The organism is Stenotrophomonas sp. ESTM1D_MKCIP4_1 (genome assembly GCF_003086895.1).
GTDB lineage: Bacteria > Pseudomonadota > Gammaproteobacteria > Xanthomonadales > Xanthomonadaceae > Stenotrophomonas.
This window is the reverse complement of record NZ_CP026004.1, coordinates 2,759,239-3,216,721: the sequence shown is the minus strand read 5'-3', so window position 1 is coordinate 3,216,721 and position 457,483 is coordinate 2,759,239. Positions and strand designations below refer to the sequence as shown.

Sequence of the window (457,483 nt, the reverse complement as noted above, 5' to 3'; positions counted from 1 at the left end):
AATCGGGTTGGGCGGTCATCGGCTCACATCGCGCGTAAACAGGGGCGGTTGCCGGATAATGCGCCGACAACCAGGCATGAGAAGGATGCACCAGTAATGGGGGCAGGGGGAGAGCAGGACAAGGTGGAGGCCCAGCAGGCCGCGGCGACCGCGCCGACCGCGCCGACCGCGCCGGTCCGGCGGCGCTGGCGCTGGAAGCGGCTGCTGTGGCTGCCGGTGCTGTTCGTGGGCTTCAGCTGCCTGCAGGTGCTGGTGCTGCGCTTCGTCGACCCGCCGCTGTCCACGGTGATGCTGTGGCGCTATGGCGAGGCACTGGGCGAGGGCGACTGGTCCTACCGGCTGCATTACCAGTGGCGCGACCTGGACCAGATGGCGCCGAGCCTGCCGATCTCGCTGGTGGCGGCCGAGGACCAGCGCTTCCCCGAGCATAACGGTTTCGATCTGCAGGCCATCGAGAAGGCGCGTGACCACAACGCCCGGGGTGGGCGCCTGCGCGGGGCCAGCACGATCAGCCAGCAGGTGGCCAAGAATCTGTTCCTGTGGCAGGGCCGCAGCTGGATCCGCAAGGGGCTGGAGGTCTGGTACACGGTGTTGATCGAGGCGTTCTGGCCGAAGGAACGCATCCTGGAGATGTACGCCAACATCGCCGAGTTCGGTGATGGCGTGTATGGCGCGCAAGCGGCTGCGCGGACGTTCTGGGGCAAGGATGCGGCGCGCCTGGCGCCGGGCGAAAGTGCCCGGTTGGCGGCGGTGCTGCCGGCGCCGCGGCGCTACAACGCGGCCAAGCCGGGGCCGTACGTGCAGCGGCGGGCGGCGTGGATCCAGCGCCAGGCCCGGCAGCTGGGCGGGGCGGGGTATCTGGAGGAGTAACGGTTGATGGTTTCGCGGCGCCTTGTTTTTCCTTGCTTGGAGCCGGAGCAAGGCGACAGGCAGGACACGCCGTAAACCCCCCTCCGGGGTCCGGCCCAGCCGCTGGCGGCTGTGCGTTCGGGCGCTTGCGAAGCAGTGCTTCGCAAGCAAAGCGCCCTCACCCATGGGGGCTCGTTGGCGCCATCCATGGCGCCAACGGTCCTGCCTGGGCCGCCCTTCCCCCGCCTGACAGTTTCCTGCGCGCGCGGAACGAGAGCGGGAATTCAAAATCAAAAGAAGAAGCAGGATCAAAGGCTGTGCCAACCAAGGTTGGCAGCTACCAAAAGCAGAGGGCAGCGCGTGCATGCACCGCGCTCGCGGGAACGTGTCCAGAGGCGGAGGGCATGGCCGTGCAGGACCGTAGGCGCCACGGACGGCGCCTACGAGCTACATGGACGTATTCACCGCGTGTCCTGTACGGCCATGCCCTCCGCCTCCCCACGCATCAGGAAGGCGCTGCTTCTGCCCTTGCTCCTGGCGGGCCGGCGGGCTGCAAGCCCGCCAGCGACGTACAATCCCGGCATGAGCCGCCAACGCCTGACCTTCGTCATCGCCGCCCATAACGAGGAGTTGGCGCTGCCCCAGCTGCACCCGCGCCTGTGCGCGGTGCTCGACGCGCTGGAGGATATCGACGGACACATCCTGTATGTCGATGACGGCAGCACCGATGCCACCTGGGACGTGATCGAGCGGCTGGCCCATCCCGACCCGCGTGTCTCGGCACTGCGGCTGTCGCGCAACTTCGGCAAGGAAGCGGCGCTGACCGCCGGGCTGGACCAGGTCCGCGAGGGCGCTGCGATGATCCTCGATGCCGATGGCCAGGATCCGCCCGAGCTGGTGCCGACCTTCGTGGCCCACTGGAAGCAGGGCTATGACAACGTCTATGGCACGCGCCGGGTGCGCGACGGCGAGAGCTGGAGCAAGCGGACCACCGCTGCGATCTTCTACCGTGTGATCGGCCGCCTGTCACGTACGCCGATCCCCGCCGACACCGGCGACTTCCGCCTGCTCTCGCCGCGCGCCCTCAGTGCGCTGCGCGAGATGCGCGAGCGGCACCGTTTCATGAAGGGCCTCTTCAGCTGGGTCGGTTTCCGGCGCGTGGCCGTGCCCTACCACCGCCATGCGCGCCTGGCCGGCAACAGCAAGTTCAGCCTGTGGAATCTGTGGAACTTCGCACTGGAAGGCATCACCGGGTTTTCCACCGTGCCGCTGCGGGCAGCCACCTACCTGGGTCTGGCGACTGCGGCAGCGGCCTTCGTGTTCGGCGGGTGGGTGATCGTCAAGGCGGCCCTGTACGGCGACCGCGTGGCGGGCTGGCCGACGATGATGGCGGTGATCCTTTTCCTGGGGGGCGTGCAGCTGATCGCCCTGGGGCTGATCGGTGAATACCTGGGCCGGCTGTACGAGGAGTCCAAGCAGCGGCCGTTGTACCTGGTTGACGCGTGGTTGGCGCCTTCCGTGGCAGACTCGGGCCTGCAACCCACCCTGGGAGGGCAGGCAGATGACGTCGGTACGGCAACTGTTGGACGGCAAGTCCCCTGAAGTGCATGCGGTCGCGCCGGGCGCGGCGGTGATCGATGCGATCCGGTTGATGGCCGAGAAAGGCATCGGTGCGGTGCTGGTGATGGAGGGGCCGCGACTGGTCGGCATCCTGTCCGAGCGCGATTACGCGCGCAAGATCGTGCTGCACGATCGTTCCTCGCGCGACACGGCTGTGTCCGAGATCATGACGGCGAAAGTGGTGACGGTGTCGCCAGGCGAGCAGGTGGAGCACTGCCTGCAGCTGGTGACCGATTACCGCATCCGTCACCTGCCGGTGGTGGAATCGGGTTCGGTGCTGGGGGTGATCTCCATTGGCGACCTGGTCAAAGCGGTGATCGATTCGCAGCGGCGGGAGTTGGATCAGCTGCAGCAGTACATCGTCGCGGGGTAGGTCTTTTTCCGCTGGCGGTCCTGTAGATCCACGCCATGCGTGGATGCTTTTCCATGTGGAAATCATCCACGCATGGCGTGGATCTACTGCGCGGAAATCATCCACGCATGGCGTGGATCTACTGCGCGGAAATCATCCACGCATGGCGTGGATCTACTGCGCGGAGACCATCCACGCATGGCGTGGATCTACTTCGCGTACTGCCCGCCGCAGTTGGCATCCTTGCCCGGCCCCAGTTCGATCGTGGCCAGCAGCGCTGCCGGTGGGGCGATGCTGCCCAGGGCCAGGGCGACTGCACCCCGCAGGCCCAGGGCCTTGAAGTCCGGCCGGAACGAAGGATCCTTGAACGTGCCGCCGATGCGCAGCGGTGAGCGCAGCACCAGGATGCTCTTGTCTTTCGGGCGCGGCTTCAGCAGCAGGTCCATCTGCTCATCGCGCAGACTCACGCTGCCTTCGCCGATGATGATCGTATCGGTGGTGTCCACCGCCATGGTGCGGCTGGTCATCAGGCCGTCGCGCACGCCGAAATCAGCGAACGCGCAGCGCAGCGGAATCTGCCGGTCACCGGTGAACAGGAATTTCAGCGACTCGGTTATGTCCAGGCCGGCCAGCTCCATCACCAGGTTGCCGACATGGCCACGGCCCATCGCCACGCCCACATCGCCGCTGCTGCTGCCGAGCATGGCGGCAATGGAATTGCCGCGCCCGGCCAGGTCGATCTGGCCGCTGATGCCACCCTTGGCCTGTTCGGCCAGCTTTGCATCGGGGAACAGCTGGCCCAGCTCCACGCCACGCACGCTGGCCTTCAGTGCCGTGGCGATCTGCGGCCGGCGTGCGTCCATGCGGATGGTGCTGCGGATGTCACCGCCGGCCACGCCGAAGTTCAGGGGATCGAGCCGCAACACGCCATCGTCCAGCAGCAGGTGCGCGTCCATGTCGTCCAGCGGCAGCGAGGGCGCATTGATGCGGTGGGCCTTCCAGCGCACGTCGGCATCCATGGCGCGCAGCTTGCCCAGGTTGTAGGGCGTGTCCGGCAGTACCCGCAGGCTGGCGGCGACCTCTGCGGCCTGTGCCTTCTGTTCGGCGTTGGCGGTCTCACCGCCACCGGTCTTCGGCGGTGCGCCGACGAAGCCGGCGAGATCGTCGAAATCAAGCCGGCGCGATTCCAGCGTAGCGGTCAGGCGCGGGCGGTCCCGGCCCACTTCAAACTGCAGGCTGCCGCCCAGATCACTGTCACCCACCTTGCCGGTGAACCCTTCGTAGCGCCAGGTGTTGTGGTCGCGCTTCAGGCGGCCATCGAGGGCATAGGGCGGCGAGGGGGGGATGGCGATGCCCAGCAGCGGATAGAGGTCGGCCAGATCCTGGCCGCTGAGCGCGAACTGCAGGTCGAACACCTGCAGCGCAAACGGGTTGGTCAGCGTGCCGGTGGCCACGGCATGGGTGCCGCCCGCACGGCCATCGAGGTGGATACGGAACGGGTGTTCGCTGTCGCTCAGCTGCAGCGGCGATTCGGTGCCGCCACTGAGCGTGAATGGATTTCCCTGCCAGCGCCCCTGGCCTTTCACCAGCAGCGGCGGGGCAGCGTCGGCTTGTTTCGGTTCGCCGCTGCGCACGCCCACGCGGATGTCGGTGCGGCCCAGCGCATCCAGGAACTGCAGACGGCCATCATCGATGCGCAGGCCCTTCAGTTGCAGCGTGCTCTTGCCATCGCTGGCGGGCAGGAAATCCCAGTTGCCGGCGTCGCCCTTGCGCGGCGCGGTTTCCAGCAGGACATCAGGACGGGTCAGGCGGACTTCCGGAAGCTGGATGCTGCCGCGGAGCAGCGGCCAGACCCGCACGTCGATCTCCACGCGGTCGGCACTGGCCATGTTGGCCTGCTTGGACCACGTGGCATTGGCGAAGGTGATGGCATCGGCGCGGATCGTACTGGTGCGGCCGAGGTCGACGTCGAGGTGGCCGATGTGCAGGGCACGGCCGGTGCGCGCCTGCACCGCGCGTTCCACCGGACCCTTGAACCAGTTCCAGTCCCACAACGCGATGAGGATCAGCAGTGCGGCCAGCAGGAACACCAGCACGGCCAGCCAGCGCTGGCCACGTGGTCCGGGGCGGCGGAAACGCCAGCGCGAAGCGCGCGGCGCAGCAGGGGCGGGGGCAGCATTCACATGGCCATGGTTGCCCCATCCCGGTGGACGGGGCGCGAAGCGCTCATGTGCATGGCGTGCACAGGGGCGCCGGATGACAGGCTTACAGCACCTGCTTGGTCACCGCGACGAAGTGGCAGACGCTGCCGCCAATGACGAACAGGTGCCAGATGGCGTGCGAATAGGGAATGGATTCGCGGTGGTAGAAGTAGGTGCCCAGCGTGTAGGACAGGCCGCCGCCGAACAGCCAGGCCAGCGTCGCGCCGTCGATGGAGGCCCACATCGGCTTGATCGCCACGATCACCAGCCAGCCCATCGCAATGTAGATGCCGGTGGACAGGGCCTTGAAGCGGCCCGTGTAGAACAGCTTGAACACCACCCCGCCCAGCGCCAGCGCCCAGATGGCCGTGAACAGGCCCCAGCCCCACGGCCCACGCAGGCCGATGAGCGTGAATGGCGTGTAAGTGCCGGCAATCAGGATGTAGATCGCGCAGTGGTCAAAGACCTTCAGGCGGCCCTTTGCCAACGGGTGCTGGATGGCGTGATACAGCGTGGAGGCGGTGTACAGCAGCAGCAGGGCGATGCCGAACACGATGGCGCTGGCCAGCTGCCAGCCGTCGCCGTAGATGGCGGCCAGGGTGATCAGTACGGCGCTTGCGGCCAGCGCGGACACGGCGCCGAGCCCGTGGGTGAGGGCGCTGGCGATTTCTTCACGGATGGAAGCGGCAGTCGTGGAGGACATGGCAATGACGGAGTTCGCGGGGAGGGGGACCCGCAGCCCCCCTATCATCGCCGCGATGGCGGGCGCTTGCACCCCCGCCGCCGTATGGTGGATGAATCCGCGCCCATCACCGTCCGCGGTAGATCCACGCCATGCGTGGATGAACGGAAGGTGGCGAAGGGGTCAGAGCCCTTTCCGGGTGGAAAGGGATCCGACCCCTGGCTTTCACGTGTACGGGGTCAGACCCCTTTCCGCCAGGAAAGGGCTCTGACCCCGCAGGTTCAGCCCACCGACACGGTGTGGGCTGCTTCGCGGGTGGCCGAGAAGCGCACGTCCGGCGCGCGTTCCTGGGCCAGCTGCAGGTTCACCCGGGTCGGGGCCAGGTAGACCAGATGGCCGGCCGCATCCAGGGCCAGGTTCAGCGCGTTCTTCTCGCGGAACTCTTCCAGCTTCTTCTCATTGCTGCAGTGGACCCAGCGGGCGGTGGTGACGCTGACCGGCTCGAAGGTCGCCTCCACGCCGTACTCGTCCTTCAGGCGGTAGGCAGCCACGTCGAACTGCAGCACACCCACCGCGCCCAGGATCAGGTCGTTGCTGGTGAGCGGGCGGAAGAACTGGGTCGCGCCTTCCTCCGACAGCTGGGCCAGGCCCTTCTGCAGCTGCTTGAGCTTGAGCGGATCGCGCAGGCGTGCACGACGGAACAGTTCCGGGGCGAAGTTCGGAATACCGGTGAACGTGACCGCTTCGCCTTCGGTGAACGTATCGCCGATGGAGATGGTGCCGTGGTTGTGGATGCCGATCACATCGCCCGGCCACGCTTCAGCGGCGATTTCGCGGTCGCTGGCCATGAAGGTCAGCGCGTTGGCCAGCTTCATGTCCTTGCCGGTACGCACATGGAAGGTCTTCATGCCGGCGCTGAAGCGGCCCGAACAGATGCGCATGAACGCCACGCGGTCGCGGTGCTGCGGATCCATGTTGGCCTGGATCTTGAACACGAAACCGCTCAGCTTGTTCTCCTCCGGCGCGATCTCGCGGCCGGTGGTGGTGCGCGCCTGCGGCGGCGGGGCATGCTCGACGAAGAAGTCCAGCAGCGGCTGCACGCCGAAGTTGTTCACGCCCGAGCCGAAGAACACCGGGGTCTGCTTGCCGGCGCGGTAGGCGTCGAGGTCGAACGGGTGGCTGGCGCCCTGCACCAGTTCCAGTTCGTCGCGCAGCTCGGCCAGCATCTGTGCACCAATCTTCTCGGCCAGGCCGGGCGCATCGATGGACGGGAAGATGGTCGAATCCTGGCGGGTGAAGTTGCGGCCCGGTTCGTACAGATGCACTTCGCCGGTCAGCAGGTGGACCACGCCCTTCAGGCGCTGGCCCATGCCGATCGGCCAGGTCACCGGGGCGCACTGGATGCCCAGCACGGTCTCCACTTCATCCAGCAGCTCGATCGGGTCCTTGCCCTCGCGGTCGAGCTTGTTGATGAAGGTCATGATCGGGGTGTCGCGCAGGCGGCACACTTCCATCAGCTTGATGGTGCGCTCTTCCACGCCCTTGGCCACGTCGATCACCATCAGCGCCGAGTCCACCGCGGTCAGCACGCGGTAGGTGTCCTCGCCGAAGTCGGCGTGGCCGGGGGTGTCGAGCAGGTTGACGATCTTGCCTTCGTACGGGAACTGCATCACCGAGGAGGTGACGGAGATGCCGCGCTCCTTTTCCAGCGCCATCCAGTCGGACGTGGCGTGGCGGGCAGCCTTGCGGCCCTTGACCGAACCGGCCATCTGGATCGCGCCTCCGAACAGCAGCAGCTTTTCGGTCAGCGTGGTCTTGCCGGCGTCAGGGTGGGAAATGATGGCGAAGGTGCGGCGACGCGACGCTTCGGTGGCGACTTCGGACATGGCAGTGGCGCCCGCCCGGGGCGCTTTTCAAAGAGATAAGCGCCCGATTATACCGGCCGGGGCTGGTCAGCGCCCGGTGCCACCTTCGGCGTCGCCCTGGCGGGCGAACTGCAGTTGCCCCTGCGCGGTGAAAATGCGCACCGGCACCGAGCGCAGGCCCATGCCTCGGTTGACCTGGACCACGAAGTGCAGGTGCGGGGCGGTGCTGTAGCCGCTGTTGCCCGACAGCCCGATCGGCTGCCCGGCCTGCACCGCCTGGCCGGGCCGCACGCGCATGCCGCCGGCCTGCAGGTGCCCGTACAGCGCCATGCTGCCGTCGCTGTGCAGGATGCGGATGAAATTGGCGCGGCCGGCATCGCGCGCGCGGTCCTGGCCATTGGCCTTGAAGCCATCCTGCACCTGCATCACCGTGCCCTCGCGCGCGGCCATCACCAGGGTGGCCTGGGGCAGGGCGAAATCCACCGCGTCGCGGTTCTCCTCGTCCTGGTGGCTGAAGCGACCGTTGGGTGCCTGGTCCACCCGCAGCTGCGGTGCCTCGAAGGGCAGCCGGTAGGCCACGTCCTCGGCGCGTGCGGCGGGGTTGCCTGGCACCGACTGCAGGCGCACCTCCAGGCTGCGGCCATCGGCCGGGGCCGGCAGGTGGCCCACCACCAGGCTGCCACCGCCCTGTACCAGGGAACGCAGCGGCAGCCCGTCGATGGCACTCCCCGGGGCCGGCCGCAGCTCGATCTGCACGGGGCCGGCCAGCGGATTGTCGATGCGCGCCTGCCATTGCCCGCCCATCGCCTGCAGCTGCAGCCGCGTGGTTGGTGCGGCCTGCGGGGCATCGTCGCCGGCCGCGGCCGCGGCCGCATCTGCCTTCGGTACCAGGCCCCAGCCCTGGCGCCAGTCGCTGGCGTGTGCGGTTACGCTGGCCAGCAAAGGCAGCAGCAGGCAGGACAGGGGCAGGCGGGGCATCGATGGATCCAGCGGGAAAGGGCGCAGGGGACTGTACCGGATCCTGAACATGCGAACCGGCAGCCGTTCCCGGAATGGTGGTTCATTTATTCCATCGCTTTATCCGCATGAAGGGATTGACATGCCCGGAAAGGGCTGGCATCGTGGCTCCACCATCGAGACCGGCAGAGGGACAGGCCCTTTGAAGCCGGGGCAGCCCGCAGACGCGAAAGCTTCTGCGTAGGTGCCAAATCCTGCGGGGACCGTGGCGTCCACCGAAAGATGGTTCGATCCATGCACCGCACGTGCATCTCGAACGCGAGCCCCGCGAAGGCTCGATGGCCGATTCCCCCAACGGATCCCGCCATGAGCTTCGCCCCCAGCACCGCCGCCCGCCCCGAATCCTTTGTCCCCGTCAGCGTGCCGGTCGATGACCGCGTGCACGCCGAACGCGGCGAGTTCGCCGCCGTGCTGTCGATGCGCCACGCCGGGGCCAACCCGGTACGCCTGCGCTATGAGTGGGTGGGGCCGGCCGACGCGCCGGTGGTGGTGCTGGCTGGTGGGATTTCCGCGCACCGCCACGTCGCGTCCAATGCACAGTTCAGCGAGAAGGGCTGGGCCGAGGACCTGGTCGGCAGTGGCCGCGCGCTGGATCCGCAGCAGCTGCGCGTGCTGGCCTTTGATTTCATCGGTGCCGATGGCGCGCTGGACGTGCCGATCGACACCGCCGACCAGGCCGATGCGCTGGCGTTGTTGCTGGATCATCTCGGCATCCGCACCCTGAAGGCCTTCGTCGGCTATTCCTATGGCGCGCTGGTCGGCCAGCAGTTCGCCATCCGCCACCGCAACCGCGTGCGCCAGCTGGTCCTGGCCAGCGGCGCGCACCGCCCGCACCCGTACGCCGCCGCCTGGCGCGCGCTGCAGCGCCGTGCGGTGGCCCTGGGCCAGCTGCAGTGTGGCGAGGACCATGGCCTGGCGCTGGCCCGCCAGTTCGCCATGCTCAGCTACCGCACCCCTGAAGAATTCGGTGAACGCTTCGACGCGGCGCCGGAAGTGGTCAACGGCCGCGTCCGCGTGGCCGCCGAAGACTACCTGGATGCGGCCGGTGCGCAGTACGTCGCGCGTACGCCGGTGACCGCCTACCTGCGCCTGTCCGAATCGATCGACCTGCACCGCGTCGACCCTGCCGCGATCCTGCCGCCCACCGTGGTGGTGGCGGTGGAGGGCGACCGCCTGGTGCCGCTGGCCGATCTGGTCGGCCTGGTCGAAGGGCTGGGCCCGCGCGGCAGCCTGCGCGTGCTGCGCTCGCCCTATGGGCACGACGCCTTCCTCAAAGAAACCGATCGCATCGACGCGATCCTCGCTACCGCCTTCCGCACTTCTGGAGAGTCCGCATGAGCCTGCACGCCAACGAGCCGTCCTGTAGCCGCACCACTGCCGCTGTCCGCGCCGGCATTGATCGTGACACCGCCCACGGTGCGGTCACGCCGCCCATCGTGCTGTCGTCGAACTTCAGCTTCGAGGGGTTTGGCAACAAGCGGCAGTACGACTACACGCGCAGCGGCAACCCGACCCGCGACCTGCTGGGTGAAGCGCTGGCCGAACTGGAAGGCGGTGCTGGCGGCGTGATCACCGCCACCGGCATGGGTGCGATCAACCTGGTGCTGAATGCACTGCTGCAGCCGGGCGACACGCTGGTCGTGCCCCACGATGCCTACGGCGGCAGCTGGCGCCTGTTCAACGCGCTGGCGAAGAAGGGCCACTTTGAACTGGTTACCGCCGACCTGACCGACCCGCGCGCGCTCGCCCAGGCGCTGGCCACCCAGCCGAAGCTGGTGCTGATCGAGACGCCATCCAACCCGCTGCTGCGCATCACCGATCTGCGCTTCGTCATCGATGCCGCGCACAAGGCCGGCGCGCAGGTGGTGGTCGACAACACCTTCCTGTCACCGGCGCTGCAGCAGCCGCTGGCGTTCGGTGCCGACGTGGTGCTGCACTCGACCACCAAGTACATCAACGGCCACAGCGACGTGGTGGGCGGTGCGGTGATTGCGCGCGACCCGGCGGTGCACGAGCAGCTGGTGTGGTGGGGTAACGCGCTGGGCCTGACCGGTTCGCCGTTCGATGCGTTCCTGACCCTGCGCGGCCTGCGCACCCTGGATGCCCGCCTGCGCGTGCACCAGGAAAACACGGCGTCGATCGTGGCCCTGCTGGATGCGCACCCGGCCGTGGCGCGCGTCTATTACCCGGGGCTGGCCGATCACCCCGGCCATGCCATCGCCGCGCGCCAGCAGAGCGGCTTCGGCGCCATGCTGTCCTTCGAGCTGGCCGACTGCGAAGGCGAGGATCCGCATGCAGCGGTGCGTGCCTTCGTCGATGGCCTGCGTTGTTTCACCCTGGCCGAATCGCTGGGGGGCGTGGAAAGCCTGGTCGCACACCCGGCCACCATGACCCACGCGGCCATGACCACCGAAGCACGTGCTGCGGCCGGCATCAGCGAAGGCCTGCTGCGGTTGTCGGTGGGCATCGAGGCGGAGCGTGACCTGCTGGCCGATCTGGGTGCCGCGCTGCAGCGCGCCGAAGCGGTGATCGACGCCGCAGCGCGCCGCAAACAGGTGGTGGATGCATGAGCGTCCTTGCTGCTGAGATTCCTGCGCTTGCGGGCGGTCGTCTGGCACTGCTGGGAACCGGTACGGTCGGCTCGGCGTTCGTGCAGCGTTACCAGGCGTTGCAGGCGCGCGGCCTGGAACTGCCCAGCGTGCAATGGCTGGCCAATTCGCGCACCGCGCTGGCGATCGACCGCGATCTGGCGTTGCCGCTGGAGCTGGCGCGGCGTGCACCGCGCGATGGCCAGAGCGCGCCGCCGTGGGCGGGTACCCAGGGCCTGGACCGCGGTGATGTGGTGGTGGATGCCACCGCCAGTGAAGAGGTGGCCGCGCGCCACGTACAGTGGCTGGCCCGTGGCGTGCATGTGGTGACGGCCAACAAGCTCGGGCGTGGCTCGCAGCTGGCCCGCGCCCAGGCCATCGCCGCGAGCTGTGCCGAGAGCGGTGCGCGCTACGGCGACAGTGCCACCGTGGGTGCCGGCCTGCCGCTGCTGAGCAGCCTGCGCGCGCTGGTGGCAGGCGGTGACCACATCCATGCCATTGAAGGGGTACTGTCCGGTTCACTGGCCTGGCTGTTCCATCGCTATGACGGCCGCGCGCCGTTCTCGGTGGCGGTGCGCGAAGCGCTGGACGCCGGCTACACCGAACCTGACCCGCGTGTGGACCTGTCTGGCGAAGATGTGCGGCGCAAGCTGCTGATCCTGGCGCGCAGCAGCGGGTTGGCGCTGGACGCCGCGCAGGTACAGGTGGATTCGCTGGTGCCGGCGGCGCTGGCAGCGTTGCCCTTGGACGAGGCCTTGGCCGCGCTGGCGCAACTGGATGCACCGCTGCAGGCGCGCTGGCAACAGGCGCATGCACAGGGGCGGGTGCTCCGCTTCGTCGGTCGTGTGGATGCCGACGGTGCCCAGGTGGGGCTGCGCGAACTGCCGGTCGATCACCCGCTGGCACAGGGGGCGGGCACCGACAACCGCGTTGCGATCCACAGCGATCGCTATCGGCAGCAGCCGCTGCTGATCCAGGGCCCGGGGGCGGGTGCGGAAGTGACCGCGGCGGCGCTGCTGGATGACGTGTTGCGGATTGCCGGTTGACGGCCTGCCGCATGCCCGGTGGATCAGCAACCTGGTAGAGCCGAGCCGAAGCTCGGCTGCTCGCCCATAGGTAGAGCCGAGCCCATGCTCGGCTGCGCTTGACGTAGCCGGTCCTGCGCGATCAGCCGAGCATGGGCTCGGCTCTACAGAATCAACGCGTCTTCAGCACCTTCAGCAAGGCCGCGTTGAACTGCTTGGGGTCCTGCACCTGCGGCGAGTGGCCCAGTCCGGCGAACTCCACCAGTACCGCGCCAGGGATGGCCGCTGCGGCGGCCTTGCCCAGCACCGGGTAGTTGCCCAGCGTGGCCTTCAGCTCCGGTGAGGCGCGATCGCGACCAATCGCCGTGCGGTCCTTCTGCCCGATGAACAATGCGGTCGGTACCTGCAGGTGCTTCAGTTCGTAGACCACGGGCTGGTTGAACACCATGTCCGAGGTCAGCGCCTGGCTCCAGGCCACGGCCTGCTTGCCGTCACCGTCGTACATGCCGGACTGCATGCGTGCCCAGCGCTCGTACTCGGGCTTCCATTGCCCGTCGTAATACACATCCAGCTGGTAGCGGCGGATGCTTTCATAGCTCGTTTTCAGTTCGCCGGCATACCATTCATCGACGCTGCGCCATGGCACGCCCAGCGCCTTCCAGTCTTCCAGGCCGATGGGATTGACCAGCGACAGGCTGCGCAGGTCCTGCGGGTACATCAGCGCATAGCGGGTGGCGAGCATGCCCCCCATCGAGTGGCCAACCAGGTGCACCGGCAGGTCGCCCAGCTGCAGTTGCTGCAGCAGTGCATGGGTGTTGGCTGCCAGTTGGCCGAACGAATACTGGTAGCGCTCGGGTTTGCTGGCCTTGCAGAAGCCAACCTGGTCCGGCGCGATCACCCGGTAGCCGGCGGCCACCAGCGGCGCGATGCTCTGCTGCCAGGTGGCGGCGCAGAAGTTCTTGCCATGCAGCAGTACCACCACGCCGACCGCCTTCCGCTTCGGGGTGACGTCCAGGTAGGTCATTTCCAGCGGCTGGCCCTGCGATTGCAGGGCGAAGGTCTTCACCGGGTAGCCGTAATCGAAGCCTTCCAGGCGCGCACCGTAGGTTGGTGGCGGCGCAGCCAGGGCGGACAGGGGCAGGCAGGCGAGCAGGGCGGCGGCGATGACGCGCATGGGATAGTCCGAAGCGGGGGAACCCCGAGCCTAACCGCAAGACGGTGATGGTGTCGCCAGCCGGGGGGGTAGAGTCGACCGTTGGTCGACTGCTCTTCCGACAGCGCTGCGCTCCAGTCGACCAACGGTCGACTCTACCCACCTGCGTCCGCGCAACCCCACCGTACCGGCAGCGCCAGCCCTCAGCACTCGATGACGTTCACCGCCAGGCCACCACGGCTGGTTTCCTTGTACTTGTCCTGCATGTCGCGGCCGGTATCGCGCATGGTCTTGATGACCTTGTCCAGCGATACCTTGTGCTTGCCGTCGCCACGCATGGCCATGCGCGAGGCATTGATCGCCTTCACCGCACCCATCGCGTTGCGCTCGATGCACGGAATCTGCACCAGCCCGCCAATCGGGTCACAGGTCAGGCCGAGGTTGTGTTCCATGCCGATTTCCGCAGCATTCTCGATCTGGCTGGGGTTGCCGCCCAGCGCGGCCACCAGGCCACCGGCCGCCATCGAGCAGGCCACGCCCACTTCGCCCTGGCAGCCCACTTCGGCGCCGGAAATCGAGGCGTTTTCCTTGTACAGGATGCCGATGGCCGCCGAGGTCAGCAGGAAATCGAACACCCGCTGTTCGTTCGCCCCCGGGCAGAAGCGATCAAAGTAATGCAGCACCGCCGGCAGCACGCCCGCCGCGCCGTTGGTCGGTGCGGTGACCACGCGGCCACCGGCAGCGTTTTCCTCGTTGACCGCCAGGGCATACAGGTTGACCCAGTCCAGCGTGGTCAGCGGGTCGCGCATCGCGGCCTCCGGTTTGGAGGACAGTTCGCGGTACAGCGCCGGTGCGCGGCGGCCCACCTTCAGGCCACCGGGCAGCACGCCTTCCTCGCGGATGCCGCGCGCCACGCACGACTGCATCGCGCTCCAGATCTCGCGCAGCTGGGCGCGGATCTCATCTTCGCTGCGCCAGCACTTTTCGTTCTCGAACATCAACTGGGCAATGCTCAGGCCGCTGCGCGCAGTCTGCGCCAGCAGCTCGTCGCCGCTCTTGAACGGGTAGGGCAGGGGCGTTTCATCGGGCACGATGCGGTCGTCGGCCGCGTCATCCTGGTTGACCACGAAGCCGCCACCCACGGAGTAGTAATCGCGGGTGGCGATCACTTCGTCTTCGGCGTTGTAGGCAGTGAAGCGCATGCCGTTGGTGTGGTACGGCAGTTTCTGGCGCTTGTTCATGCCCAGGTCGCGCTTCTCGTCGAAGGCGATCTCGTGCTGGCCCATCAGCTGGATGCGCTTGCTGCTGCGGATGCGTTCCAGGGTGGCCGGGATGATGTCCGGATCGATCAGGTTCGGGCGCTGGCCTTCCAGGCCCAGCAGGATGGCCTTGTCGGTGCCGTGGCCGCGGCCGGTGAGGGCCAGCGAGCCGTAGACATCGGCGCGGATGCGCGCGACCTCGTGCAGGCGGCCGGGGTCGAGCAGCCAGCGGTGGATGAAACGCTCGGCGGCCTTCATCGGCCCGACGGTGTGCGAGGAACTCGGGCCAATGCCGATCTTGAAAACGTCGAACGTGCTGACAGCCATGGTTGCCGTACTGCGGGTACCGGAAGAGACCGCTATTCTAGCGGTTCGTGCCGCACCGCATGGCTGCGGCGCAGCATTTCCGCCGAGGGGGACGAACCGGTGTTGACCCTGTTCCAGCGTGACGATTGCCACCTCTGTGACATGGCCCTGGCCGAGCTGGCCAAAGCCCGGGCGCCGGAGTTCGAGTCGGTGTTCCTGGATGACCAGCCGGCGCTGGAGGCGCGTTACGGCGCGCGCGTGCCGGTGCTGCGCGATGAGGCCGGCAACCGGGAGCTGGACTGGCCGTTCGATGCGGCCCGTGTGCAGGCCTGGCTGGCCATCGATCGGTAGTGCCGGCCGCTGGCCGGCAACCCCACGATGCCCGGTGATGCCGGTGTTGCCGGCCAGCGGCCGGCACTAACTGATGCGTTGGGATGCGTTGGGATGCCGGCCAGCGGCCGGCACTACCTGGTGCGGTTCATTTCGCGTCGAACTTCACGATCGTGCTGATCGAGGTCTCGTCCGGGATGGTCTTGGTGTCGGCCCAGTCGCCGCCGCCCACGCCGAAGTCCAGGCGCTTGACCGTGGCCTTGCCGGTCAGCACCGGCTGCGCGCCCGGCTTCCAGGTGAAGGTGAGGGTGACCGGCTTGCTCACGCCGCGCAGTTCCAGCGTGCCGTCGGCGGCGTACTGGTCGTTGCCGACCGCGCGGAAGCCCTTGGCGGTGTAGTGGGCGGTGGCGAACTTGCCGACGTTGAAGAAATCCGCGCCCTGCAGGGTCGAATCGCGGTCGCTGTTGCCGCTCTTGGCGCCGGCCAGCGGGATCACCACGTCCAGCGAACCGGCGGCGGGGTTGGCCGGGTCGAAGCTGAGCTTGGTGGCGAAGCCCGGGAAGGTGCCGGTGAACACTTCGCCGTCGTACTTGGTGGCGAACACCAGGATCGAGCCGGCGCCGGGGGCCTGCGCGTAATCGGCGGCGAGAACCGGGGCGGTGGCCAGCATGCCGGCCAGGGCGGCGGCCACGGCGGCCGGGGTAGTCAGTTTCAGGGTCATCGGTCAGTCCTTCTGGGGGGAGGCGAGCCAGCCGCGCGGCAACATCCGCGACAGGGTGGCATCACGCTGGAACAGGTGGTGGTAGAAGGCGGCGCCGGCATGGGCCAGCACCACCGCGATCAACAGCCAGAAACCGTATTCGTGGATGGCATGGGACACCGCGACGGTCTGCGGGTCGGGGCCGCTCAGCTTGGGCACATCGACCAGGCCGAACCAGCGGAACGGACGCAGGCCGCTGGCCGAGTCGTACAGCCAGCCGGACAGCGGAATGGCGAACATCAGCACGTACAGCAGCACGTGGGTGGCGCTGGCGATGCGCTCCTGCCAGCTGGGAGTGCCCGGCACCGGCTTCGGCGCACCGGCATACAGGCGCCAGCCGAGGCGGAACAGCACCAGGGCCAGCACGGTGATGCCGATCGATTTGTGCGCGGTGTAGACCCAGAAGTACTTCGGTGTCTTGGGCAGTTCACCCATGGTCAGGCCGACGATGCCCAGGGCGAGGATCAGCAGGGCGATCAGCCAGTGCAGGGTCTGGCTGACACTGCCCCAGGCGGCGGGCGTGTTCTTGGCGGTCATCGGGGGTCCTTGGGGGCCGTCGTGCGGTCGGAGTGGGAATCAGGGTCGGGAGTTCCCGGCGCGCTGCGGTCGAATGCGGCCTCGGCCTCGATCCTCACCTGTACGGCATCGCCGATGACGCCCGGCCAGGCGGTGATGCCGAAGGCACGCCGGCTCAGCGTCGTGGTGGCCGAGAAGCCGACGGTGCGGCGGAAGGGGGGCAGCGGGTAGCGCTTGACGGCGTTGAGGGTGACATCGAGTACCACCGGCTGGCTCACCCCGCGCAGGGTCAGGGTGCCGGCAACCTGTGCATGCTTTTCGTTGATCGGCTCGACATGGGTGGAGACGAAGCGTGCGGTAGGGAAGCGTTCGCCATCGAGCAGGCTGCGGGCGAGGGTGGCCTGGTTCCACTTGGCGTCACCCAGATCCAATCGCGACACGGGAATTTCGACGTCCAGTGTCGCATCCCGCCAATTGTCGGGATCGAACCGCAGTTGCCCCGCGCTGCCGGAGATCGTGCCCATCGCCTGCGAATAGCCTGCATGGTCGATGGCGAACAGTACGCGGGTATGCACCGGGTCGATGCGCCACGCATCATTGCCGGCCCACACCGGGGCGGCGGCAAGCAGCAGGGGCAGCAGGGCCAGGCAGGAACGCATCGGCAGGGGCTCGGCGGAAAGGTGGTTCGATCATACGCACAGGCCCTGTCCTGCGCTGTGTGCACGGCTGCAACAGTTCGTGGTGGCGATGCCTCTGGAAACAGCCTGTTGCAGCGATGAACGCGGCCCTGTGTGACAATCGGCGCAGGACAGGGGGTTCAGGATGACGAGCGGCTGGCGCCGGTACTGGCGGGGCATCGCAGGGGCAGGTCTGTTGCTGGTGGCGCTGGCCACCTCCGCAGCAACCTTGGACATGGCCGGTGAAACACCTCGCCTGCGCCGTTTCGGTGCGGCCGAAGGCTTGCCGTCGCGCATGGTGCTGGCCCTGGCCGAAGACCGCACCGGCCACATCTGGGCCGCCACCGACGGTGGCCTGGCGCGTTATGACGGCGGTACCCTGCGGGTCTGGCAGCATGATCCGGAACAGCCCGGCTCGCTGCCGGGCAACGAGATCGAGACGCTGCTGGTCGATCCACTCGATCGCGTCTGGGTTGGCATCAACGGCAAGGGCGTGGCCCGGCTGGATGCCGACCGCGAGCGCTTCACGTCCTTCGATGCACTGAACAACGACTGCCAGGGCCAGGTCTGGACGCTGGCCTATGCCGAGGACGCGCTGTGGGTCGGCAGCAGCACCCATGGCGTCTGCCGTTACGGCGAGGATGGCAGTCTGCGCTTCTTCCGGCAGGCGCCGGGTGGCCTGCCCAGCGACACCATCTACAGCAGCCTGGTCGATGCGCAGGGGCGCCTGTGGCTGGGCACGGAAGCGGGCCTGGCGCGCTGGAACGGGACCGCGTTCGAGACGGTGGCCGCGCGCGAGCTGGGCGCGGTGAGCGTACTGCGGTTGAGCCGGGACGCCGAGGGCGCGATCTGGATCGGCACCCAGAACGATGGCCTGTACCGGATCGACGCGCAGGACCGGGTCAGTCGGCCTGCCTGGGCCGACAGTGCGCAGCTGCGCTCGGCCATGGTGCTGGCCGACCGCCAGGGCGGCTACTGGGCCGGTACCTCCGATGGCCTGCTGCGCGGCGATGCCCGCCAGCTGCGGCGGCTGGAAGGTGACCGCGGCAGCGGCTTCCTCACCAGCCACAGCGGCGTGCTCGATCTGCTGCAGGACCATGAAGGTGGCATGTGGGTGGCCCTTCTGACCCAGGGCCTGGCCTACCTTCCACCGGACTGGCGACGGTTCTCCACCTGGTACCAGCTCGATGGGCGCCCGCTGGACAGCCAGTACCTGTTGAGCGCGGCCAGCGACGGACGCAACTACTTCGTGGGCTCGGCGCATGGCGTCTACCAGATCAACGCGCAGGGCACGCTGAGCCTGCTGGCCAGCGACCGCGAACTGGGCAGCGGTGCAGTGTGGTCGGTGCTGCCGCGCCCGGATGGCCGGTTGTGGCTGGGCCGGGCAGGACGGCTCAGCGTCTACGATCCGGCCCGGCGCACGCTGCGCGACTGGCCCATTGCCGGTGGCGCCGACCTGCGCCAGCGTATCGACCTGATGCGGCAGGCACCGGATGGCACGGTGTGGATATCGGTGATGAACCTGGGGCTGCAGCATCGCGCCAGCGATGGCCGCGTGCTGCGTACCTTCGAGCTCGCGGCGCTGCGCGGCGAGGGCGATGCACCCGTGGAGCAGATCCGCTTCGATGCACGCGGCCAGGCCTGGCTGGTGGGCGCCATGGGGATCTGGCGCGAGCAGGCCGAACGCTTCGTGGCGGTGCCCGGCGTGTCGCAGGGGCAGATCTACGACCTGGTCTGGATCGATCCGCAGCAAGTGTGGCTGGCGCGGCAGGGCGCGTTCGAGCGTTACCAGTGGGATGGCCTGGGCCTGCGCCTGATCCAGCGCGTCGATGCCAGCCATGGCATGCCGCCGGTCAGCATGGGAGGGCTGGCGCTGGCCAGCGACGGACGGTTGTGGGCAACCACGCCGCGCGGCCTGCTGCGCTGGGATCCGCAGACACGGCGCGTGCAGCAGTTCAGTGAACGCGACGGCCTTCCCGATGCCGAATTCACCGGGCGGCCGCCGGCCATCGGCGCCGATGGCCGGGTACTGGCGGTCACCCAGACCGGCCTGGTGGGGTTCGATCCCGATGCGCCGGATGTTGAACTGCCGCCCTCGCAGCTGGTGATCGCGCAGGTACGCGTGCGCCGCGACGACGCGCGTGGCTGGCAGCCGCTGCCAGCCAGCGGCACCCTGCTGCTGGGCCCGGATGACCGCGACCTGCAGATCGACGCGCGCCTGCTGTCCTACGCCAACCCGCAGGGCAACCGCTACCGGTTCCGCATCGACGGCTACGACCAGAACTGGGTGGAGCAGGGCGGCGATGGCCAGCGCACGTTGTCGCGGTTGCCGCCGGGGCTGTATTCGATTGAAGTGCAGGCCGCCACCGCCAGCGGGCCCTGGACGGCCTCGCAGCGCCTGCAGGTGAAAGTGCTGCCGCCGTGGTGGCGCAGCGGCATGGCCATCTTCGGTTACCTGATGCTGGGTTCGCTGTTGCTGCTGGTGCTGGTGTGGTCGATCCGCCGGCGCCTGCGGCGGCGCCAGCAGTGGCAGCTGACCGTGCACAAGCAGCAGCTGGCCGAACAGGCCTCGCAGGCCAAGAGCCGCTTTCTGGCCACGCTGGGCCACGAGGTGCGAACACCGATGACCGGCGTGCTGGGAATGAGCGAACTGCTGCTGGCCACCGAACTGGACCCGGTGCAGCGCAGCTATGCCGGGTCGATCCAGCAGGCTGGCAGTCACCTGCTGCGGCTGGTGAACGATGCGCTGGACCTGGCCCGCATCGAAGCCGGCCGGTTGGAACTGGATATCCGTCCGTTCGATCTGAACGGCCTGCTGGACCAGGTGCAGGCGCTGATGCAGCCGATGGCGCAGCAGCGGCATCTCGCATTCCGGCGCGAGGATGCGCTGCCGGGGCCGATCTGCGTCAGCGGCGATGAGATGCGGGTGCGGCAGATCCTGCTCAACCTGCTGGGCAACGCGGTCAAGTTCACCGATCGTGGCCATGTCGGGCTGGGTGCGCGACTGGAAGAGGACGGCAGCGCGGTCACCTTCGAGGTCAGCGACAGCGGTCCGGGCATCAACGCCGAACAGCAGCGTCGGCTGTTCCACCGGTTTGAGCAGGCCGACGGGCCGCGCACTGCCTCGCGCTATGGCGGCAGCGGGCTGGGCCTGGCGATCTGCCAGGAACTGGCGGTGGCGATGGGCGGTCGCATCGATGTCGACAGCCAGCTGGGCAAGGGGGCGCGTTTCCGCGTGCATGTCCCGCTGCCGTGGAGCCGCCAGGCAGCGTCCACACAGAGCGAGGTGGTCGCCACGCCGGTGCTGCCGGCCCTGCGCATCCTGCTGGTGGAGGACGACGTCACCGTGGCCGAGGTCATCGCCGGCCTGCTGCGCGCGCGCGGGCACCAGGTGGTGCACGTGCTGCACGGGCTGGGCGCGCTTTCGGAAATCGCCACCGAGGGCTTCGATGTGGGCCTGCTCGACCTGGATCTGCCGGCACTGGACGGCACCGCCATCGCCCGCCAGCTGCGCGCCATGGGCTACGAACTGCCGCTGGTGGCGGTGACTGCCCGATCCGATGCCTATGCGGAAACACAGGTGCTTGCCGCCGGGTTCGATGGCTTCCTGCGCAAGCCGGTGACCGGCGACCTGCTGGTGTCGGCGATTCTCCAGGCCCGGGCGAAACGCCAGGCAGACGGCTGATCGAGGCGGTTTCTGGCGTGAATGCCCTGATTTTCGGTTTACCATGCCGACGCCGCACAACGCGGGGTCCACTAACAGGCAGCGTGAGGAGGCAATCGGTGGCGTATCTGCGGGCGGCGACGCTGCTGCTGATCCTCCTGTGCGTCCTGGCACCTGTGGCCGCGCAGCCTGTGCCGCCGACCCCACGGCAGGTGACCGTGTTCGACGGTCTGCCGTCCAACACCGTCAACCGCATGGCCGAGGACCGCTACGGCTATCTGTGGATTGCCACCAATGACGGCCTGGCCCGCTACGACGGGCGCAACTACCGGGTCTGGCGTTCCGAGGACGGCCTGCGCGACAACCGTATCTGGACCGTGCTGGTCGACGCCCAGAACGAGCTGTGGATCGGCACCGAGAATGCCGGCGTGGTGCGCATGTCGGCCGACCGTCGGCAACTGCGCTTCTACGACCGCAGCAGCCAACCGTTGATGGCCAGCAACACCGTGTGGAGCCTGGCCGCTACGCCGGACGGTTCGATCTGGTTCGGCACCTACGGCGGCGGCCTGTACCGGCTGGATGGCACGGACCGCCTGCAGCGCTTCCTGCCCGAAGCGGACAACCCGCGCAGCGTGCCGGCCGCGTCGATCCCGTTCCTGGCGACGTTGCCCGATGGCACCCTCTGGGTGGGTACCAAACATGGCGTCGCGCGCTGGACCGGCAGCGATTTCGAGCGCATCGGCGCCGATGCGCTGCCCAGCCAGCTGGTCAATGGCCTGAGCGCCGAGCCGGACGGCAGCCTGTGGATCAGCACCGTGGCCGGAGCGACCGTGCGCCGGCCGGATGGTCACTTCGAGGCGCCCCCCTGGAAGCTGCCTGCCGGTGACCAGGTGCTGGGCATGATGCTGCGCGACGAACAGGGCGGGCACTGGCTGGACACCCGCAGTGGCCTGGGCCGCGCGGTGAATGGCCAGTACCAGACCGTGCCGCTCTACAGCGCGGTGGCCCGTGGCCAGGTGCGGCCGAACTGGGCCGGTGCCTATGAAGACCGCGAAGGCGGTATCTGGCTGGCCAGCACCAATGCCGGCCTGTGGCACCTGCTGCCGCGCTGGTGGCAGTTCTCGGTGTTTTCACGGCTGGAAGACGATCCATCGTCGCTGCGCAATGCCTACGTGCTGGGGACCAGCCCATCGGCCAACGGCGGCGTCTGGACGGTCGGCGGCCACGGTGCGCTGGATCGTTTCGACCCGCGCAGCGGCGACATCGAACAGCACCGCACCTTCCTCAACGGCATGCATTGGCTGACCTCGGTGCGCGAGGATCGACGCGGCTACGTCTGGGTCGGTTCCACCGACGCGCTGCTGCGCTACGACCCGCGCACGGGCGCGCTGCGGCGCTGGGATGGTGACAGCGGTGCCGATGCCACGATGGAAGGCAACATCGATGCGATGATGACCTGCGATGGCGACAGCCTGTGGCTGATGCTGCCTTCGGGCCTGCAGCAGCGGGATCTGGACGGCCATCTGCGCCGGCAGCTGGAAAACGGCCGTGACGGCCTGCAGGCCGGCCAGCTCAACATGGATGTCGAATGTGGGCCACAGGACCGGATCTGGCTGGCCAGCAGCCGTGGCCTGCTGCAGTGGCAGCCCGACGCACACCGCTTCCAGCCGGTGCCCGGAGCGCCGGCCACGCCCGTGTACGCGATTGATGTGGGGGCCGACGGCCAGGTGTGGCTGTCCGAGGACGGACGCCTCTCGCGCTACCTCTGGCGCAACGGGCGCCTGGAGCGGCAGGCGGTGATCGGCAGCGAGCAGGGCTACCCCGCCATTGCCGCGACCGGCCTGGTGGTGGATGCACAGGGCGTGGCCTGGGCCAGCGGTGCACGCGGCCTGGTACGGGTGAGTGCCGACGGCCAGGGCGTACGCCTGTATGGCGTGCACGACGGTCTTCCCAGCCAGGAGTTCCGCGAACACACGCTGATCGCCACCCAGACCGGGCGGCTGGTGGCCGGCACGCCAGCCGGTGTGGTTGCGTTCGATCCCGCGCTGGTACGCCCTTCAACCCGGCGCGCGCCCCTGGTGATCGAACGGGTGGAGGTGCGCCGCAACGAACAGGTCCTGGACCTGACCCACGACACGCCGCTGCAGATTGCCGATGGTGACCGCGACCTGCGCATCGTCGCGCGCCTGCTGTCCTTCGCCGATTCCGCGTCCAACAGCTACCGCTACCGCCTGGCCGGCTACGATCCGGACTGGGTGGAAGTGGGGCCGGCGGGCGAACGCCTGTTCTCGCGCCTGCCACCGGGTGCGTACCGGCTGGAAGTGCAGGCGCGTTCGGCCGACCACATCTGGTCCCGGGTGGAAGTCCTTGAGTTCCATGTGCAGCCACCGTGGTGGCGCAGCCTGTCAGGGTTGCTGGTGCTGGCCTCCATCGCCCTGCTGCTGACCAGCTGGTTCGCCTGGCTGTACCGCCGCCGCCTGCAGCGCAAGCATGCCTACCAGTTGGCACTGCACAAGCAGGAGCTGGCCGAACAGGCCTCGGCCGCCAAGACGCGGTTCCTGGCCAACCTGGGCCACGAGATACGTACGCCGATGACCGGCGTGATGGGCATGAGCGAGTTGCTGCTGGCTTCACCGCTGGACCCGCAGCAGCGCGGCTACACCCAATCCATCCGCAATGCGGGCGAGCACCTGCTGCACCTGGTGAACGATGCACTGGATCTGGCGCGGATCGAATCGGGGCGGCTGGAACTGCAGTCGCGTCCCTTCGCGCTGAACGGCCTGCTGCAGGATCTTGCAGGTCTGATGGGCCCCCTGGCGGCGCAGAAGGGCCTGCGCTTCGTGCTGGACAACCAGTTGCCAGCGGGCCTGCAGGCCATCGGTGATGCGATGCGGGTCAGGCAGATCCTGTTGAACCTGCTGTCCAACGCGGTGAAGTTCACCAGCCGCGGCACCATCACCCTGCACGCCCGCTGCGAAGAGGGCGCGCGCGGCCTGCACTTTGAAGTGCACGATACCGGGCCGGGCATCAGCCAGGAGCAGCAGCAGCGTTTGTTCCGTCGCTTTGAACAGGCTGACGGCGCACGCACGGCCGCACAGTACGGCGGCAGCGGCCTGGGCCTGGCGATCTGTCGCGAACTGGCGCAGGCGATGCAGGGCCGCATCCGGGTGGAGAGCCAGCTGGGCAGCGGTACCCGATTCGAGGTGAGCCTGCCGTTGCCGCTGCAGCAGGATGGTGCAGGCGATGCCGATGATGTGGCGCTGGCGGAGGATGCCGTCGCGAACATGCCCGCGCTGCGCGTCCTGCTGGTGGAAGACGATGCCACGGTGGCCGACGTGGTGTCGGGTCTGTTGACCGCGCGTGGGCATCAGGTGGTACATGCCGGCCACGCGCTGGCCGCGCTGCGCGAAATCAGCGCGGGCGATTTCGACGTCGGCCTGCTGGACCTGGACCTGCCGGGCCTGAGCGGTTTCGAGCTGGCCCAGCACCTGCGCAACCAGGGCTACATGCTGCCGCTGCTGGCAGTGACCGCGCGTACCGATGCGGATCTGCAGGAGCAGGTGGAAGCGGCGGGGATCAACGGATTCCTGCGCAAGCCGGTAACCGGCGAACTGCTGGTGGAAGCGATCGCACGCGTGCTGGGCCGGTAGTGCCGGCCGCTGGCCGGATTCCGCTCTGGCAGGTGTCGACCTTGGTCGACACGGTGGATCCACGCACGGCGTGGATCCACCAGGAAAAACCTACTCCGCCACCGACTCGACCTGCCGCGGTTCCGGCCTCGTATCCGGCAGCTGCCAGAAGATCATCGTCGAGGTCAGCGTGATCGCGCCCACGCAGATGAAGGTCGCATGCAGCGCCGCCGTCGCGCCGTGGCCCTCCAGGTGCGTGCCGAACGCCGCCAGCAGGCTGCCGGCCGCTGCCGCACCGAAACCGGCCGCAAGCATCATCACCATCGACAGCAGGCTGTTGCCAGAACTGGCATATTCGCGATCCAGATCGCGCAGGGTCACGGTGTTCATCACGGTGAACTGCAGCGAATTGACCGCGCCGAAGAACGCCAGCTGCAGCAGCCGCCAGGCCAGGTGCTGGCCCGGTGTCATCAGGATGAAGCTGGCCATCGCCAGGCCCACCAGCACCGTGTTGACCATCAGCACGCGCCGGTAGCCGTACTGCTCCACCAGCTTCACCGCCAGCTTCTTGGACACCATGCCCGCTGCTGCCACCGGCACCATCATCAGGCCGGCGTGCATCGGGCCAAGGCCCAGACCCACCTGCAGCAGCAGGGGAATCAGCATCGGCATGGCGCTGCTGCCGATGCGCGAGAACAGGTTGCCGAGGATGCCGATGCGGTAGCTGGGCACGCGGAACAGCGCCAGCGAGAACAGCGGTGCGGTGGAGTTGGCCGCGTGCAGCCAGTAGCCGACCAGCGCGGCCAGGCCGCCCACGGTCATCAGCATGATCAGCGCATGCGGCGTGCCCAGGCCGGAAATGCCGTCCAGCGCCAGTGACAGCACCACCATCGCGAAGGCCAGCATGATGTAGCCGCGCAGGTCAAAGCGGGTGCGATGGCTGGCGTAGTGGTCGGGCATGATCTTCATCGCCGCGATGAAACCGATCACGCCGATCGGCAGGTTGATCAGGAAGACCCAGTGCCAGGAGGCGATTTCCACCAGCCAGCCACCCAGCGTCGGCCCGATCAGCGGGCCGATCAGTGCCGGAATGGCGATGAAGCTCATGGCGCGCAGGAAATCCTCGCGCGGCACCGAGCGCATCACCGCAAGGCGACCCACAGGCAACAGCATTGCGCCACCGATGCCCTGCAGCACGCGGGCGCCCACCAGCTGGTGCAGGTGCTGGGCCAGTGCACAGGCCAGCGAGCCGAGGGTGAACAGGATGATCGCCACCAGGAACGTGCGGCGGGTGCCGTAGCGGTCGGCGATCCAGCCGGACGCCGGAATGAACGTGGCCACGGCCAAGGCGTAGCTGAACACCACCGACTGCATCTGCAGCGGGCTTTCGCCCAGGCTCTTGGCCATCGCCGGCAGCGCCGTGTTGACGATGGTCGAGTCGAGCATCTGCATGAAGATCGCCAGCGAAACCAGCCACAGCAGGGGGCGGAAACGGGCGTACTCGGCAGGCGATGCGGGGGTGTCGGGGGTGTCGGGGGTGTCGGGGGAGGGTGTACCTGTGGACGACGGTTCGGACATGGCGTGGGGGCCAGTGCAGCGTGGGGCCGCCATGATCGCGCAATGCAGGTCACGGCGCGATAAACGTCGCGCCGTGACGTATCTGCCAATTGACTCAGCGCTGGCTGTGCGCGTGCACTGCGTCGACCAGCACCTGCACGTGCGCCGGATCCATGTCCGGCGACATGCCATGGCCCAGGTTGAAGACATGCCCCTCGCGCGAACCGCCGTTGCCGGCGGCGTAGGTATCGAGCACGCGTGCAGCGGCGGCGGCGATGGCATCGGGCGATGCGTACAGGGTGGTCGGGTCGAGGTTGCCTTGCAGGGCAACGCGGCCACCGGTGCGGCGCAGGGCTTCATCCAGGTCCAGCGTCCAGTCCAGGCCCAGCGCATCGGCCCCGGTCTGCGACAGGGCTTCCAGGTGCAGGCCGGTGCCCTTGCCGAACAGGATCAGCGGTGTGCGCTCACTGCCTTCACCGCGTTCCAGGCCTTCGGCAATGCGCTGCAGGTAGCGCAGCGAGAATTCGCGGTACATGGCCGGCGACAGCACGCCGCCCCAGGTATCGAACACCTGCAGCGCCTGCGCACCGGCCGCGCGCTGTGCGCCAAGGTAGGCGATGACCGCGTCGGTGGTCACTTCCAGCAGGCGGTGCAGGGCCTGCGGGTGATTCAGCGCCATCGCCTTGATGCGCGCGAAATCCTTGCTGCCGCCGCCTTCCACCATGTAGCAGGCCAGCGTCCACGGGCTGCCGGAGAAGCCGATCAGGGGGACCTGGCCGTCCAGTTCGCGGCGGATCAGGCGCACCGCATCCATCACATAGCCCAGGTCCTGTTCCATGTCCGGCACCGCCAGCCTGGCAATGGCCGCTTCATCACGCACCGGGTGGCGGAACTTCGGGCCTTCGCCTTCGACGAAGTACAGCTCCAGGCCCATTGCATCGGGAATGGTGAGGATGTCCGAGAACAGGATGGCCGCGTCCAGCGGGAAACGGCGGAGCGGCTGCAGGGTGACCTCGCAGGCGATCTCGGGGTTCTTGGCCATGGCCAGGAAGCTGCCGGCCTTGGCCCGGGTTGCGCGGTATTCCGGCAGGTAGCGTCCGGCCTGGCGCATCAGCCAGACAGGGGTGCAGTCCACCGGTTCGCGGCGCAGGGCGCGCAGCAGGCGATCGTTGCGGAGAGGGCTGGTCACGATGGGCATTCCTTGGGCGAAAGTTGGCTGCGGCGTCAGTCGCCGTGCGAAAGAATCTGGAAGCCGCGATGCAGTTCGGCATCACGGGCCTTCTCGAAGGCATGGCGGGCTTCGTCGGCCTGCAGGAACAGCTCGCGCCGCAGCTGCGAGCGCGCACCGACCCGGCCGCTTTCGCGCAGCAGTTCCCAGCCGCCAAACAGGTCCGGCTGCAGGCTCAGGCGCAGGAAACGCGGCGCCTGCGCACCGGCATCGGGATGTTGCAGGTAGACGTGCATGGGCCGATTGTAGCGGGGCAGGGGTGACCCCTGCCGCAACGCGGGATTGCCGGCCAGCGGCCGGCAACGTCGCGGTAGTGCCGGCCGCTGGCCGGCAACGTCAGGTACGGGGTTGCCGGCCGACGGCCGGCACTACCGGGCGGAGAGCACCTTCAGCACCGCCTCTTCATCCACGTCCGGTACCACTTCGGCCAGGCCCATGCCCCGCCACAGCACCAGGCGCAGGCGGCCGGCCACGTTCTTCTTGTCCAGCCGCATGCGCCCCAGCAGCGCCTGCGGGTCCAGCCCGGCGGGGATCGCCACCGGCAGCTGCAGCCGTTCCAGCAGTGCCTGCAGGCGCACGCGGTCGGCATCGTCGGCCAGGCCCAGGTCGGTGGAAAGCCGTGCCGCCAGCACCATGCCCACGGCCACGGCCTCGCCATGGTTCAGGGCATCGCGGCCGGGGGCCGAATAGCCCTGTTCGGTCTCGATGGCGTGGCCGAAGGTGTGGCCCAGGTTGAGCAGCGCACGCTCGCCCTTCTCGAACGGGTCGCGTTCAACGATGGCTGCCTTGTGCCGGCAGCTGCGCGCGATGGCTTCGGCCAGCACCCCATCATCGCCAGCCAGCAGTGCATCGGCATGCTGCTGCAGCCATTCAAAGAACACGGCGTCGCCCAGCGCGCCGTACTTCACCACTTCTGCCAGGCCAGCACGCTGTTCCCGCGGCGGCAGGGTCGCCAGCACGCGGGTATCGGCGATGACCGCACGCGGCGGATGGAACGCGCCGACCAGGTTCTTGCCGGCGGGGATGTCCACGGCGGTCTTGCCGCCAACGGAGGAGTCGACCATCGCCAGCAGGGTGGTCGGCAGCTGCACGCAGTCCACGCCGCGCATCCAGCAGGCCGCGGCGAAGCCGGCAAGATCACCGACTACGCCACCACCGAGGGCAAACACGCAGGCATCGCGGGTGGCGCCCAGCGCGGCCAGCGCTTCGATGGCGCGGCCGAACTCGGCCAGGGTCTTGGACGCTTCGCCGGCCGGCAGCACATGCTCGCCGACGATGAGGTCCGGGCGCGCCTGCAGCAGCGTCTGCCTGACGGCTGCCAGGTAGAGCGGGGCGACTTCGCTGTCACTGAGCAGCAGCACATGCCGGCCGCGCACATGCGAGGCCAGCGCGGCGCCGTCGGTCTGGGCGCCAGCGCCGATGGTGATGGCATAGGGGCGGTCGCCGCCAACGGCGACCTGCAGCAGGGAGGAGGTCATGCGGTCAGGTCCTGGCGCTGCCATTGCGTGGCCAGCTTGACGACAAGCTGGGCGGTGGCATCGGCAGCGGTAAACGGGTCGGTATCGAGGGTGAGGTCGGCCAGCTCGCGGTACAACGGGTCACGCAGCGCGGCAAGATCGTGCAGCACCTGCTCGCGATCCGGGCGCTGCAGCAGCGGCCGGCCCTTGTCGCGCGCCAGGCGTTCCAGCTGCGCGGCCACGCTTACCCGCAGGTACACCACGAAGCCACGCTGGGCGATCAGCGCCCGGTTGCCTGCATCCAGCACGGCGCCGCCGCCCGTGGAAACCAGTCGGCCCTGGCCTTCCAGCACCCGGGAAAGGGCCTCGCGTTCATGGCTGCGGAAGCCGGCTTCGCCGGAGTGCTCGAAGATCGTGGGGATGCTGGCACCGGCCGTGTCGACGATGGCCTGGTCGACATCGACGAAGTCCAGCGTGAAGCGCTCGGCCAGGCGGCGGCCGATGCAGGTTTTGCCGGCGCCCATGGGGCCGATCAGGATCAGGTTCGGAGCAGGATTCATGCCCTCTGATCCTACCACTTCCAGGCCACTGGCCTGGCACGATGGTTGCGAATGGAAGCATCCGCAGCGCGCTGGGGAAGGCCTCAGCGTACCGACTGCACCTGCCGCTGGGCGTCCAGCAGCACCACGTGGTCGGCGCGGGCGGGCAACGCGCGCAGTGCCTGGCGGCTGACCCGTTCGTAGTACTGCACGAAGCGCTCAAGCTGTGGGCGGCTCATGCCGTGCCGGCCTGGCTGGGCAGCCTGCAGATTCTGCTCCTGCTGCCAGCGCCAGCGCGGCACTACTGAAAAATCCGGTGGCTGCAGGAACCACAGGCGGTCGCAGCGCTGCCACAGTGCCGGATAGTCGCGGGACAGCGCCTGGTTGCACCAGCGCCGCCAGCGTCCATCCGGGTCCGCTTCGCGTTCCAGTGCGTTCAGCGGGGCATCCAGCTCGGCCTCGTCCTGCGCGGGCGTGCCGAGGAACCACCCCTCGAACACCAGCAGATCCAGCGGTTGTTCCAGCGCTGACCACTGCGCCTGCGGCAGGCGTTCATCGGCCAGCTTGTCGAAGCGCGGCAGCGCCAGCGGCTGGCGCGCGGCCACGGCATCCAGCACGGCATGGACCAGCGGCAGGTCGTGGGTGCCGGGCGGGCCGCGGGTGATCAGCAGCGGGTGCACCTGGCGGGCCAATCGTTGCCGCTGGGCGCGGGTCAGGTAGACATCGTCGATGGACAGCGCGGCTGCCTTCAGGCCGCGGGCGCGGGCACGGGCGACCACCTGTGCGGCCAGCGTCGATTTGCCGCTGCCCTGCACGCCGCTGATCGCCAATACTGGCACCGTGGCACCACTGGCCAGCGCATCGTCCAGCGCCTGCTCGGCAAGCGCTTCGGGGAATCCTTTCACCTGGGGCATGTACGCAGCAGCAACCATGCCGCCACAATAGCCCAATCCGTGTGAGAAGAATCGAACCATGAGCGACCTTTACGCTGAAGCCCTGTCCACCTTTGCCGCCTTGTTCGATGAAGCCGGGCAGAGCCGCGAGGTCGAGCCCAATGCGATGACCGTGGCCACCGCCGATGCGCAGGGCCGCCCGTCGGCGCGCACCGTGCTGCTGAAGGCATTCGATGCGCGCGGCTTCGTGTTCTACACCCACCTGGACAGCCACAAGGGCCAGGAGCTGCAGGCCAATCCGCAGGCGGCACTGCTGTTCCTGTGGCGCAGCCTGCGCGAGGCCGGCATCCAGGTGCGCATCGAAGGGCGCGTGGAGCAGGTGGCCGATGCCGAGGCCGATGCCTATTTCGCCAGTCGCCCGCGCATGAGCCAGATCGGCGCCTGGGCCTCCCGGCAGTCGAAGACGCTGGCCACGCGCGAGGAGTTCGACGCACGCGTGGCCGAGGTCGAGGCGCGCTTCGAGGGCAAGGATGTGCCGCGCCCGGACGGCTGGAGCGGCCTGCGCGTGGCGCCCGACCGCATCGAGTTCTGGTACGGCGCGCAGTTCCGCCTGCATGAACGCTGGTGCTATGAAGCCGGTGCAGACGGGCGCTGGACCAAGCGGCTGCTGTATCCGTGAGTATGGCCGCGCCGACCATCCGCCAGGCAACGCCGGCAGATGCGGGTGCGTGGGCCCGGTTGCGGCTGGGCCTGTGGCCCGATGCCGATGATCCGCTGCATGTGCTGGCACAGTCCTTGGCGGATGCCGAAGGCGCCGTGTTCCTGGCCTGCCTGCAGGAGGGCGAAGCGGTGGGGTTTGCCGAGGTTCGCCTGCGGCATGACTACGTGAACGGCACCGACTCCTCGCCGGTAGGCTTTCTGGAAGGGTGGTACGTGCAGCCGCAGTGGCAGGGCCATGCGGTTGGCCGCGCCCTGCTGGCAGCGGTGCAAGCGTGGACGCGCGCCGCGGGTTGCAGCGAACTGGCATCGGACAGCCGCGTGGAGGATGTGCAGGCGCACGCCGCGCACCGTGCGTGTGGCTTCGAGGAAACCGAGCGCGTGGTGTATTTCCGCATGGCGCTGGACACCGAACCACACCGGTAGCCGCCAACCTTGGGTGGCGTCTGGTGCAGCGAGCGTGTCAACCAAGGTTGACACCTGCCCAGTCGAGCAGGCTCGACGCTACAACCCCTCCGCGCGCAGCCAACGCCACAGCGTGGTGCGTGATACGCCCAGCGCCTGCGCCATGCCTTCGCGGTCATTGCGGTGTTCATGCAGCAGTGCTTCCAGCTGCGCGCGCGGCGGGCGCCTGCCGTTGCTTTCCAGCGGCAACGCGGTGGCACCTTCATTCACCAGCTCCGGCGCCAGCTGCAGCAGGCGCGCCGCGTCGATGGCCCCTTCACCCGGCTTCCAATGGATGCGCAGGCGATCCACCAGGTTGCGCAGTTCGCGCACATTGCCGGGCCAGTCGGCGGCGGTCAGTACGGCCAGTGCTGCGTCGTCCAGCGGTGCGTCGATGCCGCGCAGCTGGCGGAAGAAGTGCTGTGCCAGCAGCGGAATGTCACCGCGCCGCGCACGCAGCGGGGGCAGGGCGATGCGCAGCGCTGCCAGCCGGTAGTAGAGATCGCGCCGGAAGCTGCCGGTTGCCGCACGCTGCTCCAGCGATTGCAGGGTGGCCGCGACCACGCGAACGTCGACCGGGGTCGGCTCGGTGGCGCCCACGCGCAGCACTTCGCGTTCTTCCAGTACCCGCAGCAGGCGGGTCTGCAGCGGCAGGGGCAACTCGCCGATCTCATCCAGGAACAGGGTGCCGCCATCGGCCGCTTCCACCAGGCCGACACGGCCGCCGCGGCGGGCGCCGGTGAAGGCGCCATCGCTGTAACCGAACAGTTCCGATTCCAGCAGGGATTCACTGATGGCGCCGCAGTTCAGTGCCACGAAGCGACCGCGACGGCCACTGCCGGCGTGCAGCTGGCGCGCGACCAGTTCCTTGCCGGTGCCCGTCTCGCCGGTCACCAGTACGGTGCTGTCATGCGGGGCGTACAGCGCGATGTGGGCGCGCACCTGCGCCATGGCGTCGCTCTCGCCCAGCAGGGCATGCGCATCACTGCGCAGGGTGGCGCGTCGGCGCGGGGGCGGGCGGCTGCCGCTGGACCGCGCGAGCGCCTGGGTCAGCTCCAGCGCGTGCTCGAAGGCCTGGCGCACCGAATCGGCCGAGTACAACAGCACGCCGGGCAGGCCCATCTGTTCGGCATGGTCGATGGCCATGCCGGTGCCGACGATCACTTCGATGCCGTTGGCGCGCAGATCGGCGATGCAGTCGCGGGCATCCTCGCGGGTAACGAAGCGGCGGTGCTCGATGTCCAGGCCGAAACTGTGCTGGAAATTACTGAACACCGGCACATCGCTGGCATGGGTGACCAGGCCGATGCGCGAGGCAATGCGGCGGGCGCGGGCGAGCGCTTCCATCAGGTCGAAGCCGTTGGCCTGGATCGGTACCAGCGGCAGTTCCAGCCGGCCGCGCAGCCAGGCCGCGTTGGAGCCGCCGGCGATGACGACGTCACAGTGCTCGCGGCGCAGGCGCTGGCCGATCACGTCCACGGCTTCCTCGAAACCCAGGTTGATCTGCTCGATGCGTGCGCGGCGGTCGAATTCGGGAATGACATCGCCGAGCAGGCCGGTCAGGCGCGAAACGCTGACCGTCCAGATCACCGGGCGATCGGCATCCAGCGGGGGCAGGGGCGAGCGGGGCAGGTACATGGCGGCGCGGTGCGTGCGGGTGTTTCATGATACGCCTGTTTCAATGTTTCATTTGTTTCATCTGGCAGGTGGTTTCATGGCTTTGAAATCAATGATTTGCACATTGGCATGGTGTTTGCGGGTACCCCAAGGTCTCCAACCTGGATTGCCGAATGACCGCTTCCGCTCCTTCTTCCGCCGGTGCCCGCTTCCGTGAGGCGCTGGCTGCCGAATCGCCCCTGCAGGTGATCGGTGCGATCAACGCCAACCATGCCCTGCTGGCCAAGCGCGCCGGCTTCCGCGCCATCTACCTGTCCGGCGGCGGCGTGGCGGCCGGTTCGCTGGGCCTGCCGGACCTGGGCATCAACACCCTGGAAGACGTGCTGATCGATGTGCGACGCATCACCGATGTGTGCGATCTGCCGCTGATGGTCGACATCGACACCGGCTTCGGCCCGAGTGCGTTCAACATCGCCCGCACGGTGAAGTCGCTGATCAAGGCTGGCGCGGCAGCCTGCCACATCGAGGACCAGGTCGGCGCCAAGCGCTGCGGTCACCGGCCGGGCAAGGAGATCGTCTCGCAGGGGGAAATGGTCGACCGCGTGAAGGCGGCTGCCGATGCCAAGACCGATCCGGACTTCTTCCTGATCGCCCGCACCGACGCCATCCAGGTGGACGGCGTGGACAAGGCCATCGAGCGCGCCATCGCCTGCGTCAAGGCCGGTGCCGACGGCATCTTCGCCGAGGCCGCCTACGATCTGGATACCTACCGTCGCTTCGTCGATGCGGTGAAGGTGCCGGTGCTGGCCAACATCACTGAATTCGGCGCCACCCCGCTGTTCAGCCGCGATGAGCTGGCCTCGGCCGGCGTGGCCATCCAGCTGTTCCCGCTGTCGGCGTTCCGTGCCGCCAACAAGGCCGCCGAGAACGTTTATGCGTCGGTGCGCCGTGACGGTCACCAGCGCAACGTGGTGGAGAGCATGCAGACCCGCGAAGAGCTGTATGACCGCATCGGCTACCACGCCTTTGAACAGCAGCTCGACGCCCTGTTCGCCGCCAAGAAATAAGCAGTACCCTGCACCATCAGTTTTCGGAGGGAAAACATGAACGATACGACCGCAACCCCGACCTTCAAGCCGAAGAAGTCCGTCGCCCTGTCCGGCACCGCCGCCGGCAACACCGCGCTGTGCAGCGTGGGCCGCAGTGGCAACGACCTGCACTACCGCGGCTACGACATCCTGGACCTTGCCAACACCAGCGAGTTCGAGGAAATCGCCTACCTGCTGGTGCACGGCAAGCTGCCGACCCGCGCCGAACTGGTCTCCTACAAGGCCAAGCTGAAGTCGCTGCGCGGCATCCCGGCTGCGGTGAAGGCTGCGCTGGAAGAACTGCCGCCGTCGGCCCACCCGATGGACGTGATGCGTACCGGCGTGTCCGTACTCGGCTGCGTGGCACCGGAAAAGGATGACCACAACCATCCGGGCGCGCGTGACATCGCTGACAAGCTGATGGCCTGCCTCGGCTCGATGCTGCTGTATTGGTACCACTGGAGCCACAACGGCCGCGCCATCGACGTGGAAACCGACGACGATTCCATCGGCGGCCACTTCCTGCACCTGCTGCATGGCGAGAAGCCGCAGGATTCGTGGGTGAAGGCGATGCACACCTCGCTGATCCTGTACGCCGAGCACGAGTTCAACGCCTCGACCTTCGCCTGCCGCGTCATTGCCGGTACCGGCAGCGACATGTACAGCGCGATCTGTGGTGGCATCGGCGCGCTGCGCGGTCCCAAGCACGGCGGCGCCAATGAAGTGGCGTTCGAGGTGCAGAAGCGCTACGACAACCCCGATGAGGCCGAGGAAGACATCAAGGCGCGCGTGGAGCGCAAGGAAGTGGTGATCGGCTTCGGCCACCCGGTCTACACCGTGTCCGATCCGCGCAACAAGGTCATCAAGGACGTCGCCCGCGAGCTGTCCGAAGAACAGTCCAGCATGAAGATGTACGACATCGCCGAGCGCCTGGAAACGGTGATGTGGGACATCAAGAAGATGTTCCCGAACCTGGACTGGTTCAGCGCTGTCAGCTACCACATGATGGGCGTGCCGACGGCGATGTTCACCCCGCTGTTCGTGATCGCCCGTACTGCCGGCTGGAGCGCGCACATCGTCGAGCAGCGCATCGACGGCAAGATCATCCGCCCGAGCGCGAACTACATCGGTCCGGAAGATCGCGAGTTCGTCGCCATCGACAAGCGCGCCTGATCCATCAGCTGCACCCATCCGGTCGGCCACGTGCCGGCCGGATGCCTTCGTTGCCGCGTCGACGGCACCCGGCCCGCCCAAAGTACTCCGCCAGCCCATGAATACCGATTACCGCAAGAACCTCCCCGGCAGCACGCTGGACTACTTCGATGCGCGCGCCGCCGTCGATGCGATCCAGCCCGGCGCCTACGCCACCCTGCCGTACACCTCGCGCGTGCTGGCCGAAAACCTGGTGCGCCGCTGCGACCCGGGCACGCTGACCGATTCGCTGGCGCAGCTGATCGAGCGCCGCCGCGACCTGGATTTCCCCTGGTTCCCGGCGCGCGTGGTCTGCCATGACATCCTCGGGCAGACCGCTCTGGTCGACCTGGCCGGCCTGCGCGATGCCATCGCCGACAAGGGCGGTGACCCGGCCAAGGTGAATCCGGTCGTGCCCGTGCAGCTGATCGTCGACCATTCGCTGGCGGTGGAATGCGGTGGTTTCGACCCGCAGGCATTCGAGAAGAACCGCGCCATCGAGGATCGCCGCAACGAGGACCGTTTCCACTTCATCGACTGGACCAAGCTGGCGTTCCAGAACGTGGACGTGATCCCGCCGGGCAACGGCATCATGCACCAGATCAACCTGGAAAAGATGTCGCCGGTGGTCTACGTGCAGGACGGCGTGGCCTTCCCCGATACCTGCGTGGGCACTGACAGCCATACGCCGCACGTGGACGCGCTGGGCGTGATCGCCATTGGTGTGGGCGGGCTGGAAGCAGAGAACGTGATGCTGGGCCGCGCGTCGTGGATGCGCCTGCCCGACACCGTTGGCGTCGAACTGAGCGGCCGCCCGCAGCCGGGCATCACCGCCACCGACGTGGTGCTGGCCCTGACCGAGTTCCTGCGCAAGGAGCGCGTGGTCGGTGCCTGGCTCGAATTCTTCGGCGAGGGTGCCGCGGCACTGACCATCGGTGACCGCGCCACCATTTCCAACATGTGCCCCGAATACGGCGCCACCGCTGCGATGTTCTACATCGACGCGCAGACCATCGATTACCTGCGCCTGACCGGCCGCGAGGAATCGCAGGTGGCGCTGGTGGAAAACTACGCACGCACCACCGGCCTGTGGGCCGACGATCTGGCGACCGCGCAGTATGAGCGCGTGCTGCGCTTCGATCTGTCCAGCGTGGTGCGCAACATGGCCGGCCCGTCCAATCCGCACAAGCGTGTGGCGACCACGGAACTGGCCGAACGCGGCATCGCCGATGAAGGCAAGCTGGCGGCAGGCAAGGCCGAGCAGGCGCAGGGCCTGATGCCTGACGGCGCGGTGATCATTGCTGCCATCACCAGCTGCACCAATACCTCCAACCCGCGCAACGTGATCGCTGCCGCGCTGCTGGCGCGCAACGCCAATGCACGAGGCCTGCAGCGTAAGCCGTGGGTGAAGTCCTCGCTGGCACCGGGCTCGAAGGCCGTGCAGCTGTACCTGGAAGAATCCGGCCTGCTGCCGGACCTGGAACAACTCGGCTTCGGCATCGTCGCGTTCGCGTGCACCACGTGCAACGGCATGAGCGGTGCGCTGGATCCGGCCATCCAGCAGGAAATCATTGATCGCGATCTGTACGCCACCGCCGTGCTGTCCGGTAACCGCAACTTCGATGGCCGCATCCACCCGTATGCCAAGCAGGCCTTCCTGGCCTCGCCGCCGCTGGTGATCGCCTATGCCATCGCCGGCACCGTGCGCTTCGACATCGAGAAAGACGTGCTGGGTCTGGATGCCGAAGGCAACGAAGTGCACCTGAAGGATATCTGGCCGAGCGACGCCGAGATCGACGCGGTGGTGAAGGCCTCGGTGAAGCCGGAGCAGTTCCGCAAGGTCTACAACCCGATGTTCAACGTGCGTGTGGAACACGGCGCGGCCGTCAGCCCGCTGTACGACTGGCGCCCGCAGAGCACCTACATCCGCCGACCGCCGTACTGGGAGGGCGCACTGGCCGGTGAACGTACGCTGGCGGGGATGCGCGCGCTGGCGGTGCTGCCGGACAACATCACCACCGACCACCTCTCGCCTTCGAACGCGATCATGGCCTCGAGCGCGGCCGGCGAGTATCTGGCGAAGATGGGCCTGCCGGAGGAGGACTTCAATTCCTACGCCACCCACCGCGGCGACCACCTGACCGCACAGCGCGCCACGTTTGCCAACCCGAAGCTGTTCAACGAGATGGTGCGCAACGACGACGGCAGCGTGAGGCAGGGGTCGCTGGCGCGCGTGGAGCCGGAAGGCAAGGTCATGCGCATGTGGGAAGCGATCGAGACCTACATGGACCGCAAGCAGCCGCTGATCATCATTGCCGGCGCCGATTACGGCCAGGGCAGCTCGCGTGACTGGGCCGCCAAGGGCGTGCGCCTGGCTGGCGTGGAAGCGATCGTGGCCGAAGGTTTCGAGCGGATTCACCGCACCAACCTGATCGGCATGGGCGTGCTGCCGCTGGAGTTCAAGCCGGGCACCACCCGACTGACTCTGGGTATCGATGGCACCGAGACTTTCGATGTGGTCGGCGAGCGCACCCCGCGCGCCGAGCTGACCCTGGTCATCCACCGCCGTGACGGCCAGGACGTGGTCGTGCCGGTGACCTGCCGCCTGGACAGCGATGAGGAAGTGGCGATCTACGAAGCCGGTGGTGTGCTGCAGCGCTTCGCCCAGGACTTCCTGGAAGGCGCGAAGGTGGCATAAGGCAACCGACGGCCCGGCAACGGGCCGTCTTTCATTGCAAGGAACCGTTCATGACCTTTCTCCCGCAACTCCGTATTCCCGCCACCTACATGCGCGGCGGCACCAGCAAGGGCGTGTTCTTCCGCCTGCAGGACCTTCCTGACGCCGCGCAGGTGCCGGGCGCGGCGCGTGATGCGCTGCTGATGCGTGTGATCGGTTCGCCCGATCCATATGGCAAGCACACCGACGGCATGGGCGGGGCGACGTCCAGCACCAGCAAGTGCGTGATCATTTCCACCGCCTCGGTGCCCGACCATGACGTGGACTATCTGTATGGCCAGGTGTCGATCGACACCGCCTTCGTCGACTGGAGCGGCAACTGCGGCAACCTCAGTACCGCCGTCGGCCCGTTTGCGATTGCCAATGGCCTGGTCGATCCGGCCCGTGTGCCGCGCGACGGCCTGTGCACGGTGCGCATCTGGCAGGCCAACATCGGCAAGACCATCATCGCCCACGTGCCGATGTGCAATGGCGAAGTGCAGGAAACCGGTGATTTCGAGCTGGATGGCGTGACCTTCCCGGCGGCCGAGATCCAGCTGGAGTTCATCGATCCGTCCGATGACGGCGATGCCGGCGCGATGTTCCCTACCGGCAACCTGGTGGACACCTTGGACGTGCCCGGCGTAGGCAGCTTCGAGGTGACGATGATCACTGCGGGGATCCCGACCATCTTCCTGAGCGCCGCCGACCTGGGCTACACCGGCACCGAACTGCAGCCAGCCATCAACGAAGACAAGGCCGCGCTGCAGAAGTTCGAGACCATCCGCGCCTACGGCGCATTGCGCATGGGCCTGATCTCCACGCTGGAAGACGCGGCGACCCGCCAGCACACGCCGAAGGTGGCGTTCGTGGCCCCGGCACAGGATTACGTCTCGTCCAGCGGCAAAGCCATTCCTGCTTCGGCCATCGACCTGCACGCGCGCGCGCTGTCGATGGGCAAGCTGCACCACGCCATGATGGGCACTGCGGCTGTCGCTATCGGCACTGCCGCGGCCATTCCGGGCACCCTGGTCAATCGTGCGGCCGGTGGCGGTGAGCGCGAGGCGGTCACTTTCGGCCATCCGTCCGGCACGTTGCGCGTGGGTGCGCAGGCCGGGCAGGTCGATGGCCAGTGGACGGTGACCAAGGCGATCATGAGCCGCAGCGCCCGTGTGCTGATGGAAGGCAAGGTGCGGGTGCCGGCCGGGACCTTCTAACGGAGGGCCTTCGCGGTAGTGCCGGCCGCTGTCCGGCAACCCGATGCGTCCTTTCATGCCGGTTGCCGGCCAGCGGCCGGCACTACCCGCACCCGGGCCGATTGCCGGATCTGCGTCAACACCTTGACGCGGCGCGCCTATAATGGCCGCCTCGATCAAGGAGTGACGACATGAGCGGTCCGGCACGGCGGAAGCGGTGGGGGTGGGCGGCGGCGGTACTGGCAGGAGGCCTGTTGCTGGGCCTGGCTGGCTGCCGCAACGACAGCGGGCAGCTGCCCAAAGCCAGCGGCGAAGCCATCGCCACCAAGGCCGAGCAGGTGAAGGAGTTCACCCTGCTGCGCGCCTACCCGGACCAGAAGAGTGAAGGCCTGTCGCTGGCGCTGGAGTTCTCGCGCCCGCTGGTCGGCACCCAGGATTTCGACAAGCTCGTACGCTTCGAGGAAAAGGTCGGCAACGAAGACAGCAGCTGGACCCTGTCCGATGACGGCCTGACCCTGCGTTACCCCTTCGTCGAAGCCGGCAAGGAATTCAGCCTGGTGGTCTCCGAAGACCTGCTGGCCGCCGACGGCAGCCGCCTGGGCAAGGAACTGAAGCAGAAGGTGTTCAGCGGCGAGCTGAAGCCGGTGGCCGGTTTCGCTTCGCAGGGCAGCGTGCTGCCGGCCAAGGACAGCCGCGGCCTGCCGGTGGTCTCGGTGAACGTGCCCGAGGTCGACGTCGAGTTCCTGCGCGTGCGCGAGAAGGACCTGCCGACATTCTTCAGCCAGTACCAGCGCGGCGGCCGCCGTGGCAGCTGGGAACTGAGCAGCGACTACGAGCGCAGCCCGATCAACAAGCTGGCCGAACCGGTCTACGTCAACCGCTTCATTCTGGGTGGCAAGCAGAACGAGCGGGTCCTGACCTACCTGCCGACCCAGGACATCAAGGAGCTGCAGGAACCCGGCCTGTACTTCGCCCTGCTCAAGCGCACCGGCGATTACGAGGGTGAATTCGACACCGCGTTCTTCTCGGTCAGCGACATCGGGCTGCACACCCGCGCATACAAGGACAAGCTGTTCGTCCATACCGCCGGGCTGAAGGACGGCGCGGCGCTGAAGAATGTCGACCTGCGCGTGCTCGATGCCAAGGGCGAGGTGGTGCTCAAGGGCAGCACCGACAGCAATGGCAACGCGCTGCTGAACTACACCCTGGACGCCACCCATGTGCTGGTGGCCAGCAGCGGCAAGGACACCAGCTTCCTGCCGTTCAACCAGCCGGCGTTGGACCTGAGCGAATTCGCCGTGGCCGGCCGTGACAATGCCTGGTTCGACGTGTACGCCTGGTCCGGTCGTGACCTGTACCGTCCGGGCGAGACGGTGCGCCTGTCCGCGCTGCTGCGCGACAACGATGGCAAGCCCGTGGGCGGGCCCGGCAAGAGCGTGCAGCCGGTGTTCCTGCGCCTGAAGCAGCCCGACGGCAAGACGTTCCGCGAAACCCGCCTGCAGCCGGGCGAGCAGGGCTACATCAATTTCGAGCAGACCATCCCCGCCGAGGCGCCGACCGGGCGCTGGCAGGTCGAGTTCCGCACCGACCCGGCCAGCAAGGAAGCGATCCAGGGCATGACCCTGCGCATCGAGGAGTTCCTGCCCGAGCGCATGAAGCTGGACCTGGACAGCGCGCAGAAGACGCTGAAGCCTGGCGAAGACCTGCGCCTGCAGGCCAATGGCGCCTACCTGTATGGCGCACCGGCCGATGGCAACCGCTTCACCGCGCGCCTGGCCGTGGCCGCCGAGCAGCAGCCGGTGGACGGCCTGCCGGGTTACTTCTTCGGTGACCCGACCCTGCAGCTGCCGCGCGAAGCCAAGGACGTGGTCGATACCACGCTGCCGGCCAATGGCCAGTTGCGCGAGGACGTGGCGCTGCCGGAAGAAGCCGCCAAGGCCAAGGCGCCGATCGCCGTGGTGCTGTCGGGCAGCCTGTACGAGACCGGTGGCCGCACGGTCACCCGCACGCTCAAGCGTGTCATGTGGCCGGCCGCTGCGCTGGTCGGCGTGCGCCCGCTGTTCAACCCGGACGATGGTGCCGATGCCAACGGCAATGCGCGTTTCGAGCTGATGCGCGTGGACGCCGCCGGCAAGCCGCAGCCGGCCAAGGGCCTGAAGGTGACCCTGGTGCGCGAACTGCGCGACTACCACTGGACCTTCAACGACAACCGCTGGGATTACGATTTCACCCGCCGCTTCGAGAACAAGGACACCCGGACCGTCGACGCCGGCAGCAGCGCGGTCGCATTTGATTTCCCGGTGGAGTGGGGCGAGTACCGGGTGGATGTGTTCGACCCGTCCACCGGCCTGACCAGCCGCTATCCGTTCCGTGCAGGCTGGAGCTGGGGCGATGACAACCGCGGCCTGGATGCACGCCCGGACAAGGTCAAGCTGGGCCTGGACAAGACCGGCTACAAGGCCGGCGATACCCTGCAGGTGACGGTGACCCCGCCGCATGCCGGCAAGGGCATCCTGATGGTCGAGACCGACCGCATGCTGTACGTCCAGGAGATCGACGCCAAGCCGGGTGCCACCTACAAGATCCCGGTCACCGCCGACTGGGAACGCCACGACGTCTACATCACCGCCCTGGTGTTCCGTGGCGGCAGTGCGCCCAGCAAGATCACCCCGGCCCGTGCCGTGGGCGTGGTGCACGTGCCGATGGACCGCAAGGGCCGTACCGTGGCCGTCGGCCTGGTCGCACCGAAGCAGATGCGTCCGGAGCAGGACCTGCCGGTGACGGTGAGCGCACCGCAGCTGGCCGGCAGGACCGCGCACGTCACCGTCTCGGCGGTGGATGTGGGCATCCTCAACATCACCCGCTTCCCGGTGCCCGATGCCGGCGCGCATTTCTTCGCCCAGCGTCGTCTTGGCATCGATGCGTACGACATCTACAGCCGGGTGATCGAGAGTTTCGACGGCAGCAGCGGCAAGCTGAAGTTCGGCGGCGACATGGCGCTGCAGGCGTTGCCGCAGGCCAAGCGCCCGACCGCGCGCGTGCAGACCGTGGATCTGTTCTCCGGCCCGGTGCAGCTGGATGCCAAGGGCAATGCGCGCGTCCGCCTGAAGGTGCCGGATTTCAATGGCACCCTGCGCGTGTCGGCGCTGGTCTACAGCGATGACCAGTACGGCAAGCGCGATGTGGAAACCATCGTGCGCGCGCCGATCCTGGCCGAGGCCAGCATGCCGCGCGTGCTCGCGCCGGGCGACCGCAGCACCGTCACCCTGGACGTGCAGAACTTCACCGGCAAGCCCGGCCAGTTCAACGTGCAGGTGGACACCGAGGGTCCGCTGGGCCTGGGCGAGGGCAGCCGCAGCGTGCAGCTGAACGCCGATGCCAAGACCACGCTGAGCTTCCCGTTGTCAGCCCGCGAGGGCAACAGCGTGGCCAAGGTGCGGGTGCGGGTGGATGGCAACGGCTTCAAGGCCGATCGCCGTTACGAGCTGCCGGTGCGTGCGGCGTGGCCGCAGGTGATCCGTTCGCAGGTACGCACGCTCGATCCGCTGGCGGCGGTGAGCCTGGACAGCGGCCTGGCCGATGGCCTGATGGCCGAGTCGGTCAACGCGCGGCTGCTGGTCAGCCCGCTGCCGCCGATCCCGTTCGCCAGTGCACTGCAGGGGGCGCTGAACTACCCCTACGGCTGTGCCGAACAGACCACCAGCAAGGGCTACGCCGCGCTGATCCTGGACCAGGCCACCTCGTCGATGCTCGGCGCCGACGGCCTGGATGCCAAGACCCGCCGCGAGCGGATGGAAGGTGCGTTCGGCCGCCTGGCCTCGATGCAGGTGGCCAATGGCAACTTCTCCATGTGGGGGGACGATGGTTACGTGAACCCGTGGCTGACCCCGTACATCACCGAGTTCCTGCTCGACGCCAAGGACGCCGGCTTCGCCGTGCCGGACAACGTGCTGCAGAAGGCGCTCAACCGCCTCAGTGAGGACCTGTTGTCCGGTGGCAATCAGTTCTACGGCCAGGATGAGCGCGAGAAGCTGAAGTTCGCCAACCAGGCGTATTCAGGCTACGTGCTGGCCCGCGTCAACCGTGCGCCGCTGGGCACGCTGCGCACGCTGTACGACAACGAGCGCAGCAAGGCGGTCGGTGGCCTGTCGCTGGTCCACCTGGGCGTCGCGCTGTCGCTGCAGGGCGACGCCAAGCGCGGCCAGGCTGCACTGGCGGCGGCCTTCGCCAAGTCCAGCAGCGAACGGCCGTCGTATTTCGGTGACTACGGCAGTGCCATCCGTGACGACGCGCTGATGATTGCGCTGACCCACGAAAACAAACTGGCCAAGCCGGCCTGGGATGCGCGCGCGGTCGATCTGGGCCGTGGCCTGGATGCCCGTCGCAACGCGGGATGGATGTGGCTGAGCACGCAGGAACAGGTGGCCATCGCCCGCCTTGGCAAGGCCCTGGCCGCCAACCAGAAGGCATTGGTGGCTGGTGAACTGGTGATCGGCGGCAACAGTGAGGCAATCGGCGAACGCAAGCTGTTCGGTCGCAACTTCAGCGGCAGCGAGCTGGCCAGCGGCGTGCGCTTCACCCCGCAGGGCCAGCCGCCGATGTTCGCCAGCATCGACGTGGCCGGCATCCCGCGTACGGCGCCCGCGCCGGACAACAGCGTGCTGGGCGTCGAGCGCAGCTACTTCGGTACTGACGGCAAGCCGTGGACGCCGCGCCCGCTGAAGGAAGGCGAAGCCCTGATCGTGCGCATCACCATCAGCGCCGATACGCAGATGCCCGATGCACTGCTGACCGACCTGCTGCCGGCCGGCCTGGAGATCGAGAACTTCAACCTGGGCGACGCCAAGCAGTGGGCCGATGTGGTGGTCGATGGCATCACCGTCAGCGACCGCAGTTCTGCGTCCGACACCAAGCACGAGGAGTTCCGCGATGACCGTTACGTGGCCGCGCTGAAGCTGTCGCGCGGTGGCAAGGCCAACGTGTTCTACCTGGTGCGTGCGGTGACGCCGGGTACGTACTCGGTGCCGCCGCCGCTGGTGGAAGACATGTACCGCCCGCAGCTGCGTGGCGTGGGCCGCAGCAACCCGACCACCATCACGGTGGTCCAGCCGTGACCGCGCGGACGGGCCGCGACGGCGCGGCCCGTACCTCCGGCACGCTGCAATGAAGATCAACTGGACCACCCGGCAGGCGGCCCTGCGCCGCCGGCTGCAGCCGCTGTGGCCCTGGCTGCGCTGGGGCACGGCGGCGCTGCTGGTGCTGCTGCTGGTGCTGGATTTCGCCTTCCCGCCGCCGCTGCCGAAGCAGCGCGATACCAGCACGCTGGTGGTGGCTGCGGATGGCAGCCCGCTGCGGGCCTTCGCCGATGCCGAGGGCGTATGGCGCTACCCGGCCTCGGCCGACAGCGTTTCACCGCTGTACCTGCAGGCACTTCTGACCTACGAGGACCGCTGGTTCTGGCAGCATCCCGGCATCAATCCGCTGGCGATCCTGCGCGCCAGCAGCCAGTTGCTCCGGGGTGGCCATATCGTCTCCGGCGGCTCGACCCTCACCATGCAGGTCGCGCGCATCCTCGATCCGCATTCGCGCACGCCGTGGGGCAAGCTCAAGCAGATGCTGCGCGCGGTACAGCTGGAAGTGCACCTGTCCAAGGCGCAGATCCTGGCGCTGTATCTGGAGCGTGCGCCCTACGGCGGCACCGTCGAGGGCGTGGAGGCGGCCAGCTGGGCCTACCTCGGCAAGCCGGCCACGCAGTTGTCGCACGCCGAGGCCGCGCTGCTGGCAGTACTGCCACAGGCGCCCAGCCGGCTGCGCCCGGACCGGCACCCGGAAGCGGCGCAGAAGGCGCGCGACAAGGTGCTGGCGCGCATGGCCGAACAGGGCGTGTGGACCCCGGAGGAAGTGGACGACGCACGGATCGAGAACGTGGTCGCGCGCTCGCTGCGCCCGCCGATGCATGCGGCGCTGCTGGCACAGCGGCTGCATTCGGCGCAGCCGGGCCAGGCGCGCATCCAGAGCAGCATCGACCTGGACCTGCAGCGCACGCTGGAAGAGCGCGTGGCCAGTTACTTCTCCACGCTGCCCGAGCGCACCTCGGCGGCCCTGCTGGTGGTCGACAACCAGACCCTGCAGGCGCGTGCCTACGTAGGCACGCTGTCCTTCGGCGACCGCCAGCGCCTGGGCCACGTGGACATGGTGCAGGCGTGGCGTTCGCCGGGTTCCACCCTCAAGCCCTTCCTGTATGCGATGGCGCTGGATGATGGCCTGATCCATTCGGAAAGCCTGCTGGTGGATGCGCCGCAGAGCTTCGGCGGCTACCGGCCGGGCAATTTCGATGAGGCGTTCAACGGGCCGGTGGGAGCAGCCAGCGCGCTGCGCCTGTCGTTGAACGTGCCGGCGGTGGACCTGCTGCAGCGGGTGGGCCCGGCGCGCTTTGCCGCGCGTCTCTCGCACGCGGGCATCCAGCTGCGCTTTCCACCCGGCAGCACGCCCAACCTGTCGCTCATCCTCGGCGGCACGGGCGCGCGGCTTGAGGATCTGGTCGGCGCCTTCGCCGCGCTCAACCGCAATGGCATTGCCGGCCGGGTGCGCTACACCCAGGACGAACCGATGATCGAGCGCCGTCTGGCCTCGCCCGGGGCCAGCTGGATCGTGCGTGAGATGCTCGAATCCAACCCGCGCCCGGGCTATGGCGTGGGCACGTTCGATGTCGGCGGGCGCCCGCGCGTGGCGTGGAAGACCGGCACCAGCTATGGCTATCGTGATGCCTGGGCGATCGGCAGCACCCGCCACTACACCGTGGGGGTGTGGGTGGGGCGGCCCGATGGTACGCCGCTGCCGGGCCAGTACGGCGCGGTCACCGCGCTGCCGCTGATGTTCGAGGTGGTCGACAGCCTGCCGCGGCAGCGTGGCGATGCCGCGGCTGCACCGATGCCGGCCAGCGTCAGCCGCGCCGATGTGTGCTGGCCCACCGGCGAACTGGCCGAGGCGTTGCCCGCGTCGCTGTGCCAGCGGCGCATGCCGGCCTGGCTGCTGGACGGCGGTGTGCCGCCAACCTTCCCCGAACGTGAGGCCCGCCGCTGGCAGCCGGGCCGGCAGCGCTACATTGCCGATGCGCGTACAGGGCAGCGGCTGTCCGCCGACTGCCGTGCGCCACACGCGGAAGTGGAGCGCGAGATCGCGCGCTGGCCGGCATTGCTGTCACCGTGGTTGCCCAAGGCCACGCGCGATGCATCGCAGTTGCCGCCACTGGCCGCCGATTGCCGGGACGATGGCCGCGAAGCGAGCGTGGCCTTGCACATCGATGGCTTGAACGATGGCGCGGCGTTGGCCCGGGCCCCCAACGCACAGCATGGCGTGCGCCTGCAGCTGCGCGCGCTGGGCAGCGAGCAGGCGGTGGACTGGCTGCTGGATGGGCGCTGGATCGCCCGCACGCAGGGGGCGCAGTTGATGCAGCGCGAGTTTGCCGAGCCCGGTGCGCATACGCTGACCGCACTGGCTACCGATGGTGCGTGGACGCAGGTGCGGTTCACCGTTTTGCGCTGACGCCGGCGCTGCCGGTGTAGACGCTCCTGGTAGACGCCCACCTTGGTGGGCGGTTTTCTCAATGCCAACCAAGGTTGGCATCTACCAGAGCAATGCCAACCCCTGGTAGACGCCCACCTTGGTGGGCGGTTTTCTCAATGCCAACCAAGGTTGGCATCTACCAGAGCAATGCCAACCCCTGGTAGACGCCCACCTTGGTGGGCGGTTTTTTCAGTGCCAACCAAGGTTGGCATCTACCAGAGCAATGCCAACCCCTGGTAGACGCCCACCTTGGTAGGCGGTTTTTTCAGTGCCAACCAAGGTTGGCATCTACCAGCGCGATGCCAACCAATGTTGGCATCTGCCGGATCATTTCCCGATCCACCCGTCCAGCAGGTCGGCGAACTCATCGGCGTGTTCCTCCTCCTGCGCCAGGATCTCCTCCAGGATGCGCTTGGTGGTGGTGTCGCGGTCGCCGATGAAGGTGATCATCTCGCGGTAGCTGTCGATGGCGATGCGTTCGGCCACCAGGTTCTCACGCACCATGTCGCGCAGGTCGCTGCCTTCCTTGTACTCGGCATGGGAGCGCTTGGTCAGCGTGTCCGGATTGAAATCCGGTTCGCCGCCGAGCTGCACGATGCGCTCGGCCAGCTTGCCCGCATGCGCCTGTTCCTGCTGCGCGTGCTCGAGGAATTCGGCCTTGACCGCATCGGCCAGCATGCCCTTGGCCATGAAGTAGTGCCGGTAGTAGCGCAGCACGCACACATACTCGGTGGCGAGGGCATCGTTGAGCAGCTTGATGACGGCCTTGCGGTCAGCGCTGTAGCTGTCGGTGATCGCACCGTCCTCGATGTTGCGCCGCGCGCGCTCGCGCAGGGTATCGCGGTCGCTGATGCCGGGCACCTGCGTACCGGGCGTGGTGGTGGACTTGCTGGCTTTGGCTGGCTTGTTGGACATGGCTGGCCGGTTCCTCTTGCAGTGGGGTGTCAGGTGGGGAGGTGCTCCAGCACGTAGTCGGCCGAGGACACCTCGAACTGGCCGGGCTCCTCGATCCAGGCGGCGCGTACCACGCCGTCATCGACATACAGGGCGAAGCGGCGTGAGCGGATGCCCATGCCTGAGGCGCTGGCATCCAGTTCCAGGCCCAGCGCGTGGGTCAGTTCGGCATTGCCGTCGGAGAGCATCTGCAGGCCATCGGGCACGCGCTGGTCGGCGGCCCACGCCTTCATCACGAACGGATCGTTGACGGCCATGCAGTACACATCGATGCCGCGCTGGCGGAATGCCGCGAACTTTTCCACGAAGCCGGGCAGATGGCGCGCCGAACAGGTGGGGGTGAAGGCACCGGGGACGGCGAACAGAACCACCTTGCGTGCATCGAACAGCGCGTGGGTGTCCACGGTTTCGATGCCCTCGCGGATGCGCTTGAGGGTGACTTCCGGAATACGGTCGCCGACTTGGATCGTCATGGGAACTCCTTGCTGTGGGCAGGCTAGTGGGCCTGATGGGAGGGAGGCGTCAAGACATTGGAAACCCGGCGTGCACACCCCATCCTGAGGCCATGCCGGCAGCGTCGCCAGCTCCAGCCTGGGGCAGGGGAGCGGTGGGCGCATTGCGCTGGATCATCCGGCATCACCGGCCCGGCATGGGCAGCGGCGTAGCATGCCGGCGCGTAGAATGAACCTGGGGCGGCGCCACCGGCGCGGCCGAAGCAGATCGAGGTAGCTGGATGGAATTCAAGGATTACTACGCCACCCTGGGGGTGGAACCGAGTGCGGGCGAGGCGGAGATCAAGACCGCTTACCGCAGGCTGGCGCGCAAGTACCACCCGGACGTGAGCAAGGAGGCGGGCGCCGAGGACAAGTTCAAGGCGGTCAACGAGGCCTACGAGGCACTGCGCGACCCGGAAAAGCGCGCCGCCTATGACCAGCTGCGCGCCCAAGGCTATCGCCCGGGCGAGGAATTCAACGTGCCGCCGAACTACGGTGGCGCCGGCGGTTTCAATTTCGAGGAAGTGTTCGGCGGCGGCGGCGCGGGCGGTGGCTTCAGCGATTTCTTCGAGAGCCTGTTCGCGCGCCAGCGTGGCGGCCAGGGCGCCGGCCCGGGCCCGGGCTTCAGCAGCCAGGGCCATGCACCCAACCGCGATACCCGCGCCAAGCTGTCGGTGCCGCTGGAAGCCGCGTACAGCGGTGACAGCCTGCGCATCACCGTCAATGGCAAGCAGCTGGACGTGCGCGTGCCGAAGGGCATCCGCCCCGGCCAGGTCATCCGTCTGGCGGGGCAGGGCAACCACGGCGGCAATCTGCTGCTGGAAGTGGAGTACGCCGCCCATCCGCAGTTCGAGGTCGATGGTCGCAACATCCTCTACACGCTGCAGGTAACGCCCTGGCAGGCGGCGCTGGGTACCAGCATCAGCGTGCCCACCCTGGGTGGGGGCGTGGAGTTGAAGATCCCGGCCGATTCCGATGCCGGCCGCAAGCTGCGCCTGCGCGGTCGTGGCCTGCCGGGCAACCCGGACGGCGACCAGATCGTGGAACTGGAAATCGTTGCGCCCGCGGCGACGAACGAGGCGCAGAAGAAGGCCTACCGGAACCTGGCAAAGGCGTTCGGCGAGACCATTTGAAGGTAGTGCCGGCCGCTGGCCGGCGGATTTGAACGCGTGCCAACCAAGGTTGGCACCTACCGGGAACGTCTCAGCCCTGGCCGGCGAACACGCGTTCCAGCACCTCGGACAGTTCGTCTTCGGAGAACGGCTTGGTGATGTAGGCCTTGGCGCCCTGGCGCATGCCCCACATGCGGTCGGTGTCCTGGTCCTTGGTGGTCACCAGGATCACCGGAATGTGCCGGGTCGCCTCGTCGCGGGCGAGCGTGCGGGTGGCCTGGAAACCGTTGAGGTTGGGCATCACCACGTCCATCAATACCAGGTCGGGCAGTTCGGCTTTCGCCGTTTCCACCCCGGCCGCGCCATCGGTCGCGGTCAGGATCTGGTGCCCGAGTTTCTCGACGATGCGCTGTATCCCCAACAGCTGCGACGGTGAGTCGTCGACGATCAGAATGCGTGCCATGTTGTTCCCCGTGTCATGCCCGCAGTGTAGTGCGGGCACCTTGCGGGTGGGAGTGGGGGCGCTGCCGTCCGTCGCCTGCCTGCGACGTTCAGTCGATCCGTACCACCGTGCGGCCCAGCGAGCCTCCGGCCAGCATCCGCTCGAACACGCCCGGCAGATCCGCCAGGCCCACTTCGGCGGTGCAGATGCGGTCCAGGTGCTGTGGCTTCCACGGCCCGCCCAGCTGGGCCCACACGGCTTCGCGCAGGTCGCGCGGCGCGCTGGCCGAAGACACTCCCAGCAGCGATACACCGCGCAGGATGTACGGCATCACCGTCATCTCCAGGGTCGGGCTGGCAGCCAGGCCGGCACTGACAACGCTGCCATAGGGCACGGTCTGCGCCAGCAGGCTGGCCAGCATTGGTCCGCCTGCATTGTCCAGGCCACCGCCGAAGCGGGCCGACTGCAGCGGCGCGGTATCGGCCAGTGCTTCGCGCGGCAGCACCTCGGTGGCGCCGATGTCACGCAGGAAGGCGGCCTGCTCTGGTTTGCCGCTGATGGCGTGCACCTCGTAACCGGCGCGGCTGAAGATGTCCACGGCCAGCGCACCGACGCCCCCGGTGGCGCCGGTAACCGCCAGTGGGCCGTGCCCCGGGGTCAGCCGGTTGTCCTGCAGGCGCAGCAGAGCCAGGGCCGCAGTGAAACCGGCGGTGCCCAGCACCATCGCATCGCGCGGGCTCAGCCCGTCCGGCTGGGCGATGACCGCACGCGATTCCAGCCGCACGTACTGGCTGTAGCCGCCGTCCCGGGTTTCGCTGAGGCCGCAGCCGGTGGCCAGCACCGCATCGCCCTCGCGCCAGGCCGGGTCGCTGGAGGCGACCACCGTGCCAGCCACGTCGATCCCGCCCACCAGCGGGAAGCGCCGCAGGATCTTTCCCTTGCCGGTGCCGGCCAGGGCGTCCTTGTAATTGACCGAGGACCAGTGGGCGCGGATCAGCACCTGGCCAGGGCTGAGGTCGTCCACGCCCAGCTGGACCAGGCCGCTGCGGTAGCCGGCATCGTCGTTTTCGATGCGGAAGGCGGTGAACGGGGTGGTGGGGACCATCGGCGCTGCCTGACTTCGAGGAAAACGCCACCTTACCCGCTCAGGGCCCTTTCAAACCTGCCAGTCCGCCCCATCTTGTATGATCGGTGAAGATTCACGGCTGGCGCCGCGGGAAGGGCCCGCGCCGCAGCCCACATTTTGATGGAGCGTGCATGGCCTGGAATACACCCGGCGGCAACAAGGGCGGACAAGGCCCCGAGGACAATCGACGCGGGCCGTTCGGGTCGCGCGGTGGTGGCAATGGTGGTGGCTGGGGCGGTCTGCCCGGGCCGCTGAAGGATCTGTTCGATGGCGGCATCCTGCGTTGGGTGGTGGCAGCGCTGGTTCTGCTGGTGCTGTTCTCCAGCTTCCAGCTGATCGGCGAACAGCAACGCGGCGTAGTGCTGCGCTTCGGCCAGTTCTCGCGGATCCTGACCCCGGGCCCGAACTTCAAGCTGCCGTGGCCGATCGAATCGGTCACCAAGGTCAATGCCACCGAGATCAAGACCTTCTCGATCCAGGTGCCGGTGCTGACCCGCGACGAGAACATCGTCAATGTCTCGCTGAACGTGCAGTACCGCATCGACGACCCGCAGACCTACCTGTTCGGTACCTTCAACGCCGACCAGGTGCTGGAGCAGTCCGCGCAGAGCGCGGTGCGCGAAGAAGTCGGCCGCGCCGACCTCAATTCGGTCCTGAACAACCGTGGCCCGCTGGCCGTGGCGGCTGAAGAGCGCCTGCAGGCGTTGCTGAAGGCCTTCAAGACCGGTCTGACCGTCACCGGCCTGACCCTGCAGGACGCGCGTCCGCCGGAGGAGGTCAAGCCGGCCTTCGACGAGGTCAATGGTGCCCAGCAGGTCAAGGAGCGACTGATCAACGAGGCCCAGGCCTACGCTGCCAAGGTCGTGCCGGAAGCCCGAGGCCAGGCCTCGCGTGCCCGTACCACCGCCGAAGGCTACAAGCAGGCCGTGGTTTCCAAGGCCGAGGGTGACGCGCAGCGCTTCAGCCTGCTGCAGGCCCAGTACAAGGACGCCCCGGAAGTCACCCGCAAGCGCCTGTGGCTGGAAACCGTGCAGCAGGTGCTGAGCGAGAACCGCAAGGTCATCGGCGGCGATGGCCGCCAGCTGATCTACGTCCCGATGACCGGAGACACCCGCCCCAGCGCCTCGGCGCCGGCCCCGGTGGTGAATCCGGAGGTGGTGATGCCGTCGCTGCCGGGTACCGCAACTGAAGTTTCCCGTGATCCCGGCCGGCCGTTGACCCGCCCGACCGGGCGTCCGAGCGGCCGTGAGGAGGGCAGCCGATGAGAAGTTCTATCTGGATTGCCGTCGTCGTGGCGGCCCTGCTGGGCCTGCTGGGGTCGGTCTATGTGGTCCGTGAGGACCAGACCGCCATGGTCCTGAACCTGGGCAAGGTGGTGCGTTCGGATATCAAGCCGGGCCTGCACTTCAAGGTGCCGGTGGTGGAAACCGTGCGCGTGTTCGATCGCCGCTTCCAGGTGCTGGACACGGCACCGGCGCGTTACTTCACCGCCGAGCAGAAGGATGTCAGCGTCGACTTCTTCGCCATCGGTTACATCTCCAACGTGGGCGATTACTTCCGTGCCACCGGCGGTGACCCGCGCGTGGCCAATGCCCGCCTGGCGCCGATCATCACCGATTCCCTGCGCAACCAGATCAACTCGCGCACGCTGCAGCAGCTGGTGTCCGGCGACCGCAGCGAGCTGATCGCCGAACAGCTCAAGGGCATCAACGAAGCGGTGTCCGGGCTGGGCATGCAGATGATCGACCTGCGCATCAAGCAGGTCGACCTGCCCACCGACAGCCAGGTGATCAACGACGTGTACGAGCGCATGCGCGCACAGCGCAAGCAGGAGGCGGCCAAGCTGCGCGCCGAGGGCGAGGAGCAGTCGCTGACCATCCGTGCCCAGGCCGACCGTGACAGCACCGTGCTGATCGCCGAGGCCGAGCGTGATGCCCAGCGCCTGCGCGGTGAAGGCGATGCCGACGCCGCCCGCATCTACGGCAAGGCCGGTTCGGCCGACCCGTCGTTCTACGCGTTCTACCGCAGCCTGGAGGCCTACCGTGGCTCCATGACCGACGGCAACGGCGTGATCGTGCTGGACAAGAACGACCCGTTCCTGCAGTACCTCAAGAACGACCGCTGAGGTCGTTCGGCAAGATCCCACGGGGCCCGGCCAGATGCCGGGCCCCGTGTTTTTTCCGGAGTGCCCCACATGAAAGATCTGTTCGCGGCCGTCTGCCTGGTGGCCGTGCTGGAAGGCCTGCTGCTGTTCGTGGCCCCACTGGCCTGGAAGCGCATGGCCGAGCGCCTGCTGGACCTGCCGAGCCCGGCCCTGCGCAGCTTCGGCGGCCTGGTGCTGCTGGCCGGCCTGAGCCTGCTGTGGTGGGCACGACATTGAACGGTAGTGCCGGCCGCTGGCCGGCAATCCCGAACGGAGCGCCTGCGTTCACACGCGTGGCCCGGCTCTGGTAGATGCCAACCTTGGTTGGCCTTGCCGGCCAGCCGCTGGCCAGCAACAAACGGTAGTGCCGGCCGCTGGCCGGCAATCCCGAACAGGCGCCTGCGTTCACACGCGTGGCCCGTCTCTGGTAGATGCCAACCTTGGTTGGCCTTGCCCGCCAGCGGCCGGCACTACCTCACATGTGTGGCCTGGCCGGCACGACCGGACAGGGCGCCTGACCGGCCGGTAAAGCCGTCCGTCGGAAAGGTGGCACCCGACCCCGGAAACCCGGATAATGCACAAAAGCCGGACGGGCCTCCCCGTTCGGCTTTTTCCGTGTCTGGGCCATCCATCGCCGGCCGCTCCCCGTTTGGAGCCGCCATCGAGGTGCTGGCCAGCCCCGCCACGGTTTACCCGTCCGCGGCCCCGATGGCCGCAACAAATCGAGGAGCCCGTCATGGGTCAGTCTGTCGTAGTGTTGGGTGCCCAGTGGGGCGATGAAGGCAAGGGCAAGATCGTCGATCTGCTCACCGAGGAAATCGGCGCCGTGGTGCGCTTCCAGGGCGGCCACAATGCCGGCCACACCCTGGTCATCAATGGCAAGAAGACCGTCCTGCACCTGATCCCGTCGGGCATCCTGCGTGACGATGCGCTGTGCCTGATCGGCAACGGCGTGGTGATCTCGCCGGCCGCGCTGCAGAAGGAAATCGCCGAGCTGGAAGCCTCCGGCGTCGAAGTGCGTTCGCGCCTGAAGATCTCCCCGGCCGCGCCGCTGATCATGCCGTACCACATTGCCCTGGACCAGGCGCGCGAACGCGCTGCCGGCGGCAAGGCCATCGGCACCACCGGTCGCGGCATCGGCCCGGCCTACGAAGACAAGGTGGCGCGTCGCGGCATCCGCATCGCCGACCTGCACTACCCCAAGCAGCTGGAAGAGCTGCTGCGCACCGCGCTGGATTACCACAACTTCGTGCTGACCAAGTATCTGAACACCGATGCGGTCGATTTCCAGAAGACCTTCGACGAAGCACTGGCCTTCGGCGAATACGTGCAGCCGATGAAGTCCGACGTGGCCGGCATCCTGCACGACCTGCGCAAGCAGGGTAAGCGCGTGCTGTTCGAGGGCGCGCAGGGCGCACTGCTGGATATCGACCACGGCACCTACCCGTACGTCACCAGCTCCAACACCACCGTCGGTGGCGCACTGGCCGGCTCCGGCGTCGGCGCTGATTCGATCGACTACGTGCTGGGCATCGCCAAGGCCTACGCGACCCGCGTCGGCGGCGGCCCGTTCCCGACCGAACTGGACGATGAAATCGGCCAGGGCATCCGCGACCGCGGCGCCGAATACGGTGCCTCGACCGGTCGCCCGCGTCGCTGCGGCTGGATGGACATCGTCGCGCTGAAGCGCGCCGTGGCCATCAACGGCATCAGCGGCCTGTGCATTACCAAGCTGGACGTGCTGGACGGCATGGAAAAGCTGAAGGTCTGCATCGCCTACGAATACAACGGCAAGCGCACCGAGTACGCGCCGCTGGACGCGCAGGGTTGGGAAGAGTGCACCCCGGTGTACCTGGAATTCCCGGGCTGGAGCGAAAACACCCACGGCATCACCAACTGGGACGAGCTGCCGCCGGCCGCACGTGCCTACCTGCGTTCGCTGGAAGAGCTGGCCGGTTGCCCGATCAGCATCGTCTCCACCGGCCCGGACCGCGACCACACCATGGTGCTGCAGGATCCGTTCGCCTGAGATAGCGCTGGGCCATGCCCGGAGTGGTGGTAACGCTGTTCAATTGAAAAAGAGCGCCGCGACTCCCTATGGGGTCGCGGCGTTTTTTTTGGCCGAATCGCCGCCCGTGAACTGCCCCAGTAGTGCCAGCCCCTGGCTGGCAGAACCGAAGCCACAGCATGTCGCTTCCGGCACGCCACTGCGGCCCGCCACATCAAATTCTCCCAAGCCGCACGCCGCTCACACTCCTCGTGCGACCGCCGCATACAACTCCTGGTAAGCGATAAACGTCACGTGCAATTCTGGAGTTCAGGTTGTTTGCGACACCGTGCGTCGCACGTCCCTACGCGCCATCACATTCGCGCCTTTTCCTGTCGCTTCTGCCGTTCCCTACGCATGCAACAATTCGCCCCGCGCGCTCGATGCATCCGAGACATTCGGATTTTTCCCATTGAGTGGAAGCTGCAGGCGTAGACATCATGACGCGCCACCGAAAAAGGGTGGCCGGGAATCCAAACCCGTGACAGATGTTCCATACGCTTGCCAGCCGGCACCGTCCTGAAGCGGTGCCGGCTGGCAATCCGTCGGCCTTTATGGCGGGCGGTGCGTGGGGGTCTTCGGACCCGCCGGTCATGGTAACTATCTGTCCCGGTTTGGATCCCGCACCGTCCGCCACCCGCACTCACGCGGTGGCGCTGTCACGCACAGCCAGGGAAGCCGACGCCATGACCACTCGCAAGAACCCGCCGTTCGATGATGTTGATCCCATCAACGACGACGCCAATCCCACCGCCGATCTCAGCACGTTCCAGGGCTGCCTCACGCGCATCCGTGATGGCGAAGGCTCCGATGGCATGTTGTGGCCGGAGGAGAACCTGTCCGACGGACGACGCCAGTCTCTGGCACGGATCGACCGTGCAGCCGTGGGCATTCTCACTTCGGTGGAGATGCTGCATGCGGCAAACCGCTGTGCCGCCATGGCCACGCCCCGCAGGCATCTGGACGAAGGCGTGGTTGAAGGGCTGTTCTTCGCCTGCCGCGAACTGGCGGAACTGGTCTGCAGGGAAGTCAGGCCGGCCTGAGCCGCGCGAAAGCGCTGTGCCTTGCAGGCGAGGCCTGCGGTAGTGTCTCTCACGCTGCCGGCCAGCGGCCGGCACTACCGATGCTGCCGGTCAGTGGCCGGCATTACCGGCGCGGCGTCGCTGTACGGAGAAGCCCCGCGCATGCGGGGCTTTTTCGTTTTCGGTACTGTGGCGGCACAACCGGCAGGGAAGCGCAGCGATGACGGAGACTTCGGCATGAAAGGCGAGACGGTCGCACGGGTGACCCTGTGGCTGCTGTGGAGCCTGTGGACGCTGGCCTGCCTGGTGCTGCTGCTGGGCGCGGTGGCGAACCATCTGGCCTCTCGCACACAGACTCTGCCCCTCGTTCTGCAGCCCGGCGCAACGGCCGAGATCACGGTCTACCGGTTCATCGATGACCGTCTTCGGTTGCGCCTGCGCCACGCGGATGACGGCACCGATCCGGCCATTAATCCCGAACTGCGCCTGCGCGCGGAAACCCCGACCGACCGCGTCGATTTCCGCGCGGAGGCACGCGTGGGTGCGGCGGATCCTGATATCACCCGTACCCTGGCATCGGTGGCGCCCGACCGGTTTACCGCCTTCTACTTCGGCTACGGCCGTGGGGATGCGTTGCCACGCGGGCGCTCCTGGTTGCGGGTGACGGTGCTGGAGGTGGACCCGGCCCTGGCCGGGCGCGCGGCCACGGTGGAGCTGCTGCCCCCGATGCACGCATTGAAGGTGACCGACCTGGATTACCTGTGGTTGTGGCCGTTCTTCTTCTGGCAGCCGGTGGCGTTGCTGCTGCTGGTTGCCGGTGGAGGATTGGCGGCCGCGAGCATCGCGCTGCGGCGCTGGCAACGTCGCGCTCCCGCCCGATAGTGACAGGCGGGGGTACTTGCCAGATGCCCAATTTGGGTACGTTACTGCCCAACATGGGTATCAACGCCACCAAAGCGCCTTCCACCGGCCCCATCGGGCTGGCCGACGCGGTGTTTACCCAGACCCAGCAACGGGTGCTGGCACTGCTGTTCGGACAGGACCGCTGCGATTAATGCCTTTCTGCAGCGTGTCCTGGAACAACCCAAGGTCTGGGTGATAGGAGGGATGGATGACCTCGCCGCGCCGAATCTGCCCGGCGCGGGTAGACCGCCAGCGCGTGGAGTCTGGCAGCCCTGCATGCGAAATCCTGAACGGTCGACAGGTTGAAGGCACAAGCATCCGTGCCGCATCCTTGCGTAGCGTCAAGCGCTCCGCGCGTGGCAGAACATCAATCAACAGCAATCAAGGAAGGAGCAACATCATGGGTGCATGGGGCAGCGGTACATTCGAGAACGATGACGCCTGCGATCTGGTCTGCGATCTACGCGAAAGCACGGATCTTTCTCTGCTGGAAGACGCGCTGCGCGCTGCTGCCGAGAGCGAGGAAGATCTGGACGCCAGCGATGCCAGCAAGGCCTTGGCTGCAGCAGAAGTGATTCTGGCGCTGCTGGGCCATCCCTCGCCGGCCATTGCCGCGGAGGAAGAACTGCAGGCGTGGATGACGGCCAATCCACAGCGGCCGTCCGCTGCGCTGCTCGCATTGGCCGAGCGCGCCGTACAGCAAGTGACGGCCGAAGACAGTGAGTTGCGTGAGCTGTGGGACGAGGTCGACTCGCTGGACGAATGGATGGCCGAAGTGAACACGCTGCAGGCGGGCCTGCGCGCCGCACGCAGCGCAGCCGGCTGAGGCGTCAGCGGCCAGCCGCCTGCAGCAACGGATACGGGTTGATCGATTCGCCCTTCCACCATTGCTTCTCCGGGCCCAGCACGTGCACCTCGAAATGCAGGTGCGGGGCCTCGGCGCTGGCATTGCCGGTGCTGCCGACGTAGCCGATCACTTCCCCGCGCTTGATGGCCTGCTTTTCGGCCAAGCCATCGGCGTAACGCTGCAGGTGCGCGTAGTAGTAACACCAGCGTCCGCTGGGCTCGAACTGGTAGATCGTCAGGCCACCGCGCTCGCTGTCGAACAGCTTTTCGACTGTGCCATCGGCCACGGCCAGCACCGGCGTGCCGGCGTCGGCCATGATGTCGATCGCATCGTGCACGCGCCCCTCGCTGCGCGCATCGGTGAAGGTGTCGCGCAGCTGCGAGGGCAGGATGCCCTGCACCGGCAACAGCAGCCCCGTCGGCGCATCTCCGGTCTGCGCGGCTGCCGGTGTGGCTTCGATCGGTGGTGCCTTTGCCTGCAGCGTTACCGGCTCTTTCAACGGCGCCGTGGCCATCGCTGGCGGCGCTGCAGGCGGGGCAACGGCCACCCGCTCACCGGCATCGCGGCGCAGCCACCAGCCTGCACCCAGGCCCAGCAGAACACCCAGCACGATCAGCTGCGAAAGACGCATCGCATCACTCCTGCATCACCACGGGTACCGAGGTATCCACCGCATCGGCCACGCGCACCGCATCCCAGTTCGTCATGCGTACGCAGCCATGCGATTCGGTCTTGCCTACGTGGCCAGGTTCGGGAGTGCCATGCAGGCCGTAGTGTGGCTTGGACAGGTCGATCCAGACCCGGCCGACCGGATTGTTCGGGCCCGGCGGCAGGGTGGCCTTCTTCTCGCCCTTGCGCGCATCCCAGAACAGCTTCGGGTTGTAGTGGAACGGCGGGTCGCGGTACACGCCGAGGATCTTCCATTCGCCGATCGGCAGCGGATCGTGCTGGCTGCCGGAAGACACCGGTACCTGCGCGATCACCTTGCCCTGCGCATCCAGCAGCTGCAGGGTGGAATCGGACTTGTCGACCACCACCTTGGCCGCCTTCGGCAAGGGCGCCGGGGCAATGTTGGGGACCTGGATGCGGCTGCCGGCCTTGCCCAGATCCACACCAGGGTTGAGCGCCTTCAGCAGCTCGGGTGAGGCATGGAAGCGCTCGCCCAGTGCTTCTTCCACGCTGCCGTAGCCCAGCGCCTTCAGCTTGGCCTGCGCGGCGGGCCCCTTCGGCACCGGCTGGAATGGACCGGCCACGTCCTCTGCAGTGAGGGTGTAGCTGGCCAGTGGTGCGTTGGCATCGGCCTGCAGCGCGTTCCAGGTGGCATCGTCCAGCTCGCCGGTCACTGTCAGCCCGCGCGCGGCCTGGAAGCCGGACACCGCGCGGCGCTGGTTGCTGCCTACTTCGCCATCGATCTGGCCGGGCGAGAAGTTGGCGCGGTCCAGCAGCACCTGCGCGTGCAGGGGCGAGCGCGCTGCGATGTCCGGACCCGCGCGTTCGGCGATGGGCGCGGGCAGGTTGGCCGGTGCGTTCTGGGCGAACGCAGGAATCGTCAGCAGCGACAGCGCAAGCACGGCAACACGAGGTGAAAGCATGGGGATCTCCTGCAGAACATGCAGCCACCATGCCTGCACCCCGCGAGCAGCCGGCGTGAAAGCGCTCGTGGTTTGCTGAGTGCCAGATGAGCGCTCAACGCATCTCGCCACCTCGGACACGCCAGCTCTGCAGCACGCCAAAGCCGATCTCGGCCACGGTGAACAGCAGCAGGATCGTGCTTGCACCGTGCAGCACCGCATACACCTGCCACAGCGCGAACAGCCAGCGTGCCGCAGCGTCCAGCCGGCCCAGCAGCATGCTGGGGGCAAGCACGCGGGCCAGCGACCACATCACCACCACCGAGCCGAGCAGGTTGGCCAGCAGCATGTGCAGCGGGTCCAGCGCGGGTACCTCGCCGGGCAGCTGCCAGGCCTGGGCCAGCGCCACCATTGCCGCATGCAGCGGAGCGAAGGTCCACGGCAGGGCAAAGGGCAGGGTGACCAGCAGGTCGTAGAACGCACTGGCACGGACGATGCGGAGGTAGCGGGAGGTGAGCATGGACGCCTTCAACGGGGGAAAGAGGGCGTACTGTCAGGGCTGAAGTAAACTTCAAGGTCAAGCGTTTTCTGGAACATCCATGCAGATTGGAGAGCTGGCCAATGCCTGTGGCCTGTCGCGCGAAGCGCTGCGCTTCTACGAGAAACAAGGCCTGATCGGCGCCCGGCGCCTGGCCAACGGTTACCGCGATTACCCGGCCGAAACGGCGATGCTGGTGCATTACATCCGCACCGCCCAGCAGCTCGGCTTCACCCTGGCCGAGATCGGCCAGCGCCTGCCCAGGCTGTGGGAACAGGCCGATGCCGGACCGCTGCTGGCGGCCGCGCTGCAGGAAAAACTTGCCGACATCGACGCCCGCATCGTCGCGCTCAGCGCACTGCGCCAGGATCTGGCCACGCGCCTGGCCAGCGCCTGTCCGCTGCAGCCACACGCGGCCGCTGGCTGAACAGCCAACGTGAACCGCCACCGAAGCGCTGACGCCCGCAGCGTCAAGGTGGCGTGAGGGTGGGCCGATAAGTTCGCACCCCCCCGTTTTTGGATGTATCGATGAACTACTTGAGGAACGTCAGAGTTGCCTGGCGTCTTGGCCTGGGCTTTGCCGTGCTCCTGCTGCTGGTGGCGGCCGTGGTCGCCACCGGCGCCACCGCCATTGAAGTGCAGAAGCGCGAAATGCAGCTGGTGGTCGACGTCAGCGTGGCCAAGGTCCGGCTGCTGTCGGAAATGCTCGATGCCAACAACCAGATGATGGTCGTGCGCCGCGAAATGCTGATCCGCCAGGGGGATGCGCGCGACGCCGACGAGCAGCGCATCGCCGATCTGGTGAAGCGCTATGAAGCGAGCTGGAGCGCCTACCAGGCACTGCCCGGCGACGCCGGCGGCAAGGCCATGGGCGAGGCCATCGCGGCCAGGCGCGCCATCGCACGGCCGCTCAACAAGCAGACCAGCGAACTGATGGCGCAGGGCGATTTCCCCGGCGCCGTGGCGCTGACTTTGGGGCCGGTGCAGGACGCGGCCAACAGCTGGAACAAGGCCCTTGCCGATGGCGTGGCCTTCGAGGAAACGGAAAGCCGCCAGGCCGCCGCCGAGGCGATCCGGCTGGGCGAGCGCAGCCTGCTGCAGCTGCTGGTGCTGGGCGGCGTGGCCCTGCTGGTCGGCATTGGGGCGTCGGTGATGATCGGCCGCAGCCTGACCGGCCCGCTGGCGCGCGCAGTGCAGCTGGCACAGCGGCTGTCCAAGGGCGAGCTGGACCAGTCCTTCCACCTGGGTGGCCGCGATGAACTGACCCAGCTGGGCGAGGCCATGGCCAGCGTGCGGCAGAGCGTGCAGGCCGCCATCGGCGCGCAGCTGCAGATGGCCAAACAGCACGAGGCCGGCGCCATCGGCTACCGCATGGACGCCAGCGCCTTCCCCGGCGATTTCGGCCGCATGGTGCAGGCCACCAACAGCCTGGTGGAATCGCATGTGCAGGTGGAACGGCTGATGGCCGAGGTCATGCAGCGCTACGCGATCGGCGATCTCAGCCGCGACCTGCCGCAGTACCCCGGCGAGAAGGGCGCGTTCACCCGCACCCTGGCTGCGGTGAAGCAGAGCCTGATGGCCATCAGCGCACAGATCGACACCTTGGCCCGTGCCGCTGGCGCGGGCGATTTCAGCGTGCGCGGCGATGCCGAGGCGTTCCAGTTCCAGTACCGCGCGATGGTCGAACACCTCAATGCAATGATGGCCAGCTCGCAGGCCAGCATCGCCGATGTCTCCGACGTGCTGCGTGCGATCTCGCAGGGCAACCTGACCGCGCGAATGGACGGTGACTACGAGGGCGTCTTCGCCCGCATGCGCGACGATGCCAACACCACCACCGCACAGCTGACCGGCATCGTCCGTGGCATCCAGGTGGCGGCCGACAGCATCAACAACGCCGCACAGGAACTGGCCGCCGGCAACAGCGATCTCTCGCGCCGCACCGAACAGCAGGCCGCGAACCTGGAAGAGGCCGCCGCATCGATGGAAGAGCTGACCTCCACCGTGCGCCAGAACGCCGAGCTGGCCCGCCAGGCCGACAGCGAAGCGCATGCGGCCGGTGCTGCCGTGCGCGAAACCGAACAGGCCATGGCGCAGATGGCGGTGGTGATGGGCGAGATCGACCAGTCGTCGGCGCGCATCTCGGAGATCTCTACGGTGATCGACGGCATCGCGTTCCAGACCAACATCCTGGCGCTGAACGCGGCCGTGGAAGCGGCGCGTGCCGGTGAGCAGGGCCGTGGCTTCGCCGTGGTTGCCAGCGAAGTGCGCACCCTGGCGCAGCGCGCCGGCGTCGCCGCCAAGGAGATCAAGGAACTGATCGAGGATGCCGCCACCAAAGTGCAGAGCGGCCTGGCCGTGACCGTGCAGTCCGAAGCGGCGATCGCCCGCCTGGCGAATGCCAGTTCGCGCACCAACCAGCTGATGAGCGACATCGCCGCCGCCAGCAAGTAGCAGGCGGCCGGCATCGAACAGGTCAACCAGGTGGTGGTGCAGATGGACCAGGTGACCCAGCAGAACGCAGCCCTGGTGGAAGAAGCCACCGCCGCCAGCCGCGCGCTGGAAGAGCAGGCCAACGCGCTGACCACCTCGGTGTCGGTGTTCCAGATCTCGCAGGGCGAAGCAGCCCGCGCAGCCGTCGTGCGCGCGGCCTGATCCTCTGCAAGCGCCAGCAGGGAGCTGCCACGCGTCCGCGCGCGTGGCAGCCGCTCAGTCCTGCACGCGGTGGATGCGGCCGTCCTCGATCTTCCAGATCACATCTTCGCCCGTGGTGACGTACAGCGGCGAGCGCGCCCAGAGGCTCCAGAACACGTGCACTTCCGTCGGTGTCGGGTCGAGCATGTGGGTGACGATCATTGCCGCATTGCGCGGTGCACGCTTCAACTGGATGCAGCTGCGGGTGAACGCGCGCTGCGAGGTGATCCGGCCCTGCGCGATGTCGAACCGATAGCTGCCGCCCAGCGGGACCACGGCAGGGTCGGTGGTGGCCGGCAGCAGGTAGACCGTCCATGCATCGGCGGTCGTGCCGTCCGCCGGCAGTACCACGCTGTTGTAGGTCTTCGCGCACGCATCGACGCGGCTCTGCGTCGCCAGCGCCCGGGCAGCCGCAGCACCGGCCTGGTAGGCAGTAGGAACCGCTGGAACCGCCAGCGTCTCGGGCGCGCCAAGCAGCTTGCCCCGCGCATCGGTGGTGGCGCGGTACAGCACCACGGCGCCTTCGCCGATCATGCTGACTTCATAGCGGTCGTCCCGCCGCTCGGTTATCCAGCCCCGTACCCGGCGGTCGCCGCGCATGGCCTTCTTGAGCAGGGCATCGGTCGCGCGCTCGGCGGCCAAGTCATGCTCGAACATTTCCCTGCCCCGAGTTTCCGCCTGTGCGAGGGCCTGCGCGGTCGCCGCATCCTCTGCTGGCGGGCTGGCGCCGGAAACGGCAGGTGCTGCGGTACAGGTCAATGCCAGAAGTGCCAGCATCATCATTCGTCGGGTCATGGTCGGTCTCTTCCGCCGCGTCCTGCGGCAGGCGGAAGTATGCCGCAGACCGGCGGTCTACCGCGCGCCAGCGATTTCGGCGATGCTCGCTGCAGACACGGGGGAGGGAGCATGGACAGCAACGAGACCGAAGGCGCCTACGGCGACGTGCCACGGATGCAGGGAATGGCCGCGCCCGCCCTGCCGCCCGGCGAGGTGCCGACCGACTGGTCGATGCTGCCGTTGACCCGTGGGAATGATGACTCGGCGGTGATGCAGGCGCTGCGCCGCATGCGCCGTGAGCCGGCCCTGCTGTTCACCGTGGCCTACCTGCTGGTCTCGCTGCTGGGTCTGTGGTGCAGCTTCTGGTTCTACCGGGGCTTCAAGCTGTCGATCCTGGATTACCTGCAGCCCAGTGATTTCCTGGTGGCGGGCATCCGTGACCCGGCCTACGTGCTGCTGCTGGCCGCCGGTGTTCTGGTGGTCCTGCTGGTGAGCTGGCCGGAAACCCTGCGCATGCGCAATGCCGCCAAGCTGGAACAGCTGCGCGCACGCAGCTGGGTGTGGCGGGTGGTGCTGAAGCGCTCGTTCCTGACCAGCTGGGAGGGCGTGGGACTGCGACCACTGACCGCGATGACCCTGGCGGTAGCGCTCTTCATGGCCATCGGCGCGGCCAACTATGTGCAGGTGCGTGGTCAGCAGATCCGCGCGACGGGCAGTGGCGAGGTCATCCGGCTGCAGTTGAACGGCGACCCGACGCCATTGCCAGGCACCGCACGCCTGCTGGGGTCCAGCAGTGCTTTCCTGTTCGTCTGGTGGCCGCAGCAGCGTCGGGCCGAGGCCATACCGATAGCCTCGGTGCGGAAGCTGCAGGCGGTGACCGTGCCGGCACGTTCGGTCGCAACGACCGCCACCCCAGCCCGCTGAGGCGGGTGGGATGCATTGTTGGTGGTGGCAGAAGCCGGTGCGGTGGAAATGCCGGACCTGACGCTGCAGGTCCGGTGTGTCTGCCTGTGTGTGTGACGTTCAGTTGGCGGCGCGCGTCCGGGTGGACTTCCTGGCCGCTGTGCTGCGCGCTGCTTTGTTGCGGGCACGGGTCGCCGCTGCCTTCTTGGCGGCGGCGCTGCGGGTTGCTGCGCTGCCCTTTTTGACGGTCGCTTTCTTCGCGGCGGTTTTCGTTGCCTTGGATGCCGCGGCCTTCTTTGTCGCAGCCTTCTTCGCAGGCGCTTTCTTCGTCCCCTTGCGCGCGCTGCCGCTGCGCTTGCCGCCGCCGTCCTGCTTGTTGACGGTGGCCCAGGCGATGCGTTCGGCCGTGCTTTCACTGGCGCCGCGCTCGCGTTCGCTTTCCTCGATGTGCTCGGCCTGGCGCTTCTGCTTGTCGGTGTAGGCGGATTTGTCACCACGGGGCATGTTGCTTCTCCTGTCAGAGACGATCAGGCCAGCAGGCGCAGCTTCGGTTCCCGCGCCCATTGGCGGGTGGCCGCGGCCGCAAGGAAGCCCTTCGCATCTTCCGCTTCCACGATGCCGCCATCGTTGCCCACGCGCGCCGCCTTCAGCAGCGCCTGCCCGCCGGCATCGCTGGCGATGGCCTTCAGGTGTGCCCACGCATGGCTGATGAATTCGACCGCGGCGGCTTCCTTGGCCAGCGCCTTGGCGCCTTCTGCACTGAGCACCACGGCCACCGCATCGAACACGGCCGACGGCGTGCCGGCCAGCTGGCCATCGGCGGCCTGGCGCTTGCCATCGCTGAGCGTGGCACCGCCCACTTTCGGCGCTACCAGTTTCACGTCGGCGCCGGCCTTCTGCGCGGCCTTGCGCAGGCTGGCGATCAAGCCCGCATCGGAGCCTTCATCGAACAGGATGCCGATGCAGCGCCCCTGCAGCGTGTCTTTCGTGCGGCCGATGATGCGCACTTCGGGAACAGCGGGCATGTCCTGTGCCGGCGTTGCCGTCGGCGCGGCGTCAGGCAGGTCGGCCAGGGCCAGGCCGTCGGCCACGCGCCTGGCCAGCGATTCGTCGATGTTGCGCAGATGGCTGACGGTACGTACGCGCACTTTCAGCGTTTCAACCTTCGATAGTTCAAACACCAGCGCCGACGCGAGGTGCGCCTGCTCCGGCTTTTCCAGGCTGCGGAAGAACGCACGCGCCTGGCTGTAGTGGTCGGCGAAGCTCGCCGCACGCGTGCGTCCCTTGCGTCCGTCGTCGGCGGTTGCATGGCTGCGGAAGCCGGCCGGGGTTTCGCGCGGGCTGTCGTCTTCCAGCGAACTCGGGTCGTAGGCCACGCGACCCTTCGGCACCTGCATCTGCATGTGGCCGTCGCGCTGGTGGTTGGCGAACGGGCACTTCGGCGCATTGACCGGAATCTGGTGGAAGTTCGGCCCACCCAGGCGGATCAGCTGCGTGTCCAGGTACGAGAACAGTCGGCCCTGCAGCAGCGGGTCGTTGCTGAAGTCGATGCCCGGCGGCACGTTGGCGGGGCAGAACGCCACCTGCTCGGTCTCGGCGAAGAAATTGTCAGGCCAGCGATCCAGCACCATCCGCCCGATCACCTTCAGCGGCACCAGTGATTCGGCAATGATCTTGGTCGGGTCCAGATGGTCGAACGGGAACTGCTCGGCCTCTTCTTCGGTGAACAGCTGCACCGCCAGTTCCCATTCGGGGAAGTCGCCGCGCTGGATCGCCTCGAACAGGTCGCGGCGATGGAAATCGTTGTCGGCCGCCTGCAGCTTCAGCGCTTCATCCCACACGGTGGACTGGATGCCCAGTTTCGGCCGCCAATGGAATTTGACGAAGGTGGATTCGCCGGCTTCGTTCAACAGGCGGAAGCTGTGCACGCCGAAGCCTTCGATCATGCGCAGCGAACGCGGAATGCCACGGTCGCTCATCGCCCACATGATCATGTGCATCGATTCGGGCATCAGCGAAATGAAATCCCAGAACGTGTCGTGCGCGCTGCCCGCCTGCGGATAGCCGCGGTCGGGTTCCATTTTCACCGCATGCACCAGGTCGGGAAATTTCATTGCGTCCTGGATGAAGAACACCGGGATGTTGTTACCGACCAGATCCCAGTTGCCTTCCGGCGTGTAGAACTTCACCGCGAAACCGCGCACGTCGCGCGGCGTATCGACCGAACCGGCGCCGCCCGCCACGGTGGAAAAGCGGGTGAACACCGGCGTCTTCGTGCCGACCTCGGTCAGCACGCGTGCGCGGGTGTACTTCGCCAGTGAATGGGTCAACTCGAAGTAGCCATGGGCCGCGCTGCCACGCGCATGCACGATGCGCTCGGGAATGCGCTCGTGGTCGAAGTGGGTGATCTTCTCGCGGAGGATGAAATCCTCCAGCAGGGTCGGGCCGCGCGGGCCCTCGCGCAGCGAGTTCTGGTTGTCGGCCACCGGAATGCCCTGCGCGGTGGTCATCGGCGGGTGGGTGCCGCCGGCCTGCAGGTGCAGTTCGTCACCCTCGCCGCGGTGCTGGGTCTGGGATTTCTGGGACGGGGCGGGTGCGCGCTTGCCGGTCGGCTTGCTGGCGGCCATCGAGGGTCTCTCCGGGTACGAGGGGGCAGGCCATGACAGTCGCCCGCCGGCCGTTAACCCACGGTCCGCCGCAGGTGAACGTACGGGCAAAAGCGCCCTCGGGTATGCTTGCTGCATGCGAGTCGAGCCCACCGACATCGAAGCCCTGTTCGACGCCATCCCGGACGTGCTGTTCTTCATGAAGGACCGCCAGGGCCGTTACACCCACGTCAACCAGACCATGCTGCGGCGGCTGGGCCTGCGTGCGCGCAAGGACGTCATCGGCCGCACCGCCGCCGAGATCTATCCGACCGGCCTGAGCGCGGACTACGTTGACCAGGACGCGCGCGTACTGTCCGGCGAGGTGATCGAGAACCTGATGGAGCTGCACCTGTTCGCCAACCGCGAACCGGGCTGGTGCCTGACCTGCAAGCGGCCGCTGCTGGTGGATGGCAGCATCCAGGGCTTGATCGGCATCTCCCGCGACCTGGGCCAGAAGGACAGCCTGGGCAGCCAGTACGAGCAGCTGCGCCTGGCGCTGGCCCACCTCAACGCGCACTACGCCGAGAACGTGCGCATGCAGACCCTGCTGGACATCACCGGTTTCTCGCTGTCCAAGCTGGAACGCAGCTTCCGCAAGGTGTTCCAGATGACGCCGCAGCAGGTGCTGACCCGGCTGCGCATCCAGATGGCCATGCACCTGCTGCATGGCGATGACAGCATTGCCTGCATCGGCCAGGCCTGCGGCTTCAGCGACCAGAGCGCGTTCACCCGCAAGTTCAAGGCTGAAACCGGTTTCTCGCCGCGCGCCTATCGGGCCCGCATCGGGGAGAACGTCGACGCGACCATCGGCGGCACGGCCGGCGAGGCCATGCTGCCCTGAGCGGTCTGCTGCACTGTGCCTATCGCCGCAGGTGGCGGACAATGTAAGGTGACGCCCCTGTAGCCGCCGCCAATCCTGCCGATGCCCGCCAGCCCCGTTACGCCTGCCTCGCCGTCCCGCCTGGGCCATTCGCTCAAGCCGCGCCAGCTGATCATGATGGGCCTGGGCAGCGCGATCGGCGCCGGCCTGTTCCTTGGTTCCGGCGTGGGCGTGCAGGCCGCCGGCCCGGCCGTGCTGGTGTCGTATCTGGTCGCCGGCGCGCTGGTGATCATCGTGATGAACGCCCTGGGCGAAATGGCGGCAGCCAAGCCCACCAGCGGCGCGTTCTCGGTGTACGCAGCCGACGCCATGGGCGCCACGGCCGGTGCCACGGTCGGCTGGCTGTGGTGGGTGCAGCTGGTCATCGTCATCGCCGCCGAGGCCGTGGGTGCGGCGGGCCTGCTGGCCACGGTCTGGCCGGCGATTCCCGTGCCGATGGCCGCGCTGGCCTTCATGCTGTTCTTTACCGCGATCAACCTGCTCGGGGTGAAGAACTTCGGCGAGTTCGAGTTCTGGTTCGCCATCCTCAAGGTGGTGGCTATTCTGGCCTTCATCGCCATCGGCATCGCCCTGCTGATGGGCTGGCTGCCGCAGGTGGCGTCGCCCGGGCTGAGCAACTTCACCCAGCACGGCGGCTTCGCGCCCAACGGTCTGGCCGGAATCGGCGCGGCGCTGCTGGTTGTCGTTTTTGCCTTCGGTGGCACTGAGATCGTGGCCGTGGCCGCGGCCGAAACCGAAGACCCCGAGCGCAGCATCGCCCGTGCCATCCGCACCGTGGCCTGGCGCATCCTGGTGTTCTACATCGGCTCGCTCAGCGTGATCATCGCGGTGGTGCCGTGGACCAGCGAGGCGCTCAAGTCGCCGTTCGCCGCCGTGCTGGACGTGGCCAACATCCCCGGTGCGGCCACCGCCATCACCCTGATTGCCGTGATCGCCCTGCTGTCGGCCCTCAATGCCAACCTCTACGGCGCATCCCGCATGATCTATTCGCTGGCGCAGCGCCGTGAGGCGCCGGCCGTGCTGGGCTGGACCGACCCGCGCCAGGTGCCGGTCATCGCCGTGCTGGCCAGTGTGCTGTTCGGCTTTGCTGCAACCATCATGGAACTGCTGTTCCCCGACAAGGTGCTGCCGGTGCTGCTGAACATCGTCGGTTCCACCTGCCTGCTGGTGTGGACGCTGTCGCTGGTTTCGCAGCTGGTGCTGCGCCGCCGTGCCGAGCGCCTGGGGACCCGCCTGCCGTTCCGCATGGCCGGCTTCCCGTGGCTGACGATCTGTGCGCTGGCCATCCTGGCGCTGATCTTCGGCCTGCTGCTGAGCGAGGCGCATACGCGCCTGCAGTTCCTGTCGATGGTGGCCCTGACCGCCGCCATCGCGGCCGGCAGTGCCATCGCCCGGCGCATGCGCGAAGCGTGACCGGGGGTGCCGGCCGGCGGCCGGCACTACCACGGGGGCTGCACATCCGCCGTGCCATCCTGAGCGCGTGGGCCGTCATCGGCCCGTCGAACAGGAGTACCGCATGCTGCGCAGCCGCCCGTTCCTGATGTTCACCGGCCAGGCCGAGGCCGCCATGGCGCTGTACGCCGAGGCCTTCGCCGATTTCCACCTGCTGGCCCTGCAGCGCCATCCCGAAGGGGCGGGCGCGGGCGTGCCCGGGCAGGTACGCCAGGCCATCTTCCTGCTCGGTGGCACGCACTATCTGTGCTTCGACAGCCTGGACGTGCATGACTTCACCTTCAGCCCGTCGATCTCGCTGTTCGTCGAATGCGCCGGCAGCGAACAGTTCGAGCGTGCGGCACGTGTGCTGGGCGAGGGCGGGCACTGGCTGATGCCGGTGGGTGACTACGATTTCAGCAACCGCTATGGCTGGGTGCAGGACCGTTACGGCGTGTCCTGGCAGTTGAGCCTGGGGCAGATGCCGGACCCGTGAGAAAACGGCATCCACGCATGGCGTGGATCTACTGGAAAATGCCGACGGTAGATCCACGCCATGCGTGGATGCAGCGGACCACCCGCAGTAGAGCCACGCCATGCGTGGATGCAGCGGACCACCCGCAGTAGATCCACCCCATGCGTGGATGCAGCGGATCACCCGCAGTAGATCCACGCCATGCGTGGGTGCAGCGGACCACCCGCAGTAGATCCACGCCATGCGTGGATGCAGCGGCCCACCCGCAGTAGAGCCACGCCATGCGTGGATGCAGCGGACCACCCGCAGTAGATCCACGCCATGCGTGGATGCAGCGGACCACCCGCAGTAGATCCACGCCATGCGTGGATGCAGCGGACCACCCGCAGTAGATCCACGCCATGCGTGGATGCAGACGAAAACGGCCCGCTTGCGCGGGCCGTTCCGTTTACCGATCCATCGAGAATTTATGCCTCGACTTCATCGTCCTTGTAGGCATCGACCGGGATGCAGGCGCACATCACGTTCTTGTCGCCGTACACGTTGTCGACGCGGGCCACCGGCGGCCAGTACTTCTGCAGCTTCAGGCTGGGCAGCGGGAAGGCCGCCAGTTCGCGCGGGTAGGCGTGGGTCCACTCGCTGGCGGTCACGGCGGTCGCGGTGTGCGGCGCGTTCTTCAGCGGGTTGTCCTCGCGGTCCAGTCGGCCGTCTTCGATCGCGCGGATTTCCTCGCGGATCTGGATCATCGCGTCGATGAAGCGGTCCAGTTCGTGCAGCGATTCGCTTTCGGTCGGCTCGACCATCAGCGTACCGGCCACCGGGAAGCTCAGCGTCGGGGCATGGAAGCCGAAGTCGATCAGGCGCTTGGCCACGTCCTCGGCACCGATGCCGCTGGTCTTCTCCAGCGGGCGCACGTCGAGGATGCACTCATGCGCCACCAGGCCGTTGCGGCCGGTATACAGGGTCCTGAAGTGCGGGGCCAGGCGCTTGGCGATGTAGTTGGCGTTGAGCTGGGCCACCTGGGTGGCCTTGCGCAGGCCTTCGCTGCCCATCATGGCGATGTACATCCAGCTGATCGGCAGGATCGAGGCGCTGCCAAAGCTGGCGGCGCTGACCATGCCGACCGGGCCGTTGTCGCCCAGCTTGCCCGGCAGGAACGGTGCCAGGTGTTCCTTCACCGCGCACGGGCCGACGCCCGGGCCGCCGCCGCCGTGCGGAATGCAGAAGGTCTTGTGCAGGTTCAGGTGCGAAACGTCCGAACCCCACTTGCCCGGCTTGGCCACGCCCACCAGGGCGTTCATGTTGGCGCCGTCGGTGTACACCTGGCCGCCATGCTGGTGGATGATCTCGCAGATCTCGACCACCTCTTCCTCGAACACGCCGTGCGTGGACGGGTAGGTGATCATGATCGCGGCCAGGCGGTCGCTGTACTTCTCGGCGTTGACGCGGATGTCTTCGACATCGACGTTGCCGTTGGCGTCGGTCTTGGTCACCACGACCTTCATGCCGCACATCTGCGCCGAGGCCGGGTTGGTGCCGTGCGCCGAATCCGGAATCAGGCAGATATCACGGTGGCCCTCACCGCGCGAGCGGTGGTAGGCGCGGATTGCCAGCAGGCCGGCGTATTCGCCCTGCGCGCCGGAGTTCGGCTGCAGGCTCACCGCGTCGTAGCCGGTGCACTCGACCAGCATCGCTTCCAGCGACTCGATCAGTTCCTTGTAGCCCAGCGCCTGGTCAGCCGGCACCAGCGGATGGATCTGCGAGAACTCCGGCCAGGTCACCGGGATCATCTCGGCGGTGGCGTTGAGCTTCATGGTGCACGAGCCCAGCGGGATCATCGTGCGGTCCATCGCCAGGTCCTTGTCGGCCAGCGAACGCAGGTAGCGCAGCAGTTCGTGCTCGCTGTGGTGGGTGTTGAACACCGGGTGGGTGAGGAACGCGGACTGGCGCAGCAGGCCGGCCGGCAGTTCGTCGGCGGTGCTGGCATCCAGTGCGTCCACATCGGCCTGTGCACCGAACACGGCGGCGAGGGCGACGATGTCGGCGCGGGTGGCGGTCTCGTCCAGGCTGATGCCCACCGAATCGCTGTCGATCGCGCGCAGGTTGTAGCCGGCCGCGCGGGCCTTGGCGTGGACCTCATCGGCGTGCACGCCGGTGATGTGCAGGGTGTCGAAGAAGTCGCCACCGACCTGCACGCCGGCGCTGCGCAGCGATGCGGCCAGGATCGAGGCCAGGCGGTGGGTACGGCGCGCGATGCGGGCCAGGCCTTCCGGACCGTGGTAGACGGCGTACATCGAGGCCATCACCGCCAGCAGCACCTGCGCGGTGCAGATGTTGGAGGTGGCCTTCTCGCGGCGGATGTGCTGCTCGCGGGTCTGCAGGGTCAGGCGGTAGGCCGGCTTGCCTTCGGCGTCGATGGACACGCCGATCAGGCGGCCCGGCATCGAGCGCTTGTAGGCGTCACGGCAGGCCATGAACGCTGCGTGCGGGCCGCCGAAACCGAACGGCACGCCGAAGCGCTGGCTGTTGCCGACCACGATGTCCGCGCCCCATTCGCCGGGGGCGGCCAGCAGGGTCAGGGCCAGCAGGTCGGTGGCCACGGCCACCAGGCCGCCGCGTGCGTGCACGGCATCGACCAGGGCCTTGTAGTCGCCCACCTGGCCGAAGGTGTCCGGGTACTGCAGCAGCAGGCCGAAGGCCTCCGCTTCCAGCGCTTCGGCCGGGGTGCCCACGCGCAGCACGATGCCCATCGGCTCGGCGCGGGTGCGCAGCAGTTCCAGCGTCTGCGGGTGCACGGCGTCGTGCACGAAGAAGGTGTCCGACTTCGACTTGGCCGAACGCTTGGCCAGGGTCATCGCTTCAGCGGCGGCGGTGGCTTCGTCCAGCAGCGAGGCGTTGGCGATTTCCATGCCGGTCAGGTCGGCACACAGGGTCTGGAAGTTGATCAGCGCTTCCATGCGGCCCTGCGAGATCTCCGCCTGGTACGGGGTGTAGGCGGTGTACCAGGCCGGGTTTTCCAGGATGTTGCGCAGGATGACGTTCGGCGTGTGCGTACCGTAGTAGCCCTGGCCGATGAAGCTGCGCAGCACGGTGTTCTTGTCGGCGATCGCGCGGATCTTCGCCAGCGCCTGCACTTCGGTCATCGATTCCGGCAGCGCCAGCGGTGCGGGCGACTTGATCCTGGCCGGCACGATGGCATCGGTCATCGCATCCAGCGACGCATGGCCGACGACGTCGAGCATCTGCGCGATCTCGGCATCGTTGGGGCCGATGTGGCGCTCGACGAACGCCGAATGGTGCTCGAGCTCGCGCAGGGAGGGGGTGTTCTGGGACATGGCGAAGGATCCGTCAGGAAAGGGCACACGCACGGGCACAAAGCCGCCGGCTGGCGGTCTGCGGGGCGCCCCTCTGTCCTTTTGCCTGAGAGTTTAAAAGCGCGGCAAACCGCAGCTTCGTGCCCCTTCGGCGCCGGATCGAACCGGTCTCTCCAGAGTTCTGTTACGGGTGGTATCGGGCCTGAGCGATTACGGGCGTTGCGCCTTCGGCAGCGGTGTTCCGCTTCTCCCACCATGTTGCCTGCCCATTATAGCCGGTTGCCATGGCTGAACGCGGCCCGGAAAGCCGGGCAGGGCACCGGCCCGCCTGAACGGCCGATGGCCCGGGCATGCGTTCGGTGCAGTGGTCGATGGCATCGGCTGCATTGGCGGCCTATCATGGCCGGACTCTCGTATTCATCTGGCGCCGTCCCTGCTGCAGGGGATCGGCGCCCGCCGTGCGTGCCGCGCATGGCCCTGCCGGACGCTTTGCCGATGACCGCCGCTGTTGCCCCTTCCACCCGACGCATGGCCCTGCTGCTGGCAGGCCTGGCGATGTTCGGCCCGTTCTCGATCGACACCATCTTCCCGGCCTTCCCGCAGCTGGCCCAGCGCCTGGCAGTGGATGAAGTGGCCGTGCAGCAGACCATCAGCGTCTACCTGCTGTTCTACGCGCTGATGAGCCTGGCGCACGGGCCGCTGTCCGATGCCTGGGGCCGCAAGCGGGTGATCCTCGCCGGCCTGGTGGTGTTCATCGGTGCCTCCGTCGGCTGCGCACTGTCCACCGACCTGACCACGCTGCTGGTGTTCCGCGCGCTGCAGGGCCTGTCGGCCGGCGTCGGCATGATCGTCGGCCGTGCGGTCATCCGCGATCTCTACCACGGCCACGACGCGCAGCGGCTGATGAGCCAGGTGTCGATGCTGTTCGGCATCGCCCCGGCCATTGCGCCGATCATCGGTGGCTGGATCCTGCTCAGCGGCGCCGGCTGGCCGCTGATTTTCTGGTTCCTGGTGGCGTTCTCGCTGCTGCTGCTGGTCTGCACCGCACGCTTCATGCCCGAAACCCATCCGGTGGAAGCGCGCATGCCGCTGTCGCCGCGTGGGCTGCTGCGCGATTACGTGCGCATCGGCTTCAATCCGCGTTTCCTGCGCCTGGCGCTGGCCGGCAGCATCAATTTCGGCGGCATCTTCCTGTACATCGCCTCGGCGCCCGTGTTCGTGATGCAGCACCTGCACCTCGGTGAGGGCGGTTTCGCCTGGCTGTTCATTCCCACCATCGGTGGCATGACGGCAGGCTCGTTCCTGTCCGGTCGCATGGCCGGGCGCACCGCGCCCACCCGCCAGATCGCCATCGGCTTCACCCTGTGCGCGGTGTCGGTGCTGCTCAACGTGGGCTACGTGGCACTGGCGCCGCAGTTCGCCCTGCCGTGGGCGGTGCTGCCGATCTTCCTGGGCGGCATGGGCATGGCGCTGATCTTCCCGATCCTGGCCCTGGCCGTGCTGGACATGTACCCGCACCAGCGCGGCCTGGCGTCCTCGCTGCAGGCGTTCATCCAGCTGATGATCAGCACCGTGGTGGCCGGCCTGGTCTCCCCGCTGCTGAGCGGCACCCCGCTGCATCTGGCGCTGGGCCAGGCCGGCTTCTTCGCCGCCGGGTTCGTATTCTGGTACTGGGAACACCGCCGCGAGCGCGCCCTGCAGGCCGTGGCCACGGGCCGCTGACCGGCCGCGGGAGCGGTGGCGGGCGCCCCGTGAAGCGGCACCGCGGCCGGGGTGCGCTATCCTTGCGCCCCCCCGTAGCGATGCCGCCCCCATGTCCACCACCTCCAAGACCCGCCGCGACCAGCGCCGCCGCCAGGAAGAGAAGGCTGCCAACAAGGCCGCTGCCCAGGCTTCGCCGGTGGAGCCGCATGCCGAACTGCGCGATGCGCAGCGCACGCTGCTGGCCGGTGTCGTGCGCCGCGATGGCGAGTGGGTGCTGGGCATGGATGGCCGCATCGCCGGGCACAGCGAGAGCGCCGCGCAGGTGCTGGCGCTGATCATGCAGGCCGGTGAACTGCACGAGCGCAACGGCACGCCGGTGCGCCTGATGTACTCCGACGCGCTGCGCGATGCTGCGCAGGCCGAGGCCAGGGAGAAGGGCCAGACCTTCGAGGAATACAAGGCCGAGCTGGCCGCCGCGATGGCGGCGAAGAAGAACAGTTGACGTCATGAGGTAGTGCCGGCCGCTGGCCGGCAACCCATTGCCGGCCAGCGGCCGGAACTACCGAAAGGGGCGGATCCTCGCGGATCCACCCCTTTTCTCATTTCGCTGCCGGTGCCGCGCTGGCCTGCCAGCCGCACATCTGGCCCTGGTTCTGCTGCTTCAGCCATTCGTTGACCGGGCTGAAGTACTCGATCATCGGGCCCGCATCGAGCTTGTCGCTGCCGGTCAGTTCCTTCAGCGTGGCCTGCCACGGCTGGCTGGCACCCTTGCTCAGCATCGCCCAGTACTTCTGGCCGGCTACCTTGTTCCCGTAGAAGGTGCACTCATGCAGCGGCCCCTTGTAGCCGGCGGCATCGCACAGGCCCTTGTAGAACTGGAACTGCAGGATGCGCGCCAGGAAGTAGCGGGTGTACGGGGTGTTGCCCGGCACATGGTATTTCGCGCCCGGATCGAAGAATTCCTCGCCGCGGGTGCTGGCCGGGGCCACGCCCTGGTACTTGGCCTTCAGATCCCACCAGGCCTTGTTGTAGTTGTCCGGGGTGATCGAGCCATCGAACACACCCCAGCGCCAGCGGTCGATCATCAGCCCGAACGGCAGGAACGAGACGCCCGACAGGGCCATGCGCATCTGGTTGTTGATGACCGCCTCGCGGCTTTCGGTCGGCGCATCCACCAGGCCGATCGAACTGAGGTACTTGGGCGTCATCGCCAGCACGATGGTGTCGCCGATCGCTTCGTGGAAGCCATCGTTGGCACCGCTCTGGAACAGCGGCGGCAGCGGGTTGTAGGCCAGGTCGTAATACAGGTGGCCCAGCTCGTGGTAGATGGTGGTGAAGTTCTCTTCGTTCGGCTTGATGCACATCTTGGTGCGCACGTCGCCTTCCATGTTCATGTCCCAGGCACTGGCGTGGCAGACCACGTCGCGGTCATCGGGCTTGATGAACTGGGTGCGTTCCCAGTACGTCTGCGGCAGCGAGGGCATGCCCAGCGACACGTAGAAGTCCTGCGCGCGCTCGGTCATCTGCTTGGCGGTGCGCAGTTCGGCCTCGCGCTGCGCCTTGTATCGGGCGGTCACGCCGGCATCCCTGCCGGCCTTGTCCAGCGCCGCGCTCAGGTTGGACTGGTACTGCTTTTCCAGCGCCGCCGTGATGTCCAGGCTGCCGGCACCGGGGTATGGTTCCAGCTGGTCCCACAGGTTGGACCAGTCCTGCTGCCACATGTTGCCCAGCAGGTGCGCGGCGATCAGGCCGTTGCCCACTTCGGCCTTGTCCTTGCCGTAGGTCGTGTCCAGCTTGCCGCGTGCGTAGCAGTGCAGCTGCTCGTACATCGGCTTGACCTGTTCCCACAGCCGGTCGGTTTCCGGCCCGATCTGCTCCGGCGGCATGTCGTAACCGCTGCGCCACATCTGCCCGGCATCGGTGAAGCCCATGCCCTTGGCGCCTTCATTGACCAGGCTGACGAACTGCTGGTAGTCGCCGCGCATGCTCTTGGTGGTGCTGTGCCAGCCCTGCCAGGCATCGAGCTGCTTGTCGTAGTCGCGGCTGCGTGCCAGCACCTGTTCCAGCTCGCCCAGCTGGCGGCAGGAGTTGGGATCGTTGGCATCGGTGCAGTACTTGCCTGCGCCGTAGCTGCCTTCCATGCGGGTGGCGATCTGGGTCAGCTGGGCCAGCTTGGCCGCATCACGCGGTGCGGGCATCGAGGACATCAGCTTCAGCAGGTGGATGGCGCGCTTGCTGTCCTCGCTCATCGGCTGGCCCTCGAACTTCGCGGCCTGCTCGATCCAGCTGTTGAGCTGGGTCAGCGAACGCTCGTTGGCCTTGGCGGCGATCCGCTCGGAATCGCTGTTGATGTAGGTGGAGGACAGCCACTGGGCCGAGGTCATCTCCGGGTAGGCGGCCTTGAATTCGGCGTTGATGCGGGCGACGAACTGGTCGGCGGTCTCGCCGGCAGGGGCGCTGGCGGTGGCGGCCTCGGTGCCGGGCGAAGGTTCCTTCTTGCAGGCGACCAGGGCCAGCGTGGCGGCTGCGATAGCCGAGGCCAGCAGGAGATGGCGGTGAGTCACGGGCGGTCCTTGGGTGGTGAACGACGGCCGAAGGCTAGTGGGCAGTCGTTGCCACCGCAAGTGGCAAAGGTTCGGCAGGGCTTGCAGCCCTGCACCCGCGCCTTCGACAGGTTCGCTCCGCTGTTGGTAGGTGTCGACCTAGGTCGACACCTACCAGAGCAGAACGCCATTCCGACAGATCGCAGGAGACTGTCGAAGGCGGGGTGGGTCCGGTTGAGGGGGCGTGAGCCGCATGGATGCGGCGACCGAGCCTACAGGGACGTATTTACGGCGTCCCCCTCGACCGGACCCACCCCGCCAACCCACGGATATCCCGCTTCTGACTTTGATGTTGCCGGCCAGCGGCCGGCACTACCGGGGGCTGTGCCGCAGGTGCAGGGCTGCAAGCCCTGCCCAACAAGATCCCTCAGCTCTCGCAGCCGGCGAACAGATCCCGGTCGCGCTCGTACAGCGCGGTCTTCACCTGCATCAGCCCCAGCACCGACGGGAACAGGTTGTCGTGGTCGGTGTACGCCGCCGAACGCCTGCGCACACACTGCAGGTCCAGCCCGCGGCTTTGCGCAAAGCCCGGCGAGAACCACATCGTCATCGGCACGCGCGTCTGCTCGGCCGGGGCGATCGCATACGGTACGCCATGCAGGTACAGACCCTTCTCACCCAGCGATTCGCCATGGTCGGACAGGTAGATCATCGCGGTGTCGTAATCCTGCAGACCCTGCAGCGTGCCGATCGTCCTGCTCAGGAAGTGGTCGGTGTAGAGCACCGCATTGTCGTAGCTGTTGGTGATCTCCTCGCGCGAGCAGCGGCCGATGTCACGCGTATCGCAGGTCGGCTTGAAGCGGGCGAAGGCGGCCGGGTAGCGCTCGAAGTAGGCCGGGCCGTGGTTGCCCAGCTGGTGCAGCACCACCACCCGGTCGCCCGGCCTGGCACGTACCTGCGCCGCCAGATCCTGCAGCAGGATCTCATCCATGCAGCGCCCATCGGCGCACAGCCCCGGCGTGGTCGCGTCGGACAGCGACTGGAAGTCCAGGCCCTCGCATACGCCCTTGCAGCCGGACTGGTTGTCGCGCCACAGCGGCGTGACGCCCGCACGGTTCAGCACATGCAGCAGCGACTGATGTGCACGGATCTTCTTTTCGTTGTAGTCATGCCGTCCCCACGGCGAGAACAGGCAGGGCAGTGAGACCTCGGTGCTGGTGCCGCACGAATGCATGTCCGGGAAATTGATCACCGGTGCCTGCGCCAGTTCCGGGGTGGTGTTGCGCCCGCCGTTGAGGCCCCAGTCCTGGGCACGCACGGTTTCGCCCATCACGATGACCAGCAACCGTGGCTTGCTGGTCGGCGCACGCGGCGTGGCCTTGGCATCGGTGCCGATCGGCAGCTTCGGCGCATGCTGCACCGGATTCTCGCTGCGCAGGGCCCGCGGCATGCCCAGCAGCACGTTGGCCGGGGTGGCCAGGTAGCGCACTTCGCGCTGGTTGCGCATCAGCGCCGACACATCCTGGAACGAGACCAGCGCCCCGCCCAGTGCGGTGGCGGCTGCCACCAGCAGGAAGGCCAGACGCCACAGCAGCGTACGGCCCCAGCTGCGGCGGCGCAGTTCCACCCGCCACAGCAGCACCATCGGCAGCACCGCCAGCAGCAGCACCGGCCAGATCAGCGCGGGCGTCATCAGTTCGCGGCTTTCCTTGGGGTCCGTCGCCAGCACATTGCGCAGCATGTCCGCATCCAGATAGATGTGGAACTGGCTCATGTAGTGCGCCGCGAAGGCGGTCACCAGCAGCAGCACGCTGGTCACCACCTTGGCATTCCAGCGCCACACCACCAGGCCCAGCAGCAGCCCGTGCGCGCCCAGCAGCAGCGACAGAAGTGACACGGCGTAGCGCAGGCTGCCGGGATGGCTGGCCATGGCGCTGTGCCAGAACAGGCCGTTGCCGGCGACGGCGAAGAACAGGCTAGTCAGCGCGATCAGCGCTTCGGTGGACAGCTGCGGGCGCCAGCGGCGAAGGCTGGCCAGCGCCGGCAGGCGGAACGAACGTTGGACCGATGCATTCATGCACGTGCCTCCTGGCGGGTCGGACGTTCCAGCGTGCGCCGGGCCAGCAACCGTTCGGTGATCAGGAACAGGGCCAGCGACAGCAGCCAACATATCAAGGCCGTGGCGACGTCGTGCGAAAGAAAATGGGCACCGCGCAGCTGCTGGCTGATGCCGAACACCAGGCCGCTGCCGAGGCCGATCCACAGCCCCACCCAGCGCCATGCCGGGCGCCAGAGCAGGGCGAAGAAGTACAGGCACAGCCACGCATAGCCGGCGCTGGCATGGCCGGCCGGGAAGCAGGCGCGTGCGGGCATGCCTTCGGGGCGGTTGGCCAGCAGGCCGATGAAAGGCTCATGGCCCCCGTAGCGCAGCAGGTCCCACGGGCAATCCATCGGCACCAGGGCCTTGAGCAGCGAAATCACCCCGGTGCCCAGCGCCATGGCCACCACCACGTACAGCAGCGCCCAGCGCAGGGTGCGGTCACGGCCACGGCGCCAGTGGTGGAAGCACAGCAGGATCGCCACCAGTGCGGCAGCCGTGCTCAGCCACTTGCCGCCTTTGTGCACGACGGCGCGGGTCAGCCACGCGTCCTGCAGTGCCCAGTGGCCCCCTTCCAGCCGGAACAGGTGATCGGCCAGCCACTGGTCGCCGCCGAAGCCCATCAGCAGGATGAACAGTGGAAGGCCGATGGCCACGGGCAGCAGCAGGTGCGTCAGCGCGAAGCGTGACGCGCGCCAGGAAGGGGTGAGGGCAGAGGCCGGAGCAAGGGGACGGGCGGGCATGCGGCAAGGGGCCATGGCAGGAATCCGCGGCCATGCTCGTCACCTGCATGTCGGAGAAGGGTCGTACATCTGTTCGCGCCGGGTTAATGCGGCCCCGGCGCGGGCCAGGGTTCAGTCTTCTTCTTCCGATGCACCCGCACGTTCGGCATGGCAGCTTGCATCCCAGGCACTGCCCGGCAGCAGCTGCCACCGGTTGCGGTTGGCCATGCCGATGTCGATCACCTGCGCCGGATCCACACAGGGGCTCATCGCCTTGTCCAGCACCAGCACCCAGCGTTTTTCCGGGGCCTGCGCCAGCCAGGGGCCGGCATCGTGCCACTGCTCGGCCCAGGGACGCTTGAAGCCGAATTCGCGCACCGGGCGGTCGGCCTGCAGCAGGTTCTGTTCGCGCCAGGCCACCAAGGCCAGTTCGGCATCCGGTCCGATCCGCTGGCCGACCCGGTGCATCAGCGCTGAGGCCGACGCGTAGGGGTCCAGCGTCGGCATCAGCAGCAGCCCGTACAGCATCCACAGCAGGCCGTGGGTGAGCAGCACCAGCGTGGCCGCACGGCGCACGCGCAGCCAGACCGCCAGCGTGGCCACGGCAATGGCGAAGACCAGCAGGCCATTGCCCAGCACCGGCAGCAGCGAATCCGGCATCGCCCGCCGTGCCAGCTGCGCCTGTGCCCAGTGGCTGTCGGTCATCATCATCACCCCGAGCGTGCCGGTGGCCAGCATCAGCAGCAGGCTGTAGCCGAACAGGTAACGGCGCACGCACAGGCGGCGCAGCAGGCCCGGCAGCAGCGGGGCCACGGCCAGCGCCATCGCCGGCAGCATCGGCAGCACGTACACCTCGCGCTTGCCCGGGCTGGCGGTGAAGAACAGCAGCACCAGCAGCGCCCAGCCCAGCAGCAGCCACTGCCGGCGGTCACCACGGCGCAGGCGGCGCCACCACGGCTTGAACAGCAGCGGCAGCAGCAGGCTGCCGGGCAGCCACAGGGTGAGGATCACCTGCAGGTAGTACCAGGCCGGCTGCCGGTGGTGCCAGGCGTTGGCGTAGCGGGTGCCGGTCTGCTTGAACAGCAGTTCGTGCGCGTAGGACTGCAGCGATGCACTGGGCTCGTGCAGCAGGGCCCAGCCCAGTGGCGCCAGCCACACCGCCACGCCCAGCAGGAAGGCCGGCAGCAGCCACAGCAGGGTGGCCGGGTGCGGGCCGGGCATGGCCTGCCCGCGGCGGCGCTGGTACAGCCACCAGCCGAACCACGGCAACACCATCAGCACCGGCAGGAAGCCCACGCCCTTGGTGACCGTGCCCAGGCCGGCAGCGAAGCCGGCCAGCCACAGCGCTGGCAGATTGCGGCGTTCACCCAGGTGGCGCAGCAGGCCCCACAGGGCCACGGTGGTCATCCCCACCAGCACCATGTCGATCTGCGCGCGCTTGGCCATCAGGCCGAACTGCAGCGTGCAGAACAGCGCCGCCATCGCGTACAGCGAATGCCGTGGCGACCACAGCCGGCGGGCAAGGTCGGACACCAGCCACAGGCTCAGCAGGGCGGCCAGCAGGGAAGGCAGCAGGAAGGACCATTGCCAGCTGCCGACCACCTGGTGCGCCACCGCCTGCAGCCACATGAAGACCGGCGGCTTTTCCGCGTAGAGCTCGCTGCCGCGGTGGGGCAGCAGCCACTGCCCGCTTTCGACCATGGTGCGCGCGGCCAGCACGAAGCGGGGTTCATCCGGCGGCTGCGGCTGGCGCATGCCGATGCCCGCCCCCAGCGAGACGATCATCAGCAGCCACAACAGGGGCAGGAACCAGCGGCGGGGCAGGGCTACGGGCACGGCGGGCTCCGGGATGAAAACGGACATTGTGGAAGGGGACAGGTGGGAACGGCGTCGGAGGCGGGCGCGGGACGACCGCATTCCGACATGCTCAGCGCTACCATGGTACGAATTTCCGTGGACCTTCCGCGCATGCGCTTGTTGGTGATCGAGGACAACCGCCAGCTGGTGGCCAACCTGTTCGACTATTTCGAGTCGCGCGGGCACGTGCTGGACGTGGCCCCCGATGGCATCACCGGCCTGCACCTGGCCGCCAGCCACCCCTATGACGCGGTCATTCTGGACTGGATGCTGCCGCGTATGGAGGGGCCGGAAGTGCTGCGCCGCCTGCGTGCGGAGCAGGGCTCGGAAGTGCCGGTGATCATGCTGACCGCCCGCGACGAGCTGCCGGACAAGATTGCCGGGTTCCGTGCCGGCGCCGATGACTACCTGACCAAGCCCTTCGCCCTGCCCGAACTGGAGGTGCGGCTGGAGGCTCTGCTGCTGCGCGCACAAGGGCGCAACCCGCGCAAGCGCCTGCAGGTGGCCGACCTGGTGCTGGACCTGGCCACCCTGGAAGCCCAGCGTGGCGGCCAGGCGCTGCACCTGTACCCGGCCTGCCGCAAGCTGCTGGAGGTGCTGATGCGGGCCAGCCCCGGCGCGGTGACCCGCCAGCAGCTGGAATTCGCCCTGTGGGGCGACGAGCCGCCGGATGGCGACCTGCTGCGTTCACACGTCTACGAACTGCGCCGCAGCGTGGATGGCCCCTTCAACGACAAGCTGATCCATACCCTGCCGCGCGTGGGCTACCGGTTGGCGGCCAGCGGCAGTGCAGGCAGTGGAACCGATGAAGAGACCGCGTAAACCGGGCCCGCTGTACCGGCGCGTGCTGGTGTGGCTGCTGGGGTACCTGGCGCTGATCTCGCTGGCGGTGTTCAGCGTGGGCAACTACGTGCACGAACATGCAGAGCACGCCGCGTGGCGCGCGCTGCTCAATTCCGAACTGGACAGCATCATCGAGCACGCCGAGCACGACCCGCAGTACCACTGGCAGGATTCGGACACCCTCAGCCTGTACCGCTTCGAGGAAGCGAACATGCCTGCGACCCTGCGCGCGCTGCACCCCGGGCTGCATGACGGAGTCATGGTCGGCGAGCGCGAGACGGCGGTGATGGTGCGCGATACCACCGCGCTGGGGCGGGTAGCGCTCGCCCTGGACATCACCGATTTCCACGACCTGGAACAGTTCGCGACGCGCTGGGTGATGCTGGCCGGCATCATCATGGTGTTCGTCACCGTGCTGATGGCGTCCTTCGGCATGGAACGGGTGGTGCGCCCGCTCAGCCTGCTGGCCCAGCACATCGGCGCATTGCGGCCCGGCGAACAGGGACAGCGCATCGACGTCGATCCCCGTGGCAGTTCCGAACTGCACACGATTGCCGACGCGCTCAACGATTATCTGGACCGCAACGAACAGTTCGTCGAGCGTGAGCGGGTGTTCATCAGTACCGCCAGCCACGAGCTGCGCACGCCGATCGCGGTGATCACCGGGGCGGCCGAACTGGCGCTGGAACAGCCGGGGCTGCCCGAGCGTGCGCACCAGCAGATGCAGCGCGTGCTGCGCACGGCGCAGGGTGTGGAGCAGCTGATCGAGCTGCTGCTGGTACTGGCCCGCGACCCTGCACGGCTGGCCGCGCGCGCCGAGCGGATCGCGCTGGAACAGCTGCTGCCGGAAATCGTCGACGATCACCGCCACCTGCTGGGTGACAAAGACCTGAGCATCGGCATCCAGGCGGCGACGGTGGATATCGTGGCACCACTGGCGGTGGTGCAGGCCGCCATCGGCAACCTGCTGCGCAATGCCATCGAGAACAGTGGCCGTGGCCACATCGAGCTGCGGTTGAGCGCGCAGGCCGTGCTGACCCTGCAGGATCCCGGTCATGGCATGGCCCCGGAGGAAATCGCGGCCATCCATGCCCGCATGGCCCGGGGTGAACGCGCCGACCGCGGCGGTATCGGCCTGGACCTGATCGCCCGCCTGTGCGAACACCTCGGCTGGACCCTGCAGCTGCAGCCCGTGCAGCCGCGCGGCACCCTGGCCACCCTCGACTTCGGCGCCTCGCGCCCCGGCTGACCGCCCTGGTGAATGCCAACCTGGGTTGGCATGCTTTCCGTCGACCAAGGTCGACGCCTACCAGAGCAATCACTGGGTTGGCGTGCGTTCGCCCTGGTAGATGCCAACCTTGGTTGGCATGCTTTCCGCCGACCAAGGTCGACGCCTACCAGAGCAATCACTGGGTTGGCATGCGTTCGCCCCGGTAGATGCCAACCTGGGTTGGCGTGCTTTCCGTCGACCAAGGTCGACGCCTACCAGAGCAATCACTGGGTTGGCGTGCGTTCGCCCTGGTAGATGCCAACCTTGGTTGGCATGCTTTCCGTCGACCAAGGTCGACGCCTACCAGAGCAATCACTGGGTTGGCATGCGTTCGCCCCGGTAGATGCCAACCTTGGTTGGCGTGCTTTACGTCGACCAAGGTCGACGCCTGCCAGAGCAATCACCGCCCCTTCGGACGTTCCACGTGCTGGTCGATCAGGATCACATTGCCATCCGGGTCAGCCAGCTGCAGGTAGCCGGTTCCCTGGCCGTCGGGGTCGGTGCGTGCGCTCAGTTCGATGCCCTGTGCATCCAGCGCAGCCTGCAGTTCGCGCACATCCTCGAAGTCGCCCAGTTCCTGCCGGTACTGGTCCCAGCCCGGGTTGAAGGTCAGCAGGTTGCCTTCAAACATGCCCTGGAACAGCCCGATGACGATGCCACCGTTGCGCAGCACCAGCCAGTTGCGCGCCGCATCGCCGCCGGTCACCACGAAGCCCAGTGCTTCGTAGAACGCGCGCGAGGCGGCCAGATCCTTCACTGACAGACTGACCGAGAAGGCACCCAGTTGCATGGCAGGCTCCGATGGCGATGCGCCGTTGAGGATGTTCCGATTCTGCTCAGCAGACTCGAGCGCGGCAAGCGGCGCAGCATGACCCGGCGTGAAGGCGATGTTAATCTCGGGATGCGCCGCATCCTGCGGCGTTTTTTCCGCCCTTTCGATCGACAGAGGATCCCATGCCGACCGAACCCGCTACTGCCCTGATCACCAGCGACATCGTTGGCCTGGGCCTGATTGCCGCCACCCTTGCCCTGATCTTCTGGGCCGCCAGTGGCCCGACACCCCTGCTGAAGAAGGTCTTCGCCTGGGTGCCCGCGCTGCTGCTGTGCTATTTCATTCCGGCCATCTACAACACGGCCGGTGTCATCGACGGCCACAACACCGCGCTGTACAACCCGGTGGCACGCGACGTGCTGCTGCCGGCGGCGCTGGTCCTGCTGACCCTGTCGATCGACCTGAAGGGCATCGCCAAGCTCGGCCCGAAGCTGTTGATCGTGTTCTGCGCCGGTACCGCCGGCATCATGCTCGGCGCCATCGTGTCGTTCCAGGTGATGAAGCTGATCCACCCCGAAACGGTGGCCGGTGACACCTGGGCGGGCATGGCCGCGCTGGCCGGCAGCTGGATCGGTGGCGGCGCCAACATGGTCGCCATGCGCGAAGTGTTCGGCACAGATGCCACCACGTTCGGCCAGTTCGCCGTGGTGGACGTGGCCTGCGCCAGCCTGTGGATGGCCATCCTGCTGTTCCTGGCCAACCGCGCGCAGCAGATCGACACGCGCAATGGTGCCGACACGCGCGCCATCGATGAGATGAAGGCGCGCATCAGTGCCTACGATGCGCAGAACGCGCGCATTCCCAGCATGACCGACCTGATGGTCATTGTCGGCGTGGCGCTGGGCGGGGTCGGTCTGGCCCATGCCATCGCTGCGCCGCTGGCCGGCTGGTTCAAGGCCAATGTCAGCTGGGCCAGCCAGTTCAGCCTGGACAGCCAGTTCGTATGGGTGATCCTGCTGTCCACAGCCATGGGCCTGGGCCTGAGCTTCACCCGCGCACGCCGCCTGGAAGCGGCCGGTGCTTCGCGGCTGGGTACGGTGTTCCTCTATTTCCTGATTGCCTGCATCGGCATGCAGATGAATCTGCTGTCCCTGCTGGACCGGCCATGGCTGTTCCTGCTGGGGGCGATCTGGATGGCGACCCATGTGCTGGTGCTGTGGGCGGTGGCCAAGCTGCTGCGCGCACCATTGTTCTTCTTCGCCATCGGGTCGCAGGGCAACATCGGTGCGGCGGCCTCGGCACCGGTCGTGGCGGCAGCGTTCCACCCCTCGCTGGCGCCGGTGGGCGTGCTGCTGGGCACGGTGGGGTATGCCACCGGTACCGGCTTGGCCTATGTCACCGGGTTGATCCTGAAGTGGATGGCCAACGGCTGAGCCCCGCCTGGGCGAACCGCCACGCGTAGCACGCGCTGTGTGCAGCCGGGCCCGACTCGGCTGCCGCGTGACATTGACGCAATCGGCACTAGCAATCGGCACTAATTACTGCCAGAACTGTGCGGCAGATAACGGATTAGTGGGCGCAGGGCACGTAGCGTGGCCAAATGCGTCGCGTGGGGAAGCAGGGGGCTCGCGGCGCAGCCTCCGCTGGCGGTTGCCAGCCTTCCCGACAGGTGGGTTCATGACGAATCAATGGATGTTTCGTGCGTCGGCGCTGCTGGCGCTGATGCTGGGTGCAGGATCGGCGCTGGCACAGGCGTCGCTGCAGGCGCGGCCGGCCGATGTGCAGGCGATCACCGATGCCAGCGCGCGTGACGTTGCCGCGCTGATCGCGCAACCGGGCTTCACCGATGCCGCACGGTCGGCACTGCGGTCAGCGCCGGAACGCGGCGTGCCGCTGCAGCAGGTGCTGGCGGGCTTCGATCCGCAGGCGCGTACCTTGGCCAGCAGCAGCCTGGCCCGGCAGGAGAGCCAGCTGCGGCTGCGCAAGGGCCTGCCCGGGCAGGGGCCCGCGCTGCTGCAGCTGCGTGCCTATGTTCCCGACGGCATGTCGTTGGATGCCATCGCGCCGCGTTCGCTGTGGGTGGCCAGCCTGCCACGTGGCAATGACCGCGACTGGACCACGCTGACCGCCTATGACGCACAGGGGCGCGCACACGTGCTGGATGCACAGCAGGCGCCGGACTTCCCGGTGCTGATCGTCGATGTCGATACCCGCCGCGCGGTGGCCGAGGGCATGGCCCTGGTCAACGCCGGGCTGCGTGAACGTGGTCTGCAGTCCCCCGAGCGCATCCGCATTGCCGCCGATGGCGCCAGCGCCTCGTTGGACATCACCCGGCTGGATCGTATCCGCCTGGCCGATGACCAGGAGCCGTGGGCACTGGGGGCGGCGGAGGTGTTCGCGGTTGTGTCCGGCCTGCAGATCGACAACGCTGCGCCGGAAATGGTCACCGTCGACATGCCTTATCTGGATTACGAGGACACCGATTACACCCCGCAGCAGGCGCTGGTGATCTGGGGCAACTATCGGTTCAACGCCGCCAACGTGCAGCTGTTCGAGGATGACGGCGACACCAATTACCAAGAGCTTCTGGTGGCATTGACCAGCGGGGTGAAGACCGCGCTGGGTGTGTTCGCGCCCGAGTATGCGGTCATTGCCGATATTGCCGGTGCCGTCCTCAACGCCATGCCGTCGTCCTGGTTCGCCAACGATATCGACTACCTGGACAGCTTCTATCTGCTGCAGCGTGGACAGGCCTACACCGATCGCATGGGCGCCGCCAACAACGCCAAGGTCACCCTTACGCCCATCACCCTGGTGGAGTAGGTCGGCAGGGCTTGCAGCCCTGCACCTGCGGTAGTGCCGGCCGCTGGCCGGCAACAGCAACAGCAACAACCACAGCCACAGCCACAGCGTCATTCCGTGGGATGACGCTGTGGCTGTGCGTGGATGGCGTAAACCCACCCCGCCTTCGACAGGTTCACGCGGCTGGTGGTGGGTGCCGACCGTTGGTCGGCACATCTGTCAGATATCGATAACCAAAATGGGGTCAGACCCGTTTTCCTTCGGAAAACGGATCTGACCCCGCTTGTGTCTCGCCCACACCGCCCCGCCAACCAGTGCAGTTGATCCGGCCTCTGCGGGCGCCGGGCTGCAAGCCCGGCACCCACGTTGCATCAACAGCAACGACCGCCGTTGCGACCGCCGTAGCGCGCTTCCTGCCGCTCGCGGAAGAACGTCTTGTAGTCCATCGGTTCCTGGTCCGGATGCTTTTCAAGCATGTGCCGGACGTAGTTGTCGTAATCAGGAATCCCACAGCACAGCCGTGCGGTCTGTACCAGGCGTCGCCAGATGCGGCGATGCGTCTGGTACTGGCCGACGGGAACCAGTTGCGTGCTCATTACAGATCCACCATTTCGTGCGGCTTCAGCGCCACGTACGGGGTCTCGCGGTCAGTGCGCTGCGGGTTGCGGCGCGCGGCGAGGATGGTCTTGATCGAATACACCAGCACCGCACCCACCACCAGCAGGAACAGCGAAGTCAGGCCGGTGTTGACGTAGGCATTGACCACGATCTGCTGCATCTGTGCCACCGACTTGGCCGGGGCGGTGATGGTGTCGCTGGCGATGGCGGCCTGGAACTTGTGCGCCTGCGCCAGGAAACCCTGCGCCGGGTTGCTGTCGAAAATCTTGATGAAGCCGGCGTAGGTGGTGCAGATCAGCAGCCACACCGCCGGAACCGCGGTCACCCAGGCGTAGCGGTCACGCTTCATCTTGAACAGCACCACCGTGCCCAGCATCAGCGCGATACCGGCCAGCATCTGGTTGGAAATGCCGAACAGCGGCCACAGCGTCTGGATGCCGCCGAACGGATCGACCACGCCGGTGTACAGCAGGTAGCCCCACAGCGCCACGCAGCCGGCGGTACCGATGATGTTGGCCGTCCACGATTCGGTCTTCTTCAGTGCCGGGATGAAGTTGCCCAGCAGGTCCTGCAGCATGAAGCGACCGGCGCGGGTACCGGCATCGACGGCGGTCAGGATGAACAAGGCCTCGAACAGGATCGCGAAGTGGTACCAGAACGCCATCATCGCGTCGCTGCTGCTCGGGATGGCTTCGTGCAGGATCTGCGCGATGCCCACCGCCAGCGTGGGAGCGCCACCGGCGCGGTGCAGGATGGTCGGTTCGCCGATGGCCGCCGCCGTGGCGGTCAGCTGTTCCGGGCTGATGGTGAAGCCCCAGGTGTTGGTGATGAAGTGTGCCGCCGAGGCGGCGTCGGCACCGATCACCGCAGCCGGGCTGTTCATCGCGAAGTAGATGCCCGGATCGATGATCGAGGCCGCCACCAGTGCCATCACTGCCACGAACGATTCCATCAGCATGCCGCCGTAGCCGATGTAGCGCATGTGCGCTTCATTGGCCAGCAGCTTGGGCGTGGTGCCGGAGGAGATGAGGGCGTGGAAGCCGGACACCGCACCGCAGGCGATGGTGATGAACAGGAACGGGAACATCCCGCCCTTCCACACCGGGCCGTCGCCGCTGGCCGCGAACTGGGTCAGCGCGGGCATCTTCAGTTCCGGCATGACCACCAGGATGCCGATGGCCAGCGCGATGATCGTACCGATCTTCAGGAAGGTGGACAGGTAATCGCGCGGGGCCAGCAGCAGCCAGACCGGCAGCACGGACGCTACGAAACCGTAGCCGATCAGCATCCAGGTGATCTGGGTGCCGGTGAAGGTGAAGGCCGGGCCCCAGGTCGGGTCGGCCGCTACCTTGCCGCCGAACCAGATCGCAGCCAGCAGCAGGATCAGGCCGACCACCGAGATCTCGCCGATCTTGCCGGGGCGGATGTAGCGCATGTACACGCCCATCAGGATCGCGATGGGCATCGTTGCGATCACCGTGAACATGCCCCACGGGCTTTCGGCCAGTGCCTTGACCACCACCATCGCCAGCACGGCCAGGATGATGATCATGATGAGGAAGGCGCCGAACAGGGCGATCGTGCCAGGTACCTGGCCCATTTCCTCACGAACGAGGTCACCCAGCGAACGGCCGTTGCGGCGGCTGGACAGGAACAGGACGACGAAGTCCTGCACCGCACCGGCCAGCACCACACCCACCACCAGCCACAGCAGGCCGGGCAGGTAGCCCATCTGTGCGGCGAGCACCGGGCCGACCAGCGGGCCTGCGCCGGCGATGGCGGCGAAGTGGTGGCCGAACAGCACATGCTTGTTGGTCGGGACGTAGTCCAGGCCATCGTTGTTGATCACCGCCGGGGTGGCCCGGGTCGGATCGAGCTGCATCACCTTGTTGGCGATGAACAGGCTGTAGAAACGGTACGCCACCAGGTACAGCGATACCGCCGCGACCACGATCCACAAGGCATTGATGTGTTCACCGCGGCGCAGGGCCACGGTGCCCAGACAGAATGCGCCAAGCAGGGCGAGGGCCGCCCAGCCTATTTTGGAAAACCCTTTCATGAGGTGCTCTCTCCCGGAAAGATGTTCAAAGAGTCCCGCGTGACCTGTGCACGGTCAATGTGTGAGGGACTTTTCTGCGGTAGTACTTTGGTCGAACACAACGCAGGCGCCGCCGCGCGGCGGACATGACGCGCGACGAACACCAGTGGTGGAACAATCGGTTGCGGCGCCGCCCATTGGCGCTGTGGCGCGGGGCGTCCATCTTCACTGGCATCCATCCAACAGGAGTCGCCATGAGCCTTCCCGAACCGGTACGCGTGCAGCGCACCATCCGTGGCATGCCCACCTCCGACGGTGCGGGCGTGCGCCTGACCCGCGTCATCGGTGGCCCGTCGCTGCCTGACCTGGACCCCTTCCTGCTGCTGGATGAGTTCGGTACCGACCGCGCCGAGGACTACATCGCCGGCTTCCCGGAACATCCGCACCGTGGTTTCGAGACCGTTACCTACATGCTCGACGGGCGCATGCGCCACCGTGACAACCACGGCAACGAAGGCCTGCTGACCCCGGGCAGCGTGCAGTGGATGACGGCGGGCCGCGGCCTGGTCCATTCGGAGATGCCGGAGCAGGAAAGCGGCCAGATGCGCGGCTTCCAGCTGTGGGTGAACCTGCCGGCGCGGGACAAGATGACCGACCCGAAGTACCAGGAATTCGCGCCCGAGCGCATTCCGGTGGTGCAGCCGGCGGCGGGCGTGGAGGTGAAGGTGATTGCCGGTACCGTCGATGGCACGGCCGGCCCGATCGCCCAGCCCGCCACCGATCCGTTGTATCTGGACATCCGCCTGGACGCCGACCGCGCCTGGACGTACACGCTGCCGGAAGGGCACAACGCGTTCGCCTACGTCTTCGAGGGCGGGGTGACGGTGGGCGAGCAGGACGCCGCGCGTGACGTGGCGCGCCAGGAACTGGCGGTGCTGGGCGGCGGTGAGCAGCTGCACCTGTCGGCCGGAAGCGAAGGCGCGCGGTTGATCCTGGTGGCAGGCCGCCCGCTGCGCGAGCCGGTCATGCGCCACGGCCCGTTCGTGATGAACACGCGGCAGGAGCTGATGCAGGCCTTCGTCGATTTCCAGGAAGGCCGGTTCTGAGGTAGCGCCGGCCGCGGGCCGGCAACCGCCTGCGATGGCGGCAGACGAGTGTGCCGGCCAGCGGCCGGCACTACCGATCGATCGGGTTGAAGTGCGGGGACACTGCCAGGCAGTCATCCCCGCATTCACTCAGCGACCGTCGGCCACGGCCGACGGGGTCAGGCTCATGCCCTGCGCCAGCTGCTGCAGGCTGCCCAGTTCCTCGGTGCTGCCCGGGTACAGTGCAATCTGCGCATAACGGCCCTTGTCCAGCTTGACCACGCTGATGCGCCGCTCGGCATAGCCGGGTGGCTCCTGGCCACCCAGATCGGGCTGGTACCAGTACATGGATTCACCGCCGAAGCTGCCCTTTTCCTGGCGCAGCGAACGGCTGAGCGGAATGCCCGGGTCACGCTGGCTGAGCATCAGGCTCAGCACTTCACGGCCATCGGCCGTGGCGGCGCGGCACACCACGAAACCAGGCTGTGCCTGTTCCTGCCATTGCAGGCCACTGCTGGCCGGCAGCGATGGGCACTCGACCGGAGCCTGCGCGGCAGCCTGGGCGGCGACCAACAGCAGGCTCGACAACACAACAGGCGCGAACTTCATGCATCCCCCAAGGTGGCGTGTCGTAAGGCGCCACCGGCCCGCCGGTGGCTGCGGCATCCCATCCCCGGATGCCCGACCGTCCGCATGTGTACGGACGGTCAATCCGACCTTAACGGAACGTGAGCGATCGCACAAATTGCGGTTTCAATCGTAACCATCACGCGCCGTGGGTCGGGCCTGCTCGACGGCCATCCACCTCAATACTGCGGCAGCGGAATGAATTCCTTGTCGTCGCCGGGAATGGTGCCGAACCGCCCCGCCTCCCAGTCGTGCTTGGCCTGTTCGATGCGCTCCTTCGAGCTGGACACGAAGTTCCACCACAGGTGGCGCGGTCCATCCAGCGGCTCGCCACCGAACAGCATCGCCTTCACCGGGGTCTTCGCGCGCAGGCGGCCAATGGCGCCGGCCTCGGGGATGACCAGGTGCTGGGCAGGGATATCCACGCCATCCAGCTGCGCCTGGCCTTCGAGGATGTACAACGCGCGTTCGCGATGCCCGTTGTCGATGTCGATCTCCGCATCCGGGTCGAGGTCGATGGCCACGTTGAGCGTGTCGGCGAATACCTTCACCGGCGATTCCTCGCCGTAGGCGCGGCCGGCGATGACGCGCAGCCAGACGCCGTTGCGGCGCTGCTCGGGCAGGGTGGCGGCGGCATGGTGGTAGAACGCCGGTTCGATTTCCTCATGCGACTTCGGCAGCGCGACCCAGGTCTGCATGCCGTGGATGGGGTTGTCATGGTCGCGGTCCGGCGGCGGGGTGCGTTCGGAGTGGGCGATGCCGCGGCCGGCGGTCATCCAGTTCACATCACCGGGGCGGATGATCTGGTCCGACCCCAGCGTGTCGCGGTGACCGATGGCACCGGACCACAGGTAGGTGACCGTGGCCAGGCCGATGTGCGGGTGCGGGCGCACGTCGATGGCGGTGCCGGGGTGCATGATCGCCGGGCCCATCTGGTCGACGAACACGAACGAGCCGATGCTGCGGGCCTGCAGGGTGGGCACCGCGCGGCGCACTTCCAGGCCGCCGATGTCGTGGACGCGCGGGGCGATGATGGTGGTCATGCGGGCGTTCTCGCTGGCAGGAATGATGGGCGCCAGCATGGCATGCGGTGGTGACGGGCACATGCCCCATGCGGGTAACAGCCTGTTCCGTAGCGTCGGGCTTGCTCGACGGGGTTCCCGCCAACGGCGCAGCCCCTCGTGGCTGGGTCGGTTGGTAGAGTCGACTGTTGGTAGAGTCGACTGTTGGTAGAGTCGACTGTTGGTAGAGTCGACTGTTAGTCGACTGGCCCTGCAGTTGGCCGGGCGCGTCCAGCCACGGAAAAGAAAAAAGAAAATCAAGATCAAACGCCGGTCGCTTCGCTCGCATCCACGCATGGCGTGGACGAAGCGTGTCGACCAAGGTCGACACCTACCGCAATCCAACACCGCCCCGCCCAGCAAACAGAAAAGCCAGAGCCGCTTTGGCTCTGGCTTCTGCTTTCAGGGTTGCCGGCCAGCGGCCGGCACTACCGCGGGTGCCGGGCCGCAGGCCCGGCTGATCAACTCACACCACCGGTTCGCGCAGGACGGGGTTGTCCCAACCCGGGCGCGGGGCGAAACGGTCGCCGTGGCGCTGCTGCAGCGCCTTCAGCCGCTCGACGATCGCATCGGCACCCACCGCACGGATGTGCTGGATCGGACCGCCACGGAACGGGGCGAACCCCGTACCGAAGATCACGCCGGCATCCAGCAGGTCCGCATCGGCCACCACGCCCTCGTGCAGGCAGGCCACCGCCTCGTTCAGCAGCGGCAGGATCAGGCGGTCTTCCAGGTCCGCCGGGGCCTGGTAGTCGCGGGCGACGTCCGGCTTCTTCGCCCGGCCGTTCTCCCAGGTGTAGATGCCCTGGCCATCCTTCTTGCCGCGCTTGGCCGGGTCCACCGTCGCCAGCGCCTCGGGCACCTGCAGGCCCAGGAACGGCGCCAGCTCCTTGCCCACGCCGGCGGCCACGTCCAGGCCCACCGTGTCGATCAGTTCGATCGGGCCCATCGGCATGCCGAACTTCACCGCCGCCTTGTCGATCACCGCGCCCGGAATGCCTTCGGCATACGCGGTGGCCGCTTCCAGCATGTACGGGAACAGCACGCGGTTGACCAGGAAGCCCGGGCTGCCGGCCACCGGCACCGGGAACTTGCCCAGGGCCTTGCAGAACGCGGCCAGGCGGCGCTCGGTTTCCGGCGCCATGCCGTCGTGGTGGATGATTTCCACCAGCGGCATCTGCGCCACCGGATTGAAGTAGTGCAGGCCGGCGAACTGGGCCGGACGCTGGATGTGGTCGCGCAGTTCCACCAGCGGAATCGACGAGGTGTTGGTGGTCAGCAGCGCGTCCAGCTTCATCTTCGGTTCCAGCGTCTGGTACAGCGCACGCTTGGCCTCCGGGTTCTCGATGATTGCTTCGATGACCAGGTCGGCCTCGGCCACGCCGTTGCCTTCCAGGTCGGCACGCAGGCGCGCGGCCACCGCCGGGCGCTTGCTCTCGTCGCGCACCTTCTTGGCGAACAGGGCCTGCGCACGCTCCATGGCCGGGTCGATGAAGCGCTGCTCACGGTCCTGCAGCGTCACCTCGAAGCCCTTGTAGGCAGCCCAGGCGGCAATGTCGCCGCCCATCACGCCGGCGCCGACCACGTGCACGTGGCGGATGCCGGAATCGCCGCCGCCCAGGCCCTTCAGGCGTTCGGTCAGGAAGAAGATGCGGATCAGGTTGCGCGCGGTCGGCGTGCTGGCCAGCTTCACCACCGCGCGGCGCTCGGCGTCCAGGCGCGCCTGCACCGGCTTGCCGGCGGTGCGCTGCCAGGTGCTGATCAGCGCGTACGGTGCCGGGTACTGGTCCTTTTTCGCCTTGCGTGCGACCTGCTTGACCATCTGCGGGGCCAGCAGCTTGCGCGCCAGCCAGGTGTTGGTGGCCCAGGCGGTCGCGCGCTGCTTGAACGGGCGAGTGGTGCCGGACAGGGCCAGCGCCACGGCGGTATCCAGCACCACGGCCGGTGCCACCACCTTGTCGACCAGGCCGATGCCGCGGGCGGCCGACGCGGACAGCGTGCGGCCGGTCAGCATCATGTCCATCGCCGCCGGGGCGCCCACCAGCTGCGGCAGGCGCGCGCTGCCGCCCCAGCCGGGGAAGATGCCCAGCTGGGTCTCCGGCAGGCCGATGCGGGTGCTGTTGTCATTGGAGGCCACGCGGTAGCGGCAGGCCAGGGCCAGCTCGGTGCCGCCGCCCAGGCAGTGGCCATGGATGGCCGCCACGGTGGGGCAGGGCAGCTCGGCCAGCTTCTGGTACGTGGACTGGCCACGGCGGATCGCATCGTTGACGGTGCCGCGCCGGTCGAACTCCTGGAACTCCTTCAGGTCCGCCCCGGCGATGAAGCCGGCCTTCTTCAGCGACTGGATGACCACGCCCTTGGGCGGGTCCAGGGCGATGCGCTCGAGCAGGTCGCCCAGTTCCAGCAGCACATCCTGCGACATCGCGTTGACACTGCTGTCCTGACGATCAAGAGACAGCACGACCACGCCGTCATCGCGGATCTCGGGGTGCCAGTGGCTGAAGCGGAGACCATCGAAGCCTGAGAGCATGGACGTTCCATCCGGTTGTGTATGGAGAAGCGGCTATGATCCAGAGGTTGTTTCCCCCGCGTCAAATCCCAATAGCAGGGGGGAGTTGCCCCGGATCCAGAGCCTTGGAAGGGGACGCTAGCGGAACGGTGGTTAAAAGCTGGTACGGCGCCAGGTGATCGGCGACTGAACTTTTCCCGGGATTGGCAGTCTCATTGCCCGACGTCGGTTGGGCTGACAGGAGTGCGGCCCCTCATGGCCGATGTTGAAACACCACAGGAGCTGGATCTGGAACTGGTCCGGCGCGTGCAGCGCGGCGAGAGCGCGGCCTTCGATGTCCTGGTACGCAAGTACCAGCATCGGGTCGTCGGTCTGGTCGGTCGCTACATCGCCGACTGGAGCGAATGTCAGGACGTCGCCCAGGACACTTTCATCCGCGCCTACCGCGCGATCGGGAGTTTCCGTGGCGATGCCCAGTTCTCCACCTGGTTGCATCGGATCGCCGTGAACACTGCCAAAAACTATCTGACTTCACACAATCGACGCCCGCCGACCGATGACATCGACATCGGCGACGCCGAGCAGTTCGATACCGGGACACGCCTGCGCGACACCGACACGCCCGAACGCGAGTTGATGCGCCAGGAGCTGGAACAGACGGTGATGAAGGCCGTCAACGCGCTGCCGGAAGAACTCCGGTCGGCGATCACCCTGCGCGAGGTGGAAGGCCTGAGTTACGAGGAAATCGCGCAGAAGATGGGGTGCCCGATCGGCACCGTGCGGTCCCGGATCTTCCGGGCGCGCGAGGCGATCGACACCGAACTCCGGCCGCTGCTGGACATCGGCAGCGCCACCCGCGAGAAGAGCCGCGTATGACCCACAGTCCGTTGAACGAATCACACACGCATCAATCCCCCGCCGGGCAGCGCCTGGACCAGCGCCACCGCGAGCAGCTGTCGGCCCTGGTCGACGGCGAACTCGGTGCCGATGAGGCGCGCTTCCTGCTGCGCCGCATGGAACACGACCCCGAACTGTCCGGTTGCCAGGAGCGCTGGCAGCTGATGGGTGACGTGATGCGTGGCCAGGCCTCGCTGCTGGCCCCGGCTGGCTTCAGCGCGGCGGTGGCCGCCGCCGTCGCCGCCGAGCCGTCGCCGGCGACGCTGGCCGAACCGCGCCGTGCGGTGCGCCGCAGCGGCTGGCGTGCCTGGGGCGGTGGTGCCGCACTGGCCGCTTCGGTGGCCGCGGTGGCCCTGTTCATGGGCGGCGAAAAGCTGAATGAGGCCAACCCCGGCGAGACCCTGCCGCCGCAGGTGGTGGCCAGCCAGGCCGAACTGGCACCTGCGCCGGAGCCGGCCGGCGTCACCGAAGCCTCGGCCGACGGTGCGGCGATGGCCGTGGCCGCCGCTCCGGCCGTGGCAATGGCGGCCAGCCGCCGCCAGGATGCCCGCCGCGCCAGTGCGACCCGCAGCCACCAGGCCGCGCGGGTGGCCCAGCGAGACGAGGCGCCGCAGCGTGCGGTGGCCGCAGCGCAACCGCTGCTGACCCCCAGCGTACCGGCCGGCAATGCCCGCCATCTGCCCTTTGGTGATGTCGGCAGCCTGCAGGCACGGCCGTGGCCGAAGTCCAGCCTGGCCCCGGCAGCCGGCAGCGCGCTCAATGCCAGCTTCCCGGCCTCGTCCGGTGGCGCCGCGTTCTACCCGTTCGAGCCGCGCCTGCAGGAAGAGCTGCCGGTGCCGCCGCGCCCGCGCGACTGACGCGTGCGGGCCCATGCCCCGCCCTCGGCGGGGCCCTCCTTTCCCTCTCCATCCGATCCGGAGGTTGCCGTCCGATGACTCCCCGACTTCGCACGCAGGCCATGAGCCTGCTGGCTCTGACCCTGCCGCTGGTGGCATGCGCCCAGCCCGCCGCGCCCGTCGCCGCACCGCAGGCCGCCGCCGCTGCCGCGCCACGTGCGCCGGCACAGCCGCTGGTCAGCGGCCTGCCTGATTTCACCGCGCTGGTCGAACAGGTCGGCCCAGGCGTGGTCAACGTCGACACCACCATCGTGCGCAACAACCGCCAGGCCTCGCGCGGCCCGATGGGCGACGATGACATGCCCGAGTTCTTCCGCCGCTTCTTCGGCCCGGACTTCCCGATGCCGGGGCAGGGCCAGGGTGGGCAGGACGGCGGTCCCAGCATCAAGGGCCGTGGCATGGGCTCGGGCTTCATCATCTCGCCCGATGGCTATGTGCTGACCAATTACCACGTGGTGGCTGACGCCAGCGATGTGAAGGTGAAGCTGGGCGACAGCCGCGAGTTCACCGCCAAGGTGGTCGGCAGCGACCAGCAGTACGACGTGGCCCTGCTGAAGATCGACGGCAAGAACCTGCCGACCGTGCGCGTGGGCGATTCCAATTCGCTCAAGCCGGGGCAGTGGGTGGTCGCCATCGGCTCGCCATTCGGCCTGGATCATTCGGTCACCGCAGGCGTGGTCAGCGCCCTCGGCCGTAGCACCGGCGGCCCGGACCAGCGCTATGTGCCGTTCATCCAGACCGACGTGGCGATCAACCAGGGCAACTCCGGTGGCCCGCTGCTGAACACCCGCGGTGAAGTGGTCGGCATCAATTCGCAGATCTACTCCGCGTCCGGCGGCTACATGGGCATCAGCTTCTCGATCCCGATCGACCTGGCGATGAGTGCGGTCGAGCAGATCAAGAAGACCGGCAAGGTCACCCGTGGCCAGCTGGGCGCGGTGGTCGAGCCGATCGATTCGCTGAAGGCACAGGGCCTGGGCCTGCCGGACAGCCGCGGCGCGCTGGTCAACCAGATCGTTCCCGGCAGTGCCGCCGCCAAGGCGGGCGTGCAGCTGGGCGATGTCATCCGCTCGGTCAACGGCAGCACGGTCAACAGCTGGTCCGACCTGCCGCCGCTGATCGGCGCGATGGCCCCGGGCAGCAAGGTCAACCTGGTCGTGTACCGCGACGGCAAGCCGCGTGAGCTCAGTGCCACCCTGACGGCGCTGACCGAGGACGGCCAGGACAGCGGCCGCGGCCCGTCCCCGGCCAACGCCGAAGATACCCCGCAGGCCGGTGCCAATGCCCTGCTGGGCCTGGACGTGGCCGAGCTGACCGCGCCGCAGCGCAAGCAGCTGGGCCTGGAATCGGGCGAGGGCGTGCGCATCACCGGGGTCAAGGGCGAGGGTGCCCGTGACGCCGGCCTGGCCCCGGGCATGGTGGTCCTGCGCGTCGGCAACACCCCGGTCGGCAGTGTGCAGGCGCTCAACCGCGCGCTGTCCGGCTACAAGAAGGGCGATGTGGTCCTGCTGCTGGTCCGTGCCAGCAGTGGCAACAGCGCCTTCGTGGCGGTCAAGGCCGGCCCGTAAGGCTTTCAAGAGCCGCCCCCCGGCGGCTCTGGTGCACCCCCGAAGCCCCGCCCCGGCGGGGCTTCGGCCATTCCGGACCCGGTCCGATCAGGCCGCTTTCGCGGGCAGGGCCCGGGCATGCGATAATCGACCGTTACCCTGACGACGCCGCGCGCCGCCGCCACCTATGTCTTCTGATTCGATGCGGAACATCCGCAACTTCTCCATCATTGCCCACGTCGACCACGGCAAGTCCACGCTGGCCGACCGCATCATCCAGCTTTGCGGTGGCCTGCAGGCCCGCGAGATGGAAGCGCAGGTGCTCGATTCCAATCCGATCGAGCGCGAGCGTGGCATCACCATCAAGGCCCAGTCGGTCTCGCTGCCGTACCTGGCCAAGGATGGGCAGACCTACCACCTGAACTTCATCGACACCCCCGGCCACGTCGACTTCTCCTATGAAGTCAGCCGTTCGCTGGCGGCCTGCGAAGGCGCACTGCTGGTGGTCGATGCCGCCCAGGGCGTGGAAGCGCAGTCGGTGGCCAACTGCTACACCGCCGTCGAGCAGGGCCTGGAAGTGGTGCCGGTCATCAACAAGATCGACCTGCCCACCGCCGACATCGAGCGCGCCAAGGCCGAGATCGAGGCCGTCATCGGCATCGATGCCGCCGACGCCGTGCCGGTCAGCGCCAAGACCGGCCTGAACGTGCAGGACGTGCTGGAAGCCATCGTGCACCGCATCCCGCCGCCGCAGCCGCGTGACACCGACAAGCTGCAGGCGCTGATCATCGACTCCTGGTTCGACAACTATCTGGGCGTGGTCTCGCTGGTGCGCGTCATGCAGGGCCAGATCAAGGCCGGCGACAAGCTGCAGGTCATGTCCACCGGCCGCACCCACCAGGTCGACAACGTCGGCGTGTTCACGCCCAAGCGCAAGGTGCTGCCGGCGCTGCGTGCGGGTGAAGTGGGCTGGGTCACCGCCAGCATCAAGGACGTCCACGGTGCACCGGTCGGCGATACCCTCACCCTGGCCGCCGACCCGGCGCCGAAGCCGCTGCCGGGCTTCCAGGAAATGCAGCCGCGCGTGTTCGCCGGCCTGTTCCCGGTCGACGCCGAGGACTACCCGGACCTGCGCGAAGCGCTGGACAAGCTGCGCCTGAACGACGCCGCGCTGCGCTTCGAGCCGGAAAGCTCCGAGGCGATGGGCTTCGGCTTCCGCTGCGGCTTCCTCGGCATGCTGCACATGGAAATCGTGCAGGAGCGCCTGGAACGCGAGTACAACCTGGACCTGATCAGCACCGCGCCGACGGTGGTGTATGAAGTCCTGAAGACCGACGGCACCATCATCAGCATGGACAACCCGGCCAAGCTGCCGCCGGTCAACCATGTCGAAGAGATCCGCGAGCCGATCATCCGCGCCAACGTGCTCACCCCCGAGGAGTACATCGGCAACATCATCAAGCTGTGCGAAGAGAAGCGCGGCAGCCAGATCGGCATCAACTACCTGGGCAGCCAGGTGCAGATCAGCTACGAGCTGCCGATGGCCGAGGTGGTGCTGGACTTCTTCGACAAGCTGAAGTCAGTCAGCCGTGGCTATGCCTCGCTGGACTACCACTTCGTGCGGTTCGACGCCGGCCCGTTCGTGCGCGTGGACGTGCTGATCAACGGTGACAAGGTCGATGCCCTGTCGCTGATCGTGCACCGCAGCCACGCCGACCGCCGCGGCCGCGAACTGTGCGAGAAGATGAAGGACCTGATCCCGCGCCAGCAGTTCGACGTGGCCATCCAGGCTGCCGTCGGCTCGCAGATCATCGCCCGCACCACGGTCAAGGCCATGCGCAAGAACGTGCTGGCCAAGTGCTATGGTGGCGACGTTTCGCGCAAGAAGAAGCTTCTGGAAAAGCAGAAGGAAGGCAAGAAGCGCATGAAGCAGGTCGGCCGCGTGGAAATTCCGCAGGAAGCCTTCCTGGCCGTGCTGCAGATGGACAACAAGTAAGCCCGCAGCGGCCCTTCGGGGCCGTTCGTCCGGTGACGTTGCAAAGGACCCTGAATGAAACTGTTTGAGATCCTCCTGGTCGTACTGACCCTGGCCTCGGGCCTGATCCTGCTGGCTGACAAGCTGTACCTGGCCAAGCGCCGGGCCCAGCGCGCGGGCCTGCTCGATACCGAGCCGGTGCTGGTGGACTACTCGCGGGCATTCTTCCCGGTGCTGGTGGTGGTGCTGATCGTGCGCAGCTTCATCGCCGAGCCGTACAAGATCCCGTCCAGTTCGATGATGCCGAACCTGCTGATCGGCGATTTCATCCTGGTCAACAAGTTCTCCTACGGCCTGCGCCTGCCGATCACCAACACCAAGTTCGTCCCGCTGGGCGAACCGTCGCGCGGCGATGTGGTGGTGTTCCACTTCCCCGGCCATGGCGACAACGATCCGGCCAAGGGCGAGAACTTCATCAAGCGCGTCATCGGCGTGCCGGGTGACACCGTGGCCTTTGAAGGTGACGGCGTCATCCTCAATGGCGAGCCGCTGAAGTACGACAACAAGGGGATCTACGCCGGCGACAAGGGCCAGGGCGAGGGCGCCAACCTGCTGGTCGAGCACCTGCCGGGGCGCACCCACACCGTGCTGGAGACCGATTATCCTCGCGGTCAGGGCAAGTGGACCGTGCCGGAGGGCAAGTACCTGGTGATGGGCGACAATCGCGACAACAGCGATGACGGCCGTTTCTGGGGCCTGCTGCCGGAAGAGAACCTGCGCGGCCGTGCGTTCCTGATCTGGCTGAACTGCCAGGGCTGGTTCTGCAAGGATGGCTTCCAGCCGTCGCGGATCGGCTCGGGCATCAACTGACTTCACATCCACGCGTATCTGGGGAGAACGCAATGAAGACGATGAACACGCAGCGCGGCATGACCCTGACCTCCTTCCTGGTGGTCCTGATCGTAGTGGGCTTCTTCCTGTACGTCGGCATGAAGCTGTTCCCGATGTACCAGGAGTACTACGCCGTGCGCTCGGCGATGAAGAGCCTGGCCAACGAGCCCAACGTGGGCACCATGGCCCCGGCGCAGATCCAGGATCTGTTCTTCAAGCGGCTGTACATCAACTACTCGGACAACGTGAAGCCGTCCAACGTCAAGTTCAACCGTCGTGACAACGGCTGGACCCTCAACGTCAACTACGAAGTGCGGCGCCCGCTGGTGGGCAACCTCGACGTGGTGGGCAAGTTTGAATCATCCCAGGACCTCGTTCGTAGCGGTGCCCAGTAAATTCATTCAACGTGGTGACCTGATCGGTCACGCTTTCAGCGATCCAGCCCTGCTCAAGCAGGCGCTGACCCATCGCAGTGCCGGTGCGCCGCATAACGAGCGCCTGGAATTCCTCGGCGACAGCATCGTCAACATGATGGTCGCCCAGGCCTTGTACCAGCGCTGGCCCAAGGCCGACGAGGGTGCGATGACCCGCGCCCGCGCCGAGCTGGTGCGCGAGGGCGCGCTGGCCGTGATTGCCCGCACCCTGGAGCTGGGCGACCGCCTGACCCTGGGGCCCGGTGAAATGAAGTCGGGCGGCCACCGTCGCGACTCGATCCTGGCCGACGCCGTCGAAGCGGTGGTGGCCGCGATCTACCTGGACGCCGGTTTCGAGGCCTGCCGGGCGGTCGTGCTGCCCTGGTTCGCCGCCTCGATGGAGGCCCTGCCGGCCACCGGCCGACCCGAGAAAGACCCCAAGACCCGTCTGCAGGAATGGTTGCAGGCCCGACAGAAGGCGTTGCCGCAGTACGAACTGGTGTCAGAATCCGGTGACGACCACGCCAAGCACTTCCGGGTACGCTGCAACGTCGCCGACCCTGCCGCCAGCACCGAGGGCGAAGGCCCCTCGCGCCGGCTTGCCGAACAACAAGCGGCTGCTGCCGTTCTAGAACAACTGGATTCCAAGTGAGCGAACAAACTCCCCATCATTGCGGCAGCGTGGCCGTCATCGGCCGCCCGAACGTGGGCAAGTCGACCCTGACCAATGCCCTGGTCGGCGCCAAGGTCAGCATCGTGTCCAACCGTCCGCAGACCACGCGCCATCGCCTGCTGGGCATCGCCACCTACCCGGAAGGCCAGCTGGTGCTGGTCGACACCCCCGGCCTGCACAAGGTGCAGAAGCGGGCCATGAACCGGGTGATGAACCGCGCCGCGCGCGGCTCGCTGGAAGGCGTTGATGCCGGCCTGCTGGTGATCGAAGCCGGCCGCTGGGACGAAGAAGACAGCCTGGCCTTCAACGTGCTGCGTGACGCCGGCATCCCGGTGGTGCTGGTGGTCAACAAGATCGACCGCCTGAAGGACAAGGGCGCACTGCTGCCGTTCCTGCAGCAGGTGACCGAAGGCCGTGATTTTTCGGCCGTGCACCCGATTTCGGCGCAGAAGCGCAACGGCCTGGATGCGCTGGTGCGCGACGTGCTGGCCCTGCTGCCGGAAGCCCCGCCGATGTTCGGCGAGGACGAGATCACCGACCGCAGCCAGCGCTTCCTGGCCGGCGAGCTGGTGCGTGAACAGCTGATGCGCCAGCTTGGCGAAGAGCTGCCGTACGCGACCACGGTGGAAATCGAACGCTTCACCGAAGATGGCAATCTGCTGCGCATCGGCGCGGTCATCTGGGTTGAGCGCGAAGGCCAGAAGGCCATCGTGATCGGCAAGGGCGGTGCCCGCCTGAAGGAGATCGGTGCCAAGTCCCGCCTGCAGATGGAACGTCTGTTCGGGGCCAAGGTCTTCCTGGAAACCTGGGTGCGCGTGCGTGAAGGCTGGTCCGATGACGAGGCCGCACTGAAGGCCTTCGGTTACGAATAAGCCGCGGCGGTCGCTTCGATGCTGATCGAGGACGACACCGGGTTCGTGCTGCATGCGCGGACCTACCGCGAGACCAGCCTGCTGGTGGAAGTCCTGAGCGCGCAGCACGGCCGTATCGGCCTGCTGGCGCGCGGGGTGTCCACGGCCAAGGGCCAGGTGCTGCGTGCGGCGCTGCAGCCGCTGCAGTGGATACGGTTCAGTGCCCTGCAGCGCGGGGAACTGGCCCAGCTGCGCGGCGCCGAGGCGCTGGATTCGGCCCCACGCCTGGTCGGCCAGGCGATGCTGGCCGGCTTCTATCTGAGTGAACTGACCCTGCGTCTGGCCCCCCGCCAGGACCCGCTGCCGGACCTGTACCTGGCCTATGGCGAGGCGCGCGCGCGGCTGGCGGTGGGCGCAGGCCTGGCGTGGACGCTGCGCCGTTTCGAGCGCGAGCTGCTGGCGGCACTGGGCCTGGGCTTCGAGCTGGACACGGCCAGCGACGGCCAGCCGGTGGACCCGGCCGCACGCTACGAACTGGACCCGCAGGAAGGGCCGCAACGGCTGCTCAGCGAGCGCGGGGGCGAGCGCCGGGCGGCGGCCACCGGCTCGGCGCTGCTGGCGCTGGCCGCCGACGACGAGCCAGATGCGACAGACCTGGCCAGCCTGCGCCTGCCGATGCGGCGGGTGCTGGCCCATCACCTGGGGGCCAGGGGCCTCAAATCCTGGGAACTGCTCGAGCAGCTCACCCCGCGACCAGCCCCGCACCCACGGTAGTGCCGGCCGCTGGCCGGCAACGTCGACAGTTTCCCGCGATCTGTCGGAATGGCACGGGGTCGGATCCCGTTGCGAAGCAACGGGCTCTGACCCCAGATGAATTTCGATATCTGACAGATGTGTCGACCAACGGTCGACACCTACCAACAGCCGCGCACCGCCCCACCCAACACGCAGAAAGCCAGAGCCGCTCTGGCCCTGGCCTTTGACGTTGACGTTGATTGAAGCAGGTGCAGGGCCGCAGGCCCTGCCAAACCACCCCTCAGTGCAGGAGCGCGGCCACCGCGGCCCGGAACCCGGCCTGCGCCGGCGCCGATTCCGGCGCATGGTGCAGCTGCCGCACCGCGCGCGCCAACCGCGCCGCGCCCACAAACCCGCAACTGGCCTGCAGGCGATGCAGCTGGCTGCGCAGGCCCGACGCATCGTGCTGGTCAACGGCCTGCTCCACGGCATCACGCACCCCGGGAAGCTCGGCCAGGAACAGCTCTCGCAGTGCGATCAGATGGTTGCGCTGGCCGTTCAGCGCCGCCAGCGCCGCCGTTTCGTCCCAGTCCTCCACCACCAGCTCGATCGCCGCCGGCGACGCCGCCGCACCCGCCGGCCGGTTGACCAGCGCGCGGCGCACCGCCTTCAACAACTGGTCACGGCCGAGCGGCTTGACCAGCGTGTCACTGAAGCCCGCCTCGCGCAGGCGCGCATGGATGTCCGCATCGCCATCCGCGGTATGCGCCAGGGCAGGCGTGTCCGGATGCGAACGGCGCAGTTCATGCAGCAGCTGCGCGCCATTGCCATCCGGCAGGTTGACGTCGATCAGCCACAGATCATGGGCGCCGGGTTCGGCGCGGGCCAATGCGCTTGCAAGTGAGTCAGCGGTGTCCACATCCGCTGGTAACGTTTCCAACGCCGCCTTGAAAAAACCGCGGCTGATGATGTCATCCTCGACAAGCAGGAAGCGGGGCCGGCTGGCCCGCGGGGTCATCTGCATCAGGGCTGCCTCCATGTCAGCTGTGTCCATCATCAAGCACGCGGGCGGCGGGCGCAAGCGGCCATCGGACCCCCGTGGCCCGGATCTGCGACAATACGCACCCATTTTTGCCCGCAGCCTGTTGCCACGTGGCCCGATCCCGCTCCCGCATCGACCGTACTCCGTTCCAGACCGAGATCCTCGACCTCAGCCATGATGGTCGCGGCGTCGCCCGCCGTGAAGGCGAGGGTGGCAAGGTCACCTTCATCAGTGGTGCCCTGCCGGGCGAAGTGGTGATGGCCGAACAGACCGCCCGCAGCCGTCATTTCGACGAAGCGCGCACCGTTGAGGTGCTGCAGCCTTCGCCGCAGCGGGTGACGCCCAAGTGCCCGCATTTCGGCACCTGCGCCGGCTGCGTGCTGCAGCATCTGGATGAAGACCAGCAGATCGTCGCCAAGCAGCGCGTGCTGATGGACAACCTCGAGCGCATCGGCCACGTCAAGCCGGGCACCGTGCTGCCGCCGCTGGTGGGCGAGAGCTGGGGCTACCGCCGCAAGGGCCGGTTCTCGGTGCGCCGCGTCGAAAAGAAGGACAAGACCCTGGTCGGCTTCCGCGAGCAGGATCCGCGCTTCGTGGCCGACCTCAGCCAGTGCCTGACCGTGATCCCGGAAATCGGCACCAAGGTCGAGGCGCTGTCGACCTTCATCGAATCGCTGGATGGCAAGCGCGACATCCCGCAGATCGAGTTCATCGCGGGCGACCAGGCCGTGGTCCTCACCGTGCGCCACCTGCAGCCGCTCAGCGATGCCGACCGTGAGGCCTGGGCCGCCTTTGGCCAGCAGCATGGTTTCGTGATCTACCTGCAGTCCGGTGGCGTGGACACCGTGCAGCCGCTGGACGGGCAGGGCGTGCCGCTGTCGTTCCGGCTGGCGCCGTGGGATGTCGAGCTGGCGTTCCGCCCGCTGGACTTCATCCAGGTCAACGCCAAGCTCAACGAGAAGATGATCGCCCACGCCCTGGACCTGCTGGAGCCGGGCGAGGATGAGCGCGTGCTGGACCTGTTCTGCGGCCTGGGCAACTTCACCCTGCCGCTGGCCCGCCGCGTGCGCGAAGTGGTAGGCGTGGAAGGTGATGCCGGCCTGGTCGCGCGTGCCCGCGAAAACGCGGAGCGCAACGGCCTGGCCAACGCGCAGTTCTTCAGCGCCGACCTGACCCAGGACCAGCGCAGCACCGCGTGGATGCGCCAGGGCTTCGACAAGCTGCTGCTGGATCCGCCGCGTTCGGGCGCCATCGAAGTGCTGCAGCAGCTGCCGCTGAAGCAGTTCAAACGCATCGTGTATGTCAGTTGCCATCCGGGCTCGCTGGCGCGCGATGCCGGTTATCTGGTCAACGAGCAGGGCTTCACCCTGGTCAGTGCCGGCGCCATGGACATGTTCCCGCACACCGCGCACGTGGAAAGCATCGCGGTGTTCGAGAAGCGCTGATTCAATCGGCCGGCAGCGGGTCCAGGCGCCACTGGCCGCCGTCCCGCTGCAGGCCCAGCGTCATCCGGCCATCGTGGCCACTGTTGAAGGCCAGCAGCAGCGCGCACTGCAGCTGGCCACTGTCCGGGTGCAGGTCACAGCCGTCCACGCCGGTCAGGCGCATGCCATCGAAATCCGCGCGCAGTGCTGCGCGTTCCGACGTATCGGCGCCCGCAGCAATCGCTTCTTCGATGCGGGCCTGCAGTTGCGGGGCCAGTTCTGCCACCGGCGGCTGCGGTGCCTGCAGGCGCGTGGACTGCAGGCGCCAGCCATCACCCTGCGGGACCAGCCGCATCATCCGATGGCGCTGGTCCATGCCACGTTCGTAGCCCACGCTGCAGTCGACTGCGCCGTCCTCGGCCGGTACGCACCAGGGCAATGCGTTCAAGCGCGGTGCGAACATCGCGGCGGCGACCTGGGTGCCTGTGCTTTTCCCCTGCAGTCCGGCCTCCATCTCCAAGGCCAGCGCGGCCTGCACCTGTTGCAGGTCGGGGGCGGGGCCGGGGGCCGCCACGGCCAGGGCGGGTGGGCAGCACAACAGCAGCAACAGACGGCGCATCGACCGGCATCCATGCAGGAGGGGGCGCCATTGTAGGTGGCCCCACCGTGCCGGGCACCGGTCTGGTCACCGCCATCGCGCATAATGGCCGCATGGGCATTGAAATCGAACGCAAATTCCTCGTCACCCACGACGGCTGGCGCGCGGCGGCGCATCGGGTGATTCCGATGGCGCAGGGCTACATCAACGACATGGGCTCGCTCGACCGCGGCACGCAGAATGCCTCGGTGCGGGTCCGCATCGAAGGCGACCATGCGGCGCTGAACCTGAAGTCGCGCACCATCGGCCACACCCGGCAGGAGTTCGACTATCCGATCCCGGTCGAGGACGCGCGTGAACTGCTCGCCCTGTGCGTGGGCGGGCTGATCGACAAGCGCCGGCATCTGGTGGAACACGCGGGCCTGACCTGGGAAGTGGATGAGTTCCTCGGCGACAACGCCGGCCTGGTGGTGGCCGAGGTCGAACTGGACAGCGCCGACCAAGCCATCGAGCTGCCGGACTGGGTCGGCGCTGAAGTCACCGACGACACCCGCTACTACAACGTCGCATTGGCCAGTCACCCCTATTCACAGTGGTGAACCGGAAAAAAGGGGACGGAGGGGATTAAGCCAGTTAATCCCCTCCGTCCCCTTTTTTCGCTGGCAGCGGTCCCCATGTCGTTTGAATGAAGATCGATATCTATTCCGACGTGGTCTGCCCCTGGTGCTGGATCGGCAAGCATCGCTTCCAGCAGGGTGTGCAGTTGCTGGGCGCCGATGCGCCTGAACTCGATATCCACTGGCAGCCGTTCCAGCTGGACCCCGATGCGGGCGACACCCCGGTGCCGCTGCGCCAGGCCTATGCGGCCAAGTTTGGCGGCGCCGAGCGCACCGAACAGATCCTGGGCCAGACCCAGACCACTGCGCGTGCCGAGGGCCTGCCGATGGACTTCAGCCAGGGCCAGGTGCGGGTGACCACGCTGCCGGCGCACCGGGTGCTGTGGCTGGCCGGCGAACACGGCGTGCAGGATGCGGTGGGCGAGGCCCTGTTCCGCGCCCACTTCGAGCAGGGCCAGAACCTGGCCGACACCGCCGTGCTGGTGAAGGCCGGTGTGGCCGGCGGCCTGGACGGCGCCGAAATCACGCAGATGCTGGCGTCCGAGCGTGGTCTGGCCGAGGTCGAAGCCAAGCTGGCCCAGGCCCACGCGCTGGGCATTTCCTCGGTGCCGACCTTCGTCATCGACGATCGCTGGGCCATTTCCGGCGCGCAGCCGCCGGAAGCCTTCGCCAACGCCCTGCGCCAGATCGCTGCCGAGCAGGGCGCGCCGTCGGCGGCCGGCGCCGGTGACGAGGCCTGCGGTCCGGACGGCTGCAAGGTCTGAGCAGGCTTGGGGTCGGAGCCCCTGCGGGGATCCGACCCCGGGGTCAGATCCCCGCGGGGGCTCTGACCCCAGCGTCCCACTGCCACGAACACTGCGCCCACCGGCCGGTTCTGCGACAATGCGGCACTGCGCCATGCGGGCGCCCGTAGTGGAGATCGACCATGCTGCTGATCGGCGTTGCCGGCACTGAACTGACCGCCCAGGAACGCGACTGGCTGCAGCACGATGCCGTGGCCGGGGTGGTGCTGTTCAAGCGCAACTTCGCCTCGCGCCAGCAGGTCACCGATCTCAGCGCGGCCATCCGCGCCGCCGCGCCGCGCCCGCAGCTGATCTGCGTGGACCAGGAAGGCGGCCGTGTGCAGCGCTTCCGTGAGGGCTACAGCGATCTGCCGCCGCTGCAGGACATCGGCGCGCAGTATGCCCGCGACCCGCAGCAGGCCCTGGCCCTGGCCGAACAGCACGCCTGGCTGATGGCCAGCGAAGTGCGCGCCAGCGGCCTGGACCTCAGTTTCGCCCCGGTCGTCGACCTGGGCCGCGGCAACCGCGCCATCGGCAACCGCGCCTTCAGCGAAGATCCGCAGGTCGTGGCGGCATTCACCGCGGCGTACGTGCGTGGCATGCACGCCGTCGGCATGGCCGCCACCCTCAAGCATTTCCCCGGCCACGGCACCGTCCTGGAAGATACCCACGTCGATACCGCCATCGACCCGCGCGGGCTGGATGAGCTGCGCACGCAGGACCTGGTCCCGTTCAGCGCGGGCATCGCCGCCGGCGCCGATGCGGTGATGATGGCGCACGTCATCTACCCGCAGGTGGCAGCCGAACCGGCCGGCTATTCGCCGCGCTGGATCCAGGACATCCTGCGCGGCGAGCTCGGCTTCCGTGGCGTGGTGTTCTCCGATGACATCGGCATGGCCGCCTCGCACAGCGCCGGTGGCGTGCCGGCGCGCGTGCACGCGCACCTCGATGCCGGCTGCGACGTGGTGCTGGTCTGCCACCCCGAACTGGTCGACGAAGCCCTGCAGGCCGTGCAGGGGCGTTCCCTCAATACCGCTGCGCTGCTGGGCCTGCTGGGCCGCGGCGCGCTTGGCTGGGATGGCCTGCTGGCCGATGCCCGCCATGGCGACACCCAATCCCGTTTGCTCCACACCCTTGGAAGAACCGTCTGATGCCGAACCTCACCATTTCCCAGGCCCTGGCCCAGGCCGACCTGCTGGTCGACCGTCCCACCATCGACAAGGCCATCGCCAGCATCGCCGACGCGATCGCACGCGACTACGAGGGCGAGGTCCCGCTGTTCCTGTCCATCATGCACGGTGCGCTGCCGTTCGCCGGCCAGCTGGCGCTGGAACTGGGCGCGCGCGGCCAGGACGTGCAGTTCGATTACCTGCACGCCACCCGCTACCGCGGTGAAACCACCGGCGGCGACCTGGTGTGGAAGCACAAGCCGGCCACCGCGCTGTTCGGCCGCCGCGTGCTGCTGGTCGATGACATCCTCGACGAGGGCTACACCCTGCAGGGCGTGCGCACCTGGTGCCTGGAACAGGGCGCCACCGACGTGCGCATCGCTGCGATGACGGTGAAGAAGCACGACCGTGGCCTGCCGGACGTCAGCGCTGACTACGCCGGCATCGAACTGCCTGACCGTTATGTCTTCGGCTTCGGCATGGACGTCAACGAAACTCTGCGCTGCGTGCCGGCCATATACGCGATGAAGGAATAAGGGCGGGCCGTCCGCGGCCTGTTCCTGTCCTGTCCTGTCCCGCGCCGGCATCTTCGGGGGCCGGCGTTTGTCTCTCCTGGAGTGCATTGCATGCAACAGATTGCCCTGGCCGTGATTGGCGGCACCGGTGTCTACAACCTGGCCAAGCTTGACGACGTGCAGACGCACGAGGTCGATACCCGCTTCGGCCGTCCGTCCGGTCCGGTGCGCGTGGGCACGCTGCTGGGCAACCGCGTGGCCTTCCTGGCGCGCCACGGCGAGGGCCATTCGCTGCCGCCGCACAAGATCAACTACCGCGCCAACCTGGCCGCGCTGCAGCAGATCGGCGCGCAGCGGGTGCTGGCGCTGAACACGGTGGGCGGCATCGGTGACGACTTCGGGCCGCGCGTGCTGGCCTGCCCGGACCAGATCATCGATTACACCTGGGGCCGGATCAGCACTCTCTGCGAAGAAGAGGGCACCGACGTGCTGCACGTGGACTTCGGCCACCCCTACACCCCGCTGCTGCGCAGCAAGATCCTGGCGGCGGCGAAGGTGACCGGCGTGAAGGTGCACGATGGCGGCTGCTATGGCGCCACCCAGGGGCCGCGGCTGGAAACCATCGCCGAAATCGCCCGCATGCGCCGTGACGGCTGCGACCTGGTGGGTATGACCGGCATGCCGGAAGCCGCGCTGGCACGGGAGCTGGGGCTGGATTATGCGTGCCTGGCGATCGTGGCGAACTGGGCCGCCGGCTGCGGCGACGGTGAAGAGATCACCATGGCCGAAGTGCTGGCCAATGTGCAGGCCGCCAGCAATGGACTTCCGGAACTGGTAGGCGAATTGGCGCGGGGGTGATTGTCATCCTCGGGCAAGCTTTGCATACTCAGCCGGTACGCGGGTTCAGCGTACACCACCCATTCATTGCAAAGGTCTCGCATTTCATGCCGAACGGTACCGTCAAGTGGTTCAACGACGCCAAGGGATTTGGCTTCATCTCGCCGGAGGATGGCAGCGCCGACGTGTTCGCGCACTTCTCCGCCATCAACTCCAAGGGCTTCCGCAGCCTGCAGGAAGGCCAGCGTGTCACCTATGACGTGACCCAGGGCCCGAAGGGTGCGCAGGCGTCGAACATCACGCCGGCCGAGTGATCCACTCGACAGTGCGTTGAAAACCCCGCTTCGGCGGGGTTTTTTTTGCCCGGCCCATCGGCGTGCGGGCACTCCGGCGGCCGGTAGATCCACGCCATGCGTGGATGCCGGGTACGGGCGCGGTCTCCATCCGCAATCCGCCTCGGGCACAATGCAGGCATGAAGGAACGACTGCGCATCGCCGTGATCGGCTACGGCACCGCCGGCCAGGCATTGGCCATCCTGCTCACCCGCGATGGGCATGAGGTGGAGATCTTTGAACGGGTGCCGACGCCCGGGCCGGTAGGCGCCGGCTTCCTGCTGCAGCCCAGTGGCCTGCAGGTGTTGTGGCAGATGGGCCTGCTGGACCAGGTGCGCGCGCATGCGGCACCGGTGCACCGGCTGTATGGCGACACGCCGTGCGAACGGGCGGTGATGGACATGGGCTATGCCGGGCTGGACGCGCGCCTGCATGGCCTGGGCATGCAGCGCGGGGCGCTGTTCTCACTTTTGGACCAGGCCCGCGGCGGCGCCGGCCAGCTGCATGCCGGCACCGGTATCGTCGCGGTGGATGCCGAGCAGGGCCGCCTGCGCGACAGCGAGGGGCGCGCACATGGGCCGTTCGATCTGGTGGTGGCGGCCGATGGTGCGGCGTCCACGCTGCGCGGCGGCATCGAGCAGGGCATCGCGCTGGATCGCGTCTATCCGTGGGGAGCGCTGTGGTGCCTGCTGCCCGCAGACGACTGGCCGCACGTGAATGAACTGCGCCAGCGCTATGTGGCTGCGCGCAGGATGATCGGGCTGCTGCCGGTCGGCACCCGTCCGGGCGACAGCACGCCACGATTGAGTTTCTTCTGGAGCCTGCCGCGCGCCGATTTCGACCGCTGGCAGCACGATGGCATGGCGCCATGGCTGGACGAGCTGCATGCCCTGTGGCCGCAGGCCAGTGCGCGCTTCGCTCACCTGCAGGACGCCGGCCAGCTGGCCCGCGCCGTTTACCGCGATGCGGTGATGAAGCGTTGGCACCAGGGCCGCCTGGTGCTGGCCGGCGATGCCGCCCATGCCATGAGCCCGCAGCTGGGGCAGGGCGTCAACATGGCCCTGCTCGATGCGCTGGCCCTGCGCGATGCACTACGCACGCACGGCGCGGGCGACGCCGCACTGCAGGCCTACCAGGCCGCTCGGCGCGCGCACGTGGCGGTCTACCAGCGCTGGAGCCGCTGGCTGACGCCGCTGTTCCAGTCCGAGCGGGATGCGTGGGCCAAGGCGCGCGATGTACTGCTGGGGCCGATGGGGCGCATGCCCGGTGGCCGCGGCCATATGCTGCGCGTGCTCAGCGGCACCCAGCACGGCTGGTTCGGTGCGATGGCGCTGGATCCGGCCTTCATCGACGCGCTGTCGCAGGCCCCGGCACGCTTGGCGCCCCGCCCGGTTGCCCTGCGCGCGTGAGCCACGCCGTCACGGCAATTAACAAACATCTCACTGCGGATGTGCGAGAAGAAGGGAGCACGCCATTGGCGCGTCGCCCGTTTTCCTTTCCGTGATCGAACATCGCGCGTGGCCGGGCGACGGCGCTGTCGCGGCCTGTTGCGGCCTGGATGTGCCGCTGTATTCGAGGAGGATGCCATGTTGTTCGCGGTCGATGAGCTGGAATCGGAAATCTGCAAACTGAGGGGCCTGCTGCAGATGCTGCACGAGGACCAGCCCGACGTCCTGGAAGATGTATTCGAGTTCCATGTGGGCAGCCTGATCAGCCATTCGGCGCCGGCGCACCACGCACGCATCCGTACCTGCGCACGGGAAATGCTGCTGGCCATCCAGGCCTTGCCCCGCCGCAGCAACGACAGCGGCGCTGATTTCCGGGTGATGCCGGAACTGCTCGCGCGACCGGCCTGATCGCGGCGCGGGTCCGCCCGCGCGCTGTTCAACGCACGGGCAGCGCAACCAGTTGGTTTTCCACGCAGGCGATCCATTGTTCGCCGCGCCGCCGCGGTGGCACCACGCCGGCAGTGAAGGCCGAGAAGGCCGGCAGTACGGTCTGCGCCTCGCGCAGCCAGAACGCAGGAAAGCGTCGCCGCAAGGCGGGCAGGGCGACCTGTGGATGGATGTGGCCGGCGATCACGTGCGCGTGCGCGTCCTGCCGCGGCTCGTGACAGAGCAGGAACGGGCCCAACCGCAGGTCATCATGGATCTGCACCTGCAGTGCCGCCTGTGGCAGTTGCCGATCATGGTTGCCGCGGATCACGTGCACCTCCAGTGCGGCGTGCTGCTCGCGCCAGCCCAGCCATTGCCGATGCCACGCGGCGCGATGCGCCGGCCCGTGCAGGATGTCGCCCAGGATCCAAAGTTCGCGGCAGGCCTGCTGATGCACCAGCGCCTGCAGGCGCTGCAGATCGTCTCCGGTGCCGCCGCTGGGCAGGGCGATGCCGGCGCGGCGGAACACGTCGGCCTTGCCCAGGTGCAGGTCGGCGATCAGCAGTGCCTGCCGTGCCGGCCACGACAACGCACGCGCGCCGAGCAGGCTCACCGGTTCGCCGGCAATCAGCATTGGCAGCTCAGTGGCCATGGCGGTGCTCCAGCTGCTGCGCTGCGCGCTGCACGCGGGTACGCCAGTCCTCGTTGCTGAACTGCCCGCGCAGGCGCTCGGCCCACAGTGGAAAGCCCAGCGGAGTCAGTGTCGGCGGCCGCTGCAGTGATACCGACTGCGTGGCGATGCGCTGCAGGGCCTGCTGCAGGCCGGGAAGGTCGAGCGCATCGGTGAGGACTTCCTGCTCGGCCTGGGCCAGCAGCAGGTGGCCGGGGTCATGTTCACGCAGCACGTCGTACAGCAGGCCGGCCGAGGCCTGCAGCTGGCGCAGTGAACGCGGCATGCCGCCGGGCAGGCTCGGCACCAGCAGCCCGGCCACCCGGGCGATGCCGCGGAACTGGCGTCGCGCCAGCTCGCCCAGATTCACCGCCGCGCGCAGATCGTCCAGAAGGTCGGCCGGGTCGAACAACGTCTGCCAGGCTGCCGCGTCCAGCGTGATGGCTTCGGCCGGCGCCAGGACCAGGCCGTGATCGTTCACGGCATAGCCGATGCTGTTGCGCTGCAGGCGCGTGCAGCGCAGCGACAGCAGCGCCGCCAGCGCCTCGTGCACGTGGCGGCCGGCGAAGGGATAGACGAACAGGAACTGTCCTTCGCGCCGCCGCACATCTTCCAGCAGCAGCCGCGATGGGGCAGGACGTTCCGAGAGGGCTTCCTGCAGGCCCAGCAGCGGCGCCAGCCAGCGCGCCTCGGCGCTGTTGTCCGCGCCGGACAGCACCGCTTCCAGTTCGCGGCCCAGCGCCATGGACAGCGGCAGCTGGCCGCCCTGCCAGCGCGGCACCACGCCGTTGCCGCTGCCGCGCGCCAGCCGCACGTAGGCGGTCATGTCGCGCAGCTGCACCAGTTCCAGCAGGCGGCCGGCGAACTGGAAGCGATCGCCGCGGCGCAGGCGGCTGGCGAACTGTTCTTCCACCGCGCCCAGGCCACCGCCGCGCAGAAACTGCACGCGCACGCTGCCATCGCTGCTGATGGTGCCGATGGACAGGCGGTGGCGCAGCGCCTGGCGGCGGTCATGCATGCGGTACTGGCCATCGTCGTCCAGCACGACCTTGTGGTACTCGGGGTACTGCGCCAAAGCGCGGCCACCCTGCACGATGAACGCGAGCACGTCCTGCCACTGCGTGTCCTGCAGCTCGGCGAACGCATGCGTGCGCCGCACCTGCGCGAGCAGTGCATCGGCCTGGAAGCCGCCGGCCAGCGCACGGCTGACCGCGTGCTGGGCCAGCACGTCCAGTGACAGCGTGGGCGGCGTGCGCGGTTCGGTGATGCCTTCGCGCAGGGCGCGCCGCACGGCGGCGTACTCGGCCAGCTCCAGGGCATGGGTGGGCACGCACAGCACGCTGCCGCTTGCCCCGGGCCGATGTCGCGCGCGCCCCGCACGCTGGCGCAGGCGCGCCACGCCCTTCGGGCTGCCCAGCTGCAGCACCTGGTCCACTTCGGGGAAGTCCACGCCGAGGTCGAGGCTGGAGGTGGCCACCACGCAGCGCAGCGTGCCCGCGCGCAGGCCGTCTTCCACCTGCTGGCGCAGGCCCGCGTCGAGCGAGCCGTGGTGCAGGGCCAGCGTCTGCGCATCTTCCGGCCAGACCGCCGCCAGCGCCTGGTGCCACAGCTCGGCCTGCGCCCGCGTGTTGGTGAACAGCAGCGTGCTGCGCGCCGCCATCAGCGCATCCAGCACGCGCGGCAACTGGCCCAGGCCGAGGTGGCCTGCCCACGGGAAGCGCTCGCCGCTGGCGGGCAGCAGGCTGCTGATTGCCACGGGCCGTTGTCGTGCGCCTTCCACCTGCACTGCCTCGGGCCTGCCGGGCAGCAGCACGTCGCGCGCCTGCTGCAGGTTGCCCAGCGTGGCGGACAGCCCCCACAGCTGCAGCGCAGGCGCCGCATCGCGCAGCAGCGCCAGGTTCAACTGCAGCAGCACGCCGCGCTTGTTGCCCATCAGTTCGTGCCATTCGTCCACCACCACGCAGCGCAGCTGGCGCATGCGCTGCAGCGTGTCGGGGTAGCTCAGCAGCAGCGCCAGCGATTCGGGCGTGGTCACCAGCACATCGATACGTCCTTCGCGGGCGAGGCGGCGGTCGCGGCTGCTGGCATCGCCACTGCGCAGGCCCACCTTCCAGCCCAGCCCCAGGCCCTCGATGGGCGCCTGCAGGGCGCGTGCGGTGTCGCTGGCCAGCGCCCGCAGCGGCGTCACCCACAGCACCTGCAGGGGCCGCACTGCGTTTGCCCGCGGCGGCGCGGGCAATGGATCGATCATCGCCTGCAGCAGCGGACCGCCGAACATCGCCAGGGTCTTGCCGCTGCCGGTCGGGGTGTGCAGCAGGCCGGACGCACCGGCCAGATAGTGCCGCCACATTGCACGCTGGAACGGCAGGGGTTTCCAACCGCGGCTGCCGAACCAGGCCTGCAGCCGCTGCAGCGCATCGCTTCGCTTCATCGTGCCAGGGCCTGCAGCGTCGACAGCTCGTCGGCCTCACGGGCCGGCTTGTCCTGGCGCCAGCGCAGGATGCGCGGGAAGCGCACCGCAATACCGGATTTGTGTCGCGCGCTGCGGTTGACTGCCTCGAAGCCGAGCTCGAACACCTGTTCGCCGCGCACGCTGCGCACCGGTCCGAAGCGTTCGCGGGTATTGGCGCGGATCCAGCGGTCCAGCGCGAGGATCTCCTTGTCGTCCAGCCCGGAATACGCCTTGGCCACCGGCACCAGCGTGTCGCCATCCCAGACGCCAAAGGTGTAATCGGTGTACAGCGTGCTGCGCCGGCCATGGCCGGCCTGCGCATACAACAGCACGGCGTCGATCGTGAGCGGGTCGACCTTCCATTTCCACCAGTCGCCGCGGCGGCGCCCCGCCTGGTAGATCGACTCACGGCGCTTGAGCATCAGCCCTTCCACGCCACGCTCGCGCGCCGCTTCGCGCAGCTGCGCGGCGTGCGTCCAGTCGTCGGCATGCACGTCCGGCGACAGTTGGATGCGCACATCGCCCAGCGCACCGATCAGTTCGGCCAACTGCGCGCGCCGCTGCTGCAGGGGCTGTTCGCGCAGGTCCTGGCCATCGCGTTCCAGCAGATCGTAGGCCAGTACGCGCACCGGCGTGTTGCGCAGCGTTGCCGCACCGGGCTTGCGGCGCTGGATGCGCGTCTGCAGTGCAGTGAACGCACGTGGCAGGTCATCGGCTTCATCCCAGGCCAGCAGTTCGCCATCGATCACGCAGCCGTCGGGCAGCGCCGCGGCCGCCTGTTCAATCTCGGGAAAGCGGCCATCCAGGCGCTCTTCGCCACGCGACCACAGCGCCACTTCGCCCTGGCGGCGCAGCAGCTGCAGGCGGATGCCATCCCACTTCCATTCCAGCAGCCAGTCTTCGATCGCGCCCAGGCGCTCGCCCGGCTCGCCTTCCAGTGGCGAAGCGAGGAAGAACGGATAGGGCTGCTGGCGGTCCAGCGGCAGTTCCTGCGGTGACAGCAGCTGCGCCAGCAGGCCGGGCGAGGGCACCCATTCGCCCAGCATGCGCTGGGCGATGCGGGCGATGTCCAGCCCAGACCATTCGGCCAGTGCCTGTTGCACCAGCCGCTGCGATACGCCCACGCGCAGCGCGCCGGTCAGCAGTTTGTTGAACACCAGGCGCTGGCTGGCCGGCAGTTGCCGCCAGCCGCTGACCACGGCAGCGCGGCGCACATCCTCGGGCTGGTTGGCGACGGCCAGCAGGTGCTGCTCGATCCATTCGGCCAGCGGACGGTCGGGCGCGGGCTGCGCCGGATCATCCAGCAGCAGGGTCAGCGTTTCGGCCAGGTCACCCACCTGCGCGTAGCTGTCCTCGACCAGCCACGCGGGCAGTCCGGATTCCTCGCTCACCCATGCGCGCAGTTCGCCACTGGCGGCGATCTTCCGGCGCGCGCCACCGACCTTGCCGCCACTGAGCAGGTACAGCGCCCACGCAGCATCGTGCGCGTCCGCGTGGGCGAAGTAGTCGACCAGGGCCGCACGCTTGTCCAGGGTGGCGGTGCTGCGGTCCAGCCGCTGGTACAGCGCGGCGAAGGCCTTCATTCCTCGCTCCCGAAATCGGTGCGGAAGGCTTCGGCGGCCACGCCACGTTCGCGCAGGAAGGGAATCAGCGCATCGGTGTTGCCATGGGTGGCGATCACCCGCGTCGCGCCGGTCTGTTCGATGGTCTGCAGCAGCGCGGGCCAGTCGGCGTGGTCGGACACGACGAAGCCACGGTCGACATTGCGGCGGCGGCGGTTGCCGCGCAGCTGCATCCAGCCCGAGGCGAAACCGAGCTGGTGGCGGCCGAAGCGGCGCAGCCAGGGCGTGCCGGCGGCCGACGGCGGGGCGATGATGAGCGTGCCCGCTGCGTCCGGCTGACGGCCCTGTTCGGCCACGGTCAGCGTCTCCAGCATTGGGATGCCTGCTTCGCGGTACACCGCCACGCCGTTGGCCACCGCACCGTGCAGCCAGGCGGGGGTGTCATCCACGGCCAGCAGTTCGCCCAGCACCCGCTGTGCCTTGCCCAGCGAATAGCAGAGCAGCACGGCGGCTTCTCCGCGCTGCGCGCATTCCTTCCGCCAGGCCACGATCTCCGCCGCCACGGCTGCCGTGTCGGGCCAGCGGTAGATGGGCAGGGCAAACGTCGCCTCAGTGATGAAGGTATCGCAGGGCACCACCTCGAACGGCGCACAGGTCGGGTCGGGCTGGCGCTTGTAGTCGCCCGATGCCACCCAGACCTGGCGGCCATCGTCGATGCGTACCTGCGACGATCCCAGTACGTGGCCGGCCGGATGCAGCGAGATCTGCACCTGGCCGAGGGTGAACGGCTGGCCTTCGGCGTGCACCTGCAGCGGCACGTCACCCAGCCGCCAGCGCAGGATCGGCGCGCTGCCGGGGCTGCAGTGGTATTCGCCCATGCCAGGACGCGCATGGTCGCCATGGCCATGGGTGATGACCGCGCGCGGCACCGGCCGCCACGGATCGATGTGGAAATCGCCCGCAGGGCAATACAGCCCTTCCGGGCGAAGCACCACCAGATCGTCGTTGACTGCCATGCCTGAACTGTGGCGCGGAGGTCGTGCACAGGGTGAGAACCGGCCTGAACACGGGGTTGCCGGACGATGCTGCACAATCGGCGCGCAGCCCTCTCGCCGGCAAGGATGGAACCGATGAACGGACCGAGTTTCAGCAGCAGCACGCCCTTTGAAACCCATGTGGTGTTGAACCAGCCGCCGCCGTTTGCGGGCCGCCAACTGTGGACCGACGACGTGGCGCTGGCCGAAGCCGTGCAGCGCGAGGGCGGGGCGGCATTCGTGCCGCGGCTGGTGGTGTATGGCGCGCTTGCGGGCAACCAGCTCTATCAACTCGGCTTCGATGCCAACCGTGACCGGCCACGGCTGCGCACGCACGATGCGCAGGGCCATCGCATTGATACGGTGGAATTCCATCCGGCGTACCACCAGCTGATGCACGCCGCCAAGCAGCATGGCGTGTCGGGTCTGTCATGGCATGAGCCGCAACCCGGCGCGCATGTGGCGCGGGCCGCCCTGAGCTATCTGCACCACCAGGCGGAGGCGGGCACCAGCTGTCCGCTGACGATGACCCATGCCGCGGTGGCGGTGCTGCAGGGACACCCGCACCTGGCCGAATGGGCACGCAAGGCCGCCGCCCCCATCTACGACGCGCGCGACGTGCCGGTGGCCGACAAGGCCGGCATCACCCTGGGCATGGGCATGACCGAGAAGCAGGGCGGTTCGGACGTGCGCGCCAACAGCACCCGTGCCGAGCCCATCGACGGTGAGCGCTATCGCCTGGTGGGTCACAAGTGGTTCTTCTCCGCGCCGATGTCCGATGGCTTTCTGGTGCTGGCGCAGGCGCCCGCTGGCTTGACCTGCCTGCTGATGCCGCGGCGGCTGGCCGATGGTGATCGCAATGCCTTCCACCTGATGCGCCTGAAGGACAAGCTGGGTGACTGGTCCAATGCCTCCAGCGAAGTCGAGTTCTGCGGCGCGCAGGCCTGGCGCGTGGGCGAGGAGGGCAGGGGCGTGGCCACCATCATCGGCATGGTGATGATGACGCGGCTGGACTGCATGCTCGGCGCGGCTGCGGAAATGCGCATGGCCCTGGCGCAGGCGCTGCACCATGCACGGCACCGGCGGACCTTCGGCAAGCCGTTGGTGGAGCATGCGCTGATGGGCAATGTACTGGCCGACCTGGCGCTGGAATCGGAAGCGGCCACGGTGTTGGCGATGCGCATCGCGCGCGCGGTCGACCGCGCCGGCAGCGATCCGCAGGAAGCGGCATTGGCGCGGCTGGGCACGGCGTTGGGCAAGTACTGGGTCTGCAAGCGCGCAGCGGCCTTCGTCAATGAGGCGCAGGAATGCCTGGGCGGTGCTGGTTATGTGGAAGAATCGATGCTGCCGCGGCTGTACCGGCAGGCGCCGTTGAATTCGATCTGGGAAGGCAGCGGCAACGTGCAGTGCCTGGATGTGCTGCGGGCGATGGGCCGCGAGCCGGACGCGCTGCGGGCGCTGCGTGCGGAGCTGGAGGCGGTGGCCGATCACGACACGCGTTACGCGGATGCCCTGCAGCGCTGGGCTTCGGCACCGGCCCCGGATGAATCACAGGCGCGGTTGTTCTGCGAGCGCACGGTGCTGTTGTTGCAGGCGGCCTTGCTGTTGCGGGCGCGCAGCCCGATGGCCGGGGTGTTCGTGCGCAGCCGGTTGCAGGGCGAGCATGGCCTGGTGTTCGGGACGCTGCCGGCGGGGGTGGATGTGGGGGCGATGATGGCGCGCGCGCTGCCGCAGTAGGCGGCCAACGGCGGAGCCCCTCGCGGTGGTCCCTGCATCGTGAGCGGGCCGCGCGGGTGGGCTGCGCAGGGGACGCCGTAAATACGTCCTTGTAGGCTCGGGCGCGCCATCCATGGCGCTTACGCCCCTGCGCAACCCACCCGCGCGGCCTCGGACGGTTTTCCGTGCGCGTCCACCGCGGAATCAACAGAAAAAGCAGAAGGCAGAAGCAGAAAAGCCGCGGCCATGCCGCGGCTTTTGTGTAGAGCCAAGCCCATGCTCGGCTACGGGTAGCGCCGAGCGCTGTGGCGCTTCAGTGCTTGGCTTCTTCCTTGGCGGCGTTGGCCTTGGCGTCGTCGGCGACATCGCGGGCCTTGTCGGCGACTTTCTGCGCGGCCGTGGCGGTGGCGTCGCTGGCGTGGGCGGCGGCATCGGTGGCGGCGACCTTGGCCTGCTCTGCGGCGTTCGCGGTGGCGTCGGCGGCATTGTCCAGCGCCTGCTGGGTGTCAGCGGCAGCGTGCTCGGACGCTTCAGCGGTCCTGTCAGCGGCGTCGCGGGTCGCGGCTGCGGCCTTGTCCACCGCTTCGCGCGCGGCGGCGCCAGCGCTGTCTGCGGCCTGGGCGGCGTCCTGCTTTGCCTGTTCGGCCTCGGGGCCCTTGCAGGCAGCCAAGGCAAGCAGCAGGGAGGCGGCCAGCAGGGAGGTGGTCAGCGGACGGGTCTTCATGGCGGTCTCCAAGGCTGCAATGGATGGGGACGCCAGCCTATTCATGCCGTCGTGAAGGCCCGGTGGTGGTGCGGTGGCAGGGCATCGGGCAAAGAAAAAGCCGCTGGCGAACCAGCGGCTTTTCCAGAACAGCGTGAAGAAAGAAGTTATTACTTCTTGGCTTCTTCAGCAGCGTCCTTGGCCTGCTCGGCGGTGGCTTCACCGGCCTTGGCAGCGTCGGCAGCAGCGCCGGCAGCAGCGTCGGTGGCAGCAGCGCCAGCCTGGGCAGCAGCGTCGGTCGAAGCGTCGGCAGCGGTGGCGGCGGTGTCAGCGGCCTGCTGGGCAGCGTCGGCGGTCTGGGCGCCAGCAGCGGCGGCCTGGTCGGCAGCAGCCTGGGCTTCGGTGGCGGCTTCGTTGGCCGAAGCAGCGGCGTCCTGGGCAGCTTCCTGCTTCGAGCAGGCGGCCAGGGCCAGGGCCAGGGACATAGCGACCAGCAGCTTGTTGATGCTCATTGTGTGAATCCTCGTCGTTGAATTAGGCAACGCGCAACTGCGCGCCGACAACATGATGACAAGCCAAGATTGGCTGTCAAGCGATCCCGCATTCATTTTTGCGAAATCAGCGTTAATTCCTTTCAGATCAATTCGATGGCGATGGCCGTTGCTTCGCCGCCACCGATGCAGAGCGTGGCAATGCCGCGCTTGCCGCCGTGCGTGCGCAATGCGTTGACCAGGGTCACCACCAGACGCGCGCCGGAGGCACCGATGGGATGGCCCAGTGCGCAGGCACCGCCATTCACGTTGACACGTTCGTGCGGAATGCCCAGTTCACGCATCGGCGCCATGGCGACCACCGCGAAGGCCTCGTTGATCTCGAACAGGTCCACCTGGTCCAGGGTCCAGCCGGTTTTTTCCAGCAGTGCGTGGATCGCACCGATCGGTGCAGTGGTGAACCACTCCGGCTCCTGCGAATGGGTGGCATGGCCGACAATGCGGGCCAGCGGGGTGATGCCGCGCGCCGCTGCATCGTCTTCGCCCAGCAAAACCACTGCGGCAGCGCCGTCGGAAATGCTGGACGAACTGGCGGCGGTGACACTGCCGTCCTTCTTGAAGGCCGGGCGCAGGGTCGGGATCTTGGCGATGTCCGAGCGGCCGGGCTGCTCGTCGCTGGCGAACTCGACCTCACCCTTGCGGGTGGCCACCTTCACCGCAACGATCTCATCGGCGAACGCGCCGTTGGCCTGCGCGGCCTGCGCACGCCGCACCGATTCGATGGCGTAGGCGTCCTGTTCCTCGCGGGTGAACTGGTACTTGTCCACCGCGCATTCGGCGAACTCACCCATGGCCTTGCCGTCGTAGGCATTGACCAGGCCATCGTGGGCCATGTGGTCCACCGCCTGGAAGTTGCCGAAACGGTTGCCGGTGCGCGAATTGGGCAGCATGTGCGGGGCGTTGGACATCGATTCCATGCCGCCCGCCACCACCACCTTGGCCGAACCGGCCTTGATCAGGTCATGGCCGAGCATGATGGTCTTCATGCCCGAGCCGCACACCTTGTTCAGCGTGGTGGCACCGACCGACAGCGGGATGCCGGCCGTGATGGCGGCCTGGCGGGCCGGCGCCTGGCCCAGGTTGGCCGGCAGCACGCAGCCCATCAGGACCTCGGAAACGTCGCTGGCCGGAACACCGGACTGCTCAAGGGCGGCGGCGATGGCGGCCGCGCCGAGGGTCGGGGTGGGCACGCCGTTGAACTGGCCGAGGAAGGAGCCGATGGCGGTGCGCTTGGCGGCGGCGATGACGATGTTGGACATGGCAATCTCGTTGATGCGTAAGCAATGTTCGGAAAGGAGACGGCGGCTGTTGGAAGCAACGCTGTTTCCCGGCAGACTGCGTGGGGGTCGGCCCAAGTATAGAGGGTCGGCGACGGCTGCCGCTGGGCAGCCCTTGATGCCTGCAGGGACGATGGCAGGCCAACGTTCATGGGAAGGAATCGATGGAACGCAAGACGATGGGAAGGTCGATCCTGGGATCGGCACTGGCAATCGCGTTGACGGCATGTGGCGGCGGGGGCGGCGGCAACAACGTGCGCGTCGATCCTCCTCCCACGACGCCTCCCACCACGCCTCCGCCCACGACGCCTCCTCCGACCACCCCGACCCAGCCGGTCGAGCCGGCCATCAACGCGCACCTGGCCATCACCCAGGCCGATGCGGCACGCAGTGCCGGGCTGGACGGCAGCGGCGTGCGCATCGGCATCGTCGATTCGGGCGTGCAGCGCAACCATCCCACCCTGAGCGGGCGGGTCGTGGCCAGCTACAGCTACGTCGATCCGCGCAGCAACAACCTCAACAACGACGACGTGGTCGGCCATGGCACCGCCGTTGCCGAACTGGCGGCGGGCAAGGCGTTCGGTTCGTGGCCGGGCGGCATCGCGCCGAATGCGCAGATCGTCTCGGCGCGGATCATTTCCGATACGCGGCCCACCGACGACGGATCGGGCAACGGCAACGAGGTGGATGGCGCACTGGGCCTGGCAGGGGTGCATCAGGACCTGATCAACCAGGGCGTGAAGATCATGAACAACTCGTGGGGCGGGTTGTACTGGACCAATGCCGCAGCCACTGCACCCATCGCGGCCGAGTATCGCCCCTTCATCATCAACAACAACGGCCTGGTGGTGTTCGCCACCGGCAATGAGTCCAGGGCCGATCCCTCGGACATGGCGGCGCTGCCCAGCCAGGCGGGCGTGGGCAACACGCGGCCGGCGGCCGATCTGGAGCGCGGCTGGCTGGCGGTGACTGCCGTCGATTCCACCGACCCCAGCAAGCTGGCCGGCTACGCCAATGCCTGCGGCGTGGCGGCCAGCTACTGCCTGGCCGCGCCGGGCGCGGCGATTTTCGTCAACCCGCAGTACCCGACCGGCGCCACGCTGCTGTGGAACTACGGCACCTCGTTCGCCGCGCCGCTGGTGTCCGGCGCCGCTGCGCTGGTCTGGCAGAAGTACCCGTATTTCAGCAACGATCTGGTCCGCCAGACCCTGCTGGGCACTGCCACCGACCTCGGTGCGCCCGGCGTGGACAGCACCTTCGGCTACGGCCTGTTGAACATCGCCAAGGCCATCAATGGCCCGGCGAAGTTCGACTGGGGCAACGCCACGGTCAACGTCCCGCAGACCGGTCTGGATTCGGTCTGGAGCAACGACATCAGCGGCAGCGGCGGCCTGGTCAAGCAGGGCGTCGGCTCGCTGGGGCTGTCGGGCACCAATACCTACACCGGCGAGACCCGCATCGAGCAGGGCACGCTGGCGCTGCGTGATGGCGCATCGCTCACCTCCAACGTGGTCGTCGTGCCGCAGATCGGCGTTCCGGATGGGGCTGCGCTGCAGTTCATGACCGGCACCAGCCGGATCAAGGGCAACGTGGACAACGGCGCCAGCGTCATCCTGCGCAACGCCAACACCCAGGCCACCATCGACGGCAACTACCTGCATCGTGCCGGCGCGCGGCTGAGCATTTCGCTGGGCTCCAACCCGCTGGAGATCACCGGCACGGCCACCCTGCAGGGCGGTGATGTGCACGTGGCCAGCATCGTCAGCGGCTACGTGGCGGCCGATGGCCGCACCCAGACCGTGCTGCATGCCGGACAGGGCGTCACCGGCACGTTCGATGGGGTCAGCAACAGCCTGCCGCAGGGAACCCTGCTGCAGAGTTCGTTGCGCTACGGCAGTGACAACGTCGTGCTGGTCACCGACCGCATCAACGTCACCCAGGCCGCCAGCCTGGCCCGTGCGTCCGGCGCTGCGCTGGCGTCGGCCCTGCGGGTGGAGGCCGCGTTTGAACGCCTTGATGTCGGCGTGGGTACGTCCTCTTTCGCCAACGGTGCGGCCGCGCTGCAGCGGGTGGAAGGCAACCAGGCCCTGCAGGACAGTCTCGACAGCCTGTCCGGCAAGGCACATGCGCTGGCCGCCGCGGCCACCTTCGACAGCATCGACCTGGGACGGCGCGCATTGTCGGCGCGCTTCGGCCAGGTGCAGGCCGCACCGCGCCTGGGCGGTGCCTGGCAGAACGCGCTGGGTGATGCCGGCCGGGGCAGCTTCTCGGCCAGCGGCACCGACACCCGTGGCTGGATGATGGGGCAGGACGTGGCCACCGGCGGCAACGGCGTGCTCGGCTTCGCCTTCGGTGAACTGCGCAGCTACAGCAACAGCAGCTGGGGCGGCGACCGCGGGCGTGACCGCCAATCGCAGGCGCAGCTGTACGCCGGCTGGAGCAGCGGCGGCGCCTATGTGCTGGGGCAGGTCGGTGCTGGCCAGTTCACCCGCCAGATCGACCGCCAGCTGCTGCTGGGCGCCGGGCAGTACGGTGTGAATGCGCGCTACGGCGGCAGCTTTGCCATGGCCAGCATGGAGACCGGTTACCGCTTCGGTTCGGCCAGCGCCGCGCTGACGCCCTACATGGGCGTCGACCATGCACGCGTGGACAGCGATCGCTTCAGTGAACAGGGCGGGCTTGGCTTCGGCCTGCGCACGCAGGGTGGCATCAGCAGCCGCAGCCAGGCATTGGCCGGCGTGCGCGCTGAACGCCAGTGGCGGGGCTGGTCACTGCGCGGGTATGCCGAATGGCAGCAGTTGCTGTCCAGCCACGGCCTGGACGCGGATGCCAGCTTCGTCGGCGTCGATGCGTGGGCGCCGATGGCCGGCCTGCAGCCGACCCGTTCCGGCGGCCTGTTCGGCGTGTCGGTGGAATCGTGGTTGAGCCGTAACACCCGGTTGGCGTTCGGCTACGACCAGCGCTTCGGCCCGCGCGGCGATCTGCGGCAGGTGGCACTGCGCTACAGCGCCGCCTTCTGATCGGTAGTGCCGGCCGCTGGCCGGCAGAGAAGGTTCATGCGGTTGCCGGCCAGCGGCCGGCACTACCTGATCGCGTGACCCGCGTTCAACCCCCGCGCAGGTTGCCCAGGCGCGGGGTGCTGCGGCCCAGCGGCATCTTCAGCTTGCCGATGGACAGGATGCGCGCCTCGGCGATGCGGTCGGCTGCGCGCTGCGGTGCGATGTTCTCGCGCTGGGACAGCTCGAAGATGCGGCTGAGGTTGTGGTAGATGCTGCGGATCAGGCGCATCGCACGTTCGCGGTTGTAGCCGTCGATCTCCAGCGACACATTCATCACGCCACCGGCGTTGACGGCGTAATCGGGTGCGTAGAGGATGCCGCGCGCATGCAGTTCATCGCCGATCTCCAGGCTGGAGAGCTGGTTGTTGGCGGTGCCACAGATGATCTTGGCCTTGATGCGCGGCAGGGTGTCGGCATTGATCGCGCCTTCCAGCGCGCACGGTGCGAACACGTCAGCGTTGACTTCGTGGATCTCGTCCGGCTTCACCGCCTCGGCCCCGAAATCGCTGACCGCACGATCAACCAGGCTGCTGTCCAGATCGGTCACGTAGAGCTTGGCACCACGGTCGCGCAGCAGCTTGACCAGCTCCATGCCGATGTGACCCAGGCCCTGCACCGCGATGCTGGTCTTGCCCACTTCCTCGTGGCCGAACTTGAAGCGCAGCGACGCCATCAGCGCCTGCAGCGCGCCATAGGCGGTGAACGGTGCCGGGTCGCCCGAGCCACCGTGGACCTGGTGCACGCCGGTCACGAACTGGCTTTCCAGGTAGATGTTTTCCATGTCATTGACGTCGGTGCCGACGTCCTCGGCGGTGATGTAGCGACCGCCCAGCGAATCCACATAGCGGCCGAAGGCGCGGAACAGCACCTCGGTCTTGTCCACCTTCGGGTCGCCGATGATGACCGCCTTGCCGCCACCGACGTTGAGGCCGGCCAATGCATTCTTGTAGGTCATCGTCCGGCTCAGCCGCAGCACGTCGGCCAGCGCTTCATCGGTGCTGGCGTAGGGGCGCATGCGTACGCCGCCCAGAGCCGGGCCCAGGGTGGTGTTGTGGATGGCGATGATCGCCTGCAGGCCAGCGTCGTGGCTGTGGCAGAACACAACCTGTTCGTGGCCGGTGGTGGCGAGGGTTTCGAATAGCATGGTGTCTCCGATGGCGCGATCAGCGGCGAACTGCAGCGAACTGCCAATGAACGGTAGGGTCCCAAAACAAAAAAAGCGACGTCGTCATGGCTGGGGGACGGGTCGCGCGGCGCCATTCTAGTCCATTCCCCCGGCATCTGCCGTGCAGATCCGAGCGGCCGGGGTTAAAGAAGCTGAAAGTCCGGCCGATGCAGCGTCGACGGCAGGTGGCCGATGTGAAGAACGCGCAGGGGCAGTCAGTGGCAGCAGCAGTGCAACGACAGGGCCGACCCGGATGAGGCCGGCCTGGTGGCAAACCCTGGTGGGGTGGGTGTCCCGGTTGACCGGCACCGGTGCGGTGCGTCTCGCCACGGCACCGCGGCAGGCCGTGGCCGCCGCCGCAGCCAGCCTGCAGGGCGAGGCGTTGCCGCCGGCGGAGATTGCCGCCCACCTGCAGCGCGGCCTGCATGCACTGGCGCTTTACCCGCATCTGCTGGGCGAGCCGTCAGGGGCGGCGCCGTCCGCACTGGCCGATGCGGTGGACCGCGCCCTGCAGGACCGTGACTGGGCGACCCGGCAGTTGCCGCGTCGCCCGCAGCTGCTGCCGCAGCTGATCCAGACGGTCAATGACGACGCAGCCTCGGCCCGGGTGATGGCCGCCATCATCGGTCAGGACCCGGTGCTGACCGGCAACCTGTTGCGCATCGCCAACAGCCCGGCCTACCGGGTGCACGAACGACCGGTGGACAGCCTGCAGCGGGCGGTCACCCTGGTCGGTACCGAGGGCGTGCGGCAGATCATCAGTGCCGTGCTGGTGCAGCCGGTCATGCAGGTGCAGTGCGAGGCATTCCCGCAGTTCAGCGCGATCATCTGGGAGCACGCGCTGCTGGCTTCACGCGCCGCGGCCGACCATGCGCGCACGGTCACCTTCGGCGATGCCTTCGCCGCCCAGTGGCTGGGCCTGGTGCAGGGGCTGGGAGCGGCCCTGGTGATGCGGCAGCTGCTGCAGGAAGCGCAGGCGCGCGGCGAGACCGTTGAGCCGGCGCTGGCGCTGGACCTCCTGCAGCGCTGGTCGCTGCCGCTGGCCCAGCGTGTGGCAGCGGCCTGGGACCTGCCCGAGCCGGTGCACCAGGCACTGGCAAGCGATGCCGAAGGCGCGCTGGCCGACAGCCTGCGCCTGGGCAGCGCGGCCGCCGCCGCCAGCCTGCTGTGCCGGCACGGCCATGGCCCCCAGGCGCGCATGCTGGCGCTTCTGGAACAGCTGCCCTCCGCACCACCGCATGCGCTGCGCTGGATCTGGCGACGACTGCACGGGCGCAACGTGGAAACCCTGGACGAAGCGCTGCACGACGCGCACGGCGAGGCCGGGGCCTGAGCGTTACAGCTGCGATTCCACCGGCAGCCAGCTGATCACCCGGGCGGTCAGGCGCGAGCCGAGATGGCTGCCGGGTTCCCGCCCCGCCCAATGCGGCGGAGGTTGCCGTTCGAGCCAGCGCAGCTCGTCCTCGGGCCCAAGCGCCAGCCACCAGCTGTGCAGGGGGTCGGCCAGGCGCAGGTACTCCTCGCGCAGCCGCGCGCCCAGCACCGGGTCGTCGAACAGCACGCCCATTTCCGTGTTGAGGTAAGCCGAACGCGGGTCGAGGTTGAACGAGCCCACGAAGCCGCGACGGTCGTCGATGACGAAGGCCTTGGTGTGCAGGCTGGCGCCGCTGCTGCCGAACAGGCTGGATTCGCCGGGCTCGCCGTGCGCCTTCAGCTCATACAGCTGCACGCCGGCTTTCAGCAGCGGCACCCGGTACTTCATGTAGCCACCGTGTACCGCCGCCACATCGTTGGCCGCCAGCGAATTGGTCACCACGCCCACCTGCGCCCCCCCTGCGGCCATCGCCGATAGTGCGCGCAGGCCCTCTTCGCCGGGCACGAAGTAGGGCGACACCAGCAGCGCGGTATGGCGGGTGGAATGCAGCTCCTTGACCAGCGCGCTGACCAGCCAGCCATCGCGCGCGTCGCCGCGATGCTTCATCGGCGGGTCGGAGAGGATGCGCACGTTGGTGCTCCAGTGCAGCGGATCCGGGGCCGGCTGGCGCAGCGCACGCGATGCCGCCACCCGTTGCAGGTAGGGCTGTGCCCGTGCGTGCAGCGCATCCAGATCGGACTGGCGCAGCAGCGCGCGCAGCTGGGCATCGGTGTAGCTGGCCAGTGCGTTGATCGGAATGGCCGCATCGCTGTTCCAGTAATCGTCGAAGATGCGGTTGGCCTGTTGCACCGCAGGTCCGGCGACCACCAGGTCCAGGTCCTGGAAATTCACATCGTTGCGCGCGCTGAAATATTCCTCGCCGATGTTGCGGCCACCGACGATGGCCACGCGGCCGTCGGCGATCCAGCTCTTGTTGTGCATGCGGTGGTTGACGCTGAAAGCGCGCTGGATCATTTCCAGCGTGCGGGCGATGCCGCTGCGGTTGCGGAACGGGTTGTACAGGCGGATCTCGATGCCGGGATGCGCATCAAGCGCCATCATCAGCGCGTCCTTGTCCTTGGCATTCATGTCATCGAGCAGAATGCGCACGCGCACGCCACGCTCGGCCGCGTCGTACAGCGCCTTGGCCATCAGGTGGCCGACCAGATCGTCGTGCCAGATGTAGTACTGCAGGTCCAGGCTGCGGCCCGCCTGCTCGGTGATCTTCGCGCGTGCCGCGAAGGCATCCAGGCCGTCGCTGAGGAAGGCCACACCCGACTGCCCGGGCCGTGCTTCCTGTTCGGGAACCAGCTGCCGGTCGATCACCGTCTGCGCCGGCTGCAGCGGCAGCACGTGCGAGACCGTTCCGCGCGCCTGCGGTGTCAGGTGGTCGGCCAGCAGCAGGCCGGAAAGTACCAGCAGCACCAGCGCAGCAACGATGATGGCAACGATACGCAGCAGGCTCATGCCACCATGCTAGTAGATCCACGCCACGCGTGGATGGCTTCGGCCGGCAAAGCGGGGTCGGATCCCTTGCCGCAGGCAAGGGCTCTGACCCCGGAATGTTGGATGGGGTCAGAGCCCTTGCCTGCGGCAAGGGATCCGACCCCGGACCTCAGAACCGCTCGTCGCTGCCCAGGTACCGCCACTGCCCCGGCGGCAGCGGCCCCAGTGCCACGCGACCGATGCGCAGGCGGCGCACTGCGGTCACCTGCAGCCCAGCGTTGCCCACTGCCGTCCGCAGACCCTTGGCGGTCAGGCCCTTGCCGGCAAAGCGCAGGCGCTGCTCGCTCTGCCAGCTGACCTTGGCCCCGCCCGATTCCTGCTGCAGCCGCGCCATCAGCCACGGTCCGCGTTCGGGGCCACCTTCGGCCACTTCCACCAGGTACTCCTGTTCGGTGCGGCCCAGGTTGCGCTGCAGGTGGGCGAGGGTGGCCGGGTCCTGGCTGACCACCACCAGGCCACTGTCGGCGGCCGGCAGCGACGCCGCCAGCTGCAGGCCATGGAAGTGACGCTGCAGCGATCGGATGTCACTGGCATCGAGTTCGCTGCGCGTGCTGCTGCTGACCAGCGCGCACAGCGTCTCGGCGGGCACCCCGGCGGGCTTGTTCAGCAGCATGCTGACCCGCTCGGCCTTGCTGTCTTCGGCCTGTTCGGCCACTGCGACCACTGCGCTTTCATCAACCGGTCGCTGCGGTTGTTCGACCACCTCGCCGTCAACCGTGACCCAGCCGCCCTCGATGTAGCGGCGTGCTTCGCCGCGGGGGATCCCGAGCTGGGCGGACAGGCGTTTGTCGAGGCGGATCGGTTCCATGGCAGGCAGGTCGGTCAGGGGCGCGCAGTGTAGCCGCTGCGGCCGGTCAGCGTTGGCTGCGGTTGGCCAGCTCGGTCAGGTACAGGCGGGTATCGAACTCCAGCTGCAGGTAGTCCGGTTCCATGTGCTGGCACAGCTGGTAGAACGCCTTGTTGTGGTCGGCTTCCTTCAGGTGGGCCAGCTCATGCACCACGATCATGCGCAGGAAGGCTGCCGGTGCCTGGCGGAACACCGTGGCGATGCGGATCTCGCGGCTGGCCTTCAGACGCCCGCCATGCACGCGGGAAATGGCGGTATGGGTGCCCAGCGCGTGCTTGATGACTTCCAGCGTGTTGTCGTAGCAGACCTTGTTGAGCGGTACCGATTTGCGCAGATAGCGGTCCTTCAGTTCCTGGGTGTAGTCGTACAGCTGGCGGTCGCTGCGCACCTCGTGCGGGTCGGGGTAGCGCTGCTGCAGCCAGGGGCCGAGCCGGCCCTGGGCCAGCAGTTCGCTGACCTGGGCGACCAGGGGGTCGGGATAGCCGGTGAGGTACTTCAGGACAGCCATGCAGGGGCGGCGGGGCGTCGGTAGAATGGGGCATCCAAGATTACACGCGGTACGCAACGACCATGGCAAAGCCCAACGCGCTGCAGGAACAATTGCTCAAGGCCGGCCTGGCCAAGAAGTCGCAGGCCAGCAACGCCGCGCGCGAGCAGGCCAAGGCCCGCCAGGGCAAGGCCGAATCGACCTCGGCCGAGGTCCAGCGCGAAGCTGAACGTGTCCGCGCCGAAAAGGTCGAACGCGACCGTGCGCTGGCCGCGGAGCGCAATGCCCTGGCCAAGCAGGCTGAACGGAAGGCGCAGGCGAAGCAGATCATCACGGCCCATGCCGTGCCCCACAAAGGCGATGACGAATACCGCTTCAGCGATGGCGCGGCCATCCGCACCCTGCTGATCGATCCCAAACTGCGCAAGGCGCTGTCGGTGGGTGTGCTGGTTATCGTCGCCAACGGCGAGAGCTACGCATTGCTGCCGCGTGCAGCTGCCGAGAAGGTGCGCGAACGTGCGCCGGAAGCGATCATCGTCGACCACGGCCAGCCGGGCTCGAGCGCCGAGATTTCCACCGGCAATGCCGAGGACGACGCCTACTACGCCCAGTTCCAGGTACCCGACGACCTGGTCTGGTAACGCCAAAGGAGGGGACGGAGGGGTTTAAGTCGCAATCGGCTTGATCGGACCCCGTCAGCATTCCCTCAGCTTGCTGAAGCCCCGCCGAGCATGGCTCGGCGCTACAGCAAGGCGCTCCTTTTTGGTGGGTGTATCGTCCCCATATCAGGCGACACACCTGCGGAGGATGGGCATGGCCACCGGTTGGGCGGGAGACGGCGCGGTCCAGGACCAGATCGACGCCACCGTTGATGATGCGATTGCCCGTGCGCGGCGCCAGTTGCGCCAGGGCCCGGGTCTTGAACACTGTGAGGAATGCGACGCGCCCATTCCCCTGGCGCGGCGGCAGGCTGTGCCCGGCGTCCGTCTGTGCGTGGCCTGCCAGCAGGCGCTGGACGACGAAGAGCAGGCGCACGCCGGCTACAACCGGCGCGGTAGCAAGGACAGCCAGTTGAGGTAAGGGAGTCTTTATTGCGGGGCTGCGCCCTGCACCCGCTCAATACAACGGCAACGTCAAAAGCCGAAGCGGCGTTCCGCGGGATGGCGGGGCGGTGTGGGCTTGCAGGACACGCCGTAAACCCGTCCATGGGGGCTCGATGGCGCCATCCATGGCGCCAACGGTCCTGCAAGCCCACACCGCCCCGCCTCTGACAGATTCCGTGTGCTGTTGGTAGGTGTCGACCTTGGTCGACACGATTTTTTCTGTCAGATATCGATATTCAAACTGGGGTCAGAGCCCGTTGCGCAGCAACGGGATCCGACCCCATGCCGTTCCGACAGCCCGCGGGAAACTGTCGAAGGCGGGGTGGGTCCGGTTGAGGGGGCGTGAGCGCCATGGATGGCGCGACCGAGGCTACATGGACGTATTCACGCCGTCCCCCTCAACCGGACCCACCCTGCCAACCGACGGAAATCCAGCTTTTGACGTTGACGTTGCCGGCCAGCGGCCGGCACTACCGCAGGTGCAGGGCGCAGCCCTGCAAAGAAAAACCACCCCTCAGCCGTCGCCCTGGATCCCGCCCGGGGCGTGCGAGGGATCGCGCCAGCGCCGCACCGTGCGCTGGAAGAACAGGTTGTTCGGCAGCTGCAGCACCGTGCCCTCGTGGCCCTCGCCGGTTTCCTGCAGCGTCGTGTAGATCAGGTTCACGTCGATCACCCGGCCTTTCAGGTCCGGCTTCTCGCCGTTCTCCAGCACCTCGATGTAGTCATGCAGGCGGAACGGACGGGTGGTGAAGATCAACAGCGTGCAGAAGATGTTGGACAGCACGCTCCATGCCGCGAAGAACGCCACCGCGCCCACCGCGGCAAAACCGGTGAAGGCCGTCCACAGCACCGACGGCGAAGTGCCCAGCAGGCTGAGGATGTACAGCAGCGCGCTGAAATAGACCACGAAACTGGTGATCCGACGCGCGCCCATCGCCATCTCCGGCGGCAGCGTGTAGTGGTCGGCGAAGCGGCGGATCAGGCGGCGGGCAAGTACCCGCAGCAACCAGGCGATCACCAGCACCAGCGCGATCTGCAGGGCGATACCCAGGTAGTTCAGCCATGGGTGGCTCCAGGCCGGCAGGTGATCTTTCAGCGACAACATCATGGGGCGACAACACGTGGCGGTAACGGCCCTTGATGTTACCCGGCGACTGCCGGGGTTTCGACCGGGCCGGTCCATGCCAGGCACGCCAGCGCCTGATGATGCTGCTGCAGGCAGGCCCCGGTGCGGTCGGCGCTCAGCTGCAGCGACAGATCCAGGGCCTGCAGCACGACGCAGGCGACGATCACCAGCAGGGCGGCGCAGGAGGAACTGGACATGGCAGGGCTCCGGGGGCTGTTTTCAGCAAGGACCCTGCATGGATGCAGCCAGCGCCGAAAAGGTTGCAATGCCGCCGCCGTCAATGGGCCTTAAACCTTTTTCCGGGTGGCCGCATCCAAGCGATATGCTCGACACCACCATGCCCGCGCCGCCCGCTGCCAACGACGCCACCGACGAACCCGCCCTGGTGCGGGCAGCGGCGGCAGGCGACGTCAGCGCTTACGAACAGCTCTACCGGCGCCATTCGCCGCGTGTGTTCGCTGTGTTGTGGCGCCTGTGTGGTGGCCAGCAGGCGCGCGCCGAAGATGCCCTGCAGGAAGCGTTCCTGCAGGCGTGGAAGGCGCTGCCCGGGTTCCGTTTCGAGAGCAGCCTGTCGACCTGGCTGCACCGGCTGGGCGTGAACGCGGCCCTGATGGAACTGCGGGGCCGCGCGGGCGGGCAGGACCACGACAGCCTGGACGACGTCGACGCCGATGTGCAGGCGCTGGCCGTGCATGACCGCTGCGCCGGCACCGAACGCGATCTGGAGCGCGCGTTGGCGACCTTGCCACCACGCGCCCGTGCAGTGCTGGTGCTGCACGATATCGAGGGCTGGAAACACCAGGAAATCGCCGAACAGCTGCAGATGGCTGTCGGCAGTTCCAAGGCACAGCTGCACCGCGCGCGTGGCTTGTTGCGCATGCGCCTGGGAGACATGACATGAGTGACCACGAAACCGACCACACCCCTGACCCCGTGCTGCAGGCGCGCCTGCGGGCACTGCCCGACCAGCGCATGCCACCGGCCGATGGCTGGGCGCGCCTGGCAGCCCGGTTGCCCCCGCGCGAGGCGCCCACCGCAGTGGAGCAGGCGGACAACGTCGTGGCCCTGCCGCGGCGTGCCCGCTCACGCGGGTGGCTGCCGGTCGGTGCCGCGCTGGCTGCCAGCCTGGCGGTCTACACCGTAGGCCCGTGGCGGCAGGCACCGCAGCCGGCGCCGGCGCCATCGATCCTGCAGCTGCAGGCGGCGGCAATGACCGAACAGTACCGGCAGGCCGTGGCATCGCTGCCCGCTACCCGCGCGGCGGAATGGCAGCCGGCCCTGCATGAACTGGATGAAAGTGCGGCGCAGATCCGCGCCGCGCTGGCGCAGGATCCGCGCGCACCGCACCTGCTTGGACAGCTCAAGCGGACCTACACATTGCGGCTGGAATTGACCCGGCAGGCGGCGCAGGCCGCCGCGGCCGGCCTGACAACCTGAGGAGAACCATCCCATGCGAACCTATTTCCCGCTCTGCGCCGCGTTGCTGCTGCTGCCTTCGCTGGCCCTGGCCGATACGCGCGTCGATGAGCGCCACACCCTCGCCAGCGGGGGACGCATCGAACTGAGCAACGTGGCCGGCAAGGTCACGGTACGCGGTTGGGACCGCAATGAGGTGCAGCTGACCGGCAGCCTGGGCGATGGCCTGCAGCTGCGCCAGGAAAAGAGCGCCAACCGCGTGCGCTGGGAAGTGGAATACCCGCGGCGCCACACCACCGGCACGGCCACCCTGGTGTTGAACGTGCCGCGTTCTTCGGAACTGCTGCTCAGCACGGTCAGCGCCGACCAGGACATCAGCGGCATCGATGTGCGCCGGCTGCAGGCTGATACGGTCAGTGGCAGCCTCACTGCGGCGGGGCGCAGTGGTGACAGCAAGCTCAACACGGTCAGCGGCAATGTCATCGCCAAGCTGCAGACGCCGCGCCTGGACGTGAACACGGTCAGTGGACGCATCGAGGCCGGTGGCGGCGTGTCCGGCGACATCGGCGCGCAGACGGTGTCCGGACGGGTCGGGGTGGATGCCGGCCGCGTCCAGCGCCTGGCGGTGGAGACGGTCTCGGGCGGCATTGATCTGTCCGCCGCGGGCCTGGTGCCGGGCGGTCGCATCAACGTCGAATCGGTCAGTGCGTCGGTCAACCTGCGGTTGCCCGCCAACGTTTCGGCCCAGCTGTCGGTGAACAGCTTTGCCGGCGCGATCAACAGTGATGCCGGCACCGTGGAGCGGCCGCGCTATGGGCCGGGCAGCAACCTGGACACGAAGCTGGGCAGCGGCGACGGTGACATCCGCATCCAGTCGCATTCGGGCAGTGTGCGGGTGCGCCTGGACCGCTGAGCGCGGCCCGGCAGGCCGCGGCGGCAGCGCCGCCGCGGTCAGGGTGGGTCAGCTGGCTTTCTTCAGCGACCAGGTGGTGCCAAGCACTTCGATCTTGCCACCGCTCTTGCGGAACGCGGCCAGATCGGACGCAATCGAATCGCTGCTGACCGTGGTGCTGGCGGCCGCGCCCTTGCGTTCGCTGCGGATGCTGTTGGTAGCCTTCGCGGGGGTCTTTGCCTTGCGGGGCATGGTTGCTCCTGTCAGGTGGAAGGGGAGGAAAGCGACCAGGCATCGGCCTGTCGCAGGTAATCCTGCCGCTCGCGGCGGCAGTCATCGCCGCCCATCGAAAACTGGCGGCAGATCGCCGGGCGCTGCGAATAGATCGTGCAGCGCAGGTGATAGGGATCGATCGCCGCGCACCAGCCCTCATCATTGCGCGCCATCACGGCACGGCCGTGCCTGTCGCGCGAGGTATACTGGCGGGGCACGTCGTCGCCGGCCTGCAGCAGCACGGGCAACCGGCAACAGACCGCGTCACAACGGCGGCAGTCGATGGGTGCAGGTGCTTCTTCAGGTTGTGCGGCCACAGGGGCCAGGCGGGTGCCCAAAGCGGGTCTCGATGGCGGCTCGGGTAGTACGCGGACCATGAACGAGCCAGAAGGCATGGCCGCAAGGCCCGCTGGGCGGGCCGGGCCCTACCCGGGTACACACACCGGCGCAGCCGGCGGAAGGTAGAGCCCTATCAAGCCTACCGAGGGTAGCAAAGTCCGCGTAACGTTTTGTTAATCCCGGCTGGCTGCCGCCAGCGCCAGGCCCTGGACCACGCCCAGCGAGGGCTCGCCATGGACCATGCGGGCGCCCGGGAAGGCCTCGGCCGCCGCCTGGCGCAGGTAGCCGGCGCGGGACATGCCGCCGGTCAGGAACACCGCGTCGGGGTCCCCGCCGATGTCGCTGCGGACCTGGGCCAGCAGCTCGCGGATCTGGGCCAGGTAGCCGGAGGCGGCGCTGGCCAGGCCTTCGGTGCTGCTGTCGGCATGCAGATCGCGGGCGATGTAGTCCAGCGTGCTGCGGTGGCTGGGGCTGCTGCTGAGGGCGATCTTGGCGCGTTCGACGTCGCGGTACAGGCGCGCGGTATTGCCGGTGTCCTGCAGTGCCTGCAGGCGCGAGCCGTACGGGTCATCGACGTGGTCGTACTTGTGCTGGCGGAAATCGCGCTGGCGGGTCATGTCCTGCACGGTGGCCGCTTCCACGTAGTGGTGGGCGGGTACGCGGGTGATGCCGCGGCCGAACAGCGGCATGTAGCTGGACAGGCTTAGCGACAGGTCGATATCGGTACCGCCACGGGCAATACCCCAGGCGCGGTGGATGCGCGGGGCGGCATCGCCGCCCACTTCGGCGTGGGCGATGTCGGTGGTGCCGCCGCCGATATCGACGATGACGGCCTGGTGCCGCTCGCGGCTTTCGGCGTGGTAGTGCATGGCCGCCGCCGCCGGTTCTTCGAGGAAGTCGATCTGGTCGAAGCCGGCCTGGGTGGCGGCCTCGCGCAGGATGTCCAGCGCCTGTTCGTTGCCGGCTGCGCCGATGGAGCTGCGGAACTGCACCGGCCGGCCCAGCAGGGCTGCGCGCAGCGGCTGGCCGAGCTGGGCGCTGGCGGTCAGGCGGATGTGTTCGAGGATGTGCGCGGCGATGCCGGTGATGGTCTGGCGTGCGCGCGGGTGCAGGTTGTAGCCGAGCATCGATTTCGGGCTCTGCACCAGGTTGCCTTCGTGTTCCTCGAAGTAGGCTTCCAGCGCGTCGTCGCCGTAGATGGCGTTCTGCAGCAGGTCGCTGGCGCTGCGTTCCTTGCCGGCACGGGCTTCCATCCATTCGCGGCGCAGGGCGCGCAGGGCTTCGCGGCGCAATGCCTGCGGGGTGCGTTCCTGGCCGGCGGCGCGGGCCGCGCGGGCGGCGCTGTCGATCATCTGCTGCAGTTCGTGTTCCTGGCCGGCGTCGAGCTGGAAGTCGTCCGGGTCGGGCACCACGCCGGGGAAGTAGACGCTGGTGCGGAACTGTTCGGCGTCGCCGAAGCGGATCGGCAGCAGCTGTCCATCGCGGACGATGGCGGCGGCGGAGTTGCTGGTACCGAAGTCGATGCCAAGGCGCATGGGAAGGTCCAGGGACGTGCGGGGGCCGCGCACTCTGCTGCAGTTCGGGTCTTCCTGCAAGTTCCTGTCGGCTTCGGTTGGGTTCAGCGCCTCCCTGCTACGGGTTAAGCCGAGGGGGCGGCCGGAGCAGGACACGCCGTAAACCCATCCATGGGGGCTCGTAGGCGCCATCCATGGCGCCTGCGGTCCTGCTCCGCATGGCCCATCGCCTCAAACCGGTATCAACAGAGGCGCCACACGCCGGAAAAAATGGAAGCACGGACCCGCCGGTTACAATGGCGGCCGTTGATTCATTTTGAGGTACTTGCTGATGTCGTCCGTTCCCGCCTGCCCGCAGTGCACCCTGGAAAACACCTACGCCGATGGCGCGCTGTGGATCTGCGCCGACTGCGGCTTCGAGTGGACCGCCGATGAAAGCGCCGGCTCGACCCTGGTCGTGCGGGACAGCAACGGCAACACTCTTCAGGCCGGGGACACGGTCACCGTCATCAAGGACCTGAAGGTCAAAGGGTCGTCCATCCCGCTGAAGCAGGGCACAGTCATCCGCAACATCCGCCTGGTCGAAGACGATGCCGAACACATCGAAGGCAACTCGGACAAGATCAAGGGCTTGGTGCTGAAGACCTGTTTCCTCAAGAAGGCCTGAGCCACCCTCAGCGCCGCGCCTGCTGCGTTCGCAGACGGGCCAGACCGTCCAGCTTGGCCTGGTAGCGCTGCTGGTTGCTGCTGCCACCCAGGGCGCGTGCCCGCATCAGTTCGTGGTCGGCACGCGCCATCTGGCCACTGAGGAAGTACGCACGCGCCAGCCCGAAATGGAACTGGTGCGCGCTGTCGTACAACCGTACCGCACGCCGGTAGTACCGGATTGCCGTGGCCAGGTCGCCGCTGCGCTCCGCCGCGGCACCGGCGATGTACTGCGCGAACGGATCATCGCGCTGCACCACCTCCAGGCGCCTCTCCAGCGCCTGCGCCTGCGCGACCAGGCCCAGGCGGCGGTACAGCACACTGGCGTTGATCAACGCCGAATCCTCGCGCGCATCCAGCTGCAGCGCCTTTTCCAGCGCCGCGCGCGCACCGGCCAGGTCGCCCTCGCGGCTGTCCAGCACGCCGAGGTTGTTCCAGGTGGCCGCGAACTCCGGTGCCTGCACCAGCGCGGCGTTGAAGAAAGCCCGCGCGCCCACGTTGTCGCCGACAGTCATGCGTTCGGCGCCCCGGTTGTTGTAGAAGTGCGCCAGCGCCCGGTCCAGGCTGATCGGCTGCGGGCCGCGCCGGTCGTAGAGGACGTTGCGGTCCAGGTCGACGGTACCGCTGCGTCCGTCCACCTGCACGCCCACGTTGACGTGGCCCACGCTGTAGACCACGCCCTGGTTCTGATCCTGGTACCAGGACACCACGCGGTCCACCTCCTGCACCCGCGCCTGGATGCCGGCCTCGCGCGCCAGCGTGGCGAACAGCAGGGTGAACGCGAGGCAGTTGGCCTGCCGCTTCTGCCAGATTTCCGGCAGCGTGTAGGTAGCATTGGGGTCGTACTGCAGGTCCATCGCCTGCGCGCCGAAGATCATCTCGACCAGCGCCTGCAGGCGCTGCTCGCGCCCGCTGTGGCGCGCGATCACGCGTTCCCGCAGCATCTGCCGCAGCGGCGCGGGAACGGCCAGCACCTGGGACGGGGCAGGGACGCTGGCCACCGCGACCGGCGCGGCCGGGGCCACATACGGCGCAGGCGGCGGGGGATCCTGGGCGAGGGCAGCCGACGCGCCCGTGGCAGCCAGCAGAGAGGCAAGGCAACAAGCGGCGAGACGGCGCATCGCAGTTCCCGGCAGCGGCGGGCAGCCCCGCCTGCCGGCAGTGTAGACCTGCGCAGGCCCGCCGCAACCCACCGCTGGTCGGCATCCCACGTTCATCCACACCGGGTGTGGACCAGCCCGCGACAAAGCTGTGGACAACCCGATGCCAGCCTTGCCCGGCAAGCGATGTGAGTGCCTGGTGAAAAATTGACCAGCTTGCCCGCAGCGGCTGCCGGCGGGATGATCCCTGCATGGACTTCGCCCCGATTCCGCTTGCACCGGCACAGTGGCAGACGCTGCAGGATGCCTACGCCACGCCGCCGCGTGCCTACCACCACTTCGGTCACGTGCGCGCAGTGCTGCAGCATTGCCAGGACGTGGCGGCCGGGCCGGGCTGGCAGCACCCGGCCGAGGTGTACCTGGCGGTGCTGTACCACGACGCCATCTACCAAGCGGGGCGCAAGGACAACGAAGCGCGTTCGGCCGAACTGGCGCGCCGGGCCATTGTGCAGGCACCGGAGCTGGCCGGCGTGGATGCGGCACGGGTGGAACAGCTGATCCTGCTGACCGCGCGCCACGGTGAACTGGGACCGGACGACGTGGATGCCGAGGCCGCGCTGTTCCTGGATTGCGACATGGCCATCCTAGCTGCGCCCGAAGCGGTGTTTACCGCCTACGACCGTGGCGTGGCCGAGGAATACAAGGGCGTGGTGCCGGGCTTCCTCTATCGCGCCGGCCGCCGCCGGTTCCTGCAGGGCCTGCTGCGTGCGCCGCGCATCTTCCTCAGCGATTTCTTCCACCAGCGGCTGGACGCCGCCGCGCGCGCCAACCTGCGGCGTCAGCTGGACGCCTGAGCGCTGCCGTTACACTGGGCGCCTGTCTGCAACGCCGTGCCTGCCTGTGACCGACCTCGTGTCTGTGCCTGATCCCGATCCGCGTCCGCTGCCGCCGGAAGAACCCGGCCCCAACGAGTGCTGTGGCAGTGGCTGCCCGCTGTGCGTGCTCGACCTGTATTCGGACGAGCTGCAGCGCTATCGCAAAGCGCTGTCGGAATGGCTGGCGCGCCACCCGCAGGAGGCGCCATGACGCGCGCGCGGCCGGCGGCGCTGCTGGCCCTGGTGGCGCTGGTGTTGTTCACCGCCACGGCCGTGTGGACCCAGTTCGCGCGTGGCGATCTTGACTGGGTGCAGGCCACCCTGAGCCTGTATCTGCATGGCCCCTGGGGGCTGGCCCTGCGCAGCGCCTACTGCCTGCTGGCGCTGGCCATCGCGGTGCTGGGCATCGCCCTGTACCGGCACTGCACGGGGCCGCGCCGCAGTGCCGCCGCGCCGTTGCTGTTCACTGTGGCTGCGCTCGGCCTGGCGACGGTGTCCATCGGCGACAGCTGGTTGCCGCAGGCCACACCACTGCTGGCGCCGCTGGTGCATGGCCTGGCCGCCAACACGGCGTTCCTGTGCGCCAGCGTCGGCATGCTGCTGCAGTCGTGGTACCTGCGCCGCGAACCGGGCTGGCAACGCAGTGCGGCCCTGCTGTGGGGCTGGGCGTGGCTGGCGTTCGTGCTGCTGTGGCTGCACGTGCTGTGGCGTGCGGGTCCACCGCGCGGCGTGGGCCAGAAGACGGTGATCGTGGTGATCGTCGGCTGGCTGCTGTGGCTGGCCGCAAGCCTGTACCAGCGCAGCCGCCGCATCGACGCCCACTGAAACCCCAATGGCCTGCACGGGTACGTGCCGTGCACGCGGCGCCGGCGTATCGTGTGCGCATTCCACCGGGGATGCGATATGAAGCGTGCAGGGCTGTGCAGGGCAATGGGTGTGGTGCTGGCGCTGGCAGCGTGGCCGGCCATGGCGGCGGGCAATGTGCAGCAGTTCAGCCACGGGCGCTTCGACCAGATTCCAGTGCACATGCCGGCAGGCACACCGCAGCGTGTGGTGATCTGGTTCCATGAGCCGACGGCCGGTGGCGATACCAGCCGCCTGCCGATTGAAGCGCTGCGCGCCGACGGTGCCCTGGTGGCTGCGGTGGATATCGCCCACCTGCGCGGCGTGCTCAAGCGCGAAGGCAACCCGACGTGTTCATTCGGTGCGGGCGACGTCGAGAACTTCTCGCGTTGGCTGCAGGCGTCGCTGCATCTGCCGGGTTACCACCTTCCGCTGGTGGGCGGTGATGGCGAAGGCGCCGAAGTGGCCTATACCCTGGCCGCGCAGGCCGACACCCAGGTGTTTGCCGGGCTGCTGACCACCGGCTTCTGCCCCGACCACAGCCACGAGCGCATGGTCTGCGGCGATGGCGTGAAGCACAACAGGCTGCAGCCGGCCGAACTGAATTTCCCGTGGCTGAGTGCGGCCGGCGGCACGGGCTGCAAGGCCGGCCAGGCCAGCCCGTTCGTGCAGCAGGTGGCGATGGCCCGTGAGTTCAAGCGCACCGCACGCGGTGATGCCTCGCCTGGCCTGGTGGCTGCGGCGCGGGTGGTCGGCGCACAGGCCGGCGTGAGCCTGGCGCCGCCGCCGGACGCGCTGAAGGGCCTGCCGGTGGTGGAAGTGCCGGCCGCCGGCAATGGCGACACCCTGGCGGTGTTCGTGTCGGGCGACGGCGGCTGGGCAGGCCTGGACAAAAATGTGGCCACCTCGCTCAGCGAACATGGTGTGGCCGTGGTCGGCATCGATTCACTGCGGTATTTCTGGAGCGAGCGCACGCCGAAGGGCTTTGCCCTCGACCTGCAGAAGATCGTCGCCCACTACAGGCAGCAGTGGCACCGCGACAAGGTGATGCTGGTGGGTTTCTCGCAGGGCGCCGATGTCCTGCCGGCCACCATCAACCAGCTCGATGCGGGTACCCTCGGCAGCGTCGAGCGCATCGCGTTGTTGTCGGTAGGGCGCAAGGCGGATTTCGAGTTCCACGTCAGCAACTGGCTCGGCGGCGGTGGTGGCGGCCTGCCCATCGCACCGGAAGTGGCGAAACTGCCGGCGGCCATCACCCTGTGCGTGTATGGCGAGAAGGATGAGGACGCGCTGTGCCCGGACCTGCCGGCCAACGATGGCGTGCAGAAGGTGAAGCTGCCGGGCGACCATCACTTCAATGGTGACTATGACCGCCTGGCGGATGTGATCCTCAAGGGCGGTGCGTAGAGCGTGCGAACCAACGGTTCGCACCCACCGGGGGGGGAGGGTTCGCACCCACCGGGGGGGGAGGGTTCGCACCCACCGGGGGGGAGGGTTCGCACCCACCAAGGGGAGCGATCACCCGCGGCGCGGGTCCAGCGAGATCAGCCGCGTGGCATCCAGCAGCGCCGCCGGCAGGTGCATGCCACCCGGTGCAGCCAGATAACGCGGCCGCCACTGCGGATCGAACTTCGATTTGAAGCGGCGCAGCCCGCTGAAGCCATAGAAGCGTTCGCCATGCCGTGCCAGCAGGCCGGCCAGGCGGTTCCAACGCCCGGCCAGGCGGTGCTGGGCCAGCCCGGACAGCGGCGCCATGCCCAGCGAGAAGCGCGCATAGCCCTGCGCGCGGCCCCACAGGAACAGCTCGATGAACAGGAAATCCATCGTGCCTTTCGGCGCTTCGTTGACGTGGCGCATCAGGTCCACTGACAGCTCGGCGCCGGCCGGTGCCTGCCACAGGTTGGCGAACGCCACGATCTGCCCTTCAGCCTCCACCAGCGCCACCGGGAAGCGCGCCAGATAACCGGGATCGAAGCTGCCCAGCGAGAAGCCTTTTTCATCCCCCGCCTTGTCGTCCAGCCAGGCGTTGGAAATGGTGTGCAGGCGCGGCAGCAGATCGGGAATCTCTTCCACCGGCGCCACGCGGAACGACAGGCCGCTGCGCTTGCCGCGGTTCCAGGCCTGGCGCAGGTCTGCCCGCTCGCGTCCCTCCAGGCCGAAGTCGTGCAGCGGCACGATGGCTTCCTCGCCCAGTTTGACCAGGCCCAGGCCCAGATCCAGATACGTCTGCCAGTACGCCTCGCCCACCTGGTAGAACACCGGGCGCAGGCCGAGCCGGTCGGCTTCCTCGCGGAAGCGCCAGATCAGCGCACGGGCCACGTCGGGTGGGCCGACCGGGTCGCCCATCGCAATCAGCGAACCGCCGTAGCGCTGCATCATCACAAAGCCCTGTTGTGCTTCGTCGCGCAGCACGGCCTTGTCGGCGGTCAGCACCAGGCAGGCCTGGGTATCGGTGGCGCTGGCCAGCACCGGTGCCAGAGCCTGCAGCGTGGCATCGTCGGCGGCCGGCAGCGGCGTGCGCGTGCTGTGCAGCAGGCGCGCCAGGCCGAACATCACCAGTGCGATGGCCACCACCAGCAACGCACGCAGTGCGCGCGGTGCATTGCCCGACACCGCGAACTGCCACCACAGCTCGTTCTGGTACTCGACGTGGCTGTAGGTGAAGAACAGCAGCCAGGTGACGGCGACCAGCACCAGCCCCAGGTTGCGCAGCCAAGGCCACGACCAGGCTTCGTCCAGCAGCGCACCCTGGCGGTAGAACTCGCGGCGCGCGGCCCACAGCGCCATGGCCACCAACAGGGCGGAGACGGCAATGAGCGGTTGGCCGCCGCGCAGCCACAGCGGCAGCGGCGTGATGACGCACACCGCCATCGCCAGCATCCACGCCGCATGGCTGCGCCGGGCCAGGCCCTGGCCGATCAGCAGCAGGGCGACGCCGCCAAGGCTGCCGATCAGGTGCGAGGTTTCCAGGATGGGTAGCGATGCATTGAGCAGATGGCGGCGCGGCGTCGGCAGCGTGCCGTCGATGACCAGCGCGGCGCCGATGCTGAACGCCGCCAGCGCGATGATCTGCGGCAACCACGGCCGCAGCGCATGCCAGCCGGCGCGGGTGGCCCCGGCGCTGGCCTGCAGCGGTTGCCGCAGGGCCGGGGCGAGGGCGAGCAGGGTGGCCAGCAGCAGCGGCAGAACGTAGTAGGTGACGCGGTAGATCAACGCGGCGGCGAGCACCGCGGCCGGGGCAACCTGCGGCAGCAGCTTCAGCAGGCTCCACTCGAACACGCCCAGGCCGGCCGGCACGGTCGACACCAGGCCGGCCAGCACCGCCACCAGATACAGGCCGACGAAGCCGGGCAGGCCGGTGGGCGTGGAGTCGGGCAGCAGCACGTAGAAGGCCGCGCTGGCCAGCACCAGTTCGATGACGCTGAGCACGGTGACGCCGAGCATGGTGCGCCGGTCGGGCAGCCACAGGCCATGGCCGAAGATGCGGAACTGGCGCCCGTTGCGGCCTACCAGCAGCACGGTGGCGGCATAGGCCAGCAGGGCGAGGATGCCGACCACGCGCACCGCCGCCGGGTCGAGCGGCAGCGCCAGTGCGGCGGCGGCCGGTTCCATGCACAGGGCCACGCCGATCAGCAGCCAGGCACCGAACACGAAGCCCAGCGTGCTCATCAGCACCACCTGGCCGATCTGCGCCAGATCCAGGCCGGCACTGCGGTAGCCCCGCAGGCGCACCGCGCCACCGGTCAGTGCGGCGAAGCCGACCGTCTGGCCCAGCGTGTGGGCGAGGAACGCGGTGATGCCCACGCGCGCCGGATGCACGCGGATGCCGCTGCGGCGCAGGCCGATGGCATCGAAGCCGATCAGGCAGGCGTAGCTGGCCAGGCCCAGCAGCACGGTCAGCGCGATCTGTGCCGCGGTGAGCTGGCGGAAGGCTTCGCGGATGGCGCGGTAGCCGTGCTCATCGAATTCATTGGCCAGCCCGTGCAGGGCCAGGGCCAGGATCAGCAACGGGATGACGATGGTCAGGACCCGCTTCCATGCCGGGGTATGGGAAGCGGTGGCGGGGTCGTGGGCTGGGGTCATCGGCGCAAGGGTGCGGCAGCAGGGGCGAGGGTGGCGTCAACGTGAACGTGGCGCATCGTGCGCCTGTCGCTGGCGTTTGACCAGCACCGGCAGTGTGCGGCGATTGGCGGCAACGAGCGGCCGCACCATGTACACACTTCGGGGCCCCGGTGGGTGAGAATGCAGGACTGTCCACCTGCAGGAGCCACGCCCATGATGGAGCGTTACGACGTCGGACCGCGCATGTCCGAGATGACCGTGCACAACAAGGTTGCCTATCTGTCCGGCCAGATTCCGGAAGACACCAGCCAGGACATCACCGGGCAGACCCGGCAGGTGCTGGCCGAGATCGACAAGCTGCTGGCGCTGGTGGCCAGCGACCGCCAGCACGTGCTGCGTGCGGAAGTGTTCCTGGCCGACATTGCCGATTTCGACGGCATGAACAAGGCCTGGGATGAGTGGGTGGTCGAGGGTGCAACCCCGGCGCGTGCGACGTTCGAGGCGAAGCTGGCGCACGCGGAGTGGAAGGTCGAGATCGTGATCACGGCGGCCGTGCCGTAATCAGAACGGGGTCGGAGCCATTTCCTGCGGAAAAGGATCTGACCCCCACGCCGTTACTGCGGGCTGATCTGCATGCCCGCATACGCACACAGGCCGATGCAGGCCAGCATCAGGCCTTCCATCACCCGGTCGCCGACATATTCCTCGGCGTCGCCGTTCTGCCGCGTGCGTTCGGCCGCGAGCATGATTTCCTGTACCACGCGCAGGCCGGCCAGGGCGCAGTCGGCATCGGCCATGGCGAAGCGCCGGCCGGGCGGCGGTGCGCCGTCGGGCCACGGCAGGCCGTCGGCGGCGGCACCGGCACCGATTTGGCGCAACAGGGCGATCAAGCGGTTGGGGTCGCGGGCGATGTCGTCTGCCGCATCGTCATTTTCTGCGCCGGCCGTTCTGGCGAAGGGGCGGCGGATGTCCGAACGTTTCATGACAGTGCTCCATTCAATGGAATCGGTAGCCGCCACGGAAAGGTGGCGGGCGGAACGTGGCTCGAAAACCGGGACGCAAACCGAAACCGGTGGACCCGAAGGCCCCCACGCTCCGCCCGCCATGGTTGGCAGACGGAATACCAGCCGGCGCCACGAAACATGACGCCGGCTGGTACGTGCAACAACGGTTTGCGTCGCGGGTTTTCGACACCCGGCTACCTTCTTCCGGTGGCACGACATCTGTAGCCCCGATGCTGCGCACTACCAATGAGGTTTGTTGTATTTCGACCCTGTGCAGGCCAATTTCAGAATTGTTGCATGCTGCCCAGCCCGCCCTGCGCGTGCTGGCGCAGGGCCCGTCAACACGCGGGCGATGTGCGACAGGTGTCGTGTTTGGCAGCGTGGGTGATGGCGCCGAATGGGTCGATTGCGACTTGGTTTTGGCCGAGTGTCCGGCCGAGGGTCAGAGCCCTTTCCTGCGGAAAGGGATCTGACCCCAACACGTCCGCTCTGACCCCGTTAGCGCGGTGCCAGGTCGATGCAGTCCACCGGGCACGGCGGGATGCACAGCTCGCAGCCGGTGCAGAGGTCGGCAATGACCGTGTGCATGTACTTGGCGCCGCCGACGATGGCGTCCACCGGGCAGGCCTGGATGCACTTGGTGCAGCCGATGCAGTCCGCTTCCACGATCACCGCCACCTGCGGCGCTTTGTGCTGGCCGCGCGTGCGGTCGAACGGAAGGGCGGGCACGCCGAGGACCTGGGCCAGTGCGCGTGCACCGGCATCGCCGCCGGGTGGGCAGCGGTCCACGCCGGCTTCGCCACGTGCCATCGCCTGCGCATACGGGCGGCAGCCGTCATAGCCGCATTGCCCGCATTGGGTCTGCGGCAGCAAGCGGTCCAGGCGTTCGGTCAGGGGTGGAATCAGGCTCATGCGTGGCGAAGGCTGCGCGTTGGTTACTTCAGGGGTTTGCCGCGGTACCAGCGCTCGTGGGCGAGGGCCAGCATCGGGCGGTCTTCGTAGCTGTCGCCGTAGGCGTGGATGCGCAGGTAACGCGACAGGTCGAACTGGCGACGGATGTGCTCGACCTTGCGCGGACCACAGTCGCCGCCCGCGTAGCGCCCGGTGAGGCGGCCATCCTGGCTTTCCAGCCGGTTGCAGATCAACTGCAGCCCCAGCTGTTCGCACCAGGGCCGCAGGTACAGATCCAGCGAACCGGACACGATCACCACGGTGTGCTGTTGTTCCTTGTGCCAGCGGATCTGTTCCAGCATTTCCGGGCGCACCACCTCGGGCAGGACCTCACGCGCGAAACCGGCCGCCAGCGTGGCGATGTCATCGCTGTGGCGTTCGCTGAAGGTGAGGCGGGTGACGCGCGCACGGATGCGCGCGGCCGAAATGATGCGCAGGCGGTAGGCCAGCAGCCAGGGGCCCACTTTCCACCACGCACGCGCCAGTTGCTCGGGCGTGGCGACGCGGCGCAGGAAGCGCCCGTAGGTGTCACAGGTGGTAACGGTGTGGTCGAAATCGAACAGCGCCAATTCCATCCTGCTCTCTCCCATGGCGGTGCCTTCCGTGGCGTTGCGTGGAGGGGCGCGCTGCAGAGCGCGCCCGCACGGCATCAGCGGACCGGCATGCCCGGCTGCGCGCCGCTGTCTGCATCCAGCAGGGCCAGCGCGCCACCGTCGAAACCGGCCGACAGGATCATGCCTTCGCTCAGGCCGAAGCGCATCTTGCGCGGGGCCAGGTTGGCGATGAACACCACGCTGCGGCCGACCAGCGTTTCCGGCTCGCCGTAGCTGCCGCGGATGCCGGAGAAGATCTGGCGCTTGCCCAGATCACCGGCATCCAGTTCAAAGCGCAGCAGCTTGTCCGAGCCTTCCACGAATTCGCAAACCAGCACCTTGCCGATGCGCAGGTCGAGCTTGGCGAAATCATCGATGCCGATGTAGGCCGGTGCGTCGGCGCTCTTCGCCTCGTCCTTGGCCGGGGCTGCCGGCTTCACGGCGTCGGTCTTGGCGGCGGGTGCGGCAGCGGCGGCCGGCTGCAGGGTGTCCTTGGAGGCGTCGATCATGGCGTCAATCTTCTTCGGGTCGATACGGGTGAACAGCGGGGTGTACTCGGCGATGCGGTGGGCCAGCAGCGGCTGTGCCAGTGCGGTCCAGTCGGTTACCGGCGCGGCCAGGAAGGCTTCGGCCTGGGCGGCGGTGGCCGGCAGCACCGGCTTCAGTGCGGTGACCAGCACGCGGAACAGGTTCAGACCCTGGCTGCACACCGCCTGCAGCTGCGCATCGGCGCCTTCCTGCTTGGCGATGACCCACGGCTTGACCTCGTCAATGTAGCGGTTGGCTTCGTCGGCCAGGGTCATGGTCAGGCGGATGGCGGCGGCCGGGTCGTTGCGCTCGTAGGCTTCACGGATCGGCGCCAGGCCATCGACGAAACGCTGGTACTGCGCTGCGTCGGGCAGCTGCGCGGCCAGCAGGCCGTCGAAGCGCTTGCTGATGAAGCCGGCGCAGCGGCTGGCCAGGTTGACGAACTTGCCGACCAGATCGGCATTCACGCGTGCCACGAAGTCGCCCAGGTTCAGGTCGAGATCGTCCACGCCGCCGCTGGTCTTGGCCGCGTAGTAGTAACGCAGGGCTTCCGGTTCCAGGCCGGCGTCGAGGAAGGTGCGCGCCATTACGAAGGTGCCGCGCGACTTGCTCATCTTCGCGCCGTCGACCATCAGGTAGCCGTTGACGTGCAGGCGGGTGGGCGCGCGGTGGCCGGTACCGTGCAGCACCGCCGGCCAGAACAGGCCGTGGAAGTTGACGATGTCCTTGCCGATGAAGTGGTGCAGTTCGGTGCTGGTGCCTTCGCGCAGGTGCGATTCAAAGTCTTCGCCCAGCTTGCCGCACAGGGTCTGGAAGCTGGACAGGTAGCCGATGGGCGCATCCAGCCAGACGTAGAAGTACTTGCCCGGCTGGCCGGGAATCTCGAAACCAAAATACGGTGCATCGCGCGAGATGTCCCAGGCGCGCAGGCCGCCTTCGGCGTCCAGCCACTCCATCAGCTTGGCCTTCACGCCGGGCAGGGCGACATCGCCGGCCAGCCAGGTGCGCAGGAAGCCTTCAAAACGGCCGACCTCGAAGAAGAAGTGTTCCGAATCGCGGATTTCCGGCGTGGCACCGGAAATCACCGACTTCGGATCCTTCAGGTCGGTCGGGTTGTAGGTGGCGCCGCAGACTTCGCAGTTGTCGCCGTACTGGTCGGCGCTGCCACAGTTGGGGCAGATGCCCTTGATGTAGCGGTCGGGCAGGAACATGCCCTTGGCCGGGTCGTAGAACTGCGCCACCGAGCGACGGCTGATGTGGCCGGCCGCTTCCAGCTTCAGGTAGAACTGCTCGGTCAGTGCCTTGTTGGCCGCCGAATTGGTCGAGTCGTAGTGGTCGAAGGCCACGCCGAAGGCAGCGAAATCGCGCTCATGGCCGGCCTGGATGTTGGCGATGAAGGTTTCCGGGGTGACCCCGGCCTTTTCCGCGGCCAGCATGATGGGCGTGCCGTGGGTGTCGTCGGCGCAGACGAACCAGGCCTTGCCGCCGCTCATTCGCCGCGCGCGCACCCAGATGTCAGCCTGGATGTAGCCGACCAGATGGCCCAGGTGCAGGGGGCCGTTGGCATAGGGCAGGGCGGTGGTGACGAGCGCGGTACGGGTCATGGTCGCGGGGTGCAGCCGAGGGGAACCGCAGATTATCGCATGCCTGCAACGAGGTGACCCGGCCGGGGCCGGGTCACGGGGATACGGCGCGGGCCGGGGCGGTTACTCGCGCACCCAGGTCTGGGTACGGCAGATGAAGGCGATGCAGCCGGCCACGTCCAGCTTGGTGCCGCCGGTCTGCAGTTCCATCTTCGATTTGTAGGTCTTGCCGTTGGCCGGGTCGAGGATGGTGCCGCCGGACCACTTGTTGCCGCCGTCGGACTTCAGGTTCCAGAGGATGGTCATGCCCTTGACCGGCTTGTTCTTGTTGGCGCCTTCGCAGCCATCGCAGACCGGGTTCGGGCCCTTGTCCGAGTGCAGGATCTCGACCACTTTGCCGGTCAGCGTGCCGTTGGCGGCCTGGCTGATTTCCACGATCGACTTCACCTTGCCGGTCTTGTCGTCGATGGTCTTCCAGCGGCCGGCAGCGCTGTCGGCGGCCTGGGCCGACAGGGCGGCCAGGCACAGCGGCAGTGCCAGCAACAGGGTCTTTAAGGTCTTGCGCATGGTCCCCTCCCAGGGTTCATTCCGGCACGGTGCCGGTACAGGGCGACTGTATACCCATTCGGCGGGGTATGGGGAAGGGGGGCGTGCACCTGCGGTAGTGCCGGCCGCTGGCCGGCAACCTCCAGATCAAGAGCGGCATTCCGTGGCCTCTGACAGGTTCACGCGGCTGTTGGTCGGCACGGGGTCGGAGCCCGTTGCTGCGCAACGGGCTCTGACCCCATTGGGGATTGCGTGCACGGGGTCGGAGCCCTTTCCCGTGGAAAGGGATCCGACCCCGGGTCAGACGAATTCGTACAGCTCCAGCGGCAGGCCGTCGGGGTCGGCGAAGAAGGTGAAGCGGGCGCCGGTGTACTCGTCCACACGGATCGGTTCGCAGGCGACGCCGTCGTCGGCCAGGCGCTGGATGAACGGTTCCAGCGCGGCGACCCGGAAGGCCAGATGGCGCAGGCCCTGGGCCTCCGGGCGGCTGGGCCGCGGCGGCGGCGCGGGGAACGAGAACAGTTCCAGCTGGCCACCGTCGGGCAGTGCCAGATCGAGCTTCCAGGAGTCACGCGCGGCACGGTGGTTCTCGGCCAGCACGCGCAGGCCGAGGATGCGTACGTAGAAATCCCTGGAACGTGCGTAATCGCTGCAGATCACGGCGGCATGGTGGATGCCCAGCAGGCCGCCGGTGGCTACGCCGTTCATGGCGTTGCCGCTGCCGGCGTCGCTGCGGCGGGTTGTTCGAGCCAACGGTCCACCTTGCGTTCGAGCACATCCAGCGGCATCGAGCCGTCCTTCAGCACTTCGGCGTGGAAGCGGCGCAGGTCGAATGCCGCGCCCTGGCGGGCCTTGGCCTTGTCGCGCAGGGCCAGGATGCGGTTCAGGCCCGCCACGTTGGAGAGCGCCTGGCCCGGCTGGGCCATGATCCGTTCCACTTCCGCGCTGGCGTCGTCCTCGCTCATGTCTGCGGTCTTCTGCAGGTAGCTCACCGCCTGCTGCTTGCTCCAGCCCTGCGCATGCACGCCGGTATCGGCAACCACGCGCGCCGCGCGCAGCAGCCGAGAGTACAGGTAGCCGATGCGGTCGTAGGGGTCGCTGTAGACGCCCAGGTCGTCGCCCAGGGTTTCGGCATACAGGCCCCAGCCTTCGACGAAGGCCAGGTCGCCGCCGAGGCGGCGGAAGCGCGGCAGCTTTGCCAGTTCCTGCTGCAGGCCCAGCTGCACATGGTGGCCCGGGATGCCTTCGTGCAGATACTGCACGGGGACGTTCCAGCGCTTGCGGCTGGGCAGGTCGCGGGTGTTGATGTAGAGCACGCCCGCTTGCCCCGGCTGGCCGGGCTGGTAGGCGGCCGCGGCGGCGGTCAGTGCACGGTCCGGTTCGACCGCGTGCACTTCCAGGTGATCCTTGGGCAGGGTATCGAGCACCTGCGGCAGGCGTGCATCCACCTGCTGCTGCACCTGGCGGTAGCGGTTGATCAGTGCGTTGGGGTCGCTGTACTGGAACTGACGGTCCGTGCGCATGTTCTTCAGGACCTTGGACTGCGAACCGCGCAGTTTGTTGTCCTTCATGACCGTGGCGATCTGCGCGCTCAGCTCCTGCACGCGCTGTTCGCCCAGCGCATGCAGCTGGGCGGCCGTCTGGTCGCTGGCGGTGGTCTGTACGATCAGGTTGGCGTACCAGCCCTGTCCGTCGGGCAGCGCGCCCAGGCCGCTGCTGCTGCGGGTGGCCGGCAGGTACTCGGTGGCGATGAAGCCGCGCAGGGCACGGTAGGACGGCATGATGCGCAGTTCGATCATGCGCTTGTACTCGGCGCTGATGCGCGCCTTTTCTTCCGCCGGGATATCGCTCGGCATGGTCCTGATGGGGGACCAGAAGATGCTCTCTTCGGCGGTGGCGGTGATCACCGCATCCAGCTGCGGCAGCACCTTTTCCATCAGGTCGCGCGGTTGCACCACGCCGGCCTTCATGCCCTGGCGCATGTTGTCGATGGCCTGGTTGAACAGATCGGGGATGCCCAGCGAGCGGCGCGACCAGGTGTCGTAATCCTTGACCGTGTTGAACGGCTGGGCGCCGGCGCCGGCGCCGAGGATCGCCATGATGCTGCCGATGTTGTAGTACTGGCTGATGGGCATCATCCAGCTCGGGTAGCGCTCGGCGGCCAGCGAGGCGCGCGCATCGCGCACGAAGATCTCGTAGCTGAGCAGATCCTGGCCCTGCAGGCCCTCACTGCCGACCTTTTCGACCTTGCCGAGCCATTGCGTGGTGAAATCGTGCGACTGCTGGCGCCATGCGGCCGACAGGATGTTGGGCAGCTGGTCGTTGTAGCGGGCGTCGCCCTGGAACGTGGCCTGCAGCGGGTTCAACCGCATGGAGGCTTCCCAGTATTCGTCGTACAGGCGCTCAAGCTGTACCTGCTTGGGCACGGCGCGGGCCGGGGCGATGGGCCGCGGGGCGGCGCGACGCGGGGCCGCACGCGGTTTGGCCTTGGGTTTGGCGGCCTGGCGGCTCTGCGCGGCGGCGGGGCGGCTGGCCTTCTTCTTCGCTGCTTCGGCCGACGGTACGGCACTGAACAGGAACAACGCAGCGATGGCGGCGGCCAGGACGCGGGGGGAATACGGCATCAGGAGCTTCCGTGGAACACAGACCGTGGAGCTTGCACGATCCGCGCGCGTACGGCCAGCGTGAAGGCGCAGTCAGCTTGCTGTCGCTGGGGCTTCAGTCAGCCGCCGCTGCAGCACGCAGTTGTGCGGCGCGCGCTTCGCCCAGATAGCGGGTGATGGCGCGTCGCATCAGGTACAGCAGGGGGATCAGTGCGATGGCAAAGCCCATCTTGTAGACATAGTTGACGCTGCTGACGGCCAGGAACAACGAGGTGGGCCACTTCTGCGGGCCCAGCACGAAGGCGATCCAGATGACCACGAAGCTGTCCACCAGCTGCGATACGGCGGTCGAACCGGTGGCACGCAGCCACACGTGGCGCTCGCCGGTGGCCTGGCGGATACGGTGGAACACCGCGACGTCGATCAGCTGACCCACCAGAAACGCGACCAGCGAGCCGGCGATGGTCCACATGCCCTGGCCGAACACCGCCGCAAATGCGGCCTGGTAATCCGGCACGCCGTGCGCATCCATCGAGGTGACCCACCAGCTGGCCGGGGCCAGCGAGATGGCCGCGAAGGCAAACAGGAACCCATAGGCGATGAGCACCACGGCCAGCCACGAGATGAAGCGCACCCCGCGCTTGCCGAAGAACTCATTGATGGTGTCGGTCATGATGAACACCACCGGCCACAGCAGCGTGCCGGCGGTGAAGCTCAACGAACCGGTCTGGCCGAACAGGTTCCAGTTCAGGGCATCGATGCCCAGCGTGTCTTCCAGCGCGAAGATCTTCACCCCGATCAGTTCGGCCAGCACCGCGTTGCCGCAGAAGAACGTGGCCAGGATGATGAACAGCAGGACCGCACGATCCTGCAGCGGCCGCGCGTACGGCGCGTCGTGCGGCGCGGCGTTCACTCCGGGCGTTCGCCGGCGCGGGTGAAGGGGACGCTGGCCGGGGCCACCGCGCCGCCGGAAATGATGAAGCTCATCGCCTGGTCCACCGTCCAGTCGGTCGGGGTGAGTAGTTCGACCGGCACGATTTCCAGATAACCCGAGGTCGGGTTGGGCGTGGTCGGCACATACACCGCCGCCAGTTCGCGGTCGGTGCCCTGTTCCTTGATGACCCGGGTGACCAGGCCGACCGACTTCATGTCACGGTGCGGGAAGTCGATGAGGACCACGCGCTGGGTGCTGCCCGGCTCGGTCTGCAGCATGTCCAGCAGCTTCTTTGCGCTGTCGTAGATGATGCTGGCCAGCGGAATGCGCTTGATGATGGCACCGACCCAGCGCAGCAGGCGCTGCCCGACCACGCGGCGGCTGGCCATCCCCACCGCCAGAATGACCAGCAGGGTGGCCAGCAGGGCGATGGTGTCCTGGATCCATTCGGCACGGACCCAGCCAAGGTAATGGGGGAAGTTGGTGGCGATTTCTTCGGACAACGGCACGACCAGCGGGCTGGAAATGCCCGACAGCAGCACGAAGACGAACTTCACCACGACCCAGGTCAACCAGATCGGCAACAGCGTGAGCAGGCCGGTGAGGAACAGGCGCTGCAGGGAAGGGCGGGGGACCAGGGCGGGGGCTTCGAGCGACATGTGCGCATTGTAGCGGCCGACGGCGCTGGATTACGCTGGGCGATGGCGCCGGAGTGGCCGACAGGGAAGGGATGCTGTGTTGAGGATTCTGCGTGGTCTGGGGCGGGCCCTGCTGGGGCTGGTGGTACTGCTGGTGCTGCTGTGGACGCTGTCGCGGTTCTGGCCGCTGCCGGCCGCGCAGCGGGAACAGGTGCGCTGGCTGGAGGACGTAAGGCCGCTGCCGGGGAAAAATGGTTTCGCGCTGCTGTGGACGCTGCCTTACGACGGCCTGGACCCTGCCCAGCGCGAGGCTGCGCTGGCCGCGGATGCGCAGCACTGGCAGGCCGGTGCCGCGCCGACCATGGCCGATTCGGCGCTGGCGGCCACGCACGTGGCGCTGAAGGTCGATAGTCACGGCTATTGCCGGTCCACGGGCGAAAGCTGCCTGGCCAAGGCCCGTGCGGATATCCCGCAGTTCCGCGCCGCCCATGCGGGACATGCGGGGCTGCATGAGCGCCTGGACCGCTTGGCCGATGCCGAGCGATTCGACAGCCCGTTCCAGCCCGACGGTGCCACGGGGTTCTTCCCGATGCCTCGCTACCAGGCCCTGCTGGATGGCAGCGGCGAGCATGCGCTGGCCTTCGTGGAAGGGAATGTTCCGGCGGCGCTGGCAGGCAGCTGCCGTTCGGTGCAGTTGGGCCGGCGGTTGATGCGCAATGGCAATACGTTGATCGACAGCATGATCGGCGCCGCGATGGTGCGCACAAATGTGCAGTTGTTGGCGGAGATGCTGGCTGAGCTTCCACCGGACCAGGCGCTGCCAAGCGCCTGCGGAAGTGCATTGCAGCCGATGCAGGCCGACGACCAGCGCCTGTGCAGGGCCATGCAGGGCGAGTTCGCGATGAGCAGGGGTGCCATCGAGACCTCGCTGCAGCAGACCGGCACCGTGCTGATGCTGGACCGGCAGCACACCCTGGGGCGCATGGCACTGAACATGGGCTGGGCCTGCGACCCGGCCAATGACCGCCGGCTGGCCGCTGACACGCCACTGGTAGCCAGTCGCGTCGGCGGTTGGGACATGGGCTGCCTGTCCAACATGATCGGATGCACGCTGAGCGACATCGCGGCGCCGGCCTACCAGGACTACGCCGCACGCAGCCAGGATGTGGCCGCGCTGCTGCGGCTGCTGGGGGCGCAGCGCTGGCTGCGGCAGCAGGCGGATGCACCGGAGCAGGCTTTGCAACGGTTGCCCGCACAGTGGCGATCCTCCACCCGCACCCCGGTGCTGTCGGCTGATCGCAGGCACCTGCAGGTGCCGCGGCGCGCGCGCGATGCGTACGCCAAGGGCGATGATTCGATGCTGTCGGTGCCGCTGTAGGTCAGGCGGTGCCGCGCGCCTGTGGCTTCAAGCGGACATAGACCTGTTTGCGCACGCGGGCAACGACCTCGCCGGAGGCATCGACCACATCGTTGCTGAACCAGCGCAGCACTTTCTCGCCGTTGGCTGCCGCCGCGCGCAGCTCATCCAGCACGACCTCATCGATATGGAAGGCGGTGCGGACTGTGCCGCGCCCGGGCTTGAGGAATTCAATGGCGCCGGCGCGGTCCCACACGTAGTAATCGCGGCCGAGGGTATGCAGCAGGCCGAGCATCCAGAACGGATCGGTCATCGCAAACAGGCTGCCGCCGAAATGGGTGCCGACGTAATTGCGGTTCCAGGGGCGCATGCGCAGTTCCACGTCGATCTGCCGGTAGTCCGGCGTGATGCGGGTGACGTGGATGCCGGTAAACAGGAACGGCGGCCACAGGTTGATGCCAAGGCGGAAGGTGCTGGCTTTCATGCGGAAAGGGGCGCAGGGGCGAGAATCCGAGTCTAACCATTCGCATGCGTATGTTGAACCCCGGCCGGGCGCCCGACGGCGCTTGCATTTGCTCTTTGTAGCATCGAGCTTGCTCGACGGCTCTCCGCGCGGTGTCAGGAAAAACCAGTCGAGCAAGCTCGACTCTACCGACGGCGGATTCCGTGTTTCCCCGGGAGCCACCGGCCACAGGATCCCTCACGCTGGGACATGCCCAGCCCTGCGCTTCTCCGTGGCCGCGTCTCGATCACCGGCCACGTCTATGTCATCACCAGCGTGGTGGCAGGTCGCCGCCCGTTGCTTGCGGCCCCGGGATGCGCCGACGCGTTGATGGAACAGCTCAAGGCCAGCGATGCGCGCGGGGCAAGCCGGTCCTTTGCCTGGGTGATCATGCCGGACCACTTTCATTGGGTCATGCAGTTGCGCGAGTGTTCGCTCGGGCGCTGTGTCCAGGTACTGAAATCGCGGTCGGCGATTGCGATCAACGTGGCGCTGGGCAGTGATACGGTGGTATGGCAGCGCGGCTACTACGATCACTGGATCCGGGACGAGCGCGATGTCCGCCGTCAGGTCATGTACGTGATGGGAAATCCGGTGCGTGCTGGCTTGGCCCAGCGGCTGGGTGAGTATCCTCACGCTTGGTGCCGCTGGCCGCTTTTGTAGCGTCGAGCTTGCTCGACGGGTTTTTCCTGCATCGCGCGAAGAGCAGTCGAGCAAGCTCGACGCTACGAAAGGCAGGGCAACAGCCGTCGAGCGGGCTCGAGGCTACGGGTCACCGCCCATGGCGTAGCCGTCGCGGCCGTTGTCCTTGGCGCGGTACAGCGCGGCGTCGGCGCCTTCGACGAAGTGGTGGGGATGCAGGTTGCCGTCGGGCACGCGGGTGTAGACGCCAATGGTGAGGGTGATGCCCGCGCCGCTGCCATCGCCGGGTGCAGGGAGTGCGCGCACGCAGTCAATCAGGTCTTCAACCACCTGGCGTGCGCCTTCGGCAGCGGTGTCCGGCAACACCAGCGCGAACTCGTCGCCGCCGTAGCGCGCCGCCATGTCGCGCGGGCGGCGTGCGTGTGCGGCGATCATCCGCGCCACGTCGCGCAGCACGCCGTCGCCGACCTGATGGCCGTGGCGGTCGTTGTGGTGCTTGAAGTGGTCCACGTCGATCAGCGCCAGGCTCAACGGCTTGCCGCTGCGCCGCGCGGTATCGCATGCCTCCTGCAGCGAGTGTTCAAAGCGCAGGCGGTTGCCCAGCCCGGTGAGAGCATCGCGGTTGGCCTGACGGTGCCAGGCGGAGATGCGCCAGACCGCCCATACCAGCAGCACCAGCAGCACGCCCAGCAGGGCGCTGGCCGGCGCCCACCACAGGTGGCCCACGCGCAGCAGCAGCCACCCCAGCAACGGGGCCATCGGCAGTGAACACAACGCGACCAGCCAGGGCAGGCGCAGGCCGAGCAGCATGACGCACAGCGCTGCCAGCAGTCCGGACAGCACGTTCTGCACGGGCTGCGGCATGACATGGATCTGTTTGCCCTGCAGCAGCATCGAGGTGATGCTGGCCTGGAACTCGCTGCCACTCATCCAGTACTGGCGCGTGGTCGGGGTCAGCAGGCGTGGTGCGATGCCGCTGGCGGTCATGCCGACCACGATGCGACGGCCGCGCAGCACCGAGGCGTCCACGTAGCCGTCCAGCACATCGGCATAGGACACCTGCGGCAGGTGATCGGGCGGGCCGGTGAAGCGCACGCGCAGGTAATCGTCGCGCCGCCACTGATAAGGGGAGTGGAGCGTAGGGTCGGGGTCGGCCAGGCCGTGCACGCGGTTGGCCGGGAGGCCGGCCAGGGCCAGCCCCAGCGCGGGCCAGTGCGCTTGCCCGATGCCGGCGCGCAGGTAGACGCCGCGGGTTACGCCATCGCCATCGATGTCCACATCACTGTGGCCGATGGCCGCCGCACTGGCAGCGATCAGCGGAATGGGCAGCAGTTCCTCGGCCAGGCGGTCGCCGGCGGCGGGTGCGGCCAGTACCGGCAGCACAACACGCCCATTGCGGCGGATGGCTGCGGCCAGCGCGGCATCCTCGCGCGCATCGTGGCGGTCCGGCTCGGTCAGCATCAGGTCCAGCGCCACGCGTTCGACGCCGGCATCGGTCAACCGGTCCAGCAGGCGCGCATGCACCGAACGCGGCCAGGGCCACTGGCCGATGCGCTGCAGGCTCTCTTCATCGATGGCGACGATCAGCACGCTGGGATCAGGCCGGTAGTCCCAGTCGCCCACCATCAGATCGTAGGCGGCTTCGTCCTGCCGCCACAGCCACTGGCCGTGGCTGACCACCGCCGTGGCGATGCCGGCCAGCAGCGCCAGCAGGATGCGCCGCGACCAGGGCAGCGGTGAGCGTCTCACAGCAGCAACCACAGCAGCAGGGCGCCACCACCGGCGCCGTAGCACATCCGGCAGGGCAGTTTGACCTGCTGGGGCGGCGAGAACGGGCCGGCGTGACCGTCATCGTCGATGTACTGCACGCGCACGTGCAGGGTGCCGCGCCACGGCCGTTTGAAGCTGACCTGCGGCTGCGCCAGCGTTTCATCCACCAGCGGCGCGGAGAAGTCACCGTGGCGGTCCACCTGCACGCGATAGCGCTGGCCTTCGCTGCCGGCCTGCCAGCGCAGGGTCAGCTCGCCATGTGCGGCTTCGGGCGGCTGCAGCGCCGGGTCGACCGGGTCGTCGGTGAGCTGCAGCGGCAGCGGCTGGCCGAACGGGCCCTGGTGGCCGTGTTCATCCCGCGATGCCACGCGCCAGAAGTACTGGCCGGGTGGCAGCGGCGTGGCAAGGCGCAGGTCGGTGCCGGTGCTGGCCTGCTGCTGCAGGGGCGCCAGGAAACGCGGTTCGTCGGCGATCTGCAGCACGCTGCTGCGGGCACCGGGTGCCTGGGTCCAGCGGAAGCGCGGACGGTCGCTGTTGATGGTCTGCTCGTGCAGTGGTGAGACCGTCAGGGGCGGTGGCGGCTGGTCGCTGAGCAGGAAATCGGCGCTGGCATCGAGGCCTTCCACACTCTGCGCATCCACCGCGCGCAGCAGCAGGCGCAGCGCGCCGGGCGGCAGGTCGTCAATGATCAGCGAGGTGTCGCGGGTGGTGGCCGCGAACAGCAGGATCTCCGGCGTGGCCGCCTGCACGACCTCGATCCGGTAATGGTCAGCACCGGCAACCGGCTGCCACGCCAGACGCGCCGGCAGTGGCGCCAGAGCGGTGGCATCGCTGCGCAGCTGCGGTGCGGGCAGCAGCATCGACACCGCATCGGGCGCCGCATCGGCGCTGGCACTGCGGCTGGCCTGGCCAGGGCGGACCAGGCGTTGGCCATGACGGTTGCCGACCTGGACCCGGCCCTCCAGCACTTCGGTGGCGCCGACCTGGCTGCCGTCGCCGGCACTGACCCGGAACACCGTGCCGCGCACACTGCTGGTGGCGGCAGGGGCATCGATGATGTAGCGCGAGGCGGGACCGCGTGCGGGAGTGACCCGGCTGCTGGCGCGGCCCTGCTGCAGGCGCATGCGGGTATCGACCATGCCGGTGCGGCCATAGCGGCTCAGCTGGTCCAGGCGCAGCCGTGAATGCTCGCGCAACTGCAGGCGCGAGGCATCGGCGAATTCGAGGGTGACGCTGGCGTCGGCCACGGTCTGCACGGTATCGCCAATATGCAGCAGTTCGCCGGCCCGTAGTGCACGGGTGGCGCTGCCATCGGCGGCGGCCAGCTGCACGGTACCGCGCACGGCGAGCACCCGGGCCGGGGCCGGTTCGACCCGCAGCCAGCTGACCGGGAAGCGCAGCAGTGCGCCGGGCGGCAGGCGGTAGGGGTTGTCGATGCGGTTGTGCTGCTGCAGCTGCTGCCAGGGCACATCCGCCTTCAGGTACAGGCCACCCAGGTCCCAGAGGGTATCGCCGGGGCGGACCCGGTAGTTCCAGTCCTGCGCGGCAGCCAGGCCGGGCAGCAGGAGCAGGGCGCACAGCAGTGCGGCGAAACGGCGGGCAAAGGAAGACGATGAACGGCCAACGGTCACGGAGTGCTGTCCCGGCTGTGCGGGGGCGCAGCTGCAAGACCCCATGGCCCCGACCTCATCCCCCCCGAATGGATCGCAGCGGCCAAAAAGCCGCTGTCGATCACATTATTGCCCGCGTTCAGTGCAGGGTTTCTGAACGGAGCCTGCCTTTGTTCAGAACAGCAGCGAGGCCATCTTCCGGCGGTAACGGCCCACCAGATCCTCGTCGGTGATGACGTTGAAGGCATCGATGAGCACCTTGCGCGGCAGGCCTTCGGCATAGCTGCGGTCGATGCGCAGCATCTCGAGGAACTGTTCCAGCGCGGCTTCGTCGTGGCCTGCCAGCAGCAGCTGCACACCCCGCAGGTGGCGGGCCTGCAGGTCCTTGCCGTCCGCCGCGATGCGGGCATCCAGCGCCTCGGCCGCCGGCGCATCCTTCAGCGCGGTGGCGAAGGCCAGGCGGGCACGGGCGCGCACCGCGCGGTCGTCGGTAGCCAGGTTGGCGGGCAGGGCGTCGATCAGCGTGCCGGCTTCGTCCACGCCGCCCACCTGCAGCAGGGCCAGGGCGAGGTCGAGCTTCAGTTCGTCCTTGTCCGGTTCGGCGGCGATCTGTGCGCGCAGCACGTCCACCTGCGCCTGCGGGTCCAGCGGTGCTTCATCTTCGGCCACGGTGTCGCCGATGTCGGCCGGCACGATGCCGTGCTGGGCCAGGAACTCACGCAGCTGGCCTTCGGGGATGGCGCCGGGGAAACCGTCCACCAGCTGCCCGCCCTTGACCAGGAACACGGTGGGTACCGAGCGGATCTGGAAGGCGGCGGCAATCTGCTGCTCGGCGTCGACATCCACCTTGGCCAGCTCGAAGGCGCCGTTGTACTCGGCCGCCAGCTTTTCCAGCATCGGGCCCAGCGTCTTGCACGGGCCGCACCAGGTGGCCCAGAAGTCCACCAGCACCGGCGTCTGCACGGACTTCTGCAGGACCTCGGCCTCGAAGGTCGCGGTGGTGGCGTCGAATACGTGTGTCGTCGTCTCGGTCATGGGGGTGTATCGCCTGGCAACTGGAGACCGATTCTATGGTGTCGATCATTGACGGTCTCAACCCTGTCCTCACACCTGGGGCAGGCGCATGCAGGGTGGCTTGGCGGTTGCCGTGCCTGCCGCGACAATGCGGCTGTCTTTCATTACAGGTGGATCCGCGCGATGTCCGTGCTCTGGCTTGATCGTTGGTTGGGGCTGCTGGCGGCCGTGTGCTTCGTGCTGGCCGTGGCCGGCTTCGGCGCGGGGCTGGCGGGCTACGCGCAGACCGTGCACCCGGTGGCCCTGCTGGGGGCCCATGGCGTGCCGCATGCGCTGGCCTTCAACGTGCTGGGCCTGGTGCTGCCGGGCGCGCTGGCGGTGGTGGTGGCCGAACGCCTGCGCCGGCAGCTGCCGGTGGGGGCGGGCTGGGTGCCGCGCGTGGGCAGCCAGATGCTGTTGCTGGCGGGCCTGGCTTTCGCGGCGATGGGCCTGCTGCCGCTGGACCCGGAGGACCTGCATGGCAGCGCCAGCCAGCTGCACGCCAGCGCGTGGATGGTCTGGGTGCTGGGCTTCGTGGTGGGCACGCTGATGCTGGGCGTTGCGCGCCTGCGTGCGGGGCGCGGGCGGGCCGTGGGCGGTCTGGCTCTTGGCTGCGGCGTGCTGGCGGGGCTTGCCGCCTTTGCCCTGCAGGGCGTGCTGCCGGCGCCCATGGCCCAGCGGCTGGCCTTCGCCTGCTGGGCGGTCTGGCTGGCATTGGCCCTGCCGCTGGCACGCCGGGGGTAAGGGCGCGACCGTGGCCGCGCCCGGGGGGCGGTCAGGGCTGCTGGTAGCACTTCAGCTGGAATCCGACGGGACCGAAGGTCTCGTAGATCCAGGCGATTGTCTGGTTGAGCGCATCGTCCTGGCGGTCGGATTCCACCGTATGCCAGCCGGAGCTGCCCGGCTCGCTGGTGATGATGTAGGCGCAGTTGAACGTGGCGGCCTGGGCCGCGGTCGTGGTGCCCAGTACAAGGGCCAGGGACAGCAGGGTTCTGCGCAGCAGTTTCATCTGGATTCTCCTGTTGAAGGCTTCGGGAGACGGCCGGGGGCCGGCGGACCTGGAAGCCGGCGGGCCCGCGCAGGGAGGGTCTCTGTGGTCGATCAGAAGGGGAGTAGGGGAAATCCGCCCCGTCCGTCGGACAATGGGGGAGCTGCCAGCGCCCGTGACCGCCGTCGCACCCCGGCTGGGACGCACTGCCGCCACCGCTGTTGAACCCGTTCCGGACCGGCGCAGGTCCGGCATCGCAGAGCGGGCCGGGAGCGACCGGGGGCGGCCTTTCGGGGGCAGGATTGGAGCCATTTGCCGCACTGCGGTACGCTGTACCGCTTTGCCGCCGCAACCGCGTGTTCCATGACCAGCGCTGAACCCATCGCCTACGACCCGCAGCAGGTTGAATCCGCCGCCCAGAGCTTCTGGGATGCCACCCGTGCCTTCGAGGTCGACGAGACCTCGGACAAGCCGAAGTACTACTGCCTGTCGATGCTTCCGTACCCGTCGGGCGCGCTGCACATGGGCCACGTGCGCAACTACACCATCGGCGACGTCATCAGCCGCTACAAGCGCATGACCGGCCACAACGTGCTGCAGCCGATGGGCTGGGACGCGTTCGGCCTGCCGGCGGAGAACGCCGCGATCAAGAACAAGACCGCGCCGGCGGCGTGGACGTACAAGAACATCGACCACATGCGCAGCCAGCTGCAGTCGCTGGGCTATGCCATCGACTGGTCGCGCGAATTCGCCACCTGCCGCCCGGACTACTACGTCCACGAGCAGCGCATGTTCACCCGCCTGATGCGCAAGGGCCTGGCCTACCGCCGCAACGCGGTGGTGAACTGGGACCCGGTCGACCAGACCGTGCTGGCCAACGAGCAGGTCATCGACGGCCGCGGCTGGCGTTCCGGTGCCCTGGTGGAAAAGCGCGAGATCCCGCAGTGGTTCCTGCGCATCACCGATTACGCCCAGGAACTGCTGGACGGCCTGGATGAGCTGGAAGGCTGGCCGGAATCGGTCAAGACCATGCAGCGCAACTGGATCGGCCGTTCCGAAGGCCTGGAAATCCAGTTCGACGTGCGCGATGTCGATGGCAGCGTGCTGGATCCGCTGCGTGTGTTCACCACCCGCCCGGACACGGTGATGGGCGTGACCTTCGTGTCGATCGCCGCCGAGCACCCGCTGGCGCTGCACGCCGCGAAGAACAACCCGGAACTGGCCGCGATGCTGGCCGACCTGAAGCAGGGCGGCGTGTCCGAGGCCGAACTGGAAACCCAGGAAAAGCGCGGCATGGATACCGGCCTGCGCGCCGTGCATCCGGTCACCGGCGAGCAGGTGCCGGTGTGGGTGGCCAACTTCGTGCTGATGGGCTACGGCACCGGCGCGGTGATGGCCGTTCCCGGCCACGACCAGCGCGACAACGAGGTGGCCAACAAGTACGGCCTGCCGATCGTGCAGGTCATCGCCCTGAAGGATGCGCGCAACGATGATGAGCGCACCTGGGACGCCACCCGCTGGCAGGACTGGTACAGCGACAAGAGCCGCCAGACCGAACTGGTCAACTCGGCCGAGTTCGACGGCCTGGATTTCCAGGGTGCCTTCGAGGCGCTGGCCGAGCGTTTCGAGCGCAAGGCCCAGGGCCAGCGCCGCGTGAACTACCGCCTGCGCGACTGGGGCGTGAGCCGCCAGCGTTACTGGGGCTGCCCGATTCCGGTGATCTACTGCCCCAAGTGCGGCGCGGTGCCGGTGCCGGAAGAGCAGCTGCCGGTGGTGCTGCCGGAGGACGTGGCCTTCTCGGGCACCGGTTCGCCGATCAAGACCGACCCGGAATGGCGCAAGACCACCTGCCCGGACTGCGGCGGCGCGGCCGAACGCGAGACCGACACCTTCGACACCTTCATGGAGTCGAGCTGGTACTACGCCCGTTACACCTCGCCGGGTGCCCGTGATGCCGTCGACAAGCGCGGCAACTACTGGCTGCCGGTGGACCAGTACATCGGTGGCATCGAGCACGCGATCCTGCACCTGATGTACTTCCGCTTCTACCACAAGCTGCTGCGTGACGCGCGGATGGTGGACAGCAACGAACCGGCGCGGAACCTGCTGTGCCAGGGCATGGTGATCGCCGAGACCTACTACCGCCCGAACCCGGACGGCTCGAAGGACTGGATCAACCCGGCCGACGTGGACGTGCAGCGCGACGAGCGCGGCCGCATCACCGGTGCCACCCTGATCGCCGATGGCCAGCCGGTGGTGGTCGGTGGCACCGAGAAGATGTCCAAGTCGAAGAACAACGGCGTGGACCCGCAGGCCATGGTCGGCAAGTACGGCGCCGACACCGTGCGTCTGTTCTCGATGTTCGCGGCCCCGCCGGAACAGTCGCTGGAGTGGAACGAAGCCGGCGTGGACGGCATGGCCCGCTTCCTGCGCCGCCTGTGGGCCCAGGTGCACAAGCATGCCGCCGACGGTGCCGCCCCGGCGCTGGACGTGGCTGCGTTGGATGCCAACCAGAAGGCGCTGCGCCGCAAGACCCACGAGACCATCGGCAAGGTGGGCGACGACTACGGCCGCCGCCACAGCTTCAACACCGCCATTGCCGCGGTGATGGAACTGATGAACGCGCTGGCGAAGTTCGACGACGCCAGCGAGCAGGGCCGCGCGGTACGCCAGGAAGCGCTGCAGGCGGTCGTGCTGCTGCTCAACCCGATCACCCCGCATGCCAGCCACGCGCTGTGGCAGGTGCTGGGTAACGGCCAGACGCTGCTGGAAGACCAGCCGTTCCCGCAGGCCGACAGTGCTGCGCTGGTGCGCGATGCGCTGACCCTGGCCGTGCAGGTCAACGGCAAGCTGCGTGGCACGATCGACGTGGCGGCGGATGCCGCGCGCGAGCAGGTGGAGGCACTGGCGCTGGCCGAGCCGAACACCGCCAAGTTCATGGACGGCCTGACGGTGCGCAAGATCATCATCGTCCCCGGCAAGATCGTGAACATCGTCGCTGCCTGATGTAACCGGCACCGGCCGCCACCCAGGCGGCCGGTGCACATCCGCCCTGCCACGGCCACCGGCTGATGGCCCTGCGTTCACGCGTCCTCGGGCACGCTGTCTGTTGCCGTGATCGCCCGGCTCCGCCAGACTGTTCCCATGACCCGAATCCTGCTTGCCCTCGTCCTTGTCCTCGGCCTCGCCGGCTGTGGATTCCATCTGCGCAACAAGTTGATGCTGCCGACCGACACTGCGCCGGTGAAGGTGGTGTCCACCGCGCCCTACAGCGAGCTGGTCAAGCTGTTGAACCGCAGCCTGCTGGCATCCGGTGCGAAACTCGCGGATGAGGACAGCAAGGATCCGGCAGCCCAGCTGCAGGTGCTGTCCGAGCGCTGGGGTGACCTGCCGATCGCCATCGACGCACAGGGCCGTGCGCAGGAATACAGCCTGCGTTACGCGGTCATCTTCATCTTCCGCCGTGAGGATGGCAGTGAACTGGTGCCGCAGCAGGTGATCGAACTGTCGCGCGATTACGTGTCGCCGCCGACCGACGCCACCGGTACCACCACCGAACGCGAGATCCTGGCCGACGAACTGCGCCGGGAAATGTCGGCGTCGATCATCCGCCGCATCGACAGCGTGGTGCGCGCCGAGCTGGAGCGCGGTGGCAGCCTGTCTGCGCCGAAGCCGGCTGTTTCGACCGATGGCGAACCGGCGGCGACGCCGGCGCCGGTCAAGCCCTGAGCTGCCGCATACGATGGAACTGCGACCGGAACAGCTGGCCGGCCAGGGCGGTGACACCGCGCTGGCGCCGGTCTACCTGATCGCCGGCCCGGAAACCCTGCGCGTGCTGGAAGCCGCCGATGCGGTGCGCGCCCGCGCCCGTGCCAGCGGTGTGGACGAGCGCGAGGTGTTCGACGCCGACGGTCGCGACTTCGACTGGAACCAGCTGGATGCCAGCTTCAACGCGCCCAGTCTGTTCAGTGCGCGACGGCTGGTGGAAGTACGCCTGCCCAGCGGCAAGCCCGGCAAGGACGGCGCCGAGGTCATCAGCCGGTTCTGCGCCAACCCGGCGCCGGACGTGGTGCTGCTGATCACCGCCAACGAATGGAGCAAGGCCCACCAGGGCAAGTGGGCCGAGGCGGTCAATCGCGTCGGCGTACTGTCGGTGGCCTGGGCGATCAAACCGCACGAACTGCCGGACTGGATCGAGCGCCGGCTGCGCAGCAAGGGCCTGCGGGCCGATGGCGCAGCGGTGCAGCGGCTGGCCGAGCGTGTGGAAGGCAATCTGCTGGCCGCGGCGCAGGAAATCGACAAGCTGGCGCTGCTGGCCGACGGCCAGCCGCTGGATGTGGAGCGCATGGAATCGCTGGTGGCCGATGCCGCCCGTTACGACGTGTTCCGTCTGGTCGAAGCAACGTTCTCCGGGCAGCCACAGGCGGTTCTGCGCATGCTGGCCGGTCTGCGCGGTGAAGGCGAAGCGGTGGCTGCGCTGATGCCGATCGTGATCCGCGAACTGCTGGCCGGTGCCGGCCTGGCACGGGTGCAGGCCCGGGGCGGCAATCTGGGCGCCGAAATGAAGGCGCGCGGTATCTGGGAATCACGGCAGGCGCCCTACAAGCGCGCGCTGCAGCGGCACCCGGAAGGCAAGCGCTGGGAGCGTTTCGTGGCCGAGGCCGGTCTGGTCGACCGCATTGCCAAGGGTCGTGCCGACGGCGATGCCTGGCTGGCGCTGGAACGCTTGCTGGTCGCCGTGGCCGAAGCCCGTGCCGTGCGCCTGCTCGCGCGGGCCTGAGTGATGAGCCTGCGGATCTATTACGGGGGCACCTTCGATCCGGTGCACCTGGGCCATCTGGCCATCGCACGCGCCGCGCGCGACGAACTGCAGGTGGCCGTGCGCATGCTGCCGGCCGCCGACCCGCCGCATCGTGCCGCGCCGGGCGCCACCGCCGAACAACGCTGCCACATGCTGTCGCTGGCCATCGGCGATGAGCCCGGGCTGCTGCTGGACCGGCGTGAACTGGACCGGGCCGCACGTGATCCGGGCCGCCCGTCCTACACCGTGGATACCCTGCGCGAGCTGCGCGCCGCGCTGGGCCCCAGCCGTCCACTGGCTTGGCTGGTCGGTGCCGACAGCCTGCTGGCCCTGCCGGCCTGGCATGAATGGCAGGCACTGTTTGGCCTTGCCCACTTCATCGTGGCCGAGCGCCCCGGCAGCGCGCTGCGCGATGCGGTTGCCGGCGAGCTCGGCCAGGCGCTGGAAGGGCGCTGGTGCGACAGCGAGCAGGCCCTGTTCGCCAGCCCGGCCGGGCGCGTGCTGCGCCTGCACCAGCCCCTGCGCGACGAATCGGCCAGCGCCGTCCGCAGTCAGATTGCGGCGGCCGGACCCTGGCGGGCCATGCTGCCGCCGGCCGTGGCCGACTACGTGGCCGAGCACCGCCTGTACCGCGCCACTGCGCCGTGAATGGCGTCGGCGCGCCTTGCCCGTATAATCGCCCCCACGTTTATCGAGTCGATCCACTTTGAGCAACCAGACCCAGCCCCAGACCATCAAGGTCGATCTGCCCAGCCCGCCGCCCTCCGTGCCGGAACTGCTGGCCAGCGTCCGCCAAGCCACCGAAGACCTGAAGGCCAAGGACCTGGTCGAGATCGACGTACGCGGCCGGTCCAGCGTTGCCGACTACATGATCGTCGTTTCGGGCACCTCGACCCGCCACGTCAAGTCCATCGCCGATGAAGTGGTGCGCTTCGCCAAGAACATCGATGTGATGCCGCTGGGCGTGGAAGGCGAGCGTGAAGCCGAGTGGGTGCTGGTGGACCTGGGCGATGTCATCGTCCACGTCATGCTGCCGCGCGTGCGCGAGTTCTATGCGCTCGAGCGTCTGTGGACCGTCGGTGACCAGCCGCCGCCCAGCGACGACGAAGTGGCCTGAGCCACGCGTTGATGCACCCTTCGACGGCGCCGATGGCGCCGTCGACGTTTTGGAGATGCCAGAGATGAAAGCGCGCCTGATCGCCACCGGTGAACGCGCACCCAGCTGGGTTGCGCAGGGCTTTGCCGAGTACCAGAAGCGGCTGTCGCACTGGCTGCCGTTCGAGCTGGTGGAAATCGAGCCGGGCCTTCGTGGCAAGGGCCGCGATGCGCGCCGCGCCACTGAGGACGAAGGCAAGCGGGTGATCGCCGCGCTGCCGAAGAATGCCTACGTGGTGGCATTGGATGTGCCGGGACGCCAGCTCAGTTCCGAACAGCTGGCCCAGCGCCTGGAACACTGGCGCGGGCAGGGCAGGGACCTGGCGTTCCTGATCGGTGGCCCGGAAGGGCACTCGCCCGAGGTGTCGGCGTTGGCCGATGAAAAATGGTCGATCGGCCCGCTGACGCTGCCGCACATGCTGGTGCGGCTGGTGGTGGCCGAGCAGTTGTATCGGGCGGCAGCAATGATTGCCAATCACCCCTACCATCGCGCGTGAAGAGTGGTTATACTAGTCGTCTGCCCGAATAGCTCAGCCGGTTAGAGCACTTGACTGTTAATCAGGGGGTCGTTGGTTCGAGTCCAACTTCGGGCGCCACCTTTGAAAACCTGCATCGCAAGATGCAGGTTTTTTTTGTTTGGCTCTCCGTAGAGTCGAGCTTGCTCGACTGCTTTGGCTCTTGTAGAGCCGAGCCATGCTCGGCTGCTTTGGCTCTTGTAGAGTCGAGCTTGCTCGACTGCTTTGGTTCTTGTAGAGCCGAGCCATGCTCGGCTGCTTTGGCTCTTGTAGAGTCGAGCTTGCTCGACTGCTTTGGTTCTTGTAGAGCCGAGCCATGCTCGGCTGCCGCGGAACGGCCAGTCGAGCAAGCTCGACTCTACAAAAGGCCAATCGAGCAAGCTCGACGCTACAACCCCCATGTTCCGCGCCAGAACGCCACCAGCGTGGCGATCGCTACAGCCACGACCGCGCCGAACAGCACCCACTCCCAGCGCGTGAACACCGGCTGCCCGTGCTGGCGGCGGGTCAGTGCGAACAGTGCCACGCCGGGCACGTACAGCAGCACCGACAGCAGCAGGTTGTCCAGACCGCCCGCATAGACCAGCCACAGTGCATAGAGGCTGGCCAGCAGGGCGATGCCGAAATCACGCCAGCGCACGCCGGGCTCGCCCGCATAGGCATGGCCGCGCCAGGCCAGTTGCACGCCGAACGCGGCCGACAGGAAGTAAGGCACCAGGCTCATCGATGCGGCCAGCAGGACCAGGCTGGTGTAGCTGCCCGAATTGAACAACACCAGCAGAAGGAAAAGCTGGATCAGGCCATTGCTCAGCCACAGCGCGTTGGCCGGTACGCCGCGTGCGTTTTCGCGGCCGAGAAAGGCCGGCATGGTGCCGTCGCCCGCCGCGGCATACAGCACTTCGGCGCACAGCAGCACCCAGGCCAGCAGCGCGCCGAGCACCGAAATGATCGAGCCGATGATGATCACAGTCGCCCCCCATTCGCCGACGATGGCGCGAAGCACGTAGGCCATCGAAGGGTTCGGCAGCGCGGCCAGTCGGGCCTGCGACAGCACGCCCATCGACAGCAGGCTGACCAGCACCAGCAGCAGCCACACGCCGACAAAACCGATGACCGTGGCCCGGCCAACATCGGCGCGGCGGGCAGCACGCCGCGAGTAGATGCTGGCGCCTTCAATGCCGATGAACACCCACACGGTGACCAGCATCATGCCGCGCAGTTGCGTGCCGAGATCGCCCATTGCAGGCGTACCGAAGAAATCAGCACGGAACACGTCCATGCGGAAGGCGCCGGCGGCCAGCACCAGGAACAAAGCGATGGGGACCAGCTTGGCCACGGTCACCAGGCCATTCACGAGCGCGGCAGTCCGCAGCCCGCGCAGTACCAGCAGGTGTACCGTCCACAGCAGCAGTGAAGAAGCGGCCACGGCGGCCGGCGTGTTGCCTACGCCGAACACGGGCATGAAGTGGCCCAGGCCACTGAAGATCAACACAAAGAAACTGGCGTTGCCCAGCACGGAGGCGACCCAGTAGCCCCACGCGGCGGAAAAGCCGATGTAGTTGCCGAAGCCTGCGCGGGCATAGGCGTAGATGCCGGTGTCCAGATCGGGGCGGCGGTTGGCCAGTGCCTGGAATACGAAGGCCAGCATCAGGATGCCCGCACCGCTGAGCGCCCAGCCGATCAGGGCCGCGGCCGGTCCGGCACTGCGTGCGACATTCTGTGGCAGCGAGAAGATGCCGGCACCCACCATCGAGCCGACCACCAGGGCGGTCAGCGCAGCCAGGCCAAGTCGTTGCGAAGCAGCTGCCATGTGCCATTCCCTTGGGCAGGGCCTACATCCTGACCGCTGCGATGTGAGCGCAAAAGCAAAGGCCCGGGCAGGGGCCCGGGCCTTTGCAGGTGACGCGCCTTTGATTACTTGAAGGTGTACTTGGCGCCGACGGTGAAGTAGCGGCCAATCGCACCGCTGAAGTGCAGCGGGTTGTAGTTGACCGCGCCGTAGGTGCTGGGGTCGAGCGGCGCAATGCGGTCGAACACGTTCTGCACCGAAGCGTTCAGCTCGAAGGCGTCGGTGATGTTCCAGCGACCGGACAGATCGAAGGTGGTGAAGGAGGAGATCTTCTCCACCGGCGTACCGTCTTCATAGAACGCCAGGTAGTCGCCACCGCGGCGGTCCTTGTTCTCCATGCTGTCGATGTAGTTCACCACACCGCTGACGCTCCATGCGCCCTGCTTCCAGGTGGTGCCGAAGTTGATCTTGTCCTGCGGCGTACCGATGCAGTTGGTCACGTCGCAGTTGCCGTGGGTGCCGACGTAGTCGACGGTGGTATCACCCTCGGTACGCTCGAACTTCAGGATGTGGCTCCACTGCAGGTCCATTTCCAGCTGGCCCGGACCGAGATCGAAGGTCTGGCGCACGTCGGTATCGATACCGCGGACGCGCGAGGAGTTGGCATTCACGTAGCCGGTGTTGACGGCCAGGATGGTGCCGCTGTTGGCCACGCCGCCGATGTTGTTGGAATCACGCAGCACGTTGCCTGCAGCGATCGCGTCGGCGGTGCTGCCCTGGGCGATTTCGTTGGTGCGCTTGATTTCCCAAGCGTCAACGGTCAGCGAGGTGGTGGAGGTCGGCTGCAGCACGATACCCACCGAGTAGCTCTTGGACTCTTCCGGCTTCAGGTCCGGGTTCGGGCGGGTGATGATCGCCACCGAGCGCGCGGTGCACTCGTTGGCCGGATCGATGGCGCAGCGCACCGGATCGCGGGCGTTGGAGAAGGCGGCCAGGCCACCGTCACCGTTTTCGGCCGGGTTCGGCGCGCGGAAGCCTTCGGCGTAGCTGGCGCGCAGGGCGATCCAGTCGGCCGGGGTCCACTTCACGCCCAGCTTCGGCGTGGCCTTGCCTTCACCGCTTTCGTACTTGTCGTAACGCACGGCGGCCGACAGTTCCAGCGATTCCAGCACCGGTGCGGACAGTTCGGCGTAGCCGGCGTACACGTTCTGGGTGCCGTCATAGGCCGAGTAGCCCAGGCCGATGATGTCACCCACGTCGGTGTAGGTCTGCGGGGTCAGGCTGTTGCTGGTCTTGCGCCACTCGGTACCGAAGGCCAGGCCCAGCGGGCCGCCCTTGAGGTCCATCAGGCTGCGCGAGATGGTGAAGTCGAACATGTCCAGGCTGGACTTGGCGCGGGCGCTGATGGTCGGCGAAATGTAGTCGTACAGCGCCTGCGAGTTGAGGCCGGCATTGTCACCGATACGCCACGTGCCGCCGGCGCAGTTCGGGTTGCCCAGCGCACACAGCACGGAGCTGTAGCGCAGGAAGCCGGTACGCTTGTTGACCAGATCGGTGCCCGAATGCAGGTAGGCAGTGTCGTAGCTCCACTCACCCCAGTTGCCCTTGACGCCGGCCAGGAAGCGGTTGAACTCGTTGGTGTTGTTGGTCACGCGCGGGCCCACGTCCCAGGCGCTGTAGCGCAGGCGCGCGGCGTAGGGGAGCGGGTTGTCCGGGTGGCCGGCGTACAGCGTGGTCGCACCGGGGCCGCTGTTGGCATTGACCGGACCGCCGGGGTAGCCCCAGCCGCCGGAGACGCCGGACGGCGTATTGCTGAAGATGGTTTCCTTCTTCGAGTAGCCGATCTCGGTGTAGACCTCACCGCCTTCACCGAAGGCGAAGCTGGCGCGACCGAACACGTTGACGTACTTCTCTTCCGGGCTCAGGTCACGGAACTGCTGCGCCGGATCCCACAGGCAGCCCTGTGCCTGGGCGGTGGCATCGGTCTGGCCCGGGATGGTGCTCAGCCCGGCACAGCCCGGCAGGGCGACCAGCTGGCCAGCGGTGTTGAACACCGAACCATTCGGGCCGGTGCCGCCCGCGGTGCCGCCGGACAGGTAGGCGCCACCGAGGAACTGCGCATCGGCGGCATCGTAGCCCCAGCGGCGAATATCGCCGGTGCCGATCCACTTGCGGTTCTTGCGGTCGCTGATCTTGATGGCATCGGTCTTGCCGACGTCCAGGCTGAAGAACGCATTCCAGCCATCGCTGGAGAGGTCGCCGGTACCGGCCGTCAGGGTGGCCTTCTTGGCATCGCCATCGCCGTCGCCGGACACGCCGTAGGAACCGCGCAGGATGGCGCCCTGGAAGTCGCTGCGCAGGATGATGTTGACCACGCCGGCGATCGCATCGGAACCGTAGATGGCCGAGGCGCCGTCCTTCAGCACTTCCACGCGCTCGACGGCATCAAGCGGGATGGTGCTCAGATCGGTGAATACCTTCTGGCCGTCATCGGCCAGGCCGTAGGTCGCCATGCGGCGGCCGTTCAACAGCACCAGCGTCGAACCCGCGCCGAGGCCGCGCAGCGAAATGCCCGCGCCGCCACCGGCGAAGCCGTTGCCGAAGGTCTTGGGAATGGAGCCGGCGCCGTCGGCGGTCAGCGTCTGCAGGTATTCGGCGACCGTGGTCTTGCCGGTGCGATCGATTTCCTGGCGGGTCACCACCTGCACCGGGGACGGTGTTTCGGTGTTGGTGCGCGGGATGTTCGAGCCGGTGACCGTGATGCGGTCGAGATTGGTGGCCTGTTCCTGTGCAAAGGCAGAGGAGGAGACCGCGGCGCCGGCCAGCAGCAGAGTGCCGCCAGCGAGGATATGGGTGATGGATGATGCCAGGTGGTTTTGGCGGCGGCTGGCGGGCCGTTGGATCGGGTGTTTCACAGCTTCTCTCCTGACTGGAAAACTCGAGCATTGAGGGCTGTCACCGGGTGTCCGGGACGCCACAATCTAGGTTTCTCGCAGGTGACGAAGCTGTGAAGTTTTACTGAATTCGTAACGATCTTTCGACCGAAGCGAAATGTTTTGTCGCGAACGGCTATTGACGGGGTGCGAAACGGGTGTTGCCGGCCCGGCAGCGCGCCGGGCCGGCACGGGCTTCAGCCCGGCAGGGAGAACTGCACCGGCACCATGCCGATGGCGGGCACCGCCACGCCGTCACGTTCGGCCGGCACGAAGCGCCAGTGACGCAGGACCTGCTGGCGCGCGGCCTGGTCCAGGCTGCGCGAACCACTGCTGCGCTCGATGCTGACGTTCACCGGCTGGCCGCTGGGGTCCACCTCGACCCGCAGCAGCACCGTGCCCTGCTCATGGTTGCGCAGGGCCGCGATCGGGTAGGCCGGCGGCGGGGCGCTGCGGTACTGCAGTTGTATCCCCGCCATGGGCGTGGAGGGGGCCAGGCTGGGCGCCGCCTCGACCGGGGCCGGTTCGGCGGCCGGCAGGACGATGCCCTGGGCTTCTTCGAGTGTGGCCGTCGGGGCAGGCAGCGGCGGGACCACGGTCGGGGTGGCCTGCGGCTTGGGCACGACCCTGGCGACTTCCTGCTTCGGCTCAACCGGCAACGGCTCCGGCGGCTTCGGCGGTTCCTTGGGGATCAGCCTGACCTCGGTGGTGTCGCGGGGCAGGGCGGTGATGGCCTGGTAGGTTGCCGGGATGAGCAGCAACAGGAAGGCCAGCAGGTGCAGGGCAATGGCCGCGCTCCAGGCGGCAACGCGGGCGGGGTCGAACTGCAGCGGTACAACGGGATACGTACGAACCATGGTCCACCTCCATGCCAGTGACGAAGTCCTCAACGCACCAGGGCCGCCATCGGGGTTGCCGCACGCGGCTGGCAGTCCATCATTAGCGCCAGCGCCGGGCCACTGCCTAGAGGCAGGGGTACCGCCATTGGGCTGGCCTTCATACAAAAGAGCGGGGCCAACCTGCGTTGGCCCCGCCTTGTGTGCCGGTAGTGGCCAACCTTGGTTGGCGCTGTGGGCAGACAGTGCCAACCAAGGTTGGCATCTACGTGTGCAGAGGTGGCATCTACCCTCGGCAACCGCCGTCAGCGGCCCAGTTCAAACACCACGTCCAGGTTCACCGACACGGTCGATTCACCCGGTGCGACCGGGGTGGCCTTGTCCATCGCGGCGCCCGCTGCCATGGCCCGCATCATCGGCATCGGGCGGAAGCCGCCGTTGCTGTTCTCGGAGATGCTGACGATGCGGCGCACCTGCAGGCCCAGCGACGTCGCATAGGTCTGGGCACGGGCCTGGGCCTTCTTCAGCGCTGCCAGTCGGGCTTCGTCATAGACCGGCTCGGGCTGGTCGATCTCGAACTGCGGGCCGTTGATCTGGTTGGCGCCCTGGGCGGCCAGGGCATCGAGCACCTTGCCCAGCTTGGCGATGTCGCGAACTTTCAGGCTGACCGTGTTGCTGGCCTGGTAGCCGGTGATCTTCGGTGCCTCGTTGTCGGCGTAGCGGTACTGCGGGTTGAGGCTGACGCCGCTGGTCTGCACGTCACGCTCGGCGATGCCGGCGGCCTTGATCGCCGCCAGGACCTTGTCCATCTGCTGGGCGTTCTGGCGCATGGCGCTGTTGCCGTCGGCCGCCTGGGTCACAACGCCGGCCGACAGGGTCGCCACGTCCGGTACGCGGGTGGCCTCGGCATTGGCCGAAATGTTCAGCAGGGTGCCTTCGGCCGGGGTGGCGATCGACGGCGACGTCGGGGCGGCGTGGGCGGTCATCGAGGCTCCAAGAGCGAGGGACAGGGCAAGCAGCAGCGGGGTGGCGGTGCGGCGCATGGGATCTCCTTGTTGTGGCGGTGAGGGTGGTGTCGTAGCGATGAACGCGCTGTGAGTCCGTTCGGGGTTGAACGCATCCCGGGCGGGGTTGCCGACGATTCAGGCAGCGCCCTCAGGTTATGCTGTGCCGATGCTCTATCTTGCTTCCCGCTCCCCCCGACGCAACCAGCTGCTGGCCCGACTCGGACGCCCTTTCCAGGCCCTCGACCTGGAGGTGCCCGAGGTGCGCGCGGCCGCCGAAAGCGCCGAACACTACGTCTGCCGCGTGGCGGCCGACAAGGCGCGCGCCGGCCTGGCCCGGGTGCTGGCCAGCGACCCGCAGGCGCGGGTGCTGGGCTCGGACACCGAGGTCGTGCTGGAGGGCGAAGTGTTCGGCAAGCCGGCCGATGCGGCCGCTGCGCGGGCCATGCTGGCGCGGCTGGCCGGGCGCACCCACCAGGTGATGACCGCCGTGGTGGTGGTGGATGCGGCGGGGCAGGACAGCGAGCTGGTTGTGTCCGAGGTGACCTTCGCCCCGATCAGTGCGGCGGACATCGCCGCCTACGTGGCCACCGGCGAGCCGCTGGACAAGGCTGGTGCCTATGCCATCCAGGGGGGGGCCGAACGCTGGATCGAACACCTTTCCGGCAGCTACTCCGGTGTCATGGGGTTGCCGCTGCTTCATACCGATCGTCTGCTGGCACGCTGCGGCGTGCCGGCCCCCACTGCCGACGCCGCCAGGGAGGCTGCCGATGTCTGAGGAAATCCTGGTCAATGTGACGCCGCGCGAGACCCGCGTGGCGGTGATCGAAAACGGCATGCTGCAGGAGCTGCACATCGAACGTGGCTGGCGCCGCGGCGTGGTCGGCAACATCTACAAGGGCAAGGTGCAGCGGGTCATGCCTGGCATGCAGGCGGCCTTCGTCGAGGTCGGCCTGGAGCGCGCCGCGTTCCTGCACGCCAACGATGTGGTGCGGCCGGCCCCGGTGGCCAGTGCCGATACCGAGAACACCACCCTGCCGCCGCCGTCCAGCGTGCCCATCGTCGAGCTGCTGCGCGACGGCCAGGACATCGTGGTGCAGGTGGTGAAGGACCCGATCGGTACCAAGGGCGCGCGCCTGACCACGCAGATCAGCATTCCCTCGCGCTACATGGTGCTGCTGCCGCAGTCCAAGGTGGTGGGCGTGTCGGCGCGCATCGAGGATGAAGGCGAGCGTGCGCGGTTGAAGTCGCTGGTGACCGAACTTTCGGCCCAGCATGGCGGCTACGGTTACATCGTGCGCACCAACGCCGAAGGGCAGCCGGCCGAGGCCATCGCCGAGGACGTGGCCTACCTGTCGCGCGTCTGGAACGTGGTCGAGCGCCGCGGCCGCGAAGCACCGTCGTGCAGCAACATCTATGAAGACCTGAGCCTGCCGCTGCGTTCGGTGCGTGACCTGATCCGCAAGGACGTGGACAAGGTGAAGGTCGATTCCAAGGAGACCTTCGCCCAGTTGCAGGCCTTCGTGGCCAAATACATGCCGGTGCTGGCCGAGAAGCTGGAACTGTATTCGGGCGACCGGCCGATCTTCGACATGTTCGGGGTGGAGGACGAGATCGGCCGCGCGCTGGACAAGCAGGTGCCGCTGAAGTCCGGTGGCTATCTGGTCATCGACCAGACCGAGGCGATGACCACCATCGACGTGAACACCGGGTCGTTCCTCGGCCAGCGCAACCTGGAAGAGACGGTGTTCCGCACCAATCTGGAGGCCGCGCAGGCGGTGGCCAGGCAGCTGCGGCTGCGCAACCTGGGCGGCATCATCATCATCGACTTCATCGACATGGATGACGCCGAGCATCGCCGCCAGGTGCTGCGCACGCTGGAGAAAGCGCTGGCCCGCGACCATGCCAAGACCACCGTGTACGACTTCTCGCCGCTGGGCCTGGTCGAGATGACCCGCAAGCGCACGGTGGAGAGCCTGGAACGGCAGTTGTCGGAAACCTGCCCGCAGTGCAGCGGGCGCGGCAGCATCAAGACCACCGAGACGGTGACCTACGAGATCTTCCGCGAGATCACCCGGGCGGTGCGCCAGTTTGATGCCGCGCGCCTGCTGGTGATCGCCTCGACCAAGGTCGTGGCGCGCATCACCGATGAGGAATCGGCGGCGGTGGCCGAGCTGGAGGAGTTCCTCGGCAAGAGCATCCGCTTCCAGGCCGATGAGCAGTACCTGCAGGAGCAGTTCGATGTCGTTCTGCTCTGAGGAACGCAGGCCGGGCACCGGTCGGGGCCGATGAGCGCGCCGCCGCGCCTGCGACTGCGAAGGATCCGCCGTCATTTCATTGCTGCCTGCGCGGTCGGTCTGGTCGTGCTGGCACTGCTGGTGGGCACGCTCAGCCAGCTGCTGCCGCTGGCCGAGCGCCATCCCGAGGCGATCGCCGCGTGGCTGAGCGAACGGGCCGGGCAACCGGTCCGTTTCGAGCAGCTGGACACTTCCTGGACCCGGCGCGGCCCGTTGCTGCAGCTCAAGGGGCTGCGTATCGGTGCCGGGCAGGGGCTGGCCATCGGCGAGGCCGAGGTGCTGGTGTCGATGTACAGCGGCCTGCTGCCGGGCCGTTCGCTGACCGAACTGCGCCTGCGCGGCCTCGCGCTGGACCTGCAGCAGGGCAGTGATGGCCGCTGGTCGGTGCGTGGGCTGCCGCAGTCGAGCAGCGGGGGCGATCCGCTGGACGCGTTGCGCCGGCTTGGCGAACTGCAGGTGATCGGTGGCCGCCTGGGGGTGCATGCGCCCGCTCTGGGCGTGGATGCCACCTTGCCGCGGATCGACCTGCGCCTGCGCGTGGATGGCGACCGCCTGCGGGTGGGCGTTCGCGCCTGGGCACAGACCGATGCGCTGCCGCTGACGGCGGTGCTGGATCTTGACCGGCGCCACGGTGCTGGCCAGGCGTGGCTGGGTGCCGATCCGGTCGATTTCCATGCCTGGTCGCCGCTGCTGGCGGCCGGTGGCCTGCGCCTGCGTGAGGGCAAGGGCGAACTCAACGTATGGCTGACCCTGCGCGATTTCGCGCCGGTAGCCTTCACCACCGATTCGGACCTGCGCGAGGTGCACCTGGAAGGCGCGCCGATGCCGGGCGTGACCACGCCGGGCCTGCAGCTGCAGCGCGTGCAGGCGCGCCTGCGCTGGCAGCGGCAGGGCGATGGCTGGGCGTTGCAGGTGCCGCGCCTGCGCCTGCAGAGCGGGCCGGACGAGCAACAGCTTGATGGCCTGCAGGTGCGGATGGGCAAGCGGCTGCAGATCAGCAGCGGCGCCGTGCAGGCTGGCACCGCGCTGCGCGCGCTGGCGCTGAGCGACCGGTTGGATGCAGGGCTGCGCCATTGGCTTTACTTGTCCAAGCCGCAGCTGGATGTGCGGGCGCTGCAGCTGCAGGGCGAGCGCGATGGCCCGCTGTGGGCGCAGGGCGAGCTGCAGGCGCTGGGCTTTGCCAGCGTGGGCGATGCGCCGGGCGTGCGTGGCCTGGGCGGGCGGTTTGAAGGCGATGCCGATGGCTTCAGCCTGCAGCTGACACCGCAGCAGCAGTTGCAGTTCGATTGGCCCACCGGCTTTGGCGAGCGCCACGACCTGCACCTGGCCGGGCAGATCGTCGGCTGGCGCGACGAGGCCGGTGGCTGGCGCATCGGCACGCCCGCCATGCGCGTTGAAGGCACCAACTACGCGGCCGACGTGCGCGGTGGCGTCTGGTTCCAGGGTGATGGCACGCGCCCGTGGCTGCAGCTGGCGGCCAAGCTGGACGATGTGCCGATGACCGCTGCCAAGCGGTTCTGGATCCATTCCAGGATGAGCAAGGGCGCCACCGACTGGCTGGATGCCGCTCTGGTGGGCGGCCAGGTGCGCGGCGGCATCGGTCTGGTCAGCGGTGATCTCGACGATTGGCCGTTCGACCACAATGATGGCCGCTTCGAGGCCACCGGCCACATCAGCAACGGCGACATCCGCTTCCAGCACGACTGGCCGGTGATGGGCCAGGTCGATGCCGATATCGCCTTCATCGGACCCGGCTTCCATATGCAGGGCCGCGGCGACCTGGCCGGCGTGGCGGTGCAGAAGTTCGAGGCCGGCATCGCCGATTTCGGCCAGGCGCCGCTGTACGTGCGTGCCGACAGCCAGAGCGAGGCGGGCCGGTTGCTGGCGATGCTGCGGCAGAGTGGCCTGCACAAGGAATACGGCGATACCCTCGACAACCTGGTGGCCAGCGGGCCTGCCAACGTCCACTTCGACCTGCTGCAGCCGCTGCACCACGATGAAGGGGGCGGCCATCTGCAGGGCACGGTGGATCTGGCCGGTGTGAAGCTGGTCGACAAGCGTTTCCAGCTGGAATTCGACGCGATGCAGGGCCAGGCCCGCTATGGCAGCGGTGGTTTCGCCGCCGAGTCGTTGGCGGTGCGGCATCTGGGCCAGGACGGCCGCCTGAGCCTGCGTGCCGGCGGCTATGTTCGCGATCCCGCGCTGGCCTTTGAATCGGAACTGGTCGCGCGCCTGGACGCCAAGGTGCTGATCGACCGCGCGCCGGAGATGGCCTGGCTCAAACCTTACCTGGACGGCACCTCGGCCTGGACCATTGCGGTCAACCTGCCCAAGGCGGTCCCCGGCACGCCGGCCCCACCGAGCGAACTGCGCCTGCATTCGGATCTGGTGGGGACGCGCCTGGACCTGCCGGCGCCGCTGGACAAGCCGGCCGAGGAGGCACTGGCCACCTCGGTATCGGCGCAGCTGCCGATGGGTGATGGCCGCATCGACGTGGCATTCGGTCAGCGCCTGGCCCTGGCCGCACGCACCCACAACAACCAGACCGGCGTGCAGGTCACGATGGGCAGTGACCGCGTGGACCGCGATCCGCCGCCGGCAGGGCTGGTCATCAATGGCCGCAGCCCGACCCTGGATGCGCTGGAATGGATCGGCCTGGCCCGTGGCGCGGGCGGTGACGGCGACCCGATGCCGCTGCGTGCGGTGGACGTGCAGGTGGGCCGACTGATGCTGATCGGCGGCATCTTCGAGCAGACCCGGCTGCAGCTGCGGCCCGGCGCGCAGGCGCTGGACGTGCGGCTGGACGGCCCTTCGCTGGCGGGCCACCTGAGCGTACCCAACGCCGATGGCGGGACCATCAGCGGCCAGCTGGACCGGGTGCACTGGCAGTCGCCGCCGGCCGCCCCCGGCGCAGAAACCGCGGCGGGAGCGGCGCGGCCGCAGACCGGTGCCGATGACATGGACCCGGCCAGACTGCCGCCGTTCGCGCTGGACATCGCCGACCTGAAGTTCGGCAAGGTGGTGCTGGGCCAGGCCGTGCTGCGCACGCGCCCGCTGGGCAACGGCCTGAACGTGGATGAGCTGCGCTTCCGCGCGCCCGACCAGGAGATCGACATCACCGGCCGCTGGCTGGGCAAGGGCGCGGGCGCACGGACCGAATTGACCGCGAACGTGCGCAGCGAGGATCTGGGCGGCCTGATGCAGAACCTGGACTACGCCGGACAGCTGCGGGGAGGCTCCGGCCAGGCGCAGCTGCAGGCGGCCTGGGCCGGTGGACCATCGGATTTCCAGCTGGGCAACCTGCAGGGCACGCTCGACATCGATGCGCGCAACGGCCAGCTGCTGGAACTGGACCCCGGCGCCGGCCGCGTGCTCGGTCTGCTCAGCGTGGCCCAGCTGCCGCGTCGCCTGATGTTCGATTTCCGCGACTTCTTCTCCAAGGGCTTCGCGTTCAACCATATCGAAGGCGGGATGCGGTTCGCCGATGGCATGGCGCGCACCGACAAAGTGCTGATCGAAGGCCCGGCGGCCAACATCACCATCCGTGGCCAGACCGATCTGCGCCAGCAGCAGTTTGACCAGACCATCGACGTCAACCCACGCGCGGGCAACCTGCTGACCGTGGTCGGCGCGGTGGCCGGCGGGCCGGTCGGCGCGGCGCTGGGTGCGGCCACCAATGCGGTATTGTCCAAGCCATTGGGCGAGATCGGCGCCCGCACCTACCGGGTCACCGGGCCCTGGAAGGAGCCCAAGGTGGAGGTGATCGAGCGCAGCCGCGACCGTAGCCCGGCCCCACCGCCCGCGCCGGCCCCGGCCGTACCGCCGACCGTCACTGACCTGCCGCGGCCGCGGTGAGCGGCGCAATCCCTGTTCATCCGGTGGCCTTGCCTGGCCGCCTCAAGACCCCCAGATCGAGACCATGACTGATAACGCACTGACCCTCGCCCAGGATCGCCTGCTGCGCCCCGGTGGCCTGGATACCGCTGGCCTGGAGCGCACCTTCGGCCAGCTGCTCGGCCCCGGCGTGGACTTCGGCGACCTGTACTTCCAACACGCCCGCCGCGAAAGCTGGAGCGTGGAAGATGGCATCGTCAAGGACGGGGCCCATTCCATCGAGCAGGGCGTAGGCGTTCGCGCCATCGCCGGTGAAAAGACCGGTTTCGCCTATTCCGATGACATCCATGCCGATGCCCTGCTGACTGCCGCGCAGTCGGCCCGCGCGATTTCGCGTGAGGGCGGCGCGCAGGCCGGTCGTTCGCTGCTGCGCGGCAACGCGCGCGCGCTGTACCCGACGCTGGACCCGATCGACAGCCTGGGCAACGAGGCCAAGGTGGAGGTGCTCAAGCGCCTGGATGGCTACCTGCGTGCCGCCGACCCGCGCGTTAAGCAGGTGATGGTGAGCCTGTCCGGTGGCGTGGACACCGTGCTGGTGGCGCGTACCGACGGTGTGCTGGGCGCCGACGTGCGCCCGCTGGTGCGCCTGAACGTGCAGGTGATCGTCGAGCAGAACGGCCGCCGTGAATCGGGCTATGCCGGCGGCGGTGGCCGTTATGGCTATGCCGAACTGTTCGCCGATGGCCGTCCCGAAGCCTTCGCCCGCGAGGCACTGCGCCAGGCGCTGGTGAACCTGGAAGCCGTACCGGCGCCGGCCGGTGTGATGCCGGTGGTGCTTGGCCCGGGCTGGCCCGGCGTACTGCTGCACGAAGCGGTGGGCCATGGCCTGGAAGGCGACTTCAACCGCAAGGGCACCAGTGTCTACGCCGGCCGCATCGGCGAGCGCGTGGCCGCGCCGGGCGTGACCATCGTCGACGACGGCACGCTGGACGGCCGCCGCGGCTCGCTCAACATCGATGACGAGGGCCACCCGAGCCAGTGCACCACGCTCATCGAGGACGGCATCCTGGTCGGCTACATGCAGGACAGCCTCAATGCGCGCCTGATGGGCATGGCGCCGACCGGCAACGGCCGCCGCGAGTCGTTCGCGCACCTCACCATGCCGCGCATGACCAACACCTACATGCGTGCCGGCCAGCATGACCCGCAGGAAATGATCCGGTCGGTGAAGAAGGGGCTGTACGCCGTCAACTTCGGTGGCGGCCAGGTCGACATCACCAGCGGCAAGTACGTGTTCTCGGCCACCGAGGCGTACCTGATCGAGGATGGCCGGATCACTGCGCCGGTGAAGGGCGCGACCCTGATCGGCAACGGTCCGGAAACCATGCAGAAGGTGCGCATGGTGGGCAACGACCTGGCCCTGGACGAAGGCGTCGGCATCTGCGGCAAGGATGGCCAGAGTGTGCCGGTGGGCGTCGGCCAGCCCTCGCTGCTGATCGAAGGCATCACCGTCGGCGGTACCCAGGCCTGAGCCGGGCGATGGCCAGCGCCACCGCCCGGGCCGGCGCGGACTCAGTCCTCGTCGGCTTCGTCGGTCTCGACGTCGTCGGCCTCATCGGCCGCGGCCTTCAGGCCCAGCGCGGCCGGCAGCATCAGCGTGCGCAGCACCTGGAAGATCTCGCGGTAGGCGCGCGGCGGCTTGTTCTTGGCCTTTTCAGCCTGGGCGTTGCGCACCAGGGTGCGAAGCTGCTGGCGGTCGGCCTGCGGGTAATCGTCAAGCAGGGCGGCCAGCGCCTTGTCACCCTCGGCCAGCAGGCGCTCGCGCCAGTCTTCGGCGCGATGCATCATCGCCACTTCGCGGCGGCCGGTTTCGCTGTTGGCGTCCAGCGCGTCGCGGATCGCGTCCAGCGTGGCGTCCTCTTCGCGGCGCATGTGCTTGGCCAGGAACGCCAGCTGCCGCTTGTGGGCGATGTGGGCGGTGATCCGCTTGCACTCGGCGATGTGCGGCAGCAGGTCTTCCGGCACCGGCAGGCGCGCCAGCTGGGCCGGGGTCAGCGACACCAGTTTCTCGCCCAGGGCCAGGACGTCGAGCGCGTCGCGCCGGTTCTGGCTGCGGCTCTTGTCGTGGAATTCACCGGTTTCTTCGTCGCGTCCGCGCATCGTCCCTACCTGATCTCAAAAAAAGTCGCCCGGCGTGATGCCGGGCCCAACCCGCACAGGATAAAGCATTGAACGTGATCGCCCCTGAAGTGGCCGTCGGCGACGACAGCCCGGCCCGTCTGGAACGCCTGGCCGACCTTTCCCAGCAGCTGCTGGAGCGCGCCCGCGCGCTGGGCGCCAGCCAGGCCGAAGTGAGCTGCAGTGAAGACCGCGGGATGGAAGTGAACGTCCGCCTCGGCGAGGTCGAGACCGTGCAGTCCACCCGCGACCGCGGCATTGCCGTAACCGTCTATTTCGGCAGGCGCAAGGGTAGTGCCAGCACGGCCGACCTGAACGAGGCGAGCCTGGCGGCCACGGTCGAGCAGGCCTGCGCGATCGCCCGCCACACCGAGGACGACCCGGCGGCCGGCCTGGCCGATGCCGCGCTGATGGCCCGCGATTTTCCCGATCTGGACAGTTGGCACCCCTGGGCGCTGCAGGCCGACGAGGCGGTGGACCTGGCGCTGGCCTGCGAAGCAGCCGGCCGCGAGGCGGACACGCGCATCAGCAATTCTGACGGCGCCTCGGTATCGAGCATGCAGAGCGTCTCGGTCTACGCCAATTCGCACGGTTTCATCGGCCGTGAGCGGGGCACCCACCATTCGGTCGGCTGCGCGCTGATTGCCGGCACCGGCGATGGCATGCAGCGTGATGGCTGGTACACCGGCGGCCTGGCCCGCGAGGACCTGGAGGCGGCCGACCATGTGGGCCGCCGCGCGGCCGAGCGCACCGTGGCCCGCCTGCAGCCGCGTTCGCTGCCCACCAGCAGCATGCCGGTGCTGTTCGCCCCGGAAGTGGCGCGCAGCCTGGTCGGCCACCTGCTGTCGGCGGTGTCCGGCGGTGCCCTGTACCGCCAGGCCAGCTTCCTGCTGGACAGCGTGGGCCAGACCCTGTTCCCCGCGTGGATGCAGATCGAGGAACTGCCGCACCTGCGCCGCGGCCTGCGCTCGGCCGCCTTCGACGGCGACGGCGTGGCCACCCGCGCCTCGGCCCTGGTCCGCGACGGCGTGCTGCAGCGCTACGTGCTGGGCAGCTATTCAGCGCGCAAGCTGGGCCTGCAGACCACGGCCAATGCCGGTGGCGTGCACAACCTGCAACTGGCGGCCAACGCCGGTTCGCTGCAGGACATCGCCCGGCAGATGGGCCAGGGCCTGCTGGTGACCGAGCTGATGGGGCAGGGCGTGAACGGGGTGACCGGCGATTACTCGCGCGGCGCGGGAGGCTTCAAGGTCGAGAACGGCGAGATCCAGTACCCGGTGGACGGCATCACCATCGCCGGCAATCTGCGGGAGATGTTCGCCGCCATCGAGGCGGTCGGCAGCGATGTCGACCCGCGCTCGCATATCCGCACCGGTTCCATCCTGGTCGGGCGGATGACGATCGCCGGTAATGATTGATGCCATTGATGGCGTAAGCTATGCGCGCCTGACGCATCCGGCCTGCTGCCGGTTGCTCAAGACCACCCAAAAAAAAGGAGTTTTGTCGTGAGCGATTTCGATAACGTGCCGGCCGCCGCCAACGTGCCGAGCGACCAGCGCACCATGGCGCTGGCAGCGCACCTGCTGGGCATCTTCACCGGCTTCATCGGTGCCCTGATCATCTGGCTGATCAACAAGGATGATGCGGGCAAGGCCTTTGTCACCGACCAGTCGAAGGAAGCGCTGAACTTCCAGATCACCGTGGCCATCGCGGTGGTTGCCTGCGTGATCCTCAGCTTCGTCATCATCGGTGCCATCCTGATGCCGATCGTGTACGTGGCCAACCTGGTCCTGTGCATCATCGCTGCGGTGAAGTCCAACAACGGCGAAACCTACCGTTACCCCTTCACCCTGCGCCTGATCAAGTAAGCGGCAACGATCAACGATGCAGACAGAAACGCCCGGCAGTGCCGGGCGTTTCCATTTGCGGCGCGGGTAGCGCGATCAGTGGTCGCGTTCCACCGCGAGTGTTGCCAGTGCACGCAGCGCGTCGGCCTCTTCACCGTAGCCGGCCAGCACCGACTGCATGCGTGCTGCCAATTCGCGCAGGTGCGCCTTGGCGCCGTCCATGCCCAGCAGTGCTGGGAACGTGCTCTTTTCCTGCGCCTGGTCCTTGCCGGCGGTCTTGCCAAGCTGTTCCGAACTGGCTTCGACATCGAGGATGTCATCGCGGACCTGGAAGGCCAGGCCGAGTGCATCGGCAAAGTCATCCAGCTGGGCCAGCTGTGCTTCCGGCGCCTGGCCGCACAGCGCGCCCATGCGTACCGCTGCGCGGATCAGGGCGCCGGTCTTCAGGGCGTGCATGCGGGTGAGCGCGGCCAGCGACTGCTGCTGGCCAGTGGCATCGATATCCAGTGCCTGGCCGCCGCACATGCCGGATGCACCGGAAGCATGGGCCAGGGTCTGCAGGCAGGCCACGCGCAGGCTGGCCGGCAGTGGCGCATCGGCCAGCAGGCCGAACGCACGGGTCTGCAGGGCATCGCCGGCGAGGATCGCGGTGGCCTCGTCGAAGGCGATGTGGGTGGTGGGCTTGCCGCGGCGCAGGGCGTCGTCGTCCATCGCCGGCAGGTCGTCATGCACCAGCGAATAGGCGTGGATCATCTCCACCGCCATGGCGGCGGCATCGAGCTGGTCCAGCGGTGCGCCGAACAGCTGGCCGCTGGCATACACCAGCAGCGGGCGCATGCGCTTGCCACCGCCCAGCACCGAATAGCGCATCGCCTGGTGCAGGCGTTGCGGTGCGTCGGCCGGCGAGGGAAGGGCGGCGTCGAGCTGGCTTTCGATACGGTCGCGCCAGCGGGCGAACTGCGCTTCAGCCGTCATGGCTGGGCGGGTCGAAGGGTTCTGCGGTGTCGGGCTGGGCCGGATCGCTGAGCAGGCGCACGCGCAGTTCGGCCTGCTCCAGCGCCTGCTGGCACTGGCGGTACAGACCGACGCCGCGTTCGTAAGCACTGAGCGAAGCTTCCAGGCTCAGCTCGCCGGTTTCCATCTGCTCCACCAGCTGTTCCAGCGATTCGAGCGACTGCTCGAACTGGGCAACAGGGGAGGCGTTTTCGGGGGACTTCTTGGCCATGCGACAAGTGTGGACGGCTGCCGCGCGGGGGTCAATTCACCAGCCGCCGGGTCGCCACTGCAGCTGCGCATCGTGGTCCTGCAGCCACGCCTGCAGCGATGCGGAAACGACCACGTCGGCCGCGGCCAGCAGCTGCGCGCCGTCGAACAGCAGCGGCAGCTGCGCACGCCGCCAGGGCGCCAGGTGTTCACGCTGCAGGCAGTCCTTCAGTGCGTGTGAATGGGTGCGGCCGGGCAGCAGGATGCGCTCGCCGCCCTGCCGTGCACGCACCGTCAGCGGCTGGGAGAAGGTCGCGCCGCCAAGCAGGCGCAGCTGCCCACCATCCGGCAGCGGCAACGGGGCCTGGCCATCCCAGGTGGCCTGCCAGTCAGTCGGCAGCGCCGGCAGCACCGCCGGCAGCAGGTAGGCGTGCCCGCGCCACTGCTGGATGGCATGGTCCTGCCAGCGCACCTGTGCCTGGCGATCGCCGGGTGCTGCCAGCAGTTCCTGCTGCAGTTGTCGCAGCACCGTGGCCGGCAAGGGGGCTGCGCCATGCGCGCGCACCCAGGCACGCAGCACGCGCGCACCCCGCGCGGGCGACACCTGGCGCAGCAGTTCCAGCGACAGCACGCGGGGCGCAAGTTCCAGGTGGGCGATCAGTTCGGCATCTTCCTCGTCCAGCAATGCGCGGGTCTGTGCGCAGTGCCCCGCGCTGCCGGACAGTGCGGCGGCCGCCTGCGGCCAGCGTTGGCGCAGCAGCGGCATCACGTGCAGGCGCAGGAAGTTGCGGTCGGCGTGGTCCTCGCCGTTGCTGGGGTCTTCGATCCAGCGCAGGGCGTGTGTCTGTGCGTAGTCGCGCAGCGCGTCGCGTGCGGTGTGCAGCAGCGGCCGCCACAGGCGGTGGTCGTGCAGGCGGCTGTCGACGGCCATCGCGGCCAGGCCATCGATGCCGGAGCTGCGCAGGGCGCGCAGCAGGAAGGTTTCGGCCTGGTCGTCCTGGTGCTGGGCCAGCGCCAGCGTTTCGCCTTCGCGAAGTTCAGCGGCAAACGCCGCACGCCGTGCCTGTCGGGCGGCACCTTCCAGGCCCAGGCCCGAAGCGGTATCGACCTGCACGCGATGCACGGCCAGTTCGATGCCCAGCGCATCGCAGTGCTGCTGGCACTGCCGCACCCAGTCATCGGCGCGGGCCTGCAGGCCGTGGTGCACATGCACGGCGCGGAGCGGTGTGCCGCTGGCCTGCGCGCAGCGCTGCAGCCAGTGCAGCAGCACGGTCGAATCCAGGCCGCCGCTGTAGGCGACGAGCAGCGGCGATTCCAGCGTGACGAGCGTAGGGAAGGTACTCACGGCGGCAAGTATAGGGTTGCCCGGCAGGGCTGCGCCCCTGCACCTGCTCAATGCAACGGCAACGGCCGAAGCAACAGCAACAGCCGAAGCAACAGCAACAGCGGGCGTTCCGTGGGATGGCGGGGTGGGTCCGGTTGAGGGGGGCGCTGCAAGTACGTCCATGTAAGCTCGGTCGCCGCATCCATGCGGCTCACGCCCCCTCAACCGGACCCACCCCGCCTTCGACAGTTCTCCGCGAGCTGTCGGAACGGCACGGGGTCGGATCCCGTTGCTGCGCAACGGGCTCTGACCCCATTTGAATATCGATATCTGACAGATGTGCCGACCAACGGTCGGCACCTACCAACAGCCGCGGGGATCTGTCAGTGCCCCGCCATCCCACGGAATGCCGCTCTTGACGTTGAGGTTGCCGGCCAGCGGCCGGCACTACCGGGGGGGCAGGGCGCAGCCCTGCAAAAAGAACCTATTTGACCCGGCGCCCCGAGCGGTCGATGCGGAACCACTCGCCGCCTTCCATCGGCGTATGCCCATCGCCATCGGGCGTGCCACGCCGGCACCCGTTGCAGACCTCCGCTACGCCGTCCTCGAACGGCCACGCGAAATCAAACAGCGCGGGAATCACCTGCCGGAACTGCAGATCGAAGTAACCAACACGGTCACCCACGCGCCCGCGCAACAGGCCTTCCTGCGGCGATTCCGCACCGTTGTCCCAGGTCAGCACCGGCAGGCTGCGGCCGGTGCGATCCACGTAATGGAAGCCGTCGCCGGCATGCACCACCGCCAGTCCATCCTCGTCGTACGTCAGCGTCTTCAGTGCTTCGGCGCTGATCTTCACCTGCTGCCCGTCCACTTCGCAGCCGGGCAGGGCCCGCAGGCCATCCTCTTCAGTCAGCTGCCTGCACACGGGTGCCTGTGCCAGTACAGCGCTGCTGGCGAGCAGGCTGCACAGCACCAGCGACCGCACGAGGCGGCCGCCGCTGAGGTCCGGCAGACCCGTCACTGCGCCTCGGCCTTGCGCTCGAACTTGGTCGGTGCAGGCAGCTGCACCGGCACGCCCTGCGCGTCGCAGGTGCCGGCCTGGCAAAGGCGCTCGCGCAGGGCCGGGGTGGCCTGCACGATCATGTGGTAGATCGCGTTCTGTTCCAGGGTGCCGCGGATGGCCTTGCTGCCCGGGCCACGTGCCCAGATACCCACGTCTTCACCGCCGTGCGATTCGGACTTCATCGGCACCAGTGCTTCCTGCATGTAGTCCGGGTGCTGGGTGTCCACGGCATGCAGGTCCGGGCGGCCAGTGGCCGGCTCGAAGCTGCTCGGGTTGTGCGGGTAACGCTTGGCACCGGCCGGCTGCTGGTTCGTCGCACCGGTGTAGCCGGGGCCGTTGGCATAGCTCAGCGTGGTGTACGGCTGACCGTTGCCGTCCAGTGCATCGTCCAGCTTGCCGGCGCCGTCTTCGCCGCCCTTGTCCTTCACCTTGCCCAGGATCGGGTTGCCGCGTGCCGGGTAGCCGACGAAGTTGAGCGTGTGCGAATGGTCGGCCGTGACGATGATCAGGGTGTCATCGGCCGAGGTCAGTTCGTTGGCCACGCGCACCGCGTCGGACAGCGCCACCGTTTCGGTCAGCGCACGGTAGGCGTTGCCGCTGTGGTTGGCGTGGTCGATGCGCGCGCCTTCAATCATCAGCACGTAGCCTTCCTGGTGCTGCGAGAGGTTCTTGATGGCCGCAGCGGTCAGCTCGGCCAGGCTCGGCTCGCCGGCCGGATCCTGCGGGCGCTCGTATTCGTAGCGCATGTGGTCGGGCTCGAACAGGCCGAGGATCGCCGGTGCGGTGGCTGCGGCCGCAAGCTGCTTGCTGTTCCAGACGTAGGCACCCTGCGGATGTGCCTGCTGCCATTCCTGCACCAGGCTGCGCCCATCCAGGCGCTGGCCAACCTTGTCGTCGTACTCGGGGTCGCGCTCTTCCACGGTGGTGAACTCGCCGCGACCGCCGCCAAGGGCAACCAGCGGGCCACGGCCATAGCGCGAGGTCGACAGCAGCTGCTGGGCGATGTCCTTGCAGCCGGCAGCCTTGGCCGCGTCGGTCAGGTCGGTGTCGTTCTCCCAGTTGCGCTCGGGCGAGTGCGCGTAGGTGGCCGCCGGGGTGGCATGGGTCAGGCGCGCGGTGGAGACGATGCCGGTGGCCAGGCCGGCGCTGTCGGCCAGCTGCAGCCAGGTCAGCAGTCCCTTGTTCAGGCTGTCGGCGCAATCGCTGCGGTTGCCGGCGCTGACACCGATCGCGCCCATGTGGGTTTTCACGCCGGTGGTGATGGCGGTCATCGTGCCCGCCGAATCCGGCGTCTGCGAATCGGTGTTGTAGGTCTTGCTGAACGCCGTGGCCGGGAAGCGCTCCCAGGACAGCAGGTTCTCTTCGCCCGATCCGCCCTTCTGCTGGCCTTCGTAGATGCGCGAGGCGGCCACCGTGGTCAGGCTCATGCCGTCGCCCAGGAACAGGATGACATTCTTCGCCTTGCCGGACATCGCGCCATTGGCGGCCGCCTGGGCTGCACCGCTGCGGTACCACCACTGCGAGGTCTCGCCGGCCGGATGGGCCACGGGATCAACGGCGACCTTCAGGCCGGCCGGGGCGGAGGCGGGGGAGGTGCTGGCGCAGGCGCCGAGCAGAAGCGTGGTGGCGCAGGCGGCCAACAGGGAGACGGAACGACGCATGGACGCTGGGATCTCACAAACTGTAACGGGGCATTCATTATGCCCAACGCAGCAAGGCACGCCGATGACACACTGATTTGCCGGTGGGGCGGTCGTTCGCAGGGCGCCCATGGGCTATCGTGCATCCATCCTTTCCTCCCCTTGGATTGCCTATGAAGCTGGTCTCTGCCTGGCTGCGGATTCCATTCTGGCAGCGCGTGGTCGGTGGCTTCGTGCTCGGCGCGCTGGCGGGCTGGGCGTTTGGCCCGGCTGCTGAAACGTGGTTCGGCCCGCTCGGCGAACTGTACGTCACCCTCATCAAGATGATCGCCGTGCCGCTGGTGTTCTTTGCGGTCATCAATGCCATCTCTTCGCTGCACGGCCAGAAATCGGTCGCCGCGCTCAGTGGCCGCACGTTCCTGTGGTTCATCATCACGGCCGCGCTGGCGGTGTGCGTGGGCCTGGGAGTGGGCACGGTGCTGCAGCCGGGTGCGGGTGGCCTGCAGCTGTCGATGGCCAACAACTACGTGCCGCGCGAAGTGCCCAGCGTGGTGCAGGTGCTGCTGGATGTGGTGCCGTCCAACGTGTTCTACGCACTGTCGGGCATCGGCACCAAGGTCAATGCCGCTGGCGAGACCGTGCTGGCGGCCGGCCGTGGTTCGATCCTGCCGGTGATCTTCTTCGCCGGCCTGGTGGGCTTTGCCATCGTCAAGCTCGGCGAGAAGGTGACCGAGGCGCGCAGGCTGGTCGGCCAGATGAGCGACATCATGATCCAGGTGACCCGCTTCGTGCTGGAAGTCACCCCGATCGGTACGTTCGGCCTGATCGCCGGCCTGGTCGGCAGCTATGGCTTCGAGAAGCTGCTGCCGCTGGGCCACTTCGTGCTGGCCCTGTACGTCGCCTGCGCGCTGCACATCGTGGTGGTCTACAGCGCGCTGCTGCTGTCGCACGGGCTCAATCCGCTGAAGTTCTTCCGGGGTGCCGCGCCGGGCATGCAGGTGGCCTTCGTCAGTTCGTCCAGCTTCGCCGCGATGCCGGTGGCGCTGCGCTCGATCACCCACAACCTGGGCGTGAACAAGGACTACGGCTCCTTCGCGGTGCCGCTGGGTGCAAGCATCAAGATGGACGGCTGTGGTGCGATCTATCCGGCGTTGTGTGCGGTGTTCATTGCCCAGTACAGCGGCGTGCCGCTGACGCCCGAGCAGTACGTGGTGGTGCTGATCGCTTCGGTGCTGGGCAGCTTCGGCACGGCCGGCGTGCCGGGCACGGCGGTCATCATGGCTACCGTGGTGCTGAGCGCGGCCAACCTGCCGCTGGAAACCATTGGTTACCTGTATGCCATTGACCGCATCCTGGACATGATGCGCACGATGACCAATGTGACCGGACAGATGCTGGTACCGGTACTGGTGGCCAAGGAAACGGGTCTGCTTGACCAGTCTGTGTATGACAACCCGTCCACCAATGTCGGTCTGGATGACCCCGATCCGACGCCGCCGCGTAGCTGAAGCGGCACTGCAACGGGCTGTATCAGCGCCTGTAACACCGCTGATACAGCCCCGTCCGCGCCTTGTGCAGCGTTGTTTCCTGCGCGTTAAGGTGAACGGAATCCGAACGCTTCTGTAACACCGTGCTGGCAATCCACCCGCCCGCAATGGGCGGGATCGCCTGCTGTCAGGCCTTTCCGGAGTTGGCACGGAAACTGCTCTGTCCCTGCGCATACGCAACGGGAGAGCGGCATGGACAGCAGCACCACCCATCTCGGTTCCTCGGTCCGGCAGCTGGCGCTGCTGCTGGCCCTGGCCTGCCCGCTGGCGGCCACCGCCTCCGGCGCGCGCCAGGGCGTGAAGCCGCAGCCGGGCGAGATCGTCCTGCTGCGGGATGTGGCCGCACGTCCGGCCTATCGCATGGCGCCGCCCGGCATGGCGTTGATCGCCGATCCCAAGCCACAACGCGAGATCGCCACCGCACTCGGCAGCGGTGGCGGCAGCACTGGCATGGACGAACTGAGCGATGACGACTATGCCGGGCTCGGGGCGGGCCAGACCGGGCACGTGGCCGCGCCGGGCGGCACCACCGTCGAGCGGGTGACCCACCAGGCACTCGGTGGCACCCTGGGCCGTTCCAGTGACGGTGCATTGGGCGGCAACAGCCTGGGCGGTGCGATGAGCGGCCCGCTGGGCGCGGTCGGCAACACCACCCGCGGCATCGGTGACACCGTCCGCGGTGCACTGGCGCAGTTCCCGCTCGGTGCGGCGGCGCCGCAGGGCGGTGGCAAGTGAAGCGCACGGTACGTGGCGCGCTGCTGCTGGTGCTGGCCGGTGTGCCGGCGCTGGCATGGGCCGACGACTACAGCGGCATGTTGTCCTACCTGGACGTGGCGCGCATCGGTGACCGCGCGCTGGCCGGTGCCAGCGGCGCCATCAGCGTCAACCAGGCCGCCGGCGACCTGAACATCCAGGCCAATCTGCAGGGCATGGCAACCGGCGACCAGGCCAACGTGGCCATCGCTGCACGGCAGCAGCGCCATGCCGACGTGGTGCTGTCCGGGCCGCTGCAGGCCAGTGCGCATATCGAAGGGCAGGCGCTCAACGGCGCCAGTGGCATCGCATCGATCAACCAGGCCAGCGGCATTGCCAACACGACGCTCAACGTCGTCAGCGCAACGCTGGCCAGGCAAGGAATACGCGAGACCGACGACGCAGCTTTGGCGGCGTCGGACATCGCGTCAGCAGGGGGGCAGGGCGACACCGGTGACGGTGTTGCGGCGGGTATCCGCAGTGTCGGCGTTTCCGCCTCGGCACTGCGGGGCTTCGACGGTGTCCTGCAACTCAATCAGATCGCGGGAGCCCGCAACGACACGGCCAACGTGCTTGGCCTGGTCGTCCAGGGCAACCCGTGAGTACCACCCACCACCCGATGTATCACTGATGAGAGAGAGGGCACCATGAAAGCGACCGTCAAACAGTCTCTGCTCGCCATGGCAATTGCTTCTGCCTCGACCGCTGCTGCGGCCAACGGCTGGGACAACCAGAACGCCAGCGCGAACATCAACCACAACCATGTCGTGACCGAGACCCGCAACGACACCCACAACCACACCGACAACGAGGTCCGCAACTGGACCCGTACCAACACCACGGTACGCAGCAACACCGATACCTCCAACGTGACCCGCAACCGCACGGTCAACGAGCAGGTACAGAAGCACAGCAACATCCAGGCCGACGAGCGCAAGGAAAAGAACAACCACGGCGTCGACGTGAACCTGGAAAAGGATCTGCGCCTGAGCAGTGACGTGAACTTCTCCGGCGATCCGACCATCACCGGTGACATCGACCTGGATTCGGCCGCCATTGCGGTCATCGACAACCGCCAGTCGGTCAGCAACAACGTAGGCTCCAACAGCCTGGTCACCAACAGTGCGTCCATCGCGGACGAGGTCGGTTCCGGTGCCTCCGGCAACCTTGGCTTCAACGTCGCGGCCGGTGACAACAACGCGCAGGACAACGCCGCTTCGCTGTCCGCCGCTGATGCGTCCTTCAGCTTCGGCATGGCCGACGCAGAAGTGTTCGTCAACCAGGCCGGCATGGGCAACGTCACCATGAACTCCGGCGTCACCAACGCCGCCAGCCTCGGTGGCAATGCCTTCGGTGGCGCGTCGGGCAACATCGGCGTGAACATCGCCTCGGGCAACAACAACGAGCAGAAGAACGCGCTCGCTGCTTCGGTGGCCACCAGTGCGATTGCCCAGTCCAGCATCAGCTCCAACCAGATCTCCAGCGGCAACGCGGTGTCCAATGCCGGCTTCGTGCAGTCCTACACCGACACCGTGGAAGTGGGCATGAGCGGTGGCGTGGGCGGCCTGACCCTGGCCTATGGCGCCGGTACCTACAGTGGCCGGGGCAATGCCTACCAGATGGCGAACTACTACCTCGACACTTGGGATGGCGACCTGCCGCATCCGGATGGCAACAGCACTGGGCACATCGATCTGGACAACGAGATCCAGAACGCCACCCCGAACCCGTACCGGCAGGGCGTCGGTGGCCTGGGCTTCGATACGCGTGAAAGCGGCACCAGCCAGTTCGTCGAGCTGGGCATTGCCGACCTGTACGCCAGCCTGAGCGGTACCGTCACGACCACCCGCTGGGTGAACGTGAATGCGACCAACACCTCGGCGCTGTCGGGCAGTGCGTTCTCGGGCGCCTCGGGCAACATCGGCGTGAACGTCGCTTCGGGCACCGGCAACCTGCAGGCCAACAGCCTGGCCCTGGCCGTGGCACAGCCGAGCACCGGCGGTGGCGGCGGCACCGGCGGCGGCGAGTAACTCCTGGCGTGACCGCTTTCGCAGCGATGCTGCGTTGAGTGCAACAAGCCCGGCCATCCGCCAATGGCCGGGTTCCCCCGGGAGCCCCTGCTCCTCCTCCCCCTTGGGGCAGGGGCTCCTTCCTTCCGCTGGAGGGCACCATGGCCGCACACCGCTGCTGGATCCGCCTGCTGTCCTGCCTGCTGTTGCTGGGCAGCGCCCACGCATGGGCAGGTGACGTCGCGTTCACCGGGGTATTGCCCAATGGCGCGCTGATGCAGCAGAAGGTGGAAAGCATGCAGGAGCGGCGCTACCGCAACCTGGTGCGGCAACACACCGATTACAGCTGTGGCGCGGCCGCACTGGCCACCATCCTGCGTTACGCCTACCACCTGGACACCAACGAAGCGACGGTGATCGAAGGAATGATGGGCGTATCCGATCCGCAGCTGGTGAAGGAGCGCGGTTTTTCGTTGCTGGACATCAAGCGCTATGTCGAATCACTCGGCATGCGCGGGCGTGGCTACCGCATCGACGAAAGCCGGCTGCGCACGCTGCGGGTGCCTGGCCTGGTGCTGATGGACGTGCGCGGGTTCCGCCATTTCGTGGTGCTCAAGCAGGTTCGTGGCGGCATCGTCGAGGTGGCTGATCCCATCCTCGGCAACCGCAGCCTGTCATTGGCCGAGTTCAACGAAGCGTGGCCGTCGCGCGCTGTTTTCGTCGTCATCGGCAGCGACTTCGATCGCAATACCGTACTTCTGCAACCCAGCGAACGGCCCAGTGCGCGTGCGTTGTACGCGCGGCAGGGCCCGATCACCGATGCCGAACTGGTCGATTTCGGCTTCAGCCATGCCGACCTGTTCTGAAGGAGGTTCGATCATGCGGTGCCAACGTTTGTTGATTGCCACGCTGCTGCTGTTGCCGGTGCTGCCCGCGTGGGCGGCCGAGGGCACGCCGGGGCGTGGACTGAAGGAAATCCCCGATCCCGAACTGAATCTGATGCGCGGCCGCTACACCGTGGGCGGCAACAACGTGGCCTGGTTCGGGGTGACGATGATCTCGCGGTGGCAGGGCGCCAATGGCAGCAGCGTGCAGGGTGCGCTGACGCTGGGCATGGACTTCCGCCAGGGCAGCACGCCGCGGCTGACGTTCCAGCCACACGTGCAGGTGACCAACGCGGATGCGCCGTTGCCCACCACCGACGGGCGTAGCATCGACAGCAGCGGCCTGGGCAACGCCACCGGCCTGGTGCAGGCCGTGCAGGTTGCTGGCGACGGCAATACCGCACGCAACGTGACCACCCTGACCGTGCGTGACGGCGCGGTGCCGACCACGACCGACGATGGCAGCCGCATCGCGCAGATGCAGCATGGCGGGGCCAGCGCAACGGCGGTGCTTGAGGGCAACCAGGCGCGCCTGATGCTGCAGATCGATGGCCAAGGCCTGGTGCAGCAGTGGATCCGCAATGGCAGCGTTGGCCAGGGCATTGCCCTGTCCGGTGATGGCCAGGCGGCAAGCAACCGGCTGCAGCTTGAGCTGGTACGCAACACCGTGGCCAGCAACCAGCCGTTGAGCCAGAACGTGGCCCAGGCGATCGCGCTGAACCGCGGCATGGGCCCGGGCCAGTAACACGGCCCGGTCAAGGGGGACGGACGGACAACGCAGGGCAACGACATGCACACCTATTTGCGGCTTACCCCGCTGGCGCTGGCGGCGCTGGCGGCCAACGCCTTCGCCCAGCAACCGGCGGCGGAGGCCAAGGACGGTGCCGACGTACAGGCACTGATCACCCAGCTCGAACAGCTCAAGGCCAACTACGCGCAGGAAGTGCGCCGCCTGCGCGAGCTGGACATGCAGGTACAGGCCATGCAGGCACGCCTGAGCGGACGTGCCGGCGCCGCCACGGCTCCGGCCGCACCCCTGGCTCCAGCGGCCGCCGCCGCTGCGCCGCCCAGCAGCGAGGGCTATGCCAGCACCGCTGCCGAGGCCCAGCAGGCCAAGCAGGAAGCGCGGCGCAGCGTGGATGATGTGAAGCAGCAGCAGGCAGCACTTTTCTCGCGGAAGTTCACCCTGGAAAACAGCCTCACCTACGCGCGCTATGACCGCAAGCAGCTCACCCTCAACGGCTTTCTTGCGCTGGATGCGATCTTCCTGGGCAACATCGCCATCGAAAACGTAGAGTCCGATTCGCTGACCTACAATCTGGCCGCGCGCTGGGGTGTCAGCCCGAACCTGACGTTGAACATGGATGTGCCCTACCTGGCACGGCGCACGGTCTACCAGAAGGGTGGTGCAGGCGGTGCTGCGGCGGCCATCGGGCAGGAAGAAACCAATGGCAACGGGCTGGGCGATGTCAGCATGAGCGCCAATTACCGCCTGTTCGGCGAGCGCGGCTGGCGCCCGGAAACGGTGCTGACCGGTGGCGTCACCGCACCGACCGGCCGCGCACCCTATGGCCTGGACTGGAAGGTGATCGAGCGCGATGACGATGACTACATCCGCTTCGCGGTGCCGCGCGAACAGCCCACCGGCAATGGTGTGTGGCAGGCCAACCTCGGCGTCTCGATGGTGAAGACCGCCGATCCGGCGATCCTGTTTGCCAACGCCGGCTACATCCATTCCTTCCCGCGCGGTTTCGACGATATCGACAGCAACCCGGACACCATGAACCCCGGTGACGTCAAGCTGGGCGGCTCGGTGTACTTCGGCGCGGGCGTGGCCTTCGCCTTCAACGAGCGCACCAGCCTGAGCATTTCCTTCAGCGACAAGATCAGCGCACGTGCCTCGACTCGGTTCCAGGGCGGGCAATGGGTGAAGGTGATCGGCAGTGATGCCAACGCGGCATCGCTCAACCTGGGCGTGACCTACGCGCTGAACCAGCACGCGACGATGGTGACACTGCTCGGCATCGGGCTGACCCCGGATGCACCGGACTTCACGCTGTCGTTCAAGGTGCCGTACATGTTGTAGCTGATTGCGGTGATCCTGCATCGGCAACGCCGGGCCTCGCCCGCCGTTCTTTTTTCGCAGCGGCGCTCACGCTCCCAGTAGAGCCGAGCCATGCTCGGCTGGCTTCCGACCGGGCGCGGCCCGGCAGCCGTTTCCCGCGACCGCGGAGGGGTGTCACTTTCTTTGCTCGTGCAAAGAAAGTAACCAAAGAAACACGCCGCCGTCCGCGAGCCGCCGCGCTGCGCGCGCCGGTACCCTGCGCTCCTCGGAGAACCAGGGGACGGCGCGGAACTCGCTGCGCTCAGACACCCGCGCCTCTTCGCCCCTGGTTCCCCTGCGGTGCTCGGCTCGCTTCAAGGCGGACCCAAGTCAACGTCAACTGCGGCGGCTTCGCCTCCCATGCAGCGCCCGGCACTACCGCTCCGGCGGCAGCTCCAGCTGATGCTTCCGGCACAGCCGGTACACAGTGACCCGCGAAACCTGCATGTGCCGCGCGCAGGCCGATACGTTGTAGCCATGCATTTTCAGCGTCCGCAGCAGCACATCGCGCTCGACCTGGCCGCGGGCGTCCTGCAGCATCGCACGTGGGGCCGGGTGCTCTGCGTCGGCCAGATCCAGATCGGCGGCGGCGATCAGCTCGTGTTCGCTGACGATCGCCGCGCGCTGCACCCGGTTCAACAGTTCGCGCACATTGCCGGGCCAGTCGAAGTGGCGCATGGCCAGGCGCGCGCCGGGGTCGAAGCCACGGGCGCGGCCCGGGTGGCGGCTGCGGAAGCTGCGCAGGAAGTGTTCGGCCAGCAGCAGCACGTCGTTGCCACGATCGCGCAGCGCCGGCATCGGCAGCCGCAGCACGTTGAGACGGTAATACAGGTCGCGGCGGAACCGCCCCTGGGCCACCGCCTGCTCCAGATCGACGTGGGTCGCCGCCAGCACGCGCACATCCACCCGCAGTGGCTGGTTGCTGCCCACCCGCTCCAGCGTGCCTTCCTGCAGCACCCGCAGCAGGCTGGTCTGTGCGTCGGCGGGCAGATCGCCCACCTCGTCCAGGAAGACCGTGCCGCCATCGGCAGTCTCGAACAGGCCGACCCGGCGTTGCGCGGCCCCGGTGAAGGCGCCGCGTTCGTGGCCGAACAGCTCCGACTGCACCAGGTTGGCCGGAATGGCTCCGCAGTTGACCGCCAGGAAGGGCCGGCCGGCGCGTCCGGACAAAGCATGCAGGGCCTGCGCAGCCAGTTCCTTGCCGGTACCGGTTTCGCCGGTCACCAGCACCGGCAGCTCTACCGGAGCGAACTTGTGCAGGGCGGCCCGTACCGTCAGCAGGGCCGGACTGTCGCCGATCAGCGCTGGCAGGCCGCCGCCCGCGCGGATCGCTGCCGTCGGCGGGTCATCCTCGCCGCATTCGCGCTGCATGGCCGTCAGCAGGTCCGGCAGCTCGCGGGGCAGGGTGAACTGGTCATGGCAGGCGCGGAGCAGGGGAGCCCAGCTCGGCGGCGGCGCGTCCAAGCCGGCCGGCAGTACGGCCAGCCAAGGAAGGTGACGATGCTGTTCGACCCACGGCAGCATCGGCTGCAGCGCGTCCGCATCGAGGTGGCGCAGGTCCAGCACCGCCACCAGATGGTCGCGGCCGCGCAGGCCGACGGCCATCGCAGGCGATGGGCTGACACAGCGCAGCTGCCAGCCGGCGGCCGCCAGCGCATCGCGCTCGCCCGCCAGGGGCTGGCCGAACCAGATTACACAGCGTGATGGAACCTGCAGGCTTGCCGCCATGCCTTCCCCCAAGCATCCGGGCAACGCGGGCGGTGGCAGACCGGGCATCGCCGCGTGCCGCCCCACGCCGGGATGCCATGGCCGCATCCAGCGGCCGGTCGCGGCATGCAGCGCGCCGTGACATACATGACCAACGCAGGCTGTGCCGACCAGCGGCCACGTGTCATGAGGGCAGGGGGGAAGGCAACAAAAAAGCCGCTGCAGGGCAGCGGCTTCCGGTGTGGGCGCGGGTGCGGCCGGGTCAGAGCTCGACGCGGCGCGCCTGCATGAACTTGTTGCCCCAGTAGCCGCTCAGCAGGGTATCGACGCGGACGTCCTTGCCGGTGCTGGGGGCATGCAGGAAGCGGCCCTCGCCGACGTAGATGCCGACGTGGTCGACGCGCCCCTTGCGGCCGAAGAAGACCAGATCGCCTGCCGCCAGCGCGGCGCGGTCGTTGATCAGTTCGGCATTGTTGTCATGGGCCATTTCGCGCGAGACGCGCGGCAACTCGATGCCCAGGGCCGAGCGGAACACATAACCGACCAGGCCGCTGCAATCGAAGCCGCTGTCCGGGTTGCTGCCGCCCCAACGGTAGGGGGTGCCCAGCAGGGTCATCGCGCGGCGCAGCAGGGACTGCACCTTGCCGTTGTCGGCTTCGGTGCCCACGACGCTGCCGTTGGCGGCGCTGCTGGTGTCGTAGTTGGCAAGCAGGCGGCTGAGATCGCCGGCCACCATGGCCGAACGGTCCATCAGCGGAATGGTGTCATTGGCGGCCAGATGCGGCAGCAGGGCGGCCAGGGTGGCGCTGGCGGCGGCATCGGCACGGCTGCGCTGGGGAGCGGCAGCATCGGCCTTGGTGGCCGGCCGGGCGATATCGGCCACCTGGGCCGGGGTCGCATCGGTCTTGACGGGGGCACTCTGGGACCAGGCCGGGAGGCTGGTCAGACACAGCGCCAGGCCCAGAAGCACGGGGCGGACACTACGTGAAGAAGCGGCGGTCTGGCCTTGGCCTTGCAGGTCGTCAGTCGTCACGCGTTGGTCACAGAAAAAAAACGATGGGGCATCATGCCCTGTAAAAGCGTCAATAAGTTAAAAATTCCGTTAATAAATCGTTATTTACATAGTGATGCGCGTCACAGTTTTGAACATATCGCCTGTTCATTTTAGCGAAGAACGCGTTTCGCTCCTGTGTAGTGGTCTTTCCAGTAGGCGCCGCTGAGGGAGTCCAGGCGAACGGTGCCACCCGTGCTCGGTGCGTGCACGAAGCGGCCCTCACCCACGTAGATGCCGACATGGGTGACGTTGCCGCGGCTGCCGAAGAACACCAGATCGCCGGTGGCCAGGCGCTGCGGGTCGATCTTCGGCCCCTGCACGGCGGCCAGGTCGCGCGAGGTGCGCGGCAGCTTCAGGTCGACCATTTCGCGGTACACGTACGTCACCAGCCCGCTGCAGTCGAAGCCCGAATCGGGGGTGTTGCCGCCGTAACGGTAAGGGGTGCCGACCAGGCTGATGGCGCGCATCAGCACTGAGTTGGCCGCCTCCGGGTTGTCCGGGGTGGTGGCGGGCCAGTGTGCCGACGGCGGCGCAGGGGCAGGGCGGACGGCCTTGCCGCCACCGCAGGCGGCCAGCAGCAGGGGCAGGGCCAGCAGCAGGGCGGGCGCGAGGGACCGGCGCAGGCCGGACAAAACTGGCGTGATGTGCATGATCTCCGGATAATGCGCCACCTTGGATTGGCCGTCATGATGGCGGCGTCCCCGCCGGGCGACAACCCGCCCCAACCCGCCTGCCTCCGGCAGATCCAGACAGAGTTGCGCATGAAGATCGAAAAAGACCGCGTTGTCCGCTTCCACTACACCGTTTCCGAGGTCGGCCAGGCGCCGATCGAATCGTCGAAGGACCGCGGCGAGCCGCTGTCGATCCTGATCGGCCACGGCAACATCATCCCGGGCCTGGAAAACGCCATGATGGACAAGGAAGCCGGCGCGACCTTCGAGGTCGACGTCAAGGCGGCCGATGCCTACGGCGAGCGTCGCGAGGGTCTGTCCCAGCGCGTGCCGAAGAAGCATTTCGGCAATGCCAAGCTGGTCCCGGGCCAGCAGGTGGTGCTGCAGACCAACTTCGGTCCGCGCGCGGTCACCGTGCAGAAGGTCGGCATGAGCGTGGTCGACGTCGATCTGAACCACCCGATGGCCGGCAAGGACCTGCACTTCGACGTCGAGATCGTCGAAGTGCGCGAAGCCGGCAAGGAAGAAATCGACCACGGCCATGTCCACGGCGACGGTGGTCACCAGCACTGATCGCGGCGCGATCGTGATGGCAGCGACGGCCCGCTTCGGCGGGTCGTTGCGTTTCTGGAACACGGCGCGACCGTCCACGGCGCGCGGGCCGGCGGCATAATGACGGACCTGCCTGCCGGATGCCCCGTGAACACCGCTTCCCCTTCCCTGCAGCCGGTGGCTTCCGGCGAACGCATCGCGGTGCTGGACGTGCTGCGCGGGGTGGCCCTGCTGGGCATCCTGCTGATGAACATCGAGGCCCTCAGCGGACCGCTGGACCTGGCCTTCACCGGTATCGACGCGCGCTGGCACGGGCTGGACTACGCGGCTGATGCCTTTGTCTACATCTTCGTACAGGGCAAGTTCTTCACCCTGTTCTCGCTGCTGTTCGGTGCCGGCTTCGCCGTCATGGCGCAACGCGCGCAGGCGGCCGGCCGCGAATTTGCGCCGTTCTACCTGCGGCGCAGCCTTGGCCTGGCGCTCATCGGTCTGTGCCACGCGCTGCTGGTGTGGTCCGGCGACATCCTGGTGCTGTACGCACTGGTGTCGCTGCCGCTGCTCGCCTGCCGCGAGGCCCCGCGCAGCTGGCTGCCGTGGATGGGGGGCTTCGTGTATCTGGCCGGCGTGTCGATGATGCTGCTCATCGGTGCACTGGTGACGCTCTCCCCGGCGCAGGATCTGCAGAAGATGCTGCTGGACGCGCAGCAGGCCATCGACCAGCAGCGCCTGGTGTATGGGCAGGGCAGCTGGATGCAGGGCAATGTCCAGCGCCTGCACGAGTTCGGCTCCTCGCTGGGCGCACTGGTGATCACCGGTCCGGAAGTCCTGGGCATGTTCCTGATCGGCAGCTGGTTCGCCGCCAGCGGCGCACTGACAGCGCCGGAACGCTTTCCGCGGCTGTATGCCGGCCTGCGTTGGGTTGCCCTGCCGATGGGCCTGCTGGTCACCCTCGGCGGGGTGCTGTGGAAGCCGTACCTGGCGCCGGGTGAATACACCCTGGAGTCCACCGCCGCGATGTCGCTGGTGTCGGTCGGCGCGGTGCCGATGTGCCTGGGTTACCTGGCCTGGGTCGTGCACTGGCGAGCGCGCCTGGGATGGCTGGCACCTTCAGGGCGCATGGCGTTGACCCATTACCTGGCCCAGTCGCTGGTCTGTACCTGGTTGTTCAATCACTACGGGTTGGGCTGGTTCGACCTGATGCCACGGGCGTGGCAGCTGCTGTTCGCACTGCTGCTGTTCGCGCTGCAGGTGGTGTTCTCGCACCTGTGGCTGAAGCGCTTCCGCTTCGGTCCACTGGAATGGCTGTGGCGCGCGATGACCTACCGGCAGTGGCCGCCGATGCGGCGCGAGCGCGGGCAGGGATGATGCCGGTCCGCGCTGCTCACGCTGCGCTGCGTAGGGGCCGTGGCATGCTCGCCTGCAGCGACGGTGCCATCCACGCATGGCGTAAATCTACTCTGCAGCGGCGGTGCCATCCACGCATGGCGTGGATCTACTCCACAGCGGCGGTGCCGCCGATGCAGTGCGTGGATCTATGATTTTCCTTTCTTTGAGCGATTCCGATGAGCACTGCAACGTTTGACTACGACCTGATCGTTCTGGGCGGCGGTTCGGCCGGCTTGGCCGGTGCCATCCGCGCGGCCCAGCACGGCAAGCGCGTGGCGCTGCTGGAGCCCGGTGCGCTGGGCGGTACCTGCGTCAACATCGGCTGCGTGCCGAAGAAGGCCATGTGGCTGGCCGCCGACCTGCACGAGCGCATCGGGCTGGCCAGTGCGATGGGCTTCGATGTACCGGCGCGCCCGGCGCTGTCGTGGAAGGAACTGGTGATCCACCGCCAGGCTTACATCAGCAACATCCACACGAGTTACAACAAGCGACTGGATGAAACCGGCGTGGTGCGCATCCCCGCACGTGGCCATCTGGTCGATGCGCATACGGTGGCGTGCAGCGATGGCGTGCGCTACAGCGCCGAACACATCCTCATCGCCACCGGCGCGCATCCGCAGCGGCCGGATGTTCCCGGTGCCGCGCTGGGCCTGGTGTCTGATGATTTCTTCGACCTGCGCAGTGCGCCGGAAGAGGTGGCGATCATCGGTGGCGGCTACATCGCGGTGGAACTGGCCGGGCTGCTGCAGGCGCTGGGCAGCCGGGTCAGCCTGCTGGTGCGCGGTACGCGCCTGCTGGAGCGCTTCGACTACGAACTGACCGACCAGCTGGCCGAGAACCTGAAGCAGCAGGGTGTGCGCATCCAGTTCGACTTCCGCCTGCGTGAGCTGCAGCGCGAGGGTGAGCGGGTGCGTGCCTTCGGCCATGATGGCCCGCTGGACAGCGTGTTCGATGCGGTGTTCTTCGCGACCGGCCGCCGTGGCAACAGCCGTGATCTCGGCCTGGAAGCGCTGGGCATCAGCATCGGCGAACACCAGCAGGTGGAAGTGGATGAGTGGCAGACCACGGCCGTGCCCAGCGTGCACGCGGTGGGTGACATCGCCGGCAAGGTCGGCCTGACCCCCGTGGCGGTGGCCGCTGCGCGCCGCCTGATGGACCGCCTGTTCGGCGGCCGCCCGAACGCGAAGATGGATTACAGCAACGTGGCCAGCGTGGTGTTTTCGCACCCGCCGCTGGGTGCGGTGGGGATGAGCGAGGAAGAGGCGCGCGCCCGTTTCGACCAGGTGACGGTCTACCACAGCCGCTTCCGGCCGATGCTGCAGGCACTGGCCAATGGCACCCAGCGCAGCCTGTTCAAGATGGTCTGCGCAGGCGCCGAGGAAAAGGTGGTGGGCATCCATCTGCTGGGAGAGGCCGCCGACGAGATCCTGCAGGGCTTCGCGGTGGCGGTGAAGATGGGCGCGACGAAAGCCCAGTTCGATGACACCGTGGCCATCCACCCGACCTCGGCCGAAGAAGTGGTGCTGATGCGGTGATTGGCGATAAATGTAGAGCCGAGCCCATGCTCGGCTTTCTCCGCCTTGGCACCGCGGAGCCGAGCGTCGGCTCGGCTCTACAGGGCAGCGCGCCCCTGCGTGCGACAATGCGCGTCCCCACATACCCCATGGCCACCCCCCTGCGGCCTGTCGCTGTCTGATGTCCAGCCCGTCCCCCCGAATCGCCACGGCGTCCCCGCGCATTGCCCTGGGTGGCATCGGCCTGGCTGCCGTTGGTGCCATCGCCGCGTCCGGCAAAGCCATCATCGTCAAGCTCGGCCTGCGGCATGGTGTCGATGCCACGACCCTGCTGGCCCTGCGCATGATGATGGCGCTGCCGCTGTTCGTGCTGATGGCGCTGTGGTCGGCACGCCGTGCCGATCCGCTGTCCTGGGCCGACCGCGCGCGCGTGCTGTGGCTGGGCTTCACCGGCTACTACCTGTCCAGCCTGCTCGATTTCCAGGGCCTGCAGTACATCAGCGTGACCCTGGAACGGCTGATCCTGTACTTGAATCCGACGCTGGTGCTGCTGATCAACGTGCTGCTGGCACGGCAGCGTCCCGGGCGCTGGCAGATCGCCGCGCTGGCGCTGAGTTACCTGGGCGTGCTGCTGGCGTTCGGCCACGATCTGCAGCGCGAAGGGGGGCAGATCATCGTCGGCAGCCTGCTGGTGCTGGGCAGCGCGCTCAGTTACGCGCTGTACCTGTTCGGCAGCGGCCAGGTGGTCGCGCGCATCGGTGCAGTGCGGCTGACCGCCTACGCCAGCTGCGTGGCCAGCGTGCTGGTGCTGCTGCATTTCGCCATTACCCATCCGCTGCCGTTGCTGTGGCAGGCGCCGGCACCGGTGCAGTGGCTGTCGCTGGTCAATGCCACCGTCTGCACCGTGCTGCCGGTGCTGGCGATCATGCTGGCGGTGCAGCGCGTGGGTTCGTCGCTGGCCGCGCAGGTCGGTATGCTGGGCCCGGTTTCCACCATCGTGATGAGTCTATGGCTGCTCGACGAGCCGATGGGGCCGGCGCAGATCGCCGGCACCGTGCTGGTGCTGATCGGCGTACTGCTGGTGACCCGCCTGCGGCGCTGACGCCGGAGCAGGCGCGGGCTCGCATCCTGGCGGTGATCCGCGCGATCCCGCCGGGTCAGGTACTGGGCTACGGCCAGGTGGCCATGCGCGCGGGACTGCCCGGACGCGCGCGCCTGACCGCGCGCATTCTGGGCCAGAACGAAGACCCGGACCTGCCCTGGCACCGCGTGCTGCGCTCGGATGGGCGCATTGCCATGGCCGAAGGCTCGGCCGGCTGGCGCGAGCAGTCGCAGCGCCTGCGCGCCGAAGGCGTGGTGGTGGAGAACGGCCGGGTGCGCATGCCGGCCCTCGACCCGGCTGCGGCGCTGGATGCCGCACTCTGGGGCCCGGGCTGATTGCCAGCGGCGGTTGAACGGTACGGCCGGGGCGGTCGCCACGCTGTCGTGGTGCTGCGGCTATGATGGAGGCCGTTCCATGCAGGTATACCCATGTTCCCGCGACTGCCAACCGTCACCAAGGCCCTGCTGATCGCCAACGCGATCCTGTTCCTGCTGCAGCAGCCGTTCCTGCTCGGCATGCAGACCTTTGAACCCTTCATGCTGCAGCCGTGGCAGCAGGGCTTCGATGCGTTTTCCCCGGGCGGTAATTTCCAGCCGTGGCAGCTGCTGACCTACGGCTTCCTGCACGGCAGCTTCGGCCACCTGTTCTTCAACATGCTGGCGGTCTTCATGTTCGGCGCGCCGCTGGAACAGACCTGGGGTGAGAAGCGCTTCCTGCTGTACTACCTGGTCTGCGTGGCCGGCGCCGGTGTCTGCCAGTTGCTGGTGGGCACGCTGCTGGACAACCCGGCCACGGTGCTGGGCGCTTCCGGCGGCGTGTTCGGCCTGCTGCTGGCCTACGGCATGCTGTTCCCGAACCAGCGGGTGATGCTGCTGTTCCCGCCCATTCCGATGAAGGCACGCACCTTCGTCATCCTGTTCGGCGTCGGTGAGCTGGTGCTGGGCATGACCGGCTGGCAGCCGGGCGTGGCGCACTTCGCGCATCTGGGCGGCATGCTGTTCGGCTGGCTGCTGATCCGCTACTGGCGCGGCCAGTCACCGTTCAACAAGCGCCGCCCACCCGGCCCACCAAAGCGCCCGAACCATCTGCGCAGCGTCAAATGATCCGAAGGATCATTTGACGCGGGTAGGTGCCGACCGTTGGTCGGCACACCTTATCCGGATCATTTGACGCGGGTAGGTGCCGACCGTTGGTCGGCACACCTTTAACCTTCACGCGGGTAGGTGCCGACCGTTGCTCGGCACGCCTTCACAGATCCTGCAACACCACCTGCGCGGCATTGTGCCCCGGTGCTCCCGTCACGCCGCCACCGGGATGCGTGCCCGAACCACACAGGTACAGCCCCGGCAGCGCACCGCGATAGCCCGCCTGGCCGACCATCGGTCGCGCCGAGAACAACTGGTTGGCACTCAGCGCGCCGTGGAAGATGTCGCCGCCGATCAGACCAAACGTCCTTTCCAGATCAAGCGGCGACAGCACCTGCCGGCCGAGCACGCTGGCGGCGAAGTCCGGCGCATGGCGCTCCACGGTAGCGATCATCAGGTCGGCCACCTCATCACGGTGATCGTCCCAGTGTCGGCCATCGGGCAGCACGGGCGCCACGTGCTGGCAGAACAGGCTGGCCACGTGCTGCCCGGGCGGCGCCAGCGAATCATCCAGCGTGCTGGGAATCAGCATCTCCACGATCGGTTCGCGTGACCAGCCCTCGCAGCGTGCATCCAGCCAGGCGCGGTCCATGTAGTCCAGGCTGGGCGCCATGATGATGCCGGCGCTGAGATGATCGCCGGGGCCGGGCAGGGCGCTGAAGTCCGGCAGCCGTGACAGCGCCACGTTCATCCGGAACGTGCCGGATCCGCAACGCCACTGCGCCATCCGTTCACGCGTGGCCTGCGGTACCTGTGCCGGTTCCAGCAGCTGCTCGTAGAGCAGCTTCGGGTTGACGTTGGCGATCACCGCGCGTGCGTGCAGGGTGCTGCCATCGGCCAGCACCACGCCGGTCGCGTGGCCTTCTTCAACCTGCAGGCGCTGTACAGCGGCGTCCACCCGCAGTTCGGCGCCGGCGGCGCGCGCCGAGGCCGCCATGGCCTGGCTGATCGCCCCCATGCCACCGATGGCATGTCCCCAGGCCCCTTTGACGCCGTTGCACTGGCCGAACACGTGGTGCAGCAGCACATACGCGCTGCCCGGCGTGTACGGGCTGGCGAAGTTGCCGACGATGCCATCGAAGCCGAACAGTGCCTTGATCGGTTCACTCTCGAACCAGCGGTCCAGGTACTCGGCGGCCGAGAGGGTGAACAGGTCCAGCAGTTCCTGTCGCAGCGGTGCTTCCAGGGTGGCCAGTTCGCGGCCGAGGCGCCCCATCTGCCACAGCGCGGGCAAGGCACGCCATCCGCCGGCGACCCCCAGGTCTGGCGGCGCACGCAGTGCCCATGCGCGCAGCACGTCGGCGAAGATCTCCAGTCGCGCCTCGTACTCGGGAAGCCGCTGCGCATCGCGCTCGGAGAACTTCGCCACTTCGGCCTGGGTGCGGCCAGGGGCCGACAGCAGGTAGCGGCCATCGGCCAGCGGCAGGAAGTTGTTGGCTGGCCGGTTGACGATGCGCAGGCCATGGGCATGCAGCTGCAGGTCATCAATGACCTTCGGCTGCAGCAGCGAGACCGTGTAGGACGCTACCGAATTGCGGAAGCCGGGATGGAACTCCTCGGTGACCGCCGCGCCGCCGAGCACGTTGCGCCGCTCCAGCACCAGCACCTTCTTCCCGGCACGTGCGAGGTAGGCCGCACACACCAGCCCGTTGTGGCCACCGCCGACGATGATCGCATCCCAGGTCATCAACACCTCGCAGAAAAAGGGGACGGAGGGGATTAAGTCGCAATGCGCTTGCTGTATGACACGGGGGAGGGCAGAGGCGACTTAATCCCCTCCGTCCCCTTTTTCGATGGCGGCGGCAATCGTGGCGATGTCGATCTTCTTCATCGGCATCATCGCGTTGAAGGCACGCTTTGCCAGCGCCTTGTCCGTACTGGTCACCGCGTCGATGAGCATGCGCGGACTGATCTGCCAGGACACGCCCCAGCGGTCCTTGCACCAGCCGCAATCGCTTTCCTGGCCGCCATTGCCGACGATGGCGTTCCACAGCCGGTCGGTCTCGGCCTGGTCCTCGGTCTGGATCTGGAACGAGAACGCCTCGCTGTGCCTGAACGCCGGGCCGCCGTTGAGGCCGACGCAGGCGACGCCGCACACGGTGAACTCGACCGTGAGCACCGCGCCCTCCTGCCCGGCCGGGTAGTCGCCCGGTGCGTAATGGACGGCGGTCACCGCGCTGTCGGGGAAGGTGTCGGCGTAGAAGGTGGCGGCCTCCAGCGCCTGAGCGTCGTACCATACACAGATGACGTTCCTGACGGCCATGATCGACTCCGCAACGGTTAAAGCGCAGCGATAGCACGCGCCGTGTTAATGCTGGATCGTGCTGCACCGCAGGACCGCGCTACCATGCAGCGCAAGAGCAGTTCCATCCCTGGCAGCACGACAAGGACGATGCGTGAAGATCCTGATCCTCGGTGGATATGGGGTGTTTGGAGGGCGGTTGGTGCAGCTGCTGGCGGACCTGCCGCAACTGCAGCTGCTGGTGGCCGGGCGAACCCTCGCAGCGGCGGAGGCGTTCTGTGCCGGGTACCGTGGGCAGTCCACGCTGCGGCCTTTGCAGGTGGATCGGCAACAGCTGGCGCAGGCCCTGCAGGCCGAGCGTCCCGACCTGGTGGTCGATGCGTCCGGTCCGTTCCAGGATTACGGCAGCCAGCGCTACGCGGCCATCGAGGCCTGTATCGCGGCCGGGATTGATTACCTGGATTTCGCCGATGCGGCTGATTTCGTGTCCGCTGTACCGCAGTTCGATGCGCAGGCGCGTGCGGCTGGTGTCTACGTGCTGTCCGGGGTCAGCAGTTTCCCGGTGCTGACCGCTGCGGTGCTGCGGGTGATGGCCCGCCGCATGCAGATCATCAGCGTGGAGGGTGGCATCGCGCCGTCGCCGTATGCGGGTATCGGCCTGAACGTGATGCGCGCGGTGGTGGGCTATGCCGGGGCGCCGGTGAAGCTGCGCCGTGGCGGTCGCGCAGGTCATGGCGTGGGCCTTGCCGAGAGCCGCCGCTTCACCGTGGCGGTGCCGGGGCGGATGCCGCTGCGCAACCTGCGCTTTTCGCTGGTGGACGTGCCCGACCTGCAGGTGCTGCCGCCAGAGCACCCGACGCTCACCGACATCTGGATCGGTGCCGGTCCGGTGCCGGAAATCCTGCACCGCATCCTCAACCTGCTGGCCAAGGCCCGCCACCGCCTGCGCCTGCCATCGCTGGAGCCGTTGTCGCCGCTGTTCTACACCGTGCTGAACCTGATGAAGTTCGGCGAGCATCGTGGCGGCATGATCGTGCGCGCAACGGGCACGTGCGATGGCGCACCCATGCAGCAGAGCTGGCATCTGCTGGCCGAGGCGGATGACGGCCCTTACATTCCGTCGATGGCCATCGAGGCGCTGATCCGCAAGCAGCTCAGGGGAGAGCGGCCAGCACCCGGGGCGCGCGCGGCGAAGCACGCGCTTGAGTTGGCCGACTACGATGAATTGTTTGCCGGCCGCGCGATCCACACCGGTTTCCGCCAGGACACGCCCGGCGCCAGCCTGTACCAGCGCGTCCTCGGCGATGCTTACGCGCAGCTGCCCGACGCGGTGCAGGCGCTGCATGCACCAGGCGCCGCGCGGCACTGGCAGGGCAGCGCGAAGGTGCAGCGGGGCGGTGGCCTGTTGTCACGGCTGGTGGGGGCGTTGTTCGGCTTTCCAGCGGCGGGCGAGCAGGTGCCGGTCAGCGTCGAGTTCGTGCCCGAGGCGGGCGGCGAGCGCTGGACGCGTACGTTTGCCGGTCGCCGTTTCTCCTCCCTGCAGACCGAGGGGCGTGGTCGTGATGAGGCCCTGCTGGTCGAGCGTTTTGGTGTCGTGTCGGTGGGGCTGGCGGTCGTGATGGAGGGCCGGCGGCTGCAGCTGGTGCCGCGCCGCTGGTCGCTGCTGGGCATTCCGCTGCCGCGCGCGCTGCTGCCCGGTGACCAGAGTTTCGAGTACGAAGAAGACGGGCGCTTCGTTTTCGACGTGGAGATCGGTACGCCGGTGATTGGCCGCATCGTGCACTACCGGGGAGTGCTGGAACCGGCGTGAGGGTTGCTGCGCAGGCGCGCAGGGTGCGGGTTTGTCGGAACTGGAACATAGCCGTGTCGCTTCGGGCGCTGATCGCCGTGCTGCACTGCTTTCAGCGTGACGCTTGTTGCCTGAGATGCGGGCGCCGCCGCGATGACTACCTGCTCCGTTGAAAGTCCCGCGTTTTCAATTACATGGCGTGACCGCGCGTCTTTCATGAAGATGGCGGAGCGGCGCTTTTACCCGCTCCAGCGTCGGTTCCAACACTGTCCCGCATCTCCGCTCCCTGCCTATAACGCTCCGGTAATTTCATCACCGGAGAGAGTTTCATGGCAGTTGGATCCGCACATCGTGTGCTCAAGCGCAGCGTGCTTTCGGCAGTGCTGTTTTCCATCGTCGGCAGTGCTGCTGCGCAGAGCACGACCGGCACGCTGTACGGGACCGCAGTGGGTTCGGAAGGTGCGACGGTCGTTGCCCAGAGCGACAGTGGCCTCACGCGCACGATCGCCATTGATGCACAGGGGCGCTACAACTTCGGCGCATTGCCGGTGGGGCGTTACAGCATCAGCCTGCAGCGCGATGGCCGGATCATCGAGCAGCAGCATGACGTGCAGCTGCGGGTGGGCACCGGTACCGAGGTGAGCTTTGCCGTCCATGGCGGGGCCACCACCCTGGATACGGTCAATGTCACCGCGGCAAACATGCCGAAGATCGACGTGACCCACACGGTTTCCAAGTCGGTCGTCACTTCCGAGCAACTGGATGTGCTGCCCTTGGGGCGCAGTGCTGAAGCCATCGCCCTGCTGGCACCGGGCGTGGTGTCCGGCAGCGGTGCATTCCAGAACGGCTCGCGCTCGGTCCTGTCGTTCGGCGGTTCCAGCGTTACCGAGAACGCGTATTACCTCAACGGATTCAACGTCACCAACCCACTCAACTACATGGGCGGCGTCAGCCTGCCCTACGGTTCCATCGATCAGCAGGAAACCTTCACTGGTGGCTATGGTGCTGCCTATGGGCGTTCCACCGGCGGCGTCATCAACCAGCTCGGCAAGCGAGGGACCAACGCGTGGCGGTTTGGCGCGCAGGTCACCTGGGCACCGGCCGGGCTCGCCGAAGCCCCCGCATCGGTCAACTACCCGGATGTGGCGCTGCCGGAAGGGTATGCCTACGAACATGAGGACAAGCCAGGCACGCTGTACCGCTATCGAGGCGGTGACAAGGAAACCCGCACGACGTACAGCGGCTACGTCAGCGGCCCATTGGTCGAAGACCGGTTGTTCATCCATCTGGCGGCTGAATCCAACCACCGCGAGGGCATCGCCACCGCCAGCGAGGCCGGCGCGCAGCAGGTGCGCAGGCACTACCGCGTGGACACGCCGAAGTTCTATGGCAAGGTCGACTGGAACATCAATGACAGCAACACGCTGGAGTACACCCGTTTCCAGGATACTGATCGTGCGGGTGGCTACTACACGGCGTTCGACTATGCGACGCTGACGGAAGGTGATCGCACCGGGACCTTCCCCAATACCAGCAAGGCCACCACCAACGCCGACATCTTCAAGTACACGGGGTACCTCAACGATGCGTTGACCTTCAGCACGGTGTGGGGGCGCACCCGCACCGGAAACCTGGAGTTCAATCCGCGGGATTCAGCCAACCCCTACATCCGCAATCCCGGCAATCAGGACCCGTCGCTCAACGGCGGCACGCCGGTACGCAACGATCAGCCCGATCTCTATACCAAGGCGCTTGATGCCGGCAGCACCACGCAGGGGCTGCGCATGGACCTGCAGTACCGCGTCGGCAACCACGAACTGACCGCCGGCATCGACAACATGACCTACCGGGCGAACAATGAGGGTCAGTCGATGACGGGTCCCGGCCACGCATGGTTCTACTCGCGTGGCAAGCCGGATGTGTCGCCCAGCCCCGGATTCGACATCGCACCGCCTGGTGGTGATGGCTATTTCGTGCAGAAGTACATCTTCTCCACCACCACCAGCATGTCAGTGAAGCAGAAGGCGTACTACCTGGAGGATCGCTGGCAGCTCGCTCCCAACTGGCTGCTGACCCTAGGCCTGCGCAACGACCGCTTCACCAACTACAACAGTGATGGCGCTGCCTATGTGGAAAGTGGTGACCAGTGGGCACCGCGACTGGGTGCCAGCTGGGATGTCCTTGGCGATGCCTCGCTGAAGGTCTTCGCCAACCTGGGCCGCTACTATCTGGCGCTGCCCAACAGCGTCGCCATCCGCGGTGCCTCCGCGTCCACCTACACGCGCGAGTACTTCACCTATGACGGCATTGACGCCAATGGCATTCCAACCGGCCTGACGCCGCTGGGGGATGGCCCGGTGTCGGCCAACAACGAGTATGGACAGGCCCCCGATCCGCGCGCTGTTGCGCCCACCGACCTGCGTTCGCAGTATCAGGATGAGCTGATCCTGGGCTTTGAGAAGACGTTGGGAAGCCAGTGGAACAGTGGTGCCAAGATGACCTACCGGCGTCTGCAGTCGGCCATCGATGACACCTGCGATGCTGACCGCTTCGTTGATCGCCTCAGTGGCATGGGCCTCGACCCGGACGCCTTTGATCTGCCCGGCTGCGTGATCTTCAACCCGGGGCAGACCAACACCTTCCAGGTGCGGCACCGCGATGGGTCCGGCTACACGCCGGTCCGCATGGGGTCGACAGACTGGGGGTATGGTGGGAAGAAGGCGACGCGTGAGTATGTCGCGCTGGATCTGTTCATCGAGCATCCCATGGCCGATCGCTGGTACGGCCGTCTCGATTACACCTGGTCGCACAGCTTCGGCAACACCGAAGGGCAGGTGAGGTCTGATATCGGCCAGGATGACGTGTCCAAGACACAGGACTGGGATGCGGCTGCGCTGATGGAGTACGCCGGTGGCTATCTGGCCAATGATCGCCGGCACCAGCTGAAGGCCTTCGGCGCCTACCAGATCACGGATGAGTGGACGGCATCGCTCACGATGCGGGTGCAGTCCGGCATGCCCAAAAGCTGCCTGGGCTACTACGGCAGTGAACAGACGGATCCGCTCCATGGCTATGGTTCGGCCTACCACTACTGCAACGGCAAGCCATCGCGGCCGGGCGACGCAGGCCGACAGCCCTGGACCGCACAGCTGGACATGGGAGTGATGTACCGGCCGGCGTTTGCCGACCACCGGATGGGCCTGGGGCTGGATGTCTTCAACGTGCTCAACCAGCGGCGTCAGCGGCAGTCGACGGCGACCTACCAGACCGGGCCGGGCACGGTCTCCAATACCTACGGCATGGGCACCTACTTCACTGCGCCGCGCACGGTCCGATTGACCGCGTCCTACGATTTCTGAGCGGTTCGCACGAGGCTCTCTCTTCTGGCAACGGTTCATTCGGCCCCGTCCTGCGGGCGGGGCCTCTTTTCTTCCAACCCAAGAAGCCGAAGGGGGCATTCCCACGAAAAAGGCGCCCGAAGGCGCCTTTTTCGTTACCACGTCATTGCTGCGCTCAACGCCAGACCTTGATCTGCTCGGCCTCGGTACGCTGCATCGGCTGGCCGGCCTTGCAGCTGTAGGTGGCGGCGAAGGCCGGCAGGTTCGACAGCGGACCATTGGTGCGCCAGCGCCCCGGTGCACGGATATCGGCGGTCAGACGGCGTGCGGCTTCGTTCGGCGACAGCTGCTGCGGCCACAGTGCGGCCCAGGCGCGGAAGAAGCCCTGCTGCTGCGCCGGCTTGGCCTTCGGTTCCTGTGCGGTGTAGGCCGCCCAGGCCAGTTCCAGGCCGGCGATGTCGGCCAGGTTCTCTTCCTGGGTCAACGTGCCGTTGACCTTGGCACCCTTCACGCCCGGGAAGTCGTAGGCGCTGTACTGGGCGGCGACGCGGTTGCCGAGCAGCGTCCAGGCGGTCTTGTCGGCCGGGGTCCACCAGCTGCGCAGTTCGCCCTTGGCATCGACCAGGGCGCCCTTGGCATCGACGGCGCGGTTCAGTTCGTGCCCGACCAGGCCACCGAAGCTGCCGAACTTGTCGGCGGCATCCGCCTTGGCATTGAACACCGGGCCCTGCAGGATGGCGGCGGTGACGATCAGGCGGTTCTGCGCCAGGTCGTAGGCCAGCGACGGCTGCTGCGGCAGCACATCCCAGCGACGGTCGGCATTGCCCTTGCCGATGCGCTTCATTTCCTCGCGGTGGCGCCAGGTCGAAGCAATCAGCATGTTGCCACCGAACGAACCACGCCCCATCGGCTGCACGCTGTAATCCAGGTCACGCAGCGGGGTGCCGATCTCGATCTTCAGCGCGGCCAGCTTGGCCTGTGCTTCAGCCTTGGCTTCGGTGCTCATCCAGGTGCTGTTCTTGACCGCCTCGATCTGCACTTCACGCACCTTGTCGACGATCCACGCGGCCTGGCGGCGATCTTCCGCCGACAGATGGCGGGCGGCATACTCGCGGCCGACCATCGGGCCGGCGGCCACATTGATGGCGTCCAGCACGTTCTCCCAGCGCTGCGCCGGCAGAGTCTGGCCACGCAGGACGCGACCACGGAACTCGAACTCGGCGTCGCGGTAGGCCTTGGACAGGTACGGCGCCATCGAATCGCCCACGCGCCAGCGCAGGTAGGCCTTCCACTGTTCCGGCTTGAGCTTGGTGACCATGGTGTCGAGCTGCTTGAACAGGGCCGGGTCGGCCAGCGAGACCAGGTCGTCGTTCACGCCCTGCACCTTCAGGAAGGCATCCAGCTGCAGGTTGCGGTAGCGGCTGTTCAGATCCTTGGTGGAGATCGGCGCGTAGTTGTTGAACGGGTTGTTGATGCCGGCCAGCGACTGCGCATTGCGGGCCAGTTCGGTTTCCAGCGCGATCACCGACTGCGCTTCGGCATCCAGCTTGGCGGCCGGGGTGCCGGTCAGCGCCAGGATCTGCTTGACGTAGTTGCGGTAGCGACCCATCAGGGCCACGGTGTCGGCGTCGGTACGGGTGTAGAAGGCCGGATCGGGCAGGCCCATGCCGCCCTGCATGAAGTAGCCGATATGGCGGTCCAGCGCCTTCAGGTCCACGTCCGGGCCGAAGTTGAAGGCCACCGGGATGCCCACCTGGTGCAGCGCGGCGATCGAGGCCGGCACATCCTTGGCCTTCTTGATGGCGTTGATGCGGGTCAGCAACGGGGCGATCGGGTTGGAGCCGTCGGCCTCAACCGCGGCCTCGTCCAGGCCGCTGGCCCAGAAATCGCCCAGCAGCTTCTGCACGTTGCCCTGCGGCGCCTTCATCGCGGCGTCCAGCAGTTCACGCTGCTGCTGGCGGCTGCGGTCGACCAGCTGGCCCAGCGCGGTGGCGGCACCGGACTGCGGCACCGGGTTGGCCTTCAACCAGTCCGCGTTGGTTGCATCGTAGAAATCGCTGCACTGGGCGCTGACGGCCGGGGCGCGCGTGGCCTTCTTCTTGGCGGCAAACGCATCGTGGGTCGGGACCAGGGTCGCCAGGCTGATACCCAGGGCGACGGCAAGCGGACGGAAATTGGGCATGTAGAACGAATCCGTGATGGATTGAGGGCGGGCGAACTATAGCAAGCCGTGCATGGGCACGGGATGCATGCATCACAGGGCATGGGGGTCAGAGCCCTCGCGCTGCGCGCAAGGGATCCGACCCCGGTAGTGCCGGCCGCTGGCCGGCAGCAAAAAACGAAGGCCCGGGAAATCCCGGGCCTTCGAGGGTCTGCCTTGGCCTCAGCCGTGGCTCACCAGATCACCACCTGCTGGTCGCCGGTGCGGGCCATCGGCGAGCCGGCCTTGCACTGGAACGCGGCAGCGAAGGTCGGCAGGTTCGACGGCGCACCCATGGCGCGGAACTGCGCCGGGGCGTGCGGGTCGGTGGCCAGGCGGACCTTGGCGTTCTCCGCGGTGTACTTGGTGCGCCACACGGTCGCCCAGTTGAAGAAGAAGCGCTGGTCACGGGTGAAGCCGTCGACCTTCGGGTCTTCCTTGCCGGCGGTCGCCTTCTGCAGGGCGTCGTAGGCGGTGGCCAGGCCACCCAGGTCAGCGATGTTCTCACCCAGGGTCAGGTGGCCGTTCACCGCCTGGCCGTCAACCTTGTACTGGTCGAACTGCTTGACCAGCTTGCCGGTCAGGCCTTCAAAGTTCTTCTTGTCCGCCGGGGTCCACCAGTCTTCCAGATTGCCGCTCGGCCCGAAGCGTGCGCCCTGGTCGTCGTAACCGTGGGTCATTTCGTGGCCGATCACTGCGCCGATGCCGCCGTAGTTCAGCGCGTCGTCGGCCTTCGGGTCGAAGAACGGCGGCTGCAGGATGGCGGCCGGGAACACGATCTCGTTCTGCAGCGGGTTGTAGTAGGCATTGACCGTCTGCGGGGTCATGCCCCACTCGGTCTTGTCCACCGGCTTGCCGACCTTGGACAGGTTGAACTTGTAGTTGAACTCGTTGGCGGCGCGCACGTTGCCCAGGTAGCTGTCGCGCTGGGTCTGCAGGCCGGCCCAGTCACGCCACTTGTCCGGGTAACCGATCTTCGGGGTGAAGGTTTCCCACTTGGCGATGGCCTTGGCCTTGGTTTCGTCGCTCATCCAGCTCAGGCCCTGGATGCGTTCCTTCAGCGAGGCCGCCAGGTTCTTCACCAGCTCTTCCATCTTCGCCTTGGCTTCCGGCGAGAAGGCAACCTTCACGTACAGCTGGCCGAAGGCTTCGCCGGCATCGTTCTCGATGGTGCCCAGCACGCGCTTCCAGCGCGGCTTCTGTTCCTTCTGGCCGTTGAGGGTCTTGCCGTAGAACGCGTAGTTCTCATCGACAAAGGCATCGCTCAGGTACGGCGAGGCGCCATCGACGGTGTGGAAGCGCAGGTATGCGCGCCAGATCGACGGATCGGTATCGCCCAGCGCCTTGCTCACTTCCTCATGGAAGGCCGGCATGGCCAGCGAGAACTTCTCCGGAGCGGCAACGCCCTGCGACTTGAAGAACTCGGTCCAGCTGAAGTTCGGGGTCAGCTTGTCGGCGTCGGCCAGGGTGACCGGGTTGTAGAACAGCTCGACGTTGCGCGACAGATCGACGCGCGACTTGGAAGCCTTGGCCAGGCGGGTCTCGAACTTGACCACTTCTTCCGCCTGCTTGGCGGCGTCGGCAGCGGCCACGCCTGACAGTTCCAGCACCTTGGCGACGTGCGCCTGGTAGGCCTTCAGCTTGTCGGCGTTCTTGGCGTCGGTGTAATAGGTGGTGTCCGGCAGGCCCAGGCCACCCTGGCTGGCGTAGGCCATGTTCACGGCCGAGTTCTTGAAATCTGCTTCGGCGCCGAAGCCGAACAGCATGTTTTCGCCCTTGGCCGCGCTGCTGCGCAGGTAATCGGCGATGGCGGCCTTGTCCTGCAGGCCGTCGATGGCGGCCAGGTCAGCCTTCAGCGGCTCGATGCCCTGGGCGTTGATCTTGGCCTCGTCCATGCCGGTGGCCCACAGGTCGCCGACGATCTTCTCGATGTGGTTCGGGTTCTTGACCTGCGCCACCTGTTCGGCCAGCTGGTGCTGCACGGCCACCGAGCGCTCGTCGAGGATGGTGAAGGCGCCCCAGCTGGTGCGGTCGCCCGGGATTTCGTTGGCCGCCAGCCACTTGCTGTTGACGTAGTCGCCGAAGGCGCCACAGGCGTCCAGGGCGCTGTCCAGGTCACTGGCCTGGAAGGCGTTGTACGCCGGCAGCTTGGCTTCGTCGAGCGTGTAGGTGGTGGCCTGTTCGGTCGCGGACGGCGTGGAGGCGGTGGCGTCCTTGGCCGGGGTATCGGTCTTGCCGCAGCCGACCAGCGCGGCCGAAACGGCCAGGGTCAGCAGCACGATCTTGGGAGTACGGGTCACTTGTATGGCCTCCAGGCCGAGTGAGTCAGGGAATGGCCGTAGCAATGGCCGTGGGCCGAACGATACGCCGCCGGCCCGCCCTGCAAGGGTGTCGAAGGTCATGGCCGATGGCAAGCCGTGGGCCCGTTGCGTACGGGCCACGGCGCAATCGCCAGAATCGGGCAGGTCCCGGCACGGGCTGCGCAAAGAACGCTGCCGGCGCAGGGCCGGCAGCGGTGACATCACGGGTTGCCGTTGTCCAGCCGGGGCAGTTCGTCGGCCGTCTTCGGTTCAGGGGCATCCACCTGGGGCGCGCCTGCGTCAATGCGTGTCCTGCGGTCGCTCTCGTCCTTGATCTGGGTTGCTTCGCCCACATCCACCCGTGCGACCTTGGGCTTGGCCCAGACCGAATCCTGCCAGGCCTGGTATTTTACCGGGTCCCAGAAGCGGTCGTCGTAGAACTTGCTGCCATCGATCTCCATCGGGCCGGCCGGGCCGGGCACCATGATGCGCAGGTTGCCGGCCATGCCAGTGCGGCTGCCGGTGACCTGGCGGCGTTCGCGGCGCAGCGCGGTGTCGATGCGCGGGCGCGCGGCTTCATCGCCGAAACGTGCATAGATGGCCGGGCCCTCCTGCAGGGCACGATCACGCTCGGCAGGCGTCAACGCTGCCCAGTAGCGCTCGCGCAGGTCGAGGAAACCTTCATAGCCGCGTTCGGCGGCCAGATCCATCCAGGCATAGGCCAGCGCACGGTCGACCGGGGTGCCGGTACCGTTCCAGAGCATTTCCGCCACCATCGCCTGCGATGGCTTGTCGGCGTAGAAGCCGGCACGCTGGAAGAAGCCGAACGCCTGTTCCATCTTGCCCGCATCGCGTTTTTCGATGCCCAGCAAGCGGAAGCGCAGGTCGGGGTGGCCGCTGAGGAAGCCGGCGGTGATCATCATCGGATCTTCGGTGGGATCCGGTGCGGCCGCCGGCGAGGGCTTGGCAGCCAGTGCAAGCGGGGCGTGCAGCGCGAAGGGCAGCAGGGCTGTGAGAATGAGCCTGCGGTACATCGGTATCTCTCCTTGATTGAACGATGGCACCCGCGCCCTGGTCGCCCAGGAACGCGCAGGCACACCTTCATGGTGTGCCGGAAGGTGCCGGAAGTTCCCGGCTCCCCTGTTCAGGGAGCCGGGTACGGCTCAGTGGGCCGCCTTTGCCCCCGACGCTGCCGGGGAGCCGATATGGCGCCCGAAGAAGTCCAGCATCGTGGTGTACAGCTTCACCCGTGCTGGCACGCCGTAGAAGCCGTGCATTTCGCCGGGCTCGATGATCATGCCCTCGGGCTTGTTGCCCGCGGCGATCAGCGCCTTGTTCATCAGCTCGGTCTGCTCCGGCGGCGTGCGCACGTCGCGCGCGCCTGCGGCCAGGTACACCGGAATCTTCACTTCCGAAGCGCGGCGTGCAGGCGAGGTGCGGGTCCAGTCGGCGGTGTCGGTGCCGTGGGTGCGGCGCAGGAAGCGCTGGCCCGACTCACGCTCGGGGATGTCGCCCTTCTTGAACATCATGTCGATGTCGTAGACGCCAACGTAGCCGAAGGTGCACTTGAACAGGCCCGGTGCACGGATCGGTGCCATCAGCGAGGAGTAGCCACCGAAGCTGCCGCCGTAGATGCAGATGCGGTCCTTGTTGGCATAGCCCTGGTTGATGGTCCACTGGGTGGCATCAATGATGTCGTTCTGGATGCCATCGGCCCACTGCTTGTGGCCCGCATCCTGGAACGCCTTGCCGTAGCCGCCCGAGCCGCGGTAGTTCACCTGCAGCACCGCGTAGCCGCGGCTGGCGAACAACTGCGTTTCGCCGGAGAAGCCCCAGTTGTCACGCGGGCCGATCGGGCCGCCGTGCGGGTTGACGATCAGCGGCAGGTTCTTGCCGTCGCTGCCATGGGGCAGGGTGAGGTAAGCGTGGATGGTCTTGCCGTCGCGCGCGGTGAAGCTGAACGGCTTGACCGAGGCCATGCGGGCCTTGTCCAGCTGCGGCGCGCGCTGCATCAGGAAGCGTGCCTTGCCGGTGGCACGGTCATACAGATAGAGCTCGCCCGGATTGCTGTCGCTGTAGACCGAAACGATGATCTTGCTGCCGTCGGCGGTGTGGCTGGAGAAATCCACCAGCTCGCCCGGGAACGAAGCCGCCAGGGAACCGTACAGTTCCGCATCCGGATGGTTCTCATCGACCAGGGTCACCTTGGGGGCGCCGGCTTCGGTGATCACGCCCAGCAGGCGGTTGTCATCGGTGGACCAGATGTAATCGGAGACTTCAGCCACCGGGTCCTGGAACAGGGAAGTGAAGGTGCCGGTGGCGGTGTCCAGCGTACCAATCGCGCCGGGCGACTTGTCATCGCTCTGGGTGACATACACGGTGCCATCGGCGGTGGCGCGCTCGACCCACAGGTGCTTGCCATCGGTCTTGGACGCGTTGACCAGGGTCCAGTCGCGGCCATCGCGGCGGTACAGTTCGGTGCGCTCGTCGTACTCGCCTTCTTCATTTCGGCTGGACGAACAGACGGCGAAACGTGGTTCTTTCTGCGCGTCCAGCGCGATGGAGCAGTCGTCCTTGGGCGCGCGTGCGAGCACCGTGCGGCGGCCGCTGAAGGTATCCACCTGCACCACCTGGGTGCCGGCACCTTCGTTGGAGCGCGGGTAGCGCGACTGCATGATGACGTTGCGGTCATCATTCTTCAGCGTGTCGAGCAGGCTGAAGCTCTCCCGGCCCACGGTCTTGCCACGCTGGGTGGCGTCGCGGGTGCCGTAGAAGATCAGCGGCACGGCCTGGCTGCCATCGGCGTTCACCGCGAACCATTCGCCGGTGCCAAAGGGCTGGGCATAGCCGCCCATCTTCTTCACCGCATTGAACATCAGCCGGTCCGGCGCGATCCAGGTGAACTGGCCCACGCTCTTCTTTTCCGGCAGCTGGTTGACCTTGAGGATCTTCAGATCGCTGGTGCGCAGCACCGCAAGGACGTCCTGGTCACCGTGGTCCATGGTGACGGCCAGGTACTCGCCGTTGGGCGAGATGCGCACGTTGCCGTAGGCCGCGTGCTTGACGAAATCTTCGACGGAGTAGGCCGGTGCGGCGGCGGAGGCCGGCACGGTGGTCGCGCCCACTGCCAGGGCAAGCAGGGCGAAGGACAGCTTGTACATCGTGTATCCCCTTCAATTAGCGGGCCTTCGTGGCCCAGGGTGTGGCGTTGCTGCCGGTGCGCAAACACAGAGCCCGGCCTAGGCCGGGCTCTGCTTGTCACACAACCTGTCGCATCAGAAGCGGTAGGACAGGCTGAAGTAGTAGCGACGGCCCAACGGGTCGGCGCCGATGAAGCTGTTGAAGTACGGGTACGCCGTGTTGGTGGTATCGCGACGGAACTGGTTGTCGGTCAGGTTGACCACCGTGAACTCGGCACGCACGTTCGGGCCGAACTTCTTGCTGATCTGCAGGTTGTACTGCATGTACGGTGCCAGGCGTTCGGTCCAGGCGGCATTCCAGTTCGAGCCGTAGCGGGTACCGAACAGGGTGGCACCCCATTCGTCGCCGGCCCAGCTCAGGCTGCCGCGCACGCGGCTGCGCTGGCTGTAGTCATACAGCGGCAGGTCGCGGTAGTCGATCAGCTCGTCGTCGCTGTTTTCCTGGTACTTGTTGGTCAGCACCAGCGAGTAGCCCAGGTCCAGGCCGAAGTCGCCGAGGCGGTCGGTATCCAGCTTGTACTTGAAGGTGGCATCGATACCGCTGGTTTCCAGCAGCGCCGCGTTGATGTACGCGGTGTTGATCTGCGAGATGCGGCCGTCCAGGGTGGTGCCCGGTGCGCTGGTACGGGTGACCAGTGCAGTCAGGTTGCGGCAGAAGGCCGAATCGGCGCCCTGCTCGAACGGCGTGCCATCCGGGCGCACGCCCAGGCGGCAGTTGGCTTCGTTCTGCAGCAGGTAGGTGGAGCTGAGCTGGGTGGAGGCATCTTCCAGGCGGATCTTGTAGTAGTCCACCGACATGGACATCGAATCCATGATGTCCCACACGAAGCCGGCGCCCCACGACTTGCCTTCTTCTTCCTTCAGGTTCGGGTTGCCGGCGATCAGCGACTGCGCCTGGTACAGGGTCACGTCGCCGGTCACGTTGCACTGTGCGCGGGTACGGCCCGGAGCACCTGCGGCCTGGCCCAGACCGGTACCGGAACGGCAGCTGTATTCGTCCAGGATGGTCGAGAACGAAGCGGCGCCTTCGGCGTAGACCAGCTGCATGTCCGGTGCGCGGAAGCTGGTGGCGTAGGAACCGCGGATCAGCAGGTTGCTGAACGGACGGTATTCCAGGCCGACGTTGAAGGTCTTGGCATCGTCGACGGCGGTGATGTCGTCGTACTTGTCCCAGCGGCCCGCCAGGTTCATCGACAGGTTGCTGAAGATCGGCACGCGGAACTCGGTGCCGACCGCATAGCGGTTACGCGCGCCGTGGGTTTCGCCCGAGCTGGTCAGGTTGTAGATGGTCTGGTCGTCGATCGGACGCAGCTGGTTGGTACGCACGTCGCTGACCAGGTCGGTGGTCTGGCGGATGCCCTCGAACACCGCTGCGAAGCCCACCGGGCCGGCCGGCAGCTCGAACAGATCGCCGCTGACGTTGAAGTTGGCGGTTGCCGAGGTCGACTCAGCAACGTTCTTCACGCGGGTGGCGAAGCTCTGGTAGATCTCCGGGGTGATCGGCGTGTTCCAGCGGTCCTGGTTCAGCGCGTAGATCGGGTAGTTGCTGATGTAGCCCTGCAGCGGGCCCAGGAAGTAGTCATGCACGGCCTTGGCCAGCAGGCGCGGGCGATCGGCTTCGTACTCGTACTTGCCGTAGTTGACGCTGGCTTCCCAGTCGAAGCGGTCGGCGAAGGTGCCCTGCGCACCGAAGGTGATGTCGTAGCTCTTTTCGTCGTACAGGGTGCTGGCTGCTTCGTTGCCACCCAGTTCAAACGGGTTGAAGGTACGCTGCAGCTGGATCAGGTCGCGCAGGTTCGAGTCGTAGTACACGCCCGTCGCGGCGCCGCTCGGGTTGGAGGTGAAGCGGTCACCCGAGGTGCCCCAGAACTCGATGCCGCCGCTGGCCTTGGCCTTGGTCTTGTAGAAGTTGACGCTGCCGAACAGCTGGGTGGTGTCGGTCACGTCGAAGGTGCCGTAGCCGTAGCCGTTGAAGTTCTGGTTCTTGTTCCAGATCGAACGGGCTGCGACCTGGGTGTAGCTGCCGCAGTAGGTGCCACGGGCCGGGGTGGTCACGGTGGTGTAATCGAACGCATCACAGGCGTCAGCGTTGTACAGCGCGTTCTGGTTGCGCACGTGGCCGTTCAGGCCGCCCGCGCTCAGTGCAACCAGGGACAGCGACGGGTTCACCGCAACGCCGGCGGCATTGTTGCGCGTGTCGGCCAGCGCGTGGCGCTGCGAAGCGAACACCGGCTCGTTCTCGCTGTACTGCAGGGCGTAGGTCGCGCTCCAGCGGTCGCCGGTCTTGCCGCCGGTGTACTCGACGTTGACGTTGTCGCCGCCGCCTTCTTCGGTGGTGCCGGTGGTCAGGCGCAGCTGGTTGCCGTCGTAGTTCTTGCGCAGCACGATGTTGATCACGCCGGCGACAGCGTCCGAACCGTAGATGGCCGAGGCGCCACCGGTCAGGACTTCAACGCGCTCGACGATCGAGCTCGGGATGGCCTTGATGTTGACCACGTTGTTGTCGCGGTTGTACGGCTGCGGGTACTGCGCCGGGCGGCGGCCGTTCACCAGGGTCAGCGTGTAGCCCGGGCCCAGGTTGCGCAGGTTGACCACCTGGGCGTTGGGCGTGAAGCCGGTCACGGCGAGATCGCCGGTGAACGAGCTCGTGGTGTTCTGGGTCAGGGTCTGCAGCATGTCGCCGACCGACTGGAAGCCTTCGCGGTCGATGTCGGCGCGCGAAATGACGGTGACCGGTGCCGGGCCTTCGACTTCAGCGCGCTTGATGCGCGAGCCGACGACCGAGACGCGGTCCAGGTTGGTGGCGTTCTTGCCGCCGGCTTCGTTGCCGGCTTCCTGGGCAAAGGCGGGCGAAACGACGGCTGCCAGCAGGGCGGACGTCAGAGCGAAGCTCAGCGGGTGGCGGCTGAGCGCCTTGCGGATGGTCATGGATGGATCCCCTGGTGTATCGAACCTCGACAGGCGCGCTGGCCCGTCGTCCCTGTAGGGCAGTTGCCCCGTTCTGAAACCGGCTTCACAAGCCGATGAAGCGAAGTTAACACAGCCTTAACTTGGCGTGTCAACTGTTCATGCTCCCGTCATCAAGCCAAAGTAGGCAAAGTGCTGATTTGGATGGACTTTTGCGCCAAACCTTTGATTTCAAATGAAAGGATCTGCTGCGCTGCGGGCCGTTTGCGACGTATTCAGGGGGCTCTGGAGTGCTCTTTGTTAAGCGTACAGTTCATGTTGTGAGGGTCGCTGCCTGTGCCTGGCCGGCCGGCGGGGCAAAAAAAAGGCCCCGCCGAAGCGGGGCCAGAACCCATCAACCCTGGAGCGGGGCGGCGGTGTCAGCTGCCACCGAAGTTGTACTGCATCTGGGCATAGATGGCCCGGCCGTACGGGTTGTAGAGGTAATCGTTGTACGGCGCGTCGATGTTGCCGCCGAAGCTGTGGCGCTGGCTGGACGGGTTCTTGTTGAACACGTTGTTGACCATCAGCGACAGGGTCAGGTTGTCCAGCGCGCGGTAGCTCACGCTGAGGTTGTAGGTGGTGTAGGAACCCCACTTGCCGGCCTTGTAGCCGGAAGAGTGCACGTAGTCGTAGCCCTCGCCCAGGTAGGCCATGTAGTTGGGGGTCTTGCCGATGTAGTTGTAGTAGAGGGTGGTGGTCCACTGGTTCTTGGCCCAGCCCACCGACCCATCGGCACGCACCTTGGCGAAGGCCTGGTAGTTCCACATCGCATACGGGTCGCGCAGCAGATCCAGGTAGTCATCGCCGGTCTGCGGCTGCAGTTCGCGCTTGAGGATGTTGGTGTAGTTGCTGGCGAACTGCAGCGAGCCGAAGCGGCCGATGTCCTGCACGTACTTGAAGCTGGCCGTCAGGGCATTGAGGTTCTGCCGTGCGACGTTGAGCTTGGGGGTATAGATCTGCTCGAGGTTGCCCGAGGCATCACGGGTCACCCAGTCGGCCACGTTCTGGCAGGTGGCGTTGGTGTTGTTGTCCAGGTTGTTGCGGCAGTAGTACTCGGCACGCAGCAGCTGGTCGGAACTGAGCGTGTCGACCTCGTTCTCGATCTTCCAGCGGTAGTAGTCCACCGACAGCGACAGATTGGCCATCGGTGCCCACACCACGCCAGCGTTCCACACATCGGCAGTGATCGGTTCCAGTTCCGGGTTGCCCGATTGCACGCCGAAAGTGGAACGGCCTGCGTACGGGCAGCCCACGGTATCAGCCGGCTCGAAGCCCAGCTGCGCACAGCGGTAGTAATCGGTGGCCGCCGTGTAGAAGCCGCTTTCGCCCTGGAAGGCATCGGGCAGCGAAGGCGCGCGGAACGCGGTGCCGTACTTGCCGCGGAACAGCAGGCTTTCGATCGGGCGGAACTCGACGCCGATGCTGTAGGTCGACTTGTCGACGGTGTTGTCGGCGATCTTGAAGGCGTCGTAGCGGCCAGAGCCGGTGACAGTGAGCGAATCGAGCAGGGGCAGGCGCAGTTCGCCGGTCACCGCGTAGTTGCTGCGATGGCCTGAGCCGGCCACCGAGGTGGTGCCCCAGACATCGCCATTGAGCAGGCGCGCATCCGGGCTGTAGTCCCAGCCTTCGCTGCCGCCTTCGAGCACGATGCCCAGGCCGGCATCACCGCCGGGCAGCGAGAACAAGCCGCTGTTGGTCAGCTGCACCCGGCCCAGGTTCTGCCAGGTGCGGCTCTGGTTGTAGGTGTAGCCGGTGAAACTCTGGAACGCACCTGCCGGCAGCTGCGAATAGAACGCGCCCCAGTTCGGGCTGTAGATGTTGTAGCCATCATCGGTCTGGCCGAGCACCGGGCCGAACACGTTCTGCTCGAACCAGCTGTCGATCGGCTCGGCCCAGCGTGCGAAGCCGCGTTCGGTCAGCTTGTACTCGCCACGGCTGAAGCTGGCGCTGTAATCCCAGTCGGTCGCAAACGTGCCACGGCCGCCCAGGGTGATCTGGTAGGCCTTGTTGCGGTTGGTTTCCTGGATGTCACGGTAGCCGGCGCCGCCGATGTCTTCCGGGGAAAACGCGCGCTGCAGGCTCATGTACTGGTCGGTGTCCTGGTCGTAGATGTAGCCGAAGCCCGGGCCCGTGCTCCAGAACGTATAGCCGGCACCGGTGACGTAGTTGATTTCCTCCAGGCTGTAGAGCGCATCGGCGAACAGCTCGAAGTTATCGTTCACCTGGAAGCTGAGCGACGAATAGAACTGGCTGCTTTCCTTGCCGTTCTTGATGGTGCGGTAGCCGGCGCTGTACTTGGAACCGCACGATTCGCCCGCGGCACGCACGCCCAGTTCGGTGGTGCCACCGAACTGCCCGGCCACGCTGGCGCAGCGGGTCGGGTCCATCATGATGAAGGCATTGTTTTCGTCGGGCAGGTAGACCAGGAAGTCATTGGACGGCACCTGCGCGCTGTAGCCGGCCGGGTTGTTCACCTTGGTCAGGTCGCGCTGGTAGCCCCAGATCGGGCTGGACTTCTCGTACTGCACGTTGAACAGCGCGTTGAAGCGGTCATCGGCGCTGTTGAAGCCCTTGGCTACGCTGACCCGCACATTGTTGCCGCCGCCTTCGGTGTAGGCGCCGCCACGGATGTTGATCGTGCCGCCATCCATGCGTTCCTTCAGGATGATGTTGACCACGCCGGCGATGGCATCGGAGCCATACAGCGACGACTGGCCGCCCGGCAGGATCTCGATGCGTTCGACGATGTCGATCGGGATGCCGCTGATGTTGTTGAAGGCGTCGCTGCCGTTGTACAGCGCCGGGTACTGCAGCATCGGGCGGCCGTTGATCAGGTATTTGGTGTAGCCCGGATCCAGGCCGAACATGCCGGCCGCTTCGGCGCCCTGGGTGAAGGCCGCAGAGGACTGGCCGCCCTGCAGACCGCCGGTGGTCAGCGAGGACTGCTGCAGCACTTCGGCGATGCTGGTGAAGCCGCGCGTCTGGATGTCCTCGGCGGTGACGGTCAGGACCGGGGTGTGGTTTTCAACCTGCGTCTGCGGGATGAGCGAGCCGGTCACGGTCACTCGACCGAGGTCGGTGGCGTCCTTGCTGTCCTGGGCAAGGGCCGGGAGGGCGGTGGCGAGCAGGCTGCCGAGCAGGGCGAGCGAGAGCGGGTGGCGGACGACATTGGTGCGACGACGAGTCATTGCGATATCCCATCCATTAAGTAAGTACGGGCCGCCCCTTTCCCGGGGCATTCAATCAGCCTTCAGTTTCCGGGCTGTCGGGCGACCGTAACACAGCATTAACGCTGCTGACATCGGCCGTCAGGGAGTCATCGCCAAAACTTTGAAATCATCTATTAAAATCAATCACATACGCATATATTTGCCGAATCTGGCGGTTTATATTCAAGTGGAGTTAATAATAAATTCACGCGTATGTAACTATTGAATTGAAAATGACATTTTTTTCTCGCATGAATGCGGCCAGAAACTCTCGCGTGGTTCGGGGATCAAGCGCTGGAAGGGTTTTATCGTGCAGCTGGTGTTCAGCATGGGCTGTGCTGCTGCGGGTGCAGAAGAGGCTGAATTCGGCCGAACTTGTATGATGGGAGGTTGCCAGCCCCCATGAACCGTTTCCGGAGTCCGTAGTGAACAGCCCCGCCCGTCGTCCCCATGCCAGCCAGGTGCAGAAGGGCCTGTCGCCCCACGCACGCATCCGCAACGTGATCGCGGTGGGATCGGGAAAAGGCGGCGTGGGCAAGTCCACCACGTCGGTGAACCTGGCCGTGGCCCTGCAGCAGCTCGGCGCCCGCGTGGGCGTGCTGGATGCCGATATCTACGGCCCCAGCGTGCCGGCCATGCTCGGCCTGTCCGGCCGCCCGGAAAGCCCGGACAACAAGAGCATCGAACCGATGCGCGCGTTCGGCGTGGACACCATGTCCATCGGCTACCTGGTGGAAGACGAGACGCCGCTGATCATGCGTGCGCCGCGCGCGACCGCCGCGCTGACCCAGCTGTTCGAGGACACGCTGTGGGACGACCTGGACTACCTGCTGATCGACCTGCCGCCCGGCACGGGTGACATCCAGCTTACCCTGGTGCAGAAGATCCCGCTGGCCGGTGCGGTCATCGTCACCACGCCGCAGGACATCGCCACGCTGGATGCAAAGAAGGCGCTGAAGATGTTCGAGAAGGTGGAGGTGCCGGTGCTGGGCATCGTCGAGAACATGGCCGTGCACACCTGCAGCAACTGCGGCCACGTCGAACATCTCTTCGGTGAGGGCGGCGGCGAGCGCATGGCCGCGCAATACGGCGTGCCGCTGCTGGGCTCACTGCCGCTGCAGATCGACATCCGCGAACAGGGCGACGCCGGCAGCCCGATTACCGCCGTCCAGCCCGAATCGACGGCCGGGCAGGCCTACCGCCGTGCCGCCGAGCGCCTGGTGGAAGCAGTGGGCAAGCGCCCGCGGGCATCGATCCAGATCCTGTCCTCGCTGCTCTGAACCTGCACGCCTTCGCGTAGAAAAAAGAACCGCCGGCGCAAGGCCGGCGGTCCAGGGGCAATGCCTGCGGCAGGGGCTTACCAGTCGTACTGCACCTGGAAGCGCACATAGCGCGGGTCGTTGAAGTACTTCGGGGTGTTGTAGTTGTAGTAGGTGCGGATGGTCGGTGCCGAGCTCGGGCGACCGTACTTGGTTTCGTACACCTGCACCGGCTTGATGTTGTTGAACGCGTTGAGCACCGACACCTGCATGCTCAGGCCTTCCAGCCAGTTGGGCGTGTAGGTGATGTTCGGGCTGACCGTGAACTGCCACGGCGTGCGGCCCGCGCTGCCGACCTTGGCGATCTCGTCGGTACCCTGTTCGCAGGTGTGGAAGACGCCGTTGTAGCCGTACTCGGTGTCGAAGCTGCCCCAGCCGCCGCCCAGGCAGCTCTTGGGCGCGCCGGACTGGGCCAGCACGTTCACGCCCACCGACCACTCATCGGTGAACTTGAAGCCACCGTACAGCTTGAAGCTGTGGCGATGGTCGTTGAACAGATAGCCGTTGGCGCCGTACATGATCTCGGCGAAGTCGAAGTCCGAGGTCGTGCCGGTGTCGTCCTGGCCGTTGGTGCTCTTGACCAGGCCCTCGTAGTTGCCTTCCAGCTTGGACCAGGTGTACGACAGGCTGGCGTACCAGCGGTCGGTCTGCTTGTCCGCGCTGAGGGTCAACGCCTTGTAGCTGCGCTTGGCCTTCGGGCCCAGGGTCGCACCCGGCACCGTGATGTCGTCCACCGTGCCATCGCCGTCCACGTCCAGGCTGACGCTCAGATCGCTGCCCGGGTTGTAGATCCAGCAGCCTGGCAGGCCTTCCGGCACGGTCCACGGATCGGACCAGTTGGACAGGTCGTAGCCCGCAGCCACTGCGGCGTTGTACAGCGAACGCGAATCGCAGGTGTCATCGATCACGTTGTTGATACGGCGGTAGGTGGCCTTGATGCCCACGGTCCAGTCGTTCAGGAAATCGATCGACGAACTGATCTGCTGCTGGTAGCCCAGGATCACTTCATCCTGGGTGTACGGCTTGAGGCCACGCGAGGCCACCGCACGCGGATCCGGCGTTGCACCGCTCTCACCATTGATCACCGCGTCATACGCACCGTCTTCGTAGCTGCCGGTGACGATCGGCGAACCGTTCGCATTGACGCCGCTGTAGGTGAAGTACTCGTCCAGGTAGTAGGACGCGCTGGCGGCGCGCAGGGCGACGTTGGCCGCGATGGGCAGCGAGTAGCGGCCGACCGAAGCGAACAGCTTGCTGCGGCCATCGCCGAGGATGTCCCACGAGAAGCCGGCGCGCGGCTGCCAGATATCGTCCTGCTTGACGAAGGAAATGCCGTCGGAGTTCTTGTTGTCGAACGAATCGTTGCGGATGCCCGCGTACAGCATGAAGTTCGGGGTGATCTGCCAGTTGTCCTGCAGGTACCACGACTGCTGCTTGATCTTGATCGAGCCGCCGTTGCGGAAGTTCACCCGCTCGGCGTAGTCGTCTTCCAGGTACCACAGCGCGCCACCGGAATACGACGTGCCCTGCACCGAGGTCCACTTTTCGTCGCTGTAACCGAAGCCGATCTTGTGGTCGCCCAGCTGCCAGTCGAAGTCCAGGCGGGTGCCCTTGCGTTCGTTGCTGCCGCCGAAGATGCCGACCGTGCTGGCCACGGCGCAGCCGATGCGGCGGCCGGTGCCGCCGGTCTCGGTACGGTAGTCCAGCACGTAGGGGCAGCTGCCTTCCGGGCTGTTGATGTCACCGTTGTAGGTGCCCATCACGCCATCGGGGCTGATGGTGTGTTCCGAGCTGCGGTTGCGCATCTGCCCGTACTGCACCGACGCGGTCAGGTTGTCGGTGAGGTAGCTGGTCCACTTGAACACGTCGGTCTGGCCGCCGGTCTTGCCGACCAGTTCACCCAGGTAGCTGGTCTTGGCCGGCTCGCCGCCACTGCTGGCGTCGTCATAGGCGGCGTTGTAGTAGTCGTAGCTGTAGCGGCGGCTGTTGTCGAAGCCGGTGTATTCCAGGTGGTTGCTTTCGTTGAGGTACCAGTCCAGCTTCAGCAGCCAGTACGGGGTCTTGGACTCGTAGTCGTAGGCCGTGGTGGACAGCGCCGCAGCGGTGGGCGGCCGGCCGTTGGTGGTGTACTGCGAACCACGGTTGCTGTAGCTGCCGGTCTTGGAATTGCTGAACTGGCCCATGGCGAACACGAACAGCTTGTCTTCGATCAGCGGGCCGCCGGCCCACACGCTGTAGACGTTGGAACTGCTGCTGTTGCGGTCGTAGGAGCGGAAGATCGAGCCATCGTTGTAATGGGTATCCGGCTCGTTCTCGCGCAGCGAATCCGGCGCGCCGGTCCAGCTGAAGCCGCCCTTCCACTCGTTGGTGCCGCGCTTGACGTTGACGCTGGTCACGCCGCCGGTGGAGAAGCCGTACTGCGCACCGTAGCCGCCGGTCTGCACGTCCAGCTGGTCGATGGCCTGGTAGGGCACTTCGGAGAACGACAGGCTGTCGTACAGGTTGGTGACGTTGAAACCGTTGACGTAGTAGCTGTTTTCAGCGGCCGAGGCGCCGCCGAACGAGGCCGGCCCGAAGTAGCCGCTGGCCGCGACGGTGCCGGGAGTCAGCAGCGAAATGCTGGTGATGTCACGTGCCACCGGCAGCGAGTTGAGCTTGTCGGCGGTGAACGTGGTGCGCGATTCAACGCTGCCCAGGTCGATGGTGTTGGCTGCGCCCAGTGCGCGCACGTTCACCGTATCCAGCGAGGTGGCTGCACTGCCGTCTGCGCTGGCAAACGTGGTGACTGACGACTGGCCGGCAACCACGGTCACGCGGGTGGTGGCGGTGGGCGTGCCGTTGCTGACCGTGGTGACCTCGTAGGTGCCAGTGGGCAGCTGCGAGACGCGGAAGCGGCCATCGGCGCTGACGTTCACTTCACGGGTGGCGCCGGAGGACAGGCTTTTCACCTGGACCTTGTCGGCCGAGGTGGCGCTGCCGATGATGTCGCCGGAGGTGCTCTGTGCGTAGGTGGTGCCGGCCAGTGCGCTGAGCATTACCGCCAGGGCGGTGCGCTTCAGGCTGCGCCGTGTGTCATTCACAGTCATCGTGTTCCTTGGCTGGAGAGCGGGGGAGGGATACCGCGTTGAACTACCTGAACTACTTGTTCAGGCTGAATGAAAACGTAACGAGCACGTCTTGCTAGCGCAATATTCCTGCGGCAGTGCAGCATGCCTACACTCCGAAATCACCATTTAAGCCATTGAAATTAATTGAAATTTCAATTTGTAATAAAACGTAACGAGCTGCTTGGAGGCACTGGCGAGCGCAGTGTGTTCGTGCTAAGTGAACAAATATGAGAAAATAAGTATCACTTGTTAAATTCTGCTCGCGACGCGCGTCTGCCGTGGCCGCCATGCAGAGGCGGGCTGTAGAATCGCCGCCTCGGGTGGCCTCCCGAATTTCCCGATCAACCAGGACAAAGCATGAGCATCAAGAGTGACCGTTGGATCCGCCGTATGTCCGAGCAGCACGGCATGATCGAGCCGTTCGAGGCCGGGCAGGTGAAGCAGGCCAACGGCGAGCGCATCGTCAGCTACGGCACTTCCAGCTATGGCTACGACGTGCGTTGCTCGCGCGAGTTCAAGGTGTTCACCAACATCAACTCCACGATCGTCGATCCCAAGCATTTCGACCCGGGCAGCTTCGTGGACATCGTCGGTGATGAGTGCATCATCCCGCCCAACAGCTTCGCGCTGGCGCGCACGGTGGAATACTTCCGCATTCCGCGCGACACCCTGGTGGTGTGCCTGGGCAAGAGCACCTACGCGCGCTGCGGCATCATCGTCAACGTGACCCCGCTGGAACCGGAGTGGGAAGGCCACGTGACCCTGGAATTCAGCAACACCACGCCGCTGCCGGCGCGCATCTACGCCAACGAAGGCGTGGCCCAGATGCTGTTCTTCCAGGCGGCCGCCGATGACGTCTGCGAGACGTCGTACAAGGATCGTGGCGGCAAGTACCAGGGCCAGACGGGCGTGACCCTGCCGCGCACCTGAGTTGCTGCAGAGCCGGGCCATGCCCGGCTGCACATGGACAAAGGCGGCGCTTGCGCCGCCTTTTTTTACTTGCCGCGTCCGAACAGCATCGCGATGCCGACGCCGACCAGGCCGACCGGCCACCAGGTCAGGAACAGCTTGGACAGGTTCAGGTGCGTCCAGCCCAGATTGCTGGCGAGCATGAACAAGCCGATCAGGATCAGCAGGATGGCGGCGACGAGATTGAAGCGCATCGGGTCGTCAAAGGCTCAGGGATGGGCCGGATATCCTAGCCGTTCCTTCCAGTAGGCGACATGCTGGTCCAGTGCTGCCGGTTCGTACCGGTGCGCCGGTCCGCTGCCCCAGACGGGGCCGGGCCACGCCGGATCGCCGTCGTGGCGGCCGATCACGTGGAAATGCAGCTGGCGCACGATGTTGCCCAGCGCGCCGATGTTGATCTTTTCCACACCGTCCGTGCCATGCAGGGCCTTGCAGGCACGGTTGAGTTCGGTGCGCAGCTTGTCCTGCTGCTCGCCGTCCAGCTCGATCCACTCGGTGATGCCGGCCAGACGTGGCACCAGCACCAGCCAGGGGAATCGTTCGTCGTTCATCAACCGCACTTGCGACAACGGTCCTTCAGCCACCAGCACGCTGTCGGTGGCCAGGCGGGAATCCAGTTCAAAATCGCTCATCCAAGATGCTCCGTGAAGAAGTCCAGGGTGCGTTGCAGCGCCAGGGCGGCGCTGTCTGGATCATACGCATGTCCGACCTCCCGGTTGAAGGCGTGGTCGGCCGGATAGACGTAGGTGGCCATCTGCGGCAGCTTCTCGCGGTGGGCCTGCACGGCCTCCGGCGGGATGCTCTTGTCCTGGGCGCCGAAGTGGAAGATGACCGGCGCCTTCGGGGTTTCGTCCAGATAGTTCACGTTGCGGCCGCCGTAGTAGCTCACCGAGGGCAGGCCCAGGCGCATCGCCGCCAGCAGGGCCACGCTGCCGCCCCAGCAGTAGCCGACCGTGCCGACCTTGCCGTAGGGGGTCAGGCGCGTCGCGGCAGCGCGCACCACTTCCAGCGCATTCTCCATGCCCAGCGTGTTCACCCGCTCCAAGCCGTCCTTCACCCCTTCCGGGCTGTAGGGCAGGGCATCGGGGTCGGCCTCGGGGCCGTCTACCAGGTCGAAGAACGACGGCGCCAGCACCGCATAGCCCTCTGCCGCAAAGCGTTCGGCCACCCCGCGGATGTGCGCGTTGACCCCGAAGATTTCCTGCACGACCACCAGGGCGGCGCGCGGCTTGCCCTCGGGCAGGACCTGCCAGGCGCGGACCGGGCCATGATGCGTATCCAGGGTGATCCATTCGGACATCGTCGGGTACCTCGTTGCAGGGGATGGACCTGCATTGTCGACGCTGGCCGGGTTAGCGGCGTGTCGGCGGCTGTGCGGGATCGGGCGGCTGGCCATTCAGAGCCGGGCAGGCATCACGTGCTGAAAGGCTGTGTTGGCTAGAACTTCCGCAGGCCTGCATGGATCAGCGCCTTGCCAAGGATGCTGACATCGCCGGGCTCTGGCCGGTAGGCAGGGAATTCTGCATTGGCGCTTACAACGTGCAGGCCATCGCCGCGCTTCTGCAGCATCTTGACCTGCGTTTCACCGCTCACGGTGATGAGGTAGTAATCATCGCCGTCGAAGCGATCGCAGCTGGTGTCGATCCACACAACGTCACCGTCTTCGAGCTTGGGCCGCATCGAGGGCCCTCGACCGGTGATGATCTTGATTCGTTCGGGCTGCGGCAGGAAGCCCAACTTCCTTCGCACCTCCCACTCAGCCACCTCGACCGTTCTCATGACCTCGGGTGTGTCGTAAGTGGCGCTTGTCGCCGCGTCCAGAAGAGTGAAGCGAACGTATCCAGGAGACGCCGCGATTGCCTGATCCGCGGGTTTGCTGCCTGGAATGGAGGCTGCTGGAAGCATGGCGCCGCTACCCGTGGCCAGCCAGGACTCGTTGACTCCCAACGTCCTGGCCGCCGCCAGCAGATTCGCGCCCCGCAGGAATTTTGCCTTTCCACTGAACCAGTTATGGACACTCGGTGCGGTAACGCCCACATCGCGAGCCAGTTGGGCCTGGGTGGTCTTTGCGTGTTCCAGTGCCAGCGTCAAACGTTCAGAAAGAGTGCTCATTAGGAAAGACTAATTCCAAAGCAGTTAGATGTGGCTATTGACTCTAAAATTAGATGTATCTAATTTTGATCTATGGACAACCCTAGTGCTTCCACAATCATTGATCGCTTGGGAGGGACCGGCAGCGTCGCCCGCCTGTGCGAGGTCAGACCTGCGTCCGTTAGCCAGTGGCGCTTGAATGGCATACCGGCCGCAAGGCGACAGTTTCTGCAATTGTTGAGGCCGGACGCCTTCCGTGAAGAAGGCAGTGGTGACGGTCATTCGATACCGCCGGACGACGGGTGGTACACGCTCAGGCGATAGGGTGCCGACGGGGCAGCGAATCGGCACCTGCGTCGTTCAGAGGTGGCGCACCAACCCCACTATACTGGCGCCCTTTCAGGCCCCGGCCCCCAAGGACCCCCTACCATGCCGGCAGGGGCCCAAGCCCCAGAGTCCCGCGATTTCCATGTCCCAGCTGAACCCCAAAGTCGGCGTTGTTAGCCTTGGCTGCCCGAAGGTTGTCCCAAATATACTTTGAACTCCGGTACGTGACCTTCTGAAATCACTGTTTGGTGTGTAGAGTCGCTGTTCTGCGAACAGGGGTTAAAAAGCTTGGATCTATATAGAAGGGATGCATACGTCCTCGCAATAGGGCCCGCCGTCGTCTTTCTCGGCGTCTATGCGTACGAGCGAGGCCGATATTATTTTCTCAAGGTTGCGCCGGAATTCATTGATCTATCGGTGAATCGCCTTTTGGCTGGCGGTGCAGTAATTGGCGCTCTGGCAGTCACTTTGGTGGGGCTGACCTTGTGGATGTGGAAGTACAGTGCGACCGGTGGGCGCTATCAGAGACTGTTCGCCGCCTTCTTGGCACTGTCCGTTTTTGCGACCCTGCCAATGGCGCTCTGGCTGCAAGAGGTGCCCCCACTACCTGCCAGTACCAAGTCGGGCACTTTCTTTGGAGACTTCTTATCGGTACTCAGTGGTGTAGTCGCTAGCTATGCCGCGAGCGCAAGCATCGACACTGTCCGACGGAAAATTGAGCGCAGTAAGATCAAGGTAGAGCCGGAGCAAGATACTGGGGTGATCGAGAATCCCAACGTCGAGCTTCGAATTCCTGAAGCACACCGCTCGTCAGCTGAATCCGTGGGCGCCCTGCTGGCATCATTAGTGCCGTGGAAGTCAATGGGGGTCGTTGCATTGCTAATTTGGACTGCCATTGTTTTTGCCGGGTTAGGCTACAGGGTAGAGCGGAGTTATGAGGGCCGTATTTGTGTGGCCGACCGATTCGTAGCCGACGTTCACGGGGATAGCTTGCTTCTAAAGAGCTTTAATCCAAAGACAGGAGAAATACTCTCGCCAATCAAGGTTGTCGAGATAAACGGTGTTGACGTGGACAACTGCTCGCCACGACTAATCGGGGCAAGGGGGCTCGTACTATGGGATTGAAGGCTGGCATCAGCCTAGCTCTGCGCTGGTCGTCACATCCTGCGAGTGGGAGCCCAGCGCGCTGCCTCCCACCTTGCATTTCCTGCGCTGTGCTAGGGGCCGCCGTAGATCGCGTGTAGCTCGCGAGCGAGGGTGCTTTCAGCAGCGGCAATGAGGCCCTTAGGAAAGGGCACGTAGACGATGCCGCTCAGGTTTGAAGGCACGCTGACGCCATCCTCGTGAAGGAGAATTACCTTCGATCTGCCGTATCGTCCATGAAAATAGCCTATCTCATGGATCACATTCTCGCGAGCACGAGCCTGGCCTTCCGCGTCTGCGTCGTCACCAGTCATTACAATCACAGCGCTATCGCACTGCTCTGCACCGCTCTCGAGCTTCTCAATGATCGTCCTGCCGGCACTTGCCTCTTGCGCGAGCTCCATGGTCAGCAGGCCTAAGTCCTTCTCGACATAGGCTTGAACCGCTCTCCAATCTTGAGCGCGGCCGTGACTGATGAAAACGCGGTGGGGAGCTGGCTTGTGAGGCGCAGGTGGCATGGTGAGAGCGCTGCTAGCACGGATCTCGAATACTTCGTCGATTGTGCGAGCAAGATGCTGGAGTTGCCCTTTGTGGAATTCGCCAGTCGGCATTGATTGGAAATCAAAAGCAGCAGGTGCCGTCGGGACATCAGGTATGTCTCCGAACAGGTCCGGGTACGAAGCGCGGATTATAGAAAGCTGCTTGTTGGCGCGAATGAACAATGACATGACTTCGCTTGCGGGAATTCGGTAATTTCCGGTTCCGATAGCGCCCTCCACGGCTTTTCTTATCCCGGCCAACTGAGCCATAGCTACTCCGATATCTTCCATGCCCACTCCCAGATGATGAGTGGTCGGGAGTCTAGCCGAAGGAGTTCGGTCCGGGGGCTTCCCCATCATTCCCCAGACGCGTGTTGAGAGCTGCAGTGGCAGAGTTCTGAGGCTGACGCTGTTCCGCCGTTGTGCGGGGAGCTCGATGATGTTCGTGCGCCTGCAGGTGGTTCCAAGAGGCTTCAACGCTGGCATCCTTAACCGCTTGGGCGATTGCCGGCCCCCGGCTCCGACTACGTTCACTTCGTCAATGATCGCCAGCAAAGCGGGTCTGCGCTTCGCGACAGCAGCGGGAACTCCCTCAAATTGGTCCAAGCGTTCATTATCGGCCCTGCGCGGGTAGCCCTTTGTCAGTGGCTGTCGCCGATCAGGCGGCTGGCCATTCAGAGCCCGGCCACCAACCCCGCTATACTGGCGCCCTTTCAGGCCCCGGCCCCCAGGACCCCCTGCCATGCCGGCAGGGGCCCAGGCCCCCAGAGTCCCGCGATTTCCATGTCCCAGCTGAACCCCAAAGTCGGCTTCGTCAGCCTTGGCTGCCCGAAGGCCCTTGTCGATTCCGAGCGCATCCTGACCCAGCTCCGCTCGGAAGGGTATGACATCGTCCCGTCCTACGATTCGGCCGACGTGGTGGTGGTCAACACCTGCGGCTTCATCGATTCGGCGGTGACCGAATCGCTGGATGCGATCGGCGAGGCGATGAACCAGAACGGCAAGGTCATCGTCACCGGCTGCCTGGGCAAGCGCCCGGAGCAGATCCGCGAGGCTTATCCGAACGTGCTGGCGGTGTCCGGCCCGCAGGACTACCAGAGCGTGATGGAGGCGGTGCACGAAGCGCTGCCGCCCAAGCACGATCCGTTCGTGGACCTGGTGCCGGACTACGGCATCAAGCTGACCCCGCGCCACTATGCCTACCTGAAGATTTCCGAGGGCTGCAACCACAAGTGCAGCTTCTGCATCATCCCCTCGATGCGCGGCAAGCTGGTTTCGCGCCCGGTGGATGAGGTGCTGCGCGAAGCCGAGCGCCTGGTCCGTGGCGGCGTGCGTGAGCTGCTGGTGGTTTCGCAGGACACCTCGGCCTACGGCGTGGATGTGAAGTACGCCGAGAAGATGTGGCGCAACAAGGCCTACCAGACGCGCCTGAAGGCGCTGTGCGAAGGCTTGTCAGAACTCGACGCCTGGGTGCGCATGCACTACGTCTACCCGTACCCGCACGTGGACGAGGTGGTGCCGCTGATGGCGGAAAACCGCATCCTGCCGTACCTGGACATTCCGTTCCAGCACGCCAGCCCGCGCATCCTGCGCCTGATGAAGCGCCCCGGCGCGGTCGAGAAGACCCTCGAGCGTGTGCAGAACTGGCGCCGCATCGCCCCGGACATCACCGTGCGGTCGACCTTCATCGTCGGCTTCCCGGGCGAGACCGAGGCCGAGTTTGAAGAGCTGCTCTCCTTCCTGGACGAAGCGCAGCTGGACCGCGTGGGCGCCTTCGCCTATTCGCCGGTTGAAGGCGCCACCGCCAACGACCTGCCGGACGCGGTGCCGGAAGAAGTGAAGCAGGAGCGTCTGGCGCGCTTCATGGAAAAGCAGGCGCAGATTTCCGCTGCACGCCTGGAAGCCAAGATCGGCACCGTACAGCAGTGCCTGGTCGATGCCATCGAAGGCGATATCGCCGTGGCCCGTTCCAAGGCCGATGCCCCGGAAATCGACGGCCTGGTACACATCCAGAACGCCGACCAGGTGCCCCTGCGCGTGGGCGAGTTCGTCAACGTGGAGATCACCGAGAGCGACGAGCACGACCTGTACGGTGACGCGCTGCCCAGTGCTGCCCGCCCGGCGTTCGACCTCAAGGTGCTGTGACCGCAGCGACGGCCGCCGGCGGCGACGCAGGCGGCCCTCGTCGCTTCATCCCGCCGCTGCGTGCGGCGGTCGATGCGCGGGTGTTCCACCATCCACTGTTTGCCGGCGTGCGCGGTTTCGCCGATCTGCTGGCCGGCCCCGAGTGGCCGGCCGTCGACGCATTGGATGACCGCCTGGCGCTGCCGGGTGCGCGGCTGGTGGAACAGAATGCGGCCTTGTTGGCCGATGGCCTGCACTATGAAACCCGCATCGCCCAGGGGCGCATCGCGACCCGCGCCGACAACTGGCACGATCTGTTCAATGCGCTGGTCTGGGCCACCCAGTGGCCGATCAAGCGCGCACTCAATGCACAGCAGTGCCGGCATGTCGCCGCCATGGCGCCTGGCCAGCGCAACCGCGCGCAGGCCGCGCTGACCCAGTTCGACGAAACCGGCGTGGTCGTGCGGGTACGGGACAACGCACTGCTTTCCACGTGGGACGCGCATGACTGGCGCGCGCTGTTCGATCCGGCGCCGTGGCAGGGCGGTGGCATCGGCATCGTGGCGGTGTTTGGTCACGCGCTGATGGAGCAGGCGCTGCTGCCGGGGCGACTGCTGGTCGGCAAGTGCGTCGTGGTGCAGGGCGATGATGAGGCAGGATGCCTGGAGACCGTGGTGCGCGCCATCGACGCGGGCACGGTGCTGAGCGACCCCTTGCAGCTGCGTCCGCTGCCGCTGGCGGGCATTCCCGGCTGGCATGACAGGCAGGATGCCGCCTTCTACAGCAACGCGGAGTATTTCCGTCCGTTGCGCGCCGGCCGCCAGTACCCGCCGCCGCTGCCTCTGCTTCGGTAGAGTCGACTGTTAGTCGACTGCTCTTCCTGCAGCCCGTGAAGATCCCGCGCTGCGCGCGATAGTCGACTAACAGTCGACTCTACCAACAGCGGCGCAGTTGACCGACCGTCGACGTTACGGCGCTGCGTATTCCACGCCGATCACCGCAAACGTGAACTGCCCACCGGGCAGCTCCACGGCGAACTCGTCATCCATGCGCTTCTTCAGCAGCGCCCGCGCCAGCGGCGAATCGATGCTGATCCAGCCCAGCCCGGCATCGGTCTCGTCCGGGCCCACGATGCGATAGCGGCTGGTTTCGCCACTGTCCACGTTCTCCAGCTCCACCCACGCCCCGAAGAACACCGCCTGTGGATCGGTCGGCGTGGTGTCGACCACGCGCAGCGATTCCAGGCGCTTGGTCAGGTAGCGCACGCGGCGGTCGATCTCGCCCAGCTGCTTCTTGCGGTAGGTGTACTCGGCATTTTCCGAGCGGTCGCCCTCGGCAGCGGCGGCGGCCAGCGCCTTCACCACATCCGGGCGGCGCACGCGCCACAGGTCATCCAGTTCGGCTTTCAGCCGGGCGTGGCCGGCGGCCGTGATCAGGGCGGTGCTTTTTTCTGCGGGGGGACGCCAGCGGGACATGCGGTACGGATTCTTTTCAGGAAAAGGAGTGGGGGTCAGAGCCCTCCCGGGCGGGAGGGATCCGACCCCGGGGTCAGATCCCTTTCCAGTGGAAAGGGCTCTGACCCCAGCAGGAACAGATCAGCGCTTGCCGCCGAAAATGCCGCCGAGGATGCCGCGCACGATCTGGTTGCCCAGCTTGGTGCCCACCGTGCGCGTGGTCTGCTTGGCCATGGTTTCAATCATGCCCTGGTGGCGCTTGGTGCCGAAGATCGCATCCTTGATCGATTGGCCGAAACCGCCTTCCTGCGCTTCATCCTGGGCGCGGCTGCGGGCGGGCGGGGCGTCGGCCTTCTCGGCTGCCTTCTGCGCGCGCTGGGCCAGCAGTTCAGCGGCCGACTCACGGTTCACGGCCGTGTCGTAGCGGGTGCCGACCGGGCTGCCGGCCCGCACCTGTGCGCGCTCGGCTTCTGTGATCGGCCCCATCCGGCAGCGCGGCGGGGCGATCATCGTCTGCTGCACCGGCATCGGCACGCCCTTGTCCTGCAGCGTGGATACCAGCGCTTCGCCGGTACCCAGCTGGCTGAGCACCTTGGCCACGTCCAGCTTGGGGTTGGGGACGAAGGTCTCGGCGGCGGTCTTCACCGCTTTCTGGTCGCGCGGGGTGAACGCGCGCAGCGCGTGCTGCACGCGGTTGCCCAGCTGGCCGAGGATGTTGCCCGGCACGTCGTCGGGGAACTGGGAGCAGAAATACACACCCACGCCCTTGGAACGGATCAGCCGCACTACCTGCTCGATGCGCTGCACCAGCGAGGCCGGCGCGTCATCGAACAGCAGGTGGGCCTCGTCAAAGATGAAGACCAGCTTGGGCTTGTCCAGGTCGCCCACCTCGGGCAGCTGCTCGAACAGTTCCGACAGCAGCCAGAGCAGGAACGTGGAATAGAGCTTGGGCTTGAGCACCAGCTGGTCGGCGGCGAGGATGCCGACCACGCCGCGGCCGTCATGGTTCACCCGCATGATGTCGGCCAGTTCCAGCGCGGGCTCGCCGAAGAAGCCTTCGCCGCCGTCCTGGGCCAGGCGCAGCACCGAACGCTGGATCGCGGCGATCGACTGCGCGCTGACCAGTCCGTATTCGGTGGAGATGTCCTTGCGCTCTTCGGCCACCAGGCCGAGCAGGGCGCGCAGGTCATCCATGTCCAGCAGCAGCAGGCCGCGGTCATCGGCGAGCTTGAACACGATGTCGAGCACGCCGGCCTGGGTGTCGTTCAATTCCAGGATGCGCGCCAGCAGGGTCGGGCCCATCTCGCTGATGGTGGTGCGCACCGGGTGGCCGAGCTTGCCATACAGGTCCCAGAACACGGTGGGGCTGGCGGCCGGCGCATAGTCGGCCACGCCGATTTCGGCGGCGCGCTGGAGCAGGGCATCGGCGCCGGTACCGGGCACGGCCAGGCCGGACACATCCCCCTTCACATCGGCCAGGAATACCGGCACGCCCAGCCGCGAGAAACCTTCGGCCAGGGTCATCAGGGTCACGGTCTTGCCGGTGCCGGTGGCGCCGGCCACCAGGCCATGGCGGTTGCCGAGTTTCGGCAGCAGGGTGACGGCCACATCATCGGTGATGCCTTTGCCGATCAGAATCGGATCCATGGTCCAGCCCTTGTGGTGAATGCGCCCAATGTTAACCGCCGACGGTGACGGGCCGACGGCCGGGTTGCCCGGACCTTGGCGGCACCGCTACTCTGCCTGCCTGTTTCGCACACAGTGCCACCAATGCCCGTTCCTGTCCTGATTTCACGTGGTTGGCCGCTGCTGGCCCTTGCCGGCCTGGCATCCCTGGCGCCTGACGCCCATGCGCAGCGGGTCTCTGCCCGGGACCAGGCAAAGGTCGATGCGCTGCAGCAGCGCATGGCCACCGCCGAGAAGCGCTACAGCGATGCCTTGCTGCTGGTCGCCAATGCCGACCCCAAGGGCAGCAACGAAGCCGATGCGGCGCTGGAAGACATGGAAGATGTCATCAGCGAATGCGTGAAGCAGAAGGGCTGCCAGATGAGCAACATGCTGGCCACCTACAAGCGCCTGCTCAAGCGCGATGCTGATGCGGCCGCCAGCGATGATGCCGCTGACGAGGGCGGTGACCGCCTGGAAGCCGACCCGGACCACGTGGGTCCGCTGACCGCCGATGTGCCCGAAGCCGCGCGCGCGGCGGCGCTGCTCAACGACAAGCGCCACGCCTTCGACAACATGGTCGATTACAACCCGGCCGTGCAGGCGGGCATCCGCCGCTGGCTCACCGACATGCGTCCGGCGCTGCTGACCAGCTATGAGAACTACCAGAACCTGCGCGCGGTGATGTGGCCCGAGTGGGAAAAGCGCGGGCTGCCCGAGGCGCTGCTGTTCGGCATCATGGCCAAGGAATCCAACGGCCGCGTGCATGCTTCTTCGCGTGCCGGCGCGGCCGGCCTGATGCAGTTCATGCCGGCCACCGGCCGCCGCTTCGGCCTGGGCCCGGACGGCACCGGGTTCGACACACGCTTCGACGCGCGCAGTGCCGCCGAAGCCAGTGCCAGCTACCTCAACGAGCGGCTGCGGGAATTGAACAACAACGTGGAAATGTCGGTGGCCGCCTACAACGGCGGCGAAGGCCGCGCCGCGCGCGTGTACCGGCAGAGCGGTGGGCAGAGCTTCTGGACCGACAGCGTCTACAACCAGTTCCCCGGTGAAACCAAGGACTACGTGCCGATGGTGATCGCGGCGGCGTGGATCTTCCTGCACCCGCAGCAGTACGGCGTCGAGTTCCCCAAGATCAGCGCGCAGCCGGCCACCCTGCGCCTGGCCAAGTCCACCACCATCTACGAACTGACCATCTGCCTGGGCAGCCACGGCACGCGGGATGGCTACATGCGCGCGCTGCGCAACCTCAATCCGCGCTATGAAGCCGATGGCTGGATTCCGGCCGGCACGCTGATCAATGCCACCACGCGCATTGCCGGCCTGTACCAGCGCAACTGCGTCAGCGGTCCGCGCGCCGATCTGGCCCGCACTCTCATCACTGCCGACCTGAACGCGGCCATCGTGCGCCCGACCGCCACCAGCTACACCGGCAGCGTGGCGGTGGGGGGCGTAGTGCCGCTGGCCGACCCGAACGCCAGTACCACGGTGCCGACCGCACCGAGCGCGCCGGTGGCTGCGCCGCGTCCGGCTGCGCCCAGGGCCAAGCCTGCCAAGACCTACAAGGTCGGCAAGGGCGACACCCTGGGCCGCATTGCGGCGAAGTTCCAGTGCGAAGTGCCGACCCTGGCGCGCGCCAACGGCCTGAAGGCCCCCAGCTACAGCCTGCGCCCCGGCCAGGTGCTGAAGCTGCAGGGCTGCGACAAGTAACCGAACCGGAAGAGAGCCATGGACCTGGAAGCAACCCGCGAACTGTTCGCCACCCTGCGCGAGAACACCGATTGGGATCTCGCCGCGCCCCTGCTGTGGGGCTATTACTTCGTGCATTCCACCCCGGACCGCCTGCAGGTGCTGGCCACCACGCTGGAAGCCCAGGGGTATGAGGTGGTGGAACTGTTCGAGCAGGAGCCCGAGGAGGGCGACGCGCCGTTCCACGTGCTGCACGTAGAGCGCGTAGAGGCCCACGACGAAGCCTCGCTTGACCTGCGCAACCAGGAACTGGCCGCGCTGGCCAGCCAGACCGGCGTGGAAGACTACGACGGCGTCGACGTCGGCCCGGCCCCGACCCTGCAATAACGCGTGTATCGGTCGTGCCGGCCGCTGGCCGGCACCCCGTTCAATCCATCCTCGCATGGCGTGGATCTACCGGCCTGTTCACATCCACGCATGGCGTGGATCTACCGGCCCGTTCAATCCATCCACGCATGGCGTGGATCGACCGGCCCGTTAGTGCCGGCCGCTGGCCGGCATCGCGGTGAATCGATTCCGCCAGGTCAGCGCAGCTTCGCCAGCGCCTGGCCCAGCTGCACCGGGCTTTCGGCGCCCAGCTGCGGGGCGAATTCGGCCACGCCCGGCGGCAGCAGCACGATCACGGTCGAGCCGTAGTTGAAGCGCGCCATCTCGGCGAAGCGCTCCAGCACGATGCCCTGGCCACGGTAATCCTTGCGGGTGATGCGGTCGCCGTAGGCCGGGATCTCTTCACCGCTCCACACCGTCTCCACGCCGGACACCAGCAGCGCTCCGACCATCACGCTTACCATCGGGCCGAAACTGGTGTCGAAATGGCAGACCAGCCGCTCGTTGCGGGCGAACAGGCGCGGCACGCCGTTCACCGCCGCAGGGCCGACACTGAACAGCCGGCCGGGCACGTGCACCGTCTCGCGCAGGATGCCGGTCCAGGGCATGTGCACGCGGTGGTAGTCGCGCGGCGACAGATACACGGTCGCGTACAGGCCGTCGTTGTACGGCTTGGCGTCCTCCTCGCTGCCCAGCAGTTCGGCGGCAGTGAAGGACTGGCCCTTGGCCTGGAAGATGCGCCCGGCCTCGATCTTCCCCAGCTGGCTGACGCGGCCGTCGGCCGGCATCACCAGGCTGCGCGGATCGGCATCGGCCACGCGTGCGCCCGGCTTCAGGGCGCGGGTGAAGAACTGGTTGAAGGTCGGGTAGCTGCGCGGGTCCGGATTGGCCGCTTCGTCCAGGTTGACGTTGAACTTGCGGGTGACCGTATCGATCAGCCAGCGCGACACGCGCGGGTCGTCCGAGTACGCCAGCGAGCGCGCCATCGAGGACAGCAGGCGGTGGGGCAGGGCGTACGTCAGGGCGGTGGTCAGGTTCATGGTGCGGATTTCTCGGTCAGCTTCTGCAGGTCGCGGGCAATGGCCGGCGCGTTGAACGGGGGCCGCACCAGGCCGGCAAGCCGGCCCTGCGGGTCGAGCACGGCCAGGCTGGCCGAATGCTCGACGGTGTAGTCCTCGGGATTCTCATCGAAATGCTTGCCCGGCACCTTCTGGAACACGAAGCCCAGCGACGTGGCGAAGCGTTCCAGCGAAGGGATGTCGGCGGTCGCGGCCAGGGTGTCCTTGTGGAAGCCATGCACGTACTCGCCCAGGCGGATGGCGTTGTCCCGGTCCGGGTCCACCGAAATGAACAGCACGCGCGGGCGCAGGGTATCGGGCAGGGCTTCCCATTGGTTCTGCGCGCCGGCCAGTTCGGCCAGGGTGGTCGGGCACACGTCCGGGCAGAAGGTGAAACCCAGGAACACCAGGGTCCAGTGGCCCTTCAGTTCGCCGGGGATCAGCCGGGTGCCATCGGACTGGGCCAGGTTGAAATCGGGCAGTTCGCGGGTGTGCGGGTACAGGGTGATCGCTTCGGTGGCCGGCTGGTTGGCCGGCGGCTTCGGCGCGAACACCTGCTGCGCGGCCAGCAGGCCAAGGCCCGCCGCCAGGGCGATCAGCAGGATGATGCCGACGTTGCGATTGAACATGGGAGCCCCCGCAGGAAGTAATCCCCATCATACCGGCTGCGACCTGATCGTTTCCGTCGCAACGGATGCCGCCGCGGGCGCCAGCCTCTATAATCGGGGGCCACTTTGCCCGCAGTACCGCCATGACCGCTGAAACGGCCGCCGAACTCCACACGATCATCGACCTGATCCGCTACGGCACCAGCCGTTTCAACGAAGCCGGGCTGACCTTCGGGCACAGCTACGACAATGCCCTGGACGAGGCCACCCAGCTGGTGCTGCACAGCCTGCACCTGCCGCATGACCTCGGCCCGGCCTACGGCCAGGCGCGCCTGCTGCAGGCCGAGAAGGTCCGTGTGCTGGAGCTGTTCCAGCGCCGCATCGACGAGCGCATTCCCGCCGCCTACCTGACCGGTGAGGCCTGGTTCGCCGGGCTCAGCTTCAAGAGTGACAGCCGTGCCCTGGTGCCGCGCTCGCCCATCGCCGAGCTGATCGAGTGCGGTTTCGAGCCGTGGCTGGCCGGCCGTGACGTCAGCCGCGCGCTGGACCTGTGCACCGGTTCGGGCTGCATCGCCATCGCCATGGGCCACTACTACCCGAACTGGGAAGTGGACGGCGTCGACCTGAGCGATGACGCGCTGTCGCTGGCCGAAGAGAACAAGGAACGCCTGCAGGCGCACAACGTCACCCTGCTGAAGTCGGACCTGTTCAACGGCCTGACCGGCCGCCACTACGACCTCATCGTCACCAACCCGCCGTACGTCACCAACGACGAGACCGATGCCCTGCCGCAGGAATACGCCTACGAGCCGGAAATGGGCCTGCGTGCCGGCGACGATGGCCTGGACCTGGTGCTGAAGATCCTGCGCGACGCGCCGCTGCACCTGAGCGAAGACGGCCTGCTGATCTGTGAAGTGGGCGAGTCCGAGCAGCATCTGGTCAAGCTGCTGCCGGAAGTCGACTTCGCCTGGATTGAGTTCAAGGTCGGCCAGATGGGCATCTTCGCGGTCGAATGCCGCGAACTGATCGCCCACAGTGCGCGCATCACCGAACTGGCGGCGCTGCGCCCGTGAGTTCCAATTCGTTCGGCAAGCTGTTCACCGTCACCACGTTCGGCGAATCGCACGGGCCGGCCATCGGCTGCGTGATCGATGGGTGCCCGCCGGGGCTGGCGCTGGATGCGGCCGAATTCGCCCATGACCTGCAGCGCCGCGCCACCGGCAAGAGCCGGCACACATCGGCGCGCCGCGAGGCCGACGAAGTCGAGATCCTGTCCGGTGTGTACGAGGGCCTGACCACCGGCACCCCGATCGCGCTGCTGATCCGCAACACCGACCAGCGCAGCAAGGATTACGCGAACATCGGCCAGCAGTTCCGCCCGGGCCATGCCGATTACAGCTACTGGCACAAGTACGGCATCCGCGACCCGCGCGGTGGCGGCCGTTCTTCCGCGCGCGAGACTACCATGCGCGTGGCTGCCGGCGTGGTTGCCAAGAAGTGGCTGGCCGAACGCTTCGGCGTGACCGTGCGTGGCTACCTGTCGCAGCTGGGCGGGATCCGCCCGGCCGGGTTCGACTGGTCGGCGGTGGAGGACAACCCGTTCTTCTGGCCGCACGCCGGACAGGTGCCCGAGCTGGAGGCCTACATGGATGCGCTGCGCAAGTCCGGTGATTCGGTCGGTGCGCGCGTGGACGTGGTGGCCGACAACGTGCCGCCGGGCTGGGGCGAGCCGATCTACGGCAAGCTCGACGGCGACCTCGCCGCCGCGCTGATGAGCATCAATGCAGTGAAGGGCGTGGAGATCGGCGATGGCTTTGCCAGTGCCGCGCAGAAGGGCACCGAACACCGTGACCTGCTCACTCCGCAGGGCTTTGCCAGCAACCATGCCGGCGGCATCCTCGGTGGCATTTCCACCGGCCAGCCGGTGGTCGCCTCCATCGTCCTCAAGCCGACCTCCAGCCTGCGCCTGCCGGGTCCGTCGCTGGATACCGAAGGCAACGTGGTCGAGGTGGTCACCACCGGGCGCCACGACCCCTGCGTCGGCATCCGCGCCACGCCCATCGCCGAGGCGATGATGGCCCTGGTACTGATGGACCAGGCGCTGCGCCACCGTGCGCAGTGCGGTGACGTCGGCACGATCACGCCGCGCATTCCCGGGCAGATCAATGGCTGATTCCCGGCCGACGGTATGGGTGAGCCAGCCGCTGATCGACGCAGCCATCGCGCCGCTGCGCGATCGCGTGCAGCTGCTGGCCACCGACACCGTCACCGCGTGGACGCCGCAGCAGATCGCCGAGCGCCTGGCTTCGGTCGATGGCGCGATCATCACGCTCAACGAGCGCGTCGGCGCGGCCCAGGTGGCCGATGCCGCGCAGCTGCAGGTGATCGCCAACGTCGGCGTCGGCTACAACAACCTGGATGTCGACGCGCTGAGCGCGGCCGGCATCCTCGCCAGCAACACCCCGGACGTGCTCACCGAGACCACGGCCGACCTGGGTTTCGCGCTGCTGATGGCCACCGCGCGCCGCATCACCGAAGCCGAGCGCTGGCTGCGTGACGGCCAGTGGGGCCAGTGGTCGTTCCAGACCATGCTCGGTGCCGATATCCATGGCAGCACGCTGGGCATCCTCGGCATGGGCCGCATCGGCCAGGGCGTGGCCCGCCGTGGCGCGCTCGGGTTCGGCATGAAGGTGCTGTACCACAACCGTTCGCGCCTGCCGGCTGAAACCGAAGCCGCACTGGGCGCGACCTACGTGGACCTGGACACGCTGCTGGCGCAGTCCGACCATCTGGTCACCGTGCTGCCGTACACGCCTGCCTCGCACCACATCATCGATGCGGCCGCACTGGCGAAGATGAAGCCCTCGGCCACCCTGGTGAACATCGCCCGGGGCGGTATCGTCGACGAACTGGCGCTGGCCGATGCGCTGGCCCATGGCCGCCTCGCTGCCGCCGGCCTGGATGTCTATGAAGGCGAGCCGAAGGTGCGCCCGGAGCTGCTGGCCCTGCGCAATGTGGTGCTGACCCCGCATATCGGCAGCGCCTCGCTGGGCACCCGTACCGCCATGGTGCAGCTGGCCGTGGACAACCTGCTGGCCGGCCTCGGCCTGGTCGGCGAACCTGCACGCATGCCGAGCGCGATCAATGCCGACGCGGCCTTCGCCGCGCGTGCCGCGCTGGGCAAAAAAACCGGGAAACGATAGGGAACCTCCGCGCGCCCCGCCTGAGGAGGTTCCCCGAACCCAGCTGTCGTGCGTGAGTTTTCCCCTTCCCGTTTTCGTGAGAGTTCCCCCATGAGCAATGCACAACGCAGCTTCCACGTCGCCATCGTCGGCGCCACCGGTGCGGTCGGCGAGACCATGCTGGCCATCCTGGCCGAGCGCAATTTCCCGGTCGGTACCCTGAGCCTGCTCGCTTCGGAGCGTTCGGCCGGCGGCGAGATCGAGTTTGAAGGCCAGAAGGTGAAGATCCAGGACCTGGCCACCTTCGACCCCGCTGGCGTGGACATCGCCCTGTTCTCGGCCGGTGGCAGCGTGTCCAAGGACTACGCGCCCAAGTTCGCCGCTGCCGGTGCGGTGGTGATCGACAACTCCTCGGCCTTCCGTTACGACGACGACGTGCCGCTGGTGGTGTCCGAGGTCAACCCGGACCAGGTCGGCAACCGTCCGCGCGGCATCATCGCCAACCCGAACTGCTCGACCATGCAGATGCTGGTCGCCCTGGCCCCGCTGCACCGCAAGTACGGCATCGAGCGCATCAATGTCTCCACCTACCAGTCGGTATCCGGCGGTGGTCGTTCGGCGATGGAAGAGCTGGGCAAGCAGACCGGCCAGCTGCTCAGCTTCCAGGACATCGACCCGCAGCGCTTCCCGGTGCAGATCGCCTTCAATCTGATCCCGCACATCGACGACTTCCAGGACAACGGCTTCACCAAGGAAGAGATGAAGCTGGTCTGGGAAACCCGCAAGATCCTCGGTGATGACAGCATCCTGGTGAACCCGACCGCGGTGCGCGTGCCGGTGTTCTACGGTCACTCCGAATCGGTGGCGATCGAGACCCGCGACAAGGTCTCCGTGGCCGAGGCGCGTGCGCTGCTGGAACAGTCGCCGGGCGTGGAAGTGGTGGATCGCCACGAAGCCGGGGGCTACCCGACCCCGGTCACCCATGCCTCGGGCACCGATGCGGTGTACGTCGGCCGCATCCGTGAAGACCTGTCGCACCCGCGCGGCCTGAATCTGTGGATCGTGTCGGACAACGTGCGCAAGGGCGCCGCCTTGAACGCCGTGCAGCTGGCCGAGCTGGTGGCCGCCGAACAGCGCTGATCCGCGCGGTCGCCCCACCGGTAGTGCCGGCCGCTGGCCGGCATTGCCATGATGGTTGGAGCGGCCCGCCGAACAGCGTTGACCCGCTCTTCGGTAGAGTCGAGCTTGCTCGACTGCTCTTGGGACAGTCGAGCAAGCTCGACTCTACCGACCGGCCCTCCCGCTGGCGCGTGCGGACCGGCGTCCGCACGCTTTATAGTGTCGCCCATGACTAAACGGGCCAGGGGCGCAAGGCGCCCGCTCATCCTTCTCTCCGCAGCGCTGCTGGCGTTTGCCAGCAGCTCGGCCATGGCGCTGGGGCTGGGCGACATCCGCGTGCTGTCGCGCCCCGGCCAGCCTCTGCTGGCCGAAATTCCGGTGGTCTCCGCCGATCCTTCCGAACTCGAAAACCTGCGCGTCGCGCTGGCCTCGGCCGCCACCTTCGAGCGGGTCGGCCTGCAGCGGCCCACCGGCCTGGTCAGTGAACTGCAGTTCGAGCTGACCACCAACAGCCAGGGCAGGGCGGTGGTGCGGGTGACCTCGCAGGCCCCGGTGGAAACCCCGTCGCTGAGCTTCCTGATCGAGGCCGACTGGGGACAGGGACGCCTGGTCCGCGAATACTCCGCGCTGGTTGATGCACCGGCCAGCGCGCTGGCCGTGGCCGAGCCGGAAATCGTCGCCCCGGCCGGGGTGCTGTCCAATGCCATCACCCGCGACGCACCGGCACCGGCACCGTCCGCACAGGCGCCGACTGCGGCCCCGCCCGCCGCGGCCCGTCCGGCCACGCCGCGCCCGCGTGCCGCCGCGCCGGCCGCCGCTGCCGATGGCAGCATCACCGTGCAGCAGGGCCAGACCCTTTCGCAGATTGCCGGTGCACTGGCCCGTGGCAACCAGATCAGCCGCGAGCGGGCGATGATCGCCCTGCTGCGCGCCAATCCGGAAGCCTTCATCCGTGGCAACGTCAACCTGCTCAAGCAGGGCGCGGTGCTGCGCGTGCCCGGCGCCGATGCCCTCGCCGCGATCGATGGCAACGAAGCCGCCGCGCTGGTCCGCGAGCATGCCGCGCAGTGGCGGCAGGCGCGCACCGTGCCGCAGCCCGCCGGTGCCCCGGCCCCGGCCCCGGCGAACGCTGCGGCTGCGACCGTTGCCGTCTCCGCCGGGGCACGTCTTGAGATCGCTCCGGCGCTGGCGTCTGACGCCACACACGCGGGCACAACCACCGGCACCGGTGCCGGCAGCGAGGGTGACATGCTGGGCAATGAACAACTGCGGCAGGCCAGGGAAGACGTTGCCACCCGCGATGCCGAGATCGGCGAGCTGAAGCAGCGCGTGGCCGAACTGGAGAAGCTGAAGGAGCAGCAGCAGTCGCTGATTGCCATGAAGGACAACGATCTGGCCGCTGCCCAGCAGCGCCTGGCGCAGCCACCCGCGACGACCGCTGGCGGCACCCCGTGGTACTGGCTGGGCCTGCCGCTGCTGTTGCTGGTCGCCGCTGCCGCCTGGCTGCTGCGCCGGCGCAAGCCTTCACCGCTGCCGCCACTGCGCGAGGAGGGCGATGCCGTTGCCCTGGCCGCTGCGGTGCCTGCGGGCGCCGCGCTGGATTCGCTGGCCGAGCAGTCGTCGTGGTCCGCTGGTCACGAGGAGGACGGCCGACAGGAACCTGCGATGCCGGCCTGGGCCGTCGAAGAAGATCACTCCGCTCAGCCGCCCCTCCACCCGGAGCAGGCCGAAAAGGCCGAACCCGCGCCGCTTGCACCCGGGAACGAGGTCGCTGAAGCACCCGAGGCATCCTGGCAGGTGGGCGCACTGGTCACCGACGAGGGCGTCGAACTGCCGCCGGCGGTGAGCGACGCGCCGCGCTGGGACGAGCCCGAGCCTGAGCCCGCCGCGCCGGAACCGACCGACCAGGCCGCTGGGCCTGCCAACGAATCCAGCGTGCCCGATTACGCCCTGCATGCAGAGCAGCAGCCGGAATTCCGGGGCGTGTTCGATCTGCCGGCCGAACCGGTGGACGATGCGACGCCTGCGGCGGAAGCCGCGGACGATGCGGCGCCGACCCATGAATCCAGCGGCCACGACTGGGCCCCGCGCCCGGGCCAGGAGCGCCTGGAACTGGCCATCGCCTACCTGGATCTGGGGGATGCGCAGACCGCGCGCACCCTGCTGGAGGAAGTCGCCACCGACGGCGACGTGCATTGCCAGGCCCAGGCGCGCGAACTGCTCGCCCGGCTGGACTGACCCCAGGACCGGAGGCGCTGCCCATGACCCGTGACAACCGCATCGACTACGTCGAATTCGCCTCGACCGATCCGGCGGCCAGCCGCGCCTTCTTCGAGGCCGTGTTCGGCTGGTCCTTCGTCGACTATGGCGAGGACTACACCGCCTTCGACGATGGCCGTCTGCAGGGCGGCTTCTTCCGTGGCCAGCCGCAGCGTGCCGAGACCGGCGCGCCGCTGCTGGTGCTGTATGCCGATCAGCTGGCACCGGTCGAAGCGGCCGTCCGTGCGGCCGGTGGGCAGATCGTCCGGCCCGTTTTCTCTTTCCCTGGTGGCAGCCGCTTCCAGTTCGTCGAGCCCGGTGGCAACGAACTGGCGGTCTGGTCCGAACGCGACCCGGCCTGAGCGCCGCGCCACCCGCAACATCGAGGTAGCAGCACATGCGTTACGCGCTCGGCGTCGAATATGACGGCAGCGAATTCAGGGGGTGGCAGAACCTGGGCGAAGGCGGACCCAGCGTCCAGGCCAGCCTGGAGCACGCCCTTTCATCGGTGGCCGATACGCCGCTGCAGGTGGTCTGTGCCGGCCGCACCGATGCCGGCGTGCACGGACAGTGCCAGGTCGTGCATTTCGACACCGACGTGGTGCGCGACCCGCGCGCCTGGATGCTCGGCACCACCACCCGCCTGCCGCGCTCGATCGCCGTACGCTGGTGCGTGCCGGTGGCCGACGATTTCCATGCCCGTTTCTCGGCGCGGGCCCGCCGTTACCGCTACCGCCTGCTCAACCGCGAGGTGCGTCCGGCACTGGACCGGCAGACCCTGAGCTGGGAGCGGCGTGCACTGGACGAGACCCTCATGCACGCCGCCGGACAGGCCCTGCTCGGCGAGAACGACTTCAGCGCCTTCCGCTCGGTACAGTGCCAGGCGCTGCATGCGCGGCGTGAAGTGCAGGCACTGCAGGTGAGCCGGCAGGGCGAGGTCATCGAGGTGGCCGTACGAGGCAATGCATTCCTTCATCACATGGTCCGCAATATCGTCGGTTCGCTGATCCTGGTTGGCAGCGGCGAGAAACCGGTGGAATGGATCGCCGAGCTGCTGGCAGGACGCGACCGAACCGTTGCCGGCCCCACTGCACCTCCGCAAGGGCTGGTGTTCCTGGGGCCGCTGTACCCCGACAACTGGCAACTGCCTGCCGAGGTCACTTTATGAGCCGCTCCTACTACCGTACCCGCATCAAGTTCTGTGGCATGACCCGCGCGGGCGATGTGCGCCTGGCCGGCGAACTGGGCGTGGACGCGGTGGGTTTCATCTTTGCCCGTGAAAGCAGCCGGCGGGTGGCGCCGGCCGAAGCCCGCGCAATGCGCCAGGCGATCGCGCCGATGGTGGATGTGGTCGCCCTGTTCCGCAACAACAGCAAGGAAGAAGTGCGTGAGGTGCTGCGCACCGTGCGTCCGACCCTGCTGCAGTTCCATGGCGAAGAAGATGAAAGCTTCTGCCGCAGCTTCAACATGCCGTATCTGAAAGCCATCGCCATGGGGGGGCGCGAAGAGGTCAACGCGCGCACCCTGCAGCTGCGCTATCCCAGCGCGGCCGGCTTCCTGTTCGACAGCCACGCGCCGGGTGGCGGTGGCGGTACCGGCGTGGCCTTCGACTGGACCCGCATCCCGACGGGCCTGCACCGCCCGTTCCTGCTTGCCGGCGGGCTGAACCCGGAAAACGTGAAGGAAGCGATCCTGGCGACGCTGCCGTGGGGTGTGGATGTCTCCAGCGGCATCGAGAGCGAGCCCGGCATCAAGGATGGTTACAAGATGCGCACGTTCGTCGAAGAGGTCCGCAGTGCCGACTGCACCGTGCTGGAATGACCCCGGCATGACCTCGAACGCGTGACCGCCTGCGGGCGGCACGCGTCTTCACATTTGTCCCTGCACGTCCTCTTCACATAGGATGGAAGGGAAGCCATGGCCATGAAGGCCCTGGTGGGATCGACGGAACCGCCTCCGGCGGATTCCGAACGGGCACCACGCGCCCACAGCCCGGGAAGGCAAAGCGATGCAGGAATTCCTCACCGTCGTGTTCGGTTACCCGACCCTGCCGTACAGCATCGTGCTGGCGGTATCGCTGGTCTATTGGGGGCTTGCCGCATTTGGCCTGGTCGATGACGGTTTCGGCGATCTCGGCGCCGACGGTGCCCTGGATGGCGGCAGCGACCTCAGCGGCCTGTCAGCCCTGCTGCAGCGCTTCGGGCTGGGCGGTGTGCCGGTCATGGTCGTGGTCACCCTGCTGGGGTTCTTCGGCTGGGCCTTGACCTACTTCATCCATCTGTTCGTACTGTTGCCGCTCCCGGACCTGCTGCGCTGGGGTTTCGGCACGCTGGTGGCGGTGCTCGCGCCGCTGCCGGCGGTGCCGCTCACCGCGCTGCTGCTGCGGCCCATCCGCCAGTTCCTGCAGCGGCTGCAGCCGGTCGCGCAGGCATCCCTGCTGGGCCGGGTGGGCATCGTCGCCTCGCCCAGGGTGGACGCCCGCAGCGGCCACGCCAACGTGGACGACGGCGGCGCCGGGCTGGTGCTCCAGGTGCGCAGCGACATCGAGCTGCAGCGTGGAGAGCGCATCGTGCTGGTCGAGCACGTGGCCGAACAGCACTACTACCGGGTGGTCCGCGCTGATGCGGTCGCCCTCGATTTCCAGGACAACCTGCTTCCGGGCAACAAGGAGAATCACTGATGAGTTTCGCTGGCGCGGCCCCCTTCCTGATCGGGATCATCGTCGTTGTAGGCCTGCTGCTGGGCCTGGCGGGATTGTTCAAGGCCTTCTACCGCAAGGTCGACCAGGGCGTGGCCCTGATCGTCAACGACATGAGTGCCACGCCCAAGGTGCACTTCACCGGTGCACTCATCATCCCGGTGCTGTACCGCGCCGAGCTGATGCGCATCAGCCTGATCACCCTGCAGATCGACCGCCGCGGCAAGGAAGGCCTGATCTGCCGCGACAACATGCGTGCCGACATCGCCGTGGCCTTCTATCTGCGGGTCAACGAAACCCAGGCCGACGTGCTGCGCGTGGCCAAGGCCATCGGCGCCGACCGTGCCTCGGACAAGCACGCGGTGGATGAACTGTTCAATGCCAAGTTCTCCGAAGCGCTGAAGACGGTCGGCAAGAAGTTCGACTTCACCGAACTGTTCGAGAAGCGCCAGGAGTTCCGCGACGAGATCATCGCCGTCATCGGCAACGATCTGAACGGCTATGTGCTGGAAGACGTGGCCATCGACTATCTGGAACAGACCCCGAAGTCGCTGCTGGACCAGTTCAACATCCTCGACGCGCAGGGCATCCGCAAGATCACCGAACTGACGGCCGCGCAGAACGTGGTGACCAACGAGCTGGAGCAGAACGAGAAGCTCGCCATCACCAAGAAGAACGTCGAGGCCCGCGAAGCACTGCTGGCCCTGGAACGCCAGCAGGCCGAGGCCGAGGCGCGGCAGAAGCGCGAGATCGAAACCATCCGCGCCCGCGAGGAAGCCGAGACCGCCAAGGTGCAGGAAGAACAGCGCCAGCTGTCCGAAAATGCCCGCATCGAAGCCCAGCAGCTGATCGAGATCCGCGACCAGAACCGCCTGCGCGAAGTGGAAGTGGCCGAGCAGAACCGCCAGCGCGCGGTGGCCATCGAAGCCGAGCGGGTGGAACGTGCCCGCCAGCTGGAGCAGGTCACCACCGACCGCGAAGTGCAGCTGCAGGGCGTGGAGCGCGACAAGGTGGTCGAGCAGGGCAAGATGGATGTGGCCAACATCACCCGCGAACGCATCTCCATCGACAAGACCGTGGCCCAGGAAGAAGAACGCATCAAGGAAGTGCGCGAAGTCTCCGAAGCCGACCGCCAGAAGCAGGTGCTGATCCTGGAAGCCGAAGCCAAGGCGCAGGAAGCGCTGGTGCGCGAAGTGAAGGAAGCCCAGGCACGCGAGACCGCCTCCAAGCACCGCGCGGTGGAACTGACCACGCTGGCCCAGGCCGAGCACGAAGCGGCCGGCAAGCAGGCCGAGGCCAAGCGCCTGCTGGCCGATGCGTTCCGTGCCGAACAGGCCGCACCCGGCCTGGCCGAAGCGCAGGTCCGTGAAGCCTCGGCGCTGGCCATCGAAAAGGTCGGTATTGCCGAAGCCCGCGTGATCGAAGCCAAGGCCGATGCCACCCTGAAGCAGGGCAGCAACGAGGCCCGCGTGCTGGCCGAGACGCTGCAGGCACAGGCGCAGGGCGAAGAGAAGATGGGCCTGGCCCGCGCCACCGCCACCGAATCGCTGGGCAACGCCGAAGCCGGCGTGGTGCAGAAGAAGCTGCTGGCCGAAGCCGAGGGCCTGGTGCGCAAGTTCGAGGCCATCGCCTCGCTGAGCGACCAGGCACGTGGCCACGAAGAGTTCCGCATGATGCTGGACAACAGCCTGAAGCAGGCGCTCGCCTCCATCGAGGCCGGCAAGGAAGTCTCCCGCGAGAACGCCAACGTCATTGCCAGCGCGCTGCGCAATGCCGACATCGATCTGGTCGGCGGCGACGGCGGCATGTTCGAGAATCTGGTCAAGGCCGTGTCGCTGGGCAAGTCGATTGAAGGCTTCGCCGGCAAGAGCCCGATCGTGCAGGAGCTGATGCAGCGCTACCTGGGCGTGGCCGTGGCCGAACCGGCTCCGCGGCAGATCGCCGAGGATGCCGATGCGGCGCCGACGGTGTCGGCCGCCGTGGTCGACAGCGCCCGTTGATGCATCGGGCGGTGGCCATCCGGCCATCGCCCGCCCGTGCCGGCCGCAACCACGGCCGGCCGTCCGTGAGCCGGAAGCCTGCTGATGTCTGAAACCCATCCGTCCGCCGAAACCACCGCGCCGGAGGCCGGCGGCAACACCGTCGACCAGGCGGTTGCCCAGGGCGGTGCCTACGAAGTCCTGCGCCGCCGCTTGGGCGAACAGGGCCAGCGCCTGCAGGCGCTGGCCGAGACGCTCAACCGCCAGCGCCTGGCGGAATTCGGCGACAGCCGGCTGGAGGTGGTCGGCCGCTTCCGTATCCGCAGCGAGAACAACTGCGTCGGCCGTGACATCGTCCAGGTCGGGCCCGACCGCCTGTTGTTCGGCTACAACGTGTTCATCGGGCTCAAGACCCACACCCGCATCGAGGATGTGTTCGGCCTGTACCGGCTGGTGCAGGGCAAGGAGGGATACGACGTCGCGTCGCTGGAGCTGAAGGGCAGCTTCCTCGACCAGCCCGGTTTCGTGCACGATTTCAACGAGCTGTACGCCTATTACAAGCATGCGCGCCTGCTGCAGCTGATCGTGGTGGGCGACAAGCTGCTGGCCTCGTTCCAGATCGGTGAGCGCAGCAGTGACGTGCGCGTGTTCCGCTGGGCGATGTCCCGCGAAGGCGAACTGACCTACCTCGATGCGCGCGGCGAACGCGATATCGCACTGCCGCCGCCGTTCGATTTTGAATGGACCAAGGCCACCCGCGATCTCGCGGTCAACGGTCGGCATTCGCATCTGAACATCCTCGACACCCTGTTCGTGGAAACGACCGGTGGTGACCTGACCATCAAGGTCGAGAACAACACCGAAACCGGGCAGGGCATCTACAGCGAGCCGGTGGAGGACAGCACCCAGTCGCTGGACGACGCCCAGTTCGAGTTCGCCCGTGTCGGTTCGCTGCTGCTGCTGAAGGTGCTGCCCTACCGCGAAACCCTGTGGCGCGGCCTGATCTACAACACCCTCACCGGCGACATCGTGCGCAACGACGCCATCGTCCAGGCCTGCGTGCAGCTGCCGGAAGACCACGGCGTGATCTTCCCCGGTGGCTATTACCTGCAGGGCGGCGAACACAAGGCCTTCGACGCCTCGATGGCAGGCATGCAGTTCAAGCGCAGCATCCGCTCGCCCAACGGCGAAGACGTGCTGTACATCTTCTACGAGCGGGAAGGTGGGCGTTCTGCGCTGTTCGTCTACAACACCATCCAGCGCGTGCTGCAGAACCCCGTGTTCGGCCACGGTTACGCCTTCATGCAGGACGGGCGCATGGTGCTGTTCCATGCCGAGGGCGTCGAACCCACCCGCATCCATCCGATGCAGGTGTGGCAGACCCCGTTCAGCAGTGACGAGTTCGCTGCCAGCCGCCCGCCCGGCAACACCTTCATGGGCCGCATCGGCAATGCCGAGCTGGTGCGGGGCATTTCCAATCTGTACAACCTGGCCCGCGAGATCGAAGGCGAGGATGTGTCGGTGCAGCGCTACCAGCGCCTGGTGGCCGACACCCGCCGCCTGTTCGACGCACACCACTGGCTGGGCGACGAGGCCTGTGATGGCGCCGAGGCACTGCTGCGGCAGATCAGTGCCACCGGCGAGTCCGTGCTCGATGAGTACGAAAAGGTCCAGTCCATCCGCGAGCAGTCGGCACAGGCGATGGTCGAGGCCGAGGCGACCTACAAGGCACTGCTGGGCCGGCTGCAGCCGCAGAACTGGAACGAGGTCCAAGCCTTCGTCGAAGCACTCAACGACATCACCGCGCTGCGCGGGCGCCTGCTGACCCTGCGCGAGCTGCGCTACATCGACACCGCCCGCATCGAAGCCATGGCCGCCGAGCTGGTGCAGGCACAGGACCGCGTCGGTGCCGCGACCGGCACCTTCCTGGCCGGCGATGCCGCACTGGCACCGCTGGGCAGCCGCCTGCAGGCCCTGGATGAAGCTGCCCAGCAGGCCAGCAGCGCGCGCCTGCTGGACGAGCAGCTGGACGGCATGCGCGGCATGGCTGCCGACCTGGACATGCTGTCCGAGCTGATGGCCGGGCTGAAGGTGGACGATGCCACGGCGCGCACCCGCGTGGTCGAGTCGATTTCGGCGCTGTATGGCCGGCTGAACCAGGCGCGCACGCGCGCCGAACAGCGCCGACGCACCCTGGGTTCGGCCGAGGCCGTGGCCCAGTTCGCCGCGCAGTTCGCGCTGTTCTCGCAGTCCATCACCAGTGCGCTGGCGATGGCCAGCGACCCGGAGAAGGCCGACGAACAGCTGTCGCGCCTGCTGGTGCAGCTGGAAGAGCTGGAAAGCCAGTTCGGTGAGCACGAGCAGTTCCTCGGCGACATCCTCAGCAAGCGCGAGGAACTGGTCGAGGCGTTCGAGACGCACAAGCAGGCGCTGCTGGACGACCGCCAGCGCAAGGCGCGGTCGGTGCTCGATGCAGCCAACCGCATCCTGGATGGGCTGGCCAAGCGCACCGAGCGCTTTGCCAGCGCCGATGAACTCAACGCGTTCTTTGCCGGCGATCCGCTGATCCTCAAGCTGCGCGAACTGGCCGAGCGGCTGCGCGCGTTGCGCGACAACGTCAAGGCCGACGACATCGAAGCGCGCCTGAAGGGCGTGCGTGACCAGGCGGTGCGCCAGCTGCGCGACCGCAGTGACCTCTATGAAGCCGGTGGCAACGTGGTCCGGCTCGGGCCGCGCCACCGCTTCAGCGTCAACACCCAGACGCTGGACCTGACCCTGCTGCCGCGCGGCGACACGCTGGCCATCCACCTCACCGGCACCGATTTCCTGGAAACCCTGCACGACCCGGAACTGGATGCGCTCAAACCGTTCTGGCCGGTGACGCTGGATTCGGAATCCGAAGCGATCTACCGCGGTGAATATCTGGCCGGCAGCCTGCTGCTGGCTGCGCAGGCCGGACAGGATGGGCTGGACCTGGCCCAGCTGCAGCACGAAGTAGCGGATCCGGCCGCGCTGGACCAGCGCGTACGCGCCTTCGCCGCACCGCGGTACCGCGAAGGCTACGAACGCGGCATCCACGATCACGATGCCGCGCTGATCCTGCGCGCACTGCTGCCCCTGCAGCAGTCGGCGGGCACCTTGCGCCACGCGCCACATGTGCGTGCACTGGCCCTGCTGTTCTGGGCGGCCGAGCAGCGCAACGAAGCCGTGGCGCAGTGGCCGGCCCGCCAGGCCGGTGCCGATGCCATCGCTCGCCTGTTCGGGTCCGACGAGGGCCGTCAGGCGCTGCGCGCGGAAATGGCTGTTGCCCTGGAAGCGTTCGTGCAGGCGCAGGCGCTGCCGTTCGACGCCGCCGCGATCGAAGGTGCGGCCGCCTACCTGGCGGACGAACTGGGCGCCGGTGACCCGGTGTTTGCCAGCAGCCGGCATGCGCTGGCGCTGCTGGAAGCACTGCAGCAGCAGCTTGAGCAGGCCGGGCAGCGCGAGGCGCTGGAACGCGCGCTGCAGCGCGGGCAGGATCCGCTGTCGCTGCGCTGGGCGCTGGCCGGGCAGTGGCTGCGCGCGCTGGGCCGGCTGCCGGCCCATGCCGCCCATGCCGGTTACGTCGACGAGGCTGCCGCATTGTTGATGGTGCAGCGCCAGCTGCGCACCCGCGCCAGTGATGCCACGCTGCGGGTGGAGGTGAGCGGCCTGCTGGGTGAGCATCCGCGCATCCAGCAGGGCACGCTGGCGCTGTCGCTGGATGATTTCCTGGCCCGCCTGCAGGCACACGTGCAGCAGTTCGTGCCCGCATTCCACGCCTACCAGGCCGTGCGCCAGGGCATCATCAACCGCGAGCGGCAGACCCTGCGCCTGTCCGAATTCAAGGCGCGGCCGCTGTCCTCCTTCGTCCGCAACAAGCTCATCAACGACGTCTACCTCGGCGTCATCGGCGACAACCTGGCCAAGCAGATGGGCACGGTGGGCGAGAACAAGCGCAGCGACCTGATGGGCCTGCTGATGATGATTTCGCCACCGGGCTACGGCAAGACCACGCTGATGGAATACGTGGCACACCGGCTGGGCCTGGTCTTCATGAAGATCAACGGCCCGGCGCTGGGCCACGACGTGCGCTCGCTGGACCCGGAACAGGCGCCCGACGCCACCTCGCGGCAGGAGCTGGAAAAGCTCAACCTGGCCCTGGAGATGGGCAACAACACCATGCTGTATGTCGACGACATCCAGCACACCCATCCCGAGTTCCTGCAGAAGTTCATCTCCCTGTGCGATGGCACCCGCCGCATCGAAGGCGTGTGGCGTGGCCGCACGCGCACGTACGACATGCGTGGCAAGAAGTTCTGCGTGGTGATGGCCGGCAACCCGTATACCGAGTCCGGCGAGGTGTTCAAGATTCCGGACATGCTGGCCAACCGTGCCGACATCTACAACCTCGGCGATGTGCTGGGGGGCATGGAAGCTGCGTTCACGCTCAGCTACATCGAGAACAGCCTGACGTCCAACCCGGTACTGGCACCGCTGGCCACCCGTGACATGGCCGATCTGTACCTGCTGGTCGACCGGGCGATGGGCAAGGACGTGTCCACCAACGGGCTCAGTCACGCCTACAGCGGTGCGGAGATCAACGAGATCACCGCCACCCTGCAGCGCATGCTGCGCGTGCGCGATGTGGTCTACCGGGTCAACCAGCAGTACATCGCCAGCGCCGCACAGGATGATCGTTACCGCACCGAGCCGCCGTTCCGCCTGCAGGGCAGCTACCGCAACATGAACAAGCTGGCCGAGAAAATCTCGCCGGTGATGAACGAGGACGAGCTGCAGCAGCTGATCTCCGACCACTACCTGGGCGAGGCGCAGCTGCTGACCACCGGGGCCGAGGAGAACCTGCTGAAGCTGGGCGAGCTGCGCGGTGTGCTGGACGACGCGCAGGCGCAGCGCTGGGCGCAGATCAAGCGAGATTTCCTGCGCAACAAGGCCATGGGTGCCGACGACAGCGATGTCGGTGGGCGTGTGGTCGCACAGCTGGCCGACATCGCCACGGCCCTGCAGCTGCCGCCGCCGCCCGCGCCGGTTTCCGCGGCGGAGCCGGCACCCTGGCCCGCGTTGCTTGAAGCCCTGCAGCGCCTGGCCGAGGTGCGCCCGGCGGCGGCCGCACCGGTCCCGGTCGCCGAGCCGGTGGCGATCGCTGCGCCCAGTGCAGCGGCCACGCCGCTGGCCGACGATCTGCAGGCCGGGCTGGCGCCGTTGGTGCAGCTGCTGGCTGCCTCGCAGGCACAACAGGCGCAGGTGTCGCAGACCCTGGCCGCGTTCGCCGGGTGGGCGCGGCAGCAGGTTGAAGGTGCGGCTGGCAACAGTGCCACCGCAGTGCGTCGTCCGCGCGTGCGCCGGGCCAGCACGCCGGAGGAGCGCGCGCTGGATGAAGCGCTGATGCGCCATTTCTACGGCGAGTCGCTGCCGGCGGATGCCGCCGACGGTGGGTCGGCTGACAGCACACCGATGCCGCCGCCGTTGCCATGACCGACGCTGCGCCGCTGCCAGAGCCGCAACGGCCGGACACGGTCGATGTCGCACAGCTGGCCGACTACGGCGCGCCGTTGCTGCAGGCGCTGGCGGCGCGCGACGTGGCATTGCCCGAGGCGGCCGGCGACGGACTGGTCTCGGCGCTCGCACGCATTGCGCTGGCCCTGCAGGCGGCCGATCCGGCGCGCCTGCGCCGCCAGGAAAGCTGGTGGGGCCGCCTGCTGGGCCGCGATGTGGAACGTGAAGCAGAAGGGCGCGGGTTGCAGGCGCAGTTGGGGGTGCTCGCCCTTCAGGCGCGCGAGCAGGCGCACCAGCTGCAGCAGCAGATGGCGCCGCGTGCCACCGCCATCCGCGCAGCGGAGCAGGCCGCAGACGCCCTGCAGGCCTGGGCGGATGCCGCCGCAGCCTGGCTGCCGATGCTTGAAGACGGCGGCCAGGCCGCGCTGGCGCCCCGCATCGACCACCTGCAGCGCCTGGCGGCGCTGCGGCGCATCGACGCCGGGCAATGGCAGCTGCTGCAGGACCAGGACGAGGTGCTGCTGCAGCGCTTCGCCCGTATCCACGATGTCCTGCTGCCGGCGTGGCGGCAGGCTGCACTGGCCGCGCAGGCCGCGACCGGCGCCGTCCGTGCCGGGCAGGTGGCCGCGCTGCATGCACAGATCGATGACGAGGTTGCGGCGGCTCAGGCTAGACTGCGCTGAGCCGGCCGCCGTTGCCGCTTACCCAACTGCAAGGAGACTGCCCGATGACCCAGGACAGCCAGCACCCGGGCACCCTCGTGCCCGCCACGGCCACCCCTTCCGCTCTCGACGATGGCGCGCTGCAGGCATTGGGCCTGGTGGCCGAGGACCTGCCACGCATCGCCGAGATCCGCAGGGAACTGGACGACCTGCGTCCGGGCAACCTGCAGGTCTTCGGTCGCGAAGCGGCATCGCGCACCGCGGCGTTTTCCAGCCAGCTGCTGGACCAGGTACGCAACCGTGACCTCGATGCCAGCGGTGACAAGCTGGGCGAAGTGGTGCGCATCGCCCGCAGCCTGAAACTCGATGGATTCGCCCAGCGTTCCAAGGTGCCGGTGATCGGTGGCCTGATCGATCGCCTGCGCGTGTCCAAGGGGGAACTGGTACAGAAGTTCAGCGATACCAATGCGCAGATCGAGCAGTTGCTGGGCGATGTGGGCGTGCAGCAGGCGCTGATGGGCAAGCGTGTGGGCGAGTTCGACCGCATGCACGAGATCGTGCGGGAGGAGCGCCATGCGCTGGGCCTGTACGCCGCTGCCGGCAAGCAGCGCCTGGCCGAGCTGCAGACCGAGCAGTTGGCGGGGCAGGGCAGTGAGGATCCGCAGCAGCGCATCCGCCAGAGCGAGGTCGACAATGCGATCCGCCTGATCGAAAAGCGCGTCTCCGACCTGCAGCTTATGCAGCATGCGGCCGATCAGTCGCTGCCGATGATCCGCCTGATCCAGGCCAACGCGCTGCAGTTGATCGAAAAGTTCAACACGGTGCGCGAGATCACCATCCCGTCGTGGAAGCGCCAGTTCGCCATCCAGCTTTCGCTGGGCGAGCAGAAGGCCGCGGTCGAGTTGTCCACGGCCATCGACGATGCGACCAACGAGATGATGCGACGCAATGCCGACCTGCTGCGCCAGTCTTCGGTGGATACGGCGCGCAGCAACCAGCGCGGCGTGATCGACGTGGCCACGCTGCGTCATGTGCATGACCAGTTGATCGCCACGGTCGAGGAAGTGCGCAGCATCCATCGCGAGGGCATGCAGCAGCGCCAGCAGGCTGAAGTTGAACTGTCGCGCCTGCGCGAGGATCTGCAGCAGCGCCTGGCGGCCCCCACCGCCCCCTGAAGAGGCGACGGCGCGAATCATGCCGGTAACGTCGGGCGTGCTCGACGTGCTTGGTGCTTGGTAGAGTCGAGCTTGCTCGACTGGCGCAAATGCAGTCGAGCAAGCTCGACGCTACAGCTGCTCCATCGCCCAGTCGGCCAGTGCATCCACGCGCGGGTCGGCCGGGCCATCGGGGCGCGCCAGCACCCAGAACCCGCCCGTGGCGGAAAACCCCCACGGCGCGATCAGGCGTCCGGCGGCCAGATCCTCGGCCACCAGCGGCTCCGGCGCGATCGCCGGCCCCAGCCCGGCAACCGCCGCTTCCAGCAGGTAGTACAGGTGCTCGAAGCCGGTGCCCATCTGCAACCGGGCCGGGTCCAGCCCGTGCGCCTGTGCCCACGCCGGCCATGCCTGCGGGCGCGAGCTGGTGTGCAGCAGTGTTTCGTGAAGCAGCGCATCGGGCGGCACATGGCGCAGCCGCTGCGCGGCGGGGTGCGAGGGCGCCACCACCACGCCCACTCGTTCCGGGGCCAGCTCGCGTATCTGCCAGCCGCGCGGCCACGGCCCCTGCGCCAGCAGCAGGACGGCGTCCAGCGCGGCCTGCGCCTCGGTGAACGCGCCGTCCAGCGCCGACCATTGCAGGTTCACCCCGGGCAGGGCGGCCTGCAATGCCGGCAGCCGCGGAATCATCCAGCGCGCCAGCACGCTGCCACTGCAGCCCAGCACCAATGCCGGTGATCGTGCCGGCTGGCGCAGTTCACGCACGCAGCCCTCGATGCCGGCAAAGGCCTCGCCGCAGGCCGCGTGCAGGCGCTGCCCGGCCTCGGTCAAGCGCAGCCCGCGCCCGGCACGCTGGAACAGCGGCAGGCCCAGGTGGTCTTCCAGCAGTTTCAGCTGCCGGCTCACCGCACCATGGGTGACGTGCAGGGCCTGTGCAGCGCGGCCCACGCCGCCCAGGCGGGCGGTGGCCTCGAAGGCACGCAGGGCATTGAGGGGTGGCAGCAGGGAGGTGCTCATGTGAGATTTCCTGACGATACATGCCAGATAATATCGATATTCCGGTCATCATCCGTGCGCTAGAGTATCAACCTGTCTCGAACCAGCGGTCGCTTCCATGTCTGCCTCCCCCATTGCCGACTACCACGCCTTCCCGGATGCCCAGGGCCACTTCGGTCGCTACGGCGGCAGTTTCGTCGCCGAAACCCTGGTCGGCCCGCTGCAGGAACTGGCCCAGGCCTATGACCAGGCCCGCCAGGACCCTGCATTCCAGCAGGCCTACGACCGCGACCTGGCCCATTACGTGGGCCGGCCGAGCCCGATCTACCACGCCGAGCGCCTCAGCGACCACGTCGGCGGCGCGCAGATCCTGCTCAAGCGCGAGGACCTGAACCACACCGGCGCGCACAAGATCAACAACACCATCGGCCAGGCCCTGCTGGCCGCGCGGATGGGCAAGAAACGCATCATCGCCGAGACCGGCGCCGGCCAGCACGGCGTGGCCAGTGCAACCGTCGCCGCGCGCCTGGGCCTGGAATGCGTCGTCTACATGGGCGCTACCGACATCGAGCGGCAGAAGATCAACGTCTACCGCATGAAGCTGCTGGGCGCGACGGTTGTGCCGGTCACTTCCGGTTCGGCCACCCTGAAGGACGCGCTCAACGAAGCGATGCGCGACTGGGTGACCAACGTGCAGGACACCTTCTACATCATCGGCACCGTCGCAGGCCCGGACCCGTACCCGCGCATGGTGCGTGACTTCAACGCCATCGTCGGCCGCGAAGCACGCGAACAGATGCTGGCCGAGTACGGCCGCCTGCCCGATGCGATCACCGCCTGCGTCGGCGGCGGCAGCAACGCCATCGGCCTGTTCCATGCTTTCCTCAACGACCGCCAGGTCGAGATCTTCGGCGCCGAAGCGGCCGGTGACGGCATCCATACCGGTCGCCACGCCGCCTCCATCGCCGCCGGCCGCCCCGGCGTGCTGCACGGCAACCGCACCTACGTGCTGTGCGACGACGATGGCCAGATCATCGAGACCCATTCGGTCTCGGCCGGCCTGGATTACCCCGGCGTCGGCCCGGAGCACGCCTTCCTGGCCGACAGCGGCCGTGCACGTTACCTGGGCATCACCGACGAAGAAGCCCTGCAGGCCTTCCACCTGCTGGCGCATACCGAAGGCATCCTGCCGGCACTGGAATCCAGCCATGCGCTGGCCCAGGCCATCAAGCTGGCACGCGAACGCCCGCGCGACCAGATCGTGCTGTGCAACCTGTCCGGCCGTGGCGACAAGGACGTGCACACCATCGCGGCGCGCGAAGGCCTGGTGCTGTGAACTACATGCTGCGCCATGGTGGCGCGCTGGTGCTGGCGGTGGGGCTGGGGGGCTGCACGCCACCCGATCCGCCGGTGCTGGCGCCCGCGCCGGCATCGCCTGCAGCGATTGCCCCGGCACGCCAGGTGGCCAGCAACGATGATGACGCCGCGCATCGTCCCATCGAGGATGCATCGGCGCCCGCCGCCGACAGCGATGCCGATGACGAAACCGCCCCTGCAGTGGTCTCGGTCGCGCTGGACCATGCGGGCGAGGTGCTGATCGGCCAGCCCTTCAGCGAACTGCAGGACGAGGCGCAGTGGCATTCGGCCGGGCTGGGCGAGGCCACGGCCGGGCGTTGCGAGTATTACGAGCGCGGCACGCTGCCCGAAGGCGTGGCGATGATGGTGCAGGACGGCGACGTGGTGCGCTTCGACCTGGCCCCCATCGACGACTCGGGCCAGGTGGTGGTGCAGCCCGGGCCGTTCGGCCTGCGCCTTGACATGCCGCGCGCGCAGGCGCTGCAGCGGCTGCCACGGGGCACCATCGCGCGGCCCTACGGTGACGATGCCGAAGCCGGCGAAACCCTGCTCTGGCAGGACCCTGGTTCCGACCTGGCGATCCGCGTGGAGATCGTCGACGGCACCGTTTCCCGAATGTACTGGGGCGCCAGTGGCGCCGTTGACCTGATCGAAGGATGTACCTGACATGTCCGTATCCCGACTCGATGCCTGTTTCCAGCGCCTGCGCGAGCAGCAGCGCAAGGCGCTGATCCCGTTCATCACCGCTGGCGATCCGTCGCTGGAGGCGACCGTGCCGGTCATGCATGCGCTGGTCGAGGCCGGCGCCGATGTGATCGAACTGGGCGTGCCGTTCTCCGATCCGATGGCCGATGGCCCGACCATCCAGCGCAGTTCCGAACGCGCGCTGGCCCGTGGTGCCGGCAGCCGCTATGTGCTGCAGGCGGTGGCGCAGTTCCGTGAACGTGATGCGCAGACCCCGGTGGTGCTGATGGGCTACCTCAACCCGGTGGAGATCCACGGCTACGTTGCCTTCGCGGCGGACGCGGTCAAGGCCGGCGTGGACGGTGTGCTGCTGGTGGACCTGCCGCCGGAAGAAGCCGGCGAAGCGCAGCAGGCCTTCGATGCCGCCGGTCTGGCGCTGGTCCTGCTGGCCTCGCCGACCACCAGCGAGGCGCGCGCCGACAAGCTGCTTGCACTGGCCCGGGGCTACCTCTACTACGTCAGCTTCGCCGGGGTCACCGGCGCGTCCGAGCGCCTGGACAGCGATGCTGCCAGTGCACGGCTGCAGGCCCTGCGCGCGCGCGCCAGCGTGCCGGTGGTGGCCGGCTTCGGCATCAAGGATGCCGCCAGCGCCGCCGCCATGGCCCGCCAGGCCGATGGCGTGGTGGTCGGCAGTGCCCTGGTGGCGGCGCTGGCCGATGCCGCCTCGGTCGCTGAAGCCGCCCAGCGCGCGGGCGCCTTCCTGGCCCCGCTGCGGCAGGCGCTGGACGCGTGACCCACGCATGCGCCACGGGTTGCCGGCCACGCGCCAAGGGTTGCCGGCCAGCGGCCGGCACTACCGACATGGCGCTACCCGCGCGGCGTTGCCGCGCTAAACGTACGTCCCAGCATGGTTTTTTCCTGCCGGCCCGTGCTCCGCAAGGGGTGCACGGGCGGGGGCAGCGGAGCTAGACTGTCCGCCTTTGCGGCCCCCGGGCCGCCCTGAACGGAAGTGTCCTCCCGCATGAGTTGGCTCAGCAAGTTGATGCCGTCCGGCATCCGCACCGACAACACCCCCAGCAAGAAGCGCAGCGTCCCCGAGGGCCTGTGGGAAAAGTGCAGCAGCTGCGGCAGCGCGCTGTACCGCCCCGAGCTGGAAGAGAACCTGGAGGTCTGCCCGAAGTGCGGTCACCACATGGCGATCCGCGCCCGTGCCCGCCTGGCGGCCCTGTTCGACGCCGACAGCACCACCGAGATCGCGGCGCGCCTGGGCCCGACCGACCTGCTCAAGTTCAAGGACCAGAAGAAGTACAGCGAGCGCATCAAGATCGCGCAGAAGAACACCGGCGAGTACGACGCGCTGATCGCCATGCGCGGCCTGCTCAAGGGTCGCCCGCTGGTTGCCTCGTCCTTCGATTTCGCCTTCATGGGCGGCTCGATGGGTTCGGTGGTCGGTGAGCGCTTCGCGCTGGCGGCCGAAACCGCCGTCGAGATCGGTGCGCCCTACGTGTGCTTCTCCGCCAGCGGCGGCGCGCGCATGCAGGAAGGCCTGTTCTCGCTGATGCAGATGGCCAAGACCTCGGCTGCCCTGGGCAAGCTGCGCGAAGCGGGCCTGCCGTACATTTCGGTGCTGACCCACCCGACCACCGGCGGTGTGTCGGCATCGTTCGCCATGCTGGGCGACATCAACATCGCCGAACCGCAGGCGCTGATCGGCTTCGCCGGCCCGCGCGTGATCGAGCAGACCGTGCGCGAGAAGCTGCCCGAAGGCTTCCAGCGCTCCGAGTTCCTGCTGGAACACGGGGCCATCGACCAGATCTGTGACCGCCGTGAAATGCGTGATCGCCTGTCCGATCTGCTCGCCATGCTCGGCCGCCAGCCGGCGCCGGAGGTGGCGTGATGGCAGGCCGCAGGTACTTCGGTACTGACGGCATCCGTGGCCGGGTCGGGCAGAGCCCGATCTCGGCCGACTTCGTGCTGCGCCTGGGCAATGCACTGGGCCGCGTGCTGGTTGACCAGCGCGGCCACGACGGGCGCCGCCCGATCGTGGTGATCGGCAAGGACACGCGGATTTCCGGCTACATGTTCGAGGCGGCACTGGAAGCCGGCCTGGTGGCCGCCGGGGCCGATGTGCAGCTGCTGGGGCCGATGCCGACTCCGGCAGTGGCCTTCCTCACCCGCACCCTGGGCGTGGATGCCGGTGTGGTCATCAGTGCCTCGCACAACCCGCACTACGACAACGGCATCAAGTTCTTCTCCGCCCAGGGCGAGAAGCTTGACGATGCGACCGAGCTGGCACTGGAAGCCGCGCTGGACGTGCCGTTCACCACGGCGGAATCGGAAAAGCTGGGCAAGGCGGCGCGCGCGCGCGAAGCCGTCGGCCGCTACATCGAGTTCTGCAAGGCCAGCGTGCCGCGCACCTTCGATCTGCGCGGCGTGCGCCTGGTGCTGGACTGTGCCCATGGCGCGACCTACCAGATCGCGCCGTTGCTGTTCCGTGAGCTGGGCGCCGAAGTGATCGGCATCGGTGCCGAACCCAACGGCATCAACATCAATGACGGCGTGGGTTCGACCCATATCGACAATCTGGCTGCAAAGGTGCGCGAGACCGGTGCAGACCTGGGCATTGCCTTCGACGGCGATGGCGACCGCGTCCTGATGGCCGATGACCAGGGCAACCCGGTCGACGGCGATGACCTGCTCTACATCCTGGCCCGTGCGTGGCAGGCCGACGGCCGCCTGCGCGGCCCGGTGGTCGGCACGCTGATGAGCAACTTCGGCCTGGAAAAGGCCCTGGGCGAACTGCAGATTCCGTTCGTGCGCAGCAACGTCGGCGACCGCTACGTGCACCAGGCGCTGGTTGAAGGCGGTGGCGTGCTCGGTGGCGAAGCGTCCGGGCACCTGCTGTGCCTGGATCGCGCAACCACCGGCGACGGCATCGTCAGTGCCCTGCAGGTGCTGGTGGCGCTGCGCCGCAGCGGCCAGACCCTGCGCCAGGCCCTGCAGCCGCTGGCCAAGGTGCCGCAGAAGACCGTCAACGTGCGGCTGGGCGACGTTTCGGCCAAGGCGACCGTGCAGGCCGACAGCGTGCAGTCGGCGCTGGCGGCGGCACAGCAGGCCGTGGTCGGGCGCGGCCGCGCGTTCCTGCGTCCGTCCGGTACCGAACCGGTGGTGCGGGTCACCGTCGAAGCCGATGAAGCCGTGCTGATGCAGGACACGCTGGACCGCCTGTCGGCGGCAGTGAAGGCGGCCGCCTCCGCCTGAGGCGGCGGCGCCTGCCCCACACGGAGAACGCCCCGGGAGACCGGGGCGTTTTTCGTTCCGCGCAGCAACAGGCCGAGGCTCAGGGGCCCGGCACCATCTTCTTTTTGCGTGCCTTGAAGCCGTTGAAGAACGGAGCAATGAACGGGTTGTAGCTCTGCGCGATGCGCTTGCGCAGCCAGTTGGCCGGGCGGTTGCGGATCGCGAACCGGTAGATGCGCTCCGGATCGCCGCCGACCACGTTGCGACCGAACGGGTGCGTGGTGTGCAGGTAACGGAAGCCGTGTTCGCGCGCCACCTCGATGTGATCCTGGTCGAAATCGCCGTAAGGCCAGCACAGGGTATCGGACACTTCGCCCAACTTGTCCTGCAGCACCTGCCGCGAGATCGCCAGGTCCTGGCTGATGCCGGCGCGGCGCTGCGCGCGGTCCAGGTCGTCACGGCGCAGCCAGCGGGTGTGGGTGTGGGTGTGGCAATGCACCTCGAAGGTACCCGCGTCGATCGCGGCGCGGGCTTCGCTCCAGCGCATCATCACCTCATCGCTGCGGTCGTGCTCGAAGATCGCCGCTTCGCAGCCCCGGTGGTCCGGCGTTGCCGGCAGCGCCGCACCGGCCATGCCGGCATGCGGTCGCACCTCACCTTCACCCATCCAGCCGGTCACCACGAACACCACGGCATGCATGCCGTACTTCTGCAGGATCGGGTGCGCATACACCCAGTTGTCCAGGTAGCCATCGTCGAAGGTGATGACGATGGACCTGCGCGGGACCGGCTTGCCGGCCAGGAAGCCGGCGTACTGGTCCAGGGTCAGCGACGTCCAGCCGTTCTCGGCCAGCCAGGCAATCTGGCTCTCGAAGTTTTCCGGAGAGACGGTGATCATCCCCGGCGAGGGGCTGACGTGGTGGTGCATCAGCACCGGAACAGTTCGCGCATCAGCCATGTCCCAGCTCCTTCAGCCACTGGTGGTAATAGTATTCGGTGGTTTCGCCATGCCCGGCCGGGCTGAAATCATGCGCGCTGCGCATCCAGTCCCAGCCCGCCCGGCCCATCAGCTGCCGGCGCTGCTTGTCGTCCACCAGCAGGCGCAGCGCGGCGGTCAGGGCGCCATTGTCGCCCAGCCGGGTGAGGATGGCATTGCTGCCTTCGGCCACCATTTCCGGCACGCCGCCCACACGTGTAGCGACAATCGGCACGGCCACGTAGGCCGCCTCCAGGAACACCGTGCCGGCTGCCTCCTTGTGCGAGGCGAGGGCGAAGATGTCGAAGCCGGTCATCAGCCGGCAGGCGCTGTCACGATAGCCGAGCAGATGCACCTGCTGCTGCAGGCCATGTTCCTCGCGCATCGCCAGCAGGCGCTGCATGACCGCTTCGCCATTGCCGACCACCACCAGGTGCAGGCGGGGGTTGGCCTTGCACAGCGGCGCGATCGCGCGCAGCAGGTCGGCATGGCCCTTGGGCTCGCGCAGCACGGCCACGCAGCCGACCACGATGTCGTCGTCGCCGAAGCCGAGTTCGGCACGGACTTCAGCGCGCACCTCCTGCAGGCACTGCCACGGGTCGTCCTTGCGGATGTCGGTCCAGCGCGGTGGCACTGCGATGGGCGGCACGATGCCGATGCTGTCGCTGGCGATGCCACGTTCGGCCAGCAGCTGCTTCACGAACCGGCTCACGGTGATGACCCGGTGCGGCAGCCCGGTATAGGTCAGCAGCGAGTTGACCGGGCTCATCAGGTGGCGGGAGCGCACCACCAGCGGCGTGCCGCCCAGGCGTGCACCGGCGGCGGCGATCAGCGTGTCGCGCCGGCTGGTGGTGTTGACCACGTCGTAGCGCTCGCGGCGCACCAGACGCGAGACCGACCAGATGCCGCGCATCAGGCGTGCCATGCCCCCCATGCGCAGGGTGTGCACGGTGAAGCCGTCATCGCGGGCCAGCGTGCCCAGCCGCGCGTCGGGCTGGCAGAGCAGCGCGACATCATGGCCGCGCGCACGCATCACCTGCATGTGGCGAAGGATGTAGATCTCCTGGCCACCCATTCCTTTGGCGGCTTCGGTATGGAGGATGCGCAACGGGCGGTTCATCGTGAATCTGTCCTGGATTTCAACGGTTGCGGAAGCGGGTGAGTGCGTCCCATGCGGCACGCAGGCTGGCGGGGTCCGGCGCCTGGTGCGGAAGGGGCCGGTAGTCCTGGCCCACTGCGGTGGCGTTGCCGAACTTGTCGAACACGTAGATCGCCTCGCCGTGGCGTACCGCGCGCTGCGACCAGCTCTCCACCACCAGCGAACGCGCGCCGGCAGGCTCGGCCAGCAGGTCATGGCCGGTACTGAAGTCCCCCAGCGGGTTTTCGCAGCCCAGTGCGTGGCGCATCAGCGTCGGCACCCAGTCCTCGTGGGAACTGGTGCGCGCGTCGTGGCCGCCGGCCTCGCCCGGCCAGCGCAGCACGAACGGCACCTGCAGCTGGTGGTTGGAGAAGTTGCCGTTGTGGCCCCAGTAGTTGAGGCCAAGGTCGTTGAACTCCTCGGCATGGTCGCCGGTCACCAGCACGATGGTGTCCTGCTCCAGCCCCTGCGCGCGCAGCTGGTCGAGCAGCTGGCCGACCAGGCTGTCGGCGTAGTGCACGGCCGTGTGGTAGCGGTTCAACTCCGGCGCCGGGTCATGGTCCGGGCCGAATGTGAGGAAGTCGATGTCGGCGGCCATCGGCGTGGCCACCGGCGGATAGCCGGCCGGCATGTGGTACGGCGCGTGGGTGGAATCGAGGAACACGAAACCCAGCCACGGGTGCTGTGCGGCCTGGCTGCGGCTGATGTCCTGCTGCAGGGACGTGACGATGCTCTGGTCGCGCGCGGCAGGATCCAGTTCCGTCGGCCCCTGGTGCAGCTGGTCGCGCACATCGGCAAACGCGGTGCGGTCGAACTCGGGGCTGTACAGCGGCGCACTGCCGTACAGATGCAGGTCGTAGCCCTGCTGCTGCAGCACCTTGAACAGCTGCGAGCCGCGCTGCTCATCCAGCATGCTCGGCCAGTAGCCGCCGGGCAGGCCGTACAACAGGCCGAACAGACCGTAGCGGGTCGCATTGCCGGTGCTGAAATGGTGGTCGTAGACGCGTGCCGAGCCGGCCAGCGCCGCCGTGTTGGGCATGTACTGCGGCGTCAGCGCATCGTGCCGCAGCGATTCCAGCACCACCATCAGCACGTTGGGGCGGCGGTGGCTCTGGCAGCGCAGCGGCTGCAGCGGGTACTGCAGCTGGGCATGGCGCGGATCCGGCAGGCCTGCCGGCTGCTGGCTGTGCACACCCAGGCGGCGCATGAAGCTCTTGGCGGTGATCGGCTGCGCCCAGGGCAGGTAGTTCCACTGGCTGACCACGGCGCGCTCGCCCAGCGCATCGTAGTAGGCGGTGGCGACCTGGCCGCCGCCCATCAGCAGGGCGATGACGGCCCACGCCTGCAGCACACGGCGCCGATGCGGCGCTGGCGACAGCAGCTTCCAGCAGGCCCAGGCCAGCAGCCCTTCGGCGGCGAAGATCGCCGTCACCAGGCCGGCCACCTGCAGCCAGGTTTTCCACGACAGGCTGACCTGGTCGTGCAGTGCGCCGCCAAACACCATGTTGGCCACCATCGCGTTGAGGTGGAACCGGTACAGGGCAAACACCTTGGCATCGACCAGCAGCAGGCAGAGCCAGAGGCCCTGCAGCGCGATGGCTGAAAGCGTCAACGTGCGCGTGCGGCGCGGCCAGAGACCGATGGCCAGCGGCAGCGCGCCGGCCAGCGCGCCCATCGCCAGCAGGTGGCCCGGCAGGGCAACGGCCAGGTAGGCCAGGCCAAGGCGCCCGCCGGGGTTGTCGCGCAGCGGCACGTTGCCCAGCGTGATCAGCAGGGCCAGGACCGCGTTGGCGGCAATGAATAGCGACCACCACGCCAACCGCTGCCAGCGGCGATGGGGTGCGGAAAGCGGGACAGGGGCGGCGGCGGGCAGGGCGACGGACATGGTGCAGATGAAGGAGGGCAGGGGGGCGGAGCGTGCTGCCCGGCAGGCCTGGCGGGGCCGCCGGCTCGCGCGGGCGGCGCATTGTATCGGTTTGTTTCAATGTATCGGTGGCGTACCCGGGCCGATCTGTCACAATGTTCAGGCTGGCCGGCAGAGCGCTGTCGGCCCCTCGACCCAACGACATGCCAGGAACCGCTGTGAGCCAGATCCCGACCCTCGACATCACCCGTTTTGACAGCGACCGCGAAGCCTTCGTGGCCGAGCTGGGCGCGGCCTACCGCCAATGGGGATTCGCGGGCATCCGCAACCACGGCATTCCGCAGGCCGACATCGACGCGGCCTACGATGTGTTCAAGGCCTTCTTCGCCCTGCCGGACGAGGTCAAGCGCCAGTACCACGTGGCCGGCAGCGGCGGCGCCCGCGGCTACACCCCGTTCGGCGTGGAAACGGCCAAGGGCTCCAAGCACTTTGATCTGAAGGAGTTCTGGCACATCGGTCGCGAGATCGCGGACGACTCCAAGTACCGTGACGTGATGGCGCCGAACCTGTGGCCGAGCGAGGTCGAGGGCTTCCGTGAGCGCGGCTATGGTCTGTACCAGTCCCTGGACAACCTGGGTTCGCGCGTCCTGTCCGCGCTGGCCCTGCACATCGGCCTGCCGGAAGACTTCTTCGCCGACAAGACCAACTTCGGCAACTCGATCCTGCGCCCGATCCACTACCCGCCGATCACCACCGACGACATTCCGAACGTGCGTGCCGGCGCCCATGGCGACATCAACTTCATCACCCTGCTGGTGGGTGCCAGCGCCGCGGGCCTGGAAGTGCAGTCGCATGATGGTGCGTGGGTGCCCTTCACCTCCGATGCCGACACCATCGTGGTGAACATCGGCGACATGCTGCAGCGCCTGACCAACCACGTGTACCCGTCGACCATCCACCGCGTGGTCAACCCCCCGGGCGAGCTGGCCCGCCAGCCGCGCTACTCGGTGCCGTTCTTCCTGCACCCGAACCCGGACTTCCTGATCGACGTGCTGCCCTCGTGCATCACCCCGGAAAACCCGAGCCGGTACCCGGAGCCGATCACCGCCCACGGCTTCCTCGAGGAACGCCTGCGCGAGATCAAGCTGAAGTAATGAAAAAGCCGCCGCAAGGCGGCCTTTTCTTTGCAGGGCTGCGCCCTGCACCCGCAGAGGCCAAGGCGAAAGCCAGAGCCAAAGCGGCTCTGGGTTATTGCTGGTTGGGCGGGGCGGTGTGGGTTGGCAGGACACGCCGTAAACCCTTCCATGGGGGCTCGATGGCGCCATCCATGGCGCCAACGGTCCTGCCAACCCACACCGCCCCACCCCCGACAGTTTCCCGGTGACGGTGGTAGATCCACGCCATGCGTGGATGGAATCTGTCAGATCGACGTGGGGCAGGGGTCAGATCCCTTTTCCTGCGGGGAGGGATCTGACCCCGGAACGGGCCGGAATGCTGTTTTTGCTCTTGCTCTTCTTTTTTCTTTCCGTGGCGGGGGAACCGCCGGAATGTGTCAGAGGCCGGGCGGGTGGGTTGCGCAGGGGCGTGAGCCGCATGGATGCGGCGACCGAGCCTCCAAGGACGGATTCACGGCGTCCCCTGCGCAGCCCACCCGCCCGGCCAAGCGCAGTGCCAGTCGACTATCAGTCGACTCTACCTGCTTCCGCTAGGAGGGGCTGCGCCGTTCGCTGAAACTTCATGTAACCGCTTACAGGGAAACGGGTTTTTGCCATAGCGGGTATCATGGGCGGCTGACTTCATACAGGAGCCACCGCTCATGCGCCGCAAGATCGTCGCCGGAAACTGGAAGCTGCACGGCAGCCGTCAATTCGCCACTGACCTGCTGGGCCAGGTGGCTGCGGGGCTGCCCCGGAGCGGGGTGGACGTGGTGATCCTGCCGCCGCTGCCCTACCTGGGCGAGCTGGTCGAGGAATTCGGCCAGACCGGCCTGGTGTTCGGCGCGCAGGATGTCAGCAGCAACGAGAAGGGCGCCTACACCGGTGAGGTCTGCGCCGCCATGCTGCATGAGGTCGGTGCCCGCTACGGCCTGGTCGGCCACTCCGAGCGCCGCCAGTACCATAATGAAAGCAGTGAGCTGGTCGCCCGCAAGTTCGCCGCGGCCCTGCATGCCGGCCTGGTGCCGGTGCTGTGCGTCGGCGAGACCCTGGAACAGCGCGAGGCCGGGCAGACCGAAGCGGTCATCGCCGCCCAGCTGGCCCCGGTGCTGGCCCTGGTCGGGGGCGAGGGCTTTGCCGATGCCGTGGTCGCCTATGAGCCGGTCTGGGCCATCGGTACCGGCAAGACCGCCAGCAAGGAACAGGCGCAGGAGGTCCACGCGTTCATCCGTGGCGAAGTGGCGCGCATCGATGCTAGAATCGCTGATTCACTGCCCATTCTTTACGGCGGCAGCGTGAAGCCCGACAATGCCGGGGAACTGTTCGCGCAGCCGGATGTCGATGGTGGGCTGGTCGGCGGCGCCTCCCTGGTGGCCGCGGACTTCCTGGCCATCGCGCAGGCGGCGGCTGCGAACTAACTCTACAAGTATTGTCCGAGGGCGGATTCCCAATGCTGATGTTGATCCTCAATGTCGTCTACGTGCTCGTGGCTGTGGCCATGATCGCGCTCATCCTGATGCAGCGTGGTTCGGGTGCGGCGGCTGGTTCGGGCTTCGGCGCTGGCGCCTCGGGCACTGTGTTCGGCGCGCGTGGCGCGTCCAACTTCCTGTCCAAGTCGACCAAGTGGCTGGCCGTCGTGTTCTTCGGCATCAGCCTCTTCATGGCCTGGTATGCCGGTCACGGCAGCCGTCCGGCGGCCGACCAGGATCTGGGCCTGATGTCCGCCCCGGCGGCCAGCACCCCGGCTGCTCCGGCAGGTGAACTCCCGGCCGTTCCGAAGGCCGATGCGGTCCCGGCCGCCCCGGTTCCGGCTGCAAATGTGCCGGCTCAGGCGGAATCTTCGGTTTCTGGTGAAGAAAAGCCCTCGGAAGGCTCCCAGAAAGACTGAAGACGGTTACAATATGCGGCGCATCGGGTTATCTGACTGATGTGATCGTTTGCCCAGGTGGCGGAATTGGTAGACGCACTACCTTGAGGTGGTAGCGACTTAGGTCGTAGGGGTTCGAGTCCCCTCTTGGGCACCATTTGTAAGTAAAGCGGGTTCTGCTGGCGCGCAATGCGCCGGCTGTTTCCCGTCCACTCCCCCATGCCAAAGCGCCTGCAGGCGCGGCGGCAGAGGCAAGAGAGAATCGCTGTGCTGGCCGAATATTTGCCGTCTCTGCTGTTTCTGATCGTCGCGACCGGTATCGGCATCACGCTGATGCTGATCGGTCGATTCCTCGGTCCCCGCCGCCCCGATCTGGAAAAGCTCTCGCCGTACGAGTGCGGCTTCGAGGCCTTTGAAGACGCGCGCATGAAGTTCGATGTGCGCTACTACCTGATCGCGATCCAGTTCATCGTCTTCGACCTGGAAATCATCTTCATCGTGCCGTGGACCCAGGTCTTCATGGAGCTGGGCGCCCGTTCGCTCGTCACCATGGGCCTGTTCGTCGGCATGCTGTTCCTCGGTTTCATTTACGTCTGGAAGAAGGGAGCGCTGGAATGGGAGTGATTCAGACTCTCGATGGCCTCATGAACAACCCGGTCCCGGAAGGGCGGGTTGATGACATCCTGCGGCCGGAAGGCGACAATCCGCTGCTGGAAAAGGGCTTTGTCACCACCAGCGTCGACGCACTGCTGAACTGGGCGCGCACCGGCTCCATGTGGCCGATGACCTTCGGTCTGGCCTGCTGCGCGGTCGAGATGATGCATGCCGGCGCCGCGCGCCTGGACCTTGACCGCTACGGCGTGGTGTTCCGCCCGTCGCCGCGTCAGTCCGACGTGATGATCGTGGCCGGTACCCTGGTCAACAAGATGGCCCCGGCGCTGCGCAAGGTCTACGACCAGATGCCGGATCCGAAGTGGGTCATCTCGATGGGCAGCTGCGCCAACGGCGGCGGCTACTACCATTACTCCTATTCTGTCGTGCGCGGCTGTGATCGCGTGGTGCCGGTGGACGTCTACGTCCCGGGCTGCCCGCCGACCGCCGAGGCGCTGGTGTACGGGATCCTGCAGCTGCAGAAGAAGATCTGGCGTACACAGACCATCGCCCGCTGACCCTTCCACACTACAAGAGCGCGCCAAGCCCCCATGGCAGAGCAAGCATCCTTCATCGACCGACTCTCCGCACGTTTCGCTGGTGCGAAGGTCATCGTGGTCGAACCCCGCGGCGAAGTGACGCTGGAGGTGCCTGCCGCCGAGTGGCATGCCACCGCGCTGGCGCTGCGTGACGAGTTTGGTTTCGAGCAGGCCGTGGATCTCTGCGGCGTCGACTACCTCGGTTATGGCTCTGACGAATGGGACACCGCTGACGTGTCTTCGCAGGGTTTCAGTCGTGGCGTCGAGGGCAAGGCCCAGGGCCGCTTCGCGTGGGGTGAGTTCCCCAGCGAGGAGAACGGTGCCGACGGCGCGAGCCCTCAGCACATGCCGACCCAGCGTTTCGCCGTGGTCGCCCAGCTGCGCTCCTACCAGCACAACCTGATGTTGCACCTGCGCTGCTTCGCCCCTGACGAAGCACTGCCGGTGGTGTCCTCGCTGACCGGCATCTGGCCGGGCCTGAACTGGTTCGAGCGCGAAGCGTTCGACCTGTACGGCGTGATCTTTGAAGGTCACCCGGACCTGCGCCGGATCCTGACCGACTATGGTTTCGTCGGCCATCCGTTCCGCAAGGATTTCCCGCTCATCGGCAACGTCGAAGTCCGCTACGACGAAGAAAAGAAGCGCGTGGTCTACGAACCGGTCACCTCGGTGGAGCCGCGTGTCGGCGTGCCGCGCGTGATCCGCGACGACGCCCGTCTGCAGACCGCAGAGGGTGAGCGCGCGCAGGAGGCAGTGAAGTGAGTGAGTTCCATCAAGCCCACCAGGCATTTGCGAGCAACCCGGCCGAGCTGCGCCAGGAAATCCGCAACTACACCATGAACTTCGGCCCGCAGCATCCGGCCGCGCACGGTGTGCTGCGCCTGATCCTGGAAATGGACGGCGAAACCATCATGCGCGCCGACCCCCACGTGGGCCTGCTGCACCGTGGTACCGAAAAGCTGGCCGAGTCCAAGCCGTTCAACCAGTCGATCGGCTACATGGATCGCCTGGACTACGTGTCCATGATGTGCAACGAGCACGCCTACGTGCGCGCGATCGAGACCCTGATGGGCATCGAAGCGCCGGAACGTGCCCAGTACATCCGCACGATGTACGACGAAATCACCCGCATCCTGAACCACCTGATGTGGCTGGGTTCCAACGCACTCGACCTGGGTGCGATGGCGGTGATGCTGTACGCCTTCCGCGAGCGCGAAGAGCTGATGGACTGCTACGAAGCCGTCTCCGGCGCGCGCATGCACGCAGCGTACTACCGTCCGGGCGGTGTCTACCGCGACCTGCCGGACCACATGCCGAAGTACAAGGAATCGCGCTGGCACAAGGGCAAGGCGCTGAAGCAGCTGAATGCTTCGCGTGAAGGCTCGCTGCTGGACTTCCTGGAAAACTTCACCAACGAATTCCCGGGTCGCGTCGACGAATACGAAACCCTGCTGACCGACAACCGTATCTGGAAGCAGCGTACGGTCGGCATCGGCGTGGTCAGCCCGGAACTGGCCCACCAGTGGGGCATGACCGGCGTGATGCTGCGCGGCTCGGGCATTGCCTGGGACCTGCGCAAGAAGCGTCCGTACGCCAAGTACGACGCCGTCGATTTCGACATCCCGCTGGGCAAGGAAGGCGACTGCTACGACCGCTACCTGGTCCGCGTTGCCGAAATGCGCGAATCCAACCGCATCATCAAGCAGTGCGTGGCGTGGCTGAAGGCCAACCCGGGCCCGGTGATGGTGAAGAACTTCAAGGTCGCTCCGCCCCGGCGTGAGGACATGAAGGACGACATGGAAGCGCTGATCCACCACTTCAAACTGTTCAGCGAAGGCTATTGCGTGCCGGCTGGCGAAACCTATTCGGCCGTGGAAGCGCCGAAGGGTGAGTTCGGCTGCTACCTGGTCTCCGACGGCGCCAACAAGCCCTTCCGCGTGCATCTGCGCGCACCGGGTTTCGCCCACCTTTCGTCGATCGATTCGATCGTCCGCGGCCACATGCTGGCCGACGTGGTGGCGATGATCGGTACCTACGATCTGGTGTTCGGCGAGGTTGACCGGTAATGCCGTCCGCTAAGCCAACGCCCGCTGCAGGCAGCCGGCGCAAGCCGGCGCCGCAGTTTCTGCAATTTCACGTTATGCATTTCGCTGAGGTCGGCCGATGAAGGCGACAGGTAATTTCGAGGCGGCGCGCGACGTCGACCCGATGGTGGTGCTGAGCGACAAGACGCGCGCTCACATCGATCACTGGCTGTCCAAGTTCCCGCCGGACCGCAAGCGCTCTGCCGTGCTGCAGGGCCTGCATGCGGCCCAGGAGCAGAACGAGGGCTGGCTGACCGACGAGCTGATCGCCGGCGTGGCCAAGTACCTGGACCTGCCGCCGGTGTGGGCCTACGAGGTCGCCAGCTTCTACTCGATGTTCGAGACCGAGAAGGTGGGCCGCAACAACGTGGCCATCTGCACCAACATCAGCTGCTGGCTCAATGGCGCCGAGGACATCGTGCGCCATTGCGAGAAGAAGCTGGGCATCAAGCACGGCCAGTCCACCCCGGACGGCCGCGTCTACCTCAAGCGCGAGGAAGAGTGCCTGGCGGGCTGCGGTGGCGCACCGATGATGGTCATCAACGGTCACTACCATGAGCGTCTGACCCTGGAAAAGGTCGACGAGCTGCTGGACGGGCTGGAGTAAGGGCATGGCACATCACCACGAATCCAAGGGTCCGGTCGGCCCCGCGCCGCTGCCGCACCAGGTGGTCTACACCACCCTGCATTACGACACCCCGTGGTCGTACGAAAGCTACCTGAAGACCGGTGGCTACGCCGCCCTGCGCAGGATCCTCGAAGAGAAGATCCCGCCGGAGCAGGTCATCGAGATGGTCAAGGCGTCCGGCCTGCGTGGCCGCGGTGGCGCTGGCTTCCCGACCGGCCTGAAGTGGTCCTTCATGCCCAAGGGCAACATGCAGAAGTACATCCTCTGCAATTCGGACGAATCCGAGCCGGGCACCTGCAAGGACCGCGACATCCTGCGCTACAACCCGCATTCGGTCGTGGAAGGCATGGCGATCGCCTGCTACGCCACCGGCTCGACCGTGGGCTACAACTACCTGCGCGGTGAGTTCCACCACGAGCCGTTCGAGCACTTCGAGCAGGCCCTGGCCGATGCCTATGCCAACGGCTGGCTGGGCAAGAACGTGATGGGCTCGGGCGTGGACATCGACATCTACGGTGCCCTGGGCGCCGGCGCCTACATCTGCGGTGAAGAAACCGCGCTGATGGAATCGCTGGAAGGCAAGAAGGGCCAGCCGCGCTACAAGCCGCCGTTCCCGGCGAACTTCGGCCTGTACGGCAAGCCGTCGACGATCAACAACACCGAAACCTACGGTTCGGTGCCGGCGATCATCCGCAACGGTCCGGAGTGGTTCAAGGGCCTGAGCCTGACCGCCAACGGCGGCCCGAAGTGCTTCTCGGTCTCCGGCTGCGTGCAGAACGGCGGCAACTTTGAAGTGCCGCTGGGCACCACCTTCGACGACCTGCTGGAAATGGCCGGTGGCCTGCGTCCGGGCCGCACCCTGAAGGGCGCGATTCCGGGCGGCGTGTCCATGCCGGTGCTGACCGCGGCCGAGCTGAAGGGCCTGCCGATGGACTACGACACCATCCGCGCGCTGGGCTCCGGCCTGGGTTCGGGTGCCGTCGTGGTGCTCGATGACAGCGTCTGCTGCGTCAAGTTCGCCTGCCGCATCAGCCAGTTCTTCCACAAGGAATCCTGCGGCCAGTGCACCCCGTGCCGTGAAGGTACCGGCTGGATGCACCGCGTGCTGGAGCGCATCGTCGCCGGCAAGGCCACGATGGAAGACCTGCACCAGCTGAAGGCGGTGGCCGGCCAGATCGAAGGCCACACCATCTGTGCGTTCGGCGAAGCGGCTGCATGGCCCATCCAGGGCTTCCTGCGCCAGTTCTGGGACGAGTTCGAGTACTACATCGTCAACGGTCATTCGATGGTTGACGGCAAGAAGGTGGAGGCAGCCGCCGCATGAGCGCGCAACCCGTAAATCCGAGCGTCCCACCCGATCACGTCACCATCGAGATCGATGGCAAGTCGCTGGTCGTGCCCAAGGGCTCGATGATCATCCAGGCCGCCGACAAGGCCGGCATCTCCATTCCGCGCTTCTGCTACCACGAGAAGCTGCCGATCGCCGCCAACTGCCGCATGTGCCTGGTGGACGTGGAGAAGTCGCCGAAGCCGGCGCCGGCCTGCGCCACCCCGGTGATGGACGGCATGAAGGTCGCCACCCGCAGTGAGAAGGCGCTCAAGTTCCAGCGTTCGGTGATGGAGTTCCTGCTCATCAACCACCCGCTGGACTGCCCGATCTGCGACCAGGGCGGCGAGTGCGAACTGCAGGACGTTTCGCTGGGCTACGGCCGTTCGGTCAGCCGCTTCAACGAGCGCAAGCGCGTGGTGCCGGACGAGGACATGGGTCCGCTGGTCGCCACCGAGATGACCCGCTGCATCCAGTGCACCCGCTGCGTGCGCTTCACCGCCGACGTGGCTGGCACCTATGAACTGGGTGGCATGTACCGTGGCGAGAACCTGCAGATCGGTACCTACGACGGCAAGCCGCTGACCACCGAACTGTCCGGCAACGTCGTCGACGTCTGCCCGGTCGGCGCGCTGACCAACAAGGTGTTCCAGTTCCGCGCCCGTCCGTGGGAACTGACCGCGCGCGAATCGCTGGGCTACCACGACGCGATGGGCTCGAACCTGTTCCTGCACGTGCGTCGCGGCGAAGTGCTGCGCACCGTGCCGCGTGACAACGAAGCCGTGAACGAATGCTGGCTGTCCGACCGTGACCGCTACTCGCACCAGGGCCTGTACAGCGAAGACCGTGCGGTCAAGCCGCTGCGCAAGGTCAACGGCGAGTGGAAGGAAGTGAGCTGGGCCGAAGGTCTGGCCGCAGCCGCCGAGATCCTCAAGGCGAACCAGGGTGATGACCTGGGCGTGCTGGTGCACCCGTCCACCTCCAACGAGGAAGGCGCGCTGCTGGCCCGCCTGGCCAAGGGCCTGGGTTCGACCAACATCGACCACCGCATCAACAACCGCGATTTCTCCGACGCCGCCACCGCCGAAGTGTTCGGCCTGCCGCTGGCCGAGATCGAAGGCGCCGACCGCATCGTCGTTCTGGGCAGCAACATCCGCCACGAACTGCCGCTGCTGCACGCTCGCCTGCGCAAGGCGCAGACCACCAAGGGTGCGAAGATCCACGTCGTCAACCCGGTGGACTTCGACTTTGCTTTCAGCATCGCCGGCAAGCAGATCGTGGCGCCGTCGAAGTTCGTCGACGCACTGGCCAGCGAAGAACTGCGTTCGGCAGTGCAGGGCGGTACCAACACCGTGCTGATCGTCGGTGGCATCGCCGAGAATCACCCGCAGGCCGCCGCGATCCGCGCTGCCGCGCGTGACTTCGCTGCTGCTACCGGTGCCAAGCTGTGCCGCATCCCGCAGGGCGCCAATGCCGTGGGCCTGACCCGCGCCGGCGTGCTGCCGGCCGGCAAGGACGTGGCCGCCATGCTGGCGCAGCCGCGCCAGGCCTACGTGGTGTACGGCCTGGAACCGGGCCTGGACTTCGCCGATGCCCCGGCCGCGCGCAAGGCGCTGGTCGGTGCCAAGGTGGTGGCCTTCAGCCAGTTCGCCTGTGTCTCCACCCGTGATGTTGCCGACGTCATCCTGCCGATCGGCGCGCTGCCGGAAATCGACGCCACCCTGACCAACCTCGATGGTCGCGAGCAGTCGGCCCGTGCCGGCGGCAAGCTGCCGGGCGAGGCCCGTGAAGGCTGGCGCGTGCTGCGCGCACTGGGCGGCGAAATGGCCCTGGCCGGTTTCGAGTTCACCGACCTGGCCGGCCTGCGTGCCAGCCTGGCCCCGGTGTCGGTTGCCGTGGCTGCATCGGCCCAGCCGGCCGTTGCCGGCGAAGGCCTGGAAGTGGCTTCGACCGCTGCGATCTACCGCACCGATGCGGTGGTCCGTCGTGCACCGGCGCTGCAGTCGCATCCGCTGAACAACGCCCCGCGCATCGTGCTGAATGCTGACGATGCCGCGCGCCTGCAGCTGCAGGAAGGGCAGATGGCCAAGGTCGGCACCGATGCCGGCAAGGCCACCCTGCCGGTGGTGGTCGACGCCCGCGTCGCTGCGGGTTCGGTCTGGATTGAATCGGGCCACGGCGCGACCGCGCCGCTGGGTGCCGCTCGCGTATCGGTGGTGGCTGCATGAACGAATTGCTGTTGAACGCGGTCGACCCGCTGCACCAGTGGCTGCTTGGCCTCGGTGATATCGGCGCGCTGATCTGGATCATCCTGAAGATCCTGGTGATCACCGTGCCGGTGATCGTCTCGGTGGCCTTCTACGTGGTCTGGGAACGCAAGCTGATCGGCTGGATGCACGTCCGCCACGGCCCGATGTACGTGGGCATGGGCATCTTCCAGGCCTTCGCCGACGTCTTCAAGCTGCTGTTCAAGGAAGTCCTGCAGCCGAGCAGCGCCAACAAGGCGATCTTCCTGCTCGCGCCGCTGATCACCCTGGCCCCGGCCTTCGCGGCCTGGTCGGTGGTGCCCTTCGACTCGCAGATCGTGCTGTCCAACGCCAACGCCGGCCTGCTGTACCTGCTGGCGATGACCTCGCTGGGCATCTACGGCATCATCCTGGCCGGCTGGGCATCCAACTCGAAGTACGCGTTCCTGGGTGCCATGCGCGCCTCGGCGCAGATGATCAGCTACGAAATCGCGATGGGCTTCGCCCTGGTCGGCGTGATGATCGCTTCGGGCAGCCTGAACCTCAGCAGCATCGTCATGGCGCAGGCCGGCAGCTCCGGTTTCTTCGACTGGTTCCTGCTGCCGCTGTTCCCGCTGTTCGTCATCTACTGGGTGTCGGGCGTGGCGGAAACCAACCGCGCGCCGTTCGACGTGGTGGAAGGCGAATCGGAAATCGTTGCCGGCCACATGGTCGAATACTCCGGCGGTGCCTTCGCCCTGTTCTTCCTGGCCGAATACGCGAACATGATCCTGATCAGCTTCCTGATCTCGATCTTCTTCCTCGGCGGCTGGCTGAGCCCCATCCAGGGCTGGGTCGACCTGGGCAACATCTCGCCGCTGGTCGACTGGATCTGGAAGGGCGGTGCACCGTGGCTGTTCGTCAAGGTGTTCTTCTTCGCCAGTGCCTACATCTGGTTCCGTGCCAGCTTCCCGCGCTTCCGCTATGACCAGATCATGCGCCTGGGCTGGAAGGTCTTCATCCCGCTGGCCATTCTGTGGATCGCGGTTACCGCCGTCATGGTGTTCTTCGGCGTGATTCAAAAGGGCGTCTAAGTGATGAACAGGATTACCCATTACTTCAAGAGCCTGCTGCTGCTCGAACTGCTGGCCGGTCTCTGGCTGACGCTGAAGTACAGCTTCAAGCCGAAGTACACGATGATGTACCCGATGGAGAAGTTCCCGCAGTCGCCGCGCTTCCGTGGCCTGCACGCCCTGCGCCGTTACCCCAACGGCGAAGAGCGCTGCATCGCCTGCAAGCTGTGCGAAGCGGTGTGCCCGGCCCTGGCCATCACCATCGACTCGGCCAAGCGCGAGGACGGCACCCGCCGTACCACCCGCTACGACATCGACCTGTTCAAGTGCATCTTCTGCGGCTTCTGCGAAGAAAGCTGCCCGGTGGACTCGATCGTCGAAACCCACATCCTCGAGTACCACTTCGAGAACCGTGGCGAAAACATCGTTACCAAGCCGCAGCTGCTGGCCCTTGGCGATCGTCTCGAAAACGAGATCGCCGAGCGTCGTGCCGCCGATGCCGCTTACCGCTGAGGTCGAGAGATGGATTGGGTAAATATCGCTTTCTGGGTGTTCGCCATCGCGGCAACGGTTTCGGCCGGTGCGGTGATCAGCGTGCGCAACCCGGTTCACGCCGTGCTCTGCCTGGTGCTGACCTTCTTCTCCATCGCCTGCGTGTGGCTGCTGGTCGGCGCCGAGTTCCTCGGTGTCGCCCTGGTGCTGGTCTACGTCGGTGCGGTGATGGTGCTGTTCCTGTTCGTGGTGATGATGCTCGACATCGATCCCACGAACCTGCGTGAGGGCTGGGTGCGCTACCTGCCGGTCGGCCTGATCGTGGCCGTGGCCATGCTGGTGCAGATGCTGATCCTGATCGGGGTGAAGGGCAGGGCGGTCAACGCCTTCCCGACGGACAACGCTGCGGCCCTGGCCGCGGACACGTCCAACATCACCTGGCTGGCACGCAGCCTGTTCACCGAATTCCTGCTGCCGTTCGAGTTCGCCGCCGTCATCCTGACCGTGGCCGTGGTGGCCGCCGTCATGCTGACCCTGCGCCGCCGTACCGGCGTGAAGAGCCAGAACCCGGGCGACCAGACGATGGTCAAGGCTGGCCAGCGCCTGCGCATGGTCAAGATGGACGCCGAACAGCCGCTGGTCCACAGCAACACCAAGCCGGTCGCGGGCGACGAGGAGACCCAGGCATGATCACTCTCGGCCACATCCTGGCGCTGGGCGCGGTGCTGTTCTGCATCAGCCTTGCCGGTATCTTCCTCAACCGCAAGAACATCATCGTCCTGCTGATGTCCATCGAGTTGATGCTGCTGTCGGTGAACATCAACTTCGTCGGCTTCTCGCGCCAGCTGGGCGACCCGTCAGGCCAGCTGTTCGTGTTCTTCATCCTGACCGTCGCCGCTGCCGAGGCCGCCATTGGCCTGGCGATCCTGGTGACCCTGTTCCGCACCCGCCGCACAATCAATGTCGGCGAAGTCGATTCGCTGAAGGGCTGATCCACAGATGGAAATCACTCTCTCCAAGAGTCTGTTGATCGCAGTGGTGCTTGCACCGCTGTTCGGCAGCATCATCGCCGGCCTGTTCGGTCGCCAGGTCAAGCGCTTCGGCGCCCAGACCGTCACCATCCTCGGCGTCGCCATCAGCTGCGCCCTGTCGATGTACACCCTGTACCAGCTGGTCTGGGGCGGTGCGCAGCCGTTCAACCAGAACCTGTACACCTTCTTTGAAGTAGGCCAGTACTCGGCCCATGTCGGCTTCATGGTCGACAAGCTGACCGCGATGATGATGGTGGTGGTGACCTTCGTGTCGCTGCTGGTCCACATCTACACCATCGGCTACATGGAAGAAGATCCGGGCTACCAGCGCTTCTTCAGCTACATCTCGCTGTTCACCTTCTCGATGCTCACCCTGGTGATGAGCAACAACTTCCTGCAGCTGTTCTTCGGCTGGGAAGCGGTGGGCCTTGTGTCGTACCTGCTGATCGGTTTCTGGTTCAAGCGCCCGACCGCCATCTTCGCCAACATGAAGGCGTTCCTGGTCAACCGCGTGGGTGACTTCGGCTTCCTGCTGGGTATTGCTGGCGTGCTGTGGGTGTTCGGCACCCTGGATTACTCGCAGGTCTTCTCGCAGGCCGGCGCACTGGCCAGCCCTGAAGCCAAGATGCAGATCTGGGACGGCACCGTCTTCGGCATGCAGCTGCTGAGCGAGCCGGTCGTATGGTCGATCGCCACCGTCATCTGCATCAGCCTGTTCATCGGCGCCATGGGCAAGTCCGCCCAGGTCCCGCTGCACGTGTGGCTGCCGGACTCGATGGAAGGCCCGACCCCGATCTCGGCGCTGATCCACGCCGCGACCATGGTGACCGCGGGTATCTTCATGGTCACCCGCATGTCGCCGCTGTTCGAGCTGTCGCAGACCGCGCTGAACTTCATTCTGTTCATCGGTGCCACCACCGCGTTCTTCACCGGCCTGATCGGCATCGTGCAGAACGACATCAAGCGCGTGGTCGCGTACTCGACGCTGTCCCAGCTCGGCTACATGACCGTGGCACTGGGCGTGTCGGCCTATTCGGCGGCCGTGTTCCACCTGATGACCCACGCCTTCTTCAAGGCGCTGCTGTTCCTGGGTGCCGGCTCGGTCATCATCGCGATGCACCACGAGCAGGACATGCGCAAGATGGGCGGCCTGCGCAAGTACATGCCGATCACCTTCATCACCATGTGGATCGGTACCCTGGCCCTGGTCGGTACGCCGTTCTTCTCCGGCTTCTACTCGAAGGACACCATCATCGAGGCTGCCGAGATCCACGCCCACATGCAGCACACCTGGGTGGCCACCTACGGCTACTGGGCGGTACTGGGTGGCGTGCTGGTCACCAGCTTCTACAGCTTCCGCCTGCTGTTCATGACCTTCCATGGTCCGGAACGCTTCCGTGACGCGAACCACGATGATCATGGTCACGGCCATGACGACCACCACGCCGCCGATGCGCATCATGCCGATGCCCACCACGGCGATGCCCATGACGACCACGGCCATGGCCACGGTCCGCATGAGCCGCACGAAACCCCGTGGGTGGTGACCCTGCCGCTGATCCTGCTGGCCATCCCCTCGATCGCCATCGGCTTCTTCAGCATCGGTCCGATGCTGCACGGCACCGACTGGGCCGGCCACCATGCCCACGAGGCGATCAAGGGCCAGGCCACCACGTTCTTCACCGGCATCGTTGATTTCTACGATCCGGCCAAGAACACCGTGGGCTTCCTCGGCGAAGAGTTCCATGGTCCGGTGGCATTCGCGCTGCACGGCATGATGCTGCCGCCGTTCTGGCTGACCCTGGCGGGCTTCCTGCTGGCCGCGTTGTTCTACCTGTGGAAGCCGGACCTGTCGGGCAAGGCACGCAAGACCTTCGCCCCGCTGGTTTCGGTGCTGGAAAACAAGTACGGCTTCGACAAGCTGTGGATCGATGGCTTTGCCGGTGGCGGCGTCAAGCTCGGCAAGGTGTCGCGCTGGATCGACAGCAACATCGTCGACGGCGTGGTCAATCTCTCGGCACGTGTTGTGGACGTCGCAGCCGGCGTGCTGCGTCGTACCCAATCCGGTTTCCTCTATCACTACGCCTTCGCAATGATCATCGGCCTGATTGCCCTGCTGGGCGTGCTGATGCATTACCTGCGTTGATGACCTGTACGGAATAAGAAGACGTGTCGAACTGGCCCCTACTCAGTGTCCTCATCTGGCTGCCGATCCTCGGCGGTGCCCTGATCCTTGCGATCCGTGACGCGCAGGCCGCCCGCTGGGCGTCCATCGGCGTGGCGCTGCTGACCTTCGTGGCGAGCCTCTCGCTGCTCAGCGGCTACAACCCGGCTGCCGATGGCATGCAGTTCGTCGAGACCCATGCGTGGATCCCGGCGTACAAGATCGGCTACAACCTGGGCGTGGATGGCATCGCCATCGCGCTGATCCTGCTCACCACCCTGATCGGTGTGCTGGCCCTGCTGGGTGCCTGGAGCGCGATCGACAAGCGCGTGAACCAGTACGTGGCGGCCTTCCTGATCCTGGAAGGCGTCACCGTCGGCATCTTCTCGGCCACGGACGCGATGCTGTTCTACGTGTTCTTCGAGGCGATGCTGATCCCGATGTTCCTCATCATCGGTGTCTGGGGCGGCCCGCGCCGCATCTACGCCGCGATGAAGTTCTTCCTGTACACCTTCCTCGGCTCGGTGCTGATGCTGGTGGCGCTGATCTACCTGTACATGAAGGGTGGCAGCTTCCAGCTGGCCGACCTGTACGCGCTGCCGCTGAGCGGCAAGGAACAGACCTGGATCTTCTTCGCCTTCCTGATCGCCTTCGCGGTCAAGGTGCCGATGTTCCCGGTGCACACCTGGCTGCCGGACGCGCACGTGGAAGCACCGACCGCCGGTTCGGTCATCCTGGCCGCCATCGCCCTGAAGATCGGTGGCTACGGCTTCCTGCGCTTCAACCTGCCGATCGTTCCGGATGCATCGAACGAATGGGCCTGGCTGGTGATCGCACTGTCGCTGATCGCGGTGATCTACGTCGGCCTGGTCGCCCTGGTGCAGGACGACATGAAGAAGCTGATCGCCTATTCGTCGATCGCGCACATGGGTTTCGTCACCCTCGGTACCTTCATCGCCCTGTGGCTGGTGCGTGAAGCCGGCAACGCCGATGCGGCCCGCCTGGGCCTGCAGGGCGCGATGGTGCAGATGATCTCGCACGGCTTCGTGTCCGGTGCGATGTTCTCCTGCGTCGGCGTGCTGTACGACCGCATGCACAGCCGCCGCATCGCCGATTACGGCGGCGTGGTCAACGTGATGCCGTGGTTTGCCACCTTCGCCATGCTGTTCTTCATGGCCAATGCCGGCCTGCCGGGCACCAGTGGTTTTGCCGGTGAGTTCATGGTCATCCTGGCCGCGTTCCAGCGGAACCCGTGGATCGCCCTGGGCGCCGCCACCACCCTGATCATCGGTGCGGCCTACACCCTGTGGCTGTACAAGCGCATCTTCTTCGGCGAAGTGGCCAACAGCCATGTGGCCGAGCTGAAGGACATCAACGGCCGCGAGTGGGCACTGCTCACCGTGTTCGCCATCGGCGTGCTGGCCCTGGGCATCTACCCCAAGCCGCTGACCGACCTGATGGAGCCCTCGATCGCGAAGCTGGCGATGCAGATCGCATCCAGCAAGCTGCTGTAATTCCAGGATTTGATGATGACCACCTCGCCGCTGCTGCCATTGACCGCCGCCGACCTGCCACCGCTCGCCCCCGAGCTGGTGCTGATCGGCAGCGCCTTCGCCCTGATGATCCTCGACCTGTTCGTCAGCAACCGGAACAAGATTGTCACTCACCTGTTCTCGGTCGCTGCGCTGGCCGTGGTGCTGTTCATGCTCGCCACCGGCGTGGGCGGGCAGGGTGAGGTCTTCCACGGCATGTTCGTGCGCGATACCGCCGCGGACGTGATGAAGACCGGGATCGTGCTGCTCAGTGGCCTGACCCTGGTCTACGGCTGGCGCTACCTGCGCGACCGCAACCTGTTCCAGGGCGAGATCCCGGTGCTGATCCTGTTCGGCACGGCCGGCATGATGATCCTGGTCTCGGCCGGCAGCCTGCTGATGGTCTACCTGGGCCTGGAACTGCTGGCCCTGTGCTCCTACGCGCTGGTCGCCAGCAACCGCGACAGCGGCCTGGCCTCGGAAGCGGCGATGAAGTACATCGTCCTCGGTTCGCTGGCCTCGGGCCTGCTGCTGTACGGCATGTCGCTGATCTACGGCGCCACCGGCAGCCTGCACCTGGACGCCATCCAGGCCGCCATTCCGCATTCGGATGAGCGCGTGCTGCTGATCACCGGTGCGGTGTTCATGATTGCCGGCGTCGCCTTCAAGCTGGGTGCCGCGCCGTTCCACATGTGGCTGCCTGACGTCTACCAGGGCGCCCCGGCACCGATCGCGCTGTTCATCAGCTCGGCACCGAAGCTGGCCGCGTTCGGCATGGCCTACCGCCTGCTGGAAATGGGCGTGGGCCCGCTGTCGACCGAACTGCAGCTGCTGATCGCCGGCCTGGCCGCGGTGTCGCTGGTCATCGGCAACCTGATGGCCATCGCGCAGAGCAACCTCAAGCGCATGCTGGCGTTCTCCACCGTCTCGCACATCGGCTTCCTGCTGATGGGCATCGCCGGTGGTGGCGCGCAGGGCTACGCCGCCGCGCTGTTCTACGCACTGGCCTACGCCATCATGTCCACCGCCGCCTTCGGTGCGATCATCGCCCTGTCGCGCGCCGGCTTTGAAGCCGAGAACATCGAGGACTTCAAGGGCCTGAACGCTCGCAACCCGTGGATGGCCGGCCTGGTGCTGTGCATCATGGCGTCGCTGGCCGGCATTCCGCCGTTCCTTGGCTTCTGGACCAAGCTGGCGGTGCTCGGCGCTGCCGTCAACGGCGGCCTGCTGTGGCTGGCCCTGCTGGGCGTGCTGTGCGCCGTGGTCGGCTGTTTCTACTACCTGCGCGTCATCAAGGTCATGTACTTCGATGAGCCGGTGGGCGAGGCCATGCCGCGCAACAACGACCGCGTGCTGGGCGTGGTGCTGGGCGTGAACGCCCTGGCGCTGCTCGCGCTGGGCCTGGCCTGGAACCCGATCATGGTCTGGTGCCAGCAGGCATTTGCGCATCTTGCATAAAAGTTGACACAAAGCTGCGCGATTCGTGTAATATGCGCAGCCTGAGTTGTCACTGCAGCGGTTCAGCCAGAACATCGTTGCGGTAGCCCTCCTCGAAAGAGCAGGGCAGCAGTTCAAACACTTCCGGTGCGGGGTGGAGCAGTCTGGCAGCTCGTCGGGCTCATAACCCGAAGGTCGCAGGTTCAAATCCTGCCCCCGCTACCAACTTCATATCGGCGCCAACCGGTGTGATGAATGAGGAAAAGCTTGCATGTTTTGAAGCTATCACTCATAATTCCGCTTCTGATGCGGGGTGGAGCAGTCTGGCAGCTCGTCGGGCTCATAACCCGAAGGTCGCAGGTTCAAATCCTGCCCCCGCTACCAAGTAAAGAGATCGCCTTCGAGGTCCTGCCTCGAAGGCGTTTTTCTTTGGGGTCTGTGTCGTTTTCGCTGGATTGGGGTCAGATCCCTTTTCCAGAGGAAGAGGGATCTGACCCCAGGCCCGGACCCGGTCCGCACCTTGCACCAGCGCGGTGCAGCCGCTATCATCAGCGGCCTAGGCAGTACCCCTGAAGGCGGCCTCCCATCGGGAGACCAGGTCCGGAAGGAGGGCTCGCAACCCGCATGCGCTGCGGGGTGCAACCGGAATCCAGTCACCGGAGTCTTTCCGGAAAAAGGGGCCCAGCGGGCCCTTTGTCGTTTCCGGGGCGTCATGTTTTCCCGCCGGCCGTGGCCGGCACCCAACCAAGAGATCAAGGCAGGCTGTGAGCGACAAGGCAACCGACATCGCGAATCTGCTCGCCCCGACCGTTGTGTCGCTGGGCCTGGAGCTGCTGGGCGTTGAGTATCTGCCGGCCCCCGGCGGTGCAACCCTGCGCCTTTACATCGACGTGCCGCTGGCTGAACAGCCCGAGCGCATCATCAACGTGGACGACTGCGAGCGCGTCAGCCGCGAAGTGTCCGCGCAGATGGACGTTGAAGACCCGATCAGCGGCAACTACACGCTGGAAGTGTCTTCGCCGGGCGTCGATCGCCCGCTGTTCAACCTGGAGCAGTTCGGCCGTCACCTCGGCGAAATGGCCAAGGTCGTGCTGAAGCTGCCGCAGGACAACCGTCGTCGCCTGCAGGGCCGCATCGAAGCGACCGACGAGGCTGCGGACACCATCACGTTCATCGTCGACAAGACCGAAGTGGTCGTGTCGGCCGACAACATCGACAAGGCCCGGATCATGCCGGACTGGGTTGCCCTGGGCCTGGCCCCGGCCAAGCCGACCGGCCCGGCGCCGAAGCGTCCGAAGCCGGACAAGAATTCTTCTTCCAACGAGCCGGCGGCAAAGAAGCCGCGCGCGGAGTGAGCCAATGAGCAAGGAACTGTTGCTGGTAGTGGACGCGGTCGCCAACGAGAAGGGCGTGCCGCGTGAAGTGATCTTCGATGCGATCGAGGCCGCCCTGGCTTCCGCAGCGAAGAAGCGCTATCCCGACGAGGAAGTGCTGACCCGCGTGGTCATCGACCACAAGGATGGCAGCTACGAAACCTACCGCCGCTGGGAAGTGGTGGCCGATGACGTGGTCATGGAATCGCCGGACCGGCAGATCCGCCTGATGGACGCCGTCGACGAAGCCGAAGGCGTGGACGTCGGTGACTACATCGAAGAGCAGATCGAAAACCCCGATTTCGGCCGCATCGCCGCCCAGGCCGCCAAGCAGGTCATCGTGCAGCGCGTGCGCGAAGCCGAGCGCCAGCAGGTGGTCGATGCGTGGAAGGATCGCGTCGGTGAGCTGATCACCGGTGTGGTCAAGCGCGCCGAGCGCGGCAACATCTACGTGGACCTGGGTGGCAACGCCGAAGGCTTCATCCCGAAGGACAAGGGCATCCCGCGCGACGTGCTGCGCGCCGGTGACCGCGTGCGCGGCTACCTGGCCGAAGTGCGCTCGGAACCGCGTGGCCCGCAGCTGTTCATCAGCCGTGCCGCCCCGGAGTTCATGATCGAGCTGTTCAAGCTGGAAGTGCCGGAAGTCGGCCAGGGCCTGGTGGAAATCAAGGCCTGTGCCCGTGATCCGGGCGACCGCGCCAAGATCGCCGTGCTGGCCCACGATACCCGTACCGATCCGATCGGTGCCTGCATCGGCATGCGCGGTTCGCGCGTGCAGGCCGTGTCCAACGAGCTCAATGGCGAGCGCGTGGACATCGTGCTGTGGAACGACAGCCCGGCCAACTTCGTCATCAACGCGATGGCCCCGGCTGAAGTGCAGTCGATCATCGTCGATGAAGACAAGCACTCGATGGATCTGGCCGTGGCCGAAGACCGCCTGGCGCAGGCCATCGGCAAGGGCGGCCAGAACGTGCGCCTGGCCAGCCGCCTGACCGGTTGGCAGCTGAACGTGATGACCCAGGACCAGGTGACCGCCAAGTCGGAAGCCGAACAGGCGTTGGCCCGCCAGCTGTTCATGGACAAGCTGGAAGTGGACGAGGAAATCGCCGGCATCCTGGTCAGCGAAGGCTTCGGCACCGTCGAGGAAATCGCATATGTCCCGGTCGGCGAACTGCTGGCCGTGGAAGGTTTCGACGAAGACATCGTCGAAGAGCTGCGCGCTCGTGCCCGCGATGCGCTGCTCAATGAGGCCCTGGCAGTCGAGGAAGGCCTTGAAGACGGCCAGCCGGCGCAGGACCTGCTGTCCCTGAAGGGCATGGACGAAGCCACCGCTTACGCGCTGGCCGGCCACGGCGTGCGCACCAGCGAGGAGCTTTCCGACCTGGCCGCTGACGAGGTCATGGACTTCGGCATCGAAGGGCTGGACCAGGAGCGCGCTGCGGCGCTGATCCTGGCCGCGCGTGCCGAGGAGATCGCCCGACTGGAACGCGGCGAATGAGCCGGCAATGAACAGGGCCCTGAGCCGATCAGGGCGTAGAATCCGCGCCACCTCCATCTGCGGGGGGGCGCCCACAAGATCATAGGATCCGAATGTCGCAGCAAACCACCATCCGCAAGCTTGCCGAACTGGTCAACACGCCGGTCGAGAAACTGCTGGAACAGCTGGCCGGTGCCGGCATGAAGTTCAGCGGTCCCGACCAGGTCGTGACCAGCACCGAGAAGGTGAAGCTCCTGGGCTTCCTTCGTCGTTCGCACGGCAAGCCCGAGCAGGCCCCGGAAGAGACCGATCAGTCTGCAAAGAAGATCACGCTCAACCGCCGGAAACAGCAGGAAGTGACGGTCAATTCCGGTCGCAGCAAGACGACCGTGAATGTCGAGGTGCGCCAGAAGCGTACCTACGTCAAGGATGGTGCGCGTGCGATGACGCCGGACGAAGAGCGCGCCGACATCCTGCGCAAGCTGGAAGAGTCGCGCGCCCGCAACCTCGCCGAACAGCAGGCCCTGGCCGAGAAGGATCGTCTGCGCGACGAAGCCATCGTCCGTGCCCGTGAGGAAGAGATTGCTGCCAAGGAACGCGCCGAGGCCGAGAAGAAGGCTGCCGAGGAAGCTGCGGCTGCCGCCAAGGCCGCCGAGGCCGTGGCTGCCAGCAAGCCCAAGCGCGCGCCGATCGACGAAACCGCGCCGCGCCCGCCGCGTACCCCGGCTGCCGCTCCGGCCGCACCGCGTGGTGCACCGCCGGCGCCGCCGCGCAGCGACGACCGCAACAACCGCAGCGCGCCGCGCAACGAGCGTGGCCCGGGCGATCGCTTCGCCGGCCAGATGCACCTGTCGGCTGCCGACCGTGCGCGTCGTGGCAACAGCAACAACAGCAACACCCGGGGTCGTCCGGGCGGTCGCAACCAGAGTGGCGGCCGTCGCGACATGTCGCGCGGTGGCAACAACGCCGGTCCGCACGCCTTCGAGCGTCCGACCGCACCGGTCGTGCGTGAAGTGGCGATCGGCGAGACCATCACCGTGGCCGACTTGGCGCAGAAGCTCGCGCTGAAGGGCGGCGAGGTGGTGAAGGCGCTGTTCAAGATGGGCGTGATGGCCACCATCACCCAGTCCATCGACCACGACACCGCGGCGCTGGTGACCGAAGAACTCGGCCACAAGGCGATCCGTGCCAATGACAACGACGCCGAAGACGCACTGCTGGCCTCGACCGGTGAAAACCAGGGCGAAGCCGTGCAGCGCCCGCCGGTGGTCACCATCATGGGCCACGTCGACCACGGCAAGACCTCGCTGCTGGATTACATCCGCCGCACCAAGGTTGCCCACGGCGAAGCCGGTGGCATCACCCAGCACATCGGTGCGTACCACGTTGATACGCCGAAGGGCGTCATCAGCTTCCTGGATACCCCGGGCCACGCCGCGTTCACCTCGATGCGTGCCCGCGGTGCCAAGCTGACCGACATCGTGGTGCTGGTGGTGGCTGCCGACGACGGCGTCATGCCGCAGACCAAGGAAGCGATCCAGCACGCCCGTTCGGCGGGTGTGCCGCTCATCGTGGCCATCAACAAGATCGACAAGTCCGGTGCCGACCCGATGCGGGTCAAGAACGAGCTGCTCTCCGAGCAGGTCGTGGCCGAAGACTTCGGCGGTGACATCCAGATGGTGGAGATCTCGGCCAAGACCGGCCTGGGCATCGACGACCTTCTGGACGCCGTGTCGGTGCAGGCCGAACTGCTGGAACTGAAGGCCGTTGACGAAGGCCGCGCCTCCGGCGTGGTCATCGAATCGTCGCTGGACAAGGGCCGCGGCCCGGTCGCCACCGTGCTGGTGCAGCAGGGCCGCCTGAAGAAGGGCGACTACCTGGTGTGCGGCATCCAGTACGGCCGCGTGCGTGCGCTGTTCGACGAAACCGGCAAGCAGCCGGAATTCGCCGGCCCGTCCATCCCGGTGCAGGTCCTCGGCCTGTCCGGCGTGCCGGAAGCCGGTGACGACTTCGTGGTCGTCGAGGACGAGCGCCTGGCCAAGGACGTTGCCCAGCAGCGTGAGACCAAGCGCCGTGAATCGCGCCTGGTCGCCACTGCCGGCAGCCGCATGGAAGACATCATGGCGACCCTGGGCAAGGGCGAGGGCCAGCAGGTCCTCAACCTGGTCATCAAGGCCGACGTGCAGGGTTCCGTGCAGGCGCTGAGCCAGGCACTGGTCGCGCTGTCCAACGAAGACATCCGCATCAACGTGATCCACTCCGGCGTGGGCGGCATCACCGAGTCGGACGCCAATTCGGCAGCCGCTTCCAAGGCCACCGTCATCGGCTTCAACGTGCGTGCGGATGCTTCGGCCCGTCGGATCATTGAATCCAACGGCGTGGACCTGCGTTACTTCTCGATCATCTATGACGTGATCGACCAGGTGAAGCAGGTGGCGTCCGGTCTGCTGGGCGTGGAAATCCGCGAAGAGATCATCGGTATCGCCGAGGTCCGCGACGTGTTCCGCAGCTCCAAGCTGGGCGCCGTTGCCGGCTCGATGGTCATCGAGGGCGTGGTCAAGCGCAACAAGCCGATCCGCGTGCTGCGCGACAGCGTGGTCATCTTCGAGGGCGAACTGGAATCGCTGCGTCGCTTCAAGGAAAACGTCGAGGAAGTCCGCAACGGTACCGAATGCGGTATCGCGGTGAAGGCCTACAACGACGTCAAGCCGGGTGACCAGATCGAGTGCTTCGAGCGTATCGAAGTGCCGCGCACCCTGTAATGCTGCAAGGTGGCCCGACCAACGGTCGGGCCCTGCCGTGATGTAGAACCCGACCAACGGTCGGGTACCATGTAGATGTAGCGCCCGACCGTTGGTCGGGCGACAACTGAACCAAGAGCTCCTCGTGCCCAAGACTTTCCATCGAACCGACCGTGTCTCCGCCCAGCTGCGCCGTGAACTCGGCACCCTGGTGCACAACGCCGTGCGCGAGCACGGGTTGCCCTCGGTGAGCGTGTCCGACGTGGAAATCACCCGTGACATGGCCCACGCCAAGGTGTTCGTCACCGCGCTCATGCCGGAACGTTCGGCCGAAGCCGTGGCCGGCCTGAAGGAACTGGGCTACCGCCTGCGCATGGACCTGGCCCGTGCCATGAAGCTGCGTCATGTGCCGGAGCTGCATTTCCACTACGACGACTCGGTCGACCGTGGTGAGCACATCGACAACCTCCTGCGCGACCTGCCCGATACGCTGGCTGCGGAGAAGCGTCGCGAGAGCGACGAAGAATAACCGCGCGACGCCGGGCATGCCCGGCGTTGTTGCATTCCGGCTGCGCGATGTCTGATGCAGACCGCGCTGCGGCAGCCGAGCATGGCTCGACTCTACAAAATTCTGTCATGACCCGAATTCAGTTCCGCCGCCTGGATGGCATCCTGCTGCTCGACAAGTCGACCGGCATGAGCTCCAACGCCGCCCTGCAGGTGGCCCGCCGCCTGTTCCGTGCCGAAAAGGGCGGCCATACCGGCAGTCTCGATCCGCTGGCCACCGGCCTGTTGCCGCTGTGCTTCGGCGAGGCGACCAAGATCGCCGGCCTGTTGCTGGGCTCGGCCAAGGCCTATGACGCCGAGATCCGGCTCGGCCAGACCACCGACACCGACGATTCCGAAGGCCAGGTGCTGCAGCAGCGCCCGGTGCCGGCCATCAGTGCCGAGGCCCTGCAGGCCGCGCTGGCGCCGCTGACCGGCAACATCCTGCAGCGCGCACCGATCTATTCGGCGCTCAAGCAGGGTGGTGAACCGCTGTATGTGAAGGCCCGGCGAGGTGAAGCCATCGAGGCGCCTGAGCGCCAGGTCCAGGTGCATGCCATCGAGGTGCTCGAGCAGCAGCCCGACCGCCTGCACCTGCGGGTGACGTGCGGTTCGGGCACCTACATCCGCAGCCTGGCCCGCGACCTCGGCGAGGCGCTGGGCTGCGGCGCCCACATCAGTGCCCTGCGTCGGCTCTGGGTGGAGCCGTTCCGCGCCCCGGCCATGGTCACCCTGGACCAGCTGCGGGCGATGGTCGAGGCCGGCGACGAAGCCGGCATGGAAGCGCTGCTGCTGCCGCTGGCTGCGGGCCTGGCGGAGTATCCCCGGGTCGACCTCGATGCCGGACAGGCCCACCGCTTCTGCGTCGGCCAGCGCCAGCGTGATGCCGCGTGGCCGCGAGGGCTGGTGGCCGTCTACGGTCCGGACGAGGCTGTCCAGGGCCTGGGCCAGGTCGACGACAGTGGCCTGCTGGCCCCGCAGCGCCGGTTCAACCTCTGACCCGGGCGTGCCGGTTCAGCCCCGGTCCTTGTTCCCGGAGCCCCTGACCGTTACAATTTCGCGGCCGTTTTCCGGCAACCTGCCTCGCGCAGGTTTCATCCTCGTAGTCCACGGCGAGCCTGGCGGTGCGCGAAGCGCGTTCCTGCCGGCCACGCATCACAGAGAAAAAAGAAATGTCGATCGACACCCAGAAGGTCATTGAAGACAACAAGCGCAGCTCGGCTGACACCGGCTCCCCGGAAGTCCAGGTTGCCCTGCTGACCGCCCGCATCGAACTGCTGACCGGCCACTTCAAGACCCACAAGAAGGACCACCACAGCCGCCGCGGCCTGCTGCAGATGGTCAACCGCCGTCGCAGCCTGCTCGACTACCTGAAGAAGAAGGACGTCGAGCGTTACAAGGCCCTGATCGAAAAGCTTGGCCTGCGTCGCTAAGCAAAGACTCCCCCGCGGCGCAGCGATGCGCCGCGGTTTTGTTTTGTAGTACCGAAATCCCGATTCAGGCCGGAACGATCCGGCCACCCGCTGGCGGCAAGGGTCGCCGACGGTCCAAATTCGCAGACAGCATCCCCAAGGACACCCTCCGTGGCAAAAATCACCAAAACCTTCCAGTACGGCAAACACACCGTCACGCTTGAGACCGGCGAAGTCGCCCGCCAGGCCAGCGGTGCCGTCATCGTCAAGATGGACGACACCGTACTGCTGGTCACCGCCGTCGCCGCCAAGAGCGCGCGCGAAGGCCAGGACTTCTTCCCGCTGACCGTCGATTATCAGGAAAAGTTCTACGCCGGCGGCCGTATCCCGGGTGGTTTCTTCAAGCGTGAAGGCCGTGCGACCGAGAAGGAAACCCTGATCTCGCGTCTGATCGACCGTCCGATCCGCCCGCTGTTCCCGGAAGACTACAAGAACGAAGTGCAGATCATCGCCACGGTCATGTCGCTGAATCCGGACGTGGACGGCGACATCGCTGCCCTGATCGGTGCCTCGGCTGCCCTGTCGCTGGCCGGCACCCCGTTCATGGGCCCGATCGGCGCTGCCAAGGTCGGCTACAAGAACGGCGAGTACATCCTGAACCCGACCGTCAGCGAACTGGCTGACTCGCAGCTGGAACTGGTCGTTGCCGGTACCTCCAATGCCGTGCTGATGGTCGAATCCGAAGCCGCGCTGCTGTCGGAAGAAGTGATGCTGGGCGCCGTGACCTTCGGTCACCGCGAAATGCAGAAGGTCATCAACGCGATCAACGAGCTGACCGTGGAAGCCGGCACCAAGCCGTCGACCTGGGAAGCCCCGGCCAAGAACGACGTGCTGATCAGCGCCCTGAAGGAAGCCATCGGCCCGCGCCTGGGCGAAGCCTTCCAGGTGCGCGACAAGCTGCAGCGCCGCGACGCCATCTCGGCGATCAAGAAGGACGTGGTCGAAACCCTGGCTGGCCGCGTGGCTGCCGAGGGCTGGAACCCGGCCGAGCTGTCGAAGGAATTCGGCGAGCTGGAATACCGCACCATGCGTGACTCGGTGCTGGACACCAAGGTCCGTATCGACGGCCGTGCGCTGGACACCGTCCGCCCGATCGCCGTGAAGACCGGCGTCCTGCCGCGTACCCACGGTTCCTCGCTGTTCACCCGCGGCGAAACCCAGGCCATCGTGACCATCACCCTGGGCACCGCCCGTGACGGCCAGGTCATCGACGCCGTTGCCGGTGAGTACAAGGAAAACTTCCTGTTCCACTACAACTTCCCCCCGTTCTCGGTGGGTGAGTGCGGCCGCATGATGGGCCCGAAGCGCCGCGAAATCGGCCACGGCCGCCTGGCCAAGCGCGGCGTGCTGGCTGTCATGCCGTCGCTGGAATCCTTCCCGTACACCATCCGCGTCGTCTCGGAAATCACCGAGTCGAACGGTTCCTCGTCGATGGCCTCGGTCTGCGGCTCGTCGCTGGCCCTGATGGACGCCGGCGTGCCGGTGAAGGCGCCGGTTGCCGGTATCGCCATGGGCCTGGTCAAGGAAGGCGATCGCTTCGTCGTCCTGTCCGACATCCTGGGTGACGAAGATCACCTGGGTGACATGGACTTCAAGGTGGCCGGTACCGCTGAGGGCATTTCCGCCCTGCAGATGGACATCAAGATCGAAGGCATCACCGAAGAGATCATGAAGCAGGCCCTGCAGCAGGCCAAGGCTGGCCGTCTGCACATCCTGGGTGAAATGGCCCACGGCCTGACCGCCCCGCGCGAAGAGCTGTCGGACTACGCGCCGCGCCTGCTGACCATCAAGATCCACCCGGACAAGATCCGCGAAGTGATCGGCAAGGGTGGCTCGACCATCCAGGCCATCACCAAGGAAACCGGCACCCAGATCGACATCCAGGACGACGGCACCATCGTCATCGCTTCGGTCAACGCCATCGCTGCCCAGGCCGCCAAGGCCCGCATCGAGCAGATCACCTCGGACGTCGAGCCGGGCCGCATCTACGAAGGCAAGGTCGCCAAGATCATGGACTTCGGTGCGTTCGTCACCATCCTGCCGGGCAAGGACGGTCTGGTCCACGTCTCGCAGATCTCCAGCGAGCGCGTCGAGAAGGTCGGGGACAAGCTGAAGGAAGGCGATGTGGTCAAGGTCAAGGTGCTGGAAGTCGACAAGCAGGGCCGTATCCGCCTGTCGATGAAGGCCGTGGAAGAAGGCGAAGGCGCCAGCGCCGAATAATCGGGGGTAGGTGTCAACCGTGGTTGACACACTCCTGGAATCGCTGGAATGAAAAAGCGGGCTTCGGCCCGCTTTTTCTTTGCCCGCATTTCGTAGAGTCGAGCGTGCTCGACTGCCGTTCGCGACACATCAACAACAGTCGAGCAAGCTCGACTCTACATACCGGGAGTTTCCATGTTGCGCCAGACCCTGGCCGGGCTTGCCCTGCTGATCGCCGCCGCCGTTCCTGCCGCCAGCCACGCGGCGCAACCGCCGATCTACGGTGCCTACTATCCCGGTGGATCCTCCGATCGCTACCCGGTGTCGAGCATTCCAGCCGACCGGCTGACCCATGTGTTCTACGCGTTCTCCACCATCGAAGCAGGGCGCTGCACGGTGGGTACAGAAGCGCCGAAGAACTTCGCCGCCCTGGCGCAGCTGAAGAGGGCACACCCCCACCTGCGCACGCTGATCTCCATCGGCGGCTGGGGCGCAGGTGGCTTCTCCGATGCCGCGCTGACCGAGGCGAGCCGCAAGCGACTGGTGGATTCGTGCATGGCGCTGTTCTTCGACCACTACGCGGGGAGTTTCGATGGCGTGGACATCGACTGGGAGTTCCCGGTGAGTGGTGGCCCGGAGGAGCTGGCCCATCGTCCGCAGGACCGCGCGAACATGACCCGGCTCGCGCAGGCGTTCCGCGTGGCACTTGATGCGCAGGGACGCAAGGCGGGCCAACCGATGCTGCTGACCGCCGCACTCGCCGCTGGCCGCCTGCAGACCGATGGCCCTTACGATCCGGCCGCCAGCTACGACCTGCCGGCGTTGGCCAAGGTGTTCGATTTCATCAACCTGATGAGCTACGACATGGGCACCGGCTTCTCGGCGGTGTCGACCTTCAACGCGCCCCTGCATGAGGTGGCGGCCGATCCGCTGGCACTGGAACTGCGGCGCTGGAACAACGTGGCCGGTGCCGTGCAGTACTACCGCGACCAGGGTGTGCCGGCCGGCAAACTGGTGCTGGGCGTGCCGTTCTACGGGCGCGGTTTCAAGGTGACCGGCGATGCGACCGATGGCCTGTACCAGGCCTACAGCGCACCGGCCGAGGCCGGTGACTGGCGGGTGATCAGAGCGCGTTACCTGGGCCAGCCGGGCTGGACGAAGCACTGGCAGCCGCAGGCGCAGAGTCCGTGGCTGTACAACGCGGCGGAGAAGATCTTCATCAGCTACGAAGACCCGCGCTCGATCGGACTGCGCGCGCAGTTCGCACGGGAGCAGGGCCTGGCCGGCGTCTTCATGTGGGAGCTGACCGGCGATGACGAACAGGCCAGCCTGCTCAACGCCATGCTCGCACCGTGGCACAAGGCCCGCGTCGGCGATTGAGGCGACGCCCGCGCACTCGTAGAGTCAATCGGCCCACACGCTGTTTGGGTCGCCATCGCGGGCGCGGCGCTGGCTGGCCACCGCCAGCCGGGCGAAGCCGAAGGCCATGGCCAGGGCGACCATGTCGATCCAGAACAGCGGCCACAGCCCGCGCGCGGCGGACAGCCACGGCCAGTCGCCGTTGAGCGCGCCGTGCATCACCGGCACCAGGGCGGTGCTGATGGCCGCGGCCCAGAGCAGTTCGCGCGCCGCCTGCGCGGGGCGGCGCAGGGCGGCCCACAGCGCGCACGCCGCCCACGTGCCGAAGCACGCCCAGCGGATGCCGTGGTCCACTGCGGCCGGGGCCACGCGTTCCAGCACCAGTGCGGTGACGAAGGCCACCGAGATCGCCACGCACAGGCCGATGCACACGCCCACCGTGGCCCGTGCCATGTTCACCCCCGAACGCGGCTGCTGCGGTTGCCGCCGCTTGCGCCGCGATTCGATCCACAGCAGGTTGCCCGAGTAGAACAGGAAGGCGCCGCCCAGCCCCAGCAGGAAGTACAGCCAGACCACCACGCCGTTGCCGAACTCGCCGAAGTGCAGGGCATAGGCCGCACTCAGCGTGGCGTGGTTGGCATCGCGATGGCCGGGCAGCTGGCTGGCCAGCACGCGGCCACTGGCCACATCCAGTGCGACCGAGCCGAGCGGGCCCAGGGTGCCGCTGGATTCACCGGTGATCTCGATGGTGGCGTTGGCATCGTTGCCATTGGCCAGCTTCAGGTACGCCGGCTCGAAGTCGCTCACGCCCTGCGCGCGGGCTACATCCAGGGCGCGCGCATGCAGTTCGCGCAGGCTGCCCGGTGCGCTGGGCACGCCGCTGGCCTCGCGCACCGGCGCGGTATCCATCGCCGCCGGCACGACCTGCATGGCCTTGCCCTCGAAGATGAGCGGGTTGAGCAGGGCGATCTGGATGAAGACCAGGCAGAGCAGGGCGCCGGTCACGGCGAACATCAGATGGAACGGCAGGCTGAGCACGCCGATCATGTTGTGCGCGTCCTGCCACATCTGCTTGAGGTTGCGGCCCGGGCGCAGCGCGAACAGATCACCCAGCAGCTTGGGCAGGTGGATGACCAGGCCGCTGAGCAGGGCCATGCCGTACAGCAGGCTGACGATGCCCATCACGTAGATGCCCGCCACCGGCAGGCCCAGGCTGTAATGCAGCTCGTTGACCAGCTCGGCCAGGCCCGCCTGGGGCGGCGTCGCACTGCCGGCGGTCTGTCCGGGCCAGGCATAGCGCCAGCTGCCGTCGGCCGCCTGCCAGTAGGCCAGCGGCTGTGGGTGATCGGCGCCCGGGAAGGTCATGCCGACATGGCGGCGAGCTTCCGGGTGCTTGGCCAGCACGTCGTCCAGCAGGTACTGCGCATCATCCAGCCCGGCCGGCAGCACGCTGGCCGCCCCCGGTGTCTGCCACATCGGCAGATCGTGGTGGAACAGGGTCAGGGCACCGGCATAGAACGCCACGAACAGGCCGAAGCCGGCCACCAGGCCGACCCAGGTGTGCAGGGTGGTGAAGGTACGCAGGGTCTGCGAACTGAATTTCATGCGTGCGTTCTCATTGCACCGCGCCGCTCAGGCGCAGCAGCCACAGTGCGGCGAAGCCCGCAGCGGCGCAGCCACCCGGCACCAGCCAGGCGCGCGCCACCGTGCGGAAACTGAAGGCCCACAGTGCCGCCAGCATCCACAGTGGAACGAAGGCGATCAGGGACGGCACCACGGCGCTCGGCCAGGGGCCTGGGGGCAGCCAGGTGAGCAGGCCGGTGACGGCAGCGGCCAGAAAAAAGCCAGTGAAGATGCCCGACAGGGCGCGCATCCACATCAGCGTGGGCCCCGGCCGGGGAGGTCCGTGGCAGGGCGGTGCCAGGCGGCCAGTGCCGGCAGCAGCAGGGCCGCCAGCATCCAGGTGCACAGCATCGCCACCAGGCCGGCGGCAACACCCAGTTCGGCCATCCACAGCCACAGCGAGGCGACCGCAGCGACCAGGCCGATCTGCCGGCCCAGGCGCCCGGCGCGGCGCAGGCGCGGCCAGCGGCAGTGCGGCGAGGCCGCATAGAACGCCAGCGCGGAAAACATTGCCGAGAGCATGGCCAGGCTGCAGAAGCCCAGCGTCGACAGGCCTACGGTGATCATGGTTGGTGTCCGCCGCGGCAGTGGGCCGGCGAATGCGGAGCACGGGCGGGGCCGGCGCAGGCCGGTCGGGGCGGGTGGCGCATCACGAGGTCCTGGAAGAGGGCGGGCAGGGTGGCACGAGGCAGCCCGCACGCACATCGTAATCATTGCGTTTTCGCGCCGCCAGCCACGGGTGTTCAGCAGGCCATCGGGCAACCCTTGGGCTTTGCCGCCTGCTGGTTTAAGATCATCGCAGAACCCCGACTGGAACAAGGTGGCCCGCGCCCAGCGCCGGCCGAGCGTGCGACATGAGCACTACCACCGCCCATCGTTGACCTGCCCCCGAAGGCCCTGTGTTCCAGGCGCCCTCGCGGCGCTTTTTTATTGCCCGGGCCCCGGCCCGGACCGCATTCCAGCCCGCCCGCGCGGGCCCCGCACGAAGCCATTGCGATGATCAACATCACCCTTCCCGACGGCAGCCGCCGCGAATTTGAAAACCCCGTCAGCGTCATGGACGTTGCCCAGTCGATCGGCGCAGGCCTGGCCAAGGCCACCATCGCCGGTTCGGTCGATGGCGTGCTGGTCGATGCCAGCGACATCATCGACAAGGACGCCAGCCTGCGCATCATCACGGCCAAGGACGAGGAGGGCGTGGAGATCATCCGCCACTCCTGCGCCCACCTGGTCGGCCACGCCGTCAAGCAGCTGTACCCGGACGTGAAGATGGTGATCGGCCCGGTCATCGCCGAGGGTTTCTACTACGACATCTACTCCGAGCGCCCGTTCACGCCGGACGACATGGCCGCCATCGAGAAGCGCATGGGCGAACTGATCGCCCAGGATTACGACGTCATCAAGAAGATGACGCCGCGCGCTGAAGTGATCGAGATCTTCAAGGCCCGCGGTGAGGACTACAAGCTGCGCCTGATCGAGGACATGTCCGACGACATCCAGGCCATGGGCATGTATTACCACCAGGAATACGTGGACATGTGCCGCGGCCCGCACGTGCCGAACACGCGCTTCCTGAAGGCCTTCAAGCTGACCCGCATTTCCGGCGCCTACTGGCGCGGCGATGCGCAGAACGAGCAGCTGCAGCGCATCTACGGCACCGCCTGGGCCGACAAGAAGCAGCTCGAGGCGTACATCAAGCGCATCGAAGAAGCCGAAATGCGCGACCACCGCCGCATCGGCAAGCAGCAGGACCTGTTCCACCTGCAGGAAGAGGCCCCGGGCCTGGTGTTCTGGCACCCCAAGGGCTGGGCGCTGTGGCAGGTGGTCGAGCAGTACATGCGCAAGGTCTACCAGAAGAGCGGCTATGGCGAAGTGCGCTGCCCGCAGATCCTGGACGTGAGCCTGTGGAAGAAGTCCGGCCACTGGGACAACTACCAGGACAACATGTTCTTCACCGAATCGGAGAAGCGCACCTACGCGGTCAAGCCGATGAACTGCCCGGGCCACGTGCAGGTGTTCAACCAGGGCCTGCACAGCTACCGCGACCTGCCGATCCGCTACGGTGAGTTCGGTTCCTGCCACCGCAACGAGCCGTCCGGCGCGCTGCACGGCATCCTGCGCGTGCGTGGCTTCACCCAGGACGACGGGCATGTGTTCTGCACCGAAAGCCAGATCGAATCGGAAGTGACCGCGTTCCACCAGCAGGCGCTGGCGGTCTACCAGCACTTCGGCTTCGACGAGATCCAGATCAAGATCGCCCTGCGCCCGGAATCGCGCCTGGGTGACGATGCCACCTGGGACAAGGCCGAGGGCGCGCTGCGTTCGGCGCTGTCCAACTGCGGCGTGGAATGGCAGGAGCTGCCGGGCGAGGGTGCCTTCTACGGCCCCAAGATCGAGTACCACCTGAAGGATGCCATCGGCCGTACCTGGCAGCTGGGCACCATGCAGGTCGATTTCATGATGCCGGGCCGCCTGGGCGCCGAGTATGTGGACGAAAACAGCCAGAAGCAGCACCCGGTCATGCTGCACCGGGCCATCGTCGGCTCGATGGAGCGCTTCCTGGGCATCCTCATCGAGCACCACGCCGGCCAGTTCCCGGCCTGGCTGGCGCCGACGCAGGTGGTGGTGGCCAACATCACCGACGCCCAGGCTGAATACGTTTCCGGCGTGACCAAAACCCTTGCGGAGCAAGGCTTCCGCGTCAGCTCGGATTTGCGTAACGAGAAGATCGGCTATAAAATCCGCGAGCATACGTTGCAGCGCGTGCCTTACCTGCTGGTCATCGGTGACCGCGAGAAGGAAAACGGGGCTGTAGCGGTGCGTACGCGTTCTGGCGAAGATCTGGGCAGCATGAGCCTGCAGGCCTTCATCGAGCGGCTCCACGCCGAGGGCGCGTAAGCAAAGGTCCGGTCCGGGCGCACAGGCACCCGGGCCGGTTCGATACCCTTGGGAGAACGTAATATCAGCACCCCTGACAACAAACAGAACCGCAAGAATCAGGAAATCCGTGTGCCGCGCGTCCGCGTGATCGGCAGTGACGGAGAAATGATCGGCGTGTTGTCGCGCGACGAAGCGCTGTCCATGGCCGAAGATGAAGGCCTGGACCTGGTTGAAATCCAGCCGCAGGCCGATCCGCCGGTCTGCAAGATCATGGATTTCGGCAAGTTCAAGTTCGAAGCGCAGAAGAAGGCCAGCGAGGCCAAGAAGAAGACCAAGCAGGTCGAGATCAAGGAAGTGAAGTTCCGTCCGGTCACGGACGAGGGCGACTATCAGATCAAGCTGCGCAAGATGCGTGGGTTCCTCGAAGATGGTGACAAGATCAAGGTCAACATCCGTTTCCGTGGCCGTGAAATGAGCCACCAGGAACTGGGCCGTGAAATGGCCAACCGGATCGAGACCGATCTGGGCGAGGACATCGTCATCGAATCCCGTCCGCGCCTGGAAGGGCGTCAGATGGTCATGATGATCGCGCCGAAGAAGAAGACCTGAAGCCTGGAAGGCTGCCTTGCGGGGCGCCTGGCTGAACGCTTCAGGGTGAAGGGACGCCATAGGCGTCCCTTTGCTTTTGCGTCATCCCGGCAGAATCATGTCTGAAAGGGTTGCAGGGGCTGGTGGCAGGGCGGTTTTGCCTGTATCATGCCCGGCTCGACCCACCCAGGACGGGTCGTACGCCGATCATGGCAGGACGGAAAGAGTGGCCAAGGCCACCGCCAGATCAGTCAGAAACCAGGGTCATATCCCATCAAGGACATTGCAATGCCCAAGATCAAGACCAACCGGGCAGCGGCCAAGCGTTTCCGCAAGACCGCCTCGGGCAAGTACAAGTGCGGCCACGCCAACCGTAGCCACATCCTCACGAAGAAAGCGACCAAGCGTAAGCGTAATCTGCGTCAGACGGGCCATGTCCGTGCAGAAGACGCAGGCCGTCTGGACCGCATGCTCCCTTACCTCTGAGGAACTGAAAAATGGCACGAGTTAAGCGTGGCGTACAGGCGCGTCGCCGCCACAAGAAAATTCTGGATCTCGCCAAGGGCTACTACAATGCCCGTCGCAAGGTCTTCCGCGTCGCCAAGCAGGCGGTCATCAAGGCACAGCAGTACGCCTACATCGGCCGTAAGCAGAAGAAGCGCAACTTCCGTTCGCTGTGGATCACCCGTATCAATGCGGCTGCCCGCATCAACGGTCTGAGCTACAGCCGCTTCATGAACGGCCTGCTGAAGGCCGGCATCACCCTGGACCGCAAGGTCCTGGCTGATATCGCCGTGCACGACGCAGCTGGCTTTGCTGCACTGGCCGAAAAGGCCAAGGGCGCACTGGCGGCATAAGTCCTTCCCGATGCCGTTGCCGTTCAACGGGAACGGTGTCAGGTAGAGGCAATGCATGGGGAAGGGCGCAAGTCCTTCCCCATTCTTTTTTGGGTCCCGGCAACGCCGCAGGCGCGCGGTGCGGGGACCGGCGGTGGCGACAGGGGTCGGCCCTTCGCGCATCGCGATGGCAGACCGACTGGAGTTCCGGCCCCCCATGAGCGACATCCAATCCCTCACCACCCAGGCACTGGCCGATGTGGCCGCCGCCCAGAGCCCCGACGCGCTGGAACAGCTGCGCGTGGCCCTGCTCGGCAAGAGCGGCAGCATCACCGCCCAGCTCAAGCAGCTCGGCACCCTGCCGGCCGACGCGCGCAAAGCCGCCGGTGAAGCCATCAACCAGGCCCGTGACGCGCTGTCCAGCGCGCTGGGCGAGCGCAAGGCCGTGCTGGAAAACGCCGCACTGGATGCGCGCCTGGCCTCTGAAGCCATCGACATCACCCTGCCGGGCCGCAATGGCGACCGGGCCGGCCTGCACCCGATCACCCGCACCCTGGAGCGCATCACCGGCATCTTCGGCCGGTTGGGCTACGAGCTGTCCGAGGGTCCGGAGATCGAGGACGACTGGCACAACTTCGAGGCGCTGAACTTCCCGCCGCACCACCCGGCGCGCGCCATGCACGACACCTTCTACTTTGGTGACGGCCGCCTGCTGCGCACGCATACCTCCGGTGTGCAGGTGCGCTACATGGGCGAACACCAGCCGCCGCTGCGCATGATCGCCGCCGGCAAGGTGTACCGCAGCGACAGCGACCAGACCCATTCGCCGATGTTCCACCAGGTGGAAGGCCTGCTGGTGGACGAGCACTCCACCTTCGCCGACCTGAAGGGCACGCTGGCCGAGTTCGTCCGCGCCTTCTTCGAGCGCGATTTCGAGATGCGCTTCCGCCCCAGCTATTTCCCGTTCGTTGAACCGGGCGCGGAAGTGGACATCGCCTGGCAGCAGCCGGACGGCAGCACCCGCTGGCTGGAAGTGCTGGGCTGCGGCATGGTCCACCCGAACGTGCTGCGCAACGTGGGCATCGATCCGGAGCGCTACACCGGCTTCGCCTTCGGCCTGGGCGTGGAGCGCTTCGCGATGCTGCGCTACGGCGTCAACGACCTGCGCGCGTTCTTCGAGAACGACGTGCGGTTCCTGAAACAGTTCGCATAAGCGCCGGCCCGTAGCGTCGAGCCTGCTCGGCTGCTCCTGAATCGACGGCATCTACATTCGCAGGCCCAGGCGCATGCGCCGGGCCCACCAGGGTGACCCCATGAAATTCTCTGAAAACTGGCTGCGCAGCCACGTCCCGACCGCCGCCTCGCGCGATGAACTGAGCGCGGTGCTCACCGCAATCGGCCTGGAAGTGGAAGAAGTGACCGCGCTCGGCAACGGCCTGCAGCACGTGGTCGTGGCACGCATCGTCGAGGCCGTGCGCCATCCGGAAGCCGACCGCCTGCAGGTGTGCAAGGTCGATGCCGGGCAGGGCGAGCTGCTGCAGATCGTCTGCGGTGCGCCGAACGCGCGCCCGGGCCTGGTGGCGCCGCTGGCCATGGTCGGCGCGCAGATCGGCGATCTGGCGATCAAGCCGGCCAAGCTGCGCGGCGTCGAATCCAACGGCATGCTGTGCTCGGCCAAGGAACTGGGCCTGGATACCGATGCCTCGGGCCTGCTGGAACTGCCCGATGATGCGCCGGTCGGCCAGACCCTGGTCGAATACCTCGGCCTGCCTGACGCCAGCATCGAGATCAAGCTGACCCCCAACCGCGCCGACTGCTTCAGCGTGCGTGGCATCGCCTTTGATGTGGCCGCTGCCACCCGCAGCGACGTGCTGGATTTCGCCGCCGAGGCCATTGCGCCTGTCGGCAGCCGCGAGCTGTCCATCCAGCTCGACGCTGGCGCCGAAGCGCCGCGTTACCTGGGGCGCGTCATCGAAGGCGTCAATGCCGCCGCGAAGACCCCGCTGTGGATGGCCGAGCGCCTGCGCCGCAGCGGCGTGCGTCCGGTCTCGCTGCTGGTCGACATCACCCAGTACGTGATGCTGGAGCTGGGCCAGCCGATGCACGCCTATGACCTGGGCACCCTGCAGGGCAGCATCGGCGTGCGCCGTTCGCGCGCCAATGAAGCGATCAAGCTGCTGGACGGCCGCGATGCCGTGCTGGACGACAGCTTCCTGCTGGTGACCGATGCTGACCGTGCGGTCGGCCTGGCCGGCCTGATGGGCGGCTTCGACACCCGCGTCACCGACGACACCACCGCCGTGTTCCTGGAAGCCGCGCACTTCGCCCCGGCCGCCATCATGGGCCGTGGCCGCAAGCTGGGCCTGCACACCGATGCCGGCCACCGCTTCGAGCGTGGCGTCGACCCGGCGCTGCCGCGCACCGCCATCGAGTACGCCACCCGCCTGGTGCTGGACCTGGCCGGTGGCACGCCTTCGCCGGTGACCGAGGCCGTCAACGCGGCCGATCTGCCGCAGCCTGCGACGATCCTGCTGCGCCGCGCGCGCATCACCCGCGTGCTGGGCATCACCATCGAAGACGCCGAGGTCGAGCGCATCCTGCGCGCGCTGGGCATGGGCGTGACCGCGGCCGGCGAAGGCTGGCAGGTGACCGCGCCGAGCCGTCGCTTCGATATCGCCATCGAAGAAGACCTGATCGAGGAACTGGCGCGCATCCACGGCTACGAGCAGATTCCGACCACCCTGCCGGGCGGCGCGGCGCGCGTGGCGATGCCGACCGAAACCCAGCTGGACGTGCTCAGCGTGCGCCGCCAGCTGATCGCCCGCGATCTGCAGGAAACCCTGAACTTCGCCTTCGTCGATGATGCGCTGCTGACCCAGTGGCAGCTGCGCGACAACCTGGTGCCGCTGGCCAACCCGCTGTCGGCCGAGCTGGCCGTGATGCGCCCGGCGCTGCTGCCGGGCCTGGTCGCCACCCTGGGCCGCAACGCCGCCCGCCAGTTGGCCCGCGTGCGCCTGTTCGAGGTCGGCCGGGTGTTCGCCCAGCAGGCGGGCGAAGGCCAACCCGCACCGCTGGAAACGCCCCGCGTGGCCGCTGCCGTCTGTGGTGATGCGCAGTCCGTGCAGTGGGGCCTGCCGACCCGCAAGGTTGATTTCCATGACCTGAAGGGAGACCTGGAATCGCTGGCCGCCGCCAGCGGTGCCGTGCTCGAATTCCGCCCGTCCACCCGCGCTTTCGGCCACCCGGCCCGATCGGCCGAGGTGTACCGCGATGGCGTGGTGATCGGCTGGATCGGCCAGATCCATCCGCGCCTGGCCAAGGCCATGGACATCGAGGCCGACGTCTACGCCTTCGAGCTGGACCTGGAGGCGCTGTCCGCCCGCGCGCTGCCGCGTGCCGGCGAGCTGTCGCGCTTCCCGGCCGTGCGCCGCGACCTGGCGTTCCTGGTGCCTGAACAGGTGGCCTGGAGCGACCTGGCCGCGACCATCCGCCAGGCCGCTGGCCCGTTGCTGCGCGAACTGAACCTGTTCGACCGTTACGTCGGCCAGGGCGTCGAGCCGGGGTTCAAGAGTCTCGCTATGGGCTTGATTTTGCAGGACAAGTCGCGCACTCTGACGGACCGCGACGTGGAAGCGGTGGTGGCCGATGCGGTCACTGCGATCGAGCGTGAGCACCACGCCCGGATCCGCGGCTGAGCGGGAAGCACTCAGGGGTAGCAGGCAATGGCATTGACCAAGGCGGAGATGGCGGAAAAGCTGTTCGACGAAGTCGGTCTGAACAAGCGGGAAGCCAAGGAATTCGTCGACGCGTTCTTCGATGTGCTGCGTGAAGCGTTGGAACAGGGACGTCAGGTGAAGCTGTCCGGCTTCGGTAATTTCGACCTGAGGCGCAAGAACCAGCGCCCGGGTCGCAACCCCAAGACCGGTGAGGAAATTCCGATTTCCGCCCGCACGGTGGTGACCTTCCGTCCGGGCCAGAAGCTCAAGGAGAGGGTGGAAGCTTATGCTGGATCCGGGCAGTAACCGCGAACTACCGCCGATCCCGGCCAAGCGCTACTTCACCATCGGTGAGGTAAGCGAGCTGTGCGACGTCAAGCCGCACGTGCTGCGCTACTGGGAAACCGAATTCCCCAGCCTTGAGCCGGCCAAGCGCCGTGGCAACCGCCGCTACTACCAGCGCCACGACGTGCTGATGGTGCGGCAGATCCGCAGCCTGCTGTACGAACAGGGTTACACCATCGGTGGCGCGCGCCTGCGCCTTGATGGTCCGGATGCGCGCGAGGAATCGGCGTTGAGCAACCAGATCATCAAGCAGGTACGCATGGAGCTGGAAGAAGTGCTGCAATTGCTTCGCCGGTGATCCCAAACCCCGCGTAATCCGCTATACTTCACGGCCCGCCGCACTGGCGGGAACATCGCAGCATCAGTCGGGGCGTAGCGCAGCCTGGTAGCGCATCTGCCTGGGGGGCAGAGGGTCGTCGGTTCGAATCCGGCCGTCCCGACCACTGTGATGAAACAGAAAGCCTGCGCAGCGATGCGTGGGCTTTTTTGTTGCCCGTGACGGGAGGCGTGATGCCGGGCATTCAGGCCAGCGGCGCAAGTTCCCTTATCATCGACGCAGATCCGATCGCATCGGTTCTCTCCCGGTACCTGCCCAGCCGCCCGCAGCCCGAGCACACGCTCCGGCCAATGGCGGTGGTGGTGCGCGTGCCGGACGATGCGCGGACCACGACGACCACAGGGGGTTGCGTTGATCAGCAGTAGCGTCATTCATCGTTCGTCCGGCGCAGGCGCGGACGGCGTCCAGGTGCTGGACACCACGTTCAAGGACAAGCGTGTCTTTGTTTCCTGGGGCCTGCGCGGCGAGGACCTCAGTCGTGAGGCCGAGCCCGCGGGCACCGTTGCCGCGCGGCAGGCGCTGCAACGCGAATCGCGGCAGGCCGAGGGACCGCGCAGCGGCGAGGTATTCGTTGCCAACCAGGCCGCAGCCGCCATCAGTGTGTACCGCATGCTGAGCGAAGCGCGCAGTGGCGACGCCGTGTTCTTCCTGTGCGATTCACCGGCCGTGGTGGAGTGGCTGGTGGCCGCGCTGGCGATACGCGAAGGGTAGAGTCGAGCCTGCTCGACTGCGTTGCCACGGGCGCGTTGGGATTTCCGTCGAGCACGCTCGACGCTACGCCAGCGCTGCATCCACGGCGGCGCGCGCGTGCAGGGTGGTGGTGTCGAACAGCGGCACCGGGCTGTCCTGTTCGCGTACCAGCAACATGATCTCGGTGCAGCCGAGGATGATCGCCTCGGCGCCCCGTGCAACCAAGCGCTGGATCACCTCGACATACACCTGCCGTGAGGCCTCGCTGACGATGCCGGCAATCAGCTCGCGGTAGATGATGTCGTGCACGTCGCGGCGGTCGTCCGCATCGGGTATCAGCACCTGCAGCCCGAAGCGATCGCTCAGCCGTCCGCGGTAGAAATCCTCTTCCATGGTGAACGCGGTGCCCAGCAGGCCGACCATGCGCAGCCCGGCCTGCCGAATGGCGGTGGCGGTCGGGTCGGCAATATGCAGCAGCGGCAGCGGGCAGGCGGCCTCCATCTGCGGGGCCAGCTTATGCATCGTGTTGGTGCAGACCACCAGCAGATCGGCGCCAGCGGCCTGCAGGCGGCGTGCGGCGTCGATCATTTCCTGGCCCAGCGCGTCCCAGTCGCCCGCGTGCTGCAACTGCTTGATGCGGGCGAAATCCACCGACCACAGCAGCAGCTGTGCCGAGTGCGCGCCCCCCAGCCGCTGGCGGACCTCCTCGTTGATGAGACGGTAATACTGCGCCGAGCTTTCCCAACTCATGCCGCCAATCAGCCCCAGCGTCTTCATGCCTGTCTCCCTGTCATATGCCCCATTGCAGCACAGCGCAGGCATCGCCTGCAGGCCGTGCTCTGTAACCGTCGATCCTGCCTGCCGCTGTACGTACCGCCGCGCGACGCCAGCCCGTAAGCTGATCGGCTTCCTGCGTCGAGAATCGTGATGGCCCTGCATACCTGGTGGTGGTTCCTGGCAACGGTCTTCGTGCTGTGCGGCACGCCGGGTCCGAACATGCTGCACATCCTCGGCCGCAGCGTCGGCCTGGGCTTCCGCCGCAGCGTGCCGGCCATGGCCGGATGCCTGCTGGCCATGCTGCTGGTGCTGGCCGCTTCGGCCGCCGGATTGAGCGCACTGCTGCGTTCTTCACCGATGTTGTTCGAGGTGCTGCGTTACCTCGGGGTGGCCTATCTGGCCTGGCTGGGCATCAAGGCGTGGCGCGACAGCTGCCGGCCCGCCCTGGCCGCCATCCCCGGTGAGCCGCGGTTGGAGCCGGTGCACGGGGCATGGTCGGTGTTCCGTGGTGGCCTGCTGGTGGGGCTGAGCAATCCCAAGCTGCTGCTGTTCGCCGCCGCCTTCCTGCCACAGTTCGTCGATCCGGCACGTGCGCAGGGCCAGCAGTACACCGTCCTGGTCACCACCTTCGCCGCCTGCGAGCTGTTCTGGTACGTGATGTATGCGGCCGGCGGCCATGGCCTGCGCCGCTGGCTGGCCAAGCCCTTTGCACAGCGCTGGTTCGAGCGGCTGGTGGGCAGCGTGTTCCTGGCCTTCGCCATCGCGCTGCTGCGTTTCCGCCCGCGCTGAATGTTCACGCCGCGCGTGCGGCGCACTCACGACGCCGGCATCGCCGCGTGCTTAACCTGTTCATACCGTTTTTGTTCCCTGCGGGGGAAGGATCGACATGATCAAGTGGGCCATCATTTTCGCGGTCATCGGCCTGATTGCCGGTGTGCTGGGTTTCGGCGGCATCGCCGGCGCTGCGGTCGGTATCGCCAAGTTCCTGTTCTGGGCCGGCATCATCATTGCCGTGGTGCTGTTCCTGATCGGCATGAGCATCGCCAAGAAGGTCGCCTGACCGCAGTCGCCTGCGCAGCGATGGCAGGCCGCAGCGCGCTCAGTGCGCGCTGCTTTTCGAGAACAGGTTGATGACCAGCACGCCGGCGCAGATCAGGCCGATGCCGATCAGGGCCGGCGTGTCCAGCCGCTGCTTGAACAGCAGCAGGCCGATCAGCGAGATCAGCACGATGCCCACCCCGGACCAGATGGCATAGGCGATGCCGGTGGGAATGGATTTCATCGTGAGCGCCAGCAGGTAGAAGCACACGCCATAGCAGGCCAGTGCCCCCAGGGTCGGTGCCCACCGGCTCATGCCTTCGGAAGCCTTCAGCAGCGAGGTGGCGATGACTTCCAATGCGATGGCAGCGGCCAGATAGACGTATGGGTTCATGGCTGGCTCCAGGTCAGGCGGGCGAACACAGCTTCAATGCCTCGGCCGCCATCGCCAGCGCGTTGCGGCGTTCCTCCTCATCCAGCGGGCGGCCATAGGCGGTGGCCCAGTAGCCATCGGCGGCACAGCGCGCTGCAAACAGGCGAGGGTCGGTGGCCTCGCCGGGGAACTGCGCCAGCATGCGGCGCATCCACTCACGCCAATGCGCAAGCAGCGCCGGTTCCAGCAGGTTGGCCATGGTCAGGCCGATGTCGTTCTCGCGGCTCTGCTGCAGGAGGTGGTCGAACGTGACCTGGACATAGGCGCGGGTGAAGCTGCCGTGCCCATCCAGGGCGCCCTGCATGTGGGTACGCACGTCCTGCTCGAAGCTGGCGATCAATTGGGCGAGGGTCGCGTCCAGCAGGTCCTGCTTGCTGCTGAAGTGATGGAACAGGGCGCCCTTGCTGACCCCGGCGGCACGGGCGACGTCCTGCACCGTCAGCGCGGCAAGGCCGTTCTGGCCCAGTACGCGGGCGGTGGCATCCAGCAGCGCCTGGCGCACCAGATCGGGAGCCTTGCGGCGGGCGAGGGCGGGGGATGCGGACATGGGGAAGGAAACCGACTGGACGGTATGATTATACAGCCGTGGTCGTCCTCACGGCTGTCGCAGGTGAAGCGGCGGGATCAGTCGTCGATGCGCGCGAAGCGCGGCTGCGGGCCGTGCTCGCCGGGCACCTGCTCGATGAACATGGCGTACGGGCGCACCCACAGGCCGCCTTCGCCGTACAGGGCACGGTACAGCACCTGCGGCTGCAGGGTTTCACTGCTGCGGACGATGTCGATTACTTCGTACAGACCGCCTTTGAAATGGCGGTAGCGGCCGGGCGCAAGGCTGGGCAGGGGGCTGAGGTCGGACATCCCGGAATTCTACCGCCGTGACGGCGTCGCGGGCAGGGCACACCACGCCTCGATGGCCTCGGACGTATTGGCCACGCCCTGGGCCTGGGCCAGCTCCCACGGCCGTTCGCAACGCCCGCTGCGCTGGCACCACTGGTAGCCGGCCGAACCGATGCAGCCGTGGGCGTCGCGGTCACTGCCTACCGCCGGGGTGGCCGCAGCAGGCGGTCCGACGGGCGCGGGGTGGGCACAGCTGGCCAGCGCCAGCACGGGCAGCAGGAGGGCAATCTTCATCGGCAGCGCTCCACGAACGGGAGCCCCCAGTGTCGGCCGCGTCACCCCCGGCGGCAAGCGCTCAGCTGATGCTGGCGCGTACTACTTCTTCAAGCAGGACCAGATAGCTGGCCACGAAATAGAACTTCAGCAAGGTGGAACGCTGCAGCGGAAGCGAGGTGCGCATGTGGAAGGGGCCCCTGTTAGTGACGATAGTGTGAAGCGCTGCTGACTCCGTGACAAGGGTCACGGAAATTCTTCACTAAACCGACTCAGGGATGTGATGAGGGTCTTCTTCTGAGGCTCCGACCGGCGTTTTTCGTACTAATCCGATAGGCACTTCCTGACGGCGTGCCTAGGGTGGGTGGCAATCGCAGGCGGCCTGGCGCCGCTGCCTCTTGCCCTCAAGGAGTCCGTCATGGTCATCACCGTCAAGTGCAGTGCCGAAAACTGGTCCGTACTGGATCCGGCTACTGCAGTTCCCGAACCCTTCGCCAGCGGCGCCGCCGCCTTCGATGCCGCCCTGTCGCGCGCCAGTGACCACCACCAGCGCACCGGCCAGGACAGCACGGTGCGTGTGGAAGCGCTGGGAAACACGGTGGATGCCGTGCATTTCCGCCGCTGACGAATGGCTGCTAGGCGAGTGCTTCTTCGAGAGATGCCGCGTGCTGGCTTTCAGTACAGGGCTGCAGCACCGGGTGGATGAAACGGCACAGCCATGCCGGATCCGCGGTCTTGGCATACACATGCTTGATGCGTGAGGGCAGTGCCCTGTCACGCAGCAGCTGCCGGGGGTGGTGGGAAATGACCAGGACCAGCAGGTCATCGCGCAGGCTGCAGATGCGGCGCAGCAGCGGCATGCCGTCATGCTGCCCCACGGTGGGCATGCAGGGATCGATCACCAGCACTCTGCAGCGCGCATCGGCGATCCAGGTCAGCACTTCGGACGGCGAGCGGGCTTCGCGCGGCGGTTCGCCACCCAGCAGTGCCCCGATGGAACGGCCGAGTTCACGGCGCACGCAGGGGTTGGGATCGGCGATGACAACTGTAGGGGACGGTTCTCCTGGGCGTTCCAGCATGGGCAGGGAGCGGGTTTCAGTGCCCGCAAGCGGGACGGGCGGAGCAATGACGGTGTGCATGATCAACGACCGGGGAAAAGCGCGCTCAGCCGCCGCCCGGACGATAGCGGCACTGGTCTGGCAGCAGGTCCTGTCCGCCATTGCCGACATTGCCCTTGCAGCGCCATTCGCCGGTGGCGGAGTCGTGCAGAAAACCGATATTGGCGGCTGGACCCATCACCGGGTCAGGCTTCAGGGTGCACCAGAATTCATCGAAATTGATGTGGAGCGCCGCGCAGTACCTGCTGTTCGAGCTAAGACCGACCTGCTCCGGTTGCAACGGTCCACCCCTGAGCTCTGTGGCATCCTCGATGCGCGCGAGGTTGAGCACATTCTTGGCGATCGAGATTTCCTCCAGCGCAGCCGTCAGTTTCGCCTTTGCCGTAAACCGCTGATACTGGGGAAGTGCAATCGCGCCGAGTATGGCGAGGATGGCCACGACCACCATCAGTTCAATCAGTGAAAACCCATGCTCCCGCGTGGGGGAGGGCGCGTTGACGCGCATGCGGTTCGTTGGAACGTTCATGAAGATCCCATTCGGAGTGGACGTTGAACCCGCAGGCGGGAGATCGGGTCTCCCGCCTGCGGGCGTGTGTCAGGCGTCGTTCCGGCACACTTCCGGCAGGACGTTCTTGTCTGCGACATCGCTGGTGCAGGTCCAGATGCCATCGGTGCTGCGCTCCAGGCTCAACGCCGAACCGCCGCCAAATGCCTGGTCGGGTTTCAGGTTGCACACCAGGCTGCCAATGCCGTCAGCAGCCAGCGATGCCTCGAACGAGGCACAGCGCGAACCCGCGGTCGGCAGGCCGACCATGCTCGGGTCCACCGTGCTCAGATCGGCGCCTTCGGCAAGCAGTGCTTCCATGCCCACCTTGCCAGGCGTTACTTCGGCCAGTGCCGCGCCGAGCTTGGCCTTGGCGGAAAACTTCTGGTACTGCGGCAGTGCGATGGCCGCGAGAATGCTGATGATCGCCACCACCACCATCAGTTCGATGAGCGAGAAACCCTGCTGCCGGGAACGCGGCGTGCGTGCGGGGATGGAGGAAGTATTCATGAGTATCCTTCGTGCGTTGGGTGATTTGAATATCGGCCGCCAGGTGTCTTTGGCGGCGCGTTGATAGGTAAACACCCGGGCGCGGATCGATATATTCAAGGATTGGTAAAAACGCGCTTCGCAGCGTGCCCGATAACGCTTTTACCAATAGTGGGAAAGGCGGCCTGGGTTTAATGGCGGCAATGTGCCGGCAACAGCGCTTCTTCCACGCCCACGGCACTGCAGTGCCATGCACCTGCAGGCGAGCGCTGCAGCGTCAGCGTGCCGCCTGCACCTTCCAGCGGGCGTAGTTGGCAGCGCAGCCGGGCGCGGCCGGTATCGGGCAAGGCCACCCGCAGGTGCGTGCAGTAGCGGGCACTGGTGGGCAGTGCCAGGTGGCCGTCGTGCGGGGCGAGGTCGTTGGCGGCATAGCTGCGTTCAATCACGCCCACGGCCTGGCCAAGTGCGGCCGCAGCGCCGTGCACCTGCGCGCGCTCGTCCGTCGCGGGCGTCCGCAGCAACACAACGCACAGCAGCGCCAATGCGGCGCTGATGGCAATTGCTGCGCAAGGCCGCAGCGCACCAGTGTGCGTGCGCGGCCTGCCCGCAGCGCAAGGAACGTGCATGTGCATGGCTCCCCTGGTGGCGTGTGCAGAAGGGCTCCGGTGCCGGGGCCGCTCTCCCCGAGCGGCCCCGGCGTTCCCTTCCCCTTGCACGATTGACGCGTGGCCTTACAGCGCCAGCGAGGTTTCCACATCCAGCACCATGCGCCGGGCCAGCGCGAGGTTGGCCTTCTGCCGGTCCAGCACGACGTAGAAGAACAGGCCCTTCTTCGCCGACACGGGGCGCAGCACGTGGTACGCGCGGCCCAGGGTGATCAGGACGTCCTCGATGGTGTCATTGAGGTTCAGGGCCTCGGCGGTCTTCATCTTGGCGCGCAGGACTTCGGTGTTGCCGGCGGCGGCCAGCTCCATGTCCACGCCGGCACCGGCTTCGCCCAGCAGCATGCCGCTTTCATAATCGACCAGTGCTACGGCCTGCGCGCCGTTGATCTGCATGAGCGTTTCGAGACACTTGTTGATGGTGGTGTTCATTTCACGTTTCCGTTGTGGGTGTTTGAAGGCGAAGAGGCGTTTGAGCATGGCGAGGGACATTCATCGCTTCGCGCTGTCAGCGACGAAGCGCACGCATTGCTTGGCATGCCACAGGACGTTGCCGATCACGCAGCTGTGGTCGCAGGCGGTCATCAGCAGGCGCGGCTGCGCGCCGGGAATGGCCAGCATCAGCACCTTGCCGTGGGCGGCATCGAGGATGAGGGTGTCCAGTTCGCCGAAATGCAGCTCGCGCCCCAGCGCGCTGGCCAGGCCCAGCATCGAATTGGTCATGGCGGCCAGACGGTCGGCGGTATGCCCCTGCGGGCCATCCTGGGCCAGGGCGAAACCATCGGTGCTGGCCACGACAATGGCCTGCACGCCTGCAACATCGCGGACAAGGGTGCGCAGCGCGGATGCGATCTCCGGGCTGGCCGTAGCAGTGCGCGGGGAGTCAGCCATGGGCAGCTCCCATCGCATTGCACTCGATCTGGCTCATCAGCAGGTCCATGGCGGCAATCGACTGCGCCATGTCACGCGGGTCGAGCAGCAGCACCGGCAAGCCGTACGCATGTTCCTCCAGCCAGTCCTGCCAGGCTGGCAGCACCGGATCGCTGCCAGGGGCACACTTGGTGATGCCGATCACCACCGGCAGCGCCGGCGCGATATCCGTGATCGCCTGCAGGTGCTGTCCGGCCAGCGTGGCTTCGACGGCTTCACTGCCGTCGACGAGGACGATCACGCCTTCGGCACCGGCCAGCAGAATGGGCCAGAGGTAGGCGAAGCGCTGCTGCCCCGGCGAGCCGTACAGGCGCAGGCGGTCACCGCCGGGCAGGTCGATATCGCCGTAATCCATGGCCACGGTGGTGTACAGCTTGCCCACGCTGGGGTCGGTATTGCGCGCTTCGGTCACGACCGCGCGGCCCTCGGTGAGGGTCTGCACCAGCGTTGATTTGCCCGCGCCAAGCGGGCCCATTACCACGATCTTGTGCTCACGCACGGTCATGCACTCCAGCGGATGCGCAGCTGGCGCCACAGGTTGGCCAGGCTGTCGGTGGGGGAAGGACGGATGGGGGCTTCTTCACCCATGACCGGAATGGCATAGGCGGTGAGGAATGCTGCGTTGAAGAAGGCCTGGACCGTCTGCAGGGGCATGTCCAGGATCTGGCAGCAGGCCTGCACCGAAATTCCCTGCTTGATCAGCAGTGCGCAGATGCGGAAGTGGTCGGGGCGATGGGCCAGGATGCGGAAATCCGGCCAGCGCTGCAGGCGCAGGCGCGCTTCCATCTGCAGCGGTTCCATCAGCCGGCCCTGCGTCGCGGTCTGCAGGCCGATATCCCAGAGCGTCGGACGCAAGGGGATGTTGCTGGAGACGAAGGCGTTCTGCACGAATGCATCTTCATTCACCGGTGCCAGGCGCAACGGTGGCTGTGCCTCGCACAGCAGCTGCCTGAGCAGGGTGAGTGCGACCGGCGCCGGTGCGGTGGTCAGCAGACGGTCGTTCTTTGCATCCAGCCAGCACACCGTTGCACCGTCATGCAGCACCGCTGCAACTGCCGAACGGCGCGACGTGGTTGCCTCGGCCGCAAGGTGCAGGCGCACCTGCTGCACGAAGGGCAGTGCGGCCATGTCCAGTGTGGAGGGCGCGGGAGGTTGCTGATCATCGAAAGGAAACCGACGGTATCGGACCATGGCGGAACTCGGTGCAACGCGTTGCGGGAGATCGCTATGTAAGCGGCTTTCGCGATGCAGCTCCATGCCAATAATGGGAAAGACGCGCTGTCGCACGTGTTTTCATAATGTTTGCAGTGCTGCGAAAAATCGTAAATGCAGAGGTTAAGTCAGGTTAATCGACGTTATCTGCCGATGTGGGCGATTGTTAAGTTGACGCTGCCGGAAAGCATCACTAGTTTCTTGCGGACGCACTACCGCGTGACACCGCACAGGTTCTTTCATGCACACCCGAATCGTCATCGCAGACGATCACCCGCTGGTATTGCTGGGCGTTCGCCATGCAATCGAATCCAACGGTCGACATCGCGTGGTGGCGCAGGCCAACGATGCCGAGGGGCTGCTGGCGACGCTGGCGGATATCCCGGTGGATCTGGTGGTCACCGATTTCTCGATGCCGGCCGGTGGCCGTCCCGACGGGCATGCGATGTTGAAGGCGCTGCGTCGCAATCACCCCGATGTGCCGGTGATCCTCGCGACGGTCACCACCAACGCGGCATCGCTCAACATGGCATTGCGCGATGGCGTACGTGGCCTGGTCGACAAGGGCAGCGGCGTCGACAACGTGCGTGACGCGGTCGATACCGTGCTGAGTGGGCGCAGCTATGTCGATCCTGAGCTGGCGTACTGCCTGCAGGACCTGAACCGCGTGCGGTCACTGTCGGTGCTCTCGCCGAAGGAACTGGAGGTGCTGCGGCTTTACGCCGCCGGCCATTCGATCACCACCATCGCCGGCCAGTTGCGACGCACGGTCAGCACCATCAGCAGGCAGCGCATTTCGGCCATGCGCAAGCTCGGGTTCACCAACGATGCGGAGCTGTTTGCCTATGTGTTCGAGCACAACCTGGGTGGAGCGCAACCGATGGGCGGTGGCAAGGACTGATGGTCACATCGCTGCGGTCGACGGTCAGCTGGCAGTGGGATGCTTGAACGAAGGGCCAGCACTGTGGCCCGATGTACTTTGCGGCCGGCGATGAATGCCGGATGCTTGCGCCACAGAGCATTCGCGTGGAGGTGTGGAGTGGGCAAGGGATCCGGCTGGTCGGCCGTCATGTGCATGGTGCTGCCGCTGCTGGCAGTGGCGGGCAGCGCGCACGCGCAGCGTTACGGGTATGACGATGGCTACGACAATCGCGGCGGTGGGATCGTGCGCTGCGAATCGGTGAAGAACCGCAGCAACGAGTGCCGGTTGGATGGGCGTGCCCGCCTGATCCGCCAGCTGTCCGGTTCGCCGTGCATCGAGGGGCGCACGTGGGGCCAGTCGCGCTCCGGGGTGTGGGTGACCCAGGGCTGCCGCGCCGAGTTCGTGGGTGAGTCCCGCGGCGGTGGCTGGGGCCACGGTGGCGGCTGGGGTGGCAATGGTGGCCAGGTGATCGCCTGCCATTCCAATGATCGCCGGCAGAAGTACTGCGATGCGCGCGTCCGCCGCAACGTGCGGCTGGTGCGGCAGGAGTCGCGCAGCCCGTGTGTCGAGGGCCGGACCTGGGGCTGGGACCGCCGGGGGGTGTGGGTGAGCGATGGCTGCCGGGCGCAGTTCCAGATCAACTGACCTGGCCACGTCGACCTTCAGATTCAGATTAATCTGATGGTGATCACAGTTCATTCCTCGTATCGTCGGCAGCCGGGGGCAGTGCGCCTCCCGGTGTGCCCACCGTCATCGATACGCTGTTCAAGGAGTGAGCAACGCATGTTGATCCGTCTGCAATGTGAGCAGCGCCAGTGGCGCGTGCTGCACCCGGACAAGCCGGAACCGATCGAGTTCCGCGACGGTGTCCGCGCCTTCGATTTCGCTGAAACCCTGGCCCGCCTCCATTTCACCGATACCGGGCAGCGTGCCGCCGTGCGCGTGGAATCCAGCGGCGCGTTCGTGGAAGCGGTCAGTTACGGGTAAGCGCAACCGCCGGTCTGGTGGGTGCGGGCCGTAGGTCCGCACACATGGATCCATCCACGCATGGCGTGGATCTACTCAGCTGGCAGCGCTCAGCGGCGGCTTGCCGCTGGCCAGGGTCGGCCAGCGCTTGAGCACGGCCGCACGGATGCCGGCGGCATCGATACCGGCTTCAGCCAGCAGATCTTCGCGGCTGGCGTGGTGCTGGAACGTGTCAGGCAGGCCCAGGTGCAAGATCGGGCGCAGCACCCCTTCAGCATTCAGCAGCTCGGCCACGGCCGAACCCGCGCCGCCGGCAACCACGTTGTCCTCGATCGTCACCAGCCCGTCGTGGCTGTTGGCCAGGGCCAGCACCAGTTCGCGGTCCAGCGGCTTGATGAAGCGCATGTTGACCACGCTCAGGCCCAGCTCGCGGCCGACCTGTTCTGCAGCGGCCACGCAGCTGCCGAAGGCCAGCAGCGCAACGCCGTGGCCCTGCACGCGCAGCTCGCCCTTGCCGATCGGCAGGGTGGACAGGTCGCTGCCGGCATCCACGCCGGTGCCGCTGCCACGCGGGTAGCGCACGGCGGCCGGGCCCGGGTGCTGCAGGCCGGTGCTGAGCATCTGCCGGCATTCGGCTTCGTTGGCCGGGGCCATCACCACCATGTTCGGCACGCAGCGCAGGAAGCTCAGGTCCAGGTTGCCGGCGTGGGTCGCGCCGTCCGGACCGACCACGCCAGCGCGGTCGATCGCAAACAGCACATCCAGGTTCTGGATGGCCACGTCGTGTACCAGCTGGTCGTACGCGCGCTGCAGGAAGGTGGAGTAGATCGCCACCACGGGCTTGCCGCCCTGGGTCGCCATGCCGGCGGCCAGCGTGACGGCGTGCTGCTCGGCGATGGCCACGTCGAAATAGCGCTGCGGGTATTCCTTGCTGAAGCGCACCAGACCGGAGCCTTCGCGCATCGCCGGGGTGATGCCGTACAGGCGTGGCTCGGCGGCGGCGGCATCGCACAGCCAGTCGCTGAACACATCGGTGTAGGTCGGCTTCTTGGCGCCGGTCTTGGCCACCAGGCCCTTGTCCGGATCGAACGGGCCGACCGCGTGGTAACCGATCTGGTCGCCTTCGGCCGGCTCATAACCCTTGCCCTTGGTGGTCATCACGTGCAGCAGCTTCGGGCCCTTGGAGGCGCGCAGCGTCTTCAGCGTGGACAGCAGGGCCGGCATGTCGTGGCCGTCGATGGGGCCGGTGTAGTGGAAGCCCATTTCCTCGAACATCGTGGACGGCACGAACATGCCCTTCCAGTGCTCTTCCCAGCGCTTGACGAAGCGGGCGGGGTTGTTCTTCTTGTCGCCGAGGATCTTCTTGCCACCCTCGCGCAGCGCGTTGAGCGTGCGGCTGCCGGTGGCGCGGCCGAGCATCTTGGTCAACCCGCCGACGGCCTCGGAGATCGACATGTTGTTGTCGTTGAGGATGACCAGCAGGTTCGGCTCCGGGTCCATGCCGCCGGCATGCATCAGGGCCTCGAAGGCCATGCCGGCGGTCATCGCGCCGTCACCGATGACGGCCACGACCCTGCGGTCATCGCCCTGCGACTGGCGGGCGATGGCCATGCCCAGCGCAGCCGAGATCGACGTGGAGGAATGACCGACGCCGAAGGTGTCGTACTCGCTTTCCTCGCGCTTGGGGAACGGCGCAACGCCATCCTTCTGCTTGACGGTATGGATCTCGTCGCGGCGGCCGGTGAGGATCTTGTGCGGGTAGGTCTGGTGGCCGACGTCCCAGACCAGCTGGTCGTGCGGGGTCTGGTAGAGGTAGTGCAGGGCCACGGTGAGTTCGATCACGCCCAGGCCGGCGGCGAAATGGCCACCGCTCTTGCCCACCGATTCGATCAGGTAGGCGCGCAGCTCATCGGCGACCGCGCGCATTTCGGATTCGTCGAACGTACGCAGGTCATCGGGCGTCTGGATGCGCGCGAGGCGGGGATAGCGGGCAGAGTCGATCATCGTGTTCGCACTTGTTCTGAACGACCATTTTCGCCCTCAATCGGGGGTGGGGCAAGCAAACGCCGCCGCCCGTGACAGGACGGTGAGGGTTGCCGGTGGCCGTGTTCAGGTGCTGAGCTTGGATCGCTTCGGCAGTTGTGCCTTCAGGAACGCCATCTGGTCGGCCAGGATGTTGCGGTTGGAGAGGATCAGATGTTCGATCCAGCTGGGCCGGTAGGGAATGGCCAGCAGGGGCATGTTGGCCTGTTGCGGGGTGCGGTTGCTCTTGCGCGAGTTGCACTGGAAGCACGCAGTGACGACGTTTTCCCAGCAATCGAGGCCACCCTTGGACAGCGGCATGACGTGATCGCGGGTGAGGGTGGGGCGGTTGAACTGCTGGCCGCAGTAGAGGCAGAGGTGGGCATCGCGGGCGAACAGGGCCGGGTTGGTCAGGTTCGGCGTAGGGTCCGGTGCGCGCGAGCGGGCGTGGCCGCGGGCGGCGATGATCGGGTGCAGGTCCATGCCGCTCTGCAGGCCGCTGAGCCGGTTGGTGCCGCCGTGGATGTGCAGGCAGGGGTCGCCCAAAGTCCAGGAGACCGCGTTGCGGGCGTAGAGACAGGCTGCGTCCTGCCAGGTGATCCAATCCAGGACGCGTCCGTGGGCGTCAAGCGAGAGCAGGCGGACGGTGCCGGGGCGATGCAGCGGGCTGGCAGTGGGCGATGACGCGGCGCCCGGAGCAGAAATCGAGGCTCCGGCTTCGATCAGACCCAAGCGTGTAGTGTCTGTCTCCATCGGGAAAACAGCTTATACCCGAATCATTGCGATTTGGATATCGCCTGGTGGGCGATATCCAAATCGCAATGATTCGGGTCCGCGCATTCCTCCTATCCCCCGCGCCGTTGGCGCGCCCCCCTTAACAAAGGGGGGCTTTTCACCAGACGGAGGGCGGGGGTCGGATCCCTTTCCGCAGGAAAGGGCTCTGACCCTCATCCACGCATGGCGTGGATCTACCGGGGTGTCGAGGCTGGGGTCGGATCCCTTTCCGCAGGAAAGGGCTCTGACCCCTTATCCACGCATGGCGTGGATCTACCGGGGTGTCGAGGCTGGGGCGGATCCCTTTCCGCAGGAAAGGGCTCTGACCCCTTATCCACGCATGGCGTGGATCTACCGGGGTGTCGACGCTGGGGGCGGATCCCTTTCCGCAGGAAAGGGCTCTGACCCCTTATCCACGCATGGCGTGGATCTACCGGGGTGTCGAGGCTGGGGTCGGATCCCTTTCCGCAGGAAAGGGCTCTGACCCCTTATCCACGCATGGCGTGGATCTACCGGGGTGTCGAGGCTGGGGGCGGATCCCTTTCCGCAGGAAAGGGCTCTGACCCCTTATCCACGCATGGCGTGGATCTACCGGGGGCGAGGCTGGGGGCGGATCCCTTTCCGCAGGAAAGGGCTCTGACCCCTTATCCACGCATGGCGTGGATCTACCGGGGTGTCGAGGCTGGGGTCGGATCCCTTTCCGCAGGAAAGGGCTCTGACCCCTTATCCACGCATGGCGTGGATCTACCGGGGTGTCGAGGCTGGGGTCGGATCCCTTTCCGCAGGAAAGGGCTCTGACCCCTTATCCACGCATGGCGTGGATCTACCGGGGGCGAGGCTGGGGTCAGAGCCCTTTCCCGTTGGGAAAGGGATCCGACCCCGTGGGCTCAGGCGCCGAAGCGCTCGTCGTCCATGGCCATCAGTGGGGCGGCGCCGGCCTGCAGGGCGGCGGCGTGGGCCAGGGTGCGCGGCAGGACGCGGGCGAAGTAGAAGCGGGCGGTCTCGCGCTTGCCCTGGGCGAAGGCGGCGCCGTGCGCGCTGGCGTCGGCGGCGGCCACGCTGCGGGCCCACCAGTAGGCCAGCACGACGTAACCCGAGTAGAACAGGTAGTCGTAGCTGGCGGCACCCAGTTCGTCCGGGTTGGTGGCGGCGCGCTTGAGCACGTCCATGGTCAGCGCACCCCATTCGGCGGCCTTGGCGCGCAGCGGGCCGATGAACTCGGCCAGCGCCTCGTTGCCCTCGTGTTCCCTGGCAAAGGCTTCGATCTCGGCCAGCATCAGCTTCAGGCCAGCGCCCTGGCTGGCGGCGGTCTTGCGGCCGATCAGGTCCAGTGCCTGGATGCCGGTGGTGCCTTCATACAGCGTGGTGATGCGTGCGTCGCGGGCGAGCTGCTCCATGCCGTGTTCGCGGATGTAGCCGTGGCCGCCGAAACACTGCAGGGCGTTGTAGGTGTTCTCAATGCCCCATTCGGTCTGGCAGGCCTTGGAAATCGGGGTCAGGAAGCTGACCAGGGTATCGGCACGTTCGCGCTCGGCGGCGTCGTCGGCGCTGTGTGCGACGTCGATCAGGGTGGCCGCGTGCAGGGCCAGCAGGCGGCTGCCTTCGACCAGCGATTTGATGGTCAGCAGCATGCGGCGCACGTCCGGGTGCACCAGAATCGGGTCAGCCGGCTTGTCCGGGAACTTCGCACCGCTCAGGGCGCGCGACTGCAGGCGCTCGCGGCTGTACTTCAGCGCGTTCTGGTAGGCGCGCTCGGACAGGCCGATGCCCTGCAGGCCGACGCCCAGGCGTGCGGTGTTCATCATGGTGAACATCGCCTGCAGGCCCTTGTGCGGTTGCCCGACCAGATAGCCCTGGGCGCCATCGAAGTTCATCACGCAGGTGACCGACCCCTTGATGCCCATCTTGTGCTCGATCGACCCGCAGCGCAGTGCGTTGCGCTCGCCGACGTTGCCATCACGGTCGACCTTGAACTTGGGGGTGACGAACAGCGAGATGCCCTTGGCGCCGGGCGGGGCGTCGGGCAGCTTGGCCAGCACGAGGTGCACGATGTTCCCGGTCAGGTCGTGCTCGCCGGCGGTGATGAAGATCTTGGTGCCGCTGATCGCGTAGCTGCCGTCGGCGTTCGGTTCGGCCTTGGTCTTCAGCAGGCCCAGGTCGGTGCCGCAATGCGGTTCGGTCAGGCACATGGTGCCGGTCCAGCGGCCTTCGATGAGCGGTTTGAGGAAGGCGTCGTGCTGCCACGCCTCGCCGTGCTGCTTCAACGCTTCGATGGCGCCGTGGGACAGCAGCGGGAAGTTGCCCCAGGCCAGGTTGGCGGCGTTGATCATTTCGTTCAGCGGCACGCCCAAGGTGTGCGGCAGGCCTTGGCCACCCAGTTCGGGCGCGGCGGTCAGGCCGGTCCAGCCGCCATCGACGAACTGGTCGTAGGCCTGCTTGAAGCCGGGCGGGGTGGTCACTTCACCGGTGGCCTGGTCGAGCACGCAGCCGATCTCGTCGCCCACGCTGTTGAGCGGGGCCAGCACGCTGGCGCTGAAACGGCCGGCTTCTTCCAGCACGGCATCGACCACGTCGGCGGTGGCGTCGGTGAAGCCCAGGCGGGCGAACAGCGGTTCGACCTTGAGCACGTCGTGCAGGGCGAAACGGAGGTCGCAAAGCGGGGCGGTGTAGCTGCTCATCGGTGACGTCTCGATCAGGACAGAAAGGGCGCGGCAGGCAATGCCGCAACGAAAAGGGGGGTCAGCGCAGCACGCCGGGCAGGCCCGGGGCCTGGTTGAGGGTGCTGCGCCCGCTGATATCGAAGCTGCGCTGCTTCTTCTCCTGCGGGGTGGCGGCCACGGTGCCCTTCAGGCCATAGGCCAGGGTGCGGTTGCCGGCCAGCGCATCGGCCACCACCAGGCGCGCGCCGGAACTGGGCACCAGGTCGAGGTTGATGACATCGGCCGAGGTGCCGCCGATGGAAATGGCCGGCTTGGCCTGCAGGGTGCCCGCTTCGATGTCGCCCACGGTGAGGGTGAGTGACACGTCGTCGAAGGTCATGGGCATCGAGCTGTAGTTCTGCAGGCGCAGGGCGACGGTCCAGTTGCCGTCGGCGCGCACGGTGAGCTGCTGCAGGCTGGCCGCCGGTTCCGAAACACGCTTGACGATGCCATCGCTGCAGGCAGCCAGGGCCAGGGTGCACAGAGCGATCAAGGCGAAACGGAAACGATGGAGCATGGGCGCAGGTCCTGTGTAGGGGGTGCGTGGAATAAGCATACTACGGCGTATGGTTGAATGGATCGCCACGGGCGACCCGTCGCAGAGGGTAGCGCGTGAGCGTGACGCGCAGGAACGCGACCCGCAGGCAGGCAGCGGGTGTAAGGGCGCGCCATGGAGGGCGGCCGGAGCGGGGCTCAGTCGGCTGGCGCGGGCTCGGGCGCGGGATCGCGCAGTGGTGCCATCACCCGCAGCGGTGCGAGGTCGTAGCCCATTGCTTCGGCCTTGGCCTTGAGTTGCTCGAACAGGCTGCGGTCCATGTCCGGAAGGCGCGAGAGGATCCACAGGTATTTCCGGTCCGGTTCGCCGACCACCGCCCACTGGTAATCCGGGTCCAGCGCGATCACCCAGTAGTCGGCCCAGACCAGCGGCACCCAGCTCAGCCAGTCGGGTGCGAAGCGCACCTGCAGCTGGCCGGGCTGGCCTTCCACCGGGCGCGCCACTCCCTCTGCCACCACCCGTTCGCCATCGCGCTTGCGGCAGGCATTGGTGACGCTGATACGGCCATCGCGGCGCAACCCGTAGTTGGCGGTGATATCGCCCACGCACTGCTTCTGGAACGAGACCGGCAGGTGCGCGATTTCGTGCCACTGGCCGGCGTAGCGATCGATGTCCAGGGCGTCGACCGCGCGCACGGGTCCGGTGGCGAGCGCTGGCGCGCAGGCCAGCAGCAGAGAGATCAGCAGGGCAGGGCGCAGGCGCATCGGCATGGGCAGGCTCCGGACGAGGGCTTCGAGCGTAGGCCAGTGCCCCGGATGCGGTGTGAACGCCGCGGCCGGACGCGCATCCATCGCGGCCGGCGCAAAAAAAAAGACCCGCATTTCTGCAGGTCTTCAAACTGGTGGCCGAGGACGGAATCGAACCGCCGACACGGGGATTTTCAATCCCCTGCTCTACCAACTGAGCTACTCGGCCAGTTTGGCAGGCCAACCGCGCGGACGCGATGGCCGGAAAAAAAAGACCTGCATTTCTGCAGGCCTTCGCAAATGGTGGCCGAGGACGGAATCGAACCGCCGACACGGGGATTTTCAATCCCCTGCTCTACCAACTGAGCTACTCGGCCACTTGTTTCGTTGCAGCGAGGTCGCTGCCGAGGACGCGCATATTACGGAGGTCGGCAGCGTTCGGCAAGCGTTTTGGCAAAAAACATTCACATTGCCGTCTGCGCGTGCGCAAGTGGTTGATCCTCGGTGTTCTGCAGGCACCCGTAGCAGGCAGCGCGGGGCCTTCGGCATTTCGCCGGGCGTGTCCAAGCGGTATCAGGCCATGATCGGCGCCGCGCCCTCACGGCGCGAAACGGATCTGGCGCGGGTCGCTGACGCTGATCTGGGTCTGGTAGTAGTACTTGCCGCTGCGCTGGCCGTTGCCGTTGATGAAATCGATGCGCGTCTGGCGTGCGGTGCCGCGCACCAGCAGGCGACGGTTCTGCAGGTGGTCCAGCTTCAGGCCCAGCGCGGCTTCCAGTTCCGGGCGAAGCGCCGCATCCATGTTGAGGGTGATGTTCAGCGGGTGCCGGTAGTCGCGCTCGCTGTTGAGGTAGAGGCGGCCATCGTCGCTGCCGACAGCCTGCACGGTCATGGCGAAGATGCCGGAAATGCCGCGTGCCGGATCGTCCTGTGCGGCGCGCACGGCTTCGATGCTGCCGATGTAGCCGGGCACCGGCGGTGGCGCAGTGGCCACGCGGTGGGCACAGCCGGTACCGAGCAGCAGTGGGACCAGCAGAGAGGCCAGCAGGGCGGGGCGGTTCATGGCGCTTCCTTGTGCGTCGGTGATGTGCCGATTGTGGCCGCGCGAGGGTTGCAGCCACAAGCGCGCTGTCCCTTCGGTCCGCCGATGGGGCATGCTGGGCGCCTGTTGCATCGACCAGGGAAGGACATGCCAAAGACCGCCGACGTTCATGCCATCGACTGGGGATCCCTGCAGGGGGCCTATGGCGACGCCTCTGAAGCGGGCGCACTGCTGGCGTCGATGATGGACCCGCAGCACCTGCAGGACTGGAACGACATCTGGTCGCATCTGTGCCACCAGGGCACGGTGTATTCGGCCAGCCACGCGGCGCTGCCGGTGCTGCTGTCGATCGCGCGGCAGACCGGGCGCAGCGACCACGATGACGCGCTGCTGCTGGCCGGTGCGATCGTGGCCGGTTCGGAGGTCGGCGATCCGGGGCTGGTGGCACATGGCGATGTCATCCAGGCGCTGCGCGGCAAGGTGCAGAAGCGCCTGCAGGGTCGTGGCCGGGAGGCGGTGCCGCTGTCCACGGACGGCCACGGTGATCGCGGCTGGTTGCGGCAGGCCTGGCTGGGCCTGAGTGGTGAGAAAGCCTGGTCGCAGCACCTGGACCGGCTGGCCGAGGGGGAGATCGTGGGGGCGTGCGCGGCCTGTTCGGTCGATCTCTACTGCACACTGGATGTTGAAGCGCCCTACGTGTGCCATGAGGATCCGGTGTTCGGCGCGCCGTCGGCGACGACTGCGCTGTTGCCGGGCGAACCGGTGGGCGTGGCCGAGCAATGGCTGATGCACCAGGTGCGTGACGACGGCGACGTCCGCGCCGAGCAGCTGCTGGAGCTTGCGTTCGGTCATTCCACCTGCAGCGCGTGCGGGCATCCGTTCGCCGTGCGCGAGTGCGTGCGGGCCTGAGCCACCCGTGGCTTCTGCACGCGGCGCTCGCGGCGGCCTGACCGGCGCATCACCGCCGCATGTCTAGCGTGCGGTGATCAGGCCGGCCTGTTGTCGGCTGGAGCGCGCCCATGAACGACAAGCAGAATTCCAACCAGCAGCAGGCCCGCGAGGGTGCCGAGGAAAGCCGTCAGGACCGTCGTCAGGATGAGGTGGCCAAGCAGCGGCCCGGCCAGCAGGACCAGCAGGTGCATGACGCGCATTCGCGCCGGCCGCAGCGCAAGGATGGGAGCCAGGATCCGGCGTGAGTGTGGCGGCAGCACAGCCATCCGTGGTGACGCGCTGCCTTACAGGCCCACAACGAAAAAGGCCGGAAGCCCTGTCATTCCAGGAGTTCCGGCCTTTCCGTCGTGCGTTGCCGCACTGAATGGTGGTGGAGCCAAGGAGGATCGAACTCCTGACCTCGTCATTGCGAACGACGCGCTCTCCCAGCTGAGCTATGGCCCCACGGCGGGGCCAGTGTAGCGCTGCACTCCGGGCTTGCCAAGCGGCGGACCGGGACCCATGGCAGGCTGATCACCATTACCGCCGAGGAACCCCATATGGCCGACTACCACCCGCTGGAGTGCGACCTGCACGATGTGCTGGAAGTCGCCTGTCTGCATCGTGCCCAGCTGCAGGTCGAACTGCGTGACGGCAGCCGCTTCGTGGCGCGGGCGCGGACCACCATCAGCACCGCGGACAAGGAAGAATTCCTGCTGCTGGATGCGCCCGACGGCGAACACCGCATCCGCCTGGATCAACTGCATGCGGTGACAACGCTCGGGGCTGATGGCGTTGCGGGCACGCGCACGGTGCTGGGGCCGGTCGATGCGACCGGTAAAGCTGAACAGCCTTGCTGAATCAAAGGCTTGGCGTGGTCAATAGCCGGATCCGGCTAGGGCAGGGGCGTAAAGAGGACCAGAACGGTGCCGTTAACAGGGTGCGCTTTCGGGCCCTCCCTTCCACGGACCTGTTTTTCCATGATGACCCCTGCTGGTTCCCGCGTTTCCGCTTCGCCGCCACGCTCGCTGACCATTGCCACGCGCCTTGCACTGCTGATGGCCGCGATCACGGCGGTTGCCTTCGCCGCGCTGGCGATCCTGATCTACCGCGACACGGCTGACAGCTACCAGCAGCGGGTGAGCGGAGGCCTGGACACCGCCACCGTGCTGATGCGCGATTCGGTGCAGCTGTACGACCGCAGCCTGAGTGAGAGTACCGAGCGCATCGCCGGCACGTTCCGGGCGATGCTGCCGCAGGGCCCGGCGCTGGCCGACGGCGCCGCGCCCATCGAAGTGGGCGGCCGCAGCACGCTGGCCCTGCACCTGGGCAGCGAGGTCATCGGGCCGGGGTCGACCGAGGTCGATCGTTTCGCTGCCGCCACCGATGGCGTGGCCACGGTGTTCGTACGCGATGGCGATGATTTCGTGCGTGTGGCGACGTCGCTGCGCAATGCGCAGGGCGAGCGCGTGCTGGGTACCGTGCTTGACCACGGCAATCCCGCGTATGCACGGGTGCTGGCCGGGCAGGGCTACACCGGTCCGGCGCATCTGTTCGGCACCGACTACATGACCCATTACATGCCGATCCTGGCGGAAGACGGCAGCGTGGCCGGCATCGCCTTTGTCGGCCAGGACTATTCGCAGGGCCTGGCCGCGCTGAAGATGCGCCTGCGCGAGGCGACGCTGGGCCGCGAGGGACGCTTCATCGTGGTCGATACCCGCACCGGCAACGAACGCGGGCGCGTGCTGGCCGCCACCGAAGGCGAGGGCGGACTGCTGCAGGAGCGGGTGGCCGCCGGGGATCTGCCGGCGCTGCAGGCACTGCTGGACGGCAGCAGCACGCAGGCACGGCTGCACCTGCGTCCGGCCGCGGGCGGTCCGGAACAGGCGTGGTTCGCCTCGGCGCAGCGCTACGGTGCCTGGCAGTGGCTGGTGATCGGGCTTGAGCCGCAATCGGTGCTGGGCGATGTGCTGAACGGCCTGATGCTGCGCATCGCGTTGATTTCCGCGCTGGCACTGGCAACGGTGGTGACTCTGATCGTGCTGGTGGTGCGTCGCCTGCTGGGGCGTCCACTGGCGGCGGCCGCACAGGTCGCGCGCGATGTTGCCAGCGGGCGCCTGGATCGTGAGATCGAGGTGCGCCGGGATGATGAGGTGGGGCGCGTGCTGGGATCGCTGCAGCAGATGCGCGCCAAGCTGCGGGACATCCTGCAGGCCCAAGCTGCCATGGGCGAACAGCATGCGGCTGGCGTGGTCAGCCACCGCATTGACGAAGCGGCATTCGAGGGCGAGTTCCGCGCGATGGTGGCTGGCACCAATTCGCTGGTGGCCGCGCACCTGCAGACCCAGCAGCGCATGGTCGCCCTGGTCGAGCGCTACGCCGAGGGCGACCTGCAGCAGAGGATGGATGTGCTGCCGGGGGAACAGCGGGCGATCACCGAGGCGCTCAATGGCGTGCGATCGAAATTGCAGGGCATCAATGGCGAGATCAAGCGCCTGGTCGCGGCTGCCGCCGCCGGCGATTTCAGCGTGCGCGGCGACGCACTGGCCTTCGCCAATGATTTCCGGCAGATGGTGCAGGGCCTGAACAGCGTGATGGGCACCGCCGATGACAACCTGCTGGCGCTTTCGGGGCTGCTGCGCAACCTGGCCGAAGGTGACCTGCGCCATCGCATCGACGGACAGTCGCAGGGGGTGTTCGCGCGCATGCGCGAGGACGCCAATGCCACGGTGGGCGCGCTGACCGGCATCGTTGGCCGCATCCAGCAGGCTGCCGGCGCGGTGAGCCTGGCGGCAGCGGAAATCGCCGCCGGCAATGATGATCTGTCCCGCCGCACCGAACAGCAGGCCGCCAACCTGGAAGAGTCGGCCGCGTCGATCGAGGAAATGACCTCGGCCGTGCGCCAGAACGCCGACCATGCGCGCCGTGCCGACCGCCTGGCGAGCGAGGCGGCACAGGTTGCCGGGCGCGGTGGCGCGGCGATGGCGGAGATGCAGTCCACCATGGGCCTGATCGATACGGCTTCGCGGCGCATCGCCGAGATCATCGCGGTCATCGACGGTATTGCCTTCCAGACCAACATCCTTGCCTTGAACGCGGCGGTTGAAGCGGCACGGGCCGGTGAGGAGGGGCGTGGGTTCGCGGTGGTGGCCAGCGAAGTGCGCGCGCTGGCGCAGCGATCGACGCTGGCCGCTGCGGAGATCAAGGCGTTGATCGAGGATTCGGTGGCCCGGGTCGCCGAAGGCACCGTGCTGGCTGCTGATGCCGGGCGCACCATCGAGGACGTGGTGGCCGCGGTGACATCGCTGGGCGGGCTGGTGGCTGAGATTGCCCATGCCTGCCAGGAGCAGGCCGCCGGCATCGAGCTGGTCAACCAGAGCATCGTGCAGATGGACGGTGTGACCCAGCAGAATGCCGCACTGGTGGAAGAAGCCTCGGCGTCGGCGCGGGCGATGAGCAGCCAGGCGCACGCGCTGCAGGATGCCGCCGGCCGATTCGTGCTGGAGGGCCGTCCGCTGGCGGCAACGGTGTAAGCCAACGGGGTAGGCGGCGGTGGCACGTGCCGTCGCCGCCCACTTTGCCGCAGCAGGCGGGAAGCTGACTGCGACGGGGTGCGCAACGAAATCGTAACAATTCGGGCGATAATGAGCGCTTGCGCAGCGTCCCCCCTTATCTACCGCCCGGCCCGCGCAGGCCGCTCGGATGCCTCCTCAGAGCTCTCGATGCCTTCCCATACCGATTCCCGCCGTTCGTCGGGCATGTCGTCCGTTGTTTCTTTCCGCCGCCACCCGCTGGCGCTGGCCTGTGCCAGCCTGGCCCTGGCCGCCAGCTTCGGCGCCGCTGCGCAGGACCACGCGCCGAGCGCGACCGCGCTGGACACGATCACCGTGACCGCCGAGCACCGCGAACAGAACCTGCAGGAAGTGCCGGTGTCGGTGGGCGTGGTGCAGGGCGAGCGCATGCGCGACTTCACCGCCGGCGGCGACGACACCCTGCTGGCGCTGTCCGGCCGCGTGCCGAGCCTGTATGCGGAAACCACCACCGGTCGCATCTTCCCGCGCTTCTACATCCGCGGCCTGGGCAACATCGACTTCTATCTGGGTGCTTCGCAGCCGGTCTCCATCATCCAGGACGACGTCGTGCTGGAACACGTGGTGCTGAAGTCCAACCCGGTCTATGACGTGGACCAGGTGGAAGTGCTGCGCGGCCCGCAGGGCTCGCTGTTCGGCCGCAACACCACTGCCGGCATCGTCAAGTTCGACACCCTCAAGCCGACCGACGAGTACACCGGTCGCGTCAGCGCCAGCTACGCCAGCTACAACAGCGTTTCGGTGGATGGCGGCTTTGGTGGCCCGATCAACGACATCGCTTCGTTCCGCGTGTCGGCGCTGTACCAGCACCGCGACGATTACGTTGACAACACCTACACCGGCCCCAGCGCCGATGGCACGGTCAGCCCGAAGAAGAACGCGATGGGCGGCTTCGACGACCGCAACGTGCGCGCGCAGCTGCTGCTCAAGCCCAGCGACCAGTTCTCGATCCTGGCCTCGGCCCATGCCCGTGACTACGACGGCACCTCCACCCTGTTCCTGCGCAACGCGCTGACCAAGGGCTCCAACCAGACCGACGTGCCGCGCGACAAGGTGGCCTACGACGAGGCTGACAACAACCCGCAGGCCTACAAGACCTACGGCGGCTCGGTGAAGGCGCGCTATGACTTCGGCGCGGTCGATTTCACCTCCATCACTGCCTACGAAACCACTTCCGGCTACAGCCGTGGTGACACCGATGGCGGTGCCGCAGCCAACTACCCGGTCAACGGCGTGGCCAACGGCTATGGCCAGTCGATGGGCCAGATCCGCGACCTGGACCAGTGGACCCAGGAATTCCGCCTGGCCAGCCATGATGACAATGCCCTGCAGTGGCAGGCCGGTGCGTTCTATTTCAACGGCAGCGATACCACCGATTTCTACCAGCGCGCGTGGTTCCTGCAGGGCGCGGCCCGCAACCCGAACAACTGGGTGCGCCTGCGCAACAAGAACACCTCGTGGGCAGGTTTCGGCCAGATCAGCTACGCCTTCACCGACAAGTTCAGCATCACCGCCGGCCTGCGCCAGACCCGTGACGAGAAGCACACCCGTCTGCTGAAGACTGCCGACACCGCTGCGGGCGTGGTCACCTACAAGGGCCGTACGGACGTGAAGATGTCCGACACCACCCCGAGCTGGGACCTGAGCGCGATGTACCAGTTCAACCCGAACGTCAGCGTCTATGCGAAGGTGGCGCGCGGCTTCCGTGGCCCGACCATCCAGGGTCGTTCGGCAGTGTTCAACGCCGATTTCACCACTGCGGATTCGGAAACCATCGTGTCGTGGGAAGCGGGCGTGAAGAGCAGCCTGTGGGACAACCGCCTGCGCCTGAATGCCACCGCGTTCACCTACACGGTCAACGACATCCAGCTCAACGGCAACGATTCGGACGGCAACGGCGTGCTGTTCAACGCCGACAAGGCCAAGGCCTACGGCTTTGAAGCCGACATGGAACTGCGCCCGATCCCGAACCTGACCCTGAGTGCCGGCCTCAGCCTGCTGCACAGCGAGATCCAGGACAAGCGCGTGTACGCGCAGGTCTGCGCGCTGAACGGCGCGGTGGTGTGCACCGTGAATGATCCGACCATCAAGGTCGGTGCGAATACCTTTGCCCAGATCGACGGCAACCCGCTGCCGAACGCGCCGAAGTACAACGTCAACCTGGCCGCGCGTTATGACTTCCCGGTCAGCGATGCCGGCACGATGTTCGTGTCCACCGACTGGAACAAGCAGGGTTACACCAGCTTCGTCCTGTACGACAGCAAGGAGTTCAACTCCAAGGGCGACTTCGAGGGTGGCCTGAAGCTGGGCTATTCCGGCAACTATGGTGCCTACGAAGTTGCCCTGTTCGCGCGCAACATCACCAACGAGAAGAACCTCAAGGGCGTGATCGAGAACTACATGGCCGCGGTCTACAACGAGCCGCGCACCGTGGGTGTTTCGCTGAACATGAACTGGTAAGCGCTGGCTCCCTGCAGCGACCGGCAACGCCCCGCACCTGCGGGGCGTTGTCGTTTCTGCAGCCGACGTTACCCTGCCGGGTTGCCATGCGGGCGACCGCGACCCGGTAGAGTCGACTGCCAGTCGACTGCTTTTGGTGATGCGGTCGAACAGCCCGCGCTGCGCGCGATAGTCGACTGACAGTCGACTCTACCCAGTCGGCTCCACCCAGCCGACGTGCGCTGGGGATGGCCGCCACCCGGTAGAGTCGACTGTGAGTCGACTGCTTTTGGCGATGCGGTCGAACAGCCCGCGCTGCGCGCGATAGTCGACTGACAGTCGACTCTACCCAGTCGGCTCCACCCAGCCGACGTGCGCTGGGGATGGCCGCCACCCGGTAGAGTCGACTGTGAGTCGACTGCTTTTGGCGATGCGGTCGAACAGCCCGCGCTGCGCGCGATAGTCGACTGACAGTCGACTCTACCCAGTCGGCTCCACCCAGCCGACGTGCGCTGGGGATGGCCGCCACCCGGTAGAGTCGACTGTGAGTCGACTGCTTTTGGCGATGCGGTCGAACCGCCCGCGCTGCGCGCGATAGTCGACTGACAGTCGACTCTACCCAGTCGGCTCCACCCAGCCGACGCACCCAGCCGGGGCTGCGGTGCGGACCGCCTCAACGCGGCGGCAGCAGCGGCTGCAGGCGGGCTTCCAGCTCCTGCTGGCGCCAGCCGGCCAGGGCGGCCGGCCACTGGCGGCGTTCCAGGTAGCTTTCCAGGTGCTTGCGCGAGGCCAGCACGCCATCGGCCAGGCCGAGCTCGCGGCTGCGCTCGGCCACGGCGTCCTGCAGCGCCTTGATCGTCTTCTTGCCGCTGTCGCTGGCCTGCATGGCCAGGGGGGCATCGGCTTCGCCGTCCAGCGGCGTGGACAGGGCCTGCCAGACCGCACCGGCCAGCTTGCGCGGCGCCTTCGGGAACTGCTCGAACAGCTTGGCCAGCGCGGCTGCATCGGCGGGAGGCGTGCGCGCCAGGGTGGCGGCCAGTTCGTTGTCCAGGATCCAGCTGCGCGGGCGGTCGCTGCTGCGTGCCTGCGCGTCACGCCAGCGCAGCAGGCGCAGCAGGCGGTGCTGGGCCGGCGCGTCGAGGAACTGCGCCGAACGCATGCCCAGGTGCGGCCAGCGGTCTTCATCGTTGGCCACGCTGGCCAGCAGGCGCTCGCCATCGTCGTGCAGCCATTGCTGGCGGCCCAACGCTTGCAGTTTGCCGTCGATCGCGTCATGCAGCGCGAACAGGTGTTCGACGTCGTCAGCGGCGTACTGCAACTGCGAATCCGACAGCGGCCGGCGCATCCAGTCCGATCGGGTCTCGCCCTTGGCAAGGGCGACGCCGGTGATTTCCTGCACCAGCTTCTGGTAGCCCATGCCGGCACCGATGCCGGCCAGGGCCGCGCCGATCTGGGTATCGAACAGCGGTCGCGGCAACACGCCGCAGGTCCACTTGAACGCCACCAGATCCTCGCTGGCGCTGTGCATCACCTTGGTGATGGATTCGTCGGCCAGCCACGGCGCAAGTGCTTCGGGCATGCCGGGAATCAGCGGGTCGATCAGCAGGATGTCATCGCCCACGGCCATCTGCACCAGCGCAAGCTGCGGCCAGAAGGTGCGTTCACGGATGAATTCGGTGTCCAGGCCGATGCGGCTCGGGCGCTGCTGGCGGTACGTGTCCAGCTCGGCGGGGGTGGTGATCCAGGTTGCCACGGGTCAGGGCCTACTACTCGGGTTTGCTCAGGCAGGGGAGAATAGCCTAACGTCGGTCCGCGTCCGTGTTGAAGGAGCTCCCCGCTTGCGTTTTCCGCTGTCCTCCGCGCTGTGCACTGCCCTGGCCATCGCCCTGGCCGGCTGTACGCCACCGCCTGCGGCGCCGGAAAGCGGTGCTGGCGAGGAGCGCGCGGCCCAGGGCCCGGCTGTCGAGGCATCGGGGCAGGGCACGGTGACCATCGCCGACGATGATGCGGCCGAGGACATCCAGCATTGGACCCCGCCGCGGGTGGACCGGCAGCAACGCAGCCAGGCGCAGCTGCGCCGTGCCGCCGAGCAGGCCTTCGCCCGCGATCATCTCTATGAGGATGCCGATGCGGCCATTCCGCTGTGGCTGGCCGTGCAGGAGGAGGACCCGGATGATCGCCAGGCCCGCGCCGGCCTGCAGCGGGCCCGGCAACGGCTGCTGCAGCAGGCCGACGCGCTGCTGGCGCGCCCGCTGAAGCAGCGTGAGGCATTGGTGGAGGCCGGTCGCCAGGCGCTGGTGCTGCTCACACTGGCGCCGAAGGATGAGCAGGTGCGTGCCCTGCAGGGCCGGGTGGAAACCGCGCAGCGCGCCGTGGCCTACAACCGTGCCGGTGAGGACGACCTGCGCGCCGACCGCATCGGCGAGGATGGCGACGGTGCCATCCCCAACTTCCGCGAAGCGCTGGCGCTGGACAAGGACAACCGGCGTGCGCGGCAGGGTCTGGCCGCGGCCGAGAGCGGGCTGATCCGTCGTGCCGAAGAGGCGGCGCGCGCGCGCGACTTCGCCAGTGCCGGCGGCTGGTTGGCCGAGGCCAGCAAGGTACGCAACTCGTCGCCGACCATCGCCGATGCCTTCGAGCGCATCGAACAGATTCGAGCCACCGCCCTGCTGCAGCTGCGCGACGGCGGTCTGCGCGATCTTGCCACGCCGCAGGGCCTGAAGCCGGCACGCGAGAAGCTGGCCGAGGCGCTGCGCATCGCCCTGCCGGGTGATCCGGCCGTGGCACAGCTGCGCGAGCGCATCGATCTGGCAACCCATTACGGCAGTTTCCGCCCAGGGCAGGTGTTCAGCGATGCGCTGCGTGATGGCGGTCGCGGCCCGCAGATGATCGTGGTGCCGCATGGCGGCTTCCAGATGGGTGCCGGGGATACCGAGCCCGGGGCCACCGACGCCGAGCGTCCCTCCCACTACGTGCGCTTCGAGCGTGGCTTCGCGATGGCCATCACCGAGGTGACCGTGAATGATTTCGCGCGCTTCGTGAAGGCGACCAACGCACGCCCGCGCGCCACCCGCCGCGGCCATTCGGTGGTGTACGACGAGCGCAGTGGCAACTTCATCCGCCGCAGCGGGGTGGACTGGCGTTCGGATTACGACGGCAGCCAGGCCATGGGTAATTCGCCGGTCATGCATGTGAGCGTGCGCGACGCGGAGAACTACGCCACCTGGTTGTCCGAGCAGACCGGCCGCTCCTACCGCCTGCCCAGCGAGGCCGAGTTCGAGTACGCGATGCGGGGCGGCAACAGCGGCCGCTATGCCTGGGGCGATGCAGGCCTGCCACCGGAAGGCAGTGGCAACTACACCGGCAGCCGTGACGTATCGCCGTCGGGCCGGCACTGGCAGAACGCTTTCGTCGGTTATGGCGATGGGTGGTGGGGCCCGGCACCGGTGGGGACTTTCCGGGCCAATGCCTTCGGCCTGCACGATCTGTCCGGCAATCTCAGCGAATGGGTGGCCGACTGCTGGCATGCCAGCTACCGGCGAGCACCGGCCGATGGCGCGGCGTGGTTCAACCCGGGGTGCCGTGCGCGGGTGATCCGCGGCGGCAACTGGGCCAATGCCCCGGAACAGACCCGCGCAGCCTGGCGCCAGTCACAGGATTCAGATACCACCAGTGCACGCATCGGCTTCCGCCTGGTGCGCGGTATCTGAACCCACGCGGGCTTCACCCGCCCAAGGCCGCAGCGCACTAAGATTGCGCCGTGCCCGCCGGCCGGCGGGGTCTGCTGGAAGACCTGCCGATGCGCAACGATCCCTTTTCCCGTTCGTCGCAACAGGGCCCGCGTCGCGGCCTGTTCGGCAACATCCGCTGGTGGGTGCTGTTGTTGGCAGCGGGTTACGCGGCGTTCTACTGGTTTTCCAATCGTGCGGTGGATCCCTATACCGGCGAGAAGGTGCTGATCGACAGCAGCCTGGATGCCAGCCAGGAAAAAGCGCTGGGCCTGCAGGCCTACCAGGAGATCCTGTCGCAGGAGCGGCCGCTGGATCCGAACGCGCAGATTTCGCGTGACATCCGCGCGATCGCCCAGCGTCTGATTGCCAAGGTGGACGTGGTGGAAACCGCGCTGGCCCAGGAGCACGGTGTGCAGCCGGGGCATTTCTCCCGTGATTTCGAGTGGGAGGTCAATGTCATTCCGTCCGATCAGGCCAATGCGTTCTGCCTGCCGGGCGGGAAGATGGCGGTGTACACCGGCCTGGTACCGGTGGCGCGCAGCACCGATGCCATGGCGGTGGTGATGGGCCATGAGATTGCCCATGCGCTGCTGCGGCATGGTGCGCAGCGCATGGCGCAGCAGAAGCTGACCCAGATCGGCCAGGTGGCCGGCGCGGCCAGCGGCATGGATGCGCAGCAGCAACAGATGATGATGTCGGCGATGGGCTACGGCTACCTGTTGCCCTACGCGCGCAGCCACGAAACCCAGGCCGACGAGGTGGGGCTGATGCTGGCGGCGGCGGCGTGTTTCGATCCGCGCGAGGCGGTGCCGTTGTGGGAGCGGATGGGGCAGGCCAGTGGCGGTCAGGCGCCGCCGGAATTTTCCTCGACCCATCCCAATCCCGGCACCCGCATCCAGAATCTGCAGGCGCTGATGCCGAAGGCGCTGGAGTACCGGCAGAAGTTCTGCGAGCAGGCGCGTTGAGGGGAGTGTTTTTTTGCAGGGCTTGCAGCCCTGCACCTGCTGCGGATCAACAGCAACAGCAACAGCGAAAGCGAAAGCGAAAGCGAAGGCGGGCTATCCGTGGGTTGGCGGGGCGGGTCCGGTTGAGGGGGACGCTGCAAGTACGTCCCTGTAAGCTCGGTCGCCGCTTGCTCGTGTGCGCTGTCCTGCGCACACGGCAAGACCGGGGTTGGGCGTCCTGCCCAACCCGCCCGAGGCATGCCTCGGGCCCATGCGGCTCACGCCCCCTCAACCGGACCCACCCCCGCCTTCGACAGTTTTCTGCGGTCTGCCGGAACGGCACGGGGTCGGATCCCGTTGCTGCGCAACGGGCTCTGACCCCAATCTGGAATTCGATATCTGACAGATTTCATCCACGCATGGTGTGGATCTACCGGCCGCCGGATTGCATCTCGGGGAGAGTCCCCTGAGTCAGGGGGCGGCCGCGAAGCGGCGGGGGTCTGGACGCTGGTAAGCGTGGGAGCGACAGCGCGCATGCGATGTCGTGCACCCAAGCCCTGCAGAACAACCCCTACTTGACCAGCACGTCAATCACGCCGTCGCCGACGCGTGCCTGCAGTGCATCCCCCGCCTGCACCTGCCCGACCTCGCGTACCAGCGTGCCGTCATCACCGCGGGTCAGGATGCTGTAGCCCCGTGCCACCGTCGCCAGCGGGCTCACTGCTTCCAGCGAGCGTGCCAGCCCGCGCAGGCGCAGGGCATCACGTTGCAGCAGCCGCTGCAGCGCCGCCTGCGGGCGGCCGCGCAGGGCCGCCAGGCGCCGCTGCATCTCATCCAGCTGGCGCTGCGGATGGTGGCCGCGCAGCACCGCTGCCGCATGCCGCAGGCGCGCCGCACGTCGCTCCTGCTGCTGGTTGAACGCCGCATGCAGGCGGCGGCCCAGATCCACCTGGCGGCGGCGCAGCATGTCCAGCCGCGCCTGCGGGCTCTGCGCATTCAAGCGCAGCAGCGCACGGTCGGCGCGCTGCATCGCCTGCTGCATCGTGTGCCGCTGCAACTGCACCATTCGCGCAGCCGTGCGGCGCAGGCGCAGGGCCAGTTCGCGCTGGTCAGGCACCAGCAGTTCGGCCGCCACCGACGGCGTCGGCGCGCGCAGGTCGGCAGCGAAATCGCTCAGGCTGAAGTCTGTTTCGTGACCCACCGCCGAGACCACCGGCGTGCCACTGGCCGCGATGGCACGCGCCAGGGCTTCATCATTGAACGCCCACAGATCTTCCAGCGAACCACCGCCGCGGGTCAGCAGGATCACGTCGTAGCGGCCACTGGCATCGGCCGCCTGCAGCAGGCGGGTGATCTGCGCGGCGGCCGTGCTGCCCTGGACCAGGGTCGGCAGCAGGTCCACTTCCAGCAGCGGAAAACGGCGCGCCAGTACGCTCAGCACATCCCGCACGGCCGCACCGGTGGGCGAGGTGATCACCGCCAGGCGCTGCACATGGGCCGGCATCGGCCGCTTGCGTGCCGGGTCGAACAGACCCTCGGCCTCCAGGCGCGCCTTCAGCTCCTCGAAGGCGCGGCGCAGCGCGCCTTCACCTGCTTCCTCCATGTGGTCCAGCACCATCTGGTACTCACCACGGGCGTCGTACAGGGTGACCTTGCCACGCACCAGCACGCGCATGCCTTCGCGCGGCACGAATTTCAGGTACTGCGCCTTCATCCGGAACATCGCCGCACGCAGCTGCGCGCGCGCGTCCTTCAGGGTGAAGTACAGGTGCCCGGAGGCCGGGCGGGCCACGCTGCCCAGCTCGGCTTCAACCCAGATCGCCGGGAAACTGCCTTCCAGCAGGTCGCGGGCGAGGGTGTTGAGCTGGCTGGGGGTGAGGACGTCGTTGTTGCGTGGCTGCATGGGTACGGCGGGCGCGGGCGGAGCAGGGCGCTCAGGATCGCACGTCAGCGCGCGCCCTGCTGGGCCAGCGCCCACTGCACGTGTTCACGCACCACGGGCGAGGGGTCGTCGATGCGGGTGTGCAGGGCGGCCAGCGCATCGGCTGAGGCCGGCGCGTTGCCCAGTGCCACGGCGATGTTGCGCAACCAGCGCTCATGGCCGCTCCGACGGATCGGGCTGCCTTCCGTGCGGCGCAGGAACTCGGCCTCGTCCCAGGCGAACAACTGGTCCAGGCGCGCCGTATCGAGGTTGTTACGCGCACGGAAATCCGCTTCGTCGGTGCGCTTGGCGAACTTGTTCCAGGGGCAGACCAGCTGGCAGTCGTCGCAGCCGTAGATGCGGTTGCCGATCAGCGGCCGCATGTCTTCGGGGATGGCGCCGTCGTGTTCGATGGTCAGGTAGGAAATGCAGCGCCGCGCATCCAGCCGCTGCGGGCCGATGATGGCCTGGGTGGGGCAGACGTCGATGCAGCGCGTGCAGGTACCGCAATGGGCGGTGGCCGGTGCGTCGATCGGCAGCGGAATGTCGATGTAGATCTCGCCAATGAAGAACCACGAGCCGCCGTGGCGGTCGATCAGGCAGGTGTGCTTGCCGATCCAGCCCAGCCCGGCGTTGCGCGCCAGCGCACGTTCCAGCACGGGCGCCGAATCGACGAACACGCGGTAGCCCAGCGCTGCCACCTCATCGTTGATCTGGCTGGCCAGCTTCTGCAGGCGGTTGCGCATCAGCTTGTGGTAATCGCGGCCCAGCGCGTATCGCGCGACATAGGCGCGGCCCGGGTCGGCCAGGGTGGCCCAGGCTTCGGTGTCGTCCTTGTGGCTGTAATCCATGCCCACCGAAATCACCCGCACGGTGCCCGGCAGCAGTTCGGCCGGGCGTGCGCGCAGGGTGCCGTGGCGGGCCATCCACTCCATCGTGCCGTACAGGCCCTTGCCCAGCCAGTCGGCCAGGTGCGCTTCATCCTCGCCCAGTTCGATGCCGGCGATGCCGCAGCGCTGGAAGCCGTGCGCACGGGCCAGTTCACGGATGCGCGCGACGGCCTGGGCGGGATCGAGAGGGGCGGGGACGGGAACCATGCGCGCCAGTATAAAATCCCGGCATGCCTGATCTCTCTCTTCTCTTCGATACCGCCGCCGCGCGCACGCTGGATGAGCGGGCATCGGCACTGGCCGGCGATGGCGGCTGGGGCCTGATGAGCCAGGCCGGCCTGGCCGCGTGGCAGTGCCTGCTGCAGCAGTGGCCTGACGCCCGGCAATTGTGCGTGGTGGCCGGCAGTGGCAACAACGGCGGCGACGGCTACGTGCTGGCGACCCACGCCCTGCAGTCAGGCCGTCAGGTGCGCCTGTTCGTGCTGCCAGGGAAGCCGCCGGCAACGGCGCTGGCGCGGCAGGCGGCTGCAGCGTTCGCCAGCGCAGGGGGCCAGGTGGAAACCATGGACGGTGCGCTTCCGGCCTGCGATCTGCTGGTGGATGCGTTGTTCGGGCTGGGCCTGGACCGTGCACCGGACGCGGATGCCCGCGCGCTGATCGAGGCGATCAATGCGCAGGAAGCCCCCGTGTTCTCGCTGGATGTACCCAGTGGCGTGGATGCCGATCGCGGCCAGGTGCCGGGTGCAGCGGTACGCGCGCGGATGACGCTGCAGTTCATCGCCAACCACCGGGGGCTGTTCACCGGTGACGCGTTGGATCATGTCGGGCAGCGCCGTCTTGCGCCGCTGGAAGTGGACGACACGGCCTGGGAGGGCGTGAACGCCAGCGCGCAGCGATGGGCCGCCGATCGCCTGGGCAGACTGCTGCCACCTCGCCGCAACAATAGCCACAAGGGGGATTCCGGCCACGTGCTGTGCGTGGGAGGCAACCACGGCAGCGGCGGGGCCGTCGCCCTGGCGGGCGAGGCGGCCCTGCGGTCCGGCGCCGGCCTGCTCAGCATCGGCACCCGCCGCGACCACGTCGGACCGCTGCTGGCGCGGCTGCCCGAGGCGATGGTGCATGCGCTGGAGGACGGTGATGCATTGCCGGACCTGCTTGCAAAAGCCCGTGTCGTGGCCATCGGCCCCGGCCTGGGCCAGGACGATTGGGCACGCGCCCTGTTCGCGCGCGTACTGGCCTGCGGCAAGCCGCTGGTGGTCGACGCCGATGCGCTGAACCTGCTGGCGCGTGACCCGCGCGCGCTGCCCGATGCCATCCTGACCCCGCATCCGGGCGAGGCCGCGCGGTTGCTGGAATGCACCACGGCCGAGATCCAGGCCGACCGCTATCGCTGTACACAGGCGCTGGCCGAGCGCTACCACGCGGTGGTGGTGCTGAAGGGCGCGGGCAGCATCGTGGCCGCCCCTGGCCGCACCCCGCGCCTGATCGCGGCCGGCAACCCCGGCATGGCGGTGGGCGGCATGGGCGACCTGCTGACCGGCATCATCGCCAGCCTGCGTGCGCAGGGCCTGGATGCCTTTGACGCGGCCGCGTGCGGTGCCCTCCTGCATGCGCTGGCCGGTGATGCCGCCGCGCTCGACGGCGCGCGCGGCCTGCTCCCTACTGATCTGCTGGCGCCCCTGCGGCGGCTGGCCAACCCGGAACGTCCGCAATGACTGAATTCTTTCTGGCCGACAGTGAAGCCACCGAACGACTGGGCCAGTGGCTGGCTGCCACCCGTCCGCCGCAGGCGGTGGTTGAACTGCGGGGCGACCTCGGTGCCGGCAAGTCCACCACGGCGCGTGCGCTGCTGCGTGCGCTGGGCGTGCAGGGCGCCATCCGCAGCCCCACCTACACCTTGGTCGAGCGCTATCCGCTGGCCACGGGCGGCGAAGCCTGGCACCTGGACCTGTACCGCATCGGCCAGGCAGGAGAGCTGGATTTCCTCGGCCTGGATGAGGGCAGTGCGGTGCTGTGGCTGGTCGAATGGCCCGAGCGCGGGGCCGGCGCGTTGCCGCCCACCGATCTGGTGGTGGCGCTGGAAATCGAGGGGCAGGGGCGTCGTGTGCGTCTCACTGGCTCGAGCGACGCCGGCCGGGAGTGGCTGACCCGCCTCCCCGAAGGGGGCGACTTGCGGCCCATTTCTGTCGACTGACGAGAACAAACACCGGCAGGTTACGGATTATTAAGGAAAAAGGTGTTGCATTCCGTTCAGCGGGGTGATTGAATCCTGAGCCATGCGCCTGGGGAACCGTCTCATCGCCATCTGTGCCGCCGTCGGACTGGGTCTGACGAGCGTCTGCGCCTGGGCGGGCGAGGTCCGTCAGGTCCAGTTGAACACCGGGGCGACCGGCACGCGTGCGGAAATCGCTCTGGTCGGCAGCGGTGGCTACAAGACCCTGTCGCTGTCGTCGCCGAACCGTCTGGTGATCGATTTCCCCGATTCCAGCGCTGTGCACAACCTGAAGATGCCGGCCGCGCAGGGCGTGGTGACCGCCGTCCGCACCGGGCAGCCGGTGCCGGGCACGTTCCGTGTGGTGTTCGACCTGGCCGAATCGGTCGCGCCGTTCCGCCCGCAGATGCAGCGCGAAGGCAATGAATCCACGCTGGTGATCGAGTGGCCCGGTGATGGCCCGGCCACGGCTGCCAGCCGTCCCGCGCCTGCGGCCACCGCGCCGGCTGCACCTTCGGCAGCCAGCACGACGGCCGCACAGAGCGCCCAGTCGCACGGCGATGCCGCCCGCGCCACCGCACTGCTGACCGCACAGGTGCAGCAGCAGGCCAGCGCCAGTGCAGCCGCACCGGTTGCGCCGGCACCCGCCCCGACCGCAACCCCCGCCCAGGTGGCCGCTGCAGGCATCAGCGCCAGCAGCACGCCGTCGGCTTCTTCGCCGGCCGCCATTCTTGCCGGGCAGCCGACCCGCGCCGTGGTTGCCAGCGCACCGGCATCCCCGCCGGCCGCCGCCCCCGCCGCAGCGCCGCGACCGGCCATGCCCAGCGACGCCTCGCGCGTGCGCATGCAGCCGGGCATGCGCCACCTGGTGGTGGCGATCGATCCCGGCCATGGCGGCCAGGATCCAGGGGCGATCGGCCCAACCGGCAAGCGCGAGAAGGACGTCACCCTGGCGGTGGCGCGTGAGCTGGCGCGCCAGGTGAACGCCACGCCGGGGCTGAAGGCCTATCTGACCCGCGACAGCGACGTGTTCATTCCGCTGCCGATGCGCGCGCAGAAGGCGCGTGCGAACAAGGCTGACATCTTCATTTCGATCCACGCCGATGCGGCCGAGAACCGCTCGGCCACCGGTTCGTCGGTGTACGTGCTGTCCACCAAGGGCGCCTCCTCGCAGCGCGCGCGCTGGCTGGCCGACAAGGAAAACGCGGCCGACCTGGTCGGTGGCGTGCGCCTGCAGCAGACCGAGGGCACGCTGGCCAACGTGCTGCTGGACCTGGCGCAGAGCGGCTACATGAAGGCTTCCGAAGACGCGGCCGGCCATGTGCTGGGTGGCCTGAAGCGGATCGGCAACAACCACAAGCCGAACCTGGAACGCGCCAACTTCGCCGTGCTGCGCACCTCGGACATGCCCGCGATGCTGGTGGAAACAGCCTTCATCTCCAACCCGGACGAAGAGCGCCGCCTGATTGACCCGGCTTACCAGCGCAAGGTTGCCGGTGCGGTGCTGGACGGCGTGCACACCTTCTTCAGCCGGCAGCCGCCGCCGGGCACGCTGTACGCCGCCCGCGCCCAGGCCGAGATCGACGCTGCCGCCACCATGGCCGGCGGCAGCAAGTAACCCGCCGAAGGCGGGTTACTGCGTTCCGTGGGGCCTTGCCGGCGGCCGGTAGAGTCGACCGTTGGTCGACTACGCGCGCGGCGCGGGGTTCATGTATCCGACGCAGCGCAGTCGACCAACGGTCGACCCTACCGCGCGCGGCGCGGGGTTCATGTATCCGGCACTGCGCAGTCGACCAACGGTCGACCCTACCGCGCGCGGCGCGGGGTTCATGTATCCGGCACTGCGCAGTCGACCAACGGTCGACGCTACCGCGCGCGTCGCGGGGGGGCATGTATGCGGCACCGCGCAGTCGACCAACGGTCGACGCTACCGCGCGCGGCGCGGGGTTCATGCCGTTATCATCCCTGCATGACGTCTGCTCCCCATCCGCGCCCGATCCGGCCGTTGCCGGAAATCCTGATCAACCAGATTGCCGCCGGTGAGGTGGTCGAACGCCCCGCGTCGGTGGTCAAGGAGCTGGTCGAGAACGCGATCGATGCCGGCGCCAGCCGCGTGGACATCGATCTGGAAGAGGGCGGCGTGCGGCTCATCCGCATCCGCGACAACGGCAGCGGCATCGCGCCCGAGCAGCTGCCCCTGGCGGTCTCGCGCCACGCCACCAGCAAGATCGCCGATCTCGATGACCTCGAATCGGTGGCCACCCTCGGCTTCCGCGGCGAAGCGCTGCCGTCCATTGCCTCGGTCAGTCGTTTCACCCTGGCCTCGCGCCGTGCGCACGACGAGCATGGTTCGGCGCTGCAGATCGAAGGCGGCAAGATCGGCGAAGTCACTCCGCGCGCGCATGCCCCCGGTACCACGGTGGAGGTGCGCGAGCTGTTCTACAACGTGCCGGCACGGCGCAAATTCCTGCGCGCCGAGCGCACGGAAATGGGCCATATCGAAGAATGGCTGCGCTCGCTTGCACTGGCCCGCCCCGATGTCGAGCTGCGTGTCTCGCACAACGGCAAGGCCTCGCGCCGCTACAAGCCCGGCGACCTCTATTCCGATGCGCGCCTTGCTGAAACGCTTGGCGAAGACTTCGCCAACCAGGCCGTGCGCGTGGACCACACCGGCGCCGGCCTGCGCCTGCACGGCTGGATCGCGCAGCCGCATTACTCGCGGGCCAGCGCTGACCAGCAGTATCTGTATGTCAACGGTCGTTCGGTGCGTGATCGCAGTGTCGCCCACGCGGTGAAGATGGCCTACGGCGATGTGCTGTACCACGGCCGCCAGCCGGCCTACGTGCTGTTCCTGGAACTGGACCCGACCCGGGTCGACGTCAATGTGCACCCCGCCAAGCATGAAGTGCGCTTCCGCGATTCACGCCTGGTCCACGACTTCGTCTACCGCACCTTGAAGGACGCGCTGGCCGATACCCGCGCCGGGGTGTCCGCGCAGGACATCGGTGCGGGTGCGGCACATCCGGTGGACGCCGGTGCTGCGCCGATGCCGTCCAGCGCGGGCGCATCGGGCTTCGGCCTGGTGCGCGGCGCGGCTCCCGGTTCGGGCGGCGGCGGCGGAGGTTTCTCCGGCTGGCGCCCGCAGCAGCCCTTGGGCCTGCAGGTGGCCGATGCGCCGGCTGCCTACGCGGCCCTATATGCCGCCCCCGGTGCTGGCGAGCGCAGCAGTGCGCTGCCGCCGATTCCGAGCGAGAACGGCCTGCCGGTGACCAGCGCCGATGCCGGCGTGCCGCCGCTGGGCTACGCGATTGCCCAGCTGCACGGCATCTACATCCTCGCCGAGAATGCCGAAGGCCTGATCGTGGTGGACATGCATGCCGCCCACGAACGCATCGGCTACGAACGCTTGAAGAACGCCCACGACGGCATCGGCCTGCAGTCGCAGCCGTTGCTGGTGCCCATCACCCTGGCGGTGGGCGAGCGCGAGGCCGATACCGCTGAAACCGAGGCGGAAACGCTGGCCGCGTTGGGCTTCGAGGTCACCCGCGCCGGCCCGGGCGCGCTGCATGTGCGCAGCATTCCGGCGCTGCTGGCCAACGCCGAGCCGGAAGGCCTGCTGCGCGACGTGTTGACCGACCTGCGCGAGCATGGCCAGAGCCGGCGCATCGCCAGTGCACGCGACGAGCTGCTGTCGACCATGGCCTGCCACGGCGCGGTGCGCGCCAACCGGCGCCTGACCGTGCCGGAGATGAATGCACTGCTGCGCGACATGGAAATCACCGAGCGTTCGGGCCAGTGCAACCATGGCCGGCCGACCTGGGCACGTTTTTCGCTGGCGGAGATCGACCGCTGGTTCCTGCGCGGCCGTTGAGCGGCGCGACATCGAGGGGAGCATCCATGCGTTATCGGGGAATGGGCGGACTGCTGGTCGCCGTGTTGCTGGCCGCCTGCAGCCCGTCGCCGCAGCCTGTGGCGCTCGCCAAGGAGGATCCGGCCTTTGCCGCCGCGCAGCAGCAATGGCGCGTGCAGCGGTATGAGGAGCTGACCCGGCCCGACGGCTGGACCGCCCTGGTCGGCCTGCACTGGCTGCAGTACAAGTCACACTTCATCGGCAGCGGTGCCAGCAGCGGCATCCGCCTGGCGGTGGGCCCGGACAAGCTCGGGCTGCTGCGGCGCGAGGGCGAGCAGTGGTGGTTCAGCCCGGAAGCCGGCGTGGACGTCAGCCTGGACGGCCAGCCGGTGCGCGGCCGCGTGCGCATGAACACCGACAAGGACCCTGCGCCTACCGTGCTCACCTTCGATGGTGGCAAGGGGCAGCTGAGCATCATCCGCCGCGGCCCACGTGACGCGCTGCGGGTGAAGCATGCCGATGCCGCCGCACGCCGTGATTTTGCCGGCCTGCAGTACTGGCCGGGCGGCGCGGACTGGCAGGTGCAGGCGCGTTTCATCGCGCATCCCGCCGGCAAAACCCTGCCGATCGTGGACATCACCGGCCTGACCACCGAAATGCCCAATGCCGGGGCCGTGGAATTCCAGCGCGACGGCCATAGCTGGCGACTGGAAGCGATCGGTGCGCCCGGTGAGCCCCTGTTCCTCGTATTTGCCGACCGCACCAGCGGCCACGGCAGCTATCCTGCCGGGCGCTATCTGGACGTCGATGCACCGGCCGCCGATGGCAGCGTGCGCATCGATTTCAACCACGCCTACAACCCGCCCTGTGCGTTCACCCCGTATGCGACCTGCCCGCTGGCACCACCGGAAAACCGGTTGGACCTGCGTGTGGATGCAGGCGAGAAGGCCTACCACCTGCCTGAAGGAGACAGCTGATCATGTCGATCGGATCATTGATGCGCAGTGTCGTGCTGCTGCTGGCCTGCGCGGTGGTGCCCCTGGCCGCCGCCCGCGGCGCACCGACCGAAGTGCCGGCCGCCAAGCCACCGGTGCCGCTGCTGTGGAAGGTGACGGGCCCCGGGGACGCGCGCGTGTACCTGTTGGGTTCGTTCCACCTGCTCAAGCCGCAGGACTATCCGCTGTCGACCGATGTCGAGCAGGCCTTCACCGCCTCCAGGCGCGTGCTGTTTGAAGTGTCCCCGGAGGAAATGGAGTCGACCCAGGCCGCCAGCCAGATGGTGCAGGCGGCGATCCGCCGCGACGGCAGCGAACTGAAGCGTGACCTGGATGACGCCACCTGGCAGAAGCTGCAGGCCTATGCCACGCAGAACCATCTGCCGTTGGCGCAGTTGCAGGGGATGAAGAGCTGGTTCGTTGCGCTCAACATCACCATCGGGCAGATGCAGAAGATGGGGCTGGACGCCAACCTCGGCCTGGATCGGCACTTCATGAAACGCGCGAAGGATGCGGGCAAGCGGACCGCGGGCCTGGAGGACATGCAGAGCCAGATCAATCTGCTCGATGGCATGAGCCTGCAGGAACAGCGGCAGATGATGGCCGAAGCGCTGGACCAGGCCGAGAAGGGGGACGAGCAGTCGATGATGCTGCACGACGCCTGGCGCCGTGGCGATGACCGCCTGCTGTGGAACAAGATGGCGGTGGAGATGCGCCAGCAGTACCCGCAGCTTTACCAGCGCATCAACACGACGCGCAACGATGCCTGGGTGCCCAAACTGCTGCCGTACCTGCAGGACGGGCAGGGTGGAACCCTGGTGGTGGTGGGTGGCCTGCACCTGCTGGGCAGCGACGGCGTGGTCGAGAAGCTGAAGGCCAAGGGCTACAAGGTCGAGCGCGTGTGCACGGGCTGTAAGCCGAAGCGCTGACGGCGGGAGGGTAAGGCCGGATCAGAGTCGACCGTTGGTTGACTGCTTATCGCGGAGATGCCTGCATGCCTTAGTAGGGTCGACCGTTGGTCGACAGCTTTTTGGCTGGATCGCGGAAATGCCCGCGCTGCGCGCGATAGTCGACCAACGGTCGACTCTACCGTCCCGTCCCGTCCGGTCCAGTCCAGTCCCGGGCGACCGGATTCCGGCATTGAAAAAAACGGCGCGCCAGAGGGCGCGCCGTTTCCGTGTCGGGCGGTTGGATCGGCTCAGCGCCGGGTCTTGCCGCCGGTGCCGGTACCTGGTTCGCTCGGCTTGTTGCCGGTGCCGGTGCCCGTACCCCCCGGGCGCGGGCCGCCGAAGCCGGCACCCATGTTGCGCTGGAACTCCTGCCACAACTCCAGGTTGCGTTCGGTCAGCTGGTTCATCATCGCCCACGGGGTCTGGCCGAGCAGGTTGCCCATCTGCTGGCGGAACTGCTGCTGCTGGTCGAGGAATACCTGCATGCTGCGTTCCAGGTAGTTGCCCATGAAGCCCTGCAGCGAATCGCCATAGAAACGGATCAACTGGCTCAGCAGCTGGGTGGACAGCATCGGTTCGCCGTCCTGTTCCTGGTCGGCGATGATCTGCAGCAACACCGAACGGGTCAGGTCGTCGCCGCTCTTGGCGTCGCGGACCTCGAAATCTTCCCCGTCCAGGATCAGCTGGCGGACGTCTTCGATGGTGATGTAGCTGGAAATTTCGGTGTCGTAGAGACGGCGGTTCGGATACTTCTTGATGATGCGGGTCGCAGCCATGAAGCGGTCACTCGTCACTGTAGGTGTGCAGCATGGCGCAGTGCACAAGCCTTGGCAACCGCTGCAGCCCCCGCCCGGCTTGGGTTTCACGGCCAATCATGTTGCGCAGCAAGGGTTTGCGTGCTGCGCAGCATGACCAACGGCAGGGGGCATCAGCGTGCCCGCTGCGCGTGCGGCATTACCAGCCCATGTGGTGGCCGCCGTTGATGTCCAGGTTGCTGCCGGTGATCCACGCGGCCTCGTCGGCCACCAGGAAGGACACGCCATAGGCGATCTCCTCCGGCTTGCCCAGGCGCCCGGTGGGGATGTCGGCGATGATCTTGGCGCGCACCTCTTCCGGTACCGCCATCACCATGTCGGTGGCCACGTAGCCCGGCGAGATGGTGTTGACCGTGATGCCGAAGCCGGCGTTCTCGCGCGCCAAGGAGATGGTGAAGCCGTGCATGCCGGCCTTCGCGGCGGCGTAGTTGGCCTGGCCGTACTGGCCCTTCAGGCCGTTGATCGAGCTGATCTGGATGACCCGGCCCCAACCGCGACGGCGCATGCCTTCAATCACCGGGCGGGTGACGTTGAACACCGAGTTGAGGTTGGTGTTGATCACATCGTGCCACTGGTCCGAACGCATGCGATGGAAGGTGGTGTCGCGGGTGATGCCGGCGTTGTTGACCAGGATCTCGACCGGCCCCAGCTCGGCTTCAACCGCGCGGATCAACGCTTCGGCACTTTCCGGGTCGGACACATCGCCGGGGAAGATCGACACGTGGTAGCCGCGCGCGGTCATGGCCTGCTGCCAGGCGAGGGCCTTGGCCTCGTCGCGGTAGTTGGTGGCGACCCGGTGGCCCTGGTCGGCCAGGCGTTGGCAGATGGCGGTACCGATGCCGCCGGTTCCGCCGGTGACCAGTGCAACGCGAGAAGTCATGGAATGCTGTCCGGGTTTCGGGTGGGGGAAGGGGGATTCTGCAACATCGGCGCGGAAAGTGCGCCCGCTGGCAACAGGATGTCCTGCCGGGGCAGCCGCGCCGGATCGAAGGCCTGGCATGCAGCGTCCAGCAGCGCCTGCCGTTGCTCGATGCCGTCCAGCGCAGCCGGGGCCTGGCCCAGCAGCTGCCACAGCTGGCGCAGGACCGGCAGCGGCCGCGCGCTGTCCACCGGCAACGCCGCCAGCGATTTGGACAGCTTGTGGCCTGGCGCATCCAGCAGCAGCGGCAGATGCCAATAGCGTGGAACCGCCAGCCCCAGGGCGCGCTGCAGCAGGATCTGGCGCGCGGTGGAATCGAGCAGGTCGGCGCCGCGCACCACTTCCGTGACGCCCTGCGCGGCGTCGTCCACGACCACCGCCAGCTGGTAGGCCCAGCAGCCATCGGCGCGGCGCAGCACGAAATCGCCGACTTCTGCGTGTACATCCTGCCGCTGCAGGCCGCGCAGGCCATCCTCGAACTGGACCCGGCTGCCCGGTGGAACGCGGAAGCGGACGGCGGGGTCCGGTCGCGGCTGCCGCGCGACGCAGCGGTGGTGGATGCCCCCGCTGGCGGCCAGATCGCTGCGGCTGCAGTGGCAGACGAAGGCCAGATCGCTGGCCAGAAGCACGTCCAGTGCAGCCTGGTACGCATCGCCGCGTTCGCTCTGCCACATCACCGAGCCGTCGTGCGCCAGGCCGAATGCGGCCAGCGCGTGCAGCTGCGATCGGGCGGCGCCGGCGACCGTTCGGGGCGGGTCGACATCCTCGATGCGCAGCCGCCACAGGCCGCCGTGATGGCGCGCAAGCAGCCAGCTGCCGAAGGCGGCGAGCAGGGAACCGGGGTGCAGCAGGCCGGTGGGCGAGGGCGCGAAGCGGCCGCAGGGAATGAGCGAGGTCATGCAGGCTGAATCGTCGGTCAGGTTGGCGCTTGAATTCAAGCTGACTGCACCGCAGATTGTCGGATATCGACCCCTTTCGAGCCGGAATTTCCCATGTTTACCCGCATAGCCCTCTTCCTGGCCACCAACCTTGCGGTGCTGATCCTCGCCGGCATCGTGATGTCCATCCTGGGTGTGGACTCCCGTTCAATGAGCGGCCTGCTGGTCATGGCCGGCATCTTCGGCTTTGGTGGTTCCTTCATCTCGCTGCTGCTGTCCAAGTGGATGGCCAAGCGTTCCACCGGCGCGGTGGTCATCACCGAACCGCGCAACCCGACCGAGCGCTGGCTGCTGGCCACCGTCGAGCGCCAGGCCAAGGCGGCCGGCATCGGCATGCCGGAAGTGGCGGTGTATGACGGCCCGGAAATCAACGCGTTCGCGACCGGTGCCAACCGCAACAATGCGCTGGTGGCAGTGTCCACCGGCCTGCTGCACAACATGAGCGAAGACGAGGCCGAAGCGGTGCTGGGCCACGAGATCGCCCACGTCGCCAACGGCGACATGATCACCATGGCGCTGCTGCAGGGTGTGCTGAACACCTTCGTGATCGTGCTGGCCCGCGTGGTCGGTGGTGTCATCGACAGCGCGATGTCGGGCAACCGCGAAGGCGGCGGCCGTGGCTTTGCCTACTACATCATCGTGTTCGTGCTGGAGATGGTGTTCGGCCTGTTCGCAACGATGATCTCGATGTGGTTCTCGCGCCACCGCGAGTTCCGCGCCGATGCCGGCGGTGCCTCGCTGGCCGGCCGCCAGAAGATGATCGCCGCGCTGGAGCGCCTGCAGCTCAACCACGGCCAGAGCACCCTGCCGACGCAGATCGCGGCCTTCGGCATTGCCGGTTCGACGGCGAAGAAGCTGTTCATGAGCCACCCGCCGCTGGAAGAGCGCATTGCCGCGCTGCGGGCCTCGACCGCCGCGTAAGCTTCGGTCATCCACCCGTGAACACGAACGCCCGGCCATATGCCGGGCGTTTTTTTTGCCGGCGGTGCAGGCAGGCACACGTGGTAACGTCACACCGCTGCACACACGTGATGCTGAAGGATCGACATCCATGCGATACGCCATGACCTGGATTCCGTTACTGCTGCTGGCAAGCGCATCGGCCGCCGCGCGTGACAAGGGGCCGGATGGCCCGTCGCCGCCGTTTCCACCCTCCATGCACTCGTTTTGTCCCGAATTGATCCAGGAAAGCGAGCGGTACGGCGTCATCAGCCTGCGCCACGCGGGCAAGCGCGGCGGCAACATGATGACGCTTTCGACTTGGAACAACCTCCCCTGGCAGCACCGCTATCTGCTGGCGCATTGCGCGGCCTACGTGCTGACCGGCAGCAGCGATGCGCCGCCTGCGGGGCTGCGCATCATTGATGAGGACACCGGCGAGGTATGGGCGGTGCTGGACGAGCAGGGCTTCCGCGATATCGATCCCTGAACGCAGAAGCCGTCGAGCACGGCTCGACTCTGCAAAGGGTGAGCGGCACAAACAGAAACGGCACCCTCGCAGGTGCCGTTTCAGTGAACCGCGTCAGGCGGAACCTCAGAACTTGGCGTCGAACTCGGCTGCGTAGGCGGTGTTCACCAGCACCTTCTGCAGCGATTCGGCCACCTTCAGGTTGCCGGCCACGACCTGCTGGGTGTCCGGGCCGCGGTTGTCCATGCGGGCCAGGGGCGCGCCCTTGAAGTCACAGACCTTGCCGCCGGCTTCGCGGACCAGCAGTACGCCAGCGGCGATGTCCCAGGCCTTCACGCCGGCCTCGAAGTAGGCATCGGCACGGCCACAGGCCACGTACGCCAGATCCAGCGCCGCCGAACCGCTGCGGCGGATGTCCTCGGCCTGCACCAGCAGGGCGTCGACGGCCTTCAGCTGGGCGCTGGCACGGGCGCGTTCGCGCGGGGCGAAGCCGGTGTGGATCATGGTGCCGCCCAGGTCCTTGCGGTCGGCCACGCGGATGCGGCGGTCGTTCAGCACAGCACCAGCGCCACGGCTGGCGGTGAACAGTTCATTGCGCAGCGGATCGAAGATGACCGCGTCGGTCGGCTCGCCGTTCTCGACCAGGGCGATCGACACGCAGTAGTGCGGCACGCCGCGCAGGTAGTTGCTGGTGCCGTCCAGCGGGTCGATGACCCACATGTTGCGGTGGCCGCCCTGCACGCCGCCTTCTTCGCCGAACACGCCGTAATCGGGGTAGGCGCGCTTGAGTTCCTTGACGATCACCTTTTCGGCGTCGGCATCGACTTCGCTGGCGTAGTCCATCCGGCCCTTCTGCACCACATTGAGTGCCTCGAGCTTGTTGATGTTGCGCAACAGGACGTTGCCGGCGAGGCGGGCGGCCTTGACCATGACGGTGACGGCGGGTTTCTGCATGGCGTGGGCTCCCGGAAAGGCAGAAGAGGTAGGGCTGGCGGGGGAAAAGAGCGGGTCCGGCGCAGTGGCCGGCCGCACAGTTTACCATTGGTCTTCGTCCAGCTCGACATTTCCCTGTTCATGTCCCAGTTTCCCGCCGCCACCCGCCTCCGATTCGTACTGGTCGGTACCCAGCACCCCGGCAACATGGGGGCTGCCGCCCGCGCCCTGAAGACCATGGGCTTGGCCCGCATGGTCCTGGTCGCGCCCGAGAAGCCGCTGGACGAGGAGGCGTTCCGCCGCTCGGCCGGTGCCGAAGACGTACTCGGCGACGCCCCGGTGGTGGCCACCCTGGCTGAAGCCGTGGCCGACTGCACCCTGGTGCTGGGCTGTACCGCGCGTGCGCGCCGGGTGCAGCTGGAAGAGTACCTTCCGTCCGACGCCGCTGCCCGCGCGGTGGCCAAGGCCGGGGAGGGCGCCGAAGTGGCGCTGGTGTTCGGCCGCGAGCGCACCGGGCTGACCAACGAAGAGCTGCAGCTGTGCCATGCAGCGGTCCACATCCCGTCCGATCCCGCGTTCAGCTCGCTCAACCTGGCGGCTGCCGTGCAGGTGCTGGCCTATGAAACGCGCATGCAGCTGCTGGGCGCGCAGCCGGCGGCGGATGCCGAGTCCGGCTCCCGCGAACAGACGGCCAGCCACGAGCAGATGGAGAGTTTCTTCGCCCAGCTTGGCGATACGCTGGATGAGATCGATTTCCACAAGGGGCGTGCGCCCGACTCGGCCATGCGCAAGCTGCGCCGCCTGTTCCTGCGCAGTGAGCCCAGTGAACAGGAAGTGCGCCTGCTGCGCGGCATCCTGGCCGATGCCCAGCGCATGGCGCGCCTGGCCCAGGGCCACAACAAGGAAGGCTGACGACGTTCTCATTTTTTCGGGTAGTCTGTCTGGATACCCTGGGGGGATGATGCTTGTGTCGGCTTCATGTAAGGCAACGCAGTGGGGATTGCTGTGCCTGGTTCCATGCCGGCCTGTCCGCGCGGCGTTGGCCGCGGCGGGCACGCTGCGGACGAGGTATCGGATCGACACGGTCACAGAAACAACGAAGTGCCGGGCGCTGACGCAGCGTCCGGCGACCGCGCGCGCGCGGTGGAGCAGTGGATTGGAATGGGCAGTGCAGTTGAGACACGTACGGATGGAAGTGGCATGAAGTGGCTCGGCTCGGGAATGCAGGCCCGTTTCCTGCTGGCAATGGGCGGGGCGATGCTGGTGGTGGTGGCGATCCTGGCGGTGATGCTGGGGCGCCAGGCGACGATGCAGGACGAGGTGAAGAGCCTCAGCGGCGGCGTCATCCACGAACTGTTCGACCGCAGCGTTCGCAGCCGCGGTGAGGCGTTGGCGCGCGAGCTGTCCGATTCGCTGGCCAACCCGCTCTATTACAACGACCTGGGCCAGGTGGGGGCGCTGGTGCGCTCGACCTCGCGGCAGCCTGTCATCCGCTACGTCCTGGTGTTCGACAACCAGGGCCGGCTGGTGCATGACGGCTCGGTGGGCGTACCCGGCTTCGGCAAGCCGATGACCGACCCGCTGGCCACCGCGGCGGCGGCCGCGCAGACCCTGGTGGTGCAGCAGTCAGCCAGCGTGCTCGACAACACGATGCCGATCATGGTCGGCAAGCAGCGCATCGGCGGTGTGCGTGTGGGCATGGCGCTGGACGAGGTGAAGGCGCGCGAGCTGGCCGCCAACGCCACCCTGGCCGAACGCCTGCAGCAGGTCGGCAGCCGCCACCTGGGCTGGCTGCTGCTGATGCTGGCGCTGCTGGTGGTCATCGGGGTTGTCGTCATCCTGTATGTGCAGCGCACGCTGGTGACGCCGATCCGTGACCTGGCGGCGGCCGCACGCCGCATCGAGGCCGGTGACTACCAGGCGCCGCTGCGGGAAAACACCCGCGACGACGAGGTCGGTGAGCTGGTCCGCGGCTTTGCCCGCATGCGCGATGCCATTGCCCGCCACGACCGCGAAGTGCGGCACATGGCCTATACCGATGCGCTGACCGGGCTGACCAACCGGCTGGCGTTCCGCGAGGCACTGGACCACCGGCTGATGGCCGCGCGCGCATCCAAGCACCGGCTGGGCCTGTTGTTTGCCGACATCGATGATTTCAAGCGGGTGAATGACACGCTGGGGCACGAGGCGGGCGACGAGGCCCTGCTGCAGTTCTCCCAGCGCATCAGCCGTGCCGTGGCCGAGGCCGGTGGCGACGACGCGTTGCTGGCGCGCTTCGGGGGCGACGAGTTCGTCATTCTGGTGGGTGATGGGGATGGCGATGTTGCTGCCAGTGCGCGCCTGCTGGCCGAGGTGCTGGTGCGCGAACTGGGCAAGCCGCTGGTGGTGCAGGGCAGGGAGCTGTTCCTGGGCACCTCGATTGGTGTCACCTTGTTCCCCGATGACGCCGCGGATGCGACCACGCTGCTGAAGAACGGCGACATCGCCATGTACCAGGCGAAGATGGCGGGCAAGAACTGCTACCGCTACTACAGCCGGGCGATGGACCATGCAGTCGAGCGCCGCGTGCACATGGAACAGGAGCTGCGTGGCGCCTGGGAGCGCGGCGAGCTGCGCCTGGCCTACCAGCCGATCTTCCGCATGCGCGACCGCCGCCTGGTGGGCGTGGAAGTGCTGCTGCGCTGGCAGCACCCGACCCTGGGCACGATCCCGCCGTCGGTGTTCATCGAAGTGGCCGAGCAGAGCGGCCTGATCGAGGTGATCGGCCCGAAGGTGCTGCGCGCGGCCTGCATGGAAGCCTCGCAGTGGCCGCGCGGTGCGGCCGGCGACGAACTGTTCGTGTCGGTGAACGTGTCGCCCCGCCAACTGCGCGGCGGCGAACTGCCGTCGCTGGTGGCCCAGTGTCTGCACGAATCCGCGCTGCCGGCATCGCGCCTGCACCTGGAACTGACCGAAACGGCGGTGATCGGCGATGAAATGCTGGCCGCGCAGCTGCTCGACAAGCTGCACCGCACCGGGGTCAAGGTGTGGCTGGATGACTTCGGCACCGGCTTCTCCGGCCTGAGCCATCTGCGCCAGGTGCCGGTGGACGGGGTGAAGATCGACAAGAGCTTCGTGGCCGACATGCAGCGCGACCCGGATGATCTGGCGTTGACCACGGCCATCATCGCCATGGCCCACGCGCTGGGAATCACCGTGGTGGCCGAAGGCATCGAGCAGGAAGCGCAGTTTGAACTGCTGGCCCAGCGTGGCTGCGACCTCGGCCAGGGCTACTGGCTGAGCCACCCGGTGACCGCCACCGAAGTGGTGCGGATGATCGATTCGGGGCTGTAACGGATGCCGTGGCAGTAGAGCCACGCCATGCGTGGTTGCTTCGGCCTGGAAACCCATCCACGCATGGCGTGGATCTACCGGCCCGGCGCGTTCCGGGTTACACCGGGCGCTTGCTCGGGTCGCCGGGCAGTTCGCGCACCAGCTTGGGAACCAAGTAGCCGGACAGGCGCGCGGTCAGGCCGGCGATCAGGTCCTTGGCACGGGCATCGTCCACCTCGAAGTGGGCCACGCCTTCCACCTTGTCCAGCTGGTGCAGGTAGTAGGGCAGCACGCCGGCGGCGAAGCTGCGCTCGCTCAGGTCCTGCAGGGCCTGCACGCTGTCGTTCACACCGCGCAGCAGCACCGCCTGGTTCAGCAGCTGGGCGCCGAGGCCGCGCAGGCGTGCCATCGCGGCATCCACGCTGGCATCGAATTCATTGGCATGGTTGGCGTGTACCACGATGGCCAGCGGCCACGGCAGGCTGCCCAGCCAGGCAAGCAGTTCCTCGTCCACGCGCTCAGGCAGCACGATGGGCAGGCGGGTGTGGATGCGCAGGCGGCGGATGTGTGGAATCGCGCGCAGCGCGTCGGTCAGCTCGACCAGCTTGTGCGTGGCCAGCGACAGCGGATCGCCGCCGGACAGGATGACCTCATCGATGTCCGGGTCGGCCGCGATGGCTGCCACTGCCTCCTGCCAGCCGCCCTTGGCGGCGTTTTCCGCGCCATAGTCGAAATGGCGGCGGAAGCAGTAGCGGCAGTTGATCGCGCAGCTGCCGGTGGCCACCAGAAGGGCACGGCCGCGGTACTTCTGGATGACCCCGGTCGCCTTCTTGGCCGCCCCATCGCCCACGGCATCGAAGCTGAACCCGGGCGCCGGGCGCATCTCCTCGTCGATCGGCAGCACCTGGCGCAGCAGCGGGTCGGCCGCATCGCCGGGGCGCATGCGGGCCACGAAGCCTTCAGGCACGCGCAGCGCGAACTGGGCCATGGCCGCCTCCGAGACGCCCAGCGCCGCCGGGTCCAGCTGCAGCCGGGCCAGCAGAGCGTGCGGGTCGCGCAGCGCCTGGCGCCAGAGCTGCTGCCAGCGCGCGGGCGCGCCTGGCGACTGGGGCCGGGGGAAGGCGGAAAGCTGCATGGAGAGGGGGCCTGCGGTTATCATGGGGGCAGAAAAACTGTCGCCCACCGGCTTCCGGTGGGCTTTCCATTCTATCCGGCTCGCCGCACCCGCGGCGGTTTTGCCATTTGAGGAGCTTGAGCATGGCCACTGTGGGCATGAATGACGTCAAGAACGGGATGAAGATCCTGGTCAACAACGAACCGGCAGTCATCACCGACACCGAGTACGTCAAGCCGGGCAAGGGCCAGGCCTTCACCCGCGTGAAGTACCGCTTCATCCGTTCGGGCCGCGTGGTCGAACTGACCATGAAGGCGACCGACGACCTGGAAGTGGCCGACGTCGTCGACACCGACATGAACTACATGTACAGCGATGGCGAGTACTGGCACTTCATGGATCCGGAATCCTTCGAGCAGGTCCAGGCCGACAAGGCCGGCATGGGCGGCGCCGAGAAGTGGCTGAAGGGCGAAGAAGCCTGCATCGTCACCCTGTTCAATGGCGCGCCGATCTTCGTGCAGCCGCCGAACTTCGTCGAACTGAAGATCACCGAAACCGATCCGGGCGTCCGCGGCGACACCTCCGGCGGCGGCGGCAAGCCGGCCACCCTGGAAACCGGTGCCGTGGTCCGCGTGCCGCTGTTCGTCAACCAGGATGAAATCATCAAGGTTGATACCCGTTCGGGTGAATACTCCTCGCGCGTGAAGTAATCCGGGTACGCGCTGGCGCATTCGCGCTGGCGCTCCCACGATCCGCGATGCGGATCGTGGGCCCCACTTACCAGCACCCACACCCCGCCGCTTCGCGGCCGCCCCTGACTCAGGGGCTCGTCCTCCAGAAGCTCAGCGGTAGCCGTTCGGCCGGAGATCAGTCGCCCGGTAGACCCAAGGCCGCCAATGGTCCCTCCTTCCACAGCCCAGTGAGCCCGCATGAGCGATAGCCCGCACCTCCCCGAAGCCTGCGACCTGCTCATCGAAGCCGGTTATGTCGTACCGATCGAGCCGCATGCGGTGGTGCTGGAAGACCACGCCGTCGCCGTGCGTGGCAGCGAAATTGTCGCCATCCTGCCGCGTGCCGAGGCGCGTGCACGCTTCCGCGCCACGCAGGTGGTCAGCCGCCCGGAAGCGGCCCTGATGCCCGGCCTGGTCAACGCGCACACGCACAACCCGATGACCCTGCTGCGCGGCGTCGCCGACGACCTGCCGCTGATGACCTGGCTGCAGCAGCACATCTGGCCGGTGGAAGCGGCGGTGATCGGCCCGGAATTCGTGGCTGACGGCACCACCCTGGCCATCGCCGAGATGCTGCGCGGTGGCACCACCTGCGCCAACGAGAATTACTTCTTCGGCGACGTGCAGGCCGCGGTCTACAAGAAGCACGGTTTCCGCGCGCTGGTCGGCGCGGTCATCATCGATTTCCCCACCGCCTGGGCAAAGACCGACGACGAGTATTTCGCCAAGGCCGGTGAACTGCACGACCAGTGGCGCACCGACCCGCTGATCGGCACCGCGTTCGCGCCGCACGCGCCGTACACGGTCAACGATGCCAATTTCGAGCGGGTGCGGATGCTGTCCGACCAGCTCGACATGCAGGTGCACCTGCACACCCACGAAACCGCGCAGGAAATCACCGATTCGATCAAGCTGCATGGCCAGCGCCCGCTGGCGCGGCTGGATCGCCTCGGCCTGGTCAACGACCGCCTGATCGCGGTGCACATGACCCAGCTGACCGACGCGGAAATCCACCTGTGCGCCGAACGTGGCGTCAGCGTGGTGCACTGCCCGGAATCGAACCTCAAGCTGGCATCCGGTTTCTGCCCGGCCTGCGCCCTGCAGCGTGCCGGCGTGAACCTGGCCATCGGCACCGATGGCTGCGCCAGCAACAACGACCTGGACATGTTCAGCGAGAACCGCACGGCGGCAATCCTGGCCAAGGCCGTGGCCGACGATGCGACCGCGCTGGACGCGGCCACCACCCTGCGTGCCTCCACCTTGGGCGGCGCCCGCGCGCTGGGCTTCGGCGAGCGCATCGGCTCGATCGAAGTCGGCAAGCAGGCCGACCTGGTCTGTGTTGATCTGTCGGCGCTGGAAACCCAGCCGCTGCACAATGTGCTGTCGCAGCTGGTGTACGCCACCGGCCGCCAGCAGGTCAGCGATGTCTGGATTGCCGGCAAGCCGAAGCTGGTGCAGCGCGAGCTGGTCGGCATGGACCTGCCGGGCATCATCGCCAACGCGCGCCAGTGGCGCGAGCGCATCCGTCATATCCGCGCCTGAACCCCGGCGCTGCAAGGACCTTCCCATGACTGCCCCCCACGCTTCCTCCAATTTCGATCAGGCCGAGCTGGACAAGTTCGCCGCGCTGGCCAACCGCTGGTGGGACGCCGACGGCCCGCAGAAGCCGCTGCACGCCCTGAACCCGGTGCGCCTGAAGTACGTGGCTGACCGCGTGCCGCTGCGCGGTGCGCGCGTGCTCGACATCGGCTGCGGTGGCGGCCTGCTGAGCGAAGCCCTGGCCCAGGCCGGCGCCGACGTGACCGCGATCGACCTCGCCCCGGAACTGGTCAAGGTGGCACGCCTGCATGCGCTGGAAAGCGGCGCCAAGGTCGACTACCGGGTGCAGGCCGCCGAGGATCTGGCCGCCGAACAGCCGGGCAGCTTCGACGTGGTGACCTGCATGGAAATGCTCGAGCACGTGCCCGACCCGGGCGCGATCATCGAGGCGTGCAAGCGCCTGCTGAAGCCCGGTGGCCATCTGTTCCTGTCGACCATCAACCGCACGGCCGCTGCCTTCGCGGTGGCGATCGTCGGCGCCGAGTACGTGGCCCGGCTGCTGCCCAAGGGCACCCACCACTACCAGGAATTCATCAAGCCGGCCGAACTGGCACGCTGGCTGCGCGAGGCCGACGTGCAGCTGGTGGACGTGAGTGGCATGGCCTATGAGCCGTGGCGCAACCACGCCCGCCTGAGCAGTCGTACCGACATCAACTATCTCGCCTACGCGGTCAAGCCGGCATGACCACGGCCCGCTTCCCGCAGGCGGTGCTGTTCGACCTGGACGGCACCCTGCTGGACAGCGCACCGGATTTCGTCGCGACCTGCGATGCGATGCTGGCCGAGCGTGGCCGTGCACCGATCGATCCGGCGCAGCTGCGCCCGGTGGTGTCCAAGGGCTCGCGCGCGATGCTGGCCGCCGCCTTCCCGGATCTGGATGCGGCCGAGCGTGATGCGTTGATTCCCGAGTTCCTGCAGCGTTACGAAGCGTTGATCGGCCAGCACGCGGTGCTGTTCGACGGCGTGGCCGGCATGCTTGCCGCGCTGGACGCTGCAGGCACCGTGTGGGGCATCGTCACCAACAAGCCGGAGTACCTGGCGCGCCTGATCCTGCCGCAGCAGGGCTGGCAGCAACGCTGCGCGATCCTGGTGGGTGGCGACAGCCTGGCCGAGCGCAAGCCGCACCCACTGCCGTTGCTGCATGCCGCGCAGGCCATTGGCATCGCCCCGGAAGACTGCGTCTACGTGGGTGACGACGAGCGCGACATCATCGCCGCGCGCGCGGCGGCCATGCCGTCGGTGGCGGCGCTGTGGGGCTACCGCCTGCACAGCGACGATCCGCTGGCGTGGCAGGCCGACGTGCTGGTGGAGAACGCCGAACTTCTGCAACTGGCCAGTCTCTGGCCGACCCGGCCGGCAGCACCGGCCCAGCCGTAAGGAATGACGTAGTGAGCAGTACCGCGCTGGACAGTTTCCTCGACAAGTGGCGCAGCCGTTGGCCGGAATGGTCGGTGGCCGCCCCGTTCGTGCCCGAATCGCAACGCGAACTCGCGGTGGCGTGGTTCGCGCTGCTGCAGGAATTCGACGACATGCTCAACACCGGCGGCGACCCGTTGCCCGCCGACGCCAAGCTGGCGTGGTGGGGCGAGGAACTGCGCAGCTGGGCGGGGCAGCGTTCGCGGCATCCGCTGGGTCGCCTGTTGGAACCAGTGCGTGCGCCATGGGCGCAGCTGGCCGAAACCCTGCCGGATCTGGTCGAGGCACGCACGGTTGCACTCGATGCCGCCAGCGCCGAGCGCGCACTGGCCAACTACGCTGAAGCGGTAGCGGCGGTGGAAGCCGTGCTGTTCAACGACACGACGCGCAAGGGCGCTGGCCGTGCGGTGCAGCTGCAGACGCTGGCCCAGCGCCTGCAGGATGCCGGCGTGGCCGGTGTGCCGCGCAGCCTGCTGGACGAGGATGCCAGCAACGCCACGCAGCGGTGGGCGCAGCACCTGCTGAAGGGCTGGGCCACCCGCGTGCCCGGCCCGCGCGCGCGCCGCGTCTGGGCCAGCCTGGCCCGCGCCCGCGTGGTCGCGCAGGCCGCAGGCAAGCCCATCGAAGCCACCCCGGTGCGCACGCTGCTGCGCGTGTGGTGGGCCGCACGCGGCTGATCGCTGCTGGTGGGTGCGGACCGTCGTCCGCACGCTCTACGGGATCGTGCCGAATCGCATTGCGGTAGATCCACGCCATGCGTGGATGAATGCCCGGTTCGCGCGCACTGCGGGATTGTGCCGACCAAGGTCGGCACCTACCAAATCGCATGCCGGTAGATCCACGCCATGCGTGGATGAATGTCCGGTTCGCGCGCGCTGCGGGATCGTGCCGGCCAAGGTCGGCACCTACCAAGGCGCAGTGCGCTTGCCGGGCATGGCCCGGCGCTACCGGAATATGACCCCACCCAAGCGCGTGGCACGCGCTATTTGCGTTCCAGCACCAGCAGCGGGTCGATGCGGGTGTCGAACCAGTTCATGCCCCAATGCAGGTGCGGGCCGGTAGCACGACCCGTGGCGCCGACGGCGGCAATCACCTGGCCCTGGTTGACCCGGTCGCCGACCTTCACGTCGATGCGCGACAGGTGCAGGAAGTTCGAGCTGACGCCATAGCCATGGTCGATCAGCAGGGTGCCGCCGGTCAGGTACAGATCGGGCCCGGCGAAGGTCACCACGCCGGCTGCCGGTGCCTTCACCGGCGTGCCCGTGGGCACCGCGATGTCCATGCCCGAATGGCCAGCGCCGGGCTGGCCGTTGTACACGCGCGCGTTGCCAAAGCGGCCGCTGATGCGGCCCTGCACCGGCCAGATGAAGGTCTGGGTGAAATCGGTGCGGTCGTCATCGCGGGCGCGTGCGGCGGTCACCTGCGCCTGTTCGCGCTTGATCCGTTCGGCGATGGATGGTGGCGGGTTGACCGTCTTCGGTGGCACGCCGTTGACCCGCTCGGTCGGCCAGTCGCGCGGGGTCACACTGATGGTCGCCGTTTCGCTGCTGCCATCGGGGCGCTGCACCTGCACCTGCAGCGGGCCCTTCTCGTCGCGGCCGATGCCGAACACCACGCTGCCATAGTTGCTCACGCGCAGGTCGCGACCGGCATAGCGCACGCGGCTGCCGGCCGGCACCTTGCCAATCACCATGGCGCCCTGCGAGGCGCTGGCCGGAAACACCACGCGGCTGTCGATCAGGCTGCCGATGCCATCCTGCGCCTGTGCCGGCGGAGCCGGGAACAGGGGCGCGGCCAGCAGCAGCGCCCCGGACAGAAGTGCCGGACGCATCAGCGGTCGTAGGTCATGCGCTGGCCGGCCGGTTCGCCCACCAGGTTACTGCCATCCCACACCAGCTGGCCGTTCACCCAGGTCGAGGCGACGCGCGAACGGAAAGTGGTGCCTTCAAACGGCGACCAGCCACACTTGGACAGCACGTCTTCGCGCTTGACGGTGAACGGCACGTCTTCCACCAGCACCAGGTCGGCGAAGTAGCCTTCGCGCAGGAAGCCGCGTTCTTCCACGTCGAACAGCTGCGCCGGGGCGTGGGCGAACTTCTGCACCACCTGCTCGCGCGTGAGCTTGCCTTCGTGCACGCGTTCCAGCGCGGCCACCAGCGCGTACTGCACCAGCGGCAGGCCGGACGGCGCCTGGGCGTAAGGCTTCTGCTTTTCTTCCCAGGTGTGCGGGGCATGGTCGGTGGCCAGCACATCCAGCACGTCATCGGCCAGGGCGGCGGTGATCGCCTCTCGGTCGGAGACTTCCTTGATGGCCGGGTTGCACTTGATCAGGTTGCCCTTGGTTGCGTAATCCGGGCGCGCGAAGTGCAGGAAGTGCACGCAGGTTTCGGCAGTGATCTGCTTGCGGCTGCCGTCGGCGCGGATCAGCGGGCCCTTCTCGAACAGCGCCAGTTCGTCGGCGGTGGAGATGTGCAGCACGTGCAGGCGGGTGCCGTGCTTGCGCGCCAGCGACATGGCCAGGCGGGTGGACTTGATGCAGGCCTCGCGCGAACGGATGTCCGGGTGCATGTCCGGGGTCAGGGCATCGCCGTACTTTTCCTGGAACGCCTTCAGGTTCGCATCGATCATCGGCGTGTCTTCGCAGTGCGTGATGATCGGGGTCGGGCATTCGCGGAAGATCGCGTCCAGCGTTTCCGGGTTGTCCACCAGCATGTTGCCGGTGGAGGCGCCCATGAACACCTTCACCCCCGGCGCCTTCTTCGGGTCCAGTACGCGGATCGCTTCCAGGTTGTCGTTGCTGGCACCGTGGTAGAAACCGTAGTTGGCCCACGCGCGCCCCTTGGCCAGTTCGTACTTGGCTTCCAGGATGGTCGAATCCAGGGTCGGCGGGTTGGTGTTGGGCATGTCCATGAAGCTGGTCAGGCCGCCGGCCACGGCCGCCGCCGATTCGCTGGCGATGTCGCCCTTGTGGGTCAGGCCCGGTTCGCGGAAATGCACCTGGTCGTCGATCATGCCGGGCAGCAGCCAGCGCCCCGCCGCGTCCACCACCTGTTCGCCGTCGCGCGGGGCCAGCCCGCTGCCGATCTGCGCGATGCGGCCGTTCTCGATGCGCAGGTCGCCGTCGAAGGTGCGGCCTTCGTTGACCATGCGGGCATTGGTGATGAGGGTGGAGGACATGTCAGTGTTTTCCTGTGCAACGGCAAGAAGGGGCGTGGGAAGACTCGGGCACTGGATCGAAGCCGCCGGGATGGAAGGGGTGGCAGCGGCCCAGCCGGCGCGCGGCCAGCCAGCTGCCGCGCAGCGGGCCGTGGCGGCCGATGGCCTCCATCGCGTATTCAGAACAACTGGGCACGAAACGGCAGCGCGGCCCCAGCAGGGGGCTGATGAAGCGCTTGTAGAAGCGCAGCAGGGCGATGAGCAGGCGCGAGATCACCCAGTCATCTTATGCCAGTTGGCATGAAGGCCGCATTTGTGCAGGATGGGCTGTTGGTCGCATGTCGCCGATGGCCTGCGACCGGTGCTGGCACCCTTGCAGGTGCCGGCCAGGTTCCGCACCGCGCAGGGCGGCCAGGTTGTTCGGACCGCCACGTTGGGCCCGCTGGCTCCAGGACTGAATGGAGCAGGCCCCCAAGGTTGCTGCTGCCGGTCGGGTAGGCTATAAAGGCCCGCTTTCCCGGGCCCCGGGGAATCCAAGGAAGAGCGTTTCGTGGCTGCTAAAAAAACTGCAAAGAAGGCCGTCAAGGCCGCCAAGAAAACCGCCAAGCCTGTTGTGAAGAAGTTGGCGGCCAAGCCCGTTGCCCCGAAGTCGGCCAGCAAGCCGGCAGCGAAGGCGGCGTCATCGCAACCGGCGGCCAGGAAGGCCACCGCAAAGAAGACCCCGGCCAAGGCCGCCAAACCGGCCGTGGCCAAGAAGGCAGCGCCGGTGAAGGCCAAGCCTGCAGCCGCGGCGAAGAAGGCCCCGGTGGCGAAGAAGACCGCTGCCAAGGCTGCTCCGGTGAAGAAGGCCGCCGCCAAGCCGGCGCCCAAGCCGGTCGCCAGGAAGGCCGCGCCCAAGCCGGCACCGAAGCCGGTGGCCAGCAAGGGGGCTGCCAAGCCCGCCGCGAAAAAGGCGGCTGCCGCTAAACCGGCGCCCGCACCTGCCGTTGTAAAGAAGGCCGCAAAGAATGTTGCCAAGCCGGCTGCGAAGCCGGCCCCGGCCCCCGTAGTGAAGTCCGCACCGAAGCCTGCCGCCAAGCCGGCTCCGGCCAAGCCTGTCCCGGCCAAGACCGCCCCCGTGGTTGCTGCCCCTCCGGCCCCCAAGCCGGCTGCGGCCGCCGCCCCGGTTGCATCGAAGGCCCCGCAATCCAAGAATCCCGTGCCCGTTTCGAAATCGCCTGCCAAGACCGCCGTGAAATCTGCTGTGAAAACAGATCCCGCTCCGAAGACCGTGTCGCGCCCTGTGGGTAAGGTCGCCGTGGCTGTAACCGCCCGTTCGGCGGCGCCGGCCCCGCGCAGCAAGTACAAGGTCATCGAATACAAGACCGACGAGGCCACTGGCCGCCCGATCCTGCCGGCTGGCTACAAGCCGTCCTCGGAAGAGGAATACATGAGCCCGCTGCAGCAGGAATACTTCCGTCAGCGCCTGCAGAACTGGCGTGGTGACCTGGTGGAAGAATCGAAGCAGACCATCGAGAACCTGCGCGAGGAAGTGCGTGACATCGGCGACGAAGCCGAGCGTGCGACCCGCGAGACCGAGAACTCGCTGGAACTGCGCACCCGTGACCGCTACCGCAAGCTGATCGGCAAGATCGACAGCACCCTCAAGCGCCTGGAAGCCGGCGACTACGGGTACTGCGTGGACACTGGTGAAGAAATCGGCCTGGAGCGCCTGGAAGCGCGCCTGACCGCCGAGCGCACCATCGACGCCCAGGAGCGTTGGGAGCACCTGCAGAAGCAGCAGGGCGACTGATTGCAGAAAAGCAGTCGAGCAACGCTCGACTCTACCTGCAGAGCATTGTCTGGACATGCGAAAAACCCGGCCTCGGCCGGGTTTTTTGTTGGGTGGTTGCCGGATCCGGAAACGTTCATCCACGCATGGCGTGGATCTACCGGGCGCCGCCGCGGACCTTATTGCAGGTCGCGCAGATTCAACTTCCGCAGCGTCGGGTTCTTCCAGGCGGTAATGCCGGCCACGCCCAGCACCGCGCAGCCGCCGAGCACCACCGCTGGCACCAGGCCCAGCAGCTTGGCCATCGTGCCGGCGTAGAACGCGCCCAGTTCGTTGGACGAGCTGATGAAGATGCCGTTGATGGACGACACCCGCCCGCGCATCTCCTCCGGCGTGGCCAACTGCAGGATGGTCGAGCGCACCACTACCGAGACGCCGTCGAAGGCGCCGTAGAACAGCAGGATCAGCGCCGACAGCCAGAAGTGCTGGGACAGGCCGAAGCTGACCACGCACAGGCCGAACCCGGCCACGGCGAACAGCAGCACACGGCCGGCGTTCTTCTGCAGCGGGTGGCGGGCCAGCCACAGGCCCACGCCGATCGAACCCAGCGCCGGTGCCGCGCGCAGGATGCCCAGGCCCTCGGGGCCGTAATGCAGGATCTCCTGCAGGAAGGCCGGCAGCATCGCCACCACGCCGCCCAGCAGCACCGAGAACATGTCCAGCGCCATCGCGCCGACCATGATGCGGTTGCCCACCACGAAGCGGGCGCCCTCGGCGATGCTCTTGAAGATCGGCGCGGCCGGGCCTTCATGCACCGGCTCGCTCACCTTCAACGAAGCCAGGCAGCCCATCGCCACCAGTGCGAAGGCGGTCGCCACGCCATAGGACAGGCCCTTGCCGCCCCAGCCGACCAGGATGCCGCCCAGCGCCGGGCCCACCACCATGCCCGACTGGAACACCACGCTGCCCAGACCCGCACCGCGGGCGAACTGGCTGCGTTCCAGCACGCGGGCGAACAGGGCGTTGTAGATAGGCGACAGGAAGGCGCGGACCATGCCGGTCAGCGCGATGGCGGCATAGATCGGCCACACCCCCTGGAACGGCAGCCAGCCGGTGGCCACGCCGGTCAGCACCACGGCGGTGGCAACCAGGCCGGCGCAGGCAACCATGCCCAGCCGGCGCCGCGGCAGGTGGTCCACCAGATAGCCGGCAAACGGTGCGACGCAGAAGAACGGCACCACCTCGGCCAGGCCGACCAGGCCCAGCGAGAACGGATTGCGGGTGACTTCGTAGATGTGCCAGCCGACCGTAACGGCCACCACTTGGTAGGACAGCATCGCGAAGATGCGGTACGCCAGCAGCTTGGCAAAGCCCGGCCGGCCCAGCAGGGCCAGCGCGCCTTCTTCTCCGGTGGCGGCGGCGGTCACGGCTGTTCGCGCTGCAGCTGGGCCTGCGCGGTCTCGCGGATGAAGGCCAGCATCGCGGCCACGCCGTTGCTGCGGGTGGGCGACAGGTGGCGGGCCAGGCCGATGTCCTGGATGTAGCTCGGTTCGGTGTCGAGGATTTCCTGTGCCGAACGCCCGGAGTACACGCGCAGGGCCAGGAAGATCAGGCCGGAGACGATGGCCGAATCACTGATGGCATGGAAGCGCAGCGACTGGCGGTTGCCTTCGGGCACGATCCACACCATCGACTGGCAGCCCAGCAGGCGGTGTTCTTCGGTCTTCCACTCATCGGGGAAGGTCGGCAGCTTGCGGCCCAGGTCGATCAGGTACTGGTAACGCTCGGACCAGTCGCCGAAGAAGGCAAATTCCTCGGCGATGGCGGCCTGGGCTTCGGCGGCGGTGGGTTCAAGCGGGAACGGGGAGTCGGTCACAACGGTCTCTACAGTGGGGGCGTGGCCGGACGCGCCGGCCACGGGGCAGGGCGGGTCAGGCGCGCTTGCGCACCCAGCGCACGCCCTGCGGGGTGTCTTCCAGCACGATGCCCTCGGCGGCGAGCTGGTCGCGGATGGCGTCGGAGCGGGCGAAATCGCGGGCCTGCTTGGCAGCCGCACGTTCGTCGATCAGCGCCTGGATGCGTGCGTCGTCGTCGCCTTCGCTGGCCGCGGTGCCGAACCACTGCGCCGGATCGGCCTGCAGCAGGCCCAGCGCCAGGCCGGCGCCCAGCAGCTCGCCCTTCAGGCGGGTGCGCTCGGCCGGGTCGGTGGCGCGGCGTGCTTCACCGGCGATGCGGGCCACTTCGGCCAGCGCCTGCGGGGTGTTCAGATCGTCGTCCAGGGTCGCTTCCACCGACACCGGAATGACAGCGGCCGCATCCACATCCACCAGGTCGCGCAGGGTGCCGTACAGGCGGTCCAGGGTGCGCGCGGACTGTTCGATCAGCGCGTCGGACCAGTCCAGCGGCTGCCGGTAGTGGGCCGACAGCAGCGCCAGGCGCAGGGCCTCGGGCGGATGCTGGCGCACCAGGTCATGCACGCGCTCGATGTTGCCCAGCGACTTGCTCATCTTGGCGCCGCCGAAGTTGAGCATGCCGTTGTGCAGCCAGTAGCGGGCGAAGATCTGGCCGCCATGCGCGCATTCGCTCTGCGCGATCTCGTTTTCGTGGTGCGGGAACTGCAGGTCCACGCCACCGGCATGGATGTCGATGGTCTCGCCCAGGTGCGCGGCGGCCATGGCCGAGCATTCGATATGCCAGCCCGGGCGGCCGCGGCCCCACGGCGATTCCCAGCCGGGCAGGTCGTCGCTGGACGGCTTCCACAGAACGAAATCGCCGGCATCGCGCTTGTACGGGGCCACTTCGACGCGGGCACCGGCCAGCATTTCTTCCGGGTCGCGGCGCGAGAGCTTGCCGTAGCCGTCGAAGCTGGCCACCGCGAACAGCACGTGACCTTCGGCAGCGTAGGCATGGCCGTTGGCGATGAGCTGCTCGATCATGGTGATGATCTGCGGCATGTGTGCGGTCACTTCCGGCTCGATATCCGGCGGCACCACGCCCAGCGCGGCCATGTCTTCACGGTAGGCGGCAGCAAACTTGTCGGTGATGGTGCTGATCGGCACCCCCTGCTCGCGCGCGGCGGTGTTGATCTTGTCGTCCACGTCGGTGATGTTGCGCGCGTAACGCAGGCCACCGAAACGGCGCCGCAGCAGGTCGGCCAGCACCCCGAACACCACCGGGCCACGGGCATTGCCGATGTGCACGTAGTTGTAGACCGTCGGGCCGCACACATACAGGGTCGGACAGGCCGGGTCGAGCGGGGTGAACGGTTCGAGCTGGCGAGTCAGGTTGTTGTGCAGGCGCAGGGTCATGGGGGTGTGGCTGGGGGACAAGCCTGTGATTTTAGAACGTGTCGGGCCCCAATGGGGGGCCGGGCCACGCCTGCCGGGCAGGGCAGGCCGGGTGGGTGGGGTGTGCAGAAGCTGCGCGGACGGGTAATGTTCAGCCCCTCGCGGTCGTCACTGCCTACACTATCGCCGTGCCCCTTCTTCCATCGCCAATGAAAACCACCGCGTTGCTGACCCTGGCCTGCCTGTCGGCGGCGCCGGTCGTGGCCCAGGCCCAGGAGGCCGAGCCGCGCAACCGGGTGGTGATCGTGGAGAACGTGAAGTTCGACTACGCCCAGGTGCTGAACGTCGAACCGGTGTTCCAGACCCTGCGCGCGACCCGCACCGAAGAGCACTGCGAACCGGTGACCACCCGTACGCTGGCCCCGGTCAACGTCACCGGCGAGGAGCCGACGGAAGACAAGGGGCGGATCAGCCGGTTCTGGGACTCGGTGCGCTCGATGTTCAAGCGCAGTGACGAGGAGGCCGCCCAGGAGGTGGTCGCCGAAAACCCGACCCCGGCCCCGGCCAACAATGGCCCGATGCTGACCCGCGACTGCAGGATCGTGCCGGTCGGGCGCGAGTTCCGCCGGCCCATCGCCTATGACGTGGACTACGTCTACAAGGGCACCAAGTACCGCTCGCGGCTGCCGGAAGACCCCGGCAACCGGCTGAAGATCCGGGTTTCGGTCACCCCCTGGGTGGGCCCTGAGCAGGCGACCGCCAGCTCCCCGTGACCGTCCGGGGGCCTGGGTCTTGCGCCCGCCCCGCCCCCATGCAAAGATAATCGACCATGAAGCTCACCGACTTCCAGCACGACAGCAGCGCCGCCCGCCAGGCCACTGGCATGACGTCGCGTGCCCGTCGACCGGAACCCCACATCCTCGCTGGGTAACCGGAGCTTTCTGCTGTTCGTCCGATGAAAACCCAGCCTCCCGGCTGGGTTTTTTCGTTTCCGCGGTGCAAAAGCTTCATCTGCAACTTTTCCGATCCACCCTGTTTCCCGGTTTTCCCTTCCACCGCGTCGAACCCCCGGCGCCGCCACGCAAGGAAAGATGATGTCCCCCAAGCACTTCCTGAACACCCAGGACTGGAGCCGCAGCGATCTTGATGCGCTGCTGACCCAGGCCGCGCTGTTCAAGCGCAACAAGCTCGGCGACCAGCTCAAGGGCAAGTCGATCGCGCTGGTGTTCTTCAATCCGTCCATGCGCACCCGCACCAGTTTTGAACTGGGCGCGTTCCAGCTGGGTGCGCACGCGGTGGTGCTGCAGCCGGGCAAGGATGCGTGGCCGATCGAGTTCAATCTCGGCACGGTGATGGACGGTGATACGGAAGAGCACATCGCCGAAGTGGCCAAGGTGCTGGGGCGTTACTGCGACATCATCGCCGTGCGTGCGTTCCCCAAGTTCCAGGACTGGGCCTACGACCGCCAGGACATCGTCCTCAACAGCTTTGCCAAGTACTCGCCGGTGCCGGTCATCAACATGGAGACCATCACCCACCCGTGCCAGGAACTGGCCCACGTGATGGCCCTGCAGGAGCACTTCGGCACGCAGGACCTACGTGGCAAGAAGTACGTGCTGACCTGGACCTACCACCCCAAGCCGCTGAACACCGCCGTGGCCAATTCGGCGCTGACCATCGCCACGCGCATGGGCATGGACGTGACCCTGCTGTGCCCGACCGCCGATTACATCCTCGACGAGCGCTACATGGGCTGGGCCGAGCAGAACGTGGCCGAGAGCGGTGGTTCGCTGAAGATCAGCCATGACATCGACAGCGCCTATGCCGGCGCCGATGTGGTCTATGCCAAGAGCTGGGGCGCGCTGCCGTTCTTCGGCAACTGGGAACCGGAAAAGCCGATCCGCGACCAGTTCAAGCACTTCATTGTTGACGAACGCAAGATGGCGCTGACCAACAACGGTGTGTTCAGCCACTGCCTGCCGCTGCGCCGCAACGTCAAGGCCACCGACGCGGTGATGGATTCGCCGCAGTGCATCGCCATCAACGAAGCGGAGAACCGCCTGCACGTGCAGAAGGCGATCATGGCTGCCGTTGCCGGGCGCTGAGTCAGCCACGAGGGTAGAGCCGACCGTGGGTCGGCTGTTCCCGCAGCGGCGCATCCACCATTCCAGCCGACCAACGGTCGGCTCTACCGAATTCCAATCCCCCAAGTGGACCTGATCCCCATGAGCAACAAAGACGTCGTTCTCGCCTTCTCCGGCGGCCTGGATACCAGCTTCTGCGTGCCCTACCTGCAGGAGCGTGGCTACAACGTGCATACCGTGTTCGCCGATACCGGCGGCGTGGATGATGAAGAGCGCGATTTCATCGAAAAGCGCGCCGCCGAACTGGGTGTGACCAGCCACGTCACCGTCAACGGTGGCCCGGCCATCTGGGAAGGCTTCGTCAAGCCGTTCGTCTGGGCCGGCGAAGGCTACCAGGGCCAGTACCCGCTGCTGGTCTCCGACCGCTACCTGATCGTCGATGCCGCGCTGAAGCGTGCCGCCGAACTGGGCACCAACATCATCGCCCACGGCTGCACCGGCATGGGCAATGACCAGGTTCGTTTCGACCTGGCGGTGAAGGCGCTGGGCGACTACCAGATCATCGCGCCGATCCGCGAGATCCAGAAGGAACACACCCAGACCCGCGCGTACGAGCAGAAGTACCTGGAAGAGCGCGGTTTTGGCGTGCGTGCCAAGCAGCAGGCCTACACCATCAACGAGAACCTGCTGGGCGTGACGATGTCCGGCGGTGAGATCGACCGTTGGGAAGCCCCGGGCGAGGGCGCGCGTGGCTGGTGCTCGCCGCGCAGCGAATGGCCGGAGCAGGCGCTGACCGTCACCCTGAAGTTCGTCGAAGGCGAAGCCGTTGAACTGAACGGCAAGGCCCTGCCGGGTGACCAGATCCTGGCCCAGCTCAACAAGCTGTTCGCCCCGTACGGCGTTGGCCGTGGCGTGTACACCGGCGACACCGTGATCGGCCTGAAGGGCCGCATCGTGTTCGAGGCCCCCGGCCTGGTGTCGCTGCTGGCCGCACACCGCGCGCTGGAAGATGCCGTGCTGACCAAACAGCAGAACCGCTTCAAGCCGGACGTGGCCCGCAAGTGGGTGGAACTGGTGTACGAAGGCTTCTACCACGACCCGCTGAAGACCGACATCGAGGCCTTCCTGAAGTCCTCGCAGGCCAAGGTCAACGGCGAAGTGGTGCTGGAAACCCGTGGCGGCCGCGTCGACGCGGTGGCGGTGAAGTCGCCGCACCTGCTCAACACCAAGGGTGCCACCTACGCGCAGTCGGCCGACTGGGGCGTGGAAGAGGCCGAAGGCTTCATCAAGCTGTTCGGCATGAGCTCCACCCTGTACGCGCAGGTGAACCGCGGTTGACCTGTGACGGCAGTGCCGGCCGCTGGCCGGCACTCACCACTGACATTGCTGCCGGCCAGCGGCCGGCACTACCAGGATTGTTGATTCATGCTTGAACAGACGCTCGACCACCTGCAGGCGCTGGTGTCCTTCGACACCCGCAACCCGCCGCGTGCGATCACCACCGGTGGCATCTTCGATTACCTGCGCGACAACCTGCCAGGGTTCAATGTCGAGGTGATCGACCACGGCGCCGGTGCGGTCAGCCTGTACGCCGTGCGCGGTACGCCGAAGTACCTGTTCAACGTGCATCTGGATACCGTGCCCGACTCGCCGCACTGGTCTGCCGACCCGCATGTGATGCGGCGCCTGGACGACCGCGTGGTCGGCCTGGGGGTGTGTGACATCAAGGGCGCGGCCGCCGCGCTGGTGGCTGCCGCCAATGCCAGCGATGGCGACGCGGCGTTCCTGTTTTCCAGCGACGAGGAAGCCAACGACCCGCGTTGCATCGCGGCCTTCCTCGCCCGTGGCCTGCCGTACGAAGCCGTGCTGGTGGCCGAGCCGACCATGAGCGAAGCCGTGCTGGCCCACCGTGGCATCAGTTCGGTTCTGATGCAGTTCGCCGGCCGCGCCGGCCATGCGTCGGGCAAGCAGGATGCCGCCGCCAGCGCGCTGCACCAGGCCATGCGCTGGGGCAACCGCGCGCTGGACCATGTGGAATCGCTGGCCTCGGCGCGCTTCGGCGGCCTGACCGGCCTGCGCTTCAACATCGGTCGCGTCGAAGGCGGCATCAAGGCCAACATGATCGCGCCAGCGGCTGAAGTGCGTTTCGGCTTCCGCCCGCTGCCGTCGATGGATATCGACGCGCTGCTGGCCACCTTCGCCGGTTTCGCCGAACCGGACGCGGCGCTGTTCACTGAAACCTTCCGTGGCCCCAGCCTGCCGGCCGGTGACATCGCCGAGGCCGAACATCGCCGCCTGCTGGCGCGCGACGTGGCCGATGCGCTGGACCTGCCGATCGGCAACGCCGTGGATTTCTGGACCGAAGCGTCGCTGTTCTCGGCCGGTGGCTACACCACGCTGGTGTTCGGCCCGGGCGACATCGCCCAGGCGCATACCGCCGATGAGTTCGTGACCCTGGACCAGCTGCAGCGCTACACCGACGCCGTGCACCGCATCATCGCCGCCGGCGCCTGATTCTTCCCTTTTTGACGAAACCGAAATGTCTCCTGCCCTCCAGCCCCACCGCCAGACCCGCCAGACCATCGTGCGCCTGCTTTCCAGCATGGCCAGCGCGAAGGAGATCAGCCAGTACCTCAAGCGCTTCTCGCAGCTGGACGCCAAGCGCTTCGCCGTGGTCAAGGTCGGCGGCGCGGTGCTGCGCGATGATCTCGAAGCGCTGACCTCCTCGCTGTCGTTCCTGCAGGAAGTCGGCCTGACCCCGATCGTGCTGCACGGTGCCGGCCCGCAGCTGGATGCCGAACTGTCGGCGGCCGGCATCGAGAAGCAGACCGTCAATGGCCTGCGCGTGACCTCGCCGGAAGCGCTGGCGATCGTGCGCCGCGTGTTCCAGCAGTCCAACCTGCGCCTGGTCGAGGCCCTGCAGCAGAACGGCGCACGCGCCACGTCCATCACCGGTGGCGTGTTCGAGGCGGAGTACCTGGACCTGGACACCTACGGCCTGGTGGGTGAAGTGAAGCGGGTCAACCTGGCGCCGATCGAGGCCAGCCTGCGTGCCGGTTCGATCCCGGTCATCACCAGCCTGGGCGAAACCGCGGGCGGGCAGATCCTCAACGTCAACGCCGATTTCGCCGCCAACGAACTGGTGCAGGAACTGCAGCCGTACAAGATCATCTTCCTCACCGGCACCGGCGGCCTGCTGGACGAGGCGGGTAGCGTGATCGATTCGATCAACCTGTCCACCGAATACGACCACCTCATCGCCCAGCCGTGGATCCATGGCGGCATGAAGGTGAAGATCGAACAGATCAAGGATCTGCTGGATCGCCTGCCGCTGGAATCGTCGGTGTCGATCACCCGCCCGGCCGACCTGGCCAAGGAACTGTTCACCCACAAGGGATCGGGCACGCTGGTGCGCAAGGGCGAGAAGGTGCTGCGCGCCACCGGCTGGGATGAACTGGACCTGCCGCGCCTGAAGGGCCTGATCGAATCCAGCTTCGGCCGCACCCTGGTGCCGGACTACTTCGAGAAAACCAAGCTGCTGCGCGCCTACGTCAGCGAGAACTACCGCACCGCGGTCATCCTCACCGACGAAGCCGAAGGCGTGTACCTGGACAAGTTCGCCGTGCTGGACGATGCACAGGGCGAAGGCTTGGGCCGCGCGGTATGGAACGTGATGCTGGAAGAAACGCCGCAGCTGTTCTGGCGCTCGCGCCACGGCAACCCGATCAACCACTTCTATTACGCCGAATCGGATGGCTGCTACAAGCAGGACCAGTGGAAGGTGTTCTGGTTCGGTGCCGATGGCATCGACCGCATCAAGACCTACGTGGACCACTGCGCCGCACGCACGCCGAGCCTGAAGGGCTGACCGATGAGCGACGCCGGCGCCTGGACGTCCGTACCCACCCTGCGCGGACAGCACGTGATGCTGGAACCGTTGCAGCGTGAGCATGTGCCTGGACTGGCCGCGGCGCTGGAAGGCAGCGGCCTGGACCGGCTCTGGTACACCCAGGTGCCGTCGCCGGACGGGGCAGGGCACTACGTGCAGGCCGCGCTGGAGGCACAGGCCGAAGGCAAGGTGCTGCCGTTCGTGATCCGCGATGCGGCTGGCGACATCGTCGGCAGCACGCGCTTCTATGCCCTTGAGCCGGGTGTGCCCCGGCTCAGCCTCGGCTACACCTGGTACGCCCCGCGCGTGCAGCGCACCGGGGTGAACACCGAAGCCAAGCTGCTGTTGCTGCAGCATGCCTTCGAGACCCTGGGCTGCATCAGCGTGGTGCTGGAAACCAGCTGGTTCAACCACACCTCGCGCGCCGCCATCGCCCGCCTAGGCGCCAAGCAGGACGGCGTGCTGCGCAACTACACCCGGCATGCCGATGGCGCGCCGCGCGACACCGTCATCTTTTCCATCATCGACGCGGAATGGCAGGGCGTGAAGCGCCACCTGCAGCACCGCCTGGACCATCACGCATGAACGATTCGACTTTCACCCTGGGCATTGTCGGTGCCCGCGGCCACACCGGCGCCGAGCTGATCAAGCTGGTGGCCGCGCATCCGCGCCTGCAGCTGGCCTTCGTCTCCTCGCGCGAACGCGCCGGACAGCGCCTGGCCGACCACCATCCGGAATTCCAGGGTGAGCTGCAGTACGAAAACCTGGATGCCGACGCGGTGGCTGCCAAGGGCGTGGACGCCGTGATCCTAGCCCTGCCCAACGGCCTGGCGGCCCCGTTCGTGACCGCACTGCAGGCAGCGAAACCGGACACAGTCATCGTCGATCTCTCGGCCGACTACCGTTTCGACAGCCAGTGGTACTACGGCCTGCCGGAACTGACCCGTGGCCGCTACCAGGGCCAGAAGCACATCAGCAACCCGGGCTGCTACGCCACGGCCATGCAGCTGGCCATCCACCCGCTGCTGGATCTGCTGGCCGGCCCGCCGCAGTGCTTCGGCGTGTCCGGCTACTCCGGTGCAGGCACGTCGCCCTCGGACAAGAACAACCCCGAGCTGCTGGCCGACAACCTCATGCCGTATGCGCTCACCAACCACATGCACGAGCGCGAAGTGTCCGCGCAGCTGGGCGTGCCGGTGGAGTTCATGCCGCACGTCGCCCCGCATTTCCGTGGCATCACCCTCACCGCGAACCTGTGGCTGAACCGCGCGCAGACCCGCGAGCAGATCGTCGAACGCTTCCAGCAGGCCTATGCCGGCGAGCCGCTGGTCGAGATCGTCGACGAAGCGCCGTGGGTCAGCCGCATCGCCGGCCGCCATGGCGCCCAGGTGGGCGGCTTCACCCTGGCCCCGGGCAACAAGCGAGTGGTGGTGGTGGCGACCCTGGACAACCTGCTCAAGGGCGCAGCCACCCAGGCCATGCAGAACCTCAACCTCGCGCTGGGCATCGACGAACTGACGTCGATCCCGCACTGATACCCGATACCGCATTTCCGGAGCCCCCCATGGCAGACCTTCTTTGGCAGAAGCCCGGCGTCGCCGTCGACGCACAGATCCAGACCTTCCTCGCTGGCGATGACGTGATCCTCGATCGCGAATTCTTCCTGCACGACATCGCCGCCAGCGCGGCACACGCGCAGGGCCTGCAGCACATCGGAATCCTCAGCGCCGACGAGCTGGACGGCCTGCAGCGCGAACTGGACGTGCTGGCGCAGGATTTCCGTGAAGGCCGTTTCGTGCTCGATACGCAGTACGAAGATGGCCACTCGGCCATCGAAGCGCGACTGACCGAGCGCCTGGGCGATGCCGGCCGCAAGATCCACACCGGCCGCAGCCGCAATGACCAGATCCTGGTCGCCACCCGCCTGTGGCTGAAGGAAAAGCTGCAGCGCGTGGCCCAGCTCAGTGCTGAAGTGGCCAAGGTCGCACTGGACCGCGCGCAGGCCGAAAAGGACCTGCCGATTCCCGGCTATACCCACATCCAGCGCGCCGTGGTGTCCTCGGCGGGCATGTGGTGGGCCGGCTGGGCCGAGGCCTTCATCGACAACGCGGTGCGCGCGCGTGACACCCATGCGCTGGTTGATGCCAACCCGCTGGGCACGGCCGCCGGCTACGGCGTGAACCTGCCGCTGGACCGCGAACACACCACCGCCGCGCTGGGCTTCGCGCGCATGCAGATCTCGCCGATCTACGCGCAGCTGTCGCGTGGCAAGTTCGAGCTGGCGGCACTGGAAGCGCTCGGTGGCGCCACCCTCGACCTGCGCCGCATCGCCTGGGATCTGTCGCTGTTCACCAGCGCCGAGTTCGGCTTCGTCGCGCTGCCGGCGCAGTACACCACCGGCAGCTCGATCATGCCCAACAAGCGCAACCCGGACGTGATCGAGCTGATGCGCGCCACCCATGCCAGCGTCGCCGCCGCGCGCACCGAGATCGAGCAGCTGCTCTCGCTGCCCTCGGGCTACCACCGCGACCTGCAGTCCTCCAAGGGCGCCATCTTCCACGGCTTCGGCCGCGGCCTTGCTGCACTGGAACTGCTGCCGGCGCTGCTGGCCAACCTGGAATGGCGTGACGACAAGCTGCGCGCGGCCATTGATTCGGGCATGTATGCCACCGACGTGGCGGTGGAAGCCGCCGTCGCCGGCGTGCCGTTCCGCGAGGCCTACAAGGCCGCTGCGGCCGGCGCCGACAGTGCAGGGCAGGGGCGTACGCCGGAAGGCAGCCTGGCCGCGCGCGTGTCGCCCGGTTCGGCCGCCGATCTGCGCCTGGATGAACTGCGCGCGCGCTGGCAGGCGCTGGCCTGATGGCCGGCACCGTCTACCTGGTGCTGGCCATGCGCCGGCCCGATTTCAACGCCGCCGCCGTGCAGCCGCACCTGGATTTCCTGGACGCGCTGCGCGCACAGGGCCAACTGCAGCTGACCGGTGGTTTCAGCGATGGTAGTGGGGGTGCCTATGTGCTGTGCAACGTCGGCAGCCTGGCCGACGCCCAGGCCATTGTCGCCACCGATCCGCTGGTGACGATGCAGGCGTCGGATCTGACCGTGCACGAATGGAACACCCGCTGAGGCGCACCTGATGACCCCGCACGCCACCCACGTCGCCTCGCCGTTCCCCGAACAAGCGCTGCCGCCGTGGCGGCGTGCCGTGCTCAAGGTCGGCAGCAGCCTGTTGGCCGCCGATGGCGGTGGCCTCTCGCCGCGCCACGCGCTGGGCCTGGCGCAGTTCGTGTCGGCCAACGTGCTGGCCGGGCGTGAGGTGGTCATCGTCTCTTCCGGCGCGGTGGCTGCCGGTCGCGCCATCCTGCCGCGCGCCGATGCGCCGGGCGCAGCGATGGCCGCACGGCAGGCACTGGCCGCGCTCGGCCAGGCCCAGCTGATCGGCCTCTGGCAGCGCTTCTTTGAACGGCCGGTGGCGCAGGTGCTGCTGACCCACGACGACCTGCGCAACCGTCGCCGCTACCTCAACGCGCGCGCCACGCTCACCGAACTGCTGCGCCTGGGCGCGCTGCCGGTGGTCAATGAGAACGACACCGTTTCGGTGGACGAACTCAAGCTGGGTGACAACGACAATCTTGCCGCCACCGTCGCGGCACTGGTTGATGCCGATGCGCTGTTCATCGCTACCGACATCGACGGCCTGTACAGCGCCGACCCGCGTACCGTGGCCGACGCGCGCCCGCTGCACGATGTGCCCGAGCTGGATGACCGCGTGCTGGCGATGGCCGGTGGCGCTGGTTCGCGCGCCGGTACCGGTGGCATGCGCACCAAGCTGGAAGCCGCGGCCAAGGCCGGCCGGCTTGGCATCGAAACCTACCTGTTCAACGGCCGCAGCGGCGACGTCGTGCGCGCCTTGGCGCAGGACCGCCTGTTCGGCACCCGCATCCATGCCGCGCGCAGCCGCGAGGCTGCACGCAAGCACTGGCTGCGGCATGCCCCGCTGGCCGACGGCGCGATCCTGGTCGACGCGGGGGCGGCGCAGGCGATGCGCGAAAAGGGCGCGTCGCTGCTGCCCGGTGGCATTACCGGCGCCGATGGCGATTTCCGCCGTGGCGACATGGTGCAGGTGTGCTGGAACACGCCGCAGGGCCGTTTCTGCGTCGCCCGTGGCGTCAGCCAGTACGCGGCCGATGATGTGCGCCGCATCGCCGGCCGGCACTCGCGCGACATCCAGGCCGTGCTCGGCTACAACTACGGCGGTACCGTCGTCCATCGCGACGATCTGGTGCTGCTATGACCGGACAGCAGGACACCCCCATGAGTGAGATTGAAGCGCAGGCGCGTGCCTGCCGTGAGGCGGCCCAGGTGGTCGCGGGCCTGGACAGCGCCGCACGTGGCGCGCTGCTGCTGGCAATGGCCCAGTCGCTGGAAGTGAACGCCGGGCTGATCCTGGCCGGCAATGCCCGTGACCTGGCGGCCGCCCGCGAGAAAGGTATCGGCAGTGCGATGCTCGACCGCCTGGCGCTGGACCCGGCGCGTCTGTTCTCGATGGCCGAGGCCGTGCGCGAGGTGGCGGCGCTGCCGGACCCGGTGGGGCAGGTGACCCGCGACGACGTGCGCCCCAACGGCATCCGCGTGCAGAAGGTGCGCGTGCCGCTGGGCGTGATCGCGATGATCTACGAGGCGCGGCCGAACGTGACCGCCGAAGCGGCGGCGCTGTGCCTGAAGGCGGGCAACGGCGTGATCCTGCGCGGTGGCTCCGAGGCGATCCACTCCAACACCGCCATCGCCCAGGCACTGGCGGTGGCGATGAAGGCCCATGGCGTGCCACCGGCCGCGGTGACCGTGCTGACCGACCTGCGCCGCGAAGCGATGCTGGAGCTGCTGCAGCTGCACGAGTTGATCGACCTGGCCATTCCGCGTGGTGGCGAAGGGCTGATCCGCTTCGTCGCCGAGCATGCACGCGTGCCGGTCATCAAGCACTACAAGGGCGTGTGCCATCTGTTCGTGGATGCCAGCGCCGATCTGGACAAGGCCATCGGTCTGCTGGTGGATGGCAAGTGCAGCCGCCCGTCCGCCTGCAATTCGCTGGAAACGCTGCTGGTGCACCAGGATGTGGCGCAGGCCTTCCTGCCACGTGCGGCGCAGGCACTGGGCGAACGCAGCGTGCAGCTGCGCGCCGACGAGCGTGCGCAGCCGCTGTTGCCGGGCAGCACGGCGGCAACCGATGAAGATTACGCGGCCGAGTTTCTCGATCTGGTGCTGGCGGTACGCGTGGTCGACGACCTGGATGCCGCGATCGCGCATATCCGCACCTACACCTCCGACCACACTGAAGTGATTGCCACCGAAGACAGCGGCAATGCCGAACGCTTCGTCAACGCGTTGCGCTCTGCCGTGGTGATGGTCAACGCCTCCTCGCGCTTCTCCGATGGCGGCCAGCTGGGCCTGGGCAGCGAGATCGGCATTTCCACCACGCGGCTGCACGCCTACGGGCCGATGGGCCTGGAAGCACTGACGGTCGAACGTTTCGTGGTCCGCGGCGAAGGGCAGACCCGGTAGGAGTTTTTGCGGCAGGGCTGGCAGCCCTGCACCTGCAGAGGCCGGAGCAACAGCAACAGCGGGCTATCCGTGGGATGGCGGGGTGGTTCCGGTTGAGGGGGACGCTGCAAGTACGTCCATGTAAGCTCGGTCGCCGCATCCATGCGGCTCACGCCCCCTCAACCGGACCCACCCCGCCTTCGACAGTTGGCCGCGATCTGTCGGAGCACGTGGTCGGATCCCGTTGCTGCGCAACGGGCTCTGACCCCAATGTGGAGTTTCGATATTTGAGAGATTTCATCCACGCATGGCGTGGATCTACTGGCCGTCGGAGCGGCGTCCTGCTCTCGTAGGTGTCGACCTTGGTCGACAGTAGAGCCACGCCATGCGTGGATGATTCATTCGATATCTGACAGATGTGCCGACCAACGGTCGGCACCCACCAACTGCAGCTGTTGCCAACAGCCGCAGGAACCTGTCAGAGGCGGGGCGGTGTGGGTGGGCAGGACCGTTGGCGCCATGGATGGCGCCATCGAGCCCCCATGGATGGGTTTACGGCGTGTCCTGCCCACCCACACCGCCCCGCCATCCCACGGAATGCAGGCATTTGACGTTGACGTTGACGTTGACGTTGATTCTGCAGGTGCAGGGCTGCAAGCCCTGCCGAGACCCCAACCCTTTTACAACAGCGGCTGCCGCGTCATCCCCACCGGCCGCGCGTTGTCATCCATGTGCAGCGTCACCGCCTTCGCATTCATCAGCTGCTCGGCCAACGCATCTGTCGCACCCAGCGCATGCGCGATGTCCTCGCGGCTGGAATCCTCGCGCGGTGCGCGCCGTTCCTTGCCGCCAAACCGATAGCGGTTGTATTCCGCCCAGGCGATCAGCAGCAGCGAACAGCAGACCAGGATGACCGGCAGCGCGATCATCACGAACGGGTCCACATGCTGCTTGCGCTGGTAGAGCTGCACGTAGGCCAGGTGCCCACCCAGCAGCCACGAAACCAGGGTAACCAGCGGTGCCCACAGGTAGAAATAGAAGCCCCAGAACGCCAGGGTCACAAAGCCCCAGGCCGTGCGCTGCAGGCGCGGCTGCTGGCGTGACTTCTGGATCAACCGCGAATCGAAGCGGTTGGACGGTTTTTTGTCGGTCGTACCACGCAAGGCGTTCATCGGATCCCCCGGTCAGGGCTGACCCAGGTGGCACGCTTGCCGCGGCGCTTCAGCAGCGTCTTCGGCAGCGCCACCAGGGTGGTGAACAGGCTGATCAACCAGTACGCCATCGGGTACCAGATGACCCAGAAGTAATTGCGTCCAATGTGTGTTTCGTAACGACGGTCGATGATCAGGCTGCTGGCGAACTGCAGCAGGCAGACCAGCGCCAGGATCACGCCGTGCCATTGCGGCAGCAGCGTTTCGATGTACAGCGGGGCGGGCAGGGAAATGAACTTGCCCAGTACCCACAGCACCACGATCAGCAGCATGGTGTAGGCCCAGAACACGCTGAGGATGTATTCCAGCAGCACCCCCCACATGCGGCGCTTGCGCCAGCTGAACAACGTCGTGCCGTGCCGCAGCAGCACTTCCACGCCGCCCTGGGCCCAGCGCAGGCGCTGCCGCCAGAGGCCCTTCAGGGTTTCCGGCATCAGGATGAAGCACAGCGCGTTGGGTTCGTAACGGATGTCCCAGTGGTCCAGCTGCAGGCGCCAGCTGATGTCGATGTCCTCGGTCACCATGTCGTCGGCCCAGTAGCCGATGCGGTGCAGGGCCGTGCGACGGAATGCAGCAATCACCCCGGACACGGTGAAGATGCGCCCGTACACGCGCTGGGCGCGCTTGATCATGCCGATGATGGAAGAGAACTCGGCCACCTGCAGGCGGCCCAGCAGCGTGGAGCGGTTGCGGATGCGCGGGTTGCCGGTCACTGCACCCACGCGCGGGCCACTGGTGAGGTGCCAGACCATCCAGTGCATGGCGAACTCTTCCAGCATGGCATCGCCGTCGATGCACACCAGATACTCCGAACGTGCCGCCAGCGCGCCCATGCGCAGCGCGTTGGCCTTGCCCAGGTTGCGGTCCAGGTGCACCACGCGCAGCCGCGGATGGATCGCCGCCAGGGCATCCAGGCGGGCGCCGGTGTCATCGCGGCTGCCATCGTTGATGGCGATCACCTCGAAATCCGGGTAGCGCTGGGCCAGTGCCGCGCCGATGGTGTCGTCCAGGTTGTCCGATTCGTTGTGGCAGGGAATCAGCAGGCTGGCGAAGGGGTACTCGGCCATCGGCGGCGGATCATGGCGCGGTCGCGACTTCCGCTCGCGGCGGAAGAAGTAGTACAGGCCGCCGGACATCCAGAAGAACGCCATCACCATCGGGTAGAAGAAGGCGAACTGGAACAGGGCATACAGCCAGGGGCTCATGTCCATGTCACTTCTCCGGGTAGGGGAAGTTGCGCGCGGACATCGCGGCGCGCGCGTCCGTGGTCGACGGCTTGTCGGCAATGAAATCGTCCGGGTACCACGCGAAATGACGCACGCCCTGCGCCTGCAGCCGGCGTACCTGCGCGCGCAGGCGCTGGCCGCTGATCGGCGTCTGCGTGCGCCAGTCCACGGTCTGCAGCTCGAACAGGGTGTGCTTCAGCTCCGGGTCGTGCGCGCGCACGGCCGTCACCAGGCGGTCCAGCCAGCGTTCGGGGTGCTTGCTGCCTTCCATCCACGGCATGGCCATCAGCGCGGTGCGGTCATAGGCCTGGTTGAACAGGTCCAGGCGCTGGGCAAACCAGCTCGCGCTCTGCGGTTCCAGCACCGGTTGCGCGTACAGGTTGCGCACGGTGCCCAGCTTCGGCCGCCAGCGCTGGGCGGTATCGCGCAGTTCCAGGGTGAAGTCGATCAGCGCCTGGGTACGGCCGCCATCGCTGCCCTCCTGCGGCAGCTGCGCCAGTTCGGTGTCGCGCACATAGGCATCGTCATGGAACAGCAGGCCCTCGAAGTACGAGTTGATCGCCAGATCTTCGTAGATGTCCTTGATGATCTGCCGCGCCTGCGGCTTGGTGAAGTCCAGCCGGTACATGCCGTCGCGCTCGGGGCTGGCAATGCCCAGCGCCGTACGCTGCGCCGCGTTGGGCAGCTCATAGCCCAGCACCGGCAGCCAGGCATAGACCTTCACGCCGGCGCGCGTCTTCAGCTGCCACGCCACGCGGTTGAACAGGTCCGCACGCATCGGCATGCGGCGGTTGGGGAAATACAGCGCGTCAGCGGTGTTGTTGCCGTCGGGGTCGGCGAATGCCTGCAGGTAGACGTGGGTCGGGCCCACGGTCTTCACGCGTTCGATCAGCTTGTCGAGGTTGCGGGCCAGCTGCGCCGGGTCCGGGTCGTACACCGCGTCCAGGTCGATCTGCAGCGCACGCGTGCCATCCAGGCTGACATTGCGGCGCAGCTCGAAGGCCAGCGAACTGACGTTCGGGTTGTTGGTCACCAGCAGGCGGGCGAGCCCGTGCAGGTCGGAGGTGACCGGCGTGCTGCGGCCCTCCAGGTCGAACGATACCGGCATGCCCAGCTGCTCGGCGATGTCGTTGCTCAGCTGGTTGTAGGCCGCATAGGGCCAGACGATCGCCTTCGGGGTCACCCCCAGTTCCTTCTGGATGCGCTTGACGCTCAGCGCCAGGTCGTCGCGCAGACGCTTCTCGTACTCCTGCGTGGTTTCGTAGCGCTGCGCCTTCGGGTCATAGGTGCGGGTGATCACCGCGGGCGTCTGGTTGCCCTGCGGGTTGGACTGCACGCCGTGGTGCTGGTTGTCGGTATGGCTGGCCAGCTCGATCAGGCCGCTGGCCTGCATTTCCCGCAGCTGGTCCCAGGTCAGGAAATCATCGTGGCCGAACGGGCGGTAGCCGTAGTCGATGGTGCGGCCGGGCGCCATGTCCACGTAGTCGGTGATCACCGCCACCAGCGCAGGGTAGTTGTACGCCCGCAGCAACGGGTAGACCCGGCTGTAGACGCTGCGAAGGCCATCGTCGAAGGTCAGCAGCACCGGCCGTGGCGGCAGCTGGGCTTTGCCACGCGAGGCCTTGATCAGCTGCGACAACGAGATCGGGTGGTAGCCATGTGCGCTCAGCCAGTCCAGGTGCGCAGCGAAGTTCTGCGTACTGACCGCATACGCATCGGCATCGCCCTTCTCACGCACATCGTCGCGGATGTCGTGGTAGCTCAACACCAGCAGCCCGTTGTCGGCCGAATCCAGGTCGCGCTGCTGGGCAGCGGCCGGCAGCGCCAGCAGCACCAGCCCCAGCAGCAGCACGGTCATCAGGTTACGAAGCGTCCGTTCCATCTCACTCTCCCCAGCGCAGCGCGGCATCGAAGCCGATATGACGTTCACGTTGGCCGTCGTAGACCGGCCGCGACCAGCTCACGCCGTATTCCAGGATCCTGCCCTGGCCGAACTGCCACTCGTGGCGGTAGGCCACCGTGGGGATGAGCGAACTGCCGAACCCTTCCTGCCAGTAGTCGCCCAGCGACACCGTCAAGCGGTGGCGGAAGTGGCGCTCGTAGTGGCGCCACAGCTGCTGGTCGATGCGCAGGCCGATCTCCACCGAGCGGTCGCGCGAAGGGTTGAAGTAGGGCGCATCGTCGCGTGAACCGCGGCTGGTGTAGAGGTTGCCGAGGCCGTCGATCACCATGCGCGGGCGGGTCAGCAGGCGCTGTTCGATCGCAGTGTTCAACGTCTCGCGGCGGTTGCCGTCGTCATAGCGGAACTGGCTGCCCCCCAGGCTCCAGTGCGTGCGCTCGTCGCGGGTGTAATCCACCGCCACGGCCACGCTGTCGGCGGTGATGCCCGACACGCGTGCCTGCATCGACGCTTCCGGGTCGTTGCGCGCGGCAGTCACGCCGGCATGCCACTGGTCGTTGAACTGCCAACCGAACCCGCCGCGCAGCCCGGTGTCGCCGATGCTGTCGTTCGGGCGCACCACGGCGGCCTCGGCATCGACACGGCCGAAGCGATAGCGCGCGCCGGCACCCACCCACAGCGGGTTGATCTTCTGGTCCTGGAAGGTCACCGAACGCCGGTCGGCGAAGGCGAACAGCCGCCAACGATCGTCCAGGATCGGCGAGGCCACTTCGGTGCCGTAGTGCAGGTCGTCGTTGCCCAGCGGTGAACTGCCGCCGCCACCGGAACTGCGGCCGCCTTCCACCATGGCCTGCAGCTGCCAGCCCCGGTGCGCGCGCCAGTCACGGTCCATGCGCTGCACGGAGGGCTGGGTGGGGTAGCGTTCAAGCAGGTCGTCGTGCAGCGGGCGGGCGAGGTCGTCGCGCTGCAGCTGCACGTAGGATTCATACATGCCGATGCGCGGGGACACATCGCGGGGGTCCAGGGTGTAGGCCATCTGGTGGCGTTCCAGTGCCCGCCGCGGCCAACCCCGCATCTGGTAGACGCTGCCCAGCGCGGTCTGCAGGCCGCCGTTGCCGGGGCCGACATCCAGCAGCGCTTCCAGATCGCGCTGCGCGGTGGGCAGGTCGCCGCTGTAGGCGCGGATCATCGCCAGGTTGAGATCGGCCTCATAGCGGGCCCAGTTGGCGTACGGGCTCTTGCCGCCGCCCCAGCGCCATGCCGGCTCGTCCTTCTGCCACGTGGCCAGGTAGCCGATGGCCTTCTCGGCCTGCTCGGTCTCCAGGTAGGCATAGGCCAGTTCGGAACGCGACTGGAACCGCGAAGGATCGTTCTTCACTGCCGCTTCCAGCAGCGGAATCGCCTCGTCCGGGTGCTGGGTGGCCATCATCGAATCGCCCACCGCCGGCAGCACGTAGTCGGGCAGGGCATGCCCCTCCCGCTGCAGCGCCCGCGCTTCATCGCGCACCTGCGCGTGGCGCGACAGACGGTTGAGCAGGATCAGGCGGTCCATGCGGATGCGCAGCGGCGCCTGTGCCAGCGGCGTGCCATCGCGCTGCACGTACTGCTCCATTTCCGCAAGCGATGCTTCGGCTTCGTCCAGGCGGCTGTCCTCGCTCTGGCCGTAGGCCAGGCTCCAGTTCACCCGCTTGGCGATGTAGTTCGCTTCCAGTCGTGCCTTCTGGTCGGCATCGAACAGGTCGGGCCGCGCCTGGTACAGGCGCCAGGCGCGGTCGGCGTTGCCGATATCGCCCAGGGTCAGGACCTGCAGCTTGTACAGCAGCGGATCGTTGGGCTCCTGCAGCTGCGAGCGCTCGATGGCGGCCAGGGCATCGACCCAGCGGGCCTGGTCACGGTAGTGGCCGATTTCAGCCAGCCGGTCAGCGCGGCTGGCGGCGGGTGGCGGCGAAGCGGCATGGGCCCCGAACGCCAGCGCGGCGCAGGCCAGGCCGACGCAGAGCGCCAGCGGACGGTGGACAATCATGAAACCCCCTTAGCATCCCTACTTCAACGATGTGCTGAAAGTGTGACGCACATCACATGCCAACTGTGCCTGGCCGTCTCCCAAGGTGGCCAGAGCCTGCCTTTACCGCTAAGACGCAGTAGTCCCGCCAGACCGGTCAAGCTCATCGCAACTCCCTGACAACCAAACACTTTTTCAGGTCTTTCAGCGGCGCCCAAGGCGCCCGCCGGGCGCCGCCGCGCCCTGACCCGGGGTCTGGAGCCGCCCAGAACGGCAGCCCCTCCGCGTCATGATTGGACACCCTACGTCAGCAGATGCCGAAGCGATGTGTAGAAGCATCGTGAGAGAGACGTGCGCATCCCTTCAGATTCGAGATCCGACCACGTTCATCCACGCAGGACGTGGATGTTCCAACCGTCACACGGAAATTGTCGGGGGTGGGGCGGTGTGGGTGGGCAGGACCGTTGGCGCCATGGATGGCGCCATCGAGCCCCCATGGATGGGTTTACGGCGTGTCCTGCCCACCCACACCGCCGCGCCCATCAAACAGAAACCCAGAGCCGCTGTTGCCGTTGCCGTTGACCTTGGCAGGTGCAGGGCGCAGCCCTGCCGCAGCAACCCAACCCCTTACCAGAGGTCTTCCAGCTTGCGCGGCTTGCACGCCACCCACGACGCGCCCAGCATCAGCGCCGCGCAGCCGAACAGGAAGCCGAACGGCAGCCCCCAGCCATTGCTGACCGTATGCAGCCAGCCCACCAGGAACGGCCCCAGGCAGCTGAAGCTGTAACCCACGCCCTGCATGAAGCCGGACAGCGCCGCCGACCCGGTAGGGGTGCGCGTGCGCAGGTTGATCAGGGTCAGCGCCAGCGGGAAGGTGGACGGCCCCACGCCCAGCAGCGCCGCCCACAGCAGAGGCGCCTTCAGCGGTGCCAACAGCAGGCCGGTGAAGGCGATCACGAAGGCGAAGAAACCGATCAGCACCAGCGGGAACGGGTTCGGCAGGCGCACCGCCAGCGAGGGAATCACCAGCGAGGGCAGCAGGCCCAGCGCCGAAAACACCGCCACCATCACCCCGCCAAAGGCCGGCGTGGCCCCGGCTTCCACCACGATGCGCGGCAGCCAGGTGAACATGGAATAGGTCATCAGCGAGGTCATGCCGAACATCAAGCTCATGCTCCAGCCCAGCGAGGTGCGCCAGACCTTGCCATGCGGCTGGGTGGTCGGGTCGCTGCCGGCCTGCACGGCTTTCGGCGCGCGCGTGGCCAGCAGCAGCCAGGGCAGGGCGGCGGCCAGGGCCAGCAGCGCCCACATGCCCAGCGACACGCGCCAGCCTGCGGCGTTGGCCACCGGCACCGCCAGCAGCGCCGGGGTCATCGTGCCCAGCTGCAGCACGCTGATGTACAGCGTGCTCATCGTGCCCACCTTGTTGGCGAAGTAGCGCTTCACCAGCGGTGGCACCACCACGTTGCCGATGCCCATGCCGGCCAGCGCGATCACCGAACCCAGCAGCAGGGTGCCGACATTGCCGGCACTGGAGCGCAGCAGCAGGCCGGCCATGGCCAGGGTCATCGCCAGCAGGGTGGTGCGCTCCAGGCCCAGGCGACGGGCCACGGCCGGGGTCGCCACGCCGAACAGCGCGAACGAGGCGGTGGGCAGCATGCCCAGCACGCCGGTCATGGTGGTGCCGAAGCCGAACTGCTGGCCCAGCACGTCCAGCAGCGGGGTGATGGAGGTGACCGCCGTACGCAGGTTGACCGCCGCCAGCAGGATGGCAACGAAGGCCAGCAGGCGGCCATGCAGCAGCGAGGGTGAGGGCGAAGTGGGGGACGTCATGCGGGGGTCCTTGCAGGTGGCGCACGCCACAACGTGGGCGTGCAGCGCCGCACCGGACAGTGCCGGTGAGGTGGGTGGGGGAAAGGTGGCCATTGTACGTGGCGCGATGCGCCCGGTCCTGTCGGCGCTGATTGTCGCGATCCGCACATTCTGCTGTCAGTTGTCGCAGCGCTCCGGAAATCCGCTCTGGTCCAGCGAATCCGTTGTGTTTCCAGCGTTTGCGCGGCGCACGCCCAGCCAACGGCAGGGCACGCTGCGCCGCGCTCAAGTGCAGGCGGATTGCGCCATTGCTAGGTTCGGGCCGAATCCAGCACGGAAGGATGGTGGGGTGGCAAGGACGTTGATTGTGGTGGGGGATGCGACCAGCGGCGGGGGCCGGGTGATTACCGGCTCACCTGCGACCGACATCGAGGGCAAGCCTGTGGCGCGGGTAGGGGACAAAGCCACCTGCCCCAGGCACCAGGTCGTGGCCTCCATCGTCAGTGGTGATTCCACCCTGGTGTTCGAGGGCCAGCCGGTGGCGCGCGACGGCGACAAGCTGTCGTGTGGGTGCTCGCTCATCGCCGGGCAGCAGTCGCTGGTGTTCGTGGATGCGGGCGGTGGTGGTGGCGCGGACAGCGGGCCGGTGGCACAGACCGCGCAGGCAGCAGGGGGCGTTGCACCCGCAGCGCTCGCGCCTGCCGCGCCGATGGCTGACAAGGCGCCGGTGTGCGAAGCCTGCCTGCTGGCCGGTGCCCGCTCCGGCGCAACCTTCCTGGGGCGCTGATGAACCGATACGTCATTGTCGATGCCGCGGCCTATGCCGATACGCCCAAAGCGCTGGCCTGGTACGCCCAGGATCTGCCACACCGCGCACTGCTTGCGCGCCAGCCCGAGGCCGCCCACGCATCCGTCGGCCCGTGGCTGCTGCAGTTACCCGCACAGGCCCACACCCAGGTGGATGGCTGGTTGCGTGCACTGGAACAGGACAGGCCAGTGGTGGCCTGGCTGCGCAGCGATGCCGGCTTTGAAGCGGTGTACCAGCACCTGGAAACCTGCCTGGACCTGCGCCGCCCCAACGGCAATCTGGCGCTGCTGCGTTACTGGGATGGCCGCGTGTTCCTGCGCCTGCAGGCCGCCTTCACCCTGCAGCAGCGCAGGCAGTTGATGGGCCCGCTGCGGCAATGGCGTTTCCAGATGCTGGGCGAGCGCTACACCCTGGATCGCGAAGCGCTGCATGCAACGGAGGCCGGCTGATGTTTGAGATTACAAAGGAACAGGAAGCCCTGCTGCGCCTGCCTGATCCCTCCACGTTCTTCCCGCTGTTGTGCCGGGAGATCCGCGCGGAGTACCCCCGCCAGGTCGGCCATGTGAGCGATGCGGCGCTGATGGACGACGTGGTGAAGAGCCATGACCACGCGGCCTATGTGCTGCGTATCACCCACCTGCCAGTGCTGGTGCGCTGGGTGAAGGCGGACGTGGCGTGGGCGCGCGGTCTGCGGGCCGTCCCGGCAGCGGACATGTGGATGCGCAGCGCAAAGAACCCGAACCTGGCAGCGGCGGATCTGCTGTCGAATCTGGCAGGACACTAGGAGCAACGATGGGCACCAGAATCATCGGCCCGCGGCCCTGGCTTGGGCCCGGCATGGGAGGCGGTAACGGCAGCGTGGATGAAGACGGCAACCCGGTGGATCCCTATGGCGGGCCGACCACCGGTGACGTGGCCGACGGCATTCGCGATGTGGTGGGCGATATCCAGCAGCGGGTGCGCGGCAAAGCCAAGCCGGATGCGCGCGCTGAGCCGACGGCCAAGGCGCGGGAAGTGGACTGCTCGCAGATGCCCGACGAGACCGCGTGCAACGAGTGCCTGCTGAAAGAGGGGTTCATTGGACCGCCCCGCACTGGGCGCTATGTCACCCGGCGCAATCTGATCAACTACGAGTACCAGCTGTACATCGCCAACCTGCGCTCGGCACCGCTGCGGTTCGGTTTCATGGTGGCGGACAAGGCCGATCCGGCGCGGACGTTCTTCTCAGTGGATACGTTGTTTGACTATCTGCACCGGAAGGGCTTCTCCCGTACCGTGCAGGAGTGGCATTTCAACGCCTGTGAGTTTGATGGGTTCTGGTTGAAGGACTGCACGGTGGTGGAGGCGAAGGGGAGGTATGACCATTTTTTGAATGAAGCAGGACTTCCCAAGTATGAGTTTGTGGAGCTTGGGGTTTTCAGGCCTTGGGGAGTGCAGATGAACAGGCAGCGCGGCGCTATCGGTGTTGCTGGTCGGCAGGCAAAGCTACTGTGGTGCTTCATGCAGCATCGAACGATGGCGGCAGCCATTGAAACGGAATACGTCGATCCAATGCTTTGCAGGCACATACCATTCCGTGGAGATATTTGATGATTGTCAGTGCTCAAACAAACATGCGGACGGATCCTGTTGCTCGAACACCTGACCAGTTGCTCAGTTTGGCGGTACAGGCGACGCAACGTCTCGCGCCGCTTCACCCGTTGATGGCACGGTGGTATGCGCTGCCATCGAACGCAAAGGAAAGGTCAATACCGTTTGAGAATACTGGTGCGATCCTCGCCAGGATGGAGCGGAATATCGAGAAGGATCGAGAAAGATTTGGGGATTTCGAAGAGCTGGGCGCTTCACTGTTGCTGGCCAACGTAGACAATGATCGAGATTGGCGCACGCCAGGCCTTGTCGTGCTCGGCTTGGATCCCACACTTGGCTCCCATAAGTTTCGTCTTGTTGGGATTGAACCATTTGGTGAGGCTGCGCCAAATTTAATGCTCAATGCAATGATCGGCCTGGTGGAGGAAGTCAAGCCGCGCTATGCCTGTACGGATGTCAAAGCGATGACGCACGAGAAAGCTTTGGTGACGTACCAACTTGATCGGCGCTTGTACCAACACCGTCGGTACTTTGGCTGGATGGGCTTTGTGCCCGCGCAGATCGCCCACGCCCAGATACGAGACGCGCATGCCGTTCACCCGATCGATGGCCTGGGTACGGTAATTGTCTCGGTGCCAGGGGTGTTTGACCCCACCGACGACGCGCAAGTGGACAAGGTGCATCGCGTCGAAATGGATCTGGCCAGCTACGATCTGTTGCCGGTGACAGATCCGAACCTCAAGGGTTGAAGAACACGCCTATGATCCTTGTAGCTCAAACAAATCTACGTACATCGGCCGTCTTCCGTACACCGGAAGAAGTACTGAGCAAGGCTGTGGATCTGACGGAAAGATTGGCCCGCCTGCACCCTTTGATGAAACGCTGGTATGCGTTGCCCTCGCGGAGAAAGGAAGCGTGTATTGCCTTGGAGGATTCTGCTGCAATGCTGTACAGGATGGAGCGGGATATCCAGAAGGCGCGTAGGCGATTTGGGGGTTTTGACGGGTTTGGCGCTTCACTGACGCTGGCCAACGTAGACAATGACCGTGACTGGCGTAAGCCCGGAGTAGTTGTGCTCAGCCTGCGTCCCAGCCTTGGGGTGCACACGCTAAGCATCGAGGGGCTGGAGCCCTTTGGGGATGAAATTTCCTCAATCATGCTTGGCGCGATGATCGATTCGGTCAAAGTCATCCAGCCTGATTTCGCATGTACCGATGTCAAGGGAAGATCCCGGGAAAGCGAATTGATCCACTACCAGATGGACCGGCGCCTGTATCAACACCGTCAGTTCTTCGGCTGGATGGGATTCGTTCCAGCTCAGGTTGACCACGCACAGCTCCCGGACGCGCACGCTATCCATGCCGTCGATGGCCTGGGTACGGTTATCGTCTCCGTGCCAAGCGTATTTGATCCCTGTGATGACACGCAGGTTGAGCGAGTTCACCGCGTCGAAAGGGATCTAGCCAGCCGCGACCTGTTGCCGGTGACCGATCCTCACTTCAAGGGCTGAGCACGACCACGGCCAGCCCTGTCGCCCCCTCGCGAAGCGCTTCCGTCGCCTATCCATGGAGGAAGCAGATGATCATTCGTGCTCAGGAAAATCTGTGGACAGTCCCCGTCTCATGCTCACCAGAAGAGGTGCTGAGCTTGGCCTCGCTAGCAGTAGAAGGCCTCGCACTACTGCACCCATCGCTGAGAAGATGGTATGCACTGCCTTCAAGTCCCAAGGAAGAGTGCATTTCACTCGACGATTCGAGTGCGCTCCTGGCTCGAATGGAGCAGGATGTTGGCAAGGATCGTAGACGGTTCGGTGATTTTGAAACGTTGGGTGCCTCCCTCACGTTGGCCAACGTGGACAATGATCGGGACTGGCGCAAGCCGGGATTGGCCGTATTGGATTTGAACCCAACAACAGGATTCAACTCTTTCAGTCTTGTAAGGCCCGAGCCCTTTGGCGAGGCAATTCCTTCCCTGATGGTCAACGCTTTAATTGGGCTGGTGAAGACAATGCGGCCCTCGTTCGCGTGCGTTGACGTGAAGTCCCGAACGCCCGAGAAGGGGCTTGTGACCTATCAGATAGACCGCCGCCTGTATCAACACCGGGAATTCTTCGGTTGGATGGGCTTCGTGCCCGCGCAGATCACCCACGGCCAGATCTGTGACGCGCACGCTGTCCACCCGGTCGATGGCCTGGGTACGATCATCGTCTCCGTGCCAGGCGTATTTGATCCCTGCGATGACGCGCAGGTGGAGCGCGTTCATCGGCTCGAAATGGATCTGGCCAGCTACAACCTGTTGCCGGTCACCGATCCTCACTTCAAGGGCTGAGCACGACCACGACCGGCCCGCACTCTCTCGAAGCGCCTCCGCCGCGCGCAGGGTGTCGTAATCCGCACGACCCCCATCCTGCCGCGCGGCACAACGGCGCTTGCGGCTTAACACTGCCAAGCCTTTGCGCCCCTAGGTTCTGGACGCCCGCAGACGCTGTGCAACAATGTCGCGAATCGTACGAATTGTTGCAGTGGCGCGTTTGCCCATTGGCACATTGTGCGTTGGCGTTTACACCTTCGCATGCCACCGGAAAAGGGTGGCCGGGACTGCAAAACCCGAGCTGACTTGTTGTATACGCTTGCCAGCCGGCGTCGCTTCGCGCGGCGCCGGCTGGCATTCCGTTCGCGTTCCATGGCGGGCGGTGCGTGGGGGTGTGCGCAAGCACATCCGCCCGAACGAAGTCAGCCGGGTTTTTGCAGCCACGTATCGCCCGCCGCCTTTGTCGCGGCGGCATCACCGTGTTCCTTGCATGGAGAATGCCCATGAAGACGTCTGATACTTCCTTCCCGCCCACCGGTCACGCGCCGGCCAATGCCGATGTGGCAGGCGAGCCCATCACCTTCGTCGCGCAGTTGCGTGGCATCGACGGCGGCGGCGCATCCGATGGCCGCCCTTGGCCAGAGCCACAGCTTGCCCCTGGCCGGCGCATCGCGCTGGCCGATCTGGATTGTGCGCTGGCGGGGCTGCGCACCGTGCATGACATCCTGCTGGCGGCCGAGCGGGCGCGGCAGGATGGCGGGCCGGACCAGGATGTGGGCGAGCGCATCGTGGAGGGCCTGATGCAGGCCTGCCGGGCGCTGGCCATGTATGCCAGCCTGAACGTGCGTCCCTGCTGAGGGAACGTGGCGGGGCAGGGCGGCTGCCTTGCCCCGCTGCAACCCCGGGCGACAGGCACAAAAAAACCCGGACGACTGTCGTCTTCCAGGCTTCTTGTTGACCACCGAAGTGGTCGGGGAGACAGGATTCGAACCTGCGACCTCTACGTCCCGAACGTAGCGCTCTACCAGACTGAGCTACACCCCGAAAGGAGCCGCCTATTGTATTCATTCACCCCGGTGGCGGCAAGGGGTAAATCGACCTTCTTCACATTGCCGGAGCAATGCAACCCTTCAGGGAACAAAAAAGCCTGGAAGACTTCACCAGGCTTCAATGCGACCACCGAAGTGGTCGGGGAGACAGGATTCGAACCTGCGACCTCTACGTCCCGAACGTAGCGCTCTACCAGACTGAGCTACACCCCGAAGGAGCCGCCTAAGATACCGTGTGAAGGCCAAGGCGGCAAGGGTTTTTTACATCTCAGCGACTGTTTTCTTTCTCGAGGCGGTTCCGCTCGCGCGATTCAAACCACATGCCGTTGAGGATGGCCACGGTGGAGGCCAGGCCGGTGCCGAGGATCCAGGCGAAGTACCACATGTTCACTCTCCTTGCATTCGGGGGAGGTGCCGACCGTTCGCCGGCACGCATCACTTGCGGTGGGTGCCGACCGTTGGTCGGCACACCTTTCGATCAATACGCGTTCGGGTTGTCGCCCATCTCTTCAACCGTCGTCTTGCCCTTCAGCACGCGGTACACCCAGGTGGTGTAGGCGAGGATGATCGGCAGGAAGATGGCCGTGGCCAGCAGCATGATCCACAGCGTGAGGTGGCTGGACGAGCTGTCCCAGACGGTCAGGCTGGAGGTGGGCTGGCTGGAGGACGGCAGCAGGAAGGGGAAGATGGCGAAGCCGACGGTGAGGATGATGCCGGCGATGGAAGCGCCCGAGGCGATGAACGCCAGGCCGCCACGGCGTGCACGCAGCAGTACCGCACTGGCCAGCGCACCCAGCAGGCCCAGCACCGGGAACACGAGGGTGGCGGGCATGCTGCTGTAGTTGCGCAGCCAGCCACCGGCAGCGGTGCCGAGTTCAGCGGTCTTCAGCAGCGGGTTGGTCGGGCCATCGGTCACCACCTGCGAGGTGATCTGGTAGCCGGGCAGGCCGAAGGCCACCCAGATGCCCGCCACTGCAAACAGCACGAAGCTGATGAGTGCGGCGACACTGCCGTAGCGTGCAGCGCGTTCGGCCACCGGGCCGTCGGTCTTGATGACCAGCATGGCCGCACCGTGCGAGACCAGCATGGCCACGCTGACCAGGCCGGCGATGAGCGCGAACGGGGTGAGCAGGCCGAAGAACGAACCGGTGTAGGTCACGCGCAGCGTGTCATCGAAATGGAACGGCACGCCCAGCAGCACGTTGCCCACTGCGACGCCGGCAATCAGGCCCGGCAGCAGGCCGCCCACGAACAGCACGCGGTCCCAGTTGTCGCGCCAGCGCTTGGACGGCATCTTGCTGCGGTACTTGAAGCCGACCGGCCGCAGGATCAGGCCGAACAGCATCGCAAAGACCGCCAGGTAGAAGCCGGAGAAGCTGACCGCATACAGCGGCGGCCAGGCGGCGAAGATCGCGCCACCGCCCAGCACCAGCCAGACCTGGTTGCCTTCCCAGACCGGGCCGACGGTGTTGATCACCAGCCGGCGTTCTTCATCGGTCTTGGCCACGAACGGCAGCAGCGTGCCGACGCCCAGGTCGAAACCGTCCATCACCGCCCAGCCGACCAGCAGGATGCCGAGCAGCAGCCACCAGATCACGCGGAGCGTGGTGTAATCAAGTGCAATGAATTCCATCTGGATTCTCCTGCCTCAGGCCTGTCCGGCAGCGGCTGCAGTGGGGGAAACAGGCCGGATGTCAGCCTGCAGCGTCGGCAGGATGTCGTCCGGGCCGGTGCGGATCGCCTTCAGCATCAGCTTGATCTCGATGACCAGCAGCACCGTGTAGGTTGCGGTGAAGATGGCCAGCGTGGTCAGGATTTCATGCAGGGCCAGACCCGATGCCGCGTAGAAGGTGGGCAGCACGCCATCCACCGCCCACGGCTGGCGGCCGTACTCGGCCACGAACCAGCCGCATTCGATCGCGATCCACGGCGCCGGCAGGCTCCACACGGCCAGCTTCAGGAACCAGCGCTTGTCCTGGAAGTTGTTGCGGCAGGAGAAGTAGAACGCCAGGGCGAAGAAGGCGATCAGGTAGAAGCCCAGGCCCGCCATGATGCGGAAGGTCCAGAACAGCGGTGCCACGCGCGGCACGGTATCCATGGCCGCCTTGGAAATCTCTTCCGGGGTGGCGTTGAGGATGTCCTCGCGGTAGCGCTTGAGCAGCAGGCCATGGCCCAGGTCCTGCCAGTGGCGGTCGAACATCTCGCGCGCCTGCAGGTCGGTCTTGTCCTTCTTGATGCGTTCCAGCGCGCCATAGGCGATCTGGCCACCGCGGATGCGGTGCTCGGCGCGTTCCACCAGTTCCAGGATGCCGGGAATCGGCTGGTTCAGCGAACGGGTGGCGATCAGACCCATCAGGTAGGGAATCTTGATGGCGTAGTCGTTCTGCTGGGTGGTCTGGTTGGGAATGCCGAAGGCGGTGAAGTCGGCCGGCGCGCGCTCGGTCTCCCACATGGCTTCAATGGCGGCCAGCTTCATCTTCTGGTGTTCGCTGGCGGCATAACCGCTTTCGTCACCCAGCACCACCACCGACAGCGACGACAGCAGGCCGAACGCTGCGGCCACGGCGAACGAGCGGCGCGCCATGTCCTTGTGCTTGTTGCGCAGCAGGTACAGGGCGCTGATGGACATCACGAAGATGGCACCGGTCACGTAGCCGGCGCTGACGGTGTGCACGAACTTGGCCTGCGCGACCGGGTTCAGCAGGACGGCGGCGAAATCCACCACTTCCATGCGCATCGTGTCCGGGTTGAACACCGCACCGGTCGGGTTCTGCATCCAGCCGTTGGCGATGAGGATCCACACCGCCGACAGGTTGGTACCCAACGCCATCAGCCAGGTGACGGTGAGGTGCTTGACCGGGCTCAGGCGCTTCCAGCCGAAGAAGAACAGACCGATGAAGGTCGCTTCCAGGAAGAAGGCCATCAGGCCTTCGATGGCCAGCGGCGCACCGAAGATATCGCCCACGTAGTGGCTGTAGTACGACCAGTTCATGCCGAACTGGAACTCCATCACCAGGCCGGTGGCCACGCCGATGGCGAAGTTGATGCCGAACAGGGTGCCCCAGAACAGGGTCATCTGCCGCCAGACCTGTTTGCGGGTCATGACGTAGACGCTTTCCATGATGGCCACCATGAAGGACAGGCCAAGGGTGAGCGGTACGAATAGGAAGTGGTACATCGCGGTCAGAGCGAATTGCAGCCGCGACAGTTCTACGACTGTCTGATCAATCATGGCCTGGCTACCTCGTTGGATAGTGCCGTTGCAGGTGGCGGGAAGGGTGGTCTACGGGTGAATGATGTGACCGACTACTTCAAACAGCCTTGATCCAGATCAATGTATGAATGGGTGCCCAAGGGGATCGTATGCCAATCCCGTGACCCCTGCGACCGCTGGCCGCAGGGGGGCGCTTCTGCCTGCGCCTACAATGCCGAGCATCCCCCGTTGCCTGTGAAGACATTGAGCGCTGCCGAACCGACCGCTACCGAGCCTCGCACCGCAGAAGACGCATCGACCCTGCAGCGGCGCGCCCGCACCGCCTGGCTGGCCGGTCTGGCCCATGCGGCGCGGGGCCGGCAGCGGCTGGCGGCCCTGTGCATCAGCCTGTCCGGCGCGCTGTTGATCGGCCAGGCCGCCGCCATCGCCTGGCTGGTGCAGAAGGTGCTGGTGGAACGTGCGCCGCTGGCGAGCGGCCTGCCGGTGCTGGGCGCGCTGGCCGCGGTACTGGTGCTGCGCACGCTGCTGGGCAGCGCCACCCAGGCGGCGGCCGGTGACGTAGCGGACGCGGCGCGGCTGGCGCTGCGCGAGCGCGTGTTCGCGCGCCTGCTCGGCCACGGCCCGCTGTGGCTGCGGCAGCGCCGCACCGGCGAACTGGGCGAGCTGATGCTGCACCACGGCGATGCCATCGAAAGCTATTACAGCGGCTTCCTGCCGGTGCGCACCGAAGTGGTGGTGGTGCCGCTGCTGATCCTGGCCGCGGTGGCGTGGGTGGATTGGGTGGTGGCGCTGATCCTGCTGTTCACCGCGCCGCTGGTGCCGTTCTTCATGATGCTGGTGGGCTGGGGCGCCGAAGCCGCCGGCCGCGCGCAGCTGGGTGAACTGGCGCGGATGAGCGGCCACTTCGCCGACCGCATCAAGGGCCTGGGCCTGCTGCGCCTGTATGGGCAGGGCGAGGCTGAACTGGCCGGCATCGAAGCGGTCGCAGAAGGCGTGCGCGTGCGCACCATGAAGGTGCTGCGCATCGCCTTCCTGTCGTCCACCGTGCTGGAATTCTTCGCCTCGGTGAGCGTGGCGATGGTCGCGCTGTATCTCGGCCTGAGCTACCTGGGGCTGATGTCCCTGCATGCGGCGGTGCCCACGCTGGGGGCGGGCCTGTTCTGCCTGCTGCTGGCGCCGGAGTTCTACGCGCCGCTGCGCCGGTTGGCCGCGCATTACCACGATCGCGCCAACGCGCTGGCGGCGGCGGCCGAGGTGGAACGCCTGCTGCTTGCGCTGCCCGAGGAGCAGGCGGTGGCCGAGGTGGCGGCGGCACCGCTGGCGGTGGAGCCCGCCGAAGCCGCACTGCCGCCGCTGCAGGCCCAGGGCCTGGTGCTGCGCCCGCTGGGGGCCACGCATGATGTGCTGGACGCGGTGGACCTGCGGCTGGAACCGGGGCAGCGGTTGGCCCTTGTGGGGCCCAGTGGTTCGGGCAAGAGCACGCTGCTGGAAGCGCTGGCCGGCTGGCTGCCGCCGCGTGCCGGGCGCGTGCAGCTGCGCCCCGGTGTGCAGGTGGCCTATGCCAGCCAGCGCCCCTACCTGTTCCATGGTTCGATTGCCGACAACCTGCGGCTGGCCGACCCGGCTGCCAGCGATGCGCGCCTGCGTGCGGTGGCCGAGGCGGCGCAGGTACTGCAGTTCGCCCGACGCCTGCCGGAAGGGCTCAATACGATGATCGGTGAGCGTGGCTTCGGCCTGTCCGGGGGCGAGGCGCGGCGCATCGGTCTGGCCCGCCTGCTGCTGCGCGACCCGCAGGTGCTGCTGCTGGATGAGCCCACGGCCTTCCTCGACGCGGATACCGAAGCGGCCTTGTTGAGCAGCCTGGCGGCGTATGCGCGCGGGCGCAGCGTGGTGGTGGCCACCCACAGCCCGGCGGTGATCGCGTGGGCGGATCGCTGCCTGCTGTTGCCCGAGGGGCGCCTGGTCGATCCGGCGCAGGCGGTGCGCGCATGAGCCGTTCGCCCGATTCCCTGCGCGCGGTGTTCCTGCGCCATCGCCCGCGCCTGCTGCTGACGGTGCTGCTGCTGTGGGTGACGATGCTGGCCGGCACCGCATTGCTGGGCCTGTCCGGTGGCTTCCTCACTGCGGCGGCGCTGGCCGGTGCCGCCGGGCTGGCGCAGGGGTTCAACTTCTTCTCGCCCTCGGCCGGCATCCGCGGCCTGACCATGGCCCGCATCGTTTCGCGCTACTTCGAGAAGCTGGTGGGCCACGATGCCACGCTGCGCATCGCACGCGACCTGCGCGTGTGGTTCTTCCGCCGCGCGCTGCCGCTGGCGCCGGCGCGGCTGGGTGCCACCCGTACCGGCGATCTGCTGGCCCGCCTGCTGGGCGACATCGGTGAAGTGGATGGCCTGCTGGTACGCGCGATCGGGCCGCTGGTCGCCTTGGCGGCGTTGTCGCTGGTGGCGGTGGGGTCGGCCGCGCTGATCCTGCCCTCGGCGGCGCTGCTGCTGGCCGTGCTGGCGCTGCTGATCGGCGTGGGCGTGCCATGGCTGGGCGTGCGGGGGCATGACCACGAAGAGGCGGATCGTGCCGCGCACCGGGCGGCGCTGCGGACCGCCGCGTTCGAGGGGCTGGAAGGCGCGGGCGATCTGGCCGCGCTGCATGCCGATGCGGCGTGGCAGTTGAAGGTTCGGGTGGCGGCAAAGCAGCTGGCGTCGCGTGATCGACGTCGGCGCTGGCGCTTGATTGCCGCCTCCACCCTGCATGGACTGGTGGCCGGGCTGGGCCTTGCAGCGATGCTGGCGTTGGCCCTGCATGCAGCAGAACAGCAGCGCATTGCCGCGGAAATGGCGGCCGGCCTGGTGTTTCTTACCGTGGCGATGATCGAGCTGTGGGCGGGCATGGGCCTGGCCTGGCAGTCGCTGCAGTCCGGTCGTGTTGCCGCGGACCGCCTGCAGGCCATCGTCGAGCAGGCACCCACGGTCGAGGACCCGCAGGCGGCGCAGCCGGTGCCGCAGGCCGCTGCGGTGGAATGGGAAAACGTGCACTTCCAGTGGCCGGGCGGGGCGCGTCCGGTGCTGTCGGGGTTGCAGCTGCGCCTGGCAGCGGGTGAGCGCATCGCCATCCGTGGCGACAGCGGCAGCGGCAAGACCACGCTGTCGAGCCTGTTGCTGCGCCTGTGGGATCCGCAGCAAGGGCGGCTGAGTTACGGTGGTTGCGATCTGCGCGACTTCGCCCAGAGCGACTGGCACCGGCAACTGGCATGGCTGCCGCAGAACGCGCCGGTGTTCGCCGGTACGGTGGCCGACAACCTGCGGCTGGGCGACCCGGATGCGGGCGATGATGCCCTGTGGGCGGTGTTGCGGCGTGTGCGCCTGGGTGAGTGGGCTGAACGCAACGGTGGCCTGCAGGCCTGGGTGGGCGAGAACGGCGCGACGATGTCAGCCGGGCAGGCACGGCGTCTGGCGCTGGCCCGCGCACTGCTGCGCAATGCCCCGATCCTGCTGCTGGACGAGCCCACCGAAGGCCTGGACGTGGATACTGCGCGCGCGCTGCTGCTGGATCTGTCCAGCCTGCTGGACGGCCGCAGCCTGTTGATGATCACCCACGACGATCTGCCCGAGGGCGTGGTGGATGTGCAGTACCGCCTGCGTGATGGCGTGCTGGAGCGCGAAGCGTAATCGCGGTCGTGCCGGCCGCTGGCCGGCCCATCCACGCATGGCGTGGATCTACTGATGCGTGCACGCATGGCGTGGATCTACTGTAGAGCCGAGCCCAAGCTCGGCTGCCTTTGTGCGCGGAGCCGAGCATGGGCTCGGCTCTACACCCATCCGGGCGGTCATCGCGAAAATTCGCGCAGCAGCACCGCGATCGACGCGACATTGGCCACCACGCACATCCAGAACACCCACTGGAATTCGGCCTTGCGGTGCTTGTGCCGGAACAGCGCCTGGCCCAGCAGCGCACCGGGCCAGCCACCGGCCAGCGCCAGCAGCTGCAGCGTGCGTTCGGGAATGCGCCACTCCTTGCGCTGTGCCGCCCGCTTGTCATGCCCGTACAACCCCAACGCCACCGTGCTGGCCGCCAGGCACCAGCCACCCAGCCACAGTGGCACGATCTGGCACACCGTCAGCGCAATGAGCGCGCCGAGCACGGCCAGCGCAAGGTTGCGTCGCCAGGCCACTTACAGCGCGTCGAGGAAGCCGCGCACGGCGGGGCCGAAGCGGTCGAAATCGACCAGGAAGGCATCGTGGCCCTGTGGCGATTCCAGGCCGATGAACTGTGCATCGGCACCGCCGGCACGCAGACCGTCGGCCACCTGTTGCTGTTGCTGGACGGGGAACAGGATGTCGGTGTTGGCGCCGATGGCCAGTGCCTTGTCGACACGGATCTTCGCCAGCCCGGCCAGCACATCGCCGTCGGCATACTCGGCCAGGTCGAACCAGTCCATCGAACGGCTCAGGTACAGGTAGCAGTTCGGATCGAAGAAGCGAACGAAGCGGCGGGCATGCCCTTCCAGATAGCTTTCCACCTGGAATTCCAGGCCGAAGGGATCATCGTCGGTCTGGTCCGAATCCAGCCGCACGCGACCGAAGCGGCCATCCCATTCCAGCGCGGAACGGTAGGTGATGACGCCCAGCTTGCGCGCCATGCGCATGCCCGATTCCGGGTAGTCGGTTTCGGAATAGCCCCCGCCGTTCCATTGCGGGTCCAGGCGGATGGCTTCGCGCTGCAGCGAACGGATGGCGATGGAGAAGGGCAATGCCTGCGCGCTGCCGGAAATGTTGATGTGGCTGCGCGCGATGCCCGGCTGCAGCATCAGCACCGCCAGCGCGGTCATGCCGCCCATCGAATTGCCGATGACACAGGCCAGTTGTTCGATGCCCAGAGCATGCACCACCTCGATGGCCGCACGCGCGCCGTCTTCCACCGACAGTTCCGGGAAATCGAGGCGGTAGAGCTCACCGGTGGCCGGGTTCAGCGACGCCGGGCCGGTGGAGCCCTTGCAGCTGCCCAGCGAATTGACGCAGACCACGAACCAGCGGTCGGTGTCGATCGGCTTGCCCGGCCCGACCATGGCTTCCCACCAGCCGGGCGCAGGGTTGGCCGCATTGGCGGCGGCATGCGCATCCGGCGAAAGACCGGTGACGATGAGGATCGCGTTGCCGCCATCGGCCGCGAGCGTGCCCCAGGTTTCGTAGGCCACGCGCGCACCGTGCAGGGCGCCACCGCGCTTGAACGGGAAGGGCGAGGGCAGGGCATGGAAGCGGGTGCCGGGCGGGATGAATTCAGTCATGCAGGCATTCTAGCGGGGCAGACAACGGTAGTGCCGGCCGCTGGCCGGCATGCATGAGGTTGCCGGCCAGCGGCCGGCACTACCGGGTGCAGGTCAGGGGAACCGCAGCTCCACCACGCCATCATGTGGCAGCGTCACGCGCACCACCTCGCTCTGCAGGTCGCCTTCGCTGCGGTTGGCGCTGCCGCTGCGCGAAATGCGTGCCAGTACATCCACTTCAGTGTGGGCCGACAGCGGTGCGGTCGGCATGGGGCTGTCACCGTCTCCCAGCCCCACCGTGGCTGGGAAGCCGGCCAGCGGCAGTCTGCGTGCAGCCACCGGCATCGGCGGTCCGCCCACGGCGCGGGCCAGCACGAACACCTGGGTGCTGGCCGGCCAATCGCCTTGTTTTACTGATGCGGGCAACTGCACGCGTATCTGCAGCAGGGCGGGTGCATCTGTGGCCGGTTCCTGGCCCGCCGCTTCGCGGGCGATGGCAATCTGCGCCTGCAGGGCCTGTGCGGCACCGGGCTCCAGCCGCGGCAGCAGGCTGCTCCAGACATCGGCGGCTTCGGTGTTCCTGCCGCGCTGGCGCAAGGCGATGCCCAGCAGCCAGCTCGCCCGTTCGGCATCCGGTGCCAGGCGGCGCGCCTGCTGCAGCCAGCCCATCGCGGTATCGTCGAACTGCTTGCCCGCATCCGCCTGCGCGCGGGCCTGTGCGGCTTCCACCAGCACGCCGGCATCATCCGGTGCCAGGGCGACAGCACGGGCGAAGGCATCGGCGGCGGCAGTGGCGTCGCCCAGTTCGGCCTGCGAACGGCCCAACAGCGCCCAGCCGTCGGCACGCTGCGGGTCGCGTTGCAGTGCCTGCTGCAGTGCGTTCACGCCATCACGCAGGGTGGCGACCGAGGGCGCCGGCTGCACCTGCGCGGCGCGCGGGTCGCCCACCAGCAGGTACAGGCAGGCACCGACCACGCCGAGCGCCAGCACGCCCAGCATGAAACCACGGCGGCCCTGCTGGCGCAGCGGCCACAGCACCAGCACGGCCATCAGCGCAGCCGCCAGGCCGGCCAGGATTGGCAATGCGTTGCTCACCAGCCGTCTCCTTCATCGGTGTTGCCAGCGGGGCCAGGCGCGACGTTGCGGCCACGGCGTCGAACAATGCCCAGCACCACCACGCCGCCGGCCGCCAGCAACAGCAGTGGCCCGCCCCACAGCAGCCAGGTGCCCGGCTGCAGCGGCGGCTGGTACAGCACGAATTCGCCGTAGCGGGCGACCAGGAATTGTTTGATCTGCGCATCGTCATGGCCCTGCTGCATCAGCTGCAGCACTTCGCGGCGCAGGTCCTGGGCGATCTGTGCGTTGGAATCGGCCAGCGACTGGTTCTGGCACTGCACGCAGCGCAGCTGCGCGGCCAAGTCGTGGAAACGTGCTTCCTCGGCGCCGTCGCGGAAGGCGAGCGGACGCGGGTCGTGCAGCGGCTGCTGGGCAGGCGCCGGCAGTGCCGCACCCAGCAGCAGGGCCAGCAGCAGCCCGCGCAGGGGCTTACGGATTGCCGTGCAGGCCGGCATCGGCGTTGCCCTGGGCCTGCTCGATCTTCTGCAGTGCCGGGATCAGTTTTTCGTCCACCACCTGCTGGGTCATCGCGCCGCTGTACTTCCAGCGCACGATGCCGCTGCCGTCCACCAGGAAGGTTTCCGGCGCAGCGGTCACGCCCCAGTCGATGGCGGTGCGGCCTTCCACATCACTCAGCACCACCATGAACGGGTTGCCCAGCGTTTCCAGCCAGTGCAGCGCGTCGGTCGGTTCGTCCTTCCAGTTGTAGCCGATCACGCGTACGCGCTTGCTCTCGGCGAAGCGGGTCAGCACCGGATGTTCCTCGCGGCAGGCGGCGCACCAGCTGCCCCACACGTTCAGCAGGTAGGGGGCGCCGCGCAGCTCTTCGCTGCGCACGGTCATGCTGGGGTCGTGCAGCACGGGCAGGGCGAAGGCCGGTGCCGGCTTGTCGATCAGGGCCGAAGGCAGCACGTCGCGCTGCGGGTCGCCCGATTTCATCACCCCGTAGATCATCAGCCCCAGCAGGCCGAAGAAGAACAGCACGCCGATCACGATGGCTACCGGCGGCAGCGGGCGGGAGGGGCGCGGGGCGGGGGACTCGGACATGGAAACTCCTACGGACGACGGAAACGGCGGTCAGCGGCGGTGATGAATCCGCCCAGGGCCATCAGCAGTGCGCCCAGCCAGATCCAGCGCACGAACGGCTTGATATGCACCCGTACCGCCCAGGCATTGTTGCCCAGTGGCTCGCCCAATGCCACGTAGACATCACCGCTGAGACGTGCATCGATGCCGGCTTCGGTCATGACCTGGCCGCCGCTGGCGTACAGGCGCTTTTCCGGATGCAGCAGGGCCCGTTCGCGGCCGTTGCGGAACACCCGCAAATGGCCCCGGTTCGCAGTGAAGTTGGGACCTTCGCGATGATCCACGCCCTCGAAGCGCACCGCGTAGCGACCGACCTCCACCTGTTGGCCGGGCGCCAATGCGACCTCGCGCTGCACGTTCAATGCTTCGACCAGCAGCGCGCCGGCCAGGAACACGGCGATGCCGGTGTGGGCCACGATCATGCCCAGCATCTCGGCAGTGAAGCGGCCATTGCCGCGCAGGCGCTGCCAGACAAAGCGTGCAGTACCCAGCCCGACCCATGCCGCGGCGGCCACGCCCAGCCCGGCTTTCCAGCCGTTCTGCGGCGCCTGCCACCAGGCCAGTGCGCCCAGCAGCACGGCCAGGCCCAGCCACGGCGCCAGCAGGGCGAAGGCCCGCGAGGGCTGGTCGCGCTGCCACTTCACCAGCGGGCCGAACGGCAGCAGCAGCACCATCGGTGCCATCAGCAGCAGGAACAGGCTGCCGAAGTAGGGCGGGCCCACCGAGATCTTGCCCAGCGACAGCGCATCGGCCAGCAGCGGATACAGCGTGCCCAGCAGCACCATCGCGCAGGCCGTGGCCAGCAGCAGATTGTTGGCCAGCAACAGCGTCTCGCGCGAGGTAGCGGTGAAACCGCGGCGCGGGTCATCGGCCTCCACGCTCAGGCCGCTGGCACGCAGCACGTACAGCAGCAGGCTGCCGCCGACCAGCAGCGACAGGAACACCAGGATGAACAGCCCGCGCGAGGGATCGGCGGCGAACGAATGCACGCTGGTCAGCACGCCCGAGCGCACCAGGAAGGTGCCCAGCAGCGACAGCGCGAAGGCGGCGATGGCCAGCAGCAGGGTCCAGCTGCCGAAGGTGCCGCGCTTTTCAGTGACGGCCTGCGAATGGATGAGCGCCGCGCCGACCAGCCATGGCATGAAGCTGGCATTCTCGACCGGGTCCCAGAACCACCAGCCGCCCCAGCCCAGTTCGTAGTACGCCCACCAGCTGCCCAGCGCGATGCCCAGGGTCAAAAAGCCCCAGGCGACGTTGGTCCAAGGCCGCGTCCAGCGCAGCCAGCGCGCATCCACGCGACCTTCCAGCAGGGCAGCGACGGCGAAGGCGAACGGCACGGCAAAGCCCACGTAGCCCAGGTACAGCATCGGCGGGTGGATGATGAGCCCAGGGTCCTGCAGCAATGGATTGAGGTCGCGGCCTTCCAGCGGCGCAGGATTCAGCCGCAGGAACGGGTTGGAGGTGAAGATGAGGAAGGCGAGGAAGCCGACGCTGACCACGCCCATCACCGCCAGCACGCGCGCCCGCACCTGAGCGGGCAGGTGCTGCGAGAACAGCGCCACCGCACCGGTCCACAGCGCCAGCACCAGCGCCCACATCAACAGGGACCCTTCGTGTGCGCCCCACACCGCGGAATAGCGGTAGATCATCGGCAGCAGTGAATTGGAATTTTCGGCGACGTAGCGCACCGAAAAATCCTGCTGCACGAAGGCCGCGGTCAACACGGCAAACGCACCGGCCACCAGCAGCAGTTGCGCGAAGGCGGCCGGACGGGCCACCGCCATCCACGCCGCATTGCCGCGCTGTGCGCCCACCAGCGGCAGGCCGGCCTGCAGCAGCGAAGCCAGCAACGCACACAGCAGCAGGATCTGGCCCAGCTCTGGCAACACTCCGGGCAGCACTCAGCGCACCTCGGTCGCCGGTACCGGCACGTCGTGTTTGCGATGGGCGTCGCCCATCTTGTCGGCCACTTCCTTGGGCACGTATTTCTCATCGTGCTTGGCCAGCACTTCATCGGCCACGAACACGCCGTCCTGCAGGCGCCCACTGGCGACCACGGCGGTGCCCTCGGCGAACATGTCCGGCAGGATGCGCGAGGTCAGCACGGCCAGCTGTGCATCGCCGTCGGTGACCTGGAAGCGTGCATCGAGCGAACCGACCGGGCGGTTGAACGAGCCTTTTACCACCATGCCGCCGAGGCGGAAGCGGGTCTGCGCATCGACGTCGCCGCGCAGTACTTCCGACGGCGTGTAGAGATAGGCGATGTTGCGTTCCAGTGCCATCGCCACCAGTGCGGTGGCCAGGCCGGAGGCGAGCAGGGCCAGCAGCACCCAGGCCATGCGGCGGCGCTGCACCGGCGTCATCGCTCCAGCTCCGCCGTCAGGGCCGGCGCCGCCTGCTGTGCGGTCTGCCGCGCCTGCTGCCGTTGCTGGCGCGACTGTGCCTGGCGGCGGGCCGCGCGCAGGCGAAGCCAGGAACCGATGGCATCGACCAGCAGTACCAGCACGAACACGGCATAGGCGCCGATCACGAAGGGCAGGTGGGTCATCGCTGTGTTTCCTCCACGCGCTGGCCGACCCAGGCCTTGCCGGCCTCGCGGTCGAGATTGTCGGCACGCGCCTTGGCCAGCACCGAGCCGGCAAACCAGAACTTGGTGCCGATGACCATCCACCACAGCGGTGCGATCATCGCGCTGCTGATGGCTGATTCACCGAACACGCTGATTGACTGGCGCTGGTGCAGGCCCCCCCACCAGTCCACCGAATAACGGATGACCGGCAGCAGGCTGACGCCGACGATGGCCAGCAGGCCGGCCGCGCGCGCGGCGCTGCGGCGGTCCTCGATGGCGTGGTACAGGCCGATGACACCCAGGTACAGGAACAGCAGGACCAGTTCGCTGGTCATGCGCGGGTCCCAATCCCACCAGGTGCCCCAGGTGCCCTTGCCCCAGATGCTGCCGGTGAGCAGGGTGATGAGGGTGAAGCCGGCGCCCATCGGCGCACAGGCCATGGCCAGGATCTCGCAGATCTTGATGCGCCAGATCAGCGCGATGGCGGCATACAGCGCCATCAGCGCGAACACGAACAGGCTCATCCAGGCACTGGGCACGTGGATGTAGAGGATGCGGAAGCTGTCCAGCTGGCGTGCTTCCGGCGGTACCACGAGCAGCGCCTGCCACAGGCCCACCAGCAGCACTGGCAGCGCGGCGATGTAGAACACACGCGACCAGCGGGCAGCGAAACGATCAAACGTGGGCGGCGAACCGAGTTGATGGAACCAGCGGACGATCGGATTCATGCGTGACGGCTATCCAGCAAGGGTGGATTGGCTCTCTGCCCGTTCAACTCAGGGAAATACGGATGGCCGCAGCGGTCGCCAGCGGTGCCAGCAGCAGGGCGACCACCAGTCCTGCGCCCAGCATCAGCAGCGCACCGACCGGATCCTGCCCGCGACTGGCCGCCGCCAGGCTGCCCGCACCGAACACCAGCACCGGTACGTACAGCGGCAACGACAGCAACGCCACGAGAATACCAGAGCGCCGTATGCCCACCGTCAGCGCGGCCACCACGCCACCGATCAGGCTCAGCACCGGTGTTCCCAGCAGCAACGATGCCAGCAACATCGGCAGTTGGTCATGTGGCAGATGCAGCATTTCCGCCAGCAGCGGACTGACCACGATCAACGGCAATGCGGTGGTGGCCCAGTGCAGCAGGACGCGCACCAGCACCAGCCAGGCCAGCGGCACGGGTGCCAGCAGCCATTGTTCCAGCGATCCATCCTCGGCATCGGAACGGAACAGCGAATCCAGCGCCAGCTGCCCGGCCAGCAGCACCGCCAGCCACAGCACGGCGCCCGCGGTGGCGGCCAGCGGCTGCGGATCGCGGCCCTGTGCCAGTGCGAACAGGACCACCACCAGCAGGGCGAACAGCACCGGTTGCAGCGCATCGCCACGGCGGCGCCAGAGCAGGCGCAGATCGCGCGAGAGCAGGGCGCGGGCGGTCTGCCACAGGCCCGGTTCGGTGCCCGGAGCGATCATGCGGCACCTCCCTGCACGGTGGCGGCCGGTTGCCCGGGCACCGGCAGTTCCAGCAGGCGCGTGCGTACCGGCGGCGCGGCATAGGCGCCGTGGGTGGTGACCAGGGCGGCACCGCCGCCGCGCAGATGGGCCGAAATCATCCGGTTGACCAGGTTGATGCCTTCCAGATCGAGGTTGGCGTAGGGCTCGTCCAGCAGCCACAGCGGTGCCGGCGACAGCCAGATGCGGGCCAGCGCCAGGCGCCTTTTCTGCCCGGCCGACAGGTGCCGCACCAGGGTGTCCTCGTAGCCGGCCAGGCCGACGATGGCCAGCGCGCTGCCCGGCATCTGCTTGGCCCGGCGGCCATGCAGGCCGCAGAGGAAGTGCAGGTTTTCCAGCGTGTCCAGATCCGGCTTCAGGGCCGGCAGGTGGCTGAGGTAGGCGACGTAGCGGGCGCGCTCGGCGTTGCTGGCGGCCTTGCCATCGATGCGCACCTGGCCGGCGCCGGGACGTGCCAGCCCTGCCAGCACACGCAGCAGGGTGGTCTTGCCGGCACCATTGCCGCCCTGCACCAGCAGGGCTTCGCCGCCATCCACATGGAAGTCCAGCGGGCCGAACACGGGTTCGTCATTGCGGGAGAAGCTCAGGCCGCTGGCGGCCAGCAATGCAGGGGTGTTCAAGGGGCGAGGGTCTTCGTGCCGGAGTGCGGGGGCAATTGTAACGATGAATGGCCCCGGTAGCGCCGGCCGCTGGCCGTGGTTGCCGGCCAGCGGCCGGCACTACCGCCGCGCGATGAATGCCGCTGGCCGGCATTTCCCTCGGCTGCGGTTGTCTGGCCCGGCGGCAGCAGGGATTGCGTAAACTCAGCGGTCTGTCTCCCCATTCCCCAGGCCGATGCAACCCACCACCAAGCTGCCCAAGGTCGGTACCACGATCTTCACCGTGATGTCCCAGCTCGCCGCCGAACACGGCGCGGTCAACCTGGGCCAGGGTTTCCCGGACTTCTCCGCGCCGCAGCGCCTGATCGACGAAACCGCCAAGGCGATGGCCGCGGGCCTGAACCAGTACCCGCCCATGACCGGCGTGGCACCGCTGCGCCAGGCCATCGCGCAGAAGTCGCTGGACCTGTACGGCGCCACCCTCGATCCGGATGCCGAGATCACCGTCACCAGCGGTGCCACCGAGGCGATCTTCAACGCCATCCACGCCGTGGTGCGTGCCGGTGAGGAAGTGATCGTGCTGGACCCGGCCTACGACTGCTATGAGCCGGCCATCGAGCTGGCCGGCGCCACCGCAGTGCACGTGCCGCTGGACCCGCAGACCTTCGCGGTGGACTGGGACCGCGTGCGTGCGGCGATCACCCCGCGCACCCGCATGCTGATGGTCAACACCCCGCACAACCCGTCCGGTGCGATGCTGGACGAGGCCGACATGCAGGCGCTGGCTGACCTGCTGCGTGGCACGCAGATCTACCTGATTTCCGATGAGGTGTACGAACACATCATCTTCGATGGCCGCCGCCACGAATCGGCGCTGCGCTACCCCGAACTGCGCGAGCGTACCTTCGTCATCTCCAGCTTCGGCAAGACCTACCACTGCACCGGCTGGAAGATCGGCTATGCGGTGGCACCGCCGCTGCTGACCGCGGAATTCCGCAAGGTGCACCAGTACAACACGTTCACCAGCTTCGGCCCGGCGCAGTACGGGTTCGCCGCGATGATCCGCGACGAGCCGGAACACCACCTGGAACTGGGTGCGTTCTACCAGGCCAAGCGCGACCGCTTCCGCGAACAGCTGGCCGGCACCCGCCTGAAGCCGCTGCCGGTGCCGGGTGGTTATTTCCAGCTGGTGGACTATTCGGCCATCAGCGATCTGCCCGACCATGAATTCGTGAAGTGGCTGACCATCGAGAAGGGCGTCACCGCCATTCCGCTGTCGCCGTTCTACGAAACCGCGCCGGTCGGCCAGCGCCTGGTGCGCCTGTGCTTCGCCAAGAACGAGGCCACGCTGGACGCGGCGATCGAACGCCTGCGTCTGCTCTGAGGACATGACGACCATGCAGGATCTGCGCATTTCCCTCGTGCAGGGCGACACCCGTTGGCACGACCCGGACGGCAACCGCGATTACTACGGCGCGCTGCTGGCACCGCTGGCCGGCACCACCGATCTGGTGATCCTGCCGGAGACTTTCACCAGCGGCTTTTCCAACGAGGCCATCGCCCAGGCCGAAGGCATGGACGGCCCCACCGTGACGTGGGTGCGCGAACAGGCGGCGGCGCTGGACGCGGCGGTGATCGGCAGCGTGCAGCTGCGCGATGGCGAGGGCGTCTACAACCGCCTGCTGTTCGCCACGCCCGACGGCGGGCTGCAGTACTACGACAAGCGCCACCTGTTCCGGTATGGCGGCGAGCATGAGCGCTATGCGGCAGGCCGCGACCGCCTGTGCGTGGAATGGAAGGGTTGGCGGATCAATCCGCAGGTCTGCTACGACCTGCGTTTCCCGGTGTTCTGCCGCAACCGCTACAACGTGGAGCGGGCAGGGCAGATGGATTTCGACCTGCAGATCTTCGTGGCCAACTGGCCGTCGGCGCGCGCGTACGCGTGGAAGACCCTGCTGCGCGCGCGGGCCATCGAGAACCTGTGCTTCGTGGCGGCGGTCAACCGCATCGGCGTGGATGGCAACCAGCTGCACTATGCCGGCGACAGTGCGGTGATCGATTTCCTGGGCCAGCCGCAGGTGGAGATCCGGGAGCGCGAACAGGTGGTCACCACCACCATTTCGGCCGAGGCGCTGGCGGCGCACCGGGCACGCTTCCCGGCGATGCTCGATGCGGATGCGTTCCACCTGGACGAGCGGGCCTGAGCGGCGGGCCGGCGGCGGGCAGCTGAACGCTCGCCGCATCCGCACGCGTGCCTGCATTCATCGTGCACGCGCGCGCTGCTAGATTCGCGGCCAGTCCGACCTGACGTGGAAGTCCTGCTGATGAAGAAGTCCCTTGTCCTGCTGACGGCACTGGCCGCAGCCGCTCTGGCCCCGGTTGCGAATGCCGCTGGCAACCTCGACTGCCACCTGCGCTACAACCTGTCAGGCTGGTCGCTGATCTACAAGACGGCCTCGGGCAACGGCACCCTCCAGTGCAGCAATGGCACCAGCCTGCCGGTGCGCATCCAGGTGAAGGGTGGCGGCCTGACCGTGGGCAAATCGAAGATCACCAATGGGCGCGGCAGCTTCACCGGCGCGGTGGGCATCAACGAGCTGCTGGGCACCTACGCTTCGGTGGGCGCACACGCAGGCGCGGTGAAATCCAGCAACGCGCAGGTGATGACCAAGGGCGACGTCTCGCTGGCCCTGTCCGGCACCGGCAAGGGCTGGGACCTGGGCGTGGACGGCACCGCGTTCACCATCAGCCGCCGCTGACCGCAAAAAGGGGACGGAGGGGATCAAGTCGTTTGTGCACAAGCGACTTGATCCCCTCCGTCCCTTTTTTGTGTCAGGTGACTCGAGCGTTGGTACGTACGTTGAGCATCCAGCGGATGCGGCTTTGCTCCGGTCGATGAGGGTGGTGCGACTGCGGCGGGAACGCCTCGCCTTGATTGCGGGTGATCTCGCACTTGCAGCCTTGGCAACGGTAGATGCCGCAGACCGGTGCGGTCTCGCCGGACTCGTAGAGGGTGGTCCACCAGCTGTTGCTGGCGTCGACGATCGTCAGGACGGAGGTGCTCGTATGCCAAGCCATCAACGGTGCCTTGCGTGGGAATGAGGCGTCACCGTAGAAGGGCTAAAGCGTCACTGGGGTGAGCTGCGGCACGAACTGCTCATTTTCAGACAATTCCTAACCGCGATGCGCTGCAGCGCAGGGACGCCAGACAGGGTGGGCCTTCGGTACCAAGCCGCAAGGTGCGCGGTCTACTGCTGCGCCAACAGCCACGCCAGGGTGCCGCGGTGCGGCTTGGGCAGCGTCGCCACCGCGTCGAACATCGTGCGCGATGCCCAGCAGGCGTCGGCCGGTGCGGCGGTTTCCATCTCGGGCAGGACGGCCATGGCGCGGACGCGCACCGCATCGCTGGGCAGGCTGTCCATGAACGCTTCCGACGCCGCCTGGATCTGCGCTTCACTGATCTTGCTGGGCGGGCGCTGTTCCAGCTCGGCGATGCTGGCCTGGTAGCTCATCTCGAACCAGGCGTCGATGTCTGCGGGCGGGAGCTTTTCCAGCTGGGCGAAGAACACCGTGCTCAGTCGCGCTACTTCGGCAGCGCCGGTCGCGCGTGAGATCCGTGCGCAGTCCTCCACCGGCATGGCGTGCAGGATGGCGGCCATGACCTTGGCGCGTTGCTCCAGCCGCTGCGGCGGCAGGCGTGCGATGCCATCGAGGCTGAGCTGCGCACCGGCCTGGATGGCCTTTTCCTTGCTGCCGGCCTGCTTGATGCGTTCCATGTAGCGCGGATCGACGATCAGCCGGCGTACCAGACGGTCAGTGGGTGCGTGCAGCGGAGAAGATTTCGGCCACGGGTTCTGCGTGGCGGCCAGCTCCTGCTTGAGGCGGTCGGCGGCGCGTTCGCAACCGCCCACCACCAGCATCAGGACCAGCAGGGCGCCGAGGCGGGCGCCCAGGGACAACATCCGTGTCATCGCTCGCTCCGTCCTGGTTGGGTTGGGTCAGCCGCCGCGCGGGCCGCTGCGGCGCGGGCCGCCCGGGCCACGGTTGCCACCCGGGCCACCGGGACCGCGGTTGCCGCCGGGGCCACCCGGGCCACGGTTGCCGCCCGGACCGCGATTGCCGCCCGGACGTGCGTTGGCGTTGCCGCCCGGACGACCGTTGCCGGCCGGACGCGCGCTGCCATACGGGTTGAAGCCCGGGTTGGCATGGTCGGACGGGAAGCTCGGGGCATTGCCCGGATGGCCGTACGGGTGCTTGTTGCCCTGGCCCTGCGAGCGGTTGCCCGCACCGGCCGGACGACCCTGGCCGCCACCGGCGCCACCGCGGCCTTCGCCGCCGAAGCCACCACGGCCCTGGCCGCCACCGGCACCCGCGCCCGGACCCTTCGGCTTGCCGTACGGACGGCCCTGGCCGCCTGCACCCGGGCCACGGGCACCGGGGCCACGTGCGCCCGGACCCGCGTTGCGGTGGCCGCTCGGGCCGGTGCTGACACCGTCCGGCACGTACCAGGTACGGAACGCGGCCGGGTTGCCTTCCGGCAGCGAACGGTCGTTCTTCGGCGCGCGCTGCTTGAACGGCTTCTGCGACTGCTTGGCTGCCGCTTCGCCGCTGACGGTCAGGCCGCCCTTGAAGCCACCGCCGCCCTTGCCGCCGCGACCACGGCCGCGATCTTCGCGCACGTTGTCGAAGCGACGCAGTTCGCGACCTTCATCGGCGGTGCTGTGGCCGTTGACGTAGGCATTGCCACGACCGCCTTCGCGCACGCGCACGGTGGTCTTGGCGGCGCGACGCTGGCCGATCACCGGCTGCAGGGTGAGTGCCGACGGCGCGCCTTCTTCCAGCTTCAGCTGCGCGCGCAGCGCTTCGACCTGGGCGGTGGGCAGTTCCACCGAGTGGCCACGGACCAGCTCGCGCGGCAGGCTGACCTTGCCGTAGCGGGTGCGCTTCAGGCGGCTGACCTGGCAACCCTGCGATTCCCACAGGCGGCGCACTTCACGGTTGCGGCCTTCCTTCACCACGACGCGGAACCAGTCGTGCGAATCGGTGCCGCCGATGCGTTCGATCTCGTCGAACTTGGCCGGGCCGTCTTCCAGCGCGACGCCACGGGCGAGGCGGTCGACGATGGCGTCGGAGACCTTTTCTTCGCCTTCCGGGGCGCGCACGCGCACCACGTACTCGCGCTCGACCTCGAACGACGGGTGCATCATGGCGTTGGCCAGTTCACCGTCGGTGGTGGCCAGCAGCAGGCCGGTGGTGTTGATGTCCAGGCGGCCGATGGCGATCCAGCGCGCGCCCTTCAGCGGCGGCAGGGACTCGAACACGGTCGGGCGGCCTTCGGGGTCTTCGCGGGTGGTCACTTCGCCTTCCGGCTTGTTGTAGACCAGCACGCGCGACGGCTCGGCCAGCGCGGTGGCGACGAAGCCACGGCCGTCCAGCTCGATCTTGTCGCCGCTCTTGACCGACATGCCGGTCTGCGCGACTTCGCCGTTGACCTTGACCAGGCCTTCGGCGATGCGCTGTTCCAGCGCGCGGCGCGAGCCGAGGCCGGCCTGGGCCAGCACCTTGTGCAGGCGCTCTTCCAGCTTGAACTGTTCGGAGGTGGCTTCACGCTTCAGCGAAAGCTTGTTACGGGGGGTGTCACTCATCAGTTTTGCTCCGGCCGACGGTTTCGAGGTCGGCCTCTGGTTCGGAATCGGCTTGGTCAACAGCCACGGTCGTCGTCGCGACGGCGTTGTCTTCGCGTTCGTTCACTGGCACCGCGCGCTCGCCCGGCGCGGAATCGGGGTGCCCATCATCGAGGGGCGAAGGTGCTTGCTCATCGGTGGCCGGCGCAGCAGCTGCGTCGGCGGAATTCGGGGTGTTGCCATCGCCGCCCTGCAGGCCGGCATCATCGTTGGCGGCCGCATCGGGGTCGGCGCTGATGTCCGGGCCGGCGGCACCGGCAACGGCGGGACCGTCACGGTCCAGCGCCAGCTGCGGTTCCAGCTCGCCCAGGTCTTTCAGTTCCGACAGCGGCGGCAGTTCGTCCAGGCGCTTCAGGCCGAAGTAGTCCAGGAAGCCCTTGGTGGTACCAAACAGCGCCGGCTTGCCGGGCACGTCGCGGTGGCCGACCACGCGGATCCACTCGCGCTCTTCCAGCGCCTGGATGATGTTGCTGCTGACGGCCACGCCGCGCACCTGTTCGATCTCGCCGCGGGTGATCGGCTGCCGGTAGGCGATCAGCGCCAGAGTTTCCAAGGTGGCGCGGGTGTAGCGGGTCTTGCGTTCGGTCCACAGCCGGCTGATCCAGCCATGCACTTCGCCGGTCACCTGGTAGCGGAAGCCGGAAGCCACCTCGACCAGTTCCACGCCACGGCCCTCACAGCCTTCGCGCAGGCGCTCCAGCGCACGTTCGATGCTGCCCGGCGGTGCCGGTTCCTCTTCCGGGAACAGGTCTTTCAGCTGGGCCAGGGTGAGCGGCTGGCTGGAGGCCAGCAGGGCACCCTCGACAATGCGGTTGATCAGCGTCTGGTCCATCGGCAGTCAGCGCTCACTCGTTCTCATTGGCGGCGTCGTTGTCGTCGAACTCGCTGCTGAACTGCAGCGGGGCGTTGGTGTTGCCGGCAGCCAGGGACTTCACGTAGATCGGCGCCAGCGGTTCTTCCTGGACGATGTCCAGCAGCTGTTCCTTGGCCAGTTCCAGCACCGCCAGGAACGTGACCAGCACGCCCAGCTTGCCTTCTTCGGCGGTGAACAGCCCTTCAAAGCGGTAGAACTTTCCGTCTTCAAGCCGGCCCAGCACTTCACCCATGCGCTGGCGCACGCTCAGTGCCTCGCGCTTGATGGCGTGGCCACTGAACAGCTCGGCGCGCTTGAGCACGTCATGCAGGGCCAGCAGCATTTCCTTCAGGTCCACCGGCGGCGGCAGCTTCACCGTCGCGCGCTCGGGCATGAAGGCGTGCGCCACCGTGGTGTCGCGGTCCTGGCGGGGCAGGGCGTCGATATCCTCGGCGGCCTGCTTGAAGCGTTCGTACTCCTGCAGCCGGCGCACCAGCTCGGCGCGCGGGTCGGCCTCGTCGCCGTCCTCGCTGACCGGGCGCGGCAGCAGCATGCGCGACTTCACCTCGGCCAGGATGGCGGCCATCACCAGGTACTCGGCGGCCAGCTCGAAGCGCAGCTCGCGCATCACGGTGATGTATTCCACGTACTGCCGGGTGATCTCGGCCACGGGAATGTCCAGCACGTCCAGGTTCTGCCGGCGGATCAGGTACAGCAGCAGGTCCAGCGGGCCTTCAAACGCATCCAGGATGACTTCCAGCGCATCCGGCGGGATGTACAGGTCCTGCGGAATCTGCAGGACCGGTTGCCCATGCACCACGGCCAGCGGCATTTCCTGCTGCTGGGGGGCGGGCGGCCGGGTTGGCGGGTTCGCGTCGAGCGCGAGTTCGGAAGTCATCTAATGGACATCAGGATTGCAACGGACCAGTCGCGGGACCGGATCTGCCGGGCCTTCGCCACGGCGCCCCAGGCACCAGACACGCCGGGATCGGCGCGATTCCACACATATCAAACAGCAGGACGCGCCGCAGGAAACGGCGGCGACGGAACTACGGGGAGGTCGTCTACGAGGCCCGGCCGGGTGGTCCGGTTCGAGGCAGCGGGACGGTCGTCGGGGGCTGCGTTGGCCGCAAAAACCGACGGGCTGCTGCATCAAGCCACGTGCAATGGTGCTTAGGGTACGGCTTTGCCGGGCCGGTGTCCAGCCGGGCCGGCGGCGCTGGCCCATTGGCTAGAATCGACGCACCGCAACATGAACGAGGAAGACCCGTGTTCTATGTGATTGAAGGTTACGACGGCCAGGACGTGCTGGCGCAGCGGCTGCAGGCCCGGCCCGAACACCTGGCGCGCCTGCACGCGCTGCGCGACGAGGGGCGCCTGCTGCTGGCCGGCCCCTGCCCGGCGATCGACAGCGAGGATCCGGGTCCGGCCGGCTTCAGTGGCTCGGTGGTGATTGCCGCATTCGACTCGCTGGCGCAGGCCCGCCAGTGGGCCGATGCCGACCCGTATGTCGCCGCAGGCGTCTACACCCGCGTCGAGGTGCGGCCGTTCCGCAAGGTGCTGCCATGAGTGCGCAGCGCGTCGAATTGATACGTGCTGCGTTGCAGCAGGCGCTGGCACCGAGCCGGCTGGAGATTGAAGACGACAGCCATCGCCATGCCGGCCATGCGGGCGCGCGTGACGGGCGAGGGCATTTCAACGTGCTGGTGATCAGCGAACAGTTCGCCGGCATGGCCCCGTTGGCGCGCCATCGCGCGGTGTATGCCGCGCTGGGAGGGCTGATGGAGACCGATATCCATGCGCTGTCCATCCGCGCATACACGCTGTCCGAGCAGGGCTGATGGCCTGTCCCGCAAAGTCCTGCCAGGTCCAGGAACAGACCTGTCCACGTCAGATTTTTGTGTCCATCCGGGGACATTCGTCTAACGGAGTGTTTACAAGCGCAGATGGAAACGCTTACATTCCGCGCCAAGCTGGTAGGTCCAAGCCGTGGAGGGCGGCTTCGTGAACAAGGCAGCCATAACAATCAAAGACGTCGCTCGAGAAGCCCGGGTCTCCGTGGCTACGGTTTCCCGCGCGCTGAACGGGCATGAGAATGTCGCCGAACCGGTCCGCCAGCTTGTGCTGGAGGTCGCCGCGAGGCTGCGTTACACCCCGCACGCCGCCGCCCGCAGCCTGAGCAGCCGCCGGACCAATACGGTGGGCGTGGTGCTGCCCGATCTCTACGGCGAATTCTTCTCCGAGCTGATGCGCGGCATCGACAACGTCGCCCGCAACCGCCGCCAGCACCTGCTGGTGTCCAGCTACCACGGCGACCAGGTGCAGCAGGGCGCAGCCCTGCGTGCCATGCGCGGCCGCGTCGATGGCCTGCTGGTGCTCTCGCCCTATGCCGAGAGCCCTGGCTTTCTGACCGACAACCTGCCGCAGTCGCTGCCTACGGTCCTCATCAATACCTATCTGCCGGGGCAGGATCACCCGGTCCTGAGCATCGACGATCACGCCGGTGCGATGGCCATGACCCGCCACCTGCTCGATGCCGGCCACCGCCGCATCGCGTTCATTTCTGGCCCGGATCTCAACTTCGACGCGCGCGAGCGCCTGCGCGGCTTCCGTGACGCGCTGGCGGCTTTTGGCGGAAGCGCCGAGGGCATCGAGTTGCCCGGTGATTTCGACGAAGCTTCCGGCCATCGCGCCGGTCAGGAGATGCTGGCAGCCGGTGCGCTGCCCGATGCCGTGTTCGCCGCCAACGACATGATGGCCCTGGGGTGCCTGTATGCCTTCGCGCAGGCAGGGATCCACGTGCCTTCCGATGTCGCCCTGGCAGGATTCGATGACATTCCACTGGCGCGGTTCGTACACCCCTCGTTGACCACCATGCAGGTCAGTATCGCTGAGTTGGGCGATAGGGCGATGACGCGTCTGATGCAGTTGATGGACGGCAACACCCCCGAAGGGGCAGGAGACAAGCAGACGCTCGTTCCCCGCCTCATCGTTCGCGATTCCACCACTCCGCCATCGGGCCATTGAAGCCAGAGGCGTTCCTTCTTTTTTGATTGATCGCAGGTACCGCATCCGCGGATACCGCCACCCGGAGATTGAGTTGATGATGCATTCCACGATCCGCATGCCGGCGCGCCGGCTGCTGAGCACCGCACTGGTCAGCTGCCTGATGCTGGCTGCCGCCCCGAACGTCATGGCGCAGTCGGCCAACGCCAGCCTGCGCGGCCAGGTGGCCGGCGCCCAGGCGGGCTCGGAAGTCACCGCCACCAACGTGGCCACCGGTACCGTCCGTCGCGGCACCGTGCGCGCCGATGGCACCTATTCGCTGATGGGCCTGGACCCGGGCACCTATGACGTGGTTGCCAACGGCCAGACCCAGAAGGTCACCGTTACCGTGGCATCGACCTCGACGCTGAACTTCAGCGAGGCCGCTGCCAGCGGTGGTGGCAGCACCGCCGCCACCAACCTGGACACCGTCAACGTTGTCGCGCCGACCCTGCTGCAGGAAGTGCGTACCTCCGAAGTCGGCAAGACCGTCAGCCTGCAGCAGATCCAGACCACCCCGCAGGTGTCGCGCAACTTCCTGGAGTTCGCCGATGCGGTGCCGGGCCTGATCTTCACCCGTGATGCCAAGGGCAACACCTCGCTGCGCGGCGGTGCCACCAATGCCGACGGCACCAACGTCTACATCGATGGCGTGGGCCAGAAGAGCTACGTCAAGGGCGGCGGCGTGGCCGGCCAGTCCGGCAGCGCCGGCAACCCGTTCCCGCAGCTGGCCATCGGCGAATACAAGGTCATCAGCGGCAACTACAAGGCCGAGTACGGCCAGGTGTCGAGCGCCGCGGTGACCGCCGCGACCAAGTCCGGTACCAATGAATTCAAGGGTGAGGCGTTCTACCGCTACACCGATGAGGACATGCGCGCCAAGACCCCGGCCGAGCGCCAGGCCGGCCAGGACAAGATGGTGTCGGCCGAGAAGGAATACGGCTTCGCACTGGGTGGCCCGATCATCCAGGACAAGGCGCACTTCTTCGTGACCTACGAAGCCAAGCGCTTCGACCTGCCGGTCACCATCGCGCCGGACGGCGCGGTCACCAGCGCCGCCAGCCTGCTGCCGGCCGCCGGCGCTGCAGGCCTGGGCCCGGCCAGCCAGCCGTTCCAGCAGGACCTGATCTTCGGTAAGGTTGATTTCGAGCCGACCGACAACGACCGCATCGAGCTGACCTTCCAGGACCGCGACGAAACCCAGTCGCAGTTCAGTGGCCAGACCTCGCCGGAAGCCGGCCGCGAAGTGGTCAACACCGACCGTCGTTACGCCCTGCGCTGGAACCACAGCGGCGAGCGTTACTACAACGAGATGATGGTCACCCATGAAGATTCGTTCAACAACCCGACCCCGCTGACCCTGGCCAACGGCATCACCTACACCGCACCGGACGGCACCGAAGACCGCACCGTGGTGAAGATCGGTGGCGCCTCGGCACTGGATTCGCAGGTGAAGGGCCAGAAGGGCTGGTCGATCGAAGACAACCTGACCCTGGACGGCATCCAGTGGGCCGGCGACCACACCATCAAGATGGGCGTGAAGTACAAGGCGATCGATCTGTACGCGTCCGATGCGGCGCAGATCAACCCGACCTTCACCTACAGCCTGGGCGATCCGGACTTCCCGGATTCCATCCCGTACAAGGCGCAGTTCGTCAAGCCGGTGACCGGCGTGTCGGGCGTGTCCGGTGAAGTGCGCTCGAAGTCCAAGCAGTACGGCGTGTTCATCCAGGACGACTGGCAGGTCAACGACCACCTGCAGCTGAACATCGGCCTGCGCTGGGATTACGAAAAGACCCCGGCCTACCTGGATTTCGTGACCCCGCAGCAGGTCGTCGACGCGATCTACTCGCAGGATCCGCGCGCTCCCGCCGGCCAGACCTTCGCCGATTCGCTGGCGCTGGGCGGCCTGGACATCAGCGACTACATCAGCAATGGCCACAACCGCAAGGCGTTCAAGGATGCCTGGCAGCCGCGCCTGGGCTTCTCGTATGACATCAATGCCGACGAGCAGCACGTGATCCACGGTGGTGCCGGCCGTTCGTACGACCGCGACCTGTTCGACAACCTGCAGCTGGAAACCACCAAGCTGGCCCTGCCGCAGCCGACCATCTACTTCCGCAATCCGGCCACCGGCACCTGCATCAACGGCCAGGCCGCCTGCTATGACTGGAACCCGAACCTGCTCAACGGCATCGAGAACCTGCAGGCCCTGGTCGGTTCGACCAGCAACGCCGGCCTGGAAGTCGACCTGCTGAACAACAAGCTGAAGGCCCCGTATTCGGACCAGTTCAGCCTGGGCATGAGCAACCAGATCGGTGACTGGCTGACCGACGCCACCATCGCCCGCACCCTGAGCTATGACGGCTTCGCCTTCACCCTGGGCAACCGTTACCCGACCGGCCAGTTCTTCGATGACCCGCGCCTGTGCGGTGGCACCGAACCGGGCCTGAGCCAGGCCTGGAGCTGCAACGTGCCGGGCTTCGGCAGCCTGATCATCGGCCAGCAGGGCATCAAGACCCGTGCGACCCAGGTCCTGCTGTCGGCGCAGAAGCCTTTCACCAAGGAAAGCGGCTGGGGCACCTCGATCGCCTATACCTGGACGACCGCGCGCCACAACCGCGACATCAACGAGAAGTACGCCTTTGACCGCGGCCTGATCGGTGACTACCCGACCATCCGTTCCAACGGCGCGCCGCGCCACCGCCTGGTGGTGACCGGTTCGTATGCTGGCTTCTGGGGCATCACCTTCGGTGGCAAGATCACCTTGGCCACCCCGACTGCCGTCAACGACTGGTACCCGATCCCGCAGGACAGCGGCTTCACCCTGCCGACCCCGCAGGCCGCCGTGCCCAATGCCAACGGCAAGTTCCTGCTGGGTGGCAAGATCTTCGGCTACCGTTCGGTGGACCTGCAGGCGACGAAGACGTTCAAGATGCCGGGCGATACCGAGCTGTACGCTCGCCTGGACATCATCAACGTGTTCAACTTCGACAACTTCTCCAACTACAACTACATCAAGAGCAACGGCAAGCTGCAGGCCAGCTACAACGAGACCGGCGACATCATCGGTACGCCGCGTCAGATCAAGGCCGAAGTCGGCTTCCGCTTCTAAGCGGCGATGTAACGCAACACCCCGATGCCAGCGGTTCGCCGTTGGCATCGGGAACTGGCAATGGCCGGCCTGCGGGCCGGTCCATTGTCCAGCCCCCTGCGCTGTTGCAATGACGGGGCAGGGGACTGGGCATTGGCTGCAGTGCACCGACCACGGTTCCGTGGTTTTTTAAGCGTTCGTTTTGTAAACGATTTCAGGCCATTGGACGTTATGCTTTCCCATCGATCAGCCCACCGGAGGAACCGCGCCATGCAGGCACGCCACCTGTTGACCGCCGCTGCGATGACCCTGGCCATCGCCGCCTGCAAACCGGCCCAGCAGGAGCCTGCAAAGCCGAAGCCGCCGGTGATCCTGCTGGAGGCCGACGCACCCCCGCGGCCGATGAAGCCGGAATTGCCGCCGCTGTTCGATGACATCGAGCGCCGCACCTTCCAGTTCTTCTGGGACACCACCAACGAGCTCAACGGCCTGACCCCGGACCGCTATCCGTCGCGTCCGTTCGCCAGCATCGCCTCTGTCGGTTTTGCCCTGACCGCGTACCCGATCGGCATCGAGAACGGCTGGGTCAGCCGCAACCAGGCGATCGACCGCACCCTGACCACGCTGAAGTTCTTCCGCGACGTGCCGATGGGCCCGCAGCGCACCGGCAAGGCCGGCTACAAGGGCTTCTACTACCACTTCCTGGACATGCAGGAAGGCCGCCGCTACGACAGCTGGGTCGAGCTGTCCTCGGTCGATACCGCGTTGCTGATGATGGGCGTGCTGTTCGCCCAGTCGTACTACGACGGTGATGATCCGCGCGAAAAGGAAATCCGGCAGATTGCCGACCAGCTGTACAAGCAGGTCGACTGGCCGTGGCTGCAGCAGCGTGCGCCGCTCATTTCAATGGGCTGGTTCCCTGAAAGCGGCTTCATCGACCACGACTGGATGGGCTACAACGAGGCGATGATGGTCTACATCCTCGCCCTGGGGTCGCCCAGCCACCCGGTCAGCCCGGATGCGTGGACGGTGTGGACGCGGACCTACGACAACGACTGGGGCGTCTACCAGGGCCAGGAATACCTGTCCTTCGGCCCGCTGTTCGGCCACCAGTACAGCCACGTCTGGATCGACTTCCGCGACATCCAGGATGCCTACATGCGCGAGCGTGGCAGCACCTACTTCCTCAACAGCCGCTCGGCCGCGCTGGCCCACCGTGAATACGCCATCGCCAACCCGATGCAGTGGAAGGACTATGGCGAGAATGTGTGGGGCCTGACCGCCAGCGATGGCCCGCAGAACACCACCCAGGAATACCGTGGCGAGCAGCGCCAGTTCCGCCATTACTCTTCGCGCGGCGCCGGCCTGCGCGAGAACTTCGATGACGGCACCATCGCCCCGACCGCCGCGATCTCCTCGATCGTGTTCGCCCCGGAAGAAGTGATTCCGGCCACCCTGGAAATGCACAAGCGCTACGGCGACTACATCTATTCCAGCTACGGCTTCCTGGATTCGTTCAACCCCAGCTTCAACTACGACATCCCGATCAAGACCGGCCGCATGGTGCCGGACCGTGGCTGGGTGGCCAGCGATTACATCGCCATCGACCAGGGCCCGATCCTGACGATGATCGCCAACTACCGCAATGACTTCGTCTGGGAAGTCATGAAGAAGAATCCGTACATCCGCAAGGGCCTGGAACGGGCCGGTTTCAGCGGTGGCTGGCTGGCCCCGGAAGGGTCGTTCCAGCCGCTGCTGCTGGAAAAGGATGAAAAGGCCGCGGCGGCACGCGCGGTCGGTATCGCAGAATCGCGCGCGGCTGCCGCGCAGGAACAGAAGAACAATGCCAACCGCAACACGGGCCAGGGGAAGTAACACGGTGCACGATTGGATTGACCGCCTGCGACGCTGGGCCCTGCCTGCGATGGCCGCATTGGCCATGGCCGGCTGCGCGCGCACCGAGCAGGGCACCACCACGGTCCGCTTCTGGGCCATGGGCCGCGAGGCCGAAGTGGTCAGTGAACTCATCCACGAGTTCGAGGCCGAAAACCCCGGTATCAAGGTGGATGTGCAGAACATCCCGTGGACGGCCGCGCACGAAAAGCTGCTGACCGCCTTCGCCGCTGATGGGCTGCCCGATGTCTGCCAGCTCGGCAACACCTGGGTGCCCGAGTTCGCCGAGCTCAACGCGCTGACCCCGCTGCAGCCGTTCGTGCAGCAGTCGACCGTGGTCGATCCGCAGGATTACTTCCAGGGCATCTGGGATACCAACGTCATCCACGGCGAGCTGGTGGGCGTGCCGTGGTACGTCGACACGCGCCTGATCTATTACCGCAAGGACCTTCTGGCGCAGGCCGGCTTCTCCCACCCGCCGCGCACCTGGGCGGAGTGGGACGCGCAGATGGCCGCGATCAAGAAGATGCAGGGCCCGAACCGCTACGCGGTGCTGATGCCGATCAATGAGTTCGAGCAGCAGTTGTCGCTGGCCCTGCAGCAGCCCGATGCGCTGCTGCGCGACGATGACACCCGCGGCAACTTTGCCAGCCCGGGGTTCCGCCGCACCCTGGCCTTCTACGCCAACATGTTCGAGCAGGGCTGGGCGCCGAAGATGTCCGAGACGCAGATCTCCAACGTCTGGGATGAATTCTTCCGCGGCTTCAACGTGTTCTACATCTCCGGCCCCTGGAACATCCGCGAGTTCAAGAAGCTGCAGCCCAAGGAACTGGAAGGGAAGTGGGGCACCGCCGCCCTGCCGGGCCCGGACGGCCCGGGCGCGGGCATTGCCGGTGGCACCAGCCTGGTGATCTTCCGCAAGTCGCAGCAGAAGGAAGCGTCGTGGAAGCTGATCGAATTCCTGTCGCGCCCTGAAATCCAGGCGCGCTTCCATTCCATCATTGGTGACCTGCCGCCGCGCCGCAGCACCTGGAACGCTCCGTCGCTGGCCAACGATCCGCTGGCGGCCGCGTTCCGCGACCAGCTCGAGCGCGTCAAGCCGACGCCGAAGGTGCTCGAATGGGAGCGCATCGTGCAGGAAATGCGCATCGTCACCGAAAAGGTGGTGCGTGGTGGCCTGGCGCAGGACAAGGCCGTGGATGAGCTGGACCAGCGCGTGGACAAGGTGCTGGCCAAGCGCCGCTGGATGCATGAACAACAACGCCTGCAGCGCAGCGACGCCCCCCCGGGCTCGGCCAGTGCAGTCGCGGCCGGGAGCCCGCAATGAAACGTTCGTCCCTCGCCGGCTGGATCTTCGCCGGCCCCTCGCTCATCGTGCTGGGTGTGTTCTTCGGCCTGCCGGTCGCATCGGCGCTCGCCCTGAGCGTGACCGACTTCGACCTGTACGCGCTGGCTGACAGCAGCAACCTGCGCTTTGTCGGGCTGGGCAACTACATCGACCTGCTGCAGACGCCGATGTTCTGGAAGTCGCTGTGGAACACCACCTACTTCGTGGTGATCGGCGTGCCCTTGTCGATCGGTGTCTCGCTGGGGGCGGCGATGCTGCTCAACGCACCGGCTGCGCGCTTCAAGGCGCTGTTCCGCACCGCGCTGTTCGCCCCGGTGGTGACCACCCTGGTGGCGGTGGCGGTGATCTGGCGTTACCTGTTCCACACCAGCTACGGTCTGGTGAACTACGGTCTGGGCCACATCGGCATCAGCCCGATCGACTGGCTGGGTGACCCCAACTGGGCGATGCCGACCATCATGCTGTTCGCCGTGTGGAAGAACTTCGGCTACAACATGGTGATCTTCCTGGCCGGCCTGCAGGCCATCCCGCATGACCTTTACGAGGCCGCACGCATCGACGGCGCCTCGCGCTGGAAGCAGTTCCTGCACATCACCCTGCCGATGCTCGGCCCGGTGCTGCTGGTGGTCGGTGTCATCACCGTCTCCGGCTACTTCCAGCTGTTCGCCGAACCGTACGTCATGACCCGCGGCGACCCACTGCAGAGCACCGTCAGCGTGCTGTATTTCATGTTCGAGGAAGGCTTCAAGTGGTGGAACCTGGGACGCGCTTCGGCTGTGGCGTTCCTGCTGTTCCTCATCATCCTGGCGGTGACCACCGTGATGCTGCGTTTCGGCCGCAAGAGGCAGTTGGTATGAGTCGTGAGATCGGCCAGTCGCGCTGGCACCCGTGGATGATCAATGGCGCGTTGCTGGTGCTGGCCCTGGTCAGCCTGGCACCGCTGCTGTGGATGCTCTCGGTGTCGTTTATGCCGCAGGGGGAGGCGACCCATTTCCCGCCTCCGCTGCTGCCTTCGCACGTCACCACCCACAACTACCATGAGCTGTTCGCACGCACCGGCATGGGCGGCAACTTCGCCAACAGCCTGCTGGTGTCGGTAGCGATCACCTTCGGCTCGCTGCTGCTGAACACCATGGCCGGCTATGCGTTCGCCAAGCTGAACTTCGTCGGCCGCGAACGCCTGTTCCAGGTGCTGATGGCGGCGCTGGTGATCCCGGCGCAGGTGGCGATGCTGCCGCTGTTCCTGCTGATGAAGCAGCTGGGCCTGGTCAACAGCTTCGGCGGCGTGATCGTGCCGGCACTGGCCAGCGTGTTCGGCATCTTCCTGGTGCGCCAGTACGCGCGCTCGATCCCGGACGAGCTGCTGGAAGCGGCCCGCATCGACGGGGCAGGTGAGCTGCGCATCTTCTTCCAGATCGTGCTGCCGATGCTCAAGCCGGTGCTGGTGACCCTGGCGATCTTTACGTTCATGGGCGCGTGGAACGATTTCATGTGGCCGTTGATCGTCTTGACTGATCAGGAGCACTACACTTTGCCGGTGGCACTGGCCACCCTCTCGCGCGAGCACATCATGGACGTGGAAATGATGATGGCCGGCGCGGTGGTCACCGTGGTTCCGGTGCTGGCCCTGTTCCTGGTGCTGCAGCGGTACTACATCCAAGGTCTGTTGCTGGGGAGCGTCAAGGGATGAAGCGAGCGATCGCCGTTGGATTGGGCCTGTTGTGGACCTCCCTGGCGATCGCCGCACCACCGGCGCTGCCGGCGCCCAAGGTGCTGGATGACTTCGATGACATCAGCGCGTGGAAGCTGGTGCTGTCCGACCAGGTCAGTGGTTCGCTGCGGCCGGTCGGCGGTGCCGGCGGTGGCCGCGCACTGTGCCTGGATTACGATTTCCACGAGGTGTCCGGCTATGTCGGCATCCGCCGCGCGCTGAACATCGAGTACCCGGCCAATTACCGGTTCGGTTTCCAGCTGCGCGGCGATTCTCCGCGCAACGACCTGCAGTTCAAACTGATCGATGCCAGCGGTGACAACGTGTGGTGGGTCAACCGGCCCGGCTACAGCTTCCCCAAGGCGTGGACGCCGGTGGAATACCGCCGCCGCCAGATCGACAAGGCCTGGGGGCCTTCGGCCGAAAAGGACATGGCGCGCAGCGCGGCGGTTGAGTTCACCGTGTACAGCAAGGTGGGCGGCCGCGGCACCGTGTGCTTCGACAAGCTGACCCTGCAGGGCCTGCCGCCGCAGGACAACTCGGCGCTGATGCCGTCGGTGATTGCCGATACGGCCACCGCGCTGCAGGACCGCATGATCGACGGCAAGAGCGATACGTTCTGGGTCAGCGGTGGGGTCAAGCAGCAGACCATCAGCCTGGACCTGCACAAGAGCCGCGAGATCGGCGGCGCGGTGATCGATTGGCTGCCCAATCTGGAAGCGACCCGCTACACGGTGCGTACCTCCGAGGATGGCCGCGACTGGCGTACGGTGCGCGAAGTCACGGGTGGGGGCGGCGGCCGCGACTGGCTGGCGATGCCCGATACCGACGCGCGCTATGTGCGCTTCGACCTGCAGGACGGCCCGAACTGGCGCTACGCCATCCGCGATATCGCGCTGAAGCCGCTGGCCTTCGCGGCGACGCCCAATGCGTTCCTGTCCTCGGTGGCGGCCGACCTGCCGCGGGGCGCGCTGCCCCGCGCGTATGTGGGCGAGCAGCCTTACTGGACGCTGCTCGGGCTTGATGGCGGGCAGGAACAGGCGCTCATCAGCGAGGATGGTGCGCTGGAGCCGGCCAAGGGCAGCTTCAGCATCGAACCGTTCATCCGCCTCGACGGCAAGCTGCTGGACTGGTCCAGCGTGGCCACGTCGCAGTCGCTGCAGGACCGCTACCTGCCCATCGCCACGGTCGACTGGGTGCATGAAAAGGCCGGGTTGTCGGTGACCAGCTTCGTGCAGGGTACGCCCGAGCGCGCCCAGCTGATCGGCCGCTACCGCCTGAGCAACCCGGACAAGGTTGCCCACGAATACACCCTGGCGCTGGCGATCCGGCCCTGGCAGGTGAACCCGCCGACCCAGTTCCTCAACACCACCGGTGGCTTCAGCCGCATCGAAGCGCTGGACGTGGGCGATCAGCTGGTGAAGGTCAACGGCGAGCCGCGCATTTACCCGCTGCAGGCGCCGGACGCGCGCTTCGCCACCACGTTCGACGGCAAGCTGGATGCCATGCATCTGGCCTCGGGCGCGTTCCCGACGACGACGGCAGTGAAGGACAGCACCGGCATGGCCTCCGGCGCGCTGATGTACACCCTCAAACTCGAGCCCGGCCAGAGCCGCGAGGTGGCCGTGGTGCTGCCCCAGACCGGCGGCTGGAAGCCGCAGGCGCTGGACGTGGCCAAGGCGCAGCAGCAGGTGGCCGCGATGTGGCGCGCCAAGCTGGGCGTGGTCAACCTGCAGGTACCCGCGGCGGGCCAGCCGCTGGTGGAAACCCTGCGCACCGCCGTGGCGCACATGCTGATCTCGCGCGTCGGCCCGCGCCTGCAGCCGGGCACGCGTTCGTACGCACGCAGCTGGATCCGCGATGGCGCCATGATTTCCGAAGGCCTGCTGCGCATGGGGCGCAGCGATGCCGTGCGCGATTACGTGAACTGGTACGCGCCGTTCCAGTTCGAGAATGGCAAGGTGCCGTGCTGCGTCGACGCGCGGGGCAGCGACCCAGTGCCGGAAAATGACAGCCACGGCGAGCTGATCTACAACATCGCCGAGTACTGGCGCTATACCGGCGACGGCACGTTCCTGGAGCTGATGTGGCCGCACGTGCAGGGCGCCTACCAGTACATGGAGCAGCTGCGCGCCAGCGAGCGCACCGAAGAGAACCGCGCGCGCAACCCCGCCTTCTACGGGATGATGCCGGCCTCGATCAGCCATGAGGGCTATTCGGCCAAGCCGATGCACTCGTACTGGGACAACTTCTGGGCGCTGCGCGGCTACAAGGATGCAGCGCAGGTGGCGGCGCAGCTGGGCAAGCTGGAAGCGATGCAGATCAGCGAATCGCGCGACCAGTTCCGCGACGACCTGCAGGCCTCCCTGCAGTCGGCGATGCAGCAGCACAACATCACCTACCTGCCCGGGTCGGCCGAGTTGGGTGACTTCGATGCCACTTCCACCACCATCGCGCTGGCACCGGGGGGCGAGCAGGGCCGGTTGCCGCAGGCAGCGCTGGAGGCGACCTTCGAGCGCTACTGGACCGAGTTTGTCGCGCGCCGCGACGGCAAGCGCGAATGGAAGGATTACACGCCCTACGAATGGCGCAACGTGGCCGCCTTCGTGCGCCTGGGCTGGCGCGACCGCGCCTGGCAGGCCACCCAGTTCTTCTTCAAGGACCGTGCGCCGCAGCCCTGGAACCAGTGGGCGGAAGTGGTTTCGCGCACGCCACGCACGCCGTTCTTCGTCGGTGACCTGCCGCATGCGTGGGTCGCATCGGATTTCGTGCGTTCGGCATTGGACATGTTCGCCTACAACCGCGACGCCGATGAGGCGCTGGTGCTGGCAGCGGGCATACCCACCGCCTGGTTCCAGGGCGATGGCATTGCCGTGCAGGGGCTGCGCACGCCGCAGGGCCAGTTGAACTATCGCCTGCAGCGCAGCGACAAGCAGCTGGTGCTTGAACTGCAGGCGGGCCTGGTGCCGCCGCCGGGTGGCGTGGTGCTGCCGTGGCCGTACAGCGGCGAACCGGGTGAGGCCACCATCAATGGCGAGCCGGCGGAATGGAGCAACCGCGAACTGCGCGTGCACCAGCTGCCTGCGCGCGTGGAGATCGATGTGCCAAGCGCGGTGCGCCGCGCCGAACGCAAGGGACAGTAAGCATGGTGTTGACGCAGGGGAGGGCGCGCGTGACCCTGCGCGCGCTGGGGTTGGCCGCCGCACTGGCATTGCCGGGCGTGGCCATGGCACAGCAGGCGGGTGAGCCCTCACCGGTTGCGGCCGCAGCAGCGACGGCGCCCGGCATGGGCATGGTGACCTTCAACCTGCACCATGACCGCGAAGACTGGCCGACCCGGCGGCGCACGATCCTGGCCGAGCTGAAGCGTCTGCAACCCGATGCCATCGCGCTGCAGGAAGTCATCCAGCGCCGCAACGTGCGCAACCAGGCGCAGTGGCTGGCCAGCCAGCTCGGCTACACGTACGTGTTCGTGTCCACCGATGCCGTCGGTGCACCCAAGCGCTATGGCAACGCACTGCTGACTCGGCGCCCGGTGCTGGCCCGCGGCGAGCATCTGCTGCAGCCGCTGGATGACTACCGCACCGTGGCCCACCTGCGCATCGACGTGGACGGGCAGCCGGTGAATGTCTACGCCACGCATCTGAACGAGCGCAGCGACGAGCGCGGCCAGGGCATCCGCCGCCGGCAGGTGGAAGACCTGCTGCGTTACACCGCCGAAACCTCGGCCGGTGCGCCGGTGGTGATCGCCGGGGATTTCAATGCGCTGGTCGACGCGGGTGACCTGAGTGAACTGCGCAGCCATTACGGCGACAGCTATGGCAGCGTGCACGTCAACACCGACCTGGCCGGTGTGAGCACCTTGAACCGCCATTACTACCAGGCACCGTCGCGCATCGACCACATCTTCTTCCAGCAGGACCGGATGGTCGCGCGCGACGCGAAGATCCTGTTCGACCAGCCCGACGACAGCGGCCGCTGGGCCTCGGACCACTACGGCGTCTGGACCCGGTTGCAGTTCGCCCCGGCGGATTGATGCCCCCGCTCTGGTAGGTGCCAACCTTGGTTGGCACGGGCGTGTCCGCGTGCATTGGATCAACGTTTCCCTGGTAGGTGCCAACCTTGGTTGGCACGGACGTATCCGTGTGCATTGAATCAACGGCGCCCTGGTAGGTGCCAACCTTGGTTGGCATGGGCCTATCGGCGTGCATTGAATCAACGGCGCCAACCAAGGTTGGCATCTACCGGGGCACAAACAAAAACGGCGGGGATCATCGATCCCCGCCGTTTCGTTCTACGCGATCAAAGAACGATCAATTCGCCGGCGGCGTACGCTTGGCGGCTTCTTCGTCTTCGTCCGATGCCTGGGCATCAGCGGCCTGGCTGGCCGAATCGGCATTGCCATCGGCTACCGGTTCGATCACCGGCGTCACCACCGCCTCGGCCACCGGGGCAGCGGCTTCGACCGGTGCGGCTTCGACGGCCACCGGCGCGGCCGGCTGCTCGACGACCGGAGCGGCCTCGACGGCCACCGGGGCGGCTTCAACGATCGGCTTCGCTTCTACCACCGGGGCGGCTTCAACGGCCGGGGCGGCTTCGGCGATCACCGGCTGGGCTTCAACCACCGGAGCGGCCTCCACGACCGGCGCAGCTTCGACGACGACCGGGGCCGGGGCGGCCTCCTCGACGACCGGCGTTGCTTCGGCCACCGGCGCGACCGGTGCTGCCGGCTGGGCCGGGGTTGCGGCGTCGATCTGGTCCAGCATGCTGGTCTGCACCGGCTGCGGGGCCGGTTCGGCCTTGACGGCCGGTGCCGGCGCTGCCGCTTCCTGCGGGGCCGCCGCGTCGACCACGGCGCTGCTCACGGCAACCACCGGGGCTGCAGCGGCAACCGCCGCCGGCGCACGTGCCGGCTTCGCGGTCTCCACGGCAGCCGGCTCGACGTCGTCATCGAAATCGAACTCCGGCTGCGAACGGGCGGGCTGCTCCGCAGCAACGGCCGGAGCGACCTCAACGGCCGTGTCGGCGGTCTGCTCGGCGCTGTCGCTGTCATCACCCTCGTCACCGTCGTCCTGGTCATCGCCCAGGGCATCGGTGCCAGCGGCGTTCTCACCGCCACCGCGACGACGGCGACGGCCACCGCGACGGCCACGGCGACGACGGGTCGCGCCTTCGCCTGCCTGCTCGCCTGCGCCGTCGGTTGCAGCGTCTTCGCCTGCAACGGCGGCTGCAGCGACGTCAGCGTCAGTGCCTGCGTTGGCCGTGACGTCGGCCACCGGGGTGGCATCGGCCACGACGACATCGGCGACCGGCGCGATGGGCGCAACCGGCGCGGTGCCTTCCTGTGCGGTCACCACGTTGGCGGTAACCGCCGTCGCGGCTACGGCCGCAGCGGCGGCTGCGGTGTCGACCGGTGCCTCGGCGGGCGTGCGCTGCGGCTTCTCGGCCGGCTTGTCGCCGTCCTGCTGCGGGCGCGGCTGCTTGGGCTGCTTCAGCTTCGGCTGCTGCTGGGGGTTCTGGCCCTGCTGCTCGTTGCGCGGCTGCTTCTGCTGCTGCGGCTGGCCTTCCTTCTGCTGCTTGCCCTGCGGCTGCTGCTGGGCGTTGCCGTTGTTGTTGTTGCCCTGACGGCCGTCCTTGCGCTGCTCACCGCGGTCCTTGCGGTTGCCGCCGTCCTTCTGCTGCTGCGCATTGCCATTGCCACGGCTGTCGTCGCGACGGTCCTTGCGGTCCTTGTTGCGATCCTTGTTGCGGTCCCTGCGGCCGCCGTCCTGCTGCGGCTGGCGGGCCGCCGGGGCAGGCGCGGGTGCCGGCGTGGAATCGCCGCCGAAGATGCGCTTGAGCCAGCCGACCACGCCGCCCGTGGCGACCGGGGCCGGGGCGGCAGCCACCGGGGCCGGGGCCGGTGCAGCCACCGGTTCGGCTTCTGCACGCACCGGGGCCGGCGCGGTGTGCTTGACCTGGGTGACGGCCGGCGGCGGGATGTTCAGCTGGCCCTTGGTCAGGGCATGTACCGGCAGCTTGCGCGGGGTGCCGCGCTGGTAGCTCGGCTTGCTGCTCTCTTCGCCCAGCTCGTTCTCGCGCAGGCGCGTCACGGTGTAATGCGGCGTGTGCAGCTGCTCGTCGGCGACGATGACGATCGGCGCCTCATGGCGCTGTTCGATCTCGCGCAGTGCGCTGCGCTTTTCGTTCAGCAGGTAATTGGCGATCTCCACCGGGGCCTGGACCAGCACCTGCCCGGTGTTCTCCTTCATCGCATGCTCTTCAGCCACGCGGATGATCGACAGCGACAGCGACTCGACGCTGCGCATGCGGCCGTGGCCATCACAACGCGGGCAGACGATCTGGCTGGATTCGCCCAGGCTCGGGCGCAGGCGCTGGCGGCTCATTTCCAGCAGGCCGAAGCGCGAGATGCGGCCGACCTGGACGCGCGCGCGGTCGTACTTCAGCGCGTTGGCCAGGCGGTTTTCCACTTCACGCTGGTGCTTGTTGGAGGCCATGTCGATGAAATCGATGACCACCAGGCCGCCCAGATCGCGCAGGCGCAGCTGGCGGGCCACTTCCTCGGCCGCTTCCAGGTTGGTCTGGAAGGCGGTGTCCTCGATGTCGCTGCCCTTGGTGGCGCGCGAGGAGTTGACGTCGACCGCGGTCAGCGCTTCGGTCTGGTCGACCACGATCGAGCCGCCCGACGGCAGGCGCACGTTGCGCTCGTAGGCACCTTCGATCTGCGATTCGATCTGGAAGCGGTTGAACAGCGGGATGTCGTCCTTGTAATGCTTGAGCTTGCGCAGGGTCTGCGGCATCACCTGCTGCATGAACTCCTTGGCGTGCTCGTACATTTCCTCGGTGTCCACCAGGATCTCGCCGATGTCGGCGCGCAGGTAGTCACGCAGGGCGCGCACGATCAGGCGCGATTCCTGGTAGATCAGGAACGGGGCGGGCTTGCTCAGCGCCGCGTCGGCGATGGCACGCCAGACGTTCAGCAGGTAATCCAGGTCCCACTGCAGTTCTTCCGCATCGCGGCCGACGCCGGCAGTGCGGATGATCACGCCCATGTCGTCGGGGATGTTCAGCTTGTCCAGGGCGTCCTTCAGGGCGGCCCGGTCTTCGCCTTCGATGCGACGGGACACGCCGCCCGCGCTGGGCGAGTTCGGCATCAGCACCATGTAGCGGCCGGCCAGGGAGATGAACGTGGTCAGGGCGGCGCCCTTGTTGCCGCGCTCTTCCTTGTCCACCTGGACGACGATTTCCTGGCCTTCCTTCAGCAGCTCGCGGATGCCGGCCTTGTTGTGGTCGACACCGGCCTGGAAGTAGTCGCGGGAGATTTCCTTCAGCGGCAGGAAGCCATGGCGGCCACCACCGTACTCGACGAACGCCGCTTCCAGCGAGGGCTCGATGCGGAAGATCCGGCCCTTGTAGATGTTGGACTTCTTCTGTTCCTTCGACGGCTGTTCGATGTCGATGTCATACAACGACTGGCCATCCACGATGGCAACACGCAGCTCTTCAGCCTGCGTGGCGTTGATCAGCATTCGCTTCATTGTTGCGTTCCTCGCAAGCGGCTACCGCGCGGAACGCCATGGGGTTTCGCCTCTGGACACGGCTCGCCGCCCATTCGCGCAAGCGCGGGGAGGGCGGCTTGGGTTTCCAGCGCTACGACACCACGGCAGGCCGCGGGAGCGCTTCACTCTTATGGGTTTTGGGGTGTAGCAGGGCCGCAGGCAGCTGTCAGCCAGGCTGGAGCGCCACGCGGGACATGTTCAGCACGGTTGCGTGTCAGGCATCCGGCGATGGCCGGGAAGGCCGGTGAGCCGCTAACATGGCCGCCCCGCGGGCGGTGGTCGCGCACTGTGCCGGATTCGTCGGAAGCTGGGCTTCTGGCCCTGAGTAACTTCCAACGAAATCAATCCCTTATCTCGCCCCCCGAGTGTAACAGAATAAACAGCCCGATGACTGCCTCAGACCCCACCAAGCCCGCCGCCGACAAGCCTTCCGTGCGCATGATCACCGTTCCCGAGGATCGTGCCGGCCAGCGCCTGGACAATTTCCTGCTGGGCCAGCTCAAGGGCGCCCCGCGCAGCCTGGTCTACAAGCTGGTCCGCAGCGGCCAGGTCCGCGTGAACGGCGGCCGTGCCAAGGCCGAGCGCAAGCTGGAGGCGGGCGATGAAGTGCGCGTGCCGCCGGTTCGTCTCACTGAAGAAGGAGACAAGGCCGGCCCACCCGAGGCGTTCATGCGCCGCCTGGAGCAGGCCATCGTCTTCGAGGACGCGCGGCTGCTGGCGCTGAACAAGCCGACCGGGGTCGCCAGCCATGGCGGCAGCGGCATCAGCTTCGGCGCCATCGAGACCCTGCGCGCGCTGCGTCCGGGGCAGACCCTGGAACTGGTCCACCGGTTGGATCGCGACACGTCCGGCCTGTTGATCGTGGCCAAGAAGCGTTCGGCGCTGAGCGAGCTGCAGGCGCTGCTGCGTGAAGACCATGGTGCCGGCATCCGCAAGCGCTACCTGACCCTGCTGGCCGGGCGCATGCCGGATGGCGTGATGACCGTTGATGCGCCGCTGCACGTCGGCCTGCGCCAGGGCGGCGAGCGCCATGTGCAGGTGAATGCGATCGGCAAGGAATCCATCAGTCACTTCCGGGTGCTGGAGCGCCGTGGCGGCCATTCCTACTGCGAGGTACGCATCGAAACCGGGCGCACCCATCAGATCCGCGTGCACGCCCAGCACCTGGGCCATCCGGTGGCGGGTGATGACAAATACGGCGATCCTGCAGTGAACAAGCGGCTTCGTGAGCAGATCGGCCTGAAGCGCCTGTTCCTGCACGCGGCCTCGCTGGAATTTGCGCTGGACGCGGGCAAGACGCCCTACGTGCTGAATGCACCGCTGGCCGATGAGCTGGTGGAGGCGCTGGACCGGCTGAAGTAAGGAGTCCTTGTAGCGGCGAGCTCTTCGGCCGGCTGCGGCGGAGAGCCAGTCGAGCAAGCTCGGCTCTACCCGAGGGCGGTAGATCCACGCCATGCGTGGATGCGCCCTTCGCGGCCCCTCACCACTTGAACAGCACCAGGCTGATCGCCAGGGTCCCCATGCCGGCCACCAGCCCATAGACGGTCTCGTGGCCCTTGGCGTACCGCTTGGCGGCCGGCAGCAGCTCATCCAGTGCCAGGAACACCATCACGCCGGCAATCAGCCCGAACACCCAGCCGAACGTGGCATGCGACAGCGATCCCTTCAGCAGGAAGTAGCCGAGCACCGCGCCCACCGGCTCGGCCAGCCCGGACAACAGGCTGGCCAGGAAGGCGTGCAGCTTGCTCTGCGTGGCGAAGTACACCGGCACCGCAATGGCGATGCCTTCGGGAATGTTGTGGATGGCGATGGCAAAAGCCAGCGGCATGCCCACCGAGGGGCTTTCCACAGTGGCGAAGAAGGTCGCCAGGCCTTCCGGGAAGTTGTGTGCGGTGATCGCCACGGCCGTGAGCAGGCCCACGCGCTTGATGTAGGCCTTGCTGGTGTCGCGGAACGCTGGTTCCTTTGAATCCAGCGTCTCGTGCGGGTTCGGGATCAGGTGGTCGATCGCCACGATCGCCAGCACCCCCAGCAGGAAGGCTACGGTGCCGTAGGTGAATCCGCTGCGCTCGCCGTAAGCCAGGGCGAACGAGGCGATTGACTTGTTCAGGATTTCCGACAGCGACACATACACCATCGCGCCGCCAGCAAAGGCCAGGCCGAAGGCGAGCAGGCGTGGGCTGGGCTGGCGCGAGAACAGCACCAGCAGACTGCCGATGGCGGTCGCCAGGCCGGCCGCGAGGGTGACCGCGAGTGCGAGCCAGAAGTTTTCCGGGGAGATCTGCAGCATTTACCGACGCGTTCCTGGGGGTTCAGACGCCGCCCTGGGACGGGCCGGGGCGGCAGGAGTGAGGCGGGCGTCGGCTGACCTCGTTGCTATATAGGCCTTCAGCCGCCGCGGCGCATCCGTTCTTCGATGGCGAAGCACTGGTCCGGCTTCGGCTGCGGCGGGTTGAAGCTGATCGGCACCTGGATGGTGGCTGGCACGGCCTGGCCGTTGCGGGTGGCGGCCTTGAACTCCCAGGCCTGCACGGCGGTCCTGGCCAGGTCATCCAGCTGCGCATTGCCGGCGCCGGTCAGCAGCAGCACTTCGCTGGGCTTGCCGTCGGTGCCGATGGTGACCTTGAAGGTGCTGGTGCCACCCACCCCGGTGCAGGCCAGTTCCATCGGGTACTGCGGCGGCGGGGTCTTCACCGCGGCCACCTCGGTGGGTGGTGCGGCCGGCGGGGGCGGTGGTTCGGAGGAACCACAGCCGGCCAGGCCGGTGGCGGCCAGCAGGGACAGGCTCAGCAGTCGAACATTCATTTCACATGCTCCGTCAGGGCCGAAGTCTTGGCCGCGCAGATGAAGTCGTTCTCGCTCAGGCCGCCCACGTCGTGGGTGGAATAGCGCACGACGGCGCGGTCGTAATGCACGCCCAGGTCCGGGTGGTGGTCCTCGTGATGGGCGATCCAGGCCAGCGCGTTCACGAAGGCCATGGTGGCGTAGTAATCCTTGAAGCGGAACGTGCGTACCAGCGCCTGGCCGGCTTCGGCCAGCTCCCAGCCCGGCACCTGCGGCAGCAGTTCGGCCAGGCGCGCCTCGCCCAGCTTGTGGTCGCTGCCTTTTCGCGGCACACAATGCGCCTGTGCCAGCGGAATCAGGTCGGACATGGGTTCCTCCACCTCGTGTTGACTGAACATTGCGCCGGCCGGTGTATAAATCGAATGAGCGAGCGGCGCTGACTTGGCTAGAATAGCCTGATGATCCAGATCTCCGACACTGCCCAGACCCATTTCCGCAAGCTGATCGAACGCGAGGGCGTGCCCGGCATGGGCGTGCGCCTGAGCGCCGTCGATCCCGGCACCCCGCGCGCAGACGCCCGCCTGGAATTTGCCGAACCCAGCGATCTGCTGGGTGACGAGTGGGCCGTGGACTGCGATGGCTTCACCCTGTACGTGGACGCGCGCAGCGTGGCCTGGCTTGATGGCGCCGAGATCGACATCGTTCCGGGCAACGCCGGCACCCAGCAGCTGACGATCAAGGCGCCGCGCATCAAGGGCGAAGCGCCGGGCGAAGCCGCCTCGCTGGTCGAGCGCGTGCACTGGGTGGTGGAGAACGAGGTCAATCCGCAGCTGGCGTCGCATGGCGGCAAGGTGGCGGTGCAGGAGGTGTCTGCCGATGGCGTGGTGCTGCTGCGCTTCGGTGGCGGCTGCCAGGGCTGTGGCATGGCCGACGTGACGCTGAAGCAGGGCATCGAGAAGACGCTGATGGGCCGCGTGCCGGGGGTGACCGCCGTGCGCGATGCCACCGACCATGACAGCGGACACGCGCCGTACATTCCCCGCGGCAACGCCGCCTGATCGCCAACGCGTGCCTCTGCCCAGAGCCGAGCAACTGATCGATCTGCTGCTGGCGCGCCAGCAGCACCCCCTCATCCTCGAAAAGCGCACGCGCCTGCCGTATGGCTGGGCGATCTGGCTGCGCTCTCTGAAACCGATCGCGCGGCCGTTCCATGCCGGCGACGTGATTGCGGTGCTGCTGCCGCGGCCGTTGCCGGGCAGGACCGGCCTGCTGCCCGCGTTGAGCCCCTGGGGCGCGGCGCGGCGCCTGCTGTGGCAGGGCTGGGAACCGGCGCCGCGCGATCAGCGCTGGATGCGCTGGACCTCGGCGCTGCTCAGCGCGCTGTTGCACCTGCTGTTCTTCCTGGCGTTGCTGTGGGTGGCGGTGATCCGCACCAGCGCGCCGGAGGAGCCCGGTGCCGAAGGGGAGCGCGTGCAGATTGAGTTCGTCGGCCGCGGTGCGCAGGAAGGTGGCGGCGATCAGCCCGGCGCCGAAGCTGCGGCCGCTGCTGAAGCGGGCGCCGCAGCCAGCGGGCAAGCGGCGGGTGAGGCCAGTGCGCCGCAGCCGCAGCCAGCAGCGTCTGCCGCAGCCGCGCCGGCCGTGGCTGCCAGCGCCGCCGTGGCGCCACCTCCGCCGGTACAGAGCGAGCCCGCACCGCCCGCTGCGCCGCCGCCGACACCGGTGCAGGCCACCGAAGTGGCCGAGGCCACCACCGATTTCGTCGTGCCGCCGGTGAGTGTGCCGCGCACGGAAGTGACCATCGTGCCGCGTGATACCACGCCCGCCGTGCGCGAGCGCAGCGTGCAGACGGTACAGGCACCGTCCGTAACGATGCAGGTGCGGCAGGTGCCGATGGCCGTGCCGGCCCCCGCAGTGCGCGAGGTGCAGGTGCAGGAGCGCGAGGTCGCCACACTGCAGACCCCGGTGGCGCCGCAACCGGTGCGCAGCGCCGAGGTGCAGGTACGCCTGCCGCAGCAGCGCGAGGTGCAGGTGCGCGAGCGCGACGTGCAGCCGGTGGTCGACCCGCAGGTGCGGATGGCGGCCGTGCCGGGGCGCGAACCCAGCGTGCGTGCGCCCACCGGCCGTGACGTACAGGTGCGCGAACGCACCGTGGCCAATGCGCAAGTGGCGGCGCCGTCGCCCTCCAGCGGTGCAGGCAGCACACCGGCGCCGGCCGCCAGCGCCCCCAGCGAGACCAGTGCGAGCGCTTCGCGGGCACCTGCCGGTTCAACGCGGCCGGCGCAGGCCGGTGCGCGCCCGGCGCCCGATCCGGGCAACTGGGCAACGCCGGCCAAGGGGGATGATTGGGGCGCGTCCCAGCGCAATCGTGACGGCGCGCGGAGCGGCGCGGCGCAGGCCAGCACGCAGGGCGCGGGGCAGGGGCTGTTCAATGCCGATGGCAGCGTCAATGTGCCCGGCCAGGAAGGGAAGGGGGCTGCCGAGCGCGGTGCGCCGGGTGGGGCCAACGATGGCTGGACCAAGGAACGCATCGCCGAGTCGGGCCGGTGGTTGAAGCGGCCGCCGTACGACTACACGCCCACGTCGTTCGACAAGTACTGGGTGCCGCAGGAATCGCTGCTGGCCGAATGGGTGCGCAAGGGGGTCAAGGCCATGGAGATCCCGCTGCCGGGCACCAGCACGAAGATCTCCTGTGTGATCTCCATCCTGCAGGCAGGCGGCGGCTGTGGCCTGACCGACCCGAACATGCAGGACCAGCCGGCCGTGGCACGGCCGCCGCCGGACATCCCGTTCAAGAAGGAACTGCAGGAAGATAACGGGAGCCGGTAATCGCGGGCCCTGGTTCTGGTAGATGCCAACCTTGGTTGGCAGAAGCGCCGACCAAGGTCGGTCTCTACCATTAGATCCACGCCATGCGTGGATGAGGTCCTTACTCGCTCTGCGACAGGAACACCCAGAACGGCACGTCCCGCCCGACCCAGTCGCGGCTGGCTTCATCCATCACGTCCAGCAGGGTGTCGAAATCCTTGGCGGCGCCGGCCCGCAGCGCGTCCACATCGGCCAGGAACAGCGCATAGCCTGCTGCCGGCAGCCACTGCAGATCGCGCAGGTTGTCAGACAGCGCATCCCAGTTGCCGCCGAAGCCAGCCGGGAAATCCAGCTGCGCGGCCAGCCGCGCCAGCAGCGTGCGCTTGTCGGTCACGCCGTGCAGGTCGATGCGGATTACCTTCAGCGAGGCATCGCGCATGGCTGCAGCCAGAGCGCTGATATCGCCGGTATCGATGGCGTAGACGCCGGCATTGTTGATGTCGTGCAGGCCGAGGCCGAAATCGTCGTGGCTCATGGGCGTTCTCCCGGGGCCGGTACGGTGAAACTGCGGAACGAGTCGTAGTGATCGTCGGTGTAGTACCACGCCTGCGGCGGATCGCCGCCGGTGATGATGCGTCGCGCGCCGCGATTGGGCGCACCGGACGTGTCGACCGTGTACTCGCGGTAATAGCCGCGCGGCCGCTGCGGCAGGCGCTGCTCGCGATTGCCGAAGGTGCTGCCGTCCTGGCGGTGGGGGAACGGGCCGCCGCGCTGGATGAGGGCGATGGTCTGGCGCGCCTCGGCGGGCAGGAAACCGGGCAGTCCGTCGCTGCGGTCAGCGCTGACGCCGCGCACTGCCGGCGCGGTGCGGGCGTCGGCGCCCTGCAGGTCCGGCGCGAACTGCGGTGCCGGTGGGCGCTGCAGTAAATGGTTGCCGAGCAGGCCGAGCACAAGCAGGGCGATGGCGGTGATCAACAGCCGGGGGTTGCGCATGGGCCGGGGCGAGCAGGAAGAATGCGTGCACTGTAGCGCCTGCGCGCTGCACCGCGCATGAGGATCGGCGGCTGCGTCACCGCTGCGTAACAATTGCCAGTGCAATCACCCGCAGGACGCAATTTCCTTTACATCCCCCTTGGTAATCTGCGCGTCTGTCCCCATCATTCAACGCGCACCGCCCGACGACGCCGTCGGGTGCCCTCGCTATCACGGAGATGCATCATGGCCTACACCCTGCCCAAGCTGTCCTACGCCTACGACGCGCTGGAACCGAACATCGATGCGGCAACGATGGAAATCCATCACACCAAGCATCACCAGACCTACATCAACAACGTCAACGCGGCGCTGGAAGGCACCGAGTACGCTGACCTGCCGGTCGAAGAGCTGGTGAAGAAGCTGAAGTCGCTGCCGGAGAACCTGCAGGGTCCGGTGCGCAACAACGGGGGTGGCCACGCCAACCACTCGCTGTTCTGGACCGTGATGGCCCCCAATGCCGGCGGCAACCCGGTGGGCGACGTGGCCAAGGCCATCGACAAGGACCTGGGCGGCTTCGACACCTTCAAGGACGCCTTCACCAAGGCGGCGCTGACCCGCTTCGGCAGCGGCTGGGCATGGCTGAGCGTCACCCCCGACAAGAAGGTTGTGGTTGAAAGCACCGGCAACCAGGACAGTCCGCTGATGGAAGGCAATACGCCGATCCTGGGCCTGGATGTGTGGGAGCACGCCTACTACCTGAAGTACCAGAACCGTCGCCCGGAATACATCGGCGCGTTCTTCAACGTCATCGACTGGAACGAAGTCGAGCGTCGTTACCAGGAAGCGATCGCCTGATTGCGGTGACCGATTGAAACGAACGAAGAGGCCGGGGGAAACCCCGGCCTTTTTGCGTTATCGGTAGTGCCGGCCAGCGGCCGGCACTACCTGTTCGGTGGCGGGCACGCCCTGCAGGCGCAGCCTCGCGGTATCGGAAATGCCGGCCAGCGGCCGGCAGTACCTATTCGGTGGCGGGCACGCCCTGCAGCCGCAGGGTCGCCAGGACTCCCAGCCGCAGGCCGGGAAGATCGCCATCGGCCGGCAGCAGGATCGGTTGCTGGCGGATGCCGCCGAAGTGCTTCACCTGGAACAGGACGTCAAGGCCATGGCCGCTGGCGCCGCCACCGCTGGCGGCGGGGGCGTCAGGCTTGCCGCCGGGATTGCGCCGGGCCGGCTGGAAACCGGGCGTGCTGCGCACAAGCTCAGGCGTGCCAGCGCCGAAATCGCCGGCGATCAGGCTGGGCATGCCGTCGGAGGTGGCGCCGATCCAGGTCATCAGGTCGCTGGCCTGGTGCTGGCGTGCCGTGGCCTCGTCCGGGTCCGGGCGCAGGCGGGCCACGTAGACGTTGAGCAGGGCATCACCCAGGCGCAGGCGCATCATTCCGGCGGCACTGAACGTGCCCGGCGGATGCAGCAGGGTCACCCCGTCTTCGCTCACCGGCAGGCGGGTCAGCATGGCGTTGCCGTGCCGCAGCGGCTGGCTGGGAGGATCGGCGGTGACGAAATCACAGCTGTAGCGCAGGCGGCTGGCCAGCCAGCAGGCCGGGTTGCGGCCCTGCTGCTGCAGCACCTGCTGGACCGAGATCACGTCCGGCTGCAGTTCGGTCAACAGCTGCAGGACCTGTTCGCGGCGCTGTTTCCACTGTGCGTCATCGCGGCTGGGCAGTTCCAGCGCGGCGACGGTCAATTGATGGCCCTCTTCAACGACGGCGCCGGCCAACGGTGTGGATTGCGGCCGCGCGCCCGCAGGCACGGCCAGCAGAAGCACGAGGCATCCGAGCAGGAGGCGGGCAGGGGGAAGGCAGCGCATAACGATAAGTTTACGCTTTTGCCGTGCAGGTGCCGTGACTTCCGGCAGGGGCCCCGCGCGCCTGCCATGGATCCGCGGCGCTGTCATGCAGCCCTGCAGCGTGCGTGGCGCGCCCTGCTTCCGGTAACCTGTGATATTTCGCCTTTCAGGAATGCCTTGCAGGATGAGCCACGACGCAGCCGCCCCCATCGCCGGCCAGGGAAAGATGCCGCGCCAGATCCCCTACATCATCGGCAATGAGGCCTGCGAGCGGTTCAGCTTCTACGGGATGCGCAACATCCTGGTGCAGTTCCTGATCACCTCGCTGCTGCTGCAGGAAATCACTGCGGAAGGCCGTGCCGGTGAAGCCAAGGACATCATGCACAGCTTCATGATCGGCGTGTACTTCTTCCCGCTGCTGGGCGGCTGGCTGGCCGACAAGTTCTTCGGCAAGTACCACACCATCCTCTGGTTCAGCCTGGTCTACTGCGCCGGCCACCTCTGCCTTGCGCTGTTCGAGAACAGCCGCGAGGGCTTCTTCCTCGGCCTGGGCCTGATCGCGCTGGGTGCCGGTGGCATCAAGCCGCTGGTTGCCTCGTTCATGGGTGACCAGTTCGACCAGAGCAACAAGCACCTGGCCAAGATCGTCTTCGACGCGTTCTACTGGATCATCAACTTCGGCTCGCTGTTCGCCTCGCTGCTGATCCCGCTGGTGCTGAAGAACTGGGGCCCGCAGTGGGCGTTCGGCATCCCGGGCATCCTGATGTTCGTGGCCACCTTCGTGTTCTGGCTGGGCCGCAAGCGCTATGTGCTGGTGCCGCTGCCGCCGAAGGATCCGCATTCGTTCGCCAACGTGGTGCGTACCGCACTGACCGCACGCGTGGCCGGGCAGGGCCGTCCGGGCCTGGCCCTCGCCGTGGCCGGCGTGGTGCTGGCCGTGGCCTCGCTGGGCCTGGTCGGCAGCCTGGGCATCGTCATCTGCCTGTGCATCGCCCTGGTGCTGGTCCTGGCCGGCATTGGCGGCGGCACCTGGCTGCAGCTGGACCGCGCGCGTGCCCAGCATCCGGCCGAGGCCGTGGAAGGCGTGCGTTCGGTGCTGCGCGTGCTGGTCATCTTCGCGCTGACCACGCCGTTCTTCTCGCTGTTCGACCAGAAGGCCTCGACCTGGGTCCTGCAGGGCCAGCAGATGCAGATGCCGAGCTGGTTCACCGCCTCGCAGATGCAGGCCTTGAACCCGCTGCTGGTGATGATCCTGATTCCGTTCAACAACCTGGTGCTGTACCCGGCCCTGCGCCGCTTCGGCTTCGAGCCCACCGCGCTGCGCCGCATGACCGCCGGCATCGCCTTCAGCGGCCTGGCGTGGATCGTGGTGGGTGGCATCCAGGTGGTGATGGACGGCGGCAACGCCATGTCGATCTTCTGGCAGATGCTGCCGTACGCGCTGCTGACCTTCGGTGAGGTGCTGGTGTCTGCCACCGGCCTGGAGTTCGCCTACAGCCAGGCGCCGCAGGCGATGAAGGGCGTGGTGATGAGTTTCTGGAACCTGACCACCACCATCGGCAACCTGTGGGTGCTGCTGTCCAACGCGGCGGTGCGCAACGAGGCGGTCACCCACAAGATCGCCAGCACGGGCCTGAGCGAGGCGGCCTTCCTGATGTTCTTCTTCGCCGGCTTCGCCTTCCTGGCGGCGTTGGCCTTCGGTTGGTATGCGCGACGCTATCGTATGGTCGACAACTACCGCACCGCCTGAGCCTGAGCTGACATGACCCCCGTCAATCTCCTGTTGATCGCCATCACCGCCATCCTTTCCTGGATGGCGTTCAACAACCGCAAGCTGGCCGACCGCATGATCCTGTGGCCGCCAGCGGTGGACCGCCACCGCCAGTACGACCGGCTGATCACCTATGGCTTCATCCATGCCGACTGGTCGCACCTGATCTTCAACATGATCACCCTGTTCTTCTTCGGCGGGCAGATCGAGAAGGTGATGCTGTCGTTGACCGGCAGCTGGCTGACCTACCCGGCGTTCTATCTGGGGGCGCTGCTGGTATCGATCCTGCCCAGCTACCTGAAGAACCAGAAGAACCCGAACTACCTGAGCCTGGGTGCATCGGGTGCGGTGTCGGCGGTGCTGTTCGCCTTCATCCTGCTCAGCCCGTGGACGATCATCCTGGTGTTCTTCATTCCGGCGCCGGCGATCATCTATGCCGTGTTCTACGTCGGCTACAGCATCTGGATGGACAAGCGGGGTGGCGACCGCATCAACCACAGTGCGCACCTGGCCGGTGCGGCCTTCGGCGTGATCTTCATGCTGGCCATGCAGCCGGCCATTTTCGGCCACTTCCTGGCCGAGCTGTCGAACCCGAGCTTCGGGTTCGGCCGCTGACGCAGCGCAGGGTCGGATCCAGCAGGATCCGACCCGCGTGGCGGCGGCTCAGGCCGCCCGCGTCGGCTGGCCGTAGGTATCGAGCAGGCGCGAGAACACTTCCTCGCCGATCCGCTGGAAGTCCTGGTCCTCGGTCTGACCTTCCACTGCCAGCTGCAGCAGGCCCTCCAGCAGGGCGTGGTCGGTGTCGGTACGGGAATCACTGGGTTGCATGGCGGGCCTCCAAAGGCATGACACAACGTCGACTTTCGCAAGGGGCGTGCCAAGCTGGCCGTATCCCTCCAGAGGGGATAGCGGCTGCCATCGCTGCAGCTTGAGGGCCGGATCTGACGCAGATTGACCAGACCTGCCCCTGTTCAGGCTTCACGCGGTCATGGCGGGCGGCTGCGCACCATGCGCGCAGTTGCCGCAGGAGACAGTCCCATGGCTTCGGTCACGCCCCCCGGTCTGGCCTACGAGGTCGAGCACGACCAGGCCAACCACCGTTTCATCGCCCATGTGCGTGGACAGCGGGCGTTGCTGGACTACCAGATCAAGCGCAGGCGCATGGTCATCACCCACACCGAAGTGCCGGAGCCGATTGCCGGCCGTGGCATTGCCGGTGAGTTGACCCGCGTCGCGCTGCGCTTCGCCCGCGAGAACCGTTACAAGGTGGTGCCTGCGTGTGCCTTTGCGGAGGCCTTCCTGCAGCGCCACGAAGAGTTTCACGACCTGCTGGTAGGCTGAATGCAGCGGGCCACGCTTCAGCCATCGCAGGCGATGATGTACGAACATGAACAGGGGATCCCGATGAAGACTGGAAACAACCAGCCACTGCGCACAGGCGCGCTGGCTGGCGCAATGGGCGTGCTGCTGCTGGCCGGTTGCCAGCGCGGCCAGGAGGCGGCTCCCGCCGTCGAGGCAGCGCCGGCCGCCGAAGCCGCCGCGACCGAGCCCACGCCTGCCGCTGAAGCGCCGCTGGATCTGCGCGATGTGGTGGAGAACAACGAACGTGAAGTGGTGGGCATTAGCTACCCGGCCGGCATCGACCGTTACCCGGGCCTGGCCCGCGCGCTGCAGGCGTATGCCACTTCTGCCCGCGCTGACCTGCAGCAGGCGCTGGATGGTCTGGGCAACGACAAGCCGACGATGCCTTACGAGCTGTCGCTGAGCTTCGAGAAGGTGCTGGAGACCCCGCAGCTGGTGGTGGTCAGCGCCGATGGCAGCCGCTACACCGGGGGCGCCCATGGCGAGCCGCTGGTGGCCCGATTTGTGTGGCTGGTGCCGCAGCAGCAGATGCTCAGCGCCGGCACGCTGGTGGCCGATGACAAGGGCTGGAAGGCGATCAGTGATTTCGTCGCCGATCAGCTGCGCGAGCGCGTGGCCACCCGTCTCAGTGGCGAGGACATGCAGCCGGCGGAGTTGCAGGAATCACTGCGCAACGCCTCGCGGATGATTGCCGACGGCACCGGGCCGCAGGCCGAGAACTTCAGCCAGTTCCAGCC

404 protein-coding genes, 10 tRNA genes, 1 pseudogene and 2 riboswitches (2 of these 417 running past the window's edge) are annotated in these 457,483 nt (G+C 67.2%); of the genes and pseudogenes, 235 read left to right on the top strand and 180 right to left on the bottom strand.

The features are described from left to right. Positions 1 to 19, bottom strand: the beginning of a protein-coding gene (locus C1924_RS14710; protein ID WP_108765969.1) for an Hsp33 family molecular chaperone HslO. The gene continues 875 nt to the left of window position 1, outside the view; only the first 19 of its 894 coding nucleotides appear in the window; its start codon is at positions 17 to 19; its stop codon lies off the left edge, out of view. A 77-nt stretch (positions 20 to 96) separates the two neighbouring features. On the opposite strand from C1924_RS14710, the gene mtgA reads away from it, so the two are divergent. The 3 genes from mtgA to C1924_RS14695 all read left to right on the top strand — a co-directional run bounded on the left by mtgA (position 97) and on the right by C1924_RS14695 (position 2,842). Beyond that, positions 97 to 870, top strand: a complete 774-nt coding sequence (gene mtgA, locus C1924_RS14705; RefSeq protein ID WP_254051146.1) for a monofunctional biosynthetic peptidoglycan transglycosylase — start codon at positions 97 to 99, stop codon at positions 868 to 870. 561 nt (positions 871 to 1,431) lie between these two features. Then, complete coding sequence (locus C1924_RS14700) at positions 1,432 to 2,451, top strand: glycosyltransferase family 2 protein (RefSeq protein ID WP_108765968.1); 1,020 nt, start codon at positions 1,432 to 1,434, stop codon at positions 2,449 to 2,451. Beyond that, on the top strand, positions 2,411 to 2,842 hold the full coding sequence (locus C1924_RS14695) for a CBS domain-containing protein (RefSeq protein ID WP_108765967.1): 432 nt from the start codon (positions 2,411 to 2,413) through the stop codon (positions 2,840 to 2,842). Before C1924_RS14700 ends, C1924_RS14695 begins: the two co-directional genes overlap by 41 nt. A 188-nt stretch (positions 2,843 to 3,030) precedes the next feature. Here the strand turns inward: C1924_RS14695 and C1924_RS14690 are convergent, their stop codons facing one another. The 4 genes from C1924_RS14690 to C1924_RS14675 all read right to left on the bottom strand — a co-directional run bounded on the left by C1924_RS14690 (position 3,031) and on the right by C1924_RS14675 (position 8,547). Further along, positions 3,031 to 5,004, bottom strand: coding sequence for an AsmA family protein (locus tag C1924_RS14690; RefSeq protein ID WP_108765966.1), 1,974 nt, complete (start codon positions 5,002 to 5,004; stop codon positions 3,031 to 3,033). Positions 5,005 to 5,086: 82 nt separating this feature from the next. Further along, positions 5,087 to 5,725 carry a hemolysin III family protein gene (locus tag C1924_RS14685; protein WP_108765965.1) on the bottom strand — a complete coding sequence of 213 codons (639 nt, stop codon included), beginning with the start codon at positions 5,723 to 5,725 and terminating at the stop codon, positions 5,087 to 5,089. 260 nt (positions 5,726 to 5,985) lie between these two features. Then, positions 5,986 to 7,590, bottom strand: a complete 1,605-nt coding sequence (locus C1924_RS14680) for a peptide chain release factor 3 (protein WP_108765964.1) — start codon at positions 7,588 to 7,590, stop codon at positions 5,986 to 5,988. Between the two features lie 66 nt (positions 7,591 to 7,656). After that, entirely contained in the window at positions 7,657 to 8,547 is an 891-nt protein-coding gene (locus C1924_RS14675; protein WP_108767076.1) for a M23 family metallopeptidase, read from the bottom strand. A gap of 149 nt (positions 8,548 to 8,696) precedes the next feature. Then, a riboswitch (SAM riboswitch) is annotated at positions 8,697 to 8,815 on the top strand. Positions 8,816 to 8,892: 77 nt separating this feature from the next. Here C1924_RS14675 and C1924_RS14670 point away from each other — a divergent pair. Genes C1924_RS14670 through C1924_RS14660 form a run of 3 tightly spaced genes read left to right on the top strand, consistent with a single transcriptional unit; the run spans position 8,893 to position 12,220 of the window. Beyond that, the gene (locus C1924_RS14670; protein ID WP_108765963.1) at positions 8,893 to 9,924 is read left to right on the top strand and encodes a homoserine O-succinyltransferase; all 1,032 of its coding nucleotides are present in this window, start codon (positions 8,893 to 8,895) and stop codon (positions 9,922 to 9,924) included. After that, entirely contained in the window at positions 9,921 to 11,156 is a 1,236-nt protein-coding gene (locus C1924_RS14665; RefSeq protein ID WP_108765962.1) for an O-succinylhomoserine (thiol)-lyase, read from the top strand. The genes C1924_RS14670 and C1924_RS14665 overlap by 4 nt, the downstream gene beginning before the upstream one ends. After that, positions 11,153 to 12,220 carry a homoserine dehydrogenase gene (locus C1924_RS14660; protein WP_108765961.1) on the top strand — a complete coding sequence of 356 codons (1,068 nt, stop codon included), beginning with the start codon at positions 11,153 to 11,155 and terminating at the stop codon, positions 12,218 to 12,220. The genes C1924_RS14665 and C1924_RS14660 overlap by 4 nt, the downstream gene beginning before the upstream one ends. 151 nt (positions 12,221 to 12,371) lie before the next feature. Here the strand turns inward: C1924_RS14660 and C1924_RS14655 are convergent, their stop codons facing one another. Together C1924_RS14655 and C1924_RS14650 are read right to left on the bottom strand one after the other, a co-directional pair. Next, a complete protein-coding gene (locus C1924_RS14655; RefSeq protein WP_108765960.1) occupies positions 12,372 to 13,373 on the bottom strand; it encodes an alpha/beta hydrolase in 1,002 nt (333 codons plus the stop codon). 182 nt (positions 13,374 to 13,555) lie between these two features. Continuing rightward, positions 13,556 to 14,938: an L-serine ammonia-lyase gene (locus C1924_RS14650; protein ID WP_010482751.1), complete on the bottom strand. Its 1,383-nt coding sequence runs from the start codon at positions 14,936 to 14,938 to the stop codon at positions 13,556 to 13,558. 99 nt (positions 14,939 to 15,037) lie between these two features. Between C1924_RS14650 and C1924_RS14645 the strand changes: the two genes are divergently transcribed. After that, positions 15,038 to 15,268, top strand: coding sequence for a glutaredoxin family protein (locus C1924_RS14645; protein ID WP_108765959.1), 231 nt, complete (start codon positions 15,038 to 15,040; stop codon positions 15,266 to 15,268). Positions 15,269 to 15,395: 127 nt separating this feature from the next. Here C1924_RS14645 and C1924_RS14640 read toward each other — a convergent pair whose 3' ends face one another. Genes C1924_RS14640 through C1924_RS14630 form a run of 3 tightly spaced genes read right to left on the bottom strand, consistent with a single transcriptional unit; the run spans position 15,396 to position 17,182 of the window. Next, entirely contained in the window at positions 15,396 to 15,968 is a 573-nt protein-coding gene (locus C1924_RS14640; protein ID WP_108765958.1) for a YceI family protein, read from the bottom strand. A 3-nt stretch (positions 15,969 to 15,971) separates the two neighbouring features. After that, the gene (locus C1924_RS14635) at positions 15,972 to 16,544 is read right to left on the bottom strand and encodes a cytochrome b (protein WP_108765957.1); all 573 of its coding nucleotides are present in this window, start codon (positions 16,542 to 16,544) and stop codon (positions 15,972 to 15,974) included. Then, complete coding sequence (locus tag C1924_RS14630) at positions 16,541 to 17,182, bottom strand: YceI family protein (protein ID WP_108765956.1); 642 nt, start codon at positions 17,180 to 17,182, stop codon at positions 16,541 to 16,543. Before C1924_RS14630 ends, C1924_RS14635 begins: the two co-directional genes overlap by 4 nt. Before the next feature lie 163 nt (positions 17,183 to 17,345). On the opposite strand from C1924_RS14630, the gene C1924_RS14625 reads away from it, so the two are divergent. Both C1924_RS14625 and C1924_RS14620 read left to right on the top strand, forming a co-directional pair. Further along, positions 17,346 to 20,885 (top strand): ATP-binding protein, encoded by a 3,540-nt coding sequence (locus tag C1924_RS14625; RefSeq protein ID WP_108765955.1) that lies wholly within the window; start codon positions 17,346 to 17,348, stop codon positions 20,883 to 20,885. Between the two features lie 98 nt (positions 20,886 to 20,983). Then, on the top strand, positions 20,984 to 24,514 hold the full coding sequence (locus C1924_RS14620) for a hybrid sensor histidine kinase/response regulator (protein ID WP_108765954.1): 3,531 nt from the start codon (positions 20,984 to 20,986) through the stop codon (positions 24,512 to 24,514). 90 nt (positions 24,515 to 24,604) lie between these two features. On the opposite strand, the gene mdtD is transcribed toward C1924_RS14620, so the two are convergent. The 6 genes from mdtD to C1924_RS14590 all read right to left on the bottom strand — a co-directional run bounded on the left by mdtD (position 24,605) and on the right by C1924_RS14590 (position 30,206). Beyond that, positions 24,605 to 26,104, bottom strand: a complete 1,500-nt coding sequence (mdtD, locus tag C1924_RS14615) for a multidrug transporter subunit MdtD (RefSeq protein WP_108765953.1) — start codon at positions 26,102 to 26,104, stop codon at positions 24,605 to 24,607. Between the two features lie 61 nt (positions 26,105 to 26,165). Next, complete coding sequence (gene hemE / locus C1924_RS14610) at positions 26,166 to 27,248, bottom strand: uroporphyrinogen decarboxylase (protein ID WP_108765952.1); 1,083 nt, start codon at positions 27,246 to 27,248, stop codon at positions 26,166 to 26,168. 26 nt (positions 27,249 to 27,274) lie between these two features. Then, a complete protein-coding gene (locus C1924_RS14605; protein WP_019336384.1) occupies positions 27,275 to 27,514 on the bottom strand; it encodes a WGR domain-containing protein in 240 nt (79 codons plus the stop codon). A 132-nt stretch (positions 27,515 to 27,646) separates the two neighbouring features. Further along, a complete protein-coding gene (gene aroB / locus C1924_RS14600) occupies positions 27,647 to 28,756 on the bottom strand; it encodes a 3-dehydroquinate synthase (protein ID WP_108765951.1) in 1,110 nt (369 codons plus the stop codon). Next, positions 28,753 to 29,295 carry a shikimate kinase gene (locus tag C1924_RS14595; protein WP_108765950.1) on the bottom strand — a complete coding sequence of 181 codons (543 nt, stop codon included), beginning with the start codon at positions 29,293 to 29,295 and terminating at the stop codon, positions 28,753 to 28,755. Before C1924_RS14595 ends, aroB begins: the two co-directional genes overlap by 4 nt. A gap of 83 nt (positions 29,296 to 29,378) precedes the next feature. Continuing rightward, positions 29,379 to 30,206, bottom strand: coding sequence for a kinase (locus C1924_RS14590; RefSeq protein WP_108765949.1), 828 nt, complete (start codon positions 30,204 to 30,206; stop codon positions 29,379 to 29,381). A gap of 40 nt (positions 30,207 to 30,246) precedes the next feature. On the opposite strand from C1924_RS14590, the gene pdxH reads away from it, so the two are divergent. Then, positions 30,247 to 30,846, top strand: coding sequence for a pyridoxamine 5'-phosphate oxidase (gene pdxH, locus C1924_RS14585; protein ID WP_108765948.1), 600 nt, complete (start codon positions 30,247 to 30,249; stop codon positions 30,844 to 30,846). After that, positions 30,843 to 31,310 carry an aminoglycoside 6'-N-acetyltransferase gene (gene aacA / locus C1924_RS14580; protein WP_108765947.1) on the top strand — a complete coding sequence of 156 codons (468 nt, stop codon included), beginning with the start codon at positions 30,843 to 30,845 and terminating at the stop codon, positions 31,308 to 31,310. The genes pdxH and aacA overlap by 4 nt, the downstream gene beginning before the upstream one ends. Positions 31,311 to 31,388: 78 nt before the next feature. On the opposite strand, the gene prpR is transcribed toward aacA, so the two are convergent. Beyond that, positions 31,389 to 32,966 (bottom strand): propionate catabolism operon regulatory protein PrpR, encoded by a 1,578-nt coding sequence (gene prpR / locus C1924_RS14575; protein ID WP_108765946.1) that lies wholly within the window; start codon positions 32,964 to 32,966, stop codon positions 31,389 to 31,391. A gap of 152 nt (positions 32,967 to 33,118) precedes the next feature. Between prpR and prpB the strand changes: the two genes are divergently transcribed. The 6 genes from prpB (at position 33,119) to pbpC (ending at position 46,681) form a co-directional block, all read left to right on the top strand. Next, positions 33,119 to 34,012: a methylisocitrate lyase gene (prpB, locus tag C1924_RS14570; protein WP_108765945.1), complete on the top strand. Its 894-nt coding sequence runs from the start codon at positions 33,119 to 33,121 to the stop codon at positions 34,010 to 34,012. A gap of 36 nt (positions 34,013 to 34,048) precedes the next feature. Continuing rightward, the gene (prpC, locus tag C1924_RS14565; protein ID WP_108765944.1) at positions 34,049 to 35,206 is read left to right on the top strand and encodes a 2-methylcitrate synthase; all 1,158 of its coding nucleotides are present in this window, start codon (positions 34,049 to 34,051) and stop codon (positions 35,204 to 35,206) included. A gap of 97 nt (positions 35,207 to 35,303) precedes the next feature. Next, on the top strand, positions 35,304 to 37,922 hold the full coding sequence (acnD, locus tag C1924_RS14560; protein WP_108765943.1) for a Fe/S-dependent 2-methylisocitrate dehydratase AcnD: 2,619 nt from the start codon (positions 35,304 to 35,306) through the stop codon (positions 37,920 to 37,922). A 50-nt stretch (positions 37,923 to 37,972) separates the two neighbouring features. Further along, positions 37,973 to 39,157, top strand: a complete 1,185-nt coding sequence (prpF, locus tag C1924_RS14555) for a 2-methylaconitate cis-trans isomerase PrpF (protein WP_108765942.1) — start codon at positions 37,973 to 37,975, stop codon at positions 39,155 to 39,157. Between the two features lie 170 nt (positions 39,158 to 39,327). Continuing rightward, entirely contained in the window at positions 39,328 to 44,250 is a 4,923-nt protein-coding gene (locus tag C1924_RS14550; protein WP_108765941.1) for an alpha-2-macroglobulin, read from the top strand. Between the two features lie 49 nt (positions 44,251 to 44,299). Then, a complete protein-coding gene (gene pbpC / locus C1924_RS14545) occupies positions 44,300 to 46,681 on the top strand; it encodes a penicillin-binding protein 1C (protein WP_108765940.1) in 2,382 nt (793 codons plus the stop codon). Positions 46,682 to 47,029: 348 nt separating this feature from the next. On the opposite strand, the gene C1924_RS14540 is transcribed toward pbpC, so the two are convergent. Further along, on the bottom strand, positions 47,030 to 47,617 hold the full coding sequence (locus tag C1924_RS14540) for a ferritin-like domain-containing protein (protein ID WP_108765939.1): 588 nt from the start codon (positions 47,615 to 47,617) through the stop codon (positions 47,030 to 47,032). 29 nt (positions 47,618 to 47,646) lie between these two features. Next, the gene (locus C1924_RS14535; protein ID WP_108765938.1) at positions 47,647 to 48,129 is read right to left on the bottom strand and encodes a peroxiredoxin; all 483 of its coding nucleotides are present in this window, start codon (positions 48,127 to 48,129) and stop codon (positions 47,647 to 47,649) included. Positions 48,130 to 48,389: 260 nt separating this feature from the next. Between C1924_RS14535 and C1924_RS14530 the strand changes: the two genes are divergently transcribed. After that, entirely contained in the window at positions 48,390 to 49,283 is an 894-nt protein-coding gene (locus tag C1924_RS14530; RefSeq protein WP_108765937.1) for a DnaJ C-terminal domain-containing protein, read from the top strand. Between the two features lie 70 nt (positions 49,284 to 49,353). Here the strand turns inward: C1924_RS14530 and pilH are convergent, their stop codons facing one another. Both pilH and C1924_RS14520 read right to left on the bottom strand, forming a co-directional pair. Continuing rightward, positions 49,354 to 49,725, bottom strand: coding sequence for a twitching motility response regulator PilH (gene pilH, locus C1924_RS14525; RefSeq protein WP_005410644.1), 372 nt, complete (start codon positions 49,723 to 49,725; stop codon positions 49,354 to 49,356). Between the two features lie 88 nt (positions 49,726 to 49,813). Further along, positions 49,814 to 50,809, bottom strand: a complete 996-nt coding sequence (locus C1924_RS14520; RefSeq protein ID WP_108765936.1) for a YhdH/YhfP family quinone oxidoreductase — start codon at positions 50,807 to 50,809, stop codon at positions 49,814 to 49,816. A 152-nt stretch (positions 50,810 to 50,961) separates the two neighbouring features. Between C1924_RS14520 and hflK the strand changes: the two genes are divergently transcribed. From hflK to C1924_RS14480, 7 genes are all read left to right on the top strand, one after another. After that, positions 50,962 to 52,095: an FtsH protease activity modulator HflK gene (hflK, locus tag C1924_RS14515; protein WP_108765935.1), complete on the top strand. Its 1,134-nt coding sequence runs from the start codon at positions 50,962 to 50,964 to the stop codon at positions 52,093 to 52,095. After that, complete coding sequence (locus C1924_RS14510) at positions 52,092 to 52,955, top strand: protease modulator HflC (RefSeq protein WP_108765934.1); 864 nt, start codon at positions 52,092 to 52,094, stop codon at positions 52,953 to 52,955. Before hflK ends, C1924_RS14510 begins: the two co-directional genes overlap by 4 nt. A gap of 69 nt (positions 52,956 to 53,024) precedes the next feature. After that, positions 53,025 to 53,210, top strand: coding sequence for a DUF2065 family protein (locus C1924_RS14505; RefSeq protein ID WP_079222788.1), 186 nt, complete (start codon positions 53,025 to 53,027; stop codon positions 53,208 to 53,210). Between the two features lie 499 nt (positions 53,211 to 53,709). Beyond that, a complete protein-coding gene (locus C1924_RS14500; protein ID WP_108765933.1) occupies positions 53,710 to 55,002 on the top strand; it encodes an adenylosuccinate synthase in 1,293 nt (430 codons plus the stop codon). A gap of 704 nt (positions 55,003 to 55,706) precedes the next feature. Continuing rightward, positions 55,707 to 56,063, top strand: coding sequence for a hypothetical protein (locus tag C1924_RS14495; RefSeq protein WP_108765932.1), 357 nt, complete (start codon positions 55,707 to 55,709; stop codon positions 56,061 to 56,063). A 216-nt stretch (positions 56,064 to 56,279) separates the two neighbouring features. Next, positions 56,280 to 56,924: a hypothetical protein gene (locus C1924_RS14490; RefSeq protein WP_108765931.1), complete on the top strand. Its 645-nt coding sequence runs from the start codon at positions 56,280 to 56,282 to the stop codon at positions 56,922 to 56,924. 229 nt (positions 56,925 to 57,153) lie between these two features. Next, positions 57,154 to 57,771 carry a DUF4259 domain-containing protein gene (locus tag C1924_RS14480; RefSeq protein ID WP_108765930.1) on the top strand — a complete coding sequence of 206 codons (618 nt, stop codon included), beginning with the start codon at positions 57,154 to 57,156 and terminating at the stop codon, positions 57,769 to 57,771. 4 nt (positions 57,772 to 57,775) lie between these two features. On the opposite strand, the gene C1924_RS14475 is transcribed toward C1924_RS14480, so the two are convergent. From C1924_RS14475 to C1924_RS14465, 3 genes are all read right to left on the bottom strand, one after another. Further along, positions 57,776 to 58,423: a M23 family metallopeptidase gene (locus tag C1924_RS14475; protein WP_108765929.1), complete on the bottom strand. Its 648-nt coding sequence runs from the start codon at positions 58,421 to 58,423 to the stop codon at positions 57,776 to 57,778. Positions 58,424 to 58,427: 4 nt separating this feature from the next. After that, positions 58,428 to 59,384 carry a L,D-transpeptidase gene (locus C1924_RS14470; protein ID WP_108765928.1) on the bottom strand — a complete coding sequence of 319 codons (957 nt, stop codon included), beginning with the start codon at positions 59,382 to 59,384 and terminating at the stop codon, positions 58,428 to 58,430. Between the two features lie 94 nt (positions 59,385 to 59,478). Further along, positions 59,479 to 59,883, bottom strand: coding sequence for a hypothetical protein (locus C1924_RS14465; RefSeq protein ID WP_108765927.1), 405 nt, complete (start codon positions 59,881 to 59,883; stop codon positions 59,479 to 59,481). A gap of 79 nt (positions 59,884 to 59,962) precedes the next feature. On the opposite strand from C1924_RS14465, the gene C1924_RS14460 reads away from it, so the two are divergent. Next, on the top strand, positions 59,963 to 60,328 hold the full coding sequence (locus C1924_RS14460; RefSeq protein ID WP_108765926.1) for a MerR family transcriptional regulator: 366 nt from the start codon (positions 59,963 to 59,965) through the stop codon (positions 60,326 to 60,328). Between the two features lie 101 nt (positions 60,329 to 60,429). Continuing rightward, positions 60,430 to 62,556, top strand: a pseudogene (locus C1924_RS14455) (methyl-accepting chemotaxis protein). A 54-nt stretch (positions 62,557 to 62,610) separates the two neighbouring features. Here the strand turns inward: C1924_RS14455 and C1924_RS14450 are convergent. Beyond that, the gene (locus C1924_RS14450; RefSeq protein ID WP_108765925.1) at positions 62,611 to 63,252 is read right to left on the bottom strand and encodes a hypothetical protein; all 642 of its coding nucleotides are present in this window, start codon (positions 63,250 to 63,252) and stop codon (positions 62,611 to 62,613) included. 249 nt (positions 63,253 to 63,501) lie between these two features. On the opposite strand from C1924_RS14450, the gene C1924_RS14445 reads away from it, so the two are divergent. Continuing rightward, positions 63,502 to 64,296: a hypothetical protein gene (locus C1924_RS14445; RefSeq protein ID WP_254051143.1), complete on the top strand. Its 795-nt coding sequence runs from the start codon at positions 63,502 to 63,504 to the stop codon at positions 64,294 to 64,296. Positions 64,297 to 64,395: 99 nt separating this feature from the next. Here the strand turns inward: C1924_RS14445 and C1924_RS14440 are convergent, their stop codons facing one another. Next, positions 64,396 to 64,779: a hypothetical protein gene (locus tag C1924_RS14440; RefSeq protein WP_108765924.1), complete on the bottom strand. Its 384-nt coding sequence runs from the start codon at positions 64,777 to 64,779 to the stop codon at positions 64,396 to 64,398. Between the two features lie 23 nt (positions 64,780 to 64,802). After that, entirely contained in the window at positions 64,803 to 66,785 is a 1,983-nt protein-coding gene (locus tag C1924_RS14435; RefSeq protein ID WP_254051285.1) for a catalase, read from the bottom strand. A gap of 232 nt (positions 66,786 to 67,017) precedes the next feature. Here C1924_RS14435 and C1924_RS14430 point away from each other — a divergent pair, with 232 nt between their 5' ends. The 3 genes from C1924_RS14430 to C1924_RS14420 all read left to right on the top strand — a co-directional run bounded on the left by C1924_RS14430 (position 67,018) and on the right by C1924_RS14420 (position 69,730). Beyond that, positions 67,018 to 67,764, top strand: a complete 747-nt coding sequence (locus C1924_RS14430) for an AraC family transcriptional regulator (protein ID WP_108765922.1) — start codon at positions 67,018 to 67,020, stop codon at positions 67,762 to 67,764. An 81-nt stretch (positions 67,765 to 67,845) separates the two neighbouring features. After that, positions 67,846 to 69,216, top strand: coding sequence for an amino acid permease (locus C1924_RS14425; protein WP_108765921.1), 1,371 nt, complete (start codon positions 67,846 to 67,848; stop codon positions 69,214 to 69,216). Positions 69,217 to 69,319: 103 nt separating this feature from the next. Further along, positions 69,320 to 69,730, top strand: a complete 411-nt coding sequence (locus C1924_RS14420; protein ID WP_108765920.1) for a VOC family protein — start codon at positions 69,320 to 69,322, stop codon at positions 69,728 to 69,730. 446 nt (positions 69,731 to 70,176) lie between these two features. Here the strand turns inward: C1924_RS14420 and gcvP are convergent, their stop codons facing one another. Then, positions 70,177 to 73,044: an aminomethyl-transferring glycine dehydrogenase gene (gene gcvP, locus C1924_RS14415; protein ID WP_108765919.1), complete on the bottom strand. Its 2,868-nt coding sequence runs from the start codon at positions 73,042 to 73,044 to the stop codon at positions 70,177 to 70,179. Between the two features lie 63 nt (positions 73,045 to 73,107). After that, a riboswitch (glycine riboswitch) is annotated at positions 73,108 to 73,210 on the bottom strand. A 308-nt stretch (positions 73,211 to 73,518) separates the two neighbouring features. Between gcvP and C1924_RS14410 the strand changes: the two genes are divergently transcribed. After that, a complete protein-coding gene (locus tag C1924_RS14410) occupies positions 73,519 to 74,745 on the top strand; it encodes a multidrug effflux MFS transporter (RefSeq protein WP_108767074.1) in 1,227 nt (408 codons plus the stop codon). 91 nt (positions 74,746 to 74,836) lie between these two features. Continuing rightward, positions 74,837 to 75,229, top strand: coding sequence for a hypothetical protein (locus C1924_RS14405; RefSeq protein ID WP_108765918.1), 393 nt, complete (start codon positions 74,837 to 74,839; stop codon positions 75,227 to 75,229). A gap of 97 nt (positions 75,230 to 75,326) precedes the next feature. On the opposite strand, the gene C1924_RS14400 is transcribed toward C1924_RS14405, so the two are convergent. From C1924_RS14400 to C1924_RS14385, 4 genes are all read right to left on the bottom strand, one after another. Then, complete coding sequence (locus C1924_RS14400; RefSeq protein ID WP_108765917.1) at positions 75,327 to 77,291, bottom strand: M2 family metallopeptidase; 1,965 nt, start codon at positions 77,289 to 77,291, stop codon at positions 75,327 to 75,329. 406 nt (positions 77,292 to 77,697) lie between these two features. Then, positions 77,698 to 79,347, bottom strand: coding sequence for a phosphoethanolamine--lipid A transferase (locus C1924_RS14395; protein WP_108765916.1), 1,650 nt, complete (start codon positions 79,345 to 79,347; stop codon positions 77,698 to 77,700). Then, positions 79,344 to 80,111: a phosphatase PAP2 family protein gene (locus C1924_RS14390; protein ID WP_108765915.1), complete on the bottom strand. Its 768-nt coding sequence runs from the start codon at positions 80,109 to 80,111 to the stop codon at positions 79,344 to 79,346. The genes C1924_RS14395 and C1924_RS14390 overlap by 4 nt, the downstream gene beginning before the upstream one ends. Positions 80,112 to 80,222: 111 nt before the next feature. Continuing rightward, a complete protein-coding gene (locus C1924_RS14385; protein WP_108765914.1) occupies positions 80,223 to 81,926 on the bottom strand; it encodes a glycosyltransferase family 39 protein in 1,704 nt (567 codons plus the stop codon). 132 nt (positions 81,927 to 82,058) lie between these two features. On the opposite strand from C1924_RS14385, the gene C1924_RS14380 reads away from it, so the two are divergent. Beyond that, the gene (locus tag C1924_RS14380) at positions 82,059 to 82,769 is read left to right on the top strand and encodes a response regulator transcription factor (protein ID WP_108765913.1); all 711 of its coding nucleotides are present in this window, start codon (positions 82,059 to 82,061) and stop codon (positions 82,767 to 82,769) included. Beyond that, positions 82,753 to 84,039 carry a HAMP domain-containing sensor histidine kinase gene (locus C1924_RS14375; protein WP_108765912.1) on the top strand — a complete coding sequence of 429 codons (1,287 nt, stop codon included), beginning with the start codon at positions 82,753 to 82,755 and terminating at the stop codon, positions 84,037 to 84,039. The genes C1924_RS14380 and C1924_RS14375 overlap by 17 nt, the downstream gene beginning before the upstream one ends. 421 nt (positions 84,040 to 84,460) lie before the next feature. Here C1924_RS14375 and C1924_RS14370 read toward each other — a convergent pair whose 3' ends face one another. Then, positions 84,461 to 84,850, bottom strand: coding sequence for a VOC family protein (locus tag C1924_RS14370; RefSeq protein WP_108765911.1), 390 nt, complete (start codon positions 84,848 to 84,850; stop codon positions 84,461 to 84,463). 164 nt (positions 84,851 to 85,014) lie between these two features. Here C1924_RS14370 and C1924_RS14365 point away from each other — a divergent pair, with 164 nt between their 5' ends. Together C1924_RS14365 and C1924_RS14360 are read left to right on the top strand one after the other, a co-directional pair. Beyond that, positions 85,015 to 86,265: a DUF819 family protein gene (locus tag C1924_RS14365; RefSeq protein WP_108765910.1), complete on the top strand. Its 1,251-nt coding sequence runs from the start codon at positions 85,015 to 85,017 to the stop codon at positions 86,263 to 86,265. Positions 86,266 to 86,524: 259 nt separating this feature from the next. Beyond that, positions 86,525 to 87,655 carry a DUF3103 family protein gene (locus tag C1924_RS14360; protein ID WP_159094807.1) on the top strand — a complete coding sequence of 377 codons (1,131 nt, stop codon included), beginning with the start codon at positions 86,525 to 86,527 and terminating at the stop codon, positions 87,653 to 87,655. Positions 87,656 to 88,005: 350 nt separating this feature from the next. Here the strand turns inward: C1924_RS14360 and C1924_RS14355 are convergent, their stop codons facing one another. Both C1924_RS14355 and C1924_RS14350 read right to left on the bottom strand, forming a co-directional pair. Next, positions 88,006 to 88,230, bottom strand: coding sequence for a CstA-like transporter-associated (seleno)protein (locus C1924_RS14355; protein WP_108765908.1), 225 nt, complete (start codon positions 88,228 to 88,230; stop codon positions 88,006 to 88,008). Further along, entirely contained in the window at positions 88,230 to 90,311 is a 2,082-nt protein-coding gene (locus C1924_RS14350) for a carbon starvation CstA family protein (RefSeq protein WP_108765907.1), read from the bottom strand. The genes C1924_RS14355 and C1924_RS14350 overlap by 1 nt, the downstream gene beginning before the upstream one ends. Before the next feature lie 233 nt (positions 90,312 to 90,544). Between C1924_RS14350 and C1924_RS14340 the strand changes: the two genes are divergently transcribed. Then, positions 90,545 to 91,396 (top strand): pirin family protein, encoded by an 852-nt coding sequence (locus tag C1924_RS14340; RefSeq protein ID WP_108765905.1) that lies wholly within the window; start codon positions 90,545 to 90,547, stop codon positions 91,394 to 91,396. A 129-nt stretch (positions 91,397 to 91,525) separates the two neighbouring features. Here the strand turns inward: C1924_RS14340 and C1924_RS14335 are convergent, their stop codons facing one another. The 3 genes from C1924_RS14335 to C1924_RS14325 form a co-directional block, all read right to left on the bottom strand. Next, positions 91,526 to 91,984 carry a hypothetical protein gene (locus tag C1924_RS14335; protein ID WP_108765904.1) on the bottom strand — a complete coding sequence of 153 codons (459 nt, stop codon included), beginning with the start codon at positions 91,982 to 91,984 and terminating at the stop codon, positions 91,526 to 91,528. Between the two features lie 197 nt (positions 91,985 to 92,181). Next, positions 92,182 to 93,045 (bottom strand): pirin family protein, encoded by an 864-nt coding sequence (locus C1924_RS14330; RefSeq protein ID WP_108767073.1) that lies wholly within the window; start codon positions 93,043 to 93,045, stop codon positions 92,182 to 92,184. A 484-nt stretch (positions 93,046 to 93,529) separates the two neighbouring features. Continuing rightward, positions 93,530 to 95,593, bottom strand: a complete 2,064-nt coding sequence (locus C1924_RS14325) for a 3-hydroxyacyl-CoA dehydrogenase NAD-binding domain-containing protein (protein WP_108765903.1) — start codon at positions 95,591 to 95,593, stop codon at positions 93,530 to 93,532. Between the two features lie 234 nt (positions 95,594 to 95,827). Between C1924_RS14325 and rpoE the strand changes: the two genes are divergently transcribed. The 9 genes from rpoE to recO all read left to right on the top strand — a co-directional run bounded on the left by rpoE (position 95,828) and on the right by recO (position 104,489). Next, on the top strand, positions 95,828 to 96,448 hold the full coding sequence (gene rpoE, locus C1924_RS14320; protein ID WP_108765902.1) for an RNA polymerase sigma factor RpoE: 621 nt from the start codon (positions 95,828 to 95,830) through the stop codon (positions 96,446 to 96,448). Continuing rightward, positions 96,445 to 97,326 carry a sigma-E factor negative regulatory protein gene (locus C1924_RS14315; protein WP_108765901.1) on the top strand — a complete coding sequence of 294 codons (882 nt, stop codon included), beginning with the start codon at positions 96,445 to 96,447 and terminating at the stop codon, positions 97,324 to 97,326. Before rpoE ends, C1924_RS14315 begins: the two co-directional genes overlap by 4 nt. A 74-nt stretch (positions 97,327 to 97,400) precedes the next feature. After that, positions 97,401 to 98,933, top strand: a complete 1,533-nt coding sequence (locus C1924_RS14310; protein ID WP_108765900.1) for a DegQ family serine endoprotease — start codon at positions 97,401 to 97,403, stop codon at positions 98,931 to 98,933. 181 nt (positions 98,934 to 99,114) lie between these two features. Continuing rightward, entirely contained in the window at positions 99,115 to 100,908 is a 1,794-nt protein-coding gene (lepA, locus tag C1924_RS14305; protein ID WP_174208996.1) for a translation elongation factor 4, read from the top strand. A gap of 54 nt (positions 100,909 to 100,962) precedes the next feature. Next, positions 100,963 to 101,757, top strand: coding sequence for a signal peptidase I (lepB, locus tag C1924_RS14300; RefSeq protein WP_108765898.1), 795 nt, complete (start codon positions 100,963 to 100,965; stop codon positions 101,755 to 101,757). 32 nt (positions 101,758 to 101,789) lie between these two features. Continuing rightward, positions 101,790 to 102,173, top strand: coding sequence for a DUF4845 domain-containing protein (locus C1924_RS14295; RefSeq protein WP_108765897.1), 384 nt, complete (start codon positions 101,790 to 101,792; stop codon positions 102,171 to 102,173). After that, positions 102,163 to 102,843 carry a ribonuclease III gene (gene rnc / locus C1924_RS14290; RefSeq protein ID WP_108765896.1) on the top strand — a complete coding sequence of 227 codons (681 nt, stop codon included), beginning with the start codon at positions 102,163 to 102,165 and terminating at the stop codon, positions 102,841 to 102,843. The genes C1924_RS14295 and rnc overlap by 11 nt, the downstream gene beginning before the upstream one ends. Continuing rightward, positions 102,840 to 103,736: a GTPase Era gene (era, locus tag C1924_RS14285; protein ID WP_108765895.1), complete on the top strand. Its 897-nt coding sequence runs from the start codon at positions 102,840 to 102,842 to the stop codon at positions 103,734 to 103,736. Before rnc ends, era begins: the two co-directional genes overlap by 4 nt. Before the next feature lie 18 nt (positions 103,737 to 103,754). Further along, positions 103,755 to 104,489 carry a DNA repair protein RecO gene (gene recO, locus C1924_RS14280; protein ID WP_108765894.1) on the top strand — a complete coding sequence of 245 codons (735 nt, stop codon included), beginning with the start codon at positions 103,755 to 103,757 and terminating at the stop codon, positions 104,487 to 104,489. A gap of 262 nt (positions 104,490 to 104,751) precedes the next feature. Here the strand turns inward: recO and C1924_RS14275 are convergent, their stop codons facing one another. Continuing rightward, on the bottom strand, positions 104,752 to 105,474 hold the full coding sequence (locus tag C1924_RS14275; protein ID WP_108767072.1) for a response regulator: 723 nt from the start codon (positions 105,472 to 105,474) through the stop codon (positions 104,752 to 104,754). Between the two features lie 128 nt (positions 105,475 to 105,602). On the opposite strand from C1924_RS14275, the gene rlmD reads away from it, so the two are divergent. Continuing rightward, the gene (rlmD, locus tag C1924_RS14270) at positions 105,603 to 106,937 is read left to right on the top strand and encodes a 23S rRNA (uracil(1939)-C(5))-methyltransferase RlmD (protein WP_108765893.1); all 1,335 of its coding nucleotides are present in this window, start codon (positions 105,603 to 105,605) and stop codon (positions 106,935 to 106,937) included. A 1-nt stretch (position 106,938) separates the two neighbouring features. Here rlmD and C1924_RS14265 read toward each other — a convergent pair whose 3' ends face one another. Continuing rightward, entirely contained in the window at positions 106,939 to 107,535 is a 597-nt protein-coding gene (locus C1924_RS14265) for a hypothetical protein (protein ID WP_108765892.1), read from the bottom strand. Positions 107,536 to 107,627: 92 nt separating this feature from the next. Between C1924_RS14265 and C1924_RS14260 the strand changes: the two genes are divergently transcribed. The 8 genes from C1924_RS14260 (at position 107,628) to C1924_RS14225 (ending at position 113,623) form a co-directional block, all read left to right on the top strand. Beyond that, on the top strand, positions 107,628 to 108,113 hold the full coding sequence (locus C1924_RS14260) for a CYTH domain-containing protein (protein ID WP_108767071.1): 486 nt from the start codon (positions 107,628 to 107,630) through the stop codon (positions 108,111 to 108,113). An 86-nt stretch (positions 108,114 to 108,199) separates the two neighbouring features. Further along, on the top strand, positions 108,200 to 108,895 hold the full coding sequence (locus tag C1924_RS14255) for a DsbA family oxidoreductase (protein ID WP_108765891.1): 696 nt from the start codon (positions 108,200 to 108,202) through the stop codon (positions 108,893 to 108,895). A 161-nt stretch (positions 108,896 to 109,056) separates the two neighbouring features. Then, the gene (gene nagZ / locus C1924_RS14250) at positions 109,057 to 110,064 is read left to right on the top strand and encodes a beta-N-acetylhexosaminidase (protein WP_108765890.1); all 1,008 of its coding nucleotides are present in this window, start codon (positions 109,057 to 109,059) and stop codon (positions 110,062 to 110,064) included. After that, positions 110,064 to 110,618: a hypoxanthine-guanine phosphoribosyltransferase gene (locus C1924_RS14245; RefSeq protein ID WP_108765889.1), complete on the top strand. Its 555-nt coding sequence runs from the start codon at positions 110,064 to 110,066 to the stop codon at positions 110,616 to 110,618. The genes nagZ and C1924_RS14245 overlap by 1 nt, the downstream gene beginning before the upstream one ends. 90 nt (positions 110,619 to 110,708) lie before the next feature. Beyond that, positions 110,709 to 111,455, top strand: a complete 747-nt coding sequence (locus tag C1924_RS14240; protein ID WP_108765888.1) for an S-methyl-5'-thioinosine phosphorylase — start codon at positions 110,709 to 110,711, stop codon at positions 111,453 to 111,455. Positions 111,456 to 111,541: 86 nt separating this feature from the next. Next, positions 111,542 to 111,748, top strand: coding sequence for a cold-shock protein (locus C1924_RS14235; protein WP_005410590.1), 207 nt, complete (start codon positions 111,542 to 111,544; stop codon positions 111,746 to 111,748). Positions 111,749 to 111,907: 159 nt separating this feature from the next. Beyond that, positions 111,908 to 113,176, top strand: coding sequence for an NAD(P)/FAD-dependent oxidoreductase (locus tag C1924_RS14230; protein WP_108765887.1), 1,269 nt, complete (start codon positions 111,908 to 111,910; stop codon positions 113,174 to 113,176). Between the two features lie 177 nt (positions 113,177 to 113,353). Continuing rightward, the gene (locus C1924_RS14225) at positions 113,354 to 113,623 is read left to right on the top strand and encodes a hypothetical protein (RefSeq protein ID WP_108765886.1); all 270 of its coding nucleotides are present in this window, start codon (positions 113,354 to 113,356) and stop codon (positions 113,621 to 113,623) included. A 28-nt stretch (positions 113,624 to 113,651) separates the two neighbouring features. Here C1924_RS14225 and pdeM read toward each other — a convergent pair whose 3' ends face one another. The 4 genes from pdeM to C1924_RS14205 are packed head-to-tail and all read right to left on the bottom strand — an operon-like array spanning position 113,652 to position 119,341. Continuing rightward, a complete protein-coding gene (gene pdeM / locus C1924_RS14220) occupies positions 113,652 to 114,293 on the bottom strand; it encodes a ligase-associated DNA damage response endonuclease PdeM (protein ID WP_108765885.1) in 642 nt (213 codons plus the stop codon). After that, a complete protein-coding gene (locus tag C1924_RS14215) occupies positions 114,283 to 116,742 on the bottom strand; it encodes a ligase-associated DNA damage response DEXH box helicase (protein WP_108765884.1) in 2,460 nt (819 codons plus the stop codon). Before C1924_RS14215 ends, pdeM begins: the two co-directional genes overlap by 11 nt. Next, positions 116,739 to 118,346, bottom strand: coding sequence for an ATP-dependent DNA ligase (locus tag C1924_RS14210; RefSeq protein ID WP_108765883.1), 1,608 nt, complete (start codon positions 118,344 to 118,346; stop codon positions 116,739 to 116,741). The genes C1924_RS14215 and C1924_RS14210 overlap by 4 nt, the downstream gene beginning before the upstream one ends. Continuing rightward, positions 118,343 to 119,341 (bottom strand): ligase-associated DNA damage response exonuclease, encoded by a 999-nt coding sequence (locus C1924_RS14205; RefSeq protein ID WP_108765882.1) that lies wholly within the window; start codon positions 119,339 to 119,341, stop codon positions 118,343 to 118,345. The genes C1924_RS14210 and C1924_RS14205 overlap by 4 nt, the downstream gene beginning before the upstream one ends. Before the next feature lie 114 nt (positions 119,342 to 119,455). Between C1924_RS14205 and C1924_RS14200 the strand changes: the two genes are divergently transcribed. Next, the gene (locus tag C1924_RS14200) at positions 119,456 to 121,096 is read left to right on the top strand and encodes an acyl-CoA dehydrogenase family protein (protein WP_108765881.1); all 1,641 of its coding nucleotides are present in this window, start codon (positions 119,456 to 119,458) and stop codon (positions 121,094 to 121,096) included. A 292-nt stretch (positions 121,097 to 121,388) separates the two neighbouring features. Here C1924_RS14200 and C1924_RS14195 read toward each other — a convergent pair whose 3' ends face one another. From C1924_RS14195 to C1924_RS14185, 3 genes are all read right to left on the bottom strand, one after another. Beyond that, positions 121,389 to 121,799: a hypothetical protein gene (locus C1924_RS14195; protein ID WP_108767070.1), complete on the bottom strand. Its 411-nt coding sequence runs from the start codon at positions 121,797 to 121,799 to the stop codon at positions 121,389 to 121,391. A 149-nt stretch (positions 121,800 to 121,948) separates the two neighbouring features. After that, positions 121,949 to 122,290 carry a hypothetical protein gene (locus tag C1924_RS14190; RefSeq protein WP_108750689.1) on the bottom strand — a complete coding sequence of 114 codons (342 nt, stop codon included), beginning with the start codon at positions 122,288 to 122,290 and terminating at the stop codon, positions 121,949 to 121,951. Between the two features lie 122 nt (positions 122,291 to 122,412). Next, the gene (locus tag C1924_RS14185) at positions 122,413 to 123,588 is read right to left on the bottom strand and encodes a thiolase family protein (protein WP_108765880.1); all 1,176 of its coding nucleotides are present in this window, start codon (positions 123,586 to 123,588) and stop codon (positions 122,413 to 122,415) included. Between the two features lie 182 nt (positions 123,589 to 123,770). Between C1924_RS14185 and C1924_RS14180 the strand changes: the two genes are divergently transcribed. After that, positions 123,771 to 126,626: an autotransporter serine protease gene (locus C1924_RS14180; protein WP_108765879.1), complete on the top strand. Its 2,856-nt coding sequence runs from the start codon at positions 123,771 to 123,773 to the stop codon at positions 126,624 to 126,626. A gap of 85 nt (positions 126,627 to 126,711) precedes the next feature. Here the strand turns inward: C1924_RS14180 and C1924_RS14175 are convergent, their stop codons facing one another. Further along, positions 126,712 to 127,809, bottom strand: a complete 1,098-nt coding sequence (locus C1924_RS14175) for a Glu/Leu/Phe/Val dehydrogenase dimerization domain-containing protein (RefSeq protein WP_108765878.1) — start codon at positions 127,807 to 127,809, stop codon at positions 126,712 to 126,714. 274 nt (positions 127,810 to 128,083) lie between these two features. Between C1924_RS14175 and C1924_RS14170 the strand changes: the two genes are divergently transcribed. Next, positions 128,084 to 129,163: an HDOD domain-containing protein gene (locus C1924_RS14170; protein ID WP_108765877.1), complete on the top strand. Its 1,080-nt coding sequence runs from the start codon at positions 128,084 to 128,086 to the stop codon at positions 129,161 to 129,163. A gap of 3 nt (positions 129,164 to 129,166) precedes the next feature. On the opposite strand, the gene C1924_RS14165 is transcribed toward C1924_RS14170, so the two are convergent. The 3 genes from C1924_RS14165 to C1924_RS14155 form a co-directional block, all read right to left on the bottom strand. Continuing rightward, a complete protein-coding gene (locus C1924_RS14165; RefSeq protein ID WP_108765876.1) occupies positions 129,167 to 130,711 on the bottom strand; it encodes a phospholipase D family protein in 1,545 nt (514 codons plus the stop codon). Positions 130,712 to 130,859: 148 nt separating this feature from the next. Further along, positions 130,860 to 131,558 (bottom strand): RNA pseudouridine synthase, encoded by a 699-nt coding sequence (locus C1924_RS14160; RefSeq protein ID WP_108765875.1) that lies wholly within the window; start codon positions 131,556 to 131,558, stop codon positions 130,860 to 130,862. 46 nt (positions 131,559 to 131,604) lie between these two features. Then, the gene (locus C1924_RS14155; protein WP_108765874.1) at positions 131,605 to 132,105 is read right to left on the bottom strand and encodes a M48 family metallopeptidase; all 501 of its coding nucleotides are present in this window, start codon (positions 132,103 to 132,105) and stop codon (positions 131,605 to 131,607) included. 62 nt (positions 132,106 to 132,167) lie between these two features. Between C1924_RS14155 and C1924_RS14150 the strand changes: the two genes are divergently transcribed. Next, entirely contained in the window at positions 132,168 to 132,725 is a 558-nt protein-coding gene (locus C1924_RS14150) for a DUF2058 domain-containing protein (RefSeq protein ID WP_108765873.1), read from the top strand. 172 nt (positions 132,726 to 132,897) lie between these two features. After that, entirely contained in the window at positions 132,898 to 133,164 is a 267-nt protein-coding gene (locus tag C1924_RS14145) for a DksA/TraR family C4-type zinc finger protein (RefSeq protein WP_108750680.1), read from the top strand. 537 nt (positions 133,165 to 133,701) lie between these two features. Here C1924_RS14145 and C1924_RS14140 read toward each other — a convergent pair. Beyond that, complete coding sequence (locus C1924_RS14140; protein ID WP_108765872.1) at positions 133,702 to 134,295, bottom strand: mechanosensitive ion channel family protein; 594 nt, start codon at positions 134,293 to 134,295, stop codon at positions 133,702 to 133,704. A 35-nt stretch (positions 134,296 to 134,330) separates the two neighbouring features. After that, positions 134,331 to 134,510 (bottom strand): hypothetical protein, encoded by a 180-nt coding sequence (locus C1924_RS14135; RefSeq protein ID WP_108765871.1) that lies wholly within the window; start codon positions 134,508 to 134,510, stop codon positions 134,331 to 134,333. A 125-nt stretch (positions 134,511 to 134,635) separates the two neighbouring features. Between C1924_RS14135 and C1924_RS14130 the strand changes: the two genes are divergently transcribed. The 3 genes from C1924_RS14130 to C1924_RS14120 are packed head-to-tail and all read left to right on the top strand — an operon-like array spanning position 134,636 to position 136,642. Then, a complete protein-coding gene (locus C1924_RS14130) occupies positions 134,636 to 135,214 on the top strand; it encodes a sigma-70 family RNA polymerase sigma factor (protein ID WP_108765870.1) in 579 nt (192 codons plus the stop codon). Next, positions 135,211 to 135,750, top strand: a complete 540-nt coding sequence (locus C1924_RS14125; RefSeq protein WP_108765869.1) for a hypothetical protein — start codon at positions 135,211 to 135,213, stop codon at positions 135,748 to 135,750. Before C1924_RS14130 ends, C1924_RS14125 begins: the two co-directional genes overlap by 4 nt. A gap of 13 nt (positions 135,751 to 135,763) precedes the next feature. Next, positions 135,764 to 136,642 (top strand): DUF4097 family beta strand repeat-containing protein, encoded by an 879-nt coding sequence (locus C1924_RS14120; RefSeq protein WP_108765868.1) that lies wholly within the window; start codon positions 135,764 to 135,766, stop codon positions 136,640 to 136,642. A gap of 48 nt (positions 136,643 to 136,690) precedes the next feature. Here the strand turns inward: C1924_RS14120 and C1924_RS14115 are convergent, their stop codons facing one another. The 3 genes from C1924_RS14115 to C1924_RS14105 form a co-directional block, all read right to left on the bottom strand. Further along, positions 136,691 to 136,873 (bottom strand): hypothetical protein, encoded by a 183-nt coding sequence (locus C1924_RS14115; protein WP_108765867.1) that lies wholly within the window; start codon positions 136,871 to 136,873, stop codon positions 136,691 to 136,693. A gap of 11 nt (positions 136,874 to 136,884) precedes the next feature. Beyond that, positions 136,885 to 137,178 carry a YkgJ family cysteine cluster protein gene (locus C1924_RS14110; RefSeq protein WP_108747862.1) on the bottom strand — a complete coding sequence of 98 codons (294 nt, stop codon included), beginning with the start codon at positions 137,176 to 137,178 and terminating at the stop codon, positions 136,885 to 136,887. A 228-nt stretch (positions 137,179 to 137,406) separates the two neighbouring features. Beyond that, the gene (locus C1924_RS14105) at positions 137,407 to 138,768 is read right to left on the bottom strand and encodes an Hsp70 family protein (RefSeq protein WP_108765866.1); all 1,362 of its coding nucleotides are present in this window, start codon (positions 138,766 to 138,768) and stop codon (positions 137,407 to 137,409) included. Between the two features lie 310 nt (positions 138,769 to 139,078). Between C1924_RS14105 and C1924_RS14100 the strand changes: the two genes are divergently transcribed. Next, entirely contained in the window at positions 139,079 to 139,414 is a 336-nt protein-coding gene (locus C1924_RS14100) for a zinc ribbon domain-containing protein YjdM (protein WP_108765865.1), read from the top strand. Positions 139,415 to 139,421: 7 nt separating this feature from the next. Here the strand turns inward: C1924_RS14100 and C1924_RS14095 are convergent, their stop codons facing one another. Next, a complete protein-coding gene (locus C1924_RS14095; protein WP_108765864.1) occupies positions 139,422 to 140,573 on the bottom strand; it encodes a transglutaminase domain-containing protein in 1,152 nt (383 codons plus the stop codon). 230 nt (positions 140,574 to 140,803) lie between these two features. Between C1924_RS14095 and C1924_RS14090 the strand changes: the two genes are divergently transcribed. The 4 genes from C1924_RS14090 (at position 140,804) to C1924_RS14075 (ending at position 143,677) form a co-directional block, all read left to right on the top strand. Continuing rightward, on the top strand, positions 140,804 to 141,406 hold the full coding sequence (locus C1924_RS14090) for a hypothetical protein (RefSeq protein WP_108765863.1): 603 nt from the start codon (positions 140,804 to 140,806) through the stop codon (positions 141,404 to 141,406). Between the two features lie 58 nt (positions 141,407 to 141,464). Next, positions 141,465 to 141,638 carry an oxidoreductase-like domain-containing protein gene (locus tag C1924_RS14085; RefSeq protein ID WP_108767069.1) on the top strand — a complete coding sequence of 58 codons (174 nt, stop codon included), beginning with the start codon at positions 141,465 to 141,467 and terminating at the stop codon, positions 141,636 to 141,638. Further along, a complete protein-coding gene (locus tag C1924_RS14080; RefSeq protein WP_108765862.1) occupies positions 141,635 to 142,252 on the top strand; it encodes a DUF998 domain-containing protein in 618 nt (205 codons plus the stop codon). The genes C1924_RS14085 and C1924_RS14080 overlap by 4 nt, the downstream gene beginning before the upstream one ends. A 78-nt stretch (positions 142,253 to 142,330) precedes the next feature. After that, positions 142,331 to 143,677, top strand: a complete 1,347-nt coding sequence (locus C1924_RS14075; protein WP_254051142.1) for an AcvB/VirJ family lysyl-phosphatidylglycerol hydrolase — start codon at positions 142,331 to 142,333, stop codon at positions 143,675 to 143,677. Between the two features lie 111 nt (positions 143,678 to 143,788). Here the strand turns inward: C1924_RS14075 and mprF are convergent, their stop codons facing one another. Further along, complete coding sequence (mprF, locus tag C1924_RS14070; protein WP_108765860.1) at positions 143,789 to 146,353, bottom strand: bifunctional lysylphosphatidylglycerol flippase/synthetase MprF; 2,565 nt, start codon at positions 146,351 to 146,353, stop codon at positions 143,789 to 143,791. Between the two features lie 192 nt (positions 146,354 to 146,545). Here mprF and C1924_RS14065 point away from each other — a divergent pair, with 192 nt between their 5' ends. After that, positions 146,546 to 146,893 carry a RidA family protein gene (locus tag C1924_RS14065; RefSeq protein ID WP_108750666.1) on the top strand — a complete coding sequence of 116 codons (348 nt, stop codon included), beginning with the start codon at positions 146,546 to 146,548 and terminating at the stop codon, positions 146,891 to 146,893. Positions 146,894 to 146,946: 53 nt separating this feature from the next. Here the strand turns inward: C1924_RS14065 and C1924_RS14060 are convergent, their stop codons facing one another. The 9 genes from C1924_RS14060 to C1924_RS14020 all read right to left on the bottom strand — a co-directional run bounded on the left by C1924_RS14060 (position 146,947) and on the right by C1924_RS14020 (position 155,733). After that, positions 146,947 to 147,315: a hypothetical protein gene (locus tag C1924_RS14060; RefSeq protein WP_108765859.1), complete on the bottom strand. Its 369-nt coding sequence runs from the start codon at positions 147,313 to 147,315 to the stop codon at positions 146,947 to 146,949. A 519-nt stretch (positions 147,316 to 147,834) separates the two neighbouring features. Continuing rightward, positions 147,835 to 148,248: an Rnf electron transport complex subunit RnfB gene (rnfB, locus tag C1924_RS14055; protein WP_108765858.1), complete on the bottom strand. Its 414-nt coding sequence runs from the start codon at positions 148,246 to 148,248 to the stop codon at positions 147,835 to 147,837. A gap of 23 nt (positions 148,249 to 148,271) precedes the next feature. Further along, positions 148,272 to 148,862: an HAD family hydrolase gene (locus C1924_RS14050; RefSeq protein ID WP_108765857.1), complete on the bottom strand. Its 591-nt coding sequence runs from the start codon at positions 148,860 to 148,862 to the stop codon at positions 148,272 to 148,274. A 74-nt stretch (positions 148,863 to 148,936) separates the two neighbouring features. Further along, positions 148,937 to 151,012, bottom strand: coding sequence for a methionine--tRNA ligase (metG, locus tag C1924_RS14045; RefSeq protein WP_108765856.1), 2,076 nt, complete (start codon positions 151,010 to 151,012; stop codon positions 148,937 to 148,939). Positions 151,013 to 151,114: 102 nt separating this feature from the next. Continuing rightward, positions 151,115 to 151,558 carry a DUF2147 domain-containing protein gene (locus C1924_RS14040; RefSeq protein ID WP_108765855.1) on the bottom strand — a complete coding sequence of 148 codons (444 nt, stop codon included), beginning with the start codon at positions 151,556 to 151,558 and terminating at the stop codon, positions 151,115 to 151,117. Between the two features lie 279 nt (positions 151,559 to 151,837). Then, the gene (locus C1924_RS14035) at positions 151,838 to 152,245 is read right to left on the bottom strand and encodes a VOC family protein (RefSeq protein ID WP_108765854.1); all 408 of its coding nucleotides are present in this window, start codon (positions 152,243 to 152,245) and stop codon (positions 151,838 to 151,840) included. Then, positions 152,242 to 154,161 (bottom strand): DUF885 family protein, encoded by a 1,920-nt coding sequence (locus C1924_RS14030; protein WP_108765853.1) that lies wholly within the window; start codon positions 154,159 to 154,161, stop codon positions 152,242 to 152,244. The genes C1924_RS14035 and C1924_RS14030 overlap by 4 nt, the downstream gene beginning before the upstream one ends. Before the next feature lie 94 nt (positions 154,162 to 154,255). Continuing rightward, positions 154,256 to 155,053: a queuosine precursor transporter gene (locus C1924_RS14025; protein WP_108765852.1), complete on the bottom strand. Its 798-nt coding sequence runs from the start codon at positions 155,051 to 155,053 to the stop codon at positions 154,256 to 154,258. Next, on the bottom strand, positions 155,050 to 155,733 hold the full coding sequence (locus C1924_RS14020) for a DUF502 domain-containing protein (protein ID WP_108765851.1): 684 nt from the start codon (positions 155,731 to 155,733) through the stop codon (positions 155,050 to 155,052). Before C1924_RS14020 ends, C1924_RS14025 begins: the two co-directional genes overlap by 4 nt. 76 nt (positions 155,734 to 155,809) lie before the next feature. Here C1924_RS14020 and C1924_RS14015 point away from each other — a divergent pair, with 76 nt between their 5' ends. Beyond that, positions 155,810 to 157,090, top strand: a complete 1,281-nt coding sequence (locus C1924_RS14015; RefSeq protein ID WP_108765850.1) for a hypothetical protein — start codon at positions 155,810 to 155,812, stop codon at positions 157,088 to 157,090. A gap of 1 nt (position 157,091) precedes the next feature. Here the strand turns inward: C1924_RS14015 and C1924_RS14010 are convergent, their stop codons facing one another. Further along, positions 157,092 to 157,553, bottom strand: a complete 462-nt coding sequence (locus C1924_RS14010; RefSeq protein ID WP_108765849.1) for a DUF4442 domain-containing protein — start codon at positions 157,551 to 157,553, stop codon at positions 157,092 to 157,094. Between the two features lie 228 nt (positions 157,554 to 157,781). Here C1924_RS14010 and C1924_RS14005 point away from each other — a divergent pair, with 228 nt between their 5' ends. Continuing rightward, complete coding sequence (locus C1924_RS14005) at positions 157,782 to 158,234, top strand: transposase (protein ID WP_108765848.1); 453 nt, start codon at positions 157,782 to 157,784, stop codon at positions 158,232 to 158,234. 102 nt (positions 158,235 to 158,336) lie between these two features. On the opposite strand, the gene C1924_RS14000 is transcribed toward C1924_RS14005, so the two are convergent. The 3 genes from C1924_RS14000 to trxA form a co-directional block, all read right to left on the bottom strand. Further along, positions 158,337 to 159,962 (bottom strand): CHASE2 domain-containing protein, encoded by a 1,626-nt coding sequence (locus tag C1924_RS14000; RefSeq protein ID WP_108765847.1) that lies wholly within the window; start codon positions 159,960 to 159,962, stop codon positions 158,337 to 158,339. Further along, complete coding sequence (locus C1924_RS13995; protein WP_108765846.1) at positions 159,959 to 161,659, bottom strand: FecR domain-containing protein; 1,701 nt, start codon at positions 161,657 to 161,659, stop codon at positions 159,959 to 159,961. The genes C1924_RS14000 and C1924_RS13995 overlap by 4 nt, the downstream gene beginning before the upstream one ends. 108 nt (positions 161,660 to 161,767) lie before the next feature. Next, a complete protein-coding gene (trxA, locus tag C1924_RS13990) occupies positions 161,768 to 162,628 on the bottom strand; it encodes a thioredoxin (protein WP_108765845.1) in 861 nt (286 codons plus the stop codon). A 162-nt stretch (positions 162,629 to 162,790) separates the two neighbouring features. Here trxA and C1924_RS13985 point away from each other — a divergent pair, with 162 nt between their 5' ends. Further along, positions 162,791 to 163,390, top strand: coding sequence for a DUF998 domain-containing protein (locus C1924_RS13985; RefSeq protein ID WP_108765844.1), 600 nt, complete (start codon positions 162,791 to 162,793; stop codon positions 163,388 to 163,390). Positions 163,391 to 163,421: 31 nt separating this feature from the next. Here C1924_RS13985 and C1924_RS13980 read toward each other — a convergent pair whose 3' ends face one another. After that, on the bottom strand, positions 163,422 to 163,655 hold the full coding sequence (locus tag C1924_RS13980) for a hypothetical protein (RefSeq protein ID WP_108765843.1): 234 nt from the start codon (positions 163,653 to 163,655) through the stop codon (positions 163,422 to 163,424). Between the two features lie 342 nt (positions 163,656 to 163,997). Here C1924_RS13980 and leuS point away from each other — a divergent pair, with 342 nt between their 5' ends. The 7 genes from leuS (at position 163,998) to C1924_RS13945 (ending at position 170,186) form a co-directional block, all read left to right on the top strand. Further along, positions 163,998 to 166,640 carry a leucine--tRNA ligase gene (gene leuS, locus C1924_RS13975; RefSeq protein ID WP_108767068.1) on the top strand — a complete coding sequence of 881 codons (2,643 nt, stop codon included), beginning with the start codon at positions 163,998 to 164,000 and terminating at the stop codon, positions 166,638 to 166,640. A gap of 138 nt (positions 166,641 to 166,778) precedes the next feature. Beyond that, on the top strand, positions 166,779 to 167,363 hold the full coding sequence (gene lptE / locus C1924_RS13970) for an LPS assembly lipoprotein LptE (RefSeq protein WP_108765842.1): 585 nt from the start codon (positions 166,779 to 166,781) through the stop codon (positions 167,361 to 167,363). A 13-nt stretch (positions 167,364 to 167,376) separates the two neighbouring features. Continuing rightward, the gene (gene holA, locus C1924_RS13965; RefSeq protein WP_108765841.1) at positions 167,377 to 168,414 is read left to right on the top strand and encodes a DNA polymerase III subunit delta; all 1,038 of its coding nucleotides are present in this window, start codon (positions 167,377 to 167,379) and stop codon (positions 168,412 to 168,414) included. Positions 168,415 to 168,417: 3 nt separating this feature from the next. Continuing rightward, positions 168,418 to 169,083, top strand: coding sequence for a nicotinate-nucleotide adenylyltransferase (gene nadD / locus C1924_RS13960; protein WP_108765840.1), 666 nt, complete (start codon positions 168,418 to 168,420; stop codon positions 169,081 to 169,083). Positions 169,084 to 169,141: 58 nt separating this feature from the next. Further along, a complete protein-coding gene (gene rsfS, locus C1924_RS13955) occupies positions 169,142 to 169,552 on the top strand; it encodes a ribosome silencing factor (protein WP_008265938.1) in 411 nt (136 codons plus the stop codon). Positions 169,553 to 169,616: 64 nt separating this feature from the next. Beyond that, entirely contained in the window at positions 169,617 to 170,087 is a 471-nt protein-coding gene (gene rlmH, locus C1924_RS13950) for a 23S rRNA (pseudouridine(1915)-N(3))-methyltransferase RlmH (RefSeq protein WP_079222687.1), read from the top strand. Between the two features lie 22 nt (positions 170,088 to 170,109). Continuing rightward, a tRNA-Asn gene (locus C1924_RS13945) sits at positions 170,110 to 170,186 on the top strand. 307 nt (positions 170,187 to 170,493) lie between these two features. On the opposite strand, the gene C1924_RS13940 is transcribed toward C1924_RS13945, so the two are convergent. The 4 genes from C1924_RS13940 to C1924_RS13925 form a co-directional block, all read right to left on the bottom strand. Beyond that, positions 170,494 to 171,915 (bottom strand): basic amino acid/polyamine antiporter, encoded by a 1,422-nt coding sequence (locus tag C1924_RS13940; RefSeq protein WP_108765839.1) that lies wholly within the window; start codon positions 171,913 to 171,915, stop codon positions 170,494 to 170,496. A gap of 104 nt (positions 171,916 to 172,019) precedes the next feature. After that, positions 172,020 to 174,809: a TonB-dependent receptor gene (locus tag C1924_RS13935; RefSeq protein WP_108765838.1), complete on the bottom strand. Its 2,790-nt coding sequence runs from the start codon at positions 174,807 to 174,809 to the stop codon at positions 172,020 to 172,022. A gap of 215 nt (positions 174,810 to 175,024) precedes the next feature. Then, complete coding sequence (locus C1924_RS13930) at positions 175,025 to 175,684, bottom strand: energy transducer TonB (protein ID WP_108765837.1); 660 nt, start codon at positions 175,682 to 175,684, stop codon at positions 175,025 to 175,027. 284 nt (positions 175,685 to 175,968) lie between these two features. Further along, positions 175,969 to 176,706: an SIMPL domain-containing protein gene (locus C1924_RS13925; protein ID WP_108765836.1), complete on the bottom strand. Its 738-nt coding sequence runs from the start codon at positions 176,704 to 176,706 to the stop codon at positions 175,969 to 175,971. 130 nt (positions 176,707 to 176,836) lie between these two features. On the opposite strand from C1924_RS13925, the gene C1924_RS13920 reads away from it, so the two are divergent. The 4 genes from C1924_RS13920 (at position 176,837) to tldD (ending at position 184,329) form a co-directional block, all read left to right on the top strand. Next, positions 176,837 to 177,445 (top strand): Maf family nucleotide pyrophosphatase, encoded by a 609-nt coding sequence (locus C1924_RS13920; protein ID WP_108765835.1) that lies wholly within the window; start codon positions 176,837 to 176,839, stop codon positions 177,443 to 177,445. Continuing rightward, the gene (gene rng, locus C1924_RS13915) at positions 177,438 to 178,925 is read left to right on the top strand and encodes a ribonuclease G (RefSeq protein WP_108765834.1); all 1,488 of its coding nucleotides are present in this window, start codon (positions 177,438 to 177,440) and stop codon (positions 178,923 to 178,925) included. The genes C1924_RS13920 and rng overlap by 8 nt, the downstream gene beginning before the upstream one ends. Before the next feature lie 30 nt (positions 178,926 to 178,955). Further along, complete coding sequence (locus tag C1924_RS13910) at positions 178,956 to 182,819, top strand: YhdP family protein (protein WP_108765833.1); 3,864 nt, start codon at positions 178,956 to 178,958, stop codon at positions 182,817 to 182,819. 64 nt (positions 182,820 to 182,883) lie between these two features. Then, a complete protein-coding gene (tldD, locus tag C1924_RS13905; RefSeq protein ID WP_108765832.1) occupies positions 182,884 to 184,329 on the top strand; it encodes a metalloprotease TldD in 1,446 nt (481 codons plus the stop codon). A 41-nt stretch (positions 184,330 to 184,370) separates the two neighbouring features. Here tldD and yjgA read toward each other — a convergent pair whose 3' ends face one another. After that, entirely contained in the window at positions 184,371 to 184,958 is a 588-nt protein-coding gene (yjgA, locus tag C1924_RS13900) for a ribosome biogenesis factor YjgA (protein WP_108765831.1), read from the bottom strand. Between the two features lie 68 nt (positions 184,959 to 185,026). Here yjgA and pmbA point away from each other — a divergent pair, with 68 nt between their 5' ends. Both pmbA and C1924_RS13890 read left to right on the top strand, forming a co-directional pair. After that, complete coding sequence (pmbA, locus tag C1924_RS13895) at positions 185,027 to 186,394, top strand: metalloprotease PmbA (protein WP_108765830.1); 1,368 nt, start codon at positions 185,027 to 185,029, stop codon at positions 186,392 to 186,394. Positions 186,395 to 186,481: 87 nt separating this feature from the next. Continuing rightward, the gene (locus C1924_RS13890; protein ID WP_108765829.1) at positions 186,482 to 186,844 is read left to right on the top strand and encodes a DUF4870 domain-containing protein; all 363 of its coding nucleotides are present in this window, start codon (positions 186,482 to 186,484) and stop codon (positions 186,842 to 186,844) included. A 75-nt stretch (positions 186,845 to 186,919) separates the two neighbouring features. Here the strand turns inward: C1924_RS13890 and C1924_RS13885 are convergent, their stop codons facing one another. The 5 genes from C1924_RS13885 to C1924_RS13865 form a co-directional block, all read right to left on the bottom strand. Continuing rightward, positions 186,920 to 187,798, bottom strand: a complete 879-nt coding sequence (locus C1924_RS13885; protein WP_108765828.1) for a farnesyl diphosphate synthase — start codon at positions 187,796 to 187,798, stop codon at positions 186,920 to 186,922. Continuing rightward, positions 187,788 to 188,048 carry an exodeoxyribonuclease VII small subunit gene (locus C1924_RS13880; protein ID WP_065174877.1) on the bottom strand — a complete coding sequence of 87 codons (261 nt, stop codon included), beginning with the start codon at positions 188,046 to 188,048 and terminating at the stop codon, positions 187,788 to 187,790. The genes C1924_RS13885 and C1924_RS13880 overlap by 11 nt, the downstream gene beginning before the upstream one ends. A 36-nt stretch (positions 188,049 to 188,084) precedes the next feature. Beyond that, positions 188,085 to 189,371: a tRNA lysidine(34) synthetase TilS gene (gene tilS, locus C1924_RS13875; RefSeq protein ID WP_174208963.1), complete on the bottom strand. Its 1,287-nt coding sequence runs from the start codon at positions 189,369 to 189,371 to the stop codon at positions 188,085 to 188,087. Positions 189,372 to 189,834: 463 nt separating this feature from the next. After that, entirely contained in the window at positions 189,835 to 190,371 is a 537-nt protein-coding gene (locus C1924_RS13870; protein WP_108765826.1) for a WG repeat-containing protein, read from the bottom strand. Then, positions 190,368 to 192,074: an alkaline phosphatase gene (locus C1924_RS13865; RefSeq protein WP_108765825.1), complete on the bottom strand. Its 1,707-nt coding sequence runs from the start codon at positions 192,072 to 192,074 to the stop codon at positions 190,368 to 190,370. The genes C1924_RS13870 and C1924_RS13865 overlap by 4 nt, the downstream gene beginning before the upstream one ends. A 152-nt stretch (positions 192,075 to 192,226) precedes the next feature. On the opposite strand from C1924_RS13865, the gene C1924_RS13860 reads away from it, so the two are divergent. The 7 genes from C1924_RS13860 (at position 192,227) to C1924_RS13830 (ending at position 199,332) form a co-directional block, all read left to right on the top strand. Continuing rightward, on the top strand, positions 192,227 to 193,561 hold the full coding sequence (locus C1924_RS13860) for a dicarboxylate/amino acid:cation symporter (RefSeq protein ID WP_108765824.1): 1,335 nt from the start codon (positions 192,227 to 192,229) through the stop codon (positions 193,559 to 193,561). Positions 193,562 to 193,792: 231 nt separating this feature from the next. After that, on the top strand, positions 193,793 to 194,335 hold the full coding sequence (locus C1924_RS13855) for a hypothetical protein (protein WP_108765823.1): 543 nt from the start codon (positions 193,793 to 193,795) through the stop codon (positions 194,333 to 194,335). 20 nt (positions 194,336 to 194,355) lie between these two features. After that, a complete protein-coding gene (locus C1924_RS13850) occupies positions 194,356 to 194,955 on the top strand; it encodes a hypothetical protein (RefSeq protein ID WP_108767067.1) in 600 nt (199 codons plus the stop codon). A 45-nt stretch (positions 194,956 to 195,000) separates the two neighbouring features. Further along, positions 195,001 to 196,383, top strand: coding sequence for an adhesin (locus C1924_RS13845; RefSeq protein ID WP_108765822.1), 1,383 nt, complete (start codon positions 195,001 to 195,003; stop codon positions 196,381 to 196,383). Between the two features lie 140 nt (positions 196,384 to 196,523). Next, complete coding sequence (locus tag C1924_RS13840) at positions 196,524 to 197,228, top strand: C39 family peptidase (RefSeq protein ID WP_108765821.1); 705 nt, start codon at positions 196,524 to 196,526, stop codon at positions 197,226 to 197,228. A 13-nt stretch (positions 197,229 to 197,241) separates the two neighbouring features. After that, positions 197,242 to 197,991 (top strand): hypothetical protein, encoded by a 750-nt coding sequence (locus tag C1924_RS13835; protein ID WP_108765820.1) that lies wholly within the window; start codon positions 197,242 to 197,244, stop codon positions 197,989 to 197,991. Positions 197,992 to 198,036: 45 nt separating this feature from the next. Next, a complete protein-coding gene (locus C1924_RS13830) occupies positions 198,037 to 199,332 on the top strand; it encodes a transporter (protein ID WP_108765819.1) in 1,296 nt (431 codons plus the stop codon). Positions 199,333 to 199,725: 393 nt separating this feature from the next. Here C1924_RS13830 and C1924_RS13825 read toward each other — a convergent pair whose 3' ends face one another. The 3 genes from C1924_RS13825 to C1924_RS13815 all read right to left on the bottom strand — a co-directional run bounded on the left by C1924_RS13825 (position 199,726) and on the right by C1924_RS13815 (position 202,761). Next, on the bottom strand, positions 199,726 to 201,078 hold the full coding sequence (locus C1924_RS13825) for a sigma-54 dependent transcriptional regulator (RefSeq protein WP_108765818.1): 1,353 nt from the start codon (positions 201,076 to 201,078) through the stop codon (positions 199,726 to 199,728). A 241-nt stretch (positions 201,079 to 201,319) separates the two neighbouring features. Beyond that, entirely contained in the window at positions 201,320 to 202,021 is a 702-nt protein-coding gene (locus tag C1924_RS13820; protein WP_254051284.1) for a C40 family peptidase, read from the bottom strand. 200 nt (positions 202,022 to 202,221) lie between these two features. Beyond that, a complete protein-coding gene (locus C1924_RS13815) occupies positions 202,222 to 202,761 on the bottom strand; it encodes a C40 family peptidase (RefSeq protein ID WP_108767066.1) in 540 nt (179 codons plus the stop codon). A gap of 111 nt (positions 202,762 to 202,872) precedes the next feature. Here C1924_RS13815 and C1924_RS13810 point away from each other — a divergent pair, with 111 nt between their 5' ends. The 6 genes from C1924_RS13810 (at position 202,873) to C1924_RS13785 (ending at position 208,439) form a co-directional block, all read left to right on the top strand. Next, entirely contained in the window at positions 202,873 to 203,355 is a 483-nt protein-coding gene (locus C1924_RS13810; RefSeq protein WP_108767065.1) for a peptidylprolyl isomerase, read from the top strand. Positions 203,356 to 203,454: 99 nt separating this feature from the next. Then, positions 203,455 to 204,699, top strand: a complete 1,245-nt coding sequence (locus C1924_RS13805) for a DUF418 domain-containing protein (protein ID WP_108765816.1) — start codon at positions 203,455 to 203,457, stop codon at positions 204,697 to 204,699. A gap of 197 nt (positions 204,700 to 204,896) precedes the next feature. After that, complete coding sequence (gene gorA / locus C1924_RS13800; protein ID WP_108765815.1) at positions 204,897 to 206,255, top strand: glutathione-disulfide reductase; 1,359 nt, start codon at positions 204,897 to 204,899, stop codon at positions 206,253 to 206,255. A 160-nt stretch (positions 206,256 to 206,415) separates the two neighbouring features. Continuing rightward, entirely contained in the window at positions 206,416 to 207,336 is a 921-nt protein-coding gene (locus tag C1924_RS13795; protein WP_108765814.1) for a DMT family transporter, read from the top strand. Next, positions 207,333 to 207,671 (top strand): MGMT family protein, encoded by a 339-nt coding sequence (locus C1924_RS13790; protein ID WP_254051283.1) that lies wholly within the window; start codon positions 207,333 to 207,335, stop codon positions 207,669 to 207,671. Before C1924_RS13795 ends, C1924_RS13790 begins: the two co-directional genes overlap by 4 nt. Before the next feature lie 93 nt (positions 207,672 to 207,764). Beyond that, on the top strand, positions 207,765 to 208,439 hold the full coding sequence (locus C1924_RS13785) for a rhomboid family intramembrane serine protease (RefSeq protein WP_108765813.1): 675 nt from the start codon (positions 207,765 to 207,767) through the stop codon (positions 208,437 to 208,439). Positions 208,440 to 208,584: 145 nt separating this feature from the next. Here the strand turns inward: C1924_RS13785 and C1924_RS13780 are convergent, their stop codons facing one another. Both C1924_RS13780 and C1924_RS13775 read right to left on the bottom strand, forming a co-directional pair. Next, a complete protein-coding gene (locus C1924_RS13780) occupies positions 208,585 to 210,168 on the bottom strand; it encodes an NAD(P)/FAD-dependent oxidoreductase (protein ID WP_108765812.1) in 1,584 nt (527 codons plus the stop codon). 81 nt (positions 210,169 to 210,249) lie between these two features. Further along, positions 210,250 to 210,744, bottom strand: coding sequence for a VOC family protein (locus C1924_RS13775; RefSeq protein ID WP_108765811.1), 495 nt, complete (start codon positions 210,742 to 210,744; stop codon positions 210,250 to 210,252). Positions 210,745 to 210,877: 133 nt separating this feature from the next. Between C1924_RS13775 and C1924_RS13770 the strand changes: the two genes are divergently transcribed. Together C1924_RS13770 and C1924_RS13765 are read left to right on the top strand one after the other, a co-directional pair. Beyond that, positions 210,878 to 212,533 (top strand): SDR family oxidoreductase, encoded by a 1,656-nt coding sequence (locus C1924_RS13770; RefSeq protein WP_108765810.1) that lies wholly within the window; start codon positions 210,878 to 210,880, stop codon positions 212,531 to 212,533. 308 nt (positions 212,534 to 212,841) lie between these two features. Then, positions 212,842 to 215,871, top strand: coding sequence for a TonB-dependent receptor (locus C1924_RS13765; RefSeq protein WP_108765809.1), 3,030 nt, complete (start codon positions 212,842 to 212,844; stop codon positions 215,869 to 215,871). A 154-nt stretch (positions 215,872 to 216,025) separates the two neighbouring features. On the opposite strand, the gene C1924_RS13760 is transcribed toward C1924_RS13765, so the two are convergent. The 6 genes from C1924_RS13760 to C1924_RS13735 all read right to left on the bottom strand — a co-directional run bounded on the left by C1924_RS13760 (position 216,026) and on the right by C1924_RS13735 (position 229,687). Continuing rightward, complete coding sequence (locus C1924_RS13760) at positions 216,026 to 218,032, bottom strand: M13 family metallopeptidase (RefSeq protein WP_108765808.1); 2,007 nt, start codon at positions 218,030 to 218,032, stop codon at positions 216,026 to 216,028. A 212-nt stretch (positions 218,033 to 218,244) separates the two neighbouring features. Beyond that, positions 218,245 to 220,350, bottom strand: a complete 2,106-nt coding sequence (locus tag C1924_RS13755) for a M13-type metalloendopeptidase (RefSeq protein ID WP_108765807.1) — start codon at positions 220,348 to 220,350, stop codon at positions 218,245 to 218,247. A gap of 221 nt (positions 220,351 to 220,571) precedes the next feature. After that, on the bottom strand, positions 220,572 to 221,384 hold the full coding sequence (locus C1924_RS13750; RefSeq protein ID WP_108765806.1) for an SEL1-like repeat protein: 813 nt from the start codon (positions 221,382 to 221,384) through the stop codon (positions 220,572 to 220,574). 129 nt (positions 221,385 to 221,513) lie between these two features. Further along, positions 221,514 to 223,511 carry a S9 family peptidase gene (locus tag C1924_RS13745; protein WP_254051140.1) on the bottom strand — a complete coding sequence of 666 codons (1,998 nt, stop codon included), beginning with the start codon at positions 223,509 to 223,511 and terminating at the stop codon, positions 221,514 to 221,516. A gap of 114 nt (positions 223,512 to 223,625) precedes the next feature. Next, positions 223,626 to 226,478 (bottom strand): TonB-dependent receptor, encoded by a 2,853-nt coding sequence (locus C1924_RS13740; protein ID WP_108765805.1) that lies wholly within the window; start codon positions 226,476 to 226,478, stop codon positions 223,626 to 223,628. A 398-nt stretch (positions 226,479 to 226,876) separates the two neighbouring features. Further along, the gene (locus C1924_RS13735; RefSeq protein ID WP_108765804.1) at positions 226,877 to 229,687 is read right to left on the bottom strand and encodes a TonB-dependent receptor; all 2,811 of its coding nucleotides are present in this window, start codon (positions 229,685 to 229,687) and stop codon (positions 226,877 to 226,879) included. A gap of 446 nt (positions 229,688 to 230,133) precedes the next feature. On the opposite strand from C1924_RS13735, the gene apbC reads away from it, so the two are divergent. After that, a complete protein-coding gene (gene apbC, locus C1924_RS13730; RefSeq protein ID WP_108765803.1) occupies positions 230,134 to 230,988 on the top strand; it encodes an iron-sulfur cluster carrier protein ApbC in 855 nt (284 codons plus the stop codon). Positions 230,989 to 231,065: 77 nt separating this feature from the next. On the opposite strand, the gene C1924_RS13725 is transcribed toward apbC, so the two are convergent. Further along, positions 231,066 to 234,113, bottom strand: coding sequence for a TonB-dependent receptor (locus tag C1924_RS13725; protein WP_108765802.1), 3,048 nt, complete (start codon positions 234,111 to 234,113; stop codon positions 231,066 to 231,068). A 378-nt stretch (positions 234,114 to 234,491) separates the two neighbouring features. On the opposite strand from C1924_RS13725, the gene dcd reads away from it, so the two are divergent. Continuing rightward, positions 234,492 to 235,064, top strand: coding sequence for a dCTP deaminase (gene dcd, locus C1924_RS13720; RefSeq protein WP_108750257.1), 573 nt, complete (start codon positions 234,492 to 234,494; stop codon positions 235,062 to 235,064). A 65-nt stretch (positions 235,065 to 235,129) separates the two neighbouring features. Here dcd and C1924_RS20425 read toward each other — a convergent pair whose 3' ends face one another. The 4 genes from C1924_RS20425 to C1924_RS13705 form a co-directional block, all read right to left on the bottom strand. Then, positions 235,130 to 235,297 carry a DUF5668 domain-containing protein gene (locus C1924_RS20425; RefSeq protein WP_165835665.1) on the bottom strand — a complete coding sequence of 56 codons (168 nt, stop codon included), beginning with the start codon at positions 235,295 to 235,297 and terminating at the stop codon, positions 235,130 to 235,132. Positions 235,298 to 235,312: 15 nt separating this feature from the next. Further along, positions 235,313 to 235,735 (bottom strand): HIT family protein, encoded by a 423-nt coding sequence (locus C1924_RS13715; RefSeq protein ID WP_108765801.1) that lies wholly within the window; start codon positions 235,733 to 235,735, stop codon positions 235,313 to 235,315. Then, a complete protein-coding gene (locus tag C1924_RS13710) occupies positions 235,732 to 236,403 on the bottom strand; it encodes a dienelactone hydrolase family protein (protein ID WP_108765800.1) in 672 nt (223 codons plus the stop codon). Before C1924_RS13710 ends, C1924_RS13715 begins: the two co-directional genes overlap by 4 nt. Before the next feature lie 137 nt (positions 236,404 to 236,540). Continuing rightward, positions 236,541 to 237,215, bottom strand: a complete 675-nt coding sequence (locus C1924_RS13705) for a S24 family peptidase (protein ID WP_108765799.1) — start codon at positions 237,213 to 237,215, stop codon at positions 236,541 to 236,543. A 594-nt stretch (positions 237,216 to 237,809) separates the two neighbouring features. Here C1924_RS13705 and C1924_RS20345 point away from each other — a divergent pair. Continuing rightward, on the top strand, positions 237,810 to 238,646 hold the full coding sequence (locus tag C1924_RS20345; RefSeq protein ID WP_159094806.1) for a hypothetical protein: 837 nt from the start codon (positions 237,810 to 237,812) through the stop codon (positions 238,644 to 238,646). A gap of 92 nt (positions 238,647 to 238,738) precedes the next feature. On the opposite strand, the gene C1924_RS13690 is transcribed toward C1924_RS20345, so the two are convergent. Then, positions 238,739 to 239,494, bottom strand: coding sequence for a nucleotide-binding protein (locus tag C1924_RS13690; protein WP_216821543.1), 756 nt, complete (start codon positions 239,492 to 239,494; stop codon positions 238,739 to 238,741). A 492-nt stretch (positions 239,495 to 239,986) separates the two neighbouring features. Between C1924_RS13690 and rimO the strand changes: the two genes are divergently transcribed. Beyond that, positions 239,987 to 241,348, top strand: a complete 1,362-nt coding sequence (gene rimO, locus C1924_RS13685; RefSeq protein ID WP_108765795.1) for a 30S ribosomal protein S12 methylthiotransferase RimO — start codon at positions 239,987 to 239,989, stop codon at positions 241,346 to 241,348. Beyond that, positions 241,345 to 242,181 carry a DUF3025 domain-containing protein gene (locus C1924_RS13680; protein ID WP_108765794.1) on the top strand — a complete coding sequence of 279 codons (837 nt, stop codon included), beginning with the start codon at positions 241,345 to 241,347 and terminating at the stop codon, positions 242,179 to 242,181. The genes rimO and C1924_RS13680 overlap by 4 nt, the downstream gene beginning before the upstream one ends. 114 nt (positions 242,182 to 242,295) lie before the next feature. Here the strand turns inward: C1924_RS13680 and greB are convergent, their stop codons facing one another. Together greB and C1924_RS13670 are read right to left on the bottom strand one after the other, a co-directional pair. After that, positions 242,296 to 242,802 carry a transcription elongation factor GreB gene (gene greB / locus C1924_RS13675; RefSeq protein WP_108765793.1) on the bottom strand — a complete coding sequence of 169 codons (507 nt, stop codon included), beginning with the start codon at positions 242,800 to 242,802 and terminating at the stop codon, positions 242,296 to 242,298. 120 nt (positions 242,803 to 242,922) lie between these two features. Then, positions 242,923 to 244,428 (bottom strand): helicase HerA-like domain-containing protein, encoded by a 1,506-nt coding sequence (locus C1924_RS13670; protein WP_108765792.1) that lies wholly within the window; start codon positions 244,426 to 244,428, stop codon positions 242,923 to 242,925. Positions 244,429 to 244,551: 123 nt separating this feature from the next. Between C1924_RS13670 and C1924_RS13665 the strand changes: the two genes are divergently transcribed. Both C1924_RS13665 and C1924_RS13660 read left to right on the top strand, forming a co-directional pair. Beyond that, complete coding sequence (locus C1924_RS13665) at positions 244,552 to 246,159, top strand: transglycosylase SLT domain-containing protein (RefSeq protein ID WP_108765791.1); 1,608 nt, start codon at positions 244,552 to 244,554, stop codon at positions 246,157 to 246,159. A gap of 18 nt (positions 246,160 to 246,177) precedes the next feature. Continuing rightward, positions 246,178 to 246,525, top strand: a complete 348-nt coding sequence (locus tag C1924_RS13660; RefSeq protein ID WP_108765790.1) for a ribonuclease E inhibitor RraB — start codon at positions 246,178 to 246,180, stop codon at positions 246,523 to 246,525. A 197-nt stretch (positions 246,526 to 246,722) separates the two neighbouring features. Here C1924_RS13660 and asd read toward each other — a convergent pair whose 3' ends face one another. Beyond that, positions 246,723 to 247,565: an archaetidylserine decarboxylase gene (asd, locus tag C1924_RS13655; protein ID WP_108765789.1), complete on the bottom strand. Its 843-nt coding sequence runs from the start codon at positions 247,563 to 247,565 to the stop codon at positions 246,723 to 246,725. Further along, positions 247,562 to 248,212, bottom strand: coding sequence for an SCO family protein (locus tag C1924_RS13650; RefSeq protein ID WP_108765788.1), 651 nt, complete (start codon positions 248,210 to 248,212; stop codon positions 247,562 to 247,564). The genes asd and C1924_RS13650 overlap by 4 nt, the downstream gene beginning before the upstream one ends. Positions 248,213 to 248,334: 122 nt before the next feature. Here C1924_RS13650 and prmB point away from each other — a divergent pair, with 122 nt between their 5' ends. The 13 genes from prmB (at position 248,335) to C1924_RS13585 (ending at position 266,800) form a co-directional block, all read left to right on the top strand. Further along, complete coding sequence (gene prmB, locus C1924_RS13645; RefSeq protein WP_108765787.1) at positions 248,335 to 249,264, top strand: 50S ribosomal protein L3 N(5)-glutamine methyltransferase; 930 nt, start codon at positions 248,335 to 248,337, stop codon at positions 249,262 to 249,264. Then, positions 249,261 to 250,364 carry a chorismate synthase gene (aroC, locus tag C1924_RS13640; protein WP_108765786.1) on the top strand — a complete coding sequence of 368 codons (1,104 nt, stop codon included), beginning with the start codon at positions 249,261 to 249,263 and terminating at the stop codon, positions 250,362 to 250,364. Before prmB ends, aroC begins: the two co-directional genes overlap by 4 nt. Further along, positions 250,357 to 251,394 (top strand): D-glycerate dehydrogenase, encoded by a 1,038-nt coding sequence (locus C1924_RS13635; protein ID WP_108765785.1) that lies wholly within the window; start codon positions 250,357 to 250,359, stop codon positions 251,392 to 251,394. The genes aroC and C1924_RS13635 overlap by 8 nt, the downstream gene beginning before the upstream one ends. Positions 251,395 to 251,484: 90 nt before the next feature. Next, complete coding sequence (locus tag C1924_RS13630) at positions 251,485 to 252,513, top strand: aspartate-semialdehyde dehydrogenase (protein WP_108765784.1); 1,029 nt, start codon at positions 251,485 to 251,487, stop codon at positions 252,511 to 252,513. 207 nt (positions 252,514 to 252,720) lie between these two features. After that, positions 252,721 to 254,730, top strand: a complete 2,010-nt coding sequence (locus tag C1924_RS13625) for a FimV/HubP family polar landmark protein (RefSeq protein WP_108765783.1) — start codon at positions 252,721 to 252,723, stop codon at positions 254,728 to 254,730. Between the two features lie 23 nt (positions 254,731 to 254,753). Further along, positions 254,754 to 255,113, top strand: coding sequence for a VOC family protein (locus C1924_RS13620; RefSeq protein ID WP_108765782.1), 360 nt, complete (start codon positions 254,754 to 254,756; stop codon positions 255,111 to 255,113). A 35-nt stretch (positions 255,114 to 255,148) separates the two neighbouring features. After that, entirely contained in the window at positions 255,149 to 255,919 is a 771-nt protein-coding gene (gene truA, locus C1924_RS13615) for a tRNA pseudouridine(38-40) synthase TruA (protein ID WP_108765781.1), read from the top strand. Continuing rightward, complete coding sequence (locus C1924_RS13610) at positions 255,916 to 256,572, top strand: phosphoribosylanthranilate isomerase (protein WP_108765780.1); 657 nt, start codon at positions 255,916 to 255,918, stop codon at positions 256,570 to 256,572. Before truA ends, C1924_RS13610 begins: the two co-directional genes overlap by 4 nt. 187 nt (positions 256,573 to 256,759) lie before the next feature. Beyond that, positions 256,760 to 257,431, top strand: coding sequence for an OB-fold-containig protein (locus tag C1924_RS13605; RefSeq protein WP_108765779.1), 672 nt, complete (start codon positions 256,760 to 256,762; stop codon positions 257,429 to 257,431). Then, positions 257,431 to 259,449, top strand: coding sequence for a hypothetical protein (locus C1924_RS13600; protein WP_108765778.1), 2,019 nt, complete (start codon positions 257,431 to 257,433; stop codon positions 259,447 to 259,449). The genes C1924_RS13605 and C1924_RS13600 overlap by 1 nt, the downstream gene beginning before the upstream one ends. 84 nt (positions 259,450 to 259,533) lie before the next feature. After that, positions 259,534 to 264,942, top strand: a complete 5,409-nt coding sequence (locus tag C1924_RS20680; protein WP_108765777.1) for a DNA repair ATPase — start codon at positions 259,534 to 259,536, stop codon at positions 264,940 to 264,942. Then, positions 264,939 to 265,646: a hypothetical protein gene (locus tag C1924_RS13590; RefSeq protein ID WP_108765776.1), complete on the top strand. Its 708-nt coding sequence runs from the start codon at positions 264,939 to 264,941 to the stop codon at positions 265,644 to 265,646. Before C1924_RS20680 ends, C1924_RS13590 begins: the two co-directional genes overlap by 4 nt. 44 nt (positions 265,647 to 265,690) lie before the next feature. After that, a complete protein-coding gene (locus tag C1924_RS13585) occupies positions 265,691 to 266,800 on the top strand; it encodes a toxic anion resistance protein (protein WP_108765775.1) in 1,110 nt (369 codons plus the stop codon). A gap of 111 nt (positions 266,801 to 266,911) precedes the next feature. Here C1924_RS13585 and C1924_RS13580 read toward each other — a convergent pair whose 3' ends face one another. After that, positions 266,912 to 267,796 (bottom strand): LysR family transcriptional regulator, encoded by an 885-nt coding sequence (locus tag C1924_RS13580; RefSeq protein ID WP_108765774.1) that lies wholly within the window; start codon positions 267,794 to 267,796, stop codon positions 266,912 to 266,914. Between the two features lie 97 nt (positions 267,797 to 267,893). Between C1924_RS13580 and trpB the strand changes: the two genes are divergently transcribed. From trpB to glmM, 5 genes are all read left to right on the top strand, one after another. Then, complete coding sequence (gene trpB, locus C1924_RS13575; RefSeq protein ID WP_108765773.1) at positions 267,894 to 269,111, top strand: tryptophan synthase subunit beta; 1,218 nt, start codon at positions 267,894 to 267,896, stop codon at positions 269,109 to 269,111. Next, the gene (locus tag C1924_RS13570) at positions 269,108 to 269,797 is read left to right on the top strand and encodes a hypothetical protein (protein ID WP_108765772.1); all 690 of its coding nucleotides are present in this window, start codon (positions 269,108 to 269,110) and stop codon (positions 269,795 to 269,797) included. Before trpB ends, C1924_RS13570 begins: the two co-directional genes overlap by 4 nt. 1 nt (position 269,798) lies before the next feature. Further along, a complete protein-coding gene (gene trpA / locus C1924_RS13565) occupies positions 269,799 to 270,608 on the top strand; it encodes a tryptophan synthase subunit alpha (RefSeq protein WP_108765771.1) in 810 nt (269 codons plus the stop codon). 228 nt (positions 270,609 to 270,836) lie between these two features. Further along, the gene (gene accD / locus C1924_RS13560) at positions 270,837 to 271,712 is read left to right on the top strand and encodes an acetyl-CoA carboxylase, carboxyltransferase subunit beta (RefSeq protein ID WP_108765770.1); all 876 of its coding nucleotides are present in this window, start codon (positions 270,837 to 270,839) and stop codon (positions 271,710 to 271,712) included. Further along, entirely contained in the window at positions 271,712 to 273,076 is a 1,365-nt protein-coding gene (gene glmM / locus C1924_RS13555; protein ID WP_108765769.1) for a phosphoglucosamine mutase, read from the top strand. The genes accD and glmM overlap by 1 nt, the downstream gene beginning before the upstream one ends. A gap of 79 nt (positions 273,077 to 273,155) precedes the next feature. Here glmM and C1924_RS13550 read toward each other — a convergent pair whose 3' ends face one another. Genes C1924_RS13550 through C1924_RS13540 form a run of 3 tightly spaced genes read right to left on the bottom strand, consistent with a single transcriptional unit; the run spans position 273,156 to position 277,054 of the window. Continuing rightward, positions 273,156 to 274,013 carry a polysaccharide deacetylase family protein gene (locus tag C1924_RS13550; RefSeq protein ID WP_108765768.1) on the bottom strand — a complete coding sequence of 286 codons (858 nt, stop codon included), beginning with the start codon at positions 274,011 to 274,013 and terminating at the stop codon, positions 273,156 to 273,158. After that, complete coding sequence (locus C1924_RS13545) at positions 274,006 to 275,151, bottom strand: glycosyltransferase family 4 protein (protein WP_108765767.1); 1,146 nt, start codon at positions 275,149 to 275,151, stop codon at positions 274,006 to 274,008. Before C1924_RS13545 ends, C1924_RS13550 begins: the two co-directional genes overlap by 8 nt. A gap of 19 nt (positions 275,152 to 275,170) precedes the next feature. Next, complete coding sequence (locus C1924_RS13540) at positions 275,171 to 277,054, bottom strand: sulfatase-like hydrolase/transferase (protein ID WP_108765766.1); 1,884 nt, start codon at positions 277,052 to 277,054, stop codon at positions 275,171 to 275,173. A 182-nt stretch (positions 277,055 to 277,236) separates the two neighbouring features. Between C1924_RS13540 and C1924_RS13535 the strand changes: the two genes are divergently transcribed. From C1924_RS13535 to C1924_RS13400, 28 genes are all read left to right on the top strand, one after another. Further along, complete coding sequence (locus C1924_RS13535) at positions 277,237 to 278,187, top strand: 2-oxoglutarate and iron-dependent oxygenase domain-containing protein (RefSeq protein WP_108765765.1); 951 nt, start codon at positions 277,237 to 277,239, stop codon at positions 278,185 to 278,187. Positions 278,188 to 278,849: 662 nt separating this feature from the next. Further along, positions 278,850 to 279,605, top strand: a complete 756-nt coding sequence (gene tpiA, locus C1924_RS13530) for a triose-phosphate isomerase (protein WP_108765764.1) — start codon at positions 278,850 to 278,852, stop codon at positions 279,603 to 279,605. A 32-nt stretch (positions 279,606 to 279,637) separates the two neighbouring features. After that, positions 279,638 to 280,075 (top strand): preprotein translocase subunit SecG, encoded by a 438-nt coding sequence (secG, locus tag C1924_RS13525; RefSeq protein WP_108765763.1) that lies wholly within the window; start codon positions 279,638 to 279,640, stop codon positions 280,073 to 280,075. Positions 280,076 to 280,126: 51 nt separating this feature from the next. Continuing rightward, a tRNA-Leu gene (locus C1924_RS13520) sits at positions 280,127 to 280,211 on the top strand. A 110-nt stretch (positions 280,212 to 280,321) separates the two neighbouring features. Beyond that, a complete protein-coding gene (locus C1924_RS13515; protein ID WP_079222613.1) occupies positions 280,322 to 280,678 on the top strand; it encodes an NADH-quinone oxidoreductase subunit A in 357 nt (118 codons plus the stop codon). Next, entirely contained in the window at positions 280,669 to 281,223 is a 555-nt protein-coding gene (locus tag C1924_RS13510; RefSeq protein ID WP_079222612.1) for an NADH-quinone oxidoreductase subunit B, read from the top strand. Before C1924_RS13515 ends, C1924_RS13510 begins: the two co-directional genes overlap by 10 nt. Before the next feature lie 33 nt (positions 281,224 to 281,256). Next, complete coding sequence (locus C1924_RS13505) at positions 281,257 to 282,006, top strand: NADH-quinone oxidoreductase subunit C (RefSeq protein ID WP_108765762.1); 750 nt, start codon at positions 281,257 to 281,259, stop codon at positions 282,004 to 282,006. After that, positions 282,003 to 283,310 carry an NADH-quinone oxidoreductase subunit D gene (locus tag C1924_RS13500; protein ID WP_108765761.1) on the top strand — a complete coding sequence of 436 codons (1,308 nt, stop codon included), beginning with the start codon at positions 282,003 to 282,005 and terminating at the stop codon, positions 283,308 to 283,310. The genes C1924_RS13505 and C1924_RS13500 overlap by 4 nt, the downstream gene beginning before the upstream one ends. Positions 283,311 to 283,407: 97 nt before the next feature. Beyond that, positions 283,408 to 283,935, top strand: a complete 528-nt coding sequence (gene nuoE / locus C1924_RS13495; RefSeq protein ID WP_108750221.1) for an NADH-quinone oxidoreductase subunit NuoE — start codon at positions 283,408 to 283,410, stop codon at positions 283,933 to 283,935. Between the two features lie 4 nt (positions 283,936 to 283,939). Continuing rightward, complete coding sequence (gene nuoF / locus C1924_RS13490) at positions 283,940 to 285,280, top strand: NADH-quinone oxidoreductase subunit NuoF (RefSeq protein WP_108765760.1); 1,341 nt, start codon at positions 283,940 to 283,942, stop codon at positions 285,278 to 285,280. Next, positions 285,277 to 287,511 (top strand): NADH-quinone oxidoreductase subunit NuoG, encoded by a 2,235-nt coding sequence (gene nuoG / locus C1924_RS13485; protein WP_108765759.1) that lies wholly within the window; start codon positions 285,277 to 285,279, stop codon positions 287,509 to 287,511. The genes nuoF and nuoG overlap by 4 nt, the downstream gene beginning before the upstream one ends. After that, complete coding sequence (nuoH, locus tag C1924_RS13480) at positions 287,508 to 288,602, top strand: NADH-quinone oxidoreductase subunit NuoH (RefSeq protein WP_108765758.1); 1,095 nt, start codon at positions 287,508 to 287,510, stop codon at positions 288,600 to 288,602. Before nuoG ends, nuoH begins: the two co-directional genes overlap by 4 nt. A gap of 3 nt (positions 288,603 to 288,605) precedes the next feature. Next, positions 288,606 to 289,094 (top strand): NADH-quinone oxidoreductase subunit NuoI, encoded by a 489-nt coding sequence (gene nuoI, locus C1924_RS13475; protein WP_005410456.1) that lies wholly within the window; start codon positions 288,606 to 288,608, stop codon positions 289,092 to 289,094. 9 nt (positions 289,095 to 289,103) lie between these two features. Beyond that, a complete protein-coding gene (locus tag C1924_RS13470) occupies positions 289,104 to 289,763 on the top strand; it encodes an NADH-quinone oxidoreductase subunit J (protein WP_108765757.1) in 660 nt (219 codons plus the stop codon). Next, a complete protein-coding gene (gene nuoK, locus C1924_RS13465) occupies positions 289,760 to 290,065 on the top strand; it encodes an NADH-quinone oxidoreductase subunit NuoK (protein WP_053519917.1) in 306 nt (101 codons plus the stop codon). Before C1924_RS13470 ends, nuoK begins: the two co-directional genes overlap by 4 nt. A 7-nt stretch (positions 290,066 to 290,072) precedes the next feature. Beyond that, positions 290,073 to 292,250 carry an NADH-quinone oxidoreductase subunit L gene (gene nuoL / locus C1924_RS13460; RefSeq protein WP_108765756.1) on the top strand — a complete coding sequence of 726 codons (2,178 nt, stop codon included), beginning with the start codon at positions 290,073 to 290,075 and terminating at the stop codon, positions 292,248 to 292,250. Positions 292,251 to 292,273: 23 nt separating this feature from the next. Continuing rightward, positions 292,274 to 293,782 (top strand): NADH-quinone oxidoreductase subunit M, encoded by a 1,509-nt coding sequence (locus C1924_RS13455; RefSeq protein WP_108765755.1) that lies wholly within the window; start codon positions 292,274 to 292,276, stop codon positions 293,780 to 293,782. Positions 293,783 to 293,797: 15 nt separating this feature from the next. Then, positions 293,798 to 295,258: an NADH-quinone oxidoreductase subunit NuoN gene (gene nuoN / locus C1924_RS13450; protein WP_108765754.1), complete on the top strand. Its 1,461-nt coding sequence runs from the start codon at positions 293,798 to 293,800 to the stop codon at positions 295,256 to 295,258. Between the two features lie 127 nt (positions 295,259 to 295,385). Continuing rightward, positions 295,386 to 295,462: transfer RNA gene (locus C1924_RS13445), tRNA-Met, on the top strand. 82 nt (positions 295,463 to 295,544) lie between these two features. Next, positions 295,545 to 295,621, top strand: a tRNA-Met gene (locus C1924_RS13440). 380 nt (positions 295,622 to 296,001) lie between these two features. Next, positions 296,002 to 296,592 (top strand): ribosome maturation factor RimP, encoded by a 591-nt coding sequence (gene rimP, locus C1924_RS13435; RefSeq protein ID WP_108765753.1) that lies wholly within the window; start codon positions 296,002 to 296,004, stop codon positions 296,590 to 296,592. Between the two features lie 4 nt (positions 296,593 to 296,596). Then, complete coding sequence (nusA, locus tag C1924_RS13430) at positions 296,597 to 298,108, top strand: transcription termination factor NusA (protein ID WP_108765752.1); 1,512 nt, start codon at positions 296,597 to 296,599, stop codon at positions 298,106 to 298,108. 92 nt (positions 298,109 to 298,200) lie between these two features. Then, positions 298,201 to 300,849 (top strand): translation initiation factor IF-2, encoded by a 2,649-nt coding sequence (gene infB, locus C1924_RS13425; RefSeq protein WP_108765751.1) that lies wholly within the window; start codon positions 298,201 to 298,203, stop codon positions 300,847 to 300,849. Between the two features lie 124 nt (positions 300,850 to 300,973). Further along, positions 300,974 to 301,357, top strand: coding sequence for a 30S ribosome-binding factor RbfA (rbfA, locus tag C1924_RS13420; RefSeq protein ID WP_019660575.1), 384 nt, complete (start codon positions 300,974 to 300,976; stop codon positions 301,355 to 301,357). Between the two features lie 107 nt (positions 301,358 to 301,464). After that, positions 301,465 to 302,373, top strand: a complete 909-nt coding sequence (truB, locus tag C1924_RS13415; protein WP_108765750.1) for a tRNA pseudouridine(55) synthase TruB — start codon at positions 301,465 to 301,467, stop codon at positions 302,371 to 302,373. A gap of 173 nt (positions 302,374 to 302,546) precedes the next feature. Beyond that, the gene (rpsO, locus tag C1924_RS13410; RefSeq protein WP_005410445.1) at positions 302,547 to 302,807 is read left to right on the top strand and encodes a 30S ribosomal protein S15; all 261 of its coding nucleotides are present in this window, start codon (positions 302,547 to 302,549) and stop codon (positions 302,805 to 302,807) included. Positions 302,808 to 302,957: 150 nt separating this feature from the next. Beyond that, entirely contained in the window at positions 302,958 to 305,066 is a 2,109-nt protein-coding gene (pnp, locus tag C1924_RS13405; protein ID WP_108765749.1) for a polyribonucleotide nucleotidyltransferase, read from the top strand. 174 nt (positions 305,067 to 305,240) lie between these two features. After that, positions 305,241 to 306,425 (top strand): glycoside hydrolase family 18 protein, encoded by a 1,185-nt coding sequence (locus tag C1924_RS13400; RefSeq protein WP_108765748.1) that lies wholly within the window; start codon positions 305,241 to 305,243, stop codon positions 306,423 to 306,425. Positions 306,426 to 306,449: 24 nt separating this feature from the next. On the opposite strand, the gene C1924_RS13395 is transcribed toward C1924_RS13400, so the two are convergent. The 3 genes from C1924_RS13395 to C1924_RS13385 are packed head-to-tail and all read right to left on the bottom strand — an operon-like array spanning position 306,450 to position 308,594. Next, positions 306,450 to 308,009, bottom strand: a complete 1,560-nt coding sequence (locus C1924_RS13395) for a PepSY-associated TM helix domain-containing protein (RefSeq protein WP_108765747.1) — start codon at positions 308,007 to 308,009, stop codon at positions 306,450 to 306,452. A gap of 10 nt (positions 308,010 to 308,019) precedes the next feature. Then, entirely contained in the window at positions 308,020 to 308,283 is a 264-nt protein-coding gene (locus C1924_RS13390) for a hypothetical protein (RefSeq protein ID WP_108765746.1), read from the bottom strand. Further along, a complete protein-coding gene (locus tag C1924_RS13385) occupies positions 308,283 to 308,594 on the bottom strand; it encodes a hypothetical protein (RefSeq protein ID WP_108765745.1) in 312 nt (103 codons plus the stop codon). The genes C1924_RS13390 and C1924_RS13385 overlap by 1 nt, the downstream gene beginning before the upstream one ends. 429 nt (positions 308,595 to 309,023) lie before the next feature. On the opposite strand from C1924_RS13385, the gene thrS reads away from it, so the two are divergent. From thrS to C1924_RS13335, 10 genes are all read left to right on the top strand, one after another. Then, positions 309,024 to 310,925, top strand: coding sequence for a threonine--tRNA ligase (thrS, locus tag C1924_RS13380; protein ID WP_108765744.1), 1,902 nt, complete (start codon positions 309,024 to 309,026; stop codon positions 310,923 to 310,925). Positions 310,926 to 310,988: 63 nt separating this feature from the next. Continuing rightward, a complete protein-coding gene (gene infC, locus C1924_RS13375) occupies positions 310,989 to 311,516 on the top strand; it encodes a translation initiation factor IF-3 (protein WP_074725076.1) in 528 nt (175 codons plus the stop codon). Positions 311,517 to 311,783: 267 nt separating this feature from the next. Beyond that, positions 311,784 to 311,981: a 50S ribosomal protein L35 gene (gene rpmI, locus C1924_RS13370; RefSeq protein ID WP_005410436.1), complete on the top strand. Its 198-nt coding sequence runs from the start codon at positions 311,784 to 311,786 to the stop codon at positions 311,979 to 311,981. An 11-nt stretch (positions 311,982 to 311,992) separates the two neighbouring features. Then, on the top strand, positions 311,993 to 312,352 hold the full coding sequence (gene rplT, locus C1924_RS13365) for a 50S ribosomal protein L20 (RefSeq protein ID WP_005410435.1): 360 nt from the start codon (positions 311,993 to 311,995) through the stop codon (positions 312,350 to 312,352). Between the two features lie 196 nt (positions 312,353 to 312,548). Further along, on the top strand, positions 312,549 to 313,544 hold the full coding sequence (gene pheS, locus C1924_RS13360) for a phenylalanine--tRNA ligase subunit alpha (protein WP_108765743.1): 996 nt from the start codon (positions 312,549 to 312,551) through the stop codon (positions 313,542 to 313,544). Positions 313,545 to 313,644: 100 nt separating this feature from the next. Beyond that, entirely contained in the window at positions 313,645 to 316,026 is a 2,382-nt protein-coding gene (gene pheT, locus C1924_RS13355; protein WP_108767062.1) for a phenylalanine--tRNA ligase subunit beta, read from the top strand. 27 nt (positions 316,027 to 316,053) lie between these two features. Continuing rightward, complete coding sequence (locus tag C1924_RS13350) at positions 316,054 to 316,353, top strand: integration host factor subunit alpha (RefSeq protein ID WP_005410432.1); 300 nt, start codon at positions 316,054 to 316,056, stop codon at positions 316,351 to 316,353. Next, positions 316,334 to 316,690, top strand: coding sequence for a MerR family transcriptional regulator (locus C1924_RS13345; protein WP_005410431.1), 357 nt, complete (start codon positions 316,334 to 316,336; stop codon positions 316,688 to 316,690). Before C1924_RS13350 ends, C1924_RS13345 begins: the two co-directional genes overlap by 20 nt. 68 nt (positions 316,691 to 316,758) lie before the next feature. Continuing rightward, positions 316,759 to 316,835 (top strand) — tRNA-Pro (locus tag C1924_RS13340). Between the two features lie 245 nt (positions 316,836 to 317,080). Then, positions 317,081 to 317,440 carry a hypothetical protein gene (locus tag C1924_RS13335; protein ID WP_254051139.1) on the top strand — a complete coding sequence of 120 codons (360 nt, stop codon included), beginning with the start codon at positions 317,081 to 317,083 and terminating at the stop codon, positions 317,438 to 317,440. A 63-nt stretch (positions 317,441 to 317,503) separates the two neighbouring features. Here the strand turns inward: C1924_RS13335 and C1924_RS13330 are convergent, their stop codons facing one another. Further along, the gene (locus C1924_RS13330; protein WP_108765741.1) at positions 317,504 to 318,196 is read right to left on the bottom strand and encodes an aspartate/glutamate racemase family protein; all 693 of its coding nucleotides are present in this window, start codon (positions 318,194 to 318,196) and stop codon (positions 317,504 to 317,506) included. A 150-nt stretch (positions 318,197 to 318,346) separates the two neighbouring features. On the opposite strand from C1924_RS13330, the gene C1924_RS13325 reads away from it, so the two are divergent. Together C1924_RS13325 and C1924_RS13320 are read left to right on the top strand one after the other, a co-directional pair. Next, positions 318,347 to 318,985, top strand: a complete 639-nt coding sequence (locus tag C1924_RS13325; RefSeq protein WP_108765740.1) for a LysE family translocator — start codon at positions 318,347 to 318,349, stop codon at positions 318,983 to 318,985. Positions 318,986 to 319,082: 97 nt separating this feature from the next. After that, positions 319,083 to 319,256 (top strand): DUF1328 domain-containing protein, encoded by a 174-nt coding sequence (locus C1924_RS13320; RefSeq protein ID WP_108765739.1) that lies wholly within the window; start codon positions 319,083 to 319,085, stop codon positions 319,254 to 319,256. A 39-nt stretch (positions 319,257 to 319,295) separates the two neighbouring features. Here C1924_RS13320 and C1924_RS13315 read toward each other — a convergent pair whose 3' ends face one another. From C1924_RS13315 to C1924_RS13300, 4 genes are all read right to left on the bottom strand, one after another. Further along, complete coding sequence (locus C1924_RS13315) at positions 319,296 to 319,628, bottom strand: SMR family transporter (RefSeq protein ID WP_108765738.1); 333 nt, start codon at positions 319,626 to 319,628, stop codon at positions 319,296 to 319,298. A 13-nt stretch (positions 319,629 to 319,641) separates the two neighbouring features. Then, positions 319,642 to 320,214 (bottom strand): TetR family transcriptional regulator, encoded by a 573-nt coding sequence (locus C1924_RS13310; RefSeq protein ID WP_108765737.1) that lies wholly within the window; start codon positions 320,212 to 320,214, stop codon positions 319,642 to 319,644. A 77-nt stretch (positions 320,215 to 320,291) separates the two neighbouring features. Then, positions 320,292 to 320,525, bottom strand: coding sequence for a DUF1653 domain-containing protein (locus C1924_RS13305; RefSeq protein WP_108765736.1), 234 nt, complete (start codon positions 320,523 to 320,525; stop codon positions 320,292 to 320,294). Positions 320,526 to 320,534: 9 nt separating this feature from the next. Next, a complete protein-coding gene (locus tag C1924_RS13300) occupies positions 320,535 to 320,798 on the bottom strand; it encodes a hypothetical protein (RefSeq protein WP_108765735.1) in 264 nt (87 codons plus the stop codon). Between the two features lie 397 nt (positions 320,799 to 321,195). Here C1924_RS13300 and C1924_RS13295 point away from each other — a divergent pair, with 397 nt between their 5' ends. Continuing rightward, complete coding sequence (locus C1924_RS13295; RefSeq protein ID WP_108765734.1) at positions 321,196 to 321,402, top strand: hypothetical protein; 207 nt, start codon at positions 321,196 to 321,198, stop codon at positions 321,400 to 321,402. 10 nt (positions 321,403 to 321,412) lie between these two features. Here C1924_RS13295 and C1924_RS20340 read toward each other — a convergent pair whose 3' ends face one another. From C1924_RS20340 to C1924_RS13255, 8 genes are all read right to left on the bottom strand, one after another. After that, positions 321,413 to 321,796, bottom strand: coding sequence for a hypothetical protein (locus tag C1924_RS20340; protein ID WP_159094805.1), 384 nt, complete (start codon positions 321,794 to 321,796; stop codon positions 321,413 to 321,415). Positions 321,797 to 321,941: 145 nt separating this feature from the next. Next, positions 321,942 to 322,421 (bottom strand): prepilin-type N-terminal cleavage/methylation domain-containing protein, encoded by a 480-nt coding sequence (locus C1924_RS20675; RefSeq protein ID WP_301554010.1) that lies wholly within the window; start codon positions 322,419 to 322,421, stop codon positions 321,942 to 321,944. Between the two features lie 69 nt (positions 322,422 to 322,490). Then, complete coding sequence (locus tag C1924_RS20670) at positions 322,491 to 322,949, bottom strand: pilin (RefSeq protein WP_108765731.1); 459 nt, start codon at positions 322,947 to 322,949, stop codon at positions 322,491 to 322,493. Positions 322,950 to 323,119: 170 nt separating this feature from the next. Next, complete coding sequence (locus C1924_RS13275) at positions 323,120 to 323,449, bottom strand: pilin (protein ID WP_159094804.1); 330 nt, start codon at positions 323,447 to 323,449, stop codon at positions 323,120 to 323,122. Between the two features lie 210 nt (positions 323,450 to 323,659). Further along, positions 323,660 to 323,986 carry a hypothetical protein gene (locus C1924_RS13270; RefSeq protein WP_216821598.1) on the bottom strand — a complete coding sequence of 109 codons (327 nt, stop codon included), beginning with the start codon at positions 323,984 to 323,986 and terminating at the stop codon, positions 323,660 to 323,662. A 96-nt stretch (positions 323,987 to 324,082) separates the two neighbouring features. Next, positions 324,083 to 324,481: a roadblock/LC7 domain-containing protein gene (locus tag C1924_RS13265; RefSeq protein ID WP_108765728.1), complete on the bottom strand. Its 399-nt coding sequence runs from the start codon at positions 324,479 to 324,481 to the stop codon at positions 324,083 to 324,085. Next, positions 324,474 to 325,025: an ADP-ribosylation factor-like protein gene (locus C1924_RS13260; RefSeq protein ID WP_108765727.1), complete on the bottom strand. Its 552-nt coding sequence runs from the start codon at positions 325,023 to 325,025 to the stop codon at positions 324,474 to 324,476. Before C1924_RS13260 ends, C1924_RS13265 begins: the two co-directional genes overlap by 8 nt. Then, positions 325,022 to 325,648: a hypothetical protein gene (locus C1924_RS13255; protein WP_254051138.1), complete on the bottom strand. Its 627-nt coding sequence runs from the start codon at positions 325,646 to 325,648 to the stop codon at positions 325,022 to 325,024. Before C1924_RS13255 ends, C1924_RS13260 begins: the two co-directional genes overlap by 4 nt. A 325-nt stretch (positions 325,649 to 325,973) precedes the next feature. Here C1924_RS13255 and C1924_RS13250 point away from each other — a divergent pair, with 325 nt between their 5' ends. The 3 genes from C1924_RS13250 to C1924_RS13240 all read left to right on the top strand — a co-directional run bounded on the left by C1924_RS13250 (position 325,974) and on the right by C1924_RS13240 (position 327,641). After that, on the top strand, positions 325,974 to 326,633 hold the full coding sequence (locus C1924_RS13250) for a response regulator transcription factor (protein ID WP_108765726.1): 660 nt from the start codon (positions 325,974 to 325,976) through the stop codon (positions 326,631 to 326,633). A 168-nt stretch (positions 326,634 to 326,801) separates the two neighbouring features. Beyond that, positions 326,802 to 327,299: a DUF3011 domain-containing protein gene (locus C1924_RS13245; protein ID WP_254051280.1), complete on the top strand. Its 498-nt coding sequence runs from the start codon at positions 326,802 to 326,804 to the stop codon at positions 327,297 to 327,299. A gap of 138 nt (positions 327,300 to 327,437) precedes the next feature. Further along, on the top strand, positions 327,438 to 327,641 hold the full coding sequence (locus C1924_RS13240) for a hypothetical protein (RefSeq protein WP_108765725.1): 204 nt from the start codon (positions 327,438 to 327,440) through the stop codon (positions 327,639 to 327,641). Between the two features lie 75 nt (positions 327,642 to 327,716). Here the strand turns inward: C1924_RS13240 and dxs are convergent, their stop codons facing one another. The 8 genes from dxs to C1924_RS13200 form a co-directional block, all read right to left on the bottom strand. Continuing rightward, on the bottom strand, positions 327,717 to 329,624 hold the full coding sequence (dxs, locus tag C1924_RS13235) for a 1-deoxy-D-xylulose-5-phosphate synthase (protein ID WP_108765724.1): 1,908 nt from the start codon (positions 329,622 to 329,624) through the stop codon (positions 327,717 to 327,719). Between the two features lie 105 nt (positions 329,625 to 329,729). Beyond that, a complete protein-coding gene (locus tag C1924_RS13230) occupies positions 329,730 to 330,395 on the bottom strand; it encodes an HNH endonuclease (RefSeq protein WP_108765723.1) in 666 nt (221 codons plus the stop codon). 908 nt (positions 330,396 to 331,303) lie between these two features. After that, positions 331,304 to 333,094, bottom strand: coding sequence for an acyl-CoA dehydrogenase C-terminal domain-containing protein (locus C1924_RS13225; RefSeq protein ID WP_108765722.1), 1,791 nt, complete (start codon positions 333,092 to 333,094; stop codon positions 331,304 to 331,306). Between the two features lie 61 nt (positions 333,095 to 333,155). Next, the gene (locus C1924_RS13220) at positions 333,156 to 333,632 is read right to left on the bottom strand and encodes an LEA type 2 family protein (RefSeq protein ID WP_159094803.1); all 477 of its coding nucleotides are present in this window, start codon (positions 333,630 to 333,632) and stop codon (positions 333,156 to 333,158) included. Positions 333,633 to 333,808: 176 nt separating this feature from the next. Continuing rightward, positions 333,809 to 334,375, bottom strand: a complete 567-nt coding sequence (locus C1924_RS13215; RefSeq protein ID WP_108767059.1) for a lipocalin family protein — start codon at positions 334,373 to 334,375, stop codon at positions 333,809 to 333,811. 135 nt (positions 334,376 to 334,510) lie between these two features. Next, positions 334,511 to 334,586 (bottom strand) — tRNA-Phe (locus C1924_RS13210). A gap of 72 nt (positions 334,587 to 334,658) precedes the next feature. Then, positions 334,659 to 334,734, bottom strand: a tRNA-Phe gene (locus C1924_RS13205). Between the two features lie 221 nt (positions 334,735 to 334,955). Beyond that, positions 334,956 to 335,420, bottom strand: coding sequence for a hypothetical protein (locus C1924_RS13200; RefSeq protein ID WP_108765720.1), 465 nt, complete (start codon positions 335,418 to 335,420; stop codon positions 334,956 to 334,958). Between the two features lie 126 nt (positions 335,421 to 335,546). On the opposite strand from C1924_RS13200, the gene C1924_RS13195 reads away from it, so the two are divergent. Further along, complete coding sequence (locus C1924_RS13195; RefSeq protein ID WP_108765719.1) at positions 335,547 to 336,308, top strand: hypothetical protein; 762 nt, start codon at positions 335,547 to 335,549, stop codon at positions 336,306 to 336,308. 110 nt (positions 336,309 to 336,418) lie between these two features. Beyond that, the gene (locus C1924_RS20420) at positions 336,419 to 336,595 is read left to right on the top strand and encodes a hypothetical protein (protein ID WP_174208962.1); all 177 of its coding nucleotides are present in this window, start codon (positions 336,419 to 336,421) and stop codon (positions 336,593 to 336,595) included. A gap of 123 nt (positions 336,596 to 336,718) precedes the next feature. Here C1924_RS20420 and C1924_RS13190 read toward each other — a convergent pair. Beyond that, a tRNA-Ala gene (locus tag C1924_RS13190) sits at positions 336,719 to 336,794 on the bottom strand. A 95-nt stretch (positions 336,795 to 336,889) separates the two neighbouring features. On the opposite strand from C1924_RS13190, the gene C1924_RS13185 reads away from it, so the two are divergent. The 3 genes from C1924_RS13185 to C1924_RS13175 all read left to right on the top strand — a co-directional run bounded on the left by C1924_RS13185 (position 336,890) and on the right by C1924_RS13175 (position 342,382). Continuing rightward, positions 336,890 to 337,189, top strand: a complete 300-nt coding sequence (locus C1924_RS13185) for a Rho-binding antiterminator (protein WP_108765718.1) — start codon at positions 336,890 to 336,892, stop codon at positions 337,187 to 337,189. Positions 337,190 to 337,309: 120 nt separating this feature from the next. Further along, positions 337,310 to 339,865 carry a Cache 3/Cache 2 fusion domain-containing protein gene (locus C1924_RS13180; protein ID WP_108765717.1) on the top strand — a complete coding sequence of 852 codons (2,556 nt, stop codon included), beginning with the start codon at positions 337,310 to 337,312 and terminating at the stop codon, positions 339,863 to 339,865. A gap of 189 nt (positions 339,866 to 340,054) precedes the next feature. After that, the gene (locus C1924_RS13175; RefSeq protein WP_108765716.1) at positions 340,055 to 342,382 is read left to right on the top strand and encodes a TonB-dependent receptor; all 2,328 of its coding nucleotides are present in this window, start codon (positions 340,055 to 340,057) and stop codon (positions 342,380 to 342,382) included. Positions 342,383 to 343,034: 652 nt separating this feature from the next. Here the strand turns inward: C1924_RS13175 and rnd are convergent. Beyond that, positions 343,035 to 344,114: a ribonuclease D gene (rnd, locus tag C1924_RS13170; RefSeq protein ID WP_108765715.1), complete on the bottom strand. Its 1,080-nt coding sequence runs from the start codon at positions 344,112 to 344,114 to the stop codon at positions 343,035 to 343,037. Between the two features lie 85 nt (positions 344,115 to 344,199). On the opposite strand from rnd, the gene C1924_RS13165 reads away from it, so the two are divergent. Together C1924_RS13165 and C1924_RS13160 are read left to right on the top strand one after the other, a co-directional pair. Continuing rightward, positions 344,200 to 346,071 (top strand): formylglycine-generating enzyme family protein, encoded by a 1,872-nt coding sequence (locus tag C1924_RS13165; protein WP_108765714.1) that lies wholly within the window; start codon positions 344,200 to 344,202, stop codon positions 346,069 to 346,071. 89 nt (positions 346,072 to 346,160) lie between these two features. Beyond that, positions 346,161 to 347,057, top strand: coding sequence for a M48 family metallopeptidase (locus C1924_RS13160; RefSeq protein WP_108765713.1), 897 nt, complete (start codon positions 346,161 to 346,163; stop codon positions 347,055 to 347,057). Positions 347,058 to 347,607: 550 nt separating this feature from the next. Here the strand turns inward: C1924_RS13160 and xseA are convergent. Together xseA and queG are read right to left on the bottom strand one after the other, a co-directional pair. Next, entirely contained in the window at positions 347,608 to 348,939 is a 1,332-nt protein-coding gene (gene xseA, locus C1924_RS13155; RefSeq protein WP_108765712.1) for an exodeoxyribonuclease VII large subunit, read from the bottom strand. A gap of 44 nt (positions 348,940 to 348,983) precedes the next feature. After that, entirely contained in the window at positions 348,984 to 350,054 is a 1,071-nt protein-coding gene (queG, locus tag C1924_RS13150; protein WP_108765711.1) for a tRNA epoxyqueuosine(34) reductase QueG, read from the bottom strand. 23 nt (positions 350,055 to 350,077) lie between these two features. Between queG and C1924_RS13145 the strand changes: the two genes are divergently transcribed. The 6 genes from C1924_RS13145 to C1924_RS13120 all read left to right on the top strand — a co-directional run bounded on the left by C1924_RS13145 (position 350,078) and on the right by C1924_RS13120 (position 357,833). Continuing rightward, positions 350,078 to 351,562, top strand: coding sequence for an NAD(P)H-hydrate dehydratase (locus C1924_RS13145; RefSeq protein WP_108765710.1), 1,485 nt, complete (start codon positions 350,078 to 350,080; stop codon positions 351,560 to 351,562). Then, positions 351,559 to 352,041, top strand: coding sequence for a tRNA (adenosine(37)-N6)-threonylcarbamoyltransferase complex ATPase subunit type 1 TsaE (gene tsaE, locus C1924_RS13140; protein WP_108765709.1), 483 nt, complete (start codon positions 351,559 to 351,561; stop codon positions 352,039 to 352,041). The genes C1924_RS13145 and tsaE overlap by 4 nt, the downstream gene beginning before the upstream one ends. Before the next feature lie 82 nt (positions 352,042 to 352,123). Beyond that, entirely contained in the window at positions 352,124 to 353,677 is a 1,554-nt protein-coding gene (locus C1924_RS13135; protein ID WP_108765708.1) for an N-acetylmuramoyl-L-alanine amidase, read from the top strand. Between the two features lie 351 nt (positions 353,678 to 354,028). Then, a complete protein-coding gene (gene mutL, locus C1924_RS13130; RefSeq protein WP_108765707.1) occupies positions 354,029 to 355,930 on the top strand; it encodes a DNA mismatch repair endonuclease MutL in 1,902 nt (633 codons plus the stop codon). A gap of 26 nt (positions 355,931 to 355,956) precedes the next feature. Then, complete coding sequence (locus C1924_RS13125) at positions 355,957 to 356,886, top strand: DUF1684 domain-containing protein (protein WP_108765706.1); 930 nt, start codon at positions 355,957 to 355,959, stop codon at positions 356,884 to 356,886. A gap of 2 nt (positions 356,887 to 356,888) precedes the next feature. After that, entirely contained in the window at positions 356,889 to 357,833 is a 945-nt protein-coding gene (locus C1924_RS13120; RefSeq protein WP_108765705.1) for a TraB/GumN family protein, read from the top strand. 269 nt (positions 357,834 to 358,102) lie between these two features. Here the strand turns inward: C1924_RS13120 and phaR are convergent, their stop codons facing one another. The 3 genes from phaR to gluQRS form a co-directional block, all read right to left on the bottom strand. Then, a complete protein-coding gene (gene phaR / locus C1924_RS13115) occupies positions 358,103 to 358,630 on the bottom strand; it encodes a polyhydroxyalkanoate synthesis repressor PhaR (protein ID WP_108765704.1) in 528 nt (175 codons plus the stop codon). Positions 358,631 to 358,808: 178 nt separating this feature from the next. Then, entirely contained in the window at positions 358,809 to 359,549 is a 741-nt protein-coding gene (locus C1924_RS13110; protein WP_108765703.1) for a beta-ketoacyl-ACP reductase, read from the bottom strand. Next, positions 359,546 to 360,487, bottom strand: a complete 942-nt coding sequence (gene gluQRS, locus C1924_RS13105) for a tRNA glutamyl-Q(34) synthetase GluQRS (protein ID WP_108765702.1) — start codon at positions 360,485 to 360,487, stop codon at positions 359,546 to 359,548. The genes C1924_RS13110 and gluQRS overlap by 4 nt, the downstream gene beginning before the upstream one ends. A gap of 93 nt (positions 360,488 to 360,580) precedes the next feature. On the opposite strand from gluQRS, the gene htpX reads away from it, so the two are divergent. Both htpX and C1924_RS13095 read left to right on the top strand, forming a co-directional pair. Then, entirely contained in the window at positions 360,581 to 361,447 is an 867-nt protein-coding gene (gene htpX, locus C1924_RS13100) for a protease HtpX (RefSeq protein ID WP_108765701.1), read from the top strand. Positions 361,448 to 361,589: 142 nt separating this feature from the next. Continuing rightward, positions 361,590 to 361,955 (top strand): hypothetical protein, encoded by a 366-nt coding sequence (locus C1924_RS13095; RefSeq protein ID WP_108765700.1) that lies wholly within the window; start codon positions 361,590 to 361,592, stop codon positions 361,953 to 361,955. Between the two features lie 105 nt (positions 361,956 to 362,060). On the opposite strand, the gene C1924_RS13090 is transcribed toward C1924_RS13095, so the two are convergent. After that, complete coding sequence (locus C1924_RS13090) at positions 362,061 to 362,888, bottom strand: inositol monophosphatase family protein (protein WP_108765699.1); 828 nt, start codon at positions 362,886 to 362,888, stop codon at positions 362,061 to 362,063. A gap of 120 nt (positions 362,889 to 363,008) precedes the next feature. Here C1924_RS13090 and C1924_RS13085 point away from each other — a divergent pair, with 120 nt between their 5' ends. Continuing rightward, on the top strand, positions 363,009 to 363,779 hold the full coding sequence (locus C1924_RS13085) for an RNA methyltransferase (protein ID WP_108767058.1): 771 nt from the start codon (positions 363,009 to 363,011) through the stop codon (positions 363,777 to 363,779). Positions 363,780 to 364,067: 288 nt separating this feature from the next. Then, on the top strand, positions 364,068 to 366,200 hold the full coding sequence (locus tag C1924_RS13080; protein ID WP_108765698.1) for an EAL domain-containing protein: 2,133 nt from the start codon (positions 364,068 to 364,070) through the stop codon (positions 366,198 to 366,200). A 97-nt stretch (positions 366,201 to 366,297) separates the two neighbouring features. Here C1924_RS13080 and epmB read toward each other — a convergent pair whose 3' ends face one another. Then, positions 366,298 to 367,314 carry an EF-P beta-lysylation protein EpmB gene (gene epmB, locus C1924_RS13075; RefSeq protein WP_174208961.1) on the bottom strand — a complete coding sequence of 339 codons (1,017 nt, stop codon included), beginning with the start codon at positions 367,312 to 367,314 and terminating at the stop codon, positions 366,298 to 366,300. A gap of 122 nt (positions 367,315 to 367,436) precedes the next feature. Here epmB and efp point away from each other — a divergent pair, with 122 nt between their 5' ends. The 5 genes from efp (at position 367,437) to C1924_RS13050 (ending at position 371,716) form a co-directional block, all read left to right on the top strand. After that, on the top strand, positions 367,437 to 368,003 hold the full coding sequence (efp, locus tag C1924_RS13070) for an elongation factor P (RefSeq protein WP_108765696.1): 567 nt from the start codon (positions 367,437 to 367,439) through the stop codon (positions 368,001 to 368,003). Between the two features lie 219 nt (positions 368,004 to 368,222). Continuing rightward, positions 368,223 to 369,566, top strand: coding sequence for a TRZ/ATZ family hydrolase (locus C1924_RS13065; RefSeq protein ID WP_108765695.1), 1,344 nt, complete (start codon positions 368,223 to 368,225; stop codon positions 369,564 to 369,566). Positions 369,567 to 369,591: 25 nt separating this feature from the next. Next, positions 369,592 to 370,308, top strand: coding sequence for a bifunctional 2-polyprenyl-6-hydroxyphenol methylase/3-demethylubiquinol 3-O-methyltransferase UbiG (gene ubiG, locus C1924_RS13060; protein ID WP_087923129.1), 717 nt, complete (start codon positions 369,592 to 369,594; stop codon positions 370,306 to 370,308). Then, on the top strand, positions 370,305 to 371,000 hold the full coding sequence (locus C1924_RS13055; protein ID WP_108765694.1) for a phosphoglycolate phosphatase: 696 nt from the start codon (positions 370,305 to 370,307) through the stop codon (positions 370,998 to 371,000). Before ubiG ends, C1924_RS13055 begins: the two co-directional genes overlap by 4 nt. An 11-nt stretch (positions 371,001 to 371,011) precedes the next feature. Continuing rightward, the gene (locus tag C1924_RS13050; RefSeq protein ID WP_108765693.1) at positions 371,012 to 371,716 is read left to right on the top strand and encodes a squalene/phytoene synthase family protein; all 705 of its coding nucleotides are present in this window, start codon (positions 371,012 to 371,014) and stop codon (positions 371,714 to 371,716) included. 305 nt (positions 371,717 to 372,021) lie between these two features. Here the strand turns inward: C1924_RS13050 and C1924_RS13045 are convergent, their stop codons facing one another. The 3 genes from C1924_RS13045 to yidD are packed head-to-tail and all read right to left on the bottom strand — an operon-like array spanning position 372,022 to position 374,472. Continuing rightward, entirely contained in the window at positions 372,022 to 372,870 is an 849-nt protein-coding gene (locus tag C1924_RS13045; RefSeq protein WP_108765692.1) for a M23 family metallopeptidase, read from the bottom strand. Beyond that, complete coding sequence (locus C1924_RS13040) at positions 372,870 to 374,216, bottom strand: dihydroorotase (RefSeq protein ID WP_108765691.1); 1,347 nt, start codon at positions 374,214 to 374,216, stop codon at positions 372,870 to 372,872. Before C1924_RS13040 ends, C1924_RS13045 begins: the two co-directional genes overlap by 1 nt. A 1-nt stretch (position 374,217) precedes the next feature. Next, entirely contained in the window at positions 374,218 to 374,472 is a 255-nt protein-coding gene (yidD, locus tag C1924_RS13035; RefSeq protein WP_108750139.1) for a membrane protein insertion efficiency factor YidD, read from the bottom strand. A 273-nt stretch (positions 374,473 to 374,745) separates the two neighbouring features. Here yidD and dksA point away from each other — a divergent pair, with 273 nt between their 5' ends. Then, a complete protein-coding gene (gene dksA / locus C1924_RS13030; protein ID WP_108765690.1) occupies positions 374,746 to 375,987 on the top strand; it encodes an RNA polymerase-binding protein DksA in 1,242 nt (413 codons plus the stop codon). 158 nt (positions 375,988 to 376,145) lie between these two features. Here the strand turns inward: dksA and C1924_RS13025 are convergent, their stop codons facing one another. The 3 genes from C1924_RS13025 to cysS are packed head-to-tail and all read right to left on the bottom strand — an operon-like array spanning position 376,146 to position 379,274. Beyond that, positions 376,146 to 377,393 (bottom strand): MFS transporter, encoded by a 1,248-nt coding sequence (locus C1924_RS13025; protein ID WP_108765689.1) that lies wholly within the window; start codon positions 377,391 to 377,393, stop codon positions 376,146 to 376,148. Continuing rightward, entirely contained in the window at positions 377,390 to 377,842 is a 453-nt protein-coding gene (locus C1924_RS13020; protein WP_108765688.1) for a SufE family protein, read from the bottom strand. The genes C1924_RS13025 and C1924_RS13020 overlap by 4 nt, the downstream gene beginning before the upstream one ends. A gap of 55 nt (positions 377,843 to 377,897) precedes the next feature. Next, positions 377,898 to 379,274 (bottom strand): cysteine--tRNA ligase, encoded by a 1,377-nt coding sequence (cysS, locus tag C1924_RS13015; protein WP_108765687.1) that lies wholly within the window; start codon positions 379,272 to 379,274, stop codon positions 377,898 to 377,900. A 188-nt stretch (positions 379,275 to 379,462) separates the two neighbouring features. Between cysS and C1924_RS13010 the strand changes: the two genes are divergently transcribed. The 11 genes from C1924_RS13010 to C1924_RS12960 all read left to right on the top strand — a co-directional run bounded on the left by C1924_RS13010 (position 379,463) and on the right by C1924_RS12960 (position 390,782). Next, positions 379,463 to 380,026 carry a hypothetical protein gene (locus C1924_RS13010; protein WP_108765686.1) on the top strand — a complete coding sequence of 188 codons (564 nt, stop codon included), beginning with the start codon at positions 379,463 to 379,465 and terminating at the stop codon, positions 380,024 to 380,026. 321 nt (positions 380,027 to 380,347) lie between these two features. Further along, positions 380,348 to 381,358 carry an N-acetylornithine carbamoyltransferase gene (locus tag C1924_RS13005; RefSeq protein WP_108765685.1) on the top strand — a complete coding sequence of 337 codons (1,011 nt, stop codon included), beginning with the start codon at positions 380,348 to 380,350 and terminating at the stop codon, positions 381,356 to 381,358. 120 nt (positions 381,359 to 381,478) lie between these two features. After that, positions 381,479 to 382,675 carry an argininosuccinate synthase gene (locus C1924_RS13000; protein ID WP_014037860.1) on the top strand — a complete coding sequence of 399 codons (1,197 nt, stop codon included), beginning with the start codon at positions 381,479 to 381,481 and terminating at the stop codon, positions 382,673 to 382,675. Positions 382,676 to 382,762: 87 nt separating this feature from the next. Next, positions 382,763 to 383,851 carry an acetylornithine deacetylase gene (locus C1924_RS12995; protein WP_108765684.1) on the top strand — a complete coding sequence of 363 codons (1,089 nt, stop codon included), beginning with the start codon at positions 382,763 to 382,765 and terminating at the stop codon, positions 383,849 to 383,851. Positions 383,852 to 383,876: 25 nt separating this feature from the next. Continuing rightward, positions 383,877 to 385,205 carry an acetylglutamate kinase gene (locus C1924_RS12990; protein ID WP_108765683.1) on the top strand — a complete coding sequence of 443 codons (1,329 nt, stop codon included), beginning with the start codon at positions 383,877 to 383,879 and terminating at the stop codon, positions 385,203 to 385,205. Positions 385,206 to 385,208: 3 nt separating this feature from the next. After that, positions 385,209 to 385,811, top strand: coding sequence for a GNAT family protein (locus tag C1924_RS12985; RefSeq protein ID WP_108765682.1), 603 nt, complete (start codon positions 385,209 to 385,211; stop codon positions 385,809 to 385,811). Then, positions 385,808 to 386,761, top strand: a complete 954-nt coding sequence (gene argC / locus C1924_RS12980) for an N-acetyl-gamma-glutamyl-phosphate reductase (protein ID WP_108765681.1) — start codon at positions 385,808 to 385,810, stop codon at positions 386,759 to 386,761. The genes C1924_RS12985 and argC overlap by 4 nt, the downstream gene beginning before the upstream one ends. Positions 386,762 to 386,790: 29 nt before the next feature. Next, positions 386,791 to 388,086 carry an argininosuccinate lyase gene (gene argH / locus C1924_RS12975; protein WP_108765680.1) on the top strand — a complete coding sequence of 432 codons (1,296 nt, stop codon included), beginning with the start codon at positions 386,791 to 386,793 and terminating at the stop codon, positions 388,084 to 388,086. Further along, on the top strand, positions 388,086 to 388,349 hold the full coding sequence (locus tag C1924_RS12970; protein ID WP_108765679.1) for a YciI family protein: 264 nt from the start codon (positions 388,086 to 388,088) through the stop codon (positions 388,347 to 388,349). Before argH ends, C1924_RS12970 begins: the two co-directional genes overlap by 1 nt. Before the next feature lie 7 nt (positions 388,350 to 388,356). Continuing rightward, entirely contained in the window at positions 388,357 to 389,517 is a 1,161-nt protein-coding gene (gene proB / locus C1924_RS12965; protein ID WP_174208995.1) for a glutamate 5-kinase, read from the top strand. Further along, entirely contained in the window at positions 389,514 to 390,782 is a 1,269-nt protein-coding gene (locus tag C1924_RS12960; RefSeq protein WP_108765677.1) for a glutamate-5-semialdehyde dehydrogenase, read from the top strand. The genes proB and C1924_RS12960 overlap by 4 nt, the downstream gene beginning before the upstream one ends. A 659-nt stretch (positions 390,783 to 391,441) precedes the next feature. On the opposite strand, the gene pgaD is transcribed toward C1924_RS12960, so the two are convergent. The 5 genes from pgaD to C1924_RS12935 form a co-directional block, all read right to left on the bottom strand. Beyond that, the gene (gene pgaD / locus C1924_RS12955) at positions 391,442 to 391,933 is read right to left on the bottom strand and encodes a poly-beta-1,6-N-acetyl-D-glucosamine biosynthesis protein PgaD (protein ID WP_108765676.1); all 492 of its coding nucleotides are present in this window, start codon (positions 391,931 to 391,933) and stop codon (positions 391,442 to 391,444) included. Beyond that, positions 391,930 to 393,183 carry a poly-beta-1,6-N-acetyl-D-glucosamine synthase gene (gene pgaC / locus C1924_RS12950; RefSeq protein WP_108765675.1) on the bottom strand — a complete coding sequence of 418 codons (1,254 nt, stop codon included), beginning with the start codon at positions 393,181 to 393,183 and terminating at the stop codon, positions 391,930 to 391,932. Before pgaC ends, pgaD begins: the two co-directional genes overlap by 4 nt. Before the next feature lies 1 nt (position 393,184). Beyond that, a complete protein-coding gene (pgaB, locus tag C1924_RS12945) occupies positions 393,185 to 395,080 on the bottom strand; it encodes a poly-beta-1,6-N-acetyl-D-glucosamine N-deacetylase PgaB (RefSeq protein WP_108765674.1) in 1,896 nt (631 codons plus the stop codon). A 1-nt stretch (position 395,081) separates the two neighbouring features. Next, a complete protein-coding gene (pgaA, locus tag C1924_RS12940; protein ID WP_108765673.1) occupies positions 395,082 to 397,121 on the bottom strand; it encodes a poly-beta-1,6 N-acetyl-D-glucosamine export porin PgaA in 2,040 nt (679 codons plus the stop codon). Positions 397,122 to 397,727: 606 nt separating this feature from the next. Next, on the bottom strand, positions 397,728 to 398,933 hold the full coding sequence (locus C1924_RS12935; RefSeq protein ID WP_108765672.1) for an MFS transporter: 1,206 nt from the start codon (positions 398,931 to 398,933) through the stop codon (positions 397,728 to 397,730). Here C1924_RS12935 and C1924_RS12930 point away from each other — a divergent pair. The 8 genes from C1924_RS12930 (at position 398,827) to C1924_RS12895 (ending at position 404,477) form a co-directional block, all read left to right on the top strand. Continuing rightward, entirely contained in the window at positions 398,827 to 399,699 is an 873-nt protein-coding gene (locus tag C1924_RS12930; protein ID WP_343125669.1) for a PAAR domain-containing protein, read from the top strand. The genes C1924_RS12935 and C1924_RS12930 overlap by 107 nt on opposite strands. After that, positions 399,699 to 400,169, top strand: a complete 471-nt coding sequence (locus C1924_RS12925; protein WP_108765671.1) for a DUF4123 domain-containing protein — start codon at positions 399,699 to 399,701, stop codon at positions 400,167 to 400,169. Before C1924_RS12930 ends, C1924_RS12925 begins: the two co-directional genes overlap by 1 nt. After that, positions 400,169 to 400,504, top strand: coding sequence for a hypothetical protein (locus C1924_RS12920; protein ID WP_108765670.1), 336 nt, complete (start codon positions 400,169 to 400,171; stop codon positions 400,502 to 400,504). The genes C1924_RS12925 and C1924_RS12920 overlap by 1 nt, the downstream gene beginning before the upstream one ends. 8 nt (positions 400,505 to 400,512) lie before the next feature. Next, positions 400,513 to 401,310 (top strand): Tox-REase-5 domain-containing protein, encoded by a 798-nt coding sequence (locus tag C1924_RS12915; RefSeq protein ID WP_254051137.1) that lies wholly within the window; start codon positions 400,513 to 400,515, stop codon positions 401,308 to 401,310. Then, positions 401,310 to 402,059 (top strand): Imm52 family immunity protein, encoded by a 750-nt coding sequence (locus C1924_RS12910; protein ID WP_108765669.1) that lies wholly within the window; start codon positions 401,310 to 401,312, stop codon positions 402,057 to 402,059. Before C1924_RS12915 ends, C1924_RS12910 begins: the two co-directional genes overlap by 1 nt. An 11-nt stretch (positions 402,060 to 402,070) precedes the next feature. Beyond that, positions 402,071 to 402,820, top strand: a complete 750-nt coding sequence (locus C1924_RS12905; RefSeq protein WP_108765668.1) for an Imm52 family immunity protein — start codon at positions 402,071 to 402,073, stop codon at positions 402,818 to 402,820. 68 nt (positions 402,821 to 402,888) lie between these two features. Next, positions 402,889 to 403,638 carry an Imm52 family immunity protein gene (locus C1924_RS12900; protein ID WP_108765667.1) on the top strand — a complete coding sequence of 250 codons (750 nt, stop codon included), beginning with the start codon at positions 402,889 to 402,891 and terminating at the stop codon, positions 403,636 to 403,638. Between the two features lie 485 nt (positions 403,639 to 404,123). Further along, positions 404,124 to 404,477 (top strand): hypothetical protein, encoded by a 354-nt coding sequence (locus C1924_RS12895; RefSeq protein WP_108765666.1) that lies wholly within the window; start codon positions 404,124 to 404,126, stop codon positions 404,475 to 404,477. Positions 404,478 to 404,587: 110 nt separating this feature from the next. Here the strand turns inward: C1924_RS12895 and C1924_RS12890 are convergent. The 5 genes from C1924_RS12890 to C1924_RS12870 form a co-directional block, all read right to left on the bottom strand. Next, positions 404,588 to 404,664 (bottom strand) — tRNA-Pro (locus tag C1924_RS12890). Positions 404,665 to 404,805: 141 nt separating this feature from the next. Next, positions 404,806 to 404,882, bottom strand: a tRNA-Pro gene (locus C1924_RS12885). 55 nt (positions 404,883 to 404,937) lie between these two features. Continuing rightward, positions 404,938 to 405,054, bottom strand: coding sequence for a cytochrome bd-I oxidase subunit CydX (cydX, locus tag C1924_RS12880; protein ID WP_079222503.1), 117 nt, complete (start codon positions 405,052 to 405,054; stop codon positions 404,938 to 404,940). A 93-nt stretch (positions 405,055 to 405,147) separates the two neighbouring features. Further along, positions 405,148 to 406,302 (bottom strand): cytochrome d ubiquinol oxidase subunit II, encoded by a 1,155-nt coding sequence (cydB, locus tag C1924_RS12875; RefSeq protein ID WP_108765665.1) that lies wholly within the window; start codon positions 406,300 to 406,302, stop codon positions 405,148 to 405,150. A gap of 15 nt (positions 406,303 to 406,317) precedes the next feature. Then, on the bottom strand, positions 406,318 to 407,901 hold the full coding sequence (locus C1924_RS12870; protein ID WP_108765664.1) for a cytochrome ubiquinol oxidase subunit I: 1,584 nt from the start codon (positions 407,899 to 407,901) through the stop codon (positions 406,318 to 406,320). A gap of 225 nt (positions 407,902 to 408,126) precedes the next feature. Between C1924_RS12870 and cydD the strand changes: the two genes are divergently transcribed. Together cydD and cydC are read left to right on the top strand one after the other, a co-directional pair. After that, positions 408,127 to 409,875 carry a thiol reductant ABC exporter subunit CydD gene (cydD, locus tag C1924_RS12865; protein ID WP_108765663.1) on the top strand — a complete coding sequence of 583 codons (1,749 nt, stop codon included), beginning with the start codon at positions 408,127 to 408,129 and terminating at the stop codon, positions 409,873 to 409,875. Further along, entirely contained in the window at positions 409,872 to 411,545 is a 1,674-nt protein-coding gene (gene cydC, locus C1924_RS12860; protein ID WP_108765662.1) for a thiol reductant ABC exporter subunit CydC, read from the top strand. Before cydD ends, cydC begins: the two co-directional genes overlap by 4 nt. Before the next feature lie 158 nt (positions 411,546 to 411,703). On the opposite strand, the gene C1924_RS12855 is transcribed toward cydC, so the two are convergent. From C1924_RS12855 to ccmA, 11 genes are all read right to left on the bottom strand, one after another. Further along, entirely contained in the window at positions 411,704 to 412,048 is a 345-nt protein-coding gene (locus C1924_RS12855; RefSeq protein WP_108765661.1) for a DUF1294 domain-containing protein, read from the bottom strand. Continuing rightward, on the bottom strand, positions 412,049 to 413,161 hold the full coding sequence (locus C1924_RS12850; RefSeq protein WP_108765660.1) for a homoserine O-acetyltransferase: 1,113 nt from the start codon (positions 413,159 to 413,161) through the stop codon (positions 412,049 to 412,051). It lies immediately after the preceding gene. A gap of 93 nt (positions 413,162 to 413,254) precedes the next feature. Beyond that, positions 413,255 to 414,238 carry a tetratricopeptide repeat protein gene (locus tag C1924_RS12845; RefSeq protein ID WP_108765659.1) on the bottom strand — a complete coding sequence of 328 codons (984 nt, stop codon included), beginning with the start codon at positions 414,236 to 414,238 and terminating at the stop codon, positions 413,255 to 413,257. Beyond that, positions 414,232 to 414,711, bottom strand: a complete 480-nt coding sequence (locus C1924_RS12840; protein WP_108765658.1) for a cytochrome c-type biogenesis protein — start codon at positions 414,709 to 414,711, stop codon at positions 414,232 to 414,234. Before C1924_RS12840 ends, C1924_RS12845 begins: the two co-directional genes overlap by 7 nt. Beyond that, positions 414,686 to 415,303: a DsbE family thiol:disulfide interchange protein gene (locus C1924_RS12835; protein WP_108765657.1), complete on the bottom strand. Its 618-nt coding sequence runs from the start codon at positions 415,301 to 415,303 to the stop codon at positions 414,686 to 414,688. Before C1924_RS12835 ends, C1924_RS12840 begins: the two co-directional genes overlap by 26 nt. Positions 415,304 to 415,311: 8 nt before the next feature. Further along, positions 415,312 to 417,231, bottom strand: coding sequence for a heme lyase CcmF/NrfE family subunit (locus C1924_RS12830; protein ID WP_108767055.1), 1,920 nt, complete (start codon positions 417,229 to 417,231; stop codon positions 415,312 to 415,314). 12 nt (positions 417,232 to 417,243) lie between these two features. Continuing rightward, a complete protein-coding gene (gene ccmE, locus C1924_RS12825; protein ID WP_108765656.1) occupies positions 417,244 to 417,705 on the bottom strand; it encodes a cytochrome c maturation protein CcmE in 462 nt (153 codons plus the stop codon). Next, entirely contained in the window at positions 417,702 to 417,890 is a 189-nt protein-coding gene (ccmD, locus tag C1924_RS12820) for a heme exporter protein CcmD (protein WP_108765655.1), read from the bottom strand. The genes ccmE and ccmD overlap by 4 nt, the downstream gene beginning before the upstream one ends. Then, positions 417,887 to 418,639, bottom strand: coding sequence for a heme ABC transporter permease CcmC (gene ccmC, locus C1924_RS12815; protein WP_108765654.1), 753 nt, complete (start codon positions 418,637 to 418,639; stop codon positions 417,887 to 417,889). Before ccmC ends, ccmD begins: the two co-directional genes overlap by 4 nt. 43 nt (positions 418,640 to 418,682) lie before the next feature. Beyond that, positions 418,683 to 419,378, bottom strand: coding sequence for a heme exporter protein CcmB (gene ccmB, locus C1924_RS12810; protein WP_079222491.1), 696 nt, complete (start codon positions 419,376 to 419,378; stop codon positions 418,683 to 418,685). Next, positions 419,375 to 420,037: a heme ABC exporter ATP-binding protein CcmA gene (gene ccmA / locus C1924_RS12805; protein WP_108765653.1), complete on the bottom strand. Its 663-nt coding sequence runs from the start codon at positions 420,035 to 420,037 to the stop codon at positions 419,375 to 419,377. The genes ccmB and ccmA overlap by 4 nt, the downstream gene beginning before the upstream one ends. Before the next feature lie 214 nt (positions 420,038 to 420,251). Between ccmA and C1924_RS12800 the strand changes: the two genes are divergently transcribed. From C1924_RS12800 to C1924_RS12790, 3 genes are all read left to right on the top strand, one after another. Next, complete coding sequence (locus C1924_RS12800; RefSeq protein ID WP_108765652.1) at positions 420,252 to 421,400, top strand: pyridoxal phosphate-dependent aminotransferase; 1,149 nt, start codon at positions 420,252 to 420,254, stop codon at positions 421,398 to 421,400. A gap of 13 nt (positions 421,401 to 421,413) precedes the next feature. After that, on the top strand, positions 421,414 to 422,220 hold the full coding sequence (locus tag C1924_RS12795) for an amidohydrolase (protein ID WP_108767054.1): 807 nt from the start codon (positions 421,414 to 421,416) through the stop codon (positions 422,218 to 422,220). 120 nt (positions 422,221 to 422,340) lie between these two features. Then, positions 422,341 to 422,775, top strand: a complete 435-nt coding sequence (locus C1924_RS12790) for a hypothetical protein (protein WP_108765651.1) — start codon at positions 422,341 to 422,343, stop codon at positions 422,773 to 422,775. 73 nt (positions 422,776 to 422,848) lie between these two features. Here C1924_RS12790 and C1924_RS12785 read toward each other — a convergent pair whose 3' ends face one another. From C1924_RS12785 to C1924_RS12765, 5 genes are all read right to left on the bottom strand, one after another. Beyond that, a complete protein-coding gene (locus C1924_RS12785) occupies positions 422,849 to 423,094 on the bottom strand; it encodes a protein L (protein WP_108765650.1) in 246 nt (81 codons plus the stop codon). A gap of 170 nt (positions 423,095 to 423,264) precedes the next feature. Further along, a complete protein-coding gene (locus C1924_RS12780) occupies positions 423,265 to 423,987 on the bottom strand; it encodes a hypothetical protein (RefSeq protein WP_159094802.1) in 723 nt (240 codons plus the stop codon). Between the two features lie 27 nt (positions 423,988 to 424,014). Then, positions 424,015 to 425,661 (bottom strand): pseudouridine synthase, encoded by a 1,647-nt coding sequence (locus C1924_RS12775; protein WP_108765648.1) that lies wholly within the window; start codon positions 425,659 to 425,661, stop codon positions 424,015 to 424,017. Further along, a complete protein-coding gene (scpB, locus tag C1924_RS12770) occupies positions 425,654 to 426,532 on the bottom strand; it encodes an SMC-Scp complex subunit ScpB (RefSeq protein ID WP_108765647.1) in 879 nt (292 codons plus the stop codon). Before scpB ends, C1924_RS12775 begins: the two co-directional genes overlap by 8 nt. Before the next feature lie 13 nt (positions 426,533 to 426,545). Then, positions 426,546 to 427,451: a ScpA family protein gene (locus tag C1924_RS12765; protein ID WP_108765646.1), complete on the bottom strand. Its 906-nt coding sequence runs from the start codon at positions 427,449 to 427,451 to the stop codon at positions 426,546 to 426,548. Between the two features lie 371 nt (positions 427,452 to 427,822). Between C1924_RS12765 and C1924_RS12760 the strand changes: the two genes are divergently transcribed. The 10 genes from C1924_RS12760 to C1924_RS12715 all read left to right on the top strand — a co-directional run bounded on the left by C1924_RS12760 (position 427,823) and on the right by C1924_RS12715 (position 441,680). Further along, on the top strand, positions 427,823 to 428,122 hold the full coding sequence (locus C1924_RS12760) for a YciI family protein (protein WP_108765645.1): 300 nt from the start codon (positions 427,823 to 427,825) through the stop codon (positions 428,120 to 428,122). Beyond that, positions 428,119 to 428,394, top strand: coding sequence for a BolA family protein (locus tag C1924_RS12755; RefSeq protein WP_108765644.1), 276 nt, complete (start codon positions 428,119 to 428,121; stop codon positions 428,392 to 428,394). Before C1924_RS12760 ends, C1924_RS12755 begins: the two co-directional genes overlap by 4 nt. A gap of 148 nt (positions 428,395 to 428,542) precedes the next feature. Beyond that, positions 428,543 to 429,580, top strand: a complete 1,038-nt coding sequence (locus C1924_RS12750) for a LacI family DNA-binding transcriptional regulator (RefSeq protein ID WP_108765643.1) — start codon at positions 428,543 to 428,545, stop codon at positions 429,578 to 429,580. A 76-nt stretch (positions 429,581 to 429,656) separates the two neighbouring features. Then, positions 429,657 to 432,713, top strand: coding sequence for a TonB-dependent receptor (locus C1924_RS12745; protein WP_108765642.1), 3,057 nt, complete (start codon positions 429,657 to 429,659; stop codon positions 432,711 to 432,713). Between the two features lie 249 nt (positions 432,714 to 432,962). After that, positions 432,963 to 434,567: a glucoamylase family protein gene (locus C1924_RS12740; RefSeq protein WP_108765641.1), complete on the top strand. Its 1,605-nt coding sequence runs from the start codon at positions 432,963 to 432,965 to the stop codon at positions 434,565 to 434,567. Between the two features lie 4 nt (positions 434,568 to 434,571). Beyond that, the gene (locus C1924_RS12735; RefSeq protein ID WP_108765640.1) at positions 434,572 to 435,912 is read left to right on the top strand and encodes a sugar ABC transporter substrate-binding protein; all 1,341 of its coding nucleotides are present in this window, start codon (positions 434,572 to 434,574) and stop codon (positions 435,910 to 435,912) included. Then, positions 435,909 to 436,790 carry a sugar ABC transporter permease gene (locus C1924_RS12730; protein ID WP_108765639.1) on the top strand — a complete coding sequence of 294 codons (882 nt, stop codon included), beginning with the start codon at positions 435,909 to 435,911 and terminating at the stop codon, positions 436,788 to 436,790. Before C1924_RS12735 ends, C1924_RS12730 begins: the two co-directional genes overlap by 4 nt. After that, positions 436,787 to 437,623: a carbohydrate ABC transporter permease gene (locus C1924_RS12725; RefSeq protein ID WP_108765638.1), complete on the top strand. Its 837-nt coding sequence runs from the start codon at positions 436,787 to 436,789 to the stop codon at positions 437,621 to 437,623. Before C1924_RS12730 ends, C1924_RS12725 begins: the two co-directional genes overlap by 4 nt. Then, positions 437,620 to 440,787: a discoidin domain-containing protein gene (locus tag C1924_RS12720; RefSeq protein WP_108765637.1), complete on the top strand. Its 3,168-nt coding sequence runs from the start codon at positions 437,620 to 437,622 to the stop codon at positions 440,785 to 440,787. Before C1924_RS12725 ends, C1924_RS12720 begins: the two co-directional genes overlap by 4 nt. 2 nt (positions 440,788 to 440,789) lie before the next feature. After that, complete coding sequence (locus C1924_RS12715; RefSeq protein WP_108765636.1) at positions 440,790 to 441,680, top strand: endonuclease/exonuclease/phosphatase family protein; 891 nt, start codon at positions 440,790 to 440,792, stop codon at positions 441,678 to 441,680. A gap of 277 nt (positions 441,681 to 441,957) precedes the next feature. Here C1924_RS12715 and C1924_RS12710 read toward each other — a convergent pair whose 3' ends face one another. Continuing rightward, complete coding sequence (locus C1924_RS12710; RefSeq protein ID WP_108765635.1) at positions 441,958 to 445,182, bottom strand: Rne/Rng family ribonuclease; 3,225 nt, start codon at positions 445,180 to 445,182, stop codon at positions 441,958 to 441,960. Positions 445,183 to 445,590: 408 nt separating this feature from the next. Here C1924_RS12710 and C1924_RS12705 point away from each other — a divergent pair, with 408 nt between their 5' ends. After that, on the top strand, positions 445,591 to 446,565 hold the full coding sequence (locus C1924_RS12705) for an RluA family pseudouridine synthase (protein ID WP_108765634.1): 975 nt from the start codon (positions 445,591 to 445,593) through the stop codon (positions 446,563 to 446,565). 118 nt (positions 446,566 to 446,683) lie between these two features. Here C1924_RS12705 and zupT read toward each other — a convergent pair whose 3' ends face one another. The 3 genes from zupT to C1924_RS12690 form a co-directional block, all read right to left on the bottom strand. Beyond that, the gene (gene zupT, locus C1924_RS12700; RefSeq protein WP_108765633.1) at positions 446,684 to 447,493 is read right to left on the bottom strand and encodes a zinc transporter ZupT; all 810 of its coding nucleotides are present in this window, start codon (positions 447,491 to 447,493) and stop codon (positions 446,684 to 446,686) included. 98 nt (positions 447,494 to 447,591) lie between these two features. Continuing rightward, positions 447,592 to 448,008: an energy transducer TonB gene (locus tag C1924_RS12695; RefSeq protein ID WP_108765632.1), complete on the bottom strand. Its 417-nt coding sequence runs from the start codon at positions 448,006 to 448,008 to the stop codon at positions 447,592 to 447,594. After that, entirely contained in the window at positions 448,005 to 448,355 is a 351-nt protein-coding gene (locus tag C1924_RS12690) for a 4a-hydroxytetrahydrobiopterin dehydratase (RefSeq protein ID WP_108765631.1), read from the bottom strand. Before C1924_RS12690 ends, C1924_RS12695 begins: the two co-directional genes overlap by 4 nt. 90 nt (positions 448,356 to 448,445) lie before the next feature. On the opposite strand from C1924_RS12690, the gene C1924_RS12685 reads away from it, so the two are divergent. After that, on the top strand, positions 448,446 to 449,045 hold the full coding sequence (locus C1924_RS12685) for an NfuA family Fe-S biogenesis protein (protein WP_108765630.1): 600 nt from the start codon (positions 448,446 to 448,448) through the stop codon (positions 449,043 to 449,045). A 10-nt stretch (positions 449,046 to 449,055) separates the two neighbouring features. Beyond that, on the top strand, positions 449,056 to 450,813 hold the full coding sequence (locus C1924_RS12680; RefSeq protein WP_108765629.1) for a hypothetical protein: 1,758 nt from the start codon (positions 449,056 to 449,058) through the stop codon (positions 450,811 to 450,813). Positions 450,814 to 450,913: 100 nt separating this feature from the next. Here the strand turns inward: C1924_RS12680 and C1924_RS12675 are convergent, their stop codons facing one another. Together C1924_RS12675 and C1924_RS12670 are read right to left on the bottom strand one after the other, a co-directional pair. Continuing rightward, entirely contained in the window at positions 450,914 to 451,327 is a 414-nt protein-coding gene (locus C1924_RS12675) for a barstar family protein (RefSeq protein WP_108765628.1), read from the bottom strand. Beyond that, a complete protein-coding gene (locus tag C1924_RS12670; RefSeq protein ID WP_108765627.1) occupies positions 451,324 to 451,785 on the bottom strand; it encodes a ribonuclease domain-containing protein in 462 nt (153 codons plus the stop codon). The genes C1924_RS12675 and C1924_RS12670 overlap by 4 nt, the downstream gene beginning before the upstream one ends. A 225-nt stretch (positions 451,786 to 452,010) precedes the next feature. Between C1924_RS12670 and C1924_RS12665 the strand changes: the two genes are divergently transcribed. After that, positions 452,011 to 452,622, top strand: a complete 612-nt coding sequence (locus tag C1924_RS12665; protein WP_108765626.1) for a superoxide dismutase — start codon at positions 452,011 to 452,013, stop codon at positions 452,620 to 452,622. A 163-nt stretch (positions 452,623 to 452,785) separates the two neighbouring features. On the opposite strand, the gene C1924_RS12660 is transcribed toward C1924_RS12665, so the two are convergent. Continuing rightward, positions 452,786 to 453,634, bottom strand: a complete 849-nt coding sequence (locus tag C1924_RS12660) for an endonuclease/exonuclease/phosphatase family protein (protein ID WP_108765625.1) — start codon at positions 453,632 to 453,634, stop codon at positions 452,786 to 452,788. 163 nt (positions 453,635 to 453,797) lie between these two features. Here C1924_RS12660 and C1924_RS12655 point away from each other — a divergent pair, with 163 nt between their 5' ends. Further along, positions 453,798 to 455,363, top strand: a complete 1,566-nt coding sequence (locus C1924_RS12655; RefSeq protein ID WP_108765624.1) for an oligopeptide:H+ symporter — start codon at positions 453,798 to 453,800, stop codon at positions 455,361 to 455,363. A gap of 12 nt (positions 455,364 to 455,375) precedes the next feature. Next, the gene (locus C1924_RS12650; RefSeq protein ID WP_108765623.1) at positions 455,376 to 455,999 is read left to right on the top strand and encodes a rhomboid family intramembrane serine protease; all 624 of its coding nucleotides are present in this window, start codon (positions 455,376 to 455,378) and stop codon (positions 455,997 to 455,999) included. Between the two features lie 48 nt (positions 456,000 to 456,047). Here the strand turns inward: C1924_RS12650 and C1924_RS20415 are convergent, their stop codons facing one another. Then, on the bottom strand, positions 456,048 to 456,212 hold the full coding sequence (locus C1924_RS20415) for a hypothetical protein (RefSeq protein ID WP_174208960.1): 165 nt from the start codon (positions 456,210 to 456,212) through the stop codon (positions 456,048 to 456,050). A gap of 210 nt (positions 456,213 to 456,422) precedes the next feature. Here C1924_RS20415 and C1924_RS12645 point away from each other — a divergent pair, with 210 nt between their 5' ends. Continuing rightward, the gene (locus tag C1924_RS12645; RefSeq protein ID WP_108765622.1) at positions 456,423 to 456,725 is read left to right on the top strand and encodes a GNAT family N-acetyltransferase; all 303 of its coding nucleotides are present in this window, start codon (positions 456,423 to 456,425) and stop codon (positions 456,723 to 456,725) included. A gap of 63 nt (positions 456,726 to 456,788) precedes the next feature. Continuing rightward, positions 456,789 to 457,483 carry the 5' portion of a DUF3298 and DUF4163 domain-containing protein gene (locus C1924_RS12640; protein ID WP_254051135.1) on the top strand. It continues 160 nt past the right edge of the window, so only the first 695 of its 855 coding nucleotides appear in the window; it begins with the start codon at positions 456,789 to 456,791; the stop codon falls past the right edge of the window.

Coding starts and splice junctions, on each gene's coding strand:
- C1924_RS13330 (WP_108765741.1), bottom strand. CDS start 318,196: ATGAAGACGCTGGGGCTGATTGGCGGCATGAGTTGGGAAAGCTCGGCG.
- C1924_RS14210 (WP_108765883.1), bottom strand. CDS start 118,346: ATGAAGGCCTTCGCCGCGCTGTACCAGCGGCTGGACCGCAGCACCGCC.
- C1924_RS14165 (WP_108765876.1), bottom strand. CDS start 130,711: ATGAGCCTGCTGCGTATCGTTGCCATCATCGTTGCTGCGCTGGTGCTG.
- pdxH (WP_108765948.1), top strand. CDS start 30,247: ATGAGCGACCTTTACGCTGAAGCCCTGTCCACCTTTGCCGCCTTGTTC.
- prpC (WP_108765944.1), top strand. CDS start 34,049: ATGAACGATACGACCGCAACCCCGACCTTCAAGCCGAAGAAGTCCGTC.
- C1924_RS20425 (WP_165835665.1), bottom strand. CDS start 235,297: ATGCGCTTCAATCTCGTCGCCGCCATCCTGCTGATCCTGATCGGCTTG.
- rnfB (WP_108765858.1), bottom strand. CDS start 148,248: ATGAGCCTGATTCCACCCCTGACCGAACGCCTGGACCGCTTGCTGCCG.
- C1924_RS13095 (WP_108765700.1), top strand. CDS start 361,590: ATGACCTGGATTCCGTTACTGCTGCTGGCAAGCGCATCGGCCGCCGCG.
- C1924_RS12870 (WP_108765664.1), bottom strand. CDS start 407,901: ATGATTGATCAGACAGTCGTAGAACTGTCGCGGCTGCAATTCGCTCTG.
- C1924_RS12675 (WP_108765628.1), bottom strand. CDS start 451,327: ATGAGCCACGACGATTTCGGCCTCGGCCTGCACGACATCAACAATGCC.
- C1924_RS14635 (WP_108765957.1), bottom strand. CDS start 16,544: ATGACCGCCAAGAACACGCCCGCCGCCTGGGGCAGTGTCAGCCAGACC.
- zupT (WP_108765633.1), bottom strand. CDS start 447,493: ATGCTGCAGATCTCCCCGGAAAACTTCTGGCTCGCACTCGCGGTCACC.
- C1924_RS12650 (WP_108765623.1), top strand. CDS start 455,376: ATGACCCCCGTCAATCTCCTGTTGATCGCCATCACCGCCATCCTTTCC.
- accD (WP_108765770.1), top strand. CDS start 270,837: ATGAGTTGGCTCAGCAAGTTGATGCCGTCCGGCATCCGCACCGACAAC.
- C1924_RS14350 (WP_108765907.1), bottom strand. CDS start 90,311: ATGAAAGGGTTTTCCAAAATAGGCTGGGCGGCCCTCGCCCTGCTTGGC.
- C1924_RS14490 (WP_108765931.1), top strand. CDS start 56,280: ATGAAAGGCGAGACGGTCGCACGGGTGACCCTGTGGCTGCTGTGGAGC.
- C1924_RS12720 (WP_108765637.1), top strand. CDS start 437,620: ATGAAGCGAGCGATCGCCGTTGGATTGGGCCTGTTGTGGACCTCCCTG.
- pgaA (WP_108765673.1), bottom strand. CDS start 397,121: ATGATTGTCCACCGTCCGCTGGCGCTCTGCGTCGGCCTGGCCTGCGCC.
- C1924_RS12900 (WP_108765667.1), top strand. CDS start 402,889: ATGATCATTCGTGCTCAGGAAAATCTGTGGACAGTCCCCGTCTCATGC.
- C1924_RS12995 (WP_108765684.1), top strand. CDS start 382,763: ATGCTTGAACAGACGCTCGACCACCTGCAGGCGCTGGTGTCCTTCGAC.
- C1924_RS14695 (WP_108765967.1), top strand. CDS start 2,411: ATGACGTCGGTACGGCAACTGTTGGACGGCAAGTCCCCTGAAGTGCAT.
- argC (WP_108765681.1), top strand. CDS start 385,808: ATGAACGATTCGACTTTCACCCTGGGCATTGTCGGTGCCCGCGGCCAC.
- C1924_RS12660 (WP_108765625.1), bottom strand. CDS start 453,634: ATGCGCTGCCTTCCCCCTGCCCGCCTCCTGCTCGGATGCCTCGTGCTT.
- C1924_RS13305 (WP_108765736.1), bottom strand. CDS start 320,525: ATGTCCGACCTCAGCCCCCTGCCCAGCCTTGCGCCCGGCCGCTACCGC.
- C1924_RS12730 (WP_108765639.1), top strand. CDS start 435,909: ATGAAACGTTCGTCCCTCGCCGGCTGGATCTTCGCCGGCCCCTCGCTC.
- rpsO (WP_005410445.1), top strand. CDS start 302,547: ATGTCGATCGACACCCAGAAGGTCATTGAAGACAACAAGCGCAGCTCG.
- truB (WP_108765750.1), top strand. CDS start 301,465: ATGACCCGAATTCAGTTCCGCCGCCTGGATGGCATCCTGCTGCTCGAC.
- C1924_RS14120 (WP_108765868.1), top strand. CDS start 135,764: ATGCGAACCTATTTCCCGCTCTGCGCCGCGTTGCTGCTGCTGCCTTCG.
- C1924_RS14215 (WP_108765884.1), bottom strand. CDS start 116,742: ATGAAGCGAAGCGATGCGCTGCAGCGGCTGCAGGCCTGGTTCGGCAGC.
- C1924_RS13920 (WP_108765835.1), top strand. CDS start 176,837: ATGCTCTATCTTGCTTCCCGCTCCCCCCGACGCAACCAGCTGCTGGCC.
- C1924_RS13815 (WP_108767066.1), bottom strand. CDS start 202,761: ATGCACATCACGCCAGTTTTGTCCGGCCTGCGCCGGTCCCTCGCGCCC.
- C1924_RS14030 (WP_108765853.1), bottom strand. CDS start 154,161: ATGCCGTATTCCCCCCGCGTCCTGGCCGCCGCCATCGCTGCGTTGTTC.
- C1924_RS14170 (WP_108765877.1), top strand. CDS start 128,084: ATGAGGCCGGCCTGGTGGCAAACCCTGGTGGGGTGGGTGTCCCGGTTG.
- C1924_RS13780 (WP_108765812.1), bottom strand. CDS start 210,168: ATGACCTGGGATGCGATCATCGTCGGCGGTGGCCACAACGGGCTGGTG.
- C1924_RS12970 (WP_108765679.1), top strand. CDS start 388,086: ATGGCCGGCACCGTCTACCTGGTGCTGGCCATGCGCCGGCCCGATTTC.
- C1924_RS14080 (WP_108765862.1), top strand. CDS start 141,635: ATGACGCGCGCGCGGCCGGCGGCGCTGCTGGCCCTGGTGGCGCTGGTG.
- mprF (WP_108765860.1), bottom strand. CDS start 146,353: ATGACCCCAGCCCACGACCCCGCCACCGCTTCCCATACCCCGGCATGG.
- C1924_RS13265 (WP_108765728.1), bottom strand. CDS start 324,481: ATGGCTGACTCCCCGCGCACTGCTACGGCCAGCCCGGAGATCGCATCC.
- C1924_RS13715 (WP_108765801.1), bottom strand. CDS start 235,735: ATGAGCGATTTTGAACTGGATTCCCGCCTGGCCACCGACAGCGTGCTG.
- C1924_RS13125 (WP_108765706.1), top strand. CDS start 355,957: ATGCGTTATCGGGGAATGGGCGGACTGCTGGTCGCCGTGTTGCTGGCC.
- C1924_RS12795 (WP_108767054.1), top strand. CDS start 421,414: ATGCAGGATCTGCGCATTTCCCTCGTGCAGGGCGACACCCGTTGGCAC.
- C1924_RS12710 (WP_108765635.1), bottom strand. CDS start 445,182: ATGAAGCGAATGCTGATCAACGCCACGCAGGCTGAAGAGCTGCGTGTT.
- lepB (WP_108765898.1), top strand. CDS start 100,963: ATGAAACTGTTTGAGATCCTCCTGGTCGTACTGACCCTGGCCTCGGGC.
- C1924_RS12905 (WP_108765668.1), top strand. CDS start 402,071: ATGATCCTTGTAGCTCAAACAAATCTACGTACATCGGCCGTCTTCCGT.
- C1924_RS12895 (WP_108765666.1), top strand. CDS start 404,124: ATGAAGACGTCTGATACTTCCTTCCCGCCCACCGGTCACGCGCCGGCC.
- C1924_RS14190 (WP_108750689.1), bottom strand. CDS start 122,290: ATGAGCATCAACAAGCTGCTGGTCGCTATGTCCCTGGCCCTGGCCCTG.
- C1924_RS13690 (WP_216821543.1), bottom strand. CDS start 239,494: ATGGAAGATATCGGAGTAGCTATGGCTCAGTTGGCCGGGATAAGAAAA.
- C1924_RS13840 (WP_108765821.1), top strand. CDS start 196,524: ATGGCCGCACACCGCTGCTGGATCCGCCTGCTGTCCTGCCTGCTGTTG.
- C1924_RS14670 (WP_108765963.1), top strand. CDS start 8,893: ATGAGCTTCGCCCCCAGCACCGCCGCCCGCCCCGAATCCTTTGTCCCC.
- C1924_RS13470 (WP_108765757.1), top strand. CDS start 289,104: ATGGATTGGGTAAATATCGCTTTCTGGGTGTTCGCCATCGCGGCAACG.
- C1924_RS12990 (WP_108765683.1), top strand. CDS start 383,877: ATGTCTCCTGCCCTCCAGCCCCACCGCCAGACCCGCCAGACCATCGTG.
- C1924_RS14115 (WP_108765867.1), bottom strand. CDS start 136,873: ATGCCCCGCAAGGCAAAGACCCCCGCGAAGGCTACCAACAGCATCCGC.
- C1924_RS13270 (WP_216821598.1), bottom strand. CDS start 323,986: ATGCAGATCAACGGCGCGCAGGCCGTAGCACTGGTCGATTATGAAAGC.
- C1924_RS14335 (WP_108765904.1), bottom strand. CDS start 91,984: ATGAAGTTCGCGCCTGTTGTGTTGTCGAGCCTGCTGTTGGTCGCCGCC.
- trpA (WP_108765771.1), top strand. CDS start 269,799: ATGTCCGTATCCCGACTCGATGCCTGTTTCCAGCGCCTGCGCGAGCAG.
- C1924_RS14470 (WP_108765928.1), bottom strand. CDS start 59,384: ATGCTTTCACCTCGTGTTGCCGTGCTTGCGCTGTCGCTGCTGACGATT.
- nuoG (WP_108765759.1), top strand. CDS start 285,277: ATGAGCGCGCAACCCGTAAATCCGAGCGTCCCACCCGATCACGTCACC.
- C1924_RS13885 (WP_108765828.1), bottom strand. CDS start 187,798: ATGACGGCTGAAGCGCAGTTCGCCCGCTGGCGCGACCGTATCGAAAGC.
- C1924_RS14240 (WP_108765888.1), top strand. CDS start 110,709: ATGCAACAGATTGCCCTGGCCGTGATTGGCGGCACCGGTGTCTACAAC.
- C1924_RS12690 (WP_108765631.1), bottom strand. CDS start 448,355: ATGTCCGACCTGATTCCGCTGGCACAGGCGCATTGTGTGCCGCGAAAA.
- C1924_RS14255 (WP_108765891.1), top strand. CDS start 108,200: ATGAAGATCGATATCTATTCCGACGTGGTCTGCCCCTGGTGCTGGATC.
- C1924_RS13180 (WP_108765717.1), top strand. CDS start 337,310: ATGATGACCCCTGCTGGTTCCCGCGTTTCCGCTTCGCCGCCACGCTCG.
- lepA (WP_174208996.1), top strand. CDS start 99,115: ATGCGGAACATCCGCAACTTCTCCATCATTGCCCACGTCGACCACGGC.
- C1924_RS14630 (WP_108765956.1), bottom strand. CDS start 17,182: ATGCGTTCCTGCCTGGCCCTGCTGCCCCTGCTGCTTGCCGCCGCCCCG.
- C1924_RS12800 (WP_108765652.1), top strand. CDS start 420,252: ATGCAACCCACCACCAAGCTGCCCAAGGTCGGTACCACGATCTTCACC.
- C1924_RS12790 (WP_108765651.1), top strand. CDS start 422,341: ATGAAGAAGTCCCTTGTCCTGCTGACGGCACTGGCCGCAGCCGCTCTG.
- xseA (WP_108765712.1), bottom strand. CDS start 348,939: ATGCAGCCACGCAACAACGACGTCCTCACCCCCAGCCAGCTCAACACC.
- C1924_RS14530 (WP_108765937.1), top strand. CDS start 48,390: ATGGAATTCAAGGATTACTACGCCACCCTGGGGGTGGAACCGAGTGCG.
- mtgA (WP_254051146.1), top strand. CDS start 97: ATGGGGGCAGGGGGAGAGCAGGACAAGGTGGAGGCCCAGCAGGCCGCG.
- C1924_RS13710 (WP_108765800.1), bottom strand. CDS start 236,403: ATGTCCGAATGGATCACCCTGGATACGCATCATGGCCCGGTCCGCGCC.
- pdeM (WP_108765885.1), bottom strand. CDS start 114,293: ATGGCCACTGAGCTGCCAATGCTGATTGCCGGCGAACCGGTGAGCCTG.
- nusA (WP_108765752.1), top strand. CDS start 296,597: ATGAGCAAGGAACTGTTGCTGGTAGTGGACGCGGTCGCCAACGAGAAG.
- C1924_RS13740 (WP_108765805.1), bottom strand. CDS start 226,478: ATGACCATCCGCAAGGCGCTCAGCCGCCACCCGCTGAGCTTCGCTCTG.
- C1924_RS14265 (WP_108765892.1), bottom strand. CDS start 107,535: ATGCGCCGTCTGTTGCTGCTGTTGTGCTGCCCACCCGCCCTGGCCGTG.
- ccmB (WP_079222491.1), bottom strand. CDS start 419,378: ATGATCGCTCCGGGCACCGAACCGGGCCTGTGGCAGACCGCCCGCGCC.
- C1924_RS14160 (WP_108765875.1), bottom strand. CDS start 131,558: ATGGAACCGATCCGCCTCGACAAACGCCTGTCCGCCCAGCTCGGGATC.
- C1924_RS14040 (WP_108765855.1), bottom strand. CDS start 151,558: ATGCGCAAGACCTTAAAGACCCTGTTGCTGGCACTGCCGCTGTGCCTG.
- C1924_RS14035 (WP_108765854.1), bottom strand. CDS start 152,245: ATGAACGGCGTAGCCACCGGCGGCCTGCTGGGCATCCACCATGCCGCC.
- C1924_RS13135 (WP_108765708.1), top strand. CDS start 352,124: ATGCGCCTGGGGAACCGTCTCATCGCCATCTGTGCCGCCGTCGGACTG.
- nadD (WP_108765840.1), top strand. CDS start 168,418: ATGAGCCTGCGGATCTATTACGGGGGCACCTTCGATCCGGTGCACCTG.
- C1924_RS14175 (WP_108765878.1), bottom strand. CDS start 127,809: ATGCTATTCGAAACCCTCGCCACCACCGGCCACGAACAGGTTGTGTTC.
- C1924_RS14245 (WP_108765889.1), top strand. CDS start 110,064: ATGCCGAACCTCACCATTTCCCAGGCCCTGGCCCAGGCCGACCTGCTG.
- C1924_RS13775 (WP_108765811.1), bottom strand. CDS start 210,744: ATGGCCGTCAGGAACGTCATCTGTGTATGGTACGACGCTCAGGCGCTG.
- C1924_RS12840 (WP_108765658.1), bottom strand. CDS start 414,711: ATGCCGGCCTGCACGGCAATCCGTAAGCCCCTGCGCGGGCTGCTGCTG.
- C1924_RS13395 (WP_108765747.1), bottom strand. CDS start 308,009: ATGAAATTCAGTTCGCAGACCCTGCGTACCTTCACCACCCTGCACACC.
- C1924_RS14660 (WP_108765961.1), top strand. CDS start 11,153: ATGAGCGTCCTTGCTGCTGAGATTCCTGCGCTTGCGGGCGGTCGTCTG.
- C1924_RS14625 (WP_108765955.1), top strand. CDS start 17,346: ATGACGAGCGGCTGGCGCCGGTACTGGCGGGGCATCGCAGGGGCAGGT.
- C1924_RS14535 (WP_108765938.1), bottom strand. CDS start 48,129: ATGACGATCCAAGTCGGCGACCGTATTCCGGAAGTCACCCTCAAGCGC.
- C1924_RS14370 (WP_108765911.1), bottom strand. CDS start 84,850: ATGCAACTGGGTGCCTTCTCGGTCAGTCTGTCAGTGAAGGATCTGGCC.
- pbpC (WP_108765940.1), top strand. CDS start 44,300: ATGAAGATCAACTGGACCACCCGGCAGGCGGCCCTGCGCCGCCGGCTG.
- C1924_RS12695 (WP_108765632.1), bottom strand. CDS start 448,008: ATGAATGTTCGACTGCTGAGCCTGTCCCTGCTGGCCGCCACCGGCCTG.
- C1924_RS13605 (WP_108765779.1), top strand. CDS start 256,760: ATGCAGGAATTCCTCACCGTCGTGTTCGGTTACCCGACCCTGCCGTAC.
- C1924_RS14675 (WP_108767076.1), bottom strand. CDS start 8,547: ATGCCCCGCCTGCCCCTGTCCTGCCTGCTGCTGCCTTTGCTGGCCAGC.
- C1924_RS13745 (WP_254051140.1), bottom strand. CDS start 223,511: ATGTACAAGCTGTCCTTCGCCCTGCTTGCCCTGGCAGTGGGCGCGACC.
- C1924_RS14260 (WP_108767071.1), top strand. CDS start 107,628: ATGGGCATTGAAATCGAACGCAAATTCCTCGTCACCCACGACGGCTGG.
- C1924_RS14440 (WP_108765924.1), bottom strand. CDS start 64,779: ATGCCCCGTGGTGACAAATCCGCCTACACCGACAAGCAGAAGCGCCAG.
- C1924_RS13215 (WP_108767059.1), bottom strand. CDS start 334,375: ATGCGCCTGCGCCCTGCCCTGCTGATCTCTCTGCTGCTGGCCTGCGCG.
- C1924_RS12935 (WP_108765672.1), bottom strand. CDS start 398,933: ATGACGTCCCCCACTTCGCCCTCACCCTCGCTGCTGCATGGCCGCCTG.
- prpR (WP_108765946.1), bottom strand. CDS start 32,966: ATGTACCTGCCCCGCTCGCCCCTGCCCCCGCTGGATGCCGATCGCCCG.
- C1924_RS14510 (WP_108765934.1), top strand. CDS start 52,092: ATGAGAAGTTCTATCTGGATTGCCGTCGTCGTGGCGGCCCTGCTGGGC.
- C1924_RS13065 (WP_108765695.1), top strand. CDS start 368,223: ATGAGCGATAGCCCGCACCTCCCCGAAGCCTGCGACCTGCTCATCGAA.
- C1924_RS14465 (WP_108765927.1), bottom strand. CDS start 59,883: ATGCTCACCTCCCGCTACCTCCGCATCGTCCGTGCCAGTGCGTTCTAC.
- nuoK (WP_053519917.1), top strand. CDS start 289,760: ATGATCACTCTCGGCCACATCCTGGCGCTGGGCGCGGTGCTGTTCTGC.
- C1924_RS13535 (WP_108765765.1), top strand. CDS start 277,237: ATGCCAGGAACCGCTGTGAGCCAGATCCCGACCCTCGACATCACCCGT.
- pheT (WP_108767062.1), top strand. CDS start 313,645: ATGAAATTCTCTGAAAACTGGCTGCGCAGCCACGTCCCGACCGCCGCC.
- prpB (WP_108765945.1), top strand. CDS start 33,119: ATGACCGCTTCCGCTCCTTCTTCCGCCGGTGCCCGCTTCCGTGAGGCG.
- cysS (WP_108765687.1), bottom strand. CDS start 379,274: ATGACCCTGCGCCTGCACAACAACCTGACTCGCCAGCTCGAACCGTTC.
- mutL (WP_108765707.1), top strand. CDS start 354,029: ATGACGTCTGCTCCCCATCCGCGCCCGATCCGGCCGTTGCCGGAAATC.
- C1924_RS13175 (WP_108765716.1), top strand. CDS start 340,055: ATGCCTTCCCATACCGATTCCCGCCGTTCGTCGGGCATGTCGTCCGTT.
- asd (WP_108765789.1), bottom strand. CDS start 247,565: ATGAACCTGACCACCGCCCTGACGTACGCCCTGCCCCACCGCCTGCTG.
- C1924_RS13610 (WP_108765780.1), top strand. CDS start 255,916: ATGAGCCGCTCCTACTACCGTACCCGCATCAAGTTCTGTGGCATGACC.
- C1924_RS13350 (WP_005410432.1), top strand. CDS start 316,054: ATGGCATTGACCAAGGCGGAGATGGCGGAAAAGCTGTTCGACGAAGTC.
- C1924_RS13855 (WP_108765823.1), top strand. CDS start 193,793: ATGGACAGCAGCACCACCCATCTCGGTTCCTCGGTCCGGCAGCTGGCG.
- C1924_RS13040 (WP_108765691.1), bottom strand. CDS start 374,216: ATGTCCTCCACCCTCATCACCAATGCCCGCATGGTCAACGAAGGCCGC.
- rimO (WP_108765795.1), top strand. CDS start 239,987: ATGTCCCAGCTGAACCCCAAAGTCGGCTTCGTCAGCCTTGGCTGCCCG.
- C1924_RS14020 (WP_108765851.1), bottom strand. CDS start 155,733: ATGTCGCTCGAAGCCCCCGCCCTGGTCCCCCGCCCTTCCCTGCAGCGC.
- C1924_RS14405 (WP_108765918.1), top strand. CDS start 74,837: ATGTCCACCACCTCCAAGACCCGCCGCGACCAGCGCCGCCGCCAGGAA.
- C1924_RS12745 (WP_108765642.1), top strand. CDS start 429,657: ATGATGCATTCCACGATCCGCATGCCGGCGCGCCGGCTGCTGAGCACC.
- C1924_RS14590 (WP_108765949.1), bottom strand. CDS start 30,206: ATGGTTGCTGCTGCGTACATGCCCCAGGTGAAAGGATTCCCCGAAGCG.
- C1924_RS13805 (WP_108765816.1), top strand. CDS start 203,455: ATGACGGACCTGCCTGCCGGATGCCCCGTGAACACCGCTTCCCCTTCC.
- C1924_RS14200 (WP_108765881.1), top strand. CDS start 119,456: ATGAACGGACCGAGTTTCAGCAGCAGCACGCCCTTTGAAACCCATGTG.
- pgaB (WP_108765674.1), bottom strand. CDS start 395,080: ATGGAACGGACGCTTCGTAACCTGATGACCGTGCTGCTGCTGGGGCTG.
- C1924_RS14310 (WP_108765900.1), top strand. CDS start 97,401: ATGACTCCCCGACTTCGCACGCAGGCCATGAGCCTGCTGGCTCTGACC.
- C1924_RS14125 (WP_108765869.1), top strand. CDS start 135,211: ATGAGTGACCACGAAACCGACCACACCCCTGACCCCGTGCTGCAGGCG.
- hflK (WP_108765935.1), top strand. CDS start 50,962: ATGGCCTGGAATACACCCGGCGGCAACAAGGGCGGACAAGGCCCCGAG.
- greB (WP_108765793.1), bottom strand. CDS start 242,802: ATGTCCCGCTGGCGTCCCCCCGCAGAAAAAAGCACCGCCCTGATCACG.
- phaR (WP_108765704.1), bottom strand. CDS start 358,630: ATGGCTGCGACCCGCATCATCAAGAAGTATCCGAACCGCCGTCTCTAC.
- C1924_RS14095 (WP_108765864.1), bottom strand. CDS start 140,573: ATGCGCCGTCTCGCCGCTTGTTGCCTTGCCTCTCTGCTGGCTGCCACG.
- C1924_RS13585 (WP_108765775.1), top strand. CDS start 265,691: ATGACCCAGGACAGCCAGCACCCGGGCACCCTCGTGCCCGCCACGGCC.
- hemE (WP_108765952.1), bottom strand. CDS start 27,248: ATGCCCATCGTGACCAGCCCTCTCCGCAACGATCGCCTGCTGCGCGCC.
- tpiA (WP_108765764.1), top strand. CDS start 278,850: ATGCGCCGCAAGATCGTCGCCGGAAACTGGAAGCTGCACGGCAGCCGT.
- C1924_RS13705 (WP_108765799.1), bottom strand. CDS start 237,215: ATGAGCACTCTTTCTGAACGTTTGACGCTGGCACTGGAACACGCAAAG.
- C1924_RS12670 (WP_108765627.1), bottom strand. CDS start 451,785: ATGCGCAACCCCCGGCTGTTGATCACCGCCATCGCCCTGCTTGTGCTC.
- C1924_RS13795 (WP_108765814.1), top strand. CDS start 206,416: ATGTCCAGCCCGTCCCCCCGAATCGCCACGGCGTCCCCGCGCATTGCC.
- C1924_RS12665 (WP_108765626.1), top strand. CDS start 452,011: ATGGCCTACACCCTGCCCAAGCTGTCCTACGCCTACGACGCGCTGGAA.
- C1924_RS13845 (WP_108765822.1), top strand. CDS start 195,001: ATGAAAGCGACCGTCAAACAGTCTCTGCTCGCCATGGCAATTGCTTCT.
- C1924_RS13315 (WP_108765738.1), bottom strand. CDS start 319,628: ATGAACCCATACGTCTATCTGGCCGCTGCCATCGCATTGGAAGTCATC.
- C1924_RS13195 (WP_108765719.1), top strand. CDS start 335,547: ATGCCAAAGACCGCCGACGTTCATGCCATCGACTGGGGATCCCTGCAG.
- C1924_RS13320 (WP_108765739.1), top strand. CDS start 319,083: ATGATCAAGTGGGCCATCATTTTCGCGGTCATCGGCCTGATTGCCGGT.
- C1924_RS12780 (WP_159094802.1), bottom strand. CDS start 423,987: ATGACACGGATGTTGTCCCTGGGCGCCCGCCTCGGCGCCCTGCTGGTC.
- C1924_RS13505 (WP_108765762.1), top strand. CDS start 281,257: ATGGCAGAGCAAGCATCCTTCATCGACCGACTCTCCGCACGTTTCGCT.
- C1924_RS13240 (WP_108765725.1), top strand. CDS start 327,438: ATGTTGATCCGTCTGCAATGTGAGCAGCGCCAGTGGCGCGTGCTGCAC.
- C1924_RS14495 (WP_108765932.1), top strand. CDS start 55,707: ATGACCACTCGCAAGAACCCGCCGTTCGATGATGTTGATCCCATCAAC.
- htpX (WP_108765701.1), top strand. CDS start 360,581: ATGTTTACCCGCATAGCCCTCTTCCTGGCCACCAACCTTGCGGTGCTG.
- C1924_RS14195 (WP_108767070.1), bottom strand. CDS start 121,799: ATGAAGACCCGTCCGCTGACCACCTCCCTGCTGGCCGCCTCCCTGCTG.
- C1924_RS13550 (WP_108765768.1), bottom strand. CDS start 274,013: ATGGCTGATGCGCGAACTGTTCCGGTGCTGATGCACCACCACGTCAGC.
- nuoN (WP_108765754.1), top strand. CDS start 293,798: ATGACCACCTCGCCGCTGCTGCCATTGACCGCCGCCGACCTGCCACCG.
- C1924_RS14540 (WP_108765939.1), bottom strand. CDS start 47,617: ATGTCCAACAAGCCAGCCAAAGCCAGCAAGTCCACCACCACGCCCGGT.
- C1924_RS14130 (WP_108765870.1), top strand. CDS start 134,636: ATGCTCGACACCACCATGCCCGCGCCGCCCGCTGCCAACGACGCCACC.
- secG (WP_108765763.1), top strand. CDS start 279,638: ATGCTGATGTTGATCCTCAATGTCGTCTACGTGCTCGTGGCTGTGGCC.
- C1924_RS14425 (WP_108765921.1), top strand. CDS start 67,846: ATGCCCGCCAGCCCCGTTACGCCTGCCTCGCCGTCCCGCCTGGGCCAT.
- C1924_RS12765 (WP_108765646.1), bottom strand. CDS start 427,451: ATGACTTCCGAACTCGCGCTCGACGCGAACCCGCCAACCCGGCCGCCC.
- C1924_RS14500 (WP_108765933.1), top strand. CDS start 53,710: ATGGGTCAGTCTGTCGTAGTGTTGGGTGCCCAGTGGGGCGATGAAGGC.
- infB (WP_108765751.1), top strand. CDS start 298,201: ATGTCGCAGCAAACCACCATCCGCAAGCTTGCCGAACTGGTCAACACG.
- epmB (WP_174208961.1), bottom strand. CDS start 367,314: ATGCAGCTTTCCGCCTTCCCCCGGCCCCAGTCGCCAGGCGCGCCCGCG.
- C1924_RS13580 (WP_108765774.1), bottom strand. CDS start 267,796: ATGAGCACCTCCCTGCTGCCACCCCTCAATGCCCTGCGTGCCTTCGAG.
- C1924_RS13830 (WP_108765819.1), top strand. CDS start 198,037: ATGCACACCTATTTGCGGCTTACCCCGCTGGCGCTGGCGGCGCTGGCG.
- C1924_RS14390 (WP_108765915.1), bottom strand. CDS start 80,111: ATGCCCGCCCGTCCCCTTGCTCCGGCCTCTGCCCTCACCCCTTCCTGG.
- C1924_RS13085 (WP_108767058.1), top strand. CDS start 363,009: ATGTCCCAGTTTCCCGCCGCCACCCGCCTCCGATTCGTACTGGTCGGT.
- C1924_RS13250 (WP_108765726.1), top strand. CDS start 325,974: ATGCACACCCGAATCGTCATCGCAGACGATCACCCGCTGGTATTGCTG.
- acnD (WP_108765943.1), top strand. CDS start 35,304: ATGAATACCGATTACCGCAAGAACCTCCCCGGCAGCACGCTGGACTAC.
- recO (WP_108765894.1), top strand. CDS start 103,755: ATGCTGATCGAGGACGACACCGGGTTCGTGCTGCATGCGCGGACCTAC.
- pheS (WP_108765743.1), top strand. CDS start 312,549: ATGAGCGACATCCAATCCCTCACCACCCAGGCACTGGCCGATGTGGCC.
- pgaC (WP_108765675.1), bottom strand. CDS start 393,183: ATGGACATGAGCCCCTGGCTGTATGCCCTGTTCCAGTTCGCCTTCTTC.
- C1924_RS13865 (WP_108765825.1), bottom strand. CDS start 192,074: ATGCGTCGTTCCGTCTCCCTGTTGGCCGCCTGCGCCACCACGCTTCTG.
- C1924_RS14155 (WP_108765874.1), bottom strand. CDS start 132,105: ATGGCTGTCCTGAAGTACCTCACCGGCTATCCCGACCCCCTGGTCGCC.
- C1924_RS13670 (WP_108765792.1), bottom strand. CDS start 244,428: ATGGATCCGATTCTGATCGGCAAAGGCATCACCGATGATGTGGCCGTC.
- ccmC (WP_108765654.1), bottom strand. CDS start 418,639: ATGAATCCGATCGTCCGCTGGTTCCATCAACTCGGTTCGCCGCCCACG.
- C1924_RS14460 (WP_108765926.1), top strand. CDS start 59,963: ATGCAGATTGGAGAGCTGGCCAATGCCTGTGGCCTGTCGCGCGAAGCG.
- C1924_RS12920 (WP_108765670.1), top strand. CDS start 400,169: ATGTTTGAGATTACAAAGGAACAGGAAGCCCTGCTGCGCCTGCCTGAT.
- C1924_RS14365 (WP_108765910.1), top strand. CDS start 85,015: ATGCCGACCGAACCCGCTACTGCCCTGATCACCAGCGACATCGTTGGC.
- C1924_RS13600 (WP_108765778.1), top strand. CDS start 257,431: ATGAGTTTCGCTGGCGCGGCCCCCTTCCTGATCGGGATCATCGTCGTT.
- C1924_RS13345 (WP_005410431.1), top strand. CDS start 316,334: ATGCTGGATCCGGGCAGTAACCGCGAACTACCGCCGATCCCGGCCAAG.
- C1924_RS12755 (WP_108765644.1), top strand. CDS start 428,119: ATGAGTGCGCAGCGCGTCGAATTGATACGTGCTGCGTTGCAGCAGGCG.
- cydC (WP_108765662.1), top strand. CDS start 409,872: ATGAGCCGTTCGCCCGATTCCCTGCGCGCGGTGTTCCTGCGCCATCGC.
- metG (WP_108765856.1), bottom strand. CDS start 151,012: ATGACCCGTACCGCGCTCGTCACCACCGCCCTGCCCTATGCCAACGGC.
- C1924_RS13540 (WP_108765766.1), bottom strand. CDS start 277,054: ATGTCCGTCGCCCTGCCCGCCGCCGCCCCTGTCCCGCTTTCCGCACCC.
- C1924_RS14100 (WP_108765865.1), top strand. CDS start 139,079: ATGTCGTCCGTTCCCGCCTGCCCGCAGTGCACCCTGGAAAACACCTAC.
- C1924_RS14180 (WP_108765879.1), top strand. CDS start 123,771: ATGGAACGCAAGACGATGGGAAGGTCGATCCTGGGATCGGCACTGGCA.
- C1924_RS20670 (WP_108765731.1), bottom strand. CDS start 322,949: ATGAATACTTCCTCCATCCCCGCACGCACGCCGCGTTCCCGGCAGCAG.
- C1924_RS14340 (WP_108765905.1), top strand. CDS start 90,545: ATGAGCCTTCCCGAACCGGTACGCGTGCAGCGCACCATCCGTGGCATG.
- C1924_RS13390 (WP_108765746.1), bottom strand. CDS start 308,283: ATGTGGATGCGCGCCCTGTCGGGCATCTTCACTGGCTTTTTTCTGGCC.
- C1924_RS14330 (WP_108767073.1), bottom strand. CDS start 93,045: ATGACCACCATCATCGCCCCGCGCGTCCACGACATCGGCGGCCTGGAA.
- C1924_RS13545 (WP_108765767.1), bottom strand. CDS start 275,151: ATGAACCGCCCGTTGCGCATCCTCCATACCGAAGCCGCCAAAGGAATG.
- C1924_RS12715 (WP_108765636.1), top strand. CDS start 440,790: ATGGTGTTGACGCAGGGGAGGGCGCGCGTGACCCTGCGCGCGCTGGGG.
- holA (WP_108765841.1), top strand. CDS start 167,377: ATGGAACTGCGACCGGAACAGCTGGCCGGCCAGGGCGGTGACACCGCG.
- C1924_RS12850 (WP_108765660.1), bottom strand. CDS start 413,161: ATGACTGAATTCATCCCGCCCGGCACCCGCTTCCATGCCCTGCCCTCG.
- C1924_RS13860 (WP_108765824.1), top strand. CDS start 192,227: ATGAAGCTGGTCTCTGCCTGGCTGCGGATTCCATTCTGGCAGCGCGTG.
- C1924_RS14475 (WP_108765929.1), bottom strand. CDS start 58,423: ATGCGTCTTTCGCAGCTGATCGTGCTGGGTGTTCTGCTGGGCCTGGGT.
- C1924_RS13825 (WP_108765818.1), bottom strand. CDS start 201,078: ATGGCGGCAAGCCTGCAGGTTCCATCACGCTGTGTAATCTGGTTCGGC.
- C1924_RS14395 (WP_108765916.1), bottom strand. CDS start 79,347: ATGAATGCATCGGTCCAACGTTCGTTCCGCCTGCCGGCGCTGGCCAGC.
- C1924_RS13255 (WP_254051138.1), bottom strand. CDS start 325,648: ATGGCCGCACTGCCCTTCGTGCAGCAGGTGCGCCTGCACCTTGCGGCC.
- truA (WP_108765781.1), top strand. CDS start 255,149: ATGCGTTACGCGCTCGGCGTCGAATATGACGGCAGCGAATTCAGGGGG.
- C1924_RS14235 (WP_005410590.1), top strand. CDS start 111,542: ATGCCGAACGGTACCGTCAAGTGGTTCAACGACGCCAAGGGATTTGGC.
- C1924_RS14050 (WP_108765857.1), bottom strand. CDS start 148,862: ATGGAATTGGCGCTGTTCGATTTCGACCACACCGTTACCACCTGTGAC.
- dcd (WP_108750257.1), top strand. CDS start 234,492: ATGAGCATCAAGAGTGACCGTTGGATCCGCCGTATGTCCGAGCAGCAC.
- rplT (WP_005410435.1), top strand. CDS start 311,993: ATGGCACGAGTTAAGCGTGGCGTACAGGCGCGTCGCCGCCACAAGAAA.
- C1924_RS14655 (WP_108765960.1), bottom strand. CDS start 13,373: ATGCGCGTCATCGCCGCCGCCCTGCTCGCCTGCCTGCCCCTGTCCGCC.
- C1924_RS14355 (WP_108765908.1), bottom strand. CDS start 88,230: ATGAGCACGCAACTGGTTCCCGTCGGCCAGTACCAGACGCATCGCCGC.
- C1924_RS13590 (WP_108765776.1), top strand. CDS start 264,939: ATGACCGACGCTGCGCCGCTGCCAGAGCCGCAACGGCCGGACACGGTC.
- C1924_RS14060 (WP_108765859.1), bottom strand. CDS start 147,315: ATGAAACGTTCGGACATCCGCCGCCCCTTCGCCAGAACGGCCGGCGCA.
- C1924_RS13810 (WP_108767065.1), top strand. CDS start 202,873: ATGAAGATCGAAAAAGACCGCGTTGTCCGCTTCCACTACACCGTTTCC.
- C1924_RS13260 (WP_108765727.1), bottom strand. CDS start 325,025: ATGACCGTGCGTGAGCACAAGATCGTGGTAATGGGCCCGCTTGGCGCG.
- scpB (WP_108765647.1), bottom strand. CDS start 426,532: ATGGACCAGACGCTGATCAACCGCATTGTCGAGGGTGCCCTGCTGGCC.
- C1924_RS14430 (WP_108765922.1), top strand. CDS start 67,018: ATGCGAGTCGAGCCCACCGACATCGAAGCCCTGTTCGACGCCATCCCG.
- C1924_RS14375 (WP_108765912.1), top strand. CDS start 82,753: ATGAAGAGACCGCGTAAACCGGGCCCGCTGTACCGGCGCGTGCTGGTG.
- C1924_RS13985 (WP_108765844.1), top strand. CDS start 162,791: ATGTCCGTGCTCTGGCTTGATCGTTGGTTGGGGCTGCTGGCGGCCGTG.
- C1924_RS14520 (WP_108765936.1), bottom strand. CDS start 50,809: ATGGTCCCCACCACCCCGTTCACCGCCTTCCGCATCGAAAACGACGAT.
- C1924_RS13625 (WP_108765783.1), top strand. CDS start 252,721: ATGACTAAACGGGCCAGGGGCGCAAGGCGCCCGCTCATCCTTCTCTCC.
- rlmH (WP_079222687.1), top strand. CDS start 169,617: ATGAAAGCGCGCCTGATCGCCACCGGTGAACGCGCACCCAGCTGGGTT.
- C1924_RS13310 (WP_108765737.1), bottom strand. CDS start 320,214: ATGTCCGCATCCCCCGCCCTCGCCCGCCGCAAGGCTCCCGATCTGGTG.
- rpmI (WP_005410436.1), top strand. CDS start 311,784: ATGCCCAAGATCAAGACCAACCGGGCAGCGGCCAAGCGTTTCCGCAAG.
- C1924_RS13295 (WP_108765734.1), top strand. CDS start 321,196: ATGGTCATCACCGTCAAGTGCAGTGCCGAAAACTGGTCCGTACTGGAT.
- tsaE (WP_108765709.1), top strand. CDS start 351,559: ATGACTGAATTCTTTCTGGCCGACAGTGAAGCCACCGAACGACTGGGC.
- C1924_RS13120 (WP_108765705.1), top strand. CDS start 356,889: ATGTCGATCGGATCATTGATGCGCAGTGTCGTGCTGCTGCTGGCCTGC.
- C1924_RS13650 (WP_108765788.1), bottom strand. CDS start 248,212: ATGTTCAATCGCAACGTCGGCATCATCCTGCTGATCGCCCTGGCGGCG.
- C1924_RS14505 (WP_079222788.1), top strand. CDS start 53,025: ATGAAAGATCTGTTCGCGGCCGTCTGCCTGGTGGCCGTGCTGGAAGGC.
- C1924_RS12930 (WP_343125669.1), top strand. CDS start 398,827: ATGGAGGTGACCGCCGTACGCAGGTTGACCGCCGCCAGCAGGATGGCA.
- C1924_RS14140 (WP_108765872.1), bottom strand. CDS start 134,295: ATGATGTTGTCGCTGAAAGATCACCTGCCGGCCTGGAGCCACCCATGG.
- C1924_RS13725 (WP_108765802.1), bottom strand. CDS start 234,113: ATGACTGTGAATGACACACGGCGCAGCCTGAAGCGCACCGCCCTGGCG.
- C1924_RS14595 (WP_108765950.1), bottom strand. CDS start 29,295: ATGAATCCTGCTCCGAACCTGATCCTGATCGGCCCCATGGGCGCCGGC.
- C1924_RS12835 (WP_108765657.1), bottom strand. CDS start 415,303: ATGTCCGAGTCCCCCGCCCCGCGCCCCTCCCGCCCGCTGCCGCCGGTA.
- nagZ (WP_108765890.1), top strand. CDS start 109,057: ATGCTGCTGATCGGCGTTGCCGGCACTGAACTGACCGCCCAGGAACGC.
- C1924_RS13230 (WP_108765723.1), bottom strand. CDS start 330,395: ATGGAGACAGACACTACACGCTTGGGTCTGATCGAAGCCGGAGCCTCG.
- C1924_RS12645 (WP_108765622.1), top strand. CDS start 456,423: ATGGCTTCGGTCACGCCCCCCGGTCTGGCCTACGAGGTCGAGCACGAC.
- argH (WP_108765680.1), top strand. CDS start 386,791: ATGGCAGACCTTCTTTGGCAGAAGCCCGGCGTCGCCGTCGACGCACAG.
- leuS (WP_108767068.1), top strand. CDS start 163,998: ATGACCAGCGCTGAACCCATCGCCTACGACCCGCAGCAGGTTGAATCC.
- nuoF (WP_108765760.1), top strand. CDS start 283,940: ATGGCACATCACCACGAATCCAAGGGTCCGGTCGGCCCCGCGCCGCTG.
- C1924_RS13400 (WP_108765748.1), top strand. CDS start 305,241: ATGTTGCGCCAGACCCTGGCCGGGCTTGCCCTGCTGATCGCCGCCGCC.
- C1924_RS14450 (WP_108765925.1), bottom strand. CDS start 63,252: ATGTTCGAGCATGACTTGGCCGCCGAGCGCGCGACCGATGCCCTGCTC.
- C1924_RS12705 (WP_108765634.1), top strand. CDS start 445,591: ATGACTGCCTCAGACCCCACCAAGCCCGCCGCCGACAAGCCTTCCGTG.
- C1924_RS14445 (WP_254051143.1), top strand. CDS start 63,502: ATGGACAGCAACGAGACCGAAGGCGCCTACGGCGACGTGCCACGGATG.
- queG (WP_108765711.1), bottom strand. CDS start 350,054: ATGGTTCCCGTCCCCGCCCCTCTCGATCCCGCCCAGGCCGTCGCGCGC.
- C1924_RS14205 (WP_108765882.1), bottom strand. CDS start 119,341: ATGGCAGTCAACGACGATCTGGTGGTGCTTCGCCCGGAAGGGCTGTAT.
- C1924_RS20675 (WP_301554010.1), bottom strand. CDS start 322,421: ATGAACGTTCCAACGAACCGCATGCGCGTCAACGCGCCCTCCCCCACG.
- C1924_RS14010 (WP_108765849.1), bottom strand. CDS start 157,553: ATGAAAGCCAGCACCTTCCGCCTTGGCATCAACCTGTGGCCGCCGTTC.
- C1924_RS14360 (WP_159094807.1), top strand. CDS start 86,525: ATGTTTCGTGCGTCGGCGCTGCTGGCGCTGATGCTGGGTGCAGGATCG.
- C1924_RS12985 (WP_108765682.1), top strand. CDS start 385,209: ATGAGCGACGCCGGCGCCTGGACGTCCGTACCCACCCTGCGCGGACAG.
- C1924_RS14145 (WP_108750680.1), top strand. CDS start 132,898: ATGGCCACCGGTTGGGCGGGAGACGGCGCGGTCCAGGACCAGATCGAC.
- efp (WP_108765696.1), top strand. CDS start 367,437: ATGGCCACTGTGGGCATGAATGACGTCAAGAACGGGATGAAGATCCTG.
- C1924_RS14105 (WP_108765866.1), bottom strand. CDS start 138,768: ATGCGCCTTGGCATCGACTTCGGTACCAGCAACTCCGCCGCCGCCATC.
- C1924_RS13910 (WP_108765833.1), top strand. CDS start 178,956: ATGAGCGCGCCGCCGCGCCTGCGACTGCGAAGGATCCGCCGTCATTTC.
- C1924_RS14550 (WP_108765941.1), top strand. CDS start 39,328: ATGAGCGGTCCGGCACGGCGGAAGCGGTGGGGGTGGGCGGCGGCGGTA.
- C1924_RS12925 (WP_108765671.1), top strand. CDS start 399,699: ATGAACCGATACGTCATTGTCGATGCCGCGGCCTATGCCGATACGCCC.
- C1924_RS13185 (WP_108765718.1), top strand. CDS start 336,890: ATGGCCGACTACCACCCGCTGGAGTGCGACCTGCACGATGTGCTGGAA.
- C1924_RS13735 (WP_108765804.1), bottom strand. CDS start 229,687: ATGACTCGTCGTCGCACCAATGTCGTCCGCCACCCGCTCTCGCTCGCC.
- gluQRS (WP_108765702.1), bottom strand. CDS start 360,487: ATGACCTCGCTCATTCCCTGCGGCCGCTTCGCGCCCTCGCCCACCGGC.
- C1924_RS12725 (WP_108765638.1), top strand. CDS start 436,787: ATGAGTCGTGAGATCGGCCAGTCGCGCTGGCACCCGTGGATGATCAAT.
- dxs (WP_108765724.1), bottom strand. CDS start 329,624: ATGATCGACTCTGCCCGCTATCCCCGCCTCGCGCGCATCCAGACGCCC.
- C1924_RS13635 (WP_108765785.1), top strand. CDS start 250,357: ATGGCTGATTCCCGGCCGACGGTATGGGTGAGCCAGCCGCTGATCGAC.
- C1924_RS14640 (WP_108765958.1), bottom strand. CDS start 15,968: ATGACCCTGAAACTGACTACCCCGGCCGCCGTGGCCGCCGCCCTGGCC.
- C1924_RS12915 (WP_254051137.1), top strand. CDS start 400,513: ATGGGCACCAGAATCATCGGCCCGCGGCCCTGGCTTGGGCCCGGCATG.
- C1924_RS14295 (WP_108765897.1), top strand. CDS start 101,790: ATGAAGACGATGAACACGCAGCGCGGCATGACCCTGACCTCCTTCCTG.
- nuoE (WP_108750221.1), top strand. CDS start 283,408: ATGAAGGCGACAGGTAATTTCGAGGCGGCGCGCGACGTCGACCCGATG.
- C1924_RS13110 (WP_108765703.1), bottom strand. CDS start 359,549: ATGACTTCTCGCGTTGCACTGGTCACCGGCGGAACCGGCGGCATCGGT.
- thrS (WP_108765744.1), top strand. CDS start 309,024: ATGATCAACATCACCCTTCCCGACGGCAGCCGCCGCGAATTTGAAAAC.
- cydB (WP_108765665.1), bottom strand. CDS start 406,302: ATGGAATTCATTGCACTTGATTACACCACGCTCCGCGTGATCTGGTGG.
- pilH (WP_005410644.1), bottom strand. CDS start 49,725: ATGGCACGCATTCTGATCGTCGACGACTCACCGTCGCAGCTGTTGGGG.
- C1924_RS14420 (WP_108765920.1), top strand. CDS start 69,320: ATGCTGCGCAGCCGCCCGTTCCTGATGTTCACCGGCCAGGCCGAGGCC.
- C1924_RS14700 (WP_108765968.1), top strand. CDS start 1,432: ATGAGCCGCCAACGCCTGACCTTCGTCATCGCCGCCCATAACGAGGAG.
- C1924_RS13510 (WP_079222612.1), top strand. CDS start 280,669: ATGGGAGTGATTCAGACTCTCGATGGCCTCATGAACAACCCGGTCCCG.
- rng (WP_108765834.1), top strand. CDS start 177,438: ATGTCTGAGGAAATCCTGGTCAATGTGACGCCGCGCGAGACCCGCGTG.
- C1924_RS13000 (WP_014037860.1), top strand. CDS start 381,479: ATGAGCAACAAAGACGTCGTTCTCGCCTTCTCCGGCGGCCTGGATACC.
- C1924_RS12785 (WP_108765650.1), bottom strand. CDS start 423,094: ATGGCTTGGCATACGAGCACCTCCGTCCTGACGATCGTCGACGCCAGC.
- nuoH (WP_108765758.1), top strand. CDS start 287,508: ATGAACGAATTGCTGTTGAACGCGGTCGACCCGCTGCACCAGTGGCTG.
- C1924_RS12685 (WP_108765630.1), top strand. CDS start 448,446: ATGATCCAGATCTCCGACACTGCCCAGACCCATTTCCGCAAGCTGATC.
- C1924_RS13940 (WP_108765839.1), bottom strand. CDS start 171,915: ATGGCAGCTGCTTCGCAACGACTTGGCCTGGCTGCGCTGACCGCCCTG.
- C1924_RS12775 (WP_108765648.1), bottom strand. CDS start 425,661: ATGAGTGACACCCCCCGTAACAAGCTTTCGCTGAAGCGTGAAGCCACC.
- C1924_RS13660 (WP_108765790.1), top strand. CDS start 246,178: ATGGACCTGGAAGCAACCCGCGAACTGTTCGCCACCCTGCGCGAGAAC.
- C1924_RS13090 (WP_108765699.1), bottom strand. CDS start 362,888: ATGCAGAAACCCGCCGTCACCGTCATGGTCAAGGCCGCCCGCCTCGCC.
- C1924_RS13200 (WP_108765720.1), bottom strand. CDS start 335,420: ATGAACCGCCCCGCCCTGCTGGCCTCTCTGCTGGTCCCACTGCTGCTC.
- C1924_RS13785 (WP_108765813.1), top strand. CDS start 207,765: ATGTTCCCGCGACTGCCAACCGTCACCAAGGCCCTGCTGATCGCCAAC.
- C1924_RS13245 (WP_254051280.1), top strand. CDS start 326,802: ATGTGCATGGTGCTGCCGCTGCTGGCAGTGGCGGGCAGCGCGCACGCG.
- gorA (WP_108765815.1), top strand. CDS start 204,897: ATGAGCACTGCAACGTTTGACTACGACCTGATCGTTCTGGGCGGCGGT.
- C1924_RS14665 (WP_108765962.1), top strand. CDS start 9,921: ATGAGCCTGCACGCCAACGAGCCGTCCTGTAGCCGCACCACTGCCGCT.
- C1924_RS13160 (WP_108765713.1), top strand. CDS start 346,161: ATGCGCAACGATCCCTTTTCCCGTTCGTCGCAACAGGGCCCGCGTCGC.
- C1924_RS13925 (WP_108765836.1), bottom strand. CDS start 176,706: ATGCGCCGCACCGCCACCCCGCTGCTGCTTGCCCTGTCCCTCGCTCTT.
- prpF (WP_108765942.1), top strand. CDS start 37,973: ATGACCTTTCTCCCGCAACTCCGTATTCCCGCCACCTACATGCGCGGC.
- yjgA (WP_108765831.1), bottom strand. CDS start 184,958: ATGCGCGGACGCGACGAAGAAACCGGTGAATTCCACGACAAGAGCCGC.
- C1924_RS13300 (WP_108765735.1), bottom strand. CDS start 320,798: ATGAAGATTGCCCTCCTGCTGCCCGTGCTGGCGCTGGCCAGCTGTGCC.
- C1924_RS13045 (WP_108765692.1), bottom strand. CDS start 372,870: ATGCGTCCGGCACTTCTGTCCGGGGCGCTGCTGCTGGCCGCGCCCCTG.
- C1924_RS13760 (WP_108765808.1), bottom strand. CDS start 218,032: ATGCCCAATTTCCGTCCGCTTGCCGTCGCCCTGGGTATCAGCCTGGCG.
- C1924_RS13620 (WP_108765782.1), top strand. CDS start 254,754: ATGACCCGTGACAACCGCATCGACTACGTCGAATTCGCCTCGACCGAT.
- aroB (WP_108765951.1), bottom strand. CDS start 28,756: ATGACCTCCTCCCTGCTGCAGGTCGCCGTTGGCGGCGACCGCCCCTAT.
- C1924_RS13750 (WP_108765806.1), bottom strand. CDS start 221,384: ATGTACCGCAGGCTCATTCTCACAGCCCTGCTGCCCTTCGCGCTGCAC.
- C1924_RS14650 (WP_010482751.1), bottom strand. CDS start 14,938: ATGGCTGTCAGCACGTTCGACGTTTTCAAGATCGGCATTGGCCCGAGT.
- C1924_RS14685 (WP_108765965.1), bottom strand. CDS start 5,725: ATGTCCTCCACGACTGCCGCTTCCATCCGTGAAGAAATCGCCAGCGCC.
- cydX (WP_079222503.1), bottom strand. CDS start 405,054: ATGTGGTACTTCGCCTGGATCCTCGGCACCGGCCTGGCCTCCACCGTG.
- C1924_RS14435 (WP_254051285.1), bottom strand. CDS start 66,785: ATGACCACCGCGCAGGGCATTCCGGTGGCCGACAACCAGAACTCGCTG.
- C1924_RS13010 (WP_108765686.1), top strand. CDS start 379,463: ATGAAAACCACCGCGTTGCTGACCCTGGCCTGCCTGTCGGCGGCGCCG.
- C1924_RS13080 (WP_108765698.1), top strand. CDS start 364,068: ATGAAGTGGCTCGGCTCGGGAATGCAGGCCCGTTTCCTGCTGGCAATG.
- C1924_RS13995 (WP_108765846.1), bottom strand. CDS start 161,659: ATGGGGTCTTGCAGCTGCGCCCCCGCACAGCCGGGACAGCACTCCGTG.
- mdtD (WP_108765953.1), bottom strand. CDS start 26,104: ATGGCGGCCCCACGCTGCACTGGCCCCCACGCCATGTCCGAACCGTCG.
- C1924_RS14150 (WP_108765873.1), top strand. CDS start 132,168: ATGGCAAAGCCCAACGCGCTGCAGGAACAATTGCTCAAGGCCGGCCTG.
- C1924_RS13835 (WP_108765820.1), top strand. CDS start 197,242: ATGCGGTGCCAACGTTTGTTGATTGCCACGCTGCTGCTGTTGCCGGTG.
- C1924_RS14410 (WP_108767074.1), top strand. CDS start 73,519: ATGACCGCCGCTGTTGCCCCTTCCACCCGACGCATGGCCCTGCTGCTG.
- nuoL (WP_108765756.1), top strand. CDS start 290,073: ATGGAAATCACTCTCTCCAAGAGTCTGTTGATCGCAGTGGTGCTTGCA.
- C1924_RS12960 (WP_108765677.1), top strand. CDS start 389,514: ATGACCGGACAGCAGGACACCCCCATGAGTGAGATTGAAGCGCAGGCG.
- C1924_RS13630 (WP_108765784.1), top strand. CDS start 251,485: ATGAGCAATGCACAACGCAGCTTCCACGTCGCCATCGTCGGCGCCACC.
- C1924_RS20680 (WP_108765777.1), top strand. CDS start 259,534: ATGTCTGAAACCCATCCGTCCGCCGAAACCACCGCGCCGGAGGCCGGC.
- C1924_RS14325 (WP_108765903.1), bottom strand. CDS start 95,593: ATGCTCTCAGGCTTCGATGGTCTCCGCTTCAGCCACTGGCACCCCGAG.
- C1924_RS13385 (WP_108765745.1), bottom strand. CDS start 308,594: ATGATCACCGTAGGCCTGTCGACGCTGGGCTTCTGCAGCCTGGCCATG.
- ubiG (WP_087923129.1), top strand. CDS start 369,592: ATGACTGCCCCCCACGCTTCCTCCAATTTCGATCAGGCCGAGCTGGAC.
- C1924_RS12910 (WP_108765669.1), top strand. CDS start 401,310: ATGATTGTCAGTGCTCAAACAAACATGCGGACGGATCCTGTTGCTCGA.
- pgaD (WP_108765676.1), bottom strand. CDS start 391,933: ATGAACGCCTTGCGTGGTACGACCGACAAAAAACCGTCCAACCGCTTC.
- C1924_RS14090 (WP_108765863.1), top strand. CDS start 140,804: ATGGACTTCGCCCCGATTCCGCTTGCACCGGCACAGTGGCAGACGCTG.
- gcvP (WP_108765919.1), bottom strand. CDS start 73,044: ATGTCCCAGAACACCCCCTCCCTGCGCGAGCTCGAGCACCATTCGGCG.
- C1924_RS13765 (WP_108765809.1), top strand. CDS start 212,842: ATGGCAGTTGGATCCGCACATCGTGTGCTCAAGCGCAGCGTGCTTTCG.
- C1924_RS14135 (WP_108765871.1), bottom strand. CDS start 134,510: ATGTCCAGTTCCTCCTGCGCCGCCCTGCTGGTGATCGTCGCCTGCGTC.
- C1924_RS14075 (WP_254051142.1), top strand. CDS start 142,331: ATGAAGCGTGCAGGGCTGTGCAGGGCAATGGGTGTGGTGCTGGCGCTG.
- C1924_RS13880 (WP_065174877.1), bottom strand. CDS start 188,048: ATGGCCAAGAAGTCCCCCGAAAACGCCTCCCCTGTTGCCCAGTTCGAG.
- nuoI (WP_005410456.1), top strand. CDS start 288,606: ATGAACAGGATTACCCATTACTTCAAGAGCCTGCTGCTGCTCGAACTG.
- trxA (WP_108765845.1), bottom strand. CDS start 162,628: ATGACCGAGACGACGACACACGTATTCGACGCCACCACCGCGACCTTC.
- C1924_RS13145 (WP_108765710.1), top strand. CDS start 350,078: ATGCCTGATCTCTCTCTTCTCTTCGATACCGCCGCCGCGCGCACGCTG.
- C1924_RS13005 (WP_108765685.1), top strand. CDS start 380,348: ATGTCCCCCAAGCACTTCCTGAACACCCAGGACTGGAGCCGCAGCGAT.
- C1924_RS14680 (WP_108765964.1), bottom strand. CDS start 7,590: ATGTCCGAAGTCGCCACCGAAGCGTCGCGTCGCCGCACCTTCGCCATC.
- C1924_RS13325 (WP_108765740.1), top strand. CDS start 318,347: ATGGCCCTGCATACCTGGTGGTGGTTCCTGGCAACGGTCTTCGTGCTG.
- C1924_RS14315 (WP_108765901.1), top strand. CDS start 96,445: ATGACCCACAGTCCGTTGAACGAATCACACACGCATCAATCCCCCGCC.
- C1924_RS20415 (WP_174208960.1), bottom strand. CDS start 456,212: ATGCAACCCAGTGATTCCCGTACCGACACCGACCACGCCCTGCTGGAG.
- C1924_RS14225 (WP_108765886.1), top strand. CDS start 113,354: ATGTTGTTCGCGGTCGATGAGCTGGAATCGGAAATCTGCAAACTGAGG.
- C1924_RS14605 (WP_019336384.1), bottom strand. CDS start 27,514: ATGCACGTCTACCTGCAACATCCCGATGCCGGTGCGCAGGCGCCGCGT.
- C1924_RS14185 (WP_108765880.1), bottom strand. CDS start 123,588: ATGTCCAACATCGTCATCGCCGCCGCCAAGCGCACCGCCATCGGCTCC.
- C1924_RS14480 (WP_108765930.1), top strand. CDS start 57,154: ATGACCTCGCCGCGCCGAATCTGCCCGGCGCGGGTAGACCGCCAGCGC.
- C1924_RS13055 (WP_108765694.1), top strand. CDS start 370,305: ATGACCACGGCCCGCTTCCCGCAGGCGGTGCTGTTCGACCTGGACGGC.
- prmB (WP_108765787.1), top strand. CDS start 248,335: ATGACCGCTGAAACGGCCGCCGAACTCCACACGATCATCGACCTGATC.
- C1924_RS14065 (WP_108750666.1), top strand. CDS start 146,546: ATGATGGAGCGTTACGACGTCGGACCGCGCATGTCCGAGATGACCGTG.
- C1924_RS12740 (WP_108765641.1), top strand. CDS start 432,963: ATGCAGGCACGCCACCTGTTGACCGCCGCTGCGATGACCCTGGCCATC.
- rpoE (WP_108765902.1), top strand. CDS start 95,828: ATGGCCGATGTTGAAACACCACAGGAGCTGGATCTGGAACTGGTCCGG.
- C1924_RS13930 (WP_108765837.1), bottom strand. CDS start 175,684: ATGGTTCGTACGTATCCCGTTGTACCGCTGCAGTTCGACCCCGCCCGC.
- C1924_RS13665 (WP_108765791.1), top strand. CDS start 244,552: ATGCCCGTTCCTGTCCTGATTTCACGTGGTTGGCCGCTGCTGGCCCTT.
- C1924_RS14005 (WP_108765848.1), top strand. CDS start 157,782: ATGCCCAGCCCTGCGCTTCTCCGTGGCCGCGTCTCGATCACCGGCCAC.
- C1924_RS20420 (WP_174208962.1), top strand. CDS start 336,419: ATGAACGACAAGCAGAATTCCAACCAGCAGCAGGCCCGCGAGGGTGCC.
- C1924_RS14380 (WP_108765913.1), top strand. CDS start 82,059: ATGCGCTTGTTGGTGATCGAGGACAACCGCCAGCTGGTGGCCAACCTG.
- ccmE (WP_108765656.1), bottom strand. CDS start 417,705: ATGACGCCGGTGCAGCGCCGCCGCATGGCCTGGGTGCTGCTGGCCCTG.
- lptE (WP_108765842.1), top strand. CDS start 166,779: ATGACCCGAATCCTGCTTGCCCTCGTCCTTGTCCTCGGCCTCGCCGGC.
- trpB (WP_108765773.1), top strand. CDS start 267,894: ATGTCTGCCTCCCCCATTGCCGACTACCACGCCTTCCCGGATGCCCAG.
- ccmD (WP_108765655.1), bottom strand. CDS start 417,890: ATGACCCACCTGCCCTTCGTGATCGGCGCCTATGCCGTGTTCGTGCTG.
- C1924_RS13980 (WP_108765843.1), bottom strand. CDS start 163,655: ATGAAACTGCTGCGCAGAACCCTGCTGTCCCTGGCCCTTGTACTGGGC.
- C1924_RS13225 (WP_108765722.1), bottom strand. CDS start 333,094: ATGAGCAGCTACACCGCCCCGCTTTGCGACCTCCGTTTCGCCCTGCAC.
- C1924_RS13220 (WP_159094803.1), bottom strand. CDS start 333,632: ATGCTCCATCGTTTCCGTTTCGCCTTGATCGCTCTGTGCACCCTGGCC.
- C1924_RS14275 (WP_108767072.1), bottom strand. CDS start 105,474: ATGCAGATGACCCCGCGGGCCAGCCGGCCCCGCTTCCTGCTTGTCGAG.
- tldD (WP_108765832.1), top strand. CDS start 182,884: ATGACTGATAACGCACTGACCCTCGCCCAGGATCGCCTGCTGCGCCCC.
- C1924_RS12655 (WP_108765624.1), top strand. CDS start 453,798: ATGAGCCACGACGCAGCCGCCCCCATCGCCGGCCAGGGAAAGATGCCG.
- C1924_RS14230 (WP_108765887.1), top strand. CDS start 111,908: ATGAAGGAACGACTGCGCATCGCCGTGATCGGCTACGGCACCGCCGGC.
- glmM (WP_108765769.1), top strand. CDS start 271,712: ATGGCAGGCCGCAGGTACTTCGGTACTGACGGCATCCGTGGCCGGGTC.